At 62.4% G+C, this 365,370-nt stretch carries 306 protein-coding genes, 1 other RNA gene and 1 riboswitch; of the genes, 175 read left to right on the top strand and 132 right to left on the bottom strand.

Annotated features, from left to right (window positions below; genetic code table 11):
- Positions 1–311 precede the first annotated feature (311 nt).
- From hisG to AC6R19_RS01525, 3 genes are all read left to right on the top strand, one after another.
- Positions 312–941 (top strand): ATP phosphoribosyltransferase, encoded by a 630-nt coding sequence (gene hisG, locus AC6R19_RS01535; RefSeq protein WP_500577712.1) that lies wholly within the window; start codon positions 312–314, stop codon positions 939–941.
- A 16-nt stretch (positions 942–957) separates the two neighbouring features.
- Positions 958–2,265: a histidinol dehydrogenase gene (gene hisD, locus AC6R19_RS01530; RefSeq protein ID WP_500577711.1), complete on the top strand. Its 1,308-nt coding sequence runs from the start codon at positions 958–960 to the stop codon at positions 2,263–2,265.
- A gap of 87 nt (positions 2,266–2,352) precedes the next feature.
- Positions 2,353–3,537: a hypothetical protein gene (locus AC6R19_RS01525; protein ID WP_500577710.1), complete on the top strand. Its 1,185-nt coding sequence runs from the start codon at positions 2,353–2,355 to the stop codon at positions 3,535–3,537.
- A gap of 33 nt (positions 3,538–3,570) precedes the next feature.
- On the opposite strand, the gene AC6R19_RS01520 is transcribed toward AC6R19_RS01525, so the two are convergent.
- A complete protein-coding gene (locus tag AC6R19_RS01520) occupies positions 3,571–4,005 on the bottom strand; it encodes a nuclear transport factor 2 family protein (RefSeq protein ID WP_500577709.1) in 435 nt (144 codons plus the stop codon).
- 27 nt (positions 4,006–4,032) lie between these two features.
- Complete coding sequence (locus AC6R19_RS01515; protein ID WP_500577708.1) at positions 4,033–5,181, bottom strand: S1C family serine protease; 1,149 nt, start codon at positions 5,179–5,181, stop codon at positions 4,033–4,035.
- Between the two features lie 133 nt (positions 5,182–5,314).
- Between AC6R19_RS01515 and sat the strand changes: the two genes are divergently transcribed.
- Complete coding sequence (gene sat / locus AC6R19_RS01510; protein ID WP_500577707.1) at positions 5,315–6,505, top strand: sulfate adenylyltransferase; 1,191 nt, start codon at positions 5,315–5,317, stop codon at positions 6,503–6,505.
- A gap of 233 nt (positions 6,506–6,738) precedes the next feature.
- Here the strand turns inward: sat and AC6R19_RS01505 are convergent, their stop codons facing one another.
- Positions 6,739–7,197 carry a Z-ring associated ZapG family protein gene (locus AC6R19_RS01505; RefSeq protein WP_500577706.1) on the bottom strand — a complete coding sequence of 153 codons (459 nt, stop codon included), beginning with the start codon at positions 7,195–7,197 and terminating at the stop codon, positions 6,739–6,741.
- 200 nt (positions 7,198–7,397) lie between these two features.
- Between AC6R19_RS01505 and zapE the strand changes: the two genes are divergently transcribed.
- The 9 genes from zapE to AC6R19_RS01460 all read left to right on the top strand — a co-directional run bounded on the left by zapE (position 7,398) and on the right by AC6R19_RS01460 (position 16,445).
- Positions 7,398–8,522 carry a cell division protein ZapE gene (gene zapE, locus AC6R19_RS01500; protein WP_500577705.1) on the top strand — a complete coding sequence of 375 codons (1,125 nt, stop codon included), beginning with the start codon at positions 7,398–7,400 and terminating at the stop codon, positions 8,520–8,522.
- 530 nt (positions 8,523–9,052) lie between these two features.
- Positions 9,053–9,481: a 50S ribosomal protein L13 gene (gene rplM, locus AC6R19_RS01495; RefSeq protein ID WP_500577704.1), complete on the top strand. Its 429-nt coding sequence runs from the start codon at positions 9,053–9,055 to the stop codon at positions 9,479–9,481.
- A gap of 14 nt (positions 9,482–9,495) precedes the next feature.
- Positions 9,496–9,888 carry a 30S ribosomal protein S9 gene (rpsI, locus tag AC6R19_RS01490; protein ID WP_193192076.1) on the top strand — a complete coding sequence of 131 codons (393 nt, stop codon included), beginning with the start codon at positions 9,496–9,498 and terminating at the stop codon, positions 9,886–9,888.
- A 305-nt stretch (positions 9,889–10,193) separates the two neighbouring features.
- Positions 10,194–10,793, top strand: a complete 600-nt coding sequence (gene petA / locus AC6R19_RS01485; RefSeq protein ID WP_500577703.1) for a ubiquinol-cytochrome c reductase iron-sulfur subunit — start codon at positions 10,194–10,196, stop codon at positions 10,791–10,793.
- Positions 10,790–12,991, top strand: coding sequence for a ubiquinol-cytochrome c reductase (locus AC6R19_RS01480; protein ID WP_500577702.1), 2,202 nt, complete (start codon positions 10,790–10,792; stop codon positions 12,989–12,991). Before petA ends, AC6R19_RS01480 begins: the two co-directional genes overlap by 4 nt.
- 113 nt (positions 12,992–13,104) lie before the next feature.
- Positions 13,105–13,731 (top strand): glutathione S-transferase N-terminal domain-containing protein, encoded by a 627-nt coding sequence (locus AC6R19_RS01475; RefSeq protein ID WP_323845079.1) that lies wholly within the window; start codon positions 13,105–13,107, stop codon positions 13,729–13,731.
- Positions 13,732–13,795: 64 nt separating this feature from the next.
- A complete protein-coding gene (locus AC6R19_RS01470) occupies positions 13,796–14,191 on the top strand; it encodes a ClpXP protease specificity-enhancing factor (protein WP_500577716.1) in 396 nt (131 codons plus the stop codon).
- Between the two features lie 143 nt (positions 14,192–14,334).
- A complete protein-coding gene (locus AC6R19_RS01465; protein WP_500577701.1) occupies positions 14,335–15,522 on the top strand; it encodes a GGDEF domain-containing protein in 1,188 nt (395 codons plus the stop codon).
- A gap of 308 nt (positions 15,523–15,830) precedes the next feature.
- Positions 15,831–16,445 (top strand): Yip1 family protein, encoded by a 615-nt coding sequence (locus AC6R19_RS01460; protein WP_500577700.1) that lies wholly within the window; start codon positions 15,831–15,833, stop codon positions 16,443–16,445.
- Here AC6R19_RS01460 and AC6R19_RS01455 read toward each other — a convergent pair.
- The 12 genes from AC6R19_RS01455 to AC6R19_RS01400 all read right to left on the bottom strand — a co-directional run bounded on the left by AC6R19_RS01455 (position 16,442) and on the right by AC6R19_RS01400 (position 30,550).
- Positions 16,442–17,065, bottom strand: a complete 624-nt coding sequence (locus AC6R19_RS01455) for a TetR/AcrR family transcriptional regulator (protein ID WP_500577699.1) — start codon at positions 17,063–17,065, stop codon at positions 16,442–16,444. The two genes, AC6R19_RS01460 and AC6R19_RS01455, sit on opposite strands and share 4 nt — an antisense overlap.
- A 268-nt stretch (positions 17,066–17,333) precedes the next feature.
- A complete protein-coding gene (locus AC6R19_RS01450; protein WP_500577698.1) occupies positions 17,334–19,331 on the bottom strand; it encodes an amidohydrolase in 1,998 nt (665 codons plus the stop codon).
- Between the two features lie 10 nt (positions 19,332–19,341).
- Positions 19,342–21,645, bottom strand: a complete 2,304-nt coding sequence (locus AC6R19_RS01445) for a TonB-dependent receptor (RefSeq protein WP_500577697.1) — start codon at positions 21,643–21,645, stop codon at positions 19,342–19,344.
- Between the two features lie 252 nt (positions 21,646–21,897).
- Complete coding sequence (pcaB, locus tag AC6R19_RS01440) at positions 21,898–23,223, bottom strand: 3-carboxy-cis,cis-muconate cycloisomerase (RefSeq protein WP_500577696.1); 1,326 nt, start codon at positions 23,221–23,223, stop codon at positions 21,898–21,900.
- Between the two features lie 3 nt (positions 23,224–23,226).
- Entirely contained in the window at positions 23,227–24,444 is a 1,218-nt protein-coding gene (pcaF, locus tag AC6R19_RS01435) for a 3-oxoadipyl-CoA thiolase (RefSeq protein WP_500577695.1), read from the bottom strand.
- Positions 24,445–24,682: 238 nt separating this feature from the next.
- The gene (locus AC6R19_RS01430) at positions 24,683–26,050 is read right to left on the bottom strand and encodes a 3-oxoacid CoA-transferase (RefSeq protein WP_500577694.1); all 1,368 of its coding nucleotides are present in this window, start codon (positions 26,048–26,050) and stop codon (positions 24,683–24,685) included.
- Between the two features lie 50 nt (positions 26,051–26,100).
- The gene (gene pcaG / locus AC6R19_RS01425) at positions 26,101–26,649 is read right to left on the bottom strand and encodes a protocatechuate 3,4-dioxygenase subunit alpha (protein WP_500577693.1); all 549 of its coding nucleotides are present in this window, start codon (positions 26,647–26,649) and stop codon (positions 26,101–26,103) included.
- Positions 26,646–27,392 (bottom strand): protocatechuate 3,4-dioxygenase subunit beta, encoded by a 747-nt coding sequence (gene pcaH / locus AC6R19_RS01420; protein ID WP_500577692.1) that lies wholly within the window; start codon positions 27,390–27,392, stop codon positions 26,646–26,648. Before pcaH ends, pcaG begins: the two co-directional genes overlap by 4 nt.
- Positions 27,393–27,425: 33 nt before the next feature.
- Positions 27,426–27,830 (bottom strand): 4-carboxymuconolactone decarboxylase, encoded by a 405-nt coding sequence (gene pcaC, locus AC6R19_RS01415; protein WP_500577691.1) that lies wholly within the window; start codon positions 27,828–27,830, stop codon positions 27,426–27,428.
- Positions 27,823–28,632 carry a 3-oxoadipate enol-lactonase gene (gene pcaD, locus AC6R19_RS01410; protein ID WP_500577690.1) on the bottom strand — a complete coding sequence of 270 codons (810 nt, stop codon included), beginning with the start codon at positions 28,630–28,632 and terminating at the stop codon, positions 27,823–27,825. The genes pcaC and pcaD overlap by 8 nt, the downstream gene beginning before the upstream one ends.
- 108 nt (positions 28,633–28,740) lie before the next feature.
- On the bottom strand, positions 28,741–29,658 hold the full coding sequence (gene pcaQ / locus AC6R19_RS01405) for a pca operon transcription factor PcaQ (protein ID WP_500577689.1): 918 nt from the start codon (positions 29,656–29,658) through the stop codon (positions 28,741–28,743).
- The gene (locus AC6R19_RS01400) at positions 29,651–30,550 is read right to left on the bottom strand and encodes a helix-turn-helix domain-containing protein (protein ID WP_500577688.1); all 900 of its coding nucleotides are present in this window, start codon (positions 30,548–30,550) and stop codon (positions 29,651–29,653) included. Before AC6R19_RS01400 ends, pcaQ begins: the two co-directional genes overlap by 8 nt.
- Before the next feature lie 167 nt (positions 30,551–30,717).
- On the opposite strand from AC6R19_RS01400, the gene pobA reads away from it, so the two are divergent.
- The 12 genes from pobA to AC6R19_RS01340 all read left to right on the top strand — a co-directional run bounded on the left by pobA (position 30,718) and on the right by AC6R19_RS01340 (position 48,613).
- Entirely contained in the window at positions 30,718–31,887 is a 1,170-nt protein-coding gene (gene pobA / locus AC6R19_RS01395) for a 4-hydroxybenzoate 3-monooxygenase (protein WP_500577687.1), read from the top strand.
- Between the two features lie 208 nt (positions 31,888–32,095).
- Complete coding sequence (locus tag AC6R19_RS01390; protein ID WP_500577686.1) at positions 32,096–33,493, top strand: aldehyde dehydrogenase; 1,398 nt, start codon at positions 32,096–32,098, stop codon at positions 33,491–33,493.
- Positions 33,494–33,554: 61 nt separating this feature from the next.
- Positions 33,555–34,388: a p-hydroxycinnamoyl CoA hydratase/lyase gene (locus tag AC6R19_RS01385; protein WP_500577685.1), complete on the top strand. Its 834-nt coding sequence runs from the start codon at positions 33,555–33,557 to the stop codon at positions 34,386–34,388.
- A 199-nt stretch (positions 34,389–34,587) separates the two neighbouring features.
- Positions 34,588–36,090, top strand: a complete 1,503-nt coding sequence (locus AC6R19_RS01380) for an AMP-binding protein (RefSeq protein WP_500577715.1) — start codon at positions 34,588–34,590, stop codon at positions 36,088–36,090.
- A gap of 75 nt (positions 36,091–36,165) precedes the next feature.
- A complete protein-coding gene (locus tag AC6R19_RS01375; RefSeq protein WP_500577684.1) occupies positions 36,166–36,642 on the top strand; it encodes a MarR family winged helix-turn-helix transcriptional regulator in 477 nt (158 codons plus the stop codon).
- Positions 36,643–37,026: 384 nt separating this feature from the next.
- On the top strand, positions 37,027–38,313 hold the full coding sequence (locus AC6R19_RS01370) for an MFS transporter (protein WP_500577683.1): 1,287 nt from the start codon (positions 37,027–37,029) through the stop codon (positions 38,311–38,313).
- Positions 38,314–38,555: 242 nt separating this feature from the next.
- Positions 38,556–40,877: a TonB-dependent receptor gene (locus AC6R19_RS01365; RefSeq protein WP_500577682.1), complete on the top strand. Its 2,322-nt coding sequence runs from the start codon at positions 38,556–38,558 to the stop codon at positions 40,875–40,877.
- 392 nt (positions 40,878–41,269) lie between these two features.
- Positions 41,270–42,415 carry a helix-turn-helix transcriptional regulator gene (locus AC6R19_RS01360; protein WP_500577681.1) on the top strand — a complete coding sequence of 382 codons (1,146 nt, stop codon included), beginning with the start codon at positions 41,270–41,272 and terminating at the stop codon, positions 42,413–42,415.
- A 209-nt stretch (positions 42,416–42,624) separates the two neighbouring features.
- Entirely contained in the window at positions 42,625–43,878 is a 1,254-nt protein-coding gene (locus AC6R19_RS01355; protein WP_500577680.1) for a serine hydrolase domain-containing protein, read from the top strand.
- 100 nt (positions 43,879–43,978) lie between these two features.
- Positions 43,979–46,174, top strand: coding sequence for a TonB-dependent receptor (locus AC6R19_RS01350; RefSeq protein WP_500577679.1), 2,196 nt, complete (start codon positions 43,979–43,981; stop codon positions 46,172–46,174).
- Positions 46,175–46,270: 96 nt separating this feature from the next.
- Positions 46,271–48,013 (top strand): amidohydrolase, encoded by a 1,743-nt coding sequence (locus AC6R19_RS01345; RefSeq protein WP_500577678.1) that lies wholly within the window; start codon positions 46,271–46,273, stop codon positions 48,011–48,013.
- A 15-nt stretch (positions 48,014–48,028) separates the two neighbouring features.
- Positions 48,029–48,613, top strand: a complete 585-nt coding sequence (locus tag AC6R19_RS01340) for a DUF3237 domain-containing protein (RefSeq protein WP_500577677.1) — start codon at positions 48,029–48,031, stop codon at positions 48,611–48,613.
- A gap of 131 nt (positions 48,614–48,744) precedes the next feature.
- On the opposite strand, the gene AC6R19_RS01335 is transcribed toward AC6R19_RS01340, so the two are convergent.
- Entirely contained in the window at positions 48,745–50,700 is a 1,956-nt protein-coding gene (locus tag AC6R19_RS01335) for a M48 family metallopeptidase (protein WP_500577676.1), read from the bottom strand.
- 3 nt (positions 50,701–50,703) lie between these two features.
- A complete protein-coding gene (locus AC6R19_RS01330) occupies positions 50,704–51,300 on the bottom strand; it encodes a LemA family protein (RefSeq protein ID WP_500577675.1) in 597 nt (198 codons plus the stop codon).
- 335 nt (positions 51,301–51,635) lie between these two features.
- Between AC6R19_RS01330 and AC6R19_RS01325 the strand changes: the two genes are divergently transcribed.
- On the top strand, positions 51,636–52,826 hold the full coding sequence (locus AC6R19_RS01325; protein WP_500577674.1) for an acetyl-CoA C-acyltransferase: 1,191 nt from the start codon (positions 51,636–51,638) through the stop codon (positions 52,824–52,826).
- A 139-nt stretch (positions 52,827–52,965) separates the two neighbouring features.
- On the opposite strand, the gene AC6R19_RS01320 is transcribed toward AC6R19_RS01325, so the two are convergent.
- Genes AC6R19_RS01320 through AC6R19_RS01305 form a run of 4 tightly spaced genes read right to left on the bottom strand, consistent with a single transcriptional unit; the run spans position 52,966 to position 56,483 of the window.
- Complete coding sequence (locus AC6R19_RS01320; protein ID WP_500577673.1) at positions 52,966–53,556, bottom strand: BON domain-containing protein; 591 nt, start codon at positions 53,554–53,556, stop codon at positions 52,966–52,968.
- Between the two features lie 17 nt (positions 53,557–53,573).
- The gene (locus AC6R19_RS01315) at positions 53,574–54,164 is read right to left on the bottom strand and encodes an SIS domain-containing protein (protein ID WP_500577672.1); all 591 of its coding nucleotides are present in this window, start codon (positions 54,162–54,164) and stop codon (positions 53,574–53,576) included.
- Positions 54,165–54,217: 53 nt separating this feature from the next.
- Positions 54,218–54,568, bottom strand: a complete 351-nt coding sequence (locus AC6R19_RS01310; RefSeq protein ID WP_500577671.1) for a YraN family protein — start codon at positions 54,566–54,568, stop codon at positions 54,218–54,220.
- Positions 54,555–56,483, bottom strand: coding sequence for a penicillin-binding protein activator (locus AC6R19_RS01305; protein ID WP_500577670.1), 1,929 nt, complete (start codon positions 56,481–56,483; stop codon positions 54,555–54,557). Before AC6R19_RS01305 ends, AC6R19_RS01310 begins: the two co-directional genes overlap by 14 nt.
- Before the next feature lie 51 nt (positions 56,484–56,534).
- On the opposite strand from AC6R19_RS01305, the gene rsmI reads away from it, so the two are divergent.
- Positions 56,535–57,377 carry a 16S rRNA (cytidine(1402)-2'-O)-methyltransferase gene (gene rsmI / locus AC6R19_RS01300; RefSeq protein WP_500577669.1) on the top strand — a complete coding sequence of 281 codons (843 nt, stop codon included), beginning with the start codon at positions 56,535–56,537 and terminating at the stop codon, positions 57,375–57,377.
- 154 nt (positions 57,378–57,531) lie between these two features.
- Positions 57,532–57,891, top strand: an RNA gene (gene rnpB, locus AC6R19_RS01295) — RNase P RNA component class A.
- 64 nt (positions 57,892–57,955) lie between these two features.
- On the opposite strand, the gene AC6R19_RS01290 is transcribed toward rnpB, so the two are convergent.
- A complete protein-coding gene (locus AC6R19_RS01290) occupies positions 57,956–58,936 on the bottom strand; it encodes a mechanosensitive ion channel family protein (protein WP_500577668.1) in 981 nt (326 codons plus the stop codon).
- Positions 58,937–59,509: 573 nt separating this feature from the next.
- Between AC6R19_RS01290 and mraZ the strand changes: the two genes are divergently transcribed.
- The 19 genes from mraZ (at position 59,510) to mutT (ending at position 84,098) form a co-directional block, all read left to right on the top strand.
- The gene (gene mraZ / locus AC6R19_RS01285; protein WP_091386189.1) at positions 59,510–59,953 is read left to right on the top strand and encodes a division/cell wall cluster transcriptional repressor MraZ; all 444 of its coding nucleotides are present in this window, start codon (positions 59,510–59,512) and stop codon (positions 59,951–59,953) included.
- Between the two features lie 192 nt (positions 59,954–60,145).
- Positions 60,146–61,072 (top strand): 16S rRNA (cytosine(1402)-N(4))-methyltransferase RsmH, encoded by a 927-nt coding sequence (gene rsmH / locus AC6R19_RS01280; protein WP_500577667.1) that lies wholly within the window; start codon positions 60,146–60,148, stop codon positions 61,070–61,072.
- The gene (gene ftsL / locus AC6R19_RS01275) at positions 61,069–61,344 is read left to right on the top strand and encodes a cell division protein FtsL (RefSeq protein ID WP_500577666.1); all 276 of its coding nucleotides are present in this window, start codon (positions 61,069–61,071) and stop codon (positions 61,342–61,344) included. The genes rsmH and ftsL overlap by 4 nt, the downstream gene beginning before the upstream one ends.
- 36 nt (positions 61,345–61,380) lie before the next feature.
- Positions 61,381–63,141 carry a peptidoglycan D,D-transpeptidase FtsI family protein gene (locus AC6R19_RS01270; protein ID WP_500577665.1) on the top strand — a complete coding sequence of 587 codons (1,761 nt, stop codon included), beginning with the start codon at positions 61,381–61,383 and terminating at the stop codon, positions 63,139–63,141.
- Positions 63,138–64,652, top strand: a complete 1,515-nt coding sequence (locus AC6R19_RS01265; protein ID WP_500577664.1) for a UDP-N-acetylmuramoyl-L-alanyl-D-glutamate--2,6-diaminopimelate ligase — start codon at positions 63,138–63,140, stop codon at positions 64,650–64,652. The genes AC6R19_RS01270 and AC6R19_RS01265 overlap by 4 nt, the downstream gene beginning before the upstream one ends.
- Positions 64,649–66,013, top strand: coding sequence for a UDP-N-acetylmuramoyl-tripeptide--D-alanyl-D-alanine ligase (locus AC6R19_RS01260; protein WP_500577663.1), 1,365 nt, complete (start codon positions 64,649–64,651; stop codon positions 66,011–66,013). The genes AC6R19_RS01265 and AC6R19_RS01260 overlap by 4 nt, the downstream gene beginning before the upstream one ends.
- A gap of 178 nt (positions 66,014–66,191) precedes the next feature.
- Positions 66,192–67,277, top strand: a complete 1,086-nt coding sequence (gene mraY / locus AC6R19_RS01255) for a phospho-N-acetylmuramoyl-pentapeptide-transferase (protein WP_500577662.1) — start codon at positions 66,192–66,194, stop codon at positions 67,275–67,277.
- 164 nt (positions 67,278–67,441) lie between these two features.
- Positions 67,442–68,827, top strand: coding sequence for a UDP-N-acetylmuramoyl-L-alanine--D-glutamate ligase (gene murD / locus AC6R19_RS01250; RefSeq protein WP_500577661.1), 1,386 nt, complete (start codon positions 67,442–67,444; stop codon positions 68,825–68,827).
- Positions 68,824–70,041 (top strand): putative lipid II flippase FtsW, encoded by a 1,218-nt coding sequence (gene ftsW, locus AC6R19_RS01245; RefSeq protein WP_500577660.1) that lies wholly within the window; start codon positions 68,824–68,826, stop codon positions 70,039–70,041. Before murD ends, ftsW begins: the two co-directional genes overlap by 4 nt.
- Positions 70,041–71,138: an undecaprenyldiphospho-muramoylpentapeptide beta-N-acetylglucosaminyltransferase gene (gene murG / locus AC6R19_RS01240; protein WP_500577659.1), complete on the top strand. Its 1,098-nt coding sequence runs from the start codon at positions 70,041–70,043 to the stop codon at positions 71,136–71,138. Before ftsW ends, murG begins: the two co-directional genes overlap by 1 nt.
- A gap of 128 nt (positions 71,139–71,266) precedes the next feature.
- Positions 71,267–72,712, top strand: coding sequence for a UDP-N-acetylmuramate--L-alanine ligase (murC, locus tag AC6R19_RS01235; protein WP_500577714.1), 1,446 nt, complete (start codon positions 71,267–71,269; stop codon positions 72,710–72,712).
- Positions 72,713–72,808: 96 nt separating this feature from the next.
- Entirely contained in the window at positions 72,809–73,600 is a 792-nt protein-coding gene (locus tag AC6R19_RS01230) for a cell division protein FtsQ/DivIB (RefSeq protein ID WP_500577658.1), read from the top strand.
- Between the two features lie 338 nt (positions 73,601–73,938).
- Positions 73,939–75,174, top strand: coding sequence for a cell division protein FtsA (ftsA, locus tag AC6R19_RS01225; protein ID WP_500577657.1), 1,236 nt, complete (start codon positions 73,939–73,941; stop codon positions 75,172–75,174).
- A 146-nt stretch (positions 75,175–75,320) separates the two neighbouring features.
- Positions 75,321–76,532, top strand: coding sequence for a cell division protein FtsZ (gene ftsZ / locus AC6R19_RS01220; protein WP_500577656.1), 1,212 nt, complete (start codon positions 75,321–75,323; stop codon positions 76,530–76,532).
- Positions 76,533–77,108: 576 nt separating this feature from the next.
- On the top strand, positions 77,109–78,020 hold the full coding sequence (lpxC, locus tag AC6R19_RS01215) for a UDP-3-O-acyl-N-acetylglucosamine deacetylase (RefSeq protein WP_500577655.1): 912 nt from the start codon (positions 77,109–77,111) through the stop codon (positions 78,018–78,020).
- Between the two features lie 358 nt (positions 78,021–78,378).
- Positions 78,379–79,314, top strand: coding sequence for a M23 family metallopeptidase (locus AC6R19_RS01210; protein ID WP_500577654.1), 936 nt, complete (start codon positions 78,379–78,381; stop codon positions 79,312–79,314).
- A 206-nt stretch (positions 79,315–79,520) separates the two neighbouring features.
- On the top strand, positions 79,521–82,274 hold the full coding sequence (gene secA, locus AC6R19_RS01205; protein ID WP_500577653.1) for a preprotein translocase subunit SecA: 2,754 nt from the start codon (positions 79,521–79,523) through the stop codon (positions 82,272–82,274).
- A 220-nt stretch (positions 82,275–82,494) separates the two neighbouring features.
- Positions 82,495–83,697: a bifunctional glutamate N-acetyltransferase/amino-acid acetyltransferase ArgJ gene (gene argJ, locus AC6R19_RS01200; protein ID WP_500577652.1), complete on the top strand. Its 1,203-nt coding sequence runs from the start codon at positions 82,495–82,497 to the stop codon at positions 83,695–83,697.
- Positions 83,697–84,098 carry an 8-oxo-dGTP diphosphatase MutT gene (mutT, locus tag AC6R19_RS01195; protein WP_500577651.1) on the top strand — a complete coding sequence of 134 codons (402 nt, stop codon included), beginning with the start codon at positions 83,697–83,699 and terminating at the stop codon, positions 84,096–84,098. The genes argJ and mutT overlap by 1 nt, the downstream gene beginning before the upstream one ends.
- Positions 84,099–84,302: 204 nt before the next feature.
- Here mutT and yacG read toward each other — a convergent pair whose 3' ends face one another.
- The 5 genes from yacG to pilB form a co-directional block, all read right to left on the bottom strand.
- Positions 84,303–84,512, bottom strand: coding sequence for a DNA gyrase inhibitor YacG (gene yacG, locus AC6R19_RS01190; protein WP_500577650.1), 210 nt, complete (start codon positions 84,510–84,512; stop codon positions 84,303–84,305).
- An 8-nt stretch (positions 84,513–84,520) separates the two neighbouring features.
- Positions 84,521–85,123: a dephospho-CoA kinase gene (gene coaE / locus AC6R19_RS01185; RefSeq protein ID WP_500577649.1), complete on the bottom strand. Its 603-nt coding sequence runs from the start codon at positions 85,121–85,123 to the stop codon at positions 84,521–84,523.
- 207 nt (positions 85,124–85,330) lie between these two features.
- Positions 85,331–86,215, bottom strand: coding sequence for a prepilin peptidase (locus AC6R19_RS01180; RefSeq protein WP_500577648.1), 885 nt, complete (start codon positions 86,213–86,215; stop codon positions 85,331–85,333).
- 6 nt (positions 86,216–86,221) lie between these two features.
- Positions 86,222–87,433 carry a type II secretion system F family protein gene (locus AC6R19_RS01175; protein ID WP_500577647.1) on the bottom strand — a complete coding sequence of 404 codons (1,212 nt, stop codon included), beginning with the start codon at positions 87,431–87,433 and terminating at the stop codon, positions 86,222–86,224.
- 137 nt (positions 87,434–87,570) lie between these two features.
- Positions 87,571–89,280, bottom strand: coding sequence for a type IV-A pilus assembly ATPase PilB (gene pilB / locus AC6R19_RS01170; protein WP_500577646.1), 1,710 nt, complete (start codon positions 89,278–89,280; stop codon positions 87,571–87,573).
- 446 nt (positions 89,281–89,726) lie between these two features.
- On the opposite strand from pilB, the gene AC6R19_RS01165 reads away from it, so the two are divergent.
- Both AC6R19_RS01165 and tfpZ read left to right on the top strand, forming a co-directional pair.
- Positions 89,727–90,212 carry a pilin gene (locus tag AC6R19_RS01165; RefSeq protein ID WP_500577645.1) on the top strand — a complete coding sequence of 162 codons (486 nt, stop codon included), beginning with the start codon at positions 89,727–89,729 and terminating at the stop codon, positions 90,210–90,212.
- Between the two features lie 159 nt (positions 90,213–90,371).
- Complete coding sequence (gene tfpZ, locus AC6R19_RS01160; RefSeq protein WP_500577644.1) at positions 90,372–91,106, top strand: TfpX/TfpZ family type IV pilin accessory protein; 735 nt, start codon at positions 90,372–90,374, stop codon at positions 91,104–91,106.
- A 140-nt stretch (positions 91,107–91,246) separates the two neighbouring features.
- On the opposite strand, the gene AC6R19_RS01155 is transcribed toward tfpZ, so the two are convergent.
- The 5 genes from AC6R19_RS01155 to imuA form a co-directional block, all read right to left on the bottom strand.
- Complete coding sequence (locus AC6R19_RS01155) at positions 91,247–91,957, bottom strand: hypothetical protein (RefSeq protein ID WP_500577643.1); 711 nt, start codon at positions 91,955–91,957, stop codon at positions 91,247–91,249.
- Between the two features lie 575 nt (positions 91,958–92,532).
- A complete protein-coding gene (locus AC6R19_RS01150) occupies positions 92,533–95,790 on the bottom strand; it encodes an error-prone DNA polymerase (RefSeq protein ID WP_500577642.1) in 3,258 nt (1,085 codons plus the stop codon).
- Between the two features lie 57 nt (positions 95,791–95,847).
- The gene (locus AC6R19_RS01145) at positions 95,848–96,177 is read right to left on the bottom strand and encodes a helix-turn-helix domain-containing protein (RefSeq protein WP_500577641.1); all 330 of its coding nucleotides are present in this window, start codon (positions 96,175–96,177) and stop codon (positions 95,848–95,850) included.
- A 286-nt stretch (positions 96,178–96,463) separates the two neighbouring features.
- Complete coding sequence (locus AC6R19_RS01140) at positions 96,464–97,975, bottom strand: Y-family DNA polymerase (RefSeq protein WP_500577640.1); 1,512 nt, start codon at positions 97,973–97,975, stop codon at positions 96,464–96,466.
- 250 nt (positions 97,976–98,225) lie between these two features.
- Entirely contained in the window at positions 98,226–98,933 is a 708-nt protein-coding gene (gene imuA / locus AC6R19_RS01135) for a translesion DNA synthesis-associated protein ImuA (RefSeq protein WP_500577639.1), read from the bottom strand.
- Positions 98,934–99,260: 327 nt separating this feature from the next.
- Between imuA and dcd the strand changes: the two genes are divergently transcribed.
- Genes dcd through AC6R19_RS01120 form a run of 3 tightly spaced genes read left to right on the top strand, consistent with a single transcriptional unit; the run spans position 99,261 to position 101,269 of the window.
- Positions 99,261–99,830, top strand: a complete 570-nt coding sequence (gene dcd, locus AC6R19_RS01130; RefSeq protein ID WP_500577638.1) for a dCTP deaminase — start codon at positions 99,261–99,263, stop codon at positions 99,828–99,830.
- 39 nt (positions 99,831–99,869) lie between these two features.
- Positions 99,870–101,078 (top strand): BaiN/RdsA family NAD(P)/FAD-dependent oxidoreductase, encoded by a 1,209-nt coding sequence (locus tag AC6R19_RS01125; protein ID WP_500577637.1) that lies wholly within the window; start codon positions 99,870–99,872, stop codon positions 101,076–101,078.
- A gap of 5 nt (positions 101,079–101,083) precedes the next feature.
- Positions 101,084–101,269 carry a hypothetical protein gene (locus AC6R19_RS01120; RefSeq protein ID WP_500577636.1) on the top strand — a complete coding sequence of 62 codons (186 nt, stop codon included), beginning with the start codon at positions 101,084–101,086 and terminating at the stop codon, positions 101,267–101,269.
- A gap of 38 nt (positions 101,270–101,307) precedes the next feature.
- On the opposite strand, the gene AC6R19_RS01115 is transcribed toward AC6R19_RS01120, so the two are convergent.
- Complete coding sequence (locus AC6R19_RS01115; protein WP_500577635.1) at positions 101,308–101,574, bottom strand: YMGG-like glycine zipper-containing protein; 267 nt, start codon at positions 101,572–101,574, stop codon at positions 101,308–101,310.
- A 203-nt stretch (positions 101,575–101,777) separates the two neighbouring features.
- On the opposite strand from AC6R19_RS01115, the gene AC6R19_RS01110 reads away from it, so the two are divergent.
- Complete coding sequence (locus AC6R19_RS01110) at positions 101,778–101,993, top strand: DUF3820 family protein (RefSeq protein WP_500577634.1); 216 nt, start codon at positions 101,778–101,780, stop codon at positions 101,991–101,993.
- Positions 101,994–102,596: 603 nt separating this feature from the next.
- Positions 102,597–105,473, top strand: coding sequence for a glycosyl hydrolase family 18 protein (locus AC6R19_RS01105; protein WP_500577633.1), 2,877 nt, complete (start codon positions 102,597–102,599; stop codon positions 105,471–105,473).
- Positions 105,474–105,613: 140 nt separating this feature from the next.
- On the opposite strand, the gene AC6R19_RS01100 is transcribed toward AC6R19_RS01105, so the two are convergent.
- A complete protein-coding gene (locus AC6R19_RS01100) occupies positions 105,614–106,426 on the bottom strand; it encodes a S1/P1 nuclease (protein ID WP_500577632.1) in 813 nt (270 codons plus the stop codon).
- A gap of 457 nt (positions 106,427–106,883) precedes the next feature.
- On the opposite strand from AC6R19_RS01100, the gene AC6R19_RS01095 reads away from it, so the two are divergent.
- The 5 genes from AC6R19_RS01095 to AC6R19_RS01075 all read left to right on the top strand — a co-directional run bounded on the left by AC6R19_RS01095 (position 106,884) and on the right by AC6R19_RS01075 (position 115,787).
- On the top strand, positions 106,884–110,024 hold the full coding sequence (locus tag AC6R19_RS01095) for a TonB-dependent receptor (RefSeq protein ID WP_500577631.1): 3,141 nt from the start codon (positions 106,884–106,886) through the stop codon (positions 110,022–110,024).
- A 217-nt stretch (positions 110,025–110,241) separates the two neighbouring features.
- Positions 110,242–111,774, top strand: a complete 1,533-nt coding sequence (ushA, locus tag AC6R19_RS01090) for a bifunctional UDP-sugar hydrolase/5'-nucleotidase UshA (RefSeq protein WP_500577630.1) — start codon at positions 110,242–110,244, stop codon at positions 111,772–111,774.
- 272 nt (positions 111,775–112,046) lie between these two features.
- Positions 112,047–113,474 (top strand): adenosine deaminase family protein, encoded by a 1,428-nt coding sequence (locus AC6R19_RS01085; RefSeq protein ID WP_500577629.1) that lies wholly within the window; start codon positions 112,047–112,049, stop codon positions 113,472–113,474.
- Between the two features lie 124 nt (positions 113,475–113,598).
- Positions 113,599–114,642 (top strand): purine nucleoside permease, encoded by a 1,044-nt coding sequence (locus tag AC6R19_RS01080; RefSeq protein WP_500577628.1) that lies wholly within the window; start codon positions 113,599–113,601, stop codon positions 114,640–114,642.
- Between the two features lie 122 nt (positions 114,643–114,764).
- Positions 114,765–115,787, top strand: coding sequence for an adenosine deaminase (locus tag AC6R19_RS01075; RefSeq protein WP_500577627.1), 1,023 nt, complete (start codon positions 114,765–114,767; stop codon positions 115,785–115,787).
- Positions 115,788–115,868: 81 nt separating this feature from the next.
- Here the strand turns inward: AC6R19_RS01075 and AC6R19_RS01070 are convergent, their stop codons facing one another.
- The gene (locus AC6R19_RS01070) at positions 115,869–116,504 is read right to left on the bottom strand and encodes a TetR/AcrR family transcriptional regulator (RefSeq protein WP_500577626.1); all 636 of its coding nucleotides are present in this window, start codon (positions 116,502–116,504) and stop codon (positions 115,869–115,871) included.
- 72 nt (positions 116,505–116,576) lie between these two features.
- Positions 116,577–117,212, bottom strand: a complete 636-nt coding sequence (upp, locus tag AC6R19_RS01065; RefSeq protein ID WP_500577625.1) for a uracil phosphoribosyltransferase — start codon at positions 117,210–117,212, stop codon at positions 116,577–116,579.
- A 410-nt stretch (positions 117,213–117,622) separates the two neighbouring features.
- Between upp and AC6R19_RS01060 the strand changes: the two genes are divergently transcribed.
- The 4 genes from AC6R19_RS01060 (at position 117,623) to AC6R19_RS01045 (ending at position 122,431) form a co-directional block, all read left to right on the top strand.
- Positions 117,623–118,582 (top strand): ribokinase, encoded by a 960-nt coding sequence (locus tag AC6R19_RS01060; RefSeq protein WP_500577624.1) that lies wholly within the window; start codon positions 117,623–117,625, stop codon positions 118,580–118,582.
- A gap of 372 nt (positions 118,583–118,954) precedes the next feature.
- Positions 118,955–119,926, top strand: a complete 972-nt coding sequence (locus AC6R19_RS01055) for a sugar ABC transporter substrate-binding protein (RefSeq protein ID WP_500577623.1) — start codon at positions 118,955–118,957, stop codon at positions 119,924–119,926.
- Between the two features lie 14 nt (positions 119,927–119,940).
- The gene (locus tag AC6R19_RS01050; protein WP_500577622.1) at positions 119,941–121,452 is read left to right on the top strand and encodes a sugar ABC transporter ATP-binding protein; all 1,512 of its coding nucleotides are present in this window, start codon (positions 119,941–119,943) and stop codon (positions 121,450–121,452) included.
- Between the two features lie 40 nt (positions 121,453–121,492).
- Complete coding sequence (locus AC6R19_RS01045) at positions 121,493–122,431, top strand: ABC transporter permease (protein ID WP_500577621.1); 939 nt, start codon at positions 121,493–121,495, stop codon at positions 122,429–122,431.
- Between the two features lie 236 nt (positions 122,432–122,667).
- Here the strand turns inward: AC6R19_RS01045 and cdd are convergent, their stop codons facing one another.
- Both cdd and AC6R19_RS01035 read right to left on the bottom strand, forming a co-directional pair.
- Entirely contained in the window at positions 122,668–123,615 is a 948-nt protein-coding gene (gene cdd, locus AC6R19_RS01040) for a cytidine deaminase (RefSeq protein ID WP_500577620.1), read from the bottom strand.
- A gap of 22 nt (positions 123,616–123,637) precedes the next feature.
- Positions 123,638–124,846 carry a NupC/NupG family nucleoside CNT transporter gene (locus AC6R19_RS01035; protein WP_500577619.1) on the bottom strand — a complete coding sequence of 403 codons (1,209 nt, stop codon included), beginning with the start codon at positions 124,844–124,846 and terminating at the stop codon, positions 123,638–123,640.
- Positions 124,847–125,139: 293 nt separating this feature from the next.
- Between AC6R19_RS01035 and deoA the strand changes: the two genes are divergently transcribed.
- The 4 genes from deoA (at position 125,140) to AC6R19_RS01015 (ending at position 131,259) form a co-directional block, all read left to right on the top strand.
- Positions 125,140–126,498: a thymidine phosphorylase gene (gene deoA, locus AC6R19_RS01030; RefSeq protein WP_500577618.1), complete on the top strand. Its 1,359-nt coding sequence runs from the start codon at positions 125,140–125,142 to the stop codon at positions 126,496–126,498.
- A 1-nt stretch (position 126,499) separates the two neighbouring features.
- Positions 126,500–127,774, top strand: coding sequence for a phosphopentomutase (locus tag AC6R19_RS01025; protein ID WP_500577617.1), 1,275 nt, complete (start codon positions 126,500–126,502; stop codon positions 127,772–127,774).
- Positions 127,758–128,798 carry a deoxyribose-phosphate aldolase gene (deoC, locus tag AC6R19_RS01020; RefSeq protein WP_500577616.1) on the top strand — a complete coding sequence of 347 codons (1,041 nt, stop codon included), beginning with the start codon at positions 127,758–127,760 and terminating at the stop codon, positions 128,796–128,798. Before AC6R19_RS01025 ends, deoC begins: the two co-directional genes overlap by 17 nt.
- 82 nt (positions 128,799–128,880) lie before the next feature.
- A complete protein-coding gene (locus AC6R19_RS01015; protein WP_500577615.1) occupies positions 128,881–131,259 on the top strand; it encodes an aldehyde dehydrogenase family protein in 2,379 nt (792 codons plus the stop codon).
- Positions 131,260–131,511: 252 nt separating this feature from the next.
- On the opposite strand, the gene AC6R19_RS01010 is transcribed toward AC6R19_RS01015, so the two are convergent.
- The 3 genes from AC6R19_RS01010 to AC6R19_RS01000 form a co-directional block, all read right to left on the bottom strand.
- Positions 131,512–132,810, bottom strand: a complete 1,299-nt coding sequence (locus AC6R19_RS01010) for an endonuclease (protein ID WP_500577614.1) — start codon at positions 132,808–132,810, stop codon at positions 131,512–131,514.
- 405 nt (positions 132,811–133,215) lie between these two features.
- Complete coding sequence (gene guaD / locus AC6R19_RS01005; RefSeq protein ID WP_500577613.1) at positions 133,216–134,529, bottom strand: guanine deaminase; 1,314 nt, start codon at positions 134,527–134,529, stop codon at positions 133,216–133,218.
- Between the two features lie 112 nt (positions 134,530–134,641).
- On the bottom strand, positions 134,642–135,730 hold the full coding sequence (locus AC6R19_RS01000) for a nucleoside hydrolase (protein ID WP_500577612.1): 1,089 nt from the start codon (positions 135,728–135,730) through the stop codon (positions 134,642–134,644).
- A gap of 331 nt (positions 135,731–136,061) precedes the next feature.
- On the opposite strand from AC6R19_RS01000, the gene AC6R19_RS00995 reads away from it, so the two are divergent.
- On the top strand, positions 136,062–137,381 hold the full coding sequence (locus AC6R19_RS00995) for an NCS2 family permease (protein WP_500577611.1): 1,320 nt from the start codon (positions 136,062–136,064) through the stop codon (positions 137,379–137,381).
- 697 nt (positions 137,382–138,078) lie between these two features.
- Here the strand turns inward: AC6R19_RS00995 and AC6R19_RS00990 are convergent.
- The 5 genes from AC6R19_RS00990 to gltA form a co-directional block, all read right to left on the bottom strand.
- Complete coding sequence (locus AC6R19_RS00990) at positions 138,079–138,627, bottom strand: Tll0287-like domain-containing protein (protein WP_500577610.1); 549 nt, start codon at positions 138,625–138,627, stop codon at positions 138,079–138,081.
- A 13-nt stretch (positions 138,628–138,640) separates the two neighbouring features.
- Entirely contained in the window at positions 138,641–139,978 is a 1,338-nt protein-coding gene (locus AC6R19_RS00985; RefSeq protein ID WP_500577609.1) for a cytochrome c3 family protein, read from the bottom strand.
- Complete coding sequence (locus tag AC6R19_RS00980) at positions 139,978–142,029, bottom strand: FAD-dependent oxidoreductase (protein WP_500577608.1); 2,052 nt, start codon at positions 142,027–142,029, stop codon at positions 139,978–139,980. The genes AC6R19_RS00985 and AC6R19_RS00980 overlap by 1 nt, the downstream gene beginning before the upstream one ends.
- A gap of 295 nt (positions 142,030–142,324) precedes the next feature.
- Entirely contained in the window at positions 142,325–142,849 is a 525-nt protein-coding gene (locus tag AC6R19_RS00975) for a hemerythrin domain-containing protein (RefSeq protein ID WP_500577607.1), read from the bottom strand.
- A gap of 678 nt (positions 142,850–143,527) precedes the next feature.
- Entirely contained in the window at positions 143,528–144,817 is a 1,290-nt protein-coding gene (gltA, locus tag AC6R19_RS00970; RefSeq protein WP_500577606.1) for a citrate synthase, read from the bottom strand.
- Between the two features lie 622 nt (positions 144,818–145,439).
- Here gltA and sdhC point away from each other — a divergent pair.
- The 15 genes from sdhC (at position 145,440) to AC6R19_RS00895 (ending at position 162,651) form a co-directional block, all read left to right on the top strand.
- Positions 145,440–145,814: a succinate dehydrogenase, cytochrome b556 subunit gene (gene sdhC / locus AC6R19_RS00965; RefSeq protein WP_500577605.1), complete on the top strand. Its 375-nt coding sequence runs from the start codon at positions 145,440–145,442 to the stop codon at positions 145,812–145,814.
- On the top strand, positions 145,808–146,176 hold the full coding sequence (sdhD, locus tag AC6R19_RS00960) for a succinate dehydrogenase, hydrophobic membrane anchor protein (RefSeq protein ID WP_500577604.1): 369 nt from the start codon (positions 145,808–145,810) through the stop codon (positions 146,174–146,176). The genes sdhC and sdhD overlap by 7 nt, the downstream gene beginning before the upstream one ends.
- A 3-nt stretch (positions 146,177–146,179) precedes the next feature.
- Complete coding sequence (gene sdhA / locus AC6R19_RS00955) at positions 146,180–147,952, top strand: succinate dehydrogenase flavoprotein subunit (protein ID WP_500577603.1); 1,773 nt, start codon at positions 146,180–146,182, stop codon at positions 147,950–147,952.
- A 97-nt stretch (positions 147,953–148,049) separates the two neighbouring features.
- Positions 148,050–148,754, top strand: a complete 705-nt coding sequence (locus tag AC6R19_RS00950; RefSeq protein ID WP_500577602.1) for a succinate dehydrogenase iron-sulfur subunit — start codon at positions 148,050–148,052, stop codon at positions 148,752–148,754.
- Between the two features lie 191 nt (positions 148,755–148,945).
- The gene (locus AC6R19_RS00945) at positions 148,946–151,774 is read left to right on the top strand and encodes a 2-oxoglutarate dehydrogenase E1 component (RefSeq protein ID WP_500577601.1); all 2,829 of its coding nucleotides are present in this window, start codon (positions 148,946–148,948) and stop codon (positions 151,772–151,774) included.
- A 44-nt stretch (positions 151,775–151,818) separates the two neighbouring features.
- Positions 151,819–153,015, top strand: coding sequence for a 2-oxoglutarate dehydrogenase complex dihydrolipoyllysine-residue succinyltransferase (gene odhB, locus AC6R19_RS00940; RefSeq protein ID WP_500577600.1), 1,197 nt, complete (start codon positions 151,819–151,821; stop codon positions 153,013–153,015).
- Positions 153,016–153,222: 207 nt separating this feature from the next.
- Positions 153,223–154,665: a dihydrolipoyl dehydrogenase gene (lpdA, locus tag AC6R19_RS00935; protein WP_500577599.1), complete on the top strand. Its 1,443-nt coding sequence runs from the start codon at positions 153,223–153,225 to the stop codon at positions 154,663–154,665.
- A 160-nt stretch (positions 154,666–154,825) separates the two neighbouring features.
- Complete coding sequence (gene sucC, locus AC6R19_RS00930) at positions 154,826–155,992, top strand: ADP-forming succinate--CoA ligase subunit beta (RefSeq protein ID WP_500577598.1); 1,167 nt, start codon at positions 154,826–154,828, stop codon at positions 155,990–155,992.
- A gap of 2 nt (positions 155,993–155,994) precedes the next feature.
- Positions 155,995–156,867 carry a succinate--CoA ligase subunit alpha gene (sucD, locus tag AC6R19_RS00925; RefSeq protein ID WP_500577597.1) on the top strand — a complete coding sequence of 291 codons (873 nt, stop codon included), beginning with the start codon at positions 155,995–155,997 and terminating at the stop codon, positions 156,865–156,867.
- Between the two features lie 174 nt (positions 156,868–157,041).
- A complete protein-coding gene (mtnP, locus tag AC6R19_RS00920; protein WP_500577596.1) occupies positions 157,042–157,932 on the top strand; it encodes an S-methyl-5'-thioadenosine phosphorylase in 891 nt (296 codons plus the stop codon).
- A 241-nt stretch (positions 157,933–158,173) separates the two neighbouring features.
- Positions 158,174–159,121 (top strand): arsenosugar biosynthesis radical SAM (seleno)protein ArsS, encoded by a 948-nt coding sequence (gene arsS, locus AC6R19_RS00915; RefSeq protein WP_500577595.1) that lies wholly within the window; start codon positions 158,174–158,176, stop codon positions 159,119–159,121.
- A gap of 102 nt (positions 159,122–159,223) precedes the next feature.
- Positions 159,224–159,910: a TVP38/TMEM64 family protein gene (locus AC6R19_RS00910; RefSeq protein ID WP_500577594.1), complete on the top strand. Its 687-nt coding sequence runs from the start codon at positions 159,224–159,226 to the stop codon at positions 159,908–159,910.
- Positions 159,907–161,364 (top strand): dihydrolipoyl dehydrogenase family protein, encoded by a 1,458-nt coding sequence (locus tag AC6R19_RS00905; RefSeq protein ID WP_500577593.1) that lies wholly within the window; start codon positions 159,907–159,909, stop codon positions 161,362–161,364. The genes AC6R19_RS00910 and AC6R19_RS00905 overlap by 4 nt, the downstream gene beginning before the upstream one ends.
- Positions 161,364–162,038: a TIGR04283 family arsenosugar biosynthesis glycosyltransferase gene (locus AC6R19_RS00900; RefSeq protein ID WP_500577592.1), complete on the top strand. Its 675-nt coding sequence runs from the start codon at positions 161,364–161,366 to the stop codon at positions 162,036–162,038. Before AC6R19_RS00905 ends, AC6R19_RS00900 begins: the two co-directional genes overlap by 1 nt.
- Positions 162,031–162,651 (top strand): TIGR04282 family arsenosugar biosynthesis glycosyltransferase, encoded by a 621-nt coding sequence (locus AC6R19_RS00895; protein ID WP_500577591.1) that lies wholly within the window; start codon positions 162,031–162,033, stop codon positions 162,649–162,651. Before AC6R19_RS00900 ends, AC6R19_RS00895 begins: the two co-directional genes overlap by 8 nt.
- Before the next feature lie 240 nt (positions 162,652–162,891).
- Here AC6R19_RS00895 and mltF read toward each other — a convergent pair whose 3' ends face one another.
- A complete protein-coding gene (mltF, locus tag AC6R19_RS00890) occupies positions 162,892–164,373 on the bottom strand; it encodes a membrane-bound lytic murein transglycosylase MltF (protein WP_500577590.1) in 1,482 nt (493 codons plus the stop codon).
- 404 nt (positions 164,374–164,777) lie between these two features.
- Here mltF and purL point away from each other — a divergent pair, with 404 nt between their 5' ends.
- Positions 164,778–168,647, top strand: a complete 3,870-nt coding sequence (purL, locus tag AC6R19_RS00885; protein ID WP_500577589.1) for a phosphoribosylformylglycinamidine synthase — start codon at positions 164,778–164,780, stop codon at positions 168,645–168,647.
- A gap of 201 nt (positions 168,648–168,848) precedes the next feature.
- The gene (locus AC6R19_RS00880; protein WP_500577588.1) at positions 168,849–169,172 is read left to right on the top strand and encodes a TfoX/Sxy family protein; all 324 of its coding nucleotides are present in this window, start codon (positions 168,849–168,851) and stop codon (positions 169,170–169,172) included.
- 129 nt (positions 169,173–169,301) lie between these two features.
- Here AC6R19_RS00880 and AC6R19_RS00875 read toward each other — a convergent pair whose 3' ends face one another.
- From AC6R19_RS00875 to AC6R19_RS00860, 4 genes are read right to left on the bottom strand one after another with little or no spacing between them, the layout of a single operon-like run.
- The gene (locus tag AC6R19_RS00875; RefSeq protein ID WP_500577587.1) at positions 169,302–171,548 is read right to left on the bottom strand and encodes a xanthine dehydrogenase family protein molybdopterin-binding subunit; all 2,247 of its coding nucleotides are present in this window, start codon (positions 171,546–171,548) and stop codon (positions 169,302–169,304) included.
- Entirely contained in the window at positions 171,545–172,024 is a 480-nt protein-coding gene (locus AC6R19_RS00870; RefSeq protein ID WP_500577586.1) for a (2Fe-2S)-binding protein, read from the bottom strand. Before AC6R19_RS00870 ends, AC6R19_RS00875 begins: the two co-directional genes overlap by 4 nt.
- The gene (locus AC6R19_RS00865; RefSeq protein WP_500577585.1) at positions 172,021–172,596 is read right to left on the bottom strand and encodes a nucleotidyltransferase family protein; all 576 of its coding nucleotides are present in this window, start codon (positions 172,594–172,596) and stop codon (positions 172,021–172,023) included. The genes AC6R19_RS00870 and AC6R19_RS00865 overlap by 4 nt, the downstream gene beginning before the upstream one ends.
- A 7-nt stretch (positions 172,597–172,603) precedes the next feature.
- Positions 172,604–173,647 carry an XdhC family protein gene (locus AC6R19_RS00860; protein WP_500577584.1) on the bottom strand — a complete coding sequence of 348 codons (1,044 nt, stop codon included), beginning with the start codon at positions 173,645–173,647 and terminating at the stop codon, positions 172,604–172,606.
- A 322-nt stretch (positions 173,648–173,969) separates the two neighbouring features.
- Here AC6R19_RS00860 and AC6R19_RS00855 point away from each other — a divergent pair, with 322 nt between their 5' ends.
- Together AC6R19_RS00855 and AC6R19_RS00850 are read left to right on the top strand one after the other, a co-directional pair.
- Positions 173,970–174,317, top strand: coding sequence for a helix-turn-helix domain-containing protein (locus AC6R19_RS00855; protein ID WP_500577583.1), 348 nt, complete (start codon positions 173,970–173,972; stop codon positions 174,315–174,317).
- Positions 174,318–174,319: 2 nt separating this feature from the next.
- Positions 174,320–175,621, top strand: a complete 1,302-nt coding sequence (locus AC6R19_RS00850; RefSeq protein WP_500577582.1) for a type II toxin-antitoxin system HipA family toxin — start codon at positions 174,320–174,322, stop codon at positions 175,619–175,621.
- A 15-nt stretch (positions 175,622–175,636) separates the two neighbouring features.
- Here AC6R19_RS00850 and AC6R19_RS00845 read toward each other — a convergent pair whose 3' ends face one another.
- Both AC6R19_RS00845 and AC6R19_RS00840 read right to left on the bottom strand, forming a co-directional pair.
- Positions 175,637–176,761, bottom strand: coding sequence for a DegT/DnrJ/EryC1/StrS family aminotransferase (locus AC6R19_RS00845; RefSeq protein WP_500577581.1), 1,125 nt, complete (start codon positions 176,759–176,761; stop codon positions 175,637–175,639).
- A gap of 40 nt (positions 176,762–176,801) precedes the next feature.
- Positions 176,802–177,740, bottom strand: coding sequence for a Gfo/Idh/MocA family protein (locus AC6R19_RS00840; protein ID WP_500577580.1), 939 nt, complete (start codon positions 177,738–177,740; stop codon positions 176,802–176,804).
- Positions 177,741–178,041: 301 nt separating this feature from the next.
- On the opposite strand from AC6R19_RS00840, the gene AC6R19_RS00835 reads away from it, so the two are divergent.
- Positions 178,042–178,920 carry an aldo/keto reductase gene (locus AC6R19_RS00835; protein ID WP_500577579.1) on the top strand — a complete coding sequence of 293 codons (879 nt, stop codon included), beginning with the start codon at positions 178,042–178,044 and terminating at the stop codon, positions 178,918–178,920.
- A 22-nt stretch (positions 178,921–178,942) separates the two neighbouring features.
- On the opposite strand, the gene AC6R19_RS00830 is transcribed toward AC6R19_RS00835, so the two are convergent.
- Positions 178,943–179,527 carry an SLATT domain-containing protein gene (locus AC6R19_RS00830; RefSeq protein ID WP_500577578.1) on the bottom strand — a complete coding sequence of 195 codons (585 nt, stop codon included), beginning with the start codon at positions 179,525–179,527 and terminating at the stop codon, positions 178,943–178,945.
- A gap of 87 nt (positions 179,528–179,614) precedes the next feature.
- A complete protein-coding gene (locus tag AC6R19_RS00825) occupies positions 179,615–180,961 on the bottom strand; it encodes a Na+/H+ antiporter NhaC family protein (RefSeq protein ID WP_500577577.1) in 1,347 nt (448 codons plus the stop codon).
- 481 nt (positions 180,962–181,442) lie between these two features.
- Between AC6R19_RS00825 and AC6R19_RS00820 the strand changes: the two genes are divergently transcribed.
- A complete protein-coding gene (locus AC6R19_RS00820; RefSeq protein ID WP_500577576.1) occupies positions 181,443–182,819 on the top strand; it encodes an SLC13 family permease in 1,377 nt (458 codons plus the stop codon).
- 33 nt (positions 182,820–182,852) lie between these two features.
- On the opposite strand, the gene AC6R19_RS00815 is transcribed toward AC6R19_RS00820, so the two are convergent.
- The 3 genes from AC6R19_RS00815 to AC6R19_RS00805 are packed head-to-tail and all read right to left on the bottom strand — an operon-like array spanning position 182,853 to position 184,451.
- Positions 182,853–183,200, bottom strand: coding sequence for an AzlD domain-containing protein (locus AC6R19_RS00815; RefSeq protein WP_500577575.1), 348 nt, complete (start codon positions 183,198–183,200; stop codon positions 182,853–182,855).
- Positions 183,193–183,924: an AzlC family ABC transporter permease gene (locus AC6R19_RS00810; RefSeq protein WP_500577574.1), complete on the bottom strand. Its 732-nt coding sequence runs from the start codon at positions 183,922–183,924 to the stop codon at positions 183,193–183,195. Before AC6R19_RS00810 ends, AC6R19_RS00815 begins: the two co-directional genes overlap by 8 nt.
- Positions 183,921–184,451, bottom strand: a complete 531-nt coding sequence (locus AC6R19_RS00805; RefSeq protein WP_500577573.1) for a helix-turn-helix domain-containing protein — start codon at positions 184,449–184,451, stop codon at positions 183,921–183,923. The genes AC6R19_RS00810 and AC6R19_RS00805 overlap by 4 nt, the downstream gene beginning before the upstream one ends.
- A gap of 152 nt (positions 184,452–184,603) precedes the next feature.
- On the opposite strand from AC6R19_RS00805, the gene AC6R19_RS00800 reads away from it, so the two are divergent.
- A complete protein-coding gene (locus tag AC6R19_RS00800) occupies positions 184,604–185,458 on the top strand; it encodes a metallophosphoesterase (RefSeq protein ID WP_500577572.1) in 855 nt (284 codons plus the stop codon).
- 78 nt (positions 185,459–185,536) lie between these two features.
- A complete protein-coding gene (locus tag AC6R19_RS00795; RefSeq protein ID WP_500577571.1) occupies positions 185,537–186,406 on the top strand; it encodes a MaoC/PaaZ C-terminal domain-containing protein in 870 nt (289 codons plus the stop codon).
- A 50-nt stretch (positions 186,407–186,456) separates the two neighbouring features.
- Here AC6R19_RS00795 and AC6R19_RS00790 read toward each other — a convergent pair whose 3' ends face one another.
- Positions 186,457–187,479, bottom strand: a complete 1,023-nt coding sequence (locus AC6R19_RS00790; RefSeq protein WP_500577570.1) for an SGNH/GDSL hydrolase family protein — start codon at positions 187,477–187,479, stop codon at positions 186,457–186,459.
- 542 nt (positions 187,480–188,021) lie between these two features.
- Here AC6R19_RS00790 and AC6R19_RS00785 point away from each other — a divergent pair.
- From AC6R19_RS00785 to AC6R19_RS00775, 3 genes are read left to right on the top strand one after another with little or no spacing between them, the layout of a single operon-like run.
- On the top strand, positions 188,022–189,008 hold the full coding sequence (locus AC6R19_RS00785; RefSeq protein WP_500577569.1) for a M23 family metallopeptidase: 987 nt from the start codon (positions 188,022–188,024) through the stop codon (positions 189,006–189,008).
- Between the two features lie 44 nt (positions 189,009–189,052).
- Positions 189,053–189,721 carry a DNA-3-methyladenine glycosylase I gene (locus AC6R19_RS00780; RefSeq protein WP_500577568.1) on the top strand — a complete coding sequence of 223 codons (669 nt, stop codon included), beginning with the start codon at positions 189,053–189,055 and terminating at the stop codon, positions 189,719–189,721.
- Positions 189,722–189,772: 51 nt separating this feature from the next.
- A complete protein-coding gene (locus tag AC6R19_RS00775; RefSeq protein WP_500577567.1) occupies positions 189,773–190,660 on the top strand; it encodes a dienelactone hydrolase family protein in 888 nt (295 codons plus the stop codon).
- 131 nt (positions 190,661–190,791) lie between these two features.
- On the opposite strand, the gene AC6R19_RS00770 is transcribed toward AC6R19_RS00775, so the two are convergent.
- The 7 genes from AC6R19_RS00770 to AC6R19_RS00740 all read right to left on the bottom strand — a co-directional run bounded on the left by AC6R19_RS00770 (position 190,792) and on the right by AC6R19_RS00740 (position 196,743).
- Positions 190,792–191,958: a DUF4785 domain-containing protein gene (locus tag AC6R19_RS00770; RefSeq protein ID WP_500577566.1), complete on the bottom strand. Its 1,167-nt coding sequence runs from the start codon at positions 191,956–191,958 to the stop codon at positions 190,792–190,794.
- A 9-nt stretch (positions 191,959–191,967) separates the two neighbouring features.
- Positions 191,968–192,828: a hypothetical protein gene (locus AC6R19_RS00765; RefSeq protein WP_500577565.1), complete on the bottom strand. Its 861-nt coding sequence runs from the start codon at positions 192,826–192,828 to the stop codon at positions 191,968–191,970.
- A 415-nt stretch (positions 192,829–193,243) separates the two neighbouring features.
- Complete coding sequence (locus AC6R19_RS00760; RefSeq protein WP_500577564.1) at positions 193,244–193,909, bottom strand: alpha/beta hydrolase; 666 nt, start codon at positions 193,907–193,909, stop codon at positions 193,244–193,246.
- Positions 193,910–193,977: 68 nt separating this feature from the next.
- The gene (locus tag AC6R19_RS00755) at positions 193,978–194,307 is read right to left on the bottom strand and encodes a hypothetical protein (protein WP_500577563.1); all 330 of its coding nucleotides are present in this window, start codon (positions 194,305–194,307) and stop codon (positions 193,978–193,980) included.
- 46 nt (positions 194,308–194,353) lie between these two features.
- On the bottom strand, positions 194,354–195,268 hold the full coding sequence (locus AC6R19_RS00750) for a polysaccharide deacetylase family protein (RefSeq protein WP_500577562.1): 915 nt from the start codon (positions 195,266–195,268) through the stop codon (positions 194,354–194,356).
- Positions 195,269–195,346: 78 nt separating this feature from the next.
- On the bottom strand, positions 195,347–195,820 hold the full coding sequence (locus AC6R19_RS00745) for a tRNA-uridine aminocarboxypropyltransferase (protein ID WP_500577561.1): 474 nt from the start codon (positions 195,818–195,820) through the stop codon (positions 195,347–195,349).
- 11 nt (positions 195,821–195,831) lie between these two features.
- Complete coding sequence (locus AC6R19_RS00740; RefSeq protein WP_500577560.1) at positions 195,832–196,743, bottom strand: LytR/AlgR family response regulator transcription factor; 912 nt, start codon at positions 196,741–196,743, stop codon at positions 195,832–195,834.
- 152 nt (positions 196,744–196,895) lie between these two features.
- Here AC6R19_RS00740 and AC6R19_RS00735 point away from each other — a divergent pair, with 152 nt between their 5' ends.
- The gene (locus tag AC6R19_RS00735; protein ID WP_500577559.1) at positions 196,896–198,107 is read left to right on the top strand and encodes an acyltransferase family protein; all 1,212 of its coding nucleotides are present in this window, start codon (positions 196,896–196,898) and stop codon (positions 198,105–198,107) included.
- A 155-nt stretch (positions 198,108–198,262) separates the two neighbouring features.
- Here AC6R19_RS00735 and AC6R19_RS00730 read toward each other — a convergent pair whose 3' ends face one another.
- From AC6R19_RS00730 to AC6R19_RS00715, 4 genes are all read right to left on the bottom strand, one after another.
- Positions 198,263–198,649 carry a DUF2750 domain-containing protein gene (locus AC6R19_RS00730; RefSeq protein WP_500577558.1) on the bottom strand — a complete coding sequence of 129 codons (387 nt, stop codon included), beginning with the start codon at positions 198,647–198,649 and terminating at the stop codon, positions 198,263–198,265.
- Positions 198,650–198,739: 90 nt separating this feature from the next.
- Positions 198,740–199,273, bottom strand: coding sequence for an NlpC/P60 family protein (locus AC6R19_RS00725; protein WP_500577557.1), 534 nt, complete (start codon positions 199,271–199,273; stop codon positions 198,740–198,742).
- Positions 199,274–199,616: 343 nt separating this feature from the next.
- Positions 199,617–199,793, bottom strand: coding sequence for a PLD nuclease N-terminal domain-containing protein (locus tag AC6R19_RS00720; protein WP_500577556.1), 177 nt, complete (start codon positions 199,791–199,793; stop codon positions 199,617–199,619).
- Positions 199,794–199,946: 153 nt separating this feature from the next.
- Entirely contained in the window at positions 199,947–201,335 is a 1,389-nt protein-coding gene (locus tag AC6R19_RS00715; RefSeq protein ID WP_500577555.1) for a glutamine synthetase family protein, read from the bottom strand.
- A gap of 249 nt (positions 201,336–201,584) precedes the next feature.
- On the opposite strand from AC6R19_RS00715, the gene AC6R19_RS00710 reads away from it, so the two are divergent.
- A complete protein-coding gene (locus tag AC6R19_RS00710; RefSeq protein ID WP_500577554.1) occupies positions 201,585–203,441 on the top strand; it encodes a cation:proton antiporter in 1,857 nt (618 codons plus the stop codon).
- A gap of 57 nt (positions 203,442–203,498) precedes the next feature.
- Here AC6R19_RS00710 and AC6R19_RS00705 read toward each other — a convergent pair whose 3' ends face one another.
- Both AC6R19_RS00705 and AC6R19_RS00700 read right to left on the bottom strand, forming a co-directional pair.
- Positions 203,499–203,795: a hypothetical protein gene (locus tag AC6R19_RS00705; protein ID WP_500577553.1), complete on the bottom strand. Its 297-nt coding sequence runs from the start codon at positions 203,793–203,795 to the stop codon at positions 203,499–203,501.
- Positions 203,792–204,286 carry a hypothetical protein gene (locus AC6R19_RS00700; protein ID WP_500577552.1) on the bottom strand — a complete coding sequence of 165 codons (495 nt, stop codon included), beginning with the start codon at positions 204,284–204,286 and terminating at the stop codon, positions 203,792–203,794. The genes AC6R19_RS00705 and AC6R19_RS00700 overlap by 4 nt, the downstream gene beginning before the upstream one ends.
- A gap of 288 nt (positions 204,287–204,574) precedes the next feature.
- Between AC6R19_RS00700 and AC6R19_RS00695 the strand changes: the two genes are divergently transcribed.
- A complete protein-coding gene (locus AC6R19_RS00695) occupies positions 204,575–205,258 on the top strand; it encodes a spermidine synthase (protein WP_500577551.1) in 684 nt (227 codons plus the stop codon).
- A 100-nt stretch (positions 205,259–205,358) separates the two neighbouring features.
- Here AC6R19_RS00695 and AC6R19_RS00690 read toward each other — a convergent pair whose 3' ends face one another.
- From AC6R19_RS00690 to AC6R19_RS00655, 8 genes are all read right to left on the bottom strand, one after another.
- A complete protein-coding gene (locus AC6R19_RS00690) occupies positions 205,359–206,060 on the bottom strand; it encodes a hypothetical protein (RefSeq protein ID WP_500577550.1) in 702 nt (233 codons plus the stop codon).
- 127 nt (positions 206,061–206,187) lie between these two features.
- Positions 206,188–207,048, bottom strand: coding sequence for a hypothetical protein (locus tag AC6R19_RS00685; RefSeq protein ID WP_500577549.1), 861 nt, complete (start codon positions 207,046–207,048; stop codon positions 206,188–206,190).
- Between the two features lie 176 nt (positions 207,049–207,224).
- The gene (locus tag AC6R19_RS00680; protein WP_500577548.1) at positions 207,225–208,679 is read right to left on the bottom strand and encodes an ATP-dependent nuclease; all 1,455 of its coding nucleotides are present in this window, start codon (positions 208,677–208,679) and stop codon (positions 207,225–207,227) included.
- 119 nt (positions 208,680–208,798) lie between these two features.
- Positions 208,799–209,017 carry a hypothetical protein gene (locus tag AC6R19_RS00675; RefSeq protein WP_500577547.1) on the bottom strand — a complete coding sequence of 73 codons (219 nt, stop codon included), beginning with the start codon at positions 209,015–209,017 and terminating at the stop codon, positions 208,799–208,801.
- A 485-nt stretch (positions 209,018–209,502) separates the two neighbouring features.
- On the bottom strand, positions 209,503–210,783 hold the full coding sequence (locus AC6R19_RS00670) for a ribonucleotide-diphosphate reductase subunit beta (protein WP_500577546.1): 1,281 nt from the start codon (positions 210,781–210,783) through the stop codon (positions 209,503–209,505).
- Between the two features lie 400 nt (positions 210,784–211,183).
- Positions 211,184–214,141: a ribonucleoside-diphosphate reductase subunit alpha gene (locus AC6R19_RS00665; protein ID WP_500577545.1), complete on the bottom strand. Its 2,958-nt coding sequence runs from the start codon at positions 214,139–214,141 to the stop codon at positions 211,184–211,186.
- Positions 214,142–215,090: 949 nt separating this feature from the next.
- Entirely contained in the window at positions 215,091–216,005 is a 915-nt protein-coding gene (argF, locus tag AC6R19_RS00660) for an ornithine carbamoyltransferase (RefSeq protein ID WP_500577544.1), read from the bottom strand.
- Between the two features lie 17 nt (positions 216,006–216,022).
- Positions 216,023–217,207, bottom strand: a complete 1,185-nt coding sequence (locus AC6R19_RS00655; RefSeq protein ID WP_500577543.1) for an aspartate aminotransferase family protein — start codon at positions 217,205–217,207, stop codon at positions 216,023–216,025.
- Positions 217,208–217,448: 241 nt separating this feature from the next.
- On the opposite strand from AC6R19_RS00655, the gene grxD reads away from it, so the two are divergent.
- Entirely contained in the window at positions 217,449–217,781 is a 333-nt protein-coding gene (gene grxD, locus AC6R19_RS00650) for a Grx4 family monothiol glutaredoxin (RefSeq protein ID WP_500577542.1), read from the top strand.
- A 152-nt stretch (positions 217,782–217,933) separates the two neighbouring features.
- Here grxD and bfr read toward each other — a convergent pair whose 3' ends face one another.
- From bfr to AC6R19_RS00635, 3 genes are all read right to left on the bottom strand, one after another.
- Positions 217,934–218,413 carry a bacterioferritin gene (bfr, locus tag AC6R19_RS00645; protein ID WP_500577541.1) on the bottom strand — a complete coding sequence of 160 codons (480 nt, stop codon included), beginning with the start codon at positions 218,411–218,413 and terminating at the stop codon, positions 217,934–217,936.
- Between the two features lie 243 nt (positions 218,414–218,656).
- On the bottom strand, positions 218,657–219,970 hold the full coding sequence (locus AC6R19_RS00640) for a DUF2254 domain-containing protein (protein ID WP_500577540.1): 1,314 nt from the start codon (positions 219,968–219,970) through the stop codon (positions 218,657–218,659).
- Positions 219,971–220,188: 218 nt separating this feature from the next.
- The gene (locus AC6R19_RS00635; protein ID WP_323844944.1) at positions 220,189–220,401 is read right to left on the bottom strand and encodes a bacterioferritin-associated ferredoxin; all 213 of its coding nucleotides are present in this window, start codon (positions 220,399–220,401) and stop codon (positions 220,189–220,191) included.
- A gap of 333 nt (positions 220,402–220,734) precedes the next feature.
- Between AC6R19_RS00635 and AC6R19_RS00630 the strand changes: the two genes are divergently transcribed.
- The 7 genes from AC6R19_RS00630 to AC6R19_RS00600 all read left to right on the top strand — a co-directional run bounded on the left by AC6R19_RS00630 (position 220,735) and on the right by AC6R19_RS00600 (position 228,187).
- Entirely contained in the window at positions 220,735–221,337 is a 603-nt protein-coding gene (locus AC6R19_RS00630) for a peroxiredoxin (protein WP_500577539.1), read from the top strand.
- Positions 221,338–221,606: 269 nt separating this feature from the next.
- A complete protein-coding gene (locus AC6R19_RS00625; protein ID WP_500577538.1) occupies positions 221,607–222,803 on the top strand; it encodes a serine hydrolase domain-containing protein in 1,197 nt (398 codons plus the stop codon).
- A 216-nt stretch (positions 222,804–223,019) separates the two neighbouring features.
- Positions 223,020–224,927 carry a molecular chaperone HtpG gene (htpG, locus tag AC6R19_RS00620; protein ID WP_500577537.1) on the top strand — a complete coding sequence of 636 codons (1,908 nt, stop codon included), beginning with the start codon at positions 223,020–223,022 and terminating at the stop codon, positions 224,925–224,927.
- A gap of 165 nt (positions 224,928–225,092) precedes the next feature.
- Positions 225,093–226,145, top strand: a complete 1,053-nt coding sequence (locus tag AC6R19_RS00615) for an NAD(P)H-dependent glycerol-3-phosphate dehydrogenase (RefSeq protein ID WP_500577536.1) — start codon at positions 225,093–225,095, stop codon at positions 226,143–226,145.
- A 38-nt stretch (positions 226,146–226,183) separates the two neighbouring features.
- Positions 226,184–226,702: a DUF4389 domain-containing protein gene (locus AC6R19_RS00610; protein WP_500577535.1), complete on the top strand. Its 519-nt coding sequence runs from the start codon at positions 226,184–226,186 to the stop codon at positions 226,700–226,702.
- Positions 226,703–226,729: 27 nt separating this feature from the next.
- Entirely contained in the window at positions 226,730–227,191 is a 462-nt protein-coding gene (gene sixA, locus AC6R19_RS00605; RefSeq protein WP_500577534.1) for a phosphohistidine phosphatase SixA, read from the top strand.
- Positions 227,192–227,320: 129 nt separating this feature from the next.
- The gene (locus AC6R19_RS00600; RefSeq protein WP_500577533.1) at positions 227,321–228,187 is read left to right on the top strand and encodes an alpha/beta fold hydrolase; all 867 of its coding nucleotides are present in this window, start codon (positions 227,321–227,323) and stop codon (positions 228,185–228,187) included.
- A gap of 110 nt (positions 228,188–228,297) precedes the next feature.
- Here AC6R19_RS00600 and AC6R19_RS00595 read toward each other — a convergent pair whose 3' ends face one another.
- Entirely contained in the window at positions 228,298–228,654 is a 357-nt protein-coding gene (locus tag AC6R19_RS00595; protein ID WP_500577532.1) for a 5-carboxymethyl-2-hydroxymuconate Delta-isomerase, read from the bottom strand.
- Positions 228,655–228,714: 60 nt separating this feature from the next.
- Positions 228,715–229,257, bottom strand: coding sequence for a GTP cyclohydrolase I FolE (gene folE / locus AC6R19_RS00590; RefSeq protein ID WP_500577531.1), 543 nt, complete (start codon positions 229,255–229,257; stop codon positions 228,715–228,717).
- Positions 229,258–229,364: 107 nt separating this feature from the next.
- On the opposite strand from folE, the gene prmB reads away from it, so the two are divergent.
- The 3 genes from prmB to AC6R19_RS00575 all read left to right on the top strand — a co-directional run bounded on the left by prmB (position 229,365) and on the right by AC6R19_RS00575 (position 232,771).
- Positions 229,365–230,306, top strand: a complete 942-nt coding sequence (gene prmB / locus AC6R19_RS00585) for a 50S ribosomal protein L3 N(5)-glutamine methyltransferase (protein WP_500577530.1) — start codon at positions 229,365–229,367, stop codon at positions 230,304–230,306.
- A gap of 190 nt (positions 230,307–230,496) precedes the next feature.
- Positions 230,497–231,588: a chorismate synthase gene (gene aroC / locus AC6R19_RS00580; RefSeq protein WP_500577529.1), complete on the top strand. Its 1,092-nt coding sequence runs from the start codon at positions 230,497–230,499 to the stop codon at positions 231,586–231,588.
- A 109-nt stretch (positions 231,589–231,697) separates the two neighbouring features.
- Complete coding sequence (locus AC6R19_RS00575) at positions 231,698–232,771, top strand: zinc-dependent alcohol dehydrogenase family protein (RefSeq protein ID WP_500577528.1); 1,074 nt, start codon at positions 231,698–231,700, stop codon at positions 232,769–232,771.
- Positions 232,772–232,923: 152 nt separating this feature from the next.
- Here AC6R19_RS00575 and AC6R19_RS00570 read toward each other — a convergent pair whose 3' ends face one another.
- Together AC6R19_RS00570 and AC6R19_RS00565 are read right to left on the bottom strand one after the other, a co-directional pair.
- Positions 232,924–233,691 carry a TIGR04219 family outer membrane beta-barrel protein gene (locus AC6R19_RS00570; RefSeq protein WP_500577527.1) on the bottom strand — a complete coding sequence of 256 codons (768 nt, stop codon included), beginning with the start codon at positions 233,689–233,691 and terminating at the stop codon, positions 232,924–232,926.
- Between the two features lie 101 nt (positions 233,692–233,792).
- Positions 233,793–234,692, bottom strand: a complete 900-nt coding sequence (locus AC6R19_RS00565; RefSeq protein ID WP_500577526.1) for a LysR family transcriptional regulator — start codon at positions 234,690–234,692, stop codon at positions 233,793–233,795.
- 212 nt (positions 234,693–234,904) lie between these two features.
- Here AC6R19_RS00565 and leuC point away from each other — a divergent pair, with 212 nt between their 5' ends.
- The 21 genes from leuC (at position 234,905) to AC6R19_RS00460 (ending at position 262,133) form a co-directional block, all read left to right on the top strand.
- Positions 234,905–236,344, top strand: coding sequence for a 3-isopropylmalate dehydratase large subunit (gene leuC / locus AC6R19_RS00560; protein WP_500577525.1), 1,440 nt, complete (start codon positions 234,905–234,907; stop codon positions 236,342–236,344).
- Positions 236,345–236,992 (top strand): 3-isopropylmalate dehydratase small subunit, encoded by a 648-nt coding sequence (gene leuD / locus AC6R19_RS00555; RefSeq protein ID WP_500577524.1) that lies wholly within the window; start codon positions 236,345–236,347, stop codon positions 236,990–236,992.
- A gap of 214 nt (positions 236,993–237,206) precedes the next feature.
- Complete coding sequence (gene leuB, locus AC6R19_RS00550; protein ID WP_500577523.1) at positions 237,207–238,280, top strand: 3-isopropylmalate dehydrogenase; 1,074 nt, start codon at positions 237,207–237,209, stop codon at positions 238,278–238,280.
- A 77-nt stretch (positions 238,281–238,357) separates the two neighbouring features.
- Positions 238,358–239,473, top strand: a complete 1,116-nt coding sequence (gene asd, locus AC6R19_RS00545; protein ID WP_500577522.1) for an aspartate-semialdehyde dehydrogenase — start codon at positions 238,358–238,360, stop codon at positions 239,471–239,473.
- A 384-nt stretch (positions 239,474–239,857) separates the two neighbouring features.
- Complete coding sequence (locus AC6R19_RS00540; protein ID WP_500577521.1) at positions 239,858–240,853, top strand: Asd/ArgC dimerization domain-containing protein; 996 nt, start codon at positions 239,858–239,860, stop codon at positions 240,851–240,853.
- Positions 240,854–241,069: 216 nt separating this feature from the next.
- Positions 241,070–244,144, top strand: a complete 3,075-nt coding sequence (locus AC6R19_RS00535; protein ID WP_500577520.1) for a FimV/HubP family polar landmark protein — start codon at positions 241,070–241,072, stop codon at positions 244,142–244,144.
- Positions 244,145–244,353: 209 nt separating this feature from the next.
- A complete protein-coding gene (gene truA / locus AC6R19_RS00530; protein WP_500577519.1) occupies positions 244,354–245,238 on the top strand; it encodes a tRNA pseudouridine(38-40) synthase TruA in 885 nt (294 codons plus the stop codon).
- 97 nt (positions 245,239–245,335) lie between these two features.
- Positions 245,336–245,947 (top strand): phosphoribosylanthranilate isomerase, encoded by a 612-nt coding sequence (locus AC6R19_RS00525; RefSeq protein WP_500577518.1) that lies wholly within the window; start codon positions 245,336–245,338, stop codon positions 245,945–245,947.
- A 30-nt stretch (positions 245,948–245,977) separates the two neighbouring features.
- Entirely contained in the window at positions 245,978–247,219 is a 1,242-nt protein-coding gene (trpB, locus tag AC6R19_RS00520; protein WP_500577517.1) for a tryptophan synthase subunit beta, read from the top strand.
- Between the two features lie 39 nt (positions 247,220–247,258).
- Positions 247,259–248,068, top strand: coding sequence for a tryptophan synthase subunit alpha (gene trpA, locus AC6R19_RS00515; RefSeq protein WP_500577516.1), 810 nt, complete (start codon positions 247,259–247,261; stop codon positions 248,066–248,068).
- 277 nt (positions 248,069–248,345) lie between these two features.
- A complete protein-coding gene (gene accD, locus AC6R19_RS00510) occupies positions 248,346–249,233 on the top strand; it encodes an acetyl-CoA carboxylase, carboxyltransferase subunit beta (protein WP_500577515.1) in 888 nt (295 codons plus the stop codon).
- Positions 249,234–249,336: 103 nt separating this feature from the next.
- Positions 249,337–250,596, top strand: a complete 1,260-nt coding sequence (gene folC / locus AC6R19_RS00505; protein WP_500577514.1) for a bifunctional tetrahydrofolate synthase/dihydrofolate synthase — start codon at positions 249,337–249,339, stop codon at positions 250,594–250,596.
- A complete protein-coding gene (locus AC6R19_RS00500) occupies positions 250,577–251,224 on the top strand; it encodes an SPOR domain-containing protein (protein WP_500577513.1) in 648 nt (215 codons plus the stop codon). The genes folC and AC6R19_RS00500 overlap by 20 nt, the downstream gene beginning before the upstream one ends.
- A 249-nt stretch (positions 251,225–251,473) precedes the next feature.
- Positions 251,474–251,968, top strand: a complete 495-nt coding sequence (locus tag AC6R19_RS00495; RefSeq protein WP_500577512.1) for a CvpA family protein — start codon at positions 251,474–251,476, stop codon at positions 251,966–251,968.
- Positions 251,969–252,035: 67 nt separating this feature from the next.
- Positions 252,036–253,523 carry an amidophosphoribosyltransferase gene (gene purF / locus AC6R19_RS00490; protein ID WP_500577511.1) on the top strand — a complete coding sequence of 496 codons (1,488 nt, stop codon included), beginning with the start codon at positions 252,036–252,038 and terminating at the stop codon, positions 253,521–253,523.
- A gap of 267 nt (positions 253,524–253,790) precedes the next feature.
- Positions 253,791–254,972, top strand: a complete 1,182-nt coding sequence (locus AC6R19_RS00485; RefSeq protein ID WP_500577510.1) for an O-succinylhomoserine sulfhydrylase — start codon at positions 253,791–253,793, stop codon at positions 254,970–254,972.
- 351 nt (positions 254,973–255,323) lie between these two features.
- Positions 255,324–256,235 carry an AAA family ATPase gene (locus AC6R19_RS00480; RefSeq protein ID WP_500577509.1) on the top strand — a complete coding sequence of 304 codons (912 nt, stop codon included), beginning with the start codon at positions 255,324–255,326 and terminating at the stop codon, positions 256,233–256,235.
- 4 nt (positions 256,236–256,239) lie between these two features.
- Positions 256,240–257,253 carry a DUF58 domain-containing protein gene (locus AC6R19_RS00475; RefSeq protein WP_500577508.1) on the top strand — a complete coding sequence of 338 codons (1,014 nt, stop codon included), beginning with the start codon at positions 256,240–256,242 and terminating at the stop codon, positions 257,251–257,253.
- Complete coding sequence (locus AC6R19_RS00470) at positions 257,240–259,273, top strand: transglutaminase TgpA family protein (RefSeq protein ID WP_500577507.1); 2,034 nt, start codon at positions 257,240–257,242, stop codon at positions 259,271–259,273. The genes AC6R19_RS00475 and AC6R19_RS00470 overlap by 14 nt, the downstream gene beginning before the upstream one ends.
- 2 nt (positions 259,274–259,275) lie before the next feature.
- Positions 259,276–260,487 (top strand): MFS transporter, encoded by a 1,212-nt coding sequence (locus AC6R19_RS00465; protein WP_500577506.1) that lies wholly within the window; start codon positions 259,276–259,278, stop codon positions 260,485–260,487.
- A 254-nt stretch (positions 260,488–260,741) separates the two neighbouring features.
- The gene (locus AC6R19_RS00460; RefSeq protein WP_500577505.1) at positions 260,742–262,133 is read left to right on the top strand and encodes a M28 family metallopeptidase; all 1,392 of its coding nucleotides are present in this window, start codon (positions 260,742–260,744) and stop codon (positions 262,131–262,133) included.
- Between the two features lie 21 nt (positions 262,134–262,154).
- On the opposite strand, the gene AC6R19_RS00455 is transcribed toward AC6R19_RS00460, so the two are convergent.
- Positions 262,155–263,060, bottom strand: a complete 906-nt coding sequence (locus tag AC6R19_RS00455) for a LysR substrate-binding domain-containing protein (protein WP_500577504.1) — start codon at positions 263,058–263,060, stop codon at positions 262,155–262,157.
- 99 nt (positions 263,061–263,159) lie between these two features.
- Between AC6R19_RS00455 and AC6R19_RS00450 the strand changes: the two genes are divergently transcribed.
- Together AC6R19_RS00450 and AC6R19_RS00445 are read left to right on the top strand one after the other, a co-directional pair.
- Entirely contained in the window at positions 263,160–263,321 is a 162-nt protein-coding gene (locus AC6R19_RS00450) for a hypothetical protein (RefSeq protein WP_500577503.1), read from the top strand.
- A 207-nt stretch (positions 263,322–263,528) separates the two neighbouring features.
- Positions 263,529–264,737, top strand: a complete 1,209-nt coding sequence (locus AC6R19_RS00445) for an MFS transporter (RefSeq protein WP_500577502.1) — start codon at positions 263,529–263,531, stop codon at positions 264,735–264,737.
- Here the strand turns inward: AC6R19_RS00445 and AC6R19_RS00440 are convergent, their stop codons facing one another.
- On the bottom strand, positions 264,738–266,282 hold the full coding sequence (locus AC6R19_RS00440; RefSeq protein ID WP_500577501.1) for a sigma 54-interacting transcriptional regulator: 1,545 nt from the start codon (positions 266,280–266,282) through the stop codon (positions 264,738–264,740). It lies immediately after the preceding gene.
- 115 nt (positions 266,283–266,397) lie between these two features.
- Here AC6R19_RS00440 and AC6R19_RS00435 point away from each other — a divergent pair, with 115 nt between their 5' ends.
- Positions 266,398–268,893 carry a protein kinase domain-containing protein gene (locus AC6R19_RS00435; RefSeq protein WP_500577500.1) on the top strand — a complete coding sequence of 832 codons (2,496 nt, stop codon included), beginning with the start codon at positions 266,398–266,400 and terminating at the stop codon, positions 268,891–268,893.
- A 33-nt stretch (positions 268,894–268,926) separates the two neighbouring features.
- On the opposite strand, the gene AC6R19_RS00430 is transcribed toward AC6R19_RS00435, so the two are convergent.
- Positions 268,927–269,694: a hypothetical protein gene (locus AC6R19_RS00430; RefSeq protein WP_500577499.1), complete on the bottom strand. Its 768-nt coding sequence runs from the start codon at positions 269,692–269,694 to the stop codon at positions 268,927–268,929.
- A 324-nt stretch (positions 269,695–270,018) separates the two neighbouring features.
- Here AC6R19_RS00430 and AC6R19_RS00425 point away from each other — a divergent pair, with 324 nt between their 5' ends.
- The 6 genes from AC6R19_RS00425 (at position 270,019) to AC6R19_RS00400 (ending at position 276,297) form a co-directional block, all read left to right on the top strand.
- Positions 270,019–270,639: a hypothetical protein gene (locus tag AC6R19_RS00425; RefSeq protein WP_500577498.1), complete on the top strand. Its 621-nt coding sequence runs from the start codon at positions 270,019–270,021 to the stop codon at positions 270,637–270,639.
- Positions 270,640–270,690: 51 nt separating this feature from the next.
- Entirely contained in the window at positions 270,691–271,197 is a 507-nt protein-coding gene (locus tag AC6R19_RS00420; protein ID WP_500577497.1) for a hypothetical protein, read from the top strand.
- Between the two features lie 136 nt (positions 271,198–271,333).
- The gene (locus AC6R19_RS00415) at positions 271,334–274,174 is read left to right on the top strand and encodes a hypothetical protein (RefSeq protein ID WP_500577496.1); all 2,841 of its coding nucleotides are present in this window, start codon (positions 271,334–271,336) and stop codon (positions 274,172–274,174) included.
- Positions 274,171–274,794, top strand: coding sequence for a phage tail protein (locus tag AC6R19_RS00410; RefSeq protein WP_500577495.1), 624 nt, complete (start codon positions 274,171–274,173; stop codon positions 274,792–274,794). Before AC6R19_RS00415 ends, AC6R19_RS00410 begins: the two co-directional genes overlap by 4 nt.
- Before the next feature lie 85 nt (positions 274,795–274,879).
- A complete protein-coding gene (locus AC6R19_RS00405) occupies positions 274,880–275,215 on the top strand; it encodes a helix-turn-helix domain-containing protein (protein ID WP_500577494.1) in 336 nt (111 codons plus the stop codon).
- Positions 275,216–275,943: 728 nt separating this feature from the next.
- The gene (locus AC6R19_RS00400; protein ID WP_500577493.1) at positions 275,944–276,297 is read left to right on the top strand and encodes a hypothetical protein; all 354 of its coding nucleotides are present in this window, start codon (positions 275,944–275,946) and stop codon (positions 276,295–276,297) included.
- A gap of 20 nt (positions 276,298–276,317) precedes the next feature.
- Here AC6R19_RS00400 and AC6R19_RS00395 read toward each other — a convergent pair whose 3' ends face one another.
- Positions 276,318–276,836 carry a hypothetical protein gene (locus tag AC6R19_RS00395; RefSeq protein ID WP_500577492.1) on the bottom strand — a complete coding sequence of 173 codons (519 nt, stop codon included), beginning with the start codon at positions 276,834–276,836 and terminating at the stop codon, positions 276,318–276,320.
- 539 nt (positions 276,837–277,375) lie between these two features.
- On the opposite strand from AC6R19_RS00395, the gene AC6R19_RS00390 reads away from it, so the two are divergent.
- From AC6R19_RS00390 to AC6R19_RS00380, 3 genes are all read left to right on the top strand, one after another.
- Positions 277,376–278,035: a GGDEF domain-containing protein gene (locus AC6R19_RS00390; RefSeq protein WP_500577491.1), complete on the top strand. Its 660-nt coding sequence runs from the start codon at positions 277,376–277,378 to the stop codon at positions 278,033–278,035.
- Positions 278,032–279,744 (top strand): sensor domain-containing diguanylate cyclase, encoded by a 1,713-nt coding sequence (locus AC6R19_RS00385; protein ID WP_500577490.1) that lies wholly within the window; start codon positions 278,032–278,034, stop codon positions 279,742–279,744. Before AC6R19_RS00390 ends, AC6R19_RS00385 begins: the two co-directional genes overlap by 4 nt.
- 220 nt (positions 279,745–279,964) lie before the next feature.
- Positions 279,965–281,707, top strand: coding sequence for a sensor domain-containing diguanylate cyclase (locus tag AC6R19_RS00380; protein WP_500577489.1), 1,743 nt, complete (start codon positions 279,965–279,967; stop codon positions 281,705–281,707).
- On the opposite strand, the gene AC6R19_RS00375 is transcribed toward AC6R19_RS00380, so the two are convergent.
- From AC6R19_RS00375 to AC6R19_RS00365, 3 genes are all read right to left on the bottom strand, one after another.
- Entirely contained in the window at positions 281,691–283,460 is a 1,770-nt protein-coding gene (locus tag AC6R19_RS00375; RefSeq protein WP_500577488.1) for a sugar phosphorylase, read from the bottom strand. The two genes, AC6R19_RS00380 and AC6R19_RS00375, sit on opposite strands and share 17 nt — an antisense overlap.
- Positions 283,461–283,472: 12 nt before the next feature.
- Positions 283,473–284,696 carry a glycosyltransferase family protein gene (locus AC6R19_RS00370; protein WP_500577487.1) on the bottom strand — a complete coding sequence of 408 codons (1,224 nt, stop codon included), beginning with the start codon at positions 284,694–284,696 and terminating at the stop codon, positions 283,473–283,475.
- Between the two features lie 242 nt (positions 284,697–284,938).
- Positions 284,939–285,775 carry an HAD-IIB family hydrolase gene (locus tag AC6R19_RS00365; protein ID WP_500577486.1) on the bottom strand — a complete coding sequence of 279 codons (837 nt, stop codon included), beginning with the start codon at positions 285,773–285,775 and terminating at the stop codon, positions 284,939–284,941.
- 290 nt (positions 285,776–286,065) lie between these two features.
- On the opposite strand from AC6R19_RS00365, the gene AC6R19_RS00360 reads away from it, so the two are divergent.
- Positions 286,066–286,362 carry a DUF3175 domain-containing protein gene (locus AC6R19_RS00360; RefSeq protein ID WP_500577485.1) on the top strand — a complete coding sequence of 99 codons (297 nt, stop codon included), beginning with the start codon at positions 286,066–286,068 and terminating at the stop codon, positions 286,360–286,362.
- Positions 286,363–286,383: 21 nt separating this feature from the next.
- Here AC6R19_RS00360 and AC6R19_RS00355 read toward each other — a convergent pair whose 3' ends face one another.
- The 5 genes from AC6R19_RS00355 to arsC form a co-directional block, all read right to left on the bottom strand.
- Positions 286,384–287,109 carry an RT0821/Lpp0805 family surface protein gene (locus tag AC6R19_RS00355; protein WP_500577484.1) on the bottom strand — a complete coding sequence of 242 codons (726 nt, stop codon included), beginning with the start codon at positions 287,107–287,109 and terminating at the stop codon, positions 286,384–286,386.
- Positions 287,110–287,302: 193 nt separating this feature from the next.
- Positions 287,303–289,168 carry a signal peptide peptidase SppA gene (gene sppA, locus AC6R19_RS00350; protein WP_500577483.1) on the bottom strand — a complete coding sequence of 622 codons (1,866 nt, stop codon included), beginning with the start codon at positions 289,166–289,168 and terminating at the stop codon, positions 287,303–287,305.
- Positions 289,169–289,356: 188 nt separating this feature from the next.
- Positions 289,357–289,725: a DUF2069 domain-containing protein gene (locus AC6R19_RS00345; RefSeq protein ID WP_500577482.1), complete on the bottom strand. Its 369-nt coding sequence runs from the start codon at positions 289,723–289,725 to the stop codon at positions 289,357–289,359.
- Positions 289,722–290,345 carry an NAD(P)H:quinone oxidoreductase gene (gene wrbA, locus AC6R19_RS00340; RefSeq protein ID WP_500577481.1) on the bottom strand — a complete coding sequence of 208 codons (624 nt, stop codon included), beginning with the start codon at positions 290,343–290,345 and terminating at the stop codon, positions 289,722–289,724. Before wrbA ends, AC6R19_RS00345 begins: the two co-directional genes overlap by 4 nt.
- Positions 290,345–290,689, bottom strand: a complete 345-nt coding sequence (gene arsC / locus AC6R19_RS00335; RefSeq protein ID WP_500577480.1) for an arsenate reductase (glutaredoxin) — start codon at positions 290,687–290,689, stop codon at positions 290,345–290,347. Before arsC ends, wrbA begins: the two co-directional genes overlap by 1 nt.
- A 56-nt stretch (positions 290,690–290,745) precedes the next feature.
- Here arsC and AC6R19_RS00330 point away from each other — a divergent pair, with 56 nt between their 5' ends.
- The 12 genes from AC6R19_RS00330 to AC6R19_RS00275 all read left to right on the top strand — a co-directional run bounded on the left by AC6R19_RS00330 (position 290,746) and on the right by AC6R19_RS00275 (position 299,811).
- Complete coding sequence (locus AC6R19_RS00330; RefSeq protein WP_500577479.1) at positions 290,746–292,143, top strand: YihY family inner membrane protein; 1,398 nt, start codon at positions 290,746–290,748, stop codon at positions 292,141–292,143.
- Entirely contained in the window at positions 292,118–292,534 is a 417-nt protein-coding gene (locus AC6R19_RS00325) for a TlpA family protein disulfide reductase (protein WP_500577478.1), read from the top strand. The genes AC6R19_RS00330 and AC6R19_RS00325 overlap by 26 nt, the downstream gene beginning before the upstream one ends.
- Before the next feature lie 90 nt (positions 292,535–292,624).
- Entirely contained in the window at positions 292,625–293,989 is a 1,365-nt protein-coding gene (locus AC6R19_RS00320; RefSeq protein ID WP_500577477.1) for an L-cystine transporter, read from the top strand.
- A 102-nt stretch (positions 293,990–294,091) separates the two neighbouring features.
- Entirely contained in the window at positions 294,092–294,535 is a 444-nt protein-coding gene (locus AC6R19_RS00315) for a hypothetical protein (protein ID WP_500577476.1), read from the top strand.
- Entirely contained in the window at positions 294,536–295,159 is a 624-nt protein-coding gene (locus AC6R19_RS00310) for an RNA polymerase sigma factor (RefSeq protein WP_500577475.1), read from the top strand.
- Positions 295,156–295,512, top strand: a complete 357-nt coding sequence (locus AC6R19_RS00305) for a hypothetical protein (protein ID WP_500577474.1) — start codon at positions 295,156–295,158, stop codon at positions 295,510–295,512. Before AC6R19_RS00310 ends, AC6R19_RS00305 begins: the two co-directional genes overlap by 4 nt.
- On the top strand, positions 295,496–295,732 hold the full coding sequence (locus AC6R19_RS00300; RefSeq protein ID WP_500577473.1) for a hypothetical protein: 237 nt from the start codon (positions 295,496–295,498) through the stop codon (positions 295,730–295,732). The genes AC6R19_RS00305 and AC6R19_RS00300 overlap by 17 nt, the downstream gene beginning before the upstream one ends.
- The gene (locus AC6R19_RS00295) at positions 295,725–296,183 is read left to right on the top strand and encodes a DUF3106 domain-containing protein (protein ID WP_500577472.1); all 459 of its coding nucleotides are present in this window, start codon (positions 295,725–295,727) and stop codon (positions 296,181–296,183) included. Before AC6R19_RS00300 ends, AC6R19_RS00295 begins: the two co-directional genes overlap by 8 nt.
- A 171-nt stretch (positions 296,184–296,354) precedes the next feature.
- On the top strand, positions 296,355–296,924 hold the full coding sequence (locus tag AC6R19_RS00290; RefSeq protein WP_500577471.1) for a glycine zipper 2TM domain-containing protein: 570 nt from the start codon (positions 296,355–296,357) through the stop codon (positions 296,922–296,924).
- Positions 296,925–296,973: 49 nt separating this feature from the next.
- Complete coding sequence (locus AC6R19_RS00285) at positions 296,974–297,291, top strand: PepSY domain-containing protein (RefSeq protein ID WP_500577470.1); 318 nt, start codon at positions 296,974–296,976, stop codon at positions 297,289–297,291.
- 227 nt (positions 297,292–297,518) lie between these two features.
- Entirely contained in the window at positions 297,519–298,193 is a 675-nt protein-coding gene (locus AC6R19_RS00280) for a response regulator transcription factor (protein WP_500577469.1), read from the top strand.
- A 271-nt stretch (positions 298,194–298,464) separates the two neighbouring features.
- Positions 298,465–299,811: an ATP-binding protein gene (locus AC6R19_RS00275; protein ID WP_500577468.1), complete on the top strand. Its 1,347-nt coding sequence runs from the start codon at positions 298,465–298,467 to the stop codon at positions 299,809–299,811.
- Between the two features lie 108 nt (positions 299,812–299,919).
- Here the strand turns inward: AC6R19_RS00275 and AC6R19_RS00270 are convergent, their stop codons facing one another.
- Positions 299,920–300,969: a pyridoxal-phosphate dependent enzyme gene (locus AC6R19_RS00270; RefSeq protein ID WP_500577467.1), complete on the bottom strand. Its 1,050-nt coding sequence runs from the start codon at positions 300,967–300,969 to the stop codon at positions 299,920–299,922.
- Between the two features lie 119 nt (positions 300,970–301,088).
- Positions 301,089–301,559 (bottom strand): Lrp/AsnC family transcriptional regulator, encoded by a 471-nt coding sequence (locus AC6R19_RS00265; protein WP_500577466.1) that lies wholly within the window; start codon positions 301,557–301,559, stop codon positions 301,089–301,091.
- Between the two features lie 117 nt (positions 301,560–301,676).
- Here AC6R19_RS00265 and AC6R19_RS00260 point away from each other — a divergent pair, with 117 nt between their 5' ends.
- Both AC6R19_RS00260 and AC6R19_RS00255 read left to right on the top strand, forming a co-directional pair.
- Positions 301,677–303,107 carry a M20/M25/M40 family metallo-hydrolase gene (locus AC6R19_RS00260; protein ID WP_500577465.1) on the top strand — a complete coding sequence of 477 codons (1,431 nt, stop codon included), beginning with the start codon at positions 301,677–301,679 and terminating at the stop codon, positions 303,105–303,107.
- A 33-nt stretch (positions 303,108–303,140) separates the two neighbouring features.
- On the top strand, positions 303,141–303,758 hold the full coding sequence (locus tag AC6R19_RS00255) for a glutathione S-transferase family protein (protein WP_500577464.1): 618 nt from the start codon (positions 303,141–303,143) through the stop codon (positions 303,756–303,758).
- 13 nt (positions 303,759–303,771) lie between these two features.
- Here the strand turns inward: AC6R19_RS00255 and AC6R19_RS00250 are convergent, their stop codons facing one another.
- Positions 303,772–304,680: a DMT family transporter gene (locus AC6R19_RS00250; protein WP_500577463.1), complete on the bottom strand. Its 909-nt coding sequence runs from the start codon at positions 304,678–304,680 to the stop codon at positions 303,772–303,774.
- A gap of 176 nt (positions 304,681–304,856) precedes the next feature.
- Between AC6R19_RS00250 and AC6R19_RS00245 the strand changes: the two genes are divergently transcribed.
- Positions 304,857–305,723, top strand: a complete 867-nt coding sequence (locus tag AC6R19_RS00245) for a helix-turn-helix domain-containing protein (protein WP_500577462.1) — start codon at positions 304,857–304,859, stop codon at positions 305,721–305,723.
- Positions 305,724–305,807: 84 nt separating this feature from the next.
- Here AC6R19_RS00245 and AC6R19_RS00240 read toward each other — a convergent pair whose 3' ends face one another.
- From AC6R19_RS00240 to AC6R19_RS00205, 8 genes are all read right to left on the bottom strand, one after another.
- Complete coding sequence (locus AC6R19_RS00240; protein WP_500577461.1) at positions 305,808–307,610, bottom strand: acyl-CoA dehydrogenase; 1,803 nt, start codon at positions 307,608–307,610, stop codon at positions 305,808–305,810.
- A gap of 266 nt (positions 307,611–307,876) precedes the next feature.
- Positions 307,877–308,956 carry an MJ1255/VC2487 family glycosyltransferase gene (locus tag AC6R19_RS00235; RefSeq protein ID WP_500577460.1) on the bottom strand — a complete coding sequence of 360 codons (1,080 nt, stop codon included), beginning with the start codon at positions 308,954–308,956 and terminating at the stop codon, positions 307,877–307,879.
- Positions 308,953–309,483, bottom strand: coding sequence for a phosphatase PAP2 family protein (locus AC6R19_RS00230; protein ID WP_500577459.1), 531 nt, complete (start codon positions 309,481–309,483; stop codon positions 308,953–308,955). Before AC6R19_RS00230 ends, AC6R19_RS00235 begins: the two co-directional genes overlap by 4 nt.
- A gap of 342 nt (positions 309,484–309,825) precedes the next feature.
- Positions 309,826–310,893, bottom strand: a complete 1,068-nt coding sequence (locus AC6R19_RS00225; RefSeq protein WP_500577458.1) for a saccharopine dehydrogenase family protein — start codon at positions 310,891–310,893, stop codon at positions 309,826–309,828.
- 78 nt (positions 310,894–310,971) lie between these two features.
- On the bottom strand, positions 310,972–311,184 hold the full coding sequence (locus AC6R19_RS00220) for a DUF1653 domain-containing protein (protein WP_500577457.1): 213 nt from the start codon (positions 311,182–311,184) through the stop codon (positions 310,972–310,974).
- 27 nt (positions 311,185–311,211) lie between these two features.
- Positions 311,212–311,532: a DUF3301 domain-containing protein gene (locus tag AC6R19_RS00215; protein ID WP_500577456.1), complete on the bottom strand. Its 321-nt coding sequence runs from the start codon at positions 311,530–311,532 to the stop codon at positions 311,212–311,214.
- Positions 311,533–311,547: 15 nt separating this feature from the next.
- A complete protein-coding gene (locus tag AC6R19_RS00210) occupies positions 311,548–312,360 on the bottom strand; it encodes an IclR family transcriptional regulator (protein WP_500577455.1) in 813 nt (270 codons plus the stop codon).
- A 62-nt stretch (positions 312,361–312,422) separates the two neighbouring features.
- Positions 312,423–313,121 (bottom strand): TetR/AcrR family transcriptional regulator, encoded by a 699-nt coding sequence (locus AC6R19_RS00205; protein ID WP_500577454.1) that lies wholly within the window; start codon positions 313,119–313,121, stop codon positions 312,423–312,425.
- A gap of 245 nt (positions 313,122–313,366) precedes the next feature.
- On the opposite strand from AC6R19_RS00205, the gene AC6R19_RS00200 reads away from it, so the two are divergent.
- The 4 genes from AC6R19_RS00200 (at position 313,367) to AC6R19_RS00185 (ending at position 319,667) form a co-directional block, all read left to right on the top strand.
- Complete coding sequence (locus AC6R19_RS00200) at positions 313,367–315,712, top strand: TonB-dependent receptor (RefSeq protein WP_500577453.1); 2,346 nt, start codon at positions 313,367–313,369, stop codon at positions 315,710–315,712.
- A gap of 118 nt (positions 315,713–315,830) precedes the next feature.
- The gene (locus AC6R19_RS00195) at positions 315,831–317,180 is read left to right on the top strand and encodes an amidohydrolase (protein WP_500577452.1); all 1,350 of its coding nucleotides are present in this window, start codon (positions 315,831–315,833) and stop codon (positions 317,178–317,180) included.
- Positions 317,181–317,184: 4 nt separating this feature from the next.
- Positions 317,185–318,234 carry a linear amide C-N hydrolase gene (locus tag AC6R19_RS00190; RefSeq protein ID WP_500577451.1) on the top strand — a complete coding sequence of 350 codons (1,050 nt, stop codon included), beginning with the start codon at positions 317,185–317,187 and terminating at the stop codon, positions 318,232–318,234.
- 122 nt (positions 318,235–318,356) lie between these two features.
- Positions 318,357–319,667 (top strand): spinster family MFS transporter, encoded by a 1,311-nt coding sequence (locus AC6R19_RS00185; RefSeq protein ID WP_500577450.1) that lies wholly within the window; start codon positions 318,357–318,359, stop codon positions 319,665–319,667.
- An 80-nt stretch (positions 319,668–319,747) separates the two neighbouring features.
- Here AC6R19_RS00185 and AC6R19_RS00180 read toward each other — a convergent pair whose 3' ends face one another.
- The 7 genes from AC6R19_RS00180 to AC6R19_RS00150 are packed head-to-tail and all read right to left on the bottom strand — an operon-like array spanning position 319,748 to position 328,128.
- Positions 319,748–320,131, bottom strand: a complete 384-nt coding sequence (locus tag AC6R19_RS00180) for a PaaI family thioesterase (protein ID WP_500577713.1) — start codon at positions 320,129–320,131, stop codon at positions 319,748–319,750.
- Positions 320,132–320,169: 38 nt separating this feature from the next.
- Positions 320,170–321,126: a DMT family transporter gene (locus AC6R19_RS00175; RefSeq protein WP_500577449.1), complete on the bottom strand. Its 957-nt coding sequence runs from the start codon at positions 321,124–321,126 to the stop codon at positions 320,170–320,172.
- A gap of 30 nt (positions 321,127–321,156) precedes the next feature.
- Positions 321,157–321,891 carry an enoyl-CoA hydratase-related protein gene (locus AC6R19_RS00170; RefSeq protein WP_500577448.1) on the bottom strand — a complete coding sequence of 245 codons (735 nt, stop codon included), beginning with the start codon at positions 321,889–321,891 and terminating at the stop codon, positions 321,157–321,159.
- Positions 321,892–321,894: 3 nt separating this feature from the next.
- Positions 321,895–322,869, bottom strand: coding sequence for an NAD(P)H-dependent flavin oxidoreductase (locus tag AC6R19_RS00165; protein WP_500577447.1), 975 nt, complete (start codon positions 322,867–322,869; stop codon positions 321,895–321,897).
- A gap of 16 nt (positions 322,870–322,885) precedes the next feature.
- Positions 322,886–324,988 carry a 3-hydroxyacyl-CoA dehydrogenase NAD-binding domain-containing protein gene (locus AC6R19_RS00160; RefSeq protein WP_500577446.1) on the bottom strand — a complete coding sequence of 701 codons (2,103 nt, stop codon included), beginning with the start codon at positions 324,986–324,988 and terminating at the stop codon, positions 322,886–322,888.
- A 36-nt stretch (positions 324,989–325,024) separates the two neighbouring features.
- The gene (locus tag AC6R19_RS00155) at positions 325,025–326,227 is read right to left on the bottom strand and encodes a 3-oxoadipyl-CoA thiolase (RefSeq protein WP_500577445.1); all 1,203 of its coding nucleotides are present in this window, start codon (positions 326,225–326,227) and stop codon (positions 325,025–325,027) included.
- Positions 326,228–326,253: 26 nt separating this feature from the next.
- Entirely contained in the window at positions 326,254–328,128 is a 1,875-nt protein-coding gene (locus AC6R19_RS00150; protein ID WP_500577444.1) for an acyl-CoA synthetase, read from the bottom strand.
- 162 nt (positions 328,129–328,290) lie between these two features.
- On the opposite strand from AC6R19_RS00150, the gene AC6R19_RS00145 reads away from it, so the two are divergent.
- From AC6R19_RS00145 to AC6R19_RS00125, 5 genes are all read left to right on the top strand, one after another.
- Positions 328,291–329,442 carry an acyl-CoA dehydrogenase family protein gene (locus AC6R19_RS00145; RefSeq protein WP_500577443.1) on the top strand — a complete coding sequence of 384 codons (1,152 nt, stop codon included), beginning with the start codon at positions 328,291–328,293 and terminating at the stop codon, positions 329,440–329,442.
- Between the two features lie 32 nt (positions 329,443–329,474).
- The gene (locus AC6R19_RS00140) at positions 329,475–330,674 is read left to right on the top strand and encodes an acyl-CoA dehydrogenase family protein (protein ID WP_500577442.1); all 1,200 of its coding nucleotides are present in this window, start codon (positions 329,475–329,477) and stop codon (positions 330,672–330,674) included.
- A gap of 14 nt (positions 330,675–330,688) precedes the next feature.
- Complete coding sequence (locus tag AC6R19_RS00135; RefSeq protein ID WP_500577441.1) at positions 330,689–331,831, top strand: acyl-CoA dehydrogenase family protein; 1,143 nt, start codon at positions 330,689–330,691, stop codon at positions 331,829–331,831.
- Positions 331,832–331,843: 12 nt separating this feature from the next.
- Positions 331,844–333,490, top strand: a complete 1,647-nt coding sequence (locus AC6R19_RS00130; RefSeq protein ID WP_500577440.1) for an electron transfer flavoprotein-ubiquinone oxidoreductase — start codon at positions 331,844–331,846, stop codon at positions 333,488–333,490.
- A gap of 85 nt (positions 333,491–333,575) precedes the next feature.
- Positions 333,576–334,271: an SDR family oxidoreductase gene (locus tag AC6R19_RS00125; RefSeq protein ID WP_500577439.1), complete on the top strand. Its 696-nt coding sequence runs from the start codon at positions 333,576–333,578 to the stop codon at positions 334,269–334,271.
- Between the two features lie 102 nt (positions 334,272–334,373).
- Here the strand turns inward: AC6R19_RS00125 and AC6R19_RS00120 are convergent, their stop codons facing one another.
- A complete protein-coding gene (locus tag AC6R19_RS00120) occupies positions 334,374–335,132 on the bottom strand; it encodes an SDR family NAD(P)-dependent oxidoreductase (RefSeq protein WP_500577438.1) in 759 nt (252 codons plus the stop codon).
- Positions 335,133–335,258: 126 nt separating this feature from the next.
- Between AC6R19_RS00120 and AC6R19_RS00115 the strand changes: the two genes are divergently transcribed.
- Positions 335,259–336,179: a LysR family transcriptional regulator gene (locus AC6R19_RS00115; protein WP_500577437.1), complete on the top strand. Its 921-nt coding sequence runs from the start codon at positions 335,259–335,261 to the stop codon at positions 336,177–336,179.
- Positions 336,180–336,189: 10 nt separating this feature from the next.
- Here AC6R19_RS00115 and AC6R19_RS00110 read toward each other — a convergent pair whose 3' ends face one another.
- On the bottom strand, positions 336,190–336,963 hold the full coding sequence (locus AC6R19_RS00110) for a TSUP family transporter (RefSeq protein ID WP_500577436.1): 774 nt from the start codon (positions 336,961–336,963) through the stop codon (positions 336,190–336,192).
- A gap of 356 nt (positions 336,964–337,319) precedes the next feature.
- On the opposite strand from AC6R19_RS00110, the gene AC6R19_RS00105 reads away from it, so the two are divergent.
- Positions 337,320–337,829: a DUF1097 domain-containing protein gene (locus tag AC6R19_RS00105; RefSeq protein WP_500577435.1), complete on the top strand. Its 510-nt coding sequence runs from the start codon at positions 337,320–337,322 to the stop codon at positions 337,827–337,829.
- Between the two features lie 280 nt (positions 337,830–338,109).
- Here AC6R19_RS00105 and AC6R19_RS00100 read toward each other — a convergent pair whose 3' ends face one another.
- The gene (locus AC6R19_RS00100) at positions 338,110–338,418 is read right to left on the bottom strand and encodes a GIY-YIG nuclease family protein (RefSeq protein ID WP_500577434.1); all 309 of its coding nucleotides are present in this window, start codon (positions 338,416–338,418) and stop codon (positions 338,110–338,112) included.
- A gap of 155 nt (positions 338,419–338,573) precedes the next feature.
- Complete coding sequence (locus AC6R19_RS00095) at positions 338,574–339,662, bottom strand: PA0069 family radical SAM protein (RefSeq protein ID WP_500577433.1); 1,089 nt, start codon at positions 339,660–339,662, stop codon at positions 338,574–338,576.
- A gap of 111 nt (positions 339,663–339,773) precedes the next feature.
- On the opposite strand from AC6R19_RS00095, the gene AC6R19_RS00090 reads away from it, so the two are divergent.
- Positions 339,774–341,015: a cation:proton antiporter gene (locus tag AC6R19_RS00090; protein WP_500577432.1), complete on the top strand. Its 1,242-nt coding sequence runs from the start codon at positions 339,774–339,776 to the stop codon at positions 341,013–341,015.
- A gap of 309 nt (positions 341,016–341,324) precedes the next feature.
- Here AC6R19_RS00090 and sodC read toward each other — a convergent pair whose 3' ends face one another.
- The gene (gene sodC / locus AC6R19_RS00085) at positions 341,325–341,849 is read right to left on the bottom strand and encodes a superoxide dismutase [Cu-Zn] SodC (RefSeq protein WP_500577431.1); all 525 of its coding nucleotides are present in this window, start codon (positions 341,847–341,849) and stop codon (positions 341,325–341,327) included.
- Between the two features lie 352 nt (positions 341,850–342,201).
- Here sodC and AC6R19_RS00080 point away from each other — a divergent pair, with 352 nt between their 5' ends.
- Positions 342,202–342,924, top strand: a complete 723-nt coding sequence (locus AC6R19_RS00080) for an alpha/beta fold hydrolase (protein ID WP_500577430.1) — start codon at positions 342,202–342,204, stop codon at positions 342,922–342,924.
- Between the two features lie 42 nt (positions 342,925–342,966).
- Here the strand turns inward: AC6R19_RS00080 and AC6R19_RS00075 are convergent, their stop codons facing one another.
- The 7 genes from AC6R19_RS00075 to AC6R19_RS00045 all read right to left on the bottom strand — a co-directional run bounded on the left by AC6R19_RS00075 (position 342,967) and on the right by AC6R19_RS00045 (position 350,620).
- Positions 342,967–343,173, bottom strand: a complete 207-nt coding sequence (locus tag AC6R19_RS00075) for a GNAT family N-acetyltransferase (protein WP_500577429.1) — start codon at positions 343,171–343,173, stop codon at positions 342,967–342,969.
- A gap of 17 nt (positions 343,174–343,190) precedes the next feature.
- Positions 343,191–344,327, bottom strand: a complete 1,137-nt coding sequence (locus AC6R19_RS00070; protein WP_500577428.1) for an alpha/beta fold hydrolase — start codon at positions 344,325–344,327, stop codon at positions 343,191–343,193.
- Between the two features lie 180 nt (positions 344,328–344,507).
- Positions 344,508–345,533: an L-threonine 3-dehydrogenase gene (tdh, locus tag AC6R19_RS00065; RefSeq protein WP_500577427.1), complete on the bottom strand. Its 1,026-nt coding sequence runs from the start codon at positions 345,531–345,533 to the stop codon at positions 344,508–344,510.
- A gap of 105 nt (positions 345,534–345,638) precedes the next feature.
- Positions 345,639–346,838: a glycine C-acetyltransferase gene (locus tag AC6R19_RS00060; protein WP_500577426.1), complete on the bottom strand. Its 1,200-nt coding sequence runs from the start codon at positions 346,836–346,838 to the stop codon at positions 345,639–345,641.
- A gap of 113 nt (positions 346,839–346,951) precedes the next feature.
- Entirely contained in the window at positions 346,952–347,167 is a 216-nt protein-coding gene (locus tag AC6R19_RS00055; protein WP_500577425.1) for a hypothetical protein, read from the bottom strand.
- A 72-nt stretch (positions 347,168–347,239) separates the two neighbouring features.
- A riboswitch (SAM-I-IV-variant riboswitch) is annotated at positions 347,240–347,368 on the bottom strand.
- A gap of 85 nt (positions 347,369–347,453) precedes the next feature.
- Positions 347,454–348,887 (bottom strand): aldehyde dehydrogenase family protein, encoded by a 1,434-nt coding sequence (locus AC6R19_RS00050; RefSeq protein WP_500577424.1) that lies wholly within the window; start codon positions 348,885–348,887, stop codon positions 347,454–347,456.
- A gap of 128 nt (positions 348,888–349,015) precedes the next feature.
- A complete protein-coding gene (locus AC6R19_RS00045) occupies positions 349,016–350,620 on the bottom strand; it encodes a 5-guanidino-2-oxopentanoate decarboxylase (protein ID WP_500577423.1) in 1,605 nt (534 codons plus the stop codon).
- A 218-nt stretch (positions 350,621–350,838) separates the two neighbouring features.
- On the opposite strand from AC6R19_RS00045, the gene pdxH reads away from it, so the two are divergent.
- Both pdxH and AC6R19_RS00035 read left to right on the top strand, forming a co-directional pair.
- Entirely contained in the window at positions 350,839–351,477 is a 639-nt protein-coding gene (gene pdxH / locus AC6R19_RS00040; protein ID WP_500577422.1) for a pyridoxamine 5'-phosphate oxidase, read from the top strand.
- A 20-nt stretch (positions 351,478–351,497) separates the two neighbouring features.
- Entirely contained in the window at positions 351,498–351,773 is a 276-nt protein-coding gene (locus AC6R19_RS00035) for a cupin domain-containing protein (RefSeq protein WP_500577421.1), read from the top strand.
- Between the two features lie 368 nt (positions 351,774–352,141).
- On the opposite strand, the gene AC6R19_RS00030 is transcribed toward AC6R19_RS00035, so the two are convergent.
- A complete protein-coding gene (locus AC6R19_RS00030) occupies positions 352,142–355,951 on the bottom strand; it encodes a M48 family metalloprotease (protein WP_500577420.1) in 3,810 nt (1,269 codons plus the stop codon).
- A gap of 468 nt (positions 355,952–356,419) precedes the next feature.
- Between AC6R19_RS00030 and AC6R19_RS00025 the strand changes: the two genes are divergently transcribed.
- Both AC6R19_RS00025 and AC6R19_RS00020 read left to right on the top strand, forming a co-directional pair.
- Positions 356,420–358,702, top strand: a complete 2,283-nt coding sequence (locus tag AC6R19_RS00025; RefSeq protein WP_500577419.1) for a TonB-dependent receptor — start codon at positions 356,420–356,422, stop codon at positions 358,700–358,702.
- Positions 358,703–358,824: 122 nt separating this feature from the next.
- Positions 358,825–359,808: an NAD(P)H-quinone oxidoreductase gene (locus AC6R19_RS00020; protein ID WP_500577418.1), complete on the top strand. Its 984-nt coding sequence runs from the start codon at positions 358,825–358,827 to the stop codon at positions 359,806–359,808.
- A 13-nt stretch (positions 359,809–359,821) separates the two neighbouring features.
- Here AC6R19_RS00020 and AC6R19_RS00015 read toward each other — a convergent pair whose 3' ends face one another.
- Positions 359,822–362,095 carry a transporter substrate-binding domain-containing protein gene (locus tag AC6R19_RS00015; RefSeq protein WP_500577417.1) on the bottom strand — a complete coding sequence of 758 codons (2,274 nt, stop codon included), beginning with the start codon at positions 362,093–362,095 and terminating at the stop codon, positions 359,822–359,824.
- Between the two features lie 127 nt (positions 362,096–362,222).
- Positions 362,223–363,575: an exodeoxyribonuclease VII large subunit gene (xseA, locus tag AC6R19_RS00010; RefSeq protein ID WP_500577416.1), complete on the bottom strand. Its 1,353-nt coding sequence runs from the start codon at positions 363,573–363,575 to the stop codon at positions 362,223–362,225.
- 193 nt (positions 363,576–363,768) lie between these two features.
- On the opposite strand from xseA, the gene guaB reads away from it, so the two are divergent.
- Positions 363,769–365,256: an IMP dehydrogenase gene (guaB, locus tag AC6R19_RS00005; RefSeq protein WP_500577415.1), complete on the top strand. Its 1,488-nt coding sequence runs from the start codon at positions 363,769–363,771 to the stop codon at positions 365,254–365,256.
- Positions 365,257–365,370: the final 114 nt, after the last annotated feature.

The raw sequence follows: 365,370 nt of genomic DNA, 5'->3' as shown, positions 1-365,370 counted from the left end.
ACTCGGGACTCGGGACTCGGGACTCGGGACTCGGGACTCGGGACTCGGGACTCGGGACTCGGGACTCGGGACTCGGGACTCGGGACTCGGGACTCGGGACTCGGGACTCGGAAAAGAACATCGGAGCCAGATGCGAAAGCCCTGATGCCGGGGAAAGTTTGCGGGACTGTCTGCGAGAGGGACCTCGCAGCCAAGCCTACAGGGACGTATTCACGGCGTGTCCCGCAAACTTTCCCCGGTTGCAGAGCCGCCCGGGAGCTCGCTTACAGGGCCTCCGCACTTGCCGTCAAAGCGATAAAACGATAACCGCCATGCAAATCACCATCGCACTTACCAAGGGAAGAATCCTCAAGGAAACCCTGCCGCTGCTCGCGGCCGCGGGGCTGGAGCCGCTGGAGGACATCTCCAAGAGCCGCAAGCTGATTTTCCCCACCAACCAGGCCGGCGTGCGCCTGCTGATCCTGCGCGGCGTGGACGTGCCCACCTATGTGCAGCACGGCGCCGCGGATATGGGAGTCGCCGGCAAGGACACGCTGCTCGAGCACGGCGCCGACGGCATCTACGAGCCGCTGGACCTGGGCATCGCCCGCTGCCGCCTGATGACCGCCGGTATCAAGGGCGGCGAGCTGCCGCGCGGGCGCATCAAGGTGGCGACCAAGTTCGTGCAGAGTGCCAAGCGCTACTACGCGGCCCAGGGGCGCCAGGCGGATATCATCAAGCTGTACGGCGCCATGGAGCTGGCGCCGCTGATGGACCTGGCCGATGAAATCGTCGATATTGTCGATACCGGTAACACCCTGAAGGCCAACGGCCTCGAAGCCCGTGAAACCATCGCGCATATCAGCAGCCGCCTGATCGTCAACAAGGCGTCGATGAAAATGAAGTACCAGCCCATCAACGCCCTGATAGAAAAGCTCACCGCCGCCGTAAAGACAGACTGACCAGATCAAAATCGCCATGACCACCGACAGCATTCGCCGGCTGAACGCCGCAGACAGGGATTTCGATGCGCAACTGGACCAGCTGCTGGCCTGGGAATCCGTCGCTGACAGCAATGTGGAGGCCACCGTTGCGGAGATACTGCAGCAGGTGCGCGACCGCGGCGACGCCGCGGTGATCGAATACACCAACCGCTTCGACCGCCGCCAGATCGAAAAGGCGAGCGAATTCCAGCTGCCGCAGTCCGAACTGGCCGCCGCCCTGGAGCGCATTCCCACAGAAGAGCGCGCGGCACTGGAGCAGGCCGCCGAGCGGGTGCGCGACTACCACCGCCACCAGCTGCAGGAATCCTGGCGCTACACTGAAGCCGACGGCACAGTGCTCGGCCAGCAGATCACGCCGATGGAGCGGGTCGGGATCTACGTCCCCGGCGGCAAGGCATCTTACCCATCCTCGGTGCTGATGAATGCGATTCCGGCTGTGGTCGCCGGCGTCGATTGCGTAACCATGGTGGTGCCGGCGCCGGACGACCAGCTGAACGACCTGGTGCTGGCCGCTGCGGCCATTGCCGGCGTGGACAGGCTCTACACCATCGGCGGTGCCCAGGCGGTGGCGGCGCTGGCCTACGGCACCCAGTCCGTGACAAAAGTGGACAAGATCGTCGGCCCCGGCAACATCTATGTAGCCGCCGCCAAGCGCGCCGTCTTCGGCCGCGTGGCCATCGACATGATCGCCGGGCCTTCGGAAATCCTGGTGATCTGCGACGGCAAGACCGATCCGGACTGGATCGCCATGGACCTGTTGTCCCAGGCCGAGCACGACCAGCAGGCGCAGTCGATACTGCTGAGCCCGGATACGGAGTTTTTAGATGCGGTGGAGAAGTCGCTGCAGAAACTGCTGGCGGAGCTGCCGCGCCGGGATATCGCCGCCCAGTCGCTGGCGGAGCGGGGTGCACTGATACACGTGGCCTCCATCGACCAGGCCATCGCCGTGTCCAACCGCATAGCGCCGGAGCACCTGGAAGTCTCGGTCGAAGCCCCGGAAAAATACCTGCCGCAGATCCGCCACGCCGGCGCCATCTTCCTCGGCCGCCACACCGCCGAGGCCCTGGGCGACTACTGTGCCGGACCCAACCATGTGCTGCCCACCAGCGGCACCGCGCGCTTCTCCTCGCCTTTGGGCGTCTACGATTTCCAGAAGCGCAGCTCGATCATCCACTGCTCGCCGGAAGGCGCCGACAAGCTGGGGCGTGTGGCCGGAACCCTGGCGCGGGGCGAGGGGCTGGAGGCGCATGCGCGTTCGGCGGAGTATCGAATAGAAGATTGAAATGCCGGGCGTGTGGTACTTTTTCAGGGCGAGTCTGCGAGCTCGTGCTGAAAAGTGCGGAGCCGATTTATCTTGGTGTTTGTAAAAATGAAAAAAACAACGCTGTATTGCTCTTTTGTCCTCATCTTTTTGGTCGTCAGTGGCTGCGCGGCCACCAATAAATTCAGTGTGGCGGAGTATGAGCGGACGATGGACGCGAAGTTTCCGCCGGTTGCGCTCTTCTCCAAGGTCCCCGATGCTGAACTCAAACAGCGCTGCGAAAGCTCCAACAAGGAATCCCTGCTGAGCCAGTGCAGTCTCAACAGCATCGATTATTCAGACGTGTTTCAAGAGCTGAGCCTTTCCGGATTGTTCGAATCGGTACATGTGGCCAACGACGATGTTCCCTATCAGTTGCTGATTTCATCTGCGGTGTACGACAAAACAAGTGCGGCGGAACTGGGGCAGGCGGCCGTTGCCGGTGCTACGCTGATGCTGGCGCCCTTGAGCACCTCGTGGGAGATCCACATAGATGCGGTGCTTACCTGGCATGGACAGTTGATCAGGCGCTACCAGTATGAAATTCCCTTTACGGAAAGCGTCAATCTGTTTACCCAGCCCGGGCGTGGCAGCAAGGACAGGGCTAAAGCCATTGTTTCCCGGTTGATCGCCGGCCTCCAGCAAGATGATGCCTTTTCCCCGGAAATCCTCTATAGCGCGCTGGAGGCCAGTGATTATGGGGAAGAGCTGGAGTTGCCGGAGGCGGTGGGTGAATACCTTTACAGTCCTCTGGTACTTTTCCCGCATCCCTTCCATGGTGCCCAGGCTCGCTATGAGCATAGGCAGTTCCAGTTCGATTTCGTGGATGTGTTCGTCTACCCAATCCCCAACTGGGAGTGGGAAGACGGGAAGGGTACCCTTGCTCGGGAGTCCCTGCGGGTCCGCAAGGAAATGGAATACGTGGAGAAGGAGGGGCAGTGGAAAGACCTTAGCCTGGGCGATGACGCCTGGGAAAACTGGCGTCGGGGCGATGATACGGTGCCGGTGCTGGAGCTGTCCGGTGCATTTACAACGGCAGGCGAAGGCGAGCGCTATCGCACATATACCTACCTGTTCATGCAGAGAGACAAATTCATCAAGGTGCGCGCCTCCTTTACCGGTGAGGGGCGCAGCGAGAAGGATGTGGAGGCGTTCGCGCGCGAGCTGCTGGCGGGCCTGGAGGTGCCGGACGAGTCGCCGTTTATGGCACGGGTGCGAAAAAGCTGGCGGGAGACCCGGCCTCTGCAGCCCTGATCGGGCACGGCCTGCCGCGGGAAACTGGCTGGGCTATGGCCTCTCCGGAATTCTGGTCGCCTGCCAGGCGACCGCCCGCCACTCGCCGTCCCGTTTCACGAAGGTGCCGGTATTGAAGTAGTGGCTGGTCACCATCTCCCCCTTGGACCTGTCTTTTCCCACCAGCCTGAAGGCGACTACCGCGGTGTCGCCGAACAGGCGAATATCCACCTCTTCGCCTCTGTAGCTGGCCGTCACCGGCTCGCCTTTTGCCTCCGTCATGCCCTGCATGATTTCGTCCTTGCCGAAGCGCTTGCCGGAAGAACTGGTGTAAATCAGGTCGTCCGCCCAGAAACGCTGGTGAATACCGGCATCGCCGGCGGCACCGGCGAGGAAATCGTTCAGCAAGGTTGTCAGGTCTTCCCGGTCGCCGGCGCAGGCGGGAGCCGCCAGGGACATCAGGAGGAGGGCGGTTGCAAAGGCGCGCATGGAAATCTCCCTGTTTTATTTGTCTGTTCAGCTGCGGCGCTGGGTCTTGGGTTTTTCCGACACCGTGGCCTCGACCGTGCTGGCCGTGCCGTTGCGCACAAAGGTGATGGATACGGTATCGCCGGGGCGCAGTGTGGCCATGGCGGCGATGCCGCGCAGGCCGTCGTTGATCGGCAGGCCGTCGATATGGGTGATCACGTCACCGGGCTTGAGACCGGCCTGGTGCGCCGGGCCCTGGTTGTAGATGGCTGTGATGATCACGCCGCTGGCCGACGACAGGTTGAATGCGCGGGCCAGCTGCGGGTTCACCGCCTGGGCCTCGATGCCCAGCCAGCCCGGCACCACGCGGCCGTACTCGATGATGTCCTGCATCACCTTGAGGGCGATATTGGCCGGTATCGCGAAACTGATACCGCCGGAATAGCCGGACTGGTTCAGTATCGAGGTGTTGATACCCAGCAGGCGGCCGTGGGCGTCCACCAGGGCGCCGCCGGAGTTGCCGGGGTTCACCGCCGCGTCCGTCTGCAGGAAGTTCTGCAGATAGCCGCCGGCGCCACTGCTGGCCAGGTTGAGGTTGCGCTCGCCGGTGGCGCTGATAATGCCCTGGGTCACCGTCTGCCCGACGCCGAAGGGGTTACCGATGGCCAGCACCACATCGCCTACCTGGGCCTTCTCCGGCTCGCCCACCTCGATGGAAGTGAGCCTGGGCAGCTCCACCTTCAGCACCGCCAGGTCGAAATCCGCGTCCGAGCCCACCAGCTGCGCCTGGGCCTCGCGGCCGTCCGCCAGCAGCACCACAATCGCGTCCGCCTGGTCGACCACATGGTGGTTGGTGAGGATATAGCCATCGTTGCTGACGATGACTCCGGAGCCCAGGTTGGATTGCATCCGCTCCCGCTGCGGCAGGTTCATGCTGTCGAACAGGCGGCGGAACAGTGGGTCGTTGAACAGCGGGTGCTGGCGCTCGGGCACAGCCTTGCGGGTGTAGATGTTCACCACCGCGGGGCCCGCCAGGCTCACAGCGCGGGCATAGGAAACCGGGCCCTGCCACTCGTCCGCGGCGGGGGCCGGCGTGCCGTCGCGCAGCTGCGGAAACAGCAACAGCAGCAGCGCCGCCATCGCCAGGCCGATACCGGTGGGCACCGCCCAGTCTTGTAGAAAACGCTTCAGGGACACTCTCGACTCCTCGATTTGCGGCCATTATACATGCCCCCGGCCCTCCGGGACCGTTGGTCATCGCCCGCAGATCCGTATAATGTCGGGCTCAAATTTCAGTGACCTACCAGCATTTCTGTATTTGGAGACCTCTATGTCCCTGGTTCGCCCTCACGGCAGCGTGGAGCTGCAGCCCCGGTTTGTGTACGACAGCGAAAGGCATCACCAGCTGATCCACGAGGCGGAGTCCCTGCCGTCGATCGTGGTCAGCTCCGCGGCGGCGGCCAATGCGGTGATGCTGGGCGCCGGCTACTTCAACCCGCTGCACGGCTATATGAACCTGGCGGACGCCCTGAGCGTGGCCGAGACGCTGCGCACGGTGGACGGTCTCTTCTGGCCGGTGCCGGTCGTGAACCTGGTGGAGGACACCAGCGCTATCGAGGGTGCCTCCCGCATCGCCCTGCGCGACCCGAATGTGGAGGGCAATCCGGTACTGGCGGTCATGGACGTGCAGAGCATAGAGACGGTATCCGAGGAGCAGATGGATACCATGGTGGAGCATGTGTTCGGCACCCTGGACGGGAAGCACCCGGGCGTGGCCACCTTCAGGTCCGCCGGTCGCAAGCTGATCTCCGGCCCCATCGAGGTGCTGAACTTCAGCTACTTCCAGAGCGACTTCCCGGACACCTTCCGCACCGCGGTGGAAATCCGCCACGAATTCGCCGAGCGCGGCTGGAACAAGGTGGTGGCCTTCCAGACCCGTAACCCGATGCACCGCGCCCACGAGGAGCTGTGCAAAATGGCACTGGACGGTGTCGATGCCGACGGCGTGCTGATCCATATGTTGCTGGGCCAACTGAAGCCGGGCGACATCCCCGCGCCGGTGCGCGATGCCTCCATCCGCAAGATGGTGGAACTGTATTTCCCGGCCAATACCGTGATGGTGACCGGCTACGGCTTCGACATGCTCTACGCCGGTCCGCGCGAGGCGGTACTGCACGCGGTCTTCCGCCAGAACTGCGGCTGCAGTCACCTGATCGTCGGCCGCGACCACGCCGGGGTGGGGGACTACTACGGCGCCTTCGACGCCCAGACCATCTTCGATGAAAAAGTACCGGAGGGGGCCCTGGAGATCGAAATCTTCCGCGCCGACCACACGGCCTACTCAAAAAAGCTGAATAAGGTGGTGATGATGCGCGATGTGCCGGACCACACCAAGGAGGACTTTATCCTGCTGTCCGGCACCAAGGTGCGCGAGATGCTGGGTGACGGCATCGCGCCGCCGCCGGAATTCTCCCGGCCGGAAGTGGCGCAGATTCTGATGGATTACTACCAGAAGCTGTAGGTTTTTTTGGGGCGGGAAGAAATACCGGCGCCGGATGCGAAGGCCCTGCTGCCGGGGGCTGTTTGGGGAAAGCGCCTGCGGCCAGTAAAGAGACCGATGAGGCTTTTTCCCAAATAGCCACCGGCAGCAGGGCCGCCCAGGCCTCTTTTGCTGGTAGCAGGGGGCGAGTAGAGGCGCGCCCGTAAATAAAAAGGGCGGGGTGATCCCGCCCTTTTCACTGTCCGCTTTCCCGCTTAGCGGGTCGCCGCCCGCTCCGAGCCGCCGACCGCCTCCTTGTCGAGGCCGAAGTCCTCCGCCAGGGTGCCCTTGGCGCCCGGCTCCTTCGGTGCCCAGTCCCGCGGCGGCGCCACGTTCTGTAGGCTTTCGTCGTTTTCGCTCAGCTTGCCGCTGCCGGCCTCCAGCATCTGCCGGCCGATATCCTGGCTGGACAGGCGCAGGGCGCTGTTGGCCAGGTATTCGTGCACTTCCCGATAGCTCTCGGTCAGATTGTGAACCAGCTGGGCTGTCTGGTCGAAGTGTTCATTGACCTGTAGCTGGAAGTCCTCCAGCTTCTGGTTGGCCTCCTGAAGGCGCAGTTCCAGCTCCTGGCTGCGATCCACGCCGCCGCGGCCGCGTACGGCCAGGAAGGCGAGCAGGGCACCCAGCGCCAGGCCGAGGATACCTACCAGAATCAATACCGATGTAGAGTGCACTAATACTTCCTCCTCAAATAAATGACAGCAGCGGCCATCCGTGACTCGGATCACTGGCCGACGGACCAATGCCGGGTTAAGAGTATACGCGAATAGTGGCGTTCCGTCGGGTTTGGCGTCTAGTCGGTCAGCCGGGGAATTTGGTAGAGTGGCGCCCCTCGCAACTACCCCTAGATCAGGCAGTCGATTCCCCCACAGTCATGTCTTCAGCCAGCCCGCCACTCCTTTCACCGCTAGAGCGCTATCAGCGCGACCTGCAGCGCCCCGATTTTGTCGCAGACCCGGCACAGGCGTCGGCGGTGCAGGAGTTGCAGGATCTCTACTCGCGCCTGCTGCAGAGGGTGGGGCGGGGCGGCCTGTTCGGCCGTATCCGCAAGCTGTGGCGGGATCAGGCGGAGCCGGAGCGTGGCCTCTACTTCTGGGGTGGCGTCGGCCGCGGCAAGACCTACCTGATGGATGCCTTCTTCGAGTCGCTGCCGTTTGCGCAGAAACAGCGCACCCACTTCCACCGCTTCATGCGCGAGGTGCACCGGGAGCTGAAGGTGCTGGCGGGGGAAAAGAACCCGCTGGAGCAGGTGGCGGACCGCATAGCCGTGCGGGCGCGGGTGCTGTGTTTCGACGAGTTCTTCGTCTCCGATATCACCGATGCGATGATCCTCGCCAACCTGCTGGACGCGCTCTTCCGCCGCGGTGTCACCCTGGTGGCCACCTCCAATATTGAGCCCGAGGGGCTGTATAGGGACGGTCTGCAGCGGGCCCGCTTCCTGCCGGCCATCGCTTTGTTGAAGCGGCACACCAAGGTGGTCAACGTGGACGGCGGTACCGACTACCGCCTGCGCGCGCTGGAGATGGCGGAGCTGTACCATTCGCCGCTGGACGCCGCGGCGGACTCCAGTCTCGCGCGCAGCTTCGCCAGCCTGAGCGTGGAGGGCTGCGAGGTGCGGGAGAAGGTGGATCTGGATATCGAAGGGCGCCGCATCCGCGCGCTGAGGGTCGCGGACGACGTGGCCTGGTTCGATTTCAGCGACCTCTGCGACGGGCCCCGCTCCCAGAACGACTATATAGAGCTGGCGCGGGAGTTCCACACGGTACTGCTGGCGGAGGTGCCGCGCTTCGACGAGCGCATGGAATCCCAGGCGCGGCGCTTTATCAACCTGGTGGACGAGTTCTACGACCGCTGTGTCAAGCTGGTGATCTCCGCGGAGGTGCCGGCGGAGCGGCTGTACGGCGGCAAGCACCTGAGGTTCGAGTTTGAGCGGACGGTCAGTCGGCTGTTGGAGATGCAGTCTCACGAGTACCTGGCTCGTCCTCACCGGCCTGAGTGAGTTGCTTCGGGTGGTGGTTCCCAGGTGCCAGTAAGAGGGTGTTGGGGCGGCCCTGCTGCCGGTGGCCTTTCGCGGGACACGGGCTAGGCGCCCCCCCTAAATACATCCTTGTAGGCTTGGCGGCCGGGTCCCTCCGGCCGACAGCCCCGCGAAAGGCCCCCGGCATCAGGGCCTTCGCGTCGAATTTCCGGAATTTGATTGGCCGCTGGATAAGAATTTCAAGGTTCAATGCGAAGGCGCCGATTCCGGTAACCGTTTGCGGGGCTGTCTGCGAGAGGGACCTCGCGGACAAGCCTACAGGGATGTATTTAGGGGGGGCGCCTAGCCCGTGTCCCGCAAACGGTTACCGGAAGCGGCGCCGCCTCTGAATCAGCTTACTAGCATCCGGGGCTAGGGCTGCCCAGGAAAGGTAGATGGGACCCGGAAGGAACCGCCCAAAATCGCTTGAAAAGCATACACTCCTTATGTACTATCCGCGCTCTTTCGTGGGACGGCCCCATTTCCGGGGTCTTATTACAGGTGTTTATAACATGAAGACTTACAGTGCCAAGCCGGAAGCGGTAAAACGCGACTGGTTCATTGTCGACGCTGCGGACAAGACTCTCGGCCGTATTTCCGCCGAGATCGCCCACCGCCTGCGCGGCAAGCACAAGCCTGAGTATACGCCCCACGTGGACACTGGCGATTACATCATTGTGATCAACGCCGAGAAGGTCCGCGTGACCGGCAACAAGGCCAAAGACAAGATCTACCACAGCCACTCCGGCTACCCCGGTGGTCTCAAGTCCATCAGCTTCGAGAAGCTGATCGAGAAAGCGCCCGAGCGCACCATTCAAAGCGCCGTAAAAGGCATGCTGCCGAAAGGTCCGCTGGGTCGCGCCATGTTCAAGAAGCTGAAAGTGTACAGCGGCGGCGAACATCCTCACGCGGCGCAACAGCCGATTGAACTGGCGATCTAAGGGGGAAGACTCAGATGGCAACTACTCAATATTACGGCACCGGCCGCCGCAAGACCTCGACCGCTCGCGTATTCATCGAGCAGGGCGAGGGCAAGATCACCGTGAACGGCCGCACCCTGGACGAATACTTCGGTCGTGAAGTGGCGCGCATGATCGTGCGCCAGCCGCTCGAGCAGGTCGACATGGTGGAAAAATTCGATATCAACGTCACTGTAAAGGGCGGTGGTTCCTTCGGTCAGGCGGGTGCTATCCGTCACGGCCTGACCCGCGCCCTGATGCAGTACGATGAGGCGCTGCGCCAGCCGTTGCGCGCCGCGGGCTACGTAACCCGCGACGCCCGCGCCGTGGAGCGTAAGAAAGTGGGTCTGCGCAAAGCGCGTAAGAAGCCGCAATTCTCCAAGCGTTAAGCTTTCTTCAAGCCCGGCAATTGCCGGGCTTTTTTTGCCTCCAAATTTGCCTGGCGCCGAACACTTCTTGTCATTTCTGCTTATTTTCTCGCCAGTTCGCCGCGGTATTCCCGACGTTCCCGGCCGTCATTGCCTTGTATCAATTTGGCATTTTCTTTAACATTGCGCGAATTTGTATCCGCGTGATTTATGGGGTTTATCCGCACCGGCAGTTCGCCGGCGGGAAACTTCTTGCAGGATTTTTTTGGGTTTGGGCCAGCGAGTCTCAGGTGAATCCTGAAGCGCTGTGATGGGAGAAATACGTCATGAGTGATGACGGTGTAAATGTAGGACGGCGCCGCTTCCTGACCGCCGCTACCTCGGTTGTCGGTGGCGCGGGCGCGGTGGGTGTTGCCGTGCCCTTCGTCGCATCCTGGAATCCGAGTGCCAAGGCCAAGGCCGCCGGCGCGCCGGTCAAATACAATATCAGCAAGCTCGAGCCGGGCCAGATGGTAACAGTGGAGTGGCGCGGCAAACCGGTCTATGTGGTACGCCGCACCGAGGAGGTGCTGCAGAACCTGGAGAAGGTGACCCCGCTGCTGCGCGACCCCAACTCCGAAGAGTCCATTCAACCCCCTTACGTGAATCCGGAGAACCGCGCGATCAAGCCAAAGCTGCTGGTACTGGTCGGCCTGTGTACCCATCTGGGCTGCGCGCCCATGTACCGCCCGGAGGTGGGCGCTGCCGACCTCGGTGGCGACGAGTGGATGGGCGGTTTCTTCTGTCCCTGCCACGGCTCCAAGTACGACCTGGCCGGCCGTGTCTACAAGGGCGTGCCTGCACCCACCAACCTGGATGTGCCGCCCTATGCCTATGAGGGCGACGACGTAATCGTAATCGGCGTGGATCAGGAGGGCAGCGCATGAACTGGTTAACTGCACTGGGTGACTGGATCGATCAGCGTCTGCCCATCTACGAAGCCTGGGACAGGCACATGGGCAAGTACTATGCGCCCAAAAACTTCAACGTCTGGTACTTCTTCGGCGTCTTCTCGCTGCTGGTGCTGGTCAACCAGCTGCTCACCGGCATCTGGCTGGTGATGAGCTACAACCCCTCCGCCGAGGGTGCCTTCGCCTCCGTCGAGTACATCATGCGCGACGTCGAGTGGGGCTGGCTGATCCGCTACCTGCACTCCACCGGCGCTTCGGCGTTTTTCGTGGTGGTCTACCTGCACATGTTCCGCGGCCTGATGTACGGCTCCTACAAGCCGCCGCGGGAACTGGTGTGGATCTTTGGCATGTGCATCTACCTGGTGCTGATGGCCGAGGCCTTTATGGGTTACGTACTGCCCTGGGGACAGATGTCCTACTGGGGGGCCCAGGTGATCGTATCCCTGTTCGGCGCCATACCGGTCATCGGCGAGGACCTGGTGCAGTGGATCCGCGGCGACTACCTGATCTCCGGCATCACCCTGACCCGCTTCTTCTCCCTGCACGTGATCGCGCTGCCGCTGGTGCTGGTACTGCTGGTGGTGCTGCATATCCTGGCGCTGCACGAGGTGGGTTCCAATAACCCGGACGGCGTCGAGATCAAGAAGAACAAGGACGAGAACGGCATTCCGAAAGACGGCGTGCCCTTCCACCCCTACTACACGGTGCACGACCTGGTGGGCGTGGCGGTGTTCCTGTTCATCTTCTGTACCGTGGTGTTCTTCTTCCCGGAAATGGGCGGTTTCTTCCTCGAGCACGCGAACTTTGAAGAGGCCAACCCGCTGAAGACGCCGGAGCATATCGCCCCCGTCTGGTACTTCACCCCCTTTTACGCGGTACTGCGCGCGGTGACCATCGACATAGGCCCGCTGACCGCCAAGTTCCTCGGCCTGGTGGCCATGGGCGCGGCCATCGCGATACTGTTCGTACTGCCCTGGCTGGACAAGAGCCCGGTGCGCTCCATCCGCTACAAGGGCTGGCTGCCCAAGGGGCTGCTGCTGCTGTTCGCCGCGGTGTTCATCATCCTCGGCTACCTGGGGGTTAAGTCCCCGACCCCGGGGCGCAACTTCCTGGCCCAGGTGGCGACCCTGTTCTACTTCGCCTTCTTCGTGACCATGCCCATCTGGAGCAACCCGAAGGAGCGCAAGGGCATGGCCTCCTGGATAGTGAGCGGCGTATTCGCGGTGCTCTTCCTGTGGATGGCGGTCAGCAACTTCAAGGCCAGCCTGTTCGTCGGCGTGGCGGCCCTGCTGCTGGCGGCCTTCTTTGCCGCACTGCCCTGGCTGACCGGCCGCGATGAGGTGCACCCGGAGCCCGAGCGGGTTACCAGCCCCTCCGGTGAGAAGACCTTCGGCGTGCTGTTTATCGGCCTGGTCATCGTCGGCCTGCTGGCGTTCCTGCCGATCAAGGCGGTGGGCGCCGAAAGCGGTGTCGAGCTGGACCAGATCAATATCGACCTGCAGGACAAGCCGTCCCTGCAGCGCGGCGCCAAGTATTTCGTCAACTACTGCATGGGCTGCCACAGCGCCAATTTCTCCCGCTGGGAGCGGGTGGCCACCGACCTGGGCATCCCCAGCGAGCTGATGATGCAGAACCTGGTGCTGGGCGACGACAAAATCGGCGACCTGATGCAGATCTCCATGCGCCCGGACGACTCCAAGGTCTGGTTCGGCGCCGCGCCGCCGGACCTGACCCTGGTTGCCCGCGCCCGGTCCCCGGAATGGCTCTACACTTACCTGCGCAGTTTCTACAAGGACGACAGCCGCCCGACCGGCGTCAACAACAAGGTGTTTCCGAGCGTGGCCATGCCCCACGTGCTGATGGAACTGCAGGGGCTGCCGGAGTGCGCGCCGGGCCCGAAGCGCGAACACGGTCACACGGTGCGCGACGAACTGGGTAACCCGATCATGGATGCCGACTGTGGCAGCCTGAAAGTGGGTAATATCAAAGGCTCCATGGATGAGGCCCAGTTCGACCAGGCCATGTACGACCTGGTGAACTTTATGGAGTACATCGCCGAGCCGATGGCGGAAGACCGCAAGCGCATCGGCTTCTATGTGCTGGCATTTATCCTGGTGTTCTTTATCTTCGCCTGGCTGCTGAACCGCGAATACTGGAAAGACGTGCAGCACTGAGCTGATTGTCGAATTCTCATTACCGGGTGGTGGGGCTGCTCCGCCGCCCTTTTTATGTTTTTGGATCTACGGTTGGCGCAACAGCCAACCGACTAGTTTGAGGTAGTTAGAAGATGGGTGTGCCGACCAACAAGCGCTCCTCCATGACCTTCTTTTCCGATGGTCGCAGTCATTACAGCCACCGGGTGCGCATAGTGCTCGCGGAGAAGGGGGTCTCCGTCGATATCATCGATGTGGACCCGGACGACAAGCCCGCGGAGCTGGCCGACCTCAATCCGTACAACTCCCTGCCCACCCTGGTGGACCGCGAGCTGGTGCTGTTCGAGACCAAGGTGATGATGGAGTACCTCGACGAGCGCTTCCCGCACCCGCCGCTGCTGCCGGTTTACCCGGTGGCGCGCGCCCAGAGCCGCCAGATCATGTACCGCATCGAGCGCGACTGGTGCCCGCTGGTGGAGAAGATCCTGGCCGGTGGCAAAGATGTCGCCGCGGCGCGCAAGGACCTGCGCGACAGCCTGGTGGGCATTGCGCCGATGTTCACCGACCTGCCGTACTTCTTCAACGAGGAGTTCTCCCTGGTAGACTGCTGTATGGCCCCACTGCTGTGGCGCCTGGAGCAGTTCGAGATCAGCCTGCCGAAGACCAAGCAGGCCAAGCCGCTGCTGGATTACATGGATCGCCTCTTCGCCCGTGAGGCCTTCCAGCAGAGCCTGACCGAGTACGAGCGGGAAATGCGCTGAGGGCAGCCTTGAGCAGGAGAAATGCAGCCTTGAGCCAGGAGAGAAATAGGTGAGTAAACCGGTCATGACATCCAACCGCCCGTACATTCTGCGGGCCTTCTACGAGTGGATAACCGACAACCGGTGCACTCCCTATATCCTCGTCGACACCCACCTGCCCGGCGTGCTGGTGCCGCAGCAGCATGTCAACGAAGACGGGCAGATAGTGCTGAACATCTCCGAGACGGCGGTGGCCGGCCTCACGATGGACAACTACGCCATCCGCTTCAACGCCCGTTTCGGCGGCGTGCCCACCGATATCCAGGTGCCGGTGGGCGCGGTGGTCGGCATCTATGCGCGGGAGAACGGCCAGGGCATGGTGTTCGAGGCGGAGGAGACGCCGGAACCGCCGGAGCCCACCCCGCCCACCAGCCTGGGCCGCAAGTCCGCGAAGAAGCCGGCACTGCGCGTGGTCAAGTAGTGGTCAGTGAGAAAAGTGGTGAGTGGTCGGCGGTCAATTCCACTGACCACTCAAGAGATCTGCGATTCATTCCCCCCGGCGCCCCGATCATCCGCGTATAATCAGCGGCAAATTTCACGCTCTGCCACCTTATGCCGCGATATATGCAGTGGCTGCGCTACAGCTGGCTGCCGGCCGTCACGCTGGCAGCTTTCGCCGCGCAGTATCTCTCCTGGCTTGATTTCCAATCCCTGCTGACAGCGCAGCTGCCGCTGGCGCTACTCGGCACCGCGCTGGTGCTGGGCACTTTTTTCAAATCCAGCCGGGTGGCATTTTCCGCCGCCTTGATTCTGGTTCTCTATATGGGCGTCGACTCCTTCCCCTGGTTGCGCCAGGGCGTCATGTTTCCCCTGTGCCTGGGGTTGGCGGCACTCAATATCGCCCTGATCGCCTTTACCCGGGACCGGAGTCCGCTGAGTGGTTTCGGCGTATTGCTGCTGTTGGCGTTGTTGGGGCAGGGGGCGGGACTGTTCCTGCTGCAGGACTCGCCGCTTGCCGGCGACTGGTCCGCGCAGCTGGCGCTGCCGCTGCACCCCGGCATCGAAATTCAGGTCCACACGGCGCCGCTGCTGTTCGCCTCCGCGGCTCTGCTGCTGCTCCTCAGGGTGAGCCTGAGGCCCGAGCATACCGGTATCGGGCTGCTGGTCTGTGCCCTGCTGTTGTTCCTGGCCGGGAACGATGAGTTTGAACCCCGCCAGATGCAGATGGCGGCTTCCGCTGCGGGCCTGCTGCTGACCCTGCTGGTACTGCGCAGCGCCTACGAGCTGGCGTTTCGCGACGAACTCACCGGCATTCCGTCGCGCCGCGCCTACAGCCGTTACCTGCTGACCCTGGGACGTCACTTCAGTATCGCCGTCATCGATATCGACCACTTCAAGAAGCTCAACGACCGCCACGGTCACCAGGTCGGCGACCAGGCCCTGCGCATGGTGGCGGGCAGGATCGCCCGTTTCGGCGGTGGCCGCGCCTTCCGCTACGGTGGCGAGGAGTTCGTGGTGGTGTTCCGCGGCCGCGACCGGGACGGGGCGCTGCAGTCGCTGGAACGGATGCGCGAGAAAATCGCCGACTACCCCCTGAGACTGCGCTCTGCCAACCGCGACTCGGCCGGCGGCGCCAGGGCCCGCCGCCGGCGGGGGCAGGGCGGCGGCAAGGTGATCAAGACGACGGTGAGCGCCGGCATCGCCAGCAGCGGCGGCGGGCTGAAGTCGCCGGATGAGGTGCTGGAGGCCGCGGATCGCGCCCTCTACAAGGCCAAGCGCGGCGGGCGCAACCGCGTCTGTGCGCAGGCCTGATATGAGTCATTCATCTCTTAAAACTCAAGTTTCGGAGTTCACATCGAGGTCTGGGACGCTCCGGGTGGCACTGCGCAAGGCCCTGCTGGCGGTGGTTGCCTGGCAAATATTTACCGATGAGGTTTTTTGCCAGGTAACCACCGCCAGCAGGGCCGCTCGAAGCCATCTCACTCCGGCATTGCCAACCCATGTGAACTCCGAAACTTGAGTTAAAAATGGCGCTTTATTCCTGATTCGGATTGGTTAATCCGCCGCCGGGCCCCGATACTGCAAAACAAGGTAGAGAAGGGACTAGACGGAGAAAGCGCGTGCGACTACTCAGCCACACCATCGGAATATTCACCAATCCCGACAGGGAGTGGAAGGCCATCCGCGCCGACCGCGAGTCCTTCATCCGGGTGTTCCTGAGCCATGTGCCCTTCCTGGCGCTGATTCCCTGTATCGCCGGCTATATAGGCGTGACCCGCTTCGGCTTCCAGATAGGGGATCACCTGGTAAAGCTGACTCCCGGCAGTGCGGCCGCGCTGGCGATAGTGACTTACATCTCCCTGGTGGTGGGTGTCTACCTGTTCGGTGAGTTTATCAACTGGATGGCCAGGTCCTACGGCGTCGAGGACGACGAGCCCAGGCGCCACTACGAGGGCACGGCGCTGGCGGTATTCGTCACCACACCGATTTTTCTCGCCGGCATTGTCAGTATTTACCCCAACCTGTGGCTGAATGCGGCGGTCACCGGGCTGGCCGGTATCTACTCCGTCTACCTGATTTACGAAGGCATTCCGATCCTGATGAACATAAACAAGGAGCAGGCCTTCATGTACGCCGGCGCGGTAATTACCGTGGGGCTGGTGCTCTTGGTGGCGGTGCGTATCGGCGCGGTCATTCTGTGGAGCATGGGGATCGGGCCCGTCTACCAGCACTAACTATCCTGTCGGTGTTTTTGCAGCAATCCGACCTGCATCGCCTGCAAGTCACCCAGTGTGCGTTTGCCCAGGCGGGGGCCCTGGGTCATCACCAGGGTCAGGCCGTAGTGGCCCTGGTTGAGCAATAGCTCGCTGAGGCGCAGTCGCTCCACTCGCGAAGCACCCACCCCAAGCCGCTTCAGCATCCGCGCCTGGAATGTCACCACGAAACGGTCGTGTTCCTCGTCCAATGCCCTGAGTTCAGGGACCTCCATGATCGTCTGCAGCAACAGCGCCAGCCCGCCCTGCGAGCGGTAGACGCCGGCCATTTTTTCCAGGAAACGCTCGACAAAGGCTTCCAGCTCCATGGACTCCAGCGGCCAGCGGGCGATCTCCTCCAGCGCGGCGCGGTTGGCGGCCAGCCACTGCTCGGCGAGGGTGTAGAGAATCGACTGCTTGTTGGGGAAATAGCGGTACAGGGAACCGACGGAAATGCCCAGTTTCTCGCTGATATAGGCGGTGTTGAGTTTTTCCAGCCCCTCCGCCTGCAGTATCTCGATGCTGGCATCCAGAATCTGCTGCCGGCGCTGGCGGGCTCTCTGCTGTTGTGGCTGGTTTCTGCGCTTGACGGCTGCGCTCATGTTGCGGCGTCTCGTTGTTGAGTGCGCCGCATTCAAGCAAGTGTGGGGGGGATAATCAACCCGAGCCCGGGGTCTCCCCGATGCCAGTAAGCTGATCCGGTAGCGGCCCTGCTACCGGGGGCTGTTTGCGGGACACGGGCTAGGCGCCCCCCCTAAATACATCCCTGTAGGCTTGGCGGCGAGGTCCCTCTCGCCGACAGTCCCGCAAACAGCCCCCGGCATCAGGGCCTTCGCATTTCGCTTCGGTGTTTTTCCCCAGGTCCCGGCACTACTGCACCGCCCGATAGACTAACTCGCCATCAAACCAGGTCTGCAGCACCTTGGTTTCGCCGATACGATCCGCCCGGCCCTTTTTCGCCAGCGCCAGTATGTCCCGGTCGAGGAGGATAAAGTCGGCCTTCTTGCCGACTTCCAGCGAGCCGGTCAGGTTCTGCTGGCCCAGCAGGCGGGCGCCGTTGATGGTGTAGGCGTCTATGGCATCCAGAACCGACAGGCCCTGAGCCGGATTGAAGGCACCGGCGCCGGCATCGCGGGTCACCGCGCGCTGGATATTGACGAAGGGGCGCGGATCGTCCGTCTCCACCGGCGCATCGGAACTGGCGGCGACTATGCCACCCGCCTTCAGAATGGCGCCGGCCGGGTAGACGTTGCGGTAGTAGTAATTGTCCTCCCGGTACAGGTCCTGCGGCGACGCCAGCTTCTCGATAAAGGGCACCACCGTCAGGTCGTACTCCGGACTCTTCACCGCCCAGGCGAAGGTAAAGGCCACGGGGATTTTCAGTTGCGCTAGGCGCTCTATATCCCTGTCCGAGGCCAGCTGCATATGGGCGATGCTGTGGCGGTTGACCGGCTCGTCTTCGCCGGAGACCGCGGCTATCGCATCGACCGCGGTGCGCACGGCCCTGTCACCGATCGCATGGAAGTGCACGGCGAAACCGTCCCTGTCCGCCCGCTCGGCAAATTCCTTCACCACCACCTCGCTGGCCAGTAGTGCGCCCTTGCTCTGCCGGCACTGGTCCGGGTGATGGCCGTGTTCGCGCACAAAGGCCTGCACCCGTTCATCACTGAAGGCTGTTTTGGCAGCGCGCACTTCGATGCAGGCCTGCGAGTCCGGGTCCACATAGCCGCGGATATCCAGGCGGTCTTCCTGCAGCCGGTAGATCGGCTGGTGGTAGTCGTGCAGCATGGCCGCGTTGGGCAGGGTGGGCGGCGAGGCCAGCGGATCCCCCTCCAGCACGCCGTCGACAAACAGCTTCAGCGCGTCCGCGCGGACATTGGGTTGCGCGCGGTATTTTTCCCGCGTGACCCTGGCGTCGGCGAAGAGCCTGTCGAAATCCACCCGGCCCTCGCCGTCCCGGTAGTGGGACGGCCACAGCAGTTGCGCCAGGGTGATGCGCAGCGGCACCTTCGGCTGTTCCAGCAGCCGGTCGTAGAGCTTTTGCAGGTTCGGCTCCAGTGCCGCGTCCTGGATGGAGGTGATGCCGAGGCTGTTCAGCCGCTCGGGAATCTGCGCCGCCTGCTCGACATAGAGGTGCAGGTCCGCGGTGATAATGGAGGGGCCGCCGAGCACCTCGATCACATGCTCGTTGATGGCGCCGTTGGGTTCGCCGCGCTCGTCGACGCCGACAAAGGGCTGCAGCTCCGCGAATTCCGATTGCAGCGCTTTCGCCGAGAGTCCCGGCGTGCGGCCGTCGCGGGTCGCCGCCCGGGCCAGGCCGGCGCTGTTGGTGGCGTTGTGGTGGCCGTCGTTGCCGAGCAGCACTATCGGGTGCTTGTCGGAGGCGGCGTCCAGCGCCTCGCGCAGTGAGTGTATGTCGCCACTGGGGAGATTGTTCTCGCTGAAATTCCACTGCCGCACCGCCAGCCAGTCGCCATCTTTAGGTGCAAAGCGCTCCACGCAGCCCCTCACAAACTCGGCGATCTGCGCCAGGTTTTTCGCGGCGCTGTGCAGGTTGCAGCCGTCGTAGCGGATGATGCCGGCGGGGTGGATATGGGTATCGTGCAGGCCCGGCAGCACCAGCTTGCCGTCCAGGTCGATTACCCGGGTTTCCGCCCCTATCCACTCTTTCGCCTCTTCGCTGCTGCCGGTAAACACCAGCCTGTCGCCGCGTACTGCCAGTGCCTCGACCAGATCGCGCCCGGCATTGGCGGTGTAGATCTTGCCGTCCAGCAGCACCGTGTCCGCCGGCTCGGCGGCGCAGGCGATTCCGCTCAGCAGGCCGGCCACTAATGCAGTGATTGGGCCGGCGATCAGTTTTCTATGCATGGTGCCTCCATTATTCCCAGCGGTAGCTGGCTTCTATGGCCCAGCTCAGCGGGCGGGTGGGGGTTTCGACAAAGCTGCCGAGGTCGTCGCCGGTGACCGTGGCGAAATAGGTCTCGTCGGTGAGGTTCCTGCCCACCAGCGCCAGTTCCCAGCGCTCGTCCGCCGGCAGCAGGGACAGGCGCGCGTTCAGCACGCCGTAGCCGTCGTGGCCGTAGGCGGCGTAATCGAGGTTGCTGTTGTAGGCGTCCCGCGGGGATAGCTGATCCCGCCAGCTGTAATTCAGCTGCAGCGCGGCCAGCAGGTCGTCGCCGACGGAAAATTCGTAGCGCGCCTGGGCCGAGTTGCTCCACTCGGGGGCGAAGTTGCGCGGCAGCCCCTCGATGGGGCCCGGCTGGCCGGCCGGGTCCAGGGCGATGGTGTCCGAGTCGGCGATGGTGGCGTCCAGCCAGGCGGCGCCCAGCTGCAGGCTGAGGCCGTCGACGGCCCGCGGCAGCCAGATCACCTCCAGTTCCGCGCCCAGATGCTCGGCGTCGCCCAGGTTGCCGAGGCGGGTAATCGGCAGGCCGGTGGTCTCGCTCAGGGTTTGGGTGAAGCCCTGCACATCGCGGTAGTCGTAGTAGAAGAGGGCGCCGTTGAGGCGCAGGCTGCGCTGGTTCCAGTCCGTCTTGAAGCCCAGTTCGTAGGCGTGGACCGTCTCCTCGCCGTAGGCCTCCAACTCGTCGGCGGAGAAGGCGAAACCGCCGAAGAAGCCGCCGGACTTGAAACCGCGGGTGGCCTTGGCGTAGATCAGCGCGCTGTCGCCGGGCTGCCAGTCGAGGCCGACATGGCCGGACCAGTTGGCATCGAGGGCATAGCCCTTGTCGACGCCGGCGATATAGAAGAAACCTCCGATTCGGTCGTAGTGGTAGCCGTCGCGCAGGCGCTTGTCTTCGGCCGTGTAGCGCAGCGAGCCGCTGAGGCGCCAGCTCTCGGCGAAATACTGCTCCCACTGACCGTAGGCGGCCCAGGATTCGCTGACCTGGGTGAAGCCGCGCTCGGTGATGCCGGGGAATACCAGCCAGTTGTCGCTCAGATCGGCGACGCGGAACTCGTCGACGCTGTCCTCGGCGATGGTGGCACCCAGCAGCCAGCTGCTGTCGCCGCTGCCGCTGGAGACCAGGCGGAATTCCTGTGACCAGGATTCCAGTTCGGTGTGGCCATCCTCGTGCAGCAGGTGCAGGGGCTGGCCGTCGAAGTCGAACACCTGGTTGTTCTGGTACTCGAGGTAGCTGCTGATGGCCGTGAAGGTGGCGAAGCCCAGGTCCCAGTTGAGCTGGCCGTTGAAGCCGCTCCAGTCGTTGTCCAGGGCGTTGATCGGGTTGGACAGCACGGAGCTGCCGTCGCGGTCCTGCGCGGACGGCAGCGGGCCGGGATCCCCCGGGGTCAGCACCCAGGCATTGGTCAGGTTGGCGAGCGCCACGCACTGGTCGGCGTCGGCGTCGGCGCGTCCGGCCCGGGCCGAGGCGCAGAAGTCGCCGCTTTCCGGGTCGTAGAGGGCGCGGGTCAGGTTCAGGGTGGTCTCGGATCTGTCGCGGCCGGTCTCCGCCTTCAGCAGTATTTCCACCTGCTCCGTCGGTGCCCAGAGCCACTGGGCGCGCAGGGCGGAGAAGTCGCGGTCGCCGTACTCGTCGTCCTGTTCAGTCGCCAGGCTGTCCTGCCAGCCGCCGCCCTGATCGGTCATGGCGGCGATACGGAAGGCGCTGGATTCTCCCAGCGAACTGCCTGCGGCCGCCTCCAGGGTGGATCTGCCCCAGCTGCCGTAGGAGGTGGATACCGACGCGTTGAAGTCGCCGTTCAGTTCCGGGCGCGCCGACACCACGCGTACCGCGCCGCCGCTGGTGTTGCGGCCGTAGAGACCGCCCTGGGGCCCCTTGAGCACTTCCACCCGCTCTATATCGAAGAGGCCGATACCGCCCAGCACATTGGAGAAGAGGTACTGCTCGTCGTAGTAGATGGCCGCGGTGGGGGTGTTGTTGGCGTTGAAGTCCGCCAGGCCGACGCCGCGGATCACCCAGGTGGGCTGGCCGGCGCCGCGGTCGTCGTACAGTTCGGCACCGGCGATATGTTCGGTCAGCTCCTGCAGGTTGGAAGCGCCGAGGGATTCCAGCTGCTCGCCGCTGAAGGCGGAGATGGCAATGGGAACTTCCTGCAGACTCTCCGCGCGTTTCTGTGCGGTGACGGTGACCTCTTCGATTTCGTTTGCACGGGCGTTGTCGACTATGGCCGTGGCGACCGCCACGCTCAGTAGCGCCCTGGAAAATTCAATGGCCCCCATGGTTTTGGCCCTCTCTGGTGGTTGTGATTATTGGATTTATGACAACTGCAGATAAACCGAATGTTTATTCAGTTATTCCACGATAAGAGCTGACTCGTGGTTAAGTCAATATTGAAAATCTTTGAATCTGTATCTATCTGTTTTTACAGTATTTTTTATTTTTAAATAGTGAGGTTTTATTCACTTTTGTATCTGTGCCCGGCGCCTGAGTGGAATGAACCCGCGGGTAGCGGACGTCTGAAACTGCCGATATCAGGCCGTCGTTCTCCATTGATCGAGGATGGCGCGAATAAAATGCCGCGCCGCGCCGAGATAGCGCTCCGGCTGTGCCAGACAATCCCAATCCAGAGGGAGATCGGTGATGGATCGCAATTGTTCCGCCAGGGGCAGGCCGTTTTGCCCGGCGAGTTCGCAGGCCCGCGCAACCAGTTTCTGCGCGCTGCCGCGGTCGGTGTGTTCAGCGAGTGCGAAGACCAGCGCTTCCGCCATGATGTCGCCCTGGCAGGTATCCAGGTTTGCCTGGATACGGGCTCTGTCGAACGCCAGCGCGGCGACCGTCTCGGTTGCCCGAGTCAGTGCGCCGGAAGTGGCGCAGACCAGCTGCGGTAGGTTCAGCCACTCGAGTGTCCAGGCGGCGCCGTCGCGCTCGTTGGCCTGGATCATGGCGCTGTGCAGGTTGACCATCAGCCCCGCACTGTGGCGCGCCAGGGCAACCAGGTGCTCCGGGCCCACGGGGTTGGCTTTCTGCGGCATGGTGGAGGAGCCGCCGCTGCCGCGGAGCTTTATTTCCCCGACATCGGACTGGGTGAGCAGTATCAGGTCCTGCCCCATCTTGCCCAGCGCGCCGCAGGTCATCGCCAGCCAGTTGCCCAGTTCCACCAGGCTGTCGCGCTGGGTGTGCCAGGGTGCCGGCGGCAGGGCCAGGCCGAGTTCGACGGCGAGCGCCGCAGAGACGGCGGGGCCCCTGTCCCCGAGGGCGGCCAGGGTGCCGGCGGCGCCGCCGAACTGCAGCACCAGCAGTCGCGGCCTGAGCTGTTGCAGTCGCTGCCGCTGGCGGGCGAGGGGGGCCAGCCAGTTGGCCACCTTGAGCCCACCGAGGGTGGGCAGCGCCCACTGGGCGCGTGTCCGCGCCACCATGACCGTATCCATTTCCCGCTCGGCCAGATAGGTCAGGGCGTCGCCCAGTGTCACGAGAAGACGCTCGAGCTTGTCGCAGGCCTGGCCCAGGCGCAGCACCAGGGCGGTATCGACAATATCCTGGCTGGTGGCGCCCCAGTGCAGGTAGGGCGCCGCGTGTTCGGGCAGGGCCGCGCGCAACTGCCGCACCAGCGCGGGCACCACTACACCGTCTCTGCGGCAGGCCGCCGCCAGCTCGGCCGGCGCCGGCGCCAGTTCGCCCAGGGCCTGGTCTATTGCCAGAGCGGCATCGGCGGGAATAATCCCGAGCCTGCCCTGGACTCTTGCCAGTGCGCGCTCGACGCGAACCATCGCCCGCAGCTCGGCGCCATCACTGAACAGGTCGGCGACTTCGGGATCGGCAAAGGCGGAGGCGTAGATTTCCGAATCGAAACCGAGCATGGCTCAGGCCCTCTCCAGCGCTATGGCGATGCCCTGGCCGACGCCGATACACATGGTGGCGAGGGCGTATCTGGCGTTGCGCTGGCCCAGTTCCAGCGCCGCGGTGCCGGTGATGCGCGCGCCCGAGGCGCCGAGGGGATGGCCCAGGGCGATGGCGCCGCCATTGGGATTCACGTGTGCGGCATCGTCCTCGAGACCCAACTGGCGCAGACAGGCGAGAGCCTGGCTGGCGAAGGCTTCATTGAGCTCGATGATATCGAAATCCGCCACGCGCATATCCAGCCGCCGGCACAGTTTTCTCGTGGCGTTGGCCGGCCCCATGCCCATGATGCGCGGTTCGACGCCGGCGCTGGCGCCGCCGAGTATCCGCGCTATGGGCGTCAGCCCGTAGCGGCGCACGGCATCGTCAGAGGCGACGATCAGGGCGGCGGCTCCGTCGTTGACGCCGGACGCATTGCCGGCGGTCACTGTGCCATTTTTCCGGCCATTTCCCAGAAAGGGAGTGGGCAGTTTCGCCAGGGCTTCCAATGTGGTGGCGGGGCGCGGGTGTTCATCTTGCGTCACCAGCAGCGGTTCGCCCTTCCTGCGCGCTACCGAGACTGGGGTGATTTCCCGCGCGAGGCGACCGCTCTCGATGGCGCCGGCGGCGCGCCGCTGGGAGCGCAGGGCGAAGGCGTCCTGGTCGGCCCGGGATATGGAAAACTGCTCGGCGACATTCTCGCCGGTTTCCGGCATGGCATCGACGCCGTACTGCTTTACCATCAATGGATTCACGAAACGCCAGCCGATGGTGGTGTCGTGTATCTCGGCCCGGCGCGAATAGGCGGTGTCCGCCTTGGGCATCACCAGCGGCGCGCGGGACATGCTCTCGACACCGCCGGCCAGGATCAGCTCCGCCTCGCCGGAGCGGATGGCGCGCGCGGCGCTGATCAGCGCATCCATACCGGAACCGCACAGGCGGTTGATGGTGGTACCGGGCACGGCGGTGGGATAGCCGGCGAGCAGCAGCGACATCCTGGCCACATTGCGGTTGTCCTCCCCGGCCTGGTTGGCGCAGCCGAAGATAACGTCGTCGATGGCCTCCAGGTCCAGTCGGGGATTGCGCTCGGCCAAGGCGCGCAGCGATACCGCGCCCAGGTCGTCGGCGCGAACCTGGGCCAGTGCACCGGCAAAGCGGCCGATCGGGGTGCGGATATAGTCGCAGATCCAGGCGGTTTTCATCGTTGTGACCTTTATTTTTCGTGTTTGGCAACATCTTGCCCCTTTAACACTAAGAGGGATTCGGGGCGGCCCTGCTACCGGTGGCCTTTTGCGGGACACGCCGTGGATACATCCCTGTAGGCTTGTCTGCGAGGTCCCTCTCGCAGACAGTCCCGCAAAAGGCCCCCGGTATCAGGGCCCTTCGCATTGAACTTTCGTTTTCTTTTCGGTCCAGCCGGTTGAACGGTTGTGATTTTGTTCAGCCTTCCACTGCGGCGGTTTCTTCGAGCGCAACCGTAAATTTGGCCGCGGTTTTTTCCTCGACCTGATCCAAAGTGGCGCCGGGCATCAGCTTGACCAGCTGCATGCCGGATTCCCCGAAGCGGAAAACCGCCAGCTCGGTAATCAGTACATCCACGACCCCGGCGGCCGTCAGCGGCAGGTCGCAGCGGGGCACCACTTTGGAGCTGCCGTCCCTGTTGCAGTGGGTCATGGTGATGATCAGCCGGTCCGCGCCGGAGGCGAGATCCATGGCGCCGCCGACGCCGAGCAGCGGTTTGCCGGGCACGGCCCAGTTGGCCAGGTTGCCGCACTCGTCCACCTGCAGGCCGCCCATGATCGCCACGTCCACGTGGCCGCCGCGGATCATGGCGAAGGAGGTGGCGCTGTCGAAATAGCTGGCGCCGGGCAGGGCGGTCACCGGGATCTTGCCGGCGTTCACCGGGTAGTCCATGGCGCCGCCGGATTCGGGTTCCGGGCCGACACCCAGCATGCCGTTTTCGGTGTGCATGATGATGCCGCTGGAGGCATCGAGCAGGTCTGCGACCAGGGTGGGAATGCCGATGCCCAGGTTGACGATATCGCCGCGGCGCAGTTCGGCCAGTGCCGCCCGCGCCATATTCAGGCGCTGCGCGTCGACTTTTTTCAGGCTCGCGGATACCGAGGCCGAGGAACCCAGGTTTTCCTCGCAGAGGCTGGCCTGCACCAGGTAGTCGACGAAGCAGCCGGGAGTGTGCACCTGGTTGGGATCCAGCGCCCCGACGGGGACGATTTCCTCGACTTCGGCGATCACCAGGTCGGCGGCCGTGGCCGCGGCCTGGTTGAAGTTGTTTTCCGTCATCCGGTACTGGAGGTTGCCGGCGGTGTCGGCGCGCCAGGCGCGCACCAGTGCGACATTGCCGCGTAGCGCCGGGACATAGACCATCTCGGTGCCGTCGATGATCCGGGTCTCGCGTCCCTCTGCCAGCGGTGTGCCGGCACTTGTAGGAGTGAAGAAACCGCCGATGCCGGCGCCGCCGGCGCGGATGGCCTCGGCCAGGGTGCCCTGGGGCAGCAGTTCCACTTCAATGGCGCCGCTCTGGGCGGCGGCGACCGCTTCGCGGTTGCTGGTGAAGTAGGAGCCAACTGCCTTTTTGAGCTGGCCGTTGCGCAGCAGGCGACCGCCGCCGAGACCTGTCTCGCCGACATTGTTGCCGATACAGGTGAGGTCGCTAGTGTCGGTTTCGGCGATGGCGTGCAGCAGGTGCACCGGGGTGCCGGTCATGCCGAAGCCGCCGACGATCAGCACATCGCCGCTGTTGATCTTCCGCGCGGCTTCTTGCGCTGAAATCTGAGGAGCAATTTTCATAGAGACTCTTCCCAAAAAAGCGGTCATGAAGTCACGGATTCAGGACGGTGTTATACGTCGAAGAAAACCGTTTCCCGCTCGCCCTGCATATGGATATCGAAGCGGTAGGCGGGGCCGTCTGGCGTGTCGCAGCGCTCGGCAATCAGGGTGCCGCGGCGTTCGCCCGGCACGCTGTTCAGGACCGGGTCGCGTTCGTTGGCCACGGCCTCGTCGGAAAAATAGACGCGGGTATAGTTGTGCAGCAGCAGGCCGCGCATAAATACCAGTACGCAGATATGCGGCGCCTGCGCTTCGTCTATCGAAGCGGGCTTGAAGGTTTCGAAACGGAAACGGCACTGCGGGTCTGTGCCGGTGCCGACACGCGCAAAACCGCCGCCCTGATATTGCCCCCGGGCGTCGGCCTGCCAGATTTCGATCATGGCATCGTTGACCGCTTCCCCCTTGCCGTCAAAAACGCGGCCGCTCAGTGCGATGCGCTCGCCGTCGCCGTCGATGCGGTTAGCGAAAATGCTGCGAAAATCGTAGCCGTACTGCTGCGGTGTCAGGCCGTAGGCGAAGTAGGGGCCCACCGTCTGCGACGGGGTCTGTTTGAGGCTCATTTTCTACCCTCCCAGTTTTTTCCTTCCCCTTTTTTTTCATCCATGGGGGTGGCGGCTGCGCCGCGCAGGACTATGTCGAATCGGTAGCCGAGGGCGAATTCCGCTTCGGTGGCCTCGATATCGAAACGCGCGACCAGGCGCTCGCGTGCAGCGGCGGGCACGCCCTGGTAGATGGGGTCCAGTTCCAGCAGCGGGTCGCCGGGAAAATACATCTGGGTGACCAGCCGGGTCGCGATCGACGGGCCGAACAGGGAGAAGTGAATATGGTTGGGTCGCCAGGCATTGTGGTGGTTGCCCCAGGGATAGGCCCCGGGTTTGATCGTGTAAAAGCGGTAGCGCCCCTCGGCATCGGTGACGGCCCGGCCGGCACCGAGAAAGTTGGGGTCAATGGGGGCATCGTGCTGGTCCACCTTGTGGATATAGCGCCCCGCCGCGTTCGCCTGCCAGATCTCGATCAGGGTGTGGGGGATGGGGCTGCTGTTTTCGTCCAGCACCCGCCCGTGTACCACCATGCGCTCGCCGAGCGGCTCGCCGTTCTTGCGGCCGTTCCTGGTCAGGTCGCTGTCGAGTTCCCCGAGCATATCCCGGTTGAATGCCGGGCCTGTCAGCTCCGATGCCAGTGGCGCAATGGGAAGCGGCTCGCGGGTGGGGCCGCGCAGCAGGCTCGATTTGTAGTCCGGGTGAATCTGCGCCGGGTGCTGTTCCCGGTCGCGGGGGTTGTAGGCCATTTTTGCAACTCTCATTTATTTCTGCGGATTTTTCCACGCGCTTTCTGCTCAGGCAGTTTCCGTTGTTTCCGCGCGCCTGATTTCCTGTCCGAGCACTTCCTTGGCAATCTTGAAGGCGGTGTTGGCGTGGGGAACGCCGGAATAGACGCCCACCTGCAACAGCACCTCCCGGATGTCGTCCAGTGAGGTGCCGGTATTGTCGATGGCGGCGCGCAGGTGCATCGCCAGTTCTTCCTCGTGGCCGAGGCTGGCCAGCATGGCGATGGTGATCATGCTGCGCTCGCGCCGGGTCAGGCCCTGCCGGGACCACACGGAACCCCAGGCCGCCTCGGCGATATAGCGCTGGAAATCCCGGTCCAGGCTGGTGGCCCTGGCGTTCGCTCTGTTGACATGGGCATCGCCGAGTACGGCGCGGCGAACTTTCATTCCCGCTCGATAGCGTGTTTCAGACAAGGTGGTTTCCTTCAAGACGGTTTCCTTCGAAAAATGATTGCAGTTGTTCGACAAAGCGCTGCGGTTGTTCCACAAAGGGAATATGACCGGCGCCCTCGATGATTCTGAATGTGGCGCCGGGCACCAGCGCCGCCAGGGATTGCACCAGGGACGGCGGCGTAGCGCCGTCCTCGCCGCCGCAGAGACAGAGCGTCGGTACGGCGATATCCCTCGCCGATCCCGTGAGGTCCGCATCGCGGATGGCCGCGCAGGTGCCGAGATAGCCCGCCACCGGTGTGCGGCAGAGCATGTTTCGCCAGGCGGTCAGTGCCGACTGTTGTTGCTGTCGGTAGGCGCAGGTAAACCAGCGCTCCAGAATCGGGTCGGCGACGCTCTCCAGTCCGCCGGCGGCAATGGCATTCATACGCTCTTGCCACATCTCCACTGTGCCGATTTTGTGTGCCGTATCCGCCAGCACCAGGGCCCTGACCCTGTCGGGGTGCCGCTGTGCAAATTTCATCGCGATCATGCCGCCGACGGAAAGGCCGCAAAGAACTGCCGCGTCCACCTGCAGAGCATCCATCAGCGCGGCCAGATCGCCGGCGTGGTCGCCGATGCTGTAGGGCGCTTCCGGTGCAGCGGACAGACCGTGCCCGCGTTTGTCGTAGCGGATGCAACGGAACTGCTCTGCCAGCTGCTTTACGATCGCGTCCCAGCTGCGCAAGTCGGTGCCGAGGGAATTGATAAACGCCAGCGCCAGCGCCTCTCTCGGCCCCTCGTCGCGATAGTGGATAGCTACGCCGCCGGCGTCGACAACCTGCATGGAAATACTCCCGTCCACCGCTGTTTCAAATTAATGACAAGCTAAGCAACGGCATTTTTTATGTAAAATGAATTTTTCGGGCCTATCCATAAGTTCTCGTTATGCCTGTCAGATTTTTTCCATTGCCACATGGCGCACCGAACTCATAAACAGCTGCACCGCAGCGGGCAGGTCTGCACCGGCGCGGGTCGTCAGCCCGACGGCACCGCTGGTGTCCGCCATATCCGCGGGGAGTTCCGCCAGGTTGCCCTCGTCGATATCCACTTCGACCACACCCCGTGAAATCACCCAGATAGCGTCACTCCTCCGTACATAGGCGCGACCAAACGAGGAGGAGACGGTTTCGATGCGATCGGGGATTTCCGCAATGCCGCTGGCGATCAGCCACTGATCGAAACTGCTGCGGGTGATGGAGTCCGCCGTCGGTACCAGCAGCGGGTAGGCGATGATTTTTTCCGCGTCGAAGCGGGGCTGTTTCAGGAGGGGATGGCCGGGGCGCACGACCCAGGTCATTTTCTCCGAGTAGACCTGGGTAAAACTCAAACCGGCCATTTTGCGCGGCTCCGCCAGGCGGCCGATCACCAGATCCAGGTCGCCGACGCGCAACTGCTCCAGCAGGTGTGTGTTGGGTCCGGAAATCAGGCGCAGGTTGGCGCGCGCGCCCGACGCGCGGAAGTGCTCAACAGCCTGCGGCATGATACTGGCGGCCACCGTCGGCAGCGCGCCTATGGCGAGACTCTCGGCGGTAAAGGTCCGGGCCTGGACGATACTGTCGACCCCCTGCCGGAGTGCGGCCAGGCTCTGCTTGGCGTAGCTGCGGAACACTTCCCCAAAACTGGTCAGCGCCACGCCATTCTTGCCGCGGGTCATCAGTCGGGTGCCGAGAATATCCTCCAGTTCCCGAATCGACTTGGAAACCGCCGGTTGCGTCAGTGCCAGCTTTTCCGCCGCCCTGGCGATACCTTTCTGCCGATCGGCCTCGAGAAAGCACTGCAGGTGGCGAAGCTTGATGCGGTGATCAATCATTTTCTCTCTGCTCCGTTTGCAGTTGTTGTCCGCGGAACGCCCGCGGCGAGAGGCCTGTGAGTCGCTTGAAAAAGCGGGTGAAATAGGCCGGTTCGGAAAATCCGAGGCTGTCGGATACCTGGTTGATGGTCATGGCCGTGTAGATAAGCACGCGCTTGGCTTCCAGCAGCAGACGTTCGTGAATAATCTGCAGGGCCGAGCGATCGGCCAGGCGCCGGCACAGGGCATTGAGATGTGCCGGCGTAATGCCGATCCGCTCCGCATAAAAGTCGATGGGGCGGTGCGCCCGGTATTCCCTTTCGACCAGGCGTGAAAAGCGCAGCAGGTGCTGGCCGCCGCGGTCCGCCGGTAGCCCGCCGATCGCCGCGGAGCCGGTATTCAAGCGGGCGAGCCATGTCAACAAAGTGCCGACCAGGGATTCCAACACCAGTTCGCGCCCCGGGGCGGGGCGCGCGTACTCTGCGGCAATTTCCCCGACCAGTGTCTCGAATTTTTGACACAGGCTGTCGAGCGGGAAGAGCGCGGCCTCGCGCAGCAACGGCTGCAGCAGAGGCTGGCGCGCCGCCAGCTGCCTGGCGAGGGGAGTTGCCAGGGTAATGACTTCGCCGCTGACATCTTTCGAAAACTGAAAGCCGTGAATACACATGGCCGGAACCAGCACCAGGGTGGCCGACTGCAGGGGGTGGACACTGCCGTCCAGTTCAGCGTCGGCCCGTCCCGCGCGCAAGAAAAGCAGCTGCAGCAGATCGCTGTGCCGGTGGGGTTTTATTTTCCAGCCGTGCAATTGGCTGCGGCTGGAAATGGATTCGCAGTGAATCAGGTCCGGCGTGGGCCAGCTGTGAATTTCCCCGTACAGGTGAAATACCGGTGCGTTTGTCTGGGTTTGGACCATTAGCGAAATCCCCCGGCCGAAAAAGTGCCTGTTTCTTTTCGGATCATCGAAAAGTCCAGTTTTTCCAATCTAACGTGCCTTAAGTTCGCGGGCTGGCTGCGGAAAATAGCTTGTCTCAGCGGCGGAAAGGGTATTGTCGCGCGAAGAAAATAAAAGTGGAGGCAGTCATGAAAACCCAGGTTGCAATTATCGGTTCCGGTCCCGCGGGCCTGATGTTCGGTCATCTGTTGCGCCGGGCGGGCATTGACTGCATGATTCTGGAGCGGCAGTCCCGCGCCCATGTCGAGGGCCGTATTCGCGCCGGCGTGCTGGAGCGCACCACCACGGATATCCTCGACCGTCTCGACATCAGTGGCCGCATGCACGCCGAAGGCCTGCCTCACGACGGTTTCTGTCTGGCGGACGGCGAGCGCCTGATTCATATCGATATCGCGGAACTGACCGGAAAACAGGTGATGGTTTACGGGCAGACGGAAATGACCCGGGACCTGATTGCCGCGGCGACGGAGCGCGGGCTGGAAATTCTCTGGTCCGTGGAGAACGTCGAACTGCATGGCGTCGACTCCGATAAGCCCTATATCACTTTCGCCAAAGGGGGAGAGAGCGAGCGCCTGGACGCGCGCTTTATTGTGGGCTGCGACGGATTTCACGGGCCGTCCCGCAGGACCATACCTGCGGGTGTCGGGCGAGAGTTCGAGCGCGTTTATCCTTTTGGCTGGCTGGGTATCCTCGCCGATGTACCCCCCTGCCACGACGAGCTGATCTACGCCAATCATGCGCGCGGTTTTGCCCTGGCTTCTATGCGCTCCAATACCCGCAGCCGCTATTACATTCAGGTGTCCCTCGATGAGAGACTCGAAGATTGGCCTGACGAGCGCCTGTGGGATGAGCTGGCGCTGCGCCTGGGTCCCCAAACGGCCGCCAATATCACTCGCGGGCCGGCGCTGGAAAAGTCCATCGCGCCGCTGCGTTCCTATGTGTACGAGCCCATGCGCTACGGCAGCCTCTTTCTGGCCGGGGACGCGGCGCATATAGTGCCGCCCACCGGTGCCAAGGGGTTGAACCTGGCCGCGTCGGATATCGCCTATCTGTCCGAAGGGATGATCGATTTTTTCAATCGCGGCGACGACCGGGGAATCGACCAGTACTCCGAGCGGGCCCTCGCCCGGGTGTGGAAATCGGAGCGCTTTTCCTGGTCGCTGACGCGACTGATGCACCGATTCCCGGAAGACACCCCCTTCGACCGGCGCATGCAGGTCGCGGAGCTGGACTACATCGCCTCGTCCCGCGCCGCACGGCTCGCCATCGCCGAGAACTATGTGGGGCTGCCGCTCTAGCGAGGCCGGGTGGCGGGGTCGACGCCGGTGTTGATTTCTGGTCGTTTGCGCAAATAGTATGTGTAACATACTATTAAAGATACATACTTAATCCGGCGGTGCAAATAGTGCCCCGCGATATAGAACCGGAAAGGCAATTGCAGTCAGAGCGCCAGTCGCTATCGAGTACGGATTGGCAACCAATAAAAGCGATAAGGGGAGAGTCACTATGAAATTCGAGCGAATCAATCCACTGACCGGCGCCGTCGCCAGCAGCGCGCCGGCGATGCAGGCGGACGAGGCCGTGGCGGTGGCCGAGCGCGCCCAGGCGGCCTTTCCCGCCTGGGCGGCATTGGGGCCCAACGCCCGGCGCAGTGTCCTGATGCAGGCGGCCGCGCAGCTGGAGGCGCGACGCGAGGCCTTTGTCGAGGCCATGATGAACGAGATAGGGGCCACCGAGGGTTGGGCGCTGTTCAACCTGCAGCTGGCCGCCAGCATGGTGCGCGAGGCGGCGGCGCTGACCACCCAGGTGGGCGGGGAGGTGATTCCGTCGGACAAGCCGGGCTGCCTGTCCATGGCGGTGCGCCAGCCGGTCGGCGTGGTGCTGGGCATTGCCCCCTGGAATGCGCCGATCATTCTGGCGGTGCGCGCCATTGCCGTGGCCCTGGCCTGCGGCAACAGCGTGATCCTCAAGGCGTCGGAAATCTGTCCGCGCACCCAGGGGCTGATTGTCGAGGCCTTCGCCGAGGCGGATTTCCCTGAGGGCGTGGTCAATGTGGTGACCAATGCGCCGGAGGATGCCGCCGATGTGGTCGGTGCCCTGATCGATCACCCGGCGGTGAAGCGCATCAACTTTACCGGCTCCACCGAGGTCGGGCGTATTATCGCCAGGCGCGCGGCCGAGCAGTTGAAGCCCTGCCTGCTGGAATTGGGCGGCAAGGCGCCGCTATTGGTATTGGAAGACGCCGACCTGGACCAGGCGGTGGCGGCGGCGGCCTTCGGGTCCTTCCTCAACCAGGGGCAGATCTGCATGTCCACCGAGCGCCTGATCGTGGTGGAGTCGGTGGCGGACGAGTTTATGTCCAGATTTGCCGCCAAGGTTAAAACCATGGCGGCGGGGGATCCGCGCGAGGGGCAGACACCCCTGGGCGCCGTGGTGGACAGGAAAACGGTCGACCATGTGAACGGCCTGATCGACGACGCCCTGGCCAAGGGCGCCGCCCTGGCCGCCGGTGGCAAAGCCGACAGCGTGATCATGCCGGCCACTGTGATCGATGGCGTGGCGGTGGATATGCGCATCTACTGGGACGAGAGTTTCGGCCCGGTGGTGGCGGTGATCCGCGCGGAGGATGAAGCGGATGCGATCCGTATCGCCAACGACAGCGACTTCGGCCTGTCCTCCTCGGTCTTCACTCGCGATACCGCCCGCGGACTGCGGGTGGCCCGGCAGATCCGCGCGGGCATGTGCCATATCAATGGGCCCACGGTACACGACGAGGCGCAGATGCCCTTCGGCGGTATGGGCGCTTCCGGCTACGGACGCTTCGGCGGCAAGGCGGGCATCGACCAGTTCACCGAACTGCGCTGGATTACCGCCGAGACGGAACCGGGGCGCTATCCGATCTGAGTCCGCGCGAGCAGATGAGTTTTCGAAATTCTTTAACCGTATTCAGGTAGTTGGAGTAGACATGACAACAGCAAGAGCAGAGCAGGATACGGTCGCCTGGACCGTCGAAGAGGGTATCGCCTGGGTGAACCTGAACCGCCCGGAAAAGCGCAACTGCATGAGCCCGGCGCTGAACCGGCAGATGATGCGGGTGTTGGACGAACTCGAGTTCCGCGACGATGTCGGGGTGCTGGTCCTCGGCGGCGAGGGCACCGCCTGGTCCGCGGGTATGGATCTGAAGGAATATTTCCGCGAGACCGAGGCCCGCGGCCTGGGCGCGGTGCGCCAAGCGCAGCGCGAGTCCTACGGCTGGTGGCGGCGCCTGCGCTGGTACCAGAAGCCGACCATCGCCATGGTCAACGGCTGGTGTTTTGGCGGCGCCTACGGCCCGCTGTTCGGCTGCGATCTCGCCTTTGCCGCCGAGGAGGCCCAGTTTGGTCTCAGCGAAATCAACTGGGGCATACTGCCGGGCGGCGGCGCCAGCAAGATAGCGGTGGAACTGCTGAGCTTCCGCAATGCGATGTACCACGCCATGATGGGAGAGAATATCGACGGTCGCAAGGCCGCCGAGTGGGGCCTGGTCAACGAGGCGCTGCCGCTGGCAGAGCTGAAAAAGCGCGTTACCGAAGTCGCCTGCGTACTGATGGAGAAAAACCCCATCGCCCTGAAGGCCACCAAGGACGCCGTGCGCCGCGTGCGCGAGATGACCTTCGACAACGCCGAGGACTATCTCGTGCGCGCCCAGGAGGCGGCCAACAGTTTCGACAACGACGGCCGCAAAGAGGGTATCCGTCAGTTTATCGACGAGAAGCGCTACAAGCCGGGCCTGGGCGCCTACGATAGGTCCAAGGCCTGATGCTTTCGGGGGCCGGGGACGCCCCGCGAGCACTGAATTGAAGTGGTGCGCACAGGTAACTACTCACCCCGACAGTCCCCTCTCCCCCTTGGGGGAGAGGGTTAGGGAGAGGGGGGATCGAGGCCCCCTCCCCCTGCAAGCGGGGGAGGGAAGAGTAGTTACGCACACAGAATAAAGATAAACGGAGACTTGTGTGGCGATGAAACCATTGGATGCCGTTCGGACCCATGCCCGCGCCTGTCCCGATGCGCCGGCCTGCGTGGATCTGGACAGCGGCCGGCGCTGGAGTTACGGCGAGCTGGATCTGGCGATCGACAGGGCGGCGACCTGGTTGGTGGCGTGTCTCGGTGCGGCCAGCGGTGCCCGTGTGGTCACGCTGGCGCGCAACCGGGCGGAAATGCTGCTGCTGAACCTGGCCTGTGTCCGCGCCGGCGCGGTCTTCGTGCCTTTCAATTGGCGTCTCTCCGGTACGGAGGTGGCGGCGCTGCTGGCGGATGCCGAGCCGTCCATCGTGTTTCGAGATAATGAGTTCGACCTGCCGGATTTCGGCGGCGAAGTATATGAATTGTGCGATCTGGTGGAGCTGACGCAGAAGTGTCCCCCACTGGCCGGGGAGAGTGCGCGGCGGACCTTCGACGACGTCTCCACCCTGCTGTACACCTCTGGCACCAGCGGCGCGCCTAAGGGCGTCATGCTCAGCGAGGCGAATGTCTTCTGGAGCAACCTGAATTTCAACCTCGGCAACGGCGTCTGTGCTCAGAGTGTTTTCCTGTGTGACATGCCCCTGTTCCACACCGCCGGACTGGTCACCAATGCGCGCGCGCCGCTGCTGGCGGGCGCCTGTGTACTCATTTCCGGCAGCTTCGACGCCGGCACTACATTGCAGCGGCTTGCCGATCCCGAACTGGCAGTCAGTCACTATTTTTCCGTACCGCAGATGGCGCAGATGCTGTGGCACCACCCGGACTTCGCCCCGCAGAAACTGCAAGGGCTGCAGGTCTACGCCACCGGCGGTGCACCGAATCCCGCCGCGCAGATAGCGCGTTTCGTCAATGCGGGTATTCCCATGTCCGACGGCTTCGGCATGACCGAGACCGGCTCGAATTTCGGTATGCCGGTCAGCGATCGCCAGCGGATCATCGATAAGGCAGGCTCCTGTGGCCTGCCCTATATCGGCCTTGAGGTGCGTATCGCCGGTGCCGATGGCGAGCCGGTCACCGTGGGAGAGCCGGGTGAATTGTGGCTGCGCGGGCCGGGTATTGCCAGGGGCTATTGGAAACAGGCGCAGCTGACGGAGCGGGCCTTTGCGGACGGCTGGTTCAGGACCGGTGATATAGCGCGCATCGACGACGAGGGGTTCTGCTATATCGTCGACCGCAAGAAAGATATGTATATCTCTGGCGGTGAGAATGTCTACCCCGCAGAAGTGGAGGCGGTAATTCTGCAACTGCCGGCGGTGGCGGAGGCCGCGGTGGTGGGAATGCCCGATGCCACCTGGGGTGAAAGTGGTGTGGCGTTTGTCGTGGCGGCGGGTGCGGAAGTCTGCGAGGAGGAGATCCGCACTCACTGCCGGGAAAAGCTGGCCCGCTACAAGATGCCGAGGGATTTCATTGTTGTCGACAGGATACCGCGAACAGGCTCGGGAAAGGCGTTGAAATCGCAATTGATTGAACTGGCGCGGGCCCTCGGAGTCGGCGGATAGATGCCCAGTCGGCGAGACACTCCGAATTGTGGAGGGTATAGTCTGGTGCGGAGCACACAGCAATAGGAAGTACACATGGCACAGACCGCAGCTAAACCGACATCGGGGCAGGGGCCTGTTGTGGACCCGGACGGCCCGGTGGATCGCAGCACGCTGGAGGACAAACTGGGATTCCGCATCCGCATGGTGGAGCGCAGGATTTACCGCGATTTTGTCCAGAGTGTCGATATGACACCGGTGCAGTACAGTGTTTTTACCCTGGTGGCCGAGAATGAAGGCATGTCTCAGGGTGTTATCGGCGAGGCGCTGAACATGGATCGCGCCTCCACCATGGCCATCATGGACAAGCTGGAGAAGGCGGGCCTGGTGGAGAGGAAAAAATCCCCGGTCGATCGCCGCCGCCACGCCCTGTATCTGACTACCAAGGGCAGGAGGGAGATCACCGCGATCGAAAAAAAGGTGCGGAAATCCGATGACGCCTTCAAGCGGCGCCTGAGCGACAGGCAGCTGCGGGACCTGATCCGGTACCTGGATATCCTGGGGGCCGGCTGACCCCAGTCCGACCGGCGGAAAGCTTCGCGAAGGGCGTGAATAGGAGGAAAGGGCGGCGTTGATACTTCTGCTGAGTATGTATTTGATACATACAAATATTGGTGGAACGACTAGACGCGGCTCACCCGCAGAATCGCTTGCGTCAGGCAATGCCTGAAGGGGGCTCTAGAAATGGGCGAATCCGCTTCCTGCGGTAGGGTGCGCCGAGCGCACCACCCCAGGCCTGGCGCAGGTTTCAGGCCTTTCGGTGCGCACGGCGCACCCTATGGTCGCAATTTTTAGAGGCGCCCTGAAAAAATCTGACAAGACGAAGCCCGTTACTAACAATAAGAGAGAAAACAAATGAATACCGCTGATCCCCGGGAGCTTATCGCCGAGTCTCCCATGAGCCGCCTGCAGATAGTCGCGATTGCCCTGTGCATCCTCCTCAATGCCCTGGATGGATTTGACGTACTGGCTATTAGCTTTGCTGCGCCCGGGATCGCACAGGATTGGGGGGTAGACCGTGCGGCCCTGGGATTGGTCTTGTCAATGGAGTTGATTGGCATGGCCGCGGGTTCGGTACTGCTCGGCAATTTGGCGGACCACATCGGCCGCAGGTACGCCATCATCGGCTGCCTGGTCCTGATGAGCATCGGCATGTACCTCGCCGCCATAGCCAGAGATGTGGTGACCCTGTCCGCAATCCGGATGCTGACCGGTATCGGTATCGGCGGCATGCTTGCCGCCACCAATGCCATGGCTGCGGAGTTCTCCAACAACCGCCGGCGACACTTGGCTGTAACCCTGATGGCGGGCGGTTACCCGCTCGGGGCCATTATCGGCGGCTCCATCGCCTCGATGCTGCTGGCGCATTTTGACTGGCGTTCGGTATTTCTGTTCGGGGCCCTGGCAACCTCGCTGTTTCTGCCGCTGGTATGGTTCTGGCTGCCGGAATCCGTGGATTACCTGGTCCAGCAAAGGCCGCCCCGGGCACTGAATAAGGTGAATGCTGTGCTGTCGCGTATGGGGCACAAGACGGTCGCTGTCCTGCCGGCGGTACCGCAATCGGAGGCGGTAAGCGGTTTCCGGGAGCTGCTGTCGCCGGCACTGCTGCGTACAACCCTGTTGCTGACCTTTGCCTACTTCGCCCACATCATGACTTTCTACTTCATACTCAAATGGATCCCGAAAATTGTCGTAGATATGGGGTTTGCGGCATCGATGGCCGGCGGCGTGCTGGTATGGGCAAATGTTGGCGGCGCGACCGGGGCCCTGGTCCTGAGCCTGCTCACACAGCGGTTTGGTGTGCGTGCGCTGGTAATGGGCGCCCTGGTGTTGGCCTTTGTGATGGTGACGGTATTTGGATTCGCTCCGGCGGACCTCAAACAGTTGTCCCTGTTTGCCGCGTTGGCAGGCTTCTTTACCAACGCCGCCATTGTCGGTCTCTACGCAGTACTGGCCCAGTCGTTCCCTGCCCGGGTCCGCGCAGGCGGTACCGGGCTGGTCATCGGCGTCGGCCGGGGCGGGGCGGCGCTGGGCCCGATTGTCGCCGGCCTGTTGTTTGCCGGCGGCCATTCACTGCCTCTGGTGGCTTTGGTGATGGCCTCGGGGGCGCTGTTGGCCGCGACTGCCCTGCTGATGTTGGGTAGGCGGGGCAAGCCGTTGCTGCGGACTGGTGCGGAGGCGTGATCAGGGCGAGACGTCGGCTCGCCAGCTGCATCGTGGTTGGCGTTGTCCGCAGCGTTTCAGGAGCTGTCTAGATCAGAATGACTTGCCGTAAAATAGTTGCGACATATTAGTAAGTTACTAATACAGATTGTGTGACATACTTTTTTTGTGTGATTAAGTGCCGATATCCAACAGTAGAACCATTGGGGGCTCAACGAGTCTAGCCGTGAGTGTCATAAACATAACCAGAGGGAATCGACATCATGAACAGAGATAATAAAAAGTTTCCGAAGAGCTCTCTTTCGCTAGCCATTGCTTTCGGTATCGGCTCAGCGTGCTCCATTGCCCAGGATGTCAGGTCCGGAACCATTGAAGAGGTGATCGTAACCGCACAAAAGCGGGCACAATCTCTGCAGGAGGTGCCGCTGTCTGTATCGGCATTCTCGGAAAACACAATAAAGGCTCTCCATCTTGAGGATGTCAATGATATTTTCCTCTATACCCCGGGTTTGGTATCTGCTCCCGATTACGCTACGGCTGAACGCATCGCCATTCGCGGACTTGGTTCAGAACAATTTGGTTATGGCTTTGAAAACCATGTCGGCGTATTTGTGGATGGGGTTTATCAGGAAGGCACTCAAGCTGGAGAGTTCTATGATATCGAACGCATTGAAGTCATCAAGGGACCCGTCGGCGCCCTGTTTGGCCGCAGCTCTATTGCCGGGGCCATCAGCGTTACTCGCAACAAGCCGATTGAAGATTTTGAAGCTGACTTGGATGCAGGGCTGGGAAGTCTTGGTCGACAAAGCTATACCGGTGTAATCAATGTGCCGCTGACAGGTAAACTCTATTTCCGAGCAGCCGGAAAATACGATGAAAATGACGGCTACTTAAATAATGTCGCCACCGGCGAGGATCTTGGGTCAACCCAGGTTGAGTCGACGAGAACGTCTTTGCGCTATGCAGGTGACAGGACTGATATCATAGTGACTGCAGTCTACGAAGAGCGATCAGATATTCCAAACATATCTCAGACCACTTCAAAAATTGAAGATGAACTTATCTACGGCTTCCCGGCGACTGACTATGTGTTGGATCCATCCGCTGATTTGAGCTTGGCGAGTGCTTATGACGGCTATGATGTGGCAGCCAGTTTGCGGCCTTTCTTCCACACTCGCTTTAATGACTGGATCGCGGACATCAACGTTGATTTCACTGATCAGCTTGAATTGAAGCTGCTTTCCAGCTACCGACACTACAGCAGCCGCTATACCGAGGATTTTGACGCAAACGCTGTTGCGGACTTAACCCTGTCGGGGCCTTTCATACAGAATGTTGATGGTGACTATTTTCAACAAGAGGTGCACTTCAGCTATGACATGGAGAATGACTGGCTGATTCTCTTTGGTGCCAGTCATTATCAATCCAAGGTGGAGGCTTATACCTACTCCGCAAGCAGTGATACCCTGATGGCCGGCAATGCCTTTGATCCCGGTTCTCCCCTGTACGGCCAGACCATTATTCAATCTGAATATTCAGAAACCAAGGGTGAATATTGGGGCTGGTCGTCATTCATAGATGCAACCGTACCGATCACTGAGGCACTCGATCTCACCGTTGGCGCCCGCTATACCTATGATGAGAAAGAATTGGGTAGCTACATTCCCGACCCCAATAGCATCCCGGGAAATCAAGGCTACGTACTGGGGTCAAACTTTATCGGGTATACCTCTGCCCCGGTTAAAGCCAAGGACGACTGGGGCGATTCCACAGTGCGTGGGGCGTTGAATTACCGGCTGACCGGTGATGTGAGTGTCTATGCTTCCTATGCCCAGGGTTACAAGTCCGGTGGGATTGATTCCTTTTCCTTTGCGATTCCGGAAAATGCAGGATTTATTGGGTTTTCAGGGCAGGATGTCACCGCATTTGGTGGAGTCCCTAAAACGGTAGATCCGGAAACGAGTGACAGCTACGAGTTGGGCATTAAGTCATTCTGGTTGGATCAGCGATTGCAGGTCAATGCATCCGCGTTCTTTTATCAGTTCAAAGATCAGCAGCAATTGATCCAGAAGGGAGCCGCACTCATCGTTGAAAATGTTGGGAGAGTCGAAGGGAGTGGTATTGAAGCTGAAATTCGCTTCCTGCCCACGGACAACTGGGATATCAGCGTGAATTTCGGTTATCTGGATGCCGAGATTAAAGAAAATGAAAGTGCGCCTGAAAATGTTGGTCGCCCGACTTCCAGGTCCCCCGCCTGGACATCCTCTCTGATTGCGACCTATAACCACCCCCTGTCAAACGCCGCTAATACATACATTACCTACAGTTATTCCTATCAAGACGAGATGCGAACGGATACGAACCCCGATGCACCCTATGCGGAATCTATCGAGCTGAGCAATCTGCGGTTGGGTTATCAGTCACCGGGTTACCAATGGGATGTCTCTTTGTATGTTAATAATCTGTTCGATGAATTTTCGTACTATGATCGTCGCCAGGCCGATGGGGTCGTATTTTTACAAGATCAGTGGAGGAATATCGGCCGACCACGCACATGGGGCATTGATGTGAGCTACACGTTTTAACTCCCATTTTTGACTGTCCGCTGAGCTGGTTCTGGAGGGCGGCGTGGAACCGGCGGTACGAGTGTGACTGCCGGTGGTAACGGGGTCAATTGTTCGGTTGTCGGCGGCCATTCGCTGCCGATAGTGGCTTGGTGACGGCCTCGCCGGCCCACTGGCGGCCTGCCCCGGCCTTGCTCTGTTGAGAGGTTGAGGGCGCAGCTGTGGGGCTTCTGGAGTAGTGGGGCGGGTGAGACATCGGTTCGCGAACTACGGTATATTGCCGTTGTCCGGCTCGGACAGCGCCATCGGGTTGCGGGGGCTGAAGATAGGTCCGCCGCTTTTTTGCGACCAAGTGGTCGCGCTTTCGGTGCTCCGTGTTGCAGGGAATGCCCATCTGACAAAGTGAGGTGTTTATGAAGGTTGACTTCCTGCAGAGGATACTGCCGACCTTCTACAAGTCCGCAGAACAGCCCGGCAATTGGAGTCACGCCCTCGACCTGATCAGGAAAGAGCTGCAGGTGGGCAGCGTTGTGGTGCAGATGCTCAAGCGGGAGGGTAACCGCCTGCGCCAGGAGTGGATCGTTAGAGACTCCGTCTCCACCGAGCAGTCCGAATCCCACGATTGTCTTGTAAACAACGAGGAGAACCCCCGTCTCGATCTGGGCGATGTCGGACAGCCCCTGGCGGAGAGCGCCGTGATCCGGGATGAGTGTCAGAAGACCGCCGGCGATCCCCAGTTCAAGGCCTTGCGGGAGCGACTGCAGATGATCGGTCTCGGGCGCCCGGCCATTCTCGGAGTCCGATACGCCGAGGATAGAAACCTGTGCATGCTTCTACACCGGCGTTACGACGATGCGCGGGATTTCGACGACGACCAGGAGAGGTTTCTGCACCAGCTGGCACCGCACCTGAAGCAGACGGTTTCCCTGTCGGAAAAAATAGGGCACCTGCAGCAGCGGACAGAATTCCTGACGCATTCCCTGGATCAGTTCAGCACCGGCGTTCTGATTCTCGACTGCCGCGGTGAATTGCGCTGGGCCAATGCCTGTGCCCGGCAGATCATCAGGCGTTCCGCGCACCTGTCTGTCACCGGGTCCAGATTGCGCTGCACCTCTCCGGAAGACCAACGCCTGCTCAGGGAGTTGATCGGCCGTGCCGGCAGGGAGGGGGGCTCCGGAGAGCGATTTGTCGGTGCCTTGGGTCCCGCCTGGAACAGGCCGCTGCAGCTGTTAGCTGTCCCCATGCAAAAATCCCTGGCCGGCGCTGCGCTCGCCCCTTGTATTGCACTGTATCTGTCCGAGAATGAAGCGAGGCTGAATTTGCCGGCACTGGACGTCGTCAGGCTGTTCGGCCTGACACCTGCGGAGGCGAGGCTTGCCATCGCCCTGTGCGACGGCAGTTCGGTCAACGAGTATGCATCAAAGCAGGGCGTTTCCGCCGGTACCGCCCGCATTCAGTTGAAAAGTATCTTCTCCAAGCTCGGGGTTCACCGGCAGCCGGAACTGGTGCGCTTGATAGGGTCATCGATTTCAGCAAAGACCCTGCACGCCATCAACTGATCTGGCCATTCCTTCATATTAGCCAGCTTTCCTGCCTGAGGGCTGGGGCTGCGCCGCGCGCAGACACCTATCTCTTCGACCTCCGGAACCATATCTCAAATAGGATATGACACCCCCTTTACTCCCTCGTAGCATCGAATGCCGAGAGTAACCGATGGCCCTGGAGGGAGGCATCCTGTCCAAGGGATATTGCCAGGAGTAAACGGACAATGAGAAAAACAGTAAAGAGACACTTCTTCAGTAATCTTGTCGGCGTTGTATCTGCCGGTCTTCTGCCTGCACTGGTGCACGCCCAACTGACCCTGGATCCCTATGTTGCCCAGGTAGGGCCAGAATCCGACGTACCTGTCGCGATTCAGAATGCACGCTGGCATATGAACGATGGTGACATCAACGTGCTCACCTTTCGCAGCATGGATAAGCTTTTTACCACCAGAACGGTGGCCCGGTCCGGCAGCGTCCTTGAATTGCCACGCCAGGATCAGGAGCTCGACTTCACCTACCGCTTCGAGGGCGAGACCTACACGCCGCAAGAGTTTCTGGATCGAACCTATACCAACGCCATGTTGGTGATGAAGGACGGCAAGATTGTCCACGAGAATTATCTCAACAACAGCGGCCCGGATACTCACTTCATGGGCTGGTCGATGACCAAGTCACTGACTTCGTTGCTGGTCGGCAGTGCCCTGGCGGAGGGACGCATCAAGTCCCTCGACGATGACATCACGGACTACCTGCCGGAGTTGAAGAGCGGTGCCTACAAGGGAGTGAGCATCCGCCAGGTGCTGCAAATGCGGTCCGGAGTGGACTATGAGGAAAGCTACGAGTTCGACAACCCGGGTATCGCCGCGCGCAACCATATCCTGGCCCTGATCAAGAATGTTGCCCGTTTTGTGGATGTCGCGCGGGATATAGAGCGTGCTCACCCGCCCGGAGAGGTGTTCCAGTACAAGACCATCGATACGGCGGTGTTGGGCCTGTTGCTCGAGCGGGTGAGTGACGGCGGGAACCTGGCCTCCTACATGGCCAGTCGCCTCTGGGAGCCGCTCGGCGCCGAGTCCGATGGCTTCTTCATCATGGACGGCGAGCCGGGTGTGGGGCGCGAATTCAGCGGTGCGGGCTTCAACGCCGTTCTGCGCGACTATGCCCGCGTCGGTCTGATGATGCTGAACGAGGGGAAAATCAATGGCCAGCAGGTTGTCTCTGCCGATTGGGTAAGGGAGTCGATAAAGCCGGCGGGACCTGAAAAAGAACCGATGGATTATGGCTACCAGTGGTGGACCATATCGAAGACTCCGGCGTACTCCGCCATCGGTCTTCAGGGGCAATTTATCTTCGTGGACCCTTCCACCGATACAGTAATCGTGAAACTCAGCTATTTTCCCCCACAGGACAAGGGCGATGCCGCCATGCGTGAAACATTCAGTTTCTTCGAGGCCGCTTCCAAGTGGCGCCCGGAGTAGAAACACGCTGATGGATTCAGTTACAAAAAATAAGCTATGGGCGCACAGCGGTAATCGCCCAGTATCAAGAATAATAATCAAGCCGACCAAGGAGCAGACTATGAAAAATAATAAGATTCTACTGGCCACCCTCTTGGGCTCCGCCAGCAGCTATGTGCTCGCTCAGGCCAGCGAACCGGCCAATGATATGCGGGAGAGAGTCACTTCCAGTATGGAGGAGGTTGTGGTGACGGCGCAGCGGCGAGAGGAGAACCTGGAAGATCTTCCGATGTCTGCAACAGCCTTCAATGGCGACATGCTGAAGGATCGGGGCGCAGCCAGGATCATGGATCTGCAAAGCACCTCACCCTCACTCTCCATTACCGATACCGGGCCAACGCTCAGCGTAAACATTCGCGGTATCGGTATCGCGACCAATACGCCCAACATCACCGCCGGCGTGGCAACCTATGTCGATGGTCTGTTCCAGCCGCCGATAGTGCAGTCCACAAGCTTCTACGATATTGATACGGTTGAGGTGTTGCGCGGCCCTCAGGGCACCTTCGTCGGCAACAATTCCACTGGAGGTGCAATCTTCATCAACACTAAATCCCCGGAGCTGGGCGAATTCGGCGGTTACGGGGAGACGAGTGTGGGCAACTACGGTAGTCTCGGTTTCGAAGGCGCAGTCAATGTTCCTGTGGCTGAAGACCTCGCTATTCGCTTGGCCGGCTTCAGGCGCGAGCGCGATAGCTATTACGACGATATAGGTCCATTCGACAACGATGCTGGCAAGCTACACGAATACAGCGGGCGTCTGGGTGTGCTGTGGAGCCCCGACGACTTTGAGCTGTTATTCAAGGCGCAGACCAACAAGCGAGATACAGGCGGTTACCCGGCGCAACCCGTTCCCGGCACGACCTTTGGTGCCCATCGTATTGACGACGCCTTTACCCTCGCCTTCGATGAAGATGTATCCTACGAAGACCGCGGGGATATGTACAGCCTGAAGATGAGTTACGAGCTGGCAAGTGGCGTTGTGCTGCGCTCCCTGACCGGCTATCAGGATAAAGAGATCACCAACGTTTCCGACATCGACGGATCCACGGCGCCCGTGTCTGCCAATGGGGATATCGTCGAGGACTACTATGCCAATGAAACACAGCTGAGCCAGGAAATTAACATTATTTCCCCGGCGGATGGCAAGTTTGACTGGGTCTTGGGTGCCTACTACCAAGAGACCGATATCGACATCATGATTGTCGATACCCAGGCTGGTTTTCCCACCGATATTCCCGGTGGTAACGAGCGCAGGGTAACTGGACTGTTTGCCCAGGGAAATTATGAATTTATGCCTTCCTGGGAGCTGCAGGCAGGCGTGCGCCACTCCACCTATGAAGTGACGGGAGAGGGTGGGATCTATGTTGGCCGCGGCATTCCCGGATTTCCACCCGGCGGCTTGCAGGTCGGAGACCTTGCCGGTGAGTACGATGATGATCGCATCACCGGCAAGGTGGCACTGAACCGGTACCTGGATAACGGCCTGCTCTATGCCCAGGTTTCCACCGGCTACAAACCGGGGGGCTTTAATTCCACAACGTCCGAGTTCGAGGCCGAAGATGTGACCAGCTATGAGATCGGCTGGAAGTTCAGCGCATTCGACGATCGCATCCGGACGCAATTGACTGCGTTTTACAACGACTACCGAGATTTCCAGTTTGCTGTGCTAGAACCCTCCACCGGCGTAGAGGGTTCAGAGAACATTGCCGACATGACCATCAAGGGGATCGAAGCCCAGGTACAGGCCCGTTTGGGCAACTGGTCGATCAGCGGCAATCTCGGTTATACCCAGTCGGAATTGCCGGGACAGACCTTTATCAACGCGCGCGCGCTGCCGGGCAGCGCGCTCGGACCGCAGTGCCCGGCAGGCGTGCCGTCCATGCCGCCGGTGTGTTTTGACTACAGTCCCTACATGCAGGCGACCTCGGGTGGCGATGCGCTCTATGCGCCGGAATGGACCTATAACCTGTCCGTGAGCTACGAGTTTGACCTGGCGGATGGACTCTACCTGACGCCGAGCATCAATTACTCGCATGTGGACGAGCAGTATACCTACCTGACGTACTCACCGGTATCCGACACTTTGGAAAGCCGCGATTTGCTCAACGCTTCCGTCTCCCTGACCAATGATCGTTGGAAATTAGTGGCCTACGGAACCAACCTGACCGATGAGGAGTATGTATCCGGTCAGTTTGGCATTAGCGAGTTCTACGGGGCTCCCCGGGAATACGGGCTGCGTTTGAGCGTATCTTTTTGATTGAGAGCATGGTCGTTGTTTTGTTGCCTCTCACTTTGCCGGTTCGCCCCGGGCGAGCCGGCTTTTTTGCGAATGCGTGAATAATCCGGAGGTTCTATGGCAGCTAAGCTGATTGCAAGCTGTTCTTTCCTGGTCCAGGCCCTGGTGTGGGTGCTCTTTTCCATCCTGGCGGTGGCCGATGACAGGGTTGCCGACAAGGTTCTGCTCGATGGCAGTTTCTATACAGTCGATACCGCCAGGCCCCGGGCTACCTCGGTAGCGATAAAGGACGGCAAGTTTGTCTATGTCGGCGGAAGTCGGGGAGCCGAATCGTGGATAGGCCCGGATACCCAGGTGATATCCCTGGACGGCCGCCTGGTACTGCCCGGGCTGGTGGATGCGCACACTCACCCGGGCATACTTTCCCTGTTTGCTTCCACGGATCTGGCCGCTGCACCGGATCCTGAGCCAGAAGCACTGCTTCAGTGGCTGGAATCCTACGCACGCGAAAACCCGGATATTCCCTTCATTATTGCAGGCTTTTGGCGCACTGCAGATTTCGGAACCCAGGGCCCGCATAAGGAGATGATTGATAGAGTCGTCAGCGACAGGCCCGTGGCGCTGATGGATGACTCGGGCCACAGCATGTGGCTGAACAGCAAGGCGCTGGAGGTGATGGGAGTTGGTCGGGGGACCCCGGACCCAGCCCCGGGCTTGGCCTATTACCAGCGCGGTGAGAACAACGAGCCCACTGGCTGGATAAAGGAATTCACCTCTGCCTCCATTCAGGAGCGGATACTGAAAGCTGCGGAGACGGCGGTCTTTGAGGCCAACCTGGAGAAGTTCCTGAACTATCTCTCCAGCAAAGGCGTCACCAGCCTCTACGACGGCGGCAACCTCGGCCTGCACGACAAGGTCTATGCAGTGCTGGCCCGGATGGACAGGGAGGGGCGCCTGCCGATCAAGTACGAGGGCACCTACCATGTGCATCTGCCGGATCAGATCGACAGGGCGATACCCGAACTGAAAAGGCTGCGCAAGACCTATACCAGTCCCCATCTGAGTTTCAACACGGTGAAGATCCACCTCGACGGTGTTCACGAGATAAGAACTTCCGCGGTACTCGAAGACTTCGAAGATGATCCGGGCAATCGCGGCGGCACCCTGATCAGCGAGGAACGACTGGTCGAATTTATCGGCGAATTGCACCGGGAAAAAATGGACCTGCACCTGCACGTGGTCGGAGACAGGGCCACGCGCGTGGCCCTGGATGCCTATGAAGCGGCGAAAGAACGAGGCTGGAACTACCCGCGCCTTACCCTGTGTCATCTGGAACTGGTCAGCGAGAAGGATATTTCCCGATTCAAGGAGCTCGGCGTAGTCGCCAATTTTACGCCCCAGTGGTTTGGAGATCTGTTCGAGGGGGCCGAGCACAGCCTGGGTGAGCGAAACAATCAGAAGATGCGTGCGAGGTCCTTTTTTGACGCCGGCGCCACGGTGACATTCTCAAGCGATGTGGTGGTCCCGGTGGAGTTTGAACGGGCCAACCCACTGCTTGGCATGCAGATAGGCCTCAATCGCCAGGATCTGGACGGCGGCGAGAAAGCCAAGATCATGCAGCCGGTTTCGGAGCGGCTGAATCTTCAGCAGCTCGTGGAGGGCTATACGATAAACGGCGCCCACCAACTCAGGAAGTCGGACTCCATTGGTTCAATCGCCGTCGGCAAGGCAGCCGACCTGGTGATCCTGGAAGACAATATTTTTTCGCGTGACAGCTATCAGATTCACAAGGCCCGGATAGCGAGAACCATGCTGGATGGCGAATTTGTTTTCGATAATCAAAAGGTAAAATCAGACTAATAGAGGAGCGATATTGTGGGCATAGATACTGAAAAGAGAGCCACATTGTTGGGTATGGCCGGGGTCGCCGGCCTGGGCCTCGCCGTACCGGCCGCGGGCCTGGCGCAGGAGCGGGGCGGGACTACCGAAAAGCGGGATCTGGCAGCCGATCTGGTCTTGCAGATCCATGTGAAGCTGGGGGAGACGGAAGACATGGGAATGACTTCCGACGGACACCGGATCAACTACCCCATCGTTGGGGGACACTTCAGTGGCAGGGGTCTGAAGGGCGAGGTTGTTCCCGGCGGCGCGGATATGTCCGTTGAGAGGTCGGATGGCGTCACCTTGATCAATGCGCTGTATCGCCTGAAAACAGACGAGGGCGATATCATCATCATCGATAATGCGGGCATCTGGCGGCCGAATGAAAGTGGCCTGAAGAAGATGAAATCCGGAGAAAAGCTTCTCGCCGAGGATTACTATTGCCTGACAACGCCCAAGTTCAAAACCCCTCCGGGCAAGCATAACTGGCTGACCCAGAATATATTCGTAGGCACTATTGACGATGTCGGTGAGGACGCGGTGCTTATCGGTTGTTACCTGATGAAGCAGACCGCTTGAAGGTTTTTGGTATCGGGCCGCACAAGCGGCCCAACTTAGAAAGGCCTTATCTGCGAGTCGGCCAGCAAAAGTGCGTATCCCCTGCGGGGCAGCCAGCTTTTCTTGCGGGGAGTGTGGGGGTTATGAAGTGATCATTTGCTCGCCGCGGGACCTTGAGGGGGGGGGGGCGCCTGCGCATCTGCGAGCAGCGGAGGCATGGGGCAGTCGAGGCTGTCGGCCACGGCGCGCAGCAGTTCGATTTCCTCCGCCGCGACGACGCCGTCGTGGGCCATGGTCGCGGCCATGGCCTTCAGCAGGGCCGGCTTGCGCAGCGGCTTGATGGTGGCGGCGATGGCGATGGCCTTGTCGAGGCGCGGCAGGCTGATGTCCGTCGCCGCCGGCAGCGGCGCAATCTCCAGTTGCAGTGCCTTGAGGCCGGCCTCGTAGGCGCGCTTGGCCGGCAGGTAATCCGGATTGCCGGCGTGGGCCACGGCGGCGAGGATAAAGCGCGCCGCATCCTTGTCCGCCCCGCTTTTGGGCGACAGTCTCTGGCGGTCCGGGCTGCCCTCGAGGGCGTGCATCAGCACCCGGTACAGGGCCCATTCCCACAGTTCCACTCTGCCGTCGCTGCGCAGCAGCTTGATCAGGTTGCGCTTGAACACCTGGTACTGCTGCGGCACCAGCGCCTTCAGCGCCGGCACGCACAGGTCCAGCAGCGGCAGGCGCGCGGTGGCGGGCAGGCCCTGCAGTTGCGCTTCCAGCTTTTGCATTTCCCGCACCACCGCCGGGTGGGCGATCTTCTGCAGCAGCTGGTGTTGCTGCTTCCGGTGTTTCTCGTCGCCGTGCATCAGCAGGAAATAGACCAGCGCGCGCGCGGCGAAGGGGTCGCGGGCCGCCTGCTGCAGCGGCGCCGGCACTGACTGCAGCAGCTGTCGGCCGTAGTGCACCTGCTGTTCGCTGGGGTTGCCGATGCTGTTGTCCACCGCCTCCAACACTTTATTGAGAGGCGCGGCCGCTTTGTCGAAGGGCACCGCCGCGGCGACACCCATCACCTGCGCGTCCTGTTGCGGCGTTACCGAAAGCCCTTCCGGCTCTCTGTCGACACTCGGATAGCGGCCGTTCCACTGCGGGTCCAGCCTGGAAATGCGGTCCGCCAGCGGCGGGTGGGTGGCGAAGAGGTTGGCGAAGGATCTCTTCAGGCCGCTGGCGAAATACATATGGCTGAACTCCGCCGCGTTGCTGGAGGCCAGTTGCGAACCGGCGCTGTAGCCGCCGATCTTCTTCAGCGCGCCGGCGATGCCGCGGTTGTTGCGGGTGAACTGCACCGCCGAGGCGTCGGCGAGGAATTCCCGCTGGCGGCTGACCGCGGACTTGATCAGGTTGCCGAAGAAGGTCCCCGTGTAGCCGATCACCATCAGCCCGGCGCCTATGCCGAACAGGGCTGCGCGGCCGCGGTTGTCGCGGCTGGAGCCCAGGTGGGAACCGCGCAGCAGCCAGTAGCCGAGCATGCCGATAATCAGTATGCCATTCAGCAGGCCGACGATGCGGATATTGAGGCGCATATCGCCGTTGAAGATATGGCTGAACTCGTGGGCCACCACGCCCTGCAGTTCGTCGCGGCTGAGCTTTTCTATACAGCCGCGGGTCAGGCCGATCACCGCGTCGCTGGGCTTGTAGCCGGCGGCGAAGGCGTTGATGGCGTCGTCCTCGATCAGGTAGACGTCCGGCACCGGCGTGCCCGAGGCGATGGCCATCTCCTCGACGACATTGAGCGCGCGCTTCTCGGCGTCGCCGTGGGGGGCGATATTGATCTTGCGCCCGCCCAGGGACTCGGCCACCGCGCGGCCGCCGGCGGCCAGTTGACGCAGCTTGTACAGGCTGCCCAGGGCTATCACGGCGGCGATGGCAAGTGCGATGGTGGCGACCGTGTCCCAGCCCAGCAATTGGCCGGCATTCGTCGGGGAAAATGCCTGGCCGCGGGACCAGGCCACCATTGCCGCGGCGAGCAGGGTGGTGATGCCGATCAGCAGCACCACCGCCAGGGCGAAGAGCGCCACCAGCAGGCCGCTGTTGCGCCTGGCCCTGTCCTGGTACTCGAAAAAGTTCATGGGTTAAAACTCGATCTTCGGCGCCGCCTGGATGGTTTCGGAATCGGCGAACTCCAGCAGCCTGCCATCGTCGCGGTGGCCGAAGAAGCCGGCGAAGAAGACCGGCGGGAAGCTCTGCTTGTAGATGTTGTAGGCCATTACCGAGTCGTTGAAGGCCTGGCGGGAGAAAGCGACCTTGTTTTCGGTGCTGGTCAGCTCCTCGGTGAGTTGCATCATATTCTGGTTGGCCTTCAGGTCCGGGTAGGCCTCCATCACCACATTGAGGCGGCCCAGGGCATTGGCCAGGGCGCCCTCGGCATGGCCCAGGTCGGCGATGGCGCCGGCATTGCCTGGATTGGCGGCGGCGGCCTTGAGGCCGGCCAGGGCGACGTTGCGCGCCTCGACCACCGCCTGCAGCGTCTCGCGCTCGTGTTTCAGGTAGCCCTTGGCGGTCTCCACCAGGTTGGGGATCAGGTCGTAGCGGCGTTTCAGCTGCACCTCGATCTGCGCAAAGGCGTTCTCATAACGGTTCTTCAGTGAAACCAGTTTGTTGTAAATACCGACTACGTAGAACAGCAGTGCGGCAATGGCCACCAGCCAGACGATGCTTGAGATTTCCATATGACTTCTCGCCGTTGTTGTGAGTTGTTGGCGCGGATAGTAACACGAGGGTTTTTATGGGAACTCTGGATTGGTTTTATCGTGGCCCTGATGCCGGGCCGTTTGCGGGACATGCCGTGCATACCTCAGCCCCGTAGGGTGCGCCGTGCGCACCGTTGGCCGGATGGTGCGCACGGCGCACCCTACTGGAGTCCCGAGTCCCGAGTCCCGAGTCCCGAGTCATGCCAAGGGCGTATGGCGGCGCCGGGCCCCGCTTCGGTTATAATGCCGCCGCAATAAAACTATCGCCGCTGTCCAAAAAGTGAAACAGCGGCACAGATTTGGGAGCAGCCAGTATGAGCGATGTAACTTCAGATCCGGTAGTCATAGTCGGTATGGCGCGCACGCCGATGGGCGCCATGCAGGGTGAGCTGTCCGCGGTCAGCGCGCCGGAGCTGGGCGCCGTGGCTATCCGTGCGGCCCTCGAGGACGCGGGCGTGGCACCGGCGGACGTGGACGAGGTGCTGATGGGCTGCGTACTGCCCGCCGGTGTCGGCCAGGCGCCGGCGCGCCAGGCGTCCATCGGTGCCGGCATTCCCGAGGGCACGCCCTGCAGCACCGTGAACAAGGTGTGCGGCTCCGGCATGAAGACGGTGATGATGGCCCGCGACGCGCTGCTGCTGGGCGAGGGCAGGGTGATCGTCGCCGGCGGCATGGAGAGCATGACCAATGCCCCCTACATCCTGCCCAAGGCCCGTGGTGGCATGCGTTTGGGTCACGGCGAGGTGAAGGACCATATGTTCCTGGATGGCCTGGAAAACGCCTACGACGGCAAGCTGATGGGCTCCTTCGCCGAGAGCACCGCGGACAAGTACGGCTTCACCCGCGAGGAGCAGGATGCCTTCGCTCTGGAATCCCTGGCCCGCGCCCAGAAGGCCATCGAGAGCGGCGCCTTCGAGCGCGAGATAGCGCCGGTGACCGTCTCCTCCCGCCGCGGCGATGTGGAGGTCAGCGTGGACGAGGGCCCGGGTACCGCGCGCCCGGACAAGATTCCGCAGCTGAAGCCGGCCTTCCGCAAGGACGGCACCGTCACCGCCGCCAACGCCAGCTCCATCTCCGACGGCGCCGCGGCCCTGGTGCTGATGCGCGAGAGTGAGGCGAAGAAGCGCGGCCTGAAGGTGCTGGCGGTGATTCGCGGCCAGGCCCAGTTCGCGCAGCAGCCGGAGTGGTTCACCACCGCGCCGGTGGGTGCCATGCAGAAGCTGCTGGAGAACACCGGCTGGTCCGCCGGGGATGTCGAGCTGTTCGAGATCAACGAGGCCTTCGCGGTGGTCACCCTGGCGGCGATGCGCGAACTGAACCTGCCCCACGAGAAGGTGAACGTGAACGGCGGCGCCTGTGCCCTGGGTCACCCGCTGGGTGCCAGCGGTGCGCGCATCCTGGTCACCCTGCTGGCGGCGATGGAAAAGTGTGATGCGAAGAAGGGTATCGCCAGCCTGTGTATCGGCGGTGGCGAGGCCACGGCGGTTGCGATCGAGCGGGTTTGATTAATCCCGACGCAATAAAAAACGGAGGCATTTGCCTCCGTTTTTTATTGGTGCCTTTGTAGGGGCGGCGGGGCCGCCCCGGCCGCTCCACGCACTCACGGCGTCTTCGGCCCTACAAGGAAATGTTCGGCGTTGAAAGTCAGTTGATATACTCAACCGCCTTGACCACCTTCTGCACCCCGCCGATACCGCGGGTCACATCCGCGGCCTTTTCCGCCTCGGCGCGGGTCAGCAGTCCCATCAGATAGACCACGCCATTCTCGGTGACCACCTTGATACGGCCGCTGTCGATTTCCTTGTTGGCGAGCAGGTTGCTCTTGACCTTGGTGGTCAGCCAGGCGTCGCTGGAGCTGGCCAGGAAGGAGACATTGCCGCGCACCTGAATCTCGTTGTACACCTGGCGCACATTCTGCACCTGCTGGGCGGTGCGGCCGGCCAGCAGGCGCAGGTCGTTGTCCGCCACCTGGCCGGTCAGCAGCACCACGCCGTTGAAGGCATTGACGTTGATATTGGCCGCCTTCAGGTCCGGGTGGGCCTTGTTGATATTGACCGTGGTGATGGTTTCGATTTTCTGGTCATCCATATAGGTACCCAGGGAGCGCTTGCCCGGATCCTGCTGTATCGGACCGTCGTGGGTGGCCTCCAGCACGGTGCTGCAGCCAGCCAGTGCCGTCGACATGGCGAGGGCGATAAAAAAGTGTTTCTTTAGAGTCATCAGGTTTTTTTCCATGGTTCAGTCCTCGTAACTCAATCCTCATAACCGCCGAACAGGCTGCTGTCGATCAGGTCGCACAGGCAGAAAACAGTGAGCAGGTGTACCTGGTGTACCTCAGCTGCGACCTCGGAGGGTACACGCAGTTCAATATCGTGGGTATCCAGCAGCGCGGCGCAGTCGCCGCCGTCGCCGCCGGTCAGTGCCAGTATGCCCATATCCCGGTCGCGCGCCGCGCGCATGGCCTGCACCAGGTTGGAGTCGCGGCCGTCGCTGCTCAGGATCACCAGCAGGTCGCCGGGCTGGCCCAGGGCGCGCACCGGTTGGGCAAAGGTTTCAGCGCGGCCGTGATTGCGCGCGACCGTACCTATGGAGACTGCGTCGCCATTCAGGGCAATGGCGGGCAGGCCGGGGCGCTCGCGCTGGAAGCCGCCCAGCAACTGGGAACAGAAACTCTGCGCCAGGGCACCGCTGACGCCGTTGCCGCACAGCAGCAGTTTGTTTTCCGCCAGCAGTGTGTGCACCACCATGTCGCTGGCCTCGGCGATCAGCGGCGCCAACACCTCGCCGGCGTTCATGGTGGCTTCCAGGCTGCGGTGGAATAGGGTTACGACTCGCTGTTCCATTGTTTCCTTATCGGGCGAACACGAGGTTCGCTACATTTATCTCGGATAGGGGATCAGGCCCCGAAGGCGTCTTTTATCCACTGGATATTCTGTGCATCGCCCTCGATTGCCACCACATCGAAGCGGCAGGGGCAGTCCAGTCTCTTTTGCTGCAAGTAGCTGTGCGCGGTGGCCAGCAGTTTCTGCTGTTTGCGCGCGTCCACGCTGGCACCGGCTGAGCCGAAGCGGCTGCTGCGGCGGTAGCGTACCTCGACGAATACCAGGGTGCCGCCGTCGCGCGCGATCAGGTCTATCTCGCCGCGGCGGCTGCGGTAGTTGCGCGCCACCACTCTGAGGCCCGCGGCCTGCAGGTGGCGCGCCGCGACCTCCTCCATCCGGGCGCCGACGCCGTTAGAAGGTTTCACTGTTCCCGGTCAGCTCCATGCTCTCCGCCGGTGGCAGCGCCGGTTCCACCGCTGTGGTGACCGGCACCGGCGTGCCCTTGTCGATGCGCGCCCATATCTGTTCGCGCACGATGCGGCCGTCGGCGGTCAGGCTCAGGGCGCCGGTCAGGCCGTGCACCCGCTGCTGTGGGAACTGGCGCAGCATCGGGATGCGCGGGTAGAGACGGAAGGCGTCGGCGCCCAGGGCGTAGAGGCGCGCGAAGGCCGGCGCCGGAGAGGCCTGCTTCTCGATATTGCGCTTGGTCAGGTTGTCGCCCTCGAACAGCCATGGCAGGGCGGTAAAGCGGATGCCGTTGATATCCCGGTCGCGGTTCGGGTTGATGTTGCCGTCGAACACCTGCGAGGTGGCGTAGACGGGCAGGTCGCTGGCGTAGAAGAAGGTCAGCATCGGGTTGATCTGGCGCGCCTGCTGCGGCTGCGCGGCCAGGAACAGCATGTCCACGTCGCCGCGGCGGCGCGGGGTGAACTCCAGCGGCGCGGCCAGTTTGCGCCGCAGGGCCGCCTCGCGCGCCTTGCTGTCCGGGATCAGCAGGGCGTCGCTGACCAGTTGGGAGAAGTTGCTCTTGTCGCGGAAGCTCCTGCTGATGGTCACGGTGCCGCCCAGGCGCTGCCACTCCTCCTGGAAGGCCTCGGCGCCGCGCTGGCCCCAGCCGGCGTCCTCGGCGAGGATCATCGCCTGGCGGTGGCCCTGGCGGTAGGCGTGCCGGGCCACCTGGCGCGCCTCGTCCTCGATGGCGAGGCCGAACTGCACCAGGTCGCCGGTCAGGCGACCCTCGTCGCCATAGTTCAATGCCAGTGTCGGCACCGGCAGCTTTTCCGTGGCCAGCAGGTTGGCCACCTTGCGCTTGTCCAGTGGGCCCACTATGGCCTGGGCGCCGGCATCGACCGCCGCCTGATAGATCTCCTCAAACGGCTGCTCCGTGCCGGTGTCGTAGACCTGCACAGTCGGCGTCGGGGCCCCGGCGTTCAGGGCCGTGTAGTGGGCGGCCATGAAGCCGTCGCGGATGGCGCGGCCGGCACTGCCCAGCGGGCCGGACAGCGGCAGCAGCAGTGCTACGCGATCGGCGCGCTGGGAGGCGAGTTGCTCCAGCAACTGCAGGGCCTGGGGCGGGTGAACACTGGCGCTGTGGCGCGGCCACTGCTGGCGCCAGCGGCTCAGGGCGGCCAGCTGCGAGCTGATATCCGCCTGGGTGTCGCGGCCCAGCAGGGCCAGCTGGTACCATCCGCGCATCTGCGGATCGCTGCTCTTGCTGGCGCGCAGCTGCAGTTCGCTGGAGGGCAGCTGGGTCAGCAGTTGCCAGAAGCCGTTGTTGTTGTCGGCGATGGCCTCGTCGGTGCGCGCCAGCTCGGCAATCTGGCGGCGCTCGGCGATGGCGCTGTCCAGGTCGCCCAGCAGGCCCCAGAGGTCGGCGCGCAGGTCGCGCAGGGGCAGGGCGGTGTCCGCGGGCAGCTGCAGCCAGATATGGTCGAGGCGCGGAGCTGTGGCCAGGTCCAGGGCACGGAAAAACTCGTCCTCGGCGGCAAGCAGGCCACCGTATACCCGGGCGTACTGGGCGTAGTGCACATCGCCCAGCTGTTCCGGGACAATGTTGACCACGGCCTCCCTGGCGGTCTCCTTGTCCCCCAGTTCGTATAGAATGGCCGCCGCCTGCAGGCGCTGCCTGTCCCTCTCCGGCGCCGGCAGTGTCTCGGCGCTGTGCAGTAACCGGACCGCGGCGCTGTGGCTGGCGGAGCCGCCGGTATCCACCGGCAGCTGCGCCCCCGGCTTGGAGGCCGGTGTCTGGCAGGCGGCCAGGGCCAGCGCCAGGGCGCCGGCGGCGACTCTGGTGGTTATCTTGGCAATTGGGTAAGGGGTGCGCCGGGAAGAGGCGGACATATTCTTCTCCCGCAATACTTAATTCTTGTTTTGAATCAAGGATCGTGAACTATGGGGCCGGAACAGGCGCTGCTTTATATCGTCGCTACGCCCATTGGTAATTTGGCCGATATGGTACCGCGAGCCGTCGAAGTTCTACAATGCGCCGATCTGGTTGCGGCGGAGGACACACGTCACAGTCAGAGGCTTTTCTCCCACTTCAACATCGATACGCCGCTGATGGCGTACCATGACCACTCGGACGACAGGCGCACCGGGCAGATACTGCAGCGGCTGGAGCAGGGGCAGACGGTCGCCCTTATCTCGGACGCCGGCACGCCGCTGATCTCCGATCCCGGCTACCGGTTGGTGCGCGAGGCCCGCGAGCGCGGCTTCCGCGTTGTGCCCGTCCCCGGCCCCTGCGCCTTCGTCGCCGCCCTCAGCGCCGCCGGCCTGCCCAGCGACCGCTTCAGCTTCGAGGGCTTCCTGCCGGCCAAATCCGGCCAGCGGGAGAAGGCGCTGCGCGAACTGGCGGGGGATAGCCGCACCCTGGTGTTCTACGAGGCCCCGCACCGGGTCGCGGATACCCTGGACGCGATGGTTGGGGTATTCGGCGGCGAGCGCGAGGCGGTGATCGCCCGCGAGTTGACCAAGGCCTTCGAGACATTCCACCTGGCGCCGCTCGGGGAACTGGCGGCCTGGGTGCGCGCCGACAGCAACCAGCAGCGCGGCGAGATAGTGCTGCTGGTGCGCGGCGCCGAGCGCAGGCTCGATTCGGACCTGAATCCGGAGGCCGAGCGGGTCATGAAGCTGCTGCTGGCGGAGCTGCCGCCCAAGAAGGCGGCGGCGCTGGCGGCGGAGATCACCGGGGTAAACAAGAAGGCACTGTACAACTGGAGTCTCGCGCAGAGGTAACACGCTGCCCTTGTAGGAGCGGCGGGGCGGCCGCCCGCCGTTGACCGCGATCGGACTCGGCCACCGGCAACAGGGCCTTAGCGTCGGGCTTCGATGTTCTGTTCGAGTCCCGATATCCCTTGCATTCCCGCACCCCCGTCATTACCCTTCGCCGCGAGCTGGCCGGACAATCGCTGTTTCTCTTCGGAGAGATGGAGGAAAGTCCGGGCTCCATAGGGTGGGACGCCAGGTAACGCCTGGGGGGCGCGAGCCTACGGAAAGTGCAGCAGAGAGTAGACCGCCGATGGCCCGCGCAAGCGGGCACAGGTAAGGGTGAAACGGTGCGGTAAGAGCGCACCGCGCAGCTGGCAACAGTCTGCGGCGATGGTAAACCCCGTCCGGAGCAAGACCAAATAGGCCCTCTACAGGTGTGACCCGCACCGAGGGCGGGTAGGTCGCTTGAGGTGTGTGGCGACACATATCCCAGATGAATGATTGTCCTCGACAGAACCCGGCTTACAGGCCAGCTCACTGAATTCCCTTGATCCGCCCGCGGCCAGGCCGCGGGCGATTCCGGCCTCTGAGATTGCAGCTGCTCTTTATTCGCCGGCTCCGCGGCTATCTTCGGCCCGCCAACGCGGCCGGACCCGGCCGCTTTTCGGTGCCGGCCAGCCTTCGCGCTGCTTCCCCCTATCCCCGTCGAGTTCATCGGTCTGGTCGTGCATCAGTTGCACCTGCGTTTCAAATGGCATATCGATTCCAGCCTCTTCCAGGGCGAGCTTGACTGCGCGGATCACGTCGGAGCGGATATGGCGTACCTCGGTCTGCAGGCTGTCGCTCCACCAGCGCGCGCGAATGGTGACCCAGCTGGCCGCCAGGTCCCAGGGGAGGGCCTCCGGGGCGGGGTCCTTTTCCACGCCCTCCACCGATGACAGCGCCGCGGCAATGATCTCGCAGGCTTCGTCGATATCGTCGCCGTAGCCGATACCGATATCGAATTCTGTGCGCCTGAGCGGATGGGCGGTCTTGACCAGAACCGCGTTGGTGTAGATGTCGCTGTTCGGAATTACCACCCTCTGGCCGTCGTAGGTGTGGATGACGGTGGCCCGGGTCTCGATGCGCTCGACAGTGCCCTCATATCCGCTGACCTGGATCTGGTCCCCGATCTGGAAGGGCTGGCGCAAGAGGATCAGCAGGCCCGCGAGCCAGTTCTGCAGTATGTCCTTGAAGGCAAAGCCGACGGCCACCGAGCCCACGCCGAGCCCGGCAATCAGATCGCCGGGATTGAGCGTGGGCATGACAATAGTGGCAGCCAACAGCATGCCGAGTAGCATCAGCGTCCATTTCACCAGGCCGCCGAGGACGTCTCCCAGGTTTCCTCGCTGCCGGCGGATAAGGTTGCGCCTTATCAGCCAGCGCGCAGTCGCGCCGAGCAAGTAAAAGAGGGTGAGCAGGATAAGGGCGACGATGATATTGGGCAGCAGCCGGATGGCGCCGTCGGCCCAACTGTCCAGTTGCTGGGCTGCAATGTCGAAGTCGAGGTCGACCTGTCGGGATTCGTTTTCGCTCTGTCCGGCCACGATGCCATGCCACCAGTGCTTTTCTGCAGTCTAGTCGAGGGGCGGAGTGCGCAGGCAGGAGACCCCTGTTTACCGGGAGAAGGCAGTCATCGATGCTATCCGGTAGTCCCGATCCCGCCACCCAAATCGGGTTCCGTCCCGTTTCGTTGTTAGTTGCGCCAAACCCTGTAAGTGTTCGCCAACACTCCTCGCTTCAGTCCTTTCTCCTCAAGAGTTAAAGTAACCTCTTAAGTTGAATGAGTAAGTGCTTGCTTCATTTTGTAATTGTGGCGCCAAAGACTGTTTGTTTTTTCATCCATTCCTCTACAGCCCGCGAAATTACTGGGATTTGGCGGCACTTTGCCGTTGATTTCCTTGACTTTGCACCATCCAGATTTATAGTGTCGGCAGTGGGGAAAAGTGGTTTTTTGTGGAGTTTGGTGGTTTATTCGTGGCCGTGAGTGGGTATTTACACTCCGCGAATGAAAATTGCGCAAAATTTCGCCCATAAGGGACTGATTAGAGAAGTTCGATAAGGCACGCACCGGCAGGTGCCCAAACAGCGCAAGCGAACAAAGCACACACAAACAGAAAGTGTATTTAGGCAGCCACGCAATCAATATGGACGCCAAGGGGCGTCTGGCCATTCCGGCGCGCGTCCGCGACACGCTGCTGGAGGATTGCGCTGGTCGCCTGGTGGTGACTGCCCACACCGAGGAGCGCTGCCTGCTGGTCTATCCCGAGCCCCAGTGGCAGGAAATCCTTCCGAAGATCGAAGCCCTGTCCAGCTTCAACAAGGTGGCGCGCCGCGCCCAGCGGCTGTTGATCGGTTACGCCTGCGAATTGCAGGTAGATGGCAACGGCCGCGTGCTGATTCCGCCGACCCTGCGCGAATACGCCGGCCTGGAAAAGAAGCTGATGCTGGTGGGGCAGGGCAAGAAGCTGGAACTGTGGAGCGAGGACCGCTGGATGGCCTGGCTCGACGACAGTGAGGGCGAGGGGGAGATGCCTGAGGAGATGGCATCCCTCTCTTTGTAACGCCCGGGACATGAGAAAGCTCCGGAAGCTGATGCGAAGGTCCTGATGTCGGTGGCCGTCCGGGAAAAGCGCCTGCGGCTGGTAAACAGACCGATGAGGCTTTTTCCCGAATGGCCACCGGCAGCAGGGCCGCCTCGGGGCCAGAAGCGAAACCCGGGAAAGAAAGGCCCCAAAAGACAGGAGAAACACAGGGTGTCCCAAGAACTGCATCGCAGTGTGTTGTTGCGCGAGGCCGTGGACGCCCTGGTCACCGACCCGGGCGGCTTTTATATAGACGGCACCTTCGGCCGCGGCGGTCACAGTGCGGCGATATTGGAAAAACTGAATGAGGGCGGCCGCCTGCTGGGCATCGACAAGGACCCGCAGGCGGTCGCCTATGCGGAGGAGCGCTTTGGCAATGATGCGCGCTTTGCCATCTGGCACGGCTCCTTCGCCGATATGGACGAAGCGGCCACAGACCGGGCCGGCCGGGTCACCGGCATACTGCTGGACCTGGGGGTCTCCTCGCCGCAACTGGACCAGCCCGAGCGCGGTTTCAGCTTTATGCAGGACGGCCCGCTGGACATGCGCATGGACACCAGCCGCGGTATCAGCGCGGCGGACTGGGTCAACAGCGAGTCGGAAGCGGAGATGGCACGGGTCTTCAGGGAGTACGGCGAGGAGCGCTTCGCCCGCCGCATGGCCGCGGCCATCGCAAGACGCCGGGCGGAAAAGCCGTTCGAGCGCACCCTGGACCTGGCGGAAGTGGTCAAGGCGGCCAACCCGGCCTGGGAAAAGGGCAAGCACCCGGCCACGCGCGTGTTCCAGGCGATCCGCATCCATATCAATGGAGAGCTGGAAGACCTGCAGCGGGCACTGGACAAATCCCTGCAGCTGCTCGCCCCGGGCGGGAGGCTGGTGGTGATCAGCTTCCACTCGCTGGAAGACCGCATGGTGAAGCGCTTTATCCGCGAAAAGGAGCGCGGCCCGCAGCTGCCGAGGGGGCTGCCGGTGATGGACAGCCAGATTGCCAGGACACTGAAGTCCGTCGGCAAGGCAATCAAGGCCGACACCGGCGAAGTGGGTGAAAACGTCCGCTCCCGCAGTGCGGTGATGCGGGTGGCGGAGAAGCTGGGGTGAGCGGCAGGAAGATATTGGCGGTGGCGCTGCTGTGGCTCGCGACCATCGCCTCGGCCCTGGCGGTGGTGCACAGCACCCAGCGCAGCCGCGAACTGACCGCGCAGCTGGGACAGGCGCAGAAGGCGCGCGACGAACTGCGCTACGAGCAGGAGCGCCTGCTGCTGGAAAAGGGCGCCTGGTCCGCCTACAGCCGCATCGAAAAGGTGGCGCGGGAAGAGCTGAATATGCATGTGCCGGCACCGGATGAGCGGGTGCTGGTACCGGCGGAATAAAAATCGAAACCAAAAAACGATAGGGATGGAAGCGCCATGGGCGCAGTCAAGAAACAGCTGATTCAGCCGGGTATCGCCCGCTGGCGCTTTGTGCTGGTGGCGGTGCTGCTGTGCCTGCTCGCCCTCGCATTGGTGGTCCACCTGGCGCGCCTGCAGGTGCTGCCGGAGGCGGAGCGCGGCTACCGCTTCCTGCAGGATCAAGGACGCGCGCGCACCATCCGCACCGAAGAAATCGCCGCCTACCGCGGCTCCATCGTCGACCGCAACGGCGAACTGCTGGCGGTCAGCACGCCGGTGCACAGCCTCTGGGCCAACCCGCAACTGCTGCGCGAGGCCAGCGCCGACGAGCTGCGCAAGCTGGCCGCGGCCCTGGAGATGAAGCCGGCATCCCTGGCCAAACGCCTGCAGAAATACAGCCATAAAGAATTTATGTACCTGCGCCGCCACCTGTCCCCGGAGCAGGCGGGCGAGGTGCTGGGCCTGGCTCCAACCGGCGTCTACAGCAGAAAGGAATACCGCCGCTTCTACCCCGCCGGCGAGGTGGTGGCGCAGCTGCTCGGCTTTACCAATATCGACGACCGCGGCCAGGAGGGACTGGAACTGGCCTACGACGACTGGCTGTCCGGCCAGCCGGGTGCGCAGCAGGTGGTCAAGGACCTGAAGGGCCGCACGGTGCAGGACCTGGCGACCCAGCGCGAGGCGAGGCCCGGTCGCGACCTGCGCCTGTCCATCGATATGCGCCTCCAGTATCTGGCCTATCGTGAATTGAAGAAGGCGGTGGCCGAGAACGGCGCCGCCTCCGGCTTTATGGTGATCCTGGATACCCGCAGCGGCGACGTGCTGGCGATGGCCAACCAGCCCTCCTTCAACCCGAACAACCGCCGCGGCGTCAAAGCCGCGGCCATGCGCAATCGCGCCCTGATCGACCAGTTCGAGCCGGGTTCCACGGTCAAGCCGCTGACCGCGCTGGCGGCGCTGGAGAGCGGTCGCTACCGGCCGCACACGCCGATCGACACCAGCCCCGGCTATATCCGCCTGCCGGGCAAGACCCTGGTGGACCACCGCAACTATGGCCTGATCGACCTGACCAGGGTCATCACCAAGTCGAGCCAGGTGGGGATCACAAAAATCGCCCTGGACCTGGAACCAAATTCATTGCGGGAACTCTTTTACCGACTGGGCCTGGGGGAAGCCGTCGGCAGCGGCTTCCCCGGCGAGGCGGCGGGGATACTGCCCAGCCGCAGCCGTTGGCACCCCATCGAGCGGGCCAACTTCGCCTTCGGCTACGGTTTAACGGTGAACGCGGTGCAACTGGCCCAGGCCTACAGCACACTCGCCAACGCCGGGCTCAAGCGCCCGGTTTCTTTGGTTTTGTCCAGCGACAAACCGGCGGCGGAGCCGGAGCAGGTGGTCGAGGGGCCACTGACCAGGCAGGTGACCGCGATGCTGGAGACGGTGATCACGGCCGAGGGCACCGGCAAGCAGGCCGCGGTCGAGGGCTACCGGGTGGCGGGCAAGACCGGGACTGTGCACAAGGTGGGCAGCGAGGGCTATGCCGACAATCGCTACCGCTCGGTGTTCGCGGGCTTTATCCCCGCCGACAATCCGCGCCTGGCCGCGGTGGTGGTGATCGATGACCCCAGTCGGGCCAAGTATTACGGCGGCGAAGTGGCCGCGCCGGTATTCGGCTCGGTCATGGCCGGCGCCATGCGCCTGCTGCAGGTGCCGCCCGCAGAGCTGACCCCGGCGGAGCAGCAGCTGGCGGCGCAACTGAACGACAGAGGTACCAAATCGTGAGTCAGCGCGAACAGAAAAGCGTTTCCCTGAAGGACCTGGTGCCGGGCTATGCCGGCATTCCCGACGTGCCGGTGACCGGCGTTGCCCTGGACAGCCGCCTGGTGCAAGCGGGTGATGTGTTTATGGCCCTGCGCGGCACCGTTGTCGACGGCCGCGAATATATAGAAGCTGCCATAGCCGCCGGCGCGGCCGCGGTGCTGGCCGACGGCGACAAGCTGGAGAGTAAGGAGCGCGACGGTATCCAGGTGGTCAGCGTGCCCGGCCTGGCCAAGCGCGTCGGCGAAATCGCCGCGCGTTTCCACGGCAACCCCACCGAGCAGATGCACCTGGTGGGGGTGACCGGTACCAACGGCAAGACCACCTGCGCCTACCTGACCTCGCAGCTGCTGGCGCGCCATTTCGGCAGCGCCGCGCTGATGGGCACCATCGGCAACGGCATCTGGACCGACGGCACTATCGAGCTGCAGGAAACCGGGCTGACGACGCCGGACCCGGTGCGCCTGCAGGCGGACTATGCCGAATTCCGCAATCGCGGCGTGCGCGCCGCGGCCATGGAGGTGTCCTCCCATTCGCTGTCCCAGGGCAGGGTGCACGGGCTGATCTTCGATACCGCCATCTTCACCAACCTGTCGCGGGATCACCTGGACTACCACGGCAATATGGCCGCCTATGGCGCCGCCAAGGAAAAACTGTTCGGCCTGCCGAAACTGAAACGCGGCATCATCAACCTGGACGATCCCTTCGGCGCCCAGTTGGCGGAGCGCTGCAAGCTGCGCAACCTGAAGGTCATCACCTACGGCCTGCAGGCCGGCGACCTGCACGCGACCGACCTGCGCCGCCACGAGGGCGGCTTCTCGGTGCAGCTGACCACCCCTTGGGGCACGGGCGAGCTGCAGGCGCCGCTGATCGGCGACTTCAATATTCACAATGCCCTGGCGGTGGTGGCCGCCGCGGCCTCGGCGGGTATGCCGTTCGAGGATATCCTCGCCGCCTTCCCGACCATCAGGCCGGTGCCCGGACGCATGGAACGGGTAAAAGTCGAGGGCGCGGACGACATCAGCGTACTGGTCGACTACGCCCACACGCCGGATGCACTGCGCGCGGCCCTGGCGGCGGCACGGCCCTACTGCCGCGGCAACCTCTGGTGCGTGTTCGGCTGCGGCGGCGACCGGGATGCCGGCAAGCGCGCACCCATGGGCCGCATCGCCTCGGAGATGGCGGATCGTGCGATTGTCACCAGCGACAACCCGCGCAGCGAGGACCCGCAGAAAATCATCGACGATATTCTCGAGGGCGCCGCCAGCAACATCGAGCTGGAAATCGACCGCGCCGCCGCGATTGCGCGCGCCGTGTCCGCGGCGGAGCCGGGCGATATTGTGCTGATCGCCGGCAAGGGCCACGAGGACTACCAGATTATCGGCAGCGAGAAGATTCACTTCTGCGACCGCGAACAGGCAGCCGCCGCGCTGCAAAAACGCACCGCCGACAAAGTAAAGGGAGAGGCCCAGTGATCAGTCCGCTCTCCCTGCACCAGTTACAAGGGCGCTTCGGCGGCGAGCTGGTCAACGGCTCGGTGCAGTTCGAGCGCGTGTGCACCGATACCCGCCAGCTGGACCCCCAGGCCCTGTTTGTCGCCCTGAAGGGAGAGAACTTCGACGCCCATGACTTTGTTGGAGAAATAAAAGAAGGCCAGGTGTTGGGCCTGGTGGTGGACCGGGAAATTCCCGGCTGCGGCCTGCCGCAGTGGCGGGTGGCGGACACCACCGTCGCCCTGGGGCAGATAGGCCGCCTGTGCCGCGAACAGTTCAAGGGCCGCGTCATCGCCATCACCGGCTCCTGCGGCAAGACCACGGTCAAGGAAATGCTCGCGGCGATTTTCGCCCAGCGCCACAACCCCTGCGTGACCCGCGGCAACCTGAACAACCAGTTCGGCCTGCCGATGACCCTGTTCGGCCTGTGCCCGGATCACGACGTGTTGATCCTGGAGATGGGCGCCAGCGGTCCGGATGAAATCGGCTACCTGTGCGGCATCGCCAAACCTCAGGTGAGCGCGGTCAACAATGTGATGCCGGCGCATGTGGAGGGCTTCGGCTCGGTGGATGCCATCGCCAAGGCCAAGGGGCAGATCTATACCGGTCTCGAGACCGGCGGCACCGCGGTGATCAACACCGACGACGGCTATGCGAACTACTGGCTCGACCGGATGCCCGAGGGTGTCCGCACCCTGGAGGTGGGACTGGGGCACCCCTGCGCCATCCACGCGGACAATATCGAACTGAACGAAAACGGCTGCCCTTCCTTCGATCTGGTGGTCGAGGGACTGGCGCACCCGGTGCAGCTGCAACTGCTCGGTGAGCACAATGTGCACAACGCCCTGGTGGCCGCCGGCTGCGCCTTCGCCGCCGGCGTGCCGGCGGCGGAAATCGCCAGCGGCCTGGGTGCGCTCGGCGGCGTCGCCGGCCGCATGCAGGAGAGCCGCGGCGTCAAGGGCGCGGCGATTATCGACGACAGCTACAACGCCAACCCCGGCTCCGTGGCGGCGGCGATCGAACTGCTGGCGCAGCGCCATGGCAGGAAAATCCTGGTGCTCGGCGATATGGCCGAACTGGGGCCGGATGCCGACGCCATGCACCGGGAAATGGGCCGGCTGGCGCGGGAGCGCGGGCTGGACTCGCTGTTTACCCTGGGCCCGCTGGGTGCTGCCGCCAGCGTCGCCTTCTGTGCCGGGCGTCACCTGCCCCTGCACAACTACCGGGACAGGAAGCCGCTGATCGCGGCGCTGACCCACGAACTGAATGAGAACACCACTGTGCTGGTGAAAGGTTCCCGCAGTGCCCGTATGGAACTGGTGGTGCAGGCGCTTTTAACCTAGCAATCCAATGGATCATCCATGATCCATTGGATTGTCGCCCGCAAAAAGCTAACGGATGGCCGCCCCACGCAACTGGGCGGAGTTGCTGGCTTTTCGCGGGCTTGCGACAAATCAGCCAAAAAACGGCTGATTTGCGGACGGGCCATCCATGGCCCCTGTTTGATGTTGAGGATAAATAATGCTGCTCTGGCTGGCAGAGATACTGCAACAACATGTGAGCACCTTTGCGGTGTTCAACTACCTGACGGTGCGCGCCATCCTCGGCGCGCTGACCGCGCTGGGCATTTCCCTGATCGTGGGCCCGCGCATGATCACCTGGCTGAACCAGCTGCAGGTGGGACAGGCGGTGCGCGACGACGGCCCCCAGACCCACCTGAGCAAGTCCGGCACGCCCACCATGGGCGGCACCCTGATCCTGGCCTCGATTTTTTCCTCCGCACTGCTGTGGTCGGATCTCTCCAACCGCTATGTGTGGGTCACCCTGCTGGTGACCTTCGTGTTCGGCGCCGTGGGGTTTGTCGATGATTACAAGAAGGTGGTGCACAAGAACCCGCGTGGACTGATCGCGCGCTGGAAATATTTCTGGCAGTCGGTCGCCGGCCTGGGGGCGGCCGTCTACCTGTATATGAGCGCGACCAGCCCGGCGGAGACCCAGTTCTTCGTGCCCTTCTTCAAGGATGTGGCCATCAACATGGGGCCGGTGTTTTTTATTCTGCTGACCTATTTCGTCGTGGTGGGCTCCAGCAATGCGGTGAACCTGACCGACGGCCTCGACGGCCTGGCGATCATGCCGACGGTGATGGTCGGCGGCGCCCTCGGTCTTATTGCCTACCTGGCCGGCCATGTGGAGTTCGCCAACTACCTGCACATCCCGTCGATTCCCGGCGCCGGCGAACTGGCGGTCTTCTGCGCGGCCCTCGGCGGCGCAGGGCTCGGATTTTTATGGTTCAACACCTATCCGGCGCAGGTATTCATGGGCGACGTGGGCGCCCTGGCCCTGGGCGCGGCGCTGGGCATTATCGCCGTGATCACCCGCCACGAAATCGTGCTGTTCATCATGGGCGGCGTCTTCGTGATGGAGACGGTATCGGTGATCCTGCAGGTGGCCTCCTTCAAGCTGACCGGCAAGCGCATCTTCCGCATGGCACCGCTGCACCACCATTTTGAACTGAAGGGCTGGCCGGAGCCGCGGGTTATCGTGCGCTTCTGGATCATTACCGTCGTTCTGGTACTGGCCGGACTGGCGACACTTAAGCTGCGTTAATCGGAAATGGTGGATGCGCTTGGTGCTTATCCATCCTACGAAAACCACAGTGATGAAAATGTAGGGTGGATAAACATCAAACGCATCCACCGAGAGCAGCAGAAATGAAAATGTAGGGTGGATAAGCGTCAAGCGCATCCACCAAGAAAAGCGAAACAAAGCGAATGACCCTGATCGCGACTTCGGAGAAAAAACTGGTAATCGGCATGGGCGCTACCGGCCAATCGGTGGTGCGTTTCCTGCTGCGTGCCGGCTTTTCCCCCGTGGCCGCGGACAGCCGCACCCAGCCGCCCGGACTGGACGCGTTCAAAGAAGAATTTCCCGAGGTGCCGGTGGAAACCGGCCCGCTGAACCCGCAGACGATGCTCGCCGCCAGCGAGATTATCGCCAGCCCCGGTATCGCCCTGGCCGAGCCGGCGCTGCAGCAGGCCGTCAGCGCCGGGATCCCGGTGATCGGCGATATCGAACTCTTCGCGCGCGAACTGGCAAAACTGGACCGGCCGCCGAAGCTGGTGGCGATTACCGGCTCCAACGGCAAGAGCACCGTCACCACCCTGGTGGGACTGATGGCGGAAAAGGCCGGCGTGGACGTGCGCGTGGGCGGCAATATCGGCGTGCCGGTACTGGATCTGCTCGCCCAGCCAATGCCGCAACTCTTCGTACTGGAGCTGTCCAGTTTCCAACTGGAGACCACTTACTCGTTGGCGCCGACCGCGGCCACCATCCTGAACCTGAGTGCGGACCATATGGACCGCTACGACACCCTGGCGGACTACCACCGGGCCAAGCAGCGTATCTATCGCAACGCCAGGCAATTGGTGGTCAACCGCGCGGACCCGCTGACCCGCGGCCCACTGTCCCGCGACAGCCGCGAGTGGAGCTTCGGCCTGGACCAGCCGGACCTGCAGCAGTTCGGTGTTCGCAGGTTCAACAATAAAGAGTGGCTGGCGCAAGGCATGGAAAAACTGCTGCCGGTCAGTGAACTGGCGATGGTGGGCAAGCACAATGTCGCCAACGCGCTGGCGGCGCTGGCGCTGGGCAATGCGGTGGACCTGCCGATGGACGCGATGCTGCCGGTGCTGCGCAGCTTCAAGGGCCTGCCCCACCGCTGCGAGCGGGTCGCGGACCTGGACGGCGTCACCTTTGTGAACGACTCCAAGGGCACCAATGTCGGCGCCACCCGCGCGGCGCTGGACGGTCTGGCGACGGAGAAAAACAAAATTGTGCTGATCGCCGGCGGCGACGGCAAGGGCGCGGACTTCTCGCCGCTGGCGGAATCCGCCGGCGCGCTGCGCGCGCTGGTCACCATCGGTGTCGACGGCGAGAAAATTGCGCAGGTGTTCGAGGGCAAGGCAGAGATCCAGTGCGCCGTCACCATGGACGATGCGGTTTCCCAGGCGCGCGCACTGGCGAAGCGCGGCGACTATGTGCTGCTGTCGCCGGCCTGTGCCAGCTTCGATATGTACCGCAACTTCGAGGCGCGCGGCGATGACTTCCGCCGCGCGGTTGGTGAACTCTCCGGCAGTCTGGCCGCCGGAGGTGGTGAATGAGTAAGGAGCTGATGCAGGGCGAAAGGAATTTCGACTGGCTGCTGCCTTTCTGCGTGCTGGCGCTGGTCAGCATCGGCGTGGTGATGGTGGCCTCGGCGTCGATCGCCTACGCGGCGGATGTGTACGGAGACCCCTGGTTCTTCCTCAAGCGCCACCTGATGTATCTGACAGTAGGCGCCGCGGTCGCGTTGGTGGTCAGCCAGGTGCCGCTGCCGGTCTGGTCGAGCCTGTCCTGGCCGCTGCTGCTGTTTTCCTGCCTGCTGCTGATGGCGGTGCTGGTGCCCGGCATAGGCCGCGAGGTGAACGGCAGCCGCCGCTGGCTGGCGCTGGGCTCGATCACCGTGCAGCCGGCGGAAGTGGCCAAGTTCTGCCTGCTGGTGTTTTTCGCCAGCTTCCTGACCCGTCGCAACCAGCAGCTGCGCCACTGGAGCAGCTTTATGGTGCCGGTGGTGATCCTGGGTCTGGTCGCGGCGCTGCTGCTGTTGCAGCCGGACTTCGGCTCGGTGGTGGTGATTTCCGGCACCGTGCTGGCGATGGTTTTCCTGGCCGGCGCGCGCCTGCCGCACACCTTCCTGCTGGTGGCGGCGGCGGCCTGCGGCCTGGCGCTGATGGCGCTGGTGAGCCCCTACCGCCTGCAGCGGCTGATGACCTTCCTGGATCCCTGGGGGGACCAGTTTGCCAGCGGTTACCAGCTGACCCAGTCGCTGATCGCCTTCGGCCGCGGCGAGTGGTTCGGTGTCGGCCTCGGCAACAGCGTGCAGAAGCTGTTCTACCTGCCCGAGGCGCACACGGACTTTATTTTCGCCATCCTGTCCGAGGAGTGGGGCATGGCCGGCGGCCTGGTGGTGATAGCGCTCTTCGTCGCCCTGACCTGGTCGCTGTTGCGCCTGGTGCGCGGCGCCCTGGCGCAGGAGAAATTCTTCGCCGCGCTGCTGGCGTTCGGCATCGCGGTGCTGCTGGCCGGGCAGGCGTTTGTAAATATGGGCGTGGCCTCGGGCCTGCTGCCCACCAAAGGCCTGACGCTGCCGTTCGTCAGTTCCGGCGGCAGCAGCCTGGTGATCTGCTGTGCACTCTTCGCCCTGGCGCTGCGGCTGCAGACAGAACTGCGTCAACAGGATGACGGCAAAGAAACCGGTGTGGGTGTGATTCGACATCTGCCGATCTTCAACCCGCTGCAGGTGGGAGATCGCACAATGAAAGGGGAGGCGGCCTGATGGTTGACAGCGAAGCGCCGTTTTCCGGTAAGAAATTCCTGGTGATGGCCGGCGGTACCGGCGGCCACGTTTTCCCGGCGCTGGCGGTGGCCCGCGCGCTGCAGGAGCAGGGGGCGACCGTCGAGTGGCTGGGCACCGAGCGGGGTATAGAGGCGCAGCTGATTCCGGAGGCGGATATCCCGCTGCACTTTATTACCGTCGAGGGGGTGCGCGGCAAGGGCAAGCTGGCGCTGTTGAAGGCACCGTTGCAGATTCTGCGCGCGATTTCCCAGGCCCGCGCGGTGGTGAAGAAAGTGCAGCCGGATGCGGTGCTCGGATTTGGCGGTTTCGCCACCGGCCCCGGCGGCGTCGCCGCGCGCCTCGGCGGTATACCACTGATCATTCACGAACAGAACGCGGTGGCCGGCACTACCAACCGCCTGCTGGCCCGCATCGCCAGCCGTGTGCTGGAGGCCTTCCCCAGCGGACTGCCGGGCGGGCAGCAGGTGGGCAACCCGGTGCGCAGTGAGATAGTGCAGCTGCCGGAACCGCAGGCGCGCATCGGCAAAGAGAAGCCGCTGCGCCTGCTGGTGCTGGGCGGCAGCCTGGGCGCCGTGGCCATCAACGAACTGGTGCCCCAGGCGATAACCATGCTGGACGAGGAACTGCGCCCGCGCATAGTGCACCAGGCCGGCAAGCGCCACCTGGACGTGGCCCGCGAGGCCTACCAGCAGGCGAACGTGGACGCGGAAGTGGTGCCCTTTATCGCCGATATGGCGGCGGCCTACAGCGAGGCGGACCTGATTATCTGCCGCTCCGGTGCGCTGACGGTTTCGGAAATCGCCGCGGCGGGCGTGGGCGCAATCATGGTGCCCTTTCCGTTTGCGATCGACGATCATCAGACCAAGAACGGCGAGTGGTTGGAGAAAGCCGGCGGTGCCATCGTGATTCAGCAGGACCAACTGGACGCGCAGAAACTGGCCGAACTGTTGAAAGAGTTGTTTGCGTATCCGCAAAAACTGTTGGCGATGGCCGAGGCTGCGCGGCGGGTGGCAAAAACCGATGCGACGGCGCAGGTGCTGGCGGCCTGCGGCGAGGAACTGGCCGCGGCCAGATAGCTTCGTAGGGTGCGCCGCGCGCACCGCGCCAGAGCCGCTGAGAGCTCCAGCGCTTGTTGGTGCGCACGGCGCACCCTACGAAGCCAGTTTTTGATGTGCGAGTGAACGAGAAAATGTCCGAGCAACCGATGACAGCGCAGAACAACTACAGCGTACCCACGATGCGCCGCATCCGCCGTATCCATTTTATCGGCGTCGGCGGCGCCGGCATGAGCGGCATCGCCGAGGTACTGCAGAACCAGGGCTACGAGGTGTCCGGTTCCGACCTGCGCGAGTCCCCGGTGACCGAGCGGCTGCGCAAGCTGGGCATCAAGGTACAGGTCGGCCACAGCGCGGAAAATATCCGCGACGTGGATGTGGTGGTGAACTCCTCCGCGGTGCACAGTGACAATCCGGAGTTGATGGCGGCTCACGAAAACCGCATCCCGGTGGTGCGCCGCGCGGAAATGCTCGGCGAACTGATGCGCTATCGCTACGGTATCGCCGTAGCCGGCACCCACGGCAAGACGACCACGACCAGCCTGATCGCGTCGATTTTTGCCGCGGACAATAAGGACCCGACTTTCGTGATCGGCGGCCTGGTAAACGCGGCCGGTGCCAATGCGGCCCTGGGTGAGAGCCGCTACCTGATCGCCGAGGCAGATGAGAGCGATGCGTCCTTTATTCACCTGCAGCCGATGGTGACGGTGATCACCAATATCGACGCGGACCATATGGAGACCTACGGCGGCGATTTCGAGAAAGTCAAGCAGATCTTTATCGATTTCGTGCACAACCTGCCCTTCTACGGACTGGCGGTGGTCTGCGGAGACGAGGCGAATATTCAAGAGGTGATACCGAAGTTTTCGCGCCCCGTGCTCACCTACGGTTTCGGCGAGGGCAACGATTTCCGCATCGTCGAGGTGAAACAGGAGCCGCTGCGCAGCCACTTCAGCGTACAGCGCCCGGACGGTAAAAAGCTGGATGTCTGCGTCAATACGCCGGGCATTCACAATGTACTGAATGCGACTGCAGCAATTGCGGTGGCGACGGACGAAGGCATTGGCGACGAAGCCATCTGTGAGGGGCTGAAGGGCTTCCAGGGCGTCGGCCGCCGCTTCCAGATTTTCGGTCACTACTCCGTCAGCGACGATGGCAGTGCGGAAAAGGTCATGCTGGTGGACGACTACGGCCACCACCCACGCGAAGTGGCAGCGACGATAAAGACGGTGCGCGACGGCTGGCCGGAGCGGCGCCTGGTGATGATCTACCAGCCGCACCGCTATACACGCACCCGCGACCTGTTCGAGGATTTCGTCGACGTGCTGTCGCGGGTGGACAAGCTGATACTGCTCGACGTATACAGCGCCGGCGAATCGCCGATCCCCGGCGCCGACGGCCGCACCCTGGCGCGCAGCCTGCGCAACCGCGGCCAAGTGGACCCGATTTTTGTCGAGACCATCGAACAGGTGCCGCCGGTGCTGGCGGACCTGCTGGAGCCCGGCGATATAGTGCTGACCCAGGGGGCGGGCAATGTGGGCACCCTGGCCCAGCAGCTGGCCAAGTGGCGCCTGGGCGAGGGAAATGCGGAATGACGGCACTTCGCCCTGTAGGAGCCTGCTTGCAGGCGAAAAGCTACAGCGCTCCGTCATCATTCGCCTGCAAGCAGGCTCCTACAGGGGGCAAGTAGGATGGGCAAAGCGCAGCGTGCCCATCAAAAGAAAGTGCGCGGTGCGCGCCCGATTCCGGGCCGCGGCGAGCGGGCGCCCCGCAACTGGCGGCCGCTGCTGATAGTGGTGCTGGCGATTGGCACCCTCGCCGGCCTCAGCTACGGCGGCCTGTGGCTATGGCAGCGCACCCCGGTGCAGGAGTTGAACCGGGTCGACGCACTGGAGCAGGTGCGGGTCAAGGGGCCCTTCAACGCGGTGACCCAGCGGCAGATAGAGGAAATCCTGCTGCCCCACCTGCAGGAGGGTTTTTTCTCCGCGGATATCCGCGGCATGCGCGAGGCGCTGCTGCGGAATCCCTGGATCACCACCGCCTCGGTGAGCCGGCGCTGGCCCCGCGGCGTCGAGGTGGAGGTGCAGGAGGCACAGCCGCTGGCGATTTGGGGCGGGGACAAACTGCTGGTGGCGAGCGGCGAGCTGTTGCCGCGACCGGCGCAGATGAATACCGGACGCCTGCCGGAGCTGGCGGGCGACGAGGAACTGGTGGAGCGCATTGTGGCGCAGTACCAGGCCCTCGCGGGGTTGCTGACCACGCGGGATATGGAAGTGAAGCGGTTGTCTTTCGACGACTTGGCAGGGTGGCAGCTGGAGCTGGTGTCCGGAGTGGCGTTGCATCTGGGACACGACGAGCTGCTGGAGCGGGTCAACCGCTTTTTGAAACTGAGCCGCGGCCTGCTGGCGCCGCACCTGGAAAAGGTGGCCAGGGTGGACACCCGCTACGGCAACGCAGTGGCGGTGCAGTGGAAAGAAGAATAGTAGGGTGCGCCGTGGCAGACAACTGCTCCATGCGTTGTCTGCATGACCGCCATCCATGGCGGTCTCGCACCGTGAATGAAAACAAAATGTAACTACTCGCCCTGTTGCCCGGAAGAGAGGCCTGGGCGGCCCTGCTACCGGTGGCCATTTGGGAAAAAGCCTCATCGGCAAACATTTCCCAAATGGCCACCGGCATCGGGGCCTTAGCGTCTGGCTCTGGATTCTTTTCCGGGTCCCGAGGTGCGAGTAGTTACAACAAAATTTAAAAGCGAACGCTGTGCCCTGGCCCGTTATTGGGAATGCGGCCCGGGGCGCAGTTCAGCGAGGTTGGTACAAAAATGACACATGCATCCGATCACCGCATGATCGTGGGTCTGGATATCGGCACTTCCAAAGTGGTCGCGATCGTCGGCGAGGTCTCCCGCGATGGCGAGCTGAATATTGTCGGTATCGGTTCGCACAGATCCACCGGAATGAAAAAAGGTGTGGTGGTGAATATCGAGTCCACCGTGCAGTCGATCCAGCGCGCGGTGGAGGAAGCGGAATTGATGGCGGGCTGCGAGATTCACTCGGTCTACGCCGGTATCGCCGGCAGCCATATCCGCAGCCTGAATTCCCACGGCATAGTCGCAATCAAGGACCGCGAGGTGACCCAGCAGGACCTGGACCGGGTGATAGACGCCGCGCGAGCGGTGGCCATTCCGGCGGACCAGAAAATCCTGCACACGCTGCCGCAGGAATTCCTGATCGACAACCAGGAGGGGGTCAAGGAACCCCTGGGCATGTCCGGTGTGCGCCTGGAAGCCAAGGTGCATCTGGTCAGCGGCGCGGTGAATGCGGCGCAGAATATCGAGAAGTGCATCCGCCGCTGCGGCCTGGAAGTGGAGGACATCATCCTCGAGCAGCTGGCTTCCAGCTATGCGGTGCTGACCGACGACGAGAAGGAACTCGGCGTGTGTATGGTGGATATCGGTGGCGGCACCACCGATATCGCAGTGTTCACCGGCGGTTCCATTCGCCACACCGGTGTGATTCCGATTGCCGGCGACCAGGTGACCAACGATATCGCCATGGCCCTGCGCACGCCGACGCCCCACGCCGAGGAGCTGAAAATCAAATACGCCTGCGCCCTGGCCAAGCTGGCCCGAGAGGGCGAGACGATCAAGGTGCCCAGCGTCGGCGACCGCGCACCGCGGGACCTGTCCCGCCAGGCGCTGGCGGAAGTGGTGGAGCCGCGCTACGACGAGCTGTTCACCCTGGTGCAGGCGGAGCTGCGCCGCAGCGGCTTCGAGGATCTGTGCGCGGCCGGCGTGGTGCTGACCGGTGGCTCCTCAAAAATGGAGGGCGCGGTGGAACTGGCCGAGGAGATTTTCCATATGCCGGTGCGCCTGGCGGTGCCTCAAGGAGTGGCGGGGTTGACCGATATTGTCAGCAACCCGATCTATTCCACCGGCGTGGGCCTGCTGATGTACGCGATGCAGCGGGAGGAGACCGGCGAAAGTCGGCAGCGCCCGGTGCGCAATGAAAACCAGTGGTGGGACAAGGTAAAGCACTGGTTCAGGGGAAATCTGTAAGGATGCGGAGCGAATGTGGAATGAAGAGTTGATCGTGTAGGGTGCGCCCCGCGCACCAGTGACCGGGAAGGAGGGATTTCCTGCCGGCACAGAAGTTTTAGGGACCGAATTAAAAATTTTGACATGAGCAAAAAAGGGGAACAGCAATGTTCGAATTAGTCGATAGCGTACAGGACAAACCTGTCATCAAAGTGATCGGTGTCGGCGGCGGTGGTGGCAATGCAGTGAAGCATATGATCGTCAGCGAAGTGGAGGGTGTGGATTTCATCTGCGCCAATACGGACGCTCAGGCACTGAAAGACATCCAGGCGCGCACCATTCTGCAGCTGGGCAACAACATCACCCGCGGCCTCGGCGCCGGCGCCAACCCGGATGTGGGCCGCCAGTCCGCCCTGGAGGACCGCGAGCGCATCGCCGAAGTCCTGCAGGGCGCGGACATGGTGTTCATCACCGCCGGCATGGGCGGCGGCACCGGCACCGGCGGCGCGCCCATCGTGGCGGAGATTGCCAAGGACCTCGGTATCCTGACAGTCGCCGTGGTCACCCGCCCGTTCAAGATCGAGGGCCGCAAGCGCTCCGTGGTGGCGGAAGAGGGCATCCTCGAGCTGCGCGACAAGGTGGATTCACTGATCACCATCCCCAATGATCGCCTGCTGGAGGTACTGGGCAACAAGATCACCATGAAGGCCGCCTACAAGGAGGCGGACAACGTGCTGCTGGGCGCGGTGCAGGGTATCGCCGACCTGATGATCCGCCCGGGCATCATGAACGTGGACTTCGCCGACGTGCGCACGGTCATGTCCGAGATGGGCATGGCGATGATGGGCTCCGGCTCCGCCGTGGGCGAGAACCGCGCCCGCGAGGCCGCCGAGAAGGCGGTGCGCAGCCCGCTGCTGGACAACGTCAACCTGCAGGGCGCCCGCGGCATCCTGGTGAATATCATCACCGGCAGCGAGGAGGGCGGCTGCCAGGAGCTGACCCTGGGCGAGTACTCCGAAGTGGGTGAAATCGTGCAGGAGATTGCCTCCGACGACGCCACCGTGGTGATCGGCACCGCCGTGGACGACAAGTTGGGCGACGAGATGCGCGTGACCGTGGTCGCCGCGGGCCTGGGCGAGGGCGTTGCCCAGGCCGCGCGCCCGACCAAGGTGGTGGACAATACCCGCCGCCCGCAAATGCACGAGGGGCGCGAAGCCCGCGACAGCAACCAGGCCGGACTGGCCGGTCGCAGCAGCAGCGACAACCGCGTAGCCGTCGAGAGCGAGCGCCCCAAGCGCCCGGCGCCGACGCTGAACCCGGCGGATACCGATATGGAGTACCTGGATATCCCGGCGTTCCTGCGCCGCCAGGCGGATTAGCCGGGAAGGGCGATGGGAGTCCTCCGTAGGTTGGGGTGAGCTTTGCGACCAATTTGCCGGGAGCAAATTGGGACACCGAAGGCGCCCGAAGGGCGAGCGCCACGGATGGCGTGAGTCAACCCCAACACTGCCGGCGGCCGCGACTGTTGGGCTTCGCTGAACTCAGCCCAACCTACGCGAACTCGGGACTCGGCGATCCGTGTGGCCACCGCCAACCGGGGCAGCAACCCCGCTCATGTCACCCTGGCGCTCCTCTTTCGGGGAGGCCGGGGCTGCCTCGATGGCGGTCGCCATATCGCTGACCGTACAGTCTGTTTTTTTCGTTGTCGAAGAATCGTTAGCCCGGGCCAGTCCCGGGTTAACAATTTTTAACGGCCATGTCGCCGAACATCGCCCTAGAATACGGTCAAGGTATCCAGCATGGCGCCGCAGTCTTCGCGCTGAGCTATTCTGAACTTACGGGGTGACAAGCTGGAATGACCGCTAAGCCAGAAGTGGTTTTGGCGTACTATTTCTGCTATGATCGCCGGCTCGCTGCGGCTTGTTGCCGCCCATCGACTGGGAAAAGACATATACATGATCAAACAGCGCACACTCAAGAATGCTATTCGCGCCACTGGCGTAGGTCTGCACACCGGCAAGAAGGTCGTCCTGACCCTGAAACCGGCGCCCGTTGACACCGGCATTGTGTTCCGCCGCACCGACCTGGATCCGGTGGTTGAGATCGAAGCCCGGGCGGAAAACGTAGGCGACACCCTGCTGTCCACCACCCTGGTCAAAGACGACGTGCGCATCGCCACCGTCGAGCACCTGCTGTCCGCCATGGCGGGCCTGGGAATCGACAATGCGATCGTCGAGCTGTCCGCCCAGGAAGTGCCGATCATGGACGGCAGTGCCGGTCCCTTCGTGTTCCTGATCCAGTCCGCGGGTATCCAGGAGCAGTCGGCGCCGAAGAAATTCCTGCGCATCAAGAAGCCGGTAACGGTGGAAGAGGGCGACAAGGTGGCCAGCTTCCTGCCGTTCAACGGTTTCAAGGTGTCCTTCACCATCGATTTCGATCACCCCGTGTTCCAGGGGCGCAACCTGACCTCCTCGGTGGACTTCTCCAGTACCTCTTTCGTGAAGGAGGTGAGCCGTGCGCGCACCTTCGGTTTCATGCACGAGATCGAGTACCTGCGCTCCAAGGGCCTGGTGCAGGGCGGCAGTGTCGACAACGCCATCGTCATCGACCAGTACCGCATCCTGAACGAGGGCGGACTGCGCTACGAAGATGAATTCGTGAAACACAAGATCCTGGACGCCATCGGCGACCTGTACCTGCTGGGTACCAGCCTGATCGGCGAGTTCAAGGCGCACAAGTCCGGTCACGCGCTCAACAACAAGTCCCTGCGCACCCTGATGGCGCAGGAGGACGCCTGGGAGATGGTGACCTTCGAGGGCGAACAGGAAGCACCGATTTCCTACGTCAAGCCGATACTGGCGGTCTGAGCCAGAATCCCAAAGCCGGCACGAAAATTGCCGGTTTTTGTTTGTGTGGGAGCCTGCCCTGCAGGCGATTTGAAATGGCCACAGGGCGGCGTCAATCGCCTGGCAGATTTCTGCTCCTGCAAAATCTGCATTTCCGCTGGGCGGCATCCGCCATCCATGGCGGTCACAAGCAGGCTCCTACACGACGCGCACAAACTGTGCACCGTTAACATTTTTGTCAGCCGGCCAGTGTTACATTGGACAGGTCAGCCGGTTGAGTTGCCATTGGAAAGGCGTGCGAGTGAAGCATGGAGGCGGTTTTCCGCGCTTCGCAACAGAGCTAACGAAAACAACAACTATCGAAATTCACACGCCTGATATGAAAATAATCCTCGTCAATGAACGCGGCGGTACGCGCAGCTTCAGCTTTGGCGGCCTCAGCAAGGCTCTGCTGAGCCTGTGCCTGCTGGGGCTGCCGGTGGGGGCCTTCCTGATAGGCGTCAACCTGCCGGTGGCGGAGACGGACGTGTTCGACTCCCGCACGGCCAAGGCCTGGAGCAAGGCGCTGCGCAAGCAGCAGCAACAGATAGACGAAGCGGACCGCGAGGCCCGCGAGCAGCTGACCGCGCTGACGGTCAAGCTGGCGGAGATGCAGGCGCGCCTGACCCGCCTGGACGCCCTCGGCGAACGCCTGACCACCGCGGCCAAGCTGGATGAAGGCGAGTTCCAGTTCGGCAGCGCCCCGGCCCTCGGCGGTCCCGAAGACCCGGGTATCCCCGGCGCCTCCGAGCTGCCCTACCAGCCCCCCGAATTCCTCGAAGTCATCGGCGAACTGTCCGAGCAGATCGACGACCGCCAGATGCAGCTCAATACCCTCGAATCCCTGCTGGCCAAGCGCCAGCTGCAGGACGAGCAGTTCCTCGCCGGTCGCCCGATCACCCGAGGCTGGATGTCGTCCCGCTACGGCTACCGCACAGATCCCTTTACCGGCCGTCGCACCTGGCACAAGGGCGTGGATTTTGCCGGCAAGAAGGGCTCCGACGTGGTCTCGGTGGCCGCCGGGGTGGTGACCTGGGCCGAGGAGCGCCACGGTTACGGCCAACTGGTGGAGATCAACCACGGCAATGGCTATTCCACCCGCTACGGCCACAACAGCGAGCTCAAGGTCAAGCTGGGCGATGTGGTCAAGAGGGGCCAGGTGATCGCCCTGATGGGCTCCAGTGGCCGCTCCACCGGCCCCCACGTGCACTTCGAGGTGTACAAGAACAACCGCCCGGTGGACCCGGCCACCTACATCCGCCGCACCGGCAGATAGCAACTATCCTCTTCATATCGGCGCCACCGCCGGCAACTCCCTGGGAAGAGCCTTCAGCTCAAGGTAGAGAGCCTTCAACCTCAGGGTAACAAGTTGCCAGCCGTGGCGCCTTCCTGTTTACTTGCACCCCTCTTTAAATGAGCGCTGGTGCCCCCAGATTCTCTACCGGCCCCGCCGGCACAAATAAGATAAGTGGTTTCTAGATAATGATTGGCAAACTGATTACATCGGTCTTCGGTTCGAAAAATGACCGCGAACTCAAACGCATGCGCCGCGTGGTGGCGCAGGTCAACGCCCTGGAGGAGGAGTACCAGAAGCTCGACGACGCTGCCCTCAAGGCCAAGACCGACGAGTTCAAGAAGCGCCTTGCCGATGGCGAAACCCTCGACCAGCTGTTGCCGGAGGCCTTCGCCGCCGTGCGCGAGGCCAGCCGCCGCACCCTGGGCCTGCGCCATTTCGACGTGCAGCTGATCGGTGGCATGACCCTGCACGAGGGCCGCATCGCCGAGATGCGCACCGGCGAGGGCAAGACCCTGGTGGCGACCCTGCCGGCCTACCTGAACGCGCTGGAAGGCAAGGGCGTGCATATCGTGACAGTGAACGACTACCTGGCCACCCGCGACGCCAACTGGATGCGCCCGGTGTACGAGTTTCTCGGCCTGACCGTCGGTGTCATCGTGTCCCAGCAGCACCCGGAGGACAAGAAGGCCGCCTACCAGGCGGATATCACCTACGGCACCAACAACGAGTTCGGTTTCGACTACCTGCGCGACAATATGGTGCTGCGCAAGGAAGACCGGGTGCAAAAACCGCAAAACTTCGCCATCGTCGACGAGGTGGACTCCATCCTGATCGACGAGGCGCGCACGCCGCTGATCATCTCCGGCGCCGCGGAGGATTCCTCCCACCTGTACCTGGCCATGAACCAGCTGGTGCCCAAGCTGCAGCGTGCGGAAGAGGGCGGCGAGGGCCACTACAGCGTGGACGAGAAGACCCGCCAGGTGGAGCTGACCGAGGACGGCCACCAGTTGATCGAGGACCTGCTGTCCCGCAGCGGCCTGATGAAGGAAGACGAATCCCTCTACGCGCCGGGCAACCTGGGCCTGCTGCACCATGTGCACGCCGCCCTGCGCGCCCATGTGCTCTTCCACAAAGACGTGGACTACATAGTGCAGAACGGCCAGGTGGTGCTGATCGATGAACACACCGGCCGCACCATGCCCGGCCGCCGCCTGTCCGAGGGCCTGCACCAGGCGCTGGAGGCGAAGGAGAAGGTACAAATCCAGAGCGAGAGCCAGACCCTGGCCTCCACCACTTTCCAGAACCTCTTCCGCTTCTACCCCAAGCTGGCGGGCATGACCGGCACCGCCGACACAGAGGCGTTCGAATTCCAGCAGATCTATGGCCTGGACGTGGTGGTGATCCCCACCAACAAGCCCACCCAGCGGGACGACCTGAACGACCTGGTCTACCTGAGCAAAGAAGAGAAGATGGAAGCCATCATCGAGGACATCAAGTACTGCCGCGACAAGCAGGCGCCGGTCCTCGTGGGCACCGCCTCCATCGAGACCTCCGAGGAAATGTCCCGCGGCCTGCAGAAGGCCGGCATCAAGCACCAGGTACTCAACGCCAAGTACCATGAGAAGGAGGCGCAGATCATCGCCCAGGCGGGCCGCCCGGGCACGGTGACCATCGCCACCAATATGGCCGGCCGCGGTACCGATATCGTGCTCGGCGGCAACTGGGAGGCGGAAGTCGCCGAATTGCGGGAAGAGCTGAGGGAAAAAGAGGACCGCGAACCCACCGAAGCCGAAATCGCCAAGATCAAGGAAGAGTGGCAGAAGCGCCACGACACCGTGATCGAGGCTGGCGGCCTGCACATCATCGGCACCGAGCGCCACGAGTCCCGCCGCATCGACAACCAGCTGCGCGGCCGCGCCGGCCGCCAGGGCGACCCGGGCGTGACCCGCTTCTACCTGTCCCTGGAAGACAACCTGATGCGCATCTTCGCGTCAGACAGGGTGAAGAACTTCATGCAGATGCTGGGCATGGAGAAGGGTGAGGCCATCGAGCACCGCATGGTCTCCAACGCCATCGAAAAGGCCCAGCGCCGCGTCGAGGGCCGCAACTTCGATATCCGCAAACAGCTGCTGGAGTATGACGACGTCGCCAACGACCAGCGCCGGGTGATCTATAGCCAGCGCAACGAGCTGCTGGAAGCGGAAACCATCAGCGACACCATTGCCGCCATCCGCGAGGACGTGGTCAACGAACTGATTTCCGGTTTTGTGCCGCCGCAGAGCGTGGAAGAGCAGTGGGACATCCCCGGCCTGGAAAAACAACTGGCCGGCGAACTGGGCCTGGAGCTGCCACTACAACAATGGCTGGACGAGGACCGCACCCTGCACGAGGAGAGCCTGCGCGAGAAAATCGTCACCGCCGCCCAGGATGCCTACAAGGCCAAGGTGGAGCGCATCGCCGAGTCCTCAGGGGACGCCAACCTGATGCCCACCGTCGAGCGCCAGATCATGCTGCAGGTGCTGGACCAGCTGTGGAAGGAACACCTGTCCAGCATGGACCACCTGCGCGCCGGCATCGGCCTGCGCGCCTACGCCAACAAGAACCCCAAGCAGGAGTTCAAGCGCGAGTCCTTCCACCTGTTCCAGAGCCTGCTCAACAACCTCAAGCACGAGGTGGTGCGCATCCTCGCCCACGTCGAGCCCATGACCCGCGAGCAGATGGAAGAGATGGAGCGCCGCCGCATAGAGGCCCAGCGCAAACAGCAGCTGGAACTGCAACACGCCCAGGCCTCCGCCATACCCCAGGCAGAAACGCAGGAACAGCAGATGCCGGAACGCCGCGGCCCCAAGGTAGGCCGCAACGATCCCTGTCCCTGCGGCTCCGGCAAGAAGTACAAGCAGTGCCACGGCAAACTGGCTTCTTCCACATCCTCAACCTGATCCCCGGGACCGCGGAGCTATCTTGGAGCGCTGAAGGCTCCAGCTTCGCTCGCGGGCCGCAGGCCCGCCGTAGGAGCCTGCTTGCAGGCGAATGGCTACGGAGCTCCGCTCTACATCGCCTGCAAGCAGGCTCCTACAAGGTAAATCCGTAGGATGGGCAAAGCGCAGCGTGCCCATCAGAAGGAATCCGATAAGCACGCTGCGCTTGCGTAACACAACAATGTCCGACAACAAGCTCCCCACAATCCCCGGCATCCGCCTCGCCAGCGTCCCCGCCAACATCAAAAACTGGCAACGCGACGACCTGTTGCTGATCGAAATCAACGAAGGCGCATCCGTCTCCGCCACCTTCACCCAAAACGCCTTCTGCGCCGCCCCGGTCACGGTGGCCAAAGAGCATATCCGGGGCGGCAATATCCGCGCCCTGCTGATCAACGCCGGCAACGCCAACGCCGCCACCGGCGAGCGCGGCCTGGGTGACGCCCGCGCCTGCTGTGCGGCAGTGGCCAAAGCGCTGAACATCGAGGCTGAACAGGTACTGCCCTTCAGCACCGGCGTCATCGGCGAACACCTGCCGCTGCAAAAAATCCTGGATGCCATCCCCACTGCTGCTTCAGAATTGACCGGCGACGGCTGGGACAAAGCCGCCCGCGCCATCATGACCACAGACACCCGCCCCAAGACCGCCAGCCGCACCGTCGAAATCGCCGGCGAGCAGATCCGCATCGCCGGCATCGCCAAGGGCGCTGGCATGATCCAGCCCAATATGGCCACCATGCTCGCCTATGTGGCGACAGACGCGGCCATACCCCAGCCGCTGCTGGATCAGCTGGTCAGGGAAGCCGTCAACGAATCCTTCAACCGCATCAGCATCGACGGCGACACCTCCACCAACGATGCCTGTGTCCTCATCGCCAGCGGCGCCACAGGCCCGCAGATAGGCGATACACAGAGCCCCGACTACCAGCGACTGAAGGCCGTCATTACCGACGTGCATGTCGAACTGGCCCAGGCCATAGTCCGCGACGGCGAGGGCGCGACCAAGTTCGTCACGGTGCAGGTGCGCGGCGCCGCGAACAGCGAGGAGGCATTGAAAGTGGCCTTCGAAGTGGGTGAATCCCCCCTGGTAAAGACCGCCCTCTACGCCTCGGACCCCAACTGGGGCCGCCTGGTCATGGCCATCGGCAACGCCGGTGTCGAGCAGCTGGACACCGCCAGGGTGAATATCTACCTGGACGAGGTGCAGGTGGTGGAGGCCGGCGGCCGCGCCGCAGGCTACACCGAAGAGGCCGGCCAGCAGGTCTTCTCCAAGCCGGAGTTCACCATCACCGTAGACCTGGGCCGCGGTGACAGCAGCGAACATATCTGGACCTGCGACTTCTCCCACGAGTATGTAACTATTAATGCGGAGTACCGCACCTGATGGGCAGGGTGGTACACGTCGCAGTAGGAGTGGTCCGGCGGGAGGACGGCAAGATCCTGATAGCTCGCCGCCCCGACCACCTGCATATGGGCGGCCGCTGGGAATTCCCCGGCGGCAAGGTGGAAGAGGGCGAGACGGTCCAGCAGGCCCTGGCGAGAGAACTGCGCGAAGAAGTGGCGATTGAAGTAAAGGACTTAAAACCCCTGACGGAGATCCGCCACGACTACCCGGAAAAGACCGTCCTGCTGGACACCTGGTGGGTCACAAAATTCGAAGGCGAGGCAAACGGTCAGGAAGGCCAGCAGACCGCCTGGGTGGAAGTGGCGGACCTGACCGACTACCGGTTTCCCGATGCCAACCAGGAAATCATCCAAGCCATCCAGGCTACCCATCCCGCGTAGGGTGCGCCGTGCGCACCGTCTAGCCGGAAAATCGACCTGAAATGGCACGAGTCCCGCTGACTTTATCCATATGCGATAAAAACCAATGTAGGAGCGGCCGTTGGCCGCGATCGGGCTATCCGAATTCCACTTGGCTCTGATTTACGCGGCGCACTACTCAGTAGCGCCCCCTCTCCCCTCGGGGAGAGGGGGCGGAGATGCCACTCAATGCTTGGTCTTGGACCGATCCAACTCCTCACTCAAAACATCATCAAAAGCCGGTTCCCCCGGAATCTTGTGCCCCTCGGAAGCCCACTCCCCCAGATCGATCAACTTGCAGCGCTCACTGCAAAACGGCCGGAACGGAAACTTCTCGTTCCACTCGATCGGCTTCTTACAGGTGGGGCAATTAAGGGTAGGTGTCTCTTTAGCCATAAAACTCTTCAAATACTTTCTTCTGCCATTCGCAGGTACTTCTGGTGCAGCGACTCGACCTGCGCCTTCAGGCTCGCCGGGTCGCCGGCATTGTCCAGCACATCGTCCGCCTTGGCCAGCCGCTCGGACCGCGACAGCTGTGCTGCCATAATCTTGCGAATCTGCTCCGGATCACTGCGATCCCGCCCGCTGGCGCGCTCGACTTGCATCTCCTCCGGCAGATCCACCACGCAGATCCTGTCCACCAGTTTAAACTGCCCGGACTCGATCAGCAGCGGCGACTCCAGAATCCCGTAGGCGCTGCGACTGGCCTCCAGCGCCCGCACTATCTCTTCCCGGATCAGCGGGTGCAACAACCCCTCCAGCCACTCCCGCTCCCCGGCATTGTCGAACACCAGTCCACGCAGCCTGGCCCGGTCCAACCCGCCGTTCTCCAGCAGGACGCCGGCCCCAAAGTGCTGCGCAATCTTCGCCAACGCCGGCTGCCCCGGCTGCACCACCACCCGCGCAGCCCAGTCCGCGTCCACCACATCGATCCCCAGCGCCCGAAAACAGTCCGCCGCCGCCGACTTGCCACTGCCGATACCACCAGTCAACCCAATAGTGAGCACAGTCCCCGTACCTCCTGTAGGAGCGGCCCATGGCCGCGATCGAGGCCGATTTCAGCCCCGGAAATTCTATGCAAGCTTGTAGCCGCTTGCCGGAACCCAACCTTCATTGTAGGGGCGAACCTTGTGTTCGCCCTCCCAAGCCGACAAGAAATAAAAAAGGGCGAAACCAAGGTCCGCCCTTCCTTACAATGCAACCAGGCGGCTCTCTTAAGAGCCCAGACCAGAATAGTGAAGATACCACCCCACAATCCGATCCCCCCAAAGCATCGCAATCCACCCGGCCCCGGCCAGATAGGGCCCGAACGCAATCGGCAGATTCCTGTCCCGCCCGGCAATCACACTCCAGCTCAACCCGGCCACAGCCCCGACGGCCGCGGACAGCAGAATCACCAACGGCAACATCTGCCACCCAAACCAGGCCCCGATGGCCGCGAGGATCTTGAAATCCCCGGCCCCCATCCCCTCCTTACCGGTCACCAGCCTGAAGATATGGAACACCGACCAGAGCGCCAGGTAACCGGCAATGGCCCCGATCACCGCATCCTGCAGCGGCACGAATACCCCCCAGAGATTGATCAACAGCCCGGCCCACAGCAGCGGCAGGGTAATGCTGTCCGGCAGCAGCTGCTTGTCGAAGTCGATCCCGGTCAGCGCCACCAGCGCCCAGGTAAACCCGCAGCCCGCCAGGGCCTGCCAGGTAAAACCCAGCTGCCAGACGACGATGGCGGTCAGCAGGCCGGTAATCAGCTCCACCAGCGGGTAGCGCTTGGAAATGGCGGTGCCGCAGTAGCCGCACTTGCCGCCCAGCAGCAGATAGCTGACCAGCGGCACATTGTGCCAGGGCTTGATCTCGGCATCGCAGTTGGGGCAGTGGGAGTGGGGCAGGATCAGGTTGAAGGGCTCGTCCAGCTCTTTCTGTTCTGCCGGAATCGGCTTGGTATCAAAGTAGCTGTAGAAATCGCGCTTGTATTCCCGCTCCATCATGATGGGTAGGCGGTAGATGACCACGTTCAGGAAGCTGCCGACCAGCAGGCCCAAAACAAAAGCGCTGCCGAGGAGCAGCGCTTGGTAGGAAACCAGAATTTCAAGCATTGTCTTTTATACAACCTGGCCCAGCTGGAAGATGGGCAGGTACATGGCAACCATCAGGCCGCCGACCAGAATACCCAGCACCGCCATGATCATCGGCTCCAACAGGGTCGTCAGGTTGTCCACCATATTGTCGACGGCCTCCTCGTAGAAATCGGCGGCCTTGCCGAGCATCTCGTCCAGTGCACCGGATTCCTCGCCGATCGCCGCCATCTGTACCAGCATGGTCGGGTAAAGTCTTGAATGTCGCATTGCATTGTTTAGTGGGATACCGGTAGCAACAGAATCGCGAATCTTCAGAGTGGCCTCTTCATACAGGCTGTTGCCGGTGGCACCGGCGACGGATTTGAGAGCGTCGATCAGCGGTACGCCGGCGGCAAAGGTGGTGGAGAGGGTGCGGGCAAAGCGGGCGGCAATAGACTGATAGGTGATCTGGCCGAGAATCGGCAGTTTCAGGATCAGCCGGTCGAAGAATTCGGCCACTTTTTTGTTGCGCTTCTTGGCCTCTATGGTGCCCCCGATGCCGACCACGACACAGATTAGCGCGATAAACCAGTTGGCCTGCATCCACTCCGACATGCCAACCACCATTTGGGTAAATGCCGGCAGGTCGGCGCCGAAACTGGAGAAAGTCTCCGCGAACTGGGGGACAACCTTGATCAATAGGATAGATGTGACCACGATAGCGACCACGATAACCGCAATCGGGTAGGTCATCGCCTTCTTGATCTTCGCTTTCAGTGCCTCGGTTTTCTCCTTGTAGGTGGCGATCCGGTCCAGCATGGTTTCCAGTGCACCGGACTGCTCGCCGGAGGCGACCAGGTTACAAAACAAATCGTCGAAATAGAGCGGGTGTTTGCGCAATGCATCGGCAAAGGCAGTACCGGAAGCCACATCGTCGCGGATCTTGTAGATCAGATCCTTGACTCCCTGGTTGTCCAGACCATCGGCGACGATTTCAAAGCTTTGTACCAGTGGCACACCGGCCTTCATCATGGTGGCCATCTGGCGGGTAAAGAGGGCGATATCCGCCGGCTTGATTTTCTTGTTGCCGCCAAAAAGAGGCTTGGGCTTTTTCTGTACCCGGTTGGCGATAATGCCCTGGCGGCGCAACTGTGCCTTGATCAGCGCCGGGTTGGTGCCGTTGATCTCTCCCTCGACCTTGTTGCCTTTACTGTCCACACCCTTGTAGACATAAGTGACCGCTGCGGCATTGGCCATGGTTGTTGTTCCCGTGTTTTATTGTTACGTCAATTTTTATTCACGCTTTGTAGGAGCGGCCCATGGCCGCGATCGATCTGTATAATCGGTAAACGCCGATCGCGGCCATGGGCCGCTCCTACAAGGGAAATTCCCTACTAATCCTTGGTAACCCGGTTAGCCTCTTCCAGGCTGGTAATGCCCATCACCACCTTGCGCAGCGCGGAGGTACGCAGGTTGTTGAAACCCTCCTTGCGCGCCTGGTCGGCAATCTGAATCGAGTTGCCGCCCTCCATTATAATTCTGGAGATGCCGTCGGTGATGCGAACCACTTCATAGACCCCCACGCGGCCCTTATAGCCCTTGCTGCAGTGCTCGCAGCCCACCGGCTGGTAGATCTTCCATTCCTTGCGCTCGATGGTCACCGCATCGAAGCCCTCCTCCTTGAGCACCTCCTCCGGCAATGTGACCGGCTTCTTGCATTCATTGCAGAGTCGCCGCGCCAGGCGTTGGGCAATAATTACACTGACCGAGGTGGCGATATTGAAGGTGGGTACGCCCATATTCATCAGGCGGGTCAAGGTCTCCGGCGCCGAGTTGGTGTGCAGGGTGGAGAGCACCAGGTGGCCGGTCTGCGCCGCCTTGATCGCAATTTCCGCGGTTTCCAGATCGCGGATCTCGCCCACCATCACGATATCCGGGTCCTGGCGCAGGAAGGAGCGCAGCGCCTCGGCGAAATTCAGCCCCACCTTTGGGTGCACGTTGACCTGGTTGATGCCCTCGAGGTTGATCTCCACCGGGTCCTCCGCGGTGGAGATATTGCGTTCCGGGGTGTTGAGGATATTCAGGCCTGTATACAGGGAAACTGTCTTGCCCGAGCCGGTGGGGCCGGTGACCAGGATCATCCCCTGGGGCTGGGCCAGGGCGTCCATATAGATCTTCTTCTGGCCGTCCTCGTAGCCCAGGGCGTCGATACCCAGTTTCGCGGAGGAGGGGTCGAGAATCCGCAGCACTATCTTCTCACCCCACAGGGTGGGCAGGCTGTTGACCCGGAAATCAATGGCCTTGGTCTTGGACAGCTTCATCTTGATGCGACCATCCTGGGGAATGCGCCGCTCGGAGATATCCATCTTGGACATCACCTTCAGGCGCGCCGAGATACGCGGCGCCAGCTGAATCGGCGGTTTGGCCACCTCGTGCAGCACGCCATCGGTGCGCAACCGCACCCGGTAGGTCTTCTCGTAGGGCTCGAAATGAATGTCCGATGCCCCGGTGCGGATGGCATCCAGCAGAATTTTGTTTACAAAACGTACAACCGGGGCCTCGTCGCCGCCCAGATCGTCGTCCTTGTTGCGATCGGGTTCCCCGCCCTCTACGTCGAGGGCGTCCAACTCATCGTCGTCCATGCCCTCCAGTCCAGCGCCCACATCGCTGTTGGAAAGGTAGCTCTCGATGGCCTTGGCCAGCTTGTCCGCCTCCACCAGGACTGCGTCGGTATTGAGGCCGGTATTGAAGTTGATCTCGTCCAGTCCGGCCAGGTTGGTGGGGTCGGCGACCGCCACGAACAGCCGATTGCCGCGCTTATACAGGGGCAGCGCAAAGTGCTTGCTGATCAGTTTTTCGTCAACGACATCTTTGGGGATCAGGTCGAAGTTGTAGCTGCCGAGATCGAACAGCGGGGAGCCGAAGGCCTGGGAGGCGATGCCGGCCAGCTCCCGGCTCTTGACCAGCTTGGCCTCCACCGCATGCTGGGCAAAGGTCTGGTTCTCGCGCCTGGCTGCCTTGGTGGCGGAGATGGCTGTGGATTCGTCCAGGACCTGGTCGGCAACCAGCCGCTTGGCCAGGCCGGAGAGTTGGCTAACGCTCATAGGGGATGGTACCGCTGCATGATAGTGGCTGCTTGCTTTTTGATCTTCTGTTGTGTGCTGCCCCATCTGGAGAAGCCTGCTTGCAGGCGAATCTTCAGGGCCAACACCGTGCAATCCCGCCAATATAGCGAAATCAAATGCCGCCGCCAAACACCTTGTACCCAGGGGCAGTCAGGCTGTCGGGAAGCGGTCCAGCCCAGGAAAGACTGAGTCCGGCAGCATCTGACACTTTTTGTCAGCAAGTGATTGGGAGTGGAAAAGACAGATGCGAGTGATTAATTAATGGTCGCCTTCAATGTGACTTACCTCCCATTGATGCCGCTGAGGGCAATTTTTGCGCTTGCCACACTTGGCACAAAGCTTGTATCTTGTTTCGCGACTTCCTCACGGGATGCTCTCCCTTCCGGGATTCACCAAAACCAAAAGTCTGTATGGAGACGGTTACAATGAAAAAGCAACAGGGTTTTACTCTTATTGAATTGATGATCGTGGTTGCGATTATCGGTATTCTGGCTGCTGTGGCGCTGCCGGCTTACCAGGACTACACGGTCCGTACCAAAATCACCGAAGTCAACTTGCAGGTTGGTGCCTGCAAAAATGCGGTTACCGAGTTTATACAGTCAAACGGCACCTTCCCTGCTGACGCCAATGCTGCAGGCTGCAACGGTGCCGCTCAAACCAAGTATATGGCTGCTGGCCTAACGGTAGGCGCTCTCGGCGTCATTACGTCGGGTAATATCCAAAACAGTGGTGCTGCTTCCATCGATGGTACAAACATAATTTTGCAGCCGACCACTGATGCTGCGCGCACAGCTGCAATGGCTGCCGCTACAGATCCTATTCTGGGCTGGTCCTGCGGTACCAATGCTGCTGCAGCTGACTATAAATACTTCCCGGCTCCCTGCCGTCAAGTCGTTCTCGGCGGCCTGTAAACAGTTGGTCGTGACAGGGTGAAGATATAGTCAGGTCTAGTATTGAGTGCCAGTCTCCCTGTCGGACGGACTCTTTGATAAAGCCCCGCGTCCGCGGGGCTTTTCATTCTGGGAGGCTTTGCGCCGGGCAGAATTGATTTGTCGTTGAGTTGTTTCGGTATGTTAGATCGTCTTCGCGCTTTCGCAGTCCATTTATTGCTCTCCTTTTTGGTTGCCCTGGCTTCGCTGTTGCTGGTATTCCAAATCTGGTATCCGGCTCCCTTGTCTGTGGCGATGGGGGTCACACATATTTTTCTGGTGATGTTGCTGGTCGATGTCACGCTGGGGCCGGTGCTGACGTTCTGTGTTTTCAAGAAGGGCAAGAAAACGCTGAAATTCGATCTGGCAATTATCGCGACTCTGCAAGTCGGAGCTCTGATTTACGGCTTGCATACAGTGGCAGAGGGACGCCCAGTCTGGTTGGTGTTTGCCAGTGACCGGTTCGACGCTGTCCGTCCGATAGACATTGATACTAGGTTCCCTGACAAAGTTTCTCCAGAGTACGCATCCCCGTCTATATTGGGGCCTCGTTGGGTGGCAGCAGTCCGTCCTGATGACCTTCAGGTCGATTCAGAAATCGTCTTTGAGTCGATATTTGGTGGCGCTGATCTTCAGCATCGCCCTTATTTGTACCAGCCATTGCCGGAGGCGGCCGAGGAAATGCGGAAACGCGCGTTTCCTTTGGAAAAACTCAAGGACTTCAATGCTCCTGAGCGGGTTGGAGAGGTGCTCGAACAGTGGCCAGAGGCCGATGCCTGGCTGCCCTTGATGGCAAACGTCAAACCTGTGGTGGTATTGATCGATCGCGGTTCAGCAGAGGTGGTGGCTGTTGTTGATCTAAATCCCTGGAGCTAGGAAAATCCAGAGGCGGGAGAGGGGGTAAATCTTAGCATTTGACTATATCTAGATTTCCCCTATCAAAAATTTCCATCAAGTCGGAGCAGAATCTGATTGTTTCCGAAAATAAGCCGCCGAAAACCGGCGGCTACAGAGGATCAAAAATCCATGCTGAGAGAAATGCTGCTTACGGAGTGATCCGTATCATCGGTATTGAAAAGCGTGTGTTCCAGTGAGTAGGTCCACTTGCCGATACGCCAGTTGACGAAGCCCCCGTAGAAGGGGTCACTGCCATCTTGTTCGTCCTTCAGGCGGGTTTCCTGATAAGAAAAGGTGTAATTCTTCTCTTCGCCTTCAGCGTCCAGCTCCACGCCCTGGTCCAGGTAGTAGTACCTCAGGTTTGCCTGGGTGCTCCAGAATGCGTAGCCGACACGCAGGCCGCCGGATAGCTGTTTGCTGGTATCGGTGCTGATTACCGCCCCGAGTGTTTTGGCGGTACCACTGATCTCGCCGGCATAGGTCCCGGTCTCCACGCCTTCAATGCCAAAGGTATCAAGGTCGCGATAGGAGTTGCGATAGGTCTGGCCCCATTTATCCTCCCCAAAGTTGGTATAGCCGGCCTCAAGTGCGATATAGGGGTTGAGGCGGTAGCCCACGTTGATGTTGTAGCCCCGGGGATAATCGAACTCCACACTTTGTGTGATGCCCAGGTCCGCTTCGATCTCGCTGGCGATAAATTCTTCAACGGCATCCGTATCTGCGGTGGTTATGCCAAAACCCACACGGGTATACCAGCTCTCTTCAATGGTATAGGCGCCGGCGCCGGATGCGAATGCGGCGGCCAGTGCGGCTAGAATTGTTTTTTTCAATGAAATTCTCCTGTTTCTTATTGAGCCATTTATCCGGGAGTGCCGCAGGGGGCGGACGTCACTGGGGCGTGTCTCGGAACATGCTTGGCTTCCCTGGTGCGCTTGTCGGTCCCGGACCCTTCTCTCGAAGGGCAGATGGGTTCGACATTTCTGCGCAATCCGGGCCTTACCCCAGGGCCCGGGCGCGGCATAGAATAATACTCTTCCCTTATTGTTGTCCACGTCACGTCGAAATAGTGAGGTATAACAAATTCTGAGGGTGTGGCAGGGCGCAAATCCTGATGCGCTGCCGTCCTGGTGTTCGTATTTCGTTAGCTGCGCTTGCACGCGGGCTTTCCGGCGTCGTGCGCTCCGTTTGGTGTTATTTATTCAGTATGTCTTCAATCAGGGGGAGCCAATGGTTGGTCCCTGCTAATCAGGCCTATCCATCAGCAATTTTTAGCAGTAGGCGACAAATTTGACCGGCAAATTTGACCGGGTTGAGATATTGCCCAGCGCTGGCAGTTTCGCTGGGCTCCTTTGTCCATCTTGCAAGGCCGGCGCTGTGCAACGGCTGCTGACCAGAAAAATGCCCTTCAATGAAAACTCCTTACCGCCTGTATTTCTTGCCACGCCAGGCAGCTGATTCGCTGCCCGACCAGATGGATCACCGGGCAGCCTTTATCCACGCCTTCAGTGCTGATCTGAACAGTCCCCCCTATCTCGAGAATGTTCCCCCGCTTTATCTCTACCCGGTAGCGTTGCTGAACCTTCTCCCACAGCACGACATTGATGACCCCGGTTTCGTCCTCCAGTGTCAGGAACATCACACCGGAGGCGCTGCCGGGTCTCTGGCGACAGGTGACCAGGCCGATAATGGTTGCCTGTTGACCGTTGTGGTAGTAGGCCAGATCCTGTGCTTTGGTGTGCTTGCGGAAACCGTCACGGCGACGCAGCAGGGCTATGGGGTGCTCGCGCAGGGTCAGGCCTGTGCTGGTGTAGTCGCTGTAGGTGTTGTCCTCTACTGAGTTGCCGGGGCTGTGTTGGGTGATGGTGTAATTTTCTATCTCTCCGTCCAGCGATAGCCAGGTATCCAGGTAGCGGTTTTCGGTCAGGCTTTTGAAGGCATTGGCGCTGGCCAGGACGGCGGTTTGGTCCCTGGGGAGTTGGGTTAGCTGGCGGAACTGGGCCAGGGAGGTGAAGTTGTGCTTCTCCCTCAGGGTGACGATGGTGGTTGCGGTTTGTTCGTCCAGGCCGTTTACCAGGCGCATACCCAGGCGGAGCATCGGGGTGCTGGATTCCGGCATGTGCCGGAATGACGGCGATGTGTCGGCAGGGGACAGGTGGGTTTCATGCGTCCGGATGTTCGATGGGATTTGAGGGCGCTCTTGTATTTCAGTGCAGGCAGCTGGTATTGATCGCGGCCAACGGCGGATGACCGCCCCGCCGCTCCTACATGGGGTGGCCTCCTCTCTCGTAAGTGGGAGAGGGGGGCTTAGTTCCAGGCTGTGGTGCCAGTGGCTGTGGAGTACGTCTATGGGCAGTACTTTTACGTTGTGGCGCTGGGCGTCGTAGACCAGTTGGGCGGGGGCGTAGAAGCCCATGGGTTGGCTGTTGAGGAGGCCACAGTAGAAGGCTGCCGGGTGGTGGTGTTTTACCCAGGCGGAGAAGTAGGCGAGCAGGGCGAAGCTGGCGGAGTGGGATTCGGGGAAGCCGTAGGAGCCGAAGCCCTTCATCTGGTTGAAGAGTTGTCCGGCGAACTCGGCTTGGTAGCCGTTGGACAGCATGCCCTGGATCAGTTTGTCCTTGAACCTGTACAGGTCGCCGTTCTTGCCCCAGCTGGCCATGGCGCGGCGCAATTCGTCGGCTTCCCCGCCACTGAAGCCGGCGGCGACCATGGAGAGTTGGATTACCTGTTCCTGGAAAATCGGCACGCCTTTGGTACGCTCCAGTACCGGTCGCAGGTTTTCGTGGGGGTAGGTAATCGGTTCCAGCCCCTGCTTGCGACGCAGGTAGGGGTGCACCATGCCTCCCTCGATGGGGCCGGGGCGGACTATCGCGATTTCGATGACCAGCTCGTAGAACCGGCGCGGCTGCAATCTCGGTAGCATGCTCATCTGTGCGCGGGATTCTATCTGGAAGACGCCGACGGTATCGGCGCGGCAGATCATCTCGTAGACGGCTTCGTCGTCGGGGGGGATATCCTGCAGTCCGAGCTTGGGGCCGTAGAGGGCGATATAGCTCAGGGACTTGCGCAGGGCGGTGAGCATGCCCAGGGCGAGAACGTCCACCTTCATCAGTTTCAGGTCTTCGATATCCTCCTTGTCCCACTGCACTATGGTGCGGTCTTCCATGGCGGCGTTCTCGATCGGCACCAGGGTGTGCAGCGGCTGCTCGGTGATCACGAAGCCGCCCACGTGCTGGGACAGGTGGCGGGGGAAGCCGTGGATCTGCTGCAGCAGCTGTGGCAGGGCCTTGCCGATAGTGCTCTTCGGATCCAGGCCGACTTTCTGCATCTGCCGGGGGAAATCTTCCATCTTGTCCCACCAGGCGCGCTCCGCCAGCAGCTGCTCGATGGTGGCGGCGCTGATACCCAGGGCCTTGCCGATATCGCGCAGGGCGCTCTTGAAACGGTAGCTTATTTTTGTTGCAGCGAGGCCGGCGCGGTGGCGGCCGTATTTGCCGTAGATGTACTGGATGATCTCCTCGCGCCTTTCGTGCTCGAAGTCCACGTCGATATCCGGTGGTTCGTTGCGCTCGCGGGAGATAAAGCGCTCGAACAGCAGTTCGATCTTTTCCGGGTCCACTTCGGTGATAAACAGGCAGTAGCAGACCACCGAGTTGGCGGCGGAGCCGCGGCCCTGGTAGAGGATATGCTGGCTGCGGGCGTGCTGGACTATGTCGTGGATAGTCAGGAAATAGTGCTCGTATTGCAGTTCGGCAATCAGCGCCAGCTCTGTCTCGATTTGCGCGGCGATTTTCTGGGATGGCCCCCGGGGCCAGCGCACCTTCTTGCCCGCTTCCACCAGCTCGCGCAGGTAGTCGCTGGCCTGTTTGCCTGTCGGGAGCACTTCCGATGGGTACTGGTAGTGCAGTTCGCTGAGGCTGAAATGGCAGCGTTCGGCAATTAATAGAGTGTTTTCTATGGCCTGCTTTGGATACAGGGTTTTGATGTCGTCGAGGCTGCGCAGGTAGCGCTCGGCGTTCTGCTCGATGCGGTAGCCCAGTTGTTCCAGGGTGCAGTTGTGGTAGTTGGCGTTGAGCACGTCCTGTAGCGGTTTGCGGCTGCGGCAGTGCATCAGTGCGGCGCTGGTGGCGACGAGGGGCAGACTTTCCCGCTTCGCGAATTCAATCAAGTCGATGTTGCGGAGGTTTTGCTGCGGCAGCAGGTGGTTGCTGATGGCGATATACAGGCGGTCACGGAAATGTTGTTTCAGTTCTTCGGGGATGCTCATTGGAGATCTGTGCGGCAGCCAGAGGGCGATGCTCTCCCGGCACAGTTGCAGCAGGTCTTTGAGGTAGGTCTGGTACTGGCCTTTTTCCGCGCGCAGGCGGGAGGTGGAGATCAGTTGGCAGAGTTCGCTGTAGGCGGCTTTGGTGGGTGCCAGTAGCACCAGTTGTTCGCCTTCCTGCAGGCGGAAGAGGCTACCGCAGATCAGTTTGAGTTGGCTGCCGCTGGCTTTCAGGTTTTCCAGCGCCTTGTAGGCGCGGACTACGCCGGACAGGGAGCACTCGTCGGTTATGGCCAGGGCCTTGTAGCCCAGTTGATATGCCGTTTGGATCAGTTCCTGTGGGTGGGAGGCGCCCTGGAGGAAGGAGAAGTTGCTTTGGCAGAGGAGTTCGGCGTACTGCATTGTGTTTGCCTTGCGGCATGATATTCCTGCGCCGGAATGATGATTGTTAAGACTGCTTCAGATCGACAACTGTTGTGGCGTGATCCCCAGTGCAGCAGATACCCGTTGCAAGGTGGACTTCCGCGGGCGCTGGCTGGCTTCGAGTTGGGCGTAAGCTGCCTGGGTAATATTCAGGCGTTTGGCGACTTCGGCCTGGGTAAGTTTCAGGTGCTCCCGCCAGGCGCGCATGGGTGTCATGTTTTGTTCAATCACCATGCCAACAACTTCGTTCGGAATCAGGTTGCGTTCACGGGCATAGAGGCGCAGAAATTCGTTATAGGGGATGACGGTGAATTCCGGCTTGCCGTCTGGACCGTTGATTACCTGGATATTAGTAGGTGCGTTCATCGCGTTTTTTTACCTCTTCAGTAGAGACGCCTTTGATACCACCGTCGAACTCAAAGAAGACCCGATAATCGCCTATTCGAAGCCCTGTAACTGTAGTCGTGATCCGTCAGCGCTTGATACCCGGGCAATCTGGAAAATCAGTGAGCACCTGTACACCGCGATAGACGCGTTTCTGTGCCTCTGGATTCCTGAGCTTGCGCAGTTGCCGGGCAGCTTTCTGTGGCCAATGGATGGTATTCGCTGGAAAATATAAGATAAAAATAAGATTTTGCAGTGAATATAAGATTTATGCATAAACCCCATGTAGATACCAATCCTCCGAAGTCAGATCCTGAAACACCCAATAGAGCCCCCCTTCCTCCCCCCGCGCTATGTAGTAATCCCGCCCGTGCCGGCCGTGTTGCCACCAGTAGCCGTCGATGCGCTCCGGGCCCTGCAGCAGTTTGATTTCACCGCGGTAGAAGAGCTTGTGTTCGCGGCTCTGCAGTTTGTCGGGCCGGGGCAGCAGCCAGATGGGGCGGGGGGCATTGACGGGCTGCAGCCGGTGGCCCTTTTTGCTGCGGTTGCTTTGTAGCACCAGGGTGTCGGCGCTGGCCCAGGCCTGTTCCGGCAGGTAGCTCTCCTTCAGGGTGACGCCGGACAGGGCCTCGTGGCCGAGGCGGGCCTTGAGTTTGTCCAGCAGTTGGTGGCTGCGCTGTACCTGGGTTTCTTTGCCGAAGAGGTCGTCGTCGAGCTTGTCCTGTTCCAGCGGCAGCAGCTGGTCGCAGGTGAGGCTGAGGGCCTGTGTCGGCTGTTCCAGCTTGATCCTTTCCAATTGCAGTTTTGTCAGTGCGATCAGGCGCTGTGGGTCCAGCATCGGGCGGGAGACTTCGACGCTGAAGACCTTGCAGCCCTGCTGGCCGAAGTCCAGTTTCCAGCGCAACTGGTGACTGTACAGCTGGCGGCGCTGCAGCTGTTGGCAGAGTTCGCGCACCAGGCGGCCGGTGGGAAACAGCAGTTGTTCGCTGTTGTCCAGCGGGCTGGGGAAGAAGAGTTCGCTGTGGAATTCCGGCGGCGGCTGGTAGCTGGGCACCGGGTCGTGGCGGGTGCCGTTGAGGCGCGCCAGGTAGTCGACGAAGCCGCGGCCGAAGCGGCTGCCCACTTCCGACAGGGGTATCGCCAGCAGTTGGCTGACGCGCTTGATGCCGCAGGCATAGAGTTTGGCGATGGTCTTGTTGTCGCAGTCGAGCAGCTTGCTGGGGGAGAAGCTGATCCACTGCTTCCACTGCTGCGGACTGGGCGGGGCCTGGGTTTCCCTCAGCCACTGGCGGTGTTCCGGCAGCTGGCTGAGCATGCGCGCGGCGCTGGGGCTGTGTCCCAGGCCCATAAAACTGCTGATGCGCATCTGGCGCAGTTCGCGCACAAGCTGTTGCAGCAGCGAATTGAGGCCGCCGTTGGCCTTGAGGCAGCCGGAGAGTTCCAGGTAGAGGCAGGCGAAGTGGTCGTCGCCGGCGTCGACGGAGCCGGCGGCCAGTGGGGAGACCACCGGGGTGAAGCTGTAGCCCCACTGGGCCAGTTGCTGCAGCTGCTGTTCCTCCCGCTGGGTGTCCCGCTGCAGCAGTTGCAGGTCGGCGCAGAGGGCGCAGGCGGTGGCGATGGTGAGGCCGGTTTCCACGCCGCGTTCGGCGGCGGGGCGGTTGGCGTCCACGATCAGTTGTTGTTCCACCACGGCCTGGGGGCTGGTCTGGGTGCCGTCGCGCTGGGCGCGGGTGAGCACTTCCAGGGGGAGTTTGGGGAATTGGATGCAGAGCCAGAGCATGGTTGGGTTTCCGTTTGTTGCCTATTGCACACAGCCATTCGGATGGGTCGATCGCGGCCATGGGCGGATGGCCGCCCCGCCGTTCCTACACCGTTTTGTAGGAGCCTGCATGCAGGCGAATAGAATCGGCACTCTGTAGCCGTTCGCTTGCAAGTAAGCTCCTACAGCTCCGTAGGGTGCGCCGTGCGCACCATTGCGCGGGATGGTGCGCACCGCGCACCCTACGTCAGTCCCGAGTCCCGAGTTTCCATCAATGCAGCGGCCGGTCGCGGCGGACCAGGTCGGCGCTGCGGGACAGGTGCAATCGCTGGCCGGACTGGCCGCCCAGTTGTTTCAGCAGCTGCACTGCCAGCTGCTCGCCGTCGCTGTTCAATTGCAGGCGCAGGCTGGCCGGGGAGGGGCTGGCGGCTGCGGACTGGGGGCGGAAGTGGAAGTGCAGGCAGTCGCCTTCGCGGGCGGCGAGCTGCAGGCGGCGCAGGTCCTTGTCCGCCGGGGCCTGGCGGTCCTGCCAACTGAGCAGGGCGCCGCAGCAGCCGGATTGCAGGGACTGCTCCATCGCCCAGAGCTCGTCCTTCTGTCCGCGGGGGTGCAGTATCAGCAGTTTCTCCAGCTGTACGCCGGCGCTGGCCAGCGCTGGCGCGTAGGGGATAAAGGGCGGGTTGACCAGCACCACCATCTGCTCCTGCCGGGTGAGTTCCGCCAGGGTCGGCAGCAGCAGGGAGATTTCGCCGATGCCGGTGCGATCGACCAACAGTTCGGTGGTGGCGCCGCGGGGCCAGCCGCGGCCGGCGAGCAGGGCGTCCAGGGTCCCGTAGCCGCTGGCGATGCCGCTGCGCTGGCACCTGTGTTCGTTGGCGGCCTGCCAGATATCCGGCCTGGCGAGCAGCTGGCTCAGCCGCTGCTGTTTGGACTGATCGGCTAACTGATTGTTTTGCAAAAGGTTTTCAGCGTTGCTCACGGTTTTCGGCCCTCGTTGCCCGCCCCTTCGGGGTGGCGACTGTATATCTGTACAGTTGTTACTGGCAATTTATACAGTAGTTTATCCAGGGCAACAAGTGCCGGGGAGGGCGATTGGCACTTTTTTGCACAGCGCAAAAGGGCTATGATTCGGCCTCTTTAATCGACAGCCAGAAGTAACTCCCCGCCTACCGGCCGGATTCGGCCGAAGCCCTCTGCAGGAGCCTGCTTGCAGGTGGGGCGCTGTAGCCGTTCGCCTGCAAGCAGGCTCCTGCAGCGTCACTCGGCGGAAGTAGTTACAACCACAAAAGTACCCAGGGGGAGCGGAGTGAGTATCAAGTCCGACAAGTGGATTCGCCGTATGGCCGAGCAGCACGGCATGATAGAGCCGTTTGAGCCGGGCCAGGTGCGCCAGAACGGCAGCGGCGAGCGGCTGATCTCCTACGGCACCTCCAGCTACGGCTACGACGTGCGCTGCGCCAGTGAGTTCAAGATCTTCACCAATGTGCACTCCGCCACCGTGGACCCCAAGACTTTCGACGAGAACAGTTTCGTCGACGTGGAGGGGGATTCCTGCATCATCCCGCCGAACTCCTTCGCCCTGGCGCGCACCGTCGAGTACTTCCGCATCCCGCGCTCGGTGCTGACCATCTGCCTGGGCAAGTCCACCTACGCCCGCTGCGGCATCATCGTGAACGTGACGCCGCTGGAGCCGGAGTGGGAAGGGCATGTGACCCTGGAATTCTCCAACACCACCAACCTGCCGGCGAAGATCTACGCCCACGAGGGCGTGGCGCAGATGCTGTTCTTCGAGTCCGACGAGGTCTGCGATGTGTCCTACGCGGACCGCGGCGGCAAGTACCAGGGCCAGCGCGGCGTCACCCTGCCGCGGGCCTGATGACTCCGTGGCCGCGGTCGCGGCCACAAATCCCCATTCATGAATGAATCCCCTACCAGCCAGCTGCCCGAACGCGTCGATGTACTGATTATCGGCGCCGGCGCGGCGGGGCTGATGTGCGCGGCCACCGCGGGCAAGCGCGGGCGCAGCGTGCTGGTGCTGGACCACGCCAATAAGGTCGGCAAGAAAATCCTGATGTCCGGCGGCGGCCGCTGCAATTTCACCAATCTCTATACCTCGCCGGAAAATTTCTACAGCGGGAATCCGCACTTCTGCAAATCGGCGCTGGCCCGCTATACCCAGTGGGACTTTATTGCGCTGGTGGAGAAGCACGGAATCCCCTACCACGAGAAGACCCTCGGCCAGCTGTTCTGCGACAACAAGTCCAAGGATATTGTCGACCTGCTGCTGGCGGAGTGCCGCGCGGCGAAAGCGCAGATACGCACCCGCTGCAGTATTCTCGCCATAGAGCCGTTGGAGAAAGGTTTTCTCGTCGACACCAGCCTGGGGAAGGTGACCTGCGAATCCCTGGTGATCGCCACCGGCGGCCTGTCGATCCCAACCATGGGTGCCACCGGCTTTGGCTACGACATAGCGCGCCAGTTCGGCCTGAAGATTGTCCCCACCCGCGCGGCCCTGGTGCCCTTTACACAGCACAAACGCCAGTTGGAGCAGCAGAGTGAACTGCCCGGCAGCGCCCTGGCGGTGACTGCCAGCTGTGGTGAGGGCAGCTTTAACGAGCAGATGCTGTTCACCCACCGCGGCCTGAGCGGTCCGGCGGTGCTGCAGATCTCCAGTCACTGGCGTGAGGGTATGGCGGTGGATTTCGACCTGGCGCCGGGACGGGATCTGGGCGAATGGCTGCAAGAAAGGTGCGCACAGAACCCGGACAGCCACCTGCACAGTGCGCTGGCGGAAATCTGGAGTAAAAAACTGGTGCAGCACTTCCTGCAGCGGCGGGGCATCGACAGCCGACCGCTGAAACAGTACGGCGAAAATGCACTGGCCAATATCGGCCGGCAGCTGCAGACTTGGCAGCTGGTGCCCGCCGGCACCGAGGGCTACCGCACCGCGGAGGTGACCCTGGGCGGGGTGGATACCGATTCCATTTCCTCGCGCACCATGGAGTGCAAGACACGGGGGGGACTCTATTTTATCGGCGAGGTGCTGGACGTGACCGGCTGGCTTGGGGGATACAATTTCCAGTGGGCCTGGGCATCGGGTCACGCGGCAGGGGAGGTTGTGTAAAGACTATGGGTGACGTGATTCCGTTCAAGAGAAAAACCGCCTGGCAGAAACACAAAGGCAGCAGCCTGTGCCGCGACGGTTTCCACAAATGGGTGGTGGTTACCGAAAGAAAGTTCGACGTGAAGCAGGGCAAGTTGGTGACCGAATACCGCTGCCAGCGCTGCGGCAAAACGAAGAGCAAGTTGCTGTAGGCCGCGCCCGGGGCAGAGCCCGGGGCGCAGCCCGGTTCCTAACGATAAACCCGGCGGCCGCGGCTGTCGTAGTAGTAGTATCTCTTCTTCTCGCGGTCGTAGAGCCAGCCGGCGCCGGCGCCGATCAGCCCGCCCAGGGCGGCACCGCCCACATCGCGGCTGATGAGTGCCCCGGTTACCGTGCCTATGCCCGCACCGGTGGCCACGCGCCGCTCGGTGGCGGTCATATTGGCACAACCCAAGCCCGTCAGGCTGACCGTCAGCAGGGAAACCAGCCCCACACGTTTAACTGCTTGAATACCCATAGATACCTCTGCTACTGCTCGGTTGAGGTTTTGTAGGATCGGCCTACCAATTTGCCAGTTTGGCCGGAATGCGTCGGAGCCAGTGTAGGGTGGCGATTTCGGGGCAACAAGTTGTTAAATTACCCGTATAAGCGGGACTCTCGATCGGTTGAGCTGGTTCGCCTTGTCGATGGCGTTGCGGCCAAATACTTAAAAGCATAGCCATGTTTGAAAAGCAGGACCTTCTGGATATAGCGCGCACACAGATGCCGTTCGGCAAATACGCCGGACGCGCACTCATCGACCTGCCGGAGGAGTACCTGCTCTGGTTCGCCAAGAAGGAATTCCCCGCGGGCAGGCTGGGGCACCTGATGGCGCTGACCCTGGAAATCAAAATCGAGGGATTACAGGGGCTGATCGAACCGCTGAAAGACAGTTGATCCGAACCCCAGGCGGCGCGGCCGCAATGGAGCGGGGTTTGGGATAGCCGCCGGTCACACTAAACTATAAGTACCCGGGTAGGGAGAGTCCCCCGCAAAAAGCGGGGAACAATAATAAGCGGTCCGTAACTGGAGACTTGGACTAACCCGTAAATAGACCCACAGCGGGTAACCACTGGTCTGAAAGCAAAGACTTCAGCGAGGTGAACAGCGGGTGTAGAGCCAGTCAGCTTGAAGAGAGGGAGCGGTCGAAATGAATTCGGCCGCTATTTATTTGTGCCCCCGCAAAATCCCCGAACCAGCCGCGCTATTTTTCCGGATGCTACCGGTAGACAAACTGCGTCGACGGTCACATTTCGTGGCATCAAACGCCAACAACTGCTTATTTTATGTGACTTTCTTGGCAAGAGTGACCAATCGCACTGGTTTTTGCACATGCTTACCGTTAATGTGAAAAGCTAAATGACATCGCTGTCATTGCTCTGTATAAAAACTGACAGCGATGTCATTTATTGAATGCCCGGGTCCCCGGGTAGGGCCTTAAGTCCTGCGGTAACGGGGACAAAGGCCCAGAACAATAAAAAGTATTCAAGGTGATAATCTATGAAAGGGCTCAAACCCAGCCACTGGCGCCGCGCGCTCTTCGCGCTCGGCCTCGCCACATCCCCCGCCATTGCCGCACCCGGCGCGCCGCAGATCGACTGGATGGAAACCAGCTTCGCCATCATCGAGGTGGACGATGCGGCCACCGCCTATGAAAACCTGGTGACCGTGCACGACTACGCCGAGGTGCCGGTGGCCTGGACCAAGTGGTCCGGCGACGACGGCCACACGGTCCAGTACCTGCTGAACGGCACAGTGGTCCTGGAAGAGGCCGCCTCCGGCAGCGGCAACCAGAGCGGTTCCGCCACACTGCAGATAGCCCGGGGGGGCAAGTACGAGCTGCAGGTCGCCCTCTGCGACGACTCCGGCTGCAGTGCCTCCGCGGTGACGGAGATAGTGGTTGCGGATACCGACGGCAGCCACGTGGACCCGATTGTGCTGAATGCAGGTGAAAACAACCAGCCCTATACCAACAGCAGCAACTCGGTGGTGGGGGCCTATTTTGTCGAGTGGGGTGTCTACGGCCGCGCCTTCCCGGTGGACAAGATCCCGGCCTATAACCTGACCCATATCCTCTACGGCTTTATTCCCATCTGCGGCGGGGACGGAATCAACGACAGCCTGAAGTCCATCAGCGGCAGTTACGAGGCGTTGCAGAAATCCTGCTCCGGCCGCGAAGACTTCAAGGTCTCGCTGCACGATCCCTACGCGGCGGTGCAGAAATCCCAGCAGGGGCAGGATTACTCAACCCCCTACAAGGGCAACTTCGGCCAGCTGATGGAACTGAAGAAGGCCTACCCGGACCTGAAGGTGCTGCCCTCCATCGGCGGCTGGACCCTGTCCGATCCCTTCTATTTCCTCGGCGACGCGGCCAAGCGCCAGACCTTCGTCGACTCGGTTGAGGAGTTCCTGCGCACCTGGAAATTCTTTGACGGCGTGGACATCGACTGGGAATTCCCCGGTGGCGGCGGCGCCAACGCCGCACTCGGTGACGCCAGCGACGGCGAGACCTACCGCCTGCTGATGCGCGACCTGCGCGCCATGCTCGACGGCCTCGAGGCGGAAACCGGTCGCGAGTACGAGCTGAGCTCCGCCATCAGCGCCGACCCGAAGAAGATCGCGAAGATCGATTACAACAACGTCCAGCAGTATATGGACTACTTCTTCGTGATGACCTACGACTTCTACGGTGCCTGGAGCAATGAGTCCCTCGGTCACCAGACCGCGCTCTACGCGCCCTCCTGGGACCCTGAAGACAACTTCAATGCCCACAGCGGCATCCAGGCGATGCTGTCCCAGAGCGTGGCTCCCGGCAAGCTGGTCATGGGCGCGGCCATGTACGGCCGCGGCTGGAGCGGCGTTTCCGGCTGGAGCGGCGGCGATCACCTGACCGGCACCGCCACTGGCGCCGTGGCCGGCACCTGGGAAGCGGGAGTCGTGGACTACCGCGATATCGCCGGCAAGCTGGCCAGCGGCAACTGGGAGTACCACTACGACAGCACCGCCGAGGGCCCCTATATCTTCGAGCCCAGCAGCGGCGACCTGATCACCTATGACGACGCCACCTCCGTGGCCGCCAAGGGCGCCTATGTGCAGAGCCTCGGCCTGGCCGGCTTCTTCGCCTGGGAGATCGACGCCGACAACGGCGACATCCTCAACGCCATGCACGAGGGCCTCGGCCACGGCGATTCCAGTGGCAACCGCGCGCCCGTGGCCGACGCCGGCGCCGACCAGTCGGTGGAAGAGGGCAGCAGCGTCACCCTGGACGGCAGCAACTCCGCCGACCTGGACGGTGACCCGCTGAGCTACAGCTGGATGCAGACCGGCGGCACCGCCGTGACGCTGCAGAATGCCGACCAGGCCACCGCCGGCTTTACCGCCCCGGACCTGGATGCGGACGAAACCCTGACCTTCCAGCTGACGGTCAGCGACGGCCAGGCCGACGCCACCGACACGGTATCGGTACTGGTGACTGCCGTGCAGTCCAACCGCGCGCCCGACGCCAATGCCGGTGCCGATCAGTCAGTGCAGACACCGGCGGCGGTAGTACTCGACGGCAGCGCCTCCAGTGACGCCGACGGCGACACCCTGACCTACAGCTGGGTCCAGGTGAGCGGCACCGCGGTAGCCCTGCAGAACGCCGACAGCGCCAGTGCCAGCTTCGACGCGGCCGAGGTCAGCGCCGACGAGAGCCTGGTATTCGACCTGACCGTGAGCGACGGCGAATTCAGTGATACCGACTCGGTGACGGTGACCCTGCAGCCGCCGCAGTCCAACACCGCGCCGGAGGTGTCGGTGCCGTCCAGTGTGACCGTGGCCGAGGGCAGCAGCGTGGACATCACTGCCACCGCCAGCGATGCCGACGGCGACACCCTGACCTACAGCTGGAGTGCGCCGGCCTTCAATGTCACCAACGGCGACAGCGCCACGGTGACACTGACTGCGCCGCAGGTGGACAGCGACACCAGCTACACCGCCACTGTCACCGTCAGCGACGGCACCGACACCGCTTCCGCCAGTGTCACCGTGGCGGTCACCGACAGCGGCAGCAGCGGTGGCTGTGAGTTCTCCGATCCCAATGCGTCCGCCTACCCGGCCTGGTCCAGTAGCGCCACCTATGTGGGTGGCGACCAGGTCAGCCACAACGACCTGGTGTGGGAGGCCAACTACTGGACCCAGCAGGAGCCGACCCTGGAGTCCGCCGACTGGACCCTGATCAGCGACGTAGAAGTGCCCTGGAGTGAATCCAAGGCCTACAACGGTGGCGACGAAGTCAACCACAACGGCCGCCGCTACCGCGCCCAGTGGTGGACCCAGGGCGAGGAGCCCGGCGTGGCCGGTGTCTGGGTGGATATAGGTCCCGCGAGCTGTAACTAATCTGTCCGGAACGAACTGGGACGCCGAAGGGCGCCCGAGCGCCAGGGATGGCGCGAGTCATTTCGATTCTTCTCACAGGAGAAAAGCAGTCGGTAAAGGGCGCTCAGGCGCCCTTTGTCGTTTGCAGGGGAGAGCTGCGATCAGTGATTCTGTTTCCCCAGCGCCCGGTTGATCACCCCCGCCAGCCTCACGCCCCCCTGGCTCAGGCGCTGCTCGACGATTTCCCGGTTGCGCTGGTAGTAGTCCTCCCCGAGTTCCGCTTCAGTGGTATAGGCATGGCTGTGCGCCAGGCGTTGGGACTCGGCGGCCCATTCGATCGCTCCGCTGCCCAGCCACAGCTCGCGCTCTTCCTCGGTGATTTTTTCGCTCTGCCGCTGTGCGTATTTTTCCCAGTCCCCCACAAAGCCCGCCGGCAGGTAGACGTCCCAGAGTGCGTGCAGGTTGGTGGGGAAACCGAAAAACCGCACATTGACATCGTTGCCTCCACGGTCCTCCCGCAGCGCCGTGTGCATCGGCTGGTGCAGGTCGCCGACGAAGTGGGCGACAAACAGCAGCGCCTCCGTCCGCTCGCTCTCCGCCGCATTGGAATCGCTCAAAATTGCTTCATATTTCGCCAGTGCCTTCAGGATACAGCCTGCGGGCGGGCAGTCCCTGGTCTCGACGTAGCCGTCCCAGTTGCGCGGCAAGTTGATGTAGTGCAGCGGCGCCGCCCAATCGTAGCGGTCGTCGCCGCGAATGCGGTCCGCCCAGGTGCTGGCCTCGGCCAGTCCCGGTTCGCCCGCCTTCTGCAGCAGCTTTCCCACCTCTTTTTTCACTTCCGGCTGCAGATGGTCCCAGGCGATGGCGCCGACAATCCGGTGGCCGTCTTCCCCCCAGGCCAGGGCGTTGCTGGCAATCAGGAGTAAAGAGAGGTTAAGGAATATTCTGGCCAGGAGACTTTTCTCCGCTTTCATTTTGTCCACCCGTTGTTACTGTCGAAGTTACCATATTACCCGTATATTGTTACAAAGTTGAACATGAGGACAGGTTTTGCGCGGAGGGATTTGCCGGATTCTTTTGAGGCACGGACGCGTACCAACTGGCCGGGCTGCCCAATGTTGGTGCCGGGAGGCCAATTTTATACAGTGGCCGGTCGCAGTCTGCACGCCGGCTGAAATCCCTATCCAAGTATATTCGCTGATACATATGCCCGGACTTGGCAACAAAGTTAACCATTTAGACAGGTTTTGGCACAATTGTTGCTATGTTGTCCTTGTGGTCAAGATTCATAAAATTTTAACTTCGGTGTCATTTTTCTCCCGGAGAATAGCGCCGCATTGACTTTCGTCACAAAAAATTAATGGAAAACGAAAAGCAATAAACCACATCGATGGTCGTTGTCTCAGGCCACTTCACAATGAGGAGAATTAGATGAAACGCTGCTCTTTCCCGCGCGGGCTCTTGTCTGCCGCGGTGATCTCGGCGATGGGCGCCGCGCCTGTGGCCTTTGCCCAGGAAACCAGCACCGCCATCCGCGGTACCGTGACCGGTGCCGATGGCCAACCCGTGGATAACGCCAGGATTACCGCCATTCACACCCCTTCCAACAGCCGCCGTGAAATCCTTTCCAGCGAATCCGGCCGCTTCAGCCTCAATGGCCTGCGCGTGGGTGGACCCTACACCATCCGGGTGGAATCCGAGGAGGGCGAAGAGGTCCTGAATGACATCTACCTGACCCTGGGCGCTCCCCTGACCCTGCCCATCGACCTGGGTAGTTCGGACATCCAACTGAACGATGTCGAGGAGGTGGTGGTATTCGGCGAAGCCGAGGTCTACACCAGCCGCGGTTCCAGCAGCGTTTTCGGGGAAGAGCAGATTGCCAACTCGGCCACATTCAACCGCGACCTCAAGGACGTGGTCCGCTCCAACCCGCTGGCCGTGGTCAGCCCGAACGGTGTCGAGCTGAGCATCGCCGGCACCAACCCCAAGTACAACTCGCTCACCATCGACAGTGTGGGTATCAACGATACTTTCGGCCTGGCCTCGAACGGCTATCCCAACGCCCGCCCGCCCATATCCCTGGATGCGGTGGAGCAGATCTCCATTGAGTACGCGCCTTTCAATGCCCGCAAGGGCAGGTTTTCCGGTGGCAACATCAACGCCGTGACCAAATCCGGTACCAACGAATTCCACGGCAGTGCCTTCTTCGAATCCGTGCCCTGGGCGGGCACCGCGAAAGACGATAAATTGTCCGATGACGGCTCGGTAACCGAGTACGATGTCGATAACGAGGAGGAGAGCTACGGTGCCACTTTCAGCGGCCCGCTGGTGCAGGACAAGCTGTTCTTCTTCACTTCCTATGAAAAATGGGAAGAGGAGATTGCCTTCAACTACGACCTGGAGACACTGGAAAACCATGATGTCGCCCCGGATGAGCTGTCGCGCGTGTTGGACGTCATGCAGGACGTCTACGGCCTGGGCGACTCCGTGGGCTCGGCGCCGTCCCCGGACAGCGACGAGAAGCTGCTGGTCAAGCTGGACTGGAACATCGGCGACAATCACCGCGCCGACTTCACCTACAGCAACCAGGAGACCCGCTCGGCCCAGAATTACACCGACGGCGACAACACCCTCAACCTGTCGTCCAACCTCTGGACCCTGGCCCAAGACACCACCTACTACACGGCGCACCTCTTCTCTGACTGGAGCGACGTATTCAGCACCGAGGTGAACCTGTCCTACAAGGAATACGAACAGGCCTCCCTGACCAACTCCGACTGGGGCGAAGTCAACATCAGAACCGGTAGCGGCACCATCGTCGCCGGCCAGGATGAAAACCGCCACGCCAACGTGCTGGCCAATGAGGTGTGGACCTTCGGCGTACACGGTACCTACCTGGCCGGTGATGTCCAGTACCGCTTCGGTGCGGAAGTCGAAGACACCTGGAACTACAACCTCTACGGCCGCGACGCCGCCGGCACCTGGGGTTTCGATAGCATCGACGACTTTGAAAACCGGCAGATAGACAGTTTCGAGTACAGCAGCGCCTACACCAACGATATCCAGGACATCGCCTACGATGTAAACGGCAAGACCTATTCCCTGTATGGCGATGCCACGATGGAACTCTTTTCCGGCTTCGAACTGGTTGCCGGCCTGCGCTACGAAACCCTCGGCATCGACAGTACGCCCAACCGCAACACTAATTTCGAGGAGACCTACGGCTACGCCAATACGGAAAACCTGGACGGCCGCGACATCTGGCTGCCGCGGGCTGGTTTCACCTGGGAGCTACGCGACGACCTGACCCTGCGCGGCGGCGTGGGCCGTTTCAGCGGAGGCATGCCGTTGGTGTGGGTGTCCAACGCCTACACCAATGACGGCACCACCAAGGACTCCGTTTATTTCCCCAGTCTGGACCCGAGCGCAGTGGATTTCACCCGCGTGCCCCAGGTGGCCCTGGATGCCCTGGCGCCGGGCGCCGGCAGCACCAACAATATAGATCCGGATTTCGAGCTGCCGTCGGACTGGCGCTACCAGTTGGCTGCGGACTACGCCTTCGATATTCCCGGCCTGGGCGAGGACTTCAACTGGACCACCGAACTGACCTACGTGGACCGCGAAGACGCGGTTTACTGGCGCGACCTGTCGCGGGTGGACAGCGGCAACAGGACACCGGATGGCCGCATCATCTGGGACAACATCTACGCCGGCACCGAATTCGAGGGCAACTACGATCTGGAGTTGACCAACATCGACAACGGCGGCCGCAGCATCATCTGGACCACCGCCCTGGACAAGGCGTTCGACAACGGTCTCTCCTTCAACCTGTCCTACACCCACCAGGACATCACCGAAGTCAATCCGGGCACCAGCTCTACGGCGGAATCCAACTACCAATACGAAGTTGTCGAGAACCGCAATGTGCCGCTGGAAGGCACCGCTTACTATGAGGTTGAACACCGCTTCGTGCTGAACCTGGGCTACCGCAAGGACTTTGTGCCGGGCTACGCCACCAATTTCAACCTGTTCGTCGAACGCCGCTCCGGGCGTCCCTTCTCCTGGACCCTGGGCGCTCACAACGACAGCGACCTCGGTGACCAGACGGCTTTCAATCGCTCCGACGTCTACCTGCCCTACATCCCGTCCGGCGCCGACGACCCGGCAGTGGATTTCGAGAGCGGCCTGAGTTACGCGGAGATCATGGAGATTGCACAGCAGGCGGGCGTGGCCGGTGCCGCCGGCGGCTATGTGGACAAGTATTCCGACAACATGCCCTGGGTCACCACCATGGATCTGGCCATTACCCAGGAAGTGCCCGGCTTCCTGCCGGAGCACCGCGGTTTGGTCTACCTGACCATAGACAACTTCGCCAACCTGCTGAATGACGATTGGGGTAAGGTGTACGATCTCGAGTTCCCGCAGCAGATACTATTTGACTACGACGTGAACGACGAAGGCCAGTATGTCTACGACATACCCTTCGGCGGCCTGGATACCAAAAACTACGGCCGTTTCCAGGCTGCGGAATCCACCTGGCGTGTGAAGCTGGGGTTGAAATACAACTTCTGATCGCCGTATCGGAAGCATTCAGAGCCGGCGCTTAGCGCCGGCTTTTTTTACCTGAATACCCCCACGGACCACGGAGCTGTTTATGGCGCTGAAGGCTCCAGCCCCGCAAACGGGCCCCAGGCCCGTGCCAGAAAAAAAACATGCCGGAGCAACCATGGCCATACAGAAACAAAATCGACAGGGAAAATTTCTTTGCACAACACTCCTGGCAACGGTGTTGCTGTGGTTTGGTTTTGCGCACGAAGCACTTTCAGCGCAGGACAATCAAGCCATCCGCCTGACCCTGCTGCACACCAACGACAACCACGGCCGCTTCTGGCACAACCGGCACGGCGAGTACGGCATGGCCGCGCGCAAGGCGCTGGTGGACCAGGTCCGCGCGGAAGTCGCGGCCGAAGGCGGCTACACATTGCTGCTCTCCGGTGGCGATGTGAACACCGGTGTGCCGGAATCCGATATGCAGGATGCCGAGCCCGACTTCAAGGGCATGAGCCGCATGGGCTACGACGCCATGGCGGTCGGCAATCACGAGTTTGACAACCCTATTGAGGTCATCAGGAAACAGCAGGGTTGGTCCACATTCGATTTTCTTTCCGCAAATATTTACGGCAACGATGGCAAGCGGCCGTTCAAGCCCTACAAGGTTTTCGAAAAGGGTGGCATGCGTATTGCGGTTGTTGGCCTGATCACCCAGTCCACCGAAAAAATCGGCAACCCGGAAAATATCAGAGGTTTCCGCTTTGTCCTGCCGGAAAAGGAGATGGGACGGCTGCTGCCAAAATTGCAACAAGAGGCCGACCTGGTCATTGCGCTTACCCATATGGGCCACGACATGGACTCGGTCGGAACCGACGTCGCCCTCGCCAGGGCGGTGGACGGTATCGACATCATCGTGGGCGGCCACTCCCAGCAGCCGGTGTGCACCGATGCCCGGGGCGAACTGGTTGCGGATTACCAGCCGGGTGCCCCCTGCAAGCCCGACTTCGAAAACAACACCTGGATAATGCAGGCGCATGAATGGGGCAAATACGTCGGGCGGGCGGATTTTATCGTCGGCAAGGACTCCGTTCAGCTGATCGACTACCGCCTGATCCCCGTCAACCTGAAAACGCCACAAAGCGATAAACAGGAGTTCGTGCAGCCCCGGATCAAGCCCGATGAAGACCTGCAGGCCTTCCTGCAGGAATTCCAGGACAAGGGCGGTGCAGCTCTGCGCCAGGTCATTACCCGCGCCGAGCAGACCTTCGACCGCCGTGACAAGCGCGAATTTCCCAACGTCAGTCCACTGGGCAGCCTGATTACCCAGGCGTTCAGGCAGTTTGCCCGGGCCGATATCGCCATCACCAACAGCGGTGGCATTCGCGACAACCTGTATAAAGGTGACGTCACCGTCAAATCGCTGATGCAGGTGATGCCCTTTGCCAATACCGTGGGCTATGTGGATCTCAACGGCAGGGAGCTGCGCCAGTACCTGGAGGCGATAGCATTGTTGCCCCGCAATGAACGCGGAATTCAGTTTAGCGGCCTATCCCTGACGGCCGATGGCAGTCTTACCATCGGCGATGACAAGCGCCCCCTCGATCCCGACCGGATCTACCGGCTGGCCACCAACAGTTTCCTGGCGGCGGGCGGCGACGGTTATCCCCCGCTGCTGGATAAGCCCACTTACGTAAATAGCGGTGTTGTGGATTTCACTGCGGTGCGGCAACTGTTGGCCGGGCGCGAAAGCATATCACCTGGGGAATTTTGACAGGTGCAATGAGGCGCAGTCGCACATCGATCGCGGCCATGGGCCGCTCCTGCAGGAATATATCGGCATTCCCGAAAGGGGTGAACCCCTGAAATGGCGCCGAAGCCGATCCTATCGCGCGGCCGGGGGACACCCACAAGAAGGCTCCGTTTGCACCTTTGTGGCTGTTGGTAGAATAATGCAAAAAGATGACCAACCGAATAGATTTGCGGGTGCACGTGGCACGCCGCTTGCGGCGGATTTGGCTATCCATTTTTCCGGGGAGGGGAGAGATGTTGAACTTGGGAAAATTCTTGCGGCGAGCCCTGCTGCCGCTGCTGCTTTCCGGTGCGGCCGCGGCGCAGGATTCCTGGTTCGAGGACTTTAAACAGGAGGCCAGCGACGCGGAACTGTATCGCTTCCTCTATGCCATGCCCAAGGGCGGGGACCTGCACAACCACCTGTCCGGTGCCGGCTTCCCCGAGTGGTGGTACCGGCTGGCGTTGCAACAGGAGGAGCGGGGCTACCTCTATTACACCAAGGTGCGTATCGAAAACTGCCGCGGCTACGGCACCGATGCGTTCTCGGCGCAGCCCTACCTGCTGCTGTTCCGGAATATTCTCGCCGCCGGTTACGACAAGCTCAGCGAGTGTGAAAAGCGCGAGTACAAGCCGCTGGCAGAGCTGGACCGCGAAGAGCGGCTGGCGTGGCAGAACAGCATCCGCCTGGATAAACCCCACGAGGGGCGCGACGAATTCTTCCAGACCCACTGGCAGCGCCTCAATGACCTGGCCAGGAATCCCCATATCATCGCCGAGCTGATCTACCTGAATATGAAACACTTCGGCGCCGAGGGACTGCTTTACTTTGAGCCCCAGGTCAGTGTGCACGGCTTCCAGCGCGCGGACGGCAGCGCCCTCGGCCCCGACGAGGTGGCGGCCATCTACCGCGAGCGCATTGCGCGCGCGGATGCGCGGCAAACGGGGGTGGCGGTGCGCTTCCAGAGCTCGCTGCTGCGTTTCCACCCGCAGGCGGAGGAAATTCTCGGCAGCCTGTACCGCTTCGTGTACAACAATCGCGACCTCTGGGTGGCGGTGAACATGGTGGGCCGTGAGGACAACGACAAGGGCTACCCGCTGCGCTTCCTGCCCACACTGCGCAAGCTGCGCCGCCAGTACCCGGGGGTGAGGCTGTCGATTCACGCCGGCGAGGTGGACGAGCCCAACCGCCATGTGCGCGACACGCTGCTGCTGGGGGCGGAGCGCATCGGCCACGGTATCAACCTGATCGACGACCCGGACACCCTGCTGGCTATGCGTCGCGGCCCCTACCTGGTGGAGATCAACCTGATCAGCAACCTGCTGCTGGACTATGTGAGCGACTACGGCGAGCATCCCTTCCCGGAATACCTGCGCACCGGTGTACCCGTGGCCCTGTCCACCGACGACCGCGGCATGTGGGATTCCACCATGACCGACGAATACTTCGTCGCGGTGAAGGAGTTCAACCTGTCCTGGAGCGAGCTGCAGCTGCTCGGCCGCAACTCCCTGGCCTACAGCTTCGCCGACGAAGAGACGCGGCAGTCCCTGCTCGAGACCTTCGAGCGCCGCAGCCGGCGCTTTGTGCAGCGTGCGCAGCGGGAAAATTTCTGGGCGCGGGCGGAAATACCCGGGCCGCGGGGCTTTATTTGTGCGCACTACCAGCTCTGCGCACTGGAGTAGGTCGGTTCGCACAGACCTCCGCCGCCGTGCGCGAGCGCGACAGTGCCATAGATGCCTGCCGTCGCCTGGAAACCGCTGGGCTTTATTACAAAACGGGAAAATGACCATGCTGAAGAAAATTGCTATGACATTTGTAGCGCTCGGCCTGCTCGCCTGCAATGCCGAGCGCGAAGTCGCGGTCAAAAAAGAAACCCCACTGCCGGTCAGGGTGGTAGTGGTCACCATGTTCGAGATCGGCGAAGACAGCGGAGATACCGCCGGGGAATTCCAGCTGTGGAAGGAGCGCCGCGAACTGGATCGGGTGATTCCTTTCCACGGTCACCACGACCTGCACTACAACGCCGAGTCGCAGATCCTCGGCCTGGTCACCGGCATAGGCACCGCCAAGTCCGCCGCCTCGGTGATGGCCCTGGGCATGGACCCGCGCTTCGATCTGAGCAAGGCCTATTGGCTGGTGGCGGGCATCTCCGGCTTCGACCCCGCCGACGCCTCCATCGGCTCCGCCGCCTGGGCCGACTATGTGGTGGACGGTGATCTGGCCCACGAAATCGACCCGCGGGAAGCGCCCGCAGACTGGCCCAACGGCTATTTCGCCCGCGACAGCAAGGGTCCCTTCGACAGGCGCCCGCAGCCCAGCGGCGAGGTGTTCGCACTGAACAAATCCCTGAGTGACTGGGCCTACCACCTCACCAGAGACCTGGAACTGCAGGATTTCCCGGGCATGGAGCCGGTGCGCACCCTCTACACCGACACGCCCAAGGCGCAGGGCAAGCCGTTTGTACTGAAGGGGGACAACCTGGCGGCCATGACCTACTGGCACGGCAACCTGATGAACGACTGGGCCAACCGCTGGGTGGACTACTGGACCGACGGCCAGGGCCAGTTTGTGTCCTCGGCGATGGAGGATACGGGCACCTACCAGTCACTGCTGTGGCTGAGCAAGACCGGCCGCGCGGACGTGAACCGCCTGATGGTGCTGCGCACCGCCAGCAACTACACCACGCCGCCCCCGGGAATGACCGCGGCGGAAAACCTGCTCAGGGACAACGAGGGCTACCCGGGCCTGCAGGCCTCGCTGGAATCTGCCTACCGCGTCGGCTCGGTGGTAATCGACGAACTGCTGGGCAACTGGGAAGATTACAAGGACACTGTTCCCGGCACCGAGTGAAGCTGTAGGGTGGGCAAAGGAGCGGCGACGTGCCCGTCATAATACTGCGCCGCGGTGGACGCCATGGCCATCGGCTGGAGGCCGTGGAGCCGCCAAACCCCGAATCCATAAGAGGAAGGATGATGAGCGAACAACAGAATTTCGAAGACTGGCTGAAAGCCGCCCCCAAAGCCGAACTCCACCTGCATCTGGACGGCACCCTGGAAGCCGGCCGCCTGCTGCAATTGGCGGAGAAAAACCGGGTGCAGCTGCCTTACAAAACGCTGGAAGAAGTGGAGGCCGCCTACCGCTTTGAAAACCTGCAGAGCTTCCTCGACCTCTACTACCTGGGCGCCTCGGTGCTGCGCGACGAGGAGGATTTCTACCACCTGATGATGGACTACCTGCAGCGCTGCCGGGAAAACAATATCGTCCATACCGAAATCATGATCGAGCCGCAGACCTATCTCCCCAGCGGCATCGGATTCGCGGTATTTATGGCCGGCTTCAAGCGCGCGCTGGAGGAGGCGCACAGCCGCTGGGGCCAGTCCGCGCTGCTGATCCTGAGCTTCCTGCGCCATCTCCCCGAGGCGGAGGCGCTGGAGGTGCTGGAGCTGGCGGAGCCCTACCGCGGGGACTTCGTCGCCATCGGCCTGGCCAGCGGCGAACAGGGCAACCCACCGCAGAAATTCGCCGAACTCTACCGCCGCGCCCGCGAGCGCGGCTACCGCCTCACCGCCCACGCCGGCGAAGAGGGGCCGCCGGCCTATATCCGTTCCGCGCTGGAGGACCTGCAGGTGGAGCGCATCGACCACGGCGTGCGCTGCCTGGAGGACGAGGCGCTGGTGGAACTGCTGCGCGAGCGCGCTGTTCCCCTCACGGTCTGCCCGCTCTCCAATGTGCGTTTGTGTGTGTTTTCCGATATGCAGCAACACAATATCCTGCAGCTGCTGGAGCAGGGTCTGGTGGTCACGGTCAATTCCGACGATCCCACCTATTTCGGTGGCTACATGAACGACAACTTTATCGCCCTGCAGCGGGCGCTGGATTTGAATCGCACCCGGGCCCTGCAGCTGCTGCACAACGGCTTCGAGGCCAGTTTCCTGCCCGCCGCGGAAAAAAGCGCTTTTCTGGAACAGCTGAGCCTGTTTGCGGAATCCCCGTGAGCGCCGCGGCCCGCTCGCCGCCATCAGCGCCTTCGCATCTGCTTCGGCATTCTGTTCGTGCCTCGAATCCGCACGGGCCAGCTACTTCAATACCCCGTGCAAAATCAACCGGCTCAAATCCTCAATGGCCTGCTCCCGCTGCTCTTTCGACAGGCGCCGGTTGCCGTTCAATATCCGGATCTGATAGTCGTAATCGGCGTAGTATTGGGTCGTGGCCCAGATCATATTGAGCAGGCTCTGCGGGCTGACCGCCTGGATGCGGCCCTCGTCGATCCAGGACTGGATCCTCTGCAGTACCGTGTCGTCCCAGGTCAGGAGTGCCTTGCGGATCTCCTTACCCATCACCGGTCCGCCCTGGATAATCTCCATGGCCCACATCTTGGAACCCTTGGGGCGGGTGAAGGAATGCTCCATTTTTGCGCGGATATAGGTGCGCAGTACCTCCTCGGGATCCGAGGAGCGGCTGAAGATCTCCGCGTCCTGCATCCAGCCCTCGAGGACATCCCGCAGCACCACCGTGTAGAGGTCTTCCTTGGTCTTGAAGTAATAGTGCACATTGGCCTTGGGCAGGCCGGCCTTGTCGGCGATTTCCTGGGTGGAGGTGCCGTTAAAGCCCTTTTCGGAAAAGAGTGCTTCTGCTGCGGCGATGATCTGGCGGGTATTGGCTTCGCGGATGCCCGACTTCCGTGTCGTGGTGGGCTTGTTTTTACTGGGCATAAATATCAAGGGGCATTGTGGGAATGGTTGCGCACCATTCTCTCACAAGCGGCCTTCCGGTGACAGAAGAGGCTATTTTCCGGTGCCGTACAAGCGGTCTCCGGCATCGCCAATACCCGGGAGTATATAGCCCTTGCTGTTCAGCTCCCGATCCAGGGCCGCTGCGTAAACAGTGACGTCCGGGTGCTCTCTGGCCAGGGTGGCCAGTCCCTCGGGGGACGCCAAAAGGCAAATGAAGCGGATATTGCTGGCTCCGTGACGCTTGATCTTGTGAATGGCGGCACAGGCGGAATGCCCCGTGGCCAGCATCGGGTCCACCACCAGGCAGAGGCGGTCGCTGAGCTGCTTGGGCGCCTTGAAGAAATACTCCACCGCCTCCAGCGTCTCGCTGTCCCGGTAGATGCCGATGTGGCCCACCCGGGCGGAGGGTACCAGTTCCAGCAGTCCGGACAGCAGGCCGTCGCCCGCCCGCAGAATGGAAAAGAGGCAGAGCTTCTTGCCGGACAGCGTCGGAGCGTCCATCTCCTCCAGGGGGGTCTCGATATTCTTGCTGCTGAGAGGCAGGTCCCGCGTCGCCTCGTATCCCATCAGCAGGCTGATTTCCTTTAACAGCAGGCGGAACTTGCTCGATGCCGTATCCCTGTCGCGCATGATGGTCAGTTTGTGTTGAATCAGCGGGTGGTCAATTATCACCAGGTTGTCGGTCATGCTGGAGTTTCCTGTCGATTCCGGTGTCAGGGGCTGGCATGCCCTCGCGGCCTTCAAAGGGCTTTCGTAACTACTCGCTCCCGTGGCACTAAGCCGAGGCCTGGGCGGCCCCCAGGTATTCCGGGTCCCGAGGGGGCGAGCAGTTATGGGCCTTCAATGTAGAAAGACTGCGTAAGACCCTGTTTTTCAAGGTAATTATTTCTTTCAGGCGGGGAGGATTAAATCCCGTATCCACTTTGTGGTCAAGCTGCCGGGATATTTCTGTTGAATCCGCCGGCAATATGAAATAGCCTTTTTAGATGCTGACCACGTGGACAGGTTTTTATGGCGGTGCAGAAGATGACAATGCCCCCCGACTCTTGTTTCATTCTGGTGCGCGGATGCAATCGCATCCCGCTGAGGAGCCCACAGTGAGCCGAAATATTCTGGTGGTGGGCAGTATCAACTGCGATGTCACCCTGGGCGTGCGCGATTTCCCGGTGGCCAATGAAACGGTGATGGGCCGCAGCGCCGCGCTCAAGCTCGGCGGCAAGGGCCTGAACCAGGCGGTAGCGGCGGCGCGCGCCGGCGCAGCCGTCGAGATGATCGCCTGTGTCGGCGACGACCAGTTCGGTGCCTCCGCGCTGGACTACCTGGCCGCAAATTCGGTCGGCGCCGCCGGCGTGCGCCGGTCGGCGAAAGCCACCACCGGAACCGCGGCCATCCTGGTCAACGACCGGGCGGAAAACATGATCGCCGTCGCCGCCGGGGCCAACGCCGAACTCACCCCGCAACACCTGGCGGAATCCTGTGCGGCGCTTTCGAATATCGGCGCCGTGGTGGTGCAGATAGAAGTCCCGCTGGACACGGTGCGCGCGACCCTGGAATACGCTCGCGCGCGCGGTGCCCTGGGTATTTTCAATCCGGCTCCGGCGACGCCGGAGGCGCTGGCGCTGTTGCCGCTGGCGGACCTGGTAACGCCGAACGAGAGCGAGACGGAACTGCTCACCGGTATCTGCCCGGACAGTGAAGACAATGTGCGCAGGGCCACCGACCGGCTGCGCCAACTGGGCGCGCGCAATGTGGTGATCACCCGCGGGTCCCGCGGCTGCAGTGTCGCCTGGGGAGACTATTTCTTTCACTCGCCGCCCTTCGTGGTAGAGGCCGTGGACACCACCGGTGCCGGCGACGTCTTCAACGGCGCACTGGCCGCCGGCCTGGTGCAGTCGCCGCTGCCCTTGGACGCAAGTTCGGTGAAACGCGCAGTGCAGTGCGCCTCGGCCGCCGCGGCCATGTCCGTGCGCAAACCCTTCGCCCAGGATGCCGCGCCCTTCGTAGGGGAGCTCGAGATTTTTCTGGCGGAGCGGGCCGCGGATGAAGTCGCAATTTAGAGGCAATGCTGCTGAGCTAAGCAGCTGTATCGTAGGAGCCTGCCTTGCAGGGGATAAAAATGGTGCTACTGGCAGCGCCGTTTTCGCCAGCAGGGCTGGCTCCCACAGGGTGCCAGCTCTTAACTCAAGTTTCGGAGTTCACATCGAGGGCAGGAAGACTGCGGGCGGCACAGTGCGAGGCCCTGCTGCCGGTGGCCACCTGGCAAATATTTACCGATGAGGTTTTTTGCCAGGTGGCCACCGGCAGCAGGGCCGCTCGAAGGCTCTTCCCTTCCGGCCTGGCAACACCTGTGAACTCCGAAACTTGAGTCTTAACTCAACAGCGGTGGCTTTGGAGGCAATTTGATAACAACGAAAAATGGAGGCCCGATAATGAGACTAGTGCGCATCCTTTCTGCTGTCCTGGCGCTGATCCTGCTCTGTTCCGCCTGTGGCAAGCCCGCCGGGGAATCCCCTGGATCCGCCGACGCCGCCCCCGAAAAGGCCCGTATCGCCCTTGTGATGAAATCCCTGGCCAACGAGTTCTTCGTGAATATGGCGGACGGCGCCAGGCGGCACCAAGCCGAGCACGGCGACCGCTACGAACTGATCGTCAACGGCATCAAGAACGAGACGGACCTGGCCCAGCAGGTGGCGCTGGTGGAGCAGATGGTGGCCATGGGGGTCGATGCCATAGTGATTGCGCCGGCGGATTCCAAGGCGCTGGTGCCGGCGCTGGCCAAGGCCCGGCGCGCGGGCGTCGTGGTGGTGAATATCGACAATCGCCTGGAACCGGAAGTGCTCGAGCAGTTCGACCTGAAAATTCCGTTTATCGGCCCGGACAACCGCAAGGGGGCCAGGATGGTCGCCGACTATGTACTGGGCGATTACCCCGAGGGCAGCGAGGTGGCGATTCTCGAGGGGGTGCCCACCGCAGTGAACTCGATACTGCGTCGCGAGGGTTTCCAGGCCGCCATCGCCGAGAAAAACATGAAGCTGGTGTCGGTGCAGAGCGCCCACTGGGAGGCCACCAGGGCGGCGGACCTGACCTCGGCCATAATCACCCGGCACCCGAACCTGAAGGTGATTCTCGCCGCCAACGACAATATGGCCCTGGGTGCGGCGGCGGCGATCAAGCTGGCAGACCTGGATCACAGGATCGATATCGCCGGCTTCGACAATATTTCTGCGATTCACGCGCTGATCAGGGACGAGCGGGTCAAGGCAACCGCCGACCAGTACGGCGATAAATTCGCGGTCTTCGGTATCGAGTTTGCGCTGCAGGCACTGCAGGGTGGCGGCGAGGCCGACATCGACCGCGAGACGCCGGTGGACCTGATCACCATCGAGGATATCCGCGGTTGATGGCTGGAAAAAAGTTGCGGGTTAATATTCGGGGACTGCACAAATCCTTCGCCACTCCGGTGCTCAGGGGGGTCGACCTGCAGCTCGCCGAGGGCGAAATCCTCGGCCTGGTGGGCGAGAACGGCGCCGGCAAATCCACCCTGATCAATATTCTGTATGGTCTGCACCGGCCCGATCTGGGCCTGCTGGAAATCGACGGCGAGGCCTACGGGCCGAAAAATATCCGCGATGCCATGCAGCGCGGAATCTCCCTGGCGGCGCAGGAACTGAGCCTGATCGAAAACCTGAGCGTGGCCGAGAATATCTGCCTGAAGGCACTGCCCGCCAGCGCCGGGTGCATCCGCCGCGGGGAGCTGCACCGGTGCGCCGCGGAGCTGCTGCAACTGGTGGGGGCGGAACAGGTTTCGCCACAGGCCCTGTTGTCGGAACTTAGCCTGGCGCAGCGGCAGCTGGTGGAGCTGGCCAAGGCGCTCTCCGCCTGCACCGACGCCGGTGTGCTGATTCTCGATGAACCCACCGCGGCGCTCACCGGTCCCCAGGCTGAGCGGCTGCACGAGATTATCCGCGCGCGCAGCCGCGCCGGCCTCTCGGTCATCTATGTGTCACACCGGCTCGACGATGTGCTGGATGTCTGCGATAGGGTCGCGGTGCTGCGCGACGGCGAGATCCAGTGCTGCCGGGACAGCTCGGAACTGGATGTGGGCGACCTGATCCGGGCCATGTCCGGCGAATCCCTCCGCGATCGCGCCGGGGACGCGGGGCGCCAGCTGGGGCCGCCCTGCCTCGAGGTCAGCGGCCTGCACAGCGCAGAGCTGCCGCATCCCATCGACCTCTGCTGTCACCGCGGCGAAATCCTCGGTATCGCCGGCCTCGCCGGCGCCGGCCGCTCGGAACTGCTGGAGGCCATCTACGGCCTCGCCGACAGGCGCGGCGGCAAGGTGGAGCTGGTGAACGGCGACAGGCGCACCGCAATCCGCAGCGCGCACCGGGCGGCCCGGTGCGGCATGGGCCTGATCGCCGAGGACCGCAAGACCCAGGGCATCTTCGCGGCCCAGTCGCTGGGCTTCAACAGCACCATTGCCGGCCTGGACAGGATTTCCGCCTGGCTCGGGCGGCTGTTGCCGCGGCGGGAAAAGGCCTGCACCCAAGCCCTGATCAGGGATCTCGCCGTGCGCTGCGACGGTCCCCATCAACATATCGAAAACCTGAGCGGCGGCAACCAGCAGAAGCTGCTGTTGGCGCGCTGGCTGCACTGCGACGCCCGGGTGCTGCTGCTCGACGAGCCCACCCGCGGCGTGGACCTGGGCTCCAAGCTCGCCATTCACGCCCGCCTGCGCGCACTGCGCGACGGGGGTGCCGGGATCATCGTCGTCTCCAGCGAGCTGGAGGAACTGAACGCGCTCTGCGACAGCATCCTGGTGCTGTCGAAACGCAAACCGGTTGCGCGTTTCCGCCGCGGCGACTGGTCCACCGACGCCATTCTCAAGGCCGCCTTTAGTGAGTACACCCGCAATGACAACACCTGACCAGAATGCTGCCTTTCCCGATAGAAGTATCGGAGTGATATTGACATCCAGGACCGTAAAGCAATTTTTTGAATCCTATTTTATTTTCCTGTCGCTGCTGTTGCTGGTGGCTTTTTTCGGCATGGCGACCGACAACTTCTTCTCCATGCCGACGCTGAACGCGATACTCGCCAGGCTGCCGACGCTGACGGTGATCACCATCGGCATGACGCTGGTACTGATCTGCGGCGGTATCGACCTGTCGGTCGGGTCCGTGGTGGGCCTGAGCGCCGGGGTTATCGGTCTCGCCTCCACGGTACTGGGCCTGCCGCTCGCGGTCGCGGCGCTGCTCGGCATCTGCGCCGGCGCCTGCGCCGGCCTGGTGAACGGTCTTCTCGGCAGCTACCTGCGCCTGCCGATTTTTATCGTGACCCTCGGCATGCTCGAAGTGGCGCGCGGGCTCGCGGAGATTTCCACCGGTTCGAAAACCCTGTTCCTGGGGCCCGGCATCCTCGAGCTCTCTTACCCCATCCCGGGTCTCGGCCTGTCGCCCGCCTTCCTGATCGCCCTGTCGCTGGTGGCCATCGCCCAGTTTGTGCTGACACGCACCGTCTTTGGCCGCCGGATTATCGCCATAGGCACCAACGAGGAGGCCGCGCGCATTTCCGGCATCCGCACCAGGCCCTATATTCTCGCGGTGCTGGTAATCTCCGGCACCCTCGCCGGACTCGGTGGGCTGATGGATGCCGCCTACCTGGGGTCGTCGAACCCGGGTGCCGCCACCGGCTGGGAACTGAGTGCCATCGCCGCCGCGGTGATCGGCGGCACCAGCCTGATGGGCGGGCGCGGCTCCATCCTGGGAGCCTTTATCGGCGTGCTGATTATCGCCGTGCTGGACAATGGCCTGGCGCAGATGGATGTATCCCCGCCCGGCAAGCGGCTGATTACCGGGGCGGTGATCATTCTGGCCGTGTTCGTGGATCGCTTCCGCAACCGGTAGGAAGCTCGGGACTGGGGACTGGGGACTGGGGACTGGGGACTGGGGACTGGGGACTGGGGACTGGGGACTGGGGACTGGGGACTCGGAAAAATCGTAGGGTGTAATAGCCTCCGGCGTATTACACCAACCGCGGCCGGCGGATGCGCCCGGCGTGGATGCGCTTGACGCTTATCCACCCTACAGGAGCCCCAACACCGGGGTTTGGTCCTAAAGTAAGTGCCATTGAACTCAGCAATCTATGTGGTCGCCGGGTAATACTCCAGCGAAACGTCCGGCGCGAAAGAGGAGAGCAGGGTCGTCACCAGGTCCCGCTGGCTGATATCGGCTGCCGATTCCACCAGCACGCAGCGGGCGAGCCGGGCGGGCATTTCACGCAGGGCAGCGGGGCCGAGCGCCATGCGCATATTCGACAGGGCGGCGTGCAGTGGGGAGAGTCCCGGGTTGTGCGCCGCGTTTTCCGCATAGCTGCCGGAAAATATCGAGCCGTCGCGCAGTTGCAAGGTGCAACCGGCATAATTTCCCGTGTAGGGTGCGTAGGAAAAGCGCGCCGCTGCCAGGGTCTCCAGAGTCAGGCCGTCGTCCTGCGCGGAGGCGAGCTGCAGCGATCGGGGGCTGCCGTTGACCGCCATCATATTGCCTTTGCCGCCCAGGTCGGCGGGGCCGAAGGCGCCGGGCAGCAGTTGTTCGATTTCCGCCGACTGGTAATTTCCCTCGCCGTTGCCGGGAAGGAAAATTTGCAGCGGGCTGGCGGGGGCGGAGAGTTCGTAGAGAAACTGCCGGCAATGGCCGCAGGGCGGGGCGGATACGGCCAGGCTGGTCACCCCGGGCTCGCGATGATGCCAGGCGCTGGCCACTGCGGCCTGCTCCGCGTGCAGGCTGTAGCAGAGGGCGCGCCCGGGAAATTCCATATTGGCGCCCAGGTAGAGTTGCGAGTAGCCGCCCTCGTCCACCCGTCCGCCCCGCGCCACGGCGCCGACAAGAAAGCGCGACACCGGCGCCACCGCGTAGCCGGCCGCCAGCGGCACCAGCCGCAGCATCAGGCTCTCGATATCGATATCCAGGGTTTCGCAGACCCGGCGCACCGACGCCGCGCTCATGACACCGCCGTTGGCGGCCACCTGTGCTATCTCTGTGTGAAGCTGCCCGGGAAAATCCTTCAGCGCAGTTTCGAATGTCGGGAACATCTCTCGCATCGCATTGGCGGCCTTACAGGGAAACGAAGAATCCGGCCAGCGCCGCGCTCATCAGGTTGGCCAGGGTGCCGGCCAGCACGGCCTTCAACCCCATCCGCGCTATCTCCGGGCGCCGCGACGGCGCCAGGCTGCCGAGGCCGCCGAGCAGTATGGCGATGGAGGAGAAGTTGGCGAAGCCGCACAGGGCGAAGGTGACCACTACCTGGGCGTGGGCGGACAGTGTCTCCTTGTGGGCGACGAAGTCCGCATAGGCGACAAATTCGTTGAGCACCAGCTTTTGCCCGATCAGGCTGCCGGAGGCCATACTCTCCGACCAGGGAATTCCCAGCGCATAGGCGATGGGTGAAAAGACGGCACCGAGGATGCTCTGCAGCGTCACCCCCGGCAGGCCGAACCACCCGAAAATGCCGCCGATGGCGCCGTTGATCAATGCGATCAGGGCGATAAAGGCGATCAGCATGGCGCCGATATTCACCGCCAGTTTCATGCCGCTCAGGGCGCCGCTGGCGGCCGCGTCAATCACATTGGCGGGGCGCTCGCCGTCATCAAAGGCGACTTTTACGTCGGCGGCCTGCAGCGTCTCCTGTTCCGGGATCATCAGCTTTGCCATCAGCAGGCCGCCCGGCGCCGCCATAAAACTGGCCGCAATCAGATATTTTAAATCCACGCCCATGTTTGCGTAGCCCACCAGCAGGGAACCGGCGATGGACGCCATGCCCCCCACCATGACCGCAAAGAGTTCGGAGCGGGTCATGCCGGCGATATAGGGGCGGATAACCAGGGGCGCCTCGGTCTGGCTGACAAAAATATTGGCGGTAGCGGACAGGGATTCCGTATGACCGGTTCCCAGCACGCGGTGAAAAAAAGTACCGATCACCCCGACGATTTTTTGCATGATGCCCAGGTGGTAGAGCACGGCCACCAGGGAGGAGAAAAAGATCAGCACCGGCAGCACATTGAACGCGAAGATGAATCCGAGTTTCTGCCTGCCGAGATCGCCGAACAGAAAATTGATGCCGGCGTCGGCATAGTCAATGACGTGCTGGACACCCTCGGATAACGATGCCAGCGCGGCCTGCCCGGCGGGAATGTAGAGAACCAGGGCGGCAAAGCCGGCCTGTATGGCAAAGGCCGCACCGACGGTGCGCAGCCTGATGGCCTTGCGGTTTTCGGAAAATAGGACTGCGATTGCCACCAGGGCAAGCATACCGATCAGACTCATAGAATTGCCTGCTGGAGCTGCGGCATCCCGCGGTTTTCCGTTGCCGGGAGTACCTTCGCCAGCTCGAGTTATTAATATTTTTGCCTCAGCGCGGCGCGACGTCCGGAAATTATCAGGAACTGATCAATCGGTCAATTTGCCGTGCTTTGGGGATGGCCCTGTAAGCCCCGTAAGTCGGGACTTTGCGGCGATTGTGGCTGCAAAAAGTGGACCAAGTGGTTAGGATTGATCTATGATGTCGTGGTCGGCCGGGAGGTCGCAACAAATCTGTAATAAACAGGAATTACCCCATAATGCTGGCCCAGGAAATCATTCACGCGAAGCGCGAGGGCGGGGCCCTGTCCGCGCGCGAGATCGAGTTTTTTATCGAGGGCATGGTGAATGAGCGCATCACCGAGGGCCAGGTGGCCGCGCTGGCGATGGCGATATTTTTCCGCGGCCTGGCGCGCCCCGAGTCGGTGGCGCTGACCCGCGCGCTGCAGCGCTCCGGCACCACCCTCGACTGGTCGGCGCTGGACCTGCCGGGCCCGGTGGTCGACAAGCACTCCACCGGCGGTGTCGGTGACAAGGTCAGCCTGATGCTGGCGCCCATGCTCGCCGCCTGCGGCACCTTCGTGCCGATGATTTCCGGCCGCGGCCTGGGCCACACCGGCGGCACCCTGGACAAGATGGACAGCATTCCCGGCTACAACACCAGCCCGGATATCCCCGCCTTCCAGCAGGCGGTCAAGCGGGCCGGCTGTGCCATCGTCGGCCAGACTGCGGAACTGGCGCCCGCGGACAAGCGCCTCTACGGCATCCGCGATGTCACTGCGACGGTGGAATCCATTCCGCTGATCACCGCCTCTGTCCTGTCCAAGAAACTCTCCGCCGGCCTCGACAGCCTGGTGATGGACATCAAGACCGGCAGCGGTGCCTTCGCCGACAATTTCCCCATGGCAGTGGAACTCGCCACCAGCATCGTCGAAGTGGGGGAGGGCCTGGGCCTGCCCATCTCCGCACTGATCACCGACATGTCCCAGGTGCTGGGCCCCACCGCCGGCAACGCGCTGGAAGTGCGCGAAGTGATCGATTACCTGAAGGGCGACTTCCGCGACCCGCGCCTGCACCAGGTGGTGATCGCCCTCGGCGCCGAGCTGCTGCTGCTCAGTGGCCGCGCCGGCGGGCTGCAGGAGGGCCGCGAAATGATGGTGCTGACCCTGGACAATGGTTCCGCCTGCGAGTATTTCGCCAACATGGTGGTGGAGCTGGGAGGCCCGGCGGACCTGGTGGACAGGCCGGACAGGCACCTCCCCGCCGCGCCGGTGGTGGTGCCCGCCTACCCGGAAGCCGCCGGTACCATTGCGGAAATCGACGTGCGCGCGGTGGGCAACGCCGTGGTGGAACTGGGCGGTGGCCGCCGCCGCGCCCAGGATCCGGTGGACCACCGTGTCGGCCTGAGTGACATCCGCGCCCCCGGCGACAGCGTCGGCGCGGATACACCGCTGGCTATGATCCACGCCGCCAGCGAAGCGGATGCGGAAAGGGCCCTGGCGCGGCTGCGCCGGGCCTTTGCCCTGGGCCCGGATACGGCAGGGGAAACCGGCAGGGCGAAGCCGCAGCCGGTCATCCTGGAACGTCTCGGCGGGCGTGGCAGGAGAGAGGAAGGCTGATATGTTCCCCCGCGCCTTTATCCTGGTAATGGACTCCCTCGGCATAGGCGCCAGCGCCGACGCCGGCCGCTTCGGCGACGCCGGCGCCAATACCCTCGGCCATATCGCCGGGGGTTGCATCCGCGGGCAGGGGGACAGGGAGGGGCTGCGCAGCGGGCCGCTGAAGATTCCCAACCTGCTGCGCCTGGGTCTGGGCCGCGCACTGGAGGAGAGCAGCGGCGCACCGATCGAGGGAATAGACGCGCCGCAGTCGCTGACCGGTGCCTACGGCCACTGCGCCGAGGTCAGCTCCGGCAAGGACACGCCCAGCGGCCACTGGGAAATCGCCGGCCTGCCGGTGGAATTCGACTGGACCTGTTTTCCCGACACGGTGCCGTCCTTTCCGGCCGGGCTCACCGATGAACTGATCCGCCGCGGCAAGCTGCCCGGCATTCTCGGCAACTGCCACGCCTCCGGCACCGACATTCTCAGGGAGCTGGGCGAGGAGCATGTCCGCAGCGGCAAACCCATTGTCTACACCTCGGCGGATTCGGTGGTACAGATCGCCGCCCACGAAATCCATTTCGGCCTGGGGCGGCTATTGGAACTGTGCGAAATCGCGCGGGAGCTGGTGGACCCGCTGAACGTCGGCCGGGTGATAGCGCGGCCCTTTGTTGGGGAGAGAGCCGGGGACGGCGCCGACAGCTTCGCGCGCACCGCCAACCGCCGCGATTACACCACACCGCCGCACAGGCCCACCCTGTTGGATAAGCTGCAGGAAAGTGGCGGCGAAGTGGTGGCAGTGGGCAAGACCGGCGATATTTTTGCCGGCCGGGGGGTAGGGCGCAGCGTCAAGGCGGATGGCAATATGGCCCTCTTCGACGCCACCCTGAAGGTCGCGTGCGGAAACTGCGACAGGCCGACATTGGTGTTCACCAACTTCGTCGACTTCGACACCCTCTACGGCCACCGCCGCGACCTGGCCGGCTACGCCGCCGCCCTGGAGGCCATGGACCGGCGCCTGCCGGAACTGCAGGCGCTGCTGCGCCCCGGCGATATCGCGGTGATCACCGCGGACCACGGCTGCGATCCCACCTGGCCCGGCAGCGACCACACCCGCGAGCATATTCCCGCACTCTTCTTCGGCCCCGGCGTCGCCCCCGGCAGCCTGGGCCTGCGCCACAGTTTTGCGGATATCGGCCAGACCCTGGCGGAATTTTTCCAACTGGCGCGGCTCGACTGCGGCCATTCTTTTTACCGACAACTGCAAGGTGACGCCCATGACGGCCACCACTGAAATGAAAAGGAACCAGCAGAGAGCAACAGAGGGGCAGACTGTGAGACAAAAGGGTGAAACCCCTGGCGTCGCGGGACACGCCGTCAACCCGGGAGTCCCCTTCAACCCCGGGTGGCTGGAGGATATCCGCGTAAACCTCAGCGCCGCCGAGCGGCGCATCGCCACCCTGGCCGCGCGCCGCTCGCTGAAGAAGAACTGGCAGGCCGCCTGGCTGTTGAAGGCGATCAGCTGCATGGACCTGACCACCCTGTCCGGCCAGGACACCCCCGGCCGGGTGCGGCGCCTCTGCGCCAAGGCGCGCACACCACTGGACCCCGCGCTGCAGAAGGCCCTCGGCGTGGAACAACTGAACATCACCACCGGCGCCGTCTGCGTCTACCACCAGATGGTGGAAACCGCGGTGGCGGCGCTTGCGGGCAGCGGCATACCGGTGGCTGCCGTCTCCACCGGCTTTCCCGCCGGCCTGTCGCCGCTGGAAACCCGCCTCGCGGAAATCCGCGCCTCGGTGGCTGCCGGCGCGCGGGAAATCGATGTAGTGATCACCCGCGCCCACGTGCTGAACGGCGATTGGGCTTTCCTCTACCAGGAGATCAAGGCCTGCCGCGCCGCCTGTGGCAGCGCCCATATGAAAACCATCCTCTCCACCGGCGAGCTGGGCAATCTCAACAATGTCGCCCGCGCATCCATGGTGGCGATGATGGCGGGCAGCGACTTTATCAAGACCTCCACCGGCATGGAGTCCACCAACGCCACACTGCCGGTGAGCCTGGTGATGCTGCGCGCAATCAGGGACTACGAAGCGCTGAGCGGCTACCGTGTCGGCTTCAAGCCCGCCGGCGGCATCGCCACCGCCAAGGACGCGCTCAATTACCTGGTGCTGGTCAAGGAGGAACTGGGAAACGCCTGGCTGACCCCGAAACTTTTCCGCTTCGGCGCCTCCAGCCTGCTCGGCGATATAGAGCGGCAGTTGCAGCACCATGTCAGCGGGCGTTACTCGGCCGCGCATCGGCACGCGATGGGATGATGCGGAACCGGAAAAAGATAACGAGCTGGATGCGAAGGCTTGGCGCCCAAGGGCCCGAAAATTGAAATGATGGAAACCCCTTATGACGGTTGCGGAAATTTTTGAAAACATGAGTTACGGCCCCGCCCCCGAAAGCACGGATAAAGTCGATGCCTGGCTGGAAGGCCACAGTGACGGTTTCGGACTTTTTATCAACGGAGACTGGGTCGCGCCGGCATCCGCCGCGGGTTTCGGCAGCGTCAACCCGGCCAACGGCAAGCGACTGGCAAGAATCACGCAGGCGGGCAGCGGGGATGTGAATGCGGCGGTTGCAGCCGCGCGCGCGGCGCAGCCGGCCTGGGAAAAACTCGGCGGCCACGGCCGCGCCCGCTACCTCTACAGCCTCGCGCGCCTGCTGCAGAAGCGCGCGCGGGAATTTGCCGTGCTGGAATCCCTGGACAACGGCAAACCCATCCGCGAAAGCCGCGATATCGATATCCCCCTCGCCATCCGTCACTTCTACCACCACGCCGGCTGGGCGCAGCTGCTGGAGTCGGAATTTCCCGGCCAGCGGCCACTGGGCGTAGTGGGCCAGATAATCCCGTGGAACTTCCCGCTGCTGATGGCGGCCTGGAAAATCGCCCCCGCGCTCGCCGCCGGCAACTGCGTGGTGCTGAAACCGGCGGAATACACCAGCCTCACCGCGCTGATGTTCGCCGAACTGTGCGCGGAAGCCGGGCTGCCGCCGGGCGTGGTCAATATCGTCACCGGCGACGGCGCAACGGGCGAATACCTGGTGGACCACCCGGACGTCGACAAAATCGCCTTTACCGGCTCCACCGAAGTGGGCCGTCGCATCCGCGCCCGCACCGCGGGCAGGCAAAAAAAACTCACCCTGGAACTGGGCGGCAAGTCTCCGTTTATCCTCTTCGAAGACGCCGACCTGGACGCCGCCGTGGAGGGACTGGTGGATGCCATCTGGTTCAACCAGGGGCAGGTGTGCTGCGCCGGCTCGCGGCTGTTGGTGCAGGAGGGCTTGGAGGAGCGCGCCATCGCCAGGATCCGCGCGCGTATGGAAAAGCTGCGCGTCGGCGACCCGCTGGATAAAAACACCGACCTGGGCGCCATCGTCGACCCGGCCCAGCGCACGCGCATCGCCGAACTGGTGGAACAGGGTGTGCGCGAGGGCGCCGTACTCTGGCAACCGGATTCGCCCTGCCCGCAGGAGGGCTGCTTCTACCCGCCGACGCTGCTGACCGGCGTCGAGCCTGCAAATGTGGTGGCCCGCGAGGAAATCTTCGGGCCGGTGCTCTGCGTGATGAGCTTCCGCACCCAGGCCGAGGCCGTGGCCCTGGCCAACAACAGCCGCTACGGCCTGGCCGCCAGTATCTGGTCGGAAAATATCAACCGCGCCCTGGATGTGGCGCCGCAACTGAAGGCCGGCGTGGTCTGGATCAACAGCACAAACCAGTTCGACGCCGCCTGCGGTTTCGGCGGCTACCGCGAATCCGGCATAGGCCGGGAGGGCGGTAGCGAGGGCATGGAAGAGTACCTGCGCCCGCGATTCGAATTTGTCGACACGGAAGGCGCGCCCGCGATGGCGGGCCCGGCCGCAGTGGTTGGAGAAAGCCCGGCCGTGGGCCTGCCGCCGATAGACCGCACCGCCAAGCACTATATCAACGGCAGGCAGGTGCGCCCGGACAGCGGTAATACCCTGGCGGTGGGTGACCCCGGCGAGCGGGTCGGCGACGGCAACCGCAAGGATATCCGCAACGCCGTGGAGGCCGCCTTCAAGGCCGAAAGCTGGAGTCGCAGCAGCGGTCACATGCGCGCGCAGCTGCTCTACTACCTGGCGGAAAACCTGAGCTGCCGCGAGGGAGAATTCTGTCGGCGACTCGTCGACACAACCGGTGTGAGCACTGACAACGCCGGGCGCGAGTTCGACGCCAGCCTGAGCCGGCTATTCACTTACGCCGCCTGGGCCGACAAATACGACGGCGCCGTCCACCAGCCGCCCCTGCGTGGCGCCGTCCTGGCAATAAACGAGCCCATCGGCATCATCGGCGTCGGCTGCCCGGACCATCTGCCGCTGCTGTCGTTCGTCTCCCTGCTGGCGCCGGCGCTGGCCATGGGCAACCGCCTGGTGCTGGTGCCATCGGAAAAGTATCCACTGCTCGCCACGGATTTCTACCAGGTGCTGGAAACCTCGGACATCCCGGCCGGTGCGGTCAATATCGTCACAGGCCCGCGCGACACGCTGGTCAAGGTGCTCGCGGAGCACGACCAGGTGGATGGGATCTGGTATTTCGGCGGCGCTGCCGGCAGCGAAATGGTGGAGCTGGCCTCGGCCCACACGGTCAAGCGCACCTGGGTAAACAACGGAAAATTCCCCGACTGGTTCTCCCGCGAGCAGGGGGAGGGCAGGCAATTCCTTCGCGAGGCCTGCGAGGTGAAGAATATCTGGATTCCCTATGGTGATTGACTGAATGCTTTCGGGAATCGGGGCCCGGAAAAGAATGCCATAGTCGTAGGATGGGCAAAGCGCAGTGTGCCCATCAACCGGCGCTGAATGATGGCACACCGTTGCGCTCCTTTGCCCATTCTGCAAGGGACTTATACCGAGCTGTGTGTAGGTTGAAGTGAGTTCCGCGAACTCCAGCACAACTGCCTGCGCCCATGTTGGGGTTCGTTACACTCACGCCAACCTACACCTGGCAAGGGCGGTGGGTAATTCCTACTGCCCCCAGATGGACCCCACATATTCCGGGTGATCGATGAAGGGGTTGCGGTTGCCCTGGTAGCTGTAGGCCGCCTCGTTGCGGTCCACTTCCCACTGGCTCACCGGATCGGCGTTGTGCCAGTCGATCAGCAGCTGCAGGGCCCAACTCTCGAATACCTGATCACCGGAGCCGTCCAGCATGGCATCGCCGTAGCTGCTGTTGTTTTCCCAGCCCGCGATCACATCCTGGTAGCGGGTGGCCATATAGAAATAGGCCCTGGCGACATCCCCCTTGAACTCGTCGATGGGCTCGAACACGGTGCCGGTATAGCCCTGGCTGGACTGACCGCTGCCGAGCTTGCTGCCATTGCTGGAAACGGCGCTGGTGGTGGCCACCTCGCCATAGGGATAGCTGCCGCGCAGGGCGTTGACATAGCCATCGGAGGCGAAAATGTGGTGCACGTCCGTATTCATCGGCGCCACGGCACCGCCGAACCAGGAACGCGGGAAGCTGTGCTCGCGGTTGTAGCAGTCGCCCTCACCGCTGTAGTTGCCGCACTGGTCGCTGACCGCGGTGTACTCATAGGGATCGCTGCCACCGGGATTTTCCGAATAGATATCCAGGATTGATCCATCCCCCTCGTAGTAGTAATCCAGGTCATTGGCGGCGTAGAAATCCCACAGGGCGCTGTAGCTCTGGGCGCTGTGGTCCCGGATGATGTTGTGGAGCGCCGTCTTCAGGCTGTAGCCGCTCAGGCCGTCGGCGGAGTCATAGTAGCTGCCGCCGCCGCTGGACCCCCCGCTGCTTGAGCCGCCGCCGCTGCTGGCGGTGGGCTCAAAGGCATCCACATAAACCACTTCCGAGCCGTCGAACCCCCAGCGGTCGTAGAAACGCAACCCCACCTCGATGGTGCCGCTGCCGCTGGCGGTAAAGCTGTAGCTGAGCTGCTGCCACTGGCCGGTCTGCGAATAGTCGGAGTAGTCCCGGTAGCCGTTGACGTAAAGGCGCGCCGCGACACTGCCCTCGGTATGGCGGACCCACACGGAAAAATTGTAGGTCTGGCCGGCACTCACGCTCACCGTCTGGCGCAGATCCGTCGACGACTGGGTGCCGGTTGTCACCCTGACCGATGCCGCCGAGCCGCCGCTGTATACCGTGGAAGTGCTCTGGCTGACGTCGATGCCGGAGTCGATGGTGCTCCAGCCATCGGGGCTGCCGCCGGTCCAGTCTTCAAAACCGCCGTTGGCCACATCGGCACTCGCCCACTGGCTCAATGCCGCCAAAAATAGAAAAGCTCCTAGATATTTTTTCATCACTATTGTCCTGGGGATTGATTTTCCGCGAACGCAAGTGCGTCCGCCCGATTACCACTACAGTCAGTCGTTCAAGGGTGCGACTCCAACGTGGAAACGCCCTGAGTTCTACTTCTGCCTGGGTACAGATCAATCCGCCGGCAACTGCGAAGCCGTTGCAGGACTGCTCGAAGAAAGCCGACCAGAGCTTCCGATAACCTGATCAACCGGTTAAATTTATGAATACCGCCAGCCAGCGTCAAGGGGGGTTAATGAACGAAAAGATTTAGTGGTAGCCCGCCACGATAGTGTGCATATATGACAATAATTTGTATCTTTTCCAGGAAAGGCAGGTTTGGATCCTTTTGCTGGCGATCGTGTTGGTGCACGACAAAATTTAAATACCATTCCCAATGTTGGCCGCTCCTACAGGGTTGGCAGTAGCGGGTTGTTGTAGGCCAGGTGTCCGGCAATATAGGTGCGCTCGACGATGCGCTCGTCCCCCATGGTCATATAGGCAAAGAGTTCCTCGCGGATATCGCGGCAGTAGCGCAGGCGTTCGCGCAGCAGCGGTTCGCGGCTGCCGTTCAATAACAGCAGGTCCGCCTCCTTGCCCGGTGCCAGGTTGCCGATATAGCGGTCCAGGTGCAGGGCGCGGGCGGCGCCGAGACTTGCCATGTAGAAGGCCTCGGCGGCGCCCAGGGGGTAGTTGCCGAGCTGGCATACCTTGTAGGCCTCGCCCATGCTCCGCAGCTGGCACAGGCTGGTGCCGGCGCCCACATCGGTGGCCAGTGCCACCGGTATGCCGCGCTCACGCAGCTTTTGCAACTTCAGCAGGCCGCTGCCGAGAAACAGGTTGGAGGTGGGGCAGAAGGCCACGGCGGCGCCGGCATCGGCCAGGCGTTGCTGTTCCGATTCGGTCAGGTGGATACAGTGGGCATAGACACTGCGCTCGCCGTGCAGGCCGTGTCGTTCATAAATGTTCAGGTAATCGCTGGCCTCGGGGAAGAGGGCGGCGGTCCAGGCGACCTCGTCGCGGTTTTCGCTCAGGTGCGTCTGCAGCCACAGGTCCGGGCAGTCCCGCAGCAGCTGTCCGGCCACCGCCAGCTGCGCGCGACTGGAGGTGCCGGCGAAGCGCGGGGTGACGGCATAGCCGAGTCGCCCGCGCCCGTGCCACCTGTCGATCAGGGCCGCGGATTCGCGCAGCGCGCGCCAGGGGGTGTCCAGCAGGCCTTGTGGTGCGTTGCGGTCCATCAATACCTTGCCGGCGATCAGGCGCATATCGGCGCGGTGGGCGGCCTCGAACAGGTGCTCGGTGCTGTGGGCAAAGCTGGTGGTAAACACCACGGCGGTGGTGGTGCCGCGGGAGAGCAGGGCGTCGATAAAAAAGTCGGCGTTGTGGCGGGAGGTTTCCTCGTCGGCAAAGCGCAGCTCCGCGGGAAAGGTGTATTTGTGCAACCAGTCCAGCAGTTTTTTGCCGTAGCTGCCCATCACCGGCAGCTGCGGCGCGTGTACATGGGCGTCGATAAAACCGCTGGTCACCAGCGCCTCGGGCCTGTGTTCGACCGTAGCCAGGTCCAGGCCCCGGGCCTCGGCGCGGCGTGCGTCTTCGAGCAGGGTGATGCGACCGTCGGCAAAACCGATAACGCCGTCCTCGTAGTAGGCGAGGGCGGCGTCCGGGGAGCCGCTTACGTCGTCGCGAAAGTGGACTATGCGGCTGCGCAGCAGTGTCTGTTTCACTTCAGCCTCCTCCCAGCTCCCTCTCCAACAGCGCGCTGATTGCGACGGAGCGGCCGGCGAAGAAATCTCCTGTTCGCGATAGGTGAGCGCGGGTGAGTATGCCCCTTGGCGATCAGCCGCGGTTGAGTGTCCGGGTAAACAGCTCGAAGGCCCGCGCGGCGTCCGTTTCCAGGCAGATTTTTACCGGGGGATTGTCGCCGCCGGTGCGGGTAATGCCGCTTTTCCCGGCATCCAGGTGCCGGCGTTCGGCGCCATTGTAGGTGGTGGCGGGAATGGAGCGCAGCGACGACGGCTGCCAGGGCGCACCGCGTTTCACGCTGACGCTCACCGGCTGCAGGGGCCCGCGGCAGAAGGCCGGGTCCAGGGCCACCAGCGCGGCCAGCACGTCCCAGAAATAGTATTCACCGGACTCGATAAACCAGTCGTTGTCGTCCAGCACCCCATCCCAGAAACGGGCCGCGGGGGTTTTCGCCGCGGCCTTGAAGTCACGGGCGAATGTTTTGGTGACCTTTACTTTGTTGGTCACGTCCAGGCCCACCACCTCGATTGGCAGCCCGGAGGCGAAGACCCGGGCCGCGGCCTCCGGGTCCACGAAGATGTTCCACTCCGCCTGTGTGTTGGGATGGTTGTCGGTAAAGCCGGGCACAATGATGTTGCCGGGCACGGCGAAGGCGCCGCCCATGATGACCAGGCGCTTTACCCTGTCCCCGTCGCCGGGGTATTTTTCCAGCCACTGGGCGATATTGGTCAGGCTGCCGGTGGCCACCAGCACGGCTTTTTGATCGCTGCCGGCGAGGGCGGAGTGGATCACCTCCACCGCGTGTTTTGTGCTCGCGGCGCGCGGGCTTGCGGGCAGCGGAATGCCCGAGAGGGTGTCCGCCTGCTGGCGCCAGGGCTCCGGGAAGGCGAAGTAGCCGTCCAGGGGGTGGTCGTCGCCGCAGGCGATCTGCACCTGGCCGGCGGGCGTCAGGTCCAGCAGGGCGGCAATATTTTTCATCGCCGGGGCACAGCGGGTCTCGCCGGCACCGTTACTGGTGACGGCGACCAGTTCCAGCTCCTCGTGCATGGCCAACAGCAGCAGCGCGGACCAGTCGTCGATGGCCATGTCGGTATCGAAGATGACCGGCCGCGGCGCGGATGCGTGGGCGTTTGCAATGAAAATGGTGAGCAGGCAACTGCAGGCGATGAATAGTTTTCTCATTGTCGTGCTCGAACCGGTTACTGTGGATCTTGTTTCGCTTTGTGTACGGGTGCCAGAGAAATCCTGACCAATTGGTTTAAAAATTGCAAGAGTTAATTAAGAGTTGAATGGCGCTAAGTTAAGGCTTTGGGGCGGGCCTGCTACCGGGGTGCTTTGCGGGACACGCCGTGAATACATCCCTGTAGCCTTGTCTGCGAGGTCCCTCTCGCAGACAGTCCCGCAAAGCCCCCCCGGTATCAGGCCCTCCGCATCGGACTTTTCGCTTAACTTAGCGGTATTCAATTAAAAGTTAATATTGCTCGATCAACGATAAAAATATGGGTTAATTCTTATGCAGAGAGTCGCGGACTATTTCAATTTCAGGCTCGCGGAGTCGGGACGGGGGGAGCTGCGCGCCGGTTTCTGGCGGCGGGAGGCGCTGGCGGGGCTGACCACCTTCCTGGCCATGGCCTATATCACCGTGGTCAATCCGGCCATTCTCTCCGAGGCGGGCATGGACTTCGGCGCCGTGTTTGTGGCCACCTGCCTGGCGGCGGCCTTCGGTTCCATCGCCATGGGGCTGCTGGGCAACTATCCCCTGGCGCTGGCGCCGGGCATGGGCCAGAACGCCTTCTTCACCTATGCCGTGGTGCTGGGCATGGGGCACCCCTGGCAGACGGCCTTGGGGGCGGTGTTCCTGTCCGGCATCCTGTTCGTGGCGCTGAGCCTGCTGCCCTTCCGGGAGTGGCTGATCAACGCCATTCCCCGCAACCTCAAACTGGGTATCTCCGCGGGTATCGGGCTCTTCCTGGGCATTATTGCCCTGAGCAATGCGGGGGTTGTGGTGGACAATCCGGCGACGCTGGTATCCCTGGGGGACCTGACCGCCTTCGAGCCGCTGATGTGCCTGGCCGGCTTCGTGCTGATCGCCGCACTGGCCCAGCGCGGGGTCACCGGCGCGGCGGTGATCGGCATACTGGCGGTGAGCGCCGTCGGCTGGGGGTTGGGTCAGGTGGAGTTCAAGGGGCTGGTGGCCCTGCCGCCGTCGCCGGCGCCGGTGCTGTTGCAGCTGGATATCGCCGGCGCCTTCGACATTTCCCTGGTCACCGTGATCCTGACCATGCTGCTGGTGGATGTATTCGACACGGCCGGCACCATGGTGGGGGTGGCCAACCGGGCCGGCCTGGTGCGCGCCGACGGCTCCCTGCCGCGCCTGGGCAAGGCGCTGCTGGCGGATTCCGGGGCCACGGTAGTGGGCGCGCTTGCGGGTACTTCCTCCACTACCAGCTATATCGAGAGCGCCGCCGGGGTCGAGGCCGGCGGCCGCACCGGCATGACGGCCATCGTCTGCGGCCTGCTCTTCCTGTTGTGCCTGCTGTTCGCGCCCCTGGCGCAGAGCGTCCCCGCCTGTGCGACGGCGGCGGCGTTGCTGTTCGTGGCCTGCCTGATGGCGCGCAGCCTGGCGGACCTGGATTGGTCCGATCACAGCGAAAGCGCACCGGCGGTCATCGCCGCCCTGGCCATGCCCCTGGGCTACTCCATCGCCGACGGCATCGGATTGGGTTTTATCGCCTATGCGGCGATAAAACTGCTCAACGGGCAGCTGAGATCCTGCCCGCTGGTGGTCTATCTTGTGGCTGCTGTCTTTGCGCTGAAGTTTGCGTTTCTGTAACCGGCGTGCGGACGTTGTGAACGTTTTTCGTCGCTCGCTTTTTTACCTGTCCCTGAATGGACGCCCTGTTGACGGCGGGCGCAGGGGCGCGCTGCCCTCGATCAGGCTGTTCAGGTGGTCGTAGGCCGTATCCCCGAAGTCGTCGCACACCGCCGCGCTCGCATCCACCGCGGCCGATAGGCGAAGAAGTTCCAGTGATTGCTGGCGAAAGGCGGCGGCACATAAAACGCCTTGGGATCATCGTAGGAATAGGGTTCGGTGAGCGCATACTGCGGGTGGGTTCAACAGGGGAGGGTAGGTAGGAATCTTTGCAGATTCTGATTGGAGAGAGGGAAAAGATCGAATTAACTGTCAGAAATCTGGAGCTGGCAAGCGGTTCACAATGTCACTGCCAACGTTATCGGCAGTCGATCGATTGAAATCTGACAGGGTTCTGCGTGCGAGGGCGAACCTTCTGTTCGCCCACGGGAGGCCGGTTGAGCGAGTGGTGGCGATGCGAAGGCCCTGATACCGGGGACTCCCTTGCGAGACTGTCAGCGAGAGGGATCTCGCTGCCAAGCCTGCAGGGATGTATTCACGGCGTGTCTCGCAAGGGAGTCCCCGGTAGCAGGGGCGCCACGGCACCGGCTACAGGACCCGGGAACTGATCGTACAAGGGCGAACACAAGGTTCCCCCCACTAATTTGCTGAGAAAGAATCAGAGCGGAATCCGGATCACCACTCCGCCCATGGTCTCGCCCAGTTCGAAATCCGTGCGCGGGCTGTCGATATGGTCGTTGTGGCAGCTGACGCAGGCGGGCGATACGGCGACGTCGGGATAGATTGCGGTGAAATACTCCGTGTCGCCGAGGGTCTCGCGGCCGTAGAAGTTCTGCCCCGGATTGTCGATGACGAACTGCAGGCCCTGCTTTTCCAGCTCGGTGCGCGGCTTGTTCTGCTTGTTGATGGCCCAGAGGGAGAGCAGGGCATAGTTGAAGCCGGCTTCCTTTTCCGCCACCCGTTCGGCGCCCATGCGCATCATCTGTGCCGGCAGCGGCAGCGCCTTGTTGTCCTTCCAGTGTTCATCGGCTGCGATCACCTTCTCCTCGTTCTGCAGCCGGTTGACCACATTGTTGGTATAGCTGGCGCGGTCGGCTTCGATCACGGCAAAAATGGCATCGGCCATGCGCTCCGGCGCTATGCCCTGTTTCTGTCCGCAGGCAGTCAGCAGGGTCGCGGTGGCGACGATACAGGCAGCGATACGCATAGTCTTTCCCCTCCTATCGGGTCTCGGTTTTGGGCTGGTTGCTGTTGGCCATTCGCGCGATCCGGTCGCGGATCAGGTCGAAGGTCTCGTGCTCGGTTTCCGGTGCCCGGTCGAAGTTGCGGGCGATCAGCTTTTTGTCTGCGAGTGCGGCCAGCGCAAATTCCGCCCCATGGCAGTTCAGGCACACCGGCAGCATCTTGTCGTTGGGGCGCAGGTTGTGGTTCTGGTTGTGGTTCACGACGATGCGCTCGCCGTGAGCCTCCCGCGGCAGGTGGCAGCTGGCACAGCTGACGCCGTCGGCGGCTTCCGCGCTCCAGGATTTGAAGTGCGCTGATTCCTTGAAGGCGAGGCTGTGTTCGTCGCTGTGGCAGCCGAGGCAGGCCTCCACCGCGGCAAACTGCAGATCCGTTTCGTGGGGCTTGTGACAGCTGGCGCAGCTGAGTTCGCCGCTGGCATCCGCATGCATCGGCAGCCGCGCCAACAGTGGCGTCATTGCGCCCCCGGCAAAATCCTGCGGCAGCTGCGACGACAGGCGCATGCCGTGTTTGCCCTGGGTGAAGGCCTGGCGCTGTTTGCTGTGGCAGCTGCCACATTGGTCGACAATCTCGCGGCTGGAAAATTGCACCTGGCCTTCGGCGTGGCAGCCGCTGCAGTTGACCTCTACCCTGGCGTGGGCGCTGTCGGCCCAGGCCGCGACGATTTCAGTATTTCCTTCGCTGAGGTCGGCCTCTTGTAATTGCAGCGGCTGCTCTTGCGGGTGTTTCCCGAGCCAGGTCTGCACTGCGGTGCGCGCCGGCAGCTGTGCGTCCGGCAGCAGGTCCGGCTGGCCGACGTGGGCGATCAGGAAGTCCTCGTACAGGGTGCGGTTGTCGTGGAAGTTGTGACAGCCGGCACTGGCGCAGCTGTCGAAGGCGAAGTCCTCGTGGCTGGGGCGGTCCTCGGCGATATCGGCGTGGCAGTGGAAGCAGAAATCCCCGGCCAGGGTGACGCCCATATTCTGGGTGATCTCCGGCTTGTGCTCCGTGTGGCAAGTAATGCACTGGCGTGCATCCAGGTGGGCCAGCAATGGAGCATTGCGCGGGTCGAGGAATTTCTTGCGCGGGTGCGAGTCGTTGGCAATTTCCAGTTCTTCGGCGTGGCAGTTCAGGCAGGCCTGCTGCATGGCGTCGGGGCCGGCGAAGCCGTCGCCGTGGCAGGCGGTGCAGGCCAGCTCTATCTGGTGGTGGCCGTGGCTGGTCTCGCCGCTGATAAACAGCGTCTTGTCGGAAAACTCCAGGTTGTAGGCCACCACCGAGCCGATCGCCAGGGTGACCAGCAGGCCGTAGTGCCAGAATTTGAATTGGTATTTCATCAAAAGTAGTACACCGCCAGTATGTGATAGCCGAGAAGCGCCGGCAGGGTCCACAGCAGCGCATAGTGCACCCGCGACCACCACTTGCGGTGTTCGCGCAGTTTCAGGTCTGTCCAGTGGTGGTTGCGGGCCATAAACACCCCGACCAGGGCGCCGGTGGTGGTGGCCGCGAGGAAAACCAGCATCAGCGCCAGGTTGAGGTTCTCACCGAGGCGGAAGCCAGTGTGCACCACCAGCACCACCAGGGCCGCGCAGCCGATCACGCTGTGGAAATAGCGCCAGTGATCCACGTGTCCGTAGGTCAGTTTGCGCCAGCGCTTGCGCAGGCTGAGGGTGGCAGTGAGGACACAGAATCCCAGCAGGCTGTAGCCGCTGACCTGTTTCCAGAAGTTGTCGTACCAGAGCTTTTGCCAGTACCAGTGGGTCTGCACGCTCTCGGAGATGGGCGCCGGCGGCATGAAGGTGGCCAGCGCGATCAGGATCAGGGAGACGATCGAGGTGAACAGTATGCCGCGGGCGTGGCGCATCACCAGGTTGGGGGCGGGGGCGTCCAGAAGTTCGGCGATCAGGGGGCGGCAGCTGCCGCACACGGAGCCGGCGTTGGTGGCCTGCTGCAGGTCCATCAGGTTGCGCTTGCCCTGGGAAATGGCCGCGCAGAGTTCGCCTTTGCTGACATCGTTGCATTGGCAGACCAGATAGTTGTCGGGCTGCTCTTTGATACTGAGCGCCACTTTTTTCTGCCACAGATGGCCGTCCTGCTCGAACTGCTGCAGTGCCCGCGGGGTAATTTCCTCACCGCGTGCGACAACCTTGCGCAATTCGTTGGCTTCGTCCCAGCTGCCGATATACACGGCGCCGACAATGCGGTTGTCCTCTATTACCAGCTGGCGGTACAGCCCCTTGAAGCGGTTGCGGTATGTAAAGAGCCGGCTGCCACCGGAGTCCGCTGCACCGGCTTCGCCGCCAGGGTTTTTGGCCGCATCCAGCTCGCCGATAAGGGCGCAGGGGATATGGGCGATCTTCAACTGGATGTCGGTCAGGCTGCCGCGGTAAGGCTCCGCGGACAGGTCGGGGTTCCGCTCACGGCAAATGTGCCTGCTACAGCTCTCAACCTGCTCATAGCCGGGCCTGACAAATTGATACACCTTCTGTACAAATTCGGCGCACTCGCCCACGGCGTAGATGTCGGGGTCGGAAGTTTGCAGCCACTCGGAAACGACAATACCTCGATCTGTCATCAGCCCGCACTGGCGCGCCAGGTCAATTTCCGGGTGAATGCCGGTACACAGGACGACCGCTTCGGTCTCCAGTGTATCGCCGCTGGCAAAGCGCAGCTGGCACGCATCCTTTTCGCCATCGATCGCGGTCAGGGCATCGCCGATCTTGAGTTCTATGCCGAGGGCGCTCAGTGCGGACTTGAGGTAGTCCTCGGCCTCTTCGTTCAGCATGCCGCTGAGCAGGCGAGTACGGGATTGCAGCGTAACCCGGTTTTTCTGTGTCTTCAGTGCGGCGGCCGCCTCCAGGCCCAGTGCGCCGGCGCCGACAACACAGATATGCAGGTTCTGATCGCGCAGTTGAATCAGGGTTTCCGTATTGCGCAGGCTGCGGAAGGGATACACACTTTCCTGCTCGGCGCCGGGAATCTGGGGAATGGTCGGGTTGGAGCCGGTGGCGAGGATCAGCTTGGAATAGGGTTGTACCCGCCCCGTTACATCCGTAACGGTTTTATTGGCCCTGTCGATGGCAACAATCCGGCGATCGATGAATTCGGCCAGCCTGCCATTGCTTTCGCCGAGTATGGGGTTGTCGATATCGGACAGGGAAAGCTGTTCGGAAAGGTATTGGGAAAGCTTAACCCGGTTGTAGGGCGATTCGGCCTCGGCACCGAAAATCACCACCTGCGCATCATCACTGTATTCGAGCAGCTTCTGCGCGCAGCGCACGCCCACCGGGCCGGTACCGATAACGACATAAACCGGGTAGTCGGTATCAATTGTCTCCGAGCGAACTGGCGACTCGTGCGGGGCAAGGGGATCCTCAAGTTCAGCCATGCCGCTCCCCGGAAATACTGGCTCTCATCAATGGCTCTGCCTTGTTGTGATTCGTTGTATTGATGGGCCCTCAGGGCTGGGGTCAAAAATTTTATTTTTTGATTTTTAGAGGATTCTAATGCCATTTTATTAAAATAAAAAGAAACAAAATTTTGACTATGGGATTGTGGGTGACCACTTACCGGAGGGCGTCGGGAGTAATTTTCCGGCGGGCGATACGGAAATATCGGAAGGGGATGAGAGTCAGGTGGCCCGGTTGCCGGCGCCACCCTGCGGAGAAAACTGTGGTAACTATTTATGAGGGCTGGTAGAGGGTGTACAGCTCGTCTTCCTCCAGGGACACGCGACGGGTCAGCGCTTCGCCGATTTTCTGGTAGTCGCGGCGGAAGTCCCGCACCATTTCCGGGGTAAAGGCCTCGTGGGTGTAGCGTTTGCAGAACTGCACCACCGCAGTGGCTATCTCGTTCATGTCCGTGCGGAAATCCTTGACGATCTGCAGCGTGTGCACGTCTTCGGCCAGGGCCTGTTCCAGATAGACGTAGAAACGCACGTTTTCCTTGATCAGGTGGGCCTGGAAGCCGGATTTGAACAGGGTCAGCAAGTGGGCCAGTTGGCGGAAGTTCTGCTGTTCGAAACCCTCAGACCAGATGCGCTGGAAAATTTCCACCAGGGCCTGGTGGTCCTTTTTCAGTGCGCTGATCAGGGTGGGATCATAGGAAATAGTGCGAGTGGGCTTTGCTCCGGTGTGCGTACTGCGGGTGTACTTCTCCTCATCCACCTGGCTGTCGCCCCGGAACAGGTCGGAAATAAAGCTGAACATTTTTCTACCCTTGAAGTATTTGTTGTTGGAGAGTCGTCATGATTGCCGGTGACGGCTGGCTGGGCGTTGAGAATAGCGCCAGTCTTTCGGGATGTCATCGGAATTGTGATGTGCATCTCGGAAACTCTGGCCTGTTCGTTTTACCGGACTTGGCAGTCCCTGTGTCTGGCAAAAGTAGACGAGGTTTAAATGCGCTGCCGAATTGTTCGATTAATTTTGAGATTTGCATCACACTTTCCATTGTTGCTGGCGTCTTCTTTAGGGTCTTGATGCCGCGGCTCTAGATGAGTGCCTTCAACAGGTGCGGGGGCACTCCCGTTGTGAATGGCGGCAAATGTACCACATGGGGATTCCCGAGAGCGCTGTTCCCGGTGGCTGGTGGTCTTTTTGTGACGGATATCTGAATTTTCTTTCAGCGCAACAGCTTCCCCCTGTTGCCAGTAAGAAATGCCTGGGCGGCCCTGCTGCCGGTGGCCACCTGACAAAAAACCTCATCGGTAAACATTTGCCAGGTGGCCACCGGCATCAGGGCCTTCGCGTCTGGCTCCGCTATTCTTTCCCGAGTCCCGAGTCCCGAGTCCCGAGTCCCGAGTCCCGAGTCCCGAGTCCCGAGCAGTTGCCGGCAGCTATAAAAAAACCCGGCTCGGCCGGGTTTTTGTCTTTTGCCCTCAGCGAGCGTCAGCGCTGATCGAGCGGAACATAGTCGCGCTCGGTATGGCCGGTGTACAGCTGGCGCGGGCGGCCGATCTTGTAGGGGTTGGAGATCATCTCGTTCCAGTGGGCGATCCAGCCGGCAGTGCGGCCGGTGGCGAAGATCACGGTGAACATGTCGGTGGGAATGCCGATCGCCTTCATGATGATGCCGGAATAGAAGTCCACGTTGGGGTAGAGCTTCTTCTCCACGAAGTAGTCGTCTTCCAGGGCGATCTTTTCCAGCTTCTTGGCGATCTTCAGCAGCGGGTCCTCGGACACACCCATGGCGTCGAAGACTTCGTCGCAGATACCCTGCATTACCCGGGAGCGCGGGTCGAAATTCTTGTATACGCGGTGGCCGAAGCCCATCAGGCGGAAGGGGTCATTCTTATCCTTGGCACGCTTGACGAACTCCTCGATACGGCTCTCGTCGCCGATCTCCTGCAGCATGTCCAGTACCGCCTCGTTGGCGCCGCCGTGCGCCGGTCCCCAGAGGGCGGCGATGCCGGAGGAGATGCAGGCGAAGGGGTTGGCGCCGGAGGAGCCGGCCAGGCGCACGGTGGAGGTGGAGGCATTCTGCTCGTGGTCGGCGTGCAGCAGGAAGATCACGTCCATGGCCTTGGCCACCACGGGGTCTATCTTGCTCGGCTCGCAGGGGTTGCCGAACATCATGTGCAGGAAGTTCTCGGAGTAGCTGAGGCTGTTGTCCGGGTACATGAACGGCTGGCCCTTGGAGTGCTTGTAGCACATGGCGGCCAGGGTCGGCATCTTGGCGATCAGGCGGTCCGCGGAGACCTTGCGGTGCTCGGGGTCGGTGATATCGAGGGAGTCATGGTAGAAGGAGGCCAGGGCCCCGACCACGCCGCACATCATGGCCATCGGGTGGGCGTCGTAGCGGAAGCCCTTGAAGAAGTTCACCAGGGACTCGTGCACCATGGTGTGGTTCATGATGCTGTCGACGTATTCCTTCTTCTGCTCGGCGTTGGGCAGTTCGCCGTTCATCAGCAGGTAGCAGGTTTCCAGGTAGTCGGACTTCTCCGCCAGCTGCTCGATGGGGTAGCCGCGGTGCAGCAGTACGCCCTTGGCGCCGTCGATAAAGGTGATCTTGGATTCGCAGGCGGCGGTGGACACAAAGCCCGGGTCGTAGGTGAATAAGCCCTTGCCGGTCAGGCTGCTGACATCGACAACGTCGGGGCCAAGGGTGCCGGAGAGTACGGGCATCTCGATAGTGCCGTCGACACCGTCGACCGTGAGTTGCGCTTTCTTATCGGACATTGCGGACTCCTAAAACTGTTCTTATGCCGCCTTTCCCTGTCCCTTTATGCCGGGAAAGGGGCGGTAGCGGGCTTTTGAGCGGGGCCAAACTTAAGTTGCGCGCCGCAAATTGTCAAACCAAAAGGGGTGGACGGCCGGTCCCGCAACGACAGGATATCCGGCCTCCCGCCCCGGTGGCAGAGGAATTGCCTGGCTCCCCGCCTTATTGTCCGTGGATATTCCGCGACCGCCGCGGCGTCTCCTGACTAGCGGCCAAGGTGGTAAAAGGCCCAGTATAGATGAGGCGTTCGTTGTGTTTTGGGGGCCGAATGCCTATAATCCGCGCGGCTTGCGCCATGGTAAGGCCACTTTGTACAAGGCTTCAGCAGGTCGTGCGCAAAGTGATCAGCAAGCAGGGCACCTCTAGAAATCCTGGTGAGCAGCTGGCTGGTGGTGGCTGCCGGAGCGGAGCAAGCGGAGTGTACTTTAGTACATGAGCATTGCGACCGGGCTGGCGCACCAGCACCGCCGGACGCCGCCAGGCGCACGCGCAGTAGGTTTGTAGAGATGCCCGGAAACTCGCCCCTCCATTTGAAAAGCTATACGGGCGCCCCGTCGTTCAGGGCAACAAGGTGTTTTTCCTGTGAACAAAAACAGACCTGTCAATCTAGACATCTCCACTATCAGTCTTCCCGCTGCCGCTCTGGTTTCCATCCTGCATCGTATCTCCGGCGTAGTCCTCTTCGCTGTGGTGGCACTGCTCCTGTGCATGCTCGATGCGAGCCTGGAATCCGAGCAGGGTTTCGCCGACACGGCGGCGGCCTTCAGCAGCATTCCCGCCAAGCTCATCCTTTGGGTCTCCCTGGCGGCTCTCATCTACCACCTGGTGGCGGGCATTCGCCACCTGCTGATGGATCTGGGGATCGGTGAATCCCTGGAAGGCGGTCGGCGCGGTGCCGTAGCGGTGCTGGTCGTCTCCGTAGTTCTTATTCTGCTGGCGGGGGTATGGATATGGTAACCACAATCACAAGTTTCGGCCGCAGCGGCACTTTCGACTGGCTTTACCAGCGTATCAGTGCGGTCATCCTCGCGGCTTATACCTTCTTTATAGTAGGTTTCATTTTTCTGAGCGACGACTTCAGTTACCAGACCTGGTCTGCCCTGTTCGAGCAGCGCTGGATGCGCGTGTTCACCCTGGTGGCCCTGCTGGCCACCGTGGCGCACGCCTGGATCGGCCTCTGGTCGGTGCTTACCGACTACATCACCAACCGCCTGATGGGCCCCAAGGCCACCGCGATCCGCATTGTGATCGAGGTGCTGCTGGCTGCGGTTGCCGTGTTCTACACGGTGTGGGGCATTGAAATTCTTTGGGGTGTGTAACTGATGGCGAACATGCGAACTATTTCTTTTGACGGGATTGTAATCGGCGGCGGCGGTGCGGGCATGCGCGCGGCCCTGCAAATGGCCCAGTCCGGCTTCAAGACGGCGGTGATCACCAAGGTGTTCCCGACCCGCTCGCACACCGTGTCCGCCCAGGGCGGCATCACCTGCGCCATCGCCAGTGCGGATCCGCAGGACGACTGGCGCTGGCATATGTACGACACCGTCAAGGGCTCCGACTATATCGGCGACCAGGATGCCATCGAGTATATGTGCTCCGTGGGGCCGGAGGCGGTGTTCGAGCTGGAGCACATGGGCCTGCCTTTCTCCCGCACCGAGGAGGGCCGCATCTACCAGCGTCCCTTCGGCGGCCAGTCCAAGGACTTCGGTCGCGGCGGCCAGGCCGCCCGCACCTGTGCGGCCGCTGACCGCACCGGCCACGCGCTGCTGCACACCCTGTACCAGAACAACGTCAAGCACGACACCGTATTCCTGAACGAGTGGTTTGCGATCGACCTGGTGAAGAACCAGGACGGCACCGTGGTGGGTGTGATCGCCCTGTGCATCGAAGACGGCGAAGTGGTCTTCATCAAGTCCAAGGCCACCGTATTCGCCACCGGCGGTGCCGGCCGCATCTACGCGTCGACCACCAATGCCCACATCAACACCGGCGACGGCGTGGGTATGGCCCTGCGCGCCGGCCTGCCGGTGCAGGATATCGAGATGTGGCAGTTCCACCCCACCGGTATCCACGGTGCCGGCGTGCTGGTGACCGAGGGTTGCCGCGGTGAGGGCGGTTACCTCATTAATAAGGATGGCGAGCGCTTCATGGAGCGCTACGCCCCCAACGCGAAGGACCTGGCCTCCCGCGATGTCGTGGCCCGCTCCATGGTCCTGGAGATCCTCGACGGCCGCGGCGCCGGCCCCAATGGCGACCATGTATTCCTGAAGCTCGATCACCTGGGCGAGGAAGTGCTGCACAGCCGCCTGCCGGGTATCTGTGAGCTGGCCAAGACCTTCGCCCACGTGGATCCGGTCAAGGACCCGATCCCGGTGGTGCCCACCTGCCACTATATGATGGGCGGTATCCCCACCAATGTGCACGGCCAGGCCCTGACCCAGGACGCCGCCGGTAACGACCAGGTGATCGACGGCTTCTACGCCTGCGGCGAGGTGGCCTGCGTGTCCGTACACGGCGCCAACCGCCTGGGCGGCAACTCGCTGCTGGACCTGGTGGTCTTCGGTCGCGCCTCTGGCCTCTTCATCGAGCAGGCCCTGCGCGAGGGCATCGAGCACCGGGAGGCCTCCGAGTCCGACATCGAGGCGGCCATGGTGCGCCTGAACCGCCTGGAGAACACCAACGACGGCGAATCGGCCGCGAGTCTCCGCACCGAGCTGCAGAACGTGATGCAGAACCACTTCGGCGTATTCCGCCGCGGCGACTATATGGCCGAGGGCGTGAAGAAGCTGGAAGACCTGCGCGAGCGCATCGCCAATGTGCGCCTCACCGACAAGAGCCGCGCCTTCAACACCGCCCGCATCGAGGCCCTGGAGCTGCAGAACCTGCTGGAAGTGGCCGAGGCCACGGCGATTGCCGCCGAGGTGCGCACCGAGAGCCGCGGCGCCCACGCCCGCGAGGACTTCCAGGAGCGCGACGACGAGAACTGGCTGTGCCATTCCATGTTCTTCCCGGCGGAGAAACGCGTCGGCAAGCGCGCGGTCAACTTCGCGCCCACGACCATGGAAGCCTTCGAGCCGAAAGCTCGGACTTACTGATTCTGTAGGAGCGGCCGTTGGCCGCGAATGATGTTGAGGAAACCCCAATACTGATCGCGGCCAAGGGCCGCTCCTACAAAGACACTGGATGCAGAGTATGTTGAAAGTAAGCATTTACCGTTACAACCCGGAGACCGACAAAGCTCCCTACATGCAGGACTACGAGCTGGACACCCAGGGCAAGGACCTGATGGTGCTGGACGTGCTGGAACTGCTGAAAGCCGAGGACCCGACCCTGTCCTTCCGCCGCTCCTGCCGCGAGGGCGTGTGCGGTTCCGACGGCATGAACATCTCCGGCCGCAATGGCCTGGCCTGCACCACGCCCATCTCTGAAGCGGCGCGCAAGGGCAAGCTGGTGCTGCGCCCGCTGCCGGGCCTGCCGGTGATCCGCGACCTGGTGGTGGATATGGAGCAGTTCTACGAGCAGTACAAGAAGATAGAGCCCTTCCTGCAGAACGACTCCCCGGCGCCGGCGATCGAGCGCCTGCAGAGCCCGGAAGAGCGCGAGAAGCTGGACGGCCTCTACGAATGCATTTTATGCGCGTGCTGTTCCACCGCCTGTCCGTCTTTCTGGTGGAACCCGGACAAGTTCATCGGCCCGGCCGGCCTGCTGCAGGCCTACCGCTTCCTGGCGGACAGCCGCGACGAGGCCACCGACGAGCGCCTGTCCAAACTGGACGACCCCTTCAGTGTCTTCCGCTGCCACGGTATCCAGAACTGTGTGAACGTGTGCCCCAAGGGTCTGAACCCTACCCGCGCTATCGGCCACATCCGCAATATGCTGCTGGCCCGCGCGGTATGAGGGCCAGCAGCCCAAGCCCGGTTGAGCCCGCGCCTGCGGGCCCGGCGCCAACGGCGGCGCCTATCTAACGACGAGAAAGCTGGCCAACGAGCCGGCCGTAATTGGAAAGGGGAGACAGCGTCGCGCGTCTCCTTTTTCGTGAGTGAAAGAAAAGCGGAGGGTCGCTCCCTCCCATCGAGGTAGGCATCAACATGCACGAAAGTACCATGGAGCAGCTGTGGCGTAGCTCCCATATCTCCGGGGGCAACGCCGCCTATGTGGAGGAACTGTACGAGACCTATCTGCACGACCCCAACGGCGTGCCGGGGGAATGGCGCAGTTACTTCGACAGCCTCCCGCGGGTAAACGGTGTCGGCGACGTCTCCCACGCCGCGGTGCGCCACCACTTTGAGCTGCTCGCCAAACACCGCACCCGCCCGCTGGCCGCTCCCGGTGCCGGCGCCATCAATGTCGAACACGAACGCAAGCAGGTCAAAGTCCTGCAGCTGATCAACTCCTATCGCCACCGCGGCCACAAGAAGGCCACCCTGGACCCGCTGGGCCTGATGGCGCGGGAGCAGGTGCCGGACCTGCAACTGAATTACCACGGCCTCACCGAGGGCGACTTCGACACCACCTTCCAGACCGGCGATCTCTTCTTCGGCAAGGAGGAGGCCACCCTGCGCGAGATCGTCGAGGGCCTGGAGCGCACCTACTGCGGCAACCTGGGTGCGGAGATCATGCACCTGTCCAACCTGGACGAACAGCAGTGGTTCCAGCAGCGCCTGGAGCGCAGCCAGTCCAGGCCCAACTTCGGTGCCGATATCCAGACCGAAATCCTGCAGCGCCTGTCGGCGGCCGAGGGCCTGGAGCGCCACCTGGACTCCAAGTACCCGGGCACCAAGCGCTTCGGCGTCGAGGGCGGCGAGAGCCTGATCCCGATGCTGGACGCCCTGATCCGCCGCTCCGGCACCTACGGTGTCAAGGAAGTGGTCATGGGCATGGCCCACCGCGGCCGCCTGAACACCCTGGTCAACATCCTGGGCAAGAACCCGGCGGACCTGTTCGAGGAGTTCGAGGGCAAGAAGACCCTGGATACTTCCGGCGACGTCAAGTACCACCAGGGTTTCTCCTCCAACGTGATGACCCCGGGCGGCGAGGTGCACCTGGCACTGGCCTTCAACCCCTCGCACCTGGAGATCTGTGCACCGGTGGTCGTCGGTTCCGTGCGCGCCCGCCAGGACCGCCGCAACGACCCGACCGGTGAAAAGGTGCTGCCGATCAACATCCACGGCGATGCCGCCTTCGCCGGCCAGGGCGTGGTGCAGGAAACCCTGCAGATGTCCCAGACCCGCGGTTTCTATACCGGTGGCAGCATTCATATCGTGCTGAACAACCAGGTGGGCTTCACCACCAGCAAGCGCGAGGACGCCCGCTCCACCGAGTACTGCACCGACGTAGCCAAGATGATCGACGCCCCGGTGCTGCACGTGAACGGCGACGACCCGGAAATGGTCGTGCTGGCCGCGCTGCTGGCGGTGGACTACCGCTACGAGTTCAAGAAGGACATCGTCATCGACCTGGTGTGCTACCGCCGCCGCGGCCACAACGAGACCGACGACCCGTCCGGCACCCAGCCGCTGATGTACCAGGCGATCCGCAAGCACAAGACCACCCGCACCCTGTACGCGGAAAAGCTGGTCAGCGAGGGTGTGATCGACAAGGCCACCGCCGACAAGCTGGCCAGCGACTACCGCGACAAGCTGGATAAAGGTGAAGACGTGGCCACCGGCCTGGTGAAGCAGCCGGATTCCTCCATGTTCGTGGACTGGACCCCCTACCTGAACCACGACTGGCTGACCCCGGCGGATACCGGCTTCCCGCTGCCGAAACTGAAGGATGTGGCCAACCGCATGACCACCGTGCCGGACGGCATAGTGATGCAGCGCCAGGTGGCGAAGATCTACGAGGACCGCCGCAAGATGGCCGGCGGCGCCCTGCCGCTGAACTGGGGCATGGCCGAGACCCTGGCCTACGGCACCCTGCTGGAAGAGGGCTACCTGGTCCGCTTTACCGGTGAGGACGTCGGCCGCGGCACCTTCTCCCACCGCCACGCGGTGCTGCACAGCCAGAAGGATGGCCAGTGCTATGTGCCGCTGCAGAATATGTATGAGGGGCAGCCGCCTTTCTACATCTACGACTCGCTGCTGTCGGAAGAGGCGGTGCTGGCGTTCGAGTACGGCTACGCCACCACCACGCCGAAGTCGCTGGTGATCTGGGAGGCCCAGTTCGGCGACTTCGCCAACGGCGCCCAGGTGGTGATCGACCAGTTCATCACCTCCGGTGAGCACAAGTGGGGCCGTATGTGCGGCCTGGTGATGCTGCTGCCGCACGGCTACGAGGGCCAGGGGCCGGAGCACTCCTCCGCGCGCCTGGAGCGCTTCATGCAGCTGTGCGCCGAGCACAATATTCAGGTGTGCAACGCCACCACCCCGGCGCAGATCTTCCACCTGCTGCGCCGCCAGGCGGTGCGCCCGATGCGCCGCCCGTTGGTGATCATGAGCCCGAAGTGGATACTGCGGCACAAGCTGGCCACTTCCAGCCTGGAAGAACTGGCCAACGGCAGGTTCCACAACGTCATCCAGGACGACGGTGTGGATCCGGCCAAGGTCAAGCGCCTGATCCTCTGTTCCGGCAAGGTCTACTACCATTTGCTGGAAGCGCGCATGGAGCGCGAGCAGGAAGACGTGGCCTTTGTGCGTATCGAGCAGCTGTACCCCTTCCCGGACGAGGAGTTCGTGGAGGCGGTGTCCGCCTACAAGAACATTGAGAGCGTGGCCTGGTGCCAGGAAGAGCCGATGAACCAGGGCGCCTGGTATCACAGCCAGCACCACCTGCGCCGCCTGCTGGCGGAGACGCACCCGAAGCTGGATCTGCAGTATGTGGGTCGCGAACCCTCCGCGGCACCGGCGGCGGGCTATATGTCCACGCACCTGGAAGAACAGAACAAGTTCATCAACGAGGCGCTGACCGTCAAGTAAGGCGGCAGTAATTAGTGAAGAGTCAATCTCAGGAAACAGGAACAATGACGATCGAGATTAAAGCGCCAACTTTCCCGGAATCCGTTCAGGACGGCACCGTTGCCACCTGGCACAAGAAACCCGGCGAAGCCGTGTCCCGCGATGAACTGATCGTGGATATCGAAACCGACAAAGTGGTATTGGAAGTTGTCGCTCCGGCTGACGGCGCCATCAGCGAAATCCTCAAGGACGAGGGCGATACCGTCCTGTCCAATGAAGTGATCGCCAAGTTCGAGGAAGGCGCCGGCGGCGGCGCCGCGCCGGCGGAAGAAAAGGCCGAGGAAAAGGCGGAAGAGAAGCCCGCTGCCGAAGCGGCCGGCGAGAAAATCGCCATGCCGTCTGCCAAGAAGATGGCGGCGGAGAAGGGCGTCGACCTGGGCGGTGTCGAGGGCACCGGCAAGGGCGGCCGCGTCCTGAAGGAAGACGTGATGAAGGCGGGCACCGCGCCGGCCGCCGCCGCACCGGCCGCCGCTGCGGAAGTGACCGTGGCCCCGGGCGAGCGCGTTGAGAAGCGCGTGCCCATGACCCGCATGCGCAAGCGCATCGCCGAGCGCCTGCTGGATGCCTCCCAGTCCACCGCCATGCTCACTACCTTCAACGAAGTGAACATGAAGCCGGTCATGGACCTGCGCAAGAACTACAAGGACCTGTTCGAGAAGGTGCACAACGGCACCCGCCTGGGCTTTATGGGCTTTTTCGTGAAGGCGGCGGTAGAGGCGTTGAAGCGCTATCCGGCGGTGAACGCGTCCATCGACGGTGACGATATCGTCTACCACGGCTACCAGGATATCGGTGTGGCGGTTTCCTCGCCAAAGGGCCTGGTGGTGCCGATCCTGCGCAACGCCGAGAACATGGGCCTGGCGGATATGGAGAACAGCATCCGCGACATGGGCGTGCGCGCCCGCGACGGCAAGCTGTCCATCGAGGAGATGACCGGCGGTACCTTCACCATCACTAACGGTGGTGTCTTCGGCTCCCTGCTGTCCACCCCGATCCTGAATCCGCCGCAGACTGCCATCCTGGGTATGCACAAGATCCAGGAGCGCCCGATGGCGGTAGACGGCAAGGTGGAAATCCTGCCGATGATGTACCTGGCGCTGTCCTACGACCACCGCCTGATCGACGGCAAGGAAGCGGTGGGCTTCCTGGTGGCGATCAAGGAGATGATCGAGGACCCGGCCCGTATCCTGCTTGAGGTTTAAGGGGGCTTTTTTCTAGCTCCGTGGCGGCGCTGCTGCCGGTGGCCGTCCGGGAAAAAGCCTCATCGGTCTATTTACCGGCCACAGGCGCCTTTCCCGGACGGCCACCGGCATCAGCGTCTTCGCATCAACTTCGGTGATGTCGCAAAGCTCGATGTAGGAGCCTGCTCGCAGGCCGCAAGTAAATTCACAAAATATCTGGAACAGACCATGTCGGAAAAATTTGACGTAATCGTAATCGGCTCCGGTCCCGGGGGTTATGTCGCCGCCATTCGCGCCGCGCAACTGGGCCTGAAAACCGCCTGTGTGGAAAAGTGGACCAACAAGGAAGGCAAGGTGGTCAACGGCGGCACCTGCCTGAACGTCGGCTGTATCCCGTCCAAGGCGCTGCTGGACAGCTCCTGGAAATATCACGAGGCCAAGGACGCTCTCGACGTACACGGCATCGACACCGGCAAGGTGAAGATCGACGTCAAGAAAATGATCGAGCGCAAAGACGGCGTCGTGAAGCAGATGGCCGGCGGTGTGGCCAGCCTGTTTATGGCCAACAAGGTCACCTCCATCGAGGGCACCGGCAAGCTGCTGGCCAACAAGAAGGTTGAAGTTACCGACCACGACGGCAAGGTGACCGTTTACGAAGCCGACAATGTGATCCTGGCATCCGGTTCCGTGCCGGTAAACATTCCGCCGGCCCCGGTGGACAACAAGATCATCGTCGATTCCACCGGCGCGCTGGAATTCACCGAGGTGCCGAAGCGCCTGGGCGTGATCGGCGCCGGTGTTATCGGCCTGGAGCTGGGTTCCGTCTGGAATCGCCTGGGCAGTGATGTAGTGGTGCTGGAAGCGTTGGATAACTTCCTGGCGATCATGGACCAGCAGATTGCCAAGGAATCGCAGAAGATCCTGAAGAAGCAGGGCCTGGACATCCGCCTGTCCTGCCGTGTCACCGGCACTGAAGTAAAGGGCAAGGAAGTTGTTGTCACCTATGAGGACAAGGACGGCAAGGAGCAGCAGGAAACTTTTGACAAGCTGATCGTATGTGTGGGCCGTCGCCCCTACACCGAGGGCCTGCTATCCGAGGACGCCGGTGTGAAGCTGGACGAGCGCGGCTTTATCTATGTCAACGACCTGTGCATGACTTCCGCGCCGGGCGTCTGGGCGGTCGGCGACGTGGTGCGCGGTCCGATGCTGGCACACAAGGCGTCTGAAGAAGGTGTGGTAGTTGCAGAGCGTATCGCTGGCCAGAAGCCGATGATGAATTACGATGTGATTCCGAACGTGATCTACACCCACCCGGAAATCGCGGCTGTCGGTCGCACCGAGGAACAGGTTAAGGCAGACGGCGAACCCTACAATGTAGGCGTTTTCCCGTTCGTCGCCTCCGGCCGCGCTGTGGCCGCAAACGAAACCGCCGGTATGGTGAAGCTCATCGCGCATGCGGAGACCGATCGCGTACTGGGTGCGCATATCGTCGGCCCGTCTGCAGCGGATCTGGTGCAGCAGGTGGCGATCGCGATGGAGTTTGGCTCCAGTGCGGAAGATATCGGTATGACAGTGTTCGGCCATCCGACCCTGTCCGAAACCGTGAAGGAAGCGGCGCTGGCGGTGAACGGCCACGCGATCCATATCGCCAACCGCAAGAAGCGCAAGTAAGCGGATTTTCGATGCCGGGGTGCTGGTTAAGTTCAACTAGGCGCCCCGGTTTCATTTGCAGAATTCGAAATTTGCAATGAAGGAAATTTTGAATTTTGTCCTTAGGTGCAGAGCAATCTGCAATTGGTAAACACATTTCAAATGTGAATTGGTATTGACTATGAACTTGCATGAGTATCAGGGCAAACAACTGTTTGCAGCATACGGATTGCCGGTTTCCAAAGGCATAGCAGCGGAAACCCCGGCAGAAGCAGCAGCGGCGGCAGACCAGATCGGCGGCGACAAGTGGGTGGTAAAGGCCCAGGTACACGCCGGCGGCCGCGGCAAGGCCGGCGGTGTAAAACTGGTGGATTCCAAGGCGGAAATTGAAGAGTTCGCCAAGAAGTGGCTGGGCGAGCGCCTGGTTACCTACCAGACAGACGAAAACGGCCAGCCGGTTTCCCGCATCCTGGTAGAGAGCTGCACCGATATCGACCAGGAACTGTACCTGGGCGCGGTAGTCGATCGCTCCACCCGTCGTATCGTTTTCATGGCCTCAACCGAGGGCGGTGTGGAAATCGAGAAGGTAGCGGAAGAGACTCCGGAAAAAATTCTCAAAGCCACCATCGACCCGCTGGTGGGCGCGCAGCCGTACCAGGCGCGCGAGCTGGCCTTCAAACTGGGCCTGAACGACACCCAGGTCAAGCAGTTCACCAAGATCTTCCTCGGCCTGGCCAAGATGTTCGAAGAAAAGGACCTGGCCCTGCTGGAAATCAACCCGCTGGTGATCACCACTGAAGGCAACCTGCACTGCCTGGACGCCAAGGTCGTGATCGACAGCAACGCCCTGTACCGCCACGCGGACCTGCGCGAAATGCACGATCCGTCCCAGGACGACGCGCGCGAAGCGCACGCGGCCAAGTGGGACCTCAACTATGTAGCGCTGGATGGCAACATCGGCTGCATGGTGAACGGCGCCGGCCTGGCCATGGGCACCATGGACATCGTCAACTTGCACGGCGGCAAGCCGGCCAACTTCCTCGACGTTGGCGGCGGCGCGACCAAGGAGCGCGTGGTTGAAGCCTTCAAGATCATACTGTCGGACGAAAACGTCAAGGCAGTCCTGATCAATATCTTCGGCGGCATCGTGCGCTGTGACATGATCGCCGAAGGCGTGATCGGCGCGGTGAAGGAAGTCGGCGTAAAGATTCCGGTTGTTGTTCGCCTGGAAGGTAACAACGCCGACCTGGGTGCCAAGGTGCTGAGCGAGAGCGGTCTGAACATTATCGCGGCCACCAGCCTGACCGACGCGGCTGAGCAAGTGGTTAAAGCGGCGGAGGGTAAATAATCATGTCTGTACTGATTAACAAAGACACCAAAGTCATCTGCCAGGGCTTCACCGGCTCCCAGGGCACTTTCCACTCCGAGCAGGCTATCGCCTATGGCACCAAGATGGTTGGCGGCGTGACCCCGGGCAAAGGCGGTCAGGAGCACCTGGGCCTGCCGGTATTCAACACCGTGAAAGAAGCGGTGGAAGCGACCGGTGCGGAAGCCTCCGTGATCTACGTTCCGGCCCCCTTCTGCAAGGATTCCATCCTGGAAGCGGCCAACGGCGGCATCAAGCTGATCGTGTGCATCACCGAGGGTATCCCGACGCTGGATATGCTGGATGCCAAGGTGAAGTGCGACGAACTGGGCGTGCGCCTGATCGGCCCCAACTGTCCGGGCGTGATCACTCCCGGCGAGTGCAAGATTGGCATCATGCCGGGTCACATCCACAAGCCGGGCAAAGTGGGCATCGTTTCCCGCTCCGGAACCCTGACCTATGAAGCGGTCAAGCAGACCACCGACTACGGCTTCGGCCAGTCCACCTGTGTGGGCATCGGCGGCGACCCGATTCCGGGCTCCAACTTCATCGACATCCTGGAAATGTTCGAGAAGGATCCGCAGACCGAAGCCATCGTGATGATCGGTGAAATCGGCGGTACCGCGGAAGAAGAGGCGGCGGCCTACATCAAGGAAAACGTCACCAAGCCGGTGGTTTCCTACATCGCCGGTGTCACTGCACCTCCCGGCAAGCGCATGGGCCACGCCGGTGCCATCATCTCCGGCGGCAAGGGCACTGCGGACGAGAAGTTCGCGGCGTTGGAAGATGCCGGTGTGAAAACCGTGCGCTCCCTGGCCGAGATCGGCAACGCGCTGAAGGAAGTTACCGGCTGGTAAGCCGGTTGTGTCCACCTCTCTTTCACCCTTGTCCCGCTTACGGGAGAGGGGCCGGGGGAGAGGGGATCAAAAAGGCCGCTCCGCAAGGGGCGGCCTTTTTGCGCTTTGGCTGAACGATATACAGAGCCCCCGGTCATTCCTATACTGCTCAAAAACATTACTGGAGGAGCGAGTATGGCCAGGGCAATAGTCGGTGTCATCGGCGGCAGCGGTCTCTACGAAATGCGGGGGCTGGGCAATGTGCGGGAACATTGGATGGAGACGCCCTTCGGCGCCCCCTCCGACGCCATAGTTACCGGCGAGCTGCACGGCGTGCCGGTTGCCTTCCTCGCCCGCCACGGTCGCGGCCACCGCCTGATTCCCTCCGAAGTGCCCTACAGGGCCAATATCCACGCGCTGCGCCAGCTGGGCGTGCGCTATATCCTGTCGCTGTCCGCGGTCGGTTCCCTGCGCGAAGACGTGCGGCCTCTGGATATGCTGCTCCCGGACCAGTTTATCGACCTGACCCGCAAGCGCGAGAATACGTTTTTTGGCGACGGCGCCGTTGCCCACGTGTCCATGGCCGACCCGGTGTGCCCGCAGGTCGCCGGCTGCCTGGAGCGCGCTTTCGAGACCACCCAGCGGGATAAGCCGATCACACTGCACCGCGGTGGCAGCTATGTGTGCATCGAGGGTCCGCAGTTCTCCAGCCGCGCCGAGTCCCACTGGTACCGCAGTATGGGTGCGGCGGTGATCGGCATGACCAACATGCCCGAGGCCAAGCTGGCGCGGGAGGCGCAGATCGCCTATGCGACCCTGGCCATGGCCACCGACTACGACTGCTGGCACCCGCGGGAGGCCGCAGTCACCGCGGAGGTGGCCATAAACAACCTGCAGCAGAATGCCGCCCGCGCGCAGCGGATAGCCGCCGAGGCGATCCGCCTGCTGGGTGAAGAGCTGCCGCAGTCGATAGCGCACACGGCATTGGCCAGCGGCCTGGTCACGCCCTTGGAGGCCATGTCGACCGAGAAAGCGGCTGTAGTAAAACCGCTGCTGGCCACGACAGAAGTCGCTGAAGAGGCCTGACCCGAATGGCGCTAAGTTAAGCAATAGAGCTTGACGCGAAGGGCCTGATGCCGGGGGTTCTTGAGGGACTGTTCGCGAGAGGGACCTCGCGGACAAGCCTACAGGGATGTATTCACGGCGTGTCCCGCAAAGAACCCCCGGTAGCAGGCCCGCCCGAGGTCTTAACTTAGTGCCATTCAGGGCTGACCCTGGGTGGATGCGCTTATCCACCTTACATGGAAGAGAGGAAGCGGAAGGTTTTATGCACGAAACACTGTCACTGCTGGAAGTCTCCGATTTCCCGCCGATCCGCCGCGAGAAAATCGACACGCTGCAGGTCAATATCGGCTACAGGTGCAACCAGACCTGCGTACACTGCCACGTCAACGCCGGTCCCACGCGCCGGGAGATGATGAGCGGGGAGAACCTGGCGTTGGTTCCCGAGGTACTGCGCGCGCGCAGTATTCCGACGCTGGATATCACCGGCGGTGCGCCGGAACTGCACCCCGGTTTCCGCAGCCTGGTAAGCGCTGCGCGCCGGCTCGATGTGCATGTGATGGATCGCTGCAACCTGACCATCCTCTTCGAGCCGGGCCAGGAAGACCTGGCCGAATTTCTCGCGGAGAACAGGGTGGAAGTGGTGGCTTCTCTACCCTGCTACTCGCTCGACAATGTGGACAAACAGCGCGGCAAGGGGGTGTTCGACAAGAGTATCGCCGCGCTGCAGAAACTGAATGCGCTGGGCTACGGCCAGCCGGACGGTGGTCTGCTGCTCAATCTCGTCTACAACCCCCAGGGTCCCTTCCTGCCCCCGAACCAGCAGGCGCTGGAGGCGGACTATCGGCGCGAGCTGTCCGAACATTTCGGTATCGTTTTCAACCATCTGTTCGCACTGGCGAATATGCCGATCAAGCGCTTCGGCTCCACCCTGGTTTCCAAGGGGCAGTTTGCCGGCTATATGCAGCTGCTCAGGGACAACTACAGCGATGCCAACCTTGACGGTGTCATGTGCCGCAGCCTGGTCAGCGTGGACTGGCAGGGCAATCTCTACGATTGCGATTTCAACCAGCAGCTGGGTTTGGCCGTGCCCGGCCGCGCGCACCTGCGCGATCTGCTGGAGCGGGATATGCACAACACGCCGATCCGCGTGGCCGATCACTGCTACGGCTGTACCGCGGGGCAGGGCAGCAGTTGCGGCGGCGCTCTGTAGTACGAAACGTAGGTTGGGCTGAGCGCAACGAAGCCCAACACTTGGGAGGCCGTATTCCGTTGGAGTTCGCTGAGTTCACCCCAACCTACAGCCGGGATCTGAATGAACAAAAAAATTTTATTGATCGCTGTACTGCTCGCGCTGGGGCTGGCCTTCTATTTGTTTGACCTGCACCAGTGGCTGACCCTGGAAAAGCTGAAACAGGGTCGGGCCCAGTTCGAGCAGTGGCGCAGTGCATCGCCAATTCTGGTCGGATTGCTGTTTGCGCTTTTTTATATTCTCGTCACGGGCCTGTCGCTGCCCGGTGCGGCGATCATGACCCTGGCCGCGGGCACCCTGTTCGGCCTGTGGTGGGGCGCCTTGGTCGTGTCTTTCGCCTCCAGCATAGGCGCCACCCTGGCATTCCTGATTTCCCGTTTCCTGCTGCGCGATTGGGTACAGGAGCGCTTTGCCAACAGGCTGCAGACGATCAACCGCGGTCTAGAACGGGAGGGTGCTTTCTATCTGTTCGCACTGCGGCTGGTGCCGGTATTTCCATTCTTCCTGATCAATATCCTGATGGGGTTGACCCATATCCGGACCTGGACCTTTTACTGGGTCAGCCAGTTGGGCATGCTCGCCGGCACTATAGTCTATGTAAACGCGGGCACGCAGCTGGGTGGGGTGGAGAGCCTGTCGGACATACTGTCCCCGGCCCTGATACTGTCATTTGTGCTGCTCGGTCTCTTTCCACTGCTGGCCAGGTATTTTCTCAACTGGATCAAGCGCTACAGGGGCCGTCACGAATGAGCAAGCCGGGGAAATTCGACCGCAACCTGATCGTAATCGGCGCCGGCGCCGCGGGGCTGGTCAGCGCCTATATCGCCGCCGCGGTCAAGGCCCGGGTCACCCTGGTCGAGGCCGGGGCCATGGGCGGCGACTGCCTCAATACGGGTTGCGTACCCAGCAAGGCGCTGATCAAGTGTGCCCGCGTCGCCCGACAGGTGCGCGACGCTGCCAGGTTCGGCGTGAAGCTCGCCGAGCCGCAGGTCGATTTCCCCCGCGTCATGCAGCATGTGCGCGAGTCCATTGCCGCGATAGAGCCCCACGACAGTGTGGAGCGCTATACCGGCCTGGGTGTGGAGGTACTGCAGGGGCGCGCGCACTTGCTCGACCCCTGGACAGTGCGCATCGAGTTAAGCGATGGCGGCGAGCAGAAGCTGACGGCGCGCTCGATCGTGCTCGCCACCGGTGCCGAGCCGCTGGTGCCACCGCTGCCGGGGCTCGAGCGGGTGGACTATGTCACCAGCGAAACCCTCTGGGACAGGTTCGCCGGCCTGGAGCGGGTGCCGGCCAAACTGCTGGTGCTGGGTGGCGGTGCCGTGGGCTGCGAACTGGCCCAGGCCTTTGCGCGGCTGGGCTCCCGGGTCATCCTGGTGGAAAAGGCGGGGCGGCTGCTGCCGCCGGAGGACCGCGATGTTTCCGCTGCAGTGGAGAAGGCGCTCAGTGCCGAGGGCATCGAAGTGCTTGTTGACCACGAAGCTCTGGGCTTTGGGGAAACGAAGGCAACCCTGCGTGGCCCGGACGGTGAGCTGGCAGTCGAATTCGACCAACTACTGCTGGCACTGGGGCGCCGGGCCAGGGTCAGCGGTTTCGGCCTGGAGGAACTGGGTATCGTCGAAGACGGCAGGCTGCAGACGGATCCATTCCTGCGCACCCGCTACCCGCACATTCTCGCCGCCGGCGACCTGGTCGGCCCCTACCAGTTTACCCATATGGCCGCGCACCAGGCCTGGTATGCGGCGGTCAACGGCCTCTTCGGCGACCTGAAAAAATTCGCCGTCGACTACTCCCTGGTGCCGCGGGCGGTATTCGTGGATCCGGAAGTGGCCAGTGTCGGCCTGAGCGAGCGGCAGGCCACAGAGCAAAATATTCCCCACGAGATTACCCGCTACGGTATCGACGACCTGGACAGGGCCATAGTCGACGGCGCGGCGCGCGGCTTCGTCAAGGTGCTGACGGCGCCGGGCAAGGACAAAATCCTCGGCGTTTCCATCGTTGGCGAAAGCGCGGCGGAACTGATGGCCGAATTCGTGCTGGCGATGAAGCACGGCATCGGCATGAACAAGCTGCTCGGCACCATCCATATCTACCCGACCATGGCGGAAGCGAACAAGTACGCCGCGGGCAACTGGAAGCGCGCCCACGCGCCGAAAAAACTGCTGCGGCTTCTGGAGCGCTTTCACCGCTGGAGGCGCGGCTAGTGCGGACCAGCATAGTGGTGCCACTGCTGAACGAACGCGATCAGTTGCCGTCGCTGATCGACCATCTGCGCGCGCTGCTGGCGAGCGGCAATTGCGAAGTGATTCCGGTGGACGGCGGCAGCGAGGATGGCAGCGCGGAATTTCTCTCGAATGCCGGATTCCAGGTAATCGCCGCGCAGCCGGGCAGGGCGCGGCAGATGAACGCGGGCGCGGCGCTCGCCAAAGGCGAATGCCTGCTGTTCCTGCACGCGGATACCCGCCTGCCCCTGGGCGCCCTGGAAAAAATTAGGGAGGCGCTCTCCCGGGGAAATTGCTGGGGGCGTTTCGATCTGCGTATCGGCGGAGACAATATCTGGTTTCCACTGATCGCGACGCTGATCAACTGGCGCTCGCGCATCAGCGGCATAGCCACCGGCGACCAGGCGATTTTCGTGCGCCGCGATTCTTTCGAGCAGTTGGGCTGTTTCCCGGAGCAGCCGCTGATGGAGGATATAGAACTGAGCAAACGGCTTAAAAAAATTTCGCGTCCCGCCTGTATCCGCGCCCGCGCCGAGACTTCCGGGCGCCGCTGGCGAAAATACGGAGTCCTGCGCACCGTGCTATTGATGTGGCGGCTGCGCTTCGACTATTGGCGCGGCGTGTCCCCGGAGGCCATCGCCAGCCGCTATGAATGATCCCCTGCGTCTGATTATTTTCGCCAAGGCACCGCTGCCCGGCTTTGCCAAGACGCGCCTGATCCCGGCGCTGGGGGAGCAGGGCGCGGCGGCGCTGGCGCAAAGGATGCTGCTGAATACGCTGCAGCAGTGCGTGCAGGCGAAACTGAATTCTATCGAACTCTGTGTCGCCCCGGATCCGAGGCACAACTATTGGCGGTCATTTTCATTGCCACCCGGTGTCAAGATGAGTGACCAGGGGGAGGGGGATCTCGGCCAGAGACTCGGGCGCGCCGCAATGCGCGCGAATAAAACCGGTGATTCAGTACTGCTGATCGGCACCGACTGCCCGCAACTTACGGCCGGGCGCTTGCGTGCGGCGGCCGCCGCGCTGGAGAAAAATGATGCGGTAATCTACCCCACCCGCGACGGCGGCTATGCGCTGCTGGGGCTGAATCGCGCCGAGCCGGCGCTGTTCGAGAATATCCGCTGGAGCAGCGAGGTGGTTGCGCAGCAGACGCGGGAGAGGCTCGATTGGTGCGATATGCGCTGCGCGTGGCTGGAGACCCTGGTGGATATCGACGAGCCGGAAGATCTGGAATTCCTGCCGGAAAAGTGGAAAAGCATTGGGTAGGTTGGGCTGAGTTTTGCGAAGCCCAACGGGGTACTGGCAGGATGTTGGGCTTCGCTGCGCTCAGCCCAACCTACGCTTTCATTGTAGGAGCGGCCGGTGGCCGCGATCGAGGTCAGGAGATCCGGAAAGTCCGATCGCGGCCATGGGCCGCTCCTACAGAGGGTAGGGTGCGCCGTGCGCACCATTGATTGGGCGGTGCGCGCGGCGCCCCCTACGAAAGTCCCGAGTCCCGAGTCCCGATCAAAGCGCCGAAGCCGCCCCGGCCGCCTCCACATCCACCGGCGTACTGTCCGCCAGTGCCTCTGCGGCGGTGTCGTTGGCAGCGGCGATGCGCTGTTCCTCGATACGGCTGCTCCAGGTCAGCAGCGCCTGGTAATGGCGGATATTCTGCACATAGGTGACCGGCTCCCAGCCGCGGGCGTAGCCGTGCTTGGTGTTCTTGTAGTACTGGCGCTTGGCCAGCAGGGGCAGGTGGTCGCGCACATCGGCCCAGCGGTCCGGGTTGCCGCCCATTTTCTCGGTCAGCACCCGCGCGTCTTCCAGGTGGCCGTAGCCGACGTTGTAGGCCGCCAGCGCCATCCAGGTGCGGTCCGGCTCGCGGATGCGTTCGGGGATCTTGTCGCGCACCAGGATGAAGTAGCGGGCGCCGCCTTCGATGGCCTCCTCCGGGTCCAGGCGGTTGACGCCCAGTTCGCGCGCCGTGTCGCGGGTCAGCATCATCAGGCCGCGCACGCCGGTGGGGGATTTGGCGCGGGGATTCCAGTGGGACTCCTGGTAACTGAGCGCCGCCAGCAGGTGCCAGTCGAGTTCGTATTTCTCCGCCACCTTCTGCATCGTCTCCTGCCACTGGGGCAGGCGCTCGCGGCTGCTCTTGGCGAAGGCCTGGGCGCCGCCGGCGTTCAGTTTGCTGACGTGGCCGAAGAACTCCTCGCGCAGCTCCGCCACCAGGCCGTTGGTGTTGGCGCGCAGCATAAAGCGGCGCGCGGCGCGGTAGAGGCTGTCGTCGTCACACTGGGGGAAGGCCCAGGCTACTGGTTGAAACTGGGTGAGGTTGAAAGCGACTGCGGTGTTCGGGTAAAGGCCGCGGTGCACCGCGTAGGCGTTGGAATCCACCACCGCGTAATTGAATTTGCCCTCGTTGACCATCTCCACCAGCTCCATGGCGTCGACGTCGGAGATTTCCTCCCAGATAAGTTCCGGATAGCGCCGGGACAGCTTGCGCATCTCCTCGGCGTGGGCGCTGCCGGCGATCACCGCGACTTTCTTGCCCTCCAGGTCGCTGGCCACACGCGGGCGCTTCTCGCCGATCCTGTAGATGACCTGCTGGCGTATCTCGAAGTAGGAGGGGGTGAAACGTACCTGCTCGCGGCGCTCCGGGGTCACGGTCAGGCCGGCGGCGGCGAGGTGGGCGCCCTCCAGCGGGTCGCGCAGGCGGCTGAACATCTGGTCCAGGTCGTGCACATCGCGGATTTCCAGCGTCACGCCCAGCTCGTCGGCGAAGGCCTGGAGCATGCCGTATTCGAAGCCGGTGTGGGTGCCCGAGGCGTCTTCGTAATAGGTGGTGGGACCATTCTGTGACAACACGACCAGTTTGCCGGAGGTCTTGACCCGCTCCAGCATATCCGGTGTCTTGCTCGCCACGATCAGCGAGGCGCAGCAGGCCAGCACCAGGCCCTTGGCCAGGCGGCGGCTGTAGCGCAGCATGCGGCTTTTCATGATCATAGACAGTCCCCTCTAGTCCCTTAGCTTTTTGTCGCTCTTATCTCAGCGGATACCGGCATTACTCGTCCTGAGCGGCGGGGCCGGCAAAAGATCGCCAATTTTACCTCATTTGGTGACAGATTGCCCAATTTGGTAATTTGGTGATGTGACCTGCAGAGTTGCATCTATGCGGTAATTCTAGTAGGGCCCACCAGGTTGACCCTGGCGCGGGCACCAATAACGCGCCAGTTTCTGTGCCTCGGTGCACGTTGAAAACTTGGACCACGCAACGGGAGCACAAGTGCCCGAGGACAGTGTTGGAGTCGCGATGCTTCAGGTACAATTGCGCCCTCTCCAATCCCCGGGGCTTTGCGCGATCTTCTGCCGCGCAGGGTTCAAATTCAGACAAGAGGCAAACTCCCGCGATGCTAGTTCTGCGTGGTGCTCCCGCACTGTCGAAATTCCGCCACCAAAAACTCCTCAACCAACTGCGCGCGCTGCAACCGGCGATCGGCGATATCTACGCCGAGTATGTGCACTTCGCCGACAGCGAGAAACTGGACAAGAAGGAGCAGGCGCTGCTCGAGCGGCTGCTGCAATACGGCCCCACCGAGGAAAAGCACAAGCCAGAGGGCGAGCTGCTGCTGGTGGTGCCGCGCCCGGGCACCATCTCGCCCTGGTCCTCCAAGGCCACCGATATCGCCCACAACGCGGGCCTCACGAAGATTCACCGCCTGGAGCGCGGTATCGCCTATTACATTAGCGGCGTCGAATTAACCCAGGCTGAACGGGAGTTGCTGGCGGCCCAGCTGCACGATCGCATGGTGGAATCGGTATTCGCCGACTTCGATCGGGCCGAGCAGCTGTTCCGCGAGGAGAAGCCGCGCCAGCTCACCACCGTCAACCTGCTCGACGGGGGCCGCGAGGCGCTGGAGGACGCCAATGTGACCCTGGGCCTGGCCCTGGCGGAAGACGAGATCGACTACCTGCTCACCAGCTTCCAGGAGCTGGAACGCAACCCCACCGACGTGGAGCTGATGATGTTCGCCCAGGCGAACTCCGAGCACTGCCGCCACAAGATCTTCAACGCCACCTGGACCATCGACGGCGAGGAGATGCCGCACTCCCTGTTCGGCATGATCAAGAACACCTACCAGAAGGGCGGCGACAATGTGCTGTCCGCCTATGCGGACAACGCCGCAGTGGTGGTGGGTCACGAGGCGGGCCGCTTCTACCCGGATCCGGAGACCAAGGAGTACGGCTTCAGTATCGAGCCCATCCATATGCTGATGAAGGTGGAGACCCACAACCACCCGACCGCGATAGCCCCCTTCCCGGGCGCGGGCACCGGCGCCGGCGGCGAGATCCGCGACGAGGGCGCCGTGGGCCGTGGCTCCAAGCCCAAGGTGGGGCTGACCGGCTTCACCGTGTCCAACCTGCAGATCCCCGGTTACGAGCAGCCCTGGGAAGTCGACTACGGCAAGCCGGAGCGCATTGTCACCGCCCTGGATATCATGATCGAGGGCCCCATCGGCGGCGCCGCCTTCAACAACGAGTTCGGCCGCCCGAACATCTGCGGCTACTTCCGCACCTTCGAGGAGGATTTCGGCGGCGAGCGCCGCGGCTACCACAAGCCGATCATGATCGCCGGCGGCTACGGCAATATCCGTGAGGCGCATATCGAGAAGCCGGAGTTCAAGCCCGGCGCCAAACTAGTGGTGCTGGGCGGGCCGGCAATGCTGATCGGCCTCGGCGGCGGCGCGGCCTCGTCCATGGCCAGCGGCAGCAGCTCCGAGGACCTGGATTTCGCCTCGGTACAGCGCCAGAACCCGGAAATCGAGCGCCGCTGCCAGGAGGTCATCGACCAGTGCTGGCAACTGGGCGACAGGAACCCGATCGCCTTTATCCACGACGTCGGCGCCGGCGGCCTGTCCAATGCCTTCCCGGAGCTGGTGAAGGACGGCGGCACCGGCGGCAAATTCGAGCTCAGGAATGTGCCGGCGGACGAGCCGGGCATGAGCCCGCTGGAGATCTGGTGCAACGAGTCCCAGGAGCGCTATGTGCTGGCGGTGATGCCCGACGATCTCGAGCGCTTCGAGAAGATCTGCGAGCGCGAGCGGGCCCCCTTCGCCGTGGTCGGCGAGGCCACCGAGGACAAGCGCCTGCTGCTGAATGACAAGGAGTTCGATGCCGTGCCGGTGGACCTGCCCATGTCCGTGCTGTTCGGCAAGCCGCCGCGCATGCACCGCGAGGCGCAAAAGCGTGTGGTCGAGACCAGGGAGTTCGAGACCAGGGGCATAGATATCAACGAGGCCGCCGAGCGGGTGCTGCGCCTGCCGGCGGTGGCCAGCAAGAGCTTCCTGATCACCATCGGTGACAGGACAGTCACCGGCCAGGTGGCCCGGGACCAGATGGTGGGTCCCTGGCAGGTGCCGGTGGCGGACTGCGCCGTGACCACCGTCTCCTACGACAGCTATGCCGGCGAGGCCATGGCCATGGGCGAGCGCACCCCGGTGGCGCTGCTGGACGCGCCGGCCTCCGGCCGCCTGGCGGTGGGCGAGGCGATCACCAATATCGCCTGTACGCCGATCGCACAGCTGTCCGATATCAAATTGAGCGCCAACTGGATGTGTGCCGCCGGCCACCCGGGCGAGGAGGAGAAACTCTACCGCACCGTCGAGGCCATCGGCATGGAGCTGTGCCCAGAGCTGGGCATTACCATCCCGGTGGGCAAGGACTCCATGTCCATGCGCACCGCCTGGAACGACGGCGGCGAGGACAAGGCGGTCACCGCGCCCCTGTCCCTGATCATCTCCGCCTTTGCCCCGGTCACCGACGTGCGCAAGACCGCCACGCCGCAGCTGCGCCGCACCAAGAAGGGGGAGAGCGAGCTGATCCTGGTCGACCTGGGCGCCGGCAGGAACCGCCTCGGCGGCTCCTGCCTGGCGCAGGTGTACAGCCAGCTCGGCAGCACGCCCGCGGACCTGGACGACCCGAGGCGCCTGAAGGGCTTCTTCGAGGTGGTCCAGCAGGCGCTGCGCGAAGACCAGATCATCGCCTACCACGACCGCTCCGACGGCGGCCTCTTCGCCGCCCTGGCGGAGATGAGCTTCGCCGGCCGCGTGGGTATGGACATCGAGATCTACGAACTGGGCGAGGACCCGATCGCGGCCCTGTTCAGCGAGGAACTGGGCGCAGTGCTGCAGGTGCCCGCCTGTGACGCCGAGATGCTGGTGCAGCGCTTCGGCGCGGTCGGCGTGCCGGCGCACCAGATCGGCTACCTGAACAACAACGAGCACCTGTGTATCACCCGCGAGGGGGTGCCGATCTTCAAGCGCTCCCGCGCCGAACTGCAGCAGATCTGGTCCGAGACCAGCTATCGCATCCAGGCCCTGCGCGACAACGCCGATTGCGCGGCGCAGGAATTCGCCGCCATCGCCCAGGAGGACCCGGGCCTGTCGGTGCAGCTGACCTACGACATCAACGAGGATATCAGCGCGCCCTATATCAACAAGGGTGTGCGGCCGAAAGTGGCGATACTGCGCGAGCAGGGCGTCAACAGCCAGGTGGAGATGGCGCACGCCTTCCACCGCGCCGGCTTCAATGCCGTGGACGTGCATATGAGCGATATCCTCGCCGGCCGCGTCAAGCTGGACGACTTCAAGGGCCTGGTGGGCTGCGGCGGCTTCTCCTACGGCGACGTGCTCGGTGCCGGCGAGGGCTGGGCCAAGACCATCCTGTTCCATTCCCGTGCGCGGGACCAGTTCGAGGCGTTTTTCAATAAGAAGGACACCTTCGGCCTCGGCGTCTGCAACGGCTGCCAGATGTTCTCGGTGATCAAGGAACTGATCCCCGGCGCCGGCCACTGGCCGCGCTTCGTGCGCAACCTGTCCGAGCAGTACGAGGCACGCTTTGCCCTGGTGGGCGTCGAGGACTCCCCGTCGGTGCTGTTCAAGGGCATGGCCGGTTCCACCATGCCGGTGGCTGTGGCCCACGGCGAGGGCCGGGTGGAGTTCGCGGGCAGGAAGGCACTGGAGGCCTGCGAAGAATCCGGCACCATCGCCATGCGCTTCCTCAACAACCACCGCGAGATCACCGAGACCTACCCGGCCAACCCCAACGGCTCGGTCAACGGCATCACGGCGTTGTGTTCCGAGGACGGCCGCGTCACCATCATGATGCCGCACCCTGAGCGGGTCGCCCGCGCCGTCAGCAACAGCTGGCACCCGGACGACTGGCAGGAGGATTCCGGCTGGATGCGCTTGTTCCGCAATGCGCGGGTCTTCGTCGATTAAGGCGAAACAGGCCACCATCGGTCGCGGCCATGGACCGCTCCCGGCCGGACCGCTCCTACAGGTTTCTTCCCCCTTTGTAGGAGCGGCCCATGGCCGCGATCGGTATCGGGCCTTTCCCTGAGCCCGAATTCCCCTACCGGCAAATCCGATATTTCCTGCTACACTTAAAAAGTTACCCAAAATAACTTTTTAAATATGGCTATGGCATACAGCAAAGATCTGGCAGAAAAAGTGCGCGAACTGCTGCAGGAAAACGACGGCCTGACCGAAAAACAGATGTTCGGCGGCCTCGCATTTATGCTGAACGGCAATATGGCCTGCGGCGTGGTCGGGGAGGAACTGATGGTGCGGGTCGGTCCTGACAACTACCAGGAGGCGCTGGCCGAGCGCTATACCCGGCCGATGGATTTCACCGGTCGCCCGCTGAAGGGAATGGTCTATGTGGAGGAGGACGCGGTGGCCGCGGACCTGGATGGCTGGGTCAGCCGCGGGGCGGAATTTGCCGGTTCGTTGCCGCCCAAATAGATAATTCCCCAACAGATCTTGATTAAGATTATCTGTAATTAATGCGACAGTAGGGTGCGCCCTGCGCACCACCGGTGATGGTGCAGGCTTCGGGTTTACGGTGCGGACGGCGCACCCTACGAACCATTCCTAACTTACTTTCAGGTGTTTGCTGATCGGCAACTCGCGGATCCGTTGCCCGGTCGCGGCGAAAATCGCATTGCTAATGCTCGGCGCCACCGGCGGTACTCCCGGTTCGCCGACCCCTGCCGGCGGCTCAGAAGATTCAACCAGCTCGACACTTAGCGGTGGGCACTGATGCATGCGCAGCAGCGGGTAGTCGTGGAAGTTGCTGTTGGTCACTGCGCCGTTTTGCATCCTGATCTCGCCCATCAGCGCCAGACTCATGCCGAAAATCATCGCCCCCTCCATCTGCGACTTCACCCGATCCGGGTTGACCGCCAGGCCCACGTCGGCGGCGCAGTGCATCTCCAGGATTTTCAGCTGGCCGTCGCGCACCCGCACCCTGGTGGCAATGCCCACATAGGAGAGGAAGCTGCGGTGCACGGCGATACCCCAGCCCTCACCGCCAGCGGAACCGCCGAAGTCCGCCCTGGCGGCGACGCGCCGCAGGACGTTTTTCAGGCGCGCGGTATCCAGCGGGAATCTCTCCAGGGATTCGCCGTAGTTGCCGTATTTGTAGTCCCCCCGGCTGGGGTCGATCTTCCGGTCCGGGCCGATTAAATCCAGCAGGAATTCGTCCGGCCGCCGGCCGCCGAGGTGGGCCAACTCGTCGGCGAAGCTGCAGACGCCGAAGGCATTCTGGATATTGGAGACGGACCTGAGCCAGCCGATGCGCGCGTGGTAATCCGCCCGCTGGGTTTCGGTCCTGTGGTTGGCGATGTCGAAGGGCAGGTCGGTCAACCCCAGGTCAAGTTCGAAGGTCGCCGGGTGATCGACCCCCGTCCGGAAGGTGCCGCCGATGGACGGGAAGGCGGCGCGTTGCAGCCAGCCTTGCACTTTTCCCTTCTCATTGAGGCCGGCCTCAAAGAATTCCACGCTGGCGGCGTGGTAGTAGTCGTGGCGGATATCATCCTCGCGGCTCCAGACCACCTTGACCGGCTGCTGCATCTTTTTCGCCAGCAGCGCCGCCTCGACGACAAAATCCGGCTTGGACTTGCGCCCGAAACCGCCGCCGAGGAAGGTGACATTGACCTTCACCTTCTCCGGCGGCAGCCCCAGTGCCTCGCCGACGTTCTGCTGCACCGACTGCGGGTCCTGCACGCAGCCCCAGATCTCGCAGTGGTCGTCGCCGACCAGGGCGGTGGCGCTGGGCGGTTCCATGGTGGCGTGGGCCAGGTAGGGAACCGTATAGGTGGCGCTGTGGCGGCGGCCGGCGTTTTGCAGTGCGGCCTCCACATCGCCCCGGGCGACGACGGCTGTGCCCGGTTCCCGCACCGAGTGCTTCAGAGCTTCCAGGTAGCTGTCGCTGTCGTGTGCCCGGTGTGGACTTTCGCTCCACTGGATATCCAGCAGCTTGCGCGCTTTCAAGGCCGTCCAGGTGTTGCGGGCCAGCACCGCCACCCCGCTCAGGGGCTTGAACAGCGGCGGCTCGGCGCCGCCCTCCAGCCGCTCCACGGCAACCACGCCCTTTACCTTGCGCGCGGCGCTGTCATCGAGTTTCGCGATACTGCTGCCCAGTACCGGCGCCCGCTCTATGCTGGCGATCAGCATATTGTCGAGGTGCACATCCTGGCCGTACTTGGCCCGGCCGGTGACCATGTCCGGTGTGTCGACAGTGTCCACTGGTTTGCCGATATATTTGAATTGCGCGCTGTCCTTCAGGCGCAGGTCTTTTTCGTCCGGCACCGGCTGTTTGGCGGCGGCAGCCGCCAGCTCGCCGAAGCCCAGCCGGCGACCGCTGGGGGTGTGAACAATCCTATGGCCTTGCGCCACGCACTCGCTCGCCGGCACCTCCCAGCGCTGGGCCGCGGCCCGCTCCAGCATGGTCCTGGCGCTGGCGCCCATGCGGCGCATGGTGTCGTAGAAGCGGCGCACGCTGCGCGAGCCGTCGGTGTTCTGGTCGCCGTAGCGCTTGTCGCCGAGGCCCTGCACGACTTTGACCTTCTGCCAGTCGGCCTCCAGCTCGTCCGCCACCACCTGCGGCAGGCCGGTGCGGATGCCCTGGCCCATTTCCGAGCGGTGGCAGACGATCGATACTGTGCCGTCGCCGTCGATACTGACAAACAGGTTCAGTTCGCTGATTTTCTCCAGCCCGCTGGCCCAGGCCGGCTGCCAGCCGGGCAGGGCGGCGCCGAGCACCAGGCCGCCGGCGCTGAGGCCGGTGAGTTTGAGGAAATTGCGACGGCTAATATTTTTTACGCTGTGATCGCTCATTGGCTTTCTCCCCCCTTGGCGGCGGCGCTTTTCATTCTGGCCGCGGCGCTGATCGCGGTCCTGATGCGCGGGTAGGTGCCGCAGCGGCACAGGTTGCCGGTCATGGCCTGGTCGATCTCCTGGTCGCTGGGGTTGGCGTTGCGCGCCAGCAGCGCGGCGGCGGACATCAACTGGCCGCTCTGGCAGTAGCCGCACTGGGGCACATTGTGTTCTATCCAGGCCTGTTGCAGCGGGTGATCGCCGTTTTCGGAGAGCCCTTCGACGGTGGTGACCTGCTTGCCCTCGGCGAAGCTGGCCGGCGTCAGGCAGGCGCGCATCGGCTGGCCGTCCAGGTGTATGGTGCAGGCGCCGCAGAAGCCGCCGCCACAGCCGAACTTGGTGCCGGTCAGTTTGAGTTCATCCCGCAGAACCCAGAGCAGCGGCATATCCTCTTCCACATCGATCTGGTGTGCAGTGCCGTTTACAATTATTTTCATGGGCTTTCTCCGAAGGCTTTCCAGTCCTGTTCTGTGTCTATATCGATGGCGCCGCTGGGGGTCGGCACGCTGGTGATATTGTTTGGCGAAGTGCGCAACAGATCGCGCGCACCCCTGTCGCCGTTCAGCTTCGCCAGCTGGGCAAAAACACTGCGTGGAAAAATGGCCGGGACGCCCCGCCGGTTTTTGTAGAAACTGCAGACGATATTCTTGTTTTCTGTCCAGGTATACAGCAGGCGCCGGATATCCGCGGTATTCACCGCCGGCTGATCCGCCAGCAGCACCAGTGCCGCGCCGCAGTTCGACGGCAGCTGTCGAATGCCGAAGGCCAGCGAGCAACCCATGCCCGCCTGCCAGTCGCGGTTTTCCCGCAGGTCCAGCTCCGGGTGAGTCTCAACCAACCTCGCGTGCCAGGCGCCGCTGACGATCAGCGGCGCCTGGAGATCCAGCGAATTCAGGCTGTCGACACAGCGTTGCAGCAATGTCCTGCCGCCGTACTCCAGCAACAGCTTGCAGCTGCCGAATCGGCTCGAGGCACCGGCGGCGAGAATGATCGGCTGAATGGCTGCCATCTGCGGCTTACGCAAATTCGTCCGTTTTTATTTTCAGTTCTGGATCGGGGCTGAGACTGCGCCCGTCGGCACCGTGCAGCACCGCGTGCAGCTCCGCACAGGTGGCCAGGGCGATACTCTCCGGCAGCTCGCCGCCGAGATTCAGGCCGATCGGCGCGCGCAGCGGCGTCGGCAGGGACGCGTTCAGCTGCTCCAGCGTCAGTCCCGCCAGCTGCAGAACCCTGTCCCTGCGATTGATGGGTCCCAGCAGGCCCAGGTACTTCAGGGGTTGCAAATAGAGTGCCCGCAGCGCCGCCGCGTCCAGTTCGAGATTGTGCCCCATCACAATGGCGGCATCGACCTGTTGCAGGTCCAGTTGAGTGGAGAGCTCGTCGGGATGACAGGGGTGGCAATCGCAGCCGGGAAAATAGGCCGCTCGCGCATTGGCGGGACGGGGATCGCAGAGGCTCACCTGCCAGCCCTGGGTGCGGAACAGCTGCGCCATGGGGCGTGCATCCGCGCCGGCGCCCACGATCAGGATATGCGGCACAGGTGCAACCGGTGTCTGCAGCCAGTCGCCGTCGCCGAGGCGGATCAAGCGGGCCCGGGATTGGGGATCGGTATTTTTCCGTAATGAAACTTGCGCCAGGGTTTCGCCGGCGCCGGGAATTTTCTGCAGGTAGTGGCAGGGGCGGCGGTTGCGGAGATGGTCGCGCAGCTGCGCCAGTTGCAGGTATTCATTTTCGGCGAGAATCGGCTGCAACAGTATATGCACAGTGCCGCCGCAGCCGATACCCAGCTGGAAGGAGAGGTCGTCTTCGTCGCTGCCGTCGTAGCAGAGGGTTTTGGACTGCCTGGAGTCGAGCACCTGCCGGGCGTGCCGCTGGATGTCCGCCTCCAGGCAGCCGCCGCTCAACAGGCCGTAGTGTTTGCCCAGGTCGTCAAAGAGCATTGTTGCACCGGCCTTGCGGTAGCAGGGCCCGGTGGTCCTGTAGACGGTGCCCAGTACCCAGTTGCGGGAGTTTTTGTGCTTGTGCCAGAGTTCCAGCAGTGCCTGGAGCTGATTCGCCATGCGGGCTCGCTCTGTGATTGTTCCTTGGCGCTGCCGGGATACTAACCCAATAAATTGGGCCCTGCATGGCGTCTACTTCCGGCATCGGCGCCCTGGCATCAGGCCTTGGCTTTCTTTTCCGGGGCCCGGATCCCGAGGGCGGCTGAGACAGCGGAACCTCTGTTTTCGGGGGTTCAGCTGTAATGGATGCAATTACGACTATAATTGGCAATTTATATGATTAAAGGTTGTTTTTGGAGCTGTTATTTGCTATATCTATAATAGATTGAATTACAGCTATTATGTGTGAAATTGGCAATCAATAGATGATTTTTAGTCTCTTATGAGTTTAATCGGTAAATCCGATCAGCAGATACTGCAGCTTCTCGGCGAGCGCCTGCGCCGGCACCGATTGCGCCGGGACATCACCCAGGAGCAACTGGCGGAGCGGGCGGGCCTGTCGGTCTCCACCATAAAAGGGCTGGAATCCGGCCGCGGGCGGCTGGACAGCCTGGTGGCGGTATTGCGGGAGTTGCAGCAGCTGGACGGCCTGGAAGCCTTCCTGCCGGATCCGGGCATCAGCCCGCTGCAGTTGGCGGAGCGGCAGGGCAGGCCGCGGCAGCGCGCCAGTGGTAAGGTGCAGAAGGTCGCAAGCGCCGCGAAAAAGAAGAAACCTGAATCGGACTGGTAGCCATGGCAGAGCGCATCGAAACTGCAGTCGTCAAACTCTGGGGAGAGCGGGTGGGTGCCGTCTCCTGGCATCCGGATGGCTACGGCGTATTTGAATACGACCCCCGGTTCGTGCAGCGCGGCCTGGACCTGTCGCCAATCCATATGTCGATCCACAGTGGCAATCGGCTTTTCGCCTTTCCCAATCTCAACCGGGAGACCTATAAAGGCCTGCCCGGCCTGCTGGCGGACTCCCTGCCGGACAAGTTCGGTAACGCTATCATCGATGCCTGGCTCGCGCGCCAGGGACGCACACCGGGGGACTTCAGCCCCATAGAGCGGCTCTGTTACACCGGCAACCGCGGCATGGGAGCGCTGGAATTCCACCCGGCGGTGGACGGGCGCTTCCAGGAATCTGCGCCGGTGGAGATCGCCGAACTGGTGCAGCTGGCCCAGGCCGTCACCCACCGCCAGCAGAGTCTCGCCTCGAATTTCGGCGGCGACGATGACAACGCCGAGGCCCTGGGAGACATACTGCGTGTCGGTACCAGCGCCGGCGGCGCCCGCGCCAAGGCGGTGATCGCGATGAACGCCGAGGGCGACGTGCGTTCCGGGCAAGTGCCGGCGCCGCAGGGCTACGATTACTGGCTGCTGAAATTCGACGGCGTGGACGATATCGAGCTGGGCAAGTCCCAGGGCTTCGGTCGCATCGAATACGCCTACTACCTGATGGCGCTGGCCGCCGGTATCGAGATGATGGAGTCACGGCTGCTGGAGGAAAACGGCCGCGCCCACTTTATGACAAGGCGTTTCGACCGTGCACCGGACGGCGACAAACTGCATATGCTCAGCCTGTGCGGCCTGGCCCACCTGGATTTCAACCAGGCCGGCGCCCACGCCTACGAGCAGATCTTTGCCGCCATGCGTGAGCTGCGCCTGCCCAAGAGCGAGGCGATACAGCAATACCGCCGACTGGTATTCAATGTGCTGGCGCGCAACCAGGACGACCACACCAAGAACGTCGCCTTCCTGATGGGCCGGGATGGCGACTGGTCGCTGTCGCCGGCCTTCGATCTCACCTATGCACACAACCCCGGCGGCAAGTGGACCAACCGGCACCAGATGAGTATCAACGGCAAGCGCGATCACTTCGAGCTGGGGGACCTGGTGGCGGTGGGCGAATCCATCAGTATCAAGAAACCGCAGGAAATTGTTGCAGAAGTTGCTAACGCGGTTGCGCGCTGGCCGGAGTTTGCCGAGGCGGCGGGAGTGAAAAGCGCCCTGATAGAAGAAATTTCCAAAAATCATCGCCGGCTTCCTGCTTAGCCTTCATAACCCCTTCTAAGTGGATAGCGCGAAGCGCAGCGCCATGGCAATCCGCTCCTGCTCCCCCTCTGTGAGGCGCGGGTGTATGGGCAGGGACAGCACTTCTCGGCAGGCCTGTTCGGCCACCGGCAGCGGCTCCGCCTTGCCGTAGCGCTCGGCAAATACCGGCGCCTGGGGCAGGGTCTGGGGGTAGTAGACCACCGCGCCGATATTCGCAGCCCGCAGAGACTCCTCCACCGCGGGGCGGCGGCCGTTTTCGATACGAAGGGTGTATTGGTGGTAGATGTGGCGGCCGTAATCCGCTTCCTGCGGCAATATGAGCCCGTCGATATCCTCCAGCAGTTCGCGATAGCGCCGGGCGGCGGCGCGGCGGGCGTCGTTCCACGTATCGATATGGGGCAGCTTTACCTGCAGTACTGCCGCCTGTATGGCGTCCAGGCGGGAGTTGTAGCCCAGGGTCACATGGTGGTATTTGCGCTCGCTGCCGTGGTCGCGCAGCATCCGCGCCTGCCGCGCCACCTGGTCGTCGTCTGTCACCAGCAGGCCGGCGTCGCCGTAGGCGCCGAGGTTCTTGGTGGGATAGAAGGAAAAGGCGCCGACATCGCCGATGGCGCCCAGTTTGCGGCCGCGGTGCTCGCCGCCGAAGGCCTGGGCCGCGTCCTCGATGATTTTCAGGCCGTGCCTGTCGGCGATTTCGCGGATTGGTCCCATCTGCGCCCCCTGCCCGTAGAGGTGCACCGGCATAATGGCCCTGGTCCTGGGGGTGATCTTTGCCTCTATGCGCTTGGGATCAATGTTGAATGTATCCGCCTCGATATCCACGAAGACCGCCCGCGCGCCAACCATCTCGATACTCTCGGCGGTGGAGAAGAAGCTGAAGCCGGTGGTGATGACCTGGTCCCCGGGACCTATGCCCAGGGCCCGCAGGCCGAGGACCAGCGCGTCGGTGCCCGAATTGACGCCGATGGCGTGCTTGGCGCCCAGGTAGCCGGCGGCGGCGGCCTCGAAGGCCTCTACCTCGGGTCCGAGAATAAATGCGCCGGAGTCCAATAGCCGCTGGAAAGCAGTCATCAGTTCTTCGCGCAGCTCCTCGACTTCGCCGGTGAGGTCCAGTGGGGGGATAAATCTCGGGGCGTCCAATTCGGCTCTCCAGCTCAGCGTTCCAATTCAATCTGCCAATTCAACTTTCCAGCAAACGCGATACCTGTTCCAGTACCTCGATCACCTGCAGCGCGCTACCGCCATCGGAGAGGGGCGGCTGGCGGTCCTGCACCCGGTCCAGGAAATGTTGCAGCTCCAGCTTCAGTGGCTGGCCGTTGCCGTGCAGGATTATTTCGCTGCCATCGTCCCGATTGTGCAGGTCGGGGGTTATGCCTTTCCTGTGTAACGTGACAGTCTGTTCCAGCTCGTCGTACACCAGCATGCCCTTGGCACCGCGCACAACCAGCCGGCGTCGCGTTTCCGGCCACAGCCAGGAACTGTGCAGGTTGGCGCGCACGCCGCAGGGAAATTCCAGGTGGACATAGACATCGTCCTCGACGGTCGGTTGCACTATGCGGTGCCCGCTGGCGCGGATGCCGCAGGGCACGTTGCCCACCAGCATCAGTAGCACCGCCAGATCGTGCACCCCGGAATCCCAGAGCACATTCTCCAGCGGGCGGGCGCGCCCCAGGCCCAGGCGTTCCTGGTGCACGCTGTAGAGCGGTCCCAGTTTACCGGCGTCGAGAAATTCCTTGATCCAGTTGATGGCCGGCTGGTAGAGAAGCAGGTGGCCGGCCATCAGGATGCGCCCCCGCTCTTCCGCCAGCTGCGCCAGGGATCTGGCCTGCAGGCTGGTGGCGGTCATGGGCTTTTCGATCAGGACGTCTTTGCCCGCCTCCAAGGCGGCCCTGGCGATTTCGTAGTGCAGTGGCGTCGGCGTGGCGATGACGAAGGCATCGTAATCCGCTGCGATTGCCTCCCGGTAATCCCGGTGGATGGCAGCGCCGGGATAGGTCTGCGCATACTCGGCGCATTTTTCCGGAGAGAGATCGATGACCGCGGCCAGTACATCCAGTTCGGAGAGACTGCGGATGATGTTTTTACCCCAGGCGCCGGCACCAATGACTGCAACTTTCACGGTTACACTCCAGGCTGAGACTGCAGGTACCACAATGACTACGAGTTGGGAACAGCTATTTGTCCACTGGTGTCACAGATAAATAAAGCTGCACACCGGTGAACCGGGAAAGTCAAAACAACCCCCAAAAGATAACAGAGGTAGCTGTTTTGTGGCTACCGGTTTCAGTGGCGCCTCCTCAATCCCAATAGCTACCGCCGTTCCGGGCCTTGCCCTACACTGATCTTCACATTGTGTTGAGTAGAAGGGCGCGGGGAGACCCCGGCGCCGGTTTCGTACAGTCCAGGGAGATGGATCAACCATGGCCACAGTGACGCTGAACAATGGCGTCGAAATTCCACAGCTGGGTTTCGGCACCGCCGCCATCGGCGAATGGCAGCAGGACAACAGTTACGTCACCGATACCATCCTCAAGGCGATGTCCATCGGCTACCGTCACTTCGACACCGCGTCCGTCTACGGCAACGAGCGCGGCCTCGGCCGCGCCATCAGGGATTCCGGGCTTCCGCGCCAGGAACTGTTTATCACCAGCAAGGTATGGGACACGGAGCAGGGCAGGGGGACTGCAGCCGCCTTCGAGCGCAGCCTGGAGCGGTTGCAGCTGGACTACCTGGATCTCTACCTGATCCACTGGCCGCTGCCGGCCTATACCCGGGAAACCTGGGAGGCGATGGAGAAGCTGTACGACGAGAAGAAGGTCCGCGCCCTGGGGCTGTCCAATTTCCGCAAGTCCGATATCGAACAGATAGCCACCTTCGCCCGCATCAAGCCCACCTGCAACCAGATAGAGCTGCACCCCTACCTCACCCAGCAGGCGCTGGTGGACTATTGCAATTTCCACAAGATCGCCGTCGCCAGCTGGTCATCGCTGGCCTCCGTGAGCCTGGACGGCACGGCGGTGGCAGACAAGCCCGTCGCGGATCCACTGGTCGTCGAAGTGGCGGACAGGCACGGCGTCACTCCCGAGCAGGTCATCCTGAAGTGGAATATCCAGCAGCACCGTATCGTGATCCCGAAGGCGGAAAGTCTGGCGCAGATCAGGAAAAACTTCCTCCTCGACGAGTTCACGCTGAGCGAAGAGGAAATCCGGGCGATCAACAACCTCAACCGCAATCAAAGGTTCGGCCCCGATCCGGATAGGGCCCACGAGGAGAATAAACGGCTAAAGGTGCCGGACTGACCCCGGACTCCACCTGTGATATTCAGGCCTGGGCCACAGCTTCCGCGTTTAGGCTTCCTTGGGTGGCGGCCTTCCTGCGCATCCGCTCCACCAGCGACGGCTCCCGCTCCGCCTTCAGGTTCTGCACTCTCAGCGCCTCCCGGTAGACCCTGTCGGAGACGATATACTCCTCGGCGCGCTGGTTGATGGCGCTGTAGCCGGCATTCAGCTCTTCAATCTTCCGGGACAGGTGGTCCAGGTCGAGGATGCCGTCGAAGTAGAGGGCGATCAGCCGCTCACATTCCCGCGCTATGGCCAGGTACTCGTTGCCGATCTCGCGGTGCCCCTCGTAGTTCTTCTTGAAATTGAAAAATGTCTGCACGCCGCCGAGCAGGGCGGTGAGCAGTGCCAATGCGGCGCCGGTCCACTTGGTCCAGTCCGGCAGTTCGGCGTTGATCAGGGAGAAGAACAGGGAGCCGAGAAAGAGGTTGATCACGACAATCGGTACACCGCAGAGCACATGCAGGTTGCGGCCGCGCATTGATGCGCGGAAGTGGCTGTGCTTGCACAGGTGGGCGTTCCAGCGGAGTTTTTCCAGGACTTCTACGGTGTTGGGGATATTACTCATGAATCCATTCGGCCCCGAGGGCATCAGGTTTGTCGGAGGCTATAGTTTGCCGATTGACAGCCAGATGTACAGCGCCGAAGGATCCGGTCAGGAAATATCTGTGATGGGTTGCCGGGCAGTTTGGCCGGCGATTCGGGGCAGGCCTGCAAAAATCGAAACCAGCGCCGCGATGCCCAACAGCCAGCAGTAGTGGATATTGCCGACCAGTTCCAGCGGCGACACCCTGGCCAGCGATGAGGCCAGCAGCACCTGTGCCCCGTAGGGCAGCAGTCCCTGTACCGCGCAGGAGAAGATATCCAGCAGGCTGGCGCTGCGGCGGGGATCGACGCCGTAGCGCCCGGCGATATCCCTCGCCAGGCCGCCGGTGAGCAGGATCGCCACGGTGTTGTTGGCGGTGCAGGCGTTGGTCGCGGCCACGGCGGCGCCGATGCCCAGTTCGCCGGCCCGGGGGCTCGGCTGCCCTCTACCGCCCAGGCGGCTGAGTCGGTCGATGGCGCCGGCCAGCCACGCCAGGCCGCCCCCGGCCTTCATCATTGCGCCCAGGCCGCCGATCAGCAGGGACAGTATCAGTATCTCCTGCATACCGGTGTAACCGGCGTAGATATCCCGGGACAGCTTCGCCAGGCTGTAGTCCGGCTGCAGGCCCAGGCCTATGGCGCCGGCCAGCAGTATGCCGGCGAAGAGCACCAGCAGCACATTCACCCCGAGCACCGCCAGCACCAGCACCGCCACATAGGGCAGCAGCCGCAGCAGCTCGTAATCCCCGGCGGCCTCCACTGCGGCAGAACTGCCCTGGAAGTAGAGCCACACCATTGTCACCAGCGCCGCGGGCAGGGCGATGCGGAAGTTCATGCGGAACTTGTCCCGCATCTCCGCCCCCTGGGTGCGGGTGGCGGCGATGGTGGTGTCGGAGATGATCGACAGGTTGTCACCGAACATGGCCCCGCCGACGACGGTACCGGCCGTCAGCAGCAGCGGCAGATCCGTCGCCTCCGCCACACCGAGGGCAATGGGCGCTATGGCGGCGATGGTGCCCATGGAAGTACCCATGGCGGTGGCGACGCAGGCGGTGATGGCGAAGAGCCCCGGCAGTACCAGGGCGGGGGGAATCACGCTCAGGCCGAAGTTGACCGCCGCGTCCACGCCGCCTGCGGCCTCGGCCACGCCGGCAAAGGCCCCGGCCAGCAGGTAGATCAGCACCATGGTGACGATGGTGTGATCGCCGACGCCGCGGATAAAAGTGTCGATGCGGCCGTTCAATGGTCCGCGGGCCAGCAGCAGCGCCAGCGCTATCGCCGGCAGTATCGCGACCGGTGCGGAGATCTGGTAGAAGGCCATCTCCACACCCTGCGCCCGATACCAGAGACCGCTGCCGACGAACAGGGCCAGGAAGAGGGCGAGGGGGAGAAGTGCGAGCGGGGAGGCTTTGGTCATGGGTACTGCTTCGACGAAAGACTTGGCGGAAACTCGGGGCGGAAAGGGGGCGGATTATAAAGGTCGCTCAAGGGGTGACCAATAATTCTTTGCCAAGTGACCTGCGGACCCGGTTATAACTCAAGTTTCGGCGTTCACAGGTGTTGCCAGGCCGGAAGGGAAGAGCCTTCGAGCGGCCCTGCTACCGGTGGCCGCCTGGCAAAAAACCTCATCGGTACTGCTTACCAGCTGCAGGCGCTTTTGCCAGGTGGCCACCGGCAGCAGGGCCTCGTACTGTGCAGCCTGCAGTCTTCCTGCCCCCGATGTGAACTCCGAAACTTGAGTTATAAGAAAAGGCGATCGTTGCGGCGTCTTCGCCTTTCGCCGGCCGGGTTCCCGGCTGCGTTTCCAACCTTTCCCCGGCTGCGTAAAATGCGCCGACAACCGAATCCATAAAAATAAAAGGCCGGCAACGGCCCTGAGTCCGATGGGGGAATCGCCAATGTCGTTAGCGCGGCAGCACTTTATTGTCCTGGGCCCGCTGCTGGCGGCCGTCTTCTACGCCGCCCTGGCCGCACTGGGAATGCCCCATCCCCCGGCCGCAACCGCTGCCATCACACTGCTGACGGTGATCTGGTGGGTCACCGAGGCGCTGCCGATTCCCGCCACCTCCCTGGTGCCCTTCGTGCTGCTGCCGCTGGCCGGCGTCGCCGATCACGCGCTGGTGGCCTCATCCCTGGGCAGCCACGTGATACTGCTGCTGATGGGCGCCTTCATGCTGTCCAAGGCGCTGGAGAAGAGCGGTGCCCACGAGCGGCTGGCGCTCTATATGCTGAAGCTGGTCGGGGTCTCCAGCGGGCGCCGGCTGGTACTCGGCTTTATGCTGGCCGCGGGCCTGCTGAGCATGTGGATCTCCAACACCGCCACCACCCTGGCGATGCTGCCGATTGCGCTGGCGATACTCGCCCGGGTGGAAAACCGGAAGCTCACCATCGCGCTGATACTGGGCATCGCCTATGCGGCCAGCCTCGGCGGGGTGGGCAGCCCCATCGGAACGCCGCCCAACGTGATCTTCATGGGCATCTACGAGGAATACACCGGGCGCGAGTTCAGTTTCGTGGAGTGGATGCGCATCGGCGTGCCCGTGGTGCTGGTGACGCTGCCGGTCATGGCCCTGTGGCTGACGCGCAATATCCGCCTGGAAAAATCCATAGAGCCGCCGGCCGTGGGGGCGTGGCGCACCGAGGAGATCCGCACCCTGGTGGTGTTCGGCATCGCAATTCTGCTGTGGATCACCCGCAGGGAACCCTTCGGTGGCTGGAGCGGGCTGCTGGGCATCGACAGCGCCGGTGACAGCACGGTCGCCCTGGGTGCGGTGATACTGATGTTCGCGGTCCCGAACGGCAAGGGCGGCCGCCTGCTGGACTGGGAGACGGCGGTGAACATTCCCTGGGGCATGCTGCTGCTGTTCGCCGGCGGTATCGCCATCGCCAAGGGCTTCACCGCCTCGGGGCTGTCCGACATGCTCGGCAATGGCCTGTCCTTCCTGACTGCCATGCCGCTGATACTGATGCTGGTGCTCCTGTGCCTGGCCGTCACCTTCCTGACCGAGATCACCAGCAATACCGCCACCGCGACCCTGCTGATGCCGATCCTCGCGGTGGCCGCCAGCTCCGCCGGTTTCGACCCGATGGTGCTGATGATCCCCGCCGCCATGTGCGCCAGCTGCGCCTTTATGCTGCCGGTGGCGACGGCGCCGAATGCCATCGCCTACGGCACCGGTCAAGTGCGCATGCAGGATATGGTGCGCGAGGGGGCGGTGCTCAGTGTAATTGCGTCGCTGGTTATTGCCGGGATGAGCTGGCTGCTGCTGATCTGACAGATTGTCGAAAAATACTTTTCCGGAAGCCTGTCAAGAAGCGATATTCGCCAGAAATTTCACGGCTCCATAGATGGCTACGCCAGCAAAGACCGGCCAGCCCAAAGACCGGGTTCGATACCAGACGAAAAGGGTCAGGAGCACGCCGCAGGCAGTGGCCAACCAGGAAGTCAGAGAGGCTGTTGCCGGTACCAGTGACACGCCGAACATTGCAGCGATCATCGACGGACCGAGAACGCTGAGCCAGGTGGGCATGGCCTCAACGGTATCTTTGCCATCTTGTCGGTCGAGGTGGCGCTGCATCCACAACAATGGCAGCGCACGCATAGCGAGAGTCCCTGCGGCCGTTGCCATCAAGGCTATCCAGAGTGCACTATCCATTCCGTCTTCCTCCAGCGCCGGTATTGGCGCTCATCGCGTAAAAAACCAGTGCCCCGCATATCGCAGCCAGGGGAATGGCGGCGTTTGTCAGCCCGTGCACTTTGAGTAGCAAGGCAACGACAATAGTGGTGCCCAGTGCCATGGACCATAGCCGGGAGCTGAAGCGCGGCGCCAGCAACACCAAAAACAGCGTCGGTAGTGCAAAAGGCATGACATCTCCAAGCAGCGGCCAGCGCTCCGTCAGCTCCGCACCCGCTACTGCGCCCAGGGCCGTGCCGCCAATCCAGCTGAACCAGGCCAGTAACATGGCGCCGGTGAACCAGCCCAGGCGTTCGGCCGTTGCAAGCTGGGGCAGGCGGGTGTGAGCCAGGGCAAAGATCTGGTCTGTCAGGCCGTGCATCAGCCACGGCCACCAGCGGCTTGCAGGTAACCAGGGGGCCAGGTTTGGCCCGTAAACCACGTGGCGGGCATTGATCAGAAGCGTCATCACAACCACCAGCCAGAGTGGCGCACCCGAAGCGACCATCGCGACAAACAGGAACTGCGAGGCTCCGGCGTAGACAAGTGTCGAAATGATGACCGCTCCCCACACACTGAAGCCGGCCTGTACCGCAATCAGCCCAAAGGAAATTGCGACTGGTATATAACCTCCCAACAGCGGAATGGCCTCGCGTGCACCCACAAGCCATGGGTAATTTCTGGAGAGCGCAATCTGCAAACTCACGGCGTCTCCCCTTCCTTCGCATAAACGATCGTAACGAGCAAAGTGGCCCAGGTATCACCGGCCCGGTATATGTGTGGCTGGTCGGCGGCAAAGGTATGGCTCTCTCCCGCTGAAAGCAGCTTTGTGTTCCCCGCTGTGCCGACTTCGAGTTGTCCGCTGATGATGGTGATGGATTCTGACGTGCCGGGAGAATGGGCCTCAGCTTCCCGCAGCGTCTGTGGCGCGCATGACATCCAGTAGGCATCGACTTGGGGGGCGTCCTTGCCCTGGTCAATCAGTCGTACCTGAACGCCGTCGTCGCCGACGGGCACGCTTATTGGTGCCACCAGGTTACCGAAAGGCACGTTCAACCTGGCGGCAAGCCGCCAGATGGTGTCCAGGGTTGGATTGCCATTACCCTGCTCAAGGCGCGACAGATTTGACTTTGCCATACCTGTGTCTGCGGCAAGTTGGGAGAGTGACAGGCCGCGAGCAAGTCGCAAACTCTGGAGATGGCGCCCCAGGGTGTCGAGAGAAGGTTTGTCCACAGAGGAATTCCCGGGTGTTCTATTTAGAGAACGTTCTATAAAAAGAACACCCGTTTGTCAATCATTGTTAGGGTGGCCAGGTGGGACTCGTTACCGAGCGGTACGCGGGGCTAGGCTTCTTACAGGGCGGGGTAGATTAGAGAGGTGCTCCGATGACCACGCTGGTCAAGGTACGTCGGAATCCGGAGGGCAGGGACTATGTGGTCGGCGACCTGCATGGCCACCTGTCGCAGTTGACGCGGCAACTCGAGGAAATCCACTTCGATCCAGAGGTTGACCGCCTCTTCTTTCTCGGTGACCTGGTAGACCGGGGCGCCGACAGCGAGGATGTGCTCGCCATGGTCGATCAGCGGACCTGCTTCAGCGTGCTCGGCAATCACGAGGCGATGATGATCGGCGGGTTGGAGGATAGGGGGGCGGAGCTGCTGCACCGGGCGAACGGCGGTGACTGGTTCTACCGCCTCCCCGCGGAGCGGCAGGCACAGATAGTCGAGAGGGTGCGTTCCTGGCCCTGGGCAATCGAGATAGATATTGGCGAAGGGCGTGCCGGCCTGGTTCACGCCAATGTACCCAGCAGCAGCTGGACAAAAGTGACCGACCAGTTGAATGCCATCGATGCGCAGTGGCAATCCGGCATTTCGCTCTTCGAGGATGCCATTGACCGCGTGGCGAAAAACCTGCTGTGGGACAGAACCCTGGTCCTGAGGCTCTACAGCGATATCCTGGCGTCGGAAGAGACGCGGCAGGAGCTCGCCGACCACATGCTGTCCGGCCAAGCAGGCGAGGAGTGGGTCGCCCGGGCCTCCCCGGAGCGGCTGCAGCCCTTCCAGGTTTCCGGCATCGACGCGGTGTATATGGGGCACACCTATGTGCCCACCGCCATCCGGGTGGGCAAATGCCACTTCCTGGACACCTACCGGGGAGAGCCGGGGGAAACGCTGAGTATCATCTGCGTCAACGTCCCTACCCAAGGTGGGGGCGAAGCGGCGGTAGCAGAGTACAAATAGCAACATCTTTCTGCGAGAATCCGCCAGTGGGATTTCACAGCGAGCGGCAACTCGCGTCCCTTTTTATCAAGGTAAAGCATGTCGAAAACCGTTGAACTGAAGTCCGTGCCCTCGATGCCATCCTTCTATCTGCGCGTGCTCACTGCCAGGAAGTCTGGCCAGTTGCCGGTCGCGGAGAGCGAGCTGGGCCGGGTACTGCTGAAAGGCAGACGCGTAGATGCCAAATCGCTGAATGCCTATCGGGAGGTATGCGGTTTCGCCGCCGGCGACAGCCTGCCGGTCACCTATCCGTTCGTGCTGGCCGCGCCCCTGCACATGGAGCTGCTGGTTTCCGACGCCTTTCCCTTCCGGGTGCTGGGGCTGTTGCATCTGCGCAACGACATCACCCGGCACCGCGCCATAGACAGAGAAGAAATACTCGATATCGACTGCGCCCTGACCGGCCCGCGCCCGGCCCCCAAAGGCCTGGAGTTCGATCTGCACACGCGGGTTTTCGCGGGGGAGGAACTGGTCTGGGAGTGCGTGACCACCATGCTGCGGCGCGGTGGGGGGCGCAGATCGATCAACAGGAACGAGAGCAAAAAGAAAGCGGGCGAATTTATCCCGGACTCGGTGGCCGAATGGCGTGTCCCCGCCGACACCGGCCGCCGCTACGCCCGCGTCTCCGGAGACAGCAACCCGATCCATCTTTCCACGCTGACTGCCAGGCTGTTCGGTTTCCGCCGCGCCATCGCCCACGGCATGTGGACCAAGGCACACTGCCTGGCGAAGCTGGACAGGCTGCTGCCCGAAGGGCCTTTCAGGGTCAGTGTGTCGTTCAAACTGCCGATACTGCTGCCGTCCGATGTGCAGTTCCAGCACCGCACTGTGGACGGCGGTATCGAATTCCTGGTCAAGGACGGTGCGGGCAAGAAACCGCACCTGGCGGGAACGGTCGAGTCGCTCTAAATCCCGCCGGGTAAAAATTGGCGCGATTGATCAAGTCATCTCGATCGCCGCTACCAACCCATTTTCTTCTGCACAAAATCCGCGAGTTTTTCCCCGTTGGCGATATGCTGGGCCACGCGGGGGTGCTGGCCGTAGCCGGTGTATTCGAAGAAGAGGGTATCCAGCTTGTCGTCGTCGAATTCCGTGCGCATGCGTTTTACGGCCGCGCGGATATAGTCGGGCCACTTGTCGTTGGCGGTGGCGTCCATGCTGCCCAGGGCGCAGACAATCTGTGCGTCCGGGTATTTCCTGCGAATGCTGCGCACAAAGTCCACATAGGCCTGCACGCGATCCACGTCGGAGGGCGCGGGCCGCAATCGCTTCTCCCGGTCAACCAGCCAGCTGTCGTTCTGGAACAGGTTGATCACCACCAGGTCCGGCGTCCAGCGGCTGAAATCCCAGCGGGAATCGTTGTCGCCCACCGCGCTCAGCTGGTCGTAATACCGGGGCATGGTGAAGGGGAACCAGCTTATCATGATGCCGATACCGCTCTTGCAGATGGTGTGCAGCTCGGCATCCAGCCGGCGCGCGGCCACCGAGCCGTAGGCCCAGTAGTTGTTCTTCTCCGAGGCGAGGTCATCGCGGCCGTTGTCCGCGCCCTCGTTGCCCATACCGCAGCTGATGGAGTCGCCGTAGATCTCCATACGGCGCTTCGGGCGCGCCGGCGGCGGCAGCAGCTCGGCGCCATCATCGAGAAGCAGGCCCTTGAAGGCGGTGGCTCCCTCCTCGCCCTCGGTACGCTTGTAGATTTCCAGTGTGTGCTCACCCGGCGCCAGGACGCGGGAGATCTCGTAGGTGTGTTCGCCCTTCTTGGCTTCCAGCACGAAGGGGTGCAGGGTGTTGCCGTCCAGGATCACGCTGTAGTAGTTGCGGCCCTCCTGGTCGTCCAGCACCAGGCCCAGGCTGGTGCCGGTGAAGTTGGCCTCGATGGTGCTGCCCGGCCAGGAGAGCAGGGGGGCCTTCTTGTCACTGAAGTCGATACGACCGGTGTAGAGCAGCTGCGGCGAATCCGCGGCTATCCTGGTTCCGGCCACAAGTGGCCCGGCAAGTAAGGTTAGCCACAGGCAAGTGATAAAGTAGACAGGCTTCTTCATTGGTTCTTCCAGCAGTTGCTTCAAGGTAGTGCCGGCATTGGGTCTCAAAGATTTGCCGCTGTTGTCAGTGATCTGCTCGCCGAGGCGGGCAGGGCTTGGGATCAAGCTATTAAAGCGCAAGAGGGCGGTAGGATGTAAGGTCCACGCCCGGCTTTGCGCTTGAAGAGCCTGTGATTTGTGGAATAAGTTTACTGGCGGGCTCGCCAGGATATGGGCCACAGAAATATCGCTGTGGGCTTTTCGGGGAGGGTATTATGTTTCGGCCAAGAGCAACATCACCATTTTGGGTACTGGTTACTGCGCTAAAAGTCGCGTTCGGTATTGCACTCGCCGGCGTATCTCTGCCCGGCGGGGCCGCGGCGCAACCCGCGGATTCCGGTGAGGGAATCGGGCCCGGTCGGCCACCGCTCGTCATGCATGTTCCGGAGCCGCCGGCACCGGTCGTCGTCGAGGGCTCTTCACAGCTGGTCTATGAACTTCACTTGACCAGTTCCGCCCCGCAGCCGCTGACACTGCAGCATTTGGAGGTCCTCGATGCGAAAGGCCGCACTCTTCTCGTCCGTATAGATGGTGACCTTCTCGAAAGCCGCCTGCACCGTGCGGATAGCTCGTCCGGCGGTGAGAAGCCGCTTGCTTTATCTCCCGGCGAGCGCGGCGTGATCTATCTCGAGGTGGCCCTGAATGGCGATATGACGCCCCTCGAACTGGAACATCGGCTGACTTTCCGCCTCCCGGGCCAGGTCGCACGGCAGTCATTGGGCGCCCGTATTCCGGTGCGGAGAGAATCCCCGCTGGTACTGGCGGCGCCGCTGCGCGGAGGGCCCTGGGTGGCTGTCCACAGCCCCGTCTGGGAGCGCGGACACCGGCGCGTTATCTACACAATCGATGACCGCGAGCGTATTCCCGGCCGGCACGCCATCGACTGGATGAAAGTCGATGCCAGCGGCCATGTTGCACGTGGGGACGGGGACCGGGTGGACAACTGGCTCGGCTACGGCGCCGAGGTACTGGCGGTGGCGGATGCAACCGTAGTGGCAGTGCGCGACGGCTTTCCGGAAAGCACCACCATATCCGGCCACCGGAATCCGCTGCCCGAAGAGGCCACCGGCAACTATATCGCCCTGGACCTCGGGCGCGGCCGCTACGCATTCTATGAACACCTGAAGCCCGCCTCCATACGCGTGAAACCCGGTGAGCGTGTCCACAGCGGCCAGGTGATCGCATTGCTCGGCTTCACCGGCCAGACCACTGGCCCACACCTGCATTTCCATGTCGCCGATACCAAATCCCCGCTGGGAGCCGAGGGAATGCCTTTCGTTTTTGAGGATTTCAGTGTTCTGGGAACCTATTCAGATATCGGCAAGCTGGGGAAGGCGCCCTGGGAGCCGATTGCCGATGCGAGCGGGGTCCGGTACGCGGAAGAGAAGCCAGCTTCAAATACTGTATTGATTTTCGACGCCAACGACTAGATTTAACTCGCGAAACGGGCCGGCAGCGGCATAAGGATCGGAAAATGCGCGACTTCACAGATATAGAAACCGCAGTCATTAAACGTTTTGGCGGCATGCAGGCACTGGAGGAGCGTCTGATCAAGCCGAAGTCCCCGGCCAGCATCCGCAAAATCCCGGACAACCGTTGGTTGTCCGAGGTTTCCAAGGCGGTCTTCCAGGCCGGCTTCAACTGGAAGGTGGTGGACAAAAAGTGGCCCGGCATCGAGGCGCTGTTCCATGGCTTCGACCTGTCCTACTGCCGCTACCTGTCGGATGAAGCGCTGGAGGAGCTCCTGAAACAGGACGGTATGATCAGCCACTGGAAAAAGACCAGGTCCATCCCGTTGAATGCGGATTTCTTCTGGCGGCTTTCCGAAGAGCACGGCGGGCTGGGAAAGTATTTTGCCGGCTGGAGCGGCGCCAACTACGCCGACAACCTCCGCGCGCTGCAGAAGGGCGGCGACAGGCTGGGTGGCAAGACGGCACAGGTATTCCTTCGCCGCATGGGCGTGGATACACTGGTATTTTCCAACGACATGGTGCAGGCGCTGATTCGCGAGGACGTGGTGCAGAAGACGCCCTCGTCGAAAAAAGACTGGGACGCATTGCAGGACGCCATCGGCATCTGGCAGGAGCAGAGCGGGCGCAGCCTGAACGAGATCAGCCAGATACTGGCGTATTCCGTGGGTTAGAAACGTCGGCGGCTGAATCGCGTAAATTTTCACTCCAAGGAGACGCGGATCATGTGTGATGAACTGACCAACAAAGACGCGGAAGCCTATTTCCGGAGCCGGGGTATGACGCGCCGCGATTTCGGCAAGGCGGGCCTGGGCGCGGCACTGGCAATGATGTTGCCGATAGCGGCGCGGGCGCAGGAGGTGGTGGAAGCGAATGTGACGGTGAAGACCCCGGACGGCGAGGCCGACTGCTATTTCGTGCACCCGGCCAAGGGGCGGCACCCAGGGGTTATCCTGTGGCCGGATATTTTCGGTATGCGCCCGGCCTTCCGCCGGATGGGCAAGCGGCTCGCCGAGTCCGGTTATTCGGTGCTGGTGGTCAATCCCTATTATCGCACCACCGAGGAACAACTGGTTCCCGACGACGCGGCTACGATCGACTCCGAGCTGCGCCAGCAGATCTGGCCCAGGGCGAAGGAGCTGGCCGGTACCCTGTCACCGACCACCTGCGTCACCGACGGCCGCGCCTTCGTCAAGTTCCTGGACCAGCAGCCCTCGGTGGATAGCGACAAAAAGATCGGCGTCATGGGCTACTGTATGACCGGCTCCTATGCGTTCCGCCTGGCTGCGGACATGCCGGAGCGTATCGGCGCCGGTGCCTCCTTCCACGGCGGCGGCCTGGTGACCGACAAGGAGGACAGCCCCCATCTACTGGTGCCGAAAATCAAGGCCGGCTTCCTGGTCGCGATTGCCGAGAACGACGACGAGCGCGATCCCGAGGCCAAGGTCGCACTGCGCAAGGCCTTTGACAGCGCCGGCGTGCCGGCCGAGATAGAGGTCTACGAAGGCACGCTGCACGGCTGGTGCCCGCCGGACTCCGCGGTCTATAACCAGGAACAGGCGGAACGGGCCTGGGGGCGGATGTTGGCACTGTTCGAGCGCAACCTCGCCTGACCTGATGGCAGAGGTGATTGGAGGGGGGCGGCGGATATGCCGCCGCGATCGAGATCGGGGTGAAGTCCAGGCATCGTGAGCTGCGGCATCGAGAAACCAGGCATTCACCCCGACCCGGTACTGTTGCCGGATTACTTCAATTCCCAGTCTCCGTGCAGGTATTCCAGGACCGACACGCGCCCCTGGTCGAGAAACTGGATATTCCTCACCCGATAGGGGCCCTCGAGGCCGGACGCTTCCAGTTTGGCCAGGTCCACCGACATCTTCATCTCACGCAGGCCGGAGTCCAGCCATTCCGCCTGGTAGGCCAGCAACACCGGCTTGTATTCATCGTCTCTATCCCTGCCGAAAACCAGTGCCCGGGCTTCGTAGCGCCCCGCCTCCTGTACATCGATCGACAGCTTCAGGCTTTGTGCGCCGCTGTCGACGAGGGAGACGGCTGCTGTTTCCGTAAACACATCCGCCGCCACTACGGCGACGCGCTCTATGGGCTCCCTGCCCGCATTGCGCAGGGTGGAGCGCACTTCGATGCGCCACAGCTCGCCCGGCACGGACGGGGCGTCCACACTGATGGGCCAGTTCACCTGATAGCCGTTTCCGGCCATCTGGCCGTCCACCGCGTAGCGCTCGCCATTCGGGGCTATCAGGGTGGTTGAGACGGATTCCAGCCGGGCAGCCGGGTTTCCGTGGGGCCTGGCTTCCAGGACCAGATGCCCCGAACGTGAAAAGCGCTTGCTGCGGGTCTGTACCTCCAGCGCGATATCGCTGTGTTTATCCAGCACGTAAACGATATATTCGGCATCGTCCTTCGCATTGCCATTGGCCTGCAGCGTGAGGCGGCCGCGACCCATATCCTCCGGCACCCGCATCACATGCGCGCGGCCGTACAATGCGGGAAAGTTCTCCCTGAGACCCTGGGACTTCCGGTACAGCGCGATGCTGTCGTCGTCGACGCGGCGGCGCTCGATGCCGTTGGACAGCGTCATGCCCCGCGGAACTTCCGCATTGACAATCCGCTTGCCGTTTTTGCTGCGGTCCAGCGGTGATATCTGGATGACCGCCTTTTTTGCGTCTACGACCAGCTCGGCACCGCGATTCAGTTCGGCCCCGGTGACTTTGCGAAAAAATACCCGGCTCTGTTCACGGCTGCCCGAGTCCGCCAGGCGCTGTTCAGCACCCGGTTCCACATACTGGGAAAACTGTATCTGCTCGCGGCTCTTGTTCAGTACCTCCTGGGCAAACGCGCTCGCGGTGAAGCCAAAGAAGACCGGCAGGAATTTTACGAGTATGGATTTCATGGTCTCACCTTAAATATCGTTTCTCAGGATGACGTCGAGATTGAAACACTTGCGCCGGCTCTGGTTGTGGCTCAATGGCTCGCCGCCGTTGGTCCTGGCATAGTCGTAGAACCAGAGCCTGCCGGCGGCGTTCTGCGACGAGCAGTTCAGGAAGCCGTCGGAGCAGCCGTCCAGCCACTCCTGGGTGATCTCCAGGCCGAGGTTCTCGCTGTAACCGCCGCAGTAGCTGTCCGAATCCCAGACCGCGGTTTCCACATCGGTGCCGACAATATTCCAGAAGCCGACCGGCAGCGACGGCCGCCCGGAAGTTCCCAGCAGCCAGTTGTCGTTGTAATACGCCATCCAGCTGGTCTGCTGCATACGCACCGCGTCGTTCTGGTAGCCGAGCAGCCATTCCACCGAGGATTCAAAGACATTGCCCGACATGACGGCGTCTGCCAGGGGGGTGCCTGCGCTGGACGCCGCGAGCACATTGACCCAGCGGATACTGTCGATGATGGCCGGGTAGCGGCTGTCCCAGGTGGGATTGGACAGTATCCAGCGCATCACATTGCCCCCATTGGAATGGGTGATGACGACCAGGTCGTCGATGTTCATGGCGGTGACAAAGTTGTAAAGCTGCGTCGCCAGGCATCCGGCGGCAGCGTCGTCCCACATGTATTTCTCAAAATTGTAGTTGATGACCACCAGGTTGCTGCTTGCGGGCAGCCCCTGGCGAATGGACTCCACCATGCCGGACGTCCAGTAGTCGTTGTAGGCATCTGACTGGTGACCGGTGCCGTGCACCAGGGCGACGCCGGTGGCGGCCAGTGCGGACAGGGGTGTGCTCAATAGCAGTATTACTAATAGGGTAAATGCTCTCGTTCTCATCGGTTGTTCACCTGTTTGTTACTTTTATTTTTCGAAATGAAAAAGGAATTAAGAAAGGTGAGGGAAGAATGGTCCCTTTTGTCGTGACCGGTCGCTGAGAGACAAATGGCTGTTATTCTAGGTAGAGCCGTCCAGGTTTCCGGTGAGAACTGTGTATCCTTCGCGTTCGTCGTTGATTCTATCGATCCTTCACAGGCGCAAAAGAGAGAATCCGGCAGTGGAATCTGAATGATCCGAAATTTGTGCGGCAGCTCAAAAAAATTTTCAATAAAAAATTGATTGAGGAAAAGTGATTACGCGAGATCGGTCGACTGCGTAGTCTTGACTGGTGCGTCCGAACCGATTTTTGGTGGGTCGAACTTGATTGGGGAAGTTGTTGGAGGTAGGGGAGCGGATCGATATGATCCGCTCATCATCATTTGAAAATCTTATTCTTGCGTTCCGTTGAAATCCAGGCGCGCACCGGCTCCAGCCAGCGTTCTTGGGGGCGGTAGAACTCGCCGTGGCCGAGGCCGGACTCCAGTTCAATCTCCTTGAACTCGTCCACCTTTGGCGCTGCTTCGGTAACAAAGGCACAGGAGCCCGCCAGGGAATCGTCTTTCTCATAGAGTGACAACAGGCGCCCGCGGAAGGGTGGCCAGCCCACAGCCCGGGGGCAGGCGGCGAGCAGGACATAGCGGATATCCTTATTGTCGATCAGGCCGGCCGCCGTAGCGACGATGCCGCCGCCGCGGGAGAAGCCGACGAGGCTGATATTTTCCGCAGGTATCCCTTTGTGAAGCAGGCCGGAAACAGCCTCCGCCAGTTTCTCGGCGTGGGCCTTTACGCTGATATTCTTCTCGCGGATATCGGCGATCAGGTAGTAATCGTCCGAGTCCAGTGCCTGCTTCAGCCCGCTGAAATCGTATTCACCGTATTTTTCCGAGACCGGATTCGACTTGGTGCCCTCCGCAATGGCGCCGTGGTAGAAGAATACGTAGGAGGCGCCCGGTGAGACGGGTATCTCATCTATCGATTTGACGGTTTTGGCGGATGCTGCTATCGACCAGGCTGAAAGCAGGAGTACGAGCAATTTTTTCAATGAACTCTCCTTGAACAAAGGGTGGGGTTCTCATTTGATTGAGCACCTGCCGACGAAAGACAGCCCGGCTAAACCGCCGCGAGAAAGCCGCCCAACAACAGCGTGGCGCCGATCAGGATCAATCCCTGGACTATGGCGATCAGTATGGCTTTCAGGAAGCCTGTGCCCAATACCAGCATATAGGCGACGGCCGCCAGGGGGATGGTGATCAGCATACCGTATTCCTCGGTCACGCCGGGAATCATGCCGCCAACAACGCGCTGGATGATGACCGCCAGCAGAAGCGCGAAGAGGCAGTAGAAGGCGCCGGTATTGCGCGCGCCCAGCATGGCGGCAGCCATTTTCAGTGGCAGTACCAGGACGGCCAGTACCACGATCAGGAGAATGATAAATTCCATTTTTGGGACTCCGTGCCGGTCAAACAGTGAGAGCGTGAATAAGGTACTAGCCTGCTTTCTGTCCCAGCACCTCGGCATTGAAGCGCTCGCGTAGGTAGTCTTCATCCAGGGTCTTGTGCCAGAGACCGGATTTCTGTCCCTTGTCGCGGGCGATTTCACCCACCCGGCCCGGGTTGTACTTCAGCACCCGTTGCGTCTGGTAGCCGGCGATATCGTCCGTATAGGCTTCTTCCGGTGGGATGATCTTCCAGCCCTTTGCCCTGAGTGCTTCGGCCAGGTCGCCCACGAACAGCGCCGTAATATCCATCTCGTGCAACAGGAGCACATGCTTTGGGGAGCGCCCGGTGTGGGTTACCGCCAGTTGGTCGAAGTGCCCTATGCCCTCGCTGACCACGTCGATATAGAAACCCTTCAGCTTCTCCAGGTCGACATCGATGCCCTTGCCGACGGCCTCCTGGAACAGGGTTTCGATATACCAGTCGTAGTTGTTGAGGGTGATATAGGCATTGATGTAGCCGTTTTCTTTCAGATAGGCCCGCATGCCATCCCGTTTGGCGGCGGTATCGCCCTCTCGCAGGTAGGGGAAGCGGAACCACTTCTTAAAGGTCGGGAAGCCGCTCAGCAGTTCGTCGGCTTTGCCGACGTTATCGGTATATTCCTGCAGGCTCAGCTGGTTGAAGTCGGGGTGGGAATGGGTGTGGTTGGCGATGATATGGCCCGCATCGCTGTAAGTCTGGAGCCGCTGTGTGCCCTCCTTGTCCAGTTTCTGGCTCACCGAGAAAAAGGCCACCTGGGGGATATTGTGCCTCTCCAGTTCCGCCAGAAGCGTTTTGGCCCGCGTGGGACCGCCAAAATAGCCGTCTGCTCGCCTGGGGGAATCATCGAAGGTGATCGCCAGTTCTTTCGCCTGGGCAATCGGGGTGGCGGCAAGTAGCAACATGAGCGCTATTTTGATTCGCATGGTCTGCTCGCTTTTTTATTGGTATTGCCGACATTGTACAGGGTGCAGTTTTCAGGTGAATAGCTGTCTGGACACTAGTCAGCTGCGGGCTTGTGGGCCCCGGTTGAACTGTATAAAGGCAGCCTCCAGCCGGTCGGCCGCAAGATCCTCGCCGTGTTGGCGCAGTATCTCGATCGCGCACTCGGCGGTACACAGGCCGCCGTCCGGCTGGTTGCGCCGCAGGCGGTAGCTGGAGGCACTATCCGCTGCCAGCGCCGCCCGCGGCGCCGCCTGCAGGTAGGGGCTGTGGTTGTAGATCTTCCGCGCTTCCTGCCAGGTGGCGTCGATCAGTATCAGCTGCGCGAAATCCTCCGGCCGGGCGGAGGTTGAATCCCCGCCGGGATATACCAGTGCCGCTTCCCCCCGCTCGATGGCTTCCAGCAGTGCCGGATCCGGGTTGCGGCGCTCCCAGACCACCCGTTCGACGATGTTCCCGCAATGCGCCAGGGCCAGCGCGCCGGTGTTGGTCTTGCGATCCAGCTCGCGCCGGTGGGTCAGCAGGGTGATTCTCATACCCGCGGCGATCAGGCCAGGGCCTGCTTGAAGGCATCCCGGTATCGGCGCGAGAGGTTCAGCAGCTTGCCGCTGTGCAGCTGCACCTCGCCATCGCCGCTGGACTGGATGCTGATATGTTCAATGGCGCTGTGGTTGACCACCAGCCCCCGGTGAATTCGGCTGAAGCCGGCCGGGGCCAGGCGCTCGGCAATGCTGGTCAGGGTGCCCCGCAGCGGGTAGATGCGCCCGCGGCTGTGCAGGTTGACATAGTTGCCGGCCGCTTCGACCCACTCGATATCCGCCACCCGCACCAGGAACTCCTTGTCGAGCTTCTTGACCAGGAAGTGTTCCGGTACCGCCTGTCCGGTGGGCGTACCGGCCACCGGCTCGTGCTCCGCGATCAGGCTGGCTTCGCCCTTCAGGCGGCCGTGGGTCAGCCGGAATAGATGGTAGAGGCAGAAGAAGAGCGCGTAGCCCCAGGCATCCTTGCGGTACTCGTACCAGAACTCCCGCAGCCAGGGGCCGAAGTTGTAGTTGCCTCCGTCGAAGGTGTAGACCAGCTCGCGCATGGCAACCATCAGGGATACATGGGCCGCGGCAAAGAGCAGGGTGGCTACAAGGTGCCAGCCGAGTTGCCGGCCGACGCGGGTCAAACGCGGCGGGTTGCGGCGGAAGGCGAAGGCCAGGAACGGAAACAGGAGCAGCGTGCTCAGCGCACTGGTGTACTCCCAGGCGAAGGGTTCCCACAGCTGGATATCGGCCGCGCCGCCGCGATTGTGTTCTGCCCAGACGGAAAGTGCGTTGATGGTGTTATTGGTGAATAGATAGACGGCCAGCGCCAGGTAGATATACAGCGTGCGGTGCCGGTCAAACCGCTCGATCCACTGTGTGAGCGGCGGTGCCGACTGGGGTATCGCCTGGTTCTTATGCTCGCTGGTCATGCCGCTACTGCCACTGCTCCCGGTTTCCGGCCTGTTTTCGTCCCGCTGTGCCACCGCTTGTCCCCGGGTCAGGGCGGGATGGCCTCTTTTGCGCCCCGCCGGCCGCTGCTTTGCCAGAATGCCGCCAAAACACAAACCGACGGAGCAAGATCATGACACAAGCCGGCACGGAGCGTCGATACGATATCGACTGGCTGCGCACCCAGGCATTCGCGGTACTGATTCTGTACCACCTGGGTATGTACTATGTGGCCGACTGGGGCTGGCACATCAAGAGTGAGCAGACTTCGGTGTGGCTGCAGAACCTGATGATGCTGACCTCGCCCTGGCGCATGTCGCTGCTGTTCTTCATCTCGGCGATGGCGCTGGCCCTGGCACAGCGGCGGGGCGAAGGCTCCCCAAACAGCCTGCACCTGGCCCGGCTGCGCACCCGGCGTTTAGTAGTACCGCTGCTGTTCGGCATGTTCGTCATAGTGGTACCGCAGGTGTATATCGAGGCGCTCAGCCAGGGCCTGATTGAACCGGGCTACTTCCGCTTCTGGGCCCAGTACGTCAACCCGCGCACCGACCTGCTGACCGAACACCATACACCCATAGGCCTGCTGACCTGGAACCACCTCTGGTTCCTGCCCTACCTGTGGCTGTACAGCCTGCTGCTGTTGTTGCTGCGCAAACCCCTGAACCGGCTGGTGCAGGGCAGGGGCTTCCAGCGGCTGCCGCCGCTCGCGGCCATAGTCGCGGTGGTGCTCGCCCTGATGCTGGTGTGGCTGTTCCTGCGCGCCCGCTTCCCGTCGACCCACGCGCTGCTGGACGACTGGTACAACCACGGGCGCTACCTGCTGGTGTTTGTGTTCGGCTATCTGTTCGCCCTGCAGCCGCGCTGGTGGCAGTTTGTGATCGACCGGCACCGGGTCTTCCTCTGCCTGGCCGTCGCCTGCTACCTGCTGATACTGGCGGAGCGCAACGGCGCCTTCCCGGCACTCGATACGGCTTTCGAGGCGCACCTGGGCCTGCGGCTGCTGGTCGGCGCCGTGATGGCTCTGAACCACTGGGCGTGGATATTCTGTGTGGTGGGCTTTGCCGGCTTCCACCTCAACCGCCCGAGCCCGGTACTGCGCTACAGCAACCCGGCGATACTGCCCTGGTACATTTTGCACCAGACGCTGATTATCGTCTTCGCCTGGTGGCTGAAGCCCTATGCGCTGCCGATCGGACTCGAGGCGACTCTGTTGCTGGCGCTGACGGTTGCGGGCTGTATCGGCGGCTACGGGGTGATCCGGCGGGTGGATGCTTTGCGCTGGCTGTGTGGTATGTCCGTCGGCAGGGAGCGGGAAGTGGTGCAGAGAGCGGTGCTTTCCCACTAGTCTCTCGTGCCTTTGTTAGAGTGCTGCCACCTTGGGTAAGGGGAGGGGGACCAGAACCTTTGCGGAGAAGCGGCCGGGTTGCCGCTTCTTTCCGCTGTGACCTCCACTGTTTCCGGCATCCGGCAACTGCTCATTCGGTCGCGTACTCTATGCGCTCAGAAGCGGGATAGCTCCTCGCGCAAGTCCTGCTCCAGGTCTGAAGGCTCGGTGACCCACACACTCTTGTCCGGGCCCGGGAATATCCCGATCTCGATACCGTCTTTGTCCAGCCCCGGAAGCCATTTCTTCAGGAATTGGGGCAGGGGGATGCACCTGGGCTTGAGGTCGGTGTCGTCGCTGGCATAGGCCGCGGCAAACTCCGAGGCGGGCCAGACCGGAAGGTATTCGAAGCCGCCGTGTTCGTCTGAATGTAACTTTAGAAAGTGTTCCTGGCTGTTGACCAGTATCCAGACCTCTCTTTCCTCACCAACGAGGTCCAGGAAATACTCATAGCGATCTTCGGTACTCAGGCCCAGTATGGCCTCCAGGTCTTTATCGTTCATCGTTTATTGCTGTTCTTTTGCTTGTGGGTAGAGGCAGGGGCAGGGTTGGAGACGGAACGCCTTGATGCATTGATAGCCGGGTTAGCGGGGCTATTTCCTCGGTGGACCAGGATAGGCATCCAGGTCCACTCTTCTCGCATGCCAATATTTGTCCCTCCAATAGTAATCGCTCAGCCTCGAAATTGTTACGCCGTGTTTTGTTGAAGCATGGAAAAACTTGTTGTCCTCGATATAGATACCCACATGCCTGACTTTACGGCCGGTTTTGAAGAAAACCAGGTCACCGGCACGCAGTTGGTTGCGCCTGACGGCTTTGCCGACCTGGGACTGGTACCTGGTGGTGCGGGGAAGTTCAATGCCAAAGTGATCGCGGTAAGTCGTGTAAACCAGCCCGGAGCAGTCGATGCCCCGCTTGCTCAGGCCACCCAGTGAATAGCTGGTGCCTTTCCATTCCCGATATTGGGCGTAGATCCTTTCCTTTACCGGCTTTGTACTTGCACGGACGGGTTCCTGTACGCTCGGCGGAATGCTTTCTTTGGGAGCTTGCCTGTATGGGGCAAGACTGCAACCTGCTGTCGCGGCCGTCAGGAAAACGATTGGGATCAACAGCAGTTTCGTGTTCATAGGATCTTATTGTGGGCCTGGAGTCAGGTTGGTCGAAGCCTGGTACCGGTTGTCCCACGAGAGCCGGCCAAGGGGCCGGTGCAACTGCCTGTTTTTTAGGGGCTTCTTTCCACGAATCCGGTAGTCAGTAAACGCTCCTAAAGTACAGTTTTTGACCTGAATGCCGGCTGAATATCCTAGTGCCGAGTTAGTGTACTGGCGCTGGATGGAGGGGATTCGGCCAGGTTCAGGGGATGGCACGTCAAAACGCAGAATGGCTCCGCAGGCGGTGACGGCCGGGGCATGGCTTGGTGCCGGATATTCTGTCAACTACCCGGTGGCGTGGGTGTCGACTGGCGGAGGTTCAGCCGCTCCTGCCTCCCGGACCGGCGAGAAACCAGGCAATCAGGCCGATAACCGGCAATATCAGCACGACAAGCACCCAGATCAGCTTCCTGAGCCCTGAGGCTGAGCTTTGCAGGATCTTGATGATGGCGTAGATATCCAAAATTAGGATCAGTAACCCGAGGATGCCTTCCATGATTACGTCGCCCTCCAGATTGTGTGGCATGCGGTATGGCAGGATATGCGTGCGCAAGTATAGATGCTGGGCCAGATAGCGCCCGCTTGCTGTTCAGGGCAAATCCATCCTGCCATGCGCACGCGCGCCCATCAACGGGCACCCGCTAACACCCTACACACTCAGCAACAGGTGCTCCCGTTCCCATGGCGAGATTTCCCGATGGAACTGGCGCAGCTCTTCCTTTTTGACTTCCGCATACAGCCGGCAGAAGTCCTTGCCGAGCGTCCGATGAATCTCGTCGGCACCTGCAAAGATACGCAGCGCCTCGTCGAAGGTGGTGGGGATGTAGGACTGGGCCTGCTGTTCGTCATCCAGCTCACCCTCTGCCGGCGCCCCCGGTTCAATTTTGTTCACCATCCCCAGGTATCCGCAGGTCAGGCTCGCGGCGATCGACAGATACGGATTGGTATCCACGCCGATCACGCGGTTCTCCAGGCGGCGGTCCTGGGCCCCGGAGTGTGGCACTCGCAAACCCGTGGCCCGGTTGTCGTAGCCCCAGGCGAGGTTGGTCGGCGCGCTGGAGTTGGCCGCCGATTCAAAGCGCCGGTAGGAGTTGACGTTCGGTGCAATAAACGGCATCACCTCAATCAGGTGTTTCTGGGTGCCGCCGATAAAGTAGCGGAACAGGTCGGTCGCATTGCCGCGGTCGTTGGAGAAAATGTTCTGCCCGCTGGCGATGTCCACCACGCTCTGGTGCACATGCATGGCGCTGCCGGGCTGGTCGCGCATGGGCTTGGCCATAAAGGTGGCGAACATACCGTTGTTCAGCGCCGCTTCCTTGATGATGCGCTTGAAGTAGAACACCTGGTCGGCCAGTAACAGCGGGTCGCCGTGGGTGAGGTTGAACTCCACCTGGCCGGCGCCATCCTCCTGGATCACCGAGTCGATATGCAGGCCGGCGGCCTCCGCATAATCGTAAATGGTATCGATCACCGGGCCGTATTCATCGACGGCAGACATCGAGTAGGATTGCAGCGCCGTGCCGGATCGCCCGCTGCGGCCGACGGGTGGCTGTATCGGCTCGTTGGGGTCGACATTCGGTTTGGTCAGGTAGAACTCCAGTTCGGGCGCAACAACGGGCTTCCAGCCCCGCTGCTCATACAGGCCGATGACGTGCTTGAGGATATTCCTCGGCGCACAGGAAACAGGCCTGCCCTCGAAATCCTGCAGGTCGTGGATGATCTGCAGCGTCGGCTGCTTCGCCCAGGGCGCCGCCATCGCCGTCGACATATCCGGCACAAGCACCATATCGCTCTCGGCCCACTGGTTCACTATGTCCATTTCCACATCCTGGCCGGTGATGGTCTGGTAGAAAATGGAGATCGGCAGGAAGATCGGTTTGTCCGGTGAGAAATTTTTCAGCGGCATCGCCTTGCCGCGGGACATGCCGTTCAGGTCGGGAACGATACACTCCACCTCGTCCAGTCTGCGGCCATTGCGATAGGCCTGGAAGGCCGGGGGTAACTGGTCCAGCCAGGAACGACGATCAGACTGACTCATGGTGACTCCGACAAAGAGGCTGAAAAAAGGCCGGGGCCCACTGGGGGCCGGCGGCAAAAGACAAGTTTACAGGGCATTGGTACCTGTGCCCACGACAAGCTGCACGGCGTGGGTGAGCGCAGTGGCAGGCAGGGGGAGGCGGCCGGTGGATGCCACATGCTACTATGCCCGAGTCAGTAAATTTCCGGGACGATTCACAAACTTATACGCTCGCGCTCCAGTACATATAGCAATCGGCTAGTCGTCACTATGGAACAGATCATCTCGAACCCAATGGCCCTGTTGGTGATGGTTGGCATCGTCTCGATTGCGTGCCAGTACCTTGCGTTCAGGCTCAAGTTGCCGGCGATCCTGCCCCTGCTTCTGGCCGGGCTCGCCCTCGGGCCCATGACCGGTGTGCTCGACCCCGATGCCCTGTTCGGCGACCTGCTGTTCCCGCTCGTTTCGCTGGCGGTCGCGATTATCCTGTTTGAAGGGGCGCTGACCCTCAAGCTCTCCGACCTCGCCGGGCACGGCACCATGGTGCGCAATCTGTGTACGCTGGGTGCCGCGGTGACCTGGCTGGTCGCCACGCCCGCCGCCTACTATGTGCTCGGCATGCCCATGCAACTGGCCGCGCTCTTTGGTGCCATTGTCACGGTTACCGGGCCGACGGTCATAGTCCCCATGTTGCGTTCGGTGCGCCCCAATACGCGTATCTCCAATATCCTGCGCTGGGAGGGCATTGTGATAGACCCGATCGGCGCGCTGCTTGCGGTGCTGGTGTACGAGTATGTTGTCGCTGCGCAAAGTCCATTCGAGCATACGCTGGTGCTTTTGCTGAAAGTCGTGGCCATCGGCTTCGGGCTCGGCTCCTCGATGGGGTATCTGCTCGGCACGCTGCTCAGGAACAACTGGGTACCCCACTACCTGCGCAACACCGCGGTACTCACCCTGATGCTCGGTGCCTACGCCACCTCCGACCTGATGTCCCACGAATCCGGCCTGCTCACGGTGACCGTGATGGGGATCTGGATGGCGAACATGAAGGGCCTGGATGTCGACGATATCCTCGAGTTCAAGGAAACCCTCAGTGTGCTGCTGATCTCGGCACTGTTTATCCTGCTGGCAGCGCGGGTGGAGTTGTCAACGCTGGTGCAGCTGGGCTGGGGAGCGCTACTGGTGTTGGCGGCCATCATGTTTGTCGCCAGGCCGTTGTCCGTGTTCCTGTCCTCACCCGGGTCGGGATTGAACTGGCGCGAGCTGGCGATGCTCAGCTGGATTGCACCGCGGGGCATAGTGGCCGCCGCGGTGTCCGCCCTGTTTGCGCTGAAACTGGAGTCGTTCGGGCTGGCAAATTCCGAACTGCTGGTGCCGATGGTGTTTCTGGTGATCATCGCCACCGTCGTCCTGCAGAGCCTGACCTCCAAGACCATCGCCAAACTGCTGGGCGTGCGCGCACCCTATCCCAACGGTTACCTTATATTCGGTGCCAACAAGTTCGCGCGGATGCTGGCAAAAGACCTGATGGATAAGGGCGTTCCCGTCATCATCGCGGATACCAACTGGGACGCCATCAGCGAGGCGCGTATGGAAGGTATCCCCACTTACTACGGCAACCCGGTCTCGGAGCATGCCAGCCTGACCCTGGATCTTTCCACGGTTGGCAAGGTGCTGGTGCTGTCGCCCTACAAGCAGCTCAACCCGCTGGTGACCTATCACTTCGAGCATTTGCTCGGCAGTGGCTCGGTGCTCGGCCTGAGCCAGGGCGCGCAGGAGGGGCGGGCCAGCCACCGGGTGTCGGAGGAATACGCGAAAAAACTGGCACTGTTTTCCGAGAGCGCCACCTACGGCCGCCTCGCCAGCCTGGTGGCGAAAGGGGCGACTATCAGGACCACGCGCCTTACGGAGGCTTTCACCATCGAGGATTACCGGGAAACCTACGGCAACCGCGCCACGCGGCTCTATGCGCTGGACCCGCAGGGGAAAATCCATATCTGTACCATCTCGCACGAATTTGAACTCGAGGCCGACTGGCAGATCGTCAGCCTGGTCGCGCCGGAGGAGGGGGCGGAAAAGGCCGCAGACGGCGCGCCACTGCCTGACGGCGAGGTTTCGCTGGGCTAGGGCCGCAGTGTTTTCATTTCGCGGTAATATGCAGAGGTTGTAATTTAAATCCTCTCCCTATGCTTTATCGACCTCTTCGTTCCACTGGTCCTCATACCCTGCGCGTTCAAGGTAGCCACCAAGTGAATTGTAGAGCTTCTCGGTCCAGTACTGGGGGCTTCCCTCGCAGGGTAAAGTAACCTTCTCTTCAGCAGACTTGTTGACCATAGCCCAGAAGAACCTGCTCAAATGAATGGCTTCTTCTTTCGAGGTGACAAAGCCCTTGGTTAAGATCTCCTTCGACAGGGTATCATCCAGGAGATCAGAGAAGTAAAGGGCAACAGTTTTCTCTTCGCTGTATTGGTATTCGATCATGCTATCGCATCCCTTGCATCCTTGATTACCGACATGCGATCGGCAATCCATTTCAGCTTATCTACTAGTTGGTAGACTGTCATTCTTTCAGTCGCAGTTAGAAGGTAATGCCCCTTCTTTTTACGGTCCGGCTCAAATGCCAGTCCCCGCGGAATATCGGCTTTCTCTAGGACCCAGTATACGTGGATGGGTGTCCCGGGATTGTACTTCTGCTTCAGCTTGTGTACACCCTTGAGGTGTTGCCAGGTCGACGAAAAGGATAGTCCCATCTGGTTGTGTGGTAAAACCCATTGATGGTCTTCCGAGAGTAGCCAATCCTTTACTCTTATTCCCTGGACAAGCCGATCTCCTTCTGGCACATCGCATTCTCGGTATAGAGTGGGGTGGCTGGAGCCTGTTGTCGGTCTTGCCAAAGCTCCTTCGAATTCCTGGATGATCTCCCGGAGATCATCCATCGTTCTGAATTGATGGACGTATTTTTCCGTTTCCATGTTCTATTCGATACTCCCTATCGTTATAGCCCGCCCTATAAGTTCAGAGTTGGCTATTTGAATATATTTCAATAATCTATATCCCTTGATAAATCGTAACAAAAAAGATTATTTAAGTCTTGCTCTGTTTCGAGTAGGGCTAAATCTTATGCCTTATTTGTGGAATGTAAGGCCTGACCCGAATGGCATTCTTAACTTGTGGGTGTCCTTTCTATCGCTAACCAATATGGCGGGGCTTTATGTTATATTGCTCGCCTTATCTCCACAGTCCCACAACGAGCACACGCCATGAAACCCTGGATCGAACTCGGCACCGCCCAGATTCCCAACGGCGGCGGCATACTCAAGCTGCGCCAGCGCGACCAGGAGTTCTCCATCTCCCTGAGCGGCCCCCGCGGTGAACTGATGAACAGCCGCCGCTTTAACAGCGAGCGGGAGCTATCGCTGCTGGGCTGTGCCCACCTGAAGAAGCACAAGGGCGCCCGTGTGGTCGTGGGCGGCATGGGTATGGGTTACACGCTGGCCGCCGCCCTGGAGGTACTGCCGCCCGATGCAGAGGTCATCGTTGCCGACCTGATCCCCGAAGTGGTGGAGTGGAACCGCGGGGCACTGGGGGCCTGCGCCGACCGGCCACTGGACGACAGCCGTTGCGCCGTGCATATCGGCGATGTGCGTGAGCTGCTGGAAAGGCACGATGGCGACTATGACGCCGTGCTGCTGGATGTCGACAACGGCCCCGAGGGGCTGACCCACAGCGACAACAACTGGCTCTACTCCCTCGATGGCACCAGCTGTATCTACGACTGCCTGACGCCAGGCGGTATGTTAGCGGTGTGGTCGGCGGGGCCCGACAGCATGTATGTTCACAGGCTGCAGAAGACCGGCTTTGACGTCGAGGTCAAGACAGTGCGCGAGCGCCCCGGCAAGGGTGCGCGGCATACCATATTTCTGGCAAAGAAAACGTCCGTGTAACGCGCAATAAGCCGAGATATGGGAGTGAATGGGGTCAGGTCAAAGTTTTGACATCTATTAGATTTGGGGATTCAGCGCCTAAATGTTGATCTGATCCCATTTATTCATTATTGATTTTCTCAACTTTAACTTCTGTTGAATCGTTCTTGAGGTGTTCTAGGATAATTTTCTCTGAAAAATCTTCTACAGAAATATTCTCAGAACGTGATAGAATCATTAATTTATTATAGTTTTCTAAATCTACTCGGAGATCCAATTTTTTAGGGCTCTTATCCAAATACGACACTACTATTAAAGCTGTAATTATTAGAAATATAAGAACTAGAGAGGTGCTTGATTTACAAAAGAAAAGATCTTTATTGGCGATTTGGTGAGATAGGTAGGAGATTGAAATTAATAAGAATGCAGCCACTAGAAATACTACGAAATGTGTGAATTTTACCCCATGGGTCCCGATGATTGATGCGATAAAAATTGGTGTGGAGAATCCTAAAAGTAGAAAAAAGGCAGGGGAAGAAAACTGAAATATCCTTAAGGATAGGTGTGAATTAATTCTATTAATAAACTCGTTGGCTTTCTTGTATCTAACTGTTGTTCGTAATAGGGTTAATAGGACAATAAAAATAAAGAGCGAGAAAATACTGCCTAATGGTATGTGGTCAGTAAGCAAGCTTAAGAAAAAATTTCTTTCCATTTGGGGAGGTAAATTGATATTCTCCAAAAACCACATCATTGATGATATAAGTATCCCGAGCGGGAAGAAGAAATATGCATCGTTCTTATTAAGATATTTTTCCTTCATATTGAAATCCATTAAATTTCGACTGATATTCAATACCCGGATATTGGTCTGTCCCTATCACGATGAGCTAATATTTTTTCTTGGTTGATTGTGGTGCCATAATGTTGATCTTATCACATTAATTCAATTATGCACTTTCTAACTCAATTAATTGTTTGCCCTTGTTTTCTGTATAACTTGAAACTGCGGAGATAGTAGCTCCTAGGACAAATACTGCTTCACTCCTCGTAAAGGGTACATAATCAGAGTTTTCGTCCGGATGGTGTGCCAGATGAGTTATATGCATGATTTGTTTGATTGCGTTATAAAATCTTTGCTCCTTTGTCATTTCCTTTCTGTTTTTATTGAATGGCTCATTGATCTTGCTTGTACTCTTCCATTCAGAAATGATTCTTTCTAATGATATTCTGCACTTTGCTACCACATCTTCGTAGTTGCCATAATGCAAGTGCTTCTTGGCTTTATCGATGGCTATTAGTGCTGCTTTTACCTCTTCAGAAGGATGTATATCCATAGGTAGTTCGAAAACTAGCCCGCCTTTAAAATCCATAGATCTCAAGGAGTTTATCCATTCTTTTTGATTTGCTTGGTATGAAATACGATCAGAGGTGCAAATTTGATTGAATTCGTCGATATATTCTCCCAAAACTTCAATTGTAAATTCTAAGTCGTCACCTAATCTTATTTTTTCAATTTCTTCTATAGTGTCTTTTGATAGCAACACTTCATAAAGTAACCCGCCTCTCTGTTGATGTGTAGTTGCTTTGAATGTTTTTGGCAGCTCGGGAAAAGCTGTTCCGAGATATACTTTGTCTTTTCCGATAAAAATTTTAGCAATTGTGTTCTGGAAGATGAGTTCCTTTTCCCTGGCTGGCATAACGTAATTTAGGGATATTTTCAGAAGGTGTCCTCCAATGCCCGGACTTCCACTAACTGAATTGACTTCAAATTCAACGATTATTTCTCCTCCGGATGCCGTTATACTCAATTTTATCTCCTATATTTGATCAATTAGTTCGCATTTCAGATTGATGATGGTTGGTATATTAATTATGGGGGGTTGATTATTTTAATAAATGTGGTCAGCTCAATACTTCGCATGAATTTCGCCCAAACAAAATTGTGCTATAAAATTGATCTGGCCCCATTTTTCTCATATATGGATCAGGCGTTGCCTTTTATTGCGTCAACAAGTTCATGGAATGCGTCTTCACCTATGTCATCGAGATAACACTTTATGGAAACAGTCCTGAAATAATCACTATTTGATACGGATTCCTGTGCAAGACATTTTGTGAAATGGTGATGATCTGTTACATCACGTAGTGCCAGTGTATTGTCGACATCTACGCCAAAGTTATCCAGAATCATTTGCTTTACAGATGGATTTTGATAAATCTCTCTTTCGGGTGGCATTGTTCCAGGGAATGAATATAGTTTTTCCTTAACATTTTGGCCTGTGTCTGCATCCCGAACCGCGAGACTATTTTTCCCTAATTGGTCCATGAGTCTAACTGCATTGCGAACAGCGTTGGTGTCGCCAATGGGCTCGATATTAATTGCATTTAATAATGAATGATCAGCACGTCGAATCATCTCTGTTAGCAGTGAGGCTGCGAAATCATCTTCGACAAATATTATCAGTTCTTTTTGCTCTCCAAGAGAAAGCATTGATCTTGCCCTAGTAGAAGAAAGGCCTTCAAAGCTACTAACTCCGTTGTGATCTCGATAGAGCATTAATCTAGCTTCAGAAGGCATTGCTTTCAGCATTCGATCAGAGTGTGTGGTAAATATTATCTGATGGTGCTTGCGATTGCAGACATCAATTAAGTATTTTGCCAGCTCATACTCTGCATGTTCATGCAGTGATGTTTCTGGTTCTTCAATGACAAACAAGCTATTGTCAGGAGCTCTTTCTAGAAGATCTACCATATAGAAGGTTCGGCCTTCGCCAAATCCCATGTTGTTTTCGGAGTAACTTGCGCCATAACGAGAGGCTATTCCTAATTCTGCTTTTTTCTTGCCGTGTCTAATTCCTTGAAAATGCAGCTCATCATATTGCTGTCCCAGTATTCGCCCAACTTTTATTTTTGTATCATCGGGGATTTCGCGTCGTTCAGTAAGTGCAAATGAACTTCCCTTATAGATGCTCAAATCTTTTCGCTCGACCTTTGGGATGTAGACAGTAAATCCAATATAAAAGCACTTGCGATGTGGCTGGCGTTTATAGCCGCTCCACTCCTTTTCGTTTCGTTTAACAGTTAGTTCTTGAAGTGTATCTTTATCCGCTGTCTCATAAAGAAATAGCACGCTAGCATCTGGAGTGAATGGATTCGGGTCGGCAGCGGATGCTGGAAAGAAGTCTCTCACGTAATATCTTTTGTAGCCTTGTTCCGCATCTTCTGGCTTTTTATAGCCACTAAGGCATATTTGTCCAATTGTACTTTTTCCTGCGCCATTCATGCCCGAGATTGCGAGTATCGGATAGTTCATCTCGACATCAAGGCCGTTTATACCACGAAAGCCTTTAACGGTTATTTTTCTAATAGTTTCCCCAAAGTTGGCATACCTATTGTCGAGTTTGTATTTTGTTGCCAGTTGCTTTCTTGGGTCAGCCATTAATTATTTTCTCCGAATTAATCATTTAAGCTAATAGAAGGGGTGGCACAGCGCAGCCTGGGCCGTTCCGCACAGGCCCGTTATGAATCGGTGTGATCCGCCTTTGGTTGTTAGGGCTGCTATAAGCGGAAAGTAATACTAGAGCCTCCAAGACGTGCCAGGTCCGCAAGAGTTTGAGGTAAATAGCCGGTAGCATTGATGGTAACGTGTCCCCCATTTGCTGCTGCGAGACGGACAATGTTTTCCAAAGTCTGAGGCATATACTTTGCATCACTAGCGATATCAATATTTGCTCCGGTACAAGCTAGCTGTTCCAGAGTTTGTGGAAGAAAAGCCATGAGGTTCTCCTTTTTTATCAATAGCTTTAATTGCCTAATGCTGTGGCTAGGGGCGGAGCTGAGGTCCCTGTCCCAGGTTGCCGTATTATCTTGCTAGGCTTAGTTGGCTGGCAATTCCCTAATTGCGCGTCGAATATCAGTTTCTGCACCATCTAGCTCTCGAAGTGCGCGATCTATGTCGGAGCGCCCCTCAGCTGATCGCCCTCTAGCACGCCTGAGTGCGTTGATCGCATCCTCAACAGCACTCAATGCTCTCTTCATTCTTCTTTTTGTATCCATAACTTATTCCCTAGAATGCAATTGGTAGGCTGATTTTTTGTATTTTTACATCTCAAGTACGAAGGGTTTCTAAGGTCATTTTCCCTAGCGGGCAAATAAAAAAAGCGGATGTACCTCGCGATACATCCACTCTCAATACCTCTCTTCCTGTGAGCGACTACTTGTTGTAGTTGTATCCCTGCTTTATGGCTTCTTGGTTGTTCCTCTTACCACTGAAGCGCACCACCGGTCTGGTATTCGATCACCCGCGTCTCGAAGAAGTTTTTCTCCTTGCGCAGGTCCATAATCTCGGACATCCAGGGGAAGGGGTTCTGGGCGCCCGGGAACTGTTCTTTCAGGCCCAGCTGGGTCAGGCGGCGGTTGGCGATGAAGTGGAGGTATTCCTCCATCATGTTCGCGTTCATGCCGAGGACGCCGCGGGGCATGGTGTCGCGGGCGTAGGCCACTTCCAGTTCCATGCCCTCGAGGATCATCTGGGTCACTTCCTGCTGGAATTCCGCGGTCCACAGGTGCGGGTTTTCCAGTTTGATCTGGTTGATGACGTCGATGCCGAAGTTCAGGTGCATGGACTCGTCGCGCAGGATGTACTGGAACTGCTCGGCGACGCCGGTCATCTTGTTGCGGCGGCCCATGGACAGTATCTGGGTGAAGCCGCAGTAGAAGAAGATGCCTTCGGTGACGGCGTAGAAGGCGATCAGGTTGCGCAGCAGTTCCTGGTCGGTCTCGACGGTGCCGGTCTTGAAGTTGGGGTCGCCGATGGACTGGGTGTGCTTGAGGCTCCAGGCGGCCTTCTTGGCCACGCTGGGTACCTCGCGGTACATGTTGAAGACCTCGCCCTCGTCCATGCCCAGGGACTCCACGCAGTACTGGTAGGCGTGGGTGTGGATGGCCTCCTCGAAGGACTGGCGCAGCAGGTACTGGCGGCACTCGGGGTTGGTGATATGGCGGTAGATGGCCAGCACCAGGTTGTTGGCCACCAGGCTGTCGGCGGTGGAGAAGTAGCCCAGGGAGTATTCCACGATACGGCGCTCGTCCGCGGTCAGACCTTCGGGGTCCTTCCACATGGAGACGTCCTTGTTCATGTTCACTTCCTGCGGCATCCAGTGGTTGGCGCAGCCGTCGAGGTATTTCTGCCAGGCCCAGTCGTACTTGAAGGGCACCAGCTGGTTGAGGTCGGCGCGGCAGTTGATGATGCGCTTTTCGTCCACCTGGATACGGGCGGCGCCCATCTCCAGTTCTTCCAGACCCGGGGCCGGGTCCATGTCGGCTACGGCGGCCCGCGCGGCTGCGACTGCCGGGGAGGCAGGAGCAGCGTTGGATTGGGCCGCGGGCGACGCCGGAGCGCTGGTGGCTTCTTTGGCGCTGTGGGCACTATAGGAGGCCGCCGGTTCGGATACTTCTTGCTGTAGCGTCTCCGGCGCCGGTCGCGGTTCGGTGGCTTTGGTCGTTTTTTTGGGCTGTGTGTCGAAGTCGTCCCAGCTCAGCATAGTAGGCCCTTTGATCCGTCTTTTCTTTGTGAGTTCGATTTCTGTTGTCAATTTTCCGACGCGGCTCTGTAGCGAGCGGTTGCGTCGGGGGCGGCTGCGCCGCCTTGCCGAGTGGAGCCTTCGGCTCCAAGGAAATAACTCGGCCTTCGCCTGCAGGCAGGCTCCTACAGGGTGCGTTGGGTCGCAGCCGACACCCGGTCCCCCTTACCTTAGGTTCAGGTTTTTGGCCCTGCCGCTTTGTTTGAAAGGGCAGGGTGGACCGGGGTCGCTGCGCATGGTCTTGGCCGCTAGTGCGGTTGCTTCGCTCTCCCCCGAGAGTTCTTTCTTTTTCGGGCCTTGGGCCCGGGCCCTCTCCCCCGGCCCCTCTCCCGCAAGCGGGAGAGGGGAGGGAATAGGGCTCTTACTGGCAGGCCTCGCAGTCCGGGTCGTCCAGGGAGCAGGCCTTGGGGACTGCTGCCGGGGCCGGTTCCTGTTGAGCCGGGGCCTGCGGTGCCGGTGCCGCGGCGACGCCGTTGCTGCCGCCTGCGCTGACCGCGTTCAGGGTGCCGCTGGTCACGGTGGATTTCTCCGTGCTGGTGGCGGCCAGGGCGCGCAGGTAGTAGGTGGTCTTCAGGCCGCGGTACCAGGCCATGCGGTAGGTCAGGTCCAGCTTCTTGCCGTCGGCGCCGGCGATGTACAGGTTCAGGGACTGGGCCTGGTCGATCCACTTCTGGCGGCGGCTGGCGGCGTCGACGATCCAGCGTGGCTCCACTTCAAAGGCGGTGGCGTACTTGGCTTTCAGGTCCGCCGGCACCCGCTCGATCTTCTGTACAGAACCCTCGTAGTATTTCAGGTCGTTGACCATCACCTTGTCCCAGAGGCCGCGATCCTTCAGGTCGTGCACCAGGTAGGGGTTGACCACGGTGAACTCGCCGGACAGGTTCGATTTCACGTACAGGTTCTGGTAAGTGGGCTCGATGGACTGGGATACGCCGGTGATATTGGCGATGGTCGCGGTCGGGGCTATGGCCATCACGTTGGAGTTGCGCATGCCCTGCTTCTTCACCTTCGCGCGCAGGCCGTCCCAGTCCAGGGTGGAGCTGGTGTCCTGCTCGATGAACTGCTCGCCGCGCTGCTCGGCCAGTACCTTGATGGAGTCCAGCGGCAGTATGCCCTTGCTCCACAGGGAGCCGTCGTAGCTCTGGTACTTGCCGCGCTCGGCCGCCAGGTCGCTGGAGGCGGAGATGGCCTGGTAGCTGATGGCCTCCATGGAGGTATCGGCGAAGGCCACCGCCTCGTCGCTGGCGTAGGAGATGCCGGCCTTGTAGAGGGCGTCCTGGAAGCCCATCAGGCCCAGGCCCACCGGGCGATGGCGCATGTTGGAGGCGCGCGCTGTCTCCACCGAGTAGTAGTTGATGTCGATGACGTTATCGAGCATGCGCACGGCGGTCTTGACGGTGCGGGCCAGCTTTTCCTGGTCCAGTTTGCCGTCCTCGCCTATGTGCTGGGCCAGGTTGACGGAGCCCAGGTTGCACACGGCGATCTCGTCGTTGGCCCTGGTGTTCAGGGTGATCTCGGTGCATAGATTGGAGCTGTGCACCACGCCCACGTGCTGCTGCGGGCTGCGCAGGTTGCAGCTGTCCTTGAAGGTGATCCAGGGGTGGCCGGTCTCGAACAGCATGCCCAGCATCTTGCGCCACAGGTCCACCGCGCGGATCTTCTTGTGCAGCTTCAGTTTGCCCTCGGCGACCAGCTTCTCGTAGTGCTCGTAGCGCTCCTCGAAGGCGGTGCCGTAGAGGTCGTGCAGGTCCGGGCAGTCCGCCGGGGAGAAGAGGGTCCATTCCTTGTCCTCGAACACGCGCTTCATGAACAGGTCCGGCACCCAGTTGGCGGTGTTCATGTCGTGGGTGCGGCGGCGGTCGTCGCCGGTGTTCTTGCGCAGCTCGAGGAATTCCTCGATGTCCAGGTGCCAGGTCTCCAGGTAGGCGCAGACGGCGCCCTTGCGCTTGCCGCCCTGGTTCACGGCCACGGCGGTGTCGTTGGCCACTTTCAGGAAGGGCACGACGCCCTGGGACTTGCCGTTGGTGCCCTTGATATAGGAGCCGAGGCTGCGCACCGGGGTCCAGTCGTTGCCGAGGCCGCCGGCCCACTTGGACAGCATGGCGTTGTCCTGGATGGCGCCGTAGATGCCGTGCAGGTCGTCCGGCACCGTGGTCAGGTAGCAGGAGGACAGCTGCGGGCGCAGGGTGCCGGCGTTGAACAGGGTCGGCGTGGAGCTCATGTAGTCGAAGGAGGAGAGCAGGTTGTAGAACTCGATCGCGCGCTCGTTTCTCTCATCCTTGTTGCCGTCGCCTTCGTTGATGGCGAGGCCCATGGCGACGCGCATGAAGAAGATCTGCGGCAGCTCGAAGCGGGTGTCGTTGCTGTGCAGGAAGTAGCGGTCGTACAGGGTCTGCAGGCCCAGGTAGGTGAACTGGTGATCGCGCTCGCTCTTCAGGGCCGCACCCAGTTTTTCCAGGTCGAAGGTGGCCAGGGCCGGGTCCAGCAGTTCCAGCGCGATACCCTTTTCCACGTAGGCGGGCAGGGCGGTCGCGTAGAGGTTTTCCATCTCGTGGGCGGTGGCGCGCTCGGCCACGCCGAGGAAGCGCAGGGCTTCGGCGCGCAGCTTGTCGAGCAGCAGGCTGGAGGTGGCGTAGGTGTAGTTGGGCTCCTGTTCGACCATGGTGCGCGCGGTGATCACCAGCGCGGTGTTGATGTCGTCCTCGGACACGCCGTCGTAGAGGTTCTTCAGCGCTTCATTCAGGATCGCATCGCCGTCCACGTCGGTCAGGCCCTCGCAGGCCTCGGCCACGATGGTGCGCAGGCGCTCCATGTCCAGCGGGATCAGGCTGCCGTCTTCCATCTTGACGCGGATGCTCGGGTGGGCGTCGGCGGGCTGGGCGGCTTTCTGCTGTTTTTCCTTCTCGGCGCGCAGGCGGGCGTGCTCCTCGCGGTAGAGCACGTAGTCGCGGGCGATCTTGTGCTCGCCGGCGCGCATCAGGGCCAGTTCCACCTGGTCCTGGATTTCCTCGATGTGAATGGTGCCGCCGGAGGGCATGCGGCGCTTGAAGGTGGCGCTGATCTGCGCGACCAGCTCGCCCACTTTCTCGTGGATGCGGCTGGAGGCGGCGGCGGTGCCGCCCTCGACGGCGAGGAACGCCTTGGTGACAGCGACGGAGATCTTGCTGTCGTCGTAGGGCACTACGGTGCCGTTGCGCTTGATAACGCGAATCTGACCCGGCGCGGTGGCGGCGAGGGTGGTGCCGCCGTTGGCCTGATCCCTGGAAGCGCCCGCTTTGTCAGCAGGCACGGATTGAGAGCGCCCTGTCTCTGTGTGCATGAAGATCTCCACAAGTGTGTACTGTTGTTTTTTCCGCTTCTGTACGTTTTCTGTACTTTCGAACAGCGTCCCCCGAATGGAGGGTGTGGCGCGGAACGGGTCCATCGTTTTCCCAAATTTCCCGCTGTGCGGGATGGGAACAGGCCGCTTTGGGTCCGGTGCCGCGGGCGGTACCGGCCAGTGCCTGTGGCGGAGAGTCCGTTCCGCCTGTTTACCTCTGGTTCGCTTTGAAAAGCTGTGCCTGACTGATGGCGCCGCCGTCCGTCTGGGCCCGCTTGAGTGTCGGGTTCTGGGTCCGTTTCGGGGCGGCGCTGTGTCGGAATCTGCCCCCGTCGGCTAGGGGTGCTTTTGGGGTTGAACCCCAACATATTGGGGTGGCCCCTCGACTGCGCTACAAGATAATGCGCTAGCGGGGCTAATTCAAGGCGGATAACTCGGTGATTGTCTGTGGATAAATTGTGGGTAGGCGGTGAACGTCAGTGGCCACTTTCGTGCCAGCTCCCGCCATTACTGGGGGTGGTTAAAGGCTGTACAGGGCCATTTCATCCTGTGGAGATTTTAAGAATTTTTTTTAATAGTAAACGGCCCCTAAATTAACCACGGCAATAACCGTTTCGGTTTGTCTAGTCCTTGAGCAAAGTGGTACTCGGATGGACAGTTTTGGTGGCGCCTGTTTAATCGTTGGTGAATGTCTGACCGGAGTCCGATCGCGGCCATGGGCGGATGGCCGCCCCGCCGCTCCTACAGGGGGAGTGTTTCAGTATTGTGACGGATAACCCCTCGCGAATTCCCCGATCGCGCATTCGTCATACCTGCGCAGAGCCTGTGCCGGACCTGATCCGGTACCGGTATCCAGTTTGGTGGTACCTGGGTTCCGGCCTGCGCCGGAACGACGAATGTGCGGATTGAAGTGGTTGCGCGCAAAAATAACAGATGAAAAAGTGAGCAACTACCTGCTGTTTTCCTGCAGGAACTCCATCAGCGCCTTCTGCGCGTGCAGGCGGTTTTCCGCCTCGTCCCAGACCACGGAGATGTTTTCGTCCTCCAGCAGCTCGCCGCTCACTTCCTCGCCGCGGTGGGCGGGCAGGCAGTGCATGAAGATGGCATCGGAGGCGGCGTGGCTCATCAGCTCGTGGTCGACCAGGAAGCCGTCGAAGGCGCGCAGGCGCTCCTGCTGCTCCGTCTCCTGGCCCATGGAGGCCCAGACGTCGGTGGCGACCCAGTCGGCGCCGCGCACCGCTTCCTCCGGCCTGCGGACTATGCTGACCCGGTCGCCGGCGGTGGCGACGATGGATTCATCCGGTTCATAGCCCTCGGGGCAGGCGATGCGCAGCTCGAAGTCGCATTGGCGCGCAGCGTTGATATAGGAGTGGCACATGTTGTTGCCGTCGCCGACCCAGGCCACCACCTTGCCCGCCGGGCTGCCGCGGTGCTCGACGTAGGTCTGGATGTCCGCCAGCAACTGGCAGGGGTGGTAGCTGTCGGACAGGGCGTTGATCACCGGCACCCGCGAGTACTCGGCGAAGCGCTCCAGCACATTGTGTCCGAAGGTGCGGATCATCACCATGTCCACCATGCGCGAGATGACCCGCGCGCTGTCCTCGACGGGCTCGCCGCGGCCCAGTTGGGTGTCGCGCGGGGACAGGAAGAGGGAGTGACCGCCCATCTGCGCCATGCCCGCCTCGAAGGACACCCGGGTCCGGGTGGAGGACTTCTCGAAGATCATGCCCAGTACCCTGTCGCGGAAGGGCTCGGTGGAGATGCCCTGAGCGCGCAGCGCTTTCAACTCGATAGCGCGCTCGATGACGCCGTTCAGCTCCTCCCTGGACAGGTCCAGCAGGGTCAGAAAGTGTCGGATGGCCATAAGTCGTTTCCTCTAAATCAGGCCGCGCGCCGGGCGAATTGTTGGACCAGCGCGCTGACGGTGTTCGCTATCTGGCTGCACTCCCCGTCGGTCAGGGTGAGGGGCGGCAGCAGGCGCACCACATTGCCGGCGGTGACATTGATCAGCAGGCCCTCGGCCCGTGCCAGTTCAACCAGTTCGGCGCAGGGGCGGTCCAGCTCGATGCCGACCAGCAGGCCCAGGCCGCGCACCTCTTTCACCGCTGCGCAGTTGTCCAGCTGCAGGCGCAGCTGCTGCAGCAGCCGGGCGCCGAGTTTCTCCGCGCGCTCGATCAGCCACTGGCTCTCCAGGGTCTCCAGCACCGCCAGGCCGGCGCGGCAGGCCAGCGGGTTGCCGCCGAAGGTGGAGCCGTGGCTGCCGGCGGTGAACAGTTGCGCCGCTTTGCCGCGGGCCAGGCAGGCGCCGATGGGCACGCCGTTGCCGAGCCCCTTGGCGGTGGTGACCACGTCGGGGAGTATGTCATTGTGCTGGTAGGCGAACAGCTTGCCGCTGCGGCCATTGGCGGTCTGTATCTCGTCCAGCATCAGCAGCCAGTCGTGCCGGTCGCACAGCGCGCGCAGCCGGTTCAGGTAGTCGGCTGCCGGCACATTGATGCCGCCCTCGCCCTGCACCGGTTCCACCAGTATGGCGACTATGTCGCTGTGCTCGGCGGCCAGCTTCTCGATGGCGGCCACGTCGTCGAAGGGCACGCGCAGGAAGCCCTCCGGCAGCGGTGCAAAGCCCTGCTGTATTTTCACGTTGCCGGTGGCGGTCAGGGTGGCCAGGGTGCGGCCGTGGAAGGCGCCCTCCATGACCACGATCTTGGGCACTGCGTAGCCGCGCTCGTTGCCGAGCCGGCGCGCCAGCTTGATGGCCGCCTCGTTGGCCTCGGCACCGGAGTTGGAGAAGAACACATTGTCCATGCCGGACAGGAACACCAGCCTGTCCGCCAGCTGCTCCTGGGCCGGGATGTTGTACAGGTTGGAGACGTGCAGCAGGGTGCGCGCCTGGTCGTGCAGTGCTTGTGTCACCGCCGGGTGGCAGTGGCCCAGGCCGCAGACGGCGACGCCGGCGACGGCGTCCAGGTATCGTCGGCCGGCGTCGTCCCACACATAGTTGCCCTCGCCCCGGACCAGGGTCAGGGTTCTGTCGCCGTAATTCTGCATCAGTGCGGGAGTGGCCACGTTGCTGTCTCCTCTTGTCGCGGGCCGAACAATGGGAAAACCGCAGAAAATTCGGCGTGGGAGGTGCCGGTCCGCAGTTTCCCCGGGAAAGCCGGCAATACTAACATAAGAAGCATGTCGCGCTAGTGATCTTCCGGCTTTTAGTACCCGGCGCCCCACTGGGTTACAATGCCGCCCAGCGCGCGACCGCCCCGCGCCCGGAATCATCCAACACTTCCACTACCCGAGGTTAGTCATCCCTATGGATACACTGGAGAACATCAAGCAGCAGATCGCCGACAACGCCATACTGCTCTACATGAAAGGCAGCCCCAACGCACCCCAGTGCGGCTTTTCCATGCGCGCCTCCCAGGCGCTGATGGCCTGCGGCAAGCGCTTTGCCTACGTGGATGTGCTGTCCAACCCGGATATCCGCGCCGAGCTGCCCAAATACGCCAACTGGCCTACCTTCCCGCAGCTGTGGGTGAAGGGTGAGCTGATCGGCGGCTGCGACATCATCATGGAGATGTACGAGAACGGCGAGCTGAAGACGCTGGTCGACGAGGCGGCTGCCGAGAGCGAGGGCGACGAGTAAAAAATCGCCGTTTCGCAGATACAAAAACCGCGGCAATTGCCGCGGTTTTTTAATGGGTGTCTGTAGGAGCGAACCTTGTGTTCGCCCGACGGAGGTGCCGGCAACGATCAAGGGCGAATACAAGATTCGCCCCTGCGGGCCAGGGTAATTTATTACTCGGAGGCTTTTTCCATCTGCGACTGCAGGTAATTCTGGATGCCCACCTTGTCGACCAGTTCCAGCTGGGTCTCCAGCCAGTCCACGTGTTCCTCTTCGGACTCGAGGATTTTTTCCAGCAGTTCGCGGCTGCCGTAGTCGCGCACCGATTCGCAGTATTCGATGGCATCGCGCAGGTCGGGGATCGCTTTGTGCTCGAGTTTCAGGTCGCACTTGAGCATTTCCACCGTGTCTTCGCCGATCAGCAGTTTGCCCAGGTGCTGCAGGTTGGGAATACCCTCGAGGAAAAGAATGCGCTCGATCAGCCAGTCGGCGTGTTTCATTTCGTCGATGGATTCGTGGTACTCGTGTTTGCCCAGCTCTTTCAGGCCCCAGTTGTCGTACATGCGGGCATGCAGGAAGTACTGGTTGATGGCCACCAGTTCGTTGCCCAGTACCTTGTTCAGATGTTCGATGACTTTGGGATCGCCTTTCATAGCTTTTGCTCCTGAGGCCCTGCCGGTAAGAAAAATGTCTGCAGGGGTTCCTGATTGTTGGTCGCTAAAGTTCGCCGCTGATTCAATGTCCCCGGATTTATTGTAGGGGCACGGCTGCAAAATCGGGTCGAGTTTGCGTCGCCGTTACCGGCAAGTCAAGCGCATCGCTCCGTTGCGCAAAACACGAAAAATACAGTCTTTAACGCAAATTTGGCCGCAAACCCAAACGAAAACGATTCTGTTTTAGTTCGCCAGTTTTTGTTGGGCCGCGGATATTTTTTCTTCGATGATCGATAGGTCGGCGCGGCTCTTGAGAAAGATCTGGCAGTCCTCTCCCAGGCGCTGCAGATAGTTGCGCAGCGCCTCTTTGTCCTTGTCCCGGTTGCAGACGTCGGTCAGGTTGGACAGGGTGTTGAGCAGGTGGCGCATAACCACGCCATTGCCGCGGCCGTGCTCGCAGATTTCGTCCAGGGTCGCGTCGAGCAATTGGGAGAATTCCAGTTCGCGGCTGACCAGGCGCAATCGCCCGTCGGATCCACTGAAGCAGTTCGGCGGTTCCGGTCGCTGCAGTACCGTGCCCAGCCCCTCAATCAGGCGATCGATACAGGAATAGGCGGTATAGGGATCGTTGATTCCCGGGGACAGGGCGCGCACCGCAATCTGGGAAAGTTGCCGCACCGAATAGACGATGTCCTGTTCCGAGGTGGGCTGGGAACCGATTTGCAGTGCCGACTGCACGCCCTCGATCAGTGCACCGCAATCCTCCGGTGGCTGGTAGATGCGACCGATACTGCTCCAGTGGTGCAGGTAGATGCCGGCGTGGCAACTGATCCGCAGGCAGCAATCGAACTCCTCCGCCAGGTCGACTAGCGCCTGCCGGTCGACCAGTTGCAGGTAGCCACTGCGGGCGGTGGGAATTTCCACCCAGCCGGTGCCGAGTTCCAGCCGCTCCGGGTCGAAGTGTTCCCCGGATTCGTCCTCCAGGGTGTCCGGGTATTCGCGCTCTATGGCGCGGTGAAACTCGAGATTGATGCGGTGGGCAATATTGTCCACCTGGATCGACTGGGCGACGTTGTGGATAAAGTAGACCAGGAAGCCGATGCTGAGCAGCGCCAGCAGCAGGGCGGCCTGCACCGCCAGGTCGTAGTTGCGGGCGCTGTCGCCCAGGGTGCCGATGCTGCGCATGGTCATCAGCGCGTAGACGAAGGTGGCGAGGAATATGCCCAGGCTCGCCTGGGTGCCGCGGTCGCGGATAAAGTTGCGCACCAGGCGCGGGCCGAACTGGTTGGCGGCCAGGGTCAGGGCCACCACGGTGATGGAGAAGACGGTGCCGGCGACGGTGATGGTGGAAGCGGCGATGGTCGAGAGCAGGGCGCGGGCGCTGTCCGGATCCTCCAGGCGCAGCCACTGCAGGCCGGTCAGGCTGGCGGGGTCTATCCAGGTGTCCAGCAGGCGCAGAATATTGGCCAGGGCCACGGCCAGCAGAATCATCAACAGCGGCAGCCCCCAGAAACTGGAGCGCAGTCGGTCACCCAGGTGTGCGAGATACGGTTTCATGATTCCACTGGCGCGGCGGACACGGGAGTGCCATCAGCTTAGTCCAGTGATCCGGGGAGACGGGATGGGGGGAGACGCAGCCGATCATCGGGTGGCAATCGGCAGGTGGAAACAAGGGGCCTTCAGCCGGTGGAGTAGGGGAGCCCTCAGCCCGCGGAATAAAAGAGCCCTCAGCCCGCGGAATAAAAGAGCCCTCAGCCCGCGGAATAAAAGAGCCCTCAGCCCGCGGAATAAAAGAGCCCGTTGTTGGCCGCGGCGATCACACCGCCGGCCATGGTCTCGTCGATGATCTCCTGGGTCAGTTCGGCGCAGCGGCCGCACTGGGAGGAGACGCCGAGGTGGCGGCGCAGGGCTTTTACCGAAGTGGAGCCATCGTAGACCGCTTCCTTGATCTGGCGGTCGGTAATGCCTTTACAGATACATACGTACATCGTCGCTGAAACCCTGGCGCAAAATTCGCTCAATTCCTAGATAATGCGCAGATCGTATTGCAAGTGAGAATGAGTGTCAATAAGGTTTTGTGACGCTCAACTACTAGTCTAGTCGCGCTTTTTGTGACCAGCTGGACAATGGCTGACTGATTCCCTGAAGTGGGTCAGGAAGGAGGACGGGCGCCTCTATCGACGTCATATAAAAATTTAATGGGACTGACAGTTACGCCTGTGTATCATAGCGGCCCACTATCAATTCTTATTCAATTTATAGCGGTTGCATATAAATTGATCACTTCATAACTAACCCATCATTGGAATGAGGAGGTTCTCATGGCAGTTCTGGTAGGCAAACCGGCTCCGGACTTCACCGCCGCTGCGGTACTGGGCAACGGCGAGATCGTCGATACCTTTAACCTGAAGGAAGCCATCAAGGGCAAGAAGGCCGTGGTTTTCTTCTATCCGCTGGACTTCACCTTCGTGTGCCCGTCGGAGCTGATCGCTTTTGACCACCGCTACGCGGAGTTCCAGAAGCGTGGCGTGGAAGTGATCGGTGTTTCCATCGATTCCCAGTTCTCCCACAACGCCTGGCGCAACACTTCCATCAACGACGGTGGTATCGGCCCGGTCAAGTACACCCTGGTAGCGGACGTGAAGCACGAAATCTGTCAGGCCTATGACGTTGAAGCCGACGCGGGCGTCGCTTTCCGCGGCTCTTTCCTGATCGACGAAGAGGGTGTGGTACGCCACCAGGTCGTGAACGACCTGCCGCTGGGCCGCAACGTCGACGAGATGCTGCGCATGGTCGACGCCCTGACTTTCCACCAGGAGCACGGCGAAGTCTGCCCGGCCGGCTGGCAGGAAGGCGACAAGGGTATGAGCGCTTCCCCGGAAGGCGTGGCGGCTTACCTGAGCGAGCACGCCGAGAAGCTGTAAGTGTCTTGGCATCGGGGAGCGCAGGTGCTCCCGACGCGAAAAACCGCCTTCGGGCGGTTTTTTTCTGCCCGGAAGAGGCAGGCCGGCCGCGATGACAGCGCTATTTCGCCGCTTCTACGACATGGTTGTCGCCGCGCTTGTGCGCCAGGTCCGGTTTGTGATTACAATATTTCGGTTCGTCCGGCCGGCCGGACGACAAGAGAATTTTTTTCGCCGGCTGCTAGTCTTATCTAAAAGTTCAGCATTGCCGCAGCGGCTCGAAGTACGGCATGAAACCTCCATTCCCGATCACCTCTATCGTCTGCCGGCACCTGCGCCGCGCCCTGCACTGCACGCTGGCCCTGCTGCTCTGCGGCCCGTGGCTGCCGGCGCGTGCCGACGGTGTCGAGACCAGTGCCCGGGAGTTTGACCGCTACTTCCGCCAGTTGATGAGGGAGGCGAATATCCCCGGTGGCGCCTATGTGATCGTCGACGGCGATAATGTGGTGGCGATGAACACCTACGGCGTGCGGGTCAGGGGAAAGCGCGACAAGGTGGACCGCAACACCATCTTTCGCCTGGCATCCGTATCCAAGACCTTCGCCGGCAGCATGGCCGCGGTGTTGGCGCACGAGAAGAAGTTCAGCTGGACGGATAAGGTGGTGCACTATGTGCCCGAACTCAGCTTCAAGACCCCGTCCCTGTCCCGGCAGCTGCAGGTGCAGCACCTGCTCAGCCACTCCTCCGGCCTGACCCCCAATGCCTACGACAACTACCTCGAAAACAACCAGCCGCTCAGCAAGATACTGCCCAAGTTCGCCAATATCGACCCGCGTTGCACGCCGGGTAAGTGCTACGGCTACCAGAATGTACTCTTCAGCCTGATAGAGGACGTGATCTACGAAGCCACCGGCGTCACCTACGAGCGCCAGTTGAAGGAGCGCTTCTTTATCCCGCTGAAGATGGAAAACGCCTCCCTCGGCTGGGAGAGCTTCATGGCGTCCAACAACCGCGCTGCGCCCCATGTGCAGACGGGCCGCGGCTGGCGCCCGGTGAAGGTGGAGAAGGAGTATTACCTGGCCGCACCAGCGGCGGGCATCAACGCCAGTATCGCCGACATGGCCCAGTGGCTGAAGGCGCAAATGGGCTACTACCCCAAGGTGCTGTCCCCCGAGGTGATCCAGGATATGACCACCGAGCGGGTGGAGACCCAGCGCCATATGCGCCACCGTATCTGGCGCGACTACCTGTCCCACGCCGGCTACGGCCTCGGCTGGCGCCTCTACACCATCGGCGAGGACCGCATCATCTACCACGGCGGCTGGGTGGCCGGCTTCCGCGCCGCGGTGGCCTACTCGGAGAAGCAGAAGGTCGGCATCGCGATCCTGATGAATGCGGAATCCCGCGTGATCGCGGACCTGACTGCCAATTTCGTGATCGATATCACCGGTAACGGCACCCTTGCCACGGCCATGGCCAATAAATAATCCCAGTTGCCTATACCCCCATTGTCCGCCGTGTAGGGGCGAACACCGAGGCCGATGCGACGGTCCTGATGCCGGTGGCTTTTTGCGGGACTGTTGGCGAGAGGGACCCCGCCGACAAGCCTAGGGGCCAGCCGCTGCGCGGCTGGCCCTTGAAACCCCGCCGCCCACCCCTATATCTGCTCCCTGTTACGAATGAAGTTACGGGGAGACCTATCCATGACCGTTGAGGCCCACAAAGAGAGCCACGGTTTCCAGACGGAAGCCAAACAGCTGCTGCACCTGATGATCCACTCGCTCTACTCCAACAAGGAGATCTTCCTGCGCGAGCTGGTATCCAACGCCTCCGATGCCGCCGACAAGCTGCGCTTCGAGGCCCTGTCCAAGCCGGAGCTGCTGGCAGAAGATCCCGACCTGCGCATCCGAATCGAATTCGACAAGGAGGAGAGCACCCTCACCATCACCGACAACGGCATCGGCATGAGCCGCGACGAGGTGATCGAGAACCTGGGCACCATCGCCCGCTCCGGTACCGCCGCCTTTATGCAGCAGTTGAGCGGTGACCAGAAGAAGGATGCGCACCTGATCGGCCAGTTCGGTGTCGGCTTCTACTCCGCCTTTATCGTCGCCGACAAGGTGGACGTCTTCACCCGCCGCGCCGGCCTGGGCGCCGATCAGGGCGTGCACTGGGAGTGCCACGGCGAGGCCGAGTACTCGGTGGAGAATGTCGACTGGCCGAACCGCGGCACCCGCGTGGTACTGCACCTCAAGGAAGAGGCCAGGGAGTTCGCCGACGGCTGGCGCCTGCGCTCCATCATCAAGAAGTACTCCGACCATATCGCCATCCCGGTGGAGATGCTGAAGGAGCAGGTCCCGGCCGCCGAGGGCGAGGAAGAGAAAGCGCCCGAGTTCGAGGCGGTCAACGCCGCCCAGGCCCTGTGGACCCGCTCGCGCAGTGACATCAAGTCCGAGGAGTACAAGGAGTTCTACAAGCATATCTCCCACGACTTCGACGATCCGTTGACCTGGAGTCACAACCGCGTCGAGGGCAACCTGGACTACACCAGCCTGCTATACATCCCCGCGCGCGCGCCCTTCGATCTCTACCAGCGCGACGCCGCCCGCGGCCTCAAGCTGTATGTGCAGCGCACCTTCATCATGGACGATGCCGAGCAGTTCCTGCCGCTCTACCTGCGCTTCGTCAAGGGCGTGCTGGACTCCAACGACCTGCCGCTGAACGTGTCCCGCGAGATACTGCAGAAGGACCGCAACACCGACGCCATCAAGAGCGCCCTGACCAAGCGAGTGCTGGACATGCTCGACAAGCTGGCGAAGAAGGACGCGGACCAGTACCAGAAGTTCTGGGACCTGTTCGGCAATGTCATGAAAGAGGGCCCGGCGGAGGACTTCGCCAACAAGGAGAAGGTGGCCAGGCTGCTGCGCTTCTCCACCACCCACACCGACGAGCCCAGGCAGGACCAGTCCCTGGAGGACTACATCGGCCGTATGAAGGACGGCCAGAAAGCCATCTATTACGTCTGCGCCGACAACTTCGCCACCGCCAAGTCCAGCCCCTACCTGGAGGTGTTCCGCAAGAAGGGTATCGAGGTACTGCTGCTGACCGACCAGGTGGATGAGTGGTTCGTCGGCCATATGCACGAGTTTGACGGCAAGTCCTTCCAGGACGTGGCCAAGGGCGCGCTGGACCTGGGCGAGGCAGAAACCGAAGAGGACAAGGCCGAGCGCGAGAAGGTGGAGAAGGAGGCCGGCGCCCTGGTGGAGCGGGTCAAGGAGGTGCTGGAGGGCCGCGTCGAGGAAGTGCGCGCCACCACCCGCCTGGTGGACTCCCCGGCCTGCCTGGTGGTCAGCGAGCAGGATATGGGCCCGCAGATGCGCCGCATCCTCGAGCAGGCCGGCCAGTCCCTGCCCGAGGCCAAGCCCATCTTCGAACTGAACCCCAGCCACCCGCTGGTGCAGCGCCTGGACCAGGAGGCGGACGAGGACCGCTTCGCGGACCTGACCAACATCCTGATGGACCAAGCCAACCTGGCCGCGGGCAACCAGTTGGCCGATCCGGCGGACTATGTGCGCCGGTTGAACGCGCTGTTGCTGGAACTCAACAGCTAAGCTCGTCCCCGCGCCCCTCTCCCGCTTGCGGGGGAGGGGGCTCCTACAGGTTCTTGCGCGATTTTTGCGCGATCTGACCGAAACTCACATTTTTTTCCCGCCGTCATTGGGTCGCCACTGCCACCCCTCTATAATCCGCAAAACTCATAACAAGCTGTACCGGATATGACGACACACACGGAATCCCCCAAACCCCTCTCCGCTGGGCCCCTCTCCATCGCCGTTCTCGGCGGTGGCAGTTTCGGCACCGCGATCGCCAATATCGTCGCCGGCAATGGCCACGACACCCGCCAGTGGATGCGCAATCCGGAACGCGCCGAAGACTGCCGCAAGATGCGCGAGAACCACTACTACCTGCCCGGTGTGGCCCTGCACCCGGAACTCAATGTCACCAGTGACCTGGAGGAGGCCGTCGGCGGTTGCCAGATCGTCTTCGTGGCCATTCCGTCAAAGTCCTTCCGTGAGGTGGTGCAGCAGGCGGCGCCGCTGTTGGTTCCCGGCACCATGCTGATCTCTACCACCAAGGGCATAGAGGAAGACGGTTTCCACCTGATGAGCGATATTCTGCGCGACGAGACCAGCGGCATGCGCGTCGGCGTGCTGAGCGGGCCCAACTTCGCCAAGGAAATCGTCGCTGGTCACTACACCGCCACGGTGGTCGCCAGCGAGGACGAGGCGCTCTGCTCAAGCATCCAGAAAGTGCTGCACTCGGAGACCTTCCGCGTCTACTCCAGCAGGGATGTATTCGGCGTGGAGCTGGCCGGTGCGCTGAAAAACATTTATGCGATTGTCACCGGTATGGCCGCGGCGCTGGAGCGCGGGCAGAACACCATCAGCCTGCTGATCACCCGTGCCCTGGCGGAGATGATGCGCTTTGCGGAGGCCATGGGCGCGGACCCCATGACCTTTATCGGCCTCGCCGGCGTCGGCGACCTGATACTGACCTGCTCCTCGGACCTGAGCCGCAACTACCGGGTGGGCTACCTGGTGGGCAAGGGGCGCCCGCTGGAGGAGGCCGTCGCGGAAATCGGCCAGGTCGCCGAGGGTGTCAACACGGTTCGCCTGATAAAACACAAAGCGGATGAAATGGGCGTCTACATGCCCTTGGTTTCCGCAATTCACGCCATATTATTTGAAGAGCGGCCGATTCCGGAGGTAATACGCGATTTGATGTCGGGCGCGCAAACATTCGATGTAGCCTATTCGGCAAAGCCGTGAAGCTAGGTAAAGAGAGCCAAATCCTGACGGGGAAATTTATGGACAACGACGACCTGAAAAAAAACCTGACCTCCGGCAACCAGTGGATGCGCCTGCTGTATATGGTGCTGTTCGTCTTCCTGCTGGAAATCGCCGGCCTGGTGATGCTGGCGGTGGTGGTGCTGCAGTTCCTGTTCTCCATCTTTACCGGCGGCGCCAACGACAATCTGCGCCGCCTCGGGGACCAGATCGCCTCCTATGTCTACCAGACGCTGCAGTTCCTGGTTTACAACACCGAGGAAAAACCCTTCCCCTTCTCCGAGTGGCCCGAATCCGAGGTGGAGGACCTGTCCGGTTACGAGAGTGCCGAAGAGGTGGACGCGGAAGTGGTGGCAGAAGAGGAGGAGGCCGAAGAGGCGATAATCCTCGGCGCCGACGAGGAGGAAGAGGCGAAAGAGGCGAAAGAGGCAGCGCCGAAAAAATCCGCGAGCAAAAAGTCTTCCACGGCCGGGGGATCCTCTGCGGCCCGGAAATCCACCGAAGAGGCCAAAGAGGATGAAAGCAGCGAGAAGGAATAGCGGCCTTCGGATTCGCGGAGACCAATTGTGCAACTGTTGATACTGCGCCACGGCAAGGCCGAGCCGATGCTGGGCGACGACGCCGCCCGGCAGCTGACCGATCGCGGCCGCGAAGATGTGGCGCAGATCTTCGAGGCGCGCGCCGGTGAACTGGCCCGGGTGCGCGCCATCTGGGCCAGTCCCTTCGCGCGCGCCCGGCAGACGGCGCAGATAGTCGCCGACAGGCTGGGCCTGCCGGTAAAGGAGGAGCCCCTGCTGATCGGCGACACGCCCCCGCAGCAGGTGCTGGACGCGCTGCAGCAGCAGGCGGAGGAGATGTTCCCGCTACTGCTGGTCAGCCACCAGCCATTGGTCGGCAGCCTGGTCAACGGCCTCTGCGGCAGTGGCAACCGGCACCCGATGGGCACCTCCAGCCTCGCCTGCCTCGGTGCCGAAGTCTGGGCCAACGGCTGTGCGGAACTGGAGTGGTTGCAGCACAAGGACGGTTGAATGCGGGATAGGGCTCCGGGCCGCAGGCCCGCTCCCCCGAATCACCATCCGCCCTGATCCATAGGGTCATTGCAAGGCCCCGGCAACCACTGCAACATCACCCCCCTGTTTTCCCGGATGTTGCCGCCCATGAATCCATCTCCCCGTGAAATAAGTCTCGAATTCGACGGCAAAACCATTGCCGCCCGCCGGTGGGGCAACCCCGGCGGCGAGCCCGTCCTGGCCCTGCACGGCTGGCTGGACAACTGCGCCAGCTTCGATCGCCTGGCGCCGCTGCTGGGGGATATCGACCTGGTCACAATGGATATGGCCGGCCACGGCCGCAGCTATCACCGCTCGCGGGATGCCAACTACAACATCCGGGAGGAGGTGGAGGACGTGCTGGGCGCGGCCCAGGCACTGGGCTGGCACGACTTCTCACTGCTGGGCCACTCCCGCGGCGCCGTGGCGGCGATGCTCACCGCCGGCACCTTCCCCGGCCGCATCAAGCGGATGGCGCTGATCGACGGCCTGGTGCCGCCGCCGGCGCAGGACGCCGAGGCGCCGGACATCCTAGCCAAGGCCATAGCCCAGCGCGCCCGCTACGGCGCCCGCAGCCCGCGCCATTTCGATTCCTTCGAGGAGGCGGTGGAGGCGCGCAGGAACGGTATGTTCCCGCTGTCCGACGGCGCCGCCCGCGCCCTGACCGAGCGCGGCACCCTGAAGGCCGGTGACGGCGTCACCTGGAGCAACGATCCGCGCCTGATGGCCACCTCCAGCGCCAAGCTGAACAACGCCCAGGTGCAGGCCTTCCTGGACAGGATCGCCATGCCGGTGCGGCTGGTGCTGGCGCAGGAGGGCATCGTGAATATGATCGAGCGGCTGCGTCCGCTGCTGAAAGGTCACGCGAACATCGAGGTGAGGGAGCTGCCCGGCGGCCACCATCTGCATATGGAGGAGGGCGCCGAGGCGATCGCCGAGTGGTTCGGGCCCTTTTTACGCGGAGAGGTCGATTAATCACCTGTAGGAGCGGCGGGGCGGCCATCCGCCGTTGGCCGCGATCGAGGTACGAGGTACCCGGGAAGTCAGATCGCGGCCAACCGCCGCTCCTACACAGGGGGATAGTCCTAGAACGGCAAGCGCTTCGAGTAACAGCTGGGATCCATTTCCCGCACCTCCACTGTCACCGCCGGCACCCCGTCGGCGAACTGGCACAGGCAGTTGAACACCGCCGAGCTGAGCGCCTCCCGCTCCCGTTCGCTGCGTCCCTCCAGCAGGCGTATCTCCGCATGGATAAAGCTGCCGCCGGAACCTTCAACAGAGCCACCGGCGATAAACTGGTCGTAGGGAAGGGCGCGGGTCTTGATGGTGTGGGAGGCGAAGAGGCCGGATTGGCTCATGGCCTCCTGGGCGGAACTGACCAGCGCGGCGATGGAGATCTTGTCCTCCAGCTTGCGCGCGTACTCTATCACCAGGTGGGGCATGGCTTGTGCACTCCGTGAGAACCGGGGCGGCCGCCGGCCGCCGCTTGTTTCTCTGTATCGCTATTGGCGGATCAGGGACAGGAATTCGTTGCGGGTGGCCTGGTTGCTGCGGAAGGCGCCGAGCATGGCGGAGGTCTTCATCACCGAATTCTGCTTCTCCACGCCGCGCATCATCATGCACATATGCTTGGCTTCAATAATGACACCCACGCCGGCGGCACCGGTAATCCTCTGCAGGCTCTCGGCGATCTGCACCGTCAGTTGCTCCTGGATCTGCAGGCGGCGCGCGAACATATCGACGATACGCGCAACCTTGGACAGGCCCAGCACCTTGCCGTCGGGAATATAGGCCACGTGGGCCTTGCCGATAAACGGCAGCATGTGGTGCTCGCACAGGGAGTAGAGCTCGATATCCTTGACCAGCACCATCTCGCTGCAATCAGACGGGAAGAGGGCGCCGTTGACCACTTCGTCGACGGTCTGCTTGTAGCCGCGGGTCAGGTATGCCATGGCCTTGGCGGCCCGCTCGGGCGTGTCCCGCAGGCCGTGGCGTTGCGGATCCTCGCCGATTGCTTCGATAATTCGCGCGTAGTGTTCGTTCATGCTGCTCGTTCCAACGTCTCAGCCCGAGGGGCGGGTGCGCTACCCTAAGCTTTTGTCATCTTTGAGTAAAGATCTCCGTTCATCCACCATATAAAAGGATAGAGTCAATGATAGAGAGGCGTGAGGCCAGCCTGCACGAGTTGTGTAGCGTGCTGGACTATATCCGCTGGGGCGCCAGCCGTTTCAACGAGGCTGGTCTCTGGTTCGGCCACGGCACCGACAACGCCTGGGACGAGGCGCTGGGGCTGGTGATGCACGCCCTGCACCTGCCCCTGGACAGCAAACCCGAAGTGCTGCACGCGCGCCTGACCATGGAGGAGCGGCGCGAGGTGATGGCGCTGCTGGAGCGGCGCGTCGAGGAGCGGTTACCGGCAGCCTACCTGACCAACGAGGCCCACTTCTGCGGCATGTCCTTCTATGTGGACGAGCGGGTGCTGGTGCCCCGCTCGCCGATCGGCGAGCTGATCCGGGGCGGTTTCGAGCCCTGGCTCAGGCTGGAGCCGCTGGCGGTACTGGATCTCTGCTGCGGCAGCGGCTGTATCGGCATCGCCTGCGCGGAGGCCTTCCCGGAGGCCAGGGTGGATCTGGCCGATATAGACCCGGGGGCCATCGAGGTGGCGCAGATCAATATCAACCGCCATCACCTGAATGAGCGGGTGCGCGCGGTGCAGTCGGACCTCTTCTCCGGTCTCGCCGGCTGCAGCTACGAGCTGATCGTGTGCAACCCGCCCTATGTGGACGCCCGCGACCTGGCGGAGATGCCCGAAGAATACCGGGCCGAACCGGAGATAGCCCTGGGTTCCGGCGAGGACGGCCTCGACTTCACCCGCCGCCTGTTGCGGGAAGCCGCCGACCACCTGCAGCCGGACGGCCTGCTGGTGTGCGAGGTGGGCAACAGCTGGGAGGCGCTGGAGCAGGCCTTCCCGCAGGTGCCCTTCCTGTGGCCGGAGTTCGAGGACGGCGGCCATGGCGTTTTCGCAATCGGCCGCGAGGAGCTGCTCGCCTATTTTGGCGGGACTCGGGACTCGGGACTCGGGACTCGGAAATAAGGCTTATTCAGCTTCGTTTATTTCTGTGCGCGGCCAGTTTTCATACCGGCCGCTTCGCTGCGAGGCTTTTCGGTATTCTTTACCCGAGTCCCGAGTCCCGAGTCCCGAGTCCCGAGTCCCGAGTCCCAAAAACCGCTATAATCCCCGCCCTCAACCAACCCACAAAGACTAACCACAAGGTCCCCTCCCAATGTCCGGCAACACCTTTGGCAAGCTGTTTTGCGTCACCACTTTCGGCGAGAGCCACGGCTTGGCGCTGGGCTGTATCGTCGACGGCTGCCCGCCGGGACTGGAAATCAGCGAAGAGGAAATCCAGCTGGAGCTGGACAGGCGCAAGCCCGGCACCTCCCGCTACACCACCCAGCGCCGCGAGGCGGATCAAGTGAAGATCCTGTCCGGTGTCTTCGAGGGCAGAACCACCGGTACCCCGATCGGCCTGCTGATCGAGAACACCGACCAGCGCTCCAAGGACTACGCCAATATCGCCGGGCAGGTGCGCCCGGCTCACGCGGACTACACCTACTGGCAGAAATACGGCCTGCGTGACTACCGTGGTGGCGGCCGCTCCTCGGCGCGGGAGACCGCCATGCGTGTCGCCGCAGGGGCCATTGCCAAGAAGTGGCTGAGGCAGAAATACGGCATTGAGGTGCGCGGCTACCTGTCCCAGCTGGGGCCCATCAAAATTGAAAAGTTCGACTGGGACCAGGTGGGGCAGAATCCCTTCTTCTGCCCGGACTCGGACAAGGTGCCGGAGATGGAGGCCTATATGCAGGCCCTGATCAAGGAGGGCAACTCCATAGGTGCGCGCATCTCGGTGCAGGCCAGCAATGTGCCCGCCGGCCTCGGCGAGCCCATCTTTGATAGACTGGACGCGGACCTGGCCCACGCGCTGATGAGTATCAACGCGGTCAAGGGCGTGGAGATAGGGGCCGGTTTTGCCAGCGTCGAGCAGAAGGGCACCGAGCACCGGGACGAAATAACGCCGGAGGGCTTCCTGTCCAACAATGCCGGTGGCGTGCTCGGCGGTATTTCCAGCGGCCAGGACGTCATCGCCCATATCGCCCTGAAGCCCACCTCCAGTCTGCGTATTCCCGGGCGCAGCGTCGATGTACACGGGAATCCCATCGAGGTGGTCACCAAGGGTCGCCACGATCCCTGCGTCGGCATCCGCGCGACGCCCATCGCCGAGGCGATGATGGCGCTGGTGCTGATCGATCACGCCCTGCGCCAGCGCGGCCAGAACGGCGATGTCACTGCGGGCGTGGTCACCGTCGGGCAGTAAACAAGTTTGCGCTGAATCCCAGTGGATTGCGGCGGCATTCCACTTTCTGTTGCGCCGTTTGCGGTTACCATCGCGAATTGCCGATGTGGCAGTGAGGTAACTACCGGGAATGAAAGCGCTGACCATTGACCGCCATGCGGAAAACCTGAGCCGCGTGCACTACTCTGACGTGGAGATGCCGGTCCCTCACGCCGGCCAGTTGCTGGTGCGCATGAGCGCCAGCGCGATCCATCCTTCCGACTTCAATGTCATTCACGGGCGCTACGGCCAGGCACTGCAGAATGCGGTGTGGAATTACAGGAAACCCGCCTTCTATCAGCTACCCCAGGGCAACCTTCTGAAGCGCGCTCCCTGCACCCTGGGCAGCGAGGGGGTGGGGATGGTGGAAGCGGTCGGCGGTGGGCTCCTGGCCCGCCGCCTGCTGGGCAGGCGCGTTGCGGTGATCGCCAACGCGTCCCCGGACAGCGGCACCTGGGCCGAGTATGTGGCGGTGGATGCCTGCCGGACTTTGCTGCTGCCTGAGGATATCGGCGATGCCCAGGGGGCCATGTTCTTTCTCAACCCGCTCACCGCCTACATTCTTACCCGCGAGGTGTTGCAGGTGCCGCGCGGCGAATACCTGCTGCAGACGGCGGCCGGCTCGGCGCTGGGCCGGATGGTGATCCGGCTGGGGCGGCGTTACGGCTTCAGGACCATCAATGTGGTAAGGCGCCAGGATCGCGTCGCAGAACTCAAGCGTCTCGGCGCCGATGTGGTGATCGCCACCGACCGCGAGGACCTGTTCAGCCGCGTGGCGGAAATCACCGGCGGCGCCGGTGTGGGCTACGCCATCGACAGTGTCGCCGGCCAGCTGTGCGCCGAGGTGCTGCGTTGCCTGGCGCCGCGGGGCAGGCTGGTCTGTTACGGTACCCTGGACCGGGACAAGGCGGTGCTGCAGGTGCCGGAGATGATGATGTCGATGGCACGGGTGGAGGGCTTCTACCTGTGTAACTGGTTGGCGATGCAGTCCCGGTGGAAGCTGGCCGGCGTGATGCGCCGGGTGAAGAAACTGGTCGGCACCGGCGAACTGGGTGCGACGGCCGAGCGGCAGTTTGCGCTGGGGGACTACGAGGCGGCCCTGGCCTATGCGCGCAGTGGCGCCGGCAAGGCGCTGTTCAGGATGGGGGCGGGGCCGATAACCTAGGACCGGTCCGGCCGGGAGCGGCCGCTGGCCGCGATCGATGTCCGGGAAGCCGGAAAATCCGATCGCGGCCAACGGCCACTCCTACAGCACAATCCTGCGAGTCCCGAGTCCCGAGTCCCGAGTCCCGAGTCCCGAGTCCCGAGTCCCGAATTTTACAGGTGCAGGTTCAGGCCCAGGTAGGGACCCTTGATTTCGATATCGCTCTGGAAGTCGTCCAGCTCCTTCACGTCCAGGCTCATCATCCGGTAGCCGGCCTCGATGGCGAAGTCCGCTGCGGGCATAAAGTCCCAGCGCACCTTGGCGGTCACGTCGGTGTGGGTGTCGCCATTGTAGCCGGTGCCGTTGCCCTGGGCGATCACGGACCAGCCGGTGAAGGGCAGGTCGAAGCGGGCCATGGCGTAGACCATCGGCAGAACACCGGACAGTTCGATATTTTCCTCCTGGACGACAGCTACGCAAGCGGCGTCCTCCGGGCAGACCTGGCGGACATCCAGGGCACCGTCGTACTGGCGCGCGGTCAGGCCCAGGTCCAGGTTCACCCAGTTGTCGAGGATCTCGTAGTAGAGAGTGGCGTCGGTGTGGGTCAGGTCGATGTTGGCGCTGACTTGGGTGTTGGCGCTGAAGGTCTCGTCGCCGAAGGTGACGTCTCTCTCCAGCATGGCGCTGCCGTCGGTCTCGATACCGCTGCGGGCAAGCATGATATTCGGGATCAGCGGGACCGGGTGCTCCAGGGCTGCCTGGATAAAGGTCACGTTGTCTTCGGCCAGGGAAAACTCGTCCACATTGAAGTCGTCCACGCCGATATTGCCGCCGTAGCTCGGCTGCCAGACGCCGGCGCTGGCGTCGAAGCCGAGGATGGTATCGGCGCTGGCAGTGCCGCTGGCCAGGGCCGCGCACAGGGCGAGTGTTATTTTTTTCATGGGGTTCTCTCCATTAACTCTCTATTAAAAGCTGCGCCGCAGTTTACCCTTTTTTGCATGGCGTGCTGATGTCAGCCGCACATTTTTACCGGGTTGTGTGATTAGTGCCCGCTTTTGTCTGGTGATTTTTTGTCCGCTGCGGCAAACAGCAGCTGTTGCAGTGCGCAGGCGGCGTTGCTGAGGGTGCGGGCGCGGTGATTGATTACGCCCAGGTTGCGCACTATGTGCAGCTTCTCCACCGGCAGCACGGCGAGGCTGTCGTCCACCAGGGTGCGCGGCAGCACGCTCCAGCCGAGGCCGACGCCGGCCATCATCTTGATGGTCTCGAGGAAGTTGGTGGCGAGTTTGGCGGTGAGTTTCAGGCCGCGGGCGTCGAACTCTCGCTTGATCAATCTCCCCGTATAGGTGTTCAGGTCCGGCAGTATGGCCGGGTAGCGGGCCAGGTCGGGAAGATCCAGGGCCGGCATCTGCGCCAGCGGGTGATCGGGCGCGGCCACCACCACGCAGGGGTCCGGCCAGATCACGCGGGCCTCCAGGCTGGGGTATTCCTTCAGCGCCAGGGTGACCACGGCCAGTTCGTACTCGCCGGCCATCAAGGCCTCGTAGGCCTGCTCGGAGTCGACGAAGTCGATATCCAGGGACACGTCGGGATAGCGGGAGCTGAATGCCTTCAGCACCGGCGGCAGGTGGTGCAGGCCCACATGGTGGCTGGTGGCGATGCGCAGGCTGCCGGTCACGGCGCCGCCCAGGGCGCGCAGCTCCCGCTCGGCATCGCTGACTTCGTTGAGGATGTGCCGCGCCCGCGGCAGCAGCGCGCGGCCGGCATCGGTCAGCTGCAGGCGACGGCCTATGCGGTCGAACAGGGGCGTGCCCAACTGCTGTTCCAGCGCCGCCAGGCGCTTGCTGACCGCCGGCTGGGTCAGGTGCAGGTGCTCCGCCGCCTCGGAGACCGAACCCTGTTCGGCGGTGGCGAGGAAGGCCCTCAACCATTGGATTTCCATCGTTTGGTGCCCTTGTGATTGGTGCCTGTAAGCGGGTGTTTTGGCGGCCCGCTGCCGGGGGCCTGCGTATCTGACTCCGGTATTCTTCCTCGAGTCCCGAGTCCCGAACTCGAATCATTCCAAATACGACTCAAACTTATAATAAATATAAATTGATGTTATTCAATCCCCGAGTCTAGACTGCCCCAATCCAAAAACGAGGAGATACGGCCATGGCCGGGCAGACGCTCTACGACAAACTCTGGCAGGACCACCTGGTAAAGAGCCGCGAAGACGGCACTGCGCTGATCTATATCGACCGCCACCTGATCCACGAGGTGACCTCACCGCAGGCGTTTGAAGGCCTGCGACTGGCCGGTCGCAAGCCCTGGCGCAAAGATTCCCTGGTGGCCACCCCGGACCACAATGTGCCCTCCGAGGCGGCCGAGCGCGCCGCCGGCGTGGCCGGTATCCGCGATGAGATAGCGCGGATCCAGGTGCAGACCCTGGACGAGAACTGCCGCGATTTCGATGTGGTGCAGTTCGGTATCAATGAGCCGGGGCAGGGCATTGTGCACGTGATAGGCCCCGAGACCGGCGCGACCCTGCCGGGCATGACCGTGGTCTGCGGCGATTCCCACACTTCCACCCACGGTGCCCTGGGCGCGCTGGCGCACGGTATCGGCACCTCCGAGGTGGAGCATGTGATGGCCACCCAGTGCCTGATCCAGAAGAAGATGAAGAACATGCTGGTGCGTGTGGACGGTGAGCTGGGTCCGGGCGTCACTGCCAAGGACGTGGTGCTGGCGATCATCGGCAGGATAGGCACCGCCGGTGGCACCGGCTACGCGATCGAGTTCGGCGGTGAAGTCATGCGCAACATGTCGATGGAAGGCCGTATGACCGTGTGCAACATGGCCATCGAGGCGGGCGCCCGCGCCGGTATGGTGGCGGTGGACCAGGTCACCCTGGATTACGTGAAAGGCAAACCCTATGCGCCGAAGGGCGAGCAGTGGGAAAGGGCGGTCGAGAACTGGAGCCGCCTGCACTCCGACGACGATGCGGTGTTCGACGCAGTGGTGGAGCTGCGCGGCGAGGAAATCGAGCCGCAGGTGAGCTGGGGCACTTCCCCGGAGATGGTGGCGCCGGTCAGCGCGCTGGTGCCGGATCCGGCAAATGAATCCGATGCGACCAGGCGCGCCGGTATCGAGCGGGCGCTGGAATATATGGGCCTGGCCGCCGGCCAGAAGATTACCGATATCAAGCTGGATCGCGTGTTTATCGGCTCCTGCACCAACTCCCGTATCGAGGACCTGCGCGCGGCGGCGGCGGTGGCCAAGGGCCGCAAAAAGGCCGACAGCGTCAAGCAGGTGTTGATTGTACCCGGTTCCCAGTCGGTGAAAGCCCAGGCGGAACGGGAGGGGCTGCACGAGATCTTTATCGAGGCCGGCTTCGAGTGGCGCGAGCCCTCCTGCTCCATGTGCCTGGCGATGAACGCGGACAAGCTGGGGGCGGGCGAGCACTGCGCCTCCACCTCCAATCGCAACTTCGAGGGGCGCCAGGGCTACGGCGGCCGCACCCACCTGGTGAGCCCGGGCATGGCGGCGGCGGCGGCGATTGCCGGCCGCTTTGTCGATGTGCGTGAATTCGAATCCCAACAGGAGACTGCGTAAATGAAGGCTTTTACCCAGCACAGGGGCCTGGTGGCGCCGATGGATCGCGCCAATGTGGATACCGACCTGATCATTCCCAAGCAGTTTCTGAAATCCATCAAGCGCACCGGCTTCGGCCCCAACCTGTTCGACGAGCTGCGCTACCTGGACGAGGGCCAGCCCGGGCAGGACTGTTCCAAGCGCCCGCTGAACGAAGAGTTTCCGCTGAACTTCCCGCGCTATAAAGGTGCCTCGGTGCTGCTGGCGCGCAAGAATTTCGGCTGCGGCTCCAGCCGCGAGCACGCGCCCTGGGCCCTGGACGATTACGGCTTCCGCGCGGTGATCGCGCCCAGCTTTGCGGATATCTTCTTCAACAACTGCTTCAAGAACGGCCTGCTGCCGATCGTTCTGGAAGAGGCGGTTGTGGATCAGCTGTTCGCCGAGATGTATGAACAGGAAGGCTACGAGCTGACCATCGACCTGGAGAAGCAGCAGGTCGTCAAGCCGAACGGCGACACCATCGATTTTGAAGTGGACGCCTTCCGCAAGCACTGCCTGCTGAACGGCCTCGACGATATCGGCCTGACCCTTGAGGACGCGGACGATATCCGCGCTTACGAGGCCAGGCGCCGCGAGCAGGCGCCCTGGCTTTTCGACGCCGTAAAGTGAGTCGGCGCACCCTGTAGGAGCCTGCTTGCAGGCGAAAGCTTAGGAGCCTGCTTGCAGGCGAAAGCTGCGGAGCCTTGCTCCATTCGCCTGCAAGCAGGCCCCTACAGCGCAACGTCGTCATACCGGCCTGCGCCGGTATGACGACATGAGAATATATAGCGCGAGAGACAGAATCAGGTCTGTCGATGAAAATATTTAAAGTAAAGGAACAGTCGTGAGCAAAAAAATCATGATCCTGCCGGGCGACGGCATTGGCCCGGAAATCGTCGAGCAGGCGGTGGCGGTACTGGAAGCCGCGGACAAAAAATTCAATCTGGGCCTCTCCTTCGGGCAGGGCCTGATCGGCGGCGCCTCCATCGATGAATACGGCGAGCCGCTCACCGACGCCACCCTGGAAGAAGCGGGCAAGTGCGATGCGGTGCTGCTGGGCGCCGTCGGCGGCCCCAAGTGGGATCAGCTTCCGCGGGAAATCCGCCCGGAGAAGGGCCTGCTGAAAATCCGCAGCAAACTCGACCTCTACGCCAACCTGCGCCCGGCGATCCTGTATCCACAGCTGGCCGAGGCGTCCTCGCTGAAGCCGGAAGTGGTTTCCGGCCTGGATATCCTGATAGTGCGCGAGCTGACCGGCGGCATCTATTTCGGTGAGCCGCGGGGTATCCGCACGCTGGAAAACGGCGAGAAGCAGGGCTTCAACACCTACGTCTACAGCGAGTCGGAAATCGAGCGCATCGCGCGCACCGCCTTCGAGGCCGCGCAAAAGAGGGGCGGCAAACTCTGCTCCGTGGACAAGGCCAATGTGCTGGAAGTGACCGTGCTGTGGCGCGAAGTGCTGGACCGCCTGGCCCCGGAATACCCGGATGTGGAGCTGTCGCACATGTACGTAGACAACGCGGCCATGCAGCTGGTGCGCGCGCCCAAGCAGTTCGACGTGATGGTCACCGGCAATATGTTCGGCGATATCCTCTCCGACGCCGCCGCCATGCTGACCGGCTCCATCGGCATGCTGCCGTCCGCGTCGCTGAACGAAACCGGCTTCGGCCTCTACGAGCCCTGCCACGGCTCCGCGCCGGATATCGCCGGCCAGGGCATCGCCAACCCGCTGGCGACGATCCTGTCCGCAGCGATGATGCTGCGCTACTCGCTGGATATGGGCGAGGCGGCCGACGCCATCGAGGCGGCGGTCAGCAAGGTTCTGGATCAGGGACTGCGCACCGCGGATATCTACACTGAAGGCAGCAGGAAGGTATCCACCGCGGAGATGGGCGCAGCAGTGGTGGCCGCTTTCTGATAATTCCGCCGTTCCCCCATTCGTCGTTCCGGTGCAGGCCGGAACCCAGATGACCAAAGATTGAACAGGATACTGCAATGCAAAAAGTAGGTTTTATCGGCTGGCGCGGCATGGTCGGCTCGGTCCTGATGGGCCGCATGCTGGAAGAAAATGATTTCGCCCACATCCCCGAGCCGGTCTTCTTCTCCACCTCCAATGCCGGCGGCAAGGCGCCGGATATCGGCCGCGACCTGGCGCCCCTGGGCGACGCCTACGACATAGACGCGCTGGCCGAGCTGGACGCGATCGTCAGCTGCCAGGGCGGCGACTACACGAAAGAGGTCTTTCCCAAGCTCCGTGAAAAGGGCTGGAAGGGCTACTGGATCGATGCCGCCTCCAGCCTGCGCATGGAAGACGATGCCATCATCGTGCTGGACCCGGTCAACCGCGACGTGATCGACAAGGGCATCGAGGCTGGCACCCGGAACTTTATCGGCGGCAACTGCACCGTCAGCCTGATGCTGATGGCCCTGGGCGGTCTCTTCAAGGCCGACCTGGTGGAGTGGGTGTCGGCGATGACCTACCAGGCCGCCAGTGGCGCCGGTGCGAAAAACATGCGCGAGCTGATCTCGCAGATGGGCGCCATCCGCGACGGCGTCGCCGGTGAGCTGGCGGACCCGGCCAGCGCCATCCTGGACATCGACCGCAAGGTGGCCGACGACATGCGCTCCGCGGATTTCCCCACCTCCGAGTTCGGCGCACCCCTGGCCGGCAGCCTGCTGCCCTGGATCGACACCCAACTGGAAAACGGCCAGAGCCGCGAGGAGTGGAAGGCCCAGGTGGAGGCCAACAAGATTCTTGGCACCTCGAGCACCGTGCCGGTGGACGGCACCTGCGTGCGTATCGGCGCCATGCGCTGCCACAGTCAGGCCTTTACCGTGAAGCTGAAGAAAGACCTGCCGCTGGCGGAGATAGAGCAGCTGATCGGTACCGCCAACGACTGGGTCAAGGTGGTGCCCAACAAGCGCGAGGCCACCCTGCAGCAACTGACCCCGACCGCGGTGACCGGCAAGCTGGACATCCCGGTGGGCCGCCTGCGCAAGCTGAACATGGGCCCCGAGTACCTCAACGCCTACACCGTCGGCGACCAGCTGCTCTGGGGCGCGGCGGAACCGCTGCGCCGGGTGCTGCTGATCCTGCTGGGCAAGCTGTAAGGTTTTGTCGGGACTGGGGACTCGGGACCCGGGACTCGGAAAAGAATGCCGGAGTCAGATGCGAAGGCCCTGATGCCGGTGGCCACCTGGCAAAAGCGCCTGCGGCTGGTAAACAGTACCGATTAGGTTTTTTGTCAGGTGGCCACCGGCAGCAGGGCCGCCCCGGGTTCTCTTACTGTGCCCCCTGAAGCCTGAGCCTGTGATTCCCTTCACACTATAAAAGCCGCCCCGATCCCGGGAGCGGCTTTTTTGTGAAGCACATCCCTGTACTTCACCCTTCGGGCTATCTAAAGCTGGCCAAAAGTGCTCCAGGCACTTTTGTGATCGCTCCGCGCGGGTATAATCGCCCCTCTTTCGTACCCCCATCCCAAGAAGTGAATCACCATGTCGGAAACCACCCGCGAACTGGTCATTGTCGGTGTCGATAACGCCGCCTTTGGCCCCCTGCTGGAAATCCTCGAGGAGCGCGGCACCGTTGCCGCCGGCCAGCTGCGCCTGCTGGAAATGGAGGACAGCGAGGTGGAGCCGCAGGTATACGCCAAGCGCAATATCCCGGTGCAGTCCCTGGAGCAGTTCACCTTCGCGCCGGAGCAGGTGGTGCTGCTGCTGAAGGGCGGCGATGCGGGGCAGGCAGCCCTGGCCGCGGCCGAGGCGGCCGGCGCCTGGGTGCTGGATGTGGCGGAGAACACCCGCGGCGACGACAGCGCCACCCTGGTGCATCCGCTGCTGAACAGCGGTGCCATCGCCACCGCCGAGCGCCGCGTGCTGACGCTGCCAGTGGCCGGTGCGGCCATGGCGGCCGAGGCGCTGTACCCGCTGCAGGACCAGCTGCAGGCGGTGGAAGTACAGCTGAACCAGCCGGTGTCGGCCCTGGGCAAGGCGGCGGTGGATGCCATGGCCGCGCAGACGGCGCGCATGTTCAGCGGCCAGGAGGCGGAAATAGATCCGGCCATCGGCCAGCGCCTGGCCTTCAACCAACTGAGCTCCAGCGAGGCACTGCTGGCCAGCGGCCACAACATCAGCGAGCTGGCACTGATCCACGACCTGCGCCGCCTGCTCGGCGAGGCGGTCGCGGTGGACGCCTGTATCAATACCTCCTCTGTGTTCCACGGCCAGTTGGCCAACCTGCGCGTGACGCTGGCCGGGGACGTCGACCTGAAAAAGGTGCGTGCACTGCTCGGCAATGGCGCCCGCCTGCAGATGGCGGAACGGCCCTCGGCGGAGGATGCAGTCGGCGGCGACACCACCCTGGTTGGCCGTGTGCGACAGAGTCTGTTAAATAGCCGGCAGGTCAATTTTTGTGCGGTGTCGGACAATTTGCGCAAAGATCTGGCAATGAACTGCGTACAGATTGTTCACTTGTTGCTAAAAAACCACTGATATTTAATACTTAGCCGCCATAGTGAAGGTGTATTCTTAACATTCGTTCAGCTTGGGGGTGGCGACTAATTCGCCAGAGATGAAAAGGCTGCCATTGCGGCAGTCGCATAGTTGAACGTTTACTGTACAGTGATGGGGTTTTTCCCAAAGAGAGCTTCGCGAAAAAAGGCGGGCTCGCGGAAAGCCCGGTGATTCTAACAATAAAGGGAATCGGATATGCGTGTGCGAAAGCTGGCACTAGCGGTAGGTCTGGTCAGCGCACTGGGTGGCAACGCGGCTCTGGCGCTCGGGCTGGGTGAGATCAAACTGAACTCCACCCTCAACCAGCCTCTCAATGCAGAAATCAGCCTGCTGCAGACCCGCGGCCTGGGCGACAGTGAGATCAAGGTGCGCCTCGCCGGTCCCGAGGATTTCGAGCGGGCCGGCGTCGACAGGTCCTACCTGCTCACCGAGCTGCGCTTCGACGTGGACTACTCCGGCGGCCAGCCGGTGATACGCGTGACCAGCCGTGAACCGATTCGCGAACCCTTCCTGAACTTCCTGGTGGAAACCCGCTGGCCCAGCGGCCGCCTGTTGCGGGAATACACCCTGCTGATGGACCTGCCCGCATTCTCCAACACCACCGCCCAGCAGCCGGTGCGCGCCGCCGAGCGCGAGCGCCAGCAGGTGCACCGCGATGCCCCGGTGCAGCGGCCGCTGCAGCCCACCGTCACGCGCCCCGAGCAGCCGGCGCCGGAAGAGCGGGTGGAAGTGCGGGATGTCGAAGAGGCACGGCCCACTGCGGAAGAAAACACCGCGCAGGCTTCGCAGCCGACGCCTGAAGAACCGGTGGAGCTGCGCTCCCGGAGCGGCCAGCCCGCCAGTGAGTCCTCGGCGAGCAGCAGCCAGGTCTACGGCCCCGTGGCCGCCAACGACACCCTGTGGGAAATCGCACTGCAGAACCGCGCCACCACCGGTGCCTCGGTTCACCAGGCCATGCTCGCCATCCAGCGCCTCAACCCCGAGGCGTTTATCGACAACAACATCAACCTGCTGAAGAAGGGCGCGGTGCTGCGACTACCCAGCGCGGACGACCTGCGCGCGCTCACCCTGTCCGAGGCCGTCGCCGAAGTGGCGGTGCAGAACGACGCCTGGCGCCAGCGTGTCAGCGGCAATACCGGCGGCGATACGGCCACCGGCGCGCCTCTGGATGCGCGCGCGGTTGCCGAGGATACCGCTGCGAGTGAAACCGTCGAGGGCCGTGTGAGCCTGGCGGCGCCAGGGGACAACGAATCCCTTCTCTCCGGCTCCGGCAGTGGCGCCGAGGACAGCGAGGCGCTGGCCGGCGAACTCGCCGTTACCGAGGAGGAGCTGGACAAGTCGCGCCTGGAGAGCGAAGAACTGCAGGACCGCATCGCCGAGCTGGACGAGCAGATAGACACCATGGAGCGCCTGGTAGAGGTCTCCAATGAAGAGATGCGCGCTGTCCAGGCCGCGGCCGAACAGTCCGAGCCGGCAGTCAACCCGATCGAGGCCGGCGAAAGCGAATCCGCTGGGGAGGAGGCAGCTGCCGAAGAGGCCATCTCCGGGGAGCCGGCCCCCGAAACTGCGGAACAGCCGGCAGTCGCAGAGGAGCCCGAGCCGCAGGAGGACAGCAGCCGCAACCGCGTGGTGACGGTGCAGACCCGGTCCGAGCCGACCCTGATGGAGCGGCTGATGGAAAACATCCAACTGATCGGCATAGGTGCCGGCGCGCTGCTGGTGGCCCTGTTCGGCTTCTTCACCTGGCGCCGCCGCAAGGAAGAAGAGGAGGCCATGCTGCAGGTGGAGCGCGAGATGGCCGCCGAGCGCGCGCTGGCCGAGGCGCCCGAGGAGCTGGCCGAGCCGGACGAGAACCTGGCGGCACTGCAAGGCATGGAGGCCGATGACAATTTCGATCTCGGTGGCCTCGATGATGTGGGCACCGACGACCCGATTTCCGAAGCGGAGATCCACCTGTCCCTGGGCCAGTACGGCGAGGCCGAGAACAAGCTGCTGACCGGCCTGGCGCAGGACGGCCAGAACGTCGACGCGCGCCTGATGCTGCTCGAGGTCTATGCACACAAGCAGGATGTCGGCAGCTTTGACGATCACTACCGCCAACTGCTCAGTATCAGCGATGGCCCGGCTGCAGACCGCGCCGCGCGCCTGCGCGAGAGCATTGCCGGTGCACCGCCCTTTGAGGCGCCGGAGATGGATTTCTCCAGCGAGTCCCTGGAAGCCACGCAGCTGGACGACATCAGCGCATCCTTTGAGGACGATTTCGCCGGTGACTCCTTCGGTGCTGAGGGCTCTGATTTCGGCGCTGACGGCTCCGACTTCGGCGCTGACGGCTCTGATTTCGGCAGCGAACTGGAAGGCGATACCTCGCTGCTGGATGACCTGACCATGGATCTGTCCGACGACAGCGGCAGCGCTGCGGTCGACCTGGAAGAGGACGATTTCTCCCTGGATCTGGACCTGGATAGCAGTTTCGACAGCGATACGGCAGGGCAGGACTCCAAGGCGGAGGCCGCGGACGACGACTTCAACCTCGACGACCTGATGTCCGGCGACCTGGATCTGGGCGAGCTGGACCTGGGCTCAGAAGACGGCAGTGCTGAGACAGGGGAGAAGGACGAGCTGGGCTCCATCGAATTCGAGAGCACCAGCCTGGAAAGCATCGAGTTTGAGACAGCCGGGTCCGAAGAGAGTGGCGGAGAGGCCGAGGAGCCCGCCGGTCTGGATTTCGACCTGGACTTGTCGCCGATGGACGACGGCGGCGAGCCGCAGCCGGAATCCGAAGCGGCAGTCGCGAGTGCCGATACTGAAACTGCCAGTGTTTCCGCCGGTGAAGAAGAGCTGTCCCTGGACGACTTCTCCGATGACGACCTGGACACCCTCGGCGACGAGCTGGACGGCCTGGACCTGGATTCCATCGACCTGGACGATATCTCCGGCGGCCTCGCCTCCGAAGAGGAGCTGTCCCTGGAGAGCGGCGTCGCCGTCGCCGAGCAGCCGAAGCCGGCAGCCGCTGAAACCGCCCGGCCCGCATCTGCGGCAGAGCCCGAGGCAGATCTCGGCGACCTGAGCTTCAATCTGGAGAGTGACCTGGATTCCGAGCTGAACCTGCTCGAGGGTAGCGACGAAGTCAGCACCAAGCTGGAGCTTGCCCAGGCCTACCTGGATATGGGTGACAAGGACGGCGCCAAGGATATCCTCAACGAAGTGGTGCAGGAGGGCACCGGCGAGCACAAGGCGCGCGCCGAGGAGATGCTGGAGCGCATGGCGTAAAAGCCGACTCCAGGCCCGGGAAAAACCTCGCACTGGCTGCGGGGTTTTTTTATGGTCGGGGCTCGGGGCTCGGGGCTCGGGGCTCGGGGCTCGGGGCTCGGGACTCGGGAACGCGGAACTCCTGCTCCGCACCGCGGGCCGGAGGCCCGCTGTAGGAGCGGCGGGGCGGCCATCCGCCGTTGGCCGCGATCAAATCCTGAGGTAAGGCAATGCAGCGAGAATATATCTACAAACCCAACGGCGAAGTCCCCCCCGGCGAACAGCTGCCCGAGGGCCTGCGCCGCATCGCCCTGGGCGTCGAATACTGCGGCGCCCGCCTGCACGGCTTCCAGAAACAGAAATCCGCCGCGGAGACGGTGCAGGCCTACCTGGAACAGGCATTGTCCAGCATCGCCGCCGAGCCCCTGACCCTGGTATGCGCCGGTCGCACCGATGCCGGCGTGCACGCGACCAACCAGGTGATCCACTTCGACACCCGTGCGGTGCGGCCCCGGCGCGCCTGGGTGCAGGGTGTGAACACCCGGCTGCCGGACGAGGTGCGGGTGCGCTGGGCCCGGGAAGTGCCGGCGCAGTTCCACGCGCGCTTCTCCGCGCGCGCGCGCAGCTACCGCTACCTGATCCACAGTGCGCCGACCCGCTCGGCCCACGTGGCCGCCGAGGTGACCTGGACCCAGCACCCGCTGGACCTGGACGCCATGCGCGCGGGCGCAAAATATCTGCTCGGCCGCCACGACTTCACCAGCTTCCGCGCCACCCAGTGCCAGGCGAAGAGCCCGGTGCGGGAGGTCACCCACCTGGATATCGCCAGGGTGGGGCAGCTGATAGCGCTGGAGGTGAGCGCCAACGCCTTCCTGCACCATATGGTGCGCAATATCACCGGCGTGCTGATGGCGGTGGGTCGCGGCGAGCATCCGCCGGAGTGGGTCAAGCAGGTGCTGGAGGCCCGCGACAGAACCGCCGGCGGCGTCACCGCGCCGCCCTACGGCCTCTACCTGGTGGATGTGCAGTACCCGGAGGAATTCCTGTTGCCGCAGATGGAGCCGGGGCCGCTGCTGGTGCCGCTGCCCCTCGGCGGTCTGCCGGCGTCCGGGTGATCTCCGGGCGCTTTGCATTTCGCGCCTCGCACCAATCTGCTAGTATCGCTGGCTCCCTCATTTTTGAACCGCCGGTCGAGCAGTTAAAGCAAGCGCGATGCAAGTAAAAATCTGCGGTATCACCAATATCGAAGACGCGACTGCGGCCGCCGCCGCCGGTGCCGATGCGCTGGGGCTGGTGTTCTATGCGGCCAGTCCGCGACATATCGATATGGACAGGGCGGTCGCGATTGCCGCGGCGGTGCCGCCCTTCGTCACCCTGACCGGGCTCTTCGTCAACGCCGCCGAGGCGGATGTGCAGGCCGTGCTCGCAAAAGTGCCGCTGAACCTGCTGCAGTTTCACGGCGACGAAGACGCCGGATACTGCGAGCAGTTCCGGCGCCCCTATATCAAGGCGCTGCGTATGAAAGACGGCCTGGACGTGCTGGCGGCCATGAACGAGCACCCGCGGGCGCGTGGTTTCCTGCTGGATGCCTACCGCCCCGGCGTGCCCGGCGGCACCGGCGAGACCTTCGACTGGCAGCGGGTGCCGCAGCACAGCGGCCGGCCGGTGGTGCTGGCCGGCGGCCTGAACCCGGACAATGTGGCCCGGGCGATAGAGGCCGCGCGACCCCAGGCGGTGGATGTCAGCGGCGGTGTCGAGGTGTCGCCGGGCCGCAAGGACCCGCACAAGGTCGCCGCCTTTATCCGCGCGGCAAAAATCCGATGAATCGTTTTCCCCAATCGATGGAGTGTGCAAGTGAGTGATCAAAGTGCGCGAGACGGTGCGCAAGAGAGCGCGATAGATTTTTCCGCCTACCCGGATGCCGGCGGGCACTTCGGTCCCTACGGCGGCCGCTTTGTGTCGGAGACACTGATCAGCGCGCTGGACGAGCTGCAGGCGATGTACTCGCGCCTGAAGGATGACCCGGAATTTATCGCCGCCTTCGATCACGACCTGGCGCACTATGTCGGCCGCCCGTCGCCCCTGTACCTGGCCGAGAGGCTGACCGAGCGGGCCGGCGGCGCGCGTATCTGGCTGAAGCGCGAGGACCTGAACCACACAGGCGCGCACAAGGTGAACAACACCGTCGGCCAGGCGCTGCTGGCCAAACACAGCGGCAAGAGCCGGGTGATCGCCGAGACCGGCGCCGGCCAGCACGGCGTGGCCACTGCCACCGTGGCCGCGCGCCTGGGGCTGCAATGCGCGGTCTATATGGGCGCCGAGGATGTGAAGCGCCAGTCGCCCAACGTCTACCGCATGAAGCTGCTGGGTGCCGAGGTGATTCCGGTGGAGTCCGGCTCCAAGACATTGAAAGACGCCATGAACGAGGCAATGCGCGACTGGGTCACCAATGTGGACGATACCTTCTACATTATCGGCACCGTCGCCGGTCCCCACCCCTATCCGCAGCTGGTGCGGGATTTCAACTCGGTGATCGGCCGCGAGGCGCGCCGCCAGAGCCTGGAGGAGTTCGGCCAGCTGCCGGACGCACTGGTGGCCTGTGTCGGCGGCGGTTCCAATGCGATAGGCCTCTTCCACCCCTTCCTGAATGACGGTTCGGTGAAGATGTACGGCGTCGAGGCCGGCGGCGAGGGCCTGGAGACCGGCCGCCATGCGGCGCCGCTGAACGACGGCGTTCCGGGAATCCTGCACGGCAACCGCACTTATTTGATGGAGGATGAGGACGGCCAGATTATCGAGACCCACTCTGTCTCCGCCGGCCTCGACTACCCGGGCGTGGGGCCGGAGCACGCCTGGCTGAAGGATATGGGCCGCGTTGAGTACGTCACCGCGGACGACAAGGAGGCCCTGGATGCCTTCCGCACCCTGACCCGTACCGAGGGTATTATTCCGGCGCTGGAATCCAGCCACGCGGTGGCCTACGCGCTCAAGCTGGCCGCAACCATGAGGCCGGAACAGAACATCGTCGTGAACCTGTCCGGCCGCGGCGACAAGGATATCTTCACCGTTGCCGCCATCGACGGCATCCAAGTGTAGGAGCGGCCGTTGGCCGCGAACGGAATTAGGGATTAACCAGTGACACAAGAAAACAGAATCGACCGCCGCTTCGCCAAACTCCGCAGCGAGGGCCGCAAGGCGCTGGTGACCTATATCGTCGCCGGCGACGGTGGCCTGGACAACACAGTCCCGCTGATGCACCAACTGGTGGCCAGCGGCTCGGACCTGATCGAGCTGGGTGTACCCTTCTCCGATCCGATGGCCGAAGGGCCGGTGATCCAGAAGGGACACGAGCGCGCCCTCGCGCACAAGGCCTCCCTGCGCAAGTGCCTGGAGCTGGTGGAGGAGTTCCGCCGGGAGGACTCTGAAACACCGGTGATCCTGATGGGCTATGCCAATCCCATTGAGAAAATGGGCGCGGAGCAGTTTGCCGACGCCGCCCGGGATGCCGGCGTCGACGGCGCCCTGACCGTGGACCTGCCGGCGGAGGAGGCGGGGCCGCTGAACGCGCTGCTGGCGGAGCGCTGCCTGCGCAATATCTTCCTGCTGACGCCCACCACCAGCGATGAGCGCATCGAGGCGATTGCGCGACTGGCCAGCGGCTTTGTCTATTATGTGTCCCTGAAGGGGGTGACCGGCGCCGGCCATCTGGACCTGGATTCGGTGCGCGACAAGCTCGAGCATATCCGTGGCTTTACCGAGCTGCCCCTGTGTGTCGGCTTCGGCATCAAGGACGGCGCCTCCGCGAAGGCGGTCAGCGCGCACGGCGACGGCGCCGTGGTGGGCAGCGTGCTGGTATCCGCGATCGGCGAGGCCCGGGACCCCGCGGCGGCCAAAGACAGTGTCGCGGCGCTGGTGGGTGAGATCCGCACCGCGTTGGATGCGTGAGCGACCCCGTTGGTGGATGTGCCCGGCGTGGATGTGCCCGGCGTGGATTCGCCCGGCGTGGATTCGCCAGACGCTTATCCACCCTATGGTTTGCCCAGTGCCAGATTTGTAGGGTGGATAAGCGTCTGGCGCATCCACCATCGAACTGGCCAGAAAGCCAAAAATAGCGGCTGATCTGGCCCGGTCTGAAGATTCGCAAAGTGTTTTAATTCTCAGCCTCAAAACCACAGACCGGTACAATGCCGGCCAATAAAAAGCATCGGGATTTGGAAACGAGATGAGCTGGTTAGAAAAGATTGTTCCCGCGGTCATCCGCACCGAGCGCCGCACCGGCGCCAGCAAAGTTCCCGAGGGGGTGTGGAAGAAGTGCGTCAAGTGCGACGCCATGCTGTACCGCCCGGAGTTGGAGCGCAACCTGGATGTGTGCCCCAAGTGCGACCACCACTTCCGCATCGGCGCCCGCCGCCGCCTGGATATCTTCCTCGACGAGGAGGGGCGTGAGGAGCTGGCCACCGACGTCGAGCCGGTGGATCGCCTCAAATTCAAGGACGTGAAGAAATACAAGGATCGCCTGACCCAGGCGCAGAAGGCGACCGGTGAGAAGGACGCGTTGATCGCGATGCGCGGCACCCTGGAGGGCAAAGCGCTGGTGGCGGTGGCCTTCGAGTTCGCCTTCCACGGCGGCTCCATGGGCTATGTGGTGGGCGAGCGCTTCACCCGCGCGGCCCAGCGCGCCCTGGAGGAGGGTATCCCGCTGGTATGCTTCTCCGCCACCGGCGGCGCGCGCATGCAGGAGGCGCTGATCTCGCTGATGCAGATGGCCAAGACCTCCGCGGTGCTGGAAAAGATGAAGATGGCCGGTGTGCCCTATATCTCCATCATGACCGATCCGGTCTACGGCGGCGTGTCCGCGTCCCTGGCGCTGCTGGGCGACATCAACGCCGCCGAGCCGGGCGCCCGCGCCGGCTTCGCCGGGCCCAACATCATCGAGCAGACCATCCGCCAGAAACTGCCCAAGGGCTTCCAGCGCAGCGAGTTCCTGCTCGAGCACGGCGCCATCGATATGATCATTCCGCGCAGGGAAATGCGCGAGACGGTCGCGCGGCTGCTGGGCAAGCTGACTGAAACGGGACTCGGGACTCGGGACTCGGGACTCGGGGTATAAATTTCTTTGCCGTAGGAGCGGCCCATGGCCGCGATCGATGTCCGGGGCAACCGGGAAGTCTGATCGCGGCCATGGGCCGCTCCTACGTTTGCGCACTGCAAATATGAACACATTGCAAGACTGGCTCTCCCGCCTGGAGAAGCTGCACCCCACCGAAATCGAACTGGGCCTTGGCCGCGTGGCCGAGGTGGCGCGCGCGCTGGGTGTCGAAAAGCCGGCGCCCACTGTCATCACCGTTGCCGGCACCAACGGCAAGGGCTCCTGTGTGGCCACCATGGAAGCGCTGCTCTGCGCCGGAGGCCACCCGGTGGGTGCCTACAGCTCCCCGCACCTGCTGCGCTTCAATGAGCGGGTGCGCATCGGCGGCGCCGAGGTGGGTGACGCCGACCTGGTGCGCGCCTTCGAGGCGGTGGAGGCGGTCCGGGGCCGGACCAGCCTGACCTATTTCGAATACACGACTCTCGCGGCCCTGTGGCTCTTCCGGGAGGCCGGCGTCGAGTACGCGCTGCTGGAGGTGGGCCTGGGCGGGCGCCTGGACGCGGTCAACCTGGTGGATGCGGACCTGGCCATCATCACCAGCGTGGCCATAGACCACGAGTCCTGGCTCGGCAGCGACCGCGAGGTGATAGGGCGCGAGAAGGCCGGCATACTGCGTCCGGGCAGCCCCTTCGTCTGCGCCGATCCCGAGCCGCCGCTGTCGGTGGTGTCCGCGGCCGGCGGCCTGGCGGCGCCCAGCTATTTTGTCGGCCGCGATTTTTTTGTGACGGATAATGGCTATCGCTTCGGCGATCTCGATCTCGAGATACCGCCGATCAGCCTGCCGCGCCCGAGCATCGCCGCCGCCATCACCGCACTGGCCGTCCTCGAGGCGCTGCCGGAGCGGGGGCTGGAGGAGGCCCTGGCGGGCATGCAATTGGCTGGGCGCTGCCAGCAGGTCCGCTGGCGTGACCGCTCCCTGCTGCTGGACGTGGGCCACAACCCGGCCGCGGCCGAGTACCTGGCGCGCTGGCTGAAGGCCAACCCGGTGCCCGGCGAGACACACGCGCTGGTGGCGGCCATGGCGGACAAGGACCTGCCGGGACTCTTCGCACCGCTGCGGGGCCTGGTGGACAGCTGGCAGCCGGCGCTGCTGCCGGGCAACCGGCGCGCCGCCGGCTGTGGCGCCCTGCTGGCCGGCCTGGAGAGGGCGGGGGTGGCGCAGTCGCGGATAGATGACCGCTGCCCGGACGTGGTTGAGGGCCTGGAACGACTTCTGGTGACCAGCGGTCCGGCGGACAGGTTGCTTGTGTTCGGATCCTTCTTTACTGTTGCGGAAGTTTTACAGCGTATACGAGACGACGGCGATGGCGAGTCGCGCCCCTGATTTCGAGAGTAGAGCCCCGCGCGGGCGGCTGAACGATGGCTTCAAGCAGCGCATCGTCGGTGCGCTGGTGCTGGCCGCGCTCGCGGTCATCTTCCTGCCGACCCTGTTCGACCGCGAGGGCGCGCGCTATATCGACGTCACCAGCCAGATACCGCCGGCGCCGGATATCCAGCCAATCGAGATAGCGCCGCCGGAACCCGTGGCCGGTGCAGCGCCGGCACCGGCGCCGGAGCAACTCTTCCAGCCGGAAGTGGTGGAACAGGGTTCCAGCCCCGAGCCGGCAGAGCCCAAACTCGTTGCTGGAGCAGCAGCCGAGGAGGCTGAAAAACCCGAACAGTCGCAAATATCGAAACAGGATTCCTCACCGATCCTCGATGCCAAGGGCCTGCCGATCGCCTGGGTGGTGCAGGTGGCCTCCTACCGCGAGGAGTCGCGGGCCGAGAAGCTGCGCGGCCGCCTGATGGACGAGGGCTACAAGGCCTATACCCGCGCCGTCACCACCGACAAGGGCCGTTTCGTGCGCGTCTTCGTCGGCCCCAACGTCAGCAAGGCCGATGCCCAGGCGGCCAAGCAGGAGCTGGATCAGCTGCTGAAGGCGCAGACGCTGGTGTTGCGTTTCAAGGCGTAGCTTCGCGTCTGATGGCTCCGGCCGGTCCTGCTACCGGTGGCCACCCGGGAAAAAGCCTCATCGGCAAATATTTCCCGGGTGGCCACCGGCAACAGGGCCTTGCCTCATGCCAGTGCGAAGGTGAATCCGGTCATTCCGAACATTCCATCTCCTAATTTCGAAGGCTTTTGCGAACAGCTTCACGCGCTGGGACGCTTCAGTTAGAATGCGCGCTCTCCGCGGCAGCAGCCGCCACGCAGGTAGGACTGGATGAACTGGGCTGACTGGACCATTCTGGCAATCGTGGCCATATCCACGCTGATCGGTCTCAGTCGCGGCTTCGTGCGCGAAACCCTGTCCCTGCTCACCTGGGTCGCTGCCTTCGTAATCGCAATGATGTTCCGCGATGACCTGGCGCCGCTGCTCTCCAACCTGGTGGACACCCCCTCGCTGCAGGCCATCGCCGCCTTCGCCATCCTGTTTATCTTCACGCTGCTGGCCGGTGCCGGCCTGAATATGACCCTGTCCGCCTTCGTCGAGGCCACCGGCCTGTCGGGCACCGATCGGGTACTGGGCATGGTGTTCGGCCTGCTGCGCGGCGCCATCGTCGTGATGGCGCTACTGATACTGGCGCCTGCACTGGTGCCGGTGGAGGAGGACAGCTGGTGGCGGGAGTCGGCACTGATCCCCCATTTCCTCGCCTTCGAGGACAGCGCGCGGGATCTGGCGGCGGCCATCAAGGGCTATTTTGTAACATTGTTTTAAGGGGCGGCGCCGCCGCTGTTTTAACGGGGCGGCGCAACCGTCCCTCTCGACCAGTAGGGCCAAGACTATGTGTGGTATTGTCGGTATCGTCGGTAAGAGTGACGTCAATCTGCAGCTGTACGACGCGCTCACCCTGTTGCAGCACCGCGGGCAGGACGCGGCCGGCATCGTCACCTGCGACAGGGACCGCCTCAACCAGCAGAAGGCCAACGGCCTGGTGCGGGATGTGTTCCGCGCGCGGCACATGGAGCGCCTGAAGGGCAACTTCGGTATCGGCCATGTGCGCTACCCCACCGCCGGCGGTTCCGGCCCGGCCCTGGCCCAGCCCTTCTACGTCAATTCTCCCTACGGCATCGCCATGGCCCACAATGGCAACCTCACCAACAAAGACCAGGTGATGGAGGAGATCTACCAGCAGGATCTTCGCCATATCAGCACCGACTCCGATTCCGAGGTGCTGCTCAATGTCTTCGCCCACGAACTGCTCGTACAGCACAAGCTGCAGCCGAAGGCGGAGGATATCTTCACGGCCATGCGCGCGGTGCACAAGCGGGTGCGCGGCGGCTACGCCTGTGTGGCGCTGATCGTCGGTTACGGCATCGTCGCCTTCCGCGATCCCCACGGTATCCGACCGCTGGTGTACGGCAAGCGCGAGACCGACAAGGGCACCGAGTATATGGTCGCGTCGGAGTCCGTGGCACTGGATGTACTGGGCTACGAACTGGTGCGCGATGTGGCGCCGGGCGAGGCCATCTATATCGAGCTGGACGGCACGGTGCACTCCGAGCAGTGCGCGGAAAACCCGTCCCTGAATCCCTGCATCTTCGAACACGTCTACTTCGCGCGCCCGGATTCCATCATGGACGGTGTCTCGGTGCACAAGGCGCGCCTGCGCCAGGGCGAGCACCTGGCCGACAAGATCCTGCGCGAGCGCCCGGATCACGATATCGACGTGGTGATCCCGATTCCGGATTCCGCCCGCACCGCCGGCCAGACGGTGGCCTATCGCCTGGGCGTCAAGTTCCGCGAGGGCATGGTGAAGAACCGCTATATTGGCCGCACCTTTATCATGCCGGGTCAGAAGCAGCGCAAGAAGTCGGTGCGCCAGAAGCTGAACGCCATCGAGCTGGAGTTCCGCGGCAAGAACGTGCTGCTGGTGGACGACTCCATCGTGCGCGGCACCACCTGCAAGCAGATTATCCAGATGGCCCGCGAGGCCGGCGCGGCCAAGGTGTATTTCGCCTCCGCGGCGCCCGAGGTGAAATTCCCCAATGTCTACGGCATCGACATGCCCTCTGCGGAGGAACTGGTGGCCCACGGCCGCACCACCGAGGAAATCTGCGAGGAGATAGGGGCCGACTGGCTGATCTACCAGGACCTGGAAGACCTGATCGCCAGCTCCGCCGAGGGCAACGAGAAGATCGAGCAGTTCGACTGCTCCGTGTTCGATGGCAACTACGTCACCGGCGACGTGGACGACGAATACCTGGAAAACCTGCACGCCCAGCGCAACGACGCGGCCAAGCAGGGCAAGGGCAATCAGAGTTCGCTTTAATATCCTCGGGACTCGGGACTCGGGACTCGGGACTCGGGACTCGGGACTCGGAAAAGAATGCCGGAGCCTGATACGAAGGCCCTGCTGCCGGTGGCCATTTGGGAAATGTTTGCCGATGAGGCTTTTTCCCAAATGGCCACCGGCAGCAGGGCCACCCGGACTTCTCTTACTGGTAATCGGGGCTAGCAGTTACCCCCCGACGCTTTATTAATCCCTCTTCATCCTTCATCATCCCGCATTCCCAATTCAAACAAACCGGGACGGTTTATGTTCGAAGACGAAGGCTACTCCCTGGAAACCCTGGCAGTGCGCGCCGGCCAGACCCGCTCGGAAGAGGGCGAGCATTCAGAGGCCATGTTCCTCACCTCCAGCTACGTATTCCCCTCCGCCGCCGAGGCCGCGGCGCGTTTCTCCGGCGAATCCCAGGGCAATGTTTACTCCCGCTACACCAACCCGACGGTGCGCATGTTCGAGCAGCGCATGGCCGCGCTCGAGGGAGGCGAGGCGGCGGTGGCCACTTCCAGCGGCATGGCCGCGATCCTCAGCCTGTGCATGTCGCTGCTGAAAAGCGGCGACAAGGTGATCTGCTCGCGCAGCGTCTTCGGCACCACCACTGCATTGTTCACGCGCTACATGGACAAGTTCGGCGTGCGCGTGGCCTTCGTCGACCTGACCGATATGCAGCAGTGGCAGGACGCCCTCGACGGCGACACCAAACTTCTGTTTATGGAGACCCCGTCCAACCCCCTGTGCGAAGTGGCGGACATCCGCCTGCTGGCCGACCTGGCCCACAGCGCCGGCGCTTTGCTGGTGGTGGACAACTGTTTCTGCACCCCGGCGCTGCAGCGCCCCCTGGCGCTGGGCGCCGATATAGTCGTGCACTCGGCCACCAAGTACCTGGACGGTCAGGGTCGCTGCGTCGGCGGCGTGGCTGTGGGCAGGAAGGAAATCATGGACGAACTGGTGATCTTCCTGCGCACCGCCGGCCCCAGCATGAGCCCCTTCAACGCCTGGGTATTTTTGAAGGGCCTGGAAACCCTGAGCCTGCGCATGCAGGCCCACTGTCGCAATGCCCTGGCGCTGGCCTGGTGGCTGGACGAGCAGGCGGCGGTGGAGAAGGTCAACTACGCCGGACTGCCCAAGCACCCCGGCCATTTGCTCGCCGCAAAGCAGCAGTCGATGTTCGGCGGCGTGTTGAGCTTTACCGTGCGCGGCGGCCGGGAGGCGGCCTGGAAGGTGATCGACGGCTGCAGGATCCTGTCCTGCACCGCCAACCTGGGCGACGCCAAGAGCACCATAGTGCACCCGGCCACCACCACCCACGGCCGCCTCAGCGACGAGGACAAGGCCCGCGCCGGTATCACCGAGAACCTGATCCGGGTCTCGGTGGGGCTGGAGGGTGTGGAGGACCTGCAAAAGGATCTGATGCGGGGGCTGTCGCAGCTGTGACTGGCGCCGTTTGTGACGGGGAGGGAAGAGCCCTCTCGCCAAACACCTATGATTAACAATTGGCACTGTCGTGTAGGAGCGGCCCATGGCCGCGATCGGACTCTCCGCCTCTCCCGAACATCGATCGCGGCCATGGGCCGCTCCTACAGCAACACAATGCGAAGGCCCTGATGCCGGTGGCTTTTTGCGGGACTGTCAGCGAGAGGGACCTCGCTGCCAAGCCTACAGGGATGTATTCACGGCGTGTCCCGCAAAAAGCCACCGGCAGCAGGGCCGCCACGGAGCTTGAATCCGGGTTCCACGGAACCCTAAAAGCTCCACCAAGAAAAACCGAGCAGTAATGGATTCGCCGTGCAAAAGATCATTTCCGCCATCATCGCCGATATCGGCAAGGTCCTGTTGGGCAAGGAGCACCAGGTCAAGCTGGCCCTGGCCTGCCTCCTGTCCCGCGGTCACCTGCTGATCGAGGACCTGCCCGGCATGGGCAAGACCACCCTGGCCCACGCCCTGGCGCGGGTGCTGGGGCTCTCCTACAAGCGGGTGCAGTTCACCAGCGACATGCTGCCGGCGGATATCCTCGGCGTGTCCATCTTCGAGCGCGACTCCGGCCAGTTCCGCTTCCATGAGGGCCCTGTGTTCAGCCAGCTGCTGCTGGCTGACGAGATCAACCGCTCCTCTCCCAAGACCCAGAGCGCCTTGCTGGAGGCGATGGAAGAGCGCCAGGTGAGCATCGACGGCGAGACCCGCCCGCTGCCGGAGCCCTTCTTCGTCATCGCCACCCAGAATCCGCTGCACCAGTCCGGCACCTTCCCCCTGCCGGAATCCCAACTGGACCGCTTCCTGATGCGCATCAGCCTCGGCTACCCGACCCGCGAGGCCGAGCGCGCCCTGTTCCAGGGCGTGGACCCGCGCGCGCAGCTGCAGCAATTGAATCCCCGTATCGACGGCACCACATTACAGAAGATGCAGCGCCTGGTGGGCCAGGTGAAGGCCTCCGAGAGCCTGCTCGACTATCTCGAGCGGCTGGTGCTGCACACCCGCCAGAGCCCCGAGTGCGCCATCGGCCTGTCCCCCCGCGGCGCCCTGGCGCTGCTGCACGCCGCCCGCGCCTGGGCGCTGATCCACGGCCGCGGCCACCTGCTGCCGGAGGACATCCAGGCGGTGCTGCCGTCCGTGGCCGGGCACCGGCTGCAGAGCGAGGGCGGCGACGGCACCCAGTTGGTGGAGCGGCTGATGCGCCAGGTCGATATCATCGCGGCCTGATCCGATGAGCCTTTCGAGCAATATTGCCCGCCCGCTCGCCGAGCGCTGGCGCGGTCTGCTGCAGCGCTGGCTGAACCGCCGCTCGCCGCCGGCGCGCAGCGTCACCCTGGACCACGGCAAGCTGTTTATCCTGCCCAGCCGCGCCGGCATGGGATTCCTGCTGGTGATCGCGCTGCTGTGGCTGCTGGGCACCAACTACGAGAACAACCTGGTCCTCGCCCTGACCTTCCTGCTGGTCAGCCTCTTGGCGGTGCTGCCGGTGCACACCTTCGCCAACTTGTCCGGCGTTGAGCTGCGGTTGCTGGAGACGCGCCCCGCCTTTGCCGGGGATTACGCCGAGGCCGAAATCAATGTCAGCCGCAGCGACGGCCGCGCGCGGGAGTGGATACAGATTGGCTGGCCGGCGGAAGAGGAAGCCTACCTGGATCTCTATGAGCGCGACAGCGCCGACATCTGCGTTGCGCTGCCGGTGGTCGGGCGCGGGCGGGTGCGGGCGCCGCGGCTCAGGGTCGAGAGCCGCTTTCCGCTGGGACTCTTCCGCAGCTGGAGTCTGGTGGACCTGGATATCGAGTTCCTGGTCTACCCGCGTCCCGTCGCCGCCGGCCCCCTGCCGATGGGGGCCGCCCTGGGCGAAGGGGATTCCGGGGAGACGCTGAGGGGCGGCGACGACTTCGCCGGCCTCAAGCCCTACCGGCCGGGCGATTCCCTGCGCCACCTGGCCTGGAAACAGTATGCCGCCGGCCGAGACCTCAACAGCAAGGACTACGAGAGCCGCGCCGACGCGCGCCTGTGGCTGGACTGGGACCTGCTCGGCGGGCGCGACCTGGAGACCCGCCTGGGCAACCTGTGTCACTGGGCCCTGCAGGCGGAGCGGGCCAACACCGCCTACGGCCTGCGCATACCCGGCACAACCCTGGCGCCGTCCCTGGGACCCGATCACTTGCAGCGGGTGCTGACCGCGCTGGCGCTGTTTCCGGTCAGCGTTCCGGTAACCGGGGGGGCAAATGGCGCAAGCTAAGGAAATGCTGCCCCGCGAGAGCCTGCTGTGGATCTTCGCCGCCCAGTTCGCGGCGCTGCTGCCGCAGTTCGCCCACCTGCCACTGTGGATCGTTTGCGCCTGGGCCTTCGCCGTCTACTGGCGCCTGGAAGTCTATCGCGGCCGCCGCGATCTGCCCGGGCGCGCGGTCAAGCTGCTGGCTATCGCCCTGGCGGTGGGCGGTCTGGCGCTGTCCTTCCGGCGCTGGTTTGCGCTGGAGCCGATGGTGGCGCTGCTGGCCATCTCCTTTACGTTAAAGAACCTGGAGCTGGTCAGCCGCCGCGACGCCTTCCTCAGCCTGCTGCTGGCCTATTTCGTCGCCGCGACCCTGTTCGTCTACGAGCAGACGATTCCCTACGCCCTCTACGGCATCGTCTGCACTATTATCATCACCGCCGCCCTGGCGGCGCAGCTGGGCAGCTTCAGCGCCCGCCCGCGCCGCGCCCTGGGGCTGTCCCTGAAACTCCTGGCCCAGGCGGTGCCGCTGATGCTGCTGCTGTTTATCGCGATGCCGCGCCTGGGGCCCCTGTGGGCGGTGCCACAGAACGCCGCCGCCGCCAGCACCGGCATCAGCGACTCCATGAGCCCGGGGGAATTCACCCGCCTGTCCAAGTCCGACAAGCCGGCCCTGCGCATCTCCTTCGACGGCCCCGTGCCGCCGCCGGAGCAGCGCTACTGGCGCGGCCTGGTCTACTCCGATTTCGACGGTCGCCGCTGGAGCCAGGGCTTTGGTGTCGACCCGCGCGAGGGCGGTGCGGTGAACTGGAGCGGAAGGGGGCAGGCACTGCCGGAAGTGGGCCCCCGCTACCGCTACCGGGTGATCCAGGAAGCCACCAACAACCCCTGGCTCTTCGCCATGGCGCGACCGCTGTCCGACACCCGCGGCGTAGGCGAGACGGCCGACGATCGCCTGGTAAAGAAGCGGCCGGTCTACAGCCGTTTCGCCTATGAGGTGCGCTCCTGGCCGCGGGAAACCATGTCCGGCGGTGCCGAACTGAGCGACCTGGAGCGCCGCCGCAACCTGCAGCTGCCCCGCGGGGGCAACCCGCGCACCCGCGCCTGGGCCGAAGAGCTGCGCGCTGCCAACCTGGGCGCCGAAGAAATCTCCCAGCGCCTGCTGGCGTTCTACAACCGCAGCTTCGTCTACACCCTGAAGCCGCCGGCCCTGGGCGCGGATTCGGTGGACGATTTCCTGTTCGGCAGCCAGCAGGGTTTTTGCGAGCACTTTGCCGGCAGCTATGTGTTCGCGATGCGCGCCGCGGGCGTTCCGGCGCGGGTGGTGGCCGGTTACCAGGGCGGCGAGTGGGTGGCCCGGGAGGAGTATCTGCTGGTGCGGGAGTACGACGCCCACGCCTGGGCGGAAATCTGGCTGCCCGGGCGCGGCTGGCAGCGGGTCGATCCCACCGCCGCGGTATCCCCGGAGCGTATCCGCGACGGCCTGCAGAGCGCCGCTGCGGATGAATTCATGCAGGACGCGCTGCTGCCGCTGCACCGCATCTCGGTACTGAACCGGCTGCGCCTGCAGTGGGACATGATCAACTACCGCTGGTACCAGACGGTAATCAGCTTCGACAGCGACAAACAGCAGAACCTGCTGCAGCGGATACTGGGGGAAGTGTCACCGCTGCGCCTGGCGGTGTTCATTGCGCTGCCGGTGGCGGCGGCCCTGCTGGGCCTGCTGCTGTGGCTCTGGTTCAGCGGCCGCGGCAAGAGGCTGTCGCCGGCGAGCCGCCTCTACCGGAAATTCTGCAAACGCATGGCCCGCGCCGGCATGGAGCGCCGCCCCGGCGAGGCGCCGCGGGATTTCGCCCGCCGGGTGCGCGCGGAAAGGCCCGAACTGGCGCCCATGGCCGAGCGCATCACCGCGGCCTTCGAGAAGGCCGCCTACTGCGATGACCCTGCGGCGGAGAAGCAGCTGCGCAGGCTGCTGCGGAGCTGGTCCCTAGGGGCGAACCTTGTGTACGCCCGCCAGGCCAGGGAACGGAGTGCGGGCGAAGGATGAGCATGCCCCCGAGACTGCAAAAATTCCTCCTCGGCTACAGCGGCACCTCCCTGGCCACCGGCCTGCAGGTGATACTGCTGCCGTGGATCGCAGTGGCGGTGGTGGGCCTGCCGGCGCTGCACCTGGGCTGGGTGCAGGCCTCGGTGCTGCTGCCGAACCTGGTGTTCCTGCTCATTGCGGGTGCCCTGGCGGACAGGCGCGACGCCGCCGCGGTGGCGGCACTGGCCTGCCTGGGCCTGGCGCTCTGCCACGGGGGACTGCTGCTGTACTTTTCCCAGCGCATACCCAATCTGTCCCTGCTACTGCTCTACGGCGTTTCCCTGGGCGTCTGCACGGCCTTCCTGCAACCGGCGCGGGACAACCTGGTGCAGCGCAGCGCCCACGACCGATACGGAAACACTACCGAGAGCCGGGTGCAGAAGACTGTGACCTGGATGATGCTGGCCCAGTACGGCGGCCAGGCTGTGGGTATGCTGCTGGCGAGCCGCTTCGACCAGTGGGGGGTGCAGCTGCTGTTGGGGATACAGGTGGCGGTGCTGTCGATCGCGGCACTCTTCCTGCTGTCACTGCGCGAGAAGGGCCCGCGCGTACCGGCGGACGAAAAATTACCGCATAGGCAGATTCTCGAGGGGCTGGTGCAGACCTGGCGCCACCCGGCGCTGCGCGAGCTGATCGCGCTGATGGCCTTCAACGGCTTCGTGCATATCGGCGTCTTCCTGGTGGTACTGCCACTGCTGGCGGCGGACTATGGCCGCGGTGCCGATTACTACGCGACGCTGCAGCTGGCGTTTATCGCCGGCACCGTCGCCGCCACCGTCACCATGCTGCGCCGCGGCCAGGGGGAGCAGCCGGGGCGGGGCATACTGATGTGCCTGCTCTACAGCGCCGCGCTGCTGGTGGCCATCAGTTTCGGCCCTACGCCCCTGGGCCTGATACTGCTGTGCGCCTGCTGGGGCGCGGTGGCCGCTGCCGCCGCGGCGCTGGGGCGGGCCATAGTGCAACTGTTCGCGCCGGCGGAATACCGCAGCCGCATCATCTCCATCTACCAGCTGGCCCTGTTCGGCTCCGCGGCCTTGGGCGCCCTGGCCGCCGGCGTGCTGAGCGAATACGCCGCGCCGCTGACCACGTTGTTGTGGGCGGGCATACTGAGCCTGCTGGCCTTTGTGCTGGTATTCTGGGGCGGTGCGCTGCGCGGGGTGCGGGTGCAGCACTGAAAAAAATCCGGAGAAGTCTGCCAGCTCCCTCTTGCCAGTAAGCGCGGCCGGTGGCGGCCCTGCTACTGGTGGAAGTTTGCGGGACACGCCGTAAATACGTCCCTGTAGGCTTGGCTGCGAGGTCCCTCTCGCAGACAGTCCCGCAAACTTCCCCCGGCATCAGCGCCTTCGCATCTGGCCCCGGCATTCTTTTCGGGGTCCCGAGGGGTGAGTAAGTGACAAGCGAAGATAAAATTCGGGAGAAGAATAATTCCATGCATAGAAAAGCCATTTCCTGCCTGTACGCCTGCCTGCTGCCCTGTGCCGTTTACGCGGCGCCGCCCGCGGAGCCGCCTCCCTCGGAACAACCAGTGTTACGGGAAATTGCCGCTGGCGTATCCCCCGCGCATATCGAGGCGGACATCCGCAAGCTGGTGGGCTTCGGCACCCGCCACACCCTGTCCGAGACCAAATCCGACACCCGCGGCATAGGTGCCGCGCGGCGCTGGATAGAGGCGGAGTTCGAGCGTATCTCCAAAGACTGCGGCGGCTGCCTGGAGGTGCAGACTGTGAGCGGCACCGTGTCTGGCGAGAAGCGCATTCCCGATCCGGTGGAGGTGGTGAGCGTGATCGCCGTCCAGCGCGGCGTCAGCGACCCCAACCGCTACGTGATCATGAGCGGTGATATCGATTCCCGAGTCACTGACGTCATGGATTCCACCAGCGACTCTCCCGGCGCCAACGACAACGCCTCCGGCGTCGCCGGCACCCTGGAGGCGGCGCGGGTGCTGTCGAAATACCAGTTCAACGGCTCCATCGTCTACGCGGCACTGGCCGGCGAGGAGCAGGGGCTGTTCGGAGGCAGGATTCTCGCCGAGCGCGCGCGCAAGGAGGGCTGGCGCATAGAGGCGGTGCTGAACAACGATATGATCGGCAATATCGAAGGCATCAACGGCGTGGTCGACAACACCACCGCGCGGGTCTTCGCCGAGGGCACCCGGGTGAACGAGACCGCGGAGGAGGCGCGCCTGCGCCGCTTCACCGGCGGCGAGGTGGACTCGCCGTCGCGCAACCTGGCGCGCTATATCGAGCGCATGTCCGGCTATGTGCCCAACCTGGACGTGATGATGATCTACCGCCTGGACCGTTTCGGCCGCGGCGGCCACCACCGCCCCTTCAACGACCTGGGCTACCCGGGGGTGCGGATCATGGAGACCAACGAGAATTACAACCGCCAGCACCAGGACCTGCGCACTGAAGACGGAATCAAGTACGGCGACACCATCGACGGCGTGAATTTCGATTACGCGGCCAAGCTCACTGCCCTCAACGCCGTCAGCCTCGCCGGCATGGCCTGGGCGCCGCCACCGCCGTCGGACGTGCAGATAGAGGGTGCCGTCAGTCCCCACACCACCCTGCGCTGGCAGCGCCCCGAGGGCCGCCAGGCGCGCGACCTGGCCGGCTACAAAATCTACTGGCGCCTCACCACCGAGCCTCAGTGGAGCCACAGCATTTACGTGGGCGATGTGAGCGAATACCAGCTGGAAAACCGGGTGATCGACAATTACTTCTTCGGCGTGGCCTCGGTGTCCAAAGAGGGTTTCGAAAGCCCGGTGGTGTTTCCGGGGCCGGCGGGGAGTTTTGGCGGCTACGCGACGGAGAAATAGGGCTTTGTGGCGTATCGACGTTCAACCGATATCGCCGGATTCCTGCACCAGCTTGAACAGCCAGTCCCTGAATACCCGTATCCGCTCGACCCGGGGCGAGGATTCGTCGTACAGGAAGCTGTAGCGGATGCCGTTTTCGACGCGATGCGGAAACGGCTTGACCAGTGCACCCGCTTCGATCATTTGTTTCGACAGGGTCAGGGAACCAAGGAAAATGCCGTGGCCGGACAGTACCGCGCTCAGTGCCACATCCAGGTTGCTGACCTGCAGCCACTTGATCTCCCCGGGCGGAAAGTCGAGACCGGCGAGCTCCAGCCAGGCCTGCCAGTCGCACCCGCGCCGGTAGTTGGCGTCCACCAGCCAGCACTCCCTGAGGTTCTCCGGATCGGACAGGTCCACATGCTCCAGTAAATGTGGTGAACAGAGCGCCACCAGGGGGTCCTCGAACAGCACTTGCTGGCTCAGACCCGACTGCTCGAAAAAACCAAAGCGGATGGCCACGTCCATATCCCCGTGTTTCAGGTCCTCCAGTTCGGTGGAAGCCATTACCCGCACATTGATCTCCGGGTGCTGCTGGCGGAATTTCCACAGGTTGGGCATCAGCAGCATGGTGGCCAGGGACTGGGTGGTGGTGACGTTCAGTGTACCAGGCAGGGGTTCCGTCTGTATCCGGTGCACGCCGTCGACAATCGCCTGGAAGCCCAGGCTCAGCTGCGCGGCCAGCTGCCGGCCCTTGGTGGTCGGCACCATGTTGCGGCCGCGGCGGATAAACAGCTTTACCCCCAACACCGCCTCTATCTGCCGTATCTGCTGGCTGATCGCGGCCTGGGTCACGTGCAGTTCGTCCGCGGCCCGGGAGTAACTCTGGTGGCGTGCGGCGGCCTCTACACAGCGCAGCGCGCCAAGGTGGGACAGGATCCTTGCCATAAGTTTTTCTTATATTGGGTTTAACAATGAATCGTTCGCGCTCGTGCTCCACCGGCGGGACAATAGCGCCCGTCATCAAACCGATAGGGAGGGCGAGGGATGCCGGTCAATGGCAATACTAACAGCAAGTCTCACGATAGTTCAGCGCGCATCAGGCAGGAAGTGGTCCGCGAGAGGGAAGGGCTGCGCTGTCGCCTGGCGAAGCTGCTGCGGGATACCGCGCGGGTGCTGGACCTGGAGGGCAGGTCGCAGTTTAAATAATCACAGGTTATGATTTGATCGATTTGTCCGGCGCTGCGGCGCCGGTGCCATCCGGGTTAGAATGGCTCCGATGGGCCCTGCTGCCGGTGGCCATCCGGGAAAAAGCCTGATCGGCAAATATTCCCGGATGGCCACCGGCAGCAGGGCCTGACCTCGCACCAGCCAATTGGTGCCATTTGGGTTCCTCCACGCCGTTAGAAGTTATCCATGAATACCCTGCACAACTGGCGCCGCGCCGAAATCATGCTGTTGCTGCTGGCCACCGCCATGCCACTGTCCTTCGGTGTCTGGCAGGCGCTGCTGAACAACTTTGTGATAGAGCGCGCCGGCTTTACCGGGGCTGAGATAGGGTTGCTGCAGAGTGTGCGGGAGATCCCCGGCTTCCTGGCCTTTACCGTGATTTTCGCGTTGCTGCTGATTCGCGAGCAGCGGCTGGCCTTCCTGGCCCTGATCGCCACCGGCCTGGGGGTGGCGCTCACCGGCTGGTTTCCGACCACCGCCGGCCTCCTGATCACGACGCTGGTCATGTCCGTCGGCTTTCACTACTACGAAGCCCTGAAAACCTCACTGGCACTGCAGTGGCTGCCGAAGGAGACCTCGGCCATCTGGTTCGGGCGCATGCTCGCCGCCGGGTCCCTGGCGGCGCTGGTGGCCTATGGACTGGTGTGGCTGACCTCCGACTGGCTGCAGTGGGATTACCGCTGGATCTATATGCTCGGCGGCGGCATCACCATCGCCATGGTGGGGCTAATCTGGCTGCTTTTCCCCAGCTTTCCCCAGCCCCACAGCCAGCACAAGAAACTGATACTGCGCAGACGCTACTGGCTCTACTATGCGCTCACCTTTATGAGCGGCGCGCGCCGGCAGATCTTTGTGGTCTTCGCCGGCTTCCTGATGGTGGAGAAGTTCGGCTACGGTGTTGGCGACATAGCGCTGCTGTTTATTCTCAACCACCTGCTGAACCTGTTCGTCGCCCCACGCATCGGTCGGCTGATAGTGCGCTTCGGCGAGCGCAATGCGCTGACAATCGAGTATATCGGCCTGGTGCTGGTATTCGGCGGCTATGCGCTGGCGGACAGCGCCGCCGTGGCGGCGGTGCTCTATATCGTCGATCACCTGTTCTACTCCATGGCCATTGCCATCAAGTCCTATTTCCAGAAGATCGTCGACGAGCGGGATATCGCCGCCTCCGCCGCGGTGAGCTTCACCATCAACCATATCGCTGCGGTGGTGATCCCGGTGCTGTTCGGCCTGCTGTGGCTGGTGTCGCCGGCGGCAGTTTTCTGGAGCGGCGCGGCCATGGCCGGCGTCTCCCTGCTGCTGGCGCAGAATATTCCCGAATTGCCCGGGAAGGGCAATGAGGTGAGGTTGGGCCGGGTTTCCCCTAGTGGGGAAGCCGGCGTCGAACCCACCTGATCACGCCCGATCCGGTTCGAGGGTGCTGATGCGCCTTTTCAGGGCCTCCCGGGGAGTCTTGAGTTGTGTGGCCCAGGTATCCAGGTCCGGCCCCTGTTCCATAACCCGGTAAATTTCCTCCTCGGGGATTGTCTCCACGGGCCGCACTTCATGGCTCTGTTTCAGCAGGGCGTACATGGAGGTCCGCGATACCCCCAGTGCCCGCGCTGCGGGCATTACCCGCCAGCCGTTGTCGTTCAGCGCCCGCAGCAGATCGGATTCCGATACTGTGGCCGGGTCCCGGTAGCGGATGCGGTTCGTTGCGGAAGCCGTGCCGGTTTCCTCCTTTCGCGGGTCGATGTGCAGGTGCTCCGCCAGCTCGCCGTCCCAGCGAATGGTTCCGTCGGGCTCGGCATGAATGGCCAGCCGGGTGACGAAGTTCCTGAGTTCGCGCACGTTGCCGGGCCAGGGCTGCATGGCCAGGGTGCACACCAGGTCGGCGGGAATGTGCACCGGGTGACCCAGTTCGGCTTCCGCCCCAATGACAAAGTCCGCCAGCAATTCCCCGAAATCCTCACGCCGCTGGCGCAGAGGGGGAAGCTGAATACACACCGCTTCCAGGCGCCGCCGCAGAGGCTGGTTGAAGGACCGCTCTGCATCGGCTTCCAGGGGGCGGTCGGTGGCCGCGATAAAGCGCACATCCACACTGTGTTCACGGCTGTCCCCCAGGGGCCGCAGGCGGCCGTCCTCCAGAACCCGCAGTAACATCACCTGTACCGAGGGGCTGGCATCGCCGATTTCATCCATAAACAATGTGGAGCCGTCCGCTTCGCAAATCAATCCCGGCCGGCTGGTGCGGGCGCCGGTATAGGCCCCCTGGCGCACACCGAAGAGTTCGGCGGCGGCGAGCTCGCCGCCCAGTGTGGCCATATTCACGGAGACCATCGGCCGTTCGCTCCGCCCGCTGAGGTGGTGGATAGCCCGGGCGACCAGTTCCTTGCCGGTTCCGCTCTCCCCGCGTATCAGTACACTGGCATTGGCGTGCGCCGCCCGGCGGATCTGCTGGCGCACCCGGTCCATATGGTGGCCGCTGCCGACCAAATCCAGGAGGGTCGAGCGGTGTTCGCGCTGTGGTGGCGCCCTGTGCAGGCAGAGTGTCACCCTGCGCCCCAGGCAGATGGCAATGCCGTCCTCGAGCGATTGCTCGCTCACTGTGAGTGGGCTTTCAATCTGTTCTTCGCCGACCTGTACCGGCATGCTGGTGGGGGGTGGTTGAATCGTGATTCCCTCTGCCAGCTGTTTCAGCAGCAGGGGATTGCGGGAGATGCGGCGGTCGTCCAGGGAGAATTCGGAGCCGTCACCCAGCAGGAACAGGGGCGCCCAGCGGGACAACTCGAATTCACCGGCGCGATTCCACAGCACGAGAGCGCTGGCGCCGATGCGGCGGCGATCCGGGTGCCAGAGGATGGTGAGTGTGGGAAGGAACAGCTCGCCTTCGAACTGGAATCGGCCGGAGGCACTCAAGGTGTCTTCCGTTGTGTCTGTTTCCCGGTCGCCGATGGGCATTGCACAGTACTCCTCCTGAGAACTGGTTCCCGGCGATTATGATATAGTCGCCGCCGCGTTCCAAGTTGCATCCCGAACAATAATCAAAGGTCAGAACAATGCCCGGGGGAGTGTGTTGGATCCGACAAGCATTGCCGGTTACCGGGTCATCGAGAGAATCGGCCACGGGGGTATGGGCGTTGTTTACCGCGCTCGCGACAGCGTGCTCGACCGCGATGTGGCCCTCAAAACTGTCGGTTCAGCCGGCGCCCCGGAAGGGCGCGTCGAACGGTTGATTCGCGAGGCGAAAATTGCCTCCTCTCTGCAGCATCCCGGTATCGTCACCATCTACGGCTTTGTCCGCGAAGGGCCCTGTATTGCCATGGAATATATTCGTGGCGACACACTTTCGGCTCACCTTTTGCCGGATGGTATGGCCCTGGATAAGGCCGTGCGCCTGGGACTGCAAATTGCCGAAGCGCTCCACTATGCCCACCAATCGGGAGTGATTCACGCGGACCTGAAGCCTTCGAATATCATGATTGACCAGGCCGGTTGCGCCAAAGTCCTGGATTTTGGTCTGGCACACTGGCGACTGGCTGAAGAATTGCAGACCCTTTCCGACAGCGGAGAGAATCTGCGGAAGCTGGCCGGCACCATTCCGTATATGTCGCCGGAACTGGTAATGGGACGGCCGCTCGATTGCCGCAGCGATATTTTTTCCCTCGGCTGTGTGTTGTTTGAAATGCTCACCGGGCTGCGCCCCTTTTCCGCAGATAATCCCGCGGCCGCTCTTAATAGCCTGCTTAACCGCATGCCCCAAGATATTGAAACCCTGCGACGGAAAGTGCCGGCGGCATTGGCTGGCCTGGTTCTGCGTATGCTGGAAAAAGACCCCAATCGCCGTCTCTCGACACTCGGTGATGCGATAGCCGTACTGCGAGATTTCTGCGAAGACATCGAAGTGTCCAAACCCAGGATTAAACCTCGATTATTTTTCGTGCCTGAAACTCGACGCTGGTTTCCTCTGGTTTTTACTGTATTTCTGGCGTTATTGATGTATTTAGCCTCCGAGCACAGTGTCTCAGAACGGCAGTTGCGTGTTTTCCTGGCTCAGCCGGAGTATTACCGGAAGGGGGAGGGGGCACCCATGGATGCCGTGATCTGGAGCAGTGTTGTCAATGGCTTACATCTGCTGGGAACAGTACAACCCGTTCTGTATCATCAACCACCGGTAGAAGGCTCAAATCCAGCACAGCTGGCAAAGCTAGCCGGTACTGATGAGTGGATTCATATCCGATTTCAGCCTGAAAACCCGCTTGGTAACGTGCAGTTGCAGAGGATTCGTACCAGCGATGGGGCTCTATTAAAACAGGTTCAATTTTCGGTGCCGGAGGGATATGTGAATCAAAGCTCTCAATCTGTGCTTTCTCAGGTCCTGGCAATTTATGGAGATATGGAGTCTGAACAATCTATTGGTTACTTCGCTCTATCTTATTCAAATTATTCTCGTTTTGTGGAAATATATTCTGCTTTAAATCAGGGTATTGGAGACCGTCAGGCTCTGTTTGGTAAGCTTGATAAGCTAATTGTAGAGGCCCCGGGATTTCTTGCTGCCGAGGTGATGGCTGTGGATCTTGCTCATGACCTGTTTAGTGATACTGGGGAAGTTTTTTATTTGGAGCGAGCGAATAATATTTTGGGACGTTTGCAGTTTTCTCACCCAAACCCAGTAGTGGTTCTGCAGCGCAAGGTTATATTGTCTATTGATTCTGGGCATCTTGAACTTGCAGAGGGTATCGTGAATAAGATTTCAACTATGTCGCCAGGTGATCCGGAAGTTTTATTGTTGCGCTCTCGTATTGCGGAACATCGAGGAGATATTTCTGAAGCTGTTAGGCTGGTAGAGAAAGCTTCGGATACAGCTTCAATATCATGGAGTGCTTGGTATCGCGCGGCGGCATTAGCTATCCGTAACGGGGATGTGGAGGTTGCTAGAGATAAAATTGGTAAAATTTTAAATTTAACGCCGGGTAATACTTTGGCATTAGGGCAAAAAGGGTTGGTGGAGTTGCTCTATGGTGATGTGGATCGAGCTGTATCTATTTATAAGAATCTATTGGAAATAAAAGCACATCGAAGCTATTTTGTTAATCTCGGTTTGGCCCTGATGCTTAAGGGGGATTATCAGGCAGCCAGGAAAAACTTTGCCTATGCATTAGAGGTGCAACCCGGGCATCGTGTTGCAATGCTCAATCTTGCAGATGCAGAAATGGCATTGGGAAATAAAGAGGTGGCTCTAGATTTATACAGGAGTATTTTAAATCAGAAAAAACCAAGGGAAGATGGGGATGCCTATAGCAAAATGGTTAGAGCTCAGTGTTTGGCATATTTGGGGGAGTATGGTATGGCGATTGAACTCACTTTGGAAGCACTGTCCAATTCGCCAGAAGATCCAGAGATCGCTTATCAAGCAGCGCTGATCTATTCCTTGATTGGTGAATACGAGTCAGCAATGGTTAATGCTCGATCTGCACTGCGTCGAGGAATGGATAGGCGCTGGTTTAATCTACCGGTATTTCTGGATACTCCTATACCTGAGTCTTTACATGAAAATAATGAAATCCATTAATTGGAAAGCGAAAATTTACTGTAAATTTATATACTACTTCGCAGTAGTTGAATCTCCTTCATTATCCGTCTGCGGATCACCACTGGACCTGACAACAATCGCCCGGGTACGGATATCCATCAAATAAACCCCGTAGCGATAAATTCCCTTGACACCATTGTTGCCATTGCCCTCCACCAGCGTATTGCCGCGATAGACAAAGCTTTCGTGGGGTCCAAAAAAGGTCTGGGGGTCTGCTGGGGGCTGTTCCAGCACCGGCCGTCCGTAGACAACCAGCGGTTGGTGATACTCCTGGGCAACCTCGCTGAAATCCCAGACAACCCGCATTCCACCTTTGATAGTGATCTGAAGCGGATTCACTGTCAGGCCCTCTCCGTCCGGGAGTACCTGGATTGTAATCAGGCGTTCTTCCTCCGATTCCCGCATCAGCTCGAAAGGGAGCCATTGGGAGAAGATGATTGCGGAATTGTCCTCATTGTGGACACCGAATCCCCGCTGGATCAGGGCGCGGAACTGGAACAGGGATGTATCCGATTGGGCGTTGATGGCCAGGACCTGATTGCGCCCCACCACCAGCTGCTCGAAGGGGCCGCCGGCAACAATGGTATGGCCGTCGTTGTTGCTGAACTCCACCATGGGAGACCAGCCCGAGGGCAGGTTTTGGAAACGCAGCAACAGATTGCTTCCGGCAAGGATCGACAGGTTCTGAATGGGCAGCTTCAGTTCCAGTGTCTGGGTGTCGAAGTCCACATCGACGATATAGTCGGGTGCGGCGGTGTCGAGTGATTTGAAAACAGCCATGTTTCCTCCTGAAGGACAGCCCTGTGGGCAAGTCCGCTTATCCTTTTAATATTTATTGTTGCCGGAAGTGCTCTCCGGCACAGACCGATTATACCCACCTGTCCTGCAGTCACAAGAATTCGCTGTCGGCACTGTCGGCAGTGTCGGGGCAGGCACTGCCGACACCCGTGATTCCTATCTTGGCGATCTCTAACTTATTGTTTTTATTGGATTTTAAAGTTGGCATGGCTTTTGAGATAGAGACTCCTGTCAGACGGTTTCCACCGAATGGCCGCAGCACAAACATCGCTGTGATTAATTTATCAATTAACAGGAGTCATACCGATGCCTACCTATACCCTCAATATCGACTTTCGCAAGCAGGACCTGGACACACTCTACAAGGCGGGTGAAAAGGTCACCCTGATCAAGCAGTCCGCCAACGGCCAACCTGTTGCCTGGGTGTGTTTCTACCCCTTCGAGAACAACACCATCACCTGGGAGGAGGAGTATGCCATCTACGCCTCCACCACCATGATTCAAGGCGGTGCGACCATCCAGAAGATGTCCGACGAGATGGCCCAGGAGCAGATGATGTATGCCTTCCAAAACGGCAATTTCGGTACGCCGGCTCCTTCCGGGCAGCTCTCCGAAGGCCAGTACGGTGTCAGCAACCAGACGCCGCTCAGCCAGGCTACGGGCCTCACTTTCGGGCTGGCGCAGAACGTGCAGGTGAACGGTTCCGCTTATGCCAACAGGCCAATCAATGCGGACTGGGTACCCAGTAAGCACGTAGCCACTTTCACGCCCTACGAAAATGTCAAGATCTTTATGAACCACAACATCGAGGACGGCATGGTGGTCACCGATATTTTCAGCCCCAGCCTCACCCTGACCTTCGGTGGTTCCAACACCGAACTCACTGCCAACTACAACGCCGCTACCGGCAGTTTTGCCCAGGCGTAAGGCCCGATAGCCCCCGCATTGCGGGGGCTGTATTGAAAGAGGAGATCACTGATGACCTTTGCAACCATGGCCCAATATGTGGAGAGGAATCTCGCCGACGACACCGCAAGGTATCTCAATGGCAGGTCGGATTCCTTCAGTGGCTATTTCGGGCTGAATAACTACTTCAATGAGGATACCGTAAAAACGGTGATGAGCCGTTTGCTGGCGGATTGGATAGCAGCGAACGATGCCGAGGAAACCGCCATGGTATTCAGCGAGCTGCACTATACCGGTTTCGCCAATCGCGCCGATATCGGTGTTGTCTATTTGACCGAGGACGGGCGTGCGGCGCCGACGAAGACGCTGTATATCGAACTGAAGACGGATTTCTCGGCGGATAGTGTCAACGGCGACGTCAAAATTCTCGACCTGATCGCGGGTGCCGGTAATTCCCCGATCACTTCGGCCTATGCCTTTTACACGGTATTCGAGGGCCAGGAAGGGTGGACCCGCTATATCGAGGCTCCCACTCAGCCCAATGTGCATACCGTGGGAATCCCCGTTACGTCACCTTGAGGGGTGAACCTTGGGGAGTGACCGGATTGCCTCTCCGTGTGATTGGATGGCGCAGCTCAACTGTCATATTACTGGCAGTTGTGCTTCGCCTGCCGATCCTCTATCTGCCGCTGATTACTGAGGTCTGGAAAAAAATATGAATGACTATCCGGAAAAACGAGAGATCGGGCCGGTAATTTTTCGCTGGAGGTTCGGCGGTATCGGTCGCGGTTACATAGAAGTCGAATGGCTGGGGCGTATTATCGCCCAGGCACCACTGCCCTTGCCCGATAAGCAAAACCCGCTGCACTTCTGGCAGCAGGACCCGCAAAAACCGATGCGCACTGTCAACGGAGAAATACATTATACGGCCAGCTCCAAAAGCCTGTTGGTTACCCGCCTGGAGTACCCCGACGGCGAGGCTCGGAACGAACTGCTGTTTGGCGGAGATTCCCCGGACCCGCCGCCACCGGTTCCGCTGCCGCCCGAAGGTGAGCCTGCGGAAACCGGAGTGATTGTCGAGCGCCCCCCGGAATCCGATCTGTTTCCCTATTTGTACCTGGCCCAGTGGCCGGGCATTACCGACGAGGAACTGGAGAATCGCTTCGTACAATACGATACTGATTCGGCGCCCCAGAACAGCCTTTACCGGGAACTGGTCGAGGCGCGCCAGCAGGGGCGGGGGGCCATGGTGGATCAGGTGGACCTGTTCCTGGCGGAGAAGGCGCCCTATACCGGCCGCTACCTGCGTACTATCGATGCCCTGGGTGCGCCCATGGACCGGTTGCCGCCTCTGGATGAAGAGTTTCGCCGCTCTCCTCCCGTCGACCTGGGGGAGTTCAAGCAGCGCACGGAGATGGCGCTGGGAATGAGCTGGAGCGCCATAGGGGAATACTGGACCGGCGAAATCTACAGCGGGCAAATGGAGCGCTGTTGGCAAAACCTGATGGCGCTGAATACGCAACCGGGCTTCAACCGGCAGCTGGGGGAGCAGCTGCTGGCGACCCTTGCCCTGGCTACGTTGATTGCGCGTATTGTTGCCAGTGAGCCCGAACCGCCGGAGAGCGATGCGGACGGTGAAGTCCTCCCACCGGAGCCCGCACTTCTCTGGCCGGCGGAGCGCCTGGCCGAAGGTATCCGGGCCACGGTGGTGTTGCCCGGTACGGTGTTCCCACTCCCGCCGGCCAATGGGAGCGTGCAGGGCGGCGCCGGGGATGCGGCCCCGGTTCCCTATGCCATCGGCAATCTGAAGCTGGTGAGACAGCGATTGCGGGGATACTGCCTGGGCGAAGTCAGTGGTATAGAAAATGTAATGCGCGGCGAGTACAAGGAGTCGTCGGAGCGGCGGCTGCGAGAATCCCGCGTAGAGGAGCTGGAGTCCGACAGCGGCTTGCAGCAGGTGGACCGCGAATTGTCCGGCCAGCGCCAGGACCTGCTGGCGGAAGCCCTCAATACCCTGGAGGAGAATTTCCAGTACCACTACGAGAGCCAGTACGGCCCGCCGGCCAAGCAGCTGACTGTGATTGTGGATGGAACGGTGCAGCCGATGGATGGCAAACCACAGAAAACGCTTAACAGCGATGCCACCCGCGCCGCGCGCCTGTTGACCCAGCGCGCTGCCGGTTCCCTGGCCCGTCGGCTGCACTGGCAGCGCAGCAGCGCCAGTATCGACCGGGACGAGCGCAGCACTGTCCGGCGTGTCGATGCCAGCGGTATGGACAATAATCTCCGCGCTATCTACCGCTGGGTCAACAAGGTCTATAAGTGCTGGACGGAGACTCTCGGCAAGCGCTTTATACTGGAATTTCTTGTGCGCAATCCGGCGCAGGGGTATATCTCCGGCTCCTTCAGCCTTCGCGGCTTGTCCCTGCGGGAACCCTCACCGCTGATTGATTTCGATGTAAAAAACTTCCAGGATATTTCCGTCGACCCGAAGTCCCCCGCTTACTATGCCAGCCTGGCCGCCGAGTACGATGTGGTGGATATTCATCCGCCTCCGGCCCCCCGCTTGATAAGCAGTGCCGCCTTTCAGGGGGGCGAGCCGGTGTGTCGGCAATCGATCCCTGTAACGCCCGGCTATCGCGCCGTCTCCGCGAATGTGACGGTATCCCCCGCGCCCGGCGACGACAGCCTGAAGCTCTGTGTCAGTGTCGGCCAGCAGAGTTATGAGTATCCGGGGGGCGAAACTGAAACCGCGCAACTCAAACTGAGCGGACAGACCGGCCAGGTGCCGGCGGCGGTACTGGTCTCCACCCCAAAAAAATCCCTGAAAACTCCCGCCGGCTACAGTGTCGCTGTGGAGATAGAGTCCGAGCTGGGTGAGCAGGCCCTGGATGAATGGAAACTGGCAACCTTCAAGGCCATTTCCGCTGGCTGTACACGGCAGCGCGAGCGCTATTACAAAATGGTGGGGTCCTGGCCCAGCCGGGTTTATCAGCCATCCCCCCTCGGTGCCCGCGAGGTTGTGCGCGACGAACTGCGTCGGGACATAGTGCGGCAACTGATCCGGCACGTGGAAAAACTGACCGGGGAGAGCGGGAATATTGCCCTGGGCGGACAGCATTACGTGCAGTTCCTGGAGCGCGCGCTGGCCTGGGGGGAAATGGCCTACGCCTTTACCGTCAAGACCGAAGACGATGTCGGCACCGCAATCAGCCAGCAGTATCGCGGTGAGGACGAGCTTTTCAGCGCATTCCTGCAGGCGGGATTGGCCCGGGTGCTGTTGCCGGTAACGCCGGATTTCGCTTTCCGCATGCTCTACTTCCTGGCCAGCGGCCAGATCTGGCCGGGTGTCGACACCCTGGCGCCGGTGTTTTGCCCACAGGAGGAGGGGACGCTGGACTACCGCTACATCAACCTGGCCAATGCCCTCAAGGAATCCTCCGATGCCGGGGTCGAGGAAGAGCGAGGGGAGAGCTGGGAGCTGGTGGTGCCCACGGATATGACCGTGCTGCAGGAGGGAGATGAGCTGCCGGTATTCGCGGGAGAGACATCATGATCAGTCCTCCTTTTGTACCGCCGCCCTCTTTTGCCGCGGAGTGGATCTCTGGCGTCCCGGTGGGGGTCGTGTGCCCCTATGCCGGGCAACTCGCCGATCCCTTCGGCAGCGACGGCGAGGAAAATGACGGCGCGCAACCGTCGCTGTGGCTGGAGTACTGGGGCTGGATGCTGTGCGATGGGCGCGAACTGGGTATCGCCGCCTACCCGGCGCTGTTCGAGGTGATCGGCAATCTGTACGGCGGGGATGGCGAATACACTTTCCGTCTGCCCGATTACCGGGGTCTGTTCCTGCGCTGTGTGGACAATGGCGCAGGCGTGGACCCGGATGTGGACCAGCGCCTGTCGCCGGCCAGTGGAGACAAATACCCGGGTGTGGGCTCCGTTCAAGAGGATGCGCAGCAGGACCACCAGCACGCCTACCAGTTTGCCAAGCCCGGGGACGGACAGGAGCAGTTTCAGGGGGGGCAGGTGACGTCGCCGGCTACACCCGCCGCCAGTGGCGATCCAATCCTGCCCGGGAGCCTGTCACCGGCCAAGCCCGCCGGCGACCCGGCGCGCACCAGCAGCGAAACCCGGCCGCGCAATATCTACGTCAATTACATTATCAAGTGCCTGTGAGGACGCCGTGAAGATACAGGAATTGCCGCACAACAGTTCCCCGGCACCACCTTATCCCGTCGCGCAGAAAACGAGTGGAAACACCATGGGTGAGCGTCTGGAGCAGGCACTGAGCGCGCGCAGGGTGTGCAAGAGCTATCCGCTGGCACTGGAACTTGGTGTAAACGAGAGTTGTATCAGCCGCTGGCGTCGTGGGGGCGCCATCTCCACGGACAATGCCATCCGGTTGTGCCGGATACTGGATGTCTCAATGGACTGGCTTCTGTGCGGGCGCGGGCAGATGGACCAACACAAAGGACGAAGTATCAGCGACCGGGAGTATGCGATGGTCGAAGCTCTGCGCGCGCTGCCTGTTGAGGCGCGCCTGTCAGTCCTCGATCTCTTTCAGGCAGTTTTTTCTCATATGAACGAAAGACCGTAATCAAAATCCCACCGCTTCCAGATCCGAAAAATCCTGAGATGTGTATTTTTATTAGCCCGGCAATTTTTATTGGCGGGTTAATGAATCCTGAAAAGTGAAAATTTTCTGAGCAACTTGGGTGTTGGTATTTTCTCCATCGCGCAAGTCGGGACACAGGCATTTTTCTATTTTCCGGGTTAGCATTTTTCAGGGTTGAGAATAATTCTTTAACCTGGTTTCCAACAGTGAAAATGAGGAATTTGCTATGAAAAATTCAATGAGATTTATATGGTGGTCCTGTCTTTGCGTTCTGGCATTGCAAGCTGGGTGCTCCACCAGTGGCGCGCCGATGGCCGATCCCAATTGCCACTATACGACAAGCAGTTACAATCACGTCTATCCGCGACACTGCGATCCGCACCAGTATACAGGCAAAAGCAAGTTCGATACCGCCACGACCCCCTATTGTAACGGCCTGGGGGGAGGACAGAATCTGTGTGACCTGGTCCAGGCCAGTCCGGATCGGCGCACCGTGCAGCCGGATGGGCGTATCTGCTACGATAAAAACATGCGCAGTGTCATCGGCACCAGGGGCGAGCAGTGGGCCCGAGTAGTGATTGAGCCGGGTACCGGAGTAGTGGTTACCCAGTTTCCTGAAAATAATGCTGGTTGCCGGTAATGGTGCGATGGTGACAGTGGGATGCGCGGGGGCTCACGGCCTCCGCGCGTATTTGAAACTGATAGTACTTATGACCAGGGATATCTTGTTCGTCGAAACTCCGTCTTTGGACAGTGGCGCCATGCCGGCTGGCCGGCGCCCCCGGGCGATGTCCGCCATCGGCGATGGGGACTGGAAGCGGTTATACCCCTGGGTACGAAAACTGCACACCCGCTGTCCATTGCTCTGGAGAGTCTGGCGCCACCAGCAGGGAGCTGACGCGGATGTACTGATCGAGCAGGGACAGCTCGTCGAACTGAGCGCGGAACTGCAGATACTGAAAGCCACAGTCCCGCCCAGCGAGCGCCAGCAGGTGGAATCCCTTACGGCATTATGTAAGGAGGCGGCGACACTCGGCCTCCATATTGCTTTTGTCGCCGATTGACCCGTCAACAGGTACCGGCCTTACGGATTACCCCCTATACCGTGGCACTGGTGGCTGCCCTCCGACCATTTCTCGATGGCCTCGGCAACGGGGCCATAGTTCTTCGCGGTGTAGATGTCGAGGCGTACCCTGTTGGACTCCTCCCTGAAAATGTTCGCCGCCAGCAGGTAGAAGCCGCCATCGGACTGCATGTAGGTGCCGGTGTGGTGCTGTTGCACTGTCACTTCCGCCTTGTCCTGGCTCACCACCTCGATGCGCTGGTTGTTGGTGACCGTACTGGAGGAGGCCAGGTTCCCCCTGACCGAGGTCTGGGTATAGCCCTCCGGAACACACTGGTTCAGTCTGTCCTCGATATTGGCAACTACCTGTTCGAAGGGCCGGTCGATCTCTCTGCTGTAGATCAGCCTCTGGGACGCGCCGATGCCGCTGTAACCCTGCATCAGCTGGATATAGTGCTCGCGGGACTGGGGCACGGTGGCGCTGCAGGCGGCGAGAACGCCGGCGGCGGCCAGCAGCAGTATCGTGGTGACTTTTTTCATAGGGCTTCCCTTGCTCGAGTGTTGTTTGCGTCGGTGGGGTGATTTTTCTGTCGACGACCGGACAGCTTATGCGGCGGGGACTGCCAGGTCATGCGCCGCTTTCCTAACTTTGAGCCCGGTCACAATTTCCTGCGTGAGGCTGGTGGCCCACACCGCTGGCGCCCGCCTGGGTGAGATCGCTTTCTTTTATCTGCTTGCGCTAAATCGCAGTGCTCCAGTCTGGTGGTGTATGTTTAATTGCACGCCATATCCTTACCCGCTTTTCCGAATGCGAATTACACTCTTTCTTACCCCAGCCCAATAAAGCCGGCTTTTGGTACGGAGATGCCGGCCGGCGCAGATAATATCGATAACGCATTTCCGAGTCCCCATGGCAAATACCAGGTCCCTCGATAACGCCAACGACAGGAGACCTGAGCGAGAGGCTTACCGACTTGCAAACGCCAGTTGCGGAAGGAGTTCGCAGAGGTTTTTTCCGCCCCCGGGCCGGGTGGTGGTCGGGGCAGGCCGGCTTCCAGCATTACGGCCTCTTTGCGGCGATGGTCCTGTATGCCTGCGCCGGCTTCCTGTTCGCCGCCCATTTCCTGCAGCTGCAGGAGCAGGCCCCGGGCCTGAGGCGCTGGATAGAGCGCCTGTCTGCTATCGGCAGCCGCATGCGCCGGCAGCGGCAGGACAGGGTAGAGGCCGAGCAGCTCGCGCGCACTGACAGCCTGACCGGCCTCTTGAACCGGCGCGCCTTTATTGCCGATGCGGCGGCCCTGTGGAGTACCGCGGTGCGCCGCGGCCGCCCGATGAGCGCGATGTTGCTGGATATTGATCACTTAAAAAACATCAACGACTGCTTCGGGCACGACTGCGGCGGCCGCGTCCTGCAGCGGGTGGCGCAACTGCTGTCAAAGAGTTGTCGCGAGGGGGATATCCTGGCGCGCTGGGGCGGCGAGGAGTTTGTGCTGTTGCCGGAAACCGACCTCGCCCGGGCCAGCGCTTTCGGTGAGCGGATCCGCGGCGATATAGAGCGGTGCAGGCTCGCGGCCGATTTTCAGGGTGCCACCCTGACGGTAAGCCTGGGCGTGGCGCAGTTGCAGTCCGAGACAACACTGAGCGAACTGGTCGGAGCCGCGGACCATAGACTGTACGAGGCCAAGCGCCTGGGCCGAAACCGGATAGTGCCACCGGTCGACGAGCGGGTGGTCGCATGAAGCACCCCTGCAGGATACTGTTCGCGGCCTGTTTTGGTCTGTTGGTTTGCAGTACCGCACTGGCGGAGCCCCTGCTCCTCACCAGGGACTATCGCGAACCCCTCGGCAGGCAGGGGGAACTCCTGGTGGAGGAGGGTGGGCCGCTGGGGCTCAGCGAGGCCCACAGCGCCTGGCGGCGCGGCGACTTCAGCCCCGGGGACTACGCCATCGCCAGCTATGGCATAGGCGCGCGCCCGGTGTGGATGCAGCTGGAATTCCTGAACAGCGACGACAGGCCGCTGCCGCAGGTCCTCTCACTGGGAAAGACCTGGATGGATCACCTGCATGTCTACCTCGTACAGGACGGCCGCGTCCGCGGTGCCTGGAGACTGGGTGACGCCCATCCGGCCACCGAGCAGCTGGTGCCGGGCGTGGGCTATCTGCTGCCGCTGCAGATTCCGCCGGGCAGGAGCCAGCTTTTCATCCGCGCGCAGACAGGGGATCCCTTTGTGCTGTCGGCCCGCCTGCGCACTGCGGAGGAGGTTGGGGCGACCGTGCGCAAAATCCAGTATGGCTACAGCCTGCTGTTCGGTTTCCTGTGTGCGCTCATCTGCTACAACCTGATGCTGTACCTGGGATTCCGCTCGCGCAGCTATCTCTACTACGCCCTCTACCTGGCCAGTTTTATCGCCATGTGCCTGGCCTACTCGGGCCACGGCTTCAGCTGGTGGTGGCCGGAGAAGGTTGATTTCCAGCGCTTTGTCATCCTGGTGCTGATGGTGACCTACGGCTGTTGCGGCTTCCTGTTTGCAGGCCGCTTCCTGCGGCTCAAGGAGCACGCGCCCAGAGTGGGGCGTTGGGTTGTCGCCCTGTGCGCGGCGGCGCTGATACTGATGGTGTGGTTTGTGTGGACAGGCAGCCATGTGGACGCCGCGCTGCTGGCTTTCAACTTTGTCACCCTGTTTTCCATTGCCATGGTAGGTCTTGGCGTACTGTCCATCCGGCACGGTCTGCGCGAGGGGCGCTACTTTCTCGGCGCGGCCCTGTGCAGCATGGCCGGTGTCGCCTCTACGGCCCTGTCCGTCAGGGGCGTCATCCCGATGACGGCGCTGACCTTCCACGGCGTCGAGATCGGCATGGCCCTGGAGGCCACGCTTCTGTCCCTGGCGCTGGCCAGGCAGGTGCGCTCCCTGGAAGACGCGCTCAGAAATGCGGAGCGCCTCTCCCGCATCGATGTTCTGACGGGCCTGCCCAACAGGCGCGCCTTCTACGAGGATACGACGGGCATCTGGAGCACCGCCGTGCGTCACAATCGTCCCCTCAGTGTGATCATGCTGGACATAGATCACTTCAAATCCGTCAACGACCGCCACGGCCATCCGGTCGGCGACCTGGCCCTGGTCCAGGTGAGCCAGCTGCTCGCGAGATGCTGCCGCGAGGGGGACAGGGTGGCGCGCTGGGGCGGTGAGGAGTTCATCGTGTTGCTGCCGGAGACTACCCTGGCCCAGGCCTGCCTGTTTGCCGAGCGCCTGCGCGGGGCGATTGGCGGTCGCAGACTGGTGGTCGGCCAGGAAACCCTGAGTCTGTCGATCAGCCTCGGCGCCGCCCAGCGCGGATCCCAGCGCCTGCTGAACGAACTGGTCGCCGAGGCGGATCAGAAACTCTACGAGGCCAAGCAGCGGGGGCGCAACCGGGTTGAACCCGCCCGTTCGCTGGAGTGCGCGGTGTGACCCGCCGGATGTGAATTACCCCGCTGGACGTGCGGGCCACTCCGGCCGGCGAACACAGGCCCGATTCCACTGCGCAATCGCAAACAGCGACTAGACTTTAGCGGCAATATTCGGAGCCGGCTGTCAAACAGCATCTGACAATAGGTCTTCAATTTTCTAAGGCCGGATTAAAAAGGGTAAATCGATCTTGCGTGCCACAACTGCGCCGGGATGTCGCACCATGCCGTCCAGTGGCTGGACCGCCCTGTTCCACTGCCTGCGAAAACTGCCTGCGCGCATCAGCTTGCTGCTGTGCGCCGGCCTGTTATCCGGCAGTTTGCTGGCGGAGCCGCTCGTGCTCGACGGGCAACTCCGCGGCCCACTGGGGGGCCACGCGGTTTACTTGTCGGAGCAGGGCGCGCGACTGTCTTCCGGGGCGGCCATCGACGCTTTGCTGCAGGGCAGATTCCAGCAGGGGAACCGCGCGGTTCCCAGCTTCGGTATAGGCGCGCAGCCGGTGTGGATGTACCTGCCGCTGCACAATCCCTCCACAGGGGAACTGTCGCTGCAGCTGATCGTGGGCAAGCCCTGGCTCGACCGGCTGGATATCCACCTCCTGCGCGACGGGCGCACAGTGCGCAGCTGGCGGGGCGGCGATGGGCACACCCTGGTTCCCGGCGTCGGCTACCTCTACCCGCTGCGCCTGGCGCCGGGGTACAGCGGCATACTGATCCGCGCCGAGACGGCGGAGCCGCTGGTCCTGGACGTATCGCTGCTTTCGCCTGAAGGCGTCGCCGAGCGGGAGCGCCGGGCTCACTACCGCTACGGCCTGCTGTACGGCTTCCTGATGGCATTTATTCTCTACAACACCATGCTCTACTTCGGGCTGAGAGACCGCAGTAACCTTTATTACGCCCTCTATCTGTTCAGTTACATAGTGCTCAGCCTGATTTATACCGGGCACGGCAATGCCTGGCTGTGGCCGGGAAATGCCGCCATCGAGCGCCACGGTATCACCCTGATGATGGTGCTGTTCAGCAGCGCGGGATTCCTGTTTGCCTGCAGGTTCCTGCAGCTTTCCGAGCACGCGCCGAAAACCCGGCGCAGGGTGGAAGGGATTTCCATTTCTGCCATCTCCCTGGTCGGTATCAGCATTGCGCTCGACAGCCAGAAGGCCGCCGCCCTGGTGGCCTTCCACTATATGGCGATTTTTACCGTCGGCATGGTGTTCCTCGCCCTGGTTACCATTCGCCACGGCGAGCGGGCCGGGCGTTACTTCCTCAGTGCGGCCCTCTGCAGCATGCTCGGCGTCTCCCTGACCCTCTTTGCGGTGTGGGGTTTTCTGCCGGTCAACGCGCTGACTTTCCACGGCGTGGAGATCGGTCTGGCGCTTGAGGCGACACTCTTCTCCCTGGCACTCGCCAGCCGGGTGCGGAGCCAGGAGGATGCGCGTCGCACCGCGGAGCAGCTGTCCCGGCTCGACGCCCTGACGGGCCTACCCAACAGAAGGGCCTTCTACGAGGATTCGGCGGGCGTCTGGAACACTGCCTTGCGCCACAATCGTCCGCTCAGTGTGATCATGCTCGATATAGATCACTTCAAGACCGTCAACGACCGGCACGGCCACCCCTTCGGCGACCGGGCCCTGGTGCAGGTGAGCCGGATGCTGGCGCAGTGCTGCCGCGAGGGGGACAGGGTAGCGCGCTGGGGCGGGGAGGAATTTGTCGTGCTGCTGCCGGAGACCACCCTGGCGCAGGCCTGCCTGTTCGCCGAGCGCCTGCGGACGGCGGTGGGCAGCCGCAAGCTGATTGCCGGGTCGCAGGCGGTCAGCCTGTCGATCAGCCTCGGTGCCGCCCAGCGCCGTTCCCAGCGCTCTCTCGACGAGTTGCTTTGCGAGGCGGACCGGGAACTCTATGTGGCCAAGCAACAGGGGCGCAACCGGGTGGTTCCGGCTCTTCGGTTGCAGGCTACCAGCGATTGGTGATCCACAGCGTCTGGTAGGGCTCCAGCGTGATCGAGCCCAGCATATCTTCAAAGAATTGGTCGCTGATCAGGTCCTTCCATTTATCCGTGCCGATCAGGTTGATACTCGACAGCGGCACCGACTGCGGCTCGTCGGAAATATTGTTCAGGCAGAAGATACTCTGGCGCCGGTTTATGCTCTGGCGCCAGAAAGCGAATATCTGCTCGCCCAGGTGCAGGGTGAACTGGGTGGCGTTGGGGTGGAAGGCGGGTTGTTCGCGGCGCAGCTGGATCAGGCGGCGCAGCTGGTAGAAAACCTCGTGGTGGTGGCTGTCCGGATCTGCGAGCTTCGCGTTGAGTTCCGACTCCTGCCACTGGCGCCGGTTGATGGCGCGGTTGTGGCCGTGCGCCAGCATGCGCTCGTAGTCGTTGGTGGTGCCCACCAGGCTGTGCAGGTAGAAAGCGGGAATCCCCTCCAGTGCCAGCATGATCGCGTGGGCACAGATAAAACGCTCCAGTTGCCATTGATCTTCGCCGGCGGTTGTGCCCTTCATCGCATCGAACAGCGATATATTGATTTCGTAGGGCTTTTTGTTGCCGTCGTCCAGGGCTCGCCAGGAAATCTGCCCACCGAAGTTTTCCATCGCCTGGATCAGGACTTCCTGCTCCTCCTCGCTGAGCAGCCCCTCCACCGGACGCAGGCCGATGCCGTCATGGGAGGCGATGAAGTTCAGGTAGGTGGTGCCGTTCTGCGCCGGAGGCATGCTCATCAGCCAGTATTTCAGGTGCCGACAGTTGCCGCTCACCAGGGTATTGACCAGCAGCGGCGGCAGGGAGAAGTTGTAGATGCAGTGGGCTTCGTTGGCGTTGCCGAAATAGGAGAGATTCTCTCGATTGGGAATATTGGTCTCGGTGATGATCACCGCATTGGGGTCCGCGTGCTCTATCAGTGCGCGCAGCAGGCGCACTATCTCATGGGTCTCTTCCAGATTGATGCAACTGGTACCTATTCTCTTCCACAGGAAGGCCACCGCATCCAGGCGGAAAATACGCACGCCCATATCCAGGTAGAAGCGCACGATATCCACCATCTCCAGCAGCACCTGCGGGTTGCGGAAATCCAGGTCTATCTGGTCGTGGCCGAAGGTGCACCAGACGCACCTGGGGGAGCCGCCGTTGGACACTGCGCGCAACAGCGGCGTGGTCCGCGGGCGCACCACGCCGGCGAGGCTCTCTTTGGTATCTGAGGCATTGGGATCCACGGTAAAGAAGTAGTCGTCACCCGGCGATTTGCCTTCCTGGAAGTTGACGAACCACTGGTGTTGCGACGAGCAGTGGTTGATCACCAGGTCCGCCATCAGGTGGAAGTCGGTGCTGATGCGCAATATATCGTTCCAGTCACCCAGGCTCGGATTTACCTGTTTGTAGTCGATCACCGCAAAGCCGTCGTCGCTGGAATAGGGGAAGAAGGGCAGTATATGCACGCTGTTGATCAGCATGGTGAAGTGGGTCTTGAGGAAGTGGTGCAGCGCCTTCAGCGGGTGCTGTTTCTCGCTGAGGATGGTGTTGCCGTAGGTGATCACCAGCACATCGGTTTCGTCCCACAGGTTCTTGTGCGGCAGCGGGCTCTGGCAGTCCTCATCCAGGCGCATCACCTGCATCAGTCGCTCCGCCAGGGTTTCTCTGTCCCGTTCCGGATAGATCACCGCCAGGTGATCGCACAATTTCTTGAAGACGGTTTCCCGCGAGCATTCCTGTAGTGGTGTCTGGGTCATGGGGCTCCGGCGCTATTCACTGTATTCCTCGAAGTCCGCTTCCACCGCCGCCTGCAGTTCCTGCAGGAAGTCCGGGGCGGCGCTGGTGATGCGGCTCCAACTGGGAATGAAGGGGGTTTCCATCGGGTTGTCGAGAAAGGCCTGGCCCGCTTTCATCAGGTTTCTGGCAAACAACTCCACCGTCTGCTCCTCGCGGTGAATGTCGAAACTCAGGCCGTTGATGATAGCGTCGTTGCGGTAGGTTTCCACGAAGTCCAGGGCCATACGGAAGTAGGTGGCCTTGATGGATCGGAATATCTCGCTGGAGAAGACGATGCCTTGGGTGGCCAGTTTGCGGAACAGGGACTTGGCGATGTCGATGGACATTTTCGACAGGCCGGCGTTGTCGTCGTTGAAGGATACCGCCTGGTGCTTGTGTTCGTAGCAGTGGGCGATATCCACCTGGCATAGGTGATTGGTGGAGAAGTTGCGGTACATCTCCGACAAGACGCCGATCTCCAGGCCCCAGTCACTGGGAATATGCAGGTCGTTGATCACGTCGCGGCGGAAGGAAAACTCACCGGCCAGCGCGTAGCGGAAGCTGTCCATATAGGTGAGGTAGTCCATGTGGCCGTAGATTTTTTTCAAGGTGCGGATCAGCGGCGTGACCAGCAGCCGGCAGACACGGCCGTTGATCTTTCCCCCAGACACGCGGGAGTAGAAACCCTTGCAGAACTCGTAGCTGAAATTCGGGTTGGCCACAGGGTAGAAGAGGCGCGCCAGCAGCATGCGGTCGTAGGTGACGATATCGCAGTCGTGCAGCGCTACCGCCTCTCCCTTGCCGGAGGAGAGTATGTAGCCGAGGCAGTACCAGACGTTGCGCCCCTTGCCGGGTTCCAGCGGCGCCAGGCCGCGCTCCTGCAGTTTGGCGTCCAGCTCGCGCAGGCGCGGGCCATCGTTCCAGAGCACGCGCACATGCTGCGGCAGCCGCCGGAACTGGACCAGTGCATCCCGGTACTGGGATTCGTCGGCGCGGTCCAGGCCTATAACGATTTCCGACAGGTAGGGTACATGGGCCAGTTCGTCGAGGATCTTCGGCAGTGCGTCCCCCTGCAGTTCGGAATAGAGCGACGGCAGCAGCAGGGACATGGGCCTGTGGCGGGAGAACTCCAGCAGCTCCCCCTCCATCTCTTCCAGCGAGCGGTTGCATAAATTGTGCAGCGTGGTGATGGATCCATTCTGGAAAAAATCGGTCACGGGAGACTCCTGCTCGGCTTATCGGGATTTCACGTTTTCTCGCGCTGATTCACTGTCATGGTAGCGACTTGTCCCCTACTGACAGTAAGAGGGGCTTGTGGCGGCCCTGCTACCGGTGGCCATTTGGGAAAAAGCCTCATCGGCAAACATTTCCCAAATGGCCACCGGCATCAGGGCCTTGGCATCTGGCTCAGGTATTCTTTTCCGAGTCCCGAAGGGTGAGTAGTTACTTCAGAGGTTCCTCATTGAAATAACTGTCCTATAACTTCCTTCCAGCCGGCGGGGCCTATGGCCTCGCTGACGATGACCCGCCGCCCGGCACTCGCCTCCAGCCGCGGCGGCGGGCGATGGGGGGCGCGGATGATGACGGCGATATCCGCCACCTTGAGCATGTCCAGGTCATTGGGGCTGTCGCCGGCGGCGATCAGCCGGTAACCGGTGTCGCGATCGTTGCGGTAGCAGCCCAGCAATGCCAGCGTGGCCGCGCCCTTGTCCGTGGGCCCGAGCAGATGCAGGAAGCGGCCGCCCTGCAGCGTGGAGAGGCCGGCGGCGCGGGCGCGGGCCGCGAAGGCCTGCTTCTCCTCCTCGCTGCCGCGCCACAGCAATGGCTCCGAGTAGTCGCGGGTCTGTGCCGCCCGCGCCTGTTTCTCCGTCAGGCTGGTGGCCTCGGCTATCTCCTCGCAGGAGGCGGCGGAAAAGCTCAGATAGGGTGCGCCGTTTTCTGCGGCGTCTGCCTGCAGGAAGGCCAGCAATTTTTCCCGGGGCAATCCGGTCTCGATGATCCAGAAATCACCCCGTTCGCGAGCACTTTCAGGGACTTCGTGAAAATAGCCGGCGGGAATAAAAATCGCGGAGCCGTTCTCGACAATAAAAGGGTGGTCGTTGTGCAGCTGGCGGCGGAGCTCCAGCATCTCCGGGAAGGTCTTGCTGCTGTTCAGTATCACCGGCACCTGTCGCCGCTCCAACTGCCGCAGCAGATCGTCCACCGGGGCGTGGGAGTAGTCGTAGTGATCGAGCAGTGTGCCGTCCAGGTCGCTGGCAATCAGCCAGTGCCCTTCGGGGGAATCATTCTGTGTCATCGCCAGTATAAACCGGACATTTGATATCCCTGTCTATGGATCCTATCTATGGATCTATATTCCAAAAATAGTGCCAGTCGGGAATTATGAGCCAGTGTGGCGCCAGGAAACGGGCGAATGGCGTGTTATAAGACTGCGATTTGCTAAGGGGAGAGGGAATTCCGAACCGTGTTGGCACACGCCGCTAGGAGCAATTCTCGCTGCGCCCCAATCTGGTGCAGGGCTTTGGTGTCCCCGAGAGGGACGATACATTGTTGTGTATCGAGTGGGTTTGCAGTGGAGGGTTCGCTGTGGCAGAGGGCAAATCGAAGCGCTGGTCCCGGGAGGTAACGGAAACCAGCGATGCGCTGGACCTGGAGGAAGGCGTCTTTACCCTGGAGGATCCCCGCGACATCGCCCGCTCCCTGAAGCGCTCGGCGGAGCGCAGTGAGCGGCGCAAGTCAGACCCCTTCCGCTCGGCCATGTCGATGCTGACCTTCTATATCAACCGCGCCGGCAGTAACCTGCCGGAAGACCAGCGCAAACGGCTGGAAGAGGCCAAGGACGAGCTGCGGAAGCTGTTCGACCGGGAGCCGTCTGGGGATTGACGGCTCCCGGTCCGGTTCGGGTCAGAGGGACTGCACCCAGGTGCCGTCGGCCCGACGGCAGGCGGAGCCGCGGGTCTGCTGGGCGTATTCGCCGCCGACTTCCGCGGTGAAGCTGCGGCAGTAGTTGCCCCCGCGCTTCTCCACCGGTCCCGGCGTCACCGCGTACTGCTGGCCGCCGTCCTGCCAGGTGATGCGTTCGCCCTCGGGAGCGAATTCCAGCGCCTGGCCCACACAGGCCTGGTTGCGGGCGTCCATGCGTTCGCCGATCTTGCCGCCGATCAGCACGCCGGCGATGGCGCCGCCGACGGTCGCCAGCTTCTTGCCGTCGCCGCCGCCGATCTGGTGACCGAGCACGCCACCGATCAGCCCGCCGAGCACCGCGCCAACCTTGTCACTGTTGCAGCGGGTGGCGGTCGGCCGGGGCGCCGGGCGCCACTCCGGTTCGTACACGGGTTCCTCCGCGCGCTGGTCGAACCACGGGGGCAGGGTCACGACCACCCGGCCACCGGGGTCGCGGTGGGCGTATTCGCGGTGGCCCCCCTCACACTTACGCTCCTCCTTGTAGTCGCCGTTGCGCTCCCACTTGCGTTCCACCTTGCAGTTGCCGTCCCAGAATTCCTCTTTGCGCTCGTAGCCCCCGTGTTTGTGGTGCTTCTTCCAGCCGCGACCCTCGGGTGGGTCGGCGTGGGTGGCTGCGGCCAGGCTGCCGGCTATGGCGAAAGCGGCAAAGACTTTCAGTTTGTTCATTTTTGCTTCTCTCCTGAATCTGCTGTTGATCCCGCGGGTGCATTAACGTGGCGACGATGTTACCACCTGGCCGGAAAATGCCGCGGGGATGGGTCACAACTTGGGAGCAGTTTCGCCTTTCAGCGCTGAATCACTGCTGAATGGCCGGGAGGCTTGTAGGAGCGGCGGGCGGCCGCTCCTACAGGGGGGCAGTTCAGGGCGCCAGGCAGGCCAGGCAGCGCACGTAGAGGGCGCGGGGATCTTTATAGCCCTGCAGTTCGGCGAGAGGGGCGAGTGCCGGCTGCAGTGTCTTCAACCAGGCGCCGAGGGGCAGGTTGGCCTCGAAGGTGGCGGCGATGCGGGCGTCCACATTGTCCGCCAGGGCGCGCAGGAGTTTCTCTCCCGGGGTCAGTTCCCGCTGGATTTCCTCCACCTGGTAGTCCTCGAGGTCGGCCAACTGGGCGGCACCGGCGATGGCGTCGTTGAGATTACCGAGTTCGTCCACCAGGCCCAGCTGTTGGGCTGCGCGGCCGGTCCACACCTGGCCCTGGGCAATCTTGTGCACCTCCTTGGGGGTACTGCCACGGGCCTCGGCGACGATGCGCAGGAAGCGCGCATAGGTGTTCTCCACCCCCTGCTGCAGCACGCTGGCGGCGGCTTCCGGCAGGGGCCTGTCCAGGCGCATGGTGCCGGCCAGTTCAGAGGTGCCGACGCCGTCGTTGTAGATGCCGAGGTGTTCCAGGGAATCCTCGAAGGTGGGGAAGGCGCCGAAGACGCCGATGGAGCCGGTGATGGTGGACGGCGATGCCCAGATGCGGTCGCCGCCGGTGGCGATCCAATAGCCGCCGGACGCGGCCACGCTGCCCATGGAGATGACCACCGGGATATCCGCCTCGCGGATGGCGAGCAGTTCCTGGCGTATGGCCTCGGAGGCGAAGGCGGAGCCGCCGCCACTGTCGATGCGCAACACCAGGGCCTTGACCTTCTTCTCCCGCGCCTTGGCGATCAGTTCGCCCAGAGTCTCGCTGCCGATCTGGCCCGCCGGTGCCTCGCCGTCGACGATGGCACCGCTGGCGGAGATCAGGCCTATTTTGCCGGCTTCCATGCCCGGCTTGGGGATATGGGTGAGTTTCTGGTTGCGCAGGTAGGCGAGGGCGTCGATGAATTTATAGTCCTGGTCTTTGTCGCCGGCGCCTATGGTCTGCTTGAGTTCGTCGATGGCCACGCGGCGGCTGGCGAGCTGGTCCACCAGTTTGTTCGCCAGGGCGGCTTCGGCCCAGCTGCCGCCGTGCTGCTGCAGCTGTTGCGGCAGTTCATCGATAAAGGTGTCGATGGATTCCGGCGGCAGGTTGCGCAGGCCGGTGACCTGCTCCGTGTATTCGCCCCAGAGTTCGTGCAGCCAGCGCTGGTTGTTCTCCCGCGAGGCGGGGGACATGTCGTCGCGGGTGTAGGGCTCGATAAAGTCCTTGTAGTCGCCGACGCGGAAGACGTGGAAGTTGATCTTCAGCTTGTCCAGGGCGCTCTTGAAGTAGTTGCGGTAGGCGCCGAAACCGGTCAGCAGCACCGAACCCATAGGGTTCAGGTAGACCTTGTCGGCGTGGCTGGCGAGGAAGTACTGGGCCTGGGTGTAGTTGTCGCCGACGGCGTAGATGGGCTTGTCGGCGGCCTTGAAGCGCTGCAGCGCGGCGCCCACTTCCTCCAGCTTGCTCAGGTTGGCGCCCACCAGGTAGTCCAGTTCCAGCACCAGCGATGAGATGCGGTTGTCCTTGGCGGCGCTGTCGATGGCATCCACCAGGTCCTTGACCCGCACTTCCGTCGGTCCCGGCGGGCCGCCGAGGAAGCCCGGCAGGCCGGTGGGCTGGGACAGCTCGTCGACGAGGAAGCCACTGGGGGCGACTTTCAGGGCGGCGCCCTGGGGAATGGTCAACCGCTCGTCCTTGCCGAAAATGAGGATGCCGATAAACAGCAGCAACAGCAGGAACAACAGGTTGGTGAAGACGCGGCGCAGCCAGGTGATGGCGCCGCCAATGGCGCCGAAGAAGCTGCGGATAAATCCTTTTTGGTGGCTTGTATCAGTCAAACTTCAACACTCCTTTGACGCTGAATTTGGGGGCCAGTGGCGGCCCTGCTGCCGGTGGCCGTTCGCTCAACAGCCTCATCGGTCTGTTGTGCCGGCCGCAGGCGCTTTTCTCGAACGGCCCCCGGCAGCAGGGCCTTCGCATCAAACTTCGGTATTCTTTTCCGAGTCCCGAGTCCCGAGTCCCTGACTCACTGCATGCGCTGCCAGCGGCTGGTCATCATTGCAGAGAGAAACAGGGTAAGGCTCAACACCAATAATACGCCATGCTGCCAGCCGCGCTGGGGCATCATTACGTCGACAATGCCGGCGGTAATGTAGAGCAGCAGGATAAAGCACAGCCACAGGTAGCTGCGGTAGTGGTTTCTCAGCAGCCCCGGCAGCACCAGCAGCAGGGGCACCGTCTGCAGTATCCACCACTTGACGGAGCCGCCGGGCAGGAACAGGTTCCACACCGCGAACAGCAGTATCAGGCCGATATAGCAGATCCAGTTCAGGCGCCGGGCGATGCGCAGCTTGCCCGCGACGCTCTTGTCGCTTTGGTTATCGGAGATACTCACGCTGGTTCCCCCGGCTTGCGGCCGAGGCTGCGCGCCAGCTTGCCGATGCGCGCGCCCAGGGCACGGCACAGGCTGACTTCGTCAGCGCTCAGCTGGCCGCCGTCGCTGCCGCCGGACCAGTGGGAGGCGCCGTAGGGGGTGCCGCCGCTCTCGGTGTGCATCAGCGCCGCCTCGGAGTAGGGGATGCCGGCGATCACCATGCCGTGGTGCAGCAGCGGCAGCATCATGGAGATCAGCGTGCTCTCCTGGCCGCCGTGGAGGCTGCCGGTGGAGGTGAAGACGGCGGCGGGTTTGCCGGACAGGCTGCCCTCCAGCCAGATGTCGCTGGTCTGGTCGAGGAAGTAGCGCAGCGGCGAGGCCATATTGCCGAAGCGGGTGGGGCTGCCGAGCAGCAGGCCGGCGCAGTCGCGCAGGTCGTCGCTGGTGCAGTAGGGGGCGCCTTCGTCGGGCACCGGCGGCAGGCTGGCCTCTGTGTCCGGGGAGACGGTGGGCACGGTGCGCAGGCGCGCGGCCATGCCGGCGGACTCGACGCCCCGCGCCAGCTCCGCGGCCATTTTGGCGGTGGCGCCGTTGCGGGTGTAGTAGAGGATCAGCACATAGGCGTCAGCGTCCTGTGCCATCAAAGCAGCTCCAGCACATTTTCCGGTGGCCGGCCGAGCACGGCCCTGTCCCCCTTCACGACGATCGGGCGCTGGATCAGTATCGGGTGTTGCGCCATGGCGTCGATCAGCTGCTCGTCGGACAGGTTCTTGTCCTTGAGTTGCAGTTCCTTGTAGGCGTCCTCTCCGCTGCGCAGCAGCTCGCGCGCACTGATGCCGAGTTTCTTCAGCAGCTCGGCCAGGATTTCCGTGGAGGGTGGTGTCTCCAGGTAGAGCACCACTTCCGGCTCAACGCCTTTGTCCTGCAGCAGCTGCAGGGTCTGACGGGATTTTGAACAGCGGGGGTTGTGGTAAATCGTCCACATTGTGTCGGTATCCTGTTAAGGTTTGGCGTATTCTAACCGAATAAACGGAAACCACCATGACGGAACTGGTGCACCGCTGGCGTCGCTTCTTCGCCTCCCTGTGGACGCTGTTCAACGAAAAGAACTGCCGCCAGAACGCGGCGGCGCTCACCTATATGACGCTGTTTGCGATAGTGCCGCTGGTCACGGTCAGCTACGCAATGCTGTCTCTGTTTCCGGATTTTGCCGGCCTGGAGAGCAGGCTGCAGGAACAGATCTTCTCCCACTTTGTGCCGGAGAGCGGCCGCGAGGTGCAGGAGTACATCAGCAGCTTTTCCTCCCAGGCCCAGCGCCTCACAGGTCTCGGCATCGCGATCCTGCTGGTGACCGCGGGGCTGATGCTGCGCAACATCGAGGAGACCTTTAACTCTATCTGGGATATTCCCCGCGGGCGCAGCGGTGTTTCCAGTTTCCTGCTCTACTGGGCCATCCTCAGCCTGGGACCGATACTGCTCGGTGCCGGTCTTGCGGCCACCACCTATCTGTTCTCGCAGAAGCTCTTTCTGCCCGAGGGTGACACCTTGGGGTTGCTGCCGATCGCCCTGCGGGTACTGCCATGGATCTTTACCGCCATCGCCTTCACGCTGCTGTTTATCGCGGTGCCCAACTGCCGCGTGCCCCTGCGCCATGGCCTCGTCGGCGGGGTGATCACTGCCTTTGCGTTTGAGATGGCTAAATACCTGTTTGGGGTAATGGTCGCGCGCAGTTCGGTGCAGGTGATCTACGGGGCCTTTGCTTTTGTGCCGCTGTTCCTGATCTGGATCTACCTGATGTGGATGATCGTGCTGGCGGGCTGTGTGCTGGTGCGCACCCTGACCGCCTACCACGCGGCCACCCACGGCAAAAAGTACTCGGACGTGGTGGCGACGCTGGTGCTGCTGTGGGAGTTCTTCAAGAAATACCAGTGTGGTCAGCCGCTGCGGGAGCAGGATATTTCCCGCGCAAGGGTCAAGCCCGCCCAGTGGCGGCGCATCCGCCAGGTGCTGCAGGACCACAAGCTGATCACCCAGACGGAGCGCAACGACTATGTGCTGGCGCGGGACCTGGATTCGATTTCGCTGATGGAACTGGCCAACTGGCTGAATCCATCACCCATACCCGCCTACAGCCACCGCGAACTGCACGGCCTGCCCTGGTACGAGGAAGTGGAGCAGCGCTTTGCCGAGTCGCAGAAGTTCGCCGGTGAGCAGCTGGCGCTGGACCTGGGGGAACTGTTTCGCCAGGCCCAGCAAAGGGAGGAGGCGGCAAAGAGTGATGGTGCCGCCGGGAGCGGTGGCGATTCGGAAGGCAAAGGCAACAAGAGCAAAAGCAGGCGCGGAGGTGGAAAGCGTGGTTCCGCAGACGGTAAAGCGAAGGCAGGGGATGATTCGGTGGGCAGCCTTTCTGTGGTTGGTCGCCGCAATAAGCGGTTGTGACAGGAATGCCGGCCAACTGACGGGCGTCGGTGGCGAGGCCATCGAGCCCGCCGGGCGGCTGCTGTTGGTCAACTACTGGGCCGAGTGGTGCAAGCCCTGTCGGGAGGAAATCCCCGAACTCAATGAATTTGCCCGCAACAATGACGGGGTCCTGGTGATCGGTGTCAATTACGATCAGCTGCCGGTGGAGAAGCTGAGAGCGCAGGCTGAAAAAATGGGCATTGAATTCCCGGTTTTGGTCGCAGAGCCGGCGGATCGCTGGGGACAACCCCGGCCTGTCGTACTTCCCACCACTTTTGTCATCGGTGCAGATGGTCAGTGGCGCGCAACGCTGGTGGGGCCGCAGACGGCAGAGAGTCTCGAGGTGGCGGTGGAGCAAAGCCGTTTATAAAACTATAACAAAAGCAACTATAGGAAAGCCGTCTGCCGCTGTTAGCATGCCGCGACTTTCCTGTAGTGCCCGGAGTGGGACCCGCAAAATATGCAATTCAGCTCGCTGCTTCTGCTGCTTTTCTTTTTCTTTCTGCTCTGGCCGCTGAACCGCTGGCACAGGAGCCGGGACTCGCTGGCGCCGGCGGTGTTCGCCGGCCTGCTGGTGGGCGTGCTGTTCGGCGGCCTGCTGCAGCTGGCGCGCGGCTGGGGCGCCGTGCCCGCGGAGGTGCTGCCGTGGATAGAGATGGTCGGCGACTCCTATGTCAATCTGCTGCACCTGCTGGTGATGCCGCTGGTGCTGATCTCGATTCTCGCCGCAGTGGTCAAGGTGAGCCACACCCAGGCCCTGGGCAAGATCAGTGTGTCGGTGCTGGCGGTACTGCTCGGCACCACCGCGATTGCGGCCCTGATCGGGGTGACCGTGGCGCTGCTGTTCGGGCTCGAAGCTACCGGCCTGGTGGAGGGCGCGCGCGAAGCGGCGCGGGTGGAGGTGCTGAACGAGCGCATCGGCCGGGTGACCGGCCTGAGCGTCCCGGAAATCCTGGCTTCCTTTATCCCGAAAAATATCTTCTACGACCTGACCGGCGCGCGCGACACTTCGGTGATTGCGGTGGTCATCTTCGCGGTGCTGCTGGGCCTGGCGGCGCTGGCGGTGCGCCGGGAGTTTCCGGAGGAGGGGGCGCAGATAGAGAACTTCGTCCATGTGAGCCAGGTGTGGGTAATGAAACTGGTGCGGCTGATCATGGCGTTCACCCCCTACGGGGTCACGGCCCTGGTGACGAGCCTGATTGCCAATTCCAGCTGGGCGGACATCCTCAACCTGTTCGGTTTCGTGCTGGCCTCCTTCGCCGCCATAGCGCTGATGTTCCTGGTGCACGGCCTGCTGCTGCTGGTCAACGGCGTCAGCCCGCTGCACTATTTCGCCGTGGTGTGGCCGGTGCTGGTGTTCGCCTTCAGCTCCCGCTCCAGCGCCGCCACCATCCCGCTCAATGTGGAGACCCAGGTGGACGAACTGCGCAACTCGCCGGCCATCGCCAACTTCTCCGCCTCCTTCGGCGCCACCATCGGCCAGAACGGCTGTGCCGGCATCTACCCGGCGATGCTGGCGGTGATGGTGGCGGTGCCCATGGGCATCAACGTGCTGGACCCGGTATGGCTGGCCACCCTGGTGGCGGTGGTGGTGATCAGCTCCTTCGGTATCGCCGGCGTCGGCGGCGGCGCCACCTTCGCCGCGCTGGTGGTACTGCCGGCCATGGGCCTGCCGGTGACCATCGCCGCGCTGCTGATCTCGGTGGAGCCGCTGATCGATATGGCGCGCACCGCACTGAATGTCAACGGCGCCATGACTGCCGGCACCCTGACCCAGCGCTGGCTGGGCAAAGAAGTGCCGGGGCCGGAAATCATCGAAGGCTGAAAATTTTCTGATCCCTGTCAACCGATCCCACGCGGCGGCGTTATGGATCAGTGAAACGGTTGAATCCGGTTCAATTGAGCCTTCACTCTTAGGGAGCAAATAATGAACAAGCTGATCACATCCGCCTTTGTAACCGCCGGCCTGCTTCTGTCGGCCCCACTCCTGGCCGATAGCGGTGACGCCGCCGAGCGCCTGGACAGGCGCGGTGACCGCATCGAAAACCGCCTGGATCGCAAGGGCGACCGCATAGCGAACCGCCGCGACCGCAGGGGCGACCGGGTTGAGAATCGCCTGGACCGCAAGGGCGATCGCATAGATAACCGGCTCGACCACAGATCCGAGCGCGCCGAGGCCAGTGGCAGGGAGAAGCTGGCCGAGCACCTGGACCGCAAGGGCGACCGAATTGATCGCCGCCTCGACAGGAAGGGCGAACGCATCGACAAGCGCCTGGACCGCAGGGGCGAGCGCGCGGACCGGCGCCTGGATCGCAAGGGCGAGCGCATCGATCACCGCCTGGACCGCCGCGGCAAGGCACTGAAGAGTTAAATGCAGGCGCGGGGCTCGGCCCCGCGAACGGATTCACGGCCGCTCGGCGATACTGGCGGCACAATGGCACCCTGTGCAGAACGGCGTCAATCGGCATCCATGAATCAATTCCTGGCCTCGGTGGAGCGACGGGCATTCAATATGGCGAGGCTGGCTGTGGGCAGCCGCGACGATGCGCTGGATATAGTCCAGGACGCGATGCTGGCACTGGTCAAGAACTACAGCCGCCGGGACAGGTCCGAGTGGCGACCGCTGTTTTTTACCATCCTCAACAACCGCATTACCGACTGGCACCGCCGCCGCAAGAACATCTCCCGCTGGCAGCTGTTGCGGGAGCGGCTGGCGGCGGACGATACTGAGGACGAACTGGACCCCGGCGACCTGCCGGACCCGCAGGCCCCGGCGCCGGAGCGGTCGCTGATCGGCGAACGCACCCTGGATGCCATAGGCGCGGCGGTGGAGAAACTCCCCCTGCGCCAGCAGCAGGCTTTCCTGCTGCGCTGCGTGGAGGGCTTCGACGTGGCGGAGACGGCGCGCGCCATGTCCTGCAGCAGCGGCAGTGTGAAGACCCACTTATCCCGCGCGCTCAACAGCCTGCGCGAACACCTGGAGGATCTGCGATGACAGCACCCGGCCCCGAAAGCGGGCGCAACCGGCGCGCAATCGACGCCGCCCGCGAGGCCATGGCGCGCCGCGACCGCGAGCTGGACGGCGAGACACTGTCGCACCTGCGCCGCGCCCGCGCCCGCGCCCTGGAGGCGCGGCGGTCATCCGGGCCACTGTGGCTGTCGGCGGGCACTGCGGTGGCCGCGGCACTGGTGGTCGCCATGCTGTGGCCGCGGGTGCCCGAACCGGAAGCGGAGATGTTCGCCGGCGGCGACTGGCTGCTGGACGACGGCATGGAAATCGAGATGATCGAGGATATGGAGTTCTACCAGTGGCTGGCGGAGGAGGCGCTGGATGGCCACTCTTCCTGATCCGCGCCGGCTGGCGTTTGTGTTACTGCTGTTGTCGCCCTGGGCTTTCTCCCAGCAGGCGGTGCCCCTGGACGAGGATTTTCTGCTGTTTCTGGACGAGTGGGTCGACGAGGCGGGCGAGGTGTTCGAGCCGGCCGACCTGGAGCCGTTGGGGGAGGAGCCGGCAGGTGGCGACGAAGACGGGGAGGCGGTGCGACCGCAGGAGGAAGGTGATGCTTAACAGGTTCATAGTCACTCTGGGCAAATCCGCCTGCCTGGCCCTGTGCCTGCTGGCAGCGGCCGCGGGGGCGACGGACTGGCAGAGCCTGAGCGACGGCGAGCGCCGCATTCTGCAGCGTTATGAGGAGCGCTGGCCGGACCTGTCCGAGGCACAGCAGCAGAAGCTGCTCGGCGGCGCCCGCCGCTGGGCGGCGATGACACCCGAGCAGCGGAGCCGCGCCCGCGAGCAGTTCCGCAAGTGGCGCGCCCTGCCGCCGGAGCGCCGCGCCCAGCTGCGCAAGGCCTACCGCCGCTTTATGGCCCTGCCGCCGGAGAAGCGCGCGCGCATTCTCGAGGCGCGCAAGAAGTTCCGCCAGTTGTCCCCTGAGCAGCGGCGCAAGCTGCGCGAGAAGTGGCGTCAGGTGACGCCGGAGCAACGCCGGCGCCTGCGCGGGCTGCGGCGCGGAGACTGACCCTGCGCGTCTGGCGCAAGGTGCAGGAAGCCCGAACTGCTTTAAGGTGGTCCGCAGGGCGCGCACCCTTGGCAGGAAGTGCCATTCGATTCGGAGCCCGCCGCCAGTTCAGCTTCGATTCAGTCCCCCCGCATTACTCTGCTCCCGTCGATTATCAGCGGGAGAAGGATCGTGAAACTCTACAAGCAGCTTCTTATCGCCGCTCTGGTGGCCGGGTTGGTGGGCTTCAGCGCCTGGGCCAGCGCCGGGGACAGCGGTTACTACTATCCGGGTGACGACTACGACTATGCCCCGGTCACCGGGGTTACCCCGATATACACCGATGTGCAGGTGCGCACCCCGCGCACCCAGTGCTGGGACGAGCAGGTGGCCTATCGGCAGCCCGGCTCCCCCGCCGGCGCGCTCATCGGCGGCCTGATCGGCGCTGCTGTGGGCAACAAGGCCGGCCGGCACGGCCATCACCACGGGTGGCGCTACCACCACCGCGGCAACCGCGGTGCCGCCACAGTGGCGGGGGCCGCGGTGGGGGCACTGATCGGCAATGAGATCAGCCGCGCCAATGCTCCCACCCGCTACGCCACCCAGCAGCGCTGCCAGGTGGTGGACGAATTTACCACGCAACGCGAGCTGGTCGGATACGATGTGCGCTACCGTTATAATGGCCGGGAATATCTGACTCGCACCGACCATCATCCGGGGGATAGAATCCGGGTTCGCGTGGATGTGACACCGGCCTGGTAACAGGCCCATCGACCCTGAAGAAATGTGTACCGGGCACAGGAGCCGCACCGTGAAATTGACCAGCGCCGCAATCCGGCCAATCTCCGTAGTATTCGCACTGTTGCTCGGTGTTGTCACCGCGCCGCTGCAGGCGGGGGTAGTGATCGACAGGGATACTTTTTACCCCGGGTACCTGCGGGTACAGCAGAAGGAAATCTCCCGCGACCAGGCGGCGGCCATCGTCAAGCGGCGCTATGGCGGCAAGATACTGGCGATCTCCGAGGTGCAGAGGGATGGTCGCAGTATGTACCGGGTCAAGGGCCTGTCGGATCAAAGCCAGGTTTATGTGGTCTATGTGGACAAGCGGAACGGGCGCATATCGCGATAGCACATAACTACTCACCCTCGGGAATCGGAAAGAATACCGAAACCTGATGCGAAGGCCCTGCTACCGGTGGCCGTCCGGGAAATGTTTGCCGATGAGGCTTTTTCCCGGACGGCCACTGGTAGCAGGGCCGCCCGGGCCTTGGCTTAGTGACACGTGTGTGAAGTAGTTACGATAGAGCAATCAAAAACGCCCAGCGAATATTCCGGATAAACTTTTAGGGGGGCACCATGCGCGCTCTGTTGGTAGAAGATGAAGTGCTGTTGCGACAGCAATTGGCAGAATCCCTGCGCGGAGCCGGATACACTGTCGACGAGGCGCCGGACGGCGAGGAGGCGCTCTACCTGGGCCGCGAATACCCCTACGACGTGGCGGTGATGGACCTGGGGCTGCCGAAAGTGGACGGCATCCAGGTCATCCGGACGCTGCGCGGCGAGGACAGGCACTTCCCGATCCTGATCCTCACCGCCCGCGGCCACTGGCAGGAGCGGGTGGCCGGCCTCGAGGCCGGCGGCGACGACTACCTGGTAAAACCCTTCCATACCGAGGAGTTGCTGGCGCGGCTGAATGCGCTGGTGCGCCGCTCCGCCGGTTTCTCCTCCCCGACCATCAAGGCCGGGTCCATAGTCCTCGACACCAGCGCCCAGCGGGTCACCGTCGCCGACACCGAACTGGACCTGACCTCCTTCGAGTACAAGGTGCTGGAATACCTGATGCTGCACCCGGACGAGGTGGTGTCCAAGACCACCCTCACCGAGCATATCTACGAACAGGACTGCGACCGCGACAGCAATGTGATCGAGGTGTTTATCGGCCGCCTGCGCAAGAAGTTCGACGCGGCGGCGCAACTGAAGCCCATCGAAACCCTGCGCGGCCGCGGCTATCGTTTCGTCGCGCCGGAATAGCTGGGCCTGTTAACAGTAAATTCGATGGCCGCGTTGCCGCCCCAAAACGGGCCAGGCAAGGCGCGAGGAGTGTGGTTTAGCATGCTAAATGAACAACGAGCAACGCTGCATGGCCCGTTTGGGGGCGCAACCCGAAGGGACGGGACCGTTTTCCCGCAATCCTGCGTTGCAGCTCGCTTATGTGGCGTTGCCACACGGCGCTCACTGCGCCTTGTCTTGCGGAAAAACGGCCTCCGTCGCGGCCATCGAATTTACTGTTAACAGGCCCCTTGTGCTCTCTTCCTGGCTTCACTCCCTCAAGGGGCGCCTGTCCCTGGTCACAAGCGTGGTGCTGGTGGCCTTCCTGCTGATGTTTTCCGGTGTGCTGGAGCACGCCTACCGCAGTTCCCTGGACGAGGCCAAGCAGCGCGAGCTGCAGCTGCATGTGTTGACCCTGCTGGCGGTGGCGGAGCCGGAGGGCGGCAGCCTGCGCTTCCCGCCGGTGCTGCCGGAGCAGCGCTTCAACCAGCCGGATTCTGGTCTTATAGGCGCCGTCACCGACCAGCGCGGCCGGGTGATCTGGCGCTCTGCCTCGGCCCTGGCGCTGCCGCAGCTGCCGTCCCACCCGCTGCCCCAGGGGCGCCAGGCCTTTGGCCAGGTGACACTGCCCGGGGAAGCCGGGCGCTATATCAGCTTTCGCCAGGGGATTGCGTGGGGGTTGGACAACGAGCAGCGCTTTACCTTCGTGGTCATGGAAGACGCGGCGCCGCTCACAGCCCAGGTGGAACAGTTCCGCTCCACGCTCTGGCGCTGGCTGGGGCTGGGTGCACTGCTACTGGTGCTGGCCCAGTGGCTGGTGCTGCGCTGGGGCCTGGCGCCGCTGCGCTCGGTGGCGCGCGCGCTGCAGGAAATGCAGCGGGGCGGCAGCGACCGGCTGGAGGGCAGGTTCCCGCGGGAACTGCGCCCGCTGACTGACAACCTGAACCTGTTGATCGAAAACGAGCGCCGCCAGCGGGAGAAGACCCGCCACACTCTGGCGGACCTGGCCCACAGCCTGAAGACGCCGCTGGCGGTATTGAAGGGACTGAACTTCTCCGGCGACCCGCGCGACGCCTACAAGACGCTGGCGGAGCAGGTGCAGCGCATGGACAGCATCATCAGCTACCAGCTGAGCCGTGCCGTCACCAGCTCCCCCAAGTCGATACTGCGCGGCGTACCGGTGGCGCCGCTGGTGCGGAAAATCCTCGACGCGCTGGAAAAGGTCTACCGGGACAGGCCCTGTGACGTGCAACTGCAGTGCGACGACGAGACACTCTTCTACGGCGACGAGGGCGACCTGATGGAACTGCTCGGCAACCTGCTGGACAATGGCTACAAATACGGTGGGGGCGAGCTGGAAGTGGAGATCGGGAACAGCGGCGACGGCCGCAAGCTGCATATCCGCGTCACCGACAACGGCCCCGGCCTCGACGAAGAGCAGTGGCAGAAGGTCACCCAGCGCGGCGTGCGCGCCGACCAGCAGCAGCCGGGGCAGGGCATAGGCCTGGCGGTGGTCATGGATATCGTCGAGAGCTACGAGGGCCAGATCTCCGCGGCGCCGCGGCCCGAGGGCGGCACCGAGATCAAAGTCGTTCTGTAGATGCTCTGTTTCAAATCAAGCATTTATTGGCTCGCCGAAATGACGGGAAAGCTGTTCTGCAGGGGCGAACCTTGTGTTCGCCCGGGCGGCTCCGCGGGCGCCCGCTGGTCATACGGCCCCCTCCGTAACCACCAGCAGTACATTGCTCTCCTCGCCGAGCCGGTGCGCGGCCCGAAGCGCGGGCTGCGCGGCAACCCTGAGCAGTCCCGCGAATCCCGCGGCACCGGACGGGGTCGTGTGCACCCCGGCGATTTCGCGCAGGGCATCCACTGCGGCCTGCAGTTGCGCCTCGTCGACCAGCACCGGGCTGGCGGCATAGCGCTGCAGTATTGCCAGCGCGGGGGCCGAGGCCAGTCCACAGGACAGCATTTCCGCGGCGGTGTGGAGGTCGCCGGCAAAGGGCACCGGTCTGCCCCGCGCCAGGGCGAGTGCCACGCAGGCGGCGGACTCGGGTTCCACTACCAGTAATTCTGCCGGTGCCTGCATCAGTTCCCGCAGGCCTTCGGCCATGGCCGCTGCCAGCCCGCCGACACCGGCCTGCACGAACAGGTGGCTGGGGCGGGCCCCCGACCCATTGTGAAACTGTGCAGTGATTTCATCGGTCAACAGGGAATAGCCGGCCATCACATCCCGCACTACCTCGTCCGCGGGGTCGCTGCTGGTATCCGGAATCAGCAACCCCCCGCCGCGCGCCGCGGCCGCCGCCGCATCGTGGACCGCGTCGTCGTAGGTTCCGCCGACCCATACTACCTCGCCACCCAGCTCCCGGATCCGTTGGGCGCGCAGCTGGCCCGCGCTCGCGGGAAGATAAATGGAGGCCGCGGTCCCCGCGCGGACGGCCGCGGCGGTGACGGCCAGGCCGTGATTGCCGTCGCTGGCGCAGAGGAGGCGGGGCAGCGAATTGCCAGGGCCCCGGCCTCCGATCAGCTCCTGTAGCGAATCGGCACCCGCCGCTCGTGCCAGCGCGCGCAGGCCGGCGAGCACGCCGCCCAGGGATTTGAAGTTACCCAGGGGGCGCTCCCACTCCGTCTTGACGAAGACGCGCCCGACCTTTGCCAGCTGTGCCAGTTCGGGAAGTTCGAGCAGCCGCGTCGGCCGGAAGTCGCTGAAAATGAACTTGAGTTCTGTTGCCGGGTCGGCAAATGGTGTGTTTTTCATGGCGCCAGTTTGACACCCGGCCCGCGCAGCGGGGCCGCAAAAAGGTGTTGTTTGCGGCGGAAAAAACGCGCAACGGGCGGGAAGGGTGCGGAAAAAATGCGGCGGAGCAGAATTGTTCTTTATCCGTCCAGCGGAATAGGGATGGCCAGCCCGCGCTTGATCGTATTCAGTGCCACATTGGTGGAAAAGCGTTTGATGTTGGGGTGCTCGCCGATCATCCGCGACATCAGTGCATCGTAGGTTTCGGTATCCGGTGTGCTGATCAACAGGACGAAGTCGGCCTCGCCCGTCACATAGAATGCCTGCTGGACATACTCCTCTTCCGCCAGCCATTCCCGCAGCCGCGCGAGCAGGTCGGGCCTTTCCCGCTCCACCTGCAGGGAAACAATAAAGAAAGTCATCTGCCCGGCTTTTTTCGGGTCGACGATCGCCGCGTCCCGCAGGATGACGCCCTGTTCGCGCATACGCCGCAGCCGGCGCTGTATCGCAGAGGGAGACAGTGCGACTCGAGCGGACAACTGCTCCGCAGTCTGTCCCGCATCTTCCTGTACCAGGTTCAGCAGTTGGCGATCGAATCGGTCGAGTTCCATAGCGGTTTCCGGAAAATCTCTGAGAATGCAGAAAAAAAGCGCAGAAGCTCCCTGATTTGCGGTCAAAGGGCTCGGCGAAGCGCCGAATATTCTAGGCCCGCATTTGAGGTGAGGTCTATGAATTTTCCAGAGCTGAAACAATTTATCGAGCGCACATGGGAGGCCGACATCATGCCGGCGCTGCTCGATTACATCGCCATTCCCTGCGAGTCGCCGGCGTTTGATCCGGACTGGGAGGCCAGCGGCCATATGCAGTGCGCGGCCGAATTGATGGCTTCCTGGGCGCGGGAGAAACTCGCCGCCGTGCCGGGAGCGGAAGTGGAGATACTCTCCCTGCCAAGGCGCACACCGCTGATATTTATCGATATTCCCGGAGACGCCGATCGCCCGGTTCTCGTCTACGGACATCTCGACAAGCAGCCGCCGATGGAGGGCTGGAGTCGGGGGCGGAACGCCTGGGTACCGAGTCTTGAGGGCGATCGCCTCTACGGCCGCGGCGGCGCCGACGACGGCTACGCAATCTTCAGTGCGATCACCTCGGTCCTGGCGCTGCGCGCCCAGGGGCTTCAGCACGCGCGGTGCATGATCTTGATCGAGGCCAGTGAGGAGTCCGGCAGCGGCGACCTGCCGCACTATATGGCGCTGCTCGACGCGCGGATCGGTGAGCCGGCGCTGGTAATTGCCCTGGATGCCGGTTGCGCCAACTACGACCAATTGTGGCTCACCACTTCCCTGCGCGGCCAGGTTGCCGGCCGGCTGACGGTGCGCGTACTCGACGAGGGCGTGCACTCCGGGGATGCCTCCGGCGTGGTCCCCTCCAGCTTCCGCATTGCGCGCCGACTGCTCTCGCGACTGGAGGACCCAGATAGCGGCGAGGTGGCGGCGGAATTCCGGGCGGCAATTCCGCAGGAGCGGCGGCAGCAAGCCGCCGCTGCGGGCGCGTCGCTCGGCGCCGGCTTCCATGCCCAACTGCCCTTTGCGGAGGGTGTGCAGCCGGTCACTGGCGACCCGGCGGAACTGATACTGAACCGCGCCTGGCGGCCGCAGCTGGCGGTCACCGGCATCGATGGCCTGCCCGGCGTGGCGGATGCGGCGGCGGTGATGCAGCCGCAGACCACCCTGAAGCTCAGCCTGCGCCTGCCGCCGACACTGGATCCGGGCATTGCCGCCCGGCGAATGAAGGCGATGCTGGAAGTGGATCCCCCCTATGACAGCGCCGTGTCCTTCGAGATCGACATGGTATCCCCGGGCTGGCAGGCGCCGCCGCTGGCAGGGTGGCTGGAGGCGAGCCTGGAACGGGCCTCGACACTGGCTTTCGGCGCGCCCAGCGCCCTGATCGGCGGCGGTGGGGGCATCCCCTTCCTGGCGATGCTGGGGGAGCGTTTTCCCAGGGCCCAGTTCGCAGTGACCGGTGTGCTGGGGCCCCAGTCCAACGCCCACGGCCCCAACGAATTCCTGCACATCCCCACGGCCAAGCGCATCACCGCAGTGGTCGCGCTGCTGTTGCGGCGCGCGGCCACCGCCAAAATTTCCGGCGAAGGCCACTGATTCTGACAACCGACAAGCGGAGACCCGATATCCATGAAACTCCTGTACCAGACCCACTCACCCTATGCGCGCAAGGCGCTGGTATTCGCCCATGAAACCGGCCTGGCGGAACAGATCCAGGTCGCGCACCAGGAGACCAGCCCCACGCTGCGCAACGAACTGGTGTTTGCAGAAAACCCGTTGGGCAAGGTGCCGGTGCTGCTGCGCCCCGGCTTGCCGCCACTGTTCGACTCCGATGTGATCTGCGCCTACCTGGACACCCTGCACCATGGGCGCAAACTTGTCCCGCCCGCCGGGGAGGCGCGCTGGCAGGCGCTGCGCCTGCAGGCCGTGGCCCAGGGGCTGGCGGATTCCGGCATTGCGGTGCGCTGGGAGACCCTGCGCCGGCCCGAGCCCCTGCGCTATCCACCCCTGCGGGACGGCTATGTGCAGAAGCTGGTGGCCAGCTACGACTGGCTGGAAAGGGAGCTGGATGTGGGCGCGCCCGTGCATGTCGGCCATATCGCGCTGGCCACGGTGCTGGACTGGCTGGAATTTCGCCAGTTGCCGGACTTCCGCGAAAACCGGCCGCGGCTGGCGGCCTGGTTTGAGGCGTTTGCGGCCCGGCCATCCATGCTGGCTACGCCCCTGTCCGGCGATACACACGACTAGGGATCTTCCGGATTCACTGGCCTGCTGCGGGCTGCAGGCGCCACCGCCGAATGGCGCTCAGTCCGCCCAGTGAAACCGTATTGCCGAGCAGCACCAGAGACAGGCCGGCAAAGCTCGTCGCCGTCCATTCGTACCCCTCAAACCAGGCCGACAGGCTCAGTGCCACTATCGGGAAGAGCACCGTCGCATAGGCGGCGCGGTTGGCGCCTATGCGACCGACCAGGCTCAGGTAGGCGGTGAAGCCGAGGATGGAGCCGGGAATCGCCAGGTACAGCAGGCTGCCCAGGTAGCGCGGGCTGGTATCCAGTTTCCACTCGGTACCGGTGACGAGAACGCAGGCGAGCAGGATCAGTGCGCCGTAGATCATCGCGTAGGCGCTGCTGGTCCAGGGCTTGAGACCGCGCTTCGTGTGGCGCACCGAGACCATATTGCCGAGGGAAAAGAAGTAGGTCCCCAGCACCGAAAGCCCCAGCCCCAGGGCGGCGTTGCGGTCAAAGGCACCGCCGGCGATGGAGTCCCGGAACAGCAACACCAGGCCGGCAATACCCAGCAGCGCCGCCAGGTAGACGCTGCGCTCGGCGCGCTCCTTCCACAGCAGGCGGTTGTTCAGCGCGTTGAACAGTATCGCCGCGGAAAACACCACCGAGATAAGCCCGGAGACTATGTACTGGCTGGCGGTGTAGAAACAGATAAAGTTGAGCGAGAAGAGGCAGCCGCCCTGCAGCAGGAAGAAGAAGTGGTCGCGCAGGCTGGTGGCCTGCACCCGGCGCAGCAGCATCAGCGCCGGCAGGAACAGCATGCCGGCAACCGCAAAGCGGTAGAAGGCCGAGACCAGCACCGGCACCTCGCCGAGCTGGAAGTGGATGGCGATCCAGGTGGCGCCCCAGAGCAGCACGGTGCTCGCGTACAGAAACAGGTTCATGGCATTCTCCTTCCTACTGCAATCGAGCGGGAAGGGTAGCGGCGGCGCGTCGGCGGGTCGCGCAGCTTATTGCGCTGTTTAGCAGATTCTTGCGCTTTTTTAACGGGGGAGATTGTTCTGCAGGCGGAATGGCATTAGCTTATTCAACGGGTATTTCGTTTGTGGGAGCGCGATGTATGACAAAGGCGGCTACGGCGACAGTGCAGCAGGCACTCGACGGTGCCGGTGCCCGCCGCCTGAATCACTGCACCCTGAACCGGGACCTGTCCCTGGCGCTGTGGAGCAACCGCAATGTGCGCGTGCACTACCACCAGGTGACCCACCACACCCTGAGCCTCTACCTGCGCGGCGGCCACCGCACCCGGCGGCTGGACAGCACCGGGCGCGGCTACGGCGCGCCGGACAAACTCTGCCTGATGCCGGCCACCCAGGATTCCCAGTGGGAGGTGGGTCAGTACCAGGAGTTTATCCATCTCTATATCTCCGATGCCGGCCTGCGGCACTTCGCCCTGGAATCCTTCGACTGCGATCCGCGGCGGGTGGAGCTGCCGGACCTGACCTTCTTCGAACAGCCGCAGATCAGCGCCGCCTGCCGCGCCCTGTTGCAGATGCCCTGGAGTGGGGGCGGCGAGCGGCTGCAGTTGCAGCAGGGGGCCTATGAGCTGATGGGACAGCTGATCCGCAGCTACGTAAAGCCCAACGGCGGCGGTCCGCTAAAGGGCGGCCTCAGCCGCAGCCAGTTCAACCGGGTGCGGGACACTATCCAGGCGCATTTCGGCGAGGAGCTGAACCTGGACCTGCTGGCGAACACCGCCGGCCTCAGCCGCTTTCATTTCGCGCGCATGTTCAAGATCAGCACCGGGCTGACGCCGCACCAGTATGTGAACAAGGTGCGGGTGCAGCGCGGGCGGGAATTGCTGGAACAGGGGCGGGCGCAGGCGGAGGTGGCCGGGCTCTGCGGCTTTGCCCACCAGAGCCATTTCGCCGCCCAGTTCAAGCGGCATTTCGGCGTGACGCCGGGGCAGTATCTGCGCAGTCTGTGATTCCTGGTGTCCTTGTAGGAGCCTGCCTGCAAGCGAATAACCCAGGATGGGTAAAGCGCAGCGTGCTCATCGATCCCGCCCTTGTCAGAACCAGTTCTCGTCCATCTCGAAGGGCACCATATTGCCGCTGGCCAGTAATTCCATCTGCGCATCGATTTCCGGCAGCTCCCACTCGATATAGAAGCGCGCCGCCTGCAGCTTGCCGCGATAAAAATTCCCGTCCTCGCCGGAAACCGGTTTCGCCAGTGCGTCGTCTGCCACCAGCGCCTGGCGGAGCCAGATCCAGGCCGCGACGACGCGGCCGAAGACATCCAGGTACAGTGTCGCGTTGGCCAGGCCCCGGTCTATGTCCTGTTGCATCTGCGCGAACAGGGATTGGGTGGTGCTGTCGAGCTTTTCCAGCGCGCTCTCCAGCGCCGCGGCCAGCGGCGACAGGGTTTCGCTGTCCCTGGCCGCCATGATGGTGTCGCGGATTTCGCGCTGCAGCAGCCGGTAGCCGGCCATGTTTTCCGCCGGTAGCTTGCGCCCGAGCAGGTCGAGGCCGTGGATCGCCTCGGTGCCCTCGTGGATCGGGTTCAGGCGATTGTCGCGGTAGAGCTGTTCCAGTGGGAATTCGCGGATATAGCCGGAGCCGCCCAGTACCTGTATCGCCAGTTCGTTGGCCTTGAGGCAGTATTTGGACGGCCAGGACTTGACGATGGGGGTCAGCAGGTCCAGCAGCGCGGCGGCACTCCTGCGTTGCGCTTCGGTCTCCGCGGTGCGCTGGTCCTCGAACAGGGAGGAGGCGTAGAGGCACAGTGCCAGGCCGCCTTCCACATAGGCCTTCTGCATCAGCAGCATGCGGCGCACGTCCGCGTGGCGGATGATCGGCAGCTGCTTGGATTGCGGATCCCGGTTTGACGGCAATCTGCCCTGGGGCCGCTCTTTGGCGTACTGCAGTGAGTAGTTGTAGCCCTGGTAGCCGAGTACCGCCGCGCCCACGCCGACGCCGATGCGGGCCTCGTTCATCATCTGGAACATATAGGTGAGGCCCTTGTGAGGCTCGCCCACCAGGTAGCCCACCGCGCCGCCTTCCTCGCCGAAACTCAATACCGTCGAAGTCGTGTTGCGGTAGCCCATCTTGTGCAGCAGGCCGGCCAGTTTGACGTCGTTGCGCCTGTGTGGCTCGCCATGCTCATTCAGCAGGAATTTCGGCACCAGGAACAGGGAGATGCCCTTGACCCCGGGGGGAGCGCCTTTGATCTTGGCCAGCACCATATGGACGATATTTTCCGTCAGCGACTGGTCGCCGCCGGAGATAAACATTTTTTGCCCGGTGATGCGGTAGCTGCCATCCCCGGCCGCTTCGGCGCTGGTGCGGATATCGGCCAGGGAGGAGCCCTGGTCCGGTTCGGTCAGGGCCATGGTGCCGGCGAAGCGGCCGTCCATCATCGGTGGCAGGAACCGGGCCTTGAGTTTTTCGTCGGCGAAGGAGTGGATCAGGTTGGCGGCGCCCAGGGTTAAAAACGGATAGCCGGCGCTGGCCACATTGGCGGCGCTGACGGTGGCGAGGCTGGCGCGCAGGATAATTTCCGGCAGCTGCAGGCCGCCCTCGTCGAAGTCGTAGTGGGCGGCGAGGAAGCCGGCCTCGGCAAAGGCGTCCCAGGCCTGTTTGGTTTCCTCGATCAGGTGCACCTTTTCGCCGTCGAAGCTGGGTTCGTTGGCGTCGCCCTTGGCGTTATGGTTGGCGAAATATTTTTCCGCGACGGTGCGCGCGGTTTTCAGGGTCGCGTCGAAGATTTCGCGGGAGTGTTCGCGGTAGCGCGGCCGCTGCAGCAGCTGCTCCGTATCGAGAAACTCGTACAGCAGGAATTCGATATCGCGCTCGTTGAGCAGTTGGCCGGTCATGATTACCCCTGTTTGTTGCACTTCTCGGTGCAACAAGTAAACGGACGCGCGGGGTGGGGGTCAATGACCTGAAAGGTAATGGCGGTTGGTCTGGGTTTCGGGGCGGTGGCTTCGATCGGTCCCGCCGCCGGTGGCTATCCGGGAAAAAGCCTCATCGGACTCTTATTATAGCCACAGGCGTTTTTCCCGGACGGCCACCGGCGGCGGGACCTTGTTTAGCGCCAGCCGACTGGCCTCGACGCCCTCGACAGTCGGGGCCACTGAACTCAGTCGATGGCGGCCTGCGCTGCCTGGTTGCTCTTGCCGGCGCGGCCGGGCACCACCTGTTCCCACAGGCTGCCGGCCAGCTCGGCCGGGGTCTGGCTGCGGCCGTCCGCCAGCCAGCGCACGATATTGCCGGCCACGTCCGGCCACTGGATGCGCACGCCGGCGGGTTCGCTGCTCAGCCAACTGCTGATGGTATCGGCGTCCACCTTGTCCACTACGTGCGCCAGCTGCAGCTCGCGAAGTGCCTGGGCATTGGCCTCCTGCTCGAACTGGCCGGCCAGGGGTCGGGTCAGGATGGGCTTGCCCAGGGTCAGTGTCTCGGCGATCAGTTCGAAGCCGCTGTTGCAGATGACCGCCCTGGAAGTGGCCACGTCCTGGCGGAAGCCGTCGATCGAGGGGGCCTTCAGCCGGATATTGCCCGCCGCGGGCAGTTCGACCGGGGCGCCGTAGACGATAAATTTCTGCGGTACCCTGGCCAGTTCGTCCAGCAGGGGGGCGTGGTGTTCAAACGGCAGGTAGACCAGTATGTGCTCACCCCTTTCGGATTGAGAGCCTGCCTGTCCGTGGGGCTGTGCAATGGGCGGCAGTATCGGGTAGCCGAAGTGGTACCAATGCATGCCGAGGCTGTGCTGCACCGGGGCGAAGGCGCGCATGATGCCGCGGGCCATCCAGTTGAAACGCGGCGCCGGTATCGGGAAGTGGAAGGCGTACTGGTGGCCGATGCCCAGGCTGGCCTTGCCGCGGCGTCTGGCGGCCCAGGCGCTGACCGGCTCGAAGTCGCTGATCACCAGGTCGAAGTCGTCCACCGGCAGTTCTCGGATATCCCGCAGCAGCCGCCTCAGGTTGAGCTGCCTGGTGGTGGCGACGGAATCTATCCTGCCCTCGCGGTGCACGAAGGTCAGGCCCTCGCGCCACCAGTAGTCGCCGAAGGGCTCCATGCTGAAGAGTTTTTCCTGGCTGCGGCCGCTAAACAGCCACTGCACTTGCAGTTCCGGGTGCTTTTCCAGGGCCTCGGCCATGGCGCGGGCGCGGGAGATATGACCGTTGCCGGTCCCCTGTACGCCGTAGAGTATCTTCACAGGAAGGCTCCGCTGGTCAACAGGCCGACACTGGTGCCGAGGGCAGCGCCGGCGCAGACATCGGTGGGAAAGTGGACGCCCAGGCCAACCCGCGAGGTGCCCACGCCGGCGGCCCAGAAGTAGCCCAGCAGCCATAGGGGGCTCAGGGCCTGGGAGAGCAGGGTGATGAACAGGAAGGCGCCGGAGGTGTGGCCGGAAGGCAGACTGAAACGGTCGTGGGCGACAATCACCGAGCGCATGCCGGGAATGGCCTGGGGCGGGCGCAGCCGCTTGGTGGTGTTCTTGATGGTCCAGTAGAGGGAGCGCTCCACCGCGAATGCGGTGCCGCACAGGTAGAAGAACTGCATCGCCGCGGCGGTGGTGCTGGACAGCGCGACTATCAGCGGCGACAGCAGGTACAGCCAACCGTCGCCGCTCTTCGACAGCCACAGGTAGCGCTGCCGCGCCGCCGGTCGCGCCGCCCGCTCTGCCATGTGCAGGACCAGCGATATATCAAAACTTTTCAGGGTCAGAGGTAAGCTTCGCATGCCGCCAAGTTACGAAGCCAATGTTGCGCTGACTTGACCAAATTATGTCAGAACCGTGAAATCTGGCCGATTCTGGTCAATTCGAGAGGGTGGAGAGCTATTGTAGGAGCGGCGGGGCGGCCATCCGCCGTTGGCCGTGATCGATCCCGAGGAGGTCACTGAATCAGTCTGCTAGTGCGACGGTAAGGCCCTGCTGTCGGTGGCCGTCCGGTAAATGTTTGCCGATGAGGCTTTTTACCGGACGGCCACCGGCAGCAGGGCCGATCGAAGCCTTTGAGTTTGAGGGCACCGATCGCGGCCATGGGTCGCTCCTACCTATAGGAAGTGGGGGAGCAGCTCCGGTCAGTCGATACCGATCTTGATCAGCCCGGATCCGGGCAGCTTCTCCACCAACTCGTAACCGCACAGCTTCGACGGTGTGAAATAACCGCCCGGGCCCTGGTAGTCGAGCAGGAATTCCATCACCGCCAGGGAGCCGTGCACGGTCACGTCGTAACCGTTGGCTGTGACCACCCGGCCTATCTTGCGCTCGCCGCGGCGGTCATTGCGCACCTCGCCCCAGACCCAGGTCTGCTGTTCCGAGCGTATCTCCTCGCTGGGGCCGCGCACCGATTTTTCCACCTTGCCCTTGAGCCAGTTCTGCACCCAGTTCATGCGCAGCAGCCAGCGGAACTTGTTCAACCGCTTTATCTTCTTGGCCCGGCGCGGGCTCATCGGGATATAGACCTCGACATTGGGGATTTCCGTCGAGTAGTAGGCGGTGGCCACGTCGCCCCAGGGAATGGCGACTGCGAACTTCTCGCCGCGGCCGAAATTGATCTGCCGGGTCAGTTCGCCGTGGCCGATGATCTCTATCTTGCCGTTGCGGCGCACGGCGCCACCGACGCCCAGGCTCTCGATCGAAGTCTTTGCGGTGCCGGGGCTCAGGGCGGAATCCGAGTCGAAACCCAGGGTCAGGTGAGTGGCTGTCGGAATGGCCTTGTGCAGTGCCGCCGCCAGGCAGTCGGTGGGAATCACATCGAAGCCGGTGCCGGGGCAGAGCACCACGCCGGCGGCCTTGGCCTCGGCGTGCATGGCGTGGGCCATGCGGTAGATCTCCATCTCGCCGGTGATGTCCTGGTAGTGGGTGCCGGCGGCAATACAGGCGCGCATCATCGGCTCGGCGGTGGCGGAGAAGGGGCCGGCGCAGTGGATCACCACGTCCATATCGCGCAGTGTGCGCTCCAGGGTTTCGGTGGCGTCGAGGCCTATGGCCATGGCCGGCAGGCCGAGTTCCTCGGCCAGCGGCTGCAGTTTCTTCGCACTGCGCCCCGCCAGCACCGGGCGGTAGCCCTTGGCCACGGCCTCGCGCGCGATCAGCTCGCCGGTATAGCCGTAGGCGCCGTAGATCATTATTTTTTTATTGTTCACCGAGTGACCCTGTTTTTAAAATTGGCAGTTGATTCGGTTGCGGAATTGGGTGACGCAACCTTATGGCGTCGTATCGGACTAGTCAAACGGTTGTAACAGTTCGAAGCGCGGCAGTCGGGTCCCGTCCTTTTCCACCGTTTCGGCAAACATCTCCAGCGGTCTCACCCAGACGCCGTAGTTGCCATAGAGCGCCCGGTAGACGGCCAGCTTTTCGCCGCTCTCGCTGTGAGTGGCCACTTCCATCACTTCGTAGAGATTGCCCTTGTAGTGGCGATAGATTCCGCGTTTCACGTAGTAGTACTCAAGCTAACTGTTGATTCAGGCCAGGTGGTGGGGGGACAGCTGTATCTGGGTGATACGCCGCCCGTGCAGCACGGCGATACCCGCGTAGCGGTGCTCGCCGGTGGAGGTGAATTCGAACTCGTAGCTGCGCTGCAGGCGCACCTGGCCGCGGCCGTCGCGCTTCAGGCGGGTGCGCACCAGCGCCACCGTATCATCCAGCAGCTGCACGCCCAACTGCCGGCAATGCTCGGTCGCCGCGCGGCGCACCTGCTCCTTGGCCGCCATGCCGGCCCAGAAGTACCAGGCGCCGAGGGCGAGCAGGAAGAGCCATAAGAGATCGTTCAGTGACAAGTACATTGGAACCGGGCCCTGTCAGTAGTGGATCAGTGTGGCTTCGATATCGCGCACCATGTTCTTCAGCAGGGGGGCCACTTCCCGCTGCAGGAACTCCGGACTCACCCGGTAGGCGGGGCCGCCGGCGTTGAACACGTAAATATGTTTCTGGCCCAAGATCAGCGGCACGGCTATGCCGTTGACGTCCCTATCCCAGTCGCCGAAGGAGCTGCAGTAACCGGATTCCTCCAACTGCTGCACCGCCGCATCCAAGCCGGCTTTGACCTGCGACCATTTTTCCCCGGATTTTTTTTCGGCTCTTTCCTTGATATAGCGCTCGAAATACTGCCGCTCCTCCTCCGGCAGGCTGGCCAGGTAGGCGCGGCCGGACGCAGTCTGCGCCATGTCGACCCTGTCCCCAATCTCATGACGGAAGGTAGTGACGTCGTTGGGGACGCAGTGTTCCAGGTAAATCATCTCCAACCGGTCGCGGTCTGACAGGCCCACCGCGGTGCCGGTGTTGTTGGCCAGTTCCTGCATCTGCGGTTTGGCAATGCGGCGCACCGCCAGGTTGGAGACGAAGGCGTAGCCCAGCGCCAGTACGCCGCTGCCCAGCTGGTATTTTTCAAGCCGCTCGGAGTAGGCCAGGTAACCCAATTGGGTGAGGGTGTAGGTCAGGCGCGACACGCTGGATTTTGGCAGCCCGGTGCGCTGGGCAATTTCCTGGTTGCCGAGGAAACCGTCGCCCTGCTGGAAGGCTCGCAGCACGTCCAGTCCGCGGGCCAGCGCCTCGATAAACTTGCGGTCTTTTTCCTGCCCCTTTTCCCGGGGCAGGCCGATGATCGAATTCATAGAAAAAGTGTGTTCCCGGTCGAGCGCCGCAGTATACCCGCTGCGGCTTCCGGCTGCCCGCTTCAGCTGCTAGGTTTCAGGCCCGAGAAGGTGGCCGCCTCGGCATCGGCGGCGGTGTCCGGCTTGTTGTCGCCGCGCAGGCAGCGCTCGATCATGCTGTAGAGGCCGTACATGGCGATGCGCTGGGAGTGTCGGGCCATCTCCGGGTTGTCCGCCTGCCGCTCCATGCGCTCCATGATCGCGCGGTTGATGTCGATAAACACACCGCCCATGTTGATCAGCTCCTCGTCGCTCCAGCGGCTGCCGTAGTGGCGGAAGATCTTCGCCAGGCGTTCGGCGATCTTGCGGATGGCGGCCCGCCGGATCTCCCGCAGTTCCGGAATCGAATCGATGGCGTTGTGCAGGGCCAGCTCGAAGCGGCGGCCCTCCGCGGTCTCCTCCTTGTCCCGGCGCAGCCGCTGGAACAGCTCCGGCCAGGGCATGCCATGGGCCTCCAGGTCCTCGTACTCGTCGTAGCGGGCGTGGATGCCGGCCAGCCAGTCCTCGAACAGGTGGTTGACCACCGACTCCTTGTTGGGAAAGTACTGGTAGAAGGAGGCGATGGGGATGCTGGCACGCTCGGCGATGTGCTTGGCGGTGATGGCCTCGTGGCCGGACTCCGCCAGTATCTTGCGGGCGGCGGCGAGTATCTTCTCCACCCGCTGGCGGGATCTGGCCTGTAGTGGCAGCTTGCGCGGCCCCAGGGCTGTTTCGGTCGTCATGGCAATCCTTGGGATGTGAGCATTGGCTCATGTTTTGTGGAAATGTAACAGAAATGGCGGGAAATTGCCCGGCCCGACTGGGGAGTGGGTGGGGGGCAAAATGTGAGTCTTGGCTTATTTTTTGTTGACCCGGGTGTCAGGCGCTGATAATGTCAAAATGTGAATATGGTGTATATATTCATATCGGTCGGCTGGCCGGTCCGCTGGGGGCGGAGCCGGAAACATATAAAAATAGGAGAGAGCCCATGAATCGCTATCAGAAGAAGCGCCTCGCCGAGGCGGTATCCCTGGCGGGCGGAATATTCGCCCTGTGCGCCTTCAACGCCAATGCGTCAACCCTGGAAGAGGTGGTAGTCACCGCCCAGAAGCGCGAGCAGAGCCTGCAGGACGTCCCCCTCACGGTACAGGCAATGAACGCCGACAGCCTCAAGCAGAACGGCGTGGTCAGCCTGAGCGATATCAGCGATATTTCCCCCGGCGTAAAGATTGCCGACTTGCAGGGGGTCTCCAATACCACCGCAATTCGCGGGGTCAACAGCTATGCCTTCGGTTTCGGGCTGGAGGAGAGCGTGCCCTACTACCTGGACGGCATCTACCTGGGCAACGGCTTCAGCATGATCGGCGACCTGGTGGACGTGGAGCAGGTCGAGGTATTGAAGGGGCCCCAGGGCACCCTGTTCGGTCGCAACGCGTCCGGCGGCGCCATCAATGTGCGCACCAAGCGCCCGGGTAACGAATTCGAGAGTTCCCTGTCCGTCGGTGGCGGCAACTACGGCCTGCGCACCGCCAAGGGCACCCTCAACATGCCGCTGATCGAGGACAAGCTAATGATGCGCGCCGGCTTCTCCAGCCGCCAGCGCGACGGCTGGCAGACCAACGAGGCGACCGGGGAGCAGGACGGCTTCGCCCAGGACCGCTGGGCCGGCTTTGCCAAGGTGCTGTGGCTGCCCACTGACAACCTGGAGGTGGAATTCACCAGTGACTGGTCCGAGCAGGATGACCACAGCGGCTACAAGAGCGTCCTCGCCGTTCGCCCCTCCGCCACTTGGGAAAGCATTTACGCTCAGGCCGACGCCGAGTCCTTCTACAACGGTGACAGCAGCGCCATCGCCGGCAGTGACGGCTTTACCTACGCCGGTATTCCCATCGCCGCCGCCGAGGAGGCGCCGATCGTGCAGCAGCGCAAGGTGCGCGGCAACGCCCTGAAGGTCACCTGGGATCTCAGCGACAGCATGATCCTGACCTCCCTGAGCAGTTACCGCCAGGTCGACGCCCTGAAGGGCTCGGACGCGGACGGCTCCAGCCTGGGCCTTTCCCACTCCTACAGCCAGGGCGGCACAGAGGAGTACAACCAGGAACTGCGCCTGAACGTGGCCGGCGACAATGTCGACTGGTTCCTGGGCGCCAACGCCTACCGCCAGGATCGCGATTCGCGCTTCACAGTGCTCACCAGCGGCCTGATTCCGTTCGCGCAGATGTACGCCGCCGGCTACGGCTACACTGGCCTGGCGCTCGGCAGCCTGAACGAGGCCATCGCCGGCTCCAACAAGACCGAGAGCTACGCCCTCTTCGGCGACGCCACCTGGCACCTGACCGACAAGATCAACCTCACCGGGGGCCTGCGCTACTCCTACGATGCCAAGAGCTACCGCTTCGTCGACTCCGGCAACGACACCTTCAATGACATGGGGATACTCTTCCCCAACCTGAGCCAGTTGGAGAACCCGGAGCTGGCGCGCCAGCACGACAACTGGAGCAACCTCTCCGGGCGCCTGGCTCTGGACTACCTGCTGACCGATGACGCCATGGTCTACGCCAGCCTCAGCCAGGGCTATAAGTCCGGTGGTTACAACACCACCGTGACCGTGGACCCGGCGAGCGGTTTCACCACGCCGGCGTCTGCCTTCGTGCCCTTCGACGAGGAGACCAACGTCAACCTGGAACTGGGGATCAAGTCCACCCTGCTGGACGGCCGCATGCGCCTCAACTCAGCCTTCTTCCAGTATGTGTACAAGGACCTGCAGTTCCTGCTCAGCGACACCAGTTCGCCGGTGGCCTACACCGTCAATGCCGCCGAGGTCACCGGCCGCGGCTGGGAAGGGGACCTCACCTTCCTGGTCACGGACAACCTGAGCATCTTCGCCAGCTTCGCGCTGATGGACGTGGCGTACAGCGAAGACGTGGTCGACGCCGCCGGTACCGTGCGCTACGAGAAGGGCACCGAGCGCCCCTGGTCGCCGGACTTCTCCGGCACCCTGGGGCTCGACTATGAAAAGGGCTTGGGCGACAGGGGGCGGCTGCGCGGCAACCTGAACTACAGCTATACCGGCGACCACTACCAGCGGAGCGTGAGCGTGGCGGAGGACATTGATCCGGACGCCAACAAGCAGGAGGCCTACGGTATCCTTCACAGTCGTATCACCTACTACAGCCCCGCCGAGGCCTGGGAGATCGGCCTCTGGGGCAAGAACCTGCTGAATGAGCGCTACCGCACCCTGACCGACGGCTCCACCCTGGTGACCGCCAGCAACCTGGCGGCCCTCTACGGAGAACCGCGCACCTTCGGCGTGGATATCACCTACAACTTCTGACGCGCTTCGACGGCGGCGGGGCAGGGCCCCTCCGCCGTTTTTCCGATTGGCAGACCTGAAAAACGAAGGGTGGCTAAGCGCGCACGCGATGGCCCGCCGTACAGACCGGAGAAAATCGATGACAGATAAGAAAGGCATGCCGCCAGTCGGCCGGCACACAATCGCCGCGCTGGGCCTGTTGCTGGTCGCCGGCCTGACCCAGGCCGGCGAATTCACCGACGCCGCCAAGGCGGTGGAGGATAAGGTGATCGCCTGGCGCCGGGATATTCACCAGCACCCGGAGTTGAGCAATCGCGAGTTCCGCACCAGCAAGCTGGTCGCCGGGCACCTGCGTTCCCTCGGTTTCGACCAAGTCACCACCGGCGTGGCCCACACCGGCGTGGTGGGTGTGCTGAAGGGGGGCAAACCCGGCCCGGTGGTGGCCTTGCGAGCCGATATGGACGCCCTGCCGGTGACCGAGGAGCTGGACCTCCCCTTCGCCTCCAGGGTGAAGACCAGTTACAACGGCCAGGAGGTGGGGGTGATGCACGCCTGCGGCCACGACGCCCACACGGCGATCCTGATGGGGGTGGCGGAAGTACTCGCCGGCAGGCGCGAGCGGTTGCCGGGCACGGTGAAATTTATTTTCCAACCCGCCGAGGAGGGCCCGCCGGACGGCGAGCGCGGCGGTGCGGCGCTGATGGTCGAGGAGGGGGTGCTGGGCGGCGATGCGGCGCCGGAAGCCATCTTCGGCCTGCACGTGGGTCCGGGGCCCGCCGGCATGATCGGTTACCGGGCGAAGGAGTTCATGGCCGCATCCGACAAGTTCAAGATCCTGGTCAGGGGCAAGCAGACCCACGGCTCCGCCCCCTGGGCCGGTGTCGATCCGGTGGTGGTGGCGGGGCAGATCGCCAACGCCATCCAGCTGATTCCCAGCCGTCAGCTGAATATCACCAGGGCGCCGGCGGTGATTTCGGTGGGCGCCATCCACGGCGGAATCCGCTACAACATCATCCCCGACGAGGTGACCCTGACGGGTACCATCCGCACCCTGGATGAGGAGATGCAGCGCGATCTGCACCGGCGCCTGAAACAGACCGCCAAACACCTGGCCGCCGCCTCCGGCGCCGAGGCCGAGGTGGAGATAGAGAGCCCCTATCCGGTGACCTACAACAACCCGGACCTGACCCGCAAATCCGTGCCGGTGCTGCAGAAGGTGGCCGGCTCCCGCCGCGTGGTGGAAATCAAGCCGCTGACCGGGGCCGAGGATTTCTCTCACTTTCAGCAGCGGATACCCGGCTTCTACTTTATGCTCGGCGTCAACAAAGAGGGAGTCGGCATCGGCGAGGCGGCCATGAGTCACTCGCCCCGCTTCTACGTCAACGAGGATGTCCTCAAGGTGGGTGTCGAGGCCCTGGTCTCCCTGGCGGTGGATTACCTGGAACGGTCACCGGCAGAGGGTAGAGCCGAGCAGCCAAAGGTGGAGTAAAGAGATGTTGAAGATTCGCCAACCCTTTTTGGCGGCAGCTGCCGCCCTCCTGTTCACGGCAGTCTTCTCGAGTGCCGACGCCTGCACCCGCGCCGTCTACCTCGGCGCCGATGACACCGTCATGACCGGGCGCTCCATGGATTGGAAAACAGACCTGAAAACCAACCTCTGGGCGTTGCCGCGGGGCATGCGGCGGGACGGCCAGACCCCGGAAAATTCCCTGCGCTGGACCTCGAAATATGCCAGTGTGGTCGCCACCGCCTTCGATGTCGCCACCACCGATGGCATCAATGAAAAGGGCCTGTCGGCAAACCTGCTGTGGCTGGCCGAATCCGAGTATCCAGAGAACGACGGCAACAAACCCGGCATTTCCATCGCCGTGTGGACCCAGTATGTGCTCGACAACTTCGCCACGGTGCAGGAAGTCGTGAATGAAATGAAGAGGGAGGCGTTTGTCATCCACACCGGGCGCTTTCCCGGCGGCGACCGGGACAGTATGGCGGCGCTACACCTCTCCGTATCCGACGCCTCAGGGGACAGCGCAGTCCTCGAGTATCTCGACGGGGAACTGGTGGTGCACCACGACCGCGCCTACCGGGTGATGACCAACTCGCCTGCCTATTCCGAGCATCTGGTGCTCAATCGGAAGCGGGTGAGCCCGGACGGCGAGGTAACGCTGCCTGGAAGCCACAGCTCCACCGACCGCTTTGCGCGCGCCGCCTATTACATAGACGCGCTGCCGAAGCTGGAGGCCGGCAGCGTTGCGGCGGCCGGTGTGCTCAGCGTGATCCGCAATGTGTCGGTGCCCATGGGCATATCCACGCCCGCGCAGCCGAATATCTCCACCACTCTGTGGCGCTCGGTCGCGGACCAGAAGAACCTCGTTTACTACTTCGAATCGGTGCGCTCGCCGAACACCTTCTGGGTGGATCTCAAGTTGCTGGAACTGTCTCCGGGCGCGGCAGTGAAGAAGCTGGAGCTGGCCGGCGGCCAGGTCTATGCCGGTGAGGTCTCGGCTGAGTTCAGGCCCGCAAAGCCCTTCAGGATTCGCTGAGCCTGTATCCGCCGACAGGTTCAATGGCAGTAAACACCGGTGACAAATTGAACCGATGATGAGCGGTGCCAGGGGCGCGAACAGGCTTTGCGCCTCCGACTCGAAATACAGGGGAAATAGATATGGAGAATATCGAGGTGAACACCGCTGCTGCGGCAGACGGTGATGCCTACGAGCGCAAGGGTTACCGCTATTACGCGCTGATGCTGTTGATGACCGCCTATGTGTTCAACTTCATCGACCGGCAGATACTGGCCATACTGCAGGAGCCCATCAAGGCGGAGCTGGGGCTGTCGGATACGCAGCTGGGGCTGCTGACCGGTTTCGCCTTCGCGATTTTTTACGTATCGGTGGGGCTGCCGATCGCGCGACTGGCGGACCACGGTGTGCGGCGCAACATTATTGCCGCCTCCATCGGTGTGTGGAGCCTGCTCACCGCCGCCTGTGGGATGGTCGGCAACTTTTTCCAGCTACTGGCGGCTCGCGTCGGCGTCGGCGTCGGGGAGGCCGGGTGCAGTCCCCCGGCGCACTCCATGATTTCCGACATTTTCCCGCGCGAAGAGCGCGCCACGGCGCTGGGCATCTACAACACGGGGATCAATATCGGTGTTCTTTTCGGCTTCCTCGCCGGTGGCTGGCTGAATCAGCTGTTCGGCTGGCGCGTGGCCCTGTTCGCCGTTGCGGTCCCCGGTATTCTGCTGGCGTTGGTGCTGCGCTTCACCCTGGCGGAGCCGGCGCGAGACAGGCTTTCCGGCGGTCCGAGCGATGACCGGCTTCCGGGTATTGTCGATGTGCTGCAGCGGCTCTGGCGGCAGCGCACCTTTCGCCACATGGCCATCGCCACCGGCTTGCTGGGTTTTGCCGGCTACGGCCTGATCAACTGGATGCCTTCGTTCCTGGTGCGCAGTCACGGCATGGGCACCGGCGCCATCGGCACCTGGCTGGCGCTCTGCGCCGGTATTGGCGGTGGCCTGGGCACTTTCCTGATCGGCTACCTGTCGGATCGCCTCGGCCGCGGCGACGCGCGCTGGTATCTCTGGGTCACCGCGATTGCCATCGGTGTGGCGGCTCCCTTTGTTGCCGGCATTTTTCTCGTCGATAGCAATCGCGCAGCCCTGTTGTGCTATATCGTCCCCGGCGCCCTGCTGGCGGGTTTTGTCGCCCCGGTGATCGCCGTGACCCACAGCCTGGTGGAAAACCGCATGCGCGCCTTTTCCTCCGCCGTCGTTTTCCTGGTGTTGAATCTCATTGGCCTCGGGCTCGGGCCTGTGTCGGTGGGGCTGCTCAGCGACGCCCTGTCGGCCAGTGCGGGTTCGGAAAGCCTGCGCTACGCGCTTCTGATACTAATTCCCGCAGCCGCGGCCTGGGGTGTTGTGCATCTGCTGTTTGCCGCGAGGACTATCCGCGCGGAAGTTGCTCAAGTGGCCGATTGACCTGCGGCCGGGGTCGACGCTGGGGTGGATGTCTCCAGCGCCGATTCTTTTTTGTCTGTGTGGGGGCTGCTGTTCGCGATTCAGTTGATGGGAATACCCTCGGGTTTTTCGCTGCCGGAGCCGTAGCGCATGGCCATCTGGCCGGTGGCCAGCAAGTTGTAGGAGCTGTCGTAGACTTCCGTAAAAGAATGATAGATTCTTCTGCCTGCATTGGTCACCCGGCCGATCGCCCTCAGTTCCCGGGTTTTTGCCCGCCCGGTGTAGTTCACGCTCAGTGAGAGGGTTAGCGCCACCCGACGCCGGTCGGGAAAGGGGCAGTAAACACCGCAGTAAGCCCCGGCAATGTCAATCAGCGTGGCGATAAAGCCACCGTGCGGCGTGTCCTGCATGTTGAGGTATTCCGGCTGCAATTCACAGCGGATGACGACAAAACCATCGCGCCACTCTTCCACTTCAATACCCAGGTGGGTATTAAATGGTGGCTGCTTTTTCTCTTGCTAGGTCATGATGAGGAAGCTTCCCGTTGTCGTTGGTGAAATTGACTCTTGTTTCGGCGGAGTGTATTTGTCGGTGCTGCAGTCTTCGATTCACAAGTTCTTGCCGTGCCTGGCAGCAATAGCGTCAGTGCTCCGGCTCCAACGACCACGGCCATCCCAACAAGGGCCAGGGCATTGGAAACGTGCCCCCAGATAATCCAGCCCGCCAGTCCGGCCGCCACCACACCGAAATAGCTCATGGGTGAAACAACACTGGGCTTCGCACAGCTGTAGGCCCGGGTGTAGAGCCACATGGTCAGCAGCATGGCAACGCCATTAAATAGCAGGAATGGCAGCGTCCACGCCGGTACCGACTGCCAGTGGACAATACCCAGGGGAGTACTGCACAGCAGGGAAACCAAGGAGTAGTAGAAAAGGATCTGGCCGGAGCTTTCCGTGTGCGACAGTATTCGTGTGCCCACCATGGATGCGGACAGTGCCAGGGCGGAGACCAGGCCGAACAGGTGACCGATGCCCGGGTTTGCAGTGGTGGGTTGCAGCACCAGAGCAATGCCAACCAGGCCCAGGGCCAGGGGGACCCAGCGCAGCAGTGGCACACGGGCGCCGGCCCAGAGCCAGGCGACCAGGGGAACAAACAGCGGGGCGGAGTTGCGTAGCAGTGCCGCGTCCACCAGGGCGATCTCGTTCAGTGCGACGTAGTAGGCGTAAAAGCACAACCAGCCCGCAAACCCTCGCGCGAGGTGAGTCTTCCAGCGCGGGCTGGCCAGTTGCCGTAATCGGCGCCGCAGCATCCATGGCAGCATCAACAGCAGGAAAATGCTGTACTGACTCAGGACGATCAAAGGCACCGGTACCGCGCTGGAAATCCATTTGACCGCGATGGCCGCGCCGGTGGCCACCAGCACCGAGGCGAGGGCGAAGCCGACACCTTTTAGCGTATTTTGTCTGCTCTGAGGCAGCATGCGACCTCCCACTGATAGGGTGGCGGGTGATTACAGAGCACCGTTTCTCAGCGCCTGTGATTCCGCTGTCTGTAACATCTCTGCAAACAATTCTGCTTCGCGCTCGATGGTTTTCGAGATGCTGTCGTGCAGTTCCCGCTTCAACAACCGTTTGGTGGCCAGCAAAGGCCGTTGCGGCAATTCCGCCAGCCGCAGCGCGTTTGCCTGCGCCTGTTCAAACAGCGCATCCTGTGGAACCTCTTCGGAGACGATGCCCATATCCACAGCCTCGCGAATGCTGAAGAAATCTCCCAGCATCAACAGGCGTGCGGCCCGCTGGTGGCCCAGGCGCAGTGGCAGAAGCAGGCTTGAGCCGCCTTCCGGCACTACGCCCAGTTTGACAAAGGGCATGCGGAAGCGTGTTTCCGGCGCGGCGTATACCAGGTCGCAGTGCAGCAATAGAGTGCAGCCGATACCCACGGCGACGCCGGAGACGGCGGCAACGACGGGTTTCTCGAAGTCGTGCAGTGCCTCGAGGAACCCGATCGCCGGGGATTTTTCCCCCGCCGCGCGGCGGTTGAAGTCCCCCAGATCATTGCCGGCGGTAAAGGCATTTTCGTCGCCGCGGATCAGCACCGCGCGCACCTCCGGGTCGGCCGACGCCTGTTGCAGCGCCCCGGTCAGTGCCCGATACATGGCGCGGGTCAGGGCGTTTTTCTTTTCCGGGCGGTTGAAGGCGAGGGTCAGCACACCGTCCGCTCGTTGCTGCAGCAGTTCATCACACATGCGCTATTTCCCGATGGTCGGTTGCAGCCGGGCCACGGCCTGGCGGTATTCCTGTTCCAGCTGCGCGACGATTTCCCCCACCGGGGAGACATTGTCGATGGAACCGAGGCCCTGGCCGGCGCCCCAGATATCCCGCCAGGCCCTTGATTTGGAACTGCCGCCACTGCCGAACTGCATGCTGCTCTTGTCGCCGTCGGGCAGGTTTTCCGGGTCCAGGCCTGCCCGGGCGATGCTGGGTTTCAGGTAGTTGCCGTGCACGCCGGTAAACAGCGAGCTGTAGACGATATCCGCGGCGCTGTGCTCCACCAGCATCTGCTTGTATTCAGGGTCGGCGTTGGCCTCGTCGCTGGCGATAAAGCGGGTGCCCATATAGGCCAGGTCCGCGCCCAGGGCGCGGGCGGACAATATGGAAGCGCCGTTGGCGATGGCGCCGGACAGCAGCAGGGTGCCGTCGAACCACTGCCTGACCTCGCTGACCAGGGCGAAGGGGCTCAGGGTACCGGCGTGGCCGCCGGCCCCGGCGCACACCAGTATCAGGCCATCCACTCCGGCGGCGGCGGCCTTTCTGGCGTGGCGGACGTTGACCACGTCGTGAAACACCAGGCCGCCGTAGGCGTGGATGCGCTCCACCATCTGCGGGTCCAGGGCACGCAGGCTGGTGATAATGATGGGCACCCGGAACTGGATACAGGTCTCCAGGTCCCACTGCAGGCGATCGTTGCTCTGGTGCACTATCAGGTTGACCGCGTAGGGGGCGACCGCGGCATTGGGGTTTTCTGCCATAGCGCGATTCAACCCCGTATCGATCCTGTCCAGCCACTCCCGCAGCAGCGGCTGCGGGCGCGCATTCAGGGAGGGAAAGGAACCGACGATGCCGGCCCGGCACTGGGCGATCACCATCTCCGGGCTGGAAACGATAAACATCGGCGAGGCGACCACCGGCAGGCGCAGGTCTGACAATATTCCGGGCAGAGCCATGGTGCGGTCCTCCTGCTTACTGGTTTTCCCGTGCCCATTCGGCAAAGGTCTTGCCTGATTCAGCCAGCTCTTTCAGCAGCGGCGCCGGAGTCCAGTACGCCTCTCCGTGACGTTTACCGAACTCGACAATGGTGTCGTAGACTTTTTTCAGACCCAAAGTGTCGGCGTATTGCATGGGACCGCCGCGGTAGGCGGGGAAGCCGTAGCCGTAGACGTAGACCACATCGATATCGCTGGGGCGCTGTGCAATACCTTCCTCCAGGATTCTGGTGCCCTCGTTGATCAGCGCGAAAGTGAGGCGGTCGAGGATTTCGCTGTTATCGATCTCGCGACGGCTGACCCCCAGGGCCCTGGCCTGGGCTTCTATCACTTTGAGCACTTCCGGGTCACTGCTGCGCGCGCGGGTCTCCGGATCGTAGCGATAGTAGCCGGCACCGCTCTTCTGCCCCAGGCGGCCCATCTCCACCAGGGCGTCGGCGATGCAGTAGGTCTTGGGGTTGCCTTTCTGCTCGTCGGTCAGTCCCTGGCGGGCCTTGTATCCGATATCCAGTCCGGCCAGGTCGCCCACGGCCAGCGGGCCCATGGCCATGCCCCATTCCTGCATGACTCCGTCTATCTGCGCAGGTGTCGCGCCCTCGATCAGGCACAGCTGGGCCTCGCGGGCGTAGTGGCGCAGCATGCGGTTGCCGATAAAGCCGTAGCAGTTGCCGGCCAGCACGGGTATTTTTTTGATGGTCTTGGCGAGCGCCATGGCGGTGGCGATGACCTCGTCCGCGGTATTTTCGCCGCGCACCACTTCCAGCAGCTTCATCACATTGGCGGGGCTGAAGAAGTGCAGGCCGATCACATCCTGCGGACGTCCGGTGGCAGCGGCTATCTGGTCGACGTCCTGGTAGGAGGTGTTGGTGGCGAGTATGGCGCCTGTCTTGCAGACGCGGTCCAGCCGGGCAAAAATTTCCTTTTTCAGTTCCAGGTTTTCGAATACCGCCTCTATCAACAGGTCAGCATCGGCCAGGTCCGTATAGTCGGTGGTGCCGCGGATCAGTGACAGGCATTGCTCTTTCTGCGCCTCGCTGAGCTTGCCCTTTTTCACGGTAGTGGCGTAGTTTTTCTCGATGATGCCGAGGCCGCGGGCCAGGGCCTCGTCATTGATCTCGACCAGCGTCACCGGGATGCCGGCATTGGCAAAATTCATCGCAATGCCGCCGCCCATGGTGCCGCCGCCGATCACCGCCACCGATTCGATTTTTCTCTGCGGCGTGTCCTTGCCCAGGCCCACGACCTTGGCCGCCTCGCGCTCGGCGAAGAAAATATGGCGCAGCGCCGCGGACTGGCTCGACTGCAGGCACTCCAGGAACAGCTCGCGCTCCTTGGCGATGCCCTCGTCGAAGGGCAGGCTTGCCGCCGCCTCGATGCAGGCGACGATATGCTGCGGCGCTATCTGTCCGCGGGCGCGTGCGGCCAGCTTCTTGCGGAAGCCGTCGAAGAGTTCCGCCGGGGCCGCAGCCGGGTCAATGGCGATATCGCGCACGCGGCGCAGCGGCGCCTCTGCATTGACCAGTTCCCTGGCGTAGGCCAGGGCGCCGTCCAGCAGTTCGCCTTCCACGACCCGGTCGATCAGCTGCATTTCCACAGCTTTTTTCGCCGCAACCGGCGCACCGCTGGTGATCAATTCCAGCGCCGCCTCGACACCGGCCAGGCGCGGCGCCCGCTGGGTGCCGCCGGCGCCGGGCAGCAGGCCGAGTTTCACTTCCGGCAGGCCCACCTTGGCGGAGGTCAATGCGCATCGGTAGTGGCAGGCCAGGGCGACTTCGAAGCCGCCGCCGAGGGCGGTGCCGTGCAGGGCGGCGATCACCGGCTTGCTGGAGTTTTCGATCGCGGTGATGACCTCCGGCAGCGACGGCGCCGTGGGCGGCTTGCCGAACTCGCTGATATCGGCCCCGGCGATAAAGGTGCGGCCCTCGCACAGCAGCACCAGCGCCTCGGAGGCGTCGTTCTGGGCGTTTTCGATAGCGCCCTGAATGCCTTCCCGCAGCGCCTGCGACAGCGCGTTGACCGGCGGATTGTTCAGGCGGATAACGCCGATATTTTCGATCAGTTCGTAAGTGACAACAGACATGATTTTTTCCCGTTAATTATTCTTCGGCAGTGGTTGTTAAAGGCGCTCGATCACCACCGCAATCCCCTGGCCTATGCCGATACACATGGTGGCCAGCCCGTAGCGCCCACCGCTGCGCTCCAGCTGGCGCAGCGCGGTGTAAATAATGCGCGCGCCGGAGGCGCCCAGCGGGTGGCCCACGGCAATGGCACCACCGTTGGGATTGATGCGCGGGTCGTCGCTGTCGAGTTCCAGCAGCTTGAGGCAGCCCAGGGCCTGGGTGGCGAATGCCTCATTGAATTCCATGACATCCATGTCATCGAGGGTGAGGCCGGCGCGGGCCAGGGCCTTGCGGGTGGCGGGCACTGGGCCCAGGCCCATTACCCGCGGCTCGACGCCGGCAATGGCACCGGCGATGATACGCGCGCGCGGTGCTATGCCGGCGGCCTTGCCGGCCTGCTCGCTGCCAATCAGCAGTGCGGCTGCGCCGTCGTTGATGCCGGACGCGTTACCCGCGGTCACCACACCGCCTTCGAACAGGTTGCGGAGCCTGGACAGGGCGGCCATATCGGTGCCGGGACGCGGGTGTTCGTCGGCGTCCACGAGTACCGGAGGTTTCTTGCGGCCGGCGGACACTTCAAGCGGAATGATCTCTTCGGCAAAGAATCCGTCCCGGAGCGCGGCCTCGTATTTTTCCTGGGAGGCCGCGGCGAAGCGGTCACTTTCCTCGCGGGTAATGCCGAGGTCTGCGGCGATGTTGTCCGCCGTCTCGGGCATGCTGTGGCCGCCGAACTGCGCGACTATGTCCGGGTTCGTAAAGCGCGCGCCCATGGTGGTGTCGGCCATCACCTGATTGCGGTCGAAGGGGCTGTTCGCCTTGGAGACCACCAGCGGCGCGCGGCTCATGGATTCCACACCACCGGCAACGAACAGTTCGCCGTTGCCGGTCTGCACGCAGCGCGCGGCATCGAGGGTGGCTGCGAGGCCGGAACCGCACAGGCGGTTCACGGTGAGGCCGCCGCATTCGAGCGGCAGGCCAGCGAGCAGGCTGGCAAAGCGGGCGACGTTGCGACTGTCTTCGCCGGCCTGGTTGGTGCTGCCGGCGATCACGTCCTCATACAATTCCGGGGCAAAGCTGTTGCGCTCGACGAGGGTTTTGATCACGTGGGCGAGCAGGTTGTCCGGGCGCACACCCGAGAGGCAGCCGCCGTGGCGGCCGAAGGCGCTGCGGCCGCCGTCGTATATAAATGCTTGTGACATGGGTGATTTCTCCTTCCCGGAATAAGTCAGTCTTGGAATTCGAGCGCCAGCGGAAAGCCGCGCAACAGTTTTTCGGCCCGCGGGCGCAGGTCGGTCCTGGCCAGTGCAACCGAGGCAACCAGGCCGCGCTGTTGGTCGTGCCACGCGCATACCCGCGCTTCGATATCCGCGTTTTGCAGTGTCGCCCCGAGTGCGAATTCAGTGGCGCGGTTGCGCAGCTCGGGCTTGAACACCTTGCCCACCGCGGTCAGCGGCATCTCCTCGATGATTTCGATGCGCTTGGGCACCGCGGCGCGTTCGGAAATGTGTTCGCGGCAGTATTCCAGCAGCGCTTCCCCGGTCACATTTGCTGCGGAAAGTGTCACGAAGGCAACCGGCAGTTCCCCCACTTCAGCGTCCGGCTGGCCAATGGCCACGGCCATGGCCACCGCCGGATGACGGCACAGAGGATCTTCTATCAGTGCGGGGTCAATATTGTGGCCGCCGCGGATAATCAGGTCCTTGGCGCGGCCGGTGAGGGTCAGGTTGCCGGCGGCGTCGAGAAATCCCAGATCGCCGGTATTGAACCAACGGTGCTCCACCCAGACTTTGTCGTTGTCAGTGGGGTTGAGGTAGCCGGCAAAAATATGCGGGCCGCGCACCAGCACGCTGCCCACTTCGCCGGCGTCGCAGCTGCGGCGGATGCGGTTGCCGTCCAGGTCGGCCACTTTAATTTCCATATATGGCAGGCGCATGCCCACGCTGCCTGCCGGTACCTCGCAGCCGCCAAACGGTCGGTTCAGAATGCCGGTGGATTCGGTCATGCCGTAGCCATTGATGACCGGTACCCGGAATTTCTTTTCGAAGGCCGCCTTGAGACCCAGCGGCAGCGGCGCGGAGCCGCTGGTGATGTCTTGCAGGCAACGGATGTCCTCGCCATCCGCCGACACCTTCAGCAGGAGCGCCAGCACCGTGGGAACTGTGGCAAAACCCTTGATCTGGAATCGCGCCACATGGTGCCAGCAGTTCTGGATGACATTGGGATTGCGGAACCCGGTGGCGGTCATCATCAGCAGGCTGCGGCCGGCGAAGAGGGCGGCCATGCCCGCAGGTACGGTGCCGTAGATATGGAACAGGGGCAGTGCCGCCAAAGTGGTGAAACGCCCCTTTTCGGCGGTGCGTTCGGCATAGCTCTGGGCTACGAAGGCAATATTGCCGTGGGTCAGGCGGGCCACCTTGGGGCGGCCGGTAGTGCCTCCGGTGTGGAAATAGGCCGCGATGTCTTCGGCGCGAAACTGGCGGTTGCTCACCAGTCGATCTGCGGGTTGACCGGACAGGGCCTCGTTCAGGTCGGTCACCTGCAGCGCTCCACATTCCGGCAGCGGGGCTGTGTTGTCGCGGCGCACCAGTATCAGGTGCTCCAGCCCCGGGGCCAGTGTGCCGATGTGCTGGACTTTCTGCCACATCTCCGCGCTGTCTTCCGGACCGGGCGCCACCAGCGCCCTTGCACCGGTGGTATTGATGATCTCGGCGATATGCTCCGGTTCCAGCATCGGGTTGATGGGGCTGGCAATGCCCGCCGCCTGGCTGCCCCACAGGGCGATATGGGTCTGGGGAATCATCGGCAGCAGTATGGCCACCGCGTCTTCCACACCGAGGCCGAGTGCGTGTAGCAGGTTGGCCATCTGCTGCACCCGACCCAGCAGTTGGCGATAGCTGATATGAACGGGCTCTTCGTCGCGCACTGCCGTGGGCAGGTAGGACAGCGCGGGGTCATCGCCGAATTTCCGCGCGGCGTGGCTCAGCAGTTCGTAACTGGACTGCCAGGGATAGCGCTGCCGCAAGGGCACCGCCTCGAATCGCTCCAGATCCTCCCGTGTGAGCAGCGATGCCCCAGATAGGTGGTCAGTTCTAGCTTCCAATTTTCTCCCTCCTTTGCCCTTATTCGGTACGGATTGTTATTATTTTGACGTTAGTGTTCCGCTCTGCGGTATGTCATGCTATTGTTATCGCATCTGGAGAATTTTTCAATAGGCATAAATGGCAAGTGCACGCCTGCTGGCGTGTGCCCAGGGGAGGAGAAGGTGATTCGAGACGGGGAGATACTGCAGCAACTGCTGGATACCATCGCCCGCTTCGTGCGCGAGCGACTGGTACCGGCGGAAGCGCGGGTCGCGGAGGAAGATGCGATTCCGGAAGAGATCATCGCCGAAATGCGCGAAATGGGCCTGTTCGGACTGACGATTCCCGAGGAGTTCGGCGGCCTGGGGCTCACCATGGAAGAGGAAGCCCTGGTGGCGATGGAGCTGGGGCGCACTTCGCCGGCCTTCCGCTCGCTGATCGGTACCAATAACGGTATCGGCTCCGCGGCCATCGTCTTAGACGGCACCGAGGCGCAGAAGACCAGGTACTTGCCGCGTTACGCGTCCGGCGAGCTGATCGGCTCCTTTTGCCTGACCGAGCCGGACGTCGGCTCCGATGCAGCCTCGGTAAAAACCAGCGCCCGTCGCGATGGCGACTTCTATGTACTGAATGGCACCAAGCGGTTTATCACCAATGCACCCCGCGCCGGTACTTTTACCGTGATGGCGCGAACCAACCCGGATATCCCCGGTGCCCGTGGGGTATCGGCATTTATCGTCGACGCGGGCACGCCAGGTGTTTCCCTCGGCGCGAAGGACAAGAAGATGGGCCAGGCGGGCTCCTATACCTGCGATGTGATCTTCGACGATGTGCGGGTGCCGGCGGCAAACCTGATCGGCGGCAAAGAGGGCGAGGGCTTTATCACCTCGATGAAGGTGCTGGACCGCGGCCGCCTGCATATCTCCGCGCTCTCCGTCGGCACCGCCGAGCGGCTGATCGACGATGCGCTCAATTACGCCGTGGAGCGCAAACAGTTCGGCGTGCCCATCGCCGAACACCAGATGATCCAGGCCATGCTGGCGGACTCGCGCACCGAGGCCTACGCAGCCAAATGTATGGTGCTGGACGCTGCGCGCCGGCGCGATGCCGGTGAACGCAGCAGCACCGAGGCCTCCTGCTGCAAACTCTTCGCGACGGAAATGGTCGGCCGGGTGGCAGACCGCGCGGTGCAGATCCACGGCGGTTCCGGTTATATCTCCGAGTACGCGGTGGAGCGCTTCTACCGCGACGTGCGCCTGTTCCGCCTCTACGAGGGCACTTCGGAAATCCAGCGCATGGTGATTGCGCGGAATATGGTCAGGGAAGTTTCTTAACGGACATCTCTAGCGAGTGATGGGAGAAAACAATGAATATCGATTTTACTGAAGAAGAACTGTCCTTCCGCGAGGAGGTGCGCAGCTTCCTGAAGGAAAAACTGCCGGAGGATATCAGTGAGAAGACGCTGAAGGGCCTGCACATGGAGAAGGAGGATTATGTGCGCTGGCAGAAAATCCTGCACGCGCAGGGCTGGGCCGGTGTCAACTGGCCGGTGGAGTACGGAGGCACCGGCTGGACGCCGACACAGAAATACATCTGGGCCAACGAGTGCGCCACCGCCGGCGCGCCGGACGTGATTCCCTTCGGCCTGAAAATGGTCGCGCCGGTGATCTACAGCTACGGCTCCGAGGAGCAGAAACAGCGCTTCCTGCCGGATATCCTCGCCAGCAACGTCTGGTGGTGCCAGGGCTACTCCGAGCCCAACGCCGGTTCCGACCTGGCCGCGCTGAAAACCACCGCGGTGCGCGACGGCGACCACTATGTGGTCAACGGCACCAAGACCTGGACCACCCTGGGTCACTACGCCGACTGGATCTTTTGTCTGGTGCGCACCGGCGGCCCGGAAGTGAAGAACCAGGAGGCGATCAGCTTCCTGTTGATCGATATGGATGACCCGGGCATCACCGTCTCGCCGATCATCACCCTGGAGGGACACCGGGAAGTGAACGAGGTGCACTTCGACAATGTGCGGGTACCGGTGGCAAACCGCATCGGCGAGGAGGGCAAGGGCTGGACCTACGCCAAGGTGCTGCTGACCCACGAGCGCACCGGCATCGCGCGGGTGGCGCAGTCCAAGCAGCGCCTGAAGCAACTCAAGGAACTTGCCGCGGAGACCGCCGACGGCGCGGGCAGCCTGCTGCAGAACAGCGCCTTCGCGCAGAAGCTGGCCGAGGTGGAGTTGGAGCTGCTGGCCCTGGAGTACACCGAGCTGCGCACCCTGGCCTCGGTCAGCACCGGCAAGGCGCCGGGACCCGAGTCCTCGATCCTGAAGATCAAGGGCAGCGAGGTGGCGCAGCTGATCGACGAACTCTTTGTGGAAGTGGCCGGCAACTATAGCCTGCCCTTCGTCAGGGAACAGTTTATGGACGGCTTCGACGGCGAACCCGTGGGCCCGGGTACCGCGGCCAACGCAGCGCCGCGCTACTTCAACAACCGCAAGGCGTCCATCTACGGCGGCAGTAACGAAGTCCAGAAAAACATTATCTGCAAGGCCGTACTGGGCCTGTAAGGGAAGGGTGTATTATGAATTTTTCCTACAGCGAAGAACAGCAGATGCTGCAGGACAGCGTCGGCAAATTTATCCAGCAGGACTACGACTTCGACAGCCGCAGAAGAATCATTGAAAGCCCGCAGGGCTTCAGCAGCGAGCACTGGCAGCTGTTCGCAGAGCTGGGCTGGCTGATGGTGCCCTTCAGCGAGGAGGACGGCGGCCTGGGCGGCTCCGCCACCGACCTGATGGTGGTTATGGAGGAGTTTGGCAAGGGCATGCTGGTGGAGCCGTTTCTCGCCAGCGCGGTGCTGGCCGGCGGCCTGGTTGCTGAATGCGGCAATGACAGCCAGAAGGAGGAGCTGCTTGCCGGCATTATGCAGGGGCAGTTGCAGCTGGCCTTCGCTTTCGCCGAGCCGCAGAGCCGCTACGAGCTGAACAATGTGGCCACCACCGCCGACCGCAGCGGCGACCGGTATATCGTCAGCGGGCAGAAATCCGTGGTGTTGAACGGCGAGGCGGCGGACCAGCTGCTGGTGGCGGTGCGCACCGGCGGCGCACGGCGCGACCGCGACGGCATCAGCCTGCTGCTGATCGATGCCAGTGCCGAGGGCGTCAGCCGCCGCGGCTACGCCACCGTCGACGGCCGGCGCGCCGCGGAAATCAGTTTCGACAGGGTTGCGGTGCCCGCGGCCTGTCTGCTCGGGGAGGAGGGCGTGGCCCTGGCGGCGATAGAGAAGATCGTCGACCGCGCCACCCTGGCGGTCTGCGCCGAGGCGGTGGGGGCCATGTCAGTGACCCTGCAGAAAACCGTCGAGTACGCCAGGACCCGCAAGCAGTTCGGCGTGCCCATCGCAAAATTCCAGGCGCTGCAGCACCGCATGGCAGACATGTTTATCGAGTGCGAGCAGGCCAGATCCATCCTGTATATGGCGGCCATGCAGCTGGACGCCAACGACGGCGTAGCGCCGAAGGCCGTGTCCGCGGCCAAGTGCCGTATAGGCGTGGCGGCGCGCAAGGTGGGCCAGGAGGCGGTGCAGCTACACGGCGGCATCGGCGTCACCGACGAGCTGGATGTGGGCCACTTCTTCAAGCGGCTGACGACTTTCCAGTTTCAGTTCGGCAGCACCGATTGGCACAAGCTGCGCTTTATGCAGAACGAACCCTCCGCGGACTGATTTGGGGGAGACATGCAACGGGAATCCATGCAATACGACGTGGTGGTAGTGGGCGGCGGCCCGTCCGGCCTCTCCACCGCGGTCCGTATCAAACAGCTTGCGGCGGAGCGCGGCGAGGAGATCAGTGTCTGCCTGGTGGAAAAGGCGGCGGAAATCGGCGGACATATTATATCCGGCGCGGTGTTCGAGCCCCGCGCCTTGAACGAGCTGTTCCCCGACTGGCGGGAGATGGGCGCACCGCTTTCCACCGAAGTGACGCACGACAAAATACTGCTGCTGCGCGATGATAAAAAATCGCTGAGGGTGCCCGGATCCTTGGCGCCGCACACAATGCACAACAGCGGCAACTATATCATCTCGCTCGGCAACCTGTGCCGCTGGCTTGGCGAGCAGGCGGAGAGCCTGGGTGTGGAGATCTATCCCGGCTTCGCCGCCGCCGAAGTCCTCTACAGCGAAGAGGGTGCGGTGAAGGGTGTTGCCACCGGCGATATGGGCGTAAGCCGATCCGGAGAGCAGAAGGGCGGTTATATGCCGGGTATCGAGCTGCACGCGAAATACACGGTATTTGCCGAGGGCTGCCGCGGCCATCTGGGCAAGGAGCTGATCGCACACTTCGAACTGGACGAGGGGCGCGAGCCGCAGCACTACGGCCTGGGTATCAAGGAGGTCTGGGAAATAGATCCCGAGCGGCACCAACAGGGCCTTGTGGTGCACAGCGCCGGCTGGCCCCTGTCCGAGAGCAAATCCCACGGCGGTGGTTTCCTGTACCACCTGGAAAACAACCGCGTGGCGCTGGGCCTGATTACCGACCTGGGCTACGAGAATCCCCATGTGTCGCCCTTCGACGAATTCCAGCGCTACAAGCAGCACCCGGCGATCCGCAAATACCTGCAGGGCGGCCGACGCCTGGCCTATGGTGCGCGCGCCATCGCCAAGGGCGGCATACAGTCGCTGCCCAGAATGAGCATGCCCGGGGCGCTGCTGGTCGGCTGTGATGCGGGCACCCTGAACTTCGCCAAGATCAAGGGCTCGCACACGGCGATGAAGTCCGGCATGGTGGCCGCCGAAATAATCGTCGATGCGCTGGCGCAGGGTAGAGGCGGTGACGAGCTGCCGTTCGACGCGGCTTTCCGCAACAGCTGGGCCTATCGTGAGCTGTACGCGCAGCGCAACTTCGGCCCGGCCCAGCACAAATTCGGCAATATACTCGGTTCCGCCTATGCGTTCGTGGACCTGAACCTGTTCCGCGGCAGACTGCCCTGGACCCTGGGCGATCCGCAGCCGGACTATGCGCGACTGAAACCGGCGAGGGAGTGTGCGGAGATCGACTACCCGAAGCCGGACAACAAGATCAGTTTCGACAAGCTCTCCTCGGTGTTCCTGTCCAACACCAATCACGAGGAGGACCAGCCGGTACATCTGCGCCTCTGGAATGCCGATGTTCCTCTGGGGGAAAACCTGTCCCTGTATGACGAGCCGGCCCAGCGCTACTGCCCGGCGGGGGTGTACGAAATTATCGAGGATGAGGGTGAGCCGCGCTTCCAGATCAATGCGCAGAACTGTGTGCACTGCAAGACCTGCGATATCAAGGACCCTTCCCAGAATATTACCTGGGTGGTGCCCGAAGGTGGCGGTGGCCCCAACTATCCCGATATGTAGGCTCGGAGAGTAATTCGCCGGTCAGGAATTTCCATCGGCTTTGCTATTATCGCTGAGGTGATAAACAAACCGACGGAGATTCCTCATGCCCGGTACCATTCTGATTACCGGCAGCAACCGCGGCATAGGCCTGGAAATGAGCCGCCAGTTCGCCGCTGACGGCTGGCGGGTACTGGCCTGCTGCCGGGACCTGCCCAATGCGACGGAGCTGCGCGCGTTGCGCGAGCGGTACCCGAACCTGCGCCTGTTCCAGCTGGATGTGACCGACTACGACCATATGGCGACCCTGGCCCGGGCCCTGGAGGGCGAACCGATCGATATCCTGCTGAATAACGCCGGCTACTACGGCCCCAAGGGCGTGGGGTTCGGCCATGTGGATCTGGACGAGTGGCGCCGGGTGCTGGAGGCCAACACCATAGCGCCCTATATGATGGCGCAGACCTTCGCTGGCAATGTCGCCGCCAGCGAGCGCAAGGTCATTGCGGTGGTCAGCAGCAAGGTGGGCAGTATCGCCGACAATACGTCTGGCGGTGGCTATATCTACCGCTCCTCCAAGACGGCGGTGAACCAGGTGGTGAAGAGCCTGTCGATCGACCTGCACGAGCGCGGTATCAGCGTGATAGCACTGCACCCGGGCTGGGTGCAGACCGAGATGGGCGGGCCCAATGCATTGATCTCGACGGAGGAGAGTGTGGCGGGTTTGAAGAAGGTGCTGCTGGATACCAATCTGGAAAACAGCGGCCGCTTTGTCAATTACGACGGCAGCGAGATTCCCTGGTAGGAGCGGCCGTTGGCCGCGATCAGTGGTGGTTGATATCACCGATCGATCGCGGCCAACGGCGGACGCCCCGCCGTTCCTATACGCGAAATAACCTTCCCTGAATTACAGGAACATACCACCGGACGCCTCGATCCGCTGGGCGTTGATCCAGCGATTCTCCTCCGACAGCAGCGAGGCGATAACACCGCCGATATCCTCCGGCAGGCCCACCCGCCCCAGCGCCGTCTGTGAGGCGATAAACGCATTCACCTCGTGGTTGTCGCGCACCAGGCCATCGCCGAAGTCGGTCTCGATGGCGCCCGGCGCGACCACGTTCACCGCGATGCCGCGTTCGCCCAGCTCCTTGGCCATATAGCGGCTCAGTACCTCGATGGCACCCTTCATCGCCGCATAGGCGGAGTAGCCGGGCAGGGAGAAGCGCGCCAGTCCGCTGGACAGGTTGACGATGCGCCCGCCGTCGGCGATCAGTGGCAACAGCCTCTGGGTCAGGAAGAAAACACCCTTGAAGTGGATGTTCATTAACTGGTCGAACTGCTCTTCGCTGGTCTCCGCGAAGGGCACGTGGTGGCCGATGCCGGCGTTATTCACCAGGTAGTCGAACCGGTCGCGCTGCCAGCGGGACTGCAGCAGTTGGCGCAGCCCCTCGGCGAACCCGGCGAAGCCGGCGGAATCGCCGGTATCCAGCTGCAGGGCGGCGGCGCGGGCGCCGCGCCGCTCGATTTCGGCGACCACTTTGTTGGCGTCCGCCTTGCGGCTGTGGAAGGTCAGGATCACGTCCACGCCCTTGTCCGCCAGTTGCAGGGCGGTGTTGTGGCCCAGTCCGCGGCTGCCGCCGGTGATCAGTGCAATCTTCTGTTTCATGGTCAGCTCCCGTCGTTGGTGATGTCTTGATCGACGGGAGAGAGCTTATTGATCAGGATTAGTTAGATAAATGCATAAAATCTAACTAGACTGTTCGTATATTCTGACCAATCCTGGTGAGTAATCATGAAACTGCTGGAATCCATGCAAATCTACCTGCGGGTGGCGGAGCAGGGCAGCTTTACCGCGGCCGCGGACAACCTGGGCCTGTCCCGCGCCAGCGTCTCCGGTGCGATACAGCAGTTGGAGAGCCTCTTGGGCACGCGGCTGCTGCACCGCACCACCCGCAGCGTACAGATGACCCAGGACGGCCAGGTGTTCTACGAACGCTGTCGGGATTTGCTGGCGGATATGGACGAGCTGCAGAACCTGTTCCGCGAGGATACTTCGGAACTGCACGGTCGACTGCGGGTGGATATGCCGCTGCCGGTGGCGCGCGACGTGGTGATTCCGCGCATGCCGGAATTCCTGCGCATGCACCCGGGCCTGGAGGTGGAGCTGTCCAGCACCGACCGCTTCGTCGATGTGGTACGGGAGGGTTTCGACTGTGTACTGCGGGTCGGCACCCTGGAGGACTCCAGCCTGATAGCGAGGCCGCTCGGCTACTACCGCATGGTCAGCTGCGCCAGCACCGAGTACCTGGCGGAGCACGGCACACCGCGGACACTGGACGACCTGGCCGATCACCAGCTGGTGCACTATGTGCTGACCCTGGGTTCGCGCCCGACCGGTTTTGAATACGTGGATCCGGAGCAGCCGGAGGTGTCGCAGTCGCTGCCGATGCAGGGAGCGGTGACGGTCAACAACACCGAGGCCTACCTGGAGGCCTGTATCGCAGGTCTCGGCATCATCCAGGTGCCCGAGGCCGGCGTGCACCCCTACCTGCAGTCGGGGGAGCTGGAGGAGATACTGCCCCAGTACCGGCCGGCGCCCATGCCGGTTTCCCTGCTCTACGCCAACCGCCGCCACCTGCCGAAAAGGGTGCAGGTGTTTATGGCCTGGATCGCGGAGATCATGAAACCGCGGTTGATCGATTCGCCCGGTTAACAGCGGCAGGTCAGCTCAGGCTGATCCAGCCGAAGTACTGGGCTATCTGGCTTAGGGACATCAGCACGCACATGGCGATCACCAGCGGGCGGATCAGTTTTGCCCCACCGTTCAGCATGGTGTGGCTGCCGATAAAGGCGCCCAGGGCCTGGCCGGCCATCATCGCCGCGCCTATGGCCCATATCACCTTGCCGCCGGCGGCAAACAGCACCAGGGATACTGCGTTGGTGGTGAAGTTCAGCAGCTTGGCGCGGATGGTGGCGGTGAGCAGTGTCTGGCCGCGAAAGGCGACGCCGGAGGCGGCAAAGAAAGAGCCGGTGCCCGGGCCGAAGACGCCGTCGTAAAAGCCCACGCCGGGCACCCAGGTAAGGGTCCACTGCCGCTCGGACTGCCGCGCCTGCGCCTCGGCCTCGCCCAGGTTCGGGGTCAACCAGAAGTAGGCGGCCACCAGTACCAGCAGCAGCGGAATCACCCAGTTCAGCCATCCCGTGTCGATGCGCTGCACCAGCCAGGCGCCCAGCGCCGCGCCCAGTCCGGCGGCAATCACCAGTGGAATCAGCTCGCGGCCGCGCAAGTGCCCCTTCAGGAACAGCGTGAGGCTGGCCGTCAACGTGCCCACAACCGATTGGCTCTTGTTGGTGGCCAGTGCGCTGACCGGTGGCACGCCGGCGAGCAGCAGCGCCGGCAGGGTGATCAGGCCCCCGCCGCCGGCGAGGGTGTCCACCCAGCCCGCCAGCATGGCGACCGCAAAGAAAATCAACAGCAGCGTAATCGTCAGTTCCATATCGGGTTCCGGCAGGACGGGGAAGGGCGGCAATTTTGCCCGAACCCCAGATAAAAAACATCTGCTGACAGCCCCTGTCAGTCGAAAAGGCGAGACTCCAAACGACCAATTTATATAACCCGTCGACATTGCTTTAGAGCGCCCGTTTCTTTCCAGCCCGCCATTCGCCGGTGGGCTGGAATTTTGGGCAAGGATCCTGAAGTTCTCTGCTACCGGTGGAATTCCCCCGCGTGCAGAATTCAATGGCCGGAAAGGCATCGCGCGGGAACTGGTTTCAACCCCCTGTGGACGATTCGGATCTTTTTGGGCAAGCAGGGATGCATTTTTGCAAAGGCAATTTCGGGAGGATATGGCCAATGGGTCAGGCAATAGCCAGCGAACACAGCGCTGAACAGATCGGATTCTCCAGGCTGGCAAATACCCCACTGTCGGCGGCCCTGCTGGCCGGCGCCGCCGCACTCTGTCTGCTGGGCGGCCTGCCGGTATGGGCCGTGCTCGGGGGCTGGGCCGCCTACTACACGCGCGGATCGACGCTGCGCGACGGCGCCTACAACCTGGCCTGTGCGGTGACCGGGCTCGGTTTCGGGATAGTCGCCCAGTCGGTGGCGCTCAGGCTGGATCCGAACCTCGGCGTAATGGCGCTGCCCGCGGCGCTGTTCCTGGCGGCGATCAGCATCCAGCTGATGAAATGGATTACCGGGGTGGACAATATTCCCAGTTACTTCGTCGGCGTACTGGTGGTCTTCGCCGCGGGTATGGACAGGTCGCTGGATACCTATTTGATTCTGACGGCGGCGGTTTCCGTGGGCGCATTTGCTGCGGCCCTGCCGGATATGGTGCGCCATGCACCGGAGGTCGAGCAGTGAAAAAATTGAAAGCCGGAGTCGGGACGCTAATCGGTGTTCCGGCAGATGCCCTGAGGTCCATTGTCGTGGATGTGGGTCTGATTCGGGCGATGCGACTTCAGGAAAACAGGGCAGGTGCCCGCGAAGGCGTCGTCACTGAGAGGTGCTAAAGATGTTCAGGCGTTTTTTGTTTGCAACCGCGATGATCTTTGTCACCGCACTGGCATTTACCGGGCCGGCCACATCGGAGCCGGACCTGAAAGCAGATTTTTACAGCAGTCAGCTGTAGCGCGCCGGATATTCATTCTGGCCCATCCCCTTGAGGCCCTGAGCCATTTGCCGGCAGTGACAACCCCACACCGCCGGCAATCAGGGCCTCTTTTTTTTCCTTCGGCCACTTCTTGATCTGCATTTCCAGTCTCAGCGCCTCGGACCTGTCCGCCACCGCCTGCCGGAATTCCAGTTTGAGTGGGCCGCGCCCGCGCAGGGCCTTGGCCGCCCTGGCCCCGCCGCTCTGGTGTTCGGCGAAGCGGCGCTCCACGTCGCAGGTGATTCCCGTATAGAGGCTGCCCCTAGCCGTGCGTATCAGGTAGACGAACCAGTCGCTCAAGATGCTGCTTCCGTTGTTGGCGAGCGGCCATTGTCCGCCAGCGGGCGAGGATTGCAAACAGCTGCCGGGACCGGCAGCTGTTGTCCGTGATCGATGTTCGGAGAAACTGGCAAGACCTATCGCGGCCATGGGCCTCTCCTACAGACGCTCGCTGTTCAGAAGAGGAGCTGTTGAACGCCGGCCCGGGGCGGCGGACAGAAGCGGCTGCAATCCAGCACCAGCTTGCGCCGGTTGAGGCCCAGCTTGCTGATGGCCACGCGAAAGCGCTGTTGCAGCAACTGCGCGAAGACGCCGGTGCCCGCCTGGCGCTGGGCGAAGTCGCTGCGGTAATCGCGCCCGCCGCGGCTCTGCTGCACCAGGCTCATTACATGGGCGGCGCGCTCCGGATAGTGCACTGCCAGCCACTGGCGGAACAGCGGCGCCACCTCGTGCGGCAGGCGCAGCAGTATATAGGCGGCGTACTGCGCCCCGGCGCCCTTAGCCGCCTTGAGAATGGCTTCCAGTTCACAGTCATTCAATGCCGGGATCATCGGCGCCGCCAGCACCGCGGTGGGAATGCCCGCATCGCTCAGCTGCTCCAGGACCCGCAGGCGCGCGGCGGGACCGGCAGTGCGCGGTTCCAGTTTTCTCTTCAGATCGTTGTCAAGGGTGGTCACGCTGATGGCCACCTGGGCCAGTCCGTCTTTCGCCATCTCCGCCAGCAGCGGCAGGTCGCGCAGAATCAACTGGCTCTTGGTGACTATGGTCACCGGCTGGTTGTAGCGCTGCATCGTTTCCAGCAGCTGGTGGGTGACCTGCTTGTCTCTCTCCAGCGGTTGGTAGGGATCTGTATTGGTGCCCATGGCGATAGGGCTGCACTGATAACCGGGTTTGCGCAGTGCCTTCTCCAGCAGTTCCGCGGCGTTGGGCTTGAAGAAAATCCTGCTCTCGAAATCCAGGCCGGGAGACAGGTCCATATAGGCGTGGCTGGGGCGGGCGTAGCAATAAACACAACCATTTTCGCATCCGCGATAGGGGTTGATCGACTGGCTGAACGGAAGGTCCGGCGAACTGTTGCTACTGATAATCGTCTTGGCCTTTTCCTCTATAGCTTCGGTCAGCAGCCGCTCCAGGGGCTCCTCCTCCGTCTGCCAGCCGTCACTCTCGCGGGTACTGACATGGGGCACAAAACGCCCGGCCAGGTTGCTGGCGGCGCCGCGGCCCTTGTGTATCCGGGCGGGGTTGTCGGGGTCTTCGTTGGTCAAGCCGGTATCCCTGATGCTGTATAAATATACAGTTTACAGCCGCAGGTGTCCGCCGTGCAAGCCCGTGTTACTAGGCATACACTCAAATGCAATGGACAGGAGAATTCGACAATGGAAGGTATTACCACCCTGGTGGGGCAGGGTCTCTACCTGACCGCGGCTGCGGTCATCGGCCTGGGATTGGCGCGCATACTGCGTATAGACAATACCCTGGGCTGCCTGATCGCCGGCGTGCTCGCCGGCCTGCTGCTGCCGGTGATCGACTTCGACACCGGCCTGCGTGCGGAGAACCTGCACCAGCTGGTATTTTTCGTGATACTGCCGGTGTTGATCTTCGAGGCCGCCTGGCAGATAGATCCGAAGGCTCTGAAGCGCTGGCTGGGGCCGATACTGCTGTTCTCCACGGTCGGCGTAATCATCTGCGCGCTGATCATCGCGCTGCTCACCTACTTCGGTATCAACCACCCCACCGGTTTTCCCTGGATAGCAGCGCTGCTGACCGGCGCAATACTGGCCGCCACCGATCCGGTGTCAGTGATCACCAAGCTGCGCCAGGGAGATGCTGACGAAGACCTGTTGACCCTGGTGGAAGGCGAGAGCCTGTTTAATGACGCCGCCGCCATAGTACTGTTCAGTCTGGTGCTGGGCATGGCGACCCACAGTGTGGTGGAGGGCGGTAGCAGCACCGGCGAGCCACTATTCGGCGCAGGCAATGTCGCCCTGTCTTTCGCCGTAACCTTTTTCGGCGGCCTGGCGGTGGGTGTGCTCTGCGGACTGGCTGCCGCGACAGTGGTGCTCTTCCTCCGCTCTGCCGACGCCGGCCTGGTGACACTGGTGCTGGCGGCCTTCGGCAGCTTCTACCTGGCGGAGTATTTGGTGCATGTGTCCGGCATCATGTCGGTCATGGCCTGCGCCATAGTGGCCCGTAGCTGCCTGCGCCGGGAGTGCGGGACCTATCTGGCCTACGCTGAGCCCACCTGGGAGTGGTTGCGACTGCTTTTGGCGGCACTGGTCTTCGTGATCATGGGGCTGACGATCACCTTCGAGATGTTCACGCACCAGTGGCTGTCGATGCTGATTGCCATACCCGCCGCCGTCGGCGCGCGGGCCCTGGCGATCTTTATGATGGCGCCTCTGGCGCGCTTTGTCGGGCCGCCGATCCCGAAACACTGGCGCCTGATACTGGGTTGGGGCGGGTTGCGCGGTGTGATTGCAGTGGCGTTGGTGCTGTCCCTTCCGGTGGAGTTGCCCTACTGGTGGACTGTGCAGTCGATGGTGTTCGGGGTGGTGCTCTTCTCGCTGCTGGTACAGGGGACCAGCAGTAGTTGGATGATTGGCAAATTGAACAAATAGCGCCTTGGCTTTGATCGGCCCTGCCACCGGTGCCGCCCGGGAAAAAGCCTCATCGGCACTCTTTACCGGCCACAGGCGTTGTCCCGGACGGCCACTAACAGCAGCAGGGCCTCGCCTAGTGGCAGCCAAGAGGGCCAGCTACTGGACCTGTTGTTCGGAACCCTGTTCCCGCCGCTCCTTGGTGCAATATTGCAGGTAGCCGGCGAGGCCGAGCAACAGCAGTACAAATATCAACAGCCCGATCATTCTCTTCATTGGCGCGCCTTCTTCGCAGGAAGGATGTCCGGTTTCCCGGACATCCGCCGCCGGCTATGGAATTACGCCACAGGCCACCCGCGCGCCGCCGCCACCGAGCGGTTTCGGGGTATCCGAATAGTTGTCGCCGCCACTGTGGATCATCAATGCGCGCCCCTTGAGGTCGGAGAGTTTGAGGCGCGGCGCCAGCACCGGGTGCGTGGCATTGCCCGCAGCATCCACGAACAGCGCGGGCAGGTCGCCGAGGTGGCCGGTGCCCCAGGGAAAACTGTGTCGATTGGTCTTGGCCGGGTCGTAGTGACCGCCGGCGCCCAGGGCCGGGACCATCGCTCCCTCTTTCTCCATGGGTTCACAGCTGGGGTTCTGGTGCACATGGAAACCGTGCAGGCCCGGAGAAAGGCCTTTCAGGGAGGGAGTAAACACCACCCCGTACTTGGTCTCGGTAGCCACTATCTGGCCGATGGACGTGCCCACGCCACTCTTGTCCGCCGCGTGCATATCGATGGTGATATCGGCCTGGGCGACACCGGTCAGGAAGATGGCTGCTGCGCCCAACAGTAAGCGAAACTGGGTGTTCATGATGTGATCCTCTGCGATTGTCAGCCGCGGCTGTATGGGTCACGGCGCACTGGCGTGCAATTCATGTTCGGGTGACCTGTGAAGACAGTCTAGAAGCTAATGGGGAGCTTGTGTGCCGGTGGGGCAATTACCGACAGGTCCGCCGCTTGGCGACGATTCCATGGATCGGATAGAAGTGAGCGGAAGCTTCCGACCTTGGTCGAATGGTCGGGGGCGGAAACTTGCCCCAGAGTGGTGCGGCGACTGTCCGTTTCGTCTCCGCTGTACGAGCGATGCTGTCGGGCTGACACCCACCGGCGCCGCTCCCGCTGCTCCCCGCAGTCGGGAACGGCAATAGCGAGAGAGAAAAATAATGAAGAAAAATTATATGGGTAATGGCTGTCGAGGCGCAGTGCGATTCCTGCTGGCGCTGGTCCTTGCGGTCGCCAGTGCGGGCCTGCAGGCGGCCTGTGTCGACAATGTGGTGCTGGTGCACGGCAATACCGGCCAGCCGTCGGACTGGAACAATACCTACCAGCACCTGCTGAACCAGGGTTACAGCAGTGGGCAGGTCTACCGGCCCAGCTGGGGCTCGAAGAGCTGCGCCGCCTGCAACGATCACAGCGGCTCGGAGGAGACGCCGGTGCGCGATGCGATTAGTAACGCAATTGCTGCATCCTGCACCGGCAGGATCGATGTGATAGGCCACTCGATGGGCGTTACCCTGGCGGCCCAGCAGGTCATCAAGCTGGGTGTGCAGAACAAGGTGGACGCCTTTGTCGGCGTGGCCGGCGCCTATCGCGGCCTGTGGAGTTGCGGCACCTATCCGTTCAACGTCTACAACAGCACCTGCGGCAGCAACGGCCTGTCGGTATCCAGTCCGTTTCTCGACTGGCTCTACGGCAAAAATATCGCCAGTCGCGTCTACTCGATCAAGAGCTGGTCGGATCAGATAGTCTGCGCCACCGGCTACTGTACCATGGGCGGTGTGCACTCGAGCCGGATTGCCGGCGAAAACGCCACCTATACCTACACCTACGGTCATTTCGGGCTGCAGACCTACACCTATGACCGGCAGGTATCACTGATTCGCTGACGGCCACGGGCAGAGGTGGGCAGTAGCCTCCTGCTGTTATGTCTAATGCCCGCTTCGGCTCAATAGAAGTTCCATATGGACGTGGTCAGGAACTCGGCCAAACCTCGATTGCAGCCGGGCTTTTCTCGAGGATTTCGCGGAAAAGCCCAGGCGTTCATAGAAATATTGCGCGCGGGGATTGGTCTCGGCGACATCCAGCGCCGCAATCTGCAGCTTGCGCCCGCGCACTCTCTGCAGCAGTTCTTCCAATTGCCTTTCCCCGGCTGTTAACGCGGCGCCACATCACCGGCGCGCTCGGCAATCGGGCGGGCATACTGCACCAGTGAGACCAGCACCTTGCCGGGTTCCTCGTTCATGATGTCGTGCGCCGAGTGTTCGAACCAGACCAGCTCTTTCGACGGCGCCTTCAGCCGCTCGAACCACTCCGCGGCCACCCTGGATGACACATTGTAATCGTGGCGGCCGTTCAGGAGGATGATCGGGCAGCCCAGCTCGTCGATTGTGCTCAGGTCCAGGCTCACTACCTCGGAAAGCAGCAGCGATTCGGACAGCTCGTTGCCCTCCCACATGGCCTTCAGATCGGCATCGCTGTATTCAGGGGCCAGGGCCGCCGCCGCGGCTTCGTGACTGCCGTTCCTGCGTCCGTGTACTGCGCCACCGTAGTAGCCGAGCCATTTGCGTTGAATGGCCAGTTCCCTGAGCGAGATCGACTTCCCCTCTTCGGCATAGGGGGCGATGGATTCCAGCTCCTCGATGGCTTTCTGGTTGCTGTCCGCGCGCGCCCGCTCCATCGCAAAGTGCCAGCCACGGCGCTCGCTTTCGGGCACGTCGGTGCCCTGTCCCATACCGATATAGGCATGCAGCCAGTCCGGGTGCCGCTGCGCCATTGTCAGGCCCAGCACCGATCCCCAGGAGTGCCCGAGAACGAAGATGCGCTCCCTGTCGAACTCCCTGCGCAGCCAGCCGATCAGCTCTTCGGTATCGGCAACCATGCGCGGAATCGTCAGGGTGGGGGCTATCTTTTCCGGATCGTTGGCGGCATAGGTCTTGCCCGCGCCGCGCTGGTCCCACTGCACCACGGTGAAATACTCCTCCCAGCCGCGCTGGAAATACCAGCTGGTGGGCATGGATACATAGCCGGGGCCGCCGTGCAGCATCAGCAGTATCGGATTGCGGCGATCGGTGCCGCGGATGGAGATCCACTGGTCGATACCGCCGATACGGATTTTCTCCAGGCGCTCGACGCCGTTCTCTGTGACGATGCGGCGCAGGTCGGCCAGGATTTTCGTGGCCTCCGCGCGACTGGCGGGCCCGGCTTCAGCGGCTGCTGTCGTTGTGGCCCAAAGTGTCGAGACGGCGACCAGGGCTGCGGTGATGGATTGGATAATCAGTCTGGCATTCACTTCCTGCTGCTCCCTTGTCGAAAGTTTTTTTCGTTAGAAATCGACACGTCCAAGATTAGAGAGCGGGCAGAGAGCTGTCCAGCAGCTACGAGACGAGCGGAAACAGGCTTTCGCCAAATGGGAAGTTTTTCACGTTGGGAAGAGGAGGGCGGGCCTGTGGCCCGCCTGCGGAGATGGGGGTTACTGCCAGTTCAGGATCACCTTGCCGGACTCGCCGGAGCCCATGGTGTCAAAACCTTTCTGGAAGTCGTCGATGCTGAACTGGTGGGTGATGATCGGGGTCAGGTCCAGGCCGGACTGGATCAGGCTGGCCATCTTGTACCAGGTCTCGAACATTTCGCGGCCGTAGATGCCCTTGATGATCAGGCCCTTGAAAATCACCTTGCTCCAGTCGATGGCCATTTCACCGGAGGGGATGCCGAGCATGGCGATCTTGCCGCCGTGGTTCATTGCCTCGAGCATATCGCGGAAGGCGACCGGCACGCCGGACATCTCCAGGCCCACGTCGAAGCCCTCGGTCATGCCGATTTCCTGCATTACCTCCGGTAGTTTTTCCCTGCTGACGTTGACCGCGCGGGTCGCGCCCATTTTCTTTGCCAGGTCGAGGCGGTAGTCGTTGATATCGGTGATCACCACATGGCGCGCGCCCACGTGGCGGGCGACCGCCGCGGCCATGATGCCGATGGGGCCGGCGCCGGTGATCAGTACGTCCTCGCCCACCAGGTCGAAGGACAGTGCCGTGTGCACCGCATTGCCAAAGGGATCGAAGATGGAGGCCAGGTCGTCGGAGATATTGTCCGGGATCTTGAAGGCGTTCAGGGCCGGGATAACCAGGTATTCGGCAAAGGCGCCCTGGCGGTCGACGCCCACGCCGTAGGTGTTGCGGCACAGGTGGCGGCGGCCGGCGCGGCAGTTGCGGCAGTGGCCGCAGGTGATGTGGCCCTCACCGGAGACGCGGTCGCCGATTTCGAAACCCGCCACTTCCTGGCCCATCCCCACCACTTCGCCCACGTATTCGTGGCCGACGACCATGGGCACCGGAATGGTTTTCTGCGACCACTCGTCCCAATGGTAGATATGCATGTCGGTGCCGCAGATGGCGGTCTTGCGAATTTTGATTAAAAGGTCGTTGTGACCCGGGGTAGGGGGCTCGACTTCGGTGAGCCAGATGCCCGGTTCGGATTTTAATTTTGAGAGTGCTTTCATTGGGTTGTGCCGTGCGGATAGTTTGATCGCGGCCAACGGCCGCTCCTACGAGTCTGTGCCTGCGTTCGGGATCTATCGCGGCCGTTGGCCGCGAAAAATGTTGGATCAGATGATGTTCAGCTCTTTGCCCACTGCCACAAAGGCATCGATGCACTGATCGAGCTGCTCTTGGGTGTGCGCGGCGGACATCTGGGTGCGGATGCGGGCCTGGCCCTTGGGCACCACCGGGTAGAAGAAGCCGATCACATAGATGCCGCGCTCGAGCATCTTGTCGGCCATCTGCTGGGCCAGGGCGGCGTCGCCGATCATCACCGGGATAATCGGGTGGTCGGCGCCGGCCAGGGTAAAGCCGGCTTCACTCATGCGCTTGCGGAAATAGGCGGAGTTCTCGCGCAGTTTCTCCCGCAGCTCGCCGCCCTCCATCAGCATGTCCAGCACTTTCAGCGATGCGGTCACGATCGCCGGTGCCACAGAATTGGAGAAGAGGTAGGGGCGCGAGCGCTGGCGCAGCAGGTCGACGATTTCCCTGCGCCCGGAGGTGAAACCGCCGGAGGCGCCGCCCAGGGCCTTGCCCAGGGTGCCGGTGATGATGTCGATGCGGTCGATCACATCGCAGTACTCGTGGGTGCCGCGGCCGTGCTCGCCGAGGAAGCCCACTGCGTGGGAGTCGTCCACCATCACCAGGGCGTCGTACCTGTCCGCCAGATCGCAGATGGCTTTCAGGTTGGCGATGACGCCGTCCATGGAGAAGACGCCGTCGGTGGCGATCAGTTTGGTCTTGGCGCCCTCGGCGTCGGCTTCCTTCAGGCGGGCTTCCAGCTCGGCCATGTCGTTGTTGGCGTAGCGGTAGCGCTTGGCCTTGCACAGGCGCACGCCGTCGATGATGGAGGCGTGGTTCAGGGCATCGGAGACGATGGCATCCTCCGGCCCCAGCAGGGTTTCGAAGAGGCCGCCGTTGGCGTCGAAACACGACGTGTAGAGGATGGTGTCCTCGGTGCGCAGGAATTCCGACAGGCGCGACTCCAGCGCCTTGTGGATGTCCTGGGTGCCACAGATAAAGCGCACCGACGCCATACCGAAGCCGTACTGGTCGAGACCGTCCTTGGCCGCCTGGATCAGGTCCGGGTGGTTGGCCAGGCCCAGGTAGTTGTTGGCGCAGAAGTTCAGCACTTCGGTGTCGTTGTTGACCTGTATCTGTGCGGCCTGCTGGGAGGTGATGATGCGCTCGCGCTTGTAGAGACCGTCCGCCTCTATCTGTTGCAGTTCGTCGCGCAGGTGCTGGAAGAATTGTTCTGGCTTGGACATGGTGTTGTTATTGGCTCCTCGATTTGGCGCTTCCGATGGGTACGCTTCGCTTTGCCCATCCTACGAATGTGTAATTGTAGGATGGGCAAAGCGAAGCGACGTGCCCATCAATTTCATCCCGCCAGCTCGCAGGCCTTGTGGGCCGTTACCGGTTGTTCGCTGGCGCGGCAATTGGTGGCGAATTTTAAGGCCTCTTCCGCGGTGTCGAACAGTAGTTGCCACAGCAGCTGCCGGTCGGCTCGTCGCACGGCGCGCACGGCGGTGCGTTGGCGCTGGCTGGCGATCTGGATCTCTATAACGTCGGTGCTGGATTGCAGTGATTCGGGCATGGTCCCTCCAATACTCATACCTTGAGTAAAAGGCTTGGAGGGCTGACGTGGAAGCGGCGAATGCTGATTTCGCTTATCCGGTTGGATTGCTTGATATGTTCAATATCGAAGCCCCATCCCCTCTGCATGCCGCGAAAGGGAAACCACCTTGCCCCGGTCGGCAGGTTGGCGTTGGCGTCAGCCACTCTCTGGATGTGGGGACAAAGATAACGGGGCGGGAATGGGCAGTCAAGCGCCTTCAGCCTGGTAGAGAGTCGCCACCGCCATACGGCGGTGGCTCAGCAGTTTATGCCGGCAGTTGCACGGATTTCAGTTCGATAAACTCGTCCAGGCCGGCCTCGCCAAATTCGCGCCCGTTGCCGGAGCGCTTGTAGCCGCCGAAGGGAGCGTCGTAATTGAACTCGCCGCCGTTGACGAAGCAGAGGCCGGCCTCGATGCGGCGCACCACCGGCAGGGCGCTCTCCGTATCCCTGGCCCAGACGCCGCTGGACAGTCCGTACTCGGTGTCGTTGGCGATGGCGATGGCCTCCTCCATATCCTTGTAGGGAATCAGGCAGGTCACCGGGCCGAAGATCTCCTCGCGGGCGATGGTCATATCGTTGCTGACGTCGGCGAAGACCGTGGGTTTGACATAGAAGCCCTTGTCGAAGCCCTCCGGCGCCTCGGTACCGCCGGCCACCAGCCGCGCGCCCTCGGCCACGCCCTTGTCGATGTAGCCGCGCACTATGTCGCGCTGGCGCGCCGATGACAGCGGGCCCATCAGCGCATCGGACCCCGTGCCCAGCGCCACCTCCTCGGCGAATTTCTTCGCGATTTCCACCGCCTCCTCGTAGCGCTCCGCCGGCACCAGCATGCGGGTCAGGGCGGTGCAGGTCTGGCCGCTGTTGATGAATACATCCTCGCAACCCCAGCGCACGGCCTTCTCCAGGTCGGCGTCCGGGGTGATGATCAGCGGCGACTTGCCGCCCAGTTCCTGGGTCACGCGCTTTACCGTGGGCGCGGCGGCCTTGGCCACTTCCACGCCGGCACGGGTGGAGCCGGTAAACGACACCATATCGATATCCGGGTGTGCCGACAGGGCGGCGCCGACGACCGGGCCGGCGCCGGGCACCAGGTTGAAGACCCCCGGCGGGAGGCCGGCGGACTCTATGATCTCCGCCATCACATAGTCCTGCAGCGGGGTGATTTCCGACGGCTTGCTGATCATGGTGCAGCCGGCGGCCAGGGCCGGGGCCACCTTGCCGACGAACTGGTGCAGCGGGTAGTTCCAGGGGGTGATAAAGCCGCAGACGCCGATGGGTTCGCGGATCACCAGGGAGTGGCCGGCCTTTTCGGTCTTCTCCATGATGCCCGTGCGCTCGGCGTAGTAGCGCATGGCGTAGATGGGGCCGTCCACATGCAGCCATTTGGTGATATGGGCCGGGCAGCCCAGCGCCTGGGACACCGCCTGGATCAGGTCCTCCTTGCGCTTCTCCATGCCGTCGGCGATGGCGTTGAGGAAATCGGTGCGCTCGGCGGCGGTGGTGTTGCGCCAGCTATTGAAGGCCTCCCGGGCCGCCTTTACCGCCTCGTCCACATCCTCCGCCGAGCCCTGCACCACCTGGCAGATGGTCTCCTCGGTGGCCGGGTTGATCACCGGGTGCAGTTCGCCACCACGGGAACCCTGCCAGTGGCCGTTGATAAACAGTTTGTCCGTTTTCAGTTTGCTGAAATCTGTCATGGGTATTTCCTGTTGCTTGCCCTGCTTCGTAGGGTGCGCGACCGCCATGGATGGCGGAAGTGCAGAAAATGCAGGAGCAATTTTCTGCCCGTGCGCACCGTCACGGTAAATGGTGCGCGCGGCGCACCCTACGGGGCGGTGATTTCGATCAGGGTTGGTGTCTTTCTGTTCAGGGCTTCGGCCACCGCGCCCGCCAATTGTTCCGGCTTGTCGATACGGCAGCCCTCGGCGCCGAAGGATTTGGCCAGGGCGACGAAGTCCGGCGCGCGCAGATTGACGCCCTCGCGGGGCACCTTCGCCTCGTCCATAAAGTCCCGGATCTCGCCGTAGCCGGCATTGTTCCACACCAGTATCGGCAGCGGCAGTTGCTGTTCCACCGCCACTGCCAGTTCGCCCAGGGTGAACATCAGGCCGCCGTCGCCGATCAGCGCCAGTACGTCCCGCCCACCGGCAAGTCTTGCACCTATGGCGGCGGGCAGGGCGAAGCCCAGGGTGCCGTAGCCGGTGGTGCAGGTGATATGGCTGCGGGCGGCGTAGAGCGGCAGGGCGCAATTGGTGTTGTAGGCCAGCTGGGTGGAGTCGGTCACCAGCACGCCGTCGTCCGGCAGCGCATCGCGCAGCGCCTCCACCCAGGGGAAGCGCTCCTCTGAGCCGGGCCACCACTCATCGCGGCAAGCCGCGATAAGTTGTTGCACTTCCCGTTCGACCGCCTGGCGCGCGGCTTCGCCGTGACTCCCCAGGGCGGCATTCAGCTGGCCCAGGGCCTCTCGCGCATCCGCGCAGATGGCCAGGTCCGGATTGGCGTTGCACACCAGCTGCGCCGGATCTATATCCACGCGGATCAGCCTGCCTTTGAAGCGGTAGTTGTCACGCACCAGGTTGCGATCCGTCTCCGCCAGTTCCGTGCCCACCGCCAGTACCACATCGGCGTTTTCCACCCGCGCGCGGGCGCAGCCGAAACTCAGGTTGGCGCCGCCGCATAGGGGGTGGCGCTCGTCCACCACGCCTTTTGCGGCCAGGGACAGGAATACCGGCGCGGCCAGCTTTTCCGCGATTTGTGTGGCCTCGGCGCCGGCCTCCTGGGCGCCGCCGCCGAGCAGGATTACCGGGCGCTCGGCCCTCTGCAGCCACTCGGTGGCGGTGGCAATGGCCGCGGCGCTGGCGGCGGCCGGCCCGGCCTGCGGGCAGGCGCGGTAGTCGTCCAGTTGGCCGGGCATGGGAGCCGGGAAGAGGTCGATCGGTATCTCGATGTGCACCGGGCCGGGGCGGCTGGAGCCCAGCAGCTGGAAGGCGCGGGCGATCACTTCCGGCAATTGCTCCGCCCGGGTCAGGGTGTGCTGCCAGATGCAGAAGCCGCGGCTGACGTCAGATTGCCGCGGCAGCTCGTGCAGGCGGCCGCGGCCCATGCCCAGGTCCTCGCGGCGGTTGACGGCGCTGATCACCAGCATCGGAATCGAGTCCGAAAAGGCCTGGGCCATGGCGGTGGCGGCGTTGGTCAGCCCGGGGCCGGTGATCAGGAAGCAGACGCCGGGCCGGCCGCTGGCGCGGGCGTAGCCGTCCGCCATAAAGGCGGCGCCCTGTTCGTGGCGCGGCGTGATGTGTTGCAGACCGCTGCCCGGCAGGCCGCGGTACAGCTCGATGGTGTGCACGCCGGGAATACCGAACACTTTTTCTACTTTGTATTCGCGCAACAGGCGCATCAGCACTTGTGCACAGCTGGGCGCAGACGACATTCCGCTTTTCCTTGTTCGCTAACTGAAAAGTGCAAGGAGCCTAGCGGGCGCCGGGAAGTGGCGCAAGCGTCCGCAGACTCTGCATGTCGGCTAAAAAAATCGCAGGAAAATTGAGAATAGCCCGGGGTTGCGAAAGGAAATTTGCGCGGCAGCGGCCGATTGGGAAATGGGTGCGGAGTAAGTACACTTGCCTTTCGAGCAACTTAAGGAAGTAGAGCATGGAAATTGATCAGTGGCGGCGGGACTATCTGCGCGGCGGCCTGCGCCGCGTCGACCTGAAGGCGAGTCCGGTGGAGCAGTTCCGCCAGTGGCTGAGTGAGGCGGTGGAGGCGGATCTGACCGATCCCAGTTCCATGTGCCTGGCCACCGCCGACGCCAGCGGCCAGCCGTCCCAGCGCATAGTGTTGCTGAAGGGTTTCGACGAGCGCGGCTTCGTGTTTTTTACCAACCTGCAAAGCCACAAGGCGCGGGACATCGCCGCCAACCCGAAGGTGTCGCTGCTCTTCCCCTGGCAGTCGCTGGAGCGCCAGGTGATCGTCTACGGCCGCGCGGTGGAAGTGGAGCGGGAGGAGGCACTGGCCTATTTCCGCACCCGCCCGCGGGACAGCCAACTGGCGGCCTGGGCCTCCCAGCAGAGCGAGCCGTTGGACTCCCGCGAGCAGCTGGAGGGGCAGTTCCAGGTGGTCAGGGACCAGTACGGCGACGACGAAATACCGCTGCCGGACTTCTGGGGCGGCTACCGGGTGTTGCCGGATGCGGTGGAGTTCTGGCAGGGCGGCGCCAGCCGGCTGCACGACCGCTTTATCTACCGGGCCGCGGATGGCGGCCAATGGACGGTGGAGCGGTTGGCCCCCTGATTTTTCGACGGAGAGAAAAAATGGACAGGCAAGCCGTGGAGCGGGACTGGGCCGGGCGCGGCTTCGGCTGCGACTTCTGGGTGGACCCTCCGGGGCAGCGCTGGGAGGATTTCGTGCACCGCACCGACGAGCTCCTGATGCCGGTGGAGGGCGAGCTGGAAGTCGAGATAGACGGGCGGGTGTACCGCCCGCAGATCGGCGAGGAGCTCTTTATTCCCGCCGGTGCGCACCACTCGGTGCGCAATATCGGCGGGACTACTGCGCGCTGGCTTTACGGCTATGGCACGGGCAAATAACAAATTTCCAGTCTTTGACCAGCCTCCCGATTGAATGGGGCTGAGTTAAGCCGCTTCTCCTTGTAGGATGGGCAAAAATCGGCAGGATTGCCGATTTGGGCGCCGAAGACGCCCGCGAAGCGGGCGAGCGCCATGGACGGCGCGAGTCAACGGAGCGCAGCGACGTGCCCATCTTCTGCGGCGTTGATGGGCACGAGCCCTCCATGGATGGCGGGATGCCGCCCAGCGGGAATGCAGAAAACGCATGGAGCATTTTTCTGCCTTCGCTTCGCCTATCCTACGAGAATTGCCGGGCCGGTTAACTCAGTAGCATTTTTCTCCGGATTCAGAGAAAGCCCGCATCTGCTGTCTCTGCACGGGCTCCGCTATTACAGGAAATAGGGCCGCTCCGGCGCAAACAGCAGCGCCTTGGCCTGCTGTCGCCACTCCGCCGGCGCCTTGTCTTCCAGCAATACCAGTCCCGCGGCGAGCAGGCGGCCGCGTTCCTCCGGCTGCAGGCCGGACAGCTGTTTTTCCGCTTCCGCCGGGGCGCCGCCGCTGTTCAGGCTGCGCAGAAAGGCCAGCGCCGTGTCCGCACTCTTCTCCTGCGCCCTGGCCCAGTCCTCGAAGGGCGCAGGGTCCCGCCCGGATCTGGCGGCCTGGCTCCAGGCGAGCCAGACGGTGCTGCTGTCGATACCCCGCTCGGCCCCCAGCTGCTGAACACTGTCGACCACTTCCGCAGCGGCGCCGTCGGACGCGGCGATCAGGCGCAGCAGCCGGAACTGCTCGTCGCCCAGGGCCTCGGCCAGCTGTGCCGCCCGCTCCAGTTCGCCGCGGTTGAGCAGCGAGTAAGCCAGGTAGGGACTCTGTTCCAGTTCCTGGCCCTGTTCCAGCCGCAGCATCTGCGCCAGGCTGGCGGACTGCCGGGCCAGCTCGCCCAGCGGTGCCTCGTCGCCCTGTTGCAGGCGCAGCACCCGGGCCAGGTCCAGGGCGATCCAGTCGCCGATGGCCCTGTTTCCCTGCAGGGCCTTCTTCCAGGCCTGGGCGGCGCCGTCCCACTCCTGCCGCTCCGCGAGCACATAGCCGCCGGCGAAATTGAACCAGGGGTTGTCCGGCCACTGCTGCATGCCGGCGAGGAAGCTGCGGTCCTTCTCCCGCTCGTCCGCCAGGCAGCGGCTGGACAGGTACTGCAGGTCGGGGTCGCCGCTGTCGGCCGTGGCCAGGGCGCGGTGCCGTTCGCACACGGCCGCGCGCGCCGCATCGTCCGGCGCCGTGTCCTGCTGCAGGCGCAGGGCCATCATGTCGCGGGGGTAGTGTTGCAGGCGCGCGTCCAGCAGCGCTTCCACGTCGCCGCGGCTCCGGGCCAGTTGCAGCCAGTGGGCGATAAAGGTGGAGTCGCCCCTGTCCCACTCGGCGTGGCTGTGGATCATCGCATCAAGCTGCTGCTGGTCTTCGACCAGCTCCAGCAGGTTGTAGGGGTTGTGGTGCCCCAGTCCGGACAGCACCGAGCGGGTGCCGCCCTTGCCCTTGCTGGAGATGGACTCCGGCGGCTCGTCGAAATAGATATCCACCTCGGCCGCGGACCAGCGCGGTGCACCCAGTTCGCGCTCGGGCCTTCCCTGGGCACTGCCGTAGGTCTGGGTCCACTCCACCAGCGGGCTGGCCTGGGCCACGTTGTAGACGAATTCGCCGAAACCGCTGCCGGTATCCACGCTGAAGGACTCGATCTCCTGGCCGCCGTTGGTATAGGCGGAAACCCGCTGGCGGCCGCCGTTGGGCAGGTGCAGGGTGTCGGCGCCGAAGGGGGCCAGCCGGGTGCTGAGACCGGCGATTTCCACCGTCACCGGCTGCGCCAGGCCGTTGTAGATATTGACCGTGGCGCCGCCGGCAAAGTGACCGGCGACCACCACCGAACCGACGATGGAAGCGGCCACGCCGAAGCGCAGCAGGCCGGGGAAAAAACCGTCGGCGGTCTGGAAGCGGTCCCAGAGATCGAGCCGGGTCTGCCGTTTGCGCTCGCTGCCAATGACGCGGGTTGTGTATTTCTCGGGAACCCCGGGGGCCGCGGGAGCAGCTCCCGCGCTGCTGTCGGCGCGGTAGTGCCTGGAGATGTGTGCCTCCATTTTCAGCAGCTGCTCCAGGGCCGCCATCCTGACGCTGTCCAGGGCATTGATGGTGCTGCCCAGCCAGCCGTCGATCACCTGCATCCACTGGTTGATATTGTCTTTGCCGGGCGGCGGCAGCTCGAACTCCCCGAGCGCTGCCTTCCAGTCCTCAATTTCCAGCTGTTTGCCCACCAACTGGCCCAGTTGGAGCTGATCCGCCTGCTCGAACACCGCGGCCAGCGACCGGTAGGCCTCGGTAGCCGCGCCCAGCAGCCGCTTCAGTTCGCGGCCGCTGACATGGCCGTCCGCCGTCACCACGGCGACCACGTTGCCGAGGAAACCGTGCGCGTCGCGCAGCTCCGCCTCCGTGTGGTCGGCGTAGTGCAGCAGCGCCAGTTGCGCCTTCAGGCACTCGGCCCAGCCGCCGCCGAGCTGCCGCGCGGCGAGCAGGTGGGCGCTGCGGCACAGGCGGTCGTGCCGGCGCACGACGGCTTCGGCCTGCTCTATCTCCGCGCGCACTTCCGCTATGACCTGCGGCAGGTCCCCGCGGCGGATCTGCCGGTCCCGGTGGCGGATGACGCCGCCGTTTACGGTCAGGGTTTTGTTGCGAATGCCCTCGAGGGTATTCAGCTCCTCGTAGAGCTTGCGCACCCGCTCCAACTGCGCGGAAAGGGATTTAGGGTAGAGCCTGGTCAGGGTGTCCTTCAGGTCGCCCTGGGGCAGTCTGGTCTCGTAGAGTTCGTTGACCGATGCCGCGTAGCGGGCGATGGAGCGCCCCAGGTAGGCGCCGCGGAAGGCCGGGAACAGGTAGGCCTTGTTGAACTGCTTATTCAACTGCTCGAGGGACTCCTCCATCGGCACAGCAGTCAGTTCCGCGCCCCGCAGCAGGTGGGCGGACATCTCCGCGCGGGTCTGCGCCGCGTCGGCAAACACCAGCCAGGCATCGCGCTCGTCGATGCTGCCCTCGATATAGTGGCGCTTGGCGTTCTCCTCCCGCGCGGCATTTTCCGGGTGGGTGGCCCACATCTTCGGCGGCGAGGCCAGGGCCTGGGAGAAGACCCGGTGCTGGTGCCGGTCGGTTTCCGGCAGCGGGGGTATCCGGCCGTAGGCGGGATCGTCGAGAATGACCCCGAGCTTCTGGATGATGCGGCTCTGCACCGCAAAGATATCGCCGACGGCGCGGCTCTTCTGTGCCTCGCCGTTGACGAAACCGACGGCCCTGTCCCAGGCCTCGTCCGCCGCGTGCAGCTTGTGCAGCGCGTGTACCAGGGCATCGGAGCCGGTCAGGGAAACCGCCACCAGGTCCGCCTGGAATTCCATCTCTCGCGACAGCGCCCGCTGCGCCGCCACCACCAGGCCGAATACGGTGTCCAGCAGCGAGCGGATGGACCAGATCACCAGGCGCAGCAGCCAGCCGATCCAGGCCACTCGCAGGTCGATGCGCGACAGCCCCTGCAGGAATCTGTCGAGGGCGTCCCGCTGGTGCACGATATGCGCGGCTATCTGCTGGGCGATATAGACCCAGCTGCCCACCGCCATGGATTTCTGCGCGAAGTGCCCGAACTCGTGCGCCAGCACCGCCTTGAACTCGGACATGTTCAGCACATTGACCAGCCCCAGGCCGATTTCCAGGTTCTTCTTCGAGGGGAAAAACAGGTTGAATACCGACAGGTCGTAAAACACCGCCGCGTTGACCCGCGGCGACAGGAATACCCGGTGCGGGCGCGGCGCGCCGGCCTCGTCGGCGAGCCGGTTGAGGAATTCGAACAGCTGCGGCTCCCGCTCGGCGGTGAGCTCTATATCCTTGCTCTCCTGGGCGCGCCGGACGAAGAACAGCGCCTTCAGCATAAAGGCGGCCAGCAGGGCCGCCGGCAGTCCGCTGGCGATACCCATGAACAGGTTGCCGCCGGGGGCGAAGGCACCGGAAATCAGGCGGTAGGCCGTCCAGCTGAACCATGCCGCCAGCGACAGGTAGATGGCGACGAACAGCAGCAGGCCCGCGACCGCCAGCCAGGCGTGGCGTCTGTAGTTGGCGCTGGGCCTGGTCAGGTTATCGGGTACGCTGGCCGGTCCGGCCGGATAGGCTTCACTCATGGGTACTCCCTTTATTCGACGCAGTAAATTTATTATTCGAAGGGAGTCGCAAATTTCGGTTTTTGCAGCTGGCGCCGAGAGGGCAGGGCGCCGTCGTCACAAAATCCGAATGTCTATCGTATCCCTCGATTCTGGTACCAGATCCTTCTATGAGCGCTGCCACAGAGGGGCAGGGCTGGCTCGAGGGGACATTACACTAAAGGACGGGGACACTGGCAAGCGAGGAGTTTTCCTCCCATTCGGAACAAATGCGCATTACCTGCGCGAATTCCCCGCTAAACGCGCTTCCGCTGATAAAGGTGACCATGTAAGCTGAAGCCGGTCGCGCGCACCGCCCAGCGGGCAGCACCCAGACACAACGCGGTCACCCGTCGGGTTCCCAATAACAACAAAAAATGGGCAGGGCAGTACCGATCGCAGTGATACCGTTGCTGTTGGATAGAAAAATAAAGCAATGGAGAGAAAGCAATGGGAAATTCGTTCAATTCCAGAAAACACACCGCACTGGTTTCCGCCTGTTCCGTCGCCACCCTGTGGTTCGCCAGTGGCCTGGGCCCCGCCCACGCCGCAGAGGGCTCGGTGAGTACCATCATGGAGGAAGTGGAAGTCACCGCGCGCAAGCGCGCCCAGGCGGAAAGACTGCAGGAGGTGCCGGTGGCGGCCACCGCCTACTCCGGCGACCAGTTGGAGGCGCTGCAGACCAAGGACCTGCAGAGCCTCGCCTTCAAGATGCCCAATGTGCAGCTGGACGATGTGGGCACAGTCAAGAACACCGCCAATTTCACCGTGCGCGGCCTGGGCGTCAACAGCTCCATTCCGTCCATAGACCCGACCGTGGGGGTGTTCGTGGACGGCATGTACCTGGGGGTCAACGCCGGTGTGGTGACCGACCTGTTCGACCTGGAGGGTATCGAAGTGCTGCGCGGTCCTCAGGGACTGCTGTTCGGCCGCAACGTGACCGGCGGCGCGGTGGTGATCAAGACCGCCCGGCCCACTGAAGAGTTTGCCAGCCGCTTCAAGGTCTCCACCACCGACAAGCTCGACAGCATCGCCGCGATGACGGTCAACGGCGCCATTTCCGACAACGTCAACGGCCGCCTGACCGCCTACTACAACAACGACCAAGGCTGGTTCGAGAATGTCGCCACTGGCAATGACAATGCCGGCGCTTCCGATACCTGGTTTATACGCCCGAGTTTCAGCGTGCAGCTGAGCGAGACCGCCGACCTGCTGGTGCGCATGGAACACGGCAAGATGGATTCCGATGGCGTGGTGGCGCAGAACCGCGGCAGCGAACCCTATGTCTTTGAAATTCCGGGCGGCTTTGCGGCCTATCCCAGCGCGACCCAGATTGCCGGCGCCTTCGGCATCACCGACTGGGACAATAGCGATGATTCCTTTGAGGTGGCCCAGGACGAGGAGGGTTACCAGGAGGACGAGTGGAGCCAGGTGATCGCCGAGTTCAACCAGGACGTCGCCTTCGGTAACGGCACCATCACCAATATCCTCGCCTGGCGCGAGTACGACGCCATCGGCCTCGGCGATATCGACTCATTGCCGATCTTCGCCTTCCACGCCAATACCGCCATCGACCAGAGCCAGGTCTCCAACGAGCTGCGCTACGCCGGCCGCTTCGGCGCCACCGCGCTGACCACCGGTGTCTACTGGTTCAGCCAGGACCTGGAGTACTACGAGAATCGCCTCCTGCCCCTGTCTGCTCCCAACGGTGGTTTTGACTGGACCGGCGGCGGTGTACAGGACCACGAAGCGCTGGGAGTCTTCGCCCAGGCGGATATCGACCTGAACGAGGCCTGGGTGCTGACCCTCGGCGGCCGCTACTCCACCGAGGACAAGGAGGCGAAGATAGCCACCATTCCGGTGGACCTTTGCACCCTGGATGGCTGTACGGCCTACGATTTCGAGGACAGCGAGACCTGGAACGCCTTTACGCCCAAGGTCGGCCTGCAGTGGAACCTGAGCGACGAGGCCCAGCTGTACAGCTTCTGGACCAAGGGCTTCCGCAGCGGCGGCTACAACATGCGCAATACCGGCCCCGGTGAGCTGCCCGGCCCGACCGACCAGGAAGAGCAGACCAGCTTCGAGGTAGGCGCCAAGGCCGAGTTTATGGATGGCCGCCTGCGCACTAACATGGCGCTGTTCCACAACACCATCGACGATATGCAGCGCGAGGAGAATCTCAGTAACCCGGTGGTCGGTGTGGTGCAGATCATCCGCAATACCGCCGATGCCACCATCCGCGGCGCCGAGTTGGAGGCCCTGGCGGCGGTCAGCGACAGCCTGCTGTTCTCCTTCAACCTCGGCTATGTCGACGGCGAGTACGACAGCGTCAAGGGCGATATCAGCGGCGACGGCCTGGTGAACGAAGTCGACCTGGGCCTGGATATCCCGCGCCTCGCACCCTGGACCTACGGCGTGGGCCTGGTGCACGACCTGGCCCTGGGCTCCGCCGGCACCCTGACCTCGCGCATCAACTTCAACCACCGCGATGCGTCGCCCTACACGGACAACAACCGCGGCATGCTGTCGGAAGTGGATATGCTCGACTTCAGCATCGGCTTCTCGCCGGATGCCGGCAATTACCGCCTGGCGTTGTTCGGCCGAAACATGCTGGATGAGGTGAGCGAAGGTAACAACACCCAGCTGCCGGTGAACCTCGGTGGCGTGGGCGCCAGCTTTACACCGCTGAACAAGGGGCGGGTGATGGGGGTCGAGTTGACCTACGAGCTGTAATTCCGCCGAAGTATTTGTCGGAAATTTTGATCGCGGCCAACGGCCGCTCCTACAATCTGCTGGTGAGGCATTTCTGTAGGAGCGGCCGTTGGCCGCGATTCTTATTTGTAACGGAGTAACTTATGCGCTTTATCGATCTGCCGGAGCACGGCGGCCCCGAGGTGATGCAGCTGGCTGAAGGCGAAAAGCCGACGCCGGCGGCGGGGGAGGTACTGATCCGGGTGGCGGCCGCGGGGGTCAACCGGCCGGATATCGTCCAGCGTCTGGGGTTCTACCCGCCGCCCGCTGGCGCTTCGCCGATCATGGGTCTGGAAGTGGCCGGGGAAGTTGTCGCCCTGGGCGAAGGCGTCGAGCGCTGGCAGCAGGGCGATAGCGTCTGTGCCCTGACCAATGGCGGCGGCTATGCGGAATACGTCGCGGTGCCGGCCAGCCAGTGCCTGCCGATTCCGGATGGTCTCTCTATGGTGGAGGCGTCGGCGCTGCCGGAAACCTTCTTCACCGTGTGGAGCAATGTATTCGATCGCGCGCAGCTGCAGGCGGGGGAGGTGTTCCTGGTGCACGGCGGCTCCTCTGGCATCGGCACCACCGCCATCCAACTGGCCAGAAATTTCGGCGCGCGGGTGTTCGCCACTGCCGGCTCCGACGAGAAGTGTGCGGCCTGTGAAAAACTGGGTGCGGAAAAGGGGATCAATTACCGGACCGAGGATTTTGTCGAGGTGGTGCGCGAGGCGACGGACGGCCGCGGCGCCGACGTGATCCTGGATATGGTGGGCGGCGATTATATCGATCGCAATATCAAGACGGCGGCGGTGGACGGGCGCATCGTCAATATCGCCTATCTGCAGGGGGCCAGCGTGCAGGTGAACATGCTGCCGGTGATGCTGAAGCGCTTGACACTGACCGGCTCCACCCTGAGACCCAGGTCGGCGGCGGTGAAGGCGGCCATAGCCAGTGCCCTGGAAACGAAAGTCTGGCCGTTGATCGAGGCGGGCAAAATTCGCCCGCAGATCGCCGCCACCTTTTCCCTGGAACAGGTGGCGGATGCGCACCGGCTGATGGAGTCCAGCGGCCATATCGGCAAGATAGTTTTAGTGGTTGGTGGTTAGGGCAGGACCCACCTTAGCGGGCATGCTCTCCGGCTGCATCGGTATCGTCCTTCTCGGTTTCGGCAGTTTTTTGCTCCGCCTCTTTGCGTAGCGGCGGACGTACGGCCACTTCTCCCGTGGCGACACCGGTGTAGGCCTTGTAGAGATTGCTGATATTGCGCACATACTGCACCGGCTCCGCGCCGCGCACATAGCCGTAGCGGGCCTTGTTGAAATACTGCGGCTCGGACAGCTTCAGCATGGCCACCTCGACATTGCCGAACCAGACATTGGGGTCCAGGCCGAGTTCTTCTGCCAGCCGCTGAGCATCCAGCAGGTGTCCGTAACCGGCGTTGTAGGAGGCCAGGGTGAACCAGAGCCTGTCCACCGGCGGAAGCGTGGGGTCGAACCTGTCGCGCACCCAATTGAGGTATTTCACGCCGGCACTGATGTTGCGGTCCGGCTCGAAAACCGGCGGCGGGAAACCCATTTCCTCTGCAGTGGCCGGCATCAACTGCATCAAACCCTGTGCACCCACCGGGGATACGGCTTTGGGATTGAAGTTGCTCTCCTGCCACATCTGCGCGACCACCAGTCGCCAGTCGAAGTCGTAGTCCGTGGATGAGCCCTTGACCAGCCCGTCGTACGGGGAGAGATCCTGCCCCGGAATTATCCGCGCCCGGACCCGCTGGGTGAAGCGCTTGTTGGGCTCGAAATAGGTGGCGAATTTCCTCTGGTACTGTTCGGTCTTCCGGTAATCGGTCAGGAATTTGTTCAGCTCTTTGAGCAGTTCCCAGCTCTGCATCATCACCATCCACCCCTGTGGCCGCGGATCGCTGAGCAGGGTTCCGGCAACCAGGTTTGGCCGCAACGAGGCCTCGATCTTCACCGCGTCGCCGTCCGCAACGGTGGCGTCCAGCAGGCCGTCGGAAATCATGTTGAAGATCTGAGGCTGTGACATTCCGGGAGGCGCTACTTTTACCTCGACATCAATACCGCTGTCCCTGATCGTCTGCGCTGTCTCGATAAAGGGGGAATAGGCGCGCAAGGTCAGGGTGCGCCCGGCGAGATCCTGGACCTTGTCGATCCGCGGTTTATCCTTGTTGCTGACCACCTGTTCCGGGGTTTCCATATAGGAGGTGGTAAACCTGACGCCCTCGTTCTCGCGCTCCTCGGTGATCGTGATCGAGGCGCCGGCGAAATCGCCGCGGCCGGCCTTGAGCCAGTCGATCAGGTCTTCGTCGTAGGGAACCACCACAACCTGCAGTTGCAGCTTGTGCTTGTCGGCGAAGGCCTTGGCGAGGTCGTAGTCGAATCCCATCAATACCCCTTTCCAGAGAAAGTAGGAGAAGGGGCCGTTGTAGGTCAGTAGCCGGATCAACCCCGACTTCTTGATCTTTTTCCAGTTGGCAATGCGCTCTTCCTCCCCGGTGACCAGGTTGCGGGTCAGGAAGTTGTTGACGGTGGTTCGCAGGAGCCTGGAATCCTTGCGCAGTCCCCAGGCAATATTTTCCTCCGGGGAAACGGCGGCCCCTATGCGGACATCATCCCGGTATGTGCGCAGGTCCTCGGCGATATACTCGTCCAGGATGGCGACCCGGTTCTTCTCCTCATTCAGCATATCCATCAGCGAGTCGCGGTCGCCGTAGGCAATCACTTTTCGCACGGTAATGTTTGCCTGGGGAAATTCCCTGAGCAGGCGCTCGGCGGTGGCGACGTAAGTCGAGCCGGCCTGGGCGATCAGCACCACGTCCTTGAGCTTTTCGGGGGCGCTGATGTCCGGCCCGTCCCTGCTGGCGATCAGCCTCTGCCGGGTTTGGGAGATCGGGATGGTGAAGTCGATCAACTCGCGCCGCGCCTCCGTATCGGTGAGGCTGTAGGCCACTATGTCGGCCTCGCCGGTGCGGACCATCTCGATGGCTTCCTGCGGCGTGCGGGCCTGTATCCAGATTGACTCCAGTTTGAGGAGCTTGGCCAACTTGTTGGCGAGATCGAAGTTTCGCAGTGTGACAACATCATCGCGGGGCAGCAGGTCTTCCGCGGCGCCGGACAGGTTGACGAAGCGGATGATGCCGCGCTTCTTGATCTCCCTGAGATCGCCGGTCTCGACGTAGTTGGTAAATTGGGCGGGCCTGCGCGCAGCGCGTTCTTCCGGGCGCTTTTCGTCAGCAGGTTTTTCGGCGGGGCGCTCCGGCACCACTGCGCCGCGCTCCGGTTTCTCGCAGGCGGCGACAAGTACCAGGAGTATTGCCGATATGATAAACAGGGTCGTGCTGAAAGGGCGAACAGCGCTATGACTACTCAGCATGGACCGCTCCGTCAGCCATCTACGCCAGAATTCTAGTGTCGCAGTCGGCGAGTCGCCCAAGGGCCTGGCCGGAGTCATTCGCTTCGGGGTCGATCGAAGCCGTCCAGCCGGCGGTAATCGGGCCGGATCAGCCGATAATTTTTTCCACCCGGGCGGAAAACTCCCCGCTCGCCAGCCGCACCTCCAAGGGTTGATCGACCTTGAGGTCACGGCTGCTTTTCACCACCCGTCCCTCTTCATCGCGCACTATCGCATAGCCCCGCTGCAGCACCGCCAGGGGACTGACGTTGTTCAGCAGCTGGGCCCTGTGCTCAAGCAGTCCGCTGCGCTGTTGCAGCAACGACCGTACCGTGCGCTGCAGTTTTTGCTCCACCAGTGCCAATTTGTCCCTGCTCGTCTGTAGGCCGCGCTCCGGGTGGCAGTGGGCAAAGGCGCGTAGTGCGGCCTGCAGTTCGCGGCGGCGCGTGTGGATGTGTTGGCGGGAGGCAGCGCGCAGGCGCAGTTCCAGGTGGTCCAGCCGCTGGGCGCGGTTCTGCAGCTGCTCGCGCGGATGGCGCAGGCGGTTGCCGGTGAGCTGCACCTGCTGGCGCAGGTGCCGCAGTTGCAGCTCTGCCGCGCGGACCAGCCGCCGCCGGTAGGCGTCCAACGTCTGCAGCAGTTCGGCGGCGTTGGCGCTGGCGATTTCCGCCGCGGCCGAGGGCGTGGGCGCGCGCACGTCAGCGACCAGGTCGGCGATGGTCGTGTCCGTCTCGTGGCCCACGGCGGAGATGGTGGGGATGGGGCAGGCGGCCAGCGCCCGCGCCACCACCTCCTCGTTGAAGGGCCAGAGGTCCTCCAGGGAGCCGCCGCCGCGGCCGACGATCAGCAGGTCGTGGCGGCCGCTGCGGGAGGCTTTTCCGATCGCGTCGGCGATCTGTTGCGCCGCGCCCTGGCCCTGCACCTGCACCGGCCAGAGTTCTATCCGGGCAGCCGGGTAGCGCCGCCCCAACACGTGGATCATGTCCCTGACCGCGGCGCCGGTGGGGGAGGTGATTATGCCGATACTGGCGGGCAGGTAGGGCAGGGGTTTCTTGCGTGCCGGGTCGAAGAGCCCCTCCGCCTGCAGCCGGGCCTTCAGCTGTTCCAACTGGCGCATCAGGGCGCCGAAGCCGGCTTCCTCCATATGCTCGACGATCAGCTGGAATTCCCCGCGGCCCTCGTACAAGCTGACCCTGGCCCGGATCAGCACCTCGCGGCCGTTGCCCGGGCGGAATGCCACGGTCCGGTTGCGGCCGCGGAACATGGCGCAGCGCACCTGGGCGCGGGCGTCCTTGAGGGTGAAATACCAGTGGCCGGAACTGGGGGCGGCGAAGTTGGAGATCTCCCCGCTCACCCACAGCAGCGGTATGCTGCTCTCCAGCAGGTGTTTGACCTCCCGGTTCAGGTCACTGACCGACAGGACGCTGCGGTTGGTATTGGACTGGGGAGGGCTGGATAGCATTTCGGTCTCGCGAATGTGGTTTTGGCGGGCCAATATTGCAGCATCATCCCTGGACGTAAAGTGATTTGCCGGATAATGGGACTTTTCTTGCACTCTTTCCTTAAATAGTCTTTTGCCGGCGGCGAAGTTGCGGCTATAATCGCGCCGATACCCAATCCCGCTAATCCAGGTTTAAGCCGAGGTTTGAGTGTCCATGTCTGATTCCGGTCTGCGCATCGCGCGCGAAGCTCTCACTTTTGACGACGTCCTGCTGGTGCCCGGCTATTCCGAGGTGACCGCCAAAGACGTGAGTCTGAAGACCAAACTGTCCCGCAATATCACCCTGAATATCCCGATTGTGTCCGCCGCCATGGACACGGTGACCGAGTCGCGCCTGGCCATTGCCCTGGCGCAGGAAGGCGGTATTGGCATCATTCACAAGAGCATGTCCATCGAGGACCAGGCCCTGGCGGTGCGGGCGGTGAAGAAGTTCGAGGCCGGTGTGGTCAAGGATCCCATCACCATCGACGCCGACGCCACCGTGCGCGAGCTGATTGCCCTGACTACCCACCACAACATCTCCGGCGTGCCGGTGATGGACGGCGGCAACCTGGTGGGTATTGTCACCAGCCGCGACGTGCGCTTCCAGACCGACCTGGACGCCAGTGTCGCCAGTATCATGACCCCGCAGGAGCGCCTGGTGACCGTAAAGGAAGGCGCCGCGCCGGAGCGGGTGCAGGAACTGCTGCACAAGCACCGCATAGAAAAGGTGCTGGTGGTCAACGACGATTTCAAACTGCGCGGCCTGATTACCGTCAAGGACTTCAGCAAGGCGGAGCGGTACCCCAATTCCTGCAAGGACAGCGATGGCCGCCTGCGCGTCGGCGCCTCCGTCGGCACCAGCCCGGACACCGACGACCGGGTCGCCGCCCTGGTGGAGGCCGGCGTGGACGTGCTGGTGGTGGATACCGCCCACGGCCACTCGCGCAATGTGATCGAGCGGGTGCGCCGCATCAAGCAGATGCACCCGCAGGTGGACGTGATCGGCGGCAACATCGCCACCGCCGAGGCGGCCCACGCGCTGGCCGAGGCCGGCGCCGACGCGGTCAAGGTGGGTATAGGCCCGGGCTCCATCTGCACCACCCGCATCGTCACCGGTATCGGCGTGCCCCAGGTCACCGCCATCGCTGAGGTGGCCCAGGCCCTGATCGGCACCGGCGTGCCCCTGATCGCCGACGGCGGCATCCGCTACTCCGGCGATATCTCCAAGGCGATCGTCGCCGGCGCCCACTCCGTAATGATGGGTTCCATGTTCGCAGGTACCGAGGAGGCCCCGGGCGAGGTGGAGCTCTACCAGGGCCGCACCTATAAATCCTACCGCGGCATGGGCTCTCTCGGCGCCATGTCCCGCACCCAGGGCTCCTCCGACCGCTACTTCCAGGACGCCAGCAAGGGCGCCGAGAAGCTGGTGCCGGAGGGCATCGAGGGCCGCGTACCCTACAAGGGGCCGCTGTCAGTGATCGTGCACCAGATGATGGGCGGCCTGCGCTCCGCCATGGGCTATACCGGCAGCGTGGATATCGAGACCATGCGCACCCGTCCGGAATTCGTGCGGGTCACCGCTGCGGGCATGGGCGAGTCCCATGTGCACGACGTGCAGATCACCAAGGAGGCGCCCAACTACCCGGTGGGTGGGCGATAATTTCTCGGGACTCGGGACTCGGGACTCGGGACTCGGGACTCGGGACTCGGGACTCGGGACTCGGGACTCGGGACTCGGGACTCGGGACTCGGGACTCGGGACTCGGGACTCGGG

The organism is Microbulbifer sp. SE14, from assembly GCF_059834885.1.
Note: the sequence above shows the minus strand (reverse complement) of the source record. Positions and strands in the feature narration are given on the sequence as shown.

Bases quoted from the DNA above. Each gene is read 5' to 3' on its own strand.
- hisG (WP_500577712.1), top strand. From the start codon at position 312: ATGCAAATCACCATCGCACTTACCAAGGGAAGAATCCTCAAGGAAACC.
- hisD (WP_500577711.1), top strand. From the start codon at position 958: ATGACCACCGACAGCATTCGCCGGCTGAACGCCGCAGACAGGGATTTC.
- AC6R19_RS01525 (WP_500577710.1), top strand. From the start codon at position 2,353: ATGAAAAAAACAACGCTGTATTGCTCTTTTGTCCTCATCTTTTTGGTC.
- AC6R19_RS01520 (WP_500577709.1), bottom strand. From the start codon at position 4,005: ATGCGCGCCTTTGCAACCGCCCTCCTCCTGATGTCCCTGGCGGCTCCC.
- sat (WP_500577707.1), top strand. From the start codon at position 5,315: ATGTCCCTGGTTCGCCCTCACGGCAGCGTGGAGCTGCAGCCCCGGTTT.
- zapE (WP_500577705.1), top strand. From the start codon at position 7,398: ATGTCTTCAGCCAGCCCGCCACTCCTTTCACCGCTAGAGCGCTATCAG.
- rplM (WP_500577704.1), top strand. From the start codon at position 9,053: ATGAAGACTTACAGTGCCAAGCCGGAAGCGGTAAAACGCGACTGGTTC.
- rpsI (WP_193192076.1), top strand. From the start codon at position 9,496: ATGGCAACTACTCAATATTACGGCACCGGCCGCCGCAAGACCTCGACC.
- petA (WP_500577703.1), top strand. From the start codon at position 10,194: ATGAGTGATGACGGTGTAAATGTAGGACGGCGCCGCTTCCTGACCGCC.
- AC6R19_RS01480 (WP_500577702.1), top strand. From the start codon at position 10,790: ATGAACTGGTTAACTGCACTGGGTGACTGGATCGATCAGCGTCTGCCC.
- AC6R19_RS01475 (WP_323845079.1), top strand. From the start codon at position 13,105: ATGGGTGTGCCGACCAACAAGCGCTCCTCCATGACCTTCTTTTCCGAT.
- AC6R19_RS01470 (WP_500577716.1), top strand. From the start codon at position 13,796: ATGACATCCAACCGCCCGTACATTCTGCGGGCCTTCTACGAGTGGATA.
- AC6R19_RS01465 (WP_500577701.1), top strand. From the start codon at position 14,335: ATGCAGTGGCTGCGCTACAGCTGGCTGCCGGCCGTCACGCTGGCAGCT.
- AC6R19_RS01455 (WP_500577699.1), bottom strand. From the start codon at position 17,065: ATGAGCGCAGCCGTCAAGCGCAGAAACCAGCCACAACAGCAGAGAGCC.
- AC6R19_RS01450 (WP_500577698.1), bottom strand. From the start codon at position 19,331: ATGCATAGAAAACTGATCGCCGGCCCAATCACTGCATTAGTGGCCGGC.
- AC6R19_RS01445 (WP_500577697.1), bottom strand. From the start codon at position 21,645: ATGGGGGCCATTGAATTTTCCAGGGCGCTACTGAGCGTGGCGGTCGCC.
- pcaB (WP_500577696.1), bottom strand. From the start codon at position 23,223: ATGCTCGGTTTCGATTCGGAAATCTACGCCTCCGCCTTTGCCGATCCC.
- pcaF (WP_500577695.1), bottom strand. From the start codon at position 24,444: ATGAAAACCGCCTGGATCTGCGACTATATCCGCACCCCGATCGGCCGC.
- AC6R19_RS01430 (WP_500577694.1), bottom strand. From the start codon at position 26,050: ATGAAAATTGCTCCTCAGATTTCAGCGCAAGAAGCCGCGCGGAAGATC.
- pcaG (WP_500577693.1), bottom strand. From the start codon at position 26,649: ATGAGCCTCAAACAGACCCCGTCGCAGACGGTGGGCCCCTACTTCGCC.
- pcaH (WP_500577692.1), bottom strand. From the start codon at position 27,392: ATGAGAGTTGCAAAAATGGCCTACAACCCCCGCGACCGGGAACAGCAC.
- pcaD (WP_500577690.1), bottom strand. From the start codon at position 28,632: ATGCAGGTTGTCGACGCCGGCGGCGTAGCTATCCACTATCGCGACGAG.
- pcaQ (WP_500577689.1), bottom strand. From the start codon at position 29,658: ATGATTGATCACCGCATCAAGCTTCGCCACCTGCAGTGCTTTCTCGAG.
- AC6R19_RS01400 (WP_500577688.1), bottom strand. From the start codon at position 30,550: ATGGTCCAAACCCAGACAAACGCACCGGTATTTCACCTGTACGGGGAA.
- pobA (WP_500577687.1), top strand. From the start codon at position 30,718: ATGAAAACCCAGGTTGCAATTATCGGTTCCGGTCCCGCGGGCCTGATG.
- AC6R19_RS01390 (WP_500577686.1), top strand. From the start codon at position 32,096: ATGAAATTCGAGCGAATCAATCCACTGACCGGCGCCGTCGCCAGCAGC.
- AC6R19_RS01385 (WP_500577685.1), top strand. From the start codon at position 33,555: ATGACAACAGCAAGAGCAGAGCAGGATACGGTCGCCTGGACCGTCGAA.
- AC6R19_RS01380 (WP_500577715.1), top strand. From the start codon at position 34,588: ATGAAACCATTGGATGCCGTTCGGACCCATGCCCGCGCCTGTCCCGAT.
- AC6R19_RS01375 (WP_500577684.1), top strand. From the start codon at position 36,166: ATGGCACAGACCGCAGCTAAACCGACATCGGGGCAGGGGCCTGTTGTG.
- AC6R19_RS01370 (WP_500577683.1), top strand. From the start codon at position 37,027: ATGAGCCGCCTGCAGATAGTCGCGATTGCCCTGTGCATCCTCCTCAAT.
- AC6R19_RS01365 (WP_500577682.1), top strand. From the start codon at position 38,556: ATGAACAGAGATAATAAAAAGTTTCCGAAGAGCTCTCTTTCGCTAGCC.
- AC6R19_RS01360 (WP_500577681.1), top strand. From the start codon at position 41,270: ATGAAGGTTGACTTCCTGCAGAGGATACTGCCGACCTTCTACAAGTCC.
- AC6R19_RS01355 (WP_500577680.1), top strand. From the start codon at position 42,625: ATGAGAAAAACAGTAAAGAGACACTTCTTCAGTAATCTTGTCGGCGTT.
- AC6R19_RS01350 (WP_500577679.1), top strand. From the start codon at position 43,979: ATGAAAAATAATAAGATTCTACTGGCCACCCTCTTGGGCTCCGCCAGC.
- AC6R19_RS01345 (WP_500577678.1), top strand. From the start codon at position 46,271: ATGGCAGCTAAGCTGATTGCAAGCTGTTCTTTCCTGGTCCAGGCCCTG.
- AC6R19_RS01335 (WP_500577676.1), bottom strand. From the start codon at position 50,700: ATGAACTTTTTCGAGTACCAGGACAGGGCCAGGCGCAACAGCGGCCTG.
- AC6R19_RS01330 (WP_500577675.1), bottom strand. From the start codon at position 51,300: ATGGAAATCTCAAGCATCGTCTGGCTGGTGGCCATTGCCGCACTGCTG.
- AC6R19_RS01325 (WP_500577674.1), top strand. From the start codon at position 51,636: ATGAGCGATGTAACTTCAGATCCGGTAGTCATAGTCGGTATGGCGCGC.
- AC6R19_RS01320 (WP_500577673.1), bottom strand. From the start codon at position 53,556: ATGGAAAAAAACCTGATGACTCTAAAGAAACACTTTTTTATCGCCCTC.
- AC6R19_RS01315 (WP_500577672.1), bottom strand. From the start codon at position 54,164: ATGGAACAGCGAGTCGTAACCCTATTCCACCGCAGCCTGGAAGCCACC.
- AC6R19_RS01305 (WP_500577670.1), bottom strand. From the start codon at position 56,483: ATGTCCGCCTCTTCCCGGCGCACCCCTTACCCAATTGCCAAGATAACC.
- rsmI (WP_500577669.1), top strand. From the start codon at position 56,535: ATGGGGCCGGAACAGGCGCTGCTTTATATCGTCGCTACGCCCATTGGT.
- AC6R19_RS01270 (WP_500577665.1), top strand. From the start codon at position 61,381: ATGGGCGCAGTCAAGAAACAGCTGATTCAGCCGGGTATCGCCCGCTGG.
- mraY (WP_500577662.1), top strand. From the start codon at position 66,192: ATGCTGCTCTGGCTGGCAGAGATACTGCAACAACATGTGAGCACCTTT.
- murD (WP_500577661.1), top strand. From the start codon at position 67,442: ATGACCCTGATCGCGACTTCGGAGAAAAAACTGGTAATCGGCATGGGC.
- ftsW (WP_500577660.1), top strand. From the start codon at position 68,824: ATGAGTAAGGAGCTGATGCAGGGCGAAAGGAATTTCGACTGGCTGCTG.
- murG (WP_500577659.1), top strand. From the start codon at position 70,041: ATGGTTGACAGCGAAGCGCCGTTTTCCGGTAAGAAATTCCTGGTGATG.
- murC (WP_500577714.1), top strand. From the start codon at position 71,267: ATGACAGCGCAGAACAACTACAGCGTACCCACGATGCGCCGCATCCGC.
- AC6R19_RS01230 (WP_500577658.1), top strand. From the start codon at position 72,809: ATGGGCAAAGCGCAGCGTGCCCATCAAAAGAAAGTGCGCGGTGCGCGC.
- ftsA (WP_500577657.1), top strand. From the start codon at position 73,939: ATGACACATGCATCCGATCACCGCATGATCGTGGGTCTGGATATCGGC.
- ftsZ (WP_500577656.1), top strand. From the start codon at position 75,321: ATGTTCGAATTAGTCGATAGCGTACAGGACAAACCTGTCATCAAAGTG.
- lpxC (WP_500577655.1), top strand. From the start codon at position 77,109: ATGATCAAACAGCGCACACTCAAGAATGCTATTCGCGCCACTGGCGTA.
- AC6R19_RS01210 (WP_500577654.1), top strand. From the start codon at position 78,379: ATGAAAATAATCCTCGTCAATGAACGCGGCGGTACGCGCAGCTTCAGC.
- secA (WP_500577653.1), top strand. From the start codon at position 79,521: ATGATTGGCAAACTGATTACATCGGTCTTCGGTTCGAAAAATGACCGC.
- argJ (WP_500577652.1), top strand. From the start codon at position 82,495: ATGTCCGACAACAAGCTCCCCACAATCCCCGGCATCCGCCTCGCCAGC.
- mutT (WP_500577651.1), top strand. From the start codon at position 83,697: ATGGGCAGGGTGGTACACGTCGCAGTAGGAGTGGTCCGGCGGGAGGAC.
- yacG (WP_500577650.1), bottom strand. From the start codon at position 84,512: ATGGCTAAAGAGACACCTACCCTTAATTGCCCCACCTGTAAGAAGCCG.
- AC6R19_RS01180 (WP_500577648.1), bottom strand. From the start codon at position 86,215: ATGCTTGAAATTCTGGTTTCCTACCAAGCGCTGCTCCTCGGCAGCGCT.
- AC6R19_RS01175 (WP_500577647.1), bottom strand. From the start codon at position 87,433: ATGGCCAATGCCGCAGCGGTCACTTATGTCTACAAGGGTGTGGACAGT.
- pilB (WP_500577646.1), bottom strand. From the start codon at position 89,280: ATGAGCGTTAGCCAACTCTCCGGCCTGGCCAAGCGGCTGGTTGCCGAC.
- AC6R19_RS01165 (WP_500577645.1), top strand. From the start codon at position 89,727: ATGAAAAAGCAACAGGGTTTTACTCTTATTGAATTGATGATCGTGGTT.
- tfpZ (WP_500577644.1), top strand. From the start codon at position 90,372: ATGTTAGATCGTCTTCGCGCTTTCGCAGTCCATTTATTGCTCTCCTTT.
- AC6R19_RS01150 (WP_500577642.1), bottom strand. From the start codon at position 95,790: ATGCAGTACGCCGAACTCCTCTGCCAAAGCAACTTCTCCTTCCTCCAG.
- AC6R19_RS01145 (WP_500577641.1), bottom strand. From the start codon at position 96,177: ATGAACGCACCTACTAATATCCAGGTAATCAACGGTCCAGACGGCAAG.
- AC6R19_RS01140 (WP_500577640.1), bottom strand. From the start codon at position 97,975: ATGCTCTGGCTCTGCATCCAATTCCCCAAACTCCCCCTGGAAGTGCTC.
- AC6R19_RS01125 (WP_500577637.1), top strand. From the start codon at position 99,870: ATGAATGAATCCCCTACCAGCCAGCTGCCCGAACGCGTCGATGTACTG.
- AC6R19_RS01120 (WP_500577636.1), top strand. From the start codon at position 101,084: ATGGGTGACGTGATTCCGTTCAAGAGAAAAACCGCCTGGCAGAAACAC.
- AC6R19_RS01115 (WP_500577635.1), bottom strand. From the start codon at position 101,574: ATGGGTATTCAAGCAGTTAAACGTGTGGGGCTGGTTTCCCTGCTGACG.
- AC6R19_RS01110 (WP_500577634.1), top strand. From the start codon at position 101,778: ATGTTTGAAAAGCAGGACCTTCTGGATATAGCGCGCACACAGATGCCG.
- AC6R19_RS01105 (WP_500577633.1), top strand. From the start codon at position 102,597: ATGAAAGGGCTCAAACCCAGCCACTGGCGCCGCGCGCTCTTCGCGCTC.
- AC6R19_RS01100 (WP_500577632.1), bottom strand. From the start codon at position 106,426: ATGAAAGCGGAGAAAAGTCTCCTGGCCAGAATATTCCTTAACCTCTCT.
- AC6R19_RS01095 (WP_500577631.1), top strand. From the start codon at position 106,884: ATGAAACGCTGCTCTTTCCCGCGCGGGCTCTTGTCTGCCGCGGTGATC.
- AC6R19_RS01085 (WP_500577629.1), top strand. From the start codon at position 112,047: ATGTTGAACTTGGGAAAATTCTTGCGGCGAGCCCTGCTGCCGCTGCTG.
- AC6R19_RS01080 (WP_500577628.1), top strand. From the start codon at position 113,599: ATGACATTTGTAGCGCTCGGCCTGCTCGCCTGCAATGCCGAGCGCGAA.
- AC6R19_RS01075 (WP_500577627.1), top strand. From the start codon at position 114,765: ATGAGCGAACAACAGAATTTCGAAGACTGGCTGAAAGCCGCCCCCAAA.
- AC6R19_RS01070 (WP_500577626.1), bottom strand. From the start codon at position 116,504: ATGCCCAGTAAAAACAAGCCCACCACGACACGGAAGTCGGGCATCCGC.
- upp (WP_500577625.1), bottom strand. From the start codon at position 117,212: ATGACCGACAACCTGGTGATAATTGACCACCCGCTGATTCAACACAAA.
- AC6R19_RS01055 (WP_500577623.1), top strand. From the start codon at position 118,955: ATGAGACTAGTGCGCATCCTTTCTGCTGTCCTGGCGCTGATCCTGCTC.
- cdd (WP_500577620.1), bottom strand. From the start codon at position 123,615: ATGTTCCCGACATTCGAAACTGCGCTGAAGGATTTTCCCGGGCAGCTT.
- AC6R19_RS01035 (WP_500577619.1), bottom strand. From the start codon at position 124,846: ATGAGTCTGATCGGTATGCTTGCCCTGGTGGCAATCGCAGTCCTATTT.
- deoA (WP_500577618.1), top strand. From the start codon at position 125,140: ATGCTGGCCCAGGAAATCATTCACGCGAAGCGCGAGGGCGGGGCCCTG.
- AC6R19_RS01025 (WP_500577617.1), top strand. From the start codon at position 126,500: ATGTTCCCCCGCGCCTTTATCCTGGTAATGGACTCCCTCGGCATAGGC.
- deoC (WP_500577616.1), top strand. From the start codon at position 127,758: ATGACGGCCACCACTGAAATGAAAAGGAACCAGCAGAGAGCAACAGAG.
- AC6R19_RS01015 (WP_500577615.1), top strand. From the start codon at position 128,881: ATGACGGTTGCGGAAATTTTTGAAAACATGAGTTACGGCCCCGCCCCC.
- AC6R19_RS01010 (WP_500577614.1), bottom strand. From the start codon at position 132,810: ATGAAAAAATATCTAGGAGCTTTTCTATTTTTGGCGGCATTGAGCCAG.
- AC6R19_RS01000 (WP_500577612.1), bottom strand. From the start codon at position 135,730: ATGAGAAAACTATTCATCGCCTGCAGTTGCCTGCTCACCATTTTCATT.
- AC6R19_RS00995 (WP_500577611.1), top strand. From the start codon at position 136,062: ATGCAGAGAGTCGCGGACTATTTCAATTTCAGGCTCGCGGAGTCGGGA.
- AC6R19_RS00990 (WP_500577610.1), bottom strand. From the start codon at position 138,627: ATGCGTATCGCTGCCTGTATCGTCGCCACCGCGACCCTGCTGACTGCC.
- AC6R19_RS00985 (WP_500577609.1), bottom strand. From the start codon at position 139,978: ATGAAATACCAATTCAAATTCTGGCACTACGGCCTGCTGGTCACCCTG.
- AC6R19_RS00980 (WP_500577608.1), bottom strand. From the start codon at position 142,029: ATGGCTGAACTTGAGGATCCCCTTGCCCCGCACGAGTCGCCAGTTCGC.
- AC6R19_RS00975 (WP_500577607.1), bottom strand. From the start codon at position 142,849: ATGTTCAGCTTTATTTCCGACCTGTTCCGGGGCGACAGCCAGGTGGAT.
- gltA (WP_500577606.1), bottom strand. From the start codon at position 144,817: ATGTCCGATAAGAAAGCGCAACTCACGGTCGACGGTGTCGACGGCACT.
- sdhD (WP_500577604.1), top strand. From the start codon at position 145,808: ATGGTAACCACAATCACAAGTTTCGGCCGCAGCGGCACTTTCGACTGG.
- sdhA (WP_500577603.1), top strand. From the start codon at position 146,180: ATGGCGAACATGCGAACTATTTCTTTTGACGGGATTGTAATCGGCGGC.
- AC6R19_RS00950 (WP_500577602.1), top strand. From the start codon at position 148,050: ATGTTGAAAGTAAGCATTTACCGTTACAACCCGGAGACCGACAAAGCT.
- AC6R19_RS00945 (WP_500577601.1), top strand. From the start codon at position 148,946: ATGCACGAAAGTACCATGGAGCAGCTGTGGCGTAGCTCCCATATCTCC.
- odhB (WP_500577600.1), top strand. From the start codon at position 151,819: ATGACGATCGAGATTAAAGCGCCAACTTTCCCGGAATCCGTTCAGGAC.
- lpdA (WP_500577599.1), top strand. From the start codon at position 153,223: ATGTCGGAAAAATTTGACGTAATCGTAATCGGCTCCGGTCCCGGGGGT.
- sucC (WP_500577598.1), top strand. From the start codon at position 154,826: ATGAACTTGCATGAGTATCAGGGCAAACAACTGTTTGCAGCATACGGA.
- sucD (WP_500577597.1), top strand. From the start codon at position 155,995: ATGTCTGTACTGATTAACAAAGACACCAAAGTCATCTGCCAGGGCTTC.
- mtnP (WP_500577596.1), top strand. From the start codon at position 157,042: ATGGCCAGGGCAATAGTCGGTGTCATCGGCGGCAGCGGTCTCTACGAA.
- arsS (WP_500577595.1), top strand. From the start codon at position 158,174: ATGCACGAAACACTGTCACTGCTGGAAGTCTCCGATTTCCCGCCGATC.
- AC6R19_RS00910 (WP_500577594.1), top strand. From the start codon at position 159,224: ATGAACAAAAAAATTTTATTGATCGCTGTACTGCTCGCGCTGGGGCTG.
- AC6R19_RS00905 (WP_500577593.1), top strand. From the start codon at position 159,907: ATGAGCAAGCCGGGGAAATTCGACCGCAACCTGATCGTAATCGGCGCC.
- AC6R19_RS00895 (WP_500577591.1), top strand. From the start codon at position 162,031: ATGAATGATCCCCTGCGTCTGATTATTTTCGCCAAGGCACCGCTGCCC.
- mltF (WP_500577590.1), bottom strand. From the start codon at position 164,373: ATGATCATGAAAAGCCGCATGCTGCGCTACAGCCGCCGCCTGGCCAAG.
- purL (WP_500577589.1), top strand. From the start codon at position 164,778: ATGCTAGTTCTGCGTGGTGCTCCCGCACTGTCGAAATTCCGCCACCAA.
- AC6R19_RS00880 (WP_500577588.1), top strand. From the start codon at position 168,849: ATGGCATACAGCAAAGATCTGGCAGAAAAAGTGCGCGAACTGCTGCAG.
- AC6R19_RS00875 (WP_500577587.1), bottom strand. From the start codon at position 171,548: ATGAGCGATCACAGCGTAAAAAATATTAGCCGTCGCAATTTCCTCAAA.
- AC6R19_RS00870 (WP_500577586.1), bottom strand. From the start codon at position 172,024: ATGAAAATAATTGTAAACGGCACTGCACACCAGATCGATGTGGAAGAG.
- AC6R19_RS00865 (WP_500577585.1), bottom strand. From the start codon at position 172,596: ATGGCAGCCATTCAGCCGATCATTCTCGCCGCCGGTGCCTCGAGCCGA.
- AC6R19_RS00860 (WP_500577584.1), bottom strand. From the start codon at position 173,647: ATGGCGAATCAGCTCCAGGCACTGCTGGAACTCTGGCACAAGCACAAA.
- AC6R19_RS00855 (WP_500577583.1), top strand. From the start codon at position 173,970: ATGAGTTTAATCGGTAAATCCGATCAGCAGATACTGCAGCTTCTCGGC.
- AC6R19_RS00850 (WP_500577582.1), top strand. From the start codon at position 174,320: ATGGCAGAGCGCATCGAAACTGCAGTCGTCAAACTCTGGGGAGAGCGG.
- AC6R19_RS00835 (WP_500577579.1), top strand. From the start codon at position 178,042: ATGGCCACAGTGACGCTGAACAATGGCGTCGAAATTCCACAGCTGGGT.
- AC6R19_RS00830 (WP_500577578.1), bottom strand. From the start codon at position 179,527: ATGAGTAATATCCCCAACACCGTAGAAGTCCTGGAAAAACTCCGCTGG.
- AC6R19_RS00825 (WP_500577577.1), bottom strand. From the start codon at position 180,961: ATGACCAAAGCCTCCCCGCTCGCACTTCTCCCCCTCGCCCTCTTCCTG.
- AC6R19_RS00820 (WP_500577576.1), top strand. From the start codon at position 181,443: ATGTCGTTAGCGCGGCAGCACTTTATTGTCCTGGGCCCGCTGCTGGCG.
- AC6R19_RS00815 (WP_500577575.1), bottom strand. From the start codon at position 183,200: ATGGATAGTGCACTCTGGATAGCCTTGATGGCAACGGCCGCAGGGACT.
- AC6R19_RS00800 (WP_500577572.1), top strand. From the start codon at position 184,604: ATGACCACGCTGGTCAAGGTACGTCGGAATCCGGAGGGCAGGGACTAT.
- AC6R19_RS00795 (WP_500577571.1), top strand. From the start codon at position 185,537: ATGTCGAAAACCGTTGAACTGAAGTCCGTGCCCTCGATGCCATCCTTC.
- AC6R19_RS00780 (WP_500577568.1), top strand. From the start codon at position 189,053: ATGCGCGACTTCACAGATATAGAAACCGCAGTCATTAAACGTTTTGGC.
- AC6R19_RS00775 (WP_500577567.1), top strand. From the start codon at position 189,773: ATGTGTGATGAACTGACCAACAAAGACGCGGAAGCCTATTTCCGGAGC.
- AC6R19_RS00770 (WP_500577566.1), bottom strand. From the start codon at position 191,958: ATGAAATCCATACTCGTAAAATTCCTGCCGGTCTTCTTTGGCTTCACC.
- AC6R19_RS00765 (WP_500577565.1), bottom strand. From the start codon at position 192,828: ATGAGAACGAGAGCATTTACCCTATTAGTAATACTGCTATTGAGCACA.
- AC6R19_RS00755 (WP_500577563.1), bottom strand. From the start codon at position 194,307: ATGGAATTTATCATTCTCCTGATCGTGGTACTGGCCGTCCTGGTACTG.
- AC6R19_RS00750 (WP_500577562.1), bottom strand. From the start codon at position 195,268: ATGCGAATCAAAATAGCGCTCATGTTGCTACTTGCCGCCACCCCGATT.
- AC6R19_RS00745 (WP_500577561.1), bottom strand. From the start codon at position 195,820: ATGAGAATCACCCTGCTGACCCACCGGCGCGAGCTGGATCGCAAGACC.
- AC6R19_RS00740 (WP_500577560.1), bottom strand. From the start codon at position 196,743: ATGACCAGCGAGCATAAGAACCAGGCGATACCCCAGTCGGCACCGCCG.
- AC6R19_RS00735 (WP_500577559.1), top strand. From the start codon at position 196,896: ATGACACAAGCCGGCACGGAGCGTCGATACGATATCGACTGGCTGCGC.
- AC6R19_RS00730 (WP_500577558.1), bottom strand. From the start codon at position 198,649: ATGAACGATAAAGACCTGGAGGCCATACTGGGCCTGAGTACCGAAGAT.
- AC6R19_RS00725 (WP_500577557.1), bottom strand. From the start codon at position 199,273: ATGAACACGAAACTGCTGTTGATCCCAATCGTTTTCCTGACGGCCGCG.
- AC6R19_RS00720 (WP_500577556.1), bottom strand. From the start codon at position 199,793: ATGGAAGGCATCCTCGGGTTACTGATCCTAATTTTGGATATCTACGCC.
- AC6R19_RS00715 (WP_500577555.1), bottom strand. From the start codon at position 201,335: ATGAGTCAGTCTGATCGTCGTTCCTGGCTGGACCAGTTACCCCCGGCC.
- AC6R19_RS00710 (WP_500577554.1), top strand. From the start codon at position 201,585: ATGGAACAGATCATCTCGAACCCAATGGCCCTGTTGGTGATGGTTGGC.
- AC6R19_RS00705 (WP_500577553.1), bottom strand. From the start codon at position 203,795: ATGATCGAATACCAATACAGCGAAGAGAAAACTGTTGCCCTTTACTTC.
- AC6R19_RS00700 (WP_500577552.1), bottom strand. From the start codon at position 204,286: ATGGAAACGGAAAAATACGTCCATCAATTCAGAACGATGGATGATCTC.
- AC6R19_RS00695 (WP_500577551.1), top strand. From the start codon at position 204,575: ATGAAACCCTGGATCGAACTCGGCACCGCCCAGATTCCCAACGGCGGC.
- AC6R19_RS00690 (WP_500577550.1), bottom strand. From the start codon at position 206,060: ATGAAGGAAAAATATCTTAATAAGAACGATGCATATTTCTTCTTCCCG.
- AC6R19_RS00680 (WP_500577548.1), bottom strand. From the start codon at position 208,679: ATGGCTGACCCAAGAAAGCAACTGGCAACAAAATACAAACTCGACAAT.
- AC6R19_RS00675 (WP_500577547.1), bottom strand. From the start codon at position 209,017: ATGGCTTTTCTTCCACAAACTCTGGAACAGCTAGCTTGTACCGGAGCA.
- AC6R19_RS00670 (WP_500577546.1), bottom strand. From the start codon at position 210,783: ATGCTGAGCTGGGACGACTTCGACACACAGCCCAAAAAAACGACCAAA.
- AC6R19_RS00665 (WP_500577545.1), bottom strand. From the start codon at position 214,141: ATGCACACAGAGACAGGGCGCTCTCAATCCGTGCCTGCTGACAAAGCG.
- argF (WP_500577544.1), bottom strand. From the start codon at position 216,005: ATGGCCATCCGACACTTTCTGACCCTGCTGGACCTGTCCAGGGAGGAG.
- grxD (WP_500577542.1), top strand. From the start codon at position 217,449: ATGGATACACTGGAGAACATCAAGCAGCAGATCGCCGACAACGCCATA.
- bfr (WP_500577541.1), bottom strand. From the start codon at position 218,413: ATGAAAGGCGATCCCAAAGTCATCGAACATCTGAACAAGGTACTGGGC.
- AC6R19_RS00640 (WP_500577540.1), bottom strand. From the start codon at position 219,970: ATGAAACCGTATCTCGCACACCTGGGTGACCGACTGCGCTCCAGTTTC.
- AC6R19_RS00635 (WP_323844944.1), bottom strand. From the start codon at position 220,401: ATGTACGTATGTATCTGTAAAGGCATTACCGACCGCCAGATCAAGGAA.
- AC6R19_RS00630 (WP_500577539.1), top strand. From the start codon at position 220,735: ATGGCAGTTCTGGTAGGCAAACCGGCTCCGGACTTCACCGCCGCTGCG.
- AC6R19_RS00625 (WP_500577538.1), top strand. From the start codon at position 221,607: ATGAAACCTCCATTCCCGATCACCTCTATCGTCTGCCGGCACCTGCGC.
- htpG (WP_500577537.1), top strand. From the start codon at position 223,020: ATGACCGTTGAGGCCCACAAAGAGAGCCACGGTTTCCAGACGGAAGCC.
- AC6R19_RS00615 (WP_500577536.1), top strand. From the start codon at position 225,093: ATGACGACACACACGGAATCCCCCAAACCCCTCTCCGCTGGGCCCCTC.
- AC6R19_RS00610 (WP_500577535.1), top strand. From the start codon at position 226,184: ATGGACAACGACGACCTGAAAAAAAACCTGACCTCCGGCAACCAGTGG.
- AC6R19_RS00600 (WP_500577533.1), top strand. From the start codon at position 227,321: ATGAATCCATCTCCCCGTGAAATAAGTCTCGAATTCGACGGCAAAACC.
- AC6R19_RS00595 (WP_500577532.1), bottom strand. From the start codon at position 228,654: ATGCCCCACCTGGTGATAGAGTACGCGCGCAAGCTGGAGGACAAGATC.
- folE (WP_500577531.1), bottom strand. From the start codon at position 229,257: ATGAACGAACACTACGCGCGAATTATCGAAGCAATCGGCGAGGATCCG.
- prmB (WP_500577530.1), top strand. From the start codon at position 229,365: ATGATAGAGAGGCGTGAGGCCAGCCTGCACGAGTTGTGTAGCGTGCTG.
- aroC (WP_500577529.1), top strand. From the start codon at position 230,497: ATGTCCGGCAACACCTTTGGCAAGCTGTTTTGCGTCACCACTTTCGGC.
- AC6R19_RS00575 (WP_500577528.1), top strand. From the start codon at position 231,698: ATGAAAGCGCTGACCATTGACCGCCATGCGGAAAACCTGAGCCGCGTG.
- AC6R19_RS00570 (WP_500577527.1), bottom strand. From the start codon at position 233,691: ATGAAAAAAATAACACTCGCCCTGTGCGCGGCCCTGGCCAGCGGCACT.
- AC6R19_RS00565 (WP_500577526.1), bottom strand. From the start codon at position 234,692: ATGGAAATCCAATGGTTGAGGGCCTTCCTCGCCACCGCCGAACAGGGT.
- leuC (WP_500577525.1), top strand. From the start codon at position 234,905: ATGGCCGGGCAGACGCTCTACGACAAACTCTGGCAGGACCACCTGGTA.
- leuD (WP_500577524.1), top strand. From the start codon at position 236,345: ATGAAGGCTTTTACCCAGCACAGGGGCCTGGTGGCGCCGATGGATCGC.
- asd (WP_500577522.1), top strand. From the start codon at position 238,358: ATGCAAAAAGTAGGTTTTATCGGCTGGCGCGGCATGGTCGGCTCGGTC.
- AC6R19_RS00540 (WP_500577521.1), top strand. From the start codon at position 239,858: ATGTCGGAAACCACCCGCGAACTGGTCATTGTCGGTGTCGATAACGCC.
- AC6R19_RS00535 (WP_500577520.1), top strand. From the start codon at position 241,070: ATGCGTGTGCGAAAGCTGGCACTAGCGGTAGGTCTGGTCAGCGCACTG.
- truA (WP_500577519.1), top strand. From the start codon at position 244,354: ATGCAGCGAGAATATATCTACAAACCCAACGGCGAAGTCCCCCCCGGC.
- AC6R19_RS00525 (WP_500577518.1), top strand. From the start codon at position 245,336: ATGCAAGTAAAAATCTGCGGTATCACCAATATCGAAGACGCGACTGCG.
- accD (WP_500577515.1), top strand. From the start codon at position 248,346: ATGAGCTGGTTAGAAAAGATTGTTCCCGCGGTCATCCGCACCGAGCGC.
- folC (WP_500577514.1), top strand. From the start codon at position 249,337: ATGAACACATTGCAAGACTGGCTCTCCCGCCTGGAGAAGCTGCACCCC.
- AC6R19_RS00500 (WP_500577513.1), top strand. From the start codon at position 250,577: ATGGCGAGTCGCGCCCCTGATTTCGAGAGTAGAGCCCCGCGCGGGCGG.
- AC6R19_RS00495 (WP_500577512.1), top strand. From the start codon at position 251,474: ATGAACTGGGCTGACTGGACCATTCTGGCAATCGTGGCCATATCCACG.
- purF (WP_500577511.1), top strand. From the start codon at position 252,036: ATGTGTGGTATTGTCGGTATCGTCGGTAAGAGTGACGTCAATCTGCAG.
- AC6R19_RS00485 (WP_500577510.1), top strand. From the start codon at position 253,791: ATGTTCGAAGACGAAGGCTACTCCCTGGAAACCCTGGCAGTGCGCGCC.
- AC6R19_RS00475 (WP_500577508.1), top strand. From the start codon at position 256,240: ATGAGCCTTTCGAGCAATATTGCCCGCCCGCTCGCCGAGCGCTGGCGC.
- AC6R19_RS00470 (WP_500577507.1), top strand. From the start codon at position 257,240: ATGGCGCAAGCTAAGGAAATGCTGCCCCGCGAGAGCCTGCTGTGGATC.
- AC6R19_RS00465 (WP_500577506.1), top strand. From the start codon at position 259,276: ATGCCCCCGAGACTGCAAAAATTCCTCCTCGGCTACAGCGGCACCTCC.
- AC6R19_RS00460 (WP_500577505.1), top strand. From the start codon at position 260,742: ATGCATAGAAAAGCCATTTCCTGCCTGTACGCCTGCCTGCTGCCCTGT.
- AC6R19_RS00455 (WP_500577504.1), bottom strand. From the start codon at position 263,060: ATGGCAAGGATCCTGTCCCACCTTGGCGCGCTGCGCTGTGTAGAGGCC.
- AC6R19_RS00450 (WP_500577503.1), top strand. From the start codon at position 263,160: ATGCCGGTCAATGGCAATACTAACAGCAAGTCTCACGATAGTTCAGCG.
- AC6R19_RS00445 (WP_500577502.1), top strand. From the start codon at position 263,529: ATGAATACCCTGCACAACTGGCGCCGCGCCGAAATCATGCTGTTGCTG.
- AC6R19_RS00440 (WP_500577501.1), bottom strand. From the start codon at position 266,282: ATGCCCATCGGCGACCGGGAAACAGACACAACGGAAGACACCTTGAGT.
- AC6R19_RS00430 (WP_500577499.1), bottom strand. From the start codon at position 269,694: ATGGCTGTTTTCAAATCACTCGACACCGCCGCACCCGACTATATCGTC.
- AC6R19_RS00425 (WP_500577498.1), top strand. From the start codon at position 270,019: ATGCCTACCTATACCCTCAATATCGACTTTCGCAAGCAGGACCTGGAC.
- AC6R19_RS00420 (WP_500577497.1), top strand. From the start codon at position 270,691: ATGACCTTTGCAACCATGGCCCAATATGTGGAGAGGAATCTCGCCGAC.
- AC6R19_RS00415 (WP_500577496.1), top strand. From the start codon at position 271,334: ATGAATGACTATCCGGAAAAACGAGAGATCGGGCCGGTAATTTTTCGC.
- AC6R19_RS00410 (WP_500577495.1), top strand. From the start codon at position 274,171: ATGATCAGTCCTCCTTTTGTACCGCCGCCCTCTTTTGCCGCGGAGTGG.
- AC6R19_RS00405 (WP_500577494.1), top strand. From the start codon at position 274,880: ATGGGTGAGCGTCTGGAGCAGGCACTGAGCGCGCGCAGGGTGTGCAAG.
- AC6R19_RS00400 (WP_500577493.1), top strand. From the start codon at position 275,944: ATGACCAGGGATATCTTGTTCGTCGAAACTCCGTCTTTGGACAGTGGC.
- AC6R19_RS00395 (WP_500577492.1), bottom strand. From the start codon at position 276,836: ATGAAAAAAGTCACCACGATACTGCTGCTGGCCGCCGCCGGCGTTCTC.
- AC6R19_RS00390 (WP_500577491.1), top strand. From the start codon at position 277,376: ATGGTCCTGTATGCCTGCGCCGGCTTCCTGTTCGCCGCCCATTTCCTG.
- AC6R19_RS00385 (WP_500577490.1), top strand. From the start codon at position 278,032: ATGAAGCACCCCTGCAGGATACTGTTCGCGGCCTGTTTTGGTCTGTTG.
- AC6R19_RS00380 (WP_500577489.1), top strand. From the start codon at position 279,965: ATGCCGTCCAGTGGCTGGACCGCCCTGTTCCACTGCCTGCGAAAACTG.
- AC6R19_RS00375 (WP_500577488.1), bottom strand. From the start codon at position 283,460: ATGACCCAGACACCACTACAGGAATGCTCGCGGGAAACCGTCTTCAAG.
- AC6R19_RS00365 (WP_500577486.1), bottom strand. From the start codon at position 285,775: ATGACACAGAATGATTCCCCCGAAGGGCACTGGCTGATTGCCAGCGAC.
- AC6R19_RS00355 (WP_500577484.1), bottom strand. From the start codon at position 287,109: ATGAACAAACTGAAAGTCTTTGCCGCTTTCGCCATAGCCGGCAGCCTG.
- wrbA (WP_500577481.1), bottom strand. From the start codon at position 290,345: ATGGCACAGGACGCTGACGCCTATGTGCTGATCCTCTACTACACCCGC.
- arsC (WP_500577480.1), bottom strand. From the start codon at position 290,689: ATGTGGACGATTTACCACAACCCCCGCTGTTCAAAATCCCGTCAGACC.
- AC6R19_RS00330 (WP_500577479.1), top strand. From the start codon at position 290,746: ATGACGGAACTGGTGCACCGCTGGCGTCGCTTCTTCGCCTCCCTGTGG.
- AC6R19_RS00320 (WP_500577477.1), top strand. From the start codon at position 292,625: ATGCAATTCAGCTCGCTGCTTCTGCTGCTTTTCTTTTTCTTTCTGCTC.
- AC6R19_RS00315 (WP_500577476.1), top strand. From the start codon at position 294,092: ATGAACAAGCTGATCACATCCGCCTTTGTAACCGCCGGCCTGCTTCTG.
- AC6R19_RS00310 (WP_500577475.1), top strand. From the start codon at position 294,536: ATGCAGGCGCGGGGCTCGGCCCCGCGAACGGATTCACGGCCGCTCGGC.
- AC6R19_RS00305 (WP_500577474.1), top strand. From the start codon at position 295,156: ATGACAGCACCCGGCCCCGAAAGCGGGCGCAACCGGCGCGCAATCGAC.
- AC6R19_RS00300 (WP_500577473.1), top strand. From the start codon at position 295,496: ATGGCCACTCTTCCTGATCCGCGCCGGCTGGCGTTTGTGTTACTGCTG.
- AC6R19_RS00295 (WP_500577472.1), top strand. From the start codon at position 295,725: ATGCTTAACAGGTTCATAGTCACTCTGGGCAAATCCGCCTGCCTGGCC.
- AC6R19_RS00280 (WP_500577469.1), top strand. From the start codon at position 297,519: ATGCGCGCTCTGTTGGTAGAAGATGAAGTGCTGTTGCGACAGCAATTG.
- AC6R19_RS00270 (WP_500577467.1), bottom strand. From the start codon at position 300,969: ATGAAAAACACACCATTTGCCGACCCGGCAACAGAACTCAAGTTCATT.
- AC6R19_RS00265 (WP_500577466.1), bottom strand. From the start codon at position 301,559: ATGGAACTCGACCGATTCGATCGCCAACTGCTGAACCTGGTACAGGAA.
- AC6R19_RS00260 (WP_500577465.1), top strand. From the start codon at position 301,677: ATGAATTTTCCAGAGCTGAAACAATTTATCGAGCGCACATGGGAGGCC.
- AC6R19_RS00255 (WP_500577464.1), top strand. From the start codon at position 303,141: ATGAAACTCCTGTACCAGACCCACTCACCCTATGCGCGCAAGGCGCTG.
- AC6R19_RS00250 (WP_500577463.1), bottom strand. From the start codon at position 304,680: ATGAACCTGTTTCTGTACGCGAGCACCGTGCTGCTCTGGGGCGCCACC.
- AC6R19_RS00245 (WP_500577462.1), top strand. From the start codon at position 304,857: ATGACAAAGGCGGCTACGGCGACAGTGCAGCAGGCACTCGACGGTGCC.
- AC6R19_RS00240 (WP_500577461.1), bottom strand. From the start codon at position 307,610: ATGACCGGCCAACTGCTCAACGAGCGCGATATCGAATTCCTGCTGTAC.
- AC6R19_RS00230 (WP_500577459.1), bottom strand. From the start codon at position 309,483: ATGCGAAGCTTACCTCTGACCCTGAAAAGTTTTGATATATCGCTGGTC.
- AC6R19_RS00215 (WP_500577456.1), bottom strand. From the start codon at position 311,532: ATGTACTTGTCACTGAACGATCTCTTATGGCTCTTCCTGCTCGCCCTC.
- AC6R19_RS00210 (WP_500577455.1), bottom strand. From the start codon at position 312,360: ATGAATTCGATCATCGGCCTGCCCCGGGAAAAGGGGCAGGAAAAAGAC.
- AC6R19_RS00205 (WP_500577454.1), bottom strand. From the start codon at position 313,121: ATGACGACCGAAACAGCCCTGGGGCCGCGCAAGCTGCCACTACAGGCC.
- AC6R19_RS00200 (WP_500577453.1), top strand. From the start codon at position 313,367: ATGAATCGCTATCAGAAGAAGCGCCTCGCCGAGGCGGTATCCCTGGCG.
- AC6R19_RS00195 (WP_500577452.1), top strand. From the start codon at position 315,831: ATGACAGATAAGAAAGGCATGCCGCCAGTCGGCCGGCACACAATCGCC.
- AC6R19_RS00190 (WP_500577451.1), top strand. From the start codon at position 317,185: ATGTTGAAGATTCGCCAACCCTTTTTGGCGGCAGCTGCCGCCCTCCTG.
- AC6R19_RS00185 (WP_500577450.1), top strand. From the start codon at position 318,357: ATGGAGAATATCGAGGTGAACACCGCTGCTGCGGCAGACGGTGATGCC.
- AC6R19_RS00175 (WP_500577449.1), bottom strand. From the start codon at position 321,126: ATGCTGCCTCAGAGCAGACAAAATACGCTAAAAGGTGTCGGCTTCGCC.
- AC6R19_RS00170 (WP_500577448.1), bottom strand. From the start codon at position 321,891: ATGTGTGATGAACTGCTGCAGCAACGAGCGGACGGTGTGCTGACCCTC.
- AC6R19_RS00165 (WP_500577447.1), bottom strand. From the start codon at position 322,869: ATGGCTCTGCCCGGAATATTGTCAGACCTGCGCCTGCCGGTGGTCGCC.
- AC6R19_RS00160 (WP_500577446.1), bottom strand. From the start codon at position 324,988: ATGTCTGTTGTCACTTACGAACTGATCGAAAATATCGGCGTTATCCGC.
- AC6R19_RS00155 (WP_500577445.1), bottom strand. From the start codon at position 326,227: ATGTCACAAGCATTTATATACGACGGCGGCCGCAGCGCCTTCGGCCGC.
- AC6R19_RS00140 (WP_500577442.1), top strand. From the start codon at position 329,475: ATGAATATCGATTTTACTGAAGAAGAACTGTCCTTCCGCGAGGAGGTG.
- AC6R19_RS00135 (WP_500577441.1), top strand. From the start codon at position 330,689: ATGAATTTTTCCTACAGCGAAGAACAGCAGATGCTGCAGGACAGCGTC.
- AC6R19_RS00130 (WP_500577440.1), top strand. From the start codon at position 331,844: ATGCAACGGGAATCCATGCAATACGACGTGGTGGTAGTGGGCGGCGGC.
- AC6R19_RS00125 (WP_500577439.1), top strand. From the start codon at position 333,576: ATGCCCGGTACCATTCTGATTACCGGCAGCAACCGCGGCATAGGCCTG.
- AC6R19_RS00120 (WP_500577438.1), bottom strand. From the start codon at position 335,132: ATGAAACAGAAGATTGCACTGATCACCGGCGGCAGCCGCGGACTGGGC.
- AC6R19_RS00115 (WP_500577437.1), top strand. From the start codon at position 335,259: ATGAAACTGCTGGAATCCATGCAAATCTACCTGCGGGTGGCGGAGCAG.
- AC6R19_RS00110 (WP_500577436.1), bottom strand. From the start codon at position 336,963: ATGGAACTGACGATTACGCTGCTGTTGATTTTCTTTGCGGTCGCCATG.
- AC6R19_RS00105 (WP_500577435.1), top strand. From the start codon at position 337,320: ATGGGTCAGGCAATAGCCAGCGAACACAGCGCTGAACAGATCGGATTC.
- AC6R19_RS00090 (WP_500577432.1), top strand. From the start codon at position 339,774: ATGGAAGGTATTACCACCCTGGTGGGGCAGGGTCTCTACCTGACCGCG.
- sodC (WP_500577431.1), bottom strand. From the start codon at position 341,849: ATGAACACCCAGTTTCGCTTACTGTTGGGCGCAGCAGCCATCTTCCTG.
- AC6R19_RS00080 (WP_500577430.1), top strand. From the start codon at position 342,202: ATGAAGAAAAATTATATGGGTAATGGCTGTCGAGGCGCAGTGCGATTC.
- tdh (WP_500577427.1), bottom strand. From the start codon at position 345,533: ATGAAAGCACTCTCAAAATTAAAATCCGAACCGGGCATCTGGCTCACC.
- AC6R19_RS00060 (WP_500577426.1), bottom strand. From the start codon at position 346,838: ATGTCCAAGCCAGAACAATTCTTCCAGCACCTGCGCGACGAACTGCAA.
- AC6R19_RS00055 (WP_500577425.1), bottom strand. From the start codon at position 347,167: ATGCCCGAATCACTGCAATCCAGCACCGACGTTATAGAGATCCAGATC.
- AC6R19_RS00050 (WP_500577424.1), bottom strand. From the start codon at position 348,887: ATGACAGATTTCAGCAAACTGAAAACGGACAAACTGTTTATCAACGGC.
- AC6R19_RS00045 (WP_500577423.1), bottom strand. From the start codon at position 350,620: ATGTCGTCTGCGCCCAGCTGTGCACAAGTGCTGATGCGCCTGTTGCGC.
- pdxH (WP_500577422.1), top strand. From the start codon at position 350,839: ATGGAAATTGATCAGTGGCGGCGGGACTATCTGCGCGGCGGCCTGCGC.
- AC6R19_RS00035 (WP_500577421.1), top strand. From the start codon at position 351,498: ATGGACAGGCAAGCCGTGGAGCGGGACTGGGCCGGGCGCGGCTTCGGC.
- AC6R19_RS00030 (WP_500577420.1), bottom strand. From the start codon at position 355,951: ATGAGTGAAGCCTATCCGGCCGGACCGGCCAGCGTACCCGATAACCTG.
- AC6R19_RS00025 (WP_500577419.1), top strand. From the start codon at position 356,420: ATGGGAAATTCGTTCAATTCCAGAAAACACACCGCACTGGTTTCCGCC.
- AC6R19_RS00020 (WP_500577418.1), top strand. From the start codon at position 358,825: ATGCGCTTTATCGATCTGCCGGAGCACGGCGGCCCCGAGGTGATGCAG.
- AC6R19_RS00015 (WP_500577417.1), bottom strand. From the start codon at position 362,095: ATGCTGAGTAGTCATAGCGCTGTTCGCCCTTTCAGCACGACCCTGTTT.
- xseA (WP_500577416.1), bottom strand. From the start codon at position 363,575: ATGCTATCCAGCCCTCCCCAGTCCAATACCAACCGCAGCGTCCTGTCG.
- guaB (WP_500577415.1), top strand. From the start codon at position 363,769: ATGTCTGATTCCGGTCTGCGCATCGCGCGCGAAGCTCTCACTTTTGAC.